Below are 449,847 nucleotides of genomic sequence, written 5' to 3'. Positions count from 1 at the left end.
GGCCTGCCGGTGCAGCGGCCGCTCTTCCTGCATTACGAGCATGACCCGAAGACCTATGCCATTCAGGATGCCTATCTTTACGGCCCGGAATTGCTGGTGGCGCCGGTCTGGCATGCGGCGCAGGAGGTGCGCAGCGTCTATCTGCCGGAAGGGGCGAGGTGGGTGCATGTGTGGAGCGGCGTGGAGTATGCAGGCGGGGAAGAGGTGACGGTGCCGTCGCCGATCGGTTGTCCGCCGGTGTTTTACCGGGTGGATGCGGCTTTTGCGGATATGTTTGCGGCGTTGAGGGATATGTGAGGCGCTGCGGCATCTCTATCTCTCCCCTTGCGGGAGAGAAAGCGATTTCAACATCTTAGCTTCAGCTAAGTGTTAGAAATCGCAAGTGAGGGGATGTTTCTGGCAAGACAGACCCCCTCACCAACAAAATCTATGACTTAGCTGAAGCTAAGATCATGATTTTGTAACCTCTCCCGCTAAGGGAGAGGTAACCCGCGGTGGCGCCGCGAACTCAACTGGCGAAGAGTATGCCGCAGCACCCCCCTTTGTCCTGCCGGACATCTCCCCCACAAGGGGGGAGATTGGTGTGCCGCACCGTCGTCAATCCCGCCTCACCGTGCCGCCCAATTGGCACCACGGCGGAAGATCGTCTTCATCTGCGGCACGTCGAATTCCTTGGCCTGGTGGCCGAGCGAGGAATAGAAGACGCGGCCCTCTCCGTATTTCCGCTTCCAGACCACCGGCATGACGACGCCATCGATCCAGTAGGCGTGGTCGCCGGTAAATGTCGTCGTCGCCAGCACCTCGTTCGAGGGGTCGACATGCATGTAATATTGCTCGGACGTGTAGGGGAAATCGGTGATCCCCTCCATCAGCGGGTCGTCCGGCCTCGTGATATTCACCGTGTAGTCGATGATATTGCCGGGATGGGCGACCCACTGGCCGCCGATGATGAACTGGTAGTCGACCGACTCGCGGAATGCATCGCCCGCACCGCCGTGATAACCGGCAATGCCGACACCGCTCTGAACGGCTGCCGCGAGGTTCTTCACCTCTTCCTTCTCGATTTTCGACATGGTCATGATCGGCACGATGAGGCTCAGATCATGGATCGAAGGATCGGCGAAGGCCTCGGTCGAATGCTCGAGATAGACCTTGAAACCGTCTTCCTCCAGCATGTCCTTGATGATCTCGGCGCATTCCTGCGGTTCGTGGCCGCTCCAGCCGCCCCATACGATGAGTGCTTCACGCATTTTAGTCTTCCTCCAGAATTATTTCGCCAGCTGGCCGTCAACAAGCGATTCCGACAGCGGAGCGGGCCGCTCCGTCGCCGTGGTGATCTTGATCGTGCGCCCTTCGGCGGAAGCCGTGTGAAAGGCCTCCATGACCTCCAGCACATGCAGCGCCAGATCGCCGTTCGCCCGGTGCGGGCGGTTGGAACGGATCGCGTGAGCCAGGTCCGCGACGCCGATCGAGCGGTAGTTGCCGTCCGCATAGGGCAGGGTGGCGGGCTGGTCCTCGAACTGGCCGCCCTTCTTCAGATAACCGACAGGCCCCTCGAAACGGTTCGGGTCCGGCACGATCAGAGTGCCCTCGGTGCCGTAGACTTCGAGCGGCACATGCTTGTGGCCGGCGACGTCGAAGCTCATGCCGATCTGCACGACCGCGCCGTTGGCAAACGCCATGACACCGGCCACATGGGTCGGAACGTGCACCGGAATGCGCTCGCCGTTGCGCGGCTCGCTGGTGATGATGCGCTCCTTGCGGGGGGTGATCGCAAAGCCCGCCACCTGCGACACCGGGCCGAGCAGGTTGACGAGATCGGTGATGTAATAGGGACCCATGTCGAGCATCGGGCCGCCGCCGACCTCGTAATAGAAGGCCGGGTTCGGATGCCAGCGCTCGTGGCCGGGGCACATGAAGGTGGCGGTGCCGCCGACCGGAATCCCGATGACACCCTGGTCGATCAGTTCGCGGGCGGTCTGGTGGCCGCCGCCGAGGAAGGTGTCGGGGGCGGCACCGATGCGCAGGCCCTTGGCCTTTGCGGCCTCCGCCAATTTTTTCCCTTCCGCGAAATTAATCCCGAGAGGTTTTTCCGAATAGGTGTGCTTGCCCGCATCGAGCGCCTGCAGCCCGACGGCGACATGCGCCTTGGGGATCGTCAGGTTGACGATGATCTCGATCTTCGGATCGGCGAGCAGCTCATCGACGGTACGGGCCTGGAGATTGAATTCGGAAGCTTTCGCCTCGGCCAGATCGCGGTTGAGATCGCCCAGCCCGCGGATATCGAGGATCGGAAAAGCGGATGTCATCGCCTTCAGATAGGCGCCCGAAATATTGCCGCATCCGATGATGCCGATACCGACTTTGTCCATTGTTTCCTCCCGATAAATGCTGATGTTTGGCGCTTCAGAGCGCCGGCCCGGTGGTGCTCCAGGGCGATTCGTAAAGTTCGTAAAGTGCGACGGCCGCCGCTCCCTGCGCCCAGAAATCATCCGTCGAATCGTCGAAGACGAGCTCGCTGACACCCTTCAGAGACGGCGGAATGGCGAGCGCATAGGCATCGCGCAGGCTGTTCAGGAATGGCTCGCCGAGCGCCAGCGACGAGCCGACGAGGATGACGCGCGGCGGTGCGAAAAGCGTGACGATGTTGGCGATCGTCAGCCCGACGGCCTCGCCGGCGCGAACGGCCGCGCCGATCAGCCGGTCGTCGTCGGCCTGGATGAGTGCCTGGACATGGGTCATGCCGCGGCCGAGCCTTACTGCTTCGGCAAAACGCCCATCCGTCTGCTGCTCGCCGAGGATGGCGCTCTCGCCTGCCTGGCTCGAAAGCCGCACGATGCCCTGAGGACCGGTGCCGAGCACGAGATCGCCGAGATTGTGGCTGAGGCCGCCGGCACCGCGGAAAAGCCGGTTGCCGTGCAGCACGCCGAGGCCGAGCGTCTGTTCGAGCGAGATCAGGACCATATCCTGCAGATCGCGGGCCTTGCCGAACCAGTGATGGCCGAGCGTGATGGCATGGGCGTCGCTCTCGATGATCGTCGGAGTCGACAGCCGCGCCGACATTTCCGAAGCAAAATCAATGTTGATCTCGCGAAAGATCGGGCTCGAGCGGATGTGTCCGGTGCGGTGTTCGATGACGCCCGGAAGTCCGAGGCAGACGCTGTCGACATCCTCCAGCGACAGGCCGGCGTCGACGACGCAGCGACGCACGCCGTCCTCAACGAGATCGGCGATGACCGCGATCGGCTGGCGGTCGATACGGATCGGCAAGGTGAGCTGGGAGAGCACGTCGCCGCGGAAATTGGTGACGACGAAGACCATGCGGCTTGCGGCGATCTTGGCACCGACGACGCGGGCGGCATCCGGATTGACCTCGAGCATGACGCGCGGCCGGCCACGCACCGCCTCGTTGCGGATGTCGCCCTCGTGGCGGGTCAGGATCAGCCCGTCATCGAGCAGCGAGGCGGTGATGGCCGAAACGGTGGTCGTCGAAAGTTCGGTGCGCTCGGAAATCTCCACGCGGGAGATAGGGCCCCGCCGCCGGATCGTGTCCAGCACGCTGAGACGATTCATCGCACGCATGAGTTCTGGATCGGCGGTTTTCATCTCTTCTGCGCACTCGTCGGCTTCTGCACCAAACCGCTATTTAATACGAGGTGCAAATTAAATTCGGTTTGTTCTAGATCTGAATTTATGCGGCATGCAATAGATAAAAGCAGCAAATGCCGCAATTTTTGCCAAAATCCGGCAATGTCGTGCAGGGCTATTGACAGATGCGTTGGCCTTGCCGATTATTTAATTCGGATACAGGAATAAAGCTTTGGGAGGAGCACCTTCAATGTCCAACAGATACTACAGGATGCGTTTGATTTCCGCGACCGCTATTGCCCTCGCGGGTGGCATGTTCACGGCCGGCGCGGCTGCAGCGGACAGCGTCATTCGCTGGATGCATGTCGAGCAGGTGCCGGGGAACATCGCGGTCTGGAACCAGATCGCCAGGGATTTCGAGGCCAAGCGCCCGGGCGTCAAGGTCGAGATGCAATTTCTGGAAAACCAGGCCTTCAAGGCCAAGCTGCCGACACTTCTGCAATCGAAAGACGCGCCAAGCATCTTTTATACCTGGGGCGGCGGCGTCCTCAAGGCGCAGTCCGAGACCGGCACGTTGCGGCCGATCAATGCTGCGATCGACGCGAACGGAGGGGAATGGCGCAAGTCGATCAACGCCTCCGCCGTCGACGGCCTGACCTTCGATGGCAAGGTCTGGGCGTCGGCCGTCAGGACCGGCCTCGTTTCCTTCTATTACAACAAGGAAATGTTCAAGAAGGCGGGGGTCGATGCCTCGAAGATCGCGACCTGGGATGATTTCCTTGGTGCCGTCAAAACGCTGAAGCAGGCCGGCGTCACGCCGATTGCCGGCGGCGGGCGGGACAAGTGGCCCCTGCATTTCTACTGGAGTTATCTCTCGATGCGCGAGGCGGGGCAAAAGGGCTTTGCCGATGCCAAGGCTGGCAAGAACGACGGCTTCGCCGGCAAGCCTTTCGTCAAGGCCGGCGAGCGCCTGGCCGAGCTCGGCAAGCTTGAGCCGTTCCAGAACGGCTATCTGGGTGCGACCTGGAACGACGCGCTTGCCACGTTCGGCGATGGCCGTGCCGCGATCATTCTGAGCTTCGAAAATACGCCCTCGACCCAGGCGTCGAATTCGACGAGCCGCAAAGGCCTTGCGGACGACAATATCGGCCGCTTCCCGTTCCCCGTCGTCAGCGGAGGGGCTGGTGTGACCACCGACAGTTTCGGCGGTCTCAACGGATGGGCGGTCACCAAGAACGCGCCGCCTGAAACGGAGGAATTCCTCCGCTACATGGCAAGCGCCGACGTGCAGAAGCTTCTCGCCCGGGATACGCAGATCATGCCCGTTGCCAAGGGCGCCAGCGAAGCGATCTCCAAGCCGCTGCTGAAGGAAGTTGCCGAAACTCTTGCCAAGGAAACCTGGCACCAGAACTTCCTTGACCAGGATCTCGGTCCCAATGTCGGTGCGATCGTCAACGACGTCAGCGTCGAAGTGGTCTCCGGCAGCATGAAGCCTGCTGCCGCGGCGCAGCAGATCGAGGACGCCTACTCCCTCGAACGAAAGTAAGCGCAGCGCCGGCGCTCCCGCTCCCCTAAGGTTCCAGCAACCCTGGGAGCGCCGGTTCCCGTCCTCGCCTGACGGCGTCTCGCAGCCCGAAAGGCTCGAAAATCGATGAGCGATATGCTGATGTCTGCCAATGCCATCCCTTCCGGGAATACACTTGTGGTAGCGCGGCGCCGCAAGCGGTCACTTGCCAACAGCAAGTGGCCGGTGCTGATCCTGTTCCTGCCGCCGGCGCTTCTTCTGTTCACGGTGCTGGTCATTCTGCCGATGGGCGAGGCCGCCTGGTATTCCTTCTATAACTGGAACGGCTATGGCAGCCCGACGCAATGGGTCGGCTGGCGCAATTATCAGCTCATTTTCCGTAACAGCGCCTTCACCCAGGCTTTGATCAATAATGGCCTGATCGTGCTTGCCTCGCTTTGCGTGCAGGTTCCGCTGGCGCTCTGGCTGGCGACGATGATCTCCAGCCGGATCAAGGGTGCGCTGTTCTTCCGGCTGATCTTCTTCCTTCCCTACGTGCTTGCGGATGTTGCAGCCGGGATGATCTGGCGTTTCGTTTATGACGGGGATTTCGGTCTCGTCGCCGGTATCTCGCATTTCATTGGCGTCGAACCACCCTTCTGGCTCGCCGACCGCGACCTGGCAATGTACGCGATATTGGGCGTCATCGTCTGGAAGTATTTCGGCTTTCACATGATGCTCTTCATCGCCGGCCTGCAGGCAATCGACAAGAGCGTACTGGAAGCGGCGGACATCGACGGTGCGACCGGCTTCCAGAAGTTCCGGCTTGTGACATTGCCGCTGCTTGGCTCCACCGTGCGTCTCTCGGTCTTCTTTGCGGTCGTCGGTTCGCTGCAGCTTTTCGACATGATCATGCCGCTCACCGGCGGCGGTCCGTCGAACTCGACGCAGACGATGGTGACGTTCCTGTACAATTTCGGGGTGACCCGCATGCAGGTCGGGTTCGGCAGCGCCGTTGGTGTGGTGCTGTTCGTGATCTGCGTGACGCTCGCCTTCAGCTACAAGCGGGTGTTCATGCGCAATGACTGATATCTCGACAGCACAGCCCATCGATGCCGCCAGCGCGCCGACATCCGGCCAGCGGATCCGCGCCGGCACACAGGTCTATATGTACGTATCGCTGATCATCGTGGCGGCAATCGTGGTGGTGCCGCTCATCAGCACTGCGCTCGGCGGCTTCAAGACCCTCGGCGAACTGCGCGGCAATCCTTTCGGCCTGCCGACGGAATGGCAGTGGTCGAACTACACCGACATCATCATCAGCAAGCGCTATTGGCTGCAGATGAGCAATTCGCTGATCATCGCCCTGCTGACGGTGTTCCTGACGTTGACCTTCGGCGCCATGGCCGCCTTCTGCTTCGCACATATCCGCTTCTTCGGCACCGATTATCTGGTCAACTATTTCCTGATCGGGCTGATGTTCCCGGCAGCGACGGCCATCCTGCCGCTCTACATCCGCATCCGCGATCTGGGGCTCATCGATACATACTGGGGCGTGGTGCTGCCGCAGGTGGCGTTCGGCATGGGCATGAGCATCATGCTTTTCCGCAACTACTTCCGCAACCTGCCGTCCGAGCTCTTCGACGCGGCCTTCGTGGACGGTTGCGGCTACATGCGCTTCTTCTGGCACATCACGCTGCCGCTATCGCGGCCTATCATTGCCACCGTCGGCATCATCTCCTTCGTCGGCAGCTGGAACAGTTACATCGTGCCGCTGATCATGCTGAATTCCGAGAGCCGTTATCCCTGGCCGCTCGGCATCATGATCTATCGGGGCGAATTCAGCACCGAATGGCAGCTGGTGCTCGCCTTCATCACACTCACCATCCTGCCAACCATCATCGCCTTCTTCCTGGCCCAGAAGCACATCATCGCCGGTCTGACCGCCGGTGCGGTGAAGTCCTGAGCCCCGACCCGGAGTAATTCGCATGGCATCCGTCGAACTCAGACAAGTCCGCAAGGCCTATGGGGCACTCCCGGTCATCCACGGCGTGTCGCTGGCGATCGAGGACGGCGAGTTCGTCGCTCTGGTCGGTCCGTCCGGCTGCGGAAAATCGACGCTGCTGCGGATGATTGCCGGGCTTGAGGAAATCACCGCCGGCGAGGTCATCATCGACAATGCGGTGGTGAACGAGCTTACGCCGCGCGAGCGCAACATCGCCATGGTGTTCCAGTCCTATGCGCTTTATCCGCATATGACGGTTGCCGAGAACATGGGCTTCAACCTGCGCCTTTCCGGAACCCCGAAGCCGGTGATTGCCGAACGCGTTGCTGAAGCGGCACGCATGCTCGACCTGATGCCGCTTCTCGACCGCAAGCCGGCGCAGCTTTCCGGCGGCCAGCGCCAGCGCGTCGCCATGGGCCGTGCGATCGTCCGCAACCCGGCCGTCTTCCTGTTCGACGAGCCGCTTTCAAACCTCGACGCGAAACTCCGCGTGCAGATGCGCTCGGAGATCAAGCAGCTGCACCAGAAGGTCGGGACGACCTCGATCTACGTCACCCACGACCAGATCGAGGCGATGACGCTCGCCGACCGGATCGTCGTCCTCAACCAGGGCAGGGTGGAGCAGGAGGGCACGCCGATGGAGCTTTATCGCAAGCCGGCCAACCTCTTCGTCGCCGCCTTCATCGGTTCGCCGGCAATGAACCTTCTCGACGGTACCGTCGATGGCGATGGCGGCGAGGCTGCCGCGCGTCTCGGCGACGGTACCTCGATCCGCATCGCGCCGGAGCGCAAGGTGAAGCGCGGTCAGGCGATCAAGGTGGGCCTGCGTCCGGAACACCTGAGCCCCGGTGCGGGCGGAACGGCGCTTGCCGGCCAGACCCTGCTGGTCGAGCCGACCGGCGCGCAGACCCACATCGTCTTCGACCTTGCCGGCCACCCGGTGGTCGCGATCGTCGACGGCGAATATCCGGCCCGCTACGGCGCGCGGTTCGAAGCCAACATCCCGGCCGAACAGGTACATGTGTTCGACCGCGAAACGGGCGTGGCCCTCTAGTCCGGCATTGCCCGCAACAAGCCTCAGAAGCTCTCGAGCCGGATGTCAGCCGGCCGTGAGTGGGTGAGGATGTAGCGGCCGTTCGGCAGGTCGTTGCCGTCAAGTTTCCAGGCAATCGCGGCTTCATCAAGCCCGTAATGGACCCAGCGGGCCTTGAGCCGCTCGCGGAGCACCTCCTCCGAAGGGCCGACAAAAATGGTGAAGTCGAACATTTCGGCAAGCCGCGACCAGGGCGCTTCGTCGATCAGCAGGTAGTTGCCTTCCGCCAGAACGATATGGGTGTCGGGGGAGATGGGGCGGGCCGAGGCGATGGCGATCTCGCGCGATCGATCGAAGACCGGCACCAGCACTTCCTCGTCTCCCTGCCGCACCGCTCTCAGGATGTCGGCAAAGCCGCGTACGTCGAAAGTCTGCGGGGCGCCCTTGCGGGCCAACAGGCCGCGGGCTTCGAGGAGGCCATTGTCGATGTGGAAACCGTCCATCGGCAGGATTTCGGCGGTTTCCCCTCTCGCCAGCAGGGCTTCGTGCAGGGCGTCGGCGAGCGTGGATTTTCCGCCGCCCGGCGGGCCGGCGACCGCAACGATGAAACGTCGCCTGTCGCTCGCCCGGTCGATGACGGTGTTGGTGATGTCGTCCAGTGTCATTGCGTTGACGCCTCGTATTTCATCTTGTCGAAATGAACTTCTAGCGTCCCGCAATGCGTTCAGGCAATCCACGAAGGCATGGATGTGGCGCGCGCAGATGAGGTCTTATCGAGCGTTCTCCCTGGCCGCCTTCAGGGCGTCCCAAACCCTGTAAGGTGTCGCGGGCATATCGAAATCCTCGACGCCGGCCGAGCGAAGCGCATCCAGGACGGCGTTCATCAGCGTCGGCAGCGCCCCGGTCGTGCCGGCCTCACCGCCGCCCTTGACGCCGAGCACATTGGTGGGCGAGGGCGTCGGCAGGTCGAAGAAACGCGGCGTCGGCATGAAGTCGGCGCGCGGCATGAAATAATCCATGAAGCTGGCAGTCAGCATCTGGCCGCTGTCGCGGTCATAAACGATATGCTCGCCGAAGACCTGGCCCGCGCCCTGGGCAAGACCGCCATGCATCTGGCCTTCGAGCAGCGTGTGGTTGATGACATGGCCGGCGTCGTCGACGCCGATATAGGAGGTGACCTTGGTCTCGCCGGTATTCGGGTCGATCTCCACTTCGGCCACATGCACGCCGCCGGGGAAATTTCGCTCCGGCTGGATCGAGGCGAGCGTATCCAGCGTGTTTCCATCCGGCGTAACATTGCGGGCGGCGAGTTCCAGAAGCGAGATCGACATGTTGGTGCCGGCCACCCTGTAGTGACCGTCATCGAATTCGATGTCGGTTTCGGAGGCTTCCAGCGCCTCGGCGGCGAGCTTCAGGCCCTTTTTCACCACCTCGCGGGAGGTGATCGTCAGCGAGGCGCCGTGCGAGGCCATGGTCCGCGACCCCATCGTGCCGGCACCCTTGAGCTTGCGAGGCGCGTGAACGCTGTTGGCGCGCAGGTTGATCAGGTTCTCGTCGATGCCGAGTTCCTTGGCGACCAGCCGCGGCAGCACCGTCTCGTGGCCCTGGCCCGCGGATCCGGACAGCGTGTAGAGCGTCAGCGTGCCGTCCGCCTCGAAGCGGATTTCGGTTTCTTCCGGCATATGGCCGCCGCCGGACGGTTCGACGAAGACGCCCATGCCGATGCCGCGCAGATGGCCGCGGTTCTCGGACTCCGTCCGGCGGGCTTCGAAACCTCTCCAATCGGAGACCGATACCGCCTCTTCCAGCATCGCGACATAGCCGCCGCTGTCGTAGACCGTGGTCGGTGTCGTGTAGGGATAGGCGTCGTCGGGGATCAGGTTCTTCCGGCGGATTTCGATCCGGTCCATGCCGAGATCGGTTGCGGCCTGATCCACCAGCCGCTCGACGAAATAATTGATGTCCGGACGGCCCGCGCCGCGATAGGCGGCGATCGGCGAGGTATTGGTGAAGGCGAGGCGGTTGAGGCCGAATACCGCTGGGATGCGGTAACAGCCGGTGCCGGTCAGCATCGGGTTGAGCACATTGATCAGCGCGCCGGGCGGCGAATGATAAGCGCCGAGATCGCAAACGATATTCATCCGGATGGCGAGGAAGTCGCCGGTTTCGCTGAGAGCAAGCTCGCCGGTGAACCTGACAGCGCGGCCGTGATAATCGGCGAGGAAGCTTTCCGTGCGGCTGGCCGTCCAGCGCACCGGCCGACAGAGTTTCCTGGCTGCGAGCATGATCGCCGCATATTCCGGATAGGCCGCGCCACGGATGCCGAAGCTGCCGCCGACATCGCCCATGTGGTGCCGCACCTTTTCCGGCGGATGGCCGGTGAAGCGGGCAAGGCCATCGGCAAGGCCCGTGCCCTGGCTGGCGGAATAGACGTCGAAGACCTCCGTCCCGGCGTCGTATGCCGCCATGAAGGATTTGAGTTCGAGCGGGTTGGCGGCGACGCGTTGCGACTCCACCGTCAGCGTCGAGATATGCGCGGCCTTGGCGAAGGCTTCATCGACCGTCGCCCTGTCGCCGAAACTGTGCAGGAAAACCAGGTTGCCCGGCACCTCGTCGAAAAGCTGCGGCGCGCCGTCTTCCAGCGCGGCCTCCGGATCGATGATCGCCGGCAGGTCCTCGTAATCGACCGCGATCAGCTCGACCGCATCGGCAGCCGCCTCGGCGCTGTCGGCCACGACCATGGCAACCGGTTCGCCGACGAAACGGACTCGGTCGGTCGACAGCGCATAGCGGTGCGGTGCCTTGATCTTCATCCCATCGACGCCGGGGAAAGAGACCAGCGGGCCGGGGGCGATCAGGTTTGCTTCGAGCGCGTCCCTGCCGGTCAGCACGATATGGACGCCCGGTGCGGCGAGCGCCGCCTCGACATCGATCGAAACGATGCGCGCATGCGGCTGGTCGGCTCTCAAGAATGCGGCGTAGAGCTGGTTATCCAGCACCTTGTCTGCGGTATATGCGCCTTGGCCGGTAACAAGTCTTATGTCTTCCCGGCGACCGGTGAAGACCTCGTGATCACTGCTCAAAACCGCTCTCCCACGCCATGCAATTTTCTGCCGGAGATATCTCTACCGCCTCTGAGCCGCGGATGGAAAGCCGCCTCTGGTATACCTTTTCTACTTCGTCACATCGATCACCACACGCCCGCGGATTTCCCCCGCAATAATATCCTCGGCAAGCTGCGGCAGGTTGGACATCGGCTCCGTCGTGGTGATCTCTGCAAGCTTGGCCGGATCGAGATCGCGGGCGAGCCGCGCCCATGCCGACAGCCGCTGTTCGCGGGTGGCGATGACGCTGTCGACGCCGATCAGCGTCACGGCGCGCAGGATATGCGGCAGCACGGTGCCGGGAAGGTCGGCGCCGCCGGCAAGGCCACAGGCGGCGATGGCACAGCCGCGCATCGTCTGGGAAAGCGTATTGACGAGCGTCGTCGAGCCGACGCTATCCACGCCGCCGGTCCAGCGCTCCTTCTGCAGCGGACCGCCCTTTTCGGCAAGCACGGCGCGGTCGATGAAATCGGTGGCGCCGAGCGAGGCGAGGTAGTCGTGGGTTTCCGGGCGACCGGTTGAGGCGGTGACATTGTAGCCGCGGGCCGCGAGAAGGGCGATTGCAACCGAGCCGACGCCGCCGGCTGCGCCGGTGACCAGCACTTCGCCCTCGCCGGGCTTGATCGAACCCCATTTTTCCAGCGCATCGACGCAGAGCGCCGCGGTATACCCCGCCGTGCCGATTGCCATCGCCTGTTCCATCGAGAAGGCGTCGGGCAGGCGGATCAGCCATTCCGGCTTGACGCGCTGGTAGCGGCCGAAGGCCCCCCATTCGGTTTCCGAAAGACCCCAGCCGTTCAGCACCACCTTGTCTCCGGCCTTCCATTCCGGCGAGCGGGACTCGACCACGGTGCCGGAGAGGTCGATACCGCCGATCATCGGCATGCGGCGGGCGATGCGGCCCTTGCCAGTGATCGCCAGTCCGTCCTTGTAGTTCAACGTCGAATAGGCGATCTCGACCAGCACGTCGTTGTCGGGAAGATCGGCGATCGAGATTTCTCTGAGGGCGCCTTTCGGCTTGCCGTCAACGGCATCGATCACCATGGCGGTGAAGGTCTCGGTCATGTCTCTCTCCCGATATCGTGGCGATGTTGGTTTTTAAGCGGAGGCCTGTGTGGCGGCATCGCGCCTGGCGCGCGCGTCGAGCACGGCGGAATAACTTTCGCGCACATAGGCCAGCAGCCGGGCCAGCGCATCGGCGGCCTTGGCATCCTCGCGGCTGCGCACCGCGTCGACGATTTCCTGATGCAGCGAGGCGACGTGGCGCCGTTCGCGAACCCGGAAGACGATCATGTTGGTGATCGGAATGAAGGCCTCGATGACGGTGTACATCATCAGTTTCAGCGGGCCGTTACCGGTCGATTCCACCAGCGCCCTGTGAAAACGCACGTCCGAAGCGCAGAAATCCTCGTCGCTAACAGCCTCGTCGAGCTGCACCGCGATCTCCGCTTCCATCGCAGCGAGGTCGGTTTCGCTGCGATTTGCGGCGGCCAGCCGGCAGCAGACGGCTTCCGTTTCCAGCCTGGCGGTGATGATCTCTTCAATGTCGAAGGCGCCGATCCCGACCAGCAGGGTAGCGGCGCCGGTGATTGCCTTCGAAAGACCTTCCGGATCCGGCCGCTTGACGAAATTGCCGCCGGTCGGGCCGCGTTTGGAATGGATGAGGTTCTGGGCGGCGAGGCGCTTCAGGGCCTCGCGCACCGTCGGGCGGGAAATTCCGAAGCTTCGGGCAAGTTCTTCCTCGGTCGGCAGGCGCTCGTCGATCTTCAGCCGGCCGTCCATGATCGCCGAACGGATATTGTCCGATACCTGTCTCGCAATGCCCGTGCGGACGACCTCGTCGTATTTGAGGATCATGTCACCCTTCCCATGGTTCCTGCCATAGTGATGCCACGGGAGGGGCAAAAAGGCTACTGCTTTTTAAATATAGGTTTGACAAATAGGGGAATGGGAATAACCTCGCCCCCCAACAAGCAAGGGGAACGAGAGAATGGGCGCAATCGCATTCGGCCGAGCCGGCGCGCAGGGCTGGGACGCAGGTTTTTGCGGGGGAGGCAGACTTTGTCCTCTGATCGCGTGAACCGTCTTGTCTCCAGTCTCCAAAACAGGCTGGATGCCGCTGCGATCCTCACCGGCGATGCGATTTCGGATGGTTATGCCGCGGATGCGACCGCTCGAGGCAGCCGGCCAGCCGCCGTCCTGCGTCCGCGCAATACCGAAGACGTTTCCGCCATTCTTTCCGCCGCCAATGAACTTCGCCAGCCGATCGTCGTGCAGGGCGGCCGCACCGGGCTTTCCGGTTCTTCCCGGCCCGTCGAGGGTGAAATTTCGATCTCGCTCGAACGGATGAACGGCATCGAGTCGATCGACGTCGCGGGACAGACGATGATCGTCAAGGCGGGCACACCGCTGCAGGTCGTCCAGCAGGCGGCGAGCGACGCGGGCCTGTTCTTCGGCGTCGATATCGGCGCACGCGGCACGGCGACGATCGGCGGCAATATCGGCACCAATGCCGGCGGCATCCGGGTTCTGCGTTATGGCATGTACCGGGCGCAGGTCATGGGGCTGGAGGCGGTGTTGCCGGACGGCACGGTCCTCTCCTCACTCAAGGGCCTGACCAAGGACAATTCCGGCTACGACCTCAATCCGCTGTTCATCGGCACCGAAGGCACGATCGGGGTAGTCACCCGCGCCTGCCTGAAACTGCATCCGAAACCGCAGATCGAGCGCAACGCCTTCATCGCCCTGCCGTCGCTGAAAGCGGCGCAGGATCTGCTGGCGCGGCTGCGGGTGGAGCTCTCCGGCCTCATCTCCGCCTTCGAGGCGATCTTTCCGAACGTCTACGAAGACACGGTCGACCATATGGGGATCCGCCCGCCGGTCGAAAAAGGGGCCGGCATGTATGCCATGGTCGAGATCCAGGGCCAGGCTCCGGACCAGGACAACGAGCGTTTCGAAGCGGCCCTTGCCACCGCGCTGGAGGATGGGCTGGCCACCGACGTGGTGCTCTCCAACTCGCTGCGCGAGTTCAACGGGCTGTGGGGCATTCGAGACGGCATCAACGACTACCTTTTCGGCAATGGAGTGACGATCGGCTTTGATATTTCCGTGCCGCTTTCCCGCATGCAGGAATTTCTCGACAGGGCTGCGCTCGCCGTCGGCGAGATCGATCCGGATGCGCGAACCTATATCTTCGGCCACCTGGGCGACGGCAACCTGCATTACTGCATGTCCAGCCAGCACGAGAAAAAGGTCGCCGAGGCGATCTTCTCGGGCATTGAAGCGGTCGGCGGCGGGGTTTCCGCCGAACACGGCATTGGCACCGACAAGGTGAAGTACCTGAAATATGCCCGCAGCGAAGCCGAGATCGCCACGATGCGCCGGCTGAAAGCCGCATTCGATCCGAACTACATTCTCAATCGCGGCCGGGTCTTCGAGGCGCCGGTGTCCGTGCAGCAGGCGGAGCGGGTCTAGATGTCGATCCATGCCGCACAGGATACGAGCCCCTCGGACAGCAAGGTCAGCCTCGACGACCGCTACACGCTGGAAAAAGGCCGCATCCTGGTGTCGGGCACGCAAGCGCTGGTGCGCCTGCCGATGATCCAGCGCCAGCGGGATCTGGCGCGAGGCCTGAATACGGCCGGTTATGTTTCCGGTTACCGTGGCTCGCCGCTCGCCGGTTTCGACCGAGAGATGGCGCGTGCGAAAAAGTTTCTCGATGCCGCGCATGTAAAGTTTCATCCAGGCCTCAACGAGGACATGGCGGCGACCGCCGTCTGGGGCACCCAGCAGACGGGCATGTTTCAGGGCTCGCGTTACGACGGCGTGTTCGGCATGTGGTACGGCAAGGGGCCGGGTGTCGACCGCAGCATGGACGTGATCCGCCACGCCAACGCGATCGGCACCAACCCGAACGGCGGCGTGCTGCTGCTGGTCGGAGACGATCACGGCGCGGTTTCCTCTACCCTGCCGCATCAGAGCGAGCACAACCTGATCTCGGCCATGGTGCCGCTGCTGTCGCCGGCCGGCGTCGGCGAATATATCGAATACGGCCTGCTCGGCATTGCGATGAGCCGCTATTCCGGCGCCTGGGTCGGTTTCAAGTGCCAGACCGAGATAGTCGAATGCTCGGCGACGGTCGATCTCGATCCAGACAAGCCGGAGATTGTTTTCCCCGACGAGACCTTTGCGCCCGACGGCCTGTCGCTGCGCTGGCCGGACGGGCCGCATGCGATGGAACTGCGGCTGGAGCGCAAGATGCTCGCCGTGCAGGCCTTTGCCCGCGCCAACCGCCTCGACCGCCCGATCTGGGGAACCACCGGCCGCGCCCGGCTTGGCATCGTCTCGACAGGCAAGTCCTGGCTCGATCTTTTGAGCGCTCTGGCGCTGCTCGGCATTGACGAAGCTCGTGCCGCCGAACTCGGCATCGCGCTCTACAAGGTCGGCATGGTCTGGCCGCTGGAGCCGCAGGGCATCGCGGAGTTCGCCTCGCGTGTGGACGAATTGCTTGTGGTCGAGGAGAAACGCTCGATCCTCGAAGACCAGATCAAGGCGCAGCTTTTCAATCTTCCCACGGAACGGCGCCCGCGCGTCTTCGGCAAGGCCGGCGAGAACGGCGCGGCGCTGCTGCAGGCGATCGGCGAGATCGGCACGCTGTCGGTCGCCAAGGCCGTCCTTTCCCGGCTCAATTATCTCGACGAGGCGCTGCAGGCCAAGGCGCGGTTCATCGAAGAAATGTCGATTGCCATGGGCGTCGAGGCGACCGCGCTCAAGCGCGAGGCCTATTTCTGCTCCGGCTGTCCGCACAGCGTCTCGACCCGCCTGCCGGAAGGAAGCCGCGCCTCCACCGGCATCGGCTGTCACATGATGATCATCGGCAACGAGGACCGCAACACCTCGACCTTCACCCAGATGGGCGGCGAGGGTGGTTCGTGGATCGGCCTGTCGCCCTTCACCGACGAGAAGCATATCTTCGTCAACATGGGCGACGGCACCTACTTCCATTCCGGCCTGCTCGCCATCCGCGCCGGGATCGCGGCCAAGGTCAACGCCACCTACAAAATCCTCTACAATGACGCAGTCGCCATGACCGGCGGCCAGAAGCATGACGGCGACGTTACCGTTCCGGGCATTGTCGGGCAGATGCTGGCGGAAGGTGCGGCGCGTGTCGTGGTGGTCGCCGAGCGGCCGGAGGTCTGGCAGGGCAATCTGCCGCGCGAGGTTTCCATCCATCACCGCGACGAACTCGATGCGGTGCAGCGGGAGCTGCGCGACATCCCCGGCGTCACGGTGCTGGTCTACGATCAGGTCTGCGCCGCCGAAAAGCGCCGCCGGCGCAAGCGCGGCGCCTATCCGGTCTCGGACAAACGCGCCTTCATCAACGAACTGGTCTGCGAAGGCTGCGGCGACTGTTCCGCCGTCTCCAACTGCATCTCCATTGAGCCGCAGGAGACCGAATTCGGCCGCAAGCGCCGCATCAACCAGTCGAGCTGCAATACCGATCTTTCCTGCATCAAGGGCTTCTGTCCGAGCTTCGTCACCGTCGAAGGCGGCAGCATCCGCAAGCCGGCGGCGAAGTCGAAGGTGGTGAAGACCGACGACCTGCCGTTGCCCGCGTTCACCGCGACTTTCGAGACGCCCTACAGCATGCTGCTCGCCGGCATCGGCGGCACGGGCGTCATCACGGTGAGCGCTATTCTCGCTCAAGCGGCGCTTCTCGACGGGCTGGCCTTGGTGACGCTCGACCAGACCGGCCTTGCCCAGAAGAACGGCTCGGTCGTTTCGCATATCCGGCTGGCGAAGGATCCCGCACAGATCAACGCTGTGCGGGTCGGCCCCGGCGAAAGCGATCTCGTGCTCGGCTTCGATATCGTCGTTGCTGCGCAGAAGAATTCGCTGGCTTCGTTTGCGAAGAACAAGACGCGGGCCGTGATCGACGACCATTTCGCGCCGACCGCTTCCTTCGTGAAGGACACCACGATCGATTTCCGGCAGGAGGCGACGCTGAAGTCTCTGCGCCGTGCCGCCGGTGACGAAGCCGTCGAAACGGTTGCCGCGACGGATATGGCAACCGCGCTGCTGGGTGATGCGATCGCCGCGAACATGTTCCTGCTGGGTCATGCCTGGCAGCGCGGGCTGGTGCCGATCAGCCTTGCCACCATCGACAAGGCGATCGAGCTTAACGGCACCGGCATTGCCATGAACCGTGCAGCCTTCGGCTGGGGTCGTCGTGCGGCGGTGGATGTGGAGGCCGTTGCGCGTGCGGCGGGCCTCACCAAGTCGGAGCCGAAGGCCGAGACGCTGGAAGAAATCGTCGCGCGTCGCACCGCCTTCCTCACGGACTACCAGAATGCGGCCTATGCGGCGCGTTATGCCGCTCTCGTGGATGTCGTGAAATCAGCCGAGGCGCAGCTGCGCGGCGTGACCGGTTTTGCCGAAGCGGTGGCGAAAAACGCCTTTAAGCTGATGGCCTACAAGGACGAATACGAAGTTGCCCGGCTGCATCGGGACCGGAGCTTTGAAAAGAAGCTTGCCGAGCAGTTCGAAGGTGATTTCAAGATCAGGCATCATCTGGCGCCGCCGATGATCGCCAAGATCGACCAGCGCACCGGCCATCCCGCCAAGATCGCCTTTGGCGCCTGGATCCGCCCCGCCTTCGGGGTTCTCGAAAAACTGAAATTCCTGCGCGGCACGGCCTTCGATCCCTTCGGCCGCACGGCCGAGCGGCGGATGGAACGGCAGCTGATCGCAGACTATTTTGCACTGGTGACCGAGCTTTCCGCCGGGCTCGATACCGCCAATCATGCGCTTGCCGTCGAGCTTGCCGGCCTGCCGGACATGGTTCGTGGTTTCGGCCATGTCAAACTGGCCGCCGTCCAGCGCTACGATAAGCGCAAAACCGATCTCCTTGCGAAATGGCGGGCGAGGGAGCCGCTCACCCATGTCGCGTAACCGTTCCCGTATCCGAGAGTGACCAGCATGGCAGAGAAGATCATCATCGATACCGACCCCGGCCAGGACGACGCTCTGGCCATCCTGTTGGCGCTCGCCAGCCCGGAAATCGAGGTTCTGGGGATCGTCGCCGCCGCAGGCAACGTGCCATTGTCGCTGACGACGAAGAACATCCGCAAGATCTGCGAACTGGCAGGCCGTCCCGACATCAAGGTATTCGCCGGCTGCAGCCAGCCGATGACCGGGCCACTCGTTACCGCCGAACACGTGCATGGCGCGACCGGCCTCGACGGTGCCGATCTGCCCGAGCCGACCATGCCGCTTCAGGAGCAGCAGGGTGTCGATTTCATCGTCGAGACGCTCGCAAGCGAACCGGCCGGTACCGTCACCGTCTGCACGCTCGGGCCGCTCACCAATCTCGGCAAGGCTTTGACCCGGGCGCCCGAAATCGCCGCTCGTATCAAACAGATCGTGCTGATGGGAGGCGGGCTGTTCGAGGGCGGCAACATCACGCCGGCAGCGGAATTCAACATCTATGTCGATCCGCAGGCCGCGGCCGTCGTGTTCGGTTCGGGCGTGCCGATCGTGATGATGCCGCTCGACGTCACCCACAAGACGCTGACGACCCGCGCTCGCGTTGCCGCCATCCAGGCGATCGGCACGCCGCTTTCCGACGCCGTGGTCGGCTGGCTGGATTATTTCGAGCGCTTCGACGTGGCGAAATACGGCAGTGACGGCGGACCGCTGCACGATCCGAACGTGATCGCCTACCTCGTAAAGCCGGAGCTTTATTCCGGCCGGCTCTGCAACGTGGAGATCGAGACGGAGTCGGAACTCACCAAGGGCATGACGGTCGCCGACTGGTGGGGCGTTTCCGGCCGGCCGAAGAACGCGATGTTCATGCGCGATGTCGATGCCGACGGTTTTTATGCGCTGCTGACTGAGCGGCTCTCATGGTTCGGCCGCGCGGAGAACGCGGCTCCGCCGAAGCTGCGGCTGGTCTGATCAGTCGCGCTTCCGCGGGATGATCAGCGCGTCGAGGATGCGCACGCCTTTGCCTTCGGGTAATACCGCTACCGGATTGAGATCGATAGCCTCGATATCGTCGCCGTATTGCGCGGCGAACTCGGAGAGCCTGACCAGCAACTCGGCGAGTGCCCTGCGATCCGCCTTCTGCCCGCCGCGATAACCTTCCAGCAGCGATGCCAGTTTCGTCTCGCCGATCATCGCGTCGGCGCGGGCAAGGTCGATCGGCAGGAGGGCGAAGGCGCTGTCCTTCACCAGTTCCACCAGCACCCCGCCGATGCCGACCACGAGGCCGAAACCGAAGGGTTCGTGACGCACGAGGCCGACCAGTGCCTCGACGCCGCCCGTCACCATTTCCTGCACCGAGACGCCGCGCAGATCCGCATCCGGGGCGTAGGCACGGGCGCTGGCGATGATGGCGGCGAAGGCGGCGCGGGCTTCCGTTTCCGAACCGATGCCGAGTTTCACGCCGCCGGCGTCGGTCTTGTACAGAATATCCGGCGACTCGATCTTCATGACCACCGGGAAGCCAAGTTTCCGAGCTGCTTCGGCGGCTGCATCGGCCGTCGTGACAAGCTGCTCCCGCGGAACCGGCAGACCCGAGGCCGCGAGCAATGCCTTGGCTTCGCGTTCTGTCATGGCGGCCGCGGGCGAAGTGTCGGCGGGTGAGGTCCCGGGAGCCAAGTTACCGGCGGGCGCAGAGTTGCGGTCCTGTGCCGTGGCGCCCGGCCACGAGATGCCGTGTTCGCGGGTGATCAGGCTGCGGACGGCTGTCAGCGCGCTTTTCGTGCCGCGCAGCACCGGCACATTCGAAAGCTTGGCCTCGACATCCGGGTGATGGCCGGAGGAGAGGTTGCTCGTGAACACGACCGGTACTTTGCCCGTCTTGGCATAGTCGGAAACCGCCTCGGCGATGCCGAGATATTCGGAGGCGCAGAAATCGTCGAGGCCAGCGGGTGCATCCTGCGTTGCCACGATCAGGCCGATCGACGGATCGCTGGCGAGCGCATGCAGGACATCGCGATAGATCCCCCCGTCCGCGAAGACGACGCCGGTCGTGTCCAGCGGGTTCTGGGGTGTGGCAAAGGGCGGCAGCAGCGCCTCTAACCGGGCGGCCGTTTCGGGCTGCAAATCCGGCAGCGATAGGCCGACCTCATCGGCGATATCGGAAACATGGGCCACGCCGCCACCCGAGACGCCGACGATGGCGACGCCCGGCTTGGCGGGCCGGTCCTTCAGGTCCAGGCAGAGGGTCGCCGTTTCCATGAAACCGTCCATATCCGGCACTTCGATGATACCCACACGGCGGAAGAAGGCGCGGTAGGCGTCGTTGCTGCCGGCGAGCGAACCGGTATGGGCGGCGGTCGCCTGGGCGCCGCGCTCGGAGCGGCCGGCCCGAAGCGCGATGACCGGCTTGTTGGCCGCATGCATCTTCTCCATCGCGGCCGCCAGTTTTTCAGGCTCGCGGATGGCTTCGATGACGATGCCGACGGCGCGGGTCTCATCGTCCGTTGCGAGGAATTCGAGATAGTCGGGAATATCGGTCGCGGCGCTGTTGCCGGAGGAGACGATGTGACTCAGCCCGAATCTTCCCGTATTGCCGAGCGCGATGGCACTGGCGCCGGAGTGAGAAAGGATCGCGAAACGGCCCTTTTCGAGATTGGTCGAGAGGCTGGAGGAATAGAGTGCGGCACCGGAGCTCAGGTTGAAGAGGCCGAGGCAGTTCGGGCCGCAGATCGCCATGCCGTAACGCTCGGCGATCTCGACCAATTGCTGCTGGCGTTCACGACCGGCCTCGTCAAGTTCCGCGAAACCGGAGGCCAGCACGACCGCCGCCTTGACGCCGGTGCTGCCGGCCTCCTCAAGGGCCGCGATCACCTTGTCGGCGGCAATGCCGATTACCGCGACATCGGGTGCATTGGTCAGTGCCGAGAGGGAGGGCGAGGCGGGAAGCCCGAAGATTGTCTCGGCCCTCGGATGCACCGGAATGATCTGTCCCTGATAGCCGAAGCGCATCAGGTTCTTCATCACATAGCTGGAGGAGGCGTCGGCGCGCTCGGTGGCGCCGACGACCGCGACGGAGCGCGGCGCCATCAGGGCTCGCGTAGCTGCTTTTGTGTCCATGGGCGTGTTGGCCGCCATGGCCAAAACCTCAGTCGAGGCCCTTGAAGGGGTCGTCGCGGAAGGCGAGATATTCCTTCAGCGACATCTTGGCGAGGTTTGCCATCCACTCGCGGCCCTGCCGGGTAACGTGGAGGGCGGCAATCGCCTCGATATTGTACTGGAACGACGGCATCAGCCCGGCAACCATCTGCTGGTTGTTGATCGAGGCCTTCGTGTATCTCAGTGCCGGCACCGGCATGCGGGCCAGCTTGCGGGCGAGGTTTTCGGTCTTTTCCTTGAGCTGGTCGGCCGGCACCACCTTGTTGATCAGGTGCATGCGCAGCGCTTCCTGGGCATCCACCATGTCGCCGGTGAACATCAGCCAGCGGACGTCGCGGGTGGCGAGCAACCAGGGCATCATCAGCGCCGGTGGGCCGGAATTGTGGCGCACTTCCGGTTCGCCGAACTTGGCGTTGTCGGCGGCGATCGCGAGATCGCAGCACATCATCAGCTCAAGTGCGCCGGCAAGCGCGTAACCGTTGACTGACGCAATGACGGGGATCGGCGCGCGCCAGATGTTGAGCAGGGCTTCGGCATTTTCCGACATGTCCACGCGCCAGAAGTCGATATCGACGTCGAAATCGTCGCCCTGGAGGTCGTAGCCGGAGGAGAAGGCGCGCCCGGTGCCGGTGATGACGAGCGCATTGACGTCCGGATCGGCGACGGCTGCGGCAACCGCCGCGTCGATCTCGCGGATCACCGTCTTGTTCATGGCGTTCATCTTGTCGGGGCGATTGATGGTGATCGTCGCGAACTTGTCAGTCAAATCCTTCTCGTAAAGGATCGTCTCGTAGCTGTTCATTTGCGGGTTCATGGGCAGTTCCCCTTGTTCTTGAACTATTTGCCGGCCTTCTTCAGCGCCGCGTAGGCGACGGCCATCTTTGCGGCGAGACGCGCGTTGTTCTTCACCAGTTCGATATTGGCCTTGAGGCTCTCGCCCTTGGAAAGCTCGTTGATGCGGGCGAGAAGGAAGGGCGTCAGTTCCTTGCGGCCGATGCCGCGCTCTTCCGCCTCGCGCACGGCGTCCGAGATCGTTCCCTCGATGAATTCCGGTGTCAAGGCCGCTGCTTCCGGGATCGGGTTGGCGATCAAGAGACCGGTGCCGGTGCCGAGTTGATGGTGCAGATACATGGCCTTGGCGATCTCTTCGGCCGTATCGAGCCGGTGGTCGGCCTTGAAACCGCTCTTGCGGGTGAAGAAGGCGGGGAAATCGTCGGTGCCATAAGCGATGACGGGGACACGCTGGGTTTCGAGATATTCCAGCGTCTTGGCGATATCGAGGATCGACTTGACGCCCGCGCAGACGACGGCGGTCCTGGTGCGGCCGAGTTCGGTCAGGTCGGCGGAAATGTCGAACGTTTGCTCGGCACCGCGATGCACGCCGCCGACGCCGCCGGTGGCGAAAATGTCGATGCCGGCGAGATCGGCCATCAGCATGGTGGCTGAAACGGTGGTGCCGGCCGACTGGCCGCGGACCATGGCGACGGCGAGGTCGCGGCCGGATGCCTTCACGACGCCCTTCGCCTGGGCCAGTTCTTCCAGTTCGCTATGTTCGAGGCCGACGCGCAGCTCGCCGTTGACGACGGCGATGGTCGCCGGGATCGCGCCGTTTTCGCGGATCACCGCCTCGACGCCGAGTGCGGTTTCGAGATTGGCGGGGTAGGGCATGCCATGGGTGATGATCGTCGATTCCAGCGCCACGACCGGGCCGCCGGCTGCGATCGTTTCGGCCACTTCGCGGCTCAGCTTCGGTTTGATGAGGGCCATTTCGGTATTCCTTAAATCGTTTTCGACCAGCCGATGGGTCAGCCGGCCAATCGGTGCATATTGGCTTCCAGGAAGCGTTCGGACAGGTCCGTATGGACGCTCGCGGTGCTTTCGGTGGTCAGCGTGCCGAGCAGCGCGCCGGTACGGGCGGCATTGTAGGTGTCCTCGCCGTGCAGGATCCGGTGCAGCGTGCCCGCGATCATCGCATCACCTGCGCCAGTGATATCGACGGGCCGGGCATGGACTGCCGGGAAGGTGCGGGCGCCCTCGGTGCCGGCAACCGCAATGCCGCGCGGACCCATGGTGACGACCGCCTCGCGCGCGCCTGCAGCCTGCAGGGCAAGCGCCGCCTCCTTGGCGTCGTCGATCGTCTCGTGCGCGTTGCGTCCGAGGATCGCGTTCGCCTCATCGATGTTCATGAACAGCAGATCGACGCCGGTGAGATCTTTCGGCAGGCGGGCTGCCTTGGGTGTCGAGACCGCGTCGATCGCCAGCCGGAAACGGGCGCCCTGACGTTTGGCGATCAGAGCCGAAAGCGTCTCAGCCGGCAGGTTGCAGTCGGAAAACACCCAGCTTGCGGCGGCGAGATGCGGCCAGATGCGCTCGATATGGCTCGGCAGCAGCAGGTCGAAAATGCTCATGTCCGCAATGCCGAGCACGAGGTCGCCCTTGGTGTCGAGGATGGCGGCATATTCCGCCGTCGGGCGCTCGGTCGTGGTGATGATCTGGCTGACATCGATGCCGCGGTCGCGCATGTGCTTGACGACGGCCCGTCCGCCTTCGTCGTCGCCGACGATCGACACGAAACTGGTCGTGGTGCCGAGAAGGGCGAGGTTTTCCGCCACATTGCGGGCAACGCCGCCGAGGCTGCGCACGCCGTCGACCGGGTTCGAAGTCTCGAAGACGAACTCCTGCTTGGCGCGATATTTGCGGTCGAGCACCGCGCCGCCGATGCAGACGGCGCGGGTTTCGGCCGGCATAACGTAACCGCGGCCGAGGATGTAGCCCTTCTGCATCAGCTGCACGATATGGGCGGCGACCGTCGAACGCGCCAGCCCGAGCATGGTGGCGATCTCCTGCTGGCCCGCGAACGGGTTGTCCTTGATGATTGCCAGGACGGCCGCTTCCTGTGGCGCAAGGTCATCCATGTTTCGTCGATCGTCCTTGGGTCGAAAACCGCATTGCAACTTCGTTCATTTTGATATGGACAACAACAGATGTTTTTGTCAACATCTGTTTGTCAGATGTGAATTGGAGGTAGGCATGTCCTTAACGAGCGCCAATCCTGCGTCATCCAATGATGCCGCTCCCGGCATTCCAGTGGTCGATGTCGGCCCCTTCATCCGCAACGAGGCAGGCGCTGCTGCCGTCGTGAAGACCATCGAAACCGCCTGCCGCGATACCGGTTTCTTTCTTGTGACCGGCCACGGTGTTTCGCCTGAGGTGACGTCGAGGCTCTACAATCTTGCCCGCGCCTTCTTCGATTATCCGCAGGACTGGAAGAAAACCCAGGGCCGCGGCGCCGGAGTTTTGGGCGGCGTCGCCTTTTCGCCGATCGCCGAGGAGGCGCTGGCCGCCACGCTCGGTATCAAGACGCCCGGCGACTACAAGGAAAGCCTGAACTTCGGCGAGAACCTGCCCGGCGACACCTGGCCGGACAGGCCGGATGGCCTGGAACAGGCGTTCCGCGATTATTTCAAGGAAATGGAAACCCTCGCCAAGCACATGCGCCGCATCTTCTGCCAGGCGATCGGGCTCGACCAGGACTATTTCGAGCCTTCCTTCGAAAACCATCTCTCGGCGCTGCGCGTCATCAACTATCCGGAACAGGAAGAATCGCCGCTGCCGGGCCAGATGCGTGCCGGCGTGCATACCGACTACGGCTTCATGACCATTCTGCGCTCGGAGGCCTCGGCCGGCGGACTGCAGGTGCGCAACCGCAACGGCGACTGGCTGGACGCCCCGTCGATCGAGGGCGCCTATGTGATCAACATCGCCGATGCCTTCATGCGCTGGACGAATGACGAATGGGTCTCGACGCCCCACCGCGTCGCCAATCCACCGACCGGTTTCAAGGGCACGGCCCGCCGTCAGTCGATCCCGTTCTTCCTCAATCCGTCGAAGGATACGGTGATCGAGTGCCTGGCTCCTTTCTTCAAGGGCGGTGCCAAATATGAGCCGATCACCTATGGCGACTATATCGACCTGAAGACGAAGCAGGCTTTTTCGAAAGGCTGATTACCGACCGATTTCGTGCGCAGAAGCGGAGAACCGCCGGCACAGCAAGGTCTCGAAAGACCGCAACAAGGGGAACTGAACATGATGGATTTCACAAAGCGGCAAACGCTTGCCGGAATGGGTGCACTCGCCGCGGCCGGCCTTTTCGGTCCTTCGGCGCGGGCTCAAGGGAAGGCGCTGGTCGTGCCGACGCTCGGCGGGGTGTGGGAACAATACTGGCGTTCGACCGTCGGTCCCGCCTTCACCAAGCAGACCGGCGCTGCCGTGACGCTCGACGTCGGCAACGGCCGCGTCTGGGGCGCCAACCTGCGTGCGGCGGGCGCCGCCAAGCCTCCCTATTCGATCGTGATGACCAACGAGGTTTTCGCCTCCGGCCTGCGCAAGGAAGGCTTCTTCGAGAAGCTCGATCTCACCAAACTCTCGAACTACAACGATCTTTATCCGCTCGCCAAGAAGACCGACGGCTGGGGCGCGATCGGCGCCGTTTCGCCGATCGGCATCGGCTACCGCACGGACCTGGTGAAGACCAAGCCGAAGTCCTGGAAGGATCTCTGGAACAACCCGGAATTCAAGGGCAAGATCGGCCTCTACAACTTCGCCAACAGCGCCGGCAAGATGGAGCTGCTGCTGTTTTCGAAGATCTTCGGCAAGGACCAGTATGACGTCGATGCCGGTTTCGCGGCACTCCAGAAGCTGGGCTCGGTGATCCAGGTGGATTTCAACATGTCGACCGGCCTTGCCTCCGGCGAAATTGTCGTCGCGCCTTTCGACTTCGGCGAGATCGCTCGCCTGCGCCGCCAGGGCCTGCCGGTCGACTGTATCATCCCGGAGGAAGGCATGTTCATGTTCGACCAGACCATCAACATCCTCGCCAACGCGCCGGAAAAGGAGCTGGCCTACCAGTACGCCAACTTCCTGCTGTCGCCGGAAGTGCAGGGGATGATGATGAAGGAGTTCTTCATCTCACCGACCAATTCCAAGGTGATCGTGCCGGCCGAGCTCAAGGTCGACGTGCCGGTTTCCGGCGCCGACATGGACAAGATCCTCACCTGGGACTGGGGCTTCGTCAACGAAAAGCAGGGCGAGCTCGCCGAACGCTGGGCGAAGACCATCAAGTGATTTCCCCCGCTGCGATCATGGTCTGCCTTCGAAAGCAGGCCATGATCGGCTTTTTTCGGGTCAGGTTCTTCAATTGGAAAGTGAAATTTCATGACAGAGGTTAGCATCGAAAAGCTGACCAAGGACTACGGGCAGGGTCCTGCGGTCAACAGCATTTCGATCAGGATCGCCGAGGGCGAGTTCATCTCGCTGCTCGGGCCGTCCGGTTGCGGCAAGACGACGACGCTGAAGATGATCGCCGGTTTCGAGGATGCGACCGCAGGGGCGATCCGCTTCGACGGCCGCGACGTGGTGCATGTGCCGGTCGAAAAGCGCGATATAGGCATGGTCTTCCAGAACTATGCGCTGTTTCCGCATATGACGGTCGAAAAGAACCTCGCCTTCGGGCTCGAGATGCGGAAGCTCCCAAAGGACGAGATCCGCACCCGCATCGCCAAGGTGCTGGATATGGTCCAGCTCACCGGTTATTCGGAGCGTTATCCGCGCCAGCTTTCGGGCGGCCAGCAGCAGCGCGTGGCGCTTGCCCGCGCTCTGGTCATCGAGCCGAAAATCCTGCTGCTGGACGAACCGCTCGCCAATCTCGACGCCAAGCTGCGCGAGGAGATGCGTGTCTTCATCCGCGACCTGCAACGCCGTGTTGGCATTACCACGGTCTACGTCACCCACGACCAGGCCGAGGCGATGACCATGTCCGACCGGGTCGTGGTGATGTTCGGCGGCCGCATCGCCCAGATCGGCACGCCCTCCGACATTTACGAGCGGCCGGCCAATCTGGAAGTGGCCGAATTCGTCGGGCAGGTGAACATCATTCGCGGCAAGGTCGGCAATCGCGTTGTTTCGACGGCCTTCGGCGATGTGCCGGTCAGCGGAGATTTCGCCGATGGCGCCGAGCTGATGCTGGCTCTGCGCCCGGAAGCGGTCGAGCTGTTGCCGATCAACACAGGCTCCACAGGGGCGCCGGCCAAGGTTCTGTCGAGCTATTATTCCGGCAGTCTCGTCGATTACCGGCTGGAGCTTGCTACCGGCGCCGTCGTCAACGTGCAGACGTTTCCGCGCACGCGGTTTGCCGATGGCGACCAGGTGCTGGTGCACGCGCCGTCCGACCGCTTCTGGCCGCTAGGGACCGTGGCATGATCGTCCCGCCCGGAAAAAGGTTCGGACCGCTGCTGCTGATCGCGCCTGCCGCGATCCTGCTTGGCGTGTTCCTCGTGCTGCCCTATCTCAATATCGTCGTCATGAGCTTTCGTATGCCGGGACAGGGCACGCCTTACGGGCCGGGCTTTACGCTTGGCAATTACGGCAAGTTCTTCTCGGACTTCTTCTATGTCCAACAGGTGATCAACACCCTGTGGATCGGCTTCCTGACGACCTTCATCTGCCTGGTTCTCGGTTATCCCGTCGCCTGGCAGCTTGCGCGCGGCGCCTCGACCTTCCGCGCGCTGGGTTATGCGCTGGTGCTCTCGCCACTGCTTGTGGGCATCGTCATCCGCAGCTACGGCTGGACGATCCTGCTCGGCAATAACGGCATCATCAACCGCACGCTGACCGGCTGGGGGCTGATCGATGGGCCGCTGCCGCTGATGTACAACGCGCTCGGCATCATCATCGCGCTGGTGCATGTCTTCCTTCCTTTCATGATCCTGCCGATCATGAGCGCCATCCAGGGCATCGATCCGTCGCTCGAAGCGGCCGCCCGGTCGCTGGGCGCGTCGAAGGTCACCTCCTTCCGGCGCATCACCCTGCCGCTGTCGCTGCCGGGTATCCAGGCCGGCTGCATCCTCGTCTTCGTCCTGTCGCTCAGCGCCTATGTCACCCCGTCGCTGATCGGCGGCTTGCGAGTGAAAACCATGGCGGTGACGGTGGTGGATGCGCTGATCGATACGTTCCAGTGGCCGTTCGGTTCGGCGCTGGCGCTGATGCTGTCGGTGACCGGTGCGATCTTCGTCGTCATCTTCGGGCGGCTGACCGTCATGAAATGGAAGGCATAGAGACATGTCGAAACCGTTCTTCACCGTCTATTGCCTGATCATCTACGCTTTCCTGCTGGCGCCGATCGCGGTCGTGGTGATCGCCTCGTTCAATGCCGGGGCCTTCCTTACCTTCCCGCCTCAGGGGCTCTCCTTCCGCTGGTATCTCGTGTTCTTCAACAACGAGGTGTTCATGCGGGCGATCCGCACCTCGCTATGGATCGCGACGCTGACCATGGTGATCTCCGGCATTATCGGCACGATGGCGGCGATGTTCTACGTGACCCATGCGGGAAAGCTTAAGGAAACGGTGCGGGTTGCCATGCTGGCGCCGCTGCTGCTGCCGGAAGTGCTGACGGCGATCTCGCTGCTCTTCTTCGTCTATTCGGTTGGCCTCGGCACGCAGAACCTGGTCGGCATGATCGTCGGCCACGTGCTGATCACGCTGCCCTTCGTGTTCATCAACGTGTCGGCCTCGATGGAAAGCTACGATCCGGCCTGGAGCCTTGCGGCGCAGAGCCTCGGGGCAGGGCGGTTCACGCGTTTCCGGCGGATCATGCTGCCGCTGATCAAACCGGGCGTCATCGGCGGCTGCCTGTTCGCCTTCATCATCTCGTTCGACGTTTTCACCATCTCCTTCATGCTGAAGGGGGTCGGCATGTCGACGCTGCCGATCCAGCTGTTCGACTACCTGCGCACCAACTTCACGCCGGAAGCTGCGGCCGTCTCGACCTGCTCGATCGTGCTGACGATGGCGGTGGTGGTCATCTCGGAAAAGGTGCTGGGCCTGCGCATTCACCGGTTCTAGGCGGTTCTAGTAGAGCTTGCCTCGGGCGGTGACAGGCCACAGCGCCTCGACGCGGCCATTCCGGACGCAGACATACCAGTCGTAGAGATTGCAGGTCGGGTCGCAATGGCCGGGCACGAGGCGCAGCCGGTCGTTGAGTTTCAGCGTATCCTGCGGGTCCTCGATCTTGCCGTGCTCGTCCGAGGCGCTGACGAACTTGAGGTCCGGGCGTTCGAACACCGTCGGCAGGCCGCTGTCGATCGAGTGTGCCTTGAGGCCCGCATCGCAGATGGCGCGGCCGGAGGCAGGCTTGCTCATGATCGAGGTCAGCACGAACAGCGCATGTTCGAAACCGCCGACCGTGCCGTTGCCTTCAGTCGAGCGGACACGGGCGTAATCCGCATCCATGAAGATGTAGGAGCCGGGCTGGATCTCGTTGTAGACGCCGGAGGCGCCTTCGAGATTGTGTGTGCCGGTGCCCGCGCCGGTGACGATTTCCGGATCCAGCCCTGCGTCGCGCAGCAGCTCGGCCGTCTCCCGCGCCATGCCGATCGCCTTGTCGATCGCGGCGCTGCGCTCCACCGGATCGTAGATATGCTGGGCGTTGCCGTGATAGGCCTGGATGCCGGTGAAGGTGAGGTTCGGCGCTGCTGCAACGGCTTTCGCCAGTTCGACGGCCGGTGCGCCGGGCAATACGCCGCAGCGGCGGGCGCCGCAATCGATCTCCACAAGCACGTCGAGTGTCACGCCATGCCGGACGGCCGCTTCGGAAAGCGTGGCGATGACTGCGGGGTCATCGACGCAGACCGAGACATGGGCGCTCTTTGCGAGCCGCGCCAGCCGATCGATCTTCTTCGGATCGGCCACCTCGTTGGCGACGAGCACGTCGGTGACGCCGCCGCGAACCAGCGCTTCCGCTTCGGATACTTTCTGGCAGCAGATGCCGACGGCGCCGCCGTTCTCGATCTCGTAGAGCGCGACATCCGCCGACTTGTGGGTCTTTGCATGCGGGCGAAGCCGTACGCCCATCGCCCCGGCATAAGCTTTCATCCGTTCGACATTCCGCTCGAAGGCGTCGAGATCGATGATCAACGCCGGCGTCTGGATGTCGGCGATCGTGTCACCGACTGAGGCGGGCAGGTCATAGCCGATGTCGAGGTCTTTGGGAGAAGAGGTCATGAGATGGGTCCGCAATCAGATGGCGCGACGATAGGTTCGCCGCCGCATCCAGGCAATCGTCCGCCTGCAATTTCGTTCAAGATCGATGTGACGCTCTCCGATAGCTGTGGGAAAACATCTCGAAAGGATCGCCCATGAGCCCGGAATTCCTGATCACCTCCTTCATCGTCGTCGCATCGCCCGGTACCGGCGTGCTGATCACGCTCGCCGCCGGGCTGTCGCGAGGCGCGCGAGCAAGCCTCATTGCCGCGCTCGGCTGTACGCTCGGTATCCTGCCGCACATGATTGCGGCGGTCTCGGGCCTTGCAGCACTGCTGCATGCCAGCGCCTTGGCCTTCGAGATCATCAAATATCTCGGCGTCGCCTATCTGCTGTTCATGGCCTGGCAGGTCCTGAAGGAAAAGGGGGCGCTGACGGTGGAGGCGGACAAGACGCCGAAATCCGTTGGCCAAGTCATCGTTTCGGCTATCCTTGCCAATCTGCTCAACCCGAAACTGTCGATCTTCTTCTTCGCCTTCCTGCCGCAATTCGTCAGACAGGATGAGGCTGCGCCCGTCCTGCGCATGACCGAGCTCAGCCTCGTCTTCATGTTGATGACCTTCGGCGTGTTCGTCCTCTACGGGCTGTTTGCCGCCTCGGTGCGGAACCACGTGATCTCGCGGCCGAATATCCTTGCCTGGATGCGCCGTATCTTCGCGGGCGCCTTCGTCGTACTCGGCGCGAGGCTTGCACTTTCGGCGCGATAGTTATTACCTGCCGCGTAATTGAGACGATGCAGCCGCTCCGGCATGTTCGCCCTGCCTGCAACGAGCAGGGCGATTTCAAGGAGAAAAGACATGACCGATGCGAACACCAATGCCGAACGTTATCTCGCCATCTGGAACGAGACGGATGCCGTTCGCCGCAAGGCGATGATCGCCGAGACCTGGGCGGAAGACGGGCTTTATGTCGATCCGCTGATGCGCGGCGAAGGCCATGACGGCGTCGATCGCCTGGTTGAAGGCGTCCAGGCGCGGTTTCCGGGTTTCCGCTTCACGCTGCTCGGCGCGGCCGACGGCTATGACGATAATCTGCGCTTTTCCTGGGGCCTCGGTCCGGTGGATGGCGAGGCGCTGATCAAGGGCACGGATTTCGCCGTCCTGGAAAACGGCCGGCTGAAGTCGGTCCGCGGTTTCCTCGATCAGGTTCCCGCTGCCGCATGACGACTCTCGCACCCGCCCGCCCCCTCGGTGATTTCCTGCGTGAATGGCGCCGCCGCCGGCGCATGAGCCAGCTCGACCTGGCGCTGGAGGCCGATATCTCGCAGCGTCATCTGAGCTTCATCGAAAGCGGGCGGGCGGTTCCGAGCCGGGACATGCTGCTGCATCTCGCGGAGCGGCTTGAAGTGCCGCTTCGCGAGCGCAACCCGATGCTGCTTGCAGCCGGTTTCGCGCCGGTGTTTGCCGAGCGCAAACTCGACGATCCGGCGCTCCAGCCGGCGCGCCGCGCGATCGATATGGTGCTGAAGGGCCACGAGCCCTTCCCCGCACTCGCGGTCGACCGGCACTGGACCCTGGTGGCCGCGAATGCCGCGGTGGCACCGCTGCTTGTTGATGTCGCGGACCAGTCGCTGATCGAGGGGCCGGTGAACGTGCTGCGGCTCAGCCTGCATCCGCAGGGCCTTGCGCCTCACATCGCCAATCTTGTCGAATGGCGCAATCACCTGCTCGAACGGCTGCACCAGCAGATTGCCGCGACCGGCGACCGTATTCTTCAGAAACTGCTGGAAGAGCTCTCGGGCTATCCGATCCCGGACGGGGCGTCGAAGTCCGCGCCAAAGCATGATTATGCGGGCATCGCCGTGCCGATGGAATTGCGGACGGAGGCGGGGCTTTTGTCCTTCATCTCGACCACGACGGTCTTCGGAACCCCGGTGGATGTGACGCTGTCGGAACTGGCGGTCGAATCCTTCTTTCCCGTCAATGACGAAACGGCCCGGCTTCTGCGCCAAATGGCAGAGGCCGGGCCGTCGAAAAGCGACAGTTAGAGAGTTAGGGTCGCGGGCGGATCAGAATTCGGTCCACTGCGATTCCGCCGTTGCGGCAGCCGCGGCACCGCCGAAGGACTTGCTGACGCGCTGCGCAAGGCGACGGGCCGGCGATTCCTGCGGGACGGCGTTGCGGCCGGCCGCGGCCGGAGCGGAGCCGTAGGCCGGCCGCTGCTGCATTCCGGAACGCTGGCCGCCGTCGGAGAGCTTGAAGCGGGTGAGGAGATCACGCAGCTTGGTGCTTTCCGATGCGAGATTGGCGCCGGCGGCATTGGTTTCCTCGACCATCGCGGCGTTCTGCTGGGTCACCTGGTCCATCTGGTTGACGGCAGTATTGACTTCGGCGAGACCGAGCGACTGTTCGCGGGCTGCGATAGCGATCGCATTGATATGCTCGTTGATGGTGACGACGTGGCTTTCGATCGTCTTCAGCGCATCGCCGGTCTCGCGGACGAGCTTCACGCCGTTCTGGACCTCGGCACCCGACTTGCGGATGAGATCCTTGATCTCCTTGGCCGCATTCGCGGAACGCTGGGCGAGTTCGCGGACTTCCTGTGCGACGACCGCAAAACCCTTGCCGGCTTCACCGGCGCGGGCCGCCTCGACGCCGGCATTCAGCGCGAGAAGGTTGGTCTGGAAGGCGATCTCGTCGATCACGCCGATGATGTTGGAGATCTGGCTGGACGACTGCTCGATGCGCTGCATCGCATCGACGGCGTTGGCGACGACGGCGCCCGACTGGGCGGCGCTGGAATTTGCCTGCAGGGCGATCGTCTTTGCCTCGTCCGCACGCTTGGAAGAATTCGAGACGTTGGCGGTGATTTCGTCGAGGGCCGCGGCGGTCTCTTCAAGCGAAGCGGCCTGCTGTTCGGTCCGCTTGGAAAGGTCGTCGGCGCTCTGGCTGACTTCACGCGAACCGCTGTCGATCGAATGGGCCGAGCCGGCGACTTCCGAGAGTGCCGCGCCGAGGCCGGACACGGCCGAGTTCAGGTCTTCGCGCAGTGCTTCGAAATCTGGAGCGAAGGGTTCGTTGAGCTGGAAAGCGAGATCGCCGGAGGCAAGGCGGCGCAGGCCGGCGGCGAGGCCGGAGGTCGCTTGCTGGAGGCGGGCCTGAGCGGAGGCTTCCGCCTCTTCCTGCACGCGGATACGGTCGGCTTCGGCTTGGGCGCGGGCTTCTTCGGCCTGTTCCTGAAGCTGCCTGTTGGAGATCGCGGCCTGACGGAAGACTTCCACGGCACCGGCCATCGCCCCGACTTCGTCCTTGCGTCCTGCAAAGGGGATCTCGGTAGCGGTGTCGCCTGCGGCAAGGCCGCTCATCGAGGCGGTGATGCGCTGGATGGGTCGGGCAATGCCGGACAGCACGTAGACGGCGGCACCGACGATCAGCAGGAAGACGACGCCGAGTATGATTTCCATCGTGGTGAGCGCGGTGGAATAGGTCGTCTCCGCCTTGGCGGTTTCGAGGGCCGCCTCATCCGTGTTCGACTTGACCAGTTTGGTCACGGCTTCCATGACCGGCTGGATGGTGATCCGCATCTTTTCCATCTCGACGCGGGCGCGGGCGTCGGAGGCCTTGCGGGAGAAATCCAGCATCTTCTGCCCGCTGAGGACGTATTTGTCGATGCCGGTTTGGATTTGCTCGATGATCTGCTTTTCCTGGTCGCTGGAGATCAGCGGCTTGTAGGTCTGGAGAGCAGCCTTGAGCGTGTCGGACTGCTGGGCGATCAGCTTTTCCGCAGTCTCCATGCCGAAGTCCGACGTCGTCGTCAGATGCCCCATATAGGCGACCGTCATTCCGAGGATGGCCGTCTCTATATTCTTCGAGGCCTGAACGCTCGGCATCGAGTTTTGCGAAATCGTGGTGAGATTTCCAGCGACATTGGAGAGCGAGGAAATGGCCGCCCAGGCGAGAACGGCGACGAGCGCCGCAATCGCGCCGAAGACGGCGATAAGCGAACTGCGAATGGAGAGACGGGACATGAGGTTCGGCTCCGGATTGGTGAAGCCTCGAAAGAGGCAACGCGTTTTCACGCGCAGATCTGATATCTGGCGGTGTGGGAAAAGAACCGGTCTCATACCAGCTCTTGCGCTACACCTGATGGCGGTCGCGCGATAGCCGGGAGCTTAGGGGCAAACTCTTTAACGACAGATTGAGTTTTGATAGTATATAATGACATTCGATGATTTTTCGGCGCGGAAATTCGAAATTTCGTCCAAGCTATCCGTTTATTTTATAACAATAATATTGAAACCGGATCTTCTGAGTAACAGGTTACCTGTCAATCTGAGATTGCTTGATTTTCCGTTCAAACGGGATGCGAAATCTAGCCTATCCGGCCGGTCGATACGGGCCGGATACGAGGGTTATCTGCGGGTCCGCAGGCCGTCCATCAGCAGGCCGATCAGGCGATGCGACCGGTCACGCCATTCGGGTGATTCCGGCATGGAATAGATGCTCGACAGCGCGTGCAGGAGATCGGTCGTTTCGATGTCGCGGCGGATATATCCTCCATCGCCTGCAGTCTTCAAAAGACTTTCCAGCCCGCCACGGATGAGGCCCGAGCCCTCGGAAAAAAGGGAGGAGTTGGAGGTCATGAGGATGCGCAGGCTGTTGGCCATGCCGCGCTTGGTGGCGATATAGCCGACGAAGCGCCGCATCCATTCCTCGAGCGCCATGTCCGGCGAATGGAGCCTGGCAAGCTCGGTGGCGGCGCTCGCCAGGCCTTCGAGCTCGCGGCGATAGACCACCTCGACGAGATGCTCACGGCTTGGAAAATGGCGGTAAAGCGTGCCGATGCCGACGCCGGCCTGCCGTGCTATATCTTCCAGCGAAGTCTCGACGCCCTTTTCCGCAAAGGCTGCGGCCGCCACCTCGACCAGCTTTTCGCGGTTGCGGCGGGCATCGGCGCGAAGCCTGATCTGTGCGGGCGATGTCGTCTTCGGCTCGGCCGAGGCCAAAATACTGCTCCAGGCAAATGGGGGCTTGACGAAAATCCGTAAGCCACTAGTTTAAACGGAGGCGCCTCCGATTATCCGGGGTGCCTTCCACTTCTTATTCCAGAGGAGGACGGATGTCATGCCGAAATGTGCCGGTGCTTGTCTCGCCGAACATCATCTAGGGCATCACAGCCAGTTGGCCAGTCCGCCCCGGGCTTTAAAGTTCTCATTATCGTGACAATGGCAGGAGCTTGATCCATGACACGAACCATCCATCTTTCGCTCGATATCAACGGGAGGCGGTACGACCTCGATGTCGAACCGCGCGTCACCCTGCTCGATGCCCTGCGCGAACATCTGGCGCTGACCGGCACCAAGAAGGGCTGCGACCAGGGCCAGTGCGGCGCCTGCACCTGTCATGTCGACGGCAGCCGTGTGCTTTCCTGTCTGACGCTCGCAGCCCAGGTCGAAGGCCGGCAGATCACCACGATCGAAGGGATCGCCACTGAGAACGGCGAGCTGCACCCCGTCCAGGCGGCTTTCGTGGAACATGACGCGTTCCAATGCGGCTATTGCACGCCGGGCCAGATCATGTCGGCAGTTGCCTGCATCCGTGAGGGCCACGCAGGATCCGACGAGGAAATCCGCGAATACATGTCCGGCAATCTCTGTCGGTGCGGAGCCTATAACAGCATCGTCGCGGCGGTTCGCGAAGCGGCGGAGATGGCGTGATGAGAGACTTTTCCTATCTCCGCGCCTCGTCTGCCGATGAAGCCCGGCAGGCGGCGCTCCAGGCCGGTTCGGTGCTGCTTGCCGGCGGCACGACGCTGCTCGATCTCGCCAAATGCGGCGTGATGGAACCGGAAACGGTCATCGATATCACCCACCTCTCGGGCCTCGGCGAAATTACTGTCGATGCCGGCGGCGCCACCATCGGTGCGCTTGCCAAGATGGGGGAGGTTGCCGACCACGCAGGCATCCGTGCCGCTTTCCCGGCGGTTTCGGAATCGCTGTCGCTGGCGGCCTCCGCCCAGCTGCGCAACATGGCGACGATCGGCGGCAACCTCATGCAGCGGACACGCTGTTCGTATTTCCGCGAGCCGGACGTGTTTCCGGCCTGCCACAAGCGCAATCCCGGCTCCGGCTGTTCGGCGCTCGGCGGCGTCACCCGCAACCATGCCGTTCTCGGCACGAGCGATGCCTGCATCGCCAGTTATCCGGGTGATCTCGCCGTGGCACTGGTTGCCTTTGACGCCGTGGTCGATCTCGGGGGGCGGACGGCGTCGGTCGACGACTTTTTCCTGACGCCGGGCAATACGCCGGAGCGGGAAACCGTGCTTGGACGCGGCGAGATGATCACCGCGATCACCGTGCCCGCCTCGGCGGCGGCAAGGAACTCGACCTATCTCAAAGTCCGCGACCGCCAGTCATACGAGTTCGCCGCAGCGAGTGCCGCAGTCGGGCTGGAATTCGAAGCGGACGGCAAGACGGTGCGCGATATCCGCGTCGCTCTTGGCGGCGTTGCCACCAAGCCGTGGCGGGCTCGCAACGTCGAACAGGCGCTGGTCGGCAAGGTGCTCAGCCCCGAAACCGTCGAGGCGGCGAGCCGGCTCGCCATGGAAGGTGCCGTTTCGCATGGCGCCAATCACTACAAGATCGAACTTGCGCCGCGCGTCGTCGCCCGCGCCATCCTGAAAGTTGGAGGTCTCGCATGACCATCATGGAACCCCGCAAACACGGCGATGCCTCCGACGGGACTGTCGGCGGCCGTCAAACGCGCTTCGAAGGCAATCTGAAGGTCACCGGTGGCGCGACCTATGCACTGGAATATCCACTCGAAGACCTTGCCTACGCCATTCTCGTGCAGAGCACGATCCCGGCCGGCCGCGTCATTTCGGTCGATGCGGAAAAGGCGCTTGCGGCCCCGGGCGTGCTGATGGTGCTGACGCCGGATGACGACCTGGGTCTCCTGGTCGCCTCCGACTGGGGTGGCAATCGCCCGGAAAACCAGCCGTATTATCCGCTGCCGCGGCAGGTGCAGTACAATGGCCAGTCGATCGCCGCAGTCGTCGCGGAAAGTCGCGAGCAGGCGGTCGAGGCGGCAAGGCTGATCTGCATCACCTATGAGAAGGCACCACATGTCGCAAGCTTCGACGACGCGGCTGCCGGCGAAGGCAAGGTGATGGACAATCTCACCGCCGGATGGGGCGATGCCGAGGCCGCTCTTGCGGCCGCGCCGGTTCAGATCGAAGGCGAATATTCGACGCCGCGCGAATATCACGTGGCCATGGAGCCGCATGGGCTGACCGTGAAGTGGGATGGCGACCGGATCACTGTCTGGGAGCCGAGCCAGTGGTCGCATGGCATGGCGCGCAGCTATTCCGAATGGTTCGGCGTTCCTTACGAAAATGTCAGCCTGGTTTCGCCGTTCATCGGCGGCGGGTTCGGTTCGAAAGGGGCGGCCCTTGCCCACGGCGCGGTGGCCGCTTTCGCGTCCAGGAAGCTCGGCCGGCCGGTAAAGCTTGCGCTCACGCGACCGCAGAATTTTACCAACTATGGCGGTCGTGCCGCGACGCGCCAGCGGATCAAAATCGGCGCGACGGAAGACGGCATCCTGCAGGCGATCGTCCATCGCGGCGCCAGCGAGACCTCCACCTATGCAGACTGGCCTGAGCAGACCGGTGCCGCCACTCCGATCCTCTACAGGATAGAGAATTTTTCGTCGCAGCATCGGGTCGTGCCGGTCAATACGGTGACACCGGGTGCGTTGCGCGGACCGGGCAAAAACCCTAGTGCCTTCGGCATCGAAAGTGCGATGGAGGAACTCGCCTACAAGCTCGGCATGGACCCGCTCGAACTGCGGCTGAAAAACTACGCCGACCACGACTACCAGTCGGGAAAACCCTGGTCGACCCGTCGGCTGCGCGAAGCGCTGACCGAAGGTGCCGAGGCCTTCGGCTGGTCGAAACGCAGCCATGAGCCACGTTCGATGCGCGATGGCAAAACCCTGATCGGCTGGGGCATCGGCTGCGGCACGTTCCCGGTCATCCAGGCGCCGAGCGAGGCGATGATCCGCATCCTGCGCAATGGCCGTGTCGAGGTCGTCAGCGGTGCGATCGACATGGGGCAGGGGACCTATACGATCCTTGCCCAGACGGCAGCCGAAGTGTTCGGCATTCCCGTCGACCAGGTCGAGGTCCATCTCGGCGATTCCCGGCTGCCGGGCTCGGCGATCGCCGGCGGCTCGATGCTGGCGGGATCGATCCTCGGTGCCGTGCACAAGGCGGCGACGGCGGCCCGCGACGAACTGATCGGACTGGCGCTCAACGACGAGAAATCGCCGCTGCGCGATACCGGCGCCAATACGCTGACCTTCGGCGGCGGCCGCATTGCCGTTCCCCGCGACCAGGGTCCGTCGCTCACGCTTTCGGAACTGATGGCGGCGCTCGGTCGCGACGAGATCGAGATCCTAAGGAATACGCTGCCGGAAGGTGCTACTGCCCAGGAGCAACATCAGGCCTGGACGAGCATGGCAAAGGTCCAAGGGCCGACCATGGGAGAATATTCCATGCATAGCTGGTGCGCCCATTTCGCCGAAGTGCGGGTGGACGAGGATTTTGGGACGGTTCGGGTGTCCCGCATGGTCTCGGCCTTCGATTGCGGCCGGCTCTACAATCCGCGGCTGGTGGAAAGCCAGTGGCGGGGCGGCATCATCATGGGCATCGGCCAGGCTCTCCTGGAAGAAGGTCTCGTCGACCAGCGCAACGGCCGCACCGTCAACAGCAACATGGGCGACTATCTGGTGCCGACCAATGCGGACGTGCCACATATCGAGGTGATCTCGGTCGGCATTCCCGACTACGGCGCCTCGGCGCTGGGCGGCAAGGGCGTCGGCGAAGTCGGCATCGTCGGCGTCGCGCCGGCAATCGCCAACGCGGTCTTCCACGCGACCGGCAAACGCGTCCGCGACCTGCCGATCACGCTCGAAAAGCTGATCTGATCGATCCCGCGCATCCGGCGTCAGTCGGGTGCGCCTATCTTCGCTTCGGCATGTTCGATGCCCCGAGGCTGCCGGCAAAACGTTCGGCCAGACGCTCTTTCCGGAAATGCTCGACTACGAAGTCGACAAAGACGCGGGTCTTTGCCGGCAGCAGCGTCTTGCTGGCGTAGTAGATCGAGATCGGCCCGATATCCGCATACCAATCGGGCAGCAGCCGGACGAGCGTGCCGCTCTCCATATACGATAAGGCATCCGGCATCGCGATCATCGCAACGCCGAGGCCGAGGCTTGCTGCGTGGGCAATGGCGGCCGGGTCGTTGAGCACCATCTTTTCCCTCAGTGCGACCGGCACTTCATCGCCGCTGGCATTTCGCATCACCCATTGGCGGATACGGCCGGTATTGGAAGAACGCATATGGATGCCGTCGAGGTTCGCAAGGTCCGCCGGATGAGCCGGTATGGGCCTGTCCTTCACGTAGGCCGGTGAAGCGACCAGAACGATGTGGGCCGGCGCCAGCACCCGGGCGACTGCGCCGGGCGTCAGCTCAAACCCACCGCCGATCGCTGCGTCATATCCCTCGGCGATCAGATCGACCTGCCGGTTTTCGAAGGACCAGTCCGGACGGATCAGCGGGTAGCGCGCCATGAACTCGGGCAGCAGCGGCAGGATATAACCCGTTCCGAAATGCGGGCTCATGCTGACCTTGAGCACGCCGGCCGGCTCTGCGCTTTCCGACGAGGCGCCAGCGATCGCAGCCTGCAGCGCCCCGACGTGATCGCTGATCTCCGACAGAAAACGTTCGCCCGCTTCCGTCAGCGTCAGCCTTCGCGTGCTGCGCTGGAAGAGGCGGGTGCCGAGGTTCCGCTCCAGCATCGCGACATTGCGGCTGACGGCCGCGGGCGTCAGTGCCAACCGCCTGGCTGCAGCCGAGAAACCGCCAAGTTCGGCGCTGCGCATGAAGGATTCGAGATTGGCGAGACTTTCCACGGCGGATCATTCTCAATGGTTGCTTGAAGATGATTGGCATTATTACCGGCTAATCAAGCGCCAATCCAGAGGCGATATTCCTGTCATCGAAACCACTGGAGTATTGCAATCATGACCATCGGTATCATCGGCGCCGGCAATATCGGCGCAGCCTTCGCCCGTACTCTTGCAAGAAACGGCGTGCGCGCCACCATCGCCAACAGTCGCGGCCCGGCTTCGCTCGAAACATTGACGGCTGAGCTGTCGCCCTGGATTTCCGCTGGCACGATCGAAGAGGCCGCAAGTGCGGACATGGTGCTGATCGCGGTTCCGTGGACGAAGCTGCCGGCTGCGCTTGCCGGGCTGCCGGATTGGAACGGCCGGATCGTCATCGATGCGAACAATCCGATCGAGTCGCCGCTCTACAAACCGGCCGAACTCAACGGCCGCCTTTCCAGCGAGATCGTCGCCGGCCTCGTGCCCGGCGCCCGCGTGGTGAAAGCGTTCAATCATCTGTTTGCGAAGCTGCTCGAGGCCGACCCTGCTTCCGAGGGCGGCAAGCGGGTGCTGTTCTATTCGGGCGACGATGCGGCGGCAAAGACGGAAGTCGCCGCCTTGACGGAGAAGCTCGGCTTCTTCGGCATCGACCTCGGGCCGCTTGCTGTCGGGGCCAAGCTGGCGCAGTTTCCGGGAGGCCCGCTGCCGGGACTGAACCTCGTCAATTTCGGCTGATCCTCAGTCGTCCGAATAACGCTCCTCGGACCAGGGATCGCCGCGCATATGGTAGCCGTTCTTCTCCCAGAAGCCGGCCTGATCCTTGTCGAGGAACTCGATGCGGTTGAGCCATTTGGCGCTCTTCCAGAAATAGAGGTGCGGCACCACCAGCCGCACCGGCCCACCATGTTCCTCGCTCAGCGGCTTGCCTTCCCACTCGGTGACGATGATCGCGTCCGGCGAGGCGAAATCCGAGAGCAGCAGGTTGGTGGTATAGCCGTCATAGCTGGTCAGCATGACGGCGACCGCCTCGTCCTGCGGGTCGACGAGATCGAGGAAATCGTGTGTCGGGACCCCTTTCCAGTTGTTATCGTAGCGCGACCAGGTGGTCACGCAATGGATGTCGGAGCGCATCTCGGTCTGCGGCAAAGCCTGGAAGGCCGCCCAGTCCAAGGTCCGGCGGTTGTTGACGAGGCCGCGCACGTCGAGTTTCCAGCGCTCGGTCGAGACCTGCGGCTGCTGGCCAAGGTCGAGTACCGGCCAGTTCTTGACCAGGTGCTGGCCGGGCGGCAGGCGGTCGGTTTCCGGCCTGGTGATCCTGCCTGTCAGGAACTTGCCCTGTTCCGCCCATTTCCGCTTGGTGATGGTGAGCTTCGAATCCTCGGGCTCAATCTCGTCGGCCATGTCCGGTTCTCCTTGCGTCGTCCGATAATCTGATAAACAAGAAAGGCAATCAATCACCTGTTCGGAAAATCCTGTTCTCGGAAGATCATGCCTGCCTTCAATCCGCTTATCGAAAAGCTCAGCCCTCCGCCCGTTCCCTCCGTCGCCGCCTGGGGGCGTGCCTATGACGGGTCCAAAGGTCCGCTGATCGACCTCTCTCAGGCCGTACCCGGTTATCCGGCCCATCCGGACATGCTGAAGCTGCTCGGCGAGACCGGCTCTTCAAAAGCCTTTACCGGCTATGGGCCGATCGAGGGCGAGGCGGAACTCCGGACAGCCTACGCGGCGCATGTCTCGGAGGTTTATGGCGCAGGCATCGGCCTTAAGAACATCCACATCACGTCGGGCTGCAACCAGGCTTTCGTCTGCGCCGCGATGACGGTGGCCGGCCCCGGCAATACGGTGCTGATGACCGAGCCCTTCTATTTCAACCACGAAACGACGCTGGCGATGATGGGCGTCAAGACCGCCTTTGTCGCCTGCGATGCGGCGAACGGTTTCCTGCCGGATCTTATCGGGCTCGAAGCGGCGATTACCGGCGAGGTGCGGGCGCTGGCGCTCGTTTCCCCCAACAATCCGACCGGGGCGATCTATCCGCCGTCGCTGCTCGAAGCGATCTTCAATCTCTGCCGGACCAAGGGCATCTGGCTGATCCTCGACGAGACCTATCGCGACTTTCTGCCGGTCGCGGACCAGGCGCCGCATACGCTGTTCAGCCTCGACGGCTGGGAAGACACGCTGATCAGCCTTTACAGCTTTTCGAAATCCTTCTGCATCCCCGGCCATCGGCTCGGCGCGATCACCGCCGGCCCGATCGCGGTCGAACAGATCGCCAAGATCATGGACAACCTGCAGATCTGCGCACCGCGCGCCGCTCAGGCTGCCGTCGCGAAGGCGCTGCCGCTGCTCGCCGACTGGCGGGAGGAGAACCGCCAGGAGATCGGCCGCCGTGCGGATGCGCTGAAGGCGGTGATGCGCTCCGTCAACGACTGGAAGCTCGACGCGATCGGCGCCTATTTCGCCTTCGTGCGGCATCCCTTCCCGGGCAGGAGCTCGGCGGAAGTGGCGGAAAAGCTTGCGAAGCAGGCCGGCATTATCTGCATTCCCGGCGCCTATTTCGGCGAGAGCCAGCAGAATTATCTGCGCTTCGCCTTCGCCAATGCGGACGTGCCGACGATCGGGCTGCTGCAAGAACGTTTGCAGAACTTTTCCCTATCGTGAGCCTGGGCGTCCGTATATAAGCGGATCATGGTTCAAAGAGCAGGCAGCGCCGATCTCCCGCTTCACGGCGGCCGGGTTCCCCGGTGGCTCGGTGAGCGCATGACGAAACTGGGCGCCATCATCACCCAGGCGATCGTCATCGAATACGGCCGCGACGAACTTCTGCGGCGGCTGGCGCATCCCTTCTGGTTCCAGTCCTTCGGCTGCGTCATGGGCATGGACTGGCATTCTTCCGGCATCACCACCAGCGTCCTCGGCGCACTCAAGCGCGGGCTGACGCCGATGGCCGGCGAGCTCGGCATCCATGTCTGCGGCGGCCGCGGCCAGAGCTCCCGCAAGACGCCGGACGAGTTGATCGCCGTCGGCAACCGTGTCGGCATCGACGGCAGCGGCCTTGCGACGACCAGCCGTCTGGTCGCAAAGGTGGACAGCGCCGCGGTGCAGGACGGGTTCGATCTTTACCTGCACGGGTTCATCGTCACCGACGATGGCAAATGGGTGGTGGTGCAACAGGGCATGAACGGCGACAAGCGCCAGGCGCGGCGCTACCACTGGATCTCGGAGGGCTTGAAAAGCTTCGTCGATTCTCCGCATGCGGCAATCGAAGGCCGCGGGCAGGGCGAGATCGTCAATCTCGCCGACCACCGCGCCGAAGCTTCCCGCAAGGGCCAGCTCGATCTGCTCGCGACGCTCGGGCCGGACCGGATCATCCGCGAGGTGATCGCTATCGAGCCAGCGCGCAAGATGAAGGAACCGGCGCAGCCGATGCTGCCGCATCTGATCATGCCGGCGCATCACGATGTCCGCGAGGAGGACGTCAACATGAGGCGGCTGCATAGCACGCTGGCGGCGGCGGCCGATCGCGGCCCGGAAGATTTCGAGAACCTGTTGCTGATGCCGGGTGTCGGCGCGCGAACGGTCAAGGCTTTGGCCATGGTGGCCGAGGTGGTGCATGGCGCGCCCTGCCGTTTTTCTGATCCGGCGCGTTTCTCGCTCGCCCACGGCGGCAAGGACCGGCATCCGTTTCCGGTGCCGCTGAAGGTCTATGACGAGACGATCAAGGTGATGAAGTCGGCGGTCGGCAAGGCCCGGCTCGGCCGCGAGGAAGAGTTGCAGGCGCTGAAGCGACTCGACGACCAAGCCCGTCAGATGGAACGGTATGTGACAGGCCCGGACCTCAAGGAGATTGTCGCCGGCGAGTTCCGCCGCTCGCACGAATGGGGCGGCCGCAGCGTCTTCGGCTGGGAGCCGCCGGCGGAGGAGACCGCCAATTTTCCGGGATCAGCCGATTACTTGAAGGGATCGTAGCCGGGCATTTTGTAAACGAGTTCCGGCTGTCCCTGGATATCCGGCACGTAGACCTTGTCCGTCCAGGCGTCTCTCGGAAAGTCTTGGATTGCGACCGACACGGAACTCTCGGCAGAGCCAAGAGCGGTCATGACCGCCTTGGTCACCTCAGCCGTCAGCGCCTGCTTCTGCTCTTCGGAGCGGCCCTCGACCATTTTGACAATAACATGGGGCATGTTGCGCTCCTCCGATGGACATTTTTCAAATCAACCGTGAGTTAGGATAGACCGTCTTGCTCCGGAAGATCAATTGAGAACTGCCGAAAGGGCCCATATCAGAATCTCAGCATGTAGAGGAGCGCGCGACGTCAGTCTGACTTACGCAAACTGGATGCAAAGATGCCCAAACTAGTACCATAACCCTCGATAATCACATGATCACCGGCGCTGAGAGTGTTCCACTGATCTTTTGATATTCGGCAGAATGAGTCAAACATGAACGGCAAATTCTCGACATGAACCCCGGATTTACAGCCCTTCTCGCTCGCCCTCTCCGAGATGGTGAATGGAAGTTCCACATTCCGGCCAGCGACTAATGCGAGAATTACCGCCAAGGAAATGACAATTGCCGTTCTTCCCATGAAGTAGATGATCAGCAGAAAAGTGAATGCAGCGCAGACCTTCGCTGCATCGCTTGGCAAGCCATTTCCGCCTCGCCGGATGACCCACAAGCTTGTTCCGGCACAAGCCAATCCGACTCCATGTCCAAGGAGATTGGTTGAAGAAACCCAACTGGATGAAGGTAGGAATTGGTAGCCAAATATACCGGTAAGCAAGGGCAAGAATCCAATTAGAATCCAGAAGCGGAGTATGCGAATACCCATCCTCAAACGAGGACCTGTGGCTTTCTGAATCTCAGTGGCTAGCGAGTTGGACGCTTCGCGCAAGCGCGGATCTACCATTTTCACCCCATTGAACGTTGAGCAACCACAGGGTTGCATAGCAACCGCCACATATTCAAGATCGAGAGTAGCCCAAAAGTCCCGCCTGGAAAGTGTCGCAGCCGATGCCCTCACGCCATCGGCGTCGTCGCGCGGTCTCTACCAGTGGATGCGATGCGGCCGGCGAGGTCGGCGATACGGTCCATGGCGGTTGCAACCACATCGTCCGGGACCGTCAGCGAGATGCGCAGGAAACCTGCAGCCTGGTCTCCGAAGGAGGTGCCGGGCATGACGGCCACCTTTTCCTCGCGCAGCAGTTCCCAGGCGAATTCCTCGCCGTTGAGGCCGGTGGCGGTCACATCGAGCAGGACAAACATGCCCCCTTCCGGCGGCATCGGCTTGACGAGATTGCTGCCGGCAAAGGCCTTCTCGACGATCGTGGCGCGGCGGCGATAATTTTCCCGCATCACGTCGGCAGTGTCGAAATGCTGCGACAGCGCCATGGCGGTCATGTCGGAGATGAAGGGCTGCACGCCGAACAGCATGGTTTCGGAAACCGGCAGCAGTCTTTCACAGAACTCTTCCGGGCCGGCGGCCCAGCCGCTGCGGAAGCCGGGGGCAGCGTGAGATTTCGAGATCGACGAGACGGCGATGGTGCGTTCGGCCAGTGCCGGAATATCGAAGGGGGAGGCGAAGGGCGTGCCTTCGAAGATCAGCTGCTCATAGACCTCGTCCGACACGATCCAGAGGTCATGCTTGCGGCAGACCTCGCCGATCGCGGCGATCTCGGCAGCGGTCAGCACCGCGCCGGTCGGGTTGTGCGGCGTGTTGAGGAGAAGCACGCGGGCCTCCGGCGTGATCGCCCGTTCGAGATCCTCGGCCTGCAGGTGGAATTTCTTTTCCGGACGCAGCGGCACGGGGATCATATGCGCGCCGGTGGACTGGATGACGCCTTCATAGGTGGCATAGAGCGGATCGCCGACGAGCACGCCGTCGCCGGCTTCGACGAGACCGGTCATGACGGCATAAAGAGCGGTCTGGGTGCCGGGGAAACAGAGGAAATTGCGCTCGGTGACACCTGGCCGGCGTTTCGAATACTTTTCCACCAGCGCCTTCAGCACCGGCGGTTCGCCGCGGCCATTGGAATAACGGGTGCGGCCGGCATACATGGCGCGCGCCGCCTCATCGAGCAGAGCCTTGTCCGGCTTGACGTCCGGCTCGCCGATGGTGAGTTCGATGATGTCCTCGCCCGATGCCTGCATACGGCGGGCGGTCAGGTGGAGTGCCCAGCGGCCGGAGCCGAGATGGGCGAGGCGGTCGGTGATCGAGGCATAACGCATCGGTGGTTCCTTTTCTTATCGTTGTTCGGCCGAAAGCTCGCCGGGCTGCAGGCGCAGCAGCGCTTCCACGGAAATCAGGGCATTTTCTGCGAGTTCGTGTTCCGCAAACGTATCGGCCGCAAGCGTTCCCTCCAGCCAGAGGCCGTCAACGAGCGCGTTGACCCCGATCGCATAGGTACGGCATTGGGCGGGGCTCAGTGCTCGCTTCTCCTCGACGAAGAAGGCGGACAGCAAGGTTTCCAGCGCCGCAAGGAAGGAGAGATAGTTTTCGCGGTGGATGGCGGCGAAGCTCTGGTCGATCTGGATATGGCTGATGAAGGCGGCCCAGAGCGACAGCGTGCGCGGGTCGGTGACCGGCGGCGTCACATTGGCGACAATGAAGCGGCGCAGGCGCGAGCGCGCCGTCTCGCCCTCGATCGCGGCAGCAACCGCCGCCTCGGTCATGCCGGCCATCACCTTTCGGTAGGCCGCCTGCAGCATCTGGTCCTTGCTGCTGAAATAGTGCCGGATCAGTCCGCCGGTGACGCCGGCGCGCATGGCGATCTGGCGGACCGTCGCGCCCTGGATGCCGAACTCGGCGATGCAATCGAGCGTCGCGGCAATCAGGTCCTCGCGCCGCTCGGCCTCGCTTGCCCTATGGTAGGTGCGGCGGTTCACGGGTCATCTCCTGAGGAACGGGCAGGCCGTTCTTCGCACGGCGTCACGGCTTATTATACGCTCGAATAATTCGCGCAAGAGAATTCCTCGAACTTCCGCCGCATCAGCATCGTTCGGGCGGCGAAAATTCATCGCAAAATGTAACTTCCTATCAGTTTTTAGGGGTGCGCATTAAGGGATCCTACACCTTAACCTTCACAATATGGAACCGATACACCTCCCAAAGGGCGGTGACCGCGGCGGATTGGGGGATCATAATGTCGTCGGCTGAAGAAAAACGCGAACTGCAAAAGCGTCTGGATTTTATCGGTCTGGACCAGGAGGCACGCTCGACGCTTCGTCGTCTCGCGCCGACCATCAATGCCGGCCTTTCGACGGCTCTCGGCGCGCTTTACAAGAAGATCCAGTCGACACCCGACACCGCCAAGTTCTTCACCAACCAGGCTCACGTAGAAAGCGCCAAGAAGCGCCAGATGAGCCATTGGAACGTTGTCGGCGAGGCCAAGTACGACGAGCGTTATGTGGAAAGCGTGCAGGCCGTCGGCGCCGCGCATGCCCATGCCGGTCTCGACCCGCGCTGGCATATCGGCGGCCAGGCGCTGGTCGTGGAAAGCCTCATCCACAAAGTGATGACCGAGAACTGGCCCTCCCGTTTCGGTCGCGGCAAATCCGAAAAGCTTGCCAAGGACGTTGCGACGCTGGTCAAGGCGGCGATGCTCGACCTGGACTATTCGATCTCCGCCTATCTGGAGATACAGGCAGAACAGCGCCGCCACGCCGAGGAGGCGAAGCTCGCCGCCGATGAGGAGCAGGAAGTTGCGCTCGAGGCTCTGGACGACGTGCTGCAGGGGCTTGCCGCGGGCGATCTGGAGAGCCGGCTTTCCACCGCTCTTCCTGAAAACTTCGTCAGGATGGCGGAAGGCTACAACGGCAGTGCCGAGAGGCTGCGCGGCACATTGGCGACCGTGCGCCATGCCGGCGAGGAAATCCTCGTCAGCACCAACGGTATCTCCCAGGCCTCGAAGGATCTTGCCCGGCGGACGGAGGAACAGGCCCAGGGCCTGGAGGAGAGTTCCGCGACGCTGCACCAGCTCACCCACAGCGTTTCCGGCACCGCCGAAGGCGCCAGCAAGGCGGCCGGCGCAGTCGACGTGGCGCTGTCGGAGGCGCGTGCCTCGGGACCCGTCGTCAAGCAGGCCGTCGCTGCCATGGGCGAGATCGAGCGCTCGTCTGACGAGATTTCAAAGATCATCGGCGTCATCGACGAGATCGCTTTCCAGACCAATCTTCTGGCGCTCAATGCGGGCGTCGAGGCGGCGCGTGCCGGCGAAGCCGGTCGCGGTTTCGCTGTCGTGGCGCAGGAAGTGCGGGCGCTGGCGCAGCGCTGCGCCGATGCCGCCAAGGAGATCAAGGATCTGATCTCCGACAGTTCACGGCAGGTGCAGGCGGGTGTCGATCTCGTCAACAATGCCGGTGCAGCGCTCAGCCAGATCACTACGCGCATCGACGACATCAACACGATCGTCAGGACGATCGCGACCGAGGCGGCACATCAGTCGACCGGCCTGCACGAGGTCAACGGGGCCCTGAGTCGGATGGATTCGCTCACCCAGGAAAATTCGGCCATGGTGCTGGAGACGTCGAAGCAGACGTCGGACCTGCGCGATGCTGTTGAACGATTGGTCACGGCGCTGCGTGGCTTCAAGACCCGCAGCGCGGAACGGCTCGCCCGCGACCGCCAGAAGCGGGACGAGATGCCCGGCCGTCGCCTCGTCGCCTGATCAGCGCCTACCGCCGGCCAGCCGAACGGCTTCCGGTCTACGGCGCAGGATCAGCATCGACGCGGCGCCGAAGATCGGTCCCACCGCCAGCAACACGAATGCCCAGCGCCAACCGCCGAGAATTGCGGCCAGATGCGGCATCAGCCAGATCATGAAGATGGTCAGCGCGAAACCCATGCCCATCTGCAGCGACAGCGCCGTCCCGATGTAATTGCGGTCGGCAAGCTCGGTGACGGCGGCGGAGAATTGGGCCGAATCTCCTATGATCGAAATGCCCCAGACGATCACCACCAGCGCTAGCAGCCAGAAGGGGCCGTCGAAGACGAAGCCGATGGTAAGGGCGCAGGCGCCGGAGACGATCATCAGGCCGGCGGTGGTGGCGGTGCGGCCAAAACGGTCCGAGAGCACGCCGCCGGCGAAACAGCCGAACACACCTGATGCGACCGCGATGAAGGTGAGCAGCGAGGCTTCGCTGCTGATGCCGGTTCCACCCTTGTCGAGCGCTGCGGTCAGATAGGCGAGCAGCCAGGCCCACATGGCGTAGAGTTCCCACATGTGGCCAAGATAACCGCCGTTGACGAGCAGCAGGTTGCGGTCCTTCAGCACCCTGCCGATCTGGCGCGGGTCGAACAGCGCCTTGCCGAACGGATAAGGGCCTTCACGGGTGAAGAGGAGGAGAACGACGGCACCGGCCAGCGTCGCACCGCTCGATAAGAGGACGACATTGTGCCAGTCGACCGCCGACGACATGCCCCGAAAAAGATGTGGCAGCGACGAGCCGGCGGTGATCGCGCCGATGACGCCGGCCAGCGCGAGGCCCCGGCCGGAGATGAACCAGGTGGAGACGAGTTTCAGTGCCGGCGGGTAGACGCCGGCAAGCGCGAAGCCGGTGACCATGCGGCAGAGGATGGCGCCGGCCGGGCCGGGCTCCAGAGCCAGGGCGGCGTTGGAGAGCGCGGCAAGCAGGGCGGAGGCCGCCATCAGCCGGTTCATGCGGATGAGGTCCGGCAGGTTGAAGAGGCTTGCGGCCAGAGCGCCGATCACGAAGCCGATCTGCACACCGTTGGTAAGCCAGGCGGCGGCATTTTCGGACAGCGACCAGGCGCGTTTCAGCTCCGGCGCAATCGCGTTCGCCGAAAACCAGCAGGAAAAGGAGAGCACGACGGCAAGGCACAGCAGCGCCAGCATGGACCAGCGGCCTGCGGCTGGCGTCTCCAGGGTCGTCGCGGTGCTCATCAGTTTATCCCGTGATGCGATATCTGGCGGCGATATGCCGGCTCGACAGGCGCGGCGTTCCGAACAGTTTTTCACGGAACGGGCCTTCGCGATAGCCGGTCTTGTAGAGGCCGCGTTCCTGCAGGATCGGGATCACCAGTTCGATGATATCGTCAAAACACTCCGGCACGACGGTGCGCGACAGGTTGAAACCGTCGACGCCGGCCTCATCCATCCAGGCGACGAGGTTGTCGGCGATCTGTTCTGCGGAACCCACCATCGGCGCCTGGCGGCTGCCGAGCACCATTTGTTCGAGCAGCTTGCGCTTGGTCCATTGTGGCCCGGCGGTGCGGGTCATCGCCTCGACGTTCGAGACGATCGCTGAACTCTTGCCGGTCTCGATCGGCTCGTCGAGATCGTATTTCGCAAAGTCGATGCCGAGTGAGCCGGCGGCATGCACGAGAGCACCTTCGGAACTCGCATAGGCGCGATAATCCTCGAATTTTTCGCGCGCTTCCTTTTCGGTGCGGGCGGTAACGATCGTGGCGCCGACGAAGACTTTGACGTCCTCGGCGTTGCGGCCGTATTCGACGGCGCGAGCCCTGATGTCGTCGACGATGCCCTTGACGCCTTCGATCTTCTGGCCGTTGACGAAGACGCACTCGGCGTGGGTGGCGGCGAATTGGCGGCCGCGGGTCGAGGAGCCCGCCTGGTAGAGAACCGGGGTGCGCTGCGGCGAGGGTTCGCAGAGATGGATCGCCTCGATGCCGTATTGCTTGCCGCGGTGATGGACCTTGTGGACCTTGGCCGGGTCGGCATAGACGTGGTTTGCCTGGTCGAAGACGATGGCGTCATCCTCCCAGCTTCCTTCCCAAAGTCGGTACATGATCTCCATATACTCGTCGGCGAGGTCGTAGCGGTCGTCATGGGCGGCGACGCCCTCCAGCCCGATCGCCTTCGCGGCGCTGTCGAGGTAACCGGTGACGATGTTCCAGCCGATCCGGCCGCCCGTCAGGTGATCGAGCGTCGACATGCGGCGGGCGAAGACGAACGGCGGTTCGTGGGTCAGGTTGGCGGTAACGCCAAATGAGAGATGTTCGGTGACGGCAGCCATGGCCGGCACCAGCAGCAGCGGATCGTTGACCGGCACCTGTACGGCACCCCTCAGCGCTGCCGCGTTGCTGCCGCCGAAGACGTCGTTGACGCCGAGGACATCGGCGAGGAATATGCCGTCGAACAGGCCCGCTTCCAGCCTTTTCGCATAGTCCGTCCAGTATCGCAGCTGCGCATAGCGGTGCGACTGGTCCCGCGGATGCGACCAGAGCCCCTGTTGGATGTGGCCGACGCAGTTCATGTCGAAGGCGTTGAAACGGATTTCGCGCGTCACGATCTTCCCTCTGAATTCCTCATTGCCGACAAGGTCTGTCTCTTATAGGATGCCGTCGTCCACTATAGAAGACGATTGTTGAAAGGCAAGCCGCTTGCAACAGGCTGAAAAAGACCCGGTCCAGGCGATCGCCATGCGGCTGAAGATCGAGCGGGAGGCGCGAGGCTGGTCGCTCGCCGAGCTTGCCGAACGCTCGGGCGTGTCCAAGGCGATGATCAGCAAGATCGAGCGCAGCGAGGCGAGCCCGACGGCGACCGTGCTCGGCCGGCTCTCGGGCGCCTTCGGCCTGCCGCTTTCGGTACTGCTGGCGCTTGCCGAGCGGACGCAGGAGCGCGTTGCTCTGCAGGCGGAGCAGCCGGTCTGGACCGATCCGGAAACGGGTTATACGCGCCGCGCCGTCTCTCCAGCGAATTCTCCGTTGGAGCTTCTGGATGTTTCGCTGCCTCCAGGTGTGCGGGTGCCTTATCCGGCATCCGCCTTCGCCTTTCAGCACCAGCAGATCTGGGTGCTTTCGGGCCGGCTCGATTTCCAGGAGGGGACGGTGATGCATCATCTCACCGAAGGCGATTGCCTTCTGCTCGGCCCGCCTGCCGATTGCGTCTTCTTCAATCCGGGCAAGGAACCTGCACGTTATGTGGTGGCGCTAACCCGGCGTTAGGCGCCGAGCCAGAATTTGATGATCAGGCCGACAATACCGACCGTTACCACTCCGGCCACCCAGAGACCGACGAACCAGGCGAGCCGCCTGAAGGTTTCGCCGCCGGCCATCAGTGATAACCCTCCTCCGGATCAACCTTGCCGCGGAAGACCCAGTAGGCATAGCTCGTATAGGCAAGGATCAGCGGCACCAGGATCAGCGCGCCGACCAGCAGGAAGCCGAGGCTCTCGTCGGGCGCCGCCGCATCCCAGATCGTCACGGATGTCGGCACGATATAGGGGTAGAAGCTGATGCCGATGCCTGCGTAGCCCAGTATGAAAAGGCCGAGCGCCGCAAGGAATGGGCGGCTGTCGCGGTTGTTTTTCAGGCCCGTGAGCAGAAGCCAGAAACAGCCGAGAACCAGCAGGGGTACGATGACGCTGAAGATCGCGGTCGGCCAGGAGAACCAGCGGTTCAGATAGAGCGGTTCGAGGAAGGGCGTCCAGAGGCTGAAGATCGCCATGGCGGCGAGCGTCGCGAGCGCTGCGATATAGGAAAGGCTGCGGGCCTTGTCGCGAAGGTCGCCCGTCGTTTTCATCACCAGCCAGGTCGAGCCGAGTAGTGCGTAGCCGATGACGACCGCAAGGCCGGTGGCGATCGAAAACGGGGTCAGCCAGTCCCACCAGCCGCCGGAATAGGCCCGGTTTGCAACCGGAATGCCCTGCACCAGCGCGCCGAGTGCGATCCCTTGCGCCAGCGCCGCCATGAACGAGCCGCCGGCAAAGGCCCAGTTCCAGAGATATTGCGCCCGACCGGTGCGCCAGCGGTATTCGAAGGCGACGCCTCGAAAGATCAGTCCGAGCAGCATGGCGATGATAGGGGCATAGAGTGCCGGCAGGATCGTCGCATAGGCGAGCGGAAAGACCGCCATCAGCCCGCCGCCGCCAAGGACCAGCCAGGTCTCGTTGCCGTCCCAGACGGGGGCGACGCTGTTCATCATCACGTCGCGATGGCGCTTTTCCGGAAACAGCGGGAAGAGGATGCCGACACCGAGGTCGAACCCGTCGAGGATGACATAGGCAAGCACTGCAAAGGCGATGACGGCCGCCCAGATGAAGGGAAGGTCAATGACCATGACGGCCTCCTGCAGGGAGCGTTGCGGTATGCGGGGCCGGCGTGATGCCGGCGGTTCGGATCGGGCCTTCGCCGAGATCGCCGCTCGGATCGCGCGGAAGGCGGGACATCAGCCGCAGGATATAGAAGGTGCCGGCACCAAAGACGAGGAAATAGACGATGATGAAGGCGACCAGCGAGGAGCCCACGGCGGCTGCCGCGATCGGCGAGACGGAATTTGCGGTCAACAGGTGGCCGTAGACGGTATAAGGCTGGCGGCCGACCTCGGTGGTCACCCAGCCGGCGAGGACGGCGACGAAGCCGGCAGGCCCCATGACCATCGCGGCCCGGTGCAGCCATTCGGAGGTGTAGAGGCGGCGTCTCCATCGACAGTACAGGCTCCAGAGGCCGAGGCCCAGCATCGCGAAGCCGAGGCCAACCATGATGCGGAAGGACCAGAACACGATCGGCACCGGCGGCTGCAATTCGCGCGGTACGGTATCGAGGCCCTTGAGCGGCGCATCGAGGCTGTGTTTCAGGATGAGGCTCGAGAGCTTCGGGATCTCGATTGCGTAGTCGATCCGTTGTTCGGCGTGGTTCGGCAGGCCGAAGAGGATCAGTGGCGCGCCGTCCGGATGGCTCTGGTAATGGCCTTCCATCGCCATGACCTTGACCGGCTGGTGTTCCAGCGTGTTGAGGCCGTGCTGGTCGCCGGCAAAGATCTGGATCGGGGCGACAATCGTCAGCATCCACATCGCCATCGAGAACATCGTGCCAGCGCGCAAGGGGGCGGTGCGGCGCAGAAGATGCAGGCCGCCGACCGCGCCGACCACAAGGGCGGTCGTCAGATAGGCGGCAAGCACCATGTGGACGAGGCGATAGGGGAAGGATGGGTTGAAGATGACCGCCCACCAGTCGGCGGGGATGAACTGGCCCTTGTCGTTCATCGCAAAGCCCTGCGGCGTCTGCATCCAGGAGTTGGCGGAAAGGATCCATGTCGCCGAGATCAAGGTGCCGACCGCGACCATCAGGGTCGCGAAGAAGTGCAGGCCGGGGCCGACGCGGTTGCGGCCGAACAGCATGATGCCGAGGAAGCCCGCCTCCAGGAAAAATGCCGAGAGCACTTCGTAACCCATCAGCGGGCCGATGACCGGGCCGACCTTGTCGGAGAACACGCTCCAGTTTGTGCCGAACTGATAGGACATGACGATACCGGAGACGACGCCCATGCCGAAGGCGAGCGCAAAAATCGTCTTCCAGAAGTCGAACAGCTCCAGGTAGACGACCTGTTTCTTCCACAGCCAAAGACCTTCCAGCACGGCGAGATAACTCGCCAGCCCGATCGAAAACGCGGGAAAAATGATGTGGAACGAGACCGTGAAGGCGAACTGCATGCGCGCCAGCAGCGTCGCGTCGAAGGTCTCGAACATGGCGTCATCCCTTTTCCGGCGGGGGCCAGAAGCCCATCCATCTCATCGGATGACAATCGGCGGAGGGCGTCAAGAGATCAATGCGCATCAATGCCGCGCGCCCGGATGCCGCGGCCCTGCGTTGAACCGCCGCAGTGAACGAAAAGGCGCTTCCCGGTGAGGGGAAGCGCCAAGTTGGGGAGGGTACTTATGACAATGTCGGCCGCGTGGAGGTCATGCGTCCGACCCGCGGTGAACCCATGATCATGAGTTTTGTTCCCCCTTCGCTTGTTTTGGCGCGGAACCTTCGGTGGCGGTCCCGGTTCGACAAGCAGGTACGGAAAGGAGAAACGCACCATGAGCAAAGCCGTAGAAACCACCGATCACAAGGAAATCCGGCAATGGATCGAGGAACGCGGCGGCCATCCGGCCCGGGTGAAGGGCGCCAGGGAAGGCGGCATTCTGCGCGTCGATTTCGGGAAGCCCGAAGAATCCCTGGAGGAAATCGCATGGGACGACTTCTTCTCGATCTTCGATGAGAACAAGCTCGTCTTCCTTTTCCAGGAAGAAACGGAAGCCGGCAAAACCAGCCGGTTCAACAAATTCGTGTCCAGCACGAAACACTGAGGCCGCGGCCAGACCGCGGTCCCTGAGCCAAGGAGGACGGTCATGTCCACATCCAAACATTTCAAGACCCGCAAGCCCAGCGATGCCGATCTCAAGGAGGATCCCGGTATCGGCCAGTCGAAAGGGTTGAACCGCTTCACCGGCGCCGACGAGATCGCCGGCGACAATACCGAGGAAGGCGATGTCGGCAACGACACGACCCGTTTCGGCGGCGTCGATCCCAACCAACGCGGCCGCTCGAACAAATGACCTCTCAAAGAGGATAGATCATGCAAGGCAACAAAACCCACCAGCAACAGCGCAACGTCATCGAAAAGCGGGAAAATACCGCCAATGCGCCCAAGGATTTCGATCCCGGCCCCGACCTGCGACGCAGCGAAGCGGCCAAGGAGGCATTCCGTCGCGGCGATAACCTGGACATGCGGGCCGCGGAAGTTTCGCTCAATGACGACCCATCGATCATCCGCGGCCGCAACCAGGAAAGCGAGCACCACAAAGGCAAGCGCTCCTGACTCTTTTGGAGAGCACGGAACCCAAACCCCATCCTCGCGGTTGTCGGACGCCTGCCCGGTGATATGTTACGGTCGGGCTGGCAGAAGAACCAAGTGCGGTGGCAGATGTCACCGCACCATCCTGGGAGGATGACATGTTCGGTCTAAGCCCAACCTTTGTCGATCGAGAGGATGCCGGAAGGCAATTGGCGGAAGCCATGCAGGCGACGCTGCCGCCCGATCCGATCCTGATGGCGCTGCCGCGTGGCGGCGTGCCCGTGGCCTTCGAAGTCGCCCAGCGGCTCGGCCTGCCGCTCGATCTCCTTATCGTCCGCAAGATCGGCGCGCCCGGTCATCCCGAATATGGCATCGGCGCTGTCGTCGATGGGCGGGAGCCGCACGTGATCGTCGACGAGGACGCCGCCCGCCGGTTCCATGTGCCGCCAGGCTATCTCGCGGCCGAGCGCGAACATCAGCTTGCCGAAATCGAACGGCGCCACCGAATGTATTTCGGCGAGGACGAGCCGAGCGAGCATGATCACACGGGACGCGACGTCATTCTTGTCGACGACGGGATTGCGAATGGCGTTTCGATCCGCGCCGGCATCCATGCGCTGAAGGACATGGGTGTCGCATCGATCCGGATCGCGGTGCCGGTCGCGCCGCGTCAACTGCTGGAATCCCTGCAGGAAGAGGTGGACGACATCGTCTGCCTGTCGGCTCCGGACCGCCTGGAAGCAGTCAGCCTGCACTACGGCGACTTCAGGGAGACGACCGACCAGGACGTGGTGCGCCTTCTGAAGGAGGCTCACCGGCTCAGCCGCACCCTGAGCCATTGAGGGTCAGAGCTCGACAGTGACCAGAAGCGGCAGATGATCCGAGGCCCGGCGGGAAAGCGGGGTCGACACGACCTGCGTCGCGATAGGCGTGATTTCGCTGGAGGCGAACACGTGGTCGATCCTCAGAAGCGGCAGACGCGACGGGAAGGTGGCTTTGGGCTTTCCCCCGCTCAGAAGCGGTACGTCCGCCATCTGGCGGGCGACGGCCTTGTAGGTCGCGGTCACGGGTGTGGCGTTGAAATCACCGATCAGGATCCTCGGCTTGCCCCGGCAATCCGGCGCGCCCACCCAGGACGGCCCGAGGATTTCGCCGATCTGGCGCATCCGGTCGCCGCCCAGCAGGCCCAGATGGGTATTGAAGACCTGCAGCTTGTGCTCGCCCACCTCTATTTCCACCCAGACGGCGCCGCGCTGCTCCCCATGCGAGGACAGGCCGGCACCCTTGACCATTCTTGCCGGCAGGGCCGTCAGGATCGCATCGCCATAACGCTCTTCGGCGACGTTGAGTGCTGCGTGGAAATGGAATTCCATCCGTAGAAGAGACGCAATCGTATGCGCCTGGTCTATCCCGCCGGTACGGCTGCGGCCGACGTCCAATTCCTGCAATCCGATGATATCCGGTTCCAAGGCCGCAATGACCTCGGCTACCCGGGCGGGGTCGAGCCGGCGATCGGTACCGATGCAGCTATGCACATTATAACTCAGGATTTTCAGGCGATGCCTTGTCTTCGAAGGCTGGGCCGGGGCGGTGCCGGCCTTGGCTGGCGATGTCTGATCAGTCATGGAGCTGGGAACACCTTGGTCCCGGTTTCGTTCCCATTGTTATACAGCGGTTTACGAGAGGGACCATGATCGCCAGACGCCATCTGCTCAAGTTTCTGATCGGCGTCGCGATCTGCCTGGCGGCCTTCCTCGTCTATAGCAGCCTCGGTCGCTACACGGTCGACGATATCGAGGAATCGGTCCGGTCGATCGCCGCTTTCCGGCTCGCGACTGCATTTTTCTTCGTCATCCTTTCCTATCTCTGCCTCGGCGGCTTCGATGCGCTTGCCGTGCGGTATGTGGGCAAGCCGCTTCTCTTGCGGCAGACCTCGCTCGCGTCCTTCACGGCGCTGTCGATCGGTCACAATGTCGGGCTTTCCGCGCTCAGCAGCGGTGCCGTGCGCTACCGGTTCTATAGGCGCTGGGGTCTGACCGGCGAGGAAATCGCCAAGGTCATCGTGTTCTGCGGAGTGACCGTCGGCCTCGGTCTTGGGACGCTGGCCGGGCTGGCGCTGCTGCTGCAGCCCGGTGACGCGGCGGACCTGCTCGGCCTCGACCGACCGGCCCGGCTGATGGCCGGGCTTCTCTGCCTGGCAGGCCCCGCCGCCTATCTGCTGATCTGCGCCTTCGTGCGCCGTCCTCTCGTCGTGCGCAGCTGGCGTTTCGAACCGCCGGCGATACAGCTTGCGCTCGGCCAGATCGTCATCGGCACGCTGAACTTCGCCTGCGTCACGGCTTCCATCCAGCAGCTTCTCGCAAGCTTCACCGATGCCGGGTACCTGGCTGTGGCCAGCGCCTATGTGACCGCCAACATAGCCGCGCTGCTCAGCCATGTGCCGGGCGGACTCGGCGTGCTGGAGGCGACCATGATCGGGATACTGCCGACATCCGCGTCGATCGGAGCGCTGATCGCCTTCCGCGTGCTCTATTTTTTCGTGCCGCTCACGGTCGGGGTGCCGACATTTCTCGTCACCGAGGCTTATTATCGTCATCGGGGCGGCAAGTTCCTAGAGCAGACGGTGATGTGACAGGCGGGCGAAAAGCCGCCTGAGAGCGGCCTTGATTTCCGGAATCGGCCAGAAGGGCTGTTTCGGGTCGATGATCCCCGTGCCGACCAGAGATTCCGTTTCGCCTTTGTCCGGATCGACGTCGTAGCTTCGCAGGCCACGCGGCTTGACGTTCAGCCGGTCGACGGCCGCCAGAATGGAGCCGGTTTCCGCGATGATCCGCGCAACTTCCGCCGGTTGGGCGTCGAGATGTTCGGCGATCAGCTCGTTGCGGAGCGTGGCGATCGCCTGCCGCCCGGCCGGGTCCGAGGTTTCGATCGCAAGGTCCGCCTCGGTGTCTAGTCCTTCGGAGCGGTTGTTGAGATTGGAAGAGCCGACCCGCACGAACTGGTCGTCGACGATGATCAGCTTGGAATGAACGATGATCTCCTGCTCGCCACCGTTGCCGTCGGAAACCGCGGCAAAGAAAACCCGCAGACGCCCATAACGATCTGCGCGCTTGAGGCGACGGATCAGCCGGTTGCGGTTGTGGCCCATCATCAGCTTTTCCAGGAAGCCATGGGATTCGCGCGTGACGATCACGAGGATTTCCGGGCCGTCGGCTTTCCTCAGCCGCCTGGCGAGAGTTCGCGCCACGCCGAAGGAGGCGAGGTACTGCGTCTCGATATAGAGATGGCGTCTGGCCGCCTTCAGCGCGTCGTGGGTCAGCCGGATCGCCTCGCGGTGGCCGCGATGGCCCTTCCATTTCCACGCCTCGGTGAGTGCCAGGCCGGTGTTGCAGTCGGTCAGCGCCGGTTCCATGTCTGCCGGCCAGGGATTTATGCCCGGCACATCGAGCGGTGAAAGGACCTGGCGTGTCGCCTTTTTCCACCGACGGCGTGCGACGTCGCCGATCAGCTTTGCCGTATCGCCGGTCACGATCGTCTGTATGTCGTGGACGGGGCCATAGGTGGTTCCGTCCGGCGCCCGGCGCAGCGGGTTGTCGATCGCATGGCTGCGGTCGTCCCAGCGGCGGGCGGTCAGGTCGATGCCACCGAGGAAGGCGGTCCGGTCGTCGATCGCGACGATCTTCTGATGATGGCTGGCGCGCAGCGGATGGTCGAAATCGAAATGCAGGGAGATGCGCGGATGGTCTTTCCAATCCATCTTGCCGAACATCTTGAGGCTCTTGCCGGAATAGACAGGGCCCATGCCCCAGACCAGGATGCGGATTTCAAGCGAGGGCTTTTCCTCGACCATCTTGCGCAGCAGAGCACCGAGTGTTTCGCCGTCGGGATCGCGTGGACGAAGGACGATGTCCGGATCGAAATCCCAGCCGATGATGAAGATCGAACGTTCCGCCAGCCTCAATACCTGATCCAGCCGGCGAAAATAGTCGTCGCCATCGATCAGGAAGGCGAGCTTTTCCGCCTTCGCTCTGCGCCAGGCGTTGCGGCCGGGCCGGATGATGGGTTCGAATGAGAATCCTGTATCCCGCGTCAGGATCGATTGCGTCGCTACATCCACCTCGCCACCTCATCATGGAATGGCAGGTGAACGCGCGGATTTTGTCCTTTGTTCCAAGGCTGTATTCCCGCACATAGCCGGATGGAGCGGCCGGATGGAGTGGAAGGTAAGGGCGCTACTCGATAACCGTTTGCTGAGCCGGGTTGGGCGCAATGAAATTGCTGTTGCCGTCTCTGAAGGCTTCCATTGCAACAATGAGCCCGAGAAGGATGAGAGCTGCCGCCCCCATCAGCTTCCACAGCCCGCCAGTCATCGGTTTTTGCGGGCTCTCGTCCTGCGCTTGCCTTTGCTCTGCACGTGTATGGCCATGGATATTCATGATCGATCTACCGGCGCTTTCGCGCCGGTACCTCTTCAACTGGAGGCCAGATTGCCGGGCGGCATATAGACTGGCGGATTGGGATTTTCGTCGGGATTGGGCAACGGCGTCTCATCCGGCAGCCGATCCGGTTCCGGTTCGTCGATCGGTGGGTCCGGCTTCCAGATGGGCGCCGGCATGGGCGGGCGTTCACTTGGTTCGCGAGGATCGGGTATCATGGAAAACTCCCTGTTACTCATCTCACAACCGCCCGGCATGGCGATTGTTCCTCGCAAATTGACCCTAAGGGTTCGTGGAGCCGGTGCTGGTCGGGTCTGTTCCCGGAGCCGGCGTCTGCGCCCTATCGCTTGTCGCAGGAGGTGCCGGAGCCTGCGCCGTATCATCCGACCCGCCGGTGAAATAATAACCAACGGCCATCAGGAGGAGTACTATGGTAATCCCTCCGATGATGGAATTTGCCCTCATCTCGCGTGACATGATCTTCGCCTTTATGGCTCGTGAATTTACTACTGGACAATTCACAAAGGGCGGCAATGTTCCAGGCATCGAGGCGAAAAGGAACTTCGCATGCTTTCAGGGGTTGAATCCGGCTGTCCTGCGTTCCCAAAAGCAATCGATCTGGGCGACCAATTTGCGAGGAGAAGCGAATGACCCATGCCCGAGACAATTTCCTCGCGTGGCTGCGTGCCGCCCATGCCATGGAGGAACAGGCGATCACGACGCTTACCGCGCAATCCCGGCGGATCGAAAGTTATCCCGACCTCAAGGCCCGTATCGTCCAGCACCTGCACGAGACCGAGGAACACGCCCAGGCGCTGAAGACGCTCCTCGATCATTTTTCGGCAACCGGCAGCGCTTTGGCGCTCAAGGACATGGCGGCGAAACTGGCGGCCAAGGCGCAGGGCGTCAGCGGCATGTTGACCAGTGACGAGGTCGTCAAGGGAGCGATGGCAAGCTATGCCTTCGAGCACATGGAAATCGCAAGCTACCGGGTCCTGATTGCCGCGGCCGACGAGCTGGATGAAATGGAGGCGAAGACGGTTTTCGAACGCATTCTTGGCGAAGAGATCGCCATGGCCAACTGGCTGGAAGCCAATCTCGACGCCATCACCCGCATATTCCTGATGCGTGACGAACGTGACCTGATGGCAAAGAGATAAGTGGCGAGCGCTAAGGAGGGTGGCCAGCCGCTGCGATGGCGGCTGGCATGGGACGTCAGGTCCTCAAGGGTGCGTCCGGATCCAGATGGATGTGCAGATCTCGTGGATCGCGTACGCCCTGTTGATAAAGCTGAATGATCTGTGCTGCGAGATTGTTTGCGGCGAGGCTGCCGCCGGCAAGTCCACGCTCTGCGCAGATCTCGTCGAACAGGCGTTGAAGAAATGCCAGTTCCGTCGGTTCGAAAGTGTTGGTCAGGACTGCTGCATTCATCTTTTCAGCCTCCCAAATGGTGGCGAAAGCGCTTCCTGTCTTCCAGTCGCCGGTACGCTCTTGTCTTCAGCCGACGATAGCCAAAGACTACTACTTCTCTTCCACTTTGCAAGGGAGGAAAGCGGGGTGGACGCAGCAGCGGATTGCTCGAAATCCTTTCTCAAGCAGTCGTGAATGTAAGTGGTTTTTCAGTCGTTAAGATGGTTCGCCTCGTGATCGTGAAACTGTTCGGTCTGCACCGTTTTGCTATCCAGTCCGCGTTCCCTCGAATGCTGTGCCTTGTCCCGGTTCGACAGCACTTTGTTTTCGGGGAGGATAGCCTTGTTTACATCTGTCATGGCCCCGTTTCCGCTGTTTTTCCCCTGCGCTCCCGCGCCCATCCGCTTCGAACTCGCTTTGGCCATGATGTCTGTCTCCTGGTTCTTGTCTTCAATCAAAGGGTAGAACCGCGCAGGCGAGTTTTTGATCCGCGAAAAGTCGGATAGGAGAAATCTGAACGATCTCCCTGCACAGATTTTAAGATTTCAGCCCTAGGGTCCGGCGCATGAGGCACGAATTCAGCTCAGCTTTTCCAAAAGCTGCCGATACCCTAATTCCTTCGGGGAAGCGGATTCTCCAACTCGTAACCCATGACAAGATGGGGGGCGTGCGTACCCTTGTGCAGATGGTGGAGACCGGCTTGCACGCCCGCGGTTTCGAGGTACAGACGCTGCCTCTCGACACCGGTCATGGAACGGTCGCCACGCTTCGCAATCTCGCACGCCTTGGCTGGACCATCCTGTCGGGTAAATACGACGCGATCTTCACCTACCAGGCTGCGGCCTCCGTCTTCGGCGGCTTTTTCGGGTTTCTGGGCCGCGTGCCGGTGCGTGCCGCCCATCACACCGCAGCGCCGGAGGGTATTCGTCGGCATTGGAAGGCACTTGACTGGCTGTTCGGGTCGGCCGGGATATTCACCCATTTCGTATCGAATTCCGTTTCCACCAGCGCGTCGTTCGGCAAATGGCCCGCTGCCTACCGGCGGCGGTTCATTCTGATCCCGCACGGTGTCGATCCCATTCCGCCGGCGCGCGCAGCGGTCGATTGGCGGCAGCGCCTTTCCATTGCGCCAGATGCTTTCGTGCTGGTCGCGACGGGAAGGCTGGTGGATCAGAAGGATCACGCAGTCCTGGTGGATGCGCTCGGGATGCTGCCGGGCATGCATCTGATCATTGCCGGCGACGGCCCGAACCGGGAGGCTCTGGAGGGCAAAGCGCGCACTCTGGGTGTGGCGGAGCGCGTCCATCTGGTCGGCTCGATCGAGCGGGATGCGCTCGGCGACATTCTGACGGCCGGAAATATCTATGTGTTCCCGTCGATCTGGGAAACTTTCGGCCTTGCCGGGGTGGAGGCTTCGATGGCCGGGCTGCCGGTGGTCGCGTCCGATCTCCCGGTCTTGCGGGAGGTGCTGTGCATCGGCGACGCGCATGAGAACGCAGCCATGACTCGGTTCCATCCGCCCTGCGATGCGGCCAGCCTTGCCGATGCGGTCAAAGATCTCGCTGCGAATTATCCGGACGCGCAGCTTCGGAACGATTTTGCGCGATTACATCGAGAGCATCACAGCCGGGAGCTCATGCTGGAGCGCTATACGAATTTCCTGCATTCCGAGAGCGGCGTCTAACCGCGTCGCGGATAAAAGCGCTGAAGCAGCGAGCGGGCGTCGAACAGGTTCCAGCGCAGCGCGATATAGGCGCTGGCGATGCCGATCAGGACGAAGTTGATGGCGCTTGCAGCCGGCTCTTCCGTCAGGAGCTGGACACCTTTGCCGACGGCGACCACAGCTATGCCGAGAGCCAGCAGCAGGCCCCCTCGGGGCAGGTCGAGAGGCATGCGCAGGTTTCCCGACGCGTAGACCAGGCAGATCAACAGAGCCGCGGCCTGCCCGAGCGTAAAGGCGATGGCGGCGCCCATTGCCGCGTATGAAGGGATCAGCAGGTAGCTCAGCGTTCCGGTGACCGCGAGCATCGCGACGGACGCGACCAGTTCCAGGTTTGTTGTCCCGCTGAAATAAATGATCTGGCCGAAATAGTGGGCGCGCATGACGAGGATGGCATTCGCGACGAGCAGGATCGGCATGATCTGCGTGACGACCGGCAGATAGCTCGGGGCGAGCAGGATCCCGAAGATGACGTCGCCGAGCAGGATGAAGGACGCGGTGCCAAAAATGACGATATAGCAATGCGTGATGAAGGCGCGCTTGAGAGTATGCCGCGCTTCGGTCCCTTTCCCCTCCGTATGGAAGTTCTTGGCGCTCGAAATATATCCAGCGCTGATCGCCTCGGCCAAGACCAGGAACGTCTGCTTCATGAGGTCGAGTACGGTCCCGTAAGGGGCGACGGTGCTGGTATTGTAGAGGCCCGCCAGCAGCAGCCGATCGACGTTCATGGCGGCAGCCGAGGCGCCGAAGGCGATGGCAAGCGGCCAGCCGTAGCGCCACATCCGCCGCACGTCGCTGCCCCTAGGCCAGACAAAGCCGGACGCCCATATGGTGCGGCTGAAATGCCGGAAAACCGGCACGGAGCCCAGCGCATAACCGAGCCCCACGCCCGCCAGCAATGCGCCGGGCGTGTCGAATTCGAGGACGGCGATGTAACCGAACAGCAGCGAGAAGACGGCGCGGGCGATGGTCGCGATTGCAACGAGCCGGACCAGAAGATGGGCGCGGCTGATTTCGACGGCGACGAAATACAAGGTGAAGCACACCACCAGCAGGCTGCTGCTGACCGCAACATCGGCATGCAATGTTCCAAACAGGTAGAACAGGTATATGAAGCCGATCGCTGGCAACATCACCACCCCTGAAACCAGCAGCAGCGCCCCTGCGAGCCGGTCGGCTTCCTTGGGGTCGTATCGTCCGAAATGGGCGAATACGATCCACTGGACGCCCAGGCTGTAGACCATCATGCATATCGAAAACCCGACAATATACTGGCCGTAGACTTCGGCGCTGGTCATGCGCGTGAAGATGGAAACCGACACGAGATTGATGATGGCCGAGGTCGCCCGCGAGGCTAAATACACCGAGGCATGTCTATCGCTCAATTTTGTCGCCCAATAATATGCATTTGGTCAGAATTAACCGCTAACCCTCTAGGGTAGGCCCGATCGCCGGGAGTGACGTAGATCCTTCCTTAGCAGGAACAAACTCAATAATCATAGGGCATGTGATGATTATGAAAAGCTCTCGGATTGTTGATCCGGTCGCAGCCCGAATCTGCTTTCTCGTGCGTGGTTTCGATGGCGGCGGTGCCCAACGCGACGCCATCCTGCTGGCAAACGAACTGCAGGGCCAGGGATTTCCAAGCGCAATCGTTACACTTCAGAGTTCGGGGCCGTTGCGGGACCTGATCCGCGCCGACGTGCCCGTTATCGATCTCGGCAACGGCCGCAAACTGCGCCTCGCCTTTGCGCCCGCCGCATTGCGAAGGTTGCTGGTCACGGGGCGTCCGAGGGCGCTGGTGTCTTCCGAGGCGGCGGCGAATGTCCTGGTGGTCCTGGCCTCGCGAGGGCTAGCGAGGGAAACGCGGCCGTCGATCGTCCTGCGCGAGGTGGCAAGCCCCCTGCAGGCGCGAACCGGCGATCCCTACTGGCAGAACCGGCTGGCCTACAGGCTGATCCGGTTTGCCTATCCGCGCGCCGATCTCGTCCTGACGTTGACGGCCGGTGCGCGAAACGACCTCATCGACCGTTTTGGGGTGCCGGCCGCGAAAGTCGCCAATCTAGGGACCAATGCCGTGCTGACACCGCAGATGCGGCGGCGGATCGAGCAGCTGGGCCGCGCGCCGGAACCGGGCCACATCGTCTCGGTCGGGAGGCTCTCCCCGGAAAAGGGGTATGCGACGCTGATCGAGGCCTTCGCGCAACTCAGGCAGATGCGCGAGGCCCGGCTGACGATCGTCGGGGAAGGCGATGAACGCGGCAACCTGGAGGCCTTTGTCGAAGCGCTAAATCTATCGCAGGACGTCAGCTTGCCGGGACACAATCCAGACCCGTTGTCGATCGTGTCGCAGGCCTCGCTTTTCGTATCGTCCTCCTCGCATGAGGGGCTGGGGAACGCACTGATCGAGGCCATGGCCTGCGGCGTGCCCGTCGTCGCGACGGATGCGCCTTACGGTCCGCGCGAGATCCTGCAAGGCGGGAAGCTCGGACGGCTGGTGCCGGTCGGTGATGCGACCGCGCTTGCGCAGGCCATGGCGATGACACTCGAACAGCCGCCCGAAAGCGCAGTTCTCCAGGCCCGCGCCGCGGAGTTCAGCGTCGAGAAATCGGCCGAAAGGTTCATCCACCTTCTTCAGGCGGCAGGGATCGCGGGAAATGCCGTTTCTGCGGCGCCGGAGATTGAGACAACCGTAAGTATTTGACATTATGTTCTGAAGCTCTGGGAGATCCGACTGCAATGGATGGGGGTAGATGAAAAAGCCGAAACTCTGGGAGATGTCCGGTTCCGAGATACTGGCGGGAGTATCCCGCAAGATCGGGCGGCACGTATATTTTCGACCGCACCTGTTGAAGCTGGATGCGCCTGTGGTTGCTTTCACGTTCGACGATTTTCCTGTCTCGGTCTTCGAAAATGCGGCGCCCGCTCTTGAGGATGCCGGCATGCTCGGCACGTTCTATCTGGCGAGCGGCCTGATGCAGCGCGTCGAAAACGGCCAGCTGATCGTCGATGAGGAGATGGTCGCGACGCTTTCGGACCGGGGACACGAGATCGGCGGCCACACCCATGGCCATATCAATGTCCAGAAAACGCCCCGTCGCGATCTCATGGCCGATATCAGGCGAAACGACGAGGAAATCGCCCGGATCGTCGGCTCCGCAAAGCCGGTTTCCTTCGCGTATCCCTTCGGAATGATTTCGGTCCCGTCCAAGCTGGCGCTGATGCATCACTATCCGGGCCTGCGCGGCATCAAGGTCGGCACCAATTCCGGCCTCATCGACCTTGCCCATCTGAAGGCGCAGGAACTCTATGACTGCAGCAACGATTCCGCGTCGATCGACAGGATGCTGGACGATGTCGAGCGGCGTTGCGGCTGGCTGATCTTCTATACCCACGACGTGCGCGAGGACCCGACGAATATCGGCTGTTCGCCGGCCTTCTTCTCGCAAGTGGTCGACAAGGTGCGCCGGCGCGGCATCAAGGTCGAGACGGTGATCGATACGCTGAAGCGGATCGGGGTCGCCTAACGGGTCTTGTCCGTGCCCGGTCGGTCGGCCGTCAGATCCTTATAGACGGCCCAGCAGAATGCCCAGGACGTGACGAAATATCGCCGTGCCAGGCGGCGCGGCTCGGTCGCGACGCGCCAGAGGAATTCCAACCCGGCTTTCCGCAGGAAGACCGGAGCACGCGATTTGACGCCGGCATAGAAATCCAGCCCGGCGCCGAAACCGAAGCCGTAGCAATCGGGAAGGTCGGCGCGGTGCTTGTCCATCCAGATTTCGGATTTCGGGGCGCCGATGCCGAAGAAGATATGCGTGACGCGTCTTTCCCGAAGCATCGCCACCAATTCGCGTCCGAAGGTCTCATTCTGCTCGAAAGCCGGGGGCGCTGTGACGATGACGTGCTCGGAAAAACCGAGCGCCTTCAGCTTGTCGTCGAGAATCGCTGCCGTGGTTTCGCTCGAGCATAAAAGCAGGGGCCGGTGGGTGCCCGGCTTGAGGCGCTCGATGATCTCGGGAAACAGGTCGGCGCCGGTGATGCGGCCGGGAACGGCGAGCCCGCGCAGCCGCGCATAGAGAAGCACGGGGGCTCCGTCGACGGTGGTCAGCCAGGCCTTGTCATAGGCGGCCCTGAAGGCGGGGTTCCTGTTCAGCTGCACGATGTGATCGAGATTGGCGGTCACCAGCAGCCGCAAGCCTTCACCGGGCGGCACCGGTTCGGAGACGATCGTATCGACGATCCTGGCGGCGTCCCAGGTGGAGAACTCGATGCCGAAGGCGGACGTCCGCTGCCGCTGTTTTACCGGTGCTTGCTCGGACATTTCAGGCGTACGCTGGTCCATAGGCGGGCTCGGCCTTCCTCGAGGCTATGATGCGGTAGCGGGCCTGGTAACCAAGGCCGAACATGGCAACCATCATCGTGAACCAGATTGGCCCCGACCGGGCAAGGAACACGCTTTCGAGGCAGGCGAGGAAGATCGAGAAAAGCCAGATCCTCAAGAAAAGCCTCGTCAGCGGCGTGAAGTTCTTTGCGGCGTCGATTGCCGCCAGATTTTTAAGGGGAGTAGCCAAGACCCATATCACCATCAATATCAATCCCGGTATGCCGGCGTTCATCGCGGCATCGACATAGGCATTGTGGGCATCCACCGCGCGCACGGCCCAGTTCAAGGTGCGCATGTCGCTGTTAACGAGGCTCTCCGCGCCCCAGAAAGAGCCGAAGCCATAACCGGTGATCGGACTCTGTGCAATAGCATCGAGTGCCAGCCGCCAGATGTCGGCGCGTGCCGTATAGGTGGTATCGATGCCGGTTGCCGCGACGATCTCCCTCAGCGGCGCGATCGTCGAAACGCCGACGGTCGCCAGGTTGAGCAGGCCGACCCCGCCGAAGACGACGGGAACGCGGATCCAGCGCCAGCGCTCGAAGAAAATGCTGAGGATGAAGATGCCGGGCAGCATGGCGGTCGAGGTCTTGGCGCCGGTTTTCAGCAGGAACAGGCTGCTCGCAGCAATGACCAGCAGTCCGATGATCCGGGACCATGCCGACATCAGGTAGATGCCGACGAAGCAGGAGAGCGCCATGACGACGCCGGTCTCGTTCTTCTGGACGTAAATTCCCTTCCAGAGCCCGGCATGCTGGGGCTCGAGAAAGTCGGTCAGCTGATGGACGGCAAGCCTCGGAAGAAACAGCACCCCGAAATAGCAAAGACCGACGATCAGCATCACACCGCCGCCGGCAAGCCGCGCAAACTGGCTCTCGCCCTTCGGCAGCATCAGAAATGCGCTGGCGCTGATGCAGACGGTGAGGGCAATCAGGACGCGCCTGACGGCACCGAGCGGGTCGACCGAAAGTGCCGCCGTCAGAAACAGCCACCCGAACACGAACGCAAGCAGCAGGCGGGGCTGGAAGATGACGCTCCGCACCCTGGGGGTCATCGCATAGACAACCACGATCAGGAACAGCATATAGGCGAGCAGCTGGCTCCAGAGAGCAGGTTTCGCCAGGGCAGGATTGAGGCTTGTGTCGACGAAAGGCGTCAGGGTGATCCAGTAGAAGCACCCGACACAGCAGAACAGCAGCTTTGCGCCGAAATTTCCAGAAGACGCAACTTCGTCCGTGTCTCTCGCCATCCACCCGCCGCCGCGTTCTCTTCGCGCGCGAATCGTAGCAGAAACCGCCGAATCTCGCCAGCATCCATATCCGGCGGCCATTGCTGCGACGTTCGTCGGAGTGGCCGAAGCCCGGCTTCGAAGCCCGTGACTGCGACGTTGCGAGATTTCGGCCATTCATCATAACTGCATAAATTTAGGTGGGTTGCTTGACCTTGACGGTATCGAACCAGAACTTGGCGCTCATCCTGCAATCCTTGGCAGGCTTGCAGGCGCCAGTGGAGATTTCGAATGCTGGGAATATTTTGTCGGCTTGCCGGATCTCTCATGCTGATGGCGATCGGAATTGCCAACGTGCAGGCGCAGAATTTCGTGCTGAAGCCGTTTTCGGAAGCTCGCGCGCCTGAACTTGCCGGGTTGACGGCGGCCGAGCAGAGCAAGGCGCTGGGGCGAGGGGTCAATTTCGGGGGGACGCTGGAGGCGCCGAGCGAAGGCGCCTGGGGAGGCAGGCTTTCCACCGAGCTGTTCGAGGCCGTCAGGCAAGGCGGGTTCCAGACCATCCGGCTGCCGGTCCGTTTCAGCAGCCATGCGGCCCTTTCGGAACCCTACAAGCTCGACGAGGCTTTCATGAAGCGGGTCGACTTTGCGGTCAACAACGCGTTGTCCCGGGGCCTCAACATCATCATCGACTTCCACCATTATCACGAGATGGATGGCGATCCCCTGGAGGCGGAGGAGGTCGCGATCGGCGTGGAGAAGAGCCGCGAGCGTTTCCTGGCGATCTGGGAACAGCTCGCACGGCGATATCAGAGCCTGCCCAACGACAAGGTGCTGTTCGAGATCTACAACGAACCGCATGGCAAGACGGAGGAGGTCTGGAACGATCTGCTCGCCAAGGCGCTTGGGGTGATCCGCAAGACTAATCCTCACCGCTTCCTGATTGTCGACCCGGCGGAATGGAGCACGGCCTGGGGGCTCGAGAAGCTGGCGCTGCCTCCAGACGACCGCCGCCTGATCGTTACCATACACAATTATGCGCCGTTCAAATTCACGATGCAGGGCGCCAGCTGGATCGAAGGATCCAGGCCTTGGCTTGGAACTTCCTGCTGCGAGAAGGCGCAGATCGAGGAGATCAGGACGCCGCTCGACATGGCGGTCGAATGGGGGGAAAAGAACGACCGGCCGATCTTCGTCGGGGAATTCGGCTCCAATTCGCTCGCCTATTATCCCGACCGGGTGACCTATACGCGGATCATGCGGGAAGAGATCGAGAGACGCGGCATGAGCTGGGCCTATTGGGATTTCGCATCCCACGAATTCGGCCCCTGGGACCCAACCTCCAAGTCATGGCTGCCGGAATTGTACGAGGCGCTGGTTCCGAAGAAGTAGAAGCTTCAGGCGAACTCGCGGCCGGCTTCGCGCATATGGCCGAACAGGCCGAGTGTGAGTGCCATCAGCACGCCGAAAATGGCGCCGGCGAAAGCCCCTCCGATCAGCAGCAGCACCGAGCTCGGCGGCCAGCTCTTCGACTGCGGCGGCACCGGCGGCGAGATCACCCGGACATTGCTGGTGTCGATCTGCTGGCGCTCGCTGATCTGGTGCGTCCGCGACAGATAGGTTTCGTAAACGGCGGCCTTGGATCGGGCGTCCCGCTCCAGTTCGCGCAGGCGCACCTGCGCATCGTTTTCGGTAAACACGGTCGATCTTGAAGCGTCGGACTTGCGGCGCAGTTCCTGAAGAGCGCTGTTTGCCTGGTCGACATCGGTCTTGGCGGACTGGAGAAGACGGGCGGCTTCCTCGGAGATAGCACGGTCGACGGAAGCGAGCTCCGACTGCAGAGCGACGAGGCGCGGGTGCCGGCTGCCGTAGACGAGCGTCATCGAACTGATCTGCTGCTGCAAGGCGCTATAGCTGGCGCGCAGAGTGACCATGCTGGCAGAATCGAACACCGCCGAATTCGCAACCCGCCTGTCGGCATAGGCCGCCTGGAGCTGCTTATAGCGGGTATCGGCCTGGATCAACCGCTGCTGAGCGTCGAGAACCTGGGTATCGAGAGCGCCGGAAATGCGGGTGCTGGTGAGTTCTCCGGCGGTCGATTGCAGGTCGTTCTGGCGCTTGAACTGCTCGACCTTCTCTTCGGCTTGCGTCACGGAGCGGCGCAGTTCGTCAAGCCGGCTGTTGAGGCCGATCGCAAGCTGACCGACGCTATTCGATGAGGATTTGAACAATTCGCCCTCGAAGGCCGAGACGATCGCGTTCGACAGCTTGATCGACTTGTCGGCGTCGCCCGTCCAGACCGAAAGGACGACGACGAACGAGCCGTCGTCGCGGGTCGCGGTAACCTGCTTTTCGAGCTGCCGCAGGACGCTCAACTGCTTGTTCTCGGGCGCGGTCGGCAACGAGATGAGGCGGCGCAATCCGTCGAGCCGTCCGGGACGGTTGAATTCCGGGTCTTCGGTGAGGTTGAGATCGTCGATGACCTTGGTCAGCACGTTGCGCGACGTCAGGACCCGCAACTTGCTCTCGACTTCCAGAAGCTGGGAATCCCGTTGCGGGTTGGCGGAGAAGACGTCGTCGGAAACGAGGTTCAGGTTGGAGGGATCGATGATGATCTCTGTATTGACGGTATAGCGCGGCGAGGCAATGGCGGCGTAGAGCAGCGCGAGTACGGCGCCAAGGATCGCGGCGGCGATGATCCGCAGCAAGCCCCTGCGCAGCCACCGGATGATATCGGTGAAATGGATATCGGTCAGGCTGTGAAGCTGTGCCTCGATCCGTTTTTCAAACGGAATGTCCTCGTATCGCATCCGGTCGTCATCTTCCCGTTCGTGGGCGGGCGGCTCACGATGATAGTCCGAACGGGTTCGATAGTCAGGTACCGAAGAAGGACGAGGCCGGTTGCGCGGCGAGGGGCGTTCTTCGGGCTCTTGTTCTTCTTGGATCGGATGGTCCAGGAGGGAGCTCTGGTATTCGCTGCGACGACGCAACGCCCGGGCCGATGCCGACCGCCGAGTATGTGGCTCCTTCGGCTCGTACATGGACTACCTCCGCCCTTCCGCCACAGCGAAAGAACCTACAATTGGACACACTCTGGCGATCATGCCGAATTGACGTGAATTTTAAGTTAATTGAAGATTTTCAAGAGCTAATAAGCAGCCTTGCGAACGGGATGTGCCTCGTCCGCGGCGGATCGGGTAAAACCCTTCAGCCAGAGCTGGGTAGACAATATGCCGACGAAAGCGGCGTTGTCGCGGAACCCGGAGATCGGGGCCAGGCGGCATTTCTGATGGAGTTTTGCAACGGCCTTCGGATTGAAGAGCCCTGAGGCGGCGATTGCCTGCTCGCCGAGCATCTCGCCGACATAAGCCTGCTCGTCGTTGCCGGCGAAGGAACGGCTGTCCGGTGCGCGGTAGGGCTGTTTCGGGCGCTTGCTGATGACATCCGGCAGCAGGTCCCTGGCGACGCGGCGCAGGATGTGCTTTTCGTCGAGGCCCTTGAGCTTCATGCCAGGCGTCAGGCGGCTCGCGAACTCCACGAGCCGGTGGTCGAGGAAGGGGAAACGGCCTTCGATCCCGTGCGCCATCGCCATGCGGTCGCCCTGGCTCGACAGGATGTAGCCGGGCAGCAGGAACCGGCTTTCGAGATATTGAGCCTGATGCAGCGGGTGCCAGCGGGAGAAATTCGCCGGCAGTCGGGAGGCAAGTTCTTCGGCCGCATCGTAACTGCCGAGCGTGGCGCGGAGTTCGTCGGAATAGAAGATCTTGGCGGCGGCCGTCGAGCGGAAGCGCGGGCGATGGGAGAACAGCGGATCGCCTGCCGGATCGTTGCCGGCGCCGAAGAAGGCGGCAAGATACTCTGCCGACTGCTGCTTCAGCCCGGGCAGGTAGGGATAGAGCTTGCGGAAAAGATGCGGCCGCATCTTCGATCCCGGCTGGCGGGCGCAGAAGCGGCGCACGCGGGCCTCGCGAAAAATGTCGTAGCCGGCAAACACCTCGTCGGCGCCTTCGCCGGTCAGCACCACCTTCATTCCGGCATCGCGGACAAGGCCCGAGAGGCGGTAGAGCGGCGCAGGCGCGGTGCGCAGGACCGGCCGTTCGGTGAAACGGATCACATCCGGGAAACTTGCGGCGATATCGGCCGAGCCGCTGGCGACGGCGTGGTGACGGGTGCGGAGCGCTTCCGCAACCTGCCGCTGGAAGGCGCTTTCGTCGTGCTCGGCATCGTCGAAGGTCACCGAGAACGTGTTGAGGCCATTCGGAGCCATCGGTGCGGCGAGAGCCGCGATCAGCGAGGAGTCCAGTCCGCCGGAGAGGTAGGCGCCGACGGGCACGTCGGCGCGCATGCGCAGCCGCGTCGCATCGGTCAGCAGCGCCCGCAATTCCTCCTCCCGGAGGGACTGATCGGCTTCGGCATAATCGCCCGCATCCGGAAAATCGAGCGCCCAATAGGGTCGGGTCTCGGTTCGGCCGTTTCTGGCGATCATCAGGTGGCCGGGTTCAAGTTCGAAAACGCCCTTGAAGGCGGTGCGCGGCGCGATCGGCGTCCAGAGCGTGAAGATCTGGTCGAGCGCCACGGGATCGAGTTCGGCCTCGATGCCGGGCACTTCCAGCAGCGCCTTGATCTCCGAGGCGAAATACAGCGAGCCCTTGTGCTCCGTATAAAAAAGCGGCCTGACCCCCATCCGGTCGCGGGCGAGCATCAGCCGGCGCTCGCGGTGATCCCAGATCGCGAAGGCATAATCGCCGTTGAGGCGTGAGAGGCAGGCTTCGCCATAGGTCGCGTAAAGCTGCAGCAGGACTTCCGTATCGCTGCCGGTGCGGAAGGTGACGCCGCGCGCCTTCAGTTCGTCGCGCAGTTCGACATAGTTGAAGATCTCGCCGTTGAAGACGATGGTAAAGCGGCCGTCGGCACCCGTCATCGGCTGCTGGCCGTCGGAAAGCCCGACGATCGACAGTCGGACATGCGCAAGGCCGATGCCAGGGGAGGTGAACACGCCTTTCCCGTCCGGCCCGCGATGGGCGATCGCCTGTGCCATGGAAGACAGCAGGGACGCCGGATTTCCGGAGCCGAATGCCTCACCGACGTAGCCCGCAAAACCGCACATCTGTTTCCATCATCAACAGGGACACTGATGCTCACGGTCATAGACGGAAATGCTTGCCGGCCGCTTCAGGCGATCGATAAAATTGTAGTCGTGTCCCAAATAGGGTTTCAGGCCGGCTTCATTCCGAGCACCACGGTCGGCCAGAATTCCGAGACCGTCGGATGGATCGGCACTGCCCAGCGCAGCGTATCGTAGGTGGCGCGGGCATTCATCATGTCGAGCACGCCGTGGATCGATTCGTCGCCGCCGGTGCCGAGGATGGCGGCGCCGAGGATCTCGTGCGTGTCCACATCGGCCACGAATTTCATCAGGCCCTGCGTTTCGCCCTTTTCGACCGCGCGGCCGACCCTTGCCATGGACTGGCGGCCAACCACAACCTTGCGGCCGGATTTGCGGGCTTCCGCCTCGGTCATGCCAATGCGGCCGAGCGGCGGGTCGATATAAAGGGCGTAACCGACCAGCCGGTCGGAGACCTTGCGGTTCTCGCCGTCGAAGAGGTTCGCGGCGATGATCTCGAAGTCGTTATAGGCGGTGTGGGTAAAGGCGCCGCGGCCGTTGCAGTCGCCCATCGCCCAGATGCCCTCGACATTGGTCGAGAGATCGTCGCCGACCTTGATGTAGCCCTTCGCGTCCAGTTCGACGCCGGCCTTGTCGAGGCCGAGATCGTCGGTGTTCGGACGGCGGCCGACCGCGAGCAGAACGTCGGAGCCGATCACTTCCGGAGCGCCTTGGGTGCAGTCGACGCCGACGGCGATGCCGTCTTCGTGCTTGCTGAAACGGATGCATTCGGCGCCGGTGCGGATATGGATGCCTTCGGCTTCGAGGATTTCGCGGATCGCCTGTGAAATCTCCTCGTCTTCGCGACCGACGAGGCGCGGGCCTTTTTCGACGACGGTGACTTCGGCCCCGAAGCGGCGGTAGATCTGGGCGAATTCCAGCCCGATATAGCTGCCGCCGACGATGACCAGATGTTTCGGCACCCGGTCGAGCAGAACGATGTCGCTGTTGGTCATGTAGGGCACGTCGCCGACGCCCGGAAAGTCCGGGATTGCGGCACGACCGCCGACGTTCAGGAAGATCTGCGGCGCGGTCAGAAGCTCGTCGCCGACGCGGATCGTGTTCTTATCCTCGAACCGGGCGTGGCCGCGGATCAGAGTGCAGTTGGGCATGCCTTCGAGCCAGCTCTCGTTGCCATGGCGCGAGTCGAGGGTCACCTTGTGCGAACGCCGCATGACGGTCGGCATGTCGATGTTCACCGGGCCATCGAGCACCACGCCATAATCACCGCCGCGGCGGGCGACGTGGGCGGCATAGGCGCTGGCGACGAGCGTCTTGGTCGGCTTGCATCCGGTATTGACGCAGGTGCCGCCGACATGTTTGCGCTCGATGATCGCAACTGTCTTGCCGGCGTCATTGAAGCGCCCTGCGAGCGAGGGGCCGGCCTGGCCCGCCCCTATGATGATTGCGTCGAAGGTCTTCATACCGCGGCCGCGACAGGTAGGGACGCGATGATGATGTAGGCCGCGACGATCGCGACAGCGTCCTCGATGAAGGCGGCCGGCGGATCCTTGCCGAAGCTGGCGGCAAGCTTGGCGCGGACGGCGGCGCCACCATAGGTGCCGATTGCGGCGCCAATGATGCCGGCGATCAGGCCGACGATCCAGCCGCCATAGGGCGTGCCGATCGCGGCACCCGTGAGTGCCCCCATGATCAGGCGGGCGCCGAACTGCTGCGGCACCTTGCGGCTCGGCGTCGAGGGAAGCTGGTCGGTGACCAGTTCGACGACGGCAAGGATGGTGAAGATGCCGACGGCCCAGATCGTGCCCATGAAGGCGAGCCAGGAGCCGGAGAGATTGAGCCAGCCGAGATAGGCGGCCCAGGCAATTGCTGCAGGTGCGGTCATGGCGCGCAGGCCGGCGACGATACCGATCAAAAGTGCGAGTATATAGATCATTGAATTCCCCCTTAATGCTGCCCTGGCGTTGACTTGACCCCGAGCCCGCAAGACTGTTCCGCAGGAAACTTCGGGTCAAGTAAAACTTGTATAACGCCCACATGCTCGCCTTTCCTTGCGTATCTCTGCTTCGGCCTGACGATTCATGCGACAGTGCTGATGGAAATCCGCGGCCCAGCGGTTAGAATGGGGCCATTCGCCGGAAACTGGCGCAAAGATGGGAGGAACCCGGGCCTGTTGAGATATCGTATTCTTCTGCCTTTGGCCCTGCTTGCGGCGGTCGGTCTTGCGCTGGTCTTCAAGGGCAGCGATATCGTCGCGCGGGGTTATATCGACGAGGCTGAGGTCCAGGCGGGTACGACGCTGCGCCTGGCGGTGTCGGCGCTCGACGGCCATCTGAAGCGCTACGAGGCGCTGCCGGCTCTGATCGCCGATCAGCAGAATATCGAGGCGGTGATCCTCGATCCGAAGAACGAGACGCTGCGGGCGACGACCAACGCCTATCTCAAGGAGATCAACGGGCTTCTGAAATCCTCCGACATTTATGTGATGACGATGGACGGCGAGACCATCGCTGCCAGCAATTATGACAGCCCGGTCAGCTTCGTCGGCGAGAATTTCACCTATCGGCCCTATTTCCAGGATGCGGCAGAGGGCCGCCAGTCGCGCTTCTACGCGCTTGGCACGACGTCCTTGAAGCGCGGCTACTATTTCGGCTCGCCGATCGAGATCGGCGGCACCATTCGCGGCGTGATCGTCTTCAAGGTGGATATCGACATCCTCGAAGCCTCCTGGGGCGGTGGCGACGACCGGATTTTCGTGTCGGATCCCGAAGGCATCATCTTCATGACCGGCAGTCCGGAATGGCTTTATGCGAGCATCCTGCCGCTGACGCCCGACCGGATCGCTCGCACCGAGGCGTCGCGGCGGTATGCGGACGCCAGGCTCCGCGAATTGCCGGTCGAGCGCGGCAGCTTCGCAGGGCGCGATGTCATGACCATCCGGGATGGCGGGATCGAGAAGGAATATCTCGTCGTATCGCACCCGATGCCGGATGCGGGCTGGACCGTCAACGTGCTGATGGATACCGGTTCGGTGCATACCCAGGCGAAGACCGCGACGGTTGCAGCACTTTTGACGCTCTGCCTTGCCGGCCTCGGGCTCGCCATCGTCCTTCAGCGCCGAGCGCGGCTCAACGAACGCCTGATGCTGCAGGCCGAGGCGCGCAACGAGCTCGAGCACCGCGTCGCCGAGCGCACCGCCGATCTCGCCCGCGTCAACAGCCGCATCGAGGAGGAGATCGCCGAGCGGCGGCTCACCGAACAGCGGCTGCGCCAGACCCAGGCGGACCTCATCCAGGCGGGCAAGCTCGCAGGCCTCGGCCAGATGTCGGCCGCCCTGTCACACGAACTCAACCAGCCTCTCGCCGCTGCCAAGACCTATGCGGAAACGGCCGGCGTGCTGATCGATCTCGGACGCACCGACGATGCGCGGGACAATGTCCGGCGCATTTCGGCGCTCATCGACCGCATGGCGTCGATCAGCAGGCACTTACGCAACTTCGCCCGCAAGCCGAACGAGAAGCTCGGGCCAGTCGCGCTCGACGACGTGATGCGCGACACGCTGGAGATCGTCGCAGCGCGCCTGAAGGCGGCGGATGCTGAACTGGACATCGAGATCGATCCCGCCATTCCCGCGGTCAAGGCAGGCGCGGTGCGGCTTCAACAGGTGCTGGTCAACATCATCACCAATGCCGCCGATGCCGTCGAAGGCCTCGACGACCGGCGGATCACGGTTTCCGCCGAACAGGCGGGCAACAGGGTCATGGTGTCGGTGCGCGATCGCGGGCCGGGCGTCGCCGCGGCCATCCACGAACGCATCTTCGATCCGTTCTTCACGACCAAGGGTGTCGGCAGGGGCCTGGGGTTGGGTCTGTCGATCTCCTACAACATCATCAAGGATTTCGGCGGCAGCCTGAGCGTTGCCGATCATCCGGAAGGTGGCGCGGTCTTCCGGATCGAACTCGAAGTTGCCGACGGCAATCTTCTGGAGGCAGCTGAGTGAGCGAGCAAAGGGTTCTGCTGGTCGACGACGAGGAGGAACTGCGCCGTTCGACGGCGCAGGCGCTGGAGCTCTTCGGCCTGGCCGTCCTGACCTTTTCCAATGCCGATCATGTGCTGGAACTGACGGGTTTCGGGTTCGACGGCGTCGTCGTCAGCGATATCCGCATGCCGGGAACCGATGGCATGACGCTGCTCCAGAAGATCCGCGAGCTCGATGCGGAGATTCCGGTTATCCTGGTCACCGGTCATGGCGACGTGCAGCTGGCGGTCAAGGCCATGCGGGAAGGCGCCTATGATTTTCTCGAAAAGCCGTTCACGCCGCAGCATCTTGCCGGCATCATCCGGCGTGCGCTCGACCGGCGCAGCCTGGTGCTGGAAAACCGCCGCCTGAGGGCCGTTGCCGGCAAGCGTGACGATGTCGAAGCCCGGCTTCCCGGCCGCACCCAGGTCATGGTCGATCTGCGCTATCGGATCCGCGCCATCGGTGCCACGGATGCCGATACGCTGATCATCGGCGAAACCGGTGCCGGCAAGGAAGTGGTGGCGCGGGGCCTCCACGACATCAGTTCGCGGGCCAACCGGCCCTTCATCGCCATCAATTGCGCAGCTCTTCCCGACAACCTGATCGAAAGCGAGCTTTTCGGCCATGAGGCTGGCGCCTTTCCAGGCGCGCTCAGGCCCCGCTACGGCAAGTTCGAACACGGCCGCGGCGGCACGATCCTGCTTGACGAGATCGGCTCGATGCCGGTCGACCTGCAGGCGAAGTTCCTGCGCGTGCTGCAGGAGCGGGTCATTACCCGGCTCGGCTCCAACGAAACCGTGCCGCTCGACGTGCGCTTCATCGCCACCAGCAAGGTGGATCTGGAAGCGGAAGTGGCGGCGGGCCGGTTCCGCGCCGATCTTCTTTACCGGCTCAACGTCGCCACCATCCATGTGCCGTCGCTGGCGCAGAGACGATCGGATATTCCGCTTCTCTTCCTCCAGCTGGTGCGGGAGGCAGCGGCGCGCTATGGCCGCGATGACATGGAAGTGCCGGCCGAGGTGATTTCGGCGATAGCCCAGCGCGACTGGCCGGGCAATGTCCGGGAACTGCGCAACGCCGCCGACCGGCTGGTGCTCGGTCTCGATCCGAAGCCGGGTGAAACCGGCGTCGCAAAGGATGGGGCAGGGCGGCTTGCCGACAAGGTTGCAGCCTTCGAGCGCAACCTCATCGCCGGCGAGATCGCAGCGCATGGCGGCGCGCTGAGACCGGTCTACGAATCCCTCGGCATCTCCCGCAAGACACTGTACGAAAAGATGCAGAAATACGGGCTCGACAAGAAGCTGCTTGGTCCGGAGCACATGCTGCAGGATGACAGGGACGGTTGACAGCGGCTGCATGTGTGGATTTCCACCCATGCTTTTTGGCGATTGTTCCCGAATCCACCCATGTTGCGCCGCGGTATTTACGGAAATGCTGTTTTAAGGTCTCCGCAACGATTGCGCGTGCCTGGCCCCTTGCCGCAAATGGCTCTCAGGTTGGCGCGGGAGGAAATTTGCGCGCCGGCTGTGCCACATTTCATCCTGGAGGAGCCCCGATGAAAATTCTGAACGCCGTTATCGGCGCGACCGCTCTTGCGGCGCTTTCCCTTTTCTCCGCTTCGGCGAATGCGCAGGGGTACCCCGAGCGCCAGATCACCATGGTCGTGCCATTTGCGGCCGGCGGCCCGACCGACACCGTCGCGCGCCTCGTCGCTGAATCGATGTCGAAGGATCTCGGCAAGCAGATCGTCGTTGAAAACGTCGGCGGCGCCGGCGGTACCCTCGGCGCTGCCCGCGTTGCCAATGCCGAAGCCGACGGCTACACCGTTCTCCTGCACCATATCGGCATGGCGACCAGCGCTTCGCTCTATCGCAAGCTGCCCTACGACACCTTGAACGCCTTCGACTATGTCGGCCTCGTCACCGACGTTCCGATGACGCTTCTCGCCCGCAAGGACATGCCGGCGACCGACCTCAAGGGTCTCATCGAATATGCGAAGGCCAACAGCGACAAGGTGACGGTTGCAAACGCCGGCATCGGCGCCGCTTCGCATCTGTGCGGCATGCTGTTCATGAGCTCGATCAAGACGTCGCTCGTCACCGTTCCCTACAAGGGCACCGGTCCTGCAATGACCGATCTTCTCGGCGGCCAGGTCGACATCATGTGCGACCAGACCACCAACACCACCAAGCAGATCCAGGGCGGCACGGTAAAGGCCTATGCGGTTACGTCCCCAGCACGTCTCGGCGTCCTGAAGGACATCCCGACTGTCAAGGAAGCCGGTCTGCCGGACATGCAGGTCGGCATCTGGCATGGTCTTTACACGCCGAAAGGCACCCCGAAGGACGCGATCGACAAGCTCAACAAGGCCCTCAAGTCTGCCTTGAAGAACCCGAACGTGACCGCTCGCTTCGCCGAACTCGGCACCGAGCCGTCGTCGGACAACGACGCCACCCCGGCAGCCCTGAAGGCCAAGCTCGAAGGCGAAATCGCCCGCTGGAAGCCGGTCATCAATGCCGCCGGCCAGTACGCGGACTAAGGTTTCTGCGGTCAGTCTGCCCTAACTTCGATCCCCTTCCCGCTTGCGGGGAGGGGATGCCTGGCAAGCGGATGAAGGGCACGTCCGGCAAAACATCTCCCACTTCACGGGGACACCATGAATTCGCTGAAATTCGACACTGCCAATCTGATCTGCGGGCTGCTGCTGATCGCGACAGGCCTGTTCTTTGCCTACCAGTCGTTCGAACTGGAGCTCGGTACGGCGTTTCGCATGGGACCTGGCTATTTTCCGTTCATCCTCGCCTGCGCGCTCATCCTGTTCGGCGCGATCATCCTCATCCAGTCGATGCGGGTGGACGGAGGGCCGATCGGGGCGCTCGCATTGCGGGGCATGGTCTTCATCCTGCCGGCGCCGATCTTCTTCGGCCTTACCGTTCGAGGGCTAGGCTTCGTGCCGTCGATCTTCGTCACCGCACTGATAGCCTCCTTCGCCTCGGGCCGCATGAAACCGCTCACCGCACTCGTCCTGTCGGCGGCGCTGACGGTCTTCTCGGTCGCCGTCTTCAGCTATGGCCTCGGCCTTCCGTTCCGCCGTTTCGGGCCTTGGCTCGGTTATTGAGGTTTGAGTGATGGATCTTTTCAATAATCTCGCGCTTGGTTTTGCGACGGCGACATCGCTGGAAAACCTGTTCTTCTGCCTGATCGGGGTGCTGCTCGGCACGCTGATCGGCGTGCTGCCCGGCATCGGGGCTACGGCGACGATCGCCATGCTTCTGCCGATCACCTTCCAGCTCGAACCGGTCTCGTCGCTGATCATGCTCGCCGGCATCTATTACGGCGCACAATACGGCGGTTCGACCACGGCGATCCTGATCAACATGCCGGGCGAGTCCTCCTCTGCCGTCACCGCCATCGACGGTTACCAGATGGCCCGCAAGGGCCGGGCGGGAGCAGCTCTGGCGATCGCCGCGATCGGCTCGTTCTTTGCCGGCACCGTGTCGACCTTCCTCGTCGCGATCTTTGCGCCGCCGCTTACCCAGATCGCGCTGCAGTTCGGCGCGGCCGAATATTTCTCGCTGATGGTGGTCGGTCTCGTCTCCTCGATCGCGCTCGCCCACGGTTCGATCGTCAAGGCGCTCGCGATGGTGGCGCTCGGCCTGCTGCTGGGTCTCGTCGGCACCGATATCTACACCGGCACGCCGCGCTTCACGCTCGGGATTCGCGAATATGCGGACGGGTTGAACTTCGTGGCAGTGGCGGTCGGCGTCTTCGGCATCGCGGAAATCCTGCGCAATCTCGAAAACGAAAAAACCCGCTCCGTGCTGATGGCGAAAGTCAGCGAGCTCATGCCCTCGCGGGCGGATTTCAAGGCAATGGTCGGGCCGGTCCTGCGCGGCACGGCCATCGGCTCGATCCTCGGCATCCTGCCGGGCGGCGGTGCCATCCTTGCGGCGTTTGCGTCCTACACGGTCGAGAAGAAGGTTTCCAAACATCCGGAAGAATTCGGCCACGGGGCGGTTGCCGGTGTTGCCGGTCCGGAATCGGCCAACAATGCCGGTGCGCAGACCTCGTTCATCCCGCTGCTCACCCTCGGCATTCCGGCCAACCCGGTCATGGCGCTGATGATCGGTGCAATGATCATCCAGGGCATCGTTCCAGGCCCGAACGTGGCGACCGAACAGCCGGCCCTCTTCTGGGGCATCATCGCCTCGATGTGGATCGGCAACCTGATGCTCGTCATCCTCAACCTGCCGCTCATCGGGCTGTGGGTGAAGCTGCTCACCATCCCCTACTACGTGCTGTTCCCGATCATCATGGCTTTCTGCTCGATCGGGGTCTACAGCGTCAACTCGAACGTCTACGACCTCTATGCCGTCGCCTTCTTCGGCCTCATCGGCTACGCGCTGTTGAAGCTGCGCTGCGAACCGGCGCCACTGCTGCTCGGCTTCGTGCTCGGTCCGCTGCTGGAGGAGAATCTCAGACGGGCGATGATCCTTTCGCGGGGCGACCCTGCGACATTCGTCACGCGTCCGATCAGCGCGGCCCTTCTCTTCCTCGCGGCCCTCGTCCTCGTCATCGTCTTCTTGCCGAGTGTGAAGAAGAAACGCGAGCAGGTCTTCGTCGAAGAGGACTGAGAAGCCGCGGACGGCGCTCCGGGCGGTCAAACCGTCTGGAGCGCCTGCAATTCCTGGATGGGGGCGGGGCCGGCGATCCGCTTCAACAGCAGCTTGCCCATCAGGAAACCTGCTTCCGTCAGGTCTTCGTAGATCGTCTCCACGCGGGGGCGGATCTGGTCGAACAGGCCTGACGTCTGCTTGGCCACCAGCCTTATATCCCTGCCGAGTTCGAGACGACGGTCGTAGGCGGATGCCATGACCGCGAGCGCCGATACCTCGCCGCCGCAGATATATCCGTCCGGGCGCTCCGGCTCCCCCATTCTCTGGAACAGATAGTCGCGGATGTCGTCCGACTTGCTGTCGAGCGTGACGCCCTTGGCGATTTCGAAGCCGATGCCCTCCTCGCGCACCGCCGTCATGAAACCGTGCCTGAGGTGATGGGCGAAGGTGAAGCGCTCCGGCGGCAGGATGATCGAGAGCTTTCTCGCACCCGCGGCGATCAGCTTTTTGGCGGCCTGATACGCGAAACTGTAATTGTCGTAGTCGACGTAAGGGTGAGCGGTGGCAAGCTCGGTCCGGCCGTGACAGATGAACGGAAAATTATTCTCCATCAATAGCTTGACGCGTTCGTCCGCCGGTTCGGTGCGGGTGAAGACAATGCCGTCGGCCATGCGGTTGCGCATGATATGGCGCACCGGTTCGATCTGCGGCGTATCGGAAAAATGCGGCGTTATGACCAGATGATAAGCCGTGCCTCGCAACGCTTCGGTCAGGCCGTTGATCATCGAGGTGGCATAGCCGAGGATTTCCTCGTGCGGATCGAGGACGAGGCTGATGACATTGGTGCGGCCAGTGCGCAGGCGCTGTGCTGCCCGGTCCGGCAGGTAGCCGATATCGGCTGCGACCTTGCGGACGCGCAGACGTGTTTCGAGCGCGATCTGCGGCGCATCGGCAAGCGCGTGCGATACGGTCGTGACCGCAAGCCCTGTCAGTTCGGCGATCGTCTTAAGGGTGGGCTTGGCGCCAACGCCGGATTTTGCGGGTGCCCGCTCCGACTTCGCCCGCCGACCCTTGTCCCCCAGGTCTTCCAGCGACATATCCTCTTCTCCTCCGCTCCCGCCCCGGAACCGGAGCGAGCCTCATCTATATCGTTACAAATTTTTCGAAAGTCGCCAGGAATTTTTCTCGATTCCTGAGTAAAAATTCGTCGGTTGCCAATTTTGCCAGTTTTTTCCTCATGTTACGCGGTTGGCCTATGATCTAAAAAATCCCCAGAGCGGGTTGACACCGACTGTAATTATATCGTTATAAATCGCCATATCCGGAGAGGAGCCCGGATACAAAGGGAGATTCTCAATGAATATTCGAATGATTGCCAAACTCGCCGCCGGTGCGGCACTTATCGCCATGACCGCCGGTGCGGCCAAGGCCGCGGAACAGGTCGAAGTCCTGCATTGGTGGACTTCGGGTGGTGAAGCCGCAGCGCTCAACGTGCTGAAGGAAAACCTCCAGAAGCAGGGCGTCGCCTGGAAGGACATGCCGGTTGCCGGTGGTGCAGGCTCTGCCGCCATGACCGCGCTTCGCGCCCGCGTCACGGCCGGCGACCCGCCGACCGCCGTCCAGCTTCTCGGCTTCGACCTGAAGGACTGGGCCGAAATGGGCGTCGCCGCAAACCTTGACGACCTCGCCAAGAAGGAAGGCTGGGACAAGGTCATCCCGGCCGCTCTCCAGAACTTCTCGAAATATGACGGCCACTGGATCGCTGCTCCGGTGAACATCCACTCCACCAACTGGCTGTGGATCAACAAGGCGGCACTCGACAAGGCCGGCGGCAAGGTTCCGACCAACATCGCCGAACTCATCACGCTGCTCGACGCCTTCAAGGGCCAGGGCCTCACCGCCCTCGCTCACGGCGGCGTTCCGTGGCAGGACGGCACGCTCTGGGAAGCCGTCGTGCTTTCGACCGGCGGTCCGGAATTCTACAAGAAGGCCGTTCTCGATCTCGATCCGGCGGCACTTTCCGGTGACACGATGAAGAAGGTCTTCGACACCATGTCGAAGCTGCGCACCTATTTCGACCCGAACTTCTCGGGCCGCGAATGGAACCTCTCGACCGCCCTCGTCATCGAAGGCAAGGCCGGCGCTCAGGAAATGGGCGACTGGTCCAAGGGCGAATGGCTGCGCGCCAACAAGAAGCCGGGCACGGACTTCGTCTGCATCCGCTTCCCCGGCACGCAGGGCTCGGTCCTCTTCAACGCCGACCAGTTCATGATGTTCAACGTTGGCGGCGACGCCGAAAAGGCTCAGTTCAAGATGGCGTCCGCCGTCGAAGATCCGGCTTTCCAGATCGCCTTCAACACCGTCAAGGGTTCCGTTCCTGCCCGTACCGACGTCTCGAACGAAAAGTTCGACGATTGCGGCAAGAAGGGCATGGCGGATCTCACGGAAGCCTCTTCCAAGGGCACGCTGATGGGCTCGCTCGCCCATGGTTACGCTCAGCCGGCTGCCATCAAGGAAGCCATGCTGGACGTCATCACCCAGCACCTCAACGGCCAGCTCACCACCGATGCAGCGCTGAAGCGCCTGCCGGAAGCGGTGAAGGCTGCGAAGTAAGTGATTATGAGTGTGCGGTTTGCTCAATTGCGAGCCGCACACTCCATCCTCATTCCTGTGCTTGTCACAGGAATCCAGCCAGCCCAAGTCCTTGGGCTGGAAAGAGTCTTCCGCGTCGCAGACGCGACGCTGCTGGATCCCTGTGACGAGCACAGGGATGAGGGAGGTGGAGGCGACCTCCAGCCATAATCATACCCTTGCGCGAGATGGCCGGGAAAGTTTCCCGGCTTTCAAGTTTTCTCTTATGCTCCCCATCCGGAGGTCATGATGACGACAATCGAACCGGTTCCCATGCTTGAACCGCAGCGAGAGCGCCGCTCGTTTGCGGACGGATTGCGCAACGCGCTGCCGAAGATCGTGCTGGCGCCGTCGTTCGCCGTGATCCTCGTCTTCGTCTACGGCTTCATCCTCTGGACGGTCTACCTTTCGTTCACGACCTCACGCATCCTGCCGGTCTACAAATGGGGCGGTTTCGACGCCTATTTCCGCCTCTGGTCGCAGCCGAACTGGTATGTGGCGATGCAGAACCTGGCGATCTTCGGGGTCCTCTATATCGGCATCTGCATCATACTCGGGCTCGGCATCGCGATCCTCATGGACCAGCGGATCCGCGCCGAAGGCGTACTCCGGCCGATCTTCCTCTACCCGATGGCACTTTCCTTCGTCGTCACGGGCACCGCGTGGAAATGGTTCCTCAATCCGGGTCTCGGGCTCGAGAACACCATGCACAATCTCGGCTGGACGAGCTTCAAGTTCGACTGGCTGGTCAATCCCAAGATGGCGATCTACACCGTCGTCATTGCCGGCGTCTGGCAGGCGTCAGGCTTCGTCATGGCGATGTTCCTGGCCGGGCTTCGTGGCATCGATGGCGAGATCATCAAGGCGGCCCAGATCGATGGCGCCTCGACGGTATCCATCTATCGACGCATCATCATTCCGCTGCTGCGGCCCGTCTTCCTTTCCGCCTTCATCGTGCTCGCGCATATGGCGATCAAGTCCTACGACCTGGTCATCGCGCTGACCGGCGGCGGACCGGGCAACGCGACCGAGCTGCCCTCGACCTTCATGTATTCCTACACGTTTACCCGTAACCAGATGAATGTCGGATCGGCGAGCGCCGTGATGATGCTGATGGGCATTACCGCGATCATCGTGCCCTATCTCTATTCGGAACTGCGGGAGAGAAAGCAATGAGCGCCGCTAACGAAACCGTCAGCGCCGGCGGAGCCCGCATCGCCCGTTATTTCATCTATGCAGCCCTGGTGATCCTGGCCCTTGTTTATCTTCTGCCGCTCTACGTCATGCTGTCGACGTCGCTGAAGTCGCTCGACGAAATCCGCGGCGGCGACATGCTGGCGCTGCCGCGCGATCCCTCGGTCTCCGCCTGGGTTCGTGCCTGGGGCGAGGCCTGCATCGGGGTCAGCTGCGTCGGCATCAAGGGCTACTTCTGGAATTCCATCAAGATGGTGGTTCCCGCGGTGCTGATCTCGACCCTGCTCGGTGCGCTCAACGGCTATGTGTTGACCAAGTGGCGTTTCCCTGGCCACAGGCTGGTCTTCGGCATGATGCTGTTTGCCTGTTTCATCCCGTTCCAGGCGGTCCTGATCCCGATGGCACGCGTGCTCGGCACGTTCGGGCTGTCGAACTCCACCGCCGGCCTCGTCATCGTCCACGTGATTTACGGCCTCGGCTTCACCACGCTGTTCTTCCGCAACTATTACGAAGCCTTTCCGGATGAACTCGTGAAGGCCGCGATGATCGACGGCGCCGGGTTCTTCCGGATCTTCTGGCGCATCCTGCTGCCGAGTTCCGGACCGATCATCGTCGTGACGATCATATACCAGTTCACCAACATCTGGAACGACTTCCTGTTCGGCGTGTCCTTCTCGTCCGGCACGTCCTCGCCGATGACGGTGGCGCTCAACAACCTCGTTGCCTCCTCCACCGGCGTCAAGGAATACAACGTCGACATGGCGGCTGCAGTGTTCGCAGCGCTTCCGACGCTGTTCGTCTATGTCGTCGCCGGACGCTATTTCGTGCGTGGCCTGATGGCCGGCGCAGTCAAGGGATAACCGCACATGAGCTTTCTTGAAATCAAGGATATTCGCAAGAAGATCGGCAATAACGAGATCTTGAAGGGCATCAATATCGAGCTCGAAAAGGGCGGCTTCCTGGTTCTCGTCGGCCCGTCCGGCTGCGGCAAGTCCACCCTGCTCAACGCGATCGCCGGCCTGCTGCCGCCGTCGTCGGGCGACATCGTCATCGACGGCCAGGTGGTCAACGACCTGCATCCGTCGCGGCGCGACATCGCCATGGTCTTCCAGTCCTACGCGCTCTATCCGAACATGACGGTCGAACAGAACATCGCGTTCGCGTTGGAAATGCGGGGCGTCGAGAAGGCGCAGCGCGAGACGGCGGTCAAGCAGGTCGCCAAGACCCTGCAGATCGAGCATCTCCTGAAGCGCCGTCCGAGCCAGCTCTCCGGCGGCCAGCGCCAGCGCGTCGCCATGGGCCGGGCGCTGGTGCGCCAGCCGCGCGTCTTCCTGTTCGACGAGCCGCTCTCCAATCTCGACGCCAAGCTGCGCGTCGAAGTGCGCGCCGAAATCAAGGCGCTGCACCAGAATACCCACGCCACGATCGTCTACGTCACCCATGACCAGATCGAGGCGATGACGCTTGCCACCAAGATCGTCGTGCTGAAAGAAGGCATGGTGCAGCAGGTCGGCACGCCGGCGGAAATCTATGGCCGCCCGGCCAACCTTTTCGTTGCCGATTTCATGGGCTCGCCGGCGATGAACATGCTGAAGGGCAAGGTATCCGGCGCCAATGGCCAGCAGAGCATCGCGCTGTTTGGAAATGACGGCGTCAGGGTCGCCATGCCGCCTTCCGTGACCACCAGCCTTCCGGATGGCAAGGACGTCATCCTGGGCCTGCGTCCCGAAACGATCACCGATGCGGGCCTCGTCGATCCGCAGGCCCGCGCCACCGCCCGGATCGAGGCGGAAGTGACGATGATCGAGCCGACCGGCTCCGATACCTTCGTCACCGGCAAGCTGGACGGTGCGACTTTCACCGCCCGTACCCGCTCCGACGTGCATGTCGAACTCGGCCAGAAGTTCCCGTTCGCCTTCAATCTCGACAAGGCCGTGGTCTTCGATCCGCAAACGACCAGCCGTATCGAATAAGCGGCAGAGGCGTTTGACCTCCAGCATTCCTCCCGAAGGGGAACAATCCCGGGGAGGCGGGGTTGAGTCTGTGTCCCATGCGAACGGGACCAAACCAGACCGAGGAGACAGACAATGGCTAGTGGAAATCATTCCCAATCGGGTGGGTATCGAAACGACCGGATGCGTGACGAGCGTGATTTCGCGCGCGAGTCCTCCAGCGAATACCGCCCGGGCGATACGGGTTATGTGCGCGGTTCCAGCGACGATCCGCGCAGCCGTGATGCAAATCGGGAGGATAGTGATCCTTCGCGGTTTCCCCGCTACGGCCGCAGCGAACAATGGGCCTCCGACGATGGCGGGTTCGAGGCCGGTTATGGCGATTCGGAGCGGTCGCAGGCTTGGGCCCGCGAGTCCTATCGCGGCCGACCTTCGTCTTTCAGCTACGAGCCGGGCCGCAACCGCGTCAACCAGGCCTATGGCGACCGATACGGCTCGGACTACCGTTTCGTGGGTGAAGACCGTTCCGGTTCTGACAGCCGCTTCCGCGGCGCGGACGACTATGGCCGCAGGCGCGGCTTCATGGAGCGCGCCGGTGATGAAGTCGCCTCCTGGTTCGGTGACGAAGGTGCCGAACATCGCCGGAAGATGGATGAACATCGCGGCAAGGGTCCAAAGGGCTATCAGCGCTCCGACGCCCGTATCGAGGAGGACGTCAATGATCGCCTCAGCGACGATCCGGTGCTCGACGCCTCGAACATCACCGTGACGGTCCAGGGGGCCGAAGTGACGCTCGACGGTTTCGTGTCGAGCCGCTGGGACAAACGGCGGGCCGAGGATCTGGTGGACGAGGTTTCCGGCGTCCGGCACGTCCAGAACAACCTGCGCGTCAACAATAGTTCGACCGATACGCTGGCGGGCTCGACCACGGTCTGAACCGGCCTGTTCCACGCGTCAGGCCGCTGGCAGTGGCCTGACTTCATTCGGGAAGGAGACATCATGACCGAAAACAGCGATAGCGCCAAAATCCACAAGGACGCCGAGGGGCAGTACGCCAAGTCCCGGGCGGACCGCAAGGCAAACGGAGTCGCGAGCGCCAAACCGACTGTGATCACCGGCTCCGACGACGCGACGAAACACCGCAATCCGCCTGGCAAAAAGGGGCCGGAAAAAGACTGGGATGTGAACTACGACGTGGCGGAGCGGCCTCGGCATACCTGACCCGTCCCGTTCCGGAAAACCATATCGCCGGCAATCAATCCTTGGCCCGGCCTCTAAAACCGGTTAGATAAGACCCGCTGGAATATTAGCGGATGGCGGGACACGGAAATGAATAATGCCGGCAGGTGGCACAGGCACCTGCAGCTTTTTTCCATAGGGTAAAGACGCGGAATGTTTAGAGTTTCGCGGTTTTTTCCCACGGCGCCGATCGGTGCCTATCTGGTCGCTCTGGCGGCTGGCGTGGCGTTGCCTTTGCTGATTTTCGTCGGTTACCTGATGATAGAGCTGGAGGCGAACGAGCGGGAGATTCTTGCAGCCGAGACCGCCGAAGACGCACAGCTCATCGCTCGCTCGATCGACCGCGAGCTGCAGGACATGGCGACGACGCTTCGGCTGCTTGTCACCTCGCCGGAGCTCGAGGCCGGCGACTTGCGCGCCTTCCACAACCGAACCCAGAACAGCCTGCGGTCCAATTCGCTCTATGTTCTCGTCGTCAACGCGGATGGGCAGCAGCGGCTCAACACCCGCGTGCCGTTCGACGCGCCGCTTGGCAAGATTTCCAGCATGCCGGCGCTCCAATCGGTTCTGAACAATGGCGTGACCGAAGTCTCCAACGTGTTTTTCGGCGCCACCAGCGGCAAGCATGTCTTCAATGTCACGATGCCGCTGCCCAAGGAGATTTCGCATTCCGGCGCCGCGATGATCATGACGCAGAATGCCGAGGATCTGCAGACGCTGATCTCGACGGAGGGGCTTCCTGCCGGCTGGTCGGTCGCGGTCGTCGATGGCGCCGGAAAGATAGTGACCTCCCTCGGCGCCCATGCGCTCGGTTCCGGTGCGGCGTTTCCCTCCGACATGCTCAAGCTGATGACTGGCTTCAAAGGCACGATCGAGGATGTCGACGGCAGCCGCCGGCAGATGTATGGCTACGCCCAGATCACCGGCTGGACGTGGAAGGCCGTCGTCTGGGGGCCGATCGATGCGGCGCAGGCGAGCATCCTGACTACGTGGCGGCAGTTGATCGCCGGCGGTGCGATCTTCCTCGCTCTCGGCATGCTGATCGCTTGGCTCGTCGGTCGCCAGCTTCGCATCCCGATCCGGCAGATCGCCGAAATGGCCGAGCGGATCGGCAAGGGCGAGATCGTCTCGCCCGTGGAGACGAAGATCCGCGAGGCCAACCAGGTCGCGATCGCCCTTTCCAATGCCTCCTTCGACCGCAGCGAGGCGGAAGACCGCATTCACCTCATCCTGCATGAGTTGGTTCACCGGACCAAGAACATCCTGACGCTGATCCAGGCGATGATGCGCCAGCTGGCACGCCAGGATACCACGATGGAGGAGTTCCAGAAGGCGATCAGCACCCGCCTGCAGGGCCTCGGCAAATCCATCGAGGCGCTGGCGAAGGAGCAGTGGGCCGGGGTCTCGATCCGCCGCGTCATCGAAATCCACATGAGCACGTTCGCGGACGCAGCCGACCGGGTCGAACTGCAGGGCACAGATTTTATCCTCAAGGCCGAAGCGGTACAGAACCTTGGCCTCATCCTCCACGAGCTTGCGACCAACTCGGTGAAATACGGTGCACTCTCCGTGCCGCAGGGCAGAGTGCGGATCGCCTGGAAGGATAGGGTCGACGAAGATGACGGCGAAAGCCGGCTTGAGCTCGTCTGGGAAGAGAGGGGCGGGCCGGCGGTCCACGAGCCTTCCCGCACCGGGTTCGGCACGACGATCATCAGGCGCCATGCGGCGGCGGCTTTCGCCGGCCAGGTCGAGGTAGACTTCCGCACCGAAGGGCTTCGCTGGTCCTTGAATGCGCCGCGCCTGGCCTTCGAGCGAGGCGAGGGCGCCGAAACTCTCAAGGACATAGCCATCTAGCGGTTATCTCCGCTGGGTGCCGGAACGAAGGTGCGGTCCTCGCCGTTTGGTCGGCCATGGACGCCATGCTCACCACGATCGACATCGATCAGAATTCCCTCGATACCATCGGCCTTACCTATGTCAGCGACACGGAGCCTGGCATCCGTCGGCTCAGGCGCGGCAAGGGCTTTACCTACCGCCTGCCGGACGGCACCTTGCTCTCCGATCCGAAGCATCGCCTGCGGATCGCCTCGCTCGGACTGCCGCCTGCCTATGAGAATGTCTGGATCTGCCTCGATCCACGCGGGCATCTCCAGGCAACCGGCTATGATTCACGCGGCCGCAAGCAGTATCGTTATCATCCCGACTGGCAGAACTTTCGCAGCGAACGCAAGTTCGACCAGCTCGCCCGGTTCGGCGAGGCTCTGCCGCGGATCCGCCGCAAGGCGAAACGCGACCTGGAGCTTGGCCTCGACACTTCCGATGCGGTGATCGCCGCATTGGTGGCCCTGATGGACGCGACGCATTTGCGGGTCGGCAACCGTCTTTACGCCAAGGAGAACAAGACCTACGGCGCGACGACGCTGCTGAAGCGCCACATGACGCTGTCCGGGGAAGCGGTCACGTTGCGCTTCGTCGCCAAGGGCGGCCGGCGCGTGCAGCACACGCTGAAACATCCCCGTCTGCAGCGCATCCTGGAAGAAATCGCCGACCTGCCGGGCCGGCAGCTGTTTTCCTGGCCGGACGAGCAGGGTGTGCCGCGTCCGATCGATTCGGGCCGGCTCAACGCTTATCTTGCCAACGCCGCGGGTTTCGCCGTCTCGGCCAAGACGTTCCGCACCTGGGGCGGCAGTCTCGCCGCGCTGATGGCGGCCTGGGATGTGGTGGAGGAGGAGGGCCGGCGCCCGAAGATCAAGGCGATGTGCAAGGCGGCGGCGGAAGCCCTGCACAACACGCCGGCGGTCTGCCGCTCGAGCTATATCCACCCGAACATCCTGGCACTTTCGGAGGACGTCTCGCCGCTGGAAAAGGTGATGCAGGACAAGGTGGCGCTGACGCGGCCGAAGGAGTTGCGCGCCAACGAACGGCGGCTTCTGGCCTTTCTGAAGCAGGTCTAGACGTCCGTGTCGGCCGCCCGCGAGGAGGTTGCGGACGGCCGGAGCCGAGCTACGTCAAGTTACGCTGCCCGGCGGTTGTGGCGCCCTTCCTGGACTTCCTCGACGATCTTCGCCACGAATTGGGGCAGATCCTCGGGCGAGCGCGAGGTGATGATGCCGTTGTCGACCACGACGGCTTCATCCTTCCAGGATGCGCCGGCATTGCGGATGTCGGTGCGGATCGAATGATAGGAGGTCGCCTTGCGACCGCGAAGCGCATCGGCCTCCACCAGCAACCATGGGCCATGGCAGATCGCGGCGACCGGCTTGCCGCTTTTCACGAAGTCTCGCACGACCTTCATGGCATCTTCGTTGTCACGCAGGATGTCGGGGTTGATCTGGCCACCCGGCAACACGAGGGCATCGAAGTCCTCCGCGTTGACGTTCCTGGCCTCCAGGTCCACCGGGACGGTATCGCCCCAGTTCTTCTTGTCCCAGCTTTTGATCTCGCCTGGCTTGATGGACGCGATCTTGACGCCGGCTCCACGATTTTTCAGTTCCTCCAGCGGGGCGCGCAGTTCCGATCGCTCATAGCCGTCGGCCGCGAGGATCAGGATGTTGGCGGACTCGATGGTGGTCATGCTGGTCTCCTTTTGTTGGCAGTTCCGTGGTTCGCGAAGTCTCGGCCGGCCTCACAGCCGGCCGGTGGAGAGGTCCCGGCCGTTGATGGAGGCGGGGACGCTGATTTCCTCACGAGGCGACTTGGGTAACGGAAGGACCACGGCATCAGGTACGACGACCTGCAGTTCTTCCGGATGGGCCACGGCGAAAGTTTTCTTCTGTTGAGTGCCTGTGAGCCTGTTTCTGAGTATTTTTAGAAAGTGTCTCATGGTTTTTCTCCCGTCGCGAATGCTGGGCGATTGCCCGTTCACAGGGGAGCAAACCCGTCGTCGAAGGATTGGTTCCAACTTTTTCACAGTCGGTTACATAAAGTTATCCGCCGGCTGGAACAAAATTTCCGATGGCACGTTCGGTGTCGAATTTTCCCGGCTCTCTTGCTGAAGCCCAACCTTCGGCCTTCGGCGTGCTGCTTTCCCTTTCTCTCCATCCGCTTTACGGTGACGGCCGAGACGAGCCGCCTCGCCGTGGACGCTTGCGCCGTTGCGAACACAGGCGATATCGCCCCGCATGCCGGACGACGCCGCGCTGGGGCCTTTGGGGAGGAATGGCCGATGACGATCCGCTGGAAATATCTCGCGATCCTGGTGATCGTGGCGCCGCTTCTAGGGCTTGGGTTCGCCTGGTCCGGACTGATGAGCGTCAAGGCGAGCACCGGTCATTGGGGAATGACCGACTGGTTCCTGCACTGGGTGATGCGCAATTCGATCCGGACTGCGGCTCTTTCCATCGAAGTGCCGCCGCTCGACAACCCGGCGCTGCTACCGCCGGCGGCCGGGCATTTCGAGACCGGCTGCGCCATCTGTCATGGCTCGCCGGCACAAAAGGCTTCAGGCGCCGTGCTCGCCATGCTGCCGCCGCCGCCGGATCTGAAGACGGTGGTTCCCGGCTGGAGCGATGCGGAACTCTTCGAGATCGTCAAGCACGGGGTGCGCTTCACCGGCATGCCGGCCTGGCCGGCGCAGGTGCGCGACGACGAGGTCTGGGACATGGTAGCGTTCCTGCGAAAGCTGCCGGGCATGGACGGCAATGCCTATCTGCAGGCGTCCGGCCTGCATGGTATCGGCACCGCGGGCGAAGTGTCGCCGCTGCCGATCACCTGCGAAAGCTGCCATGCGGAAAAACGCCTCAACGGCAACAGCGTCATCCCGCGGCTCGCCGGGCAGTCGGAAGCCTACCTGCTCAACAGCCTGCGCGCCTATGCGCATGGCGAGCGGGCGAGCGGCGTCATGAAGGTCGCGGTCGGGACCTTGGCGGAGGAAAGCCTGCCGGAGCTGGCGGCCTATTATGCCAAGCAGGCGAGACCGCAAAGGCCTTCGGCGCCGGTTGATCTACAGCTCGTGGAAAGGGGCCGCGAGATCGCGGAAAGGGGAAGAGCGGCAGACAAAATTCCCGCCTGCCTCAGTTGCCACGAAAAGCCCGGCGGCAATCCTGCCTATCCGCGCATCTCGGGTCAAAACGCCCCTTATCTGGAGCGCCAGCTCCGCCTCCTCCATGCAGGTGTGCGAGGCGGGTCTTCCTTCAGCCACCTGATGACCGAGGTGGCAAAAAAATTGAATGAAGAAGATTTTGCCGCTCTCGCGGCCTTCTTTGCCGGCCGCGAGAGCAGTGGGCCTTAGCTCAAGGCCTCTCTCCTCCCCAGGAGCTTGAAACTCAGACGGGGATGACCATCATGTAGCAGGCGGCGATCACCAGAACAAAGCCTGCTGCTTCTACCCATTCTCTGACCATCGTCGCCTCCATCGCTTCGGTCGTGAATGAACGAGAAAGTCGCATTGTAGTTCCACGAAATGGCCATAAACGTGGCGGGATCGCCTTAAATGTGACTTGGCACGGTTAACGGCACCTCAATTCTCGTCGGCCGCAGCCCTGGCACGTGCCGCGTCGAGGATCGACCGCACCTCGCGCGCCGCGGAATTCTCGATTGCGAATGCGCCTTCCGGCAACACGCCCGGATCCTCCTCGTTGTCCTTGAACGTCGCGTCGTCGCGCAGCCGTCTGAGGAGTGACGTGATGGTCACTTCGCCCCCGATCATCGCGGACAAGAGCTCGATCAGCAGTTCTCGGTGGGCATTCAGGCGCCCCTCCAGTTCATGTGATGTCAGCGTCGACATGGTTTTCCTCCTTGTCCCGTGCTTCGCCTCTTCAAGGAGATAGCGGAGGTTCTGGCCGAGGGAACAATCGCCGGGACCGAAAGTTGACCCTTCAGCAGGAACATGGAGAAAGACCATGGCAGAATTCGCCAGATCGAAAGGCCATCAGGGTCAGCGCGATGCGCGCGACCGGCTGATCCTTGCCCTTTACGCCCAGTTGAAGGCCGAACGGCAGACCCGCGAGGCGCTGGAATACGTCATTCGCAACGGCGCACTGGCGCCTGAAGTGCTGGAAGCCATCGCCAGCGACCCCATCCCAGCCGCAACCGCCGAGGATGTCGCCGCGGTCGAGAAGGTGATCGCGCTCGATGCGCATCGCCGGCAGGCCACGTTTCGCAAGTCCCACGGAGAAGATGAGACATGAAGAGTTTCGTTGTTGCGCTGTCGACCGTCGTGCTTTTGAGCGCCTGTAGCGACAGCGGCGAAAAACAGAGCGATCCGATCAACAATACGCCGCAGCAGTCCGGCAATACGGCGCCTGCGGATCGCAACCCGTCGCCGCAGACGGGAACGGGTGGCCAGAGCCCGGCGACATCGCCATCTGGGACCACCAATACGACGCCGGGCAATCCGCCGCCGGCGACCGGATCGGGCAATCCGTAGTTTTCCTCGAGGCGCAGGGAACGAAATGTTGTGCCGCACCATTATGACGCCAGTCTTTTAATTGGGTGCCGCATGGATACGAAATCAAACCACTTTGTCATCGAGTCCGGCTCCTGGCTTCAGCTTGGAGCCAATTTTGACGGCGAGGGTGTCAATTTCGCGATTTTCTCGGCCCATGCGGAACGGGTGGAGCTTTGCCTCTACGACCCGAGCGGCAAGATAGAGATCGCCAGGCTTGAGCTTCCCGAATACACCCATGAAATCTGGCATGGCTATGTGCCGGGACTGAAGCCTGGCGCCCTCTATGGCTTCCGCGTCCACGGCCCATACGACCCTGAAAATGGTCATCGCTTCAACCCGAACAAGCTGCTGATCGACCCATACGCCCGAGAATTTTTCGGGGAGGTCGACTGGAACGAGGCACATTTCGCCTACGATCTTCTGCACGAGGACAAGGATCTCACCTTCGACGAGCGCGACAGCGCGCCGTTCATGCCGAAATGCAGGGTCATCGATCCGAACGAATTCGACTGGCAGGACCAGAACCGGCCGAACATTCCCTGGCCGGCGACGATCGTCTACGAGACCCATGTGAAGGGCTTCACCCAGCTCAATCCGGGCATTCCGAAGGAGTTGCGCGGCACATTCGACGGCATGGGCCACAAGGCGTCGGTGGAATACATCAAGAGCCTCGGCATCACGTCCGTCGAACTGATGCCGGTCCATTATTTCCCAGACGATCAGCACCTGCTCGACAAGGGCCTGCATAATTTCTGGGGTTACAACACGCTCGGTTTCTTCGCGCCTGCCTCCCGCTACTATGGACCGCGAGGGATCCAAGGCTTTCGCGACATGGTGCGGTCGTTCCACGATGCCGGGATCGAGGTCATTCTCGATGTGGTCTACAACCACACGGCGGAGGGCAACGAGCTCGGGCCGACGTTGTCGTTCAAGGGCATCGACAACTTCTCCTACTACCGGACCATGCCCGACCAGCACCGCTACTACATCAACGACACGGGAACCGGGAACACCGTCAACACGTCGCATCCGCGCGTGCTGCAGCTGATCATGGATTCGCTGCGCTACTGGACCGAGAGCATGCATGTCGACGGGTTCCGTTTCGACCTCGGCACCATCCTCGGCCGTGAGCCGGAGGGTTTCGACCAGCGCGGCGGGTTCTTCGACGCAATCAGCCAGGATCCGGTGCTTTCGAGGGTAAAGCTGATCGGCGAGCCGTGGGATATCGGTCCCGGCGGTTACCAGGTCGGCGGTTTCCCGCCCGGTTGGGCGGAGTGGAACGACAAGTATCGCGACACCGTGCGCGAATACTGGAAGGGCACCAACGTCTCAACGGACTTCGCCGCCCGCCTGCTCGGCTCCGGCGATCTTTATGATCAGCGCGGTCGGCGGCCGTGGGCGAGCGTCAACTTCATCGCCGCCCATGACGGCTTCACCCTGAACGATCTCGTCTCCTACAACGAGAAACACAACGAGGCGAATGGCGAGGACAATAACGACGGCCACAACGACAATCGCAGCTACAACTACGGCGCGGAAGGGCCAACCGAGGACGAGGGCATCAATGCGGTGCGCGATCGCCAGAAGCGCAATTTCCTCGCCACCCTGTTCTTCTCGCACGGCACGCCGATGCTGCTTGCCGGCGACGAGTTCGGCCGCAGCCAGATGGGCAACAACAACGGCTATTGCCAGGACAGCGACATTTCCTGGGTTCATTGGGAGGACCTGCCCGAGGGCTGCGAGGAGCTGCGCGAGTTCACCCGCCAGATCATCAAGCTGCGACGCGAACAGCCGCTGCTGCGTCGTGAGAACTGGCGCGACGGCCTTGAGATCAAATGGTTCAACGCCGGCGGCGGTTTTCAGACGCCGGAGCAGTGGGACGAAGGCTCCACGCTCGGCCTCCATATCGGCCGGACTGATCTTCGGGAAGAGGAGGGCATCTGGCACGACGTGCTGCTGCTCTTCAATCCGTTCGAGGGCAATGTGCCGTTCCGCATCCCGCAGTTCGGCGAGGGCGGCTGGGTGCTTGAACTCACCACCTCCGACCTTTCCAAGCGCGGTCTGGTGATTACCAAGGAAAAGGATTTCGAGCTTGAAGCGCGCAGCCTGGCACTCTTCCGCAGGCCGTAAGGCCTTCGAACTTCCTGCCTTTGCCCCATCAAAAACCGGCCTTCGAGCCGGTCTTTTCCTGTGGCTGCTGAGAAGGCTATAGCGTCGCGCGCCGGATATCCGAGCTTGTCGAGACGACATGACCGGACTTCAGCACGAGATTGGCATAAACGGCGGCATATTGCTGGGCACTGCGTTCCCAGGAGAACTTTGCCTTCATGCCCTGGTTCTGCAGCCGCGCCCACATTTTCGGGTCGGCATAGGCGTGCAGTGCGCGGCGAAGTGCGAGCCTCAGTCCGTCCGTGGTCACTGGATGGAACTGGAAACCGGTTGCGACGCGCGCCGACATGGCCGCATCATTGGCATCGATGATCGTTTCCGAAAGTCCGCCGGTGCGGGAGACGACGGGGACGCAGCCGTAACGCAACGCATAGAGCTGGGTCAGCCCGCAGGGTTCGAAGCGGGAGGGCTGCACGATGGCGTCGGACCCGCCGTGAACCAGATGCGCCGTCGGTTCGTCGTAGCCGAAATGCACCGCCATCCGGCCCGGAAAACGCGCGGCGGTATCCGCAAGCGCCCGCTCGATCTCGCGGTCGCCCTGCCCGAAGACGATGACCTGGCCGCCGTGGCGAATGATCTCGTCCGCCGTATCGGCGAACATGTCGAAACCTTTCTGCCAGGTCAGCCGGCTGACGGCGGAAAACACGGGACCTTCGTTTGCCGGGTTCAGCCCGAATTTTCGAAGCAGCACCGCGCGGTTCTCGCGCTTGCGGCGTAGCGTGCCGACGTCGTAGTTGCGTGGCAGGTGCGGATCCGTCGACGGATCCCAGATATCGAGATCGATGCCGTTGACGATGCCGCGCAGGACGGAGACGCGGGCATTCAGGACCCCGTCCATGCCCATGCCGAAGCGCGGGGTGAGGATTTCGCGGGCATAGGTCGGGCTGACAGTGGTGATCGCATCGACCGTCTGCAGGCCACCCTTCAGAAAACTGATATCGCCGAAATATTCCATGCGGTTCATCGAATAGGCCTCCGGCGGCAGGCCTATGCTCATCAGCACGCCGGCAGGATATTGACCCTGGAAAGCGAGGTTGTGGATGGTCAGAACCACCGGCGTCTTGCAACCGCGTTCGCGCATGTAGACCGAGGTCAGCGCAGACTGCCAGTCATGGGTGTGAACAAGGTCCGGAACCCAGCCCGGCAGCAATCCATCGGCGATTTCTGCCGCGGCGAGGGAAAGTGCGGCGAACCGCCTCCAGTTGTCGGGATGATCCATGCCCTCTTCGTCGACATAAGGGCCGCCGGGCCGGTCGTAGAGGGCGGGTGCGTCGAGGATGAAAAGGCTGAGGCCTTCGACACGGGTATGGAGGAGCGCTGCCTTTTCGCCGAGCAGGTTTTCGAAGGTGACCAGCGGCATGGCGCTCTTCAGCTGCTGCATGACCTGGGGATAACCGGGGATCAGGGAGGTGGTCTCGATGCCGAGGGGGCTGAGCGCCTTAGGCAGAGACCCGGTCACGTCTGCAAGGCCACCCGTCTTCACAAGGGGGAAGATTTCGGAGGTGACCGAAAGAATTCTCATGCCGGGAAGCCCCCGCTTTCCATAACCAGTATTGATCCCCTGTCCGCCCGCGCTCCGCTCATCTCGACGGGGTTCGCCGATCGGGACGTAAGCGTTCATCATACGTGCCTCCGCCATCTGCCAGTCTCACCCTCCAGAACGTTTTCGCCCTAGCCAACGTTCCTCCGTCAGGGCGGAAACGAGACCAAGTTCAGACGCAAAAGCCATTTTCGATTTTCCAGGATAAACGAACCCGAGGCCGCGATGATGTCAGTCGCCGCGACCAGTAACGATAGTGATGAAGCTGGGTGGCAGGCGGCGTCAGGCGCCAGCTGGAACCTTCTTGGAACGCTTCTTGGCCGGCTCGACGGCTTCCGGCATGGCAGCGGCCGGTGCCTTGGAAGTTGTCTTTGCCGGAGAAGCCTTGGCTGCAGCGGTTTTCGCTGCCGGTTTGGGAGTTGCAGCCTTCGACGCCGCCTTTGGCGGCTTCACGGCGGTGGCGGATTTGCCGCCCGATCCTGCCGCAGGCCTTTTTGAAGCGGTCGGCCCGAGCGTCGCATATTCGAGCTTCGCTCTTTCCCAATGTTCCCTATCCTTGCCCGAGGGATAGCCTTCTTCTTCCCACAACGTGTAGGCCCGCTTTCTGATCCAGATTTCTTCGGATTCCGCCATTCTTGTCTCCATTCGCCCAAGCGCCCCAAACGTGCGCGGCCAAGAAAAGTTCCCTGGTAAAAACGAAAAATCGCAACCCGGCCGAGACGCGGCCAACACTCGAAAAAAAACTTCCCCGGAGGCGGAACTTTTGGCTGTCGAATGTACTTATGGCCGCCGGGAAGGAGACACATCCAATGGGAAAGTACTGCGATATCGTTCCACACGCAACCGGCTGGGTCTATGTCATAGACGGCGTGCAGTCTGCGTCTTATTACCACACCTATGAACTCGCCATGGAGGCCGCCAAGGCCCATGTGGCGCGCGACCGAAGCGGTCGGGTGGAGATCTTCCGGAGACAGGCGCCGAACGGCGAGATGTTGCCGATTCCGACCATGCACGGACACCCAGATGCCTCGGTTTTGAGGCGATCTTTCCCGGCTTGAGGAGGCCGGAAGGGAGGAAAAACCCGGCGGAAGCCGGGTTTTTTTGTATGTTCGGGTCGCGAAAAAGACGCGGCCGAGGCCGCGCCTTTCTTCCGATCGCTCGAAACGTCACGCAGCCTTCTGGGCCGCTGTGTTGACGGCAGTCTTGGCAAGGGCCGTCAGAGCCTCGTCGGTCTTGCTTTCCTCGGCGAGCGTCTGTTCGAGGAGCGTTACCGCATCCCGGTGGCCGAGCTGCTGAGCCCAGGCGCGCAGGGTGCCATAACGGCTGATCTCGTAGTGTTCGACCGCCTGGGCCGCGGCGAGCAGGCCCGCGTCGAGAGCCGGAGTGCCCTTGAACTCGTCAAGGATTTCCTCGCCTTCCTCGATGATGCCGTCGATGGCCGGGCAAGTCTTGCCCTGGGCCCGTTTGCCGATGATCTCGAAGACCTGCTTCAGGCGATCGATCTGGCCTTCGGTTTCTTCCCTGTGCTTTTCGAATGCCGCCTTCAGCTTCGGATCCTGTGCGCCCCGCGCCATCTTCGGCAGCGCCTTCACGATCTGGCGTTCCGCGTAATAGATGTCCTTCAGGGTTTCATGGAAAAGGTCGTCGAGGGTCTTACTGGCCATGGGTGTCTCTCCTTGTTGATGAGTATTCTTGAGGCAGGGATTGCGAGGCATCTAACGAGTGACCGCCTCACAGGTTCCACGCAGATCAGTGCCTTTCGGGGGCTATTCGAAGATTGTTGCGGCAGGCGGTGATACCCTGGATGTCGAGGACGACGTCCTGGGCGCGCTCCTTGTCCGCAAGGTGGGCCACGTACCCCTCCAGCGTCACTTCGCCGTTCTCCACCGAGACCGTCATGTTGGTCGGGTCGAGAAAGGCGTCCTGCGTCAGTTGTTCATTCACGTCCTGTGCGATCAGATCGTCGGGGCGTTTGTAACCGTCCGGTCCCTTGCCGATCTGCTTTTCCTGCTCCGGTCCCTCGGCAAAGATATTGGCTTCGCCCTGAAGATAACCGCTTGGGCGGCTTTCCGCCGGGCCCTCCCATCGAGGCCATTGCGAGGTCTCGCCGGGACGGCCAGCTTTCGGCTGCTCATTCTTCATCGGCTTTCTCCTTCTCAGGGGCATGATCGCCCGCAGCGGAGGAACCCATGGTTGCCGGAAAAGTTCCATGCGACTTGATGGAACCGGAACGCCCGGACGGCGTTTGATCGTCAACTAGAAAAATGCTTACGACGGGAGAGAGACATGCAGGACAGGCTGAAGATCTATCGGCTGGTGCCGACAGCTGCGCCAAAGGATCCGAACTGGCAGAACTCGCCACCGCATGGCGAAGTGGTGGTCCGGGCAAAGACCGCCGGCGATGCGCGGCTCGTGGCAAGCCAGGCGGAACTGGATTTCATGGAAATCGATGCTTCGCCCTGCGAGGGCAATTCGACCGAGATGGCGAGCGCCTTCCGCAGCGACAAGCTCTATACGGTGATCGAGGACAGTAGTGGCCGGTTCGCGCCGAACGGGCCGCGGTGCGTGATCGGCGGGCGTGTGCGCGTCGACAACCTGATTTCGACCCAGCTCTGATGGCTTGAGGCGGTCCTATCCAGGACGGGCAGCATCAGTCGGTGCGGCCGTCGGTCTTTTCGTTGAGTGCCCTCTGCAGCTCGCGCGCCAGGTCGAGCAGCCGATCAGGAACCTCTTCCTTCTCGATTTCGGTCAGAAGGACCGAGACCTTGCGGTTAACCCGCCGTCCCATTCTGACGTCCTGTTCCGCAACCGGAGTGTCTTGTTTCGTCATCCCGACCTCTGACGTAATCACCGCCGGCACATCTGTCGCCGAACAATGTCCGCCCGCCATAACCCTACATTAGCTTTCCATACATCATTACGGCTAACTTCGGATATCCCGAAAAAGTCACAGAGGACAAATGAATAAAGCGACTCCCTATCCGGGAGCCGCTGCATTTGTTCCAGAGGTTTTTTTGGAAACTCAGTGCCTGGGCGGTTTCGGCGTGCCCGATGGGATGGATGTCACCGTGCTCGAGACGGGATCGCTCGCAGGAAAGGTATCTTCCAGCCCCTCGTTGAGCTGCTCGTCCAGCTCCTTCTTTTCGCCGCGCTCGCGAGCCGACTGCTCGGCTCTTTTTGGCGAACCCTTCTGCACGGAGTTGGGAGTGCTGTTGGTGCTCATCTGATTTCTCCTGGCCTGTTTCATCACGAAAACGGTTTGGATCGAACGTTTGTTCCGGAACCAAGCGGAGGTGGCGCGGGTTATCGGGCAAACGAAGGAGTTTTCCGTGGCGCCGCGCGTATTCTGGAAAGGTTATCTCAAGCTCTCGCTGGTCACCTGCCGCGTGACGATGACGCCGGCCATCTCCGAAGGTGCCAAGGTGCGGTTCCACAATATCAACCGCAAGACCAACAATCGCGTCCTCAGCCAGTATGCCGATGCCGAAACAGGTGAGGCGGTCGAGGACGACGATCAGGTCAAGGGTTATCCGAAGGGCGAGGATGACTACGTTCTTCTCGAAGACGAAGAGATCGAGGACGTCGGGCTCGAAAGCACCCGTACGATCGATATCGAGACTTTCGTGCCGGCGGACTCGATCGGCTGGATCTGGTACGACCGGCCGCACTACCTGGCGCCGGACGACGAGGTGAGCGCCGAGGCGTTTGCGGTGATCCGGGAGGCCATGGCAAAGACCGGTACTGGCGGCATTGCCCGGCTCGTCATGTATCGTCGAGAGCGCGCGGTTCTGCTGCTGCCCAAGGACAAGGGGATCGTGGTCTGGACCTTGCGTTACGGCGACGAGGTACGCGACGCCGACGAATACGCCGTGGAAAAACCGAAGGAGAAGGCCGATGCCGAGCATCTGTCGATGATGAAGAAGATCATCGACGAGCGCACCGAAGCCTGGAAGCCTTCGATGGCCGACGATCCTGTCCAGGACCGGCTGCTCGAAATCATCGCCGAGCGCAAGAAGAGCCGGAAGACCAGGAAGAAGGTTGAGGAGAAGGCGCCCGAGCGCAGCAGCAACGTGATCGATATCACGGCGGCGCTGAAGAAGAGCCTGGAGGCGGAACGAAAGGCGCCGAGAAAGTGAGCCTTCCCCCTGGCTTCTACCGTTTCTTCTTTCCCTTGAATTCGATCGGGGCTTCCGCCTTGCGGAAATCTCCCCAGGGATCGTTCGTCTGCTGGGCGATGCGGGCCGGGGCGTTGTTGACGGTGAAGTAGCTGGGGCCGATCGCGCCCCCGAGTTCGTCCCACGTGATCGGCATGGAGACCGGCGCACCGGCGCGGGCACGGGTGGAGTAGGGCGCCACGGCGGTATTGCCGCGCCCGTTGCGCAGGTAGTCGATGAGGATCTTGCCACTTCGCTTCGACTTGGTGATCGTCGAGACATATTTGTCGGGATCGTCGGCGGCCATGCCGTCGGCCAGCGCCTTCATGGCCGCCTTCACCTCCGGCCATTCCGCCTTCTGCTTGACGGGGGCGACGACATGCAGGCCCTTGCCGCCCGAGGTCTTGACGAAGGCCACCAGTCCCATGTCCTCGAACCGCCGCTTCACCTCGTGTGCCGCCGCGATGATGTCGGTCCACGACACGCCTTCGCCGGGGTCGAGGTCGATATTGACCATGTCCGGCTTTTCCCAGTCCTCGAGGTTGGAGCCCCAGGGGTGGATTTCCAGCGTCGCCCCTTGGACGAGGCCGAGCAGCCCGTCGAGGTCGCGGATGGTGATGTCCTCTTCCGCCGGATCGGTCGGGTCCTTCACGAGTACGGCATTCTTGGTCATGCCCTTCCAGCCGTGTTTCTGAAAGAAAAGCTGTTTGCCGATGCCGTCGGGTCCACGCACCAGCGCCAGCGGGCGATTGACGACGAAGGGCGCCATCAGCCGCCAGACTTCGGTGTAATAGTCGGCAAGTCCGGCCTTGGTCACCCCGGCATCCGGCCAGTAGACCCGGTCGGGATGGGTGAGATTGACCGTCCGTTTCGGCGGCTTCGGTTCTTCCGCTGCGTTCACAGGCCCGCCCTCCCGGACGATATCCTTCGGGTCCTTGTCTTCGCGCAAGCCCCGGAAGGCCGCATGGCGGATATGCGCATCCGCCGTCCAGCCGCGGAATTCCACTTCCGCCACCAGCTCGGGCCGCACGAAAACGACATCCTTCTTTTCCACCGCCGCGAGCTTTTCGTCAAACGGGCTTTCGCCCGTCTGAATCTCCTGGAGGCTCTTGAAGAGCGATTGCGCCACCGCGTTCGAATAGCCCGTGCCGACGCGGCCGGCATGCCGCAGCTTCCCCTTGTCGTAATATCCCATGACCAGCGATCCGATCGCCGTCCTCGAAACGGAGGAGGGGACAAACCCTGCGACCACGAATTCCTGCCGTGCCGAACATTTCGATTTCACCCAGTCGCGGCCGCGGCCGGGGCGATAGGGCGCTTCCGAAATCTTGGAGATGATGCCCTCCAGACTCAGCCGGCAGGCATGTTTCAGAACCAGACCGCCTTCGTCGCCGAAATGCTCGCTGTAGCGCAGGGCAGGGCTGCTGCCGGCCAGCAGGGTTTCCAGCGCCTCCTTGCGCTTCAGGAGCGTCGCGCCGGTCAGGTCGTAACCGTCGAGGTGAAGAATGTCGAAAGCGTAGAAGGTGAAGCGGTCGTCCCGGCCTTCGCTGAGGTCCTGCTGAAGCAGCGAGAAATCCGTGGCGCCGGAACCGGCCTCGACCGCCACTTCCCCGTCGATGATTGCATCGATCGCGCTAAGCTTTCCGAATTCCGCGAGGATCTCGTCTCCGAACTTGTGCGTCCAATCCAGCCCGGTGCGCGTCAACAGCTTTACCTTGCCATTTTCGACACGGGCCTGCAGCCGATAGCCGTCGAGCTTGATCTCGTGGACCCAGCGCTTGCCGGAGGGAGCTGCCTTCACCAGCGTCGCAAGCTGCGGCTCGACGAAGTCCGGGAGTTCTGCTTTCCGGGCGCCCTTGATCTTCGACGCTGCGATGTCGGATTTTTCCGGTTCTGGATCGGATTTGGCCTTTGCTTTCGGTTTGGCCGTACTCTTTGCCGCCGGTGCCTTGCGGCCCCAGATTTCGTCCAGCGTCTTGCCCGACTTCACCGAAAGCGGCATTTCGTCGAGAATGTCCCTGTCGCCCTCGGCGCGGGCGAACTCGTCCTCGCCCTTGACCAGCAGCCAGTTCTCTCGCTTTTCTCCAGGCCTCGGGGCCATGCGGATCAGGTGCCAGCGGCCCTCCAGCTTCTCGCCCTTCAGCTCGAATTCCATATGGCCTTTCTTATAACCCTTGTGAGGATCGCCGATCGGGTCCCAGGTGCCTCGATCCCAGAGCAGCACGGCGCCGGCGCCGTAATTGCCTTTGGGGATCATGCCTTCGAAGCCGCCATAGTCGAGGGGGTGGTCTTCCACATGCACCGCAAGCCGCTTTTCGCCGGGCACGAAGCTCGGGCCGCGGGTGACGGCCCAGCTTTTCAGGACGCCGTCCATTTCCAGCCGGAAATCATAGTGCAGCCGAGTGGCATCGTGTTTCTGGATCACGAAACTATTGCCCGATGCCTTGGCCTTGCGGCCGGAGACTTTCCCCTGGGGCTCGGGGGAAGCCTTGAAGTTCCGCTTCTGATTGTAGGTTTCGAGCGCCATGATCAGCTCGCCTTTCTCTGCGGGGCGGCAGTCTTACGAGATACGGTTTTCTTGGCGGATTTCTTCGGCGCGGTCTTCTTGCTGCCGCCGGCGCTCTGACGCAGTGCGTCGAGCAGGCTGGAGACCTTCTTCGGTTCCGGCTTCGGCTGCTTCCTGAGTTTGCGGCCTTCGATCTTCGCCTTGATCAGCTCGGCAAGGGCTGCCTCGTAACGGTCGTCGAACTCGCTCGGGTCGAATTCGCCGCGTTTGGTGTCGATGATGTGCTCTGCGAGATCGAGCATCTCGCCCTCGATCTTGAAGCTCTTGATGTCGGAGAAAATCTCCTTCGCAGACCGGACCTCGTAGTCGTAGTTCAGCGTGTTGGCGATCAGCCCTTTCTCGCCCGGCCGGATCAGCAGCGTGCGCAGCCGCCGGAAGAGCACGGTGCGGGCGAGTGCGACGACATTCTTTTCCTTCAGCCCTTTTCGGATCAGCTCGAAGACCTCTGCGGAGGGTTTGTCGGCGGGCGCCAGGTAATAGGGGCGGTCAATGAAGATGGTGTCGACGCCGTCGCAGGGAATGAAGGTTTCGAGCTCCAGCGTCTTGTCGCTCTCGGGTACGGCGGCCTTCACCTCGTCGGGCTCGAGGAAGACATATTGGCCGCTTGAAACTTCGTAGCCTTTAACGATGTCTTCGCTTTCGACCTGCCTGCCGGTGTCGGCATCGACCATCTGGCGGTGGACGCGGTTGCCCGTCTCCCGATTGATGATGTGAAAGCTGACACGGTCGGATGTCGAGGCGGCGGTATAAAGCGCCACCGGGCAGCTTAGTTCGCCGACCTTCAGATAGCCTTTCCAGTTTGCACGCGGTGCCATATCCGAACTCCCGGCAGAACTCCGTGAAAGTCCTATCAACAGGCCTGCTGACCTGTTTGTTCCCTCGAGCGAGGCGCGGTTTCCGTCACGAAGATGAACAGGGCATTCATCTTGGGGGAACCAAATACGCAAGGCGTGCGTTTGCCCCCGTCATTCCAGCCATGAAGACTTCGGAGAGGTAGGCAACGGTGTCTGAATCACAGTTGAATGGTGATCCTGCACGTGCAGACATAGTGAGGCTTATTCCGGCTCTCCGCGCATTTGCCCGTACTTTCTGCCGCAATCCCAGCGATGCAGACGACCTGGTGCAGGAGACGCTGATGAAGGCGCTCGCCAATCTCGACAAGTTCGAGCCGGGCACCAAGCTGAAAAGCTGGCTTTTCACCATCATGCGCAACACCTTTTATACGCGTGCGAAGGTGCTCGGCCGCGAGGCGCCGGGGATCGAGGAGAACATCTCCGGGGATACGCCGGTAGCGGCGAGCCAGGAGATGGCGGCAAGAGCTCAGGAGGTCCAGCGTGCGCTCCAGAAACTGCCGCCGCATTATCGTGAAGTGCTGACGCTGGTCGCGATCCTCGGGGAAAGTTACGAGGCGACGGCGGAGATTTGCGATTGCGCGGTGGGCACGGTGAAAAGCCGCCTCAACCGGGCGCGGCATCAAATTCTGCAGGAACTGGGAGAAGAAACCAACTGAGCTGCCGCATCGCGACAGCTTTTTCTTTGGAGGTCGTCAGGAAGTTCATATTGATCGCGGTGGCGATCGTCCTGGTGACGATCGCCCCGGTTTTCGCGTTTATCTAGCTGGTCAGGCCGGATCCTGGTCGAGGTCCGGGTAATGCCGGAATATGCCCGACTCGTTGAAGGCGAGCCGGCGCTTCGACTTGAGATAGGCTTCGATATTCGGACGTCCGGCGACCGCGTCGCGCAGCTTGGCGACGTTCGGATAATCGCTGTCGAAGTTTTTCAGGGCGCGCGGGAAGGCGTAGTGGAGGCCCTCGGCGAGCTGGAAGAGCGACAGGTCGACATAACTCAGGGCGTCACCCACCGCATGGCCGCTCTTTGTGGGGTTTGCGGTGATGACGCGATCGAAATAGCCGATAAATTTCGGCACCCGGTGCTTCAGAAAGGCTCCGGTGCGAGCCTTGGCCTCCTGCCGCTGATCCTCGTAATAATCGGCGGTGCTGATCGGGTGGTGCGTGTCGTGCACTTCCGTGATGAAATCGGTGATCGTCAGCTGCAGCCCGTGGGCGAAGAGGCGGGATTTTTCGTCTTCCGGCACCAGATCCAGCTTCGGCCCGAGATAGTGGAGAATGTTGGCGACATGCGAGACGATCAGGTCGCCATCTTTAAGGAAGGGTGGTGCGAAGGGCATATCGTAGCCGTGCCTGCCGTGGATATAGTCCATCATCTTTCCCGTGCCGCGATCGGTACGGGCGACATCCACATAGTCGGCTCCGGCCTCTTCCAGCGCCAGCCGCACAAATTCGCCGCGGCCCTGAAGGCCGTCCCAATAATAAAGTTCGTAGGTCATCGTCACTCCAGAAATTCTGCGATCTTTTTCAAATCTTCGACGAAACGGGCCCGGTTGAGCTCCGCATCCGGCTGATCCAACGTCCTCAGCAGTGCCGAAGGGTGGATGGTCACCAGCACCGGCAGGCCATCCGGCGATCTCAGGACCGTACCGCGGTCGCGTGTCACTTTCGCCTGCTTTCCCAGCAAGGCATAAAGCGCCGTCGCGCCGAGCGCTACAGCGAGTTTCGGGTGGACAAGGCGCAGCTCCGCCGCCAGCCACCAGGCACAGGCCCGGATTTCGCCGGCATTGGGCTTGGCGTGGATGCGGCGCTTGCCGCGCGGGGTGAACTTGAAATGCTTCACCGCATTGGTAACGTAGCAGATGTCGCGCTCGATACCGGCCTCCTCCAGACAGCGATCGAGGAGTTTTCCCGCCGGCCCGACGAATGGCTTGCCCGCCTGATCCTCCTTGTCTCCCGGCTGCTCGCCGACAAACAGCACTTTCGCCTTCGGCGGTCCCTCGCCGAACACAAGATGCGTGGCGTTCTTGTAGAGGTCGCAACGGGTGCAGTTTTCCGCATCCTGCCTGACGTCCGGCACCCTGCCGCCATCCGCGCCCGGCGTCTCGAAGGCTGGTCCCTTGGCCGATGTCAGCATCCTTCCAACTCCTTGTGGCGATGCCAGAACCTGCTTGGTCGCGGGAGAGTTCCTTTAAATTTGCATCGCGGGAACACGAGCTGGAACTTTTGCACAGAGCTTGTGTTGATGGCTCGGGGTACCGCGAGGTTTTTCGCGCCCGGGGATTTTCCAGTTCGGATAGGGTTTTGATTATGGCTATCAGGATTACGGCGGTCGTTTTTATTTTGATCGGCTTGGCTCTGGCCGTCGGCGGCGGGCAACTGCTGCTGCTTGGAGGCAGCGCCTATTACATCATCTGCGGTCTCGGTTTCGTGCTGACCGGCATCCTACTTTTCCTGAGGAGCGCCATGGCACTCAGGGTCTATGCCGTTATCGTGCTGGCCTCGCTCGCCTGGGCGATCTGGGAAGTCGGGCTCGACTGGTGGCAGCTCGGCCCGCGCGGCGGCTTGATCATCGTGCTAGGCCTCTGGCTTCTGACCCCCTGGGTCCGCACCCCGCTCGGCTTTTCAAGCCCGACCGGCATGCGCTACGGCGCCAGTGCCCTGCCGCTCGGAATTTCGCTGATGATCGCGATCGTCGTCGCCGTCGTCTCGATGCTCCTTGATCCGCTGGACCAGAGCGGCGAGCTTCCCGAACAGTCCGTCGCGGCCGCTCCGCCGATGGGCGGCAACGTGCCGCCCGGCGAATGGCACCAGTACGGACGAACTCCTTATGGGCAGCGTTATTCGCCGCTCGACCAGATCAAAGTCGACAACGTCGCCAACCTCACGGAAGTGTGGCGCTACCAGACCGGGGATGTGAAGCGGCCTGACGACGTGGGCGAGACGACCTATCAGGTGACGCCGCTCAAGGTGGGCAATTCCCTCTATCTCTGCACACCGCACAACCTTGCGATCGCGCTCGATGCGACGACCGGCAAGGAAAAATGGAAATACGACCCGAATTCCGGCATGAACCCGGACCGCCAGCACCAGACCTGCCGCGGCGTCAGCTATTACAAGGACGCCGCAGCCGCTGCCGGCAGTCCGTGTGCGGAACGGGTCTATCTGCCGACGTCTGACGCGCGGCTGATTGCGCTCGATGCCGCGAACGGCCAGGTCTGCACCTCTTTTGCCGACAACGGGACGCTGCAGCTCACCAGCGGCATGCGGTACAATCCGGCCGGTTACTACTACTCGACCTCGCCACCGGCGATCGCCGGCAACAAGATCATCATCGGCGGGGCGGTCAACGACAACTATTCCACCCAGTCGCAGTCCGGCGTCATCCGCGCCTTCGACGTCAATACCGGCCAGCTGATCTGGAATTGGGATTCGGGGAACCCGTCTCAGACGCAGCCGCTGCAGCCCGGCCAGACGTACACGACGAACTCCCCGAACAGCTGGTCGGTGTTCAGCGTCGACGAGGAACTGGGCCTCGTTTATATACCGCTCGGCAACCAGGTGCCGGACCAGCTCGGCATGGGCCGCAGCGAGAATGTCGAGAAATATTCCTCCTCGATCGTCGCGCTCGATCTCAATACCGGCGCCGATCGATGGGTGCGCCAGACGGTGCATCACGATCTATGGGACATGGACGTCCCCGCTCAGCCGGTTCTCCTCAACATCACCAAGCCGGACAATACGGTGGTGCCGGCGCTGGTCGGTCCGACCAAGCAGGGCGACATCTACGTGCTCGACCGGCGCAGCGGAGAACCGATCATCCCGATCACCGAGGAACCGGCGCCCGGAGGTGCCATCCCGGAAGATCGTACCGCGCCGACGCAGCCGACCTCGGCCTTGTCGTTCAAGCCGAGGCCGCTCGAGGAACGGGACATGTGGGGCATCACGATGTTCGACCAGATGGTTTGCCGCATCTGGTACCACCAGTACAACTATCTCGGCCGATACACCCCGCCGTCGCTGAAGGGCTCGATCATCTATCCGGGCAATTTCGGCACGTTCAACTGGGGCAGCGTCGCGGTCGATCCGGAACGGCAGGTGATGTTCGGCATGCCGACCTATCTCGCCTTCACCTCAAGGCTGGTGCCCCGTGCGGACATCCCGCCAAAAGGCCAAGGCGAAAAAGGCAGCGAGCAGGGGCTCAACCGCAACGAGGGCGCGCCCTATGGCGTCTTCATGGGGCCGTTCCTCGGACCGCTGCAGATCCCCTGCCAGGCGCCGCCATGGGGCTATGTCTCGGGCGTCGACCTCAGGACCGGCCAGATCGCCTACAAGCACCGCAACGGCACGGTCTACGACATGACGCCGCTGCCGCTGCCCTTCAAGGTCGGGGTGCCCGGCATCGGCGGGCCGATGATCACCAAGGGCGGCGTGGCGTTCCTCGGTGCTGCGGTCGACAATTACCTGCGCGCCTACAACCTCACCAACGGCCGTGAACTCTGGAAGGCGCGGCTGCCGGCCGGCGGGCAGGCGACGCCGATGACCTATGCGGTCGATGACGGACGCCAGTTCGTGGTGATGGTGGCCGGCGGACACGGGTCGGTCGGCACCAAGCCCGGCGATTACGTGATCGCCTACGCGCTGCCGCGATAGGCAGGCCCGAACAAAAAGGCCCGGGCGTTCGACGCCCGGGCCTTTCTCGTTCATCATCGGTGTCGGGAGGTCACCGCGGGCGGGTAAAACGGAGTTCGTTGCGCACGGTGGCCACTCCGGCGACGCCGAGCGCTACCTCCTCGGCTCGTGCAATCTCGCTTTCCAGCTGGACCGTGCCGCTCAACGTGACCTCGGAGCCGCGGGCGATGACGGCGACGTCGCTTGCATCGATACCGCCGGCAGACGCCAGCGCATCGGAGACCGCCCCTTCGAGCGTTGCGCCTGGCGGAAATTCCGCCTCGACCTCAGGAGGCGTCTCGTGAAAATGCTGATGCTTGAAGACCATTGCCGTACTCCGTTCTGACACGGCACGACAACGCGCGGCGAGGGCGATTGGTTCAGCGCCCGCCGGCGAGAACCGTGGCGATGATCTCCTGAAGCTGGTTCTGCGAGAAGGGCTTCGGCAATCGCGGCAGGCGATCGTCGCCGCCGGTGGGCAATTCCGCGTAGCCCGTTGCCAGCACCACCGGAAGGCCTGGTCTTTCATCGCGGATGGCAGCGGCCAGTTCGGAGCCGGTCATGCGCGGCATCGAATGATCGGTGATGACGAGGTCGATGTCATGGGCGCCGCTCCTCAGCTCCTTCAGCGCATCGGTGCCGCTATAGGCTTCGATCACGGTGTGGCCGAGATCCTCCAGCATCAGCGTGGTGTTCATCAGGACCAGCGCGTCGTCATCGACGGCGAGAATGGTCAGGCGTCCTCGGGGAGTTGCAACTGGCGACGGCATGTTTTTCTCCGAAGACTGCGGACAATCGTTTGCATCTGCCGCAGGCAGATAGAGCGAAACAGTGGTGCCCTTGCCTTTTTGGCTTTCGATATCGAGTTTGCCGCCCGACTGCTCGGTCAGGCCCTGCACCATGGAAAGTCCGAGCCCCGTTCCCTTGCCGACGCCCTTGGTCGTGAAGAAAGGCGTCGTCGCGCGGACCAATGTCTCCTCGTCCATGCCTTCGCCGCTATCGGCGACCGAGAGCCGAACATATCGGCCGGGTTTCAGCCTATCGGTCTTTTCGTCGGCCGAATACTCCTCGGCGCTGATGACGATCGTGCCGCCGCCGGCCATCGCGTCCCGGGCGTTGACGACAAGGTTCAGAAGCGCGGTCTCGAGCTGAACCGGATCGCTCGCGACATGCGGCAGGTTTTCGGCAAACCGGGTTTCCACGGAGGCGGAGGCGCTGAGCGAGCGCTGGACGAAATCCATCATGCCGCCGACAAGTGCCGGCACGTCGATGGCCTGCATGTTCAATTCCTGTCGCCGGGAGAACGCCAGCATGCGCTGGGTGAGGGCAGCACCCCGCTCGGCACCCTGAATGGCATTGTCCAGCAGCGGCATCAGCGCCGGATCGTCGGGCAAGCGTTTCTTCAGGATTTCCAGGCTGCCCAGCACGGCCATCAGCAGATTGTTGAAGTCGTGGGCGACGCCACCGGTCAGCTGGCCGATCGCCTCCATCTTCTGGGATTGGAAAAGTTCCTCGCGCGCCTGGGTGAGGGCCTTCTGCGCCTCGACTTTTTCAGTGATGTCGCGCGTGATCTTGGCGAAACCGAGAAGCGTGCCTTCCTCGTTGCGGATCGCGTCGATGATCACATGTGCCCAGAAGCGCGTGCCATCCTTGCGCTGCCGCCAGGTTTCCTTCTCGAAGCGCCCCTCGCGCCGTGCGGTCTCCAGGCTACGGTTGGGTTCGCCGCGCTCGCGATCCTCCGGCGTGTAGAACTTTGAAAAATGCTGGCCGACGATTTCGTCCGCCGTATAGCCTTTGATGCGCGCGGCACCCGCATTCCAGTTGCTGACGCAACCGTCCGGGTCGAGCATATAGAGAGCATAGTCGGTGACCCCCTCGACGAGGAGCTGGAATTTCTCCTCGCTCAATCGGAGTTCCGTCTCGGCTTTTTTCCGTTCGGTCAGATCGCGGGTCACCTTGGCGAAGCCGAGAAGCTCGCCGGAACGGCCCCAGATAGGGTCGATGATGACATGGGCCCAGAAGCGGCCGCCGTCCTTGCGGACCCGCCAGCCTTCCTTTTCGAAGCGGCCTTCGGTCGCAGCAGTCCGCAAGGCGTGCTCGGGCGCACGCGCCAACCGGTCTTCCGGGGTATAGAAGCGGGAAAAGTGCTCGCCGAGGATTTCCCATGCCTCGTATCCCTTGAAGCGCTGGGCGCCGGGATTCCAGCTGACGATCTTGCCCTCAGGGTCAATCATGTAGATCGCATAGTCGGTGATGGCGTCTACGAGAAGACGATAACGTTCCTCGTCAAGCAACGAAACGTCGTAACTTTGCGGCGCACTCATCAATAGTCCCCAGCCCACGAAGTTAGTGGTCTAATGCTCTGTAGCAACGAAAAGTTGTGACTATGCAACAGGATCATTACTCTTCCCCGGCCCACGAAACCCGTGGTCTAACGCGACATAATGTCCAAGTCCCATTTTGGTTCCCTGTTTCCCAAACTTTTTAGCTTGCGCGCCCAACGGCGGCGAGCCGAAACGGGTTGACGGATGACGAATTTTTCTTTACGACTGACGAAAGATGAAAATCGTCACACGTAAAACGAAAGACTTCAGCGGTATGGATACCAACGAAAATACCCTGGACACCTCGCGGCAGGACAATGTCGGCCGCATCCTCGATGCGGCGGAGCGGCTGTTCAAGCATTACGGCTACACCAAGACGAATGTGGCGGATATCGCGCGCGATCTCGGCATGTCGCCCGCCAATATCTACCGTTTCTTCTCGTCCAAGGCCGACATCCATCAGGCTCTGGCGCACCGCATGCTCGACGGCAGCTATCAGGCGGCACTCGCCAACGCGAAGCGGCCGGTGAGCGCCGCTGAACGGCTGCGCAATCACGTCCTGCAGCAGCACCGCTTCACGCTCGAGACCATGCTCGACGAGAAGAAGGTGCATGAGATGGTGGTGATCGCCATCGAGCAGCAATGGCCGGTCATCGAGCAGCACCTCGAACGCATCCGCCTCGTCATTGCTGACCTTATCAAGGACGGCATCGAAGCCGGCGAGTTCCGCGAGCAGGATCACCAGCTCGCAGCCGAATGCTTCATGTCGTCCGTGGTCATGCTTTGCCATCCGCAGCTCATTGCGGATTGCCTCTTGGAAACCAGGATCGGCAAACCCGAGGATCTGGTGGAATTCGGCCTCAGGGCCCTCAGATAATTCGCTTGAAATAGTTCCGGGGCGCCAAGGGGGCGTCTTGATCGAAAACCCGCCATCAGGAGTGCGGAGCCATGTCTTTCGTAAAGACCAGACGCAATGTTTCATTTGTCTTCAAAGGCCTTGTCGTGGCAGCCGCGTTCGGCGCACTGACGGCCTGCTCGGAAGAGAAAAAAGCCGAAGCCCCGGAAGTTGTCCGCCCGGTCAAGGTGACCGAGGTTGCCGCCGCCGATAACGGCCGCAAACTTCAATATTCCGGCTCCGTCAAGGCGCGCACCGAGATGAACCTCGGCTTCCGCGTTGCCGGCAAGATCACAGAGCGGCTCGTCGACGTCGGCGAACGTGTTCGCCCCGGCGATGTTCTCGCAAAGCTCGACGCGGTTGATTACCAGCTCGCGGTCCGCCGCGCCGAGGCCGATCTCTCCTCCGCCCAGAAGCAGGTGGAAATCTCGGGCCTCGCCCGCCGCCGGGCTGAGACGCTTGCCGAGAAGAGCATTTCCTCCCAATCGCAGTTCGAACAGGCGCAACTTGCCAACGACCAGGCCATCTCGCAAAGGGAATCGGCCCAGTCGGCGCTCGACCAGGCCCGCAACCAGGTCGCCTATACGGAATTGAAGTCGGACCAGAACGGCATCGTCACGGCGGTCAGCGCCGATATCGGCCAGGTGGTCGCGTCCGGCACGCCGGTCCTCTCCGTCGCCGTCGAGGGCAGCAAGGAAGTGCAGATCGCAGTTCCGGAAATGGACGTCGCTCAGTTCAAGCCGGGCAAGACGGTGAAGGCTCGTTTCTGGTCGGCTACCGATCTCGTCCTTGACGGCAAGGTCCGCGAAGTGGCCGGCAGTGCCGATGCGCAATCGCGCACTTTCGCGGTCCGCGTCAGCTTGCCGGACGACCCGCGGGTCCTGCTCGGCATGACCGCGACGATCGAAGCGGGTGAAGACAATGCCGTCGCCACCTATGCCGTTCCGCTTGCGGCGCTTTCCAAGAAGGACGGCCAGTCCGTCGTCTGGATCGTCGACCGCGGCAAGGGCACTGTCAGTTCGCGCGCCGTCAAGGTCGCCGACTTCTCCGACGATGGCGTTCGCGTCGCCGAAGGCATCGCCAAGGGCGACCTCGTCGTCTCGGCCGGCACCCAGTTCATGAAAGAAGACATGAAGGTCAAGCTGCCGGAAGCCATCGCCTCCCGCTTCGGCAGCGTCAGCAGCCTTACCACCGCATCGCTCGCGCCCTGATCGCCAGGCTTAAAGGACCCAAGACCATGAGCTCCTCTCATCAGGCCAATCCCCCGAAAAAGGGCGGGTTCAACCTGTCCCGCTGGGCGATCGCCCATCCGAGCATCGCCCGCTTCCTCTTCGGCCTCATCATCGTCATGGGCGCGCTCGGCGTCATGAACATGGGCCAGAAGGAAGATCCCGACTTCACCTTCCGCGTCATGGTCGTGCAGACCGTCTGGCCCGGCGCCTCCATCCAGGAAATGCAGGACCAGGTGGTCAACAAGGTCGAGCGTAAGCTGCAGGAAACCCCGCATCTCGACTGGGTCAAGTCCTATACCCGCGCCGGCGTGGCGATCACCACGGTGCAGATCAAGGGCGACACCAATACCGCCGAGGTCAACGACGCCTTCTACCAGGTCCGCAAGAAGATCGGGGACATCACCCAGGATCTGCCGGCCGGCCTACTCGGTCCCTATTTCAACGACGAGTTCGGCGATACCTACATCACCCTCAATTCGATCAGCGGCGAAGGCTACAGCTATCCTGAACTGAAGCAGTTCGCGATCCAAGCCCGCGACATGCTGCTCGCCACACCCGGCGTCGAAAAGGCGGTCATCCTCGGCGACCAGCCGCAGAAGATCTTCATCGACGTCTCGTCGAAGGCGCTCGCCGAGCGCGGCCTCACTGTCCTCAACATCCGCGATGCGTTGTCCGGCCAGAACAATATCGATCCCGCCGGCAACGTTCAGACCGCCGATCGGTCGGTGCGGATCGCGGTCGAAGGCGGCGTCACCACGCCGGAAGACATCCGCGAACTACGCCTCAAGGCTGGCAGCCAGGTGATCCGGCTCGGCGATATCGCCACCGTCACCGCCGGTCTCGAAAACCCCTATCAGCGCAAGTTCCGCTTTAATGGCCACGACAGTGTCCAGCTTGGCGTCGTCATGGCGAAGGGCTTCAAGGTCACCGACGTCGGGCACGAGGTCGAAGCCACCTATGAGCGCTTCGAACAGACGCTGCCGGTCGGCGTTTCCGTCGAGCAGGTTTCCAACCAGCCGGAAGTCGTCACCGAAGCGGTCGGCGAGTTCACCCAGGCCCTGCTGGAAGCTCTCGTCATCGTCCTCATCGTCTCGCTGATCTCGATCGGCTGGCGTTCGGGCATCGTCATCGCCATCACCATTCCGCTGGTTCTGTCAGCCACGTTCGCGATCATGTTCTACATGGGCATCGAGCTGCAGCGCATCTCGCTCGGCGCGCTGATTATCGCGCTCGGCCTGCTCGTCGACGATGCGATGATCGTCGTCGAGATGATGGAACGGAAGCTGGAGGAGGGGCTCGCACGCCTCGATGCCGCCACTTTCGCTTATTCATCCACCGCCTTTCCGATGCTGACCGGCACGTTGATCACCACTGCCGGCTTCATCCCGGTCGGGTTCGCCGATTCCACCGCCGGCGAATACGTGCGCACGCTGTTCTACGTGGTGGGCATCGCGCTCGTCGTGTCGTGGTTTGTGGCCGTCTATTTCACTCCCTGGCTCGGCTACATGATCCTCAAGCAGCGGGCGCACGCAGGCACCCATCACGATGCTTACGACACCCGCATGTATCGCGGCGTCCGGCATGCGGTCGGCTGGTCCGTGCGTCACAAGGCTATCGTGCTGCTTCTCACTCTCGGCGCTTTCGTCGGCAGCCTGTGGTCGTTCCAGTTCATCCCGCAGAGCTTCTTCCCGCAGTCCTCGCGGCCTGAAATCCTGGTCGACATGTGGCTGCCGGAAGGCACGGCGATCGAGGAAGTCGAACGCCAGGCGAAAGCCCTTGAAGACAAGATCCTGCCCGACGCGGACAAGACCTTCGTCGCGACCTATATCGGCGAGGGCGCGCCGCGCTTCTTCCTGCCGCTCGACCAGCAGCTCCGCAACCCCAACTACGCGCAGCTCCTGATCATGTCGAAGGACGTCGACGCCCGCGAGCGCCTGATCGTCAAGCTGCGCGCCATCCTTGCGCAGGACTTCCCGACCGTGCGCGGCAAGGTCGACCGCCTGTTCCTCGGCCCGCCGGTCGGCTGGCCCGTCCAGATGCGCGTCACCGGCCCGGACCCGGCGGAAGTGCGCCGCATCGCCGACCAGGTCAAGGAACGTTACCAGCAGCAGCCGCTGTTCGGCGCGATCCATGACGACTGGATGGAACCGGTCACAGCCATGAAACTGGTCATCGATCAGGATCGTGCCCGGGCGCTGGGCGTCACCTCGCAGCGTGTCCGCCAGATGCTGCAGACAGCAGTCTCGGGCGCTCCGGTCAGCGACTTCCGCGATGGCGAAGAAACCGTCTCGATCGTCGTTCGCGAGCCGGATGCCACCCGCAACCTGCTGTCGGCGGTCCAATCGGTCTATGTGCCGACGGATTTCGGCGGCTTCGTCCCGGTCTCGCAGATTGCCAAGGTCGTGCCGGTCCTCGAACAGGGCATCGAATGGCGCCGTGACCGCCTGCCGACGATCACCGTCAAGGCAACGCTGCCGGATGGCATCGAACCGACCCAGGTGTCGATGAACCTCTACAGCAGCATGGCCGACCTGCGTGCCAGCCTGCCTGCCGGTTATCATGTCGAAATCCAGGGCGGTGCGGAAGATGCAGCCGAAAGCCAGAACTCGATCGCTGCCAAGGCGCCGATCATGCTCCTGGTCATCCTCGTGCTGCTGATGATCCAGCTGCAGCATTTCGGCAAGGCGATGATGGTGCTGGCAACCGGCCCGCTCGGCATCATCGGCGCTGCCATGGCGCTGCTTCTGACCGGCGCGCCGTTCGGCTTCGTGGCGATCCTCGGCGTCATCGCGTTGCTCGGCATCATCATCCGCAATTCGATCATCCTGGTCGACCAGATCGACCAGGACATCGCGGCGGGCATGGAGCGGATGGAGGCGATCGTCGGCGCAGCCGTACGCCGTTTCCGACCGATCATGCTGACGGCGCTGACGGCCGTGCTGGCGCTCTACCCGATCTCGCGCGGGGTGTTCTGGGGCCCGCTTGCCTATGCGATGATGGGCGGCATCCTGGTCGCAACGGTGCTGACAATCCTCGTCCTGCCGGCCGCCTACGCCCTCTTCTTCGGCCGCGAGCCCAAGAAGAACAAGGACGACCGGTCGCCCGCCAATCAGGGCGACCTCTTCGAAAGCCGTGACGACCTGCCGATGGCAGCGGAGTAACGGCGAGCGCCTTCCTCGGGAGCCTGGTAACTCCTGAGGAAGGCGTCCTGATTGGCCTTGACGGACTGGAAGATATAGTCCCTGACCATCCGCACCCGGGGGATCTGGCTCAGGTCACGATGGCACATCAGCCAATAGCCGCGTCTCAGTTCCACCTCTTCCGGCAGCACGATTTCGAGATCCGGCCGCGTGCGGGTGATGAAGTTCGGCAGCACGCAAAGACCGAGACCGTTCAGCGTCGCGGTCAGCTGCGCAAAGATGCTGGAGCTCTGGAAACGCGCCTTGATGCCCGGATGGACGTCGCCGAGATAGTCGAGCCCGGGCGCGAAGATCATATCCTCGATATAACCGATGAAGGGATGCGACAGGAGATCCTGTCGGCTGCGGATCGGACCGGCCTTGGCGAGGTACGATTTCGCGCCGTAGACGTTGAGACTGTAGTCGGTGAGCTTTTCCGTCAGATAAGGCCCGTCCTTCGGCGGATCGAGCGAGACGGCGATATCCGCCTCCTTGCGCGACAGCGACATGATCTGCTGGATCGTCACCAGTTCCAGCGAGATGTTCGGATGGCTGTCGCAGAAGCTGCGGATCTTGTCGGCGAAGAAGAAATTCGCAAACCCTTCCGGGGTGCTTAAGCGAACCACGCCGCGCTGCGCCGTGGTGCCCGAGGCGACATCGGCCTGCAGCCGGTCGGCCTCGGTTTCGATGCGCTCCGCCGTCTCGATGAAGCGCTGGCCCATGCCGGTCAGGACATATCCACGTGGATTGCGCTCGAACAATTTGACCTTGAGGGCGAATTCCAGCCGGTCGATGCGCCGGGACACGGTCGCGTGGCTGGTGCGCAATTGACGTGCCGCGGTGGACAGCTGTCCACTGCGCGCCACGGCCAGGAAATATTGCAGATCGTCCCAGGTGAAGTTCTGATTGTTGCTCAATGCGGTCCCGTCTGTTCAAAAATGCACAGATGCTGTTTGCAATTAATTACAGCGGCCTGCTTGCGTCAACGGCCGTTTTCCTGAACCATGCAATCCGGAGCAGCCGATTTGAGGAGAACGGCTCACCAATTTTGAACAGACCCTTCAAATTTTCTGGGCCTATTCTCTGGGAGGAGAAATTATGCGCAAGACAATTATGACGTCACTTGTAACGTCCCTGGCCGTCGTTCTGGCAAGCAGCGCGGCATTCGCGCAGAGTGCGTCCGACAACAAGGTCAAGATCGGCATCCTGAACGACCAGTCGGGTGTCTATTCCGAGTTCGGCGGCAAGTCGTCGGTCGAGGCGGCCAAGATGGCGGTCGAGGATTTCGGCGGCAAGGTTCTCGGGGCTTCGATCGAGATCGTCGATGCCGACCACCAGAACAAGGCGGACATCGCCTCCAACATCGCCCGCCAGTGGTACGACACGCAGCAGGTCGATGCGATCATGGAGCTGACGACCTCGTCCGTGGCGCTCGCCGTGCAGGCGATCGGCAAGGAAAAGAAGAAGATCGACATCGTCACGGGCGCGGCGACCACCGACCTGACCGGCAAGGCCTGCAGCCCCTACGGCTTCCACTGGGCTTATGACACGCATGCGCTCGCGGTCGGTACTGGCGGCGCGCTCGTCAAGCAGGGCGGCGACAGCTGGTTCTTCCTCACCGCCGACTATGCCTTCGGTTATTCGCTCGAGCAGCAGACCGGCGACTTCGTGAAGTCCTCCGGCGGCAAGATCGTCGGCGCGGTTCGCCATCCGCTCGCCACCACCGATTTCTCGTCCTTCCTGCTGCAGGCACAGTCCTCCGGCGCCAAGGTCATCGGCCTTGCCAATGCCGGCCTCGATACGGCGAACGCCATCAAGCAGGCGGCGGAGTTCGGCATCACCGCCGGCGGCCAGCGGCTTGCGGCACTGCTCTTCACGCTCGCCGAAGTGCACGGCCTCGGCCTGCAGGCGGCCCAGGGCCTGACCCTGACCGAGGGGTATTACTGGAATCTCGACGACAAGAGCCGCGAATTCGCGAAAAAGTTCTTCGCCCGCACCAAAAAGATGCCGAACATGGTCCATAGCGGCACCTATTCGGCGGTCACCCAGTATCTGAAGGCAATCCAGAAGGCGGGCAGCGACGATGCGGATGCCGTCTCCAAGGCGCTGCACGAAATGCCGGTCGACGATTTCTACGCCCGCGGCGGCACGGTCGCCAAGAACGGCCGGATGATCCACGACATGTACCTGCTGCAGGTCAAGAAGCCGGGCGAAAGCAAGGAGCCCTGGGACTATTTCACCGTACTCGCCACCATCCCGGGCAAGGACGCCTACATGGATCCCGCCAAGAGCGGCTGCGAACTGGTGAAGTAATGGCGGTTTCCGCGACAGCAAAGCAAGAAGAGCCGCGGGTGGTGTTATCCGCCCGCGGCCTCTCGAAAAGCTTCGGCGCCTTCATGGCGGTGAAAAACGTCGATCTTGACGTCCACCATGCGCGCGTCCATGCGCTGATCGGCCCGAACGGCGCAGGCAAGACGACCGTCTTCAACCTGCTCACCAAGTTCCTGCAGCCGACGGCGGGTTCGATCACGCTTCTGGGCACGGATATCACCAAAACTCCGCCGGACAGGATCGCCCGCATGGGGCTGGTCCGTTCCTTCCAGATTTCGGCGGTCTTTCCGCATCTGACGGTGCTCGACAACGTGCGCGTCGCGCTGCAGCGGACGAACGGGCTTTCGACGCAGTTCTGGCTGCCGGTCTCCTCGCTCGATCGGCTGAATGCGCGGGCCGATGAGTTGATCGAGTCGGTCGGCCTGAAGCGCGAGCGCAATGCGCTCGCCGCCGACCTTTCCTATGGCCGCAAGCGCGTGCTGGAGATCGCCACGACGCTGGCGCTCGATCCCAAGGTGCTGCTGCTCGACGAGCCGATGGCCGGCATGGGCCAGGAGGATATCGGCACCGTTTCCAACATCATTCGCGAGGTCGCAAAGACCCGTGCGGTGCTGATGGTCGAGCACAACCTCTCCGTCGTCGCCGACATCTGCCACCATGTGACGGTGCTCCAGCGCGGTGAAATCCTCGCCGAGGGCGACTATGCCACCGTCAGCCAGGACCCGCGCGTCCGCACCGCCTATATGGGCACGGAGGAGGCTTGATGGCACCCTTGTTGCAAGTTTCCAACCTCAATGCCTGGTATGGCGAAAGCCACGTCCTGCACGGCGTCGACATGACGGTCGGCGAGGGCGAGACGATCACCATTCTCGGCCGCAACGGCGTCGGCAAGACGACGACGCTCAGGACCATCGTCGGCATCATCCGCGAGCGGAAAGGCGAAATCCGCTTCGCGGGCAAGGATATGCTCGGCGTACCGCTGCATCGCACGGCGCATAACGGCATCGGCTTCGTGCCGGAGGAGCGCGGCATCTTTTCGACGCTGACCGTCGAGGAAAACCTGATGCTGCCGCCGGTCGTGGCCGAAGGCGGCATGTCGCTCGCGGAGATCTACGAGCTCTTCCCCAACCTTGAGGAGCGCCGCTCCAGCCCCGGCACGAAACTCTCCGGGGGCGAGCAGCAGATGTTGGCGATCGCCCGCATCCTGCGCACGGGCGTCAAGCTTTTGATATTGGACGAGCCGACCGAAGGCCTGGCGCCGGTCATCGTGCAGCGGATCGGCGAGGTGCTGAAGACGCTGAAGGAGCGTGGTATGACGGTGCTCCTGGTGGAGCAGAATTTCCGCTTCGCGAGCCGCGTCGCCGACCGGTTCTACCTGATGGACCATGGGCGGATGGTCGCGAATTTCCCGGTGGCTGAGCTGCCGGGCAAGATGGACATGCTGCATAAAGTGCTGGGAGTGTGACGTTATGACGATGATCTTCGGCATACCGCTTCAGGCCTTTCTCGGGCAGCTCCTGATCGGCCTGATCAACGGGTCCTTCTACGCGCTTCTGAGCCTCGGCCTTGCGGTCATCTTCGGCCTTCTGCGCGTCATCAATTTCGCCCATGGCGCCCAATACATGCTCGGCGCCTTCGCGGCGATGCTGATGCTGGAGTATTTCGGCATCAACTACTGGGTCGCGCTGATCCTCGGGCCGATCGTCGTCGGCCTGTTCGGAGCCGTCATCGAACGGACGATGTTGTCGCGGCTCTACAATCTCGATCCGCTTTATGGCCTGCTCTTCACGTTCGGCCTGGCGCTGGCCATCGAGGGCACGTTCCGGTATCTCTATGGTGCCGCGGGCCAGCCCTATTCGGTGCCGACGCAGCTTGCCGGCGGCACCAATCTCGGTTTCATGTTCCTGCCGATCTATCGCGGCTGGGTGGTCGTCGTGTCGCTGGTCGCCTGCATCGGCACATGGCTGCTGATCGAGAAGACCAAGCTCGGCGCCTATCTTCGTGCCGCAACGGAAAACCCGGTCCTGGTCCAGGCCTTCGGCGTCAACGTGCCGGTGCTCCTGACGCTTACCTACGGGCTGGGGGCAGCACTCGCCGCCTTTGCTGGCGTGCTGGCTGCGCCGATCTACCAGGTCTCGCCGCTGATGGGTTCGAACATCATCATCGTCGTTTTCGCGGTGGTCGTGGTCGGCGGCATGGGCTCGATCATGGGCGCCATCCTCACCGGCTACATGCTCGGTATTGCAGAGGGCCTCACCAAGGTGTTCTATCCGGAAGCATCCAATATCGTTATCTTTGTGATCATGGCGATCGTGCTTCTACTCCGGCCAGCCGGCCTTTTCGGACGGGATGCGTGAGATGAGCGAGATGACCCAAACCGCCGCCAAGCCGCGTATCGAGCGCTCGGCCACCGCTTCCAGGACCTACACGATCTTCGTGATCATCGGCCTCGCGGCTCTGATCCTCGCGCCGATGTTCTTCTATCCGATCTTCCTGATGAAGCTCCTGTGCTTCGCGCTGTTTGCATGTGCCTTCAACCTGCTGCTCGGCTATACCGGGCTCCTCTCCTTCGGCCACGCGACCTTCTTCGGCGGCGCGGCTTATTTCACCGCCCATGTGGTCAAGGAATGGGGCTTTTCGCCGGAACTCGGTATCCTGACCGGCGTCGTCGGCGCAGCATTGCTCGGCCTGGTCATGGGATTCTTCGCGATCCGCCGGCAGGGCATCTATTTCGCGATGATCACGCTCGCCCTGTCGCAGATGTTCTTCTTCTTCTGCCTGCAGGCGGAGTTCACCCAGGGCGAGGACGGCATCCAGTCGGTGCCGCGCGGCCATCTGTTCGGTTTCATCGATCTCAACAGCTCGACCAACATGTATTATTTCGTGCTGGCCGTGTTCCTGATCGGCATGGTGATCATCTGGCGGTTCATCAACTCGCCGTTCGGCATGATCCTCCGGTCGATCCGCGAGAACGAGCCGCGCGCGATCTCGCTCGGCTACTCCGTCGCCCGCTACAAGCTCGGGGCCTTCGTGATGTCGGCGGCCCTGGCAGGCCTTGCGGGCGGGCTGAAGTCGCTGGTCTTCCAGTTCGCGACGCTGACGGATGTCGCCTGGCAGATGTCGGGCGAAGTGATCCTGATGACGCTGCTCGGCGGCATCGGCACGCTGATCGGGCCGATCTTCGGCGCTGGCCTGGTGGTCACGTTGCAAAACTATCTGGCGACGTCTCAATTCCCGGTGACGATCGTCACCGGCGTGATCTTCATGGTCTGCGTCCTCGTTTTCCGGCGGGGCATTATCGGGGAATTCTACGCCTCCCGGCTCGGCCGGAAGCTCGGTTTCGAGCATAGACGATAAGATAGAGGGAGGGCGCAGGGATGCGGCTTGCGGGCATGGCTCGCGGGGTGCTTCTCCCTGGAGCATAAGCATGGAAAATTACGACTACATCGTCATCGGGGCGGGCAGCGCCGGCTGCGTATTGGCCAATCGGCTATCGAAGGACCCGGGCAACCGGGTGCTGATCCTCGAAGCGGGCGGCAATGACAACTATCATTGGGTGCATATTCCTGTCGGTTACCTCTACTGCATCAACAATCCGCGCACGGATTGGTGTTTTACGACCGAGAAAGAAGAGGGGCTGAACGGCCGTTCGCTCTCCTATCCGCGTGGAAAGATCCTCGGCGGCTGCTCGTCGATCAACGGCATGATCTACATGCGCGGCCAGGCTTACGACTACGACATGTGGCGCCAGATGGGCTGCACCGGCTGGGGCTGGGACGATGTCCTGCCTATCTTCAAGAGATCCCAAGATTTCTACAAGGGCGCCGACGACATGCACGGCGCCGGCGGCGAATGGCGCATCGAAAAGCAGCGTCTTCGCTGGGCCGTGCTCGACAGTTTCCAGAAGGCGGCGGAAGAGGCCGGGATCCCGATCGTCGACGACTTCAATCGCGGCAGCAACGAGGGTTCCAGCTATTTCGACGTCAACCAGCGCTCCGGGATCCGCTGGAACACGTCCAAGGCGTTCCTGCGCCCGGCGATGAAGCGGCCGAACCTCACGGTGCTCACCAAGGCGCATGTTCGAAAGCTGATCATCGAAAACGGCGAGGTGAAGGGCGTAGAGTTCCAGCACGACGGGGTGGCGAAGAAGGCCTATGCGAAACGCGAAACCGTGCTCAGCGCCGGCGCGATCGGCACGCCGCATATCCTCGAGCTCTCCGGCATCGGCCGAGGCGATGTCCTGCAAGACGCGGGTGTCGAAGTGGTCAAGGCGGTCAAGGCTGTCGGCGAGAACCTGCAGGATCACCTGCAGCTCCGCCTCGTCTACAAGGTGACCGGCGTTCCGACACTCAACGAAAAGGCGTCGAGCCTGATCGGCAAGGCTTCGATCGGGCTGGAATACGCCTTCCGGCGCTCCGGGCCGATGTCGATGGCGCCGAGCCAGCTTGGCATCTTCACCAAATCCGGTCCCGACAAGGAGACGCCGGATCTCGAATATCACGTCCAGCCGGTGTCGCTCGACAAGTTCGGCGAACCGGTCCACTCGTTCCCGGCAATGACCGCGAGCGTCTGCAATCTTCGCCCCGAGAGCCGCGGCTCCGTGCATCTGAAAAGCCCTGATTTTGCCGCGGCTCCGGGCATCCATCCGAATTACCTGTCGACCGCCGCCGACCGCGACGTCGCCGTCAAGTCGATCCGGATCACCCGCGAGATCGTCAAGAAACCGGCATTTGCGCGCTATCATCCTGAGGAATACAGGCCCGGCCCCTCCTACGAGACCGATGCGGACCTCGAAAGGGCGGCCGGCGACATCGGCACGACGATCTTCCACCCGGTCGGCACCGCACGTATGGGATCCGATCCGGACAGCGTCGTCGATCCCCGGCTAAAAATGCGCGCAGTCGGAAAGCTGCGTATCGCCGATGCCTCGATCATGCCCAATATAGTCTCCGGCAACACCAACTCACCGACGATCATGATCGCCGAAAAGGCGGCGGAGATGATCCTGGCCGACAATCGGTAGACCGGAGAAACGCATGCCCGATACCTCCATCCAGAGCGACGAAGTCCTCATCGACCGCATCGGTTCGGCCGCCATCATCGGGCTCAACCGGCCGAGGGCACTGAACAGCCTGAACTTCGCCATGGTGCGGGCGATGAAGCAGGCGCTGGAGCAGTTTGCGCGCGATCCGGAAATCTCCTGTGTCATCCTGAAAGGCGAGGGAGAGCGCGGTCTTTGCGCCGGAGGAGATATCCGGGTCATCTACGAGAGCGGCAAGTCGGACGATCCTGACGTCACGCGATTCTGGCGCGAGGAATTCCCGGTCAACTACATGATCTCCCGCTACGAAAAGCCGTATGTGGTGCTGATGGACGGCATCGTCATGGGCGGCGGCGTCGGCGTCGCCTCGCACGGAAAACACCGGATCGTCACGGAACGCACCCGTCTTGCCATGCCCGAGACCGCCATCGGCTACGTGCCCGATGTCGGCGCCACCTGGCTGCTTCCCCGCGCTCCCGGCGAGACCGGCACCTGGATGGGGCTGACGGGGGAGGTGATCGGCGCGGCGGATGCCATCTATACCAATCTTGCCGATGTGAACGTGCCCTCGGAGCGGCTCGGTCCGCTTGTCGAGGCGCTGGGGGAACTGAAAGGCGGCGCGTCCGATGAGCAGGTGAGGGCGGTGATCGATCGTTTCGCCGTTACGCCGGGTGAAAGCCCACTCGAAGCCCATCGCGACCTGATCGACCGGGTTTTTAGCTTCGATACGGTCGAGGAGATTGTGGAAGCCCTGAATAGAGAGGATGATGAATTCTCCATCAGGACGCGCGACATCATCGCCAAGCGCTCGCCGACCAGCCTCAAGCTCGCGCTTCGGCTCATCAGGCTAGGCCGCGAAAGTTCGAGCCTTGTCGAGTGCCTGGAGCGGGAATTCACCGCCGGCGCCGAAATCCTGCGCAACCACGATTTCTACGAGGGCGTGCGCGCCGCGATCATCGACAAGGACCGCAATCCCAAATGGTCTCCGGCAACGCTGGAGGAGGTCGGGGATGCGGACCTCGACCGCTACTTCGCTGCGCGGCATCCGGTTCTGTTTCCGGATCACAGGCTTTAAAACAACAACGACGACGGGAGGAAGACATGACCAAGATCGCTTTCGTGGGCCTTGGCAATATGGGCGGGCCGATGGCAGCCAATCTTGTGAAAGCCGGCCATGAGGTGCGCGGTTTCGACCTGTCGGAAGCCTCGGTGAAGGCGGCCGCCGAGACGGGCGTGAAGGCCGCCGGTGCGCTGGCGGAGGCGGTGCGCGATGCGGAATGCGTCATCACCATGCTACCGAAGGGGCAGCACGTCACGGCCGTGTGGACCGATCTCACCACGCTCATCCCCGAGGGCACTCTCGTCATCGACTGCTCGACCATCGACGTGGAAAGCGCCCGCAAGGCACATGAACTGGCGGATGTCATGAACTGCATCTCGCTCGATGCACCCGTCTCCGGTGGCACCGGCGGGGCCGCGGCCGGCACGCTCACCTTCATGGTCGGCGGTTCGGAAAAGGCGTTCGCCTTGGGCAGGCCGATCCTCGAGGCGATGGGAAAGAAGATCGTCCATTGCGGCGACGCCGGTGCCGGCCAGGCGGCAAAAATCTGCAACAACATGATATTGGGCATATCGATGATCGGCGTCTGCGAGGCATTTGGCCTCGCGGAAAAGCTCGGCCTTTCGCATCAGGCGCTGTTCGACGTCGCCTCCACCTCGTCAGGCCAATGCTGGTCGCTCACCACCTATTGCCCGGTGCCGGGTCCGGTGCCCACCTCGCCGGCGAATAACGACTACCGGCCGGGCTTTGCCGCGGCGCTGATGCTGAAGGACTTGACGCTGTCGCAGGAGGCCGCAAGACAGTCTGGCGCCGCCACGCCGCTCGGTGCCCACGCGGCCGAGCTTTATGCCGAGTTTGAAAGGACGGGACACGGCGCGGACGATTTCTCCGCCATCATCCAGATGCTGCGAGAGAAGGCGGGCCGGACGAGCTAGGCCGATTGATCAGGCCGGCGGCGTTTGTTTCCTCTGCGCAAAGGGAGTAAATTCCCGTCCTCTGGCCAATCGGTTCAGGGCTTGTGATGGAGGCAGACATGGGACGCCAATACATCGATTGCCGCGAATTTCCGAGCGAGATGAAATGCACCGTTGCGATCTCGGCGGACAACGCGGATGAACTCGTCAATGCAGCCGTGCAGCACGCCATTTCCGTGCATGGTCACCACGATACTCCGGAATTCCGCACGGAGATCAGGAAGGCTATCCACGAGATGGATGTCCCGCACGTCACCGCCTGACGATGCCGCGACAGGGCTTAGCCGAGACTCCCCGGTGCTGCCTCTTCCAACGAAGCAGCGCCGGTCTGGATGGCGCGCGAAAAGCTCCGCCGTTTATGGCGAATAATGGACAAAATTTCTAACCCCGTCACAAAGGAAAGTCCGCGGTTCCTCGCCGTTTGCTGGGCGTACCGGTAGTTTCACCGGCACAATCCAACACCGGAGACTTGCATGAACCGCCTCCTGATCCTCGGCACCGCGCTTATTGCTCCCTTGGCCGCGCTTTTTGTTACCCCCGCGCTGGCCCAGTCTCCGACGAAGCTGCTCAACGCCTCCTACGACGTTTCGCGCGAGCTGTTCGTCGCCGAGAACGAAGCCTTCATCAAGAGCCATCCGGGCGTCGCCATCGACCAGTCGCATGCCGGCACCTCGAAGCAGGCCCGTTCGATCGCCGAAGGCCTTGAAGCCGACGTCGTGACCTTCAACCAGTCGACGGACATCGATTTCCTCGCCAAACAAGGCTTCGTTGCCAAGGACTGGACCAAGGCATTCCCGAACAATGCCTCGCCCTTCTATTCCTTCCCGTCGTTCCTGGTGCGCGCCGGCAATCCGAAGAACATCAAGGATTGGGCCGATCTGGCTCGCGCTGACGTGCACGCCGTTTTCCCGAATCCGAAGACCTCCGGCAACGCCCGCTATACCTACCTCGCCGCCTACGCCTGGGCCAAGGAAGCCTATAAGGGCGACGAAGAGAAGATCGATGCCTATATCACCAAGATCTTCGACAACGTGCCGGTCTTCGATACCGGCGGCCGCGCCTCCACCACCACCTTCGTCGAGCGCGAAACCGGCGACGTGCTGATCACCTTCGAGGCGGAGACCCGCGGCATCGTCAAGCAGTACGGCGCCGACAAGGTCCAGAGCGTCATCCCGTCGGTCAGCCTGCTCGCCGAATTCCCGGTTGCGGTGGTCGACAAGGTTGCCAAGAAGCACGGCACCGAAGCCCTCGCAAAGTCCTATCTCGACTTCCTCTATACGGAAGAAGGCCAGCGGATCGCTGCCCAGTTCGGCCATCGCGTTCAGAACGAAAAGGTCGCTGGCGAATTCAAGGATCAGTTCCCGGCAATCCGCCTCGTCAAGGTCGATGACGTCTTCGGCGGCTGGGACAAGATCCAGAAGGACCACTTCGCCTCCGGCGGCACTCTCGACAAGCTGTACGGCAGCCGCTAAGCGCAGATTGAACTTCAACCAAGCCTCGCCCGGCGAACGAAAGTTCGCCGGGCTTTGCCGTGCAAAGAGGAAACGACCGCTTGAGACGCAATGTCCTGCCCGGGTTACGCCTGTCGCTGGGGGTGACGCTGTTTTATGTCGGGCTGATCGTGGTCCTGCCCTTGGCAGCTCTGGTCTTCAAGGCCGCGAGCCTCGGCCCGGAGGACTATTGGCGGATCGTCTCCTCGTCGCGGGCGCTCGCGAGTTACCGCGTCACCGTGCTCTCGGCGCTCGGCGCCACCGTCTTCAACCTGTTCTTCGGCCTGGCGCTCGCCTGGGTGCTGACACGCTATCGGTTCCCGGGCTGGCGGATCGTCGATGCCATGGTCGATCTGCCCTTCGCGCTGCCGACGGCAGTGGCCGGCATTGCCCTGACTGCGCTTTTCACCACCAACGGCTGGTTCGGTTCCATCCTTGCCGACCTCGGCATCAAGGTCGCCTATACGCCGCTCGGCATCATGATCGCGATGTGCTTCACCTCGCTGCCGTTCATCGTGCGCACCGTGCAGCCGGTGCTGGAAGATCTCGATCCGGCGCTGGAAGAGGCGGCGCAGTCGCTTGGCGGCTCGGACTGGGAGATTTTCCGCAAGGTCATCCTGCCGCTTCTGACCCCGGCGCTGCTCGCGGGCGTGTCGCTGTCCTTCGCCCGCTCGCTCGGTGAGTTTGGTGCGATCATCTTCATCGCCGGCAACCAGCCGATGTCGACGGAGATCACCGCACTTCTCGTCTTCATCCGGCTGGAGGAATACGACTACCAGGCCGCCGCCGCCATCGCCTCTGTGCTGCTGATTGCGGCCTTCGTCATGCTCGCGCTCACCAACTGGATGCAGTCGCGGGCGCTTCGCTACACGGTGAGGGGGTGACCATGGGCGCGACCCGTACCGGCAGAAAGCCGCCGCGCGTCGGCGACCAGCCGCTGTTCCGCCGGATGCTGATCGGCATCGTCCTGGTGATCGTCGCCCTGCTGATCGTCGCGCCGCTGGTGGTCATCGGCGTAGAGGCCTTCTCGAAGGGGTGGGCTGTCTATCGCGACACGATCATTCATCCGGATACCTTGCATGCGATCGGGCTCACGGTGTTTGCGGCGATCGTCGCCGTGCCGGTCAACACCGCTTTCGGTGTCGCAGCCGCTTGGTCGATCACCAAGTTCGACTTCTGGGGCAGGCGTTTCCTGCTGGTCGTCATCGAGATCCCGTTTTCGGTCTCGCCGATCGTTGCGGGTGTTGCCTATCTCTTCGTCTACGGCCTGCAGGGCGTCTTCGGTCCGACGCTGGACGAATACGGGGTCAAGATCCTGTTTGCGATCCCCGGCATCATCCTCGCCTCGATGTTCGTCACCGCCCCCTTCGTCGCCCGCGAACTGATCCCGCTGATGCAGGCGCAGGGCCGCGATCTTGAGGAAGCCGCCACCTCGCTCGGCGCGTCCGGCTGGCGGACCTTCTTCTCGGTCACGCTGCCGAACATCAAATGGGCGCTGCTTTACGGCGTCGTGCTCTGCAACGCCCGCGTCATGGGCGAGTTCGGCGCGGTCTCGGTCGTCTCCGGCAATATCCGCGGGCAGACCAATACGCTGCCGCTGCATATCGAGTTGCTCTATCACGACTACCAGGCGGCCGGCGCCTTTGCCGCGGCCTCCATCCTGGCGCTCATCGCCGTCTTCACCATCATCGCCAAGGTGGCGCTGGAGCGCCAGGGAGCCGGCCGCGTCCGTCGCCCGGCTCTGGTCGCCAATCCCGCGGAGAAAACCCAATGAAAATCCGCCTCGAAAACGTCGTCAAAACCTTCGAGACCTTTCGCGCCGTGCGGGATGTCTCGCTCACGATCGAAAGCGGCGAACTCGTCGCGCTGCTCGGCCCTTCCGGTTCCGGCAAGACGACCATCCTGCGCATGGTCGCCGGGCTCGAATATGCCGATGGCGGCCACATCTATTTCGGCGACCAGGACGCTACGGACATTCCGGTGCGCGACCGTGGGGTTGGTTTCGTCTTCCAGCATTACGCGCTGTTTCCGCACATGACGGTGGCGGAAAACATCGCCTTCGGCATGAAGGTCTCGAAAGTGAAGCGCGAGAAGGCGGCGATCGATGCGCGTGTCGTAGAGCTGCTGAGATTGGTGCGCCTGGACGGTCTCGGCGACCGGTTCCCGGCGCAGATTTCCGGCGGCCAGCGGCAGCGCGTGGCGCTGGCCCGGGCGCTGTCGGTCGATCCCAAGGTGCTGCTGCTCGACGAGCCGTTCGGCGCGCTCGACGCAAACGTGCGCCATGACCTGCGCCGCTGGCTGCGCGAAATCCACCGCGAACTCGGCATCACCACGATCTTCGTCACCCACGATCAGGAGGAGGCGCTGGATCTCGCCGATCGCGTCGTCATCCTCAAGGATGGCCACATCATCCAGCAGGGCACGGCGGAAGAAGTGTGTCGCAATCCGCAATCCGCCTTCGTGATGAAGTTCCTCGGCGATGCCAACGTACTCGCCGCAGAAGTCCGCGACGGCAAGGCCTATGCAAGCGGTGCTGCGATCGACGTTTCCGGCATTGCGGACGGCAAGGCGGAACTCTACGCCCGCCCCGCCGATCTCGACTGGTCCGCGCAGGGACCGGGCATTCCGGCGAGCATCACCCGCGTTCTCGACCGCCCTGACGGGCGGCGGGTGCTGGCGACCACCGAGACCGGCGAACAGCTGGAATTCGACGTCGAGCCGGAACGAGCAGTCAAGGCGGGCGAGGGCGGTTTTGTGACGCTGCGGCGGGCGAAGGTGTTTGCGCTGGGTTGATGGGTTTCTTCGACAAGCAGTAGATTTTGGCGACATGCGTCTGCGCCACCCCCTCATCCGACCCTTCGGGCCACCTTCTCCCCGCTGGGGAGAAGAGGTTATGAGGCACTGTCTCTGGCTCCTTCTCTACCGAAGAGGGAAAAGGCGCTGACGCCCCCGTTCATCCTCTCCCCTCGGGGAGAGGTCCGCCGAGCGTAGCGGAGGCGGGGTGAGGGGGCGGCGCCCGCAAACTTGGCCGAAAGGGCTCAAGCCAGAAGCTCGAACGCATCCTCGGCCAGCACCTCGCCATTGACGATCAGTTCCACCGAATGCCGGCCGGCGTAGTGCACGCGCGTCGTAAAGTCGCGGATGGCGCGGCTGATCGTGAGTTCGCAGCTCTCGCCGGCACCCAACGTGATCTCCTTCCACTTGAAGACCTTCTTCGACGTGCCGCCGGCCTTCTTCACGTAGTGGACCGCATAATCGACGACCAGCTTCTGCGGCGCCGACGCGGTCGACACCAGCCTGGCCGATATCTTCACCGCGCCGCCGAGTTTCAGCGACGACGGCGTCACCGCGAAACTGTCGATCTTTACTTCCGCCTTCTCGCCGGCGCCGAGATGGTGCAGCGCTTTCGCATCACCCTTCTTGATCAGCGTGCGCAGCGCCTGTTTGATGATCCAAACGGTGCGCGGGTCGTCCTTTGGCCAGTCGGTGATCCTGTCGAACACCCAGGCAGGGTGGTCCTTGGTGATGTCGTTCAGGTGGTTGGCGACGGATTTGCGCACGTAAAGGCTCGGATCGCTCTTCAGGTTTTCGAGGATCGGCGCGACAGGCGAGGGGTCGGCAATCAGTTCCTTCAGCTGGAACGACCAGGGCAGGCGCGGACGGCAGCCTTCGCTCGAAAGCCGGCGCACGTGCTCGTTGTCGTCCCGCGACCAGCGCTCCATCACTTTCAGCGTCCGGACGAGGTCCTTCAGGAGAAAATGCCGGATGGCGAATTCCGACGAGCCGAAGCGGGTGAAGAAGGCGAGCGCATCCATCGACAGGTCGAAATGGTCATGGCCATGGAGCGCCACATATTCCGGCAGCACGATGGAGGCAAAGCCGTGGTTGATGCGGGGTGCCAGTGCCCGCAGGATGTCGATATTGTTTTCGAACCCGCCCGGCAGGACCACGTGGTAGGCGATGGCGATCTGACGCAGGCGCTGCATGATGCTCAGATCGTCAAGACCGGCGGAAGTGAGCGTCAGAAAGCGTTCGCCATCGAAGCCGGGATGGATGGCCTTGGTCTCTGCCGCAAAATGCCGGAGGCGATCGCGGTTGAAGATTTCCTTCAGGAGCGGTGCTGCTTCAGTCTCGGCCATGGCGCTTCATCCGATGTTCACTGTTTGTTTTTCTTGGTATTTGACTCGAATGACGCGGGCAAGCGCAAACGAAAACGCCGGCCGGTGCAGGGGCACCGACCGGCGTCGAGAGCTCAGTTCGAAAAATCTTCAGATCAGCTCATCTGGCTGACGAAGCGGGTTTCGAGATAGGCTTCGGTGGCTTCCGAGCCGCCTTCCGTGCCGTAGCCAGAGTCCTTGATGCCGCCGAACGGGACTTCCGGCAGGGCAAGGCCGTTGTGGTTGATGGTCAGCATGCCGGCTTCCACCTGGCGGCTGAGCGCATGGGCGGTCTTGACCGAGCCGGTGAAGGCGTAGGAGGCGAGGCCGAAGGGCAGGCGGTTGGCTTCCGCGATCGCATCGTCGTAGTGCGAGAAGCGGTTGATGATCGCGATCGGGCCGAAGGGCTCGTCGTTCATGATCTTCGCCGAGGTCGGCACTTCGGAGAGCACCGTCGGCTCGAAGAAGTGGCCCTTGTTGCCGATGCGGTGGCCGCCGGTCTTCAACTCGCCGCCATGGGTGATGGCGTCCTGAATCAAAGCCTCCATGGCCGGGATGCGGCGCTCGTTGGCGAGCGGACCCATGGTCACGCCGTCTTCCAGGCCGTTGCCGACCTTGATCGCCTGTGCCGCCTTGACGAAACCGGCGGTGAACTTGTCGGCGATACCGTCCTGCACGAGGAAGCGGGTCGGGGCAACGCAGACCTGGCCGGCATTGCGGAATTTCGACATGGCGGTGACTTCGATCGCCTTTTCGAGATCGGCATCGTCGAAGATCATCACCGGCGCATGACCGCCGAGTTCCATGGTGGCGCGCTTCATGTGCTTGCCGGCAAGGGCGGCCAGATGTTTGCCGATCGGGGTGGAGCCGGTGAACGAAATCTTGCGGATGACCGGATGCGGGATCAGGTATTCGGAAATCTCGGCCGGAATGCCGTAGACGAGGTTGACGACGCCGGCGGGTACGCCGGCATCGATGAAGGCGCGGATCAGTTCGGCCGGCGAGGCGGGCGTTTCTTCAGGCGCCTTGACGATGATCGAGCAACCAGTCGCAAGGGCTGCGGAGAGCTTGCGGACCACCTGGTTGAGCGGGAAGTTCCAGGGCGTGAAGGCGGCGACAGGGCCGACCGGCAGCTTGATCGCCATCTGCGAGACGCCGCTCATGCGGGCCGGGATGATCTGGCCATAGGTGCGGCGGGCTTCTTCTGCGAACCAGTCGATCGTGTCGGCTGCGCCCATGACTTCCATCTTCGATTGGGCGAGCGGCTTGCCCTGTTCGCGGGTCATGTAATAGGCGATCTGGTCGACGCGCTGGCGCAGCAGGTCGGCAGCCTTGCGCATCAGCTTCGAACGGTCGAAGGGCGAGGTGTCGCGCCAGATCTTGAAACCCTTTTCGGCGGCTTCCAGCGCCAGGTCCAGGTCCGCCTTGCGGGCATGGGCTATTTTCCCGATCACTTCTTCCGTCGCGGGATCGGAAACATCGATGGTTTCGCCGCCGATGGCATCGCGCCATTCGCCGTTGATGAAAAGCTTGACGTCGGGATAGCTGTGCATGGTGTCCACTTTCATTTCAAGGCTGGATACGCCGTTTTAAGGCGTTGGGAGAGGATCCGGGAATATCGGGTTCTGACCTAAAATAATTGACAGCAACAATCAACGTTGCTCTTCTTAGAGATAGGGTGGCGTGCAGGCACTTACCACCTCGCAGCGCTCGGTTCCGACATTACGATATCGGTGCGGCTGACGGCTGTCGAAGAGGAAGGCGTCGCCCTTTTTGAGGATGCGCGTCTGGCTGCCGACGGTCAGTTCCAGTTCGCCGGCGACGACCACGCCGCCTTCTTCCGCCTCATGCTGCAGCATGGTCTCGCCAGTATCGGCGCCGGGCTCGTAGAACTCGTGGAAAATCTGGACGCTGTGGGATTTGGCGTCGCCGACCTGCAGCAGCGTCAAAGCGCCGGTCGAAAGCGGCGTCAGTTCATCGGCGCGGTAGAACACTTGGTCGACCGGCGGCAGCGTCAGCGCAAAGAAGTCGGTCAGCGGATAGTTGATTGCTTCGAGGATCTTCTTCAGCGAGGCGACCGAAGGGCTCACCTTGTTCTTCTCGATCAGCGAGACCAGGGAATGGGTGACGCCCGCCTTGACCGCCAGCGCCCGCTGCGACAGGCCGTGCTGCTTGCGCACCAGACAAAGACGCTCGCCGACATTGAAGCCGCCACCGGCTCCTTCCGCCGAATTCTCCATGGCGTGCATTCTTCAAAACGACCTTTGTTTCATTTCCTCGCCGCCGATCACGGCAGCGTTTCACTGATACACCGAAGGCGGGAATTTCTCCAATGACGAAAAACGGCGCGGTTGGTGAGTGGATGCAAATTTTTTCGGCGGGATGTCGGATTAGCGAAAGCCCGTGCGTCTTTAAGATATGGTCGCCATCGACGACCGCGCAACCAGGATTGAAAAGGGAGAAATGCAATGGCGAAGAACACGATCTGCTTATGGTTCGACAAGGACGCCGAGGAGGCTGCCCGCTTCTATGCCGAGACTTTTCCGGATAGCGCGGTTGGCGCCGTAATGCGCGCGCCCGGCGATTATCCGGACGGCAAGCAGGGGGACGTGCTGGTGGTGGAATTCACCGTTGCCGGAGTGGCATGCATCGGCCTGAACGGCGGCCCGACCTTCAAGCACAACGAAGCGTTTTCCTTCCAGATTTCGACCGAGGACCAGGAAGAGACCGATCGCTACTGGAACGCCATCGTCGGTAACGGCGGTCAGGAAAGCGAATGCAGCTGGTGCAAGGATAAATGGGGTATCTCCTGGCAGATCACGCCGCGTGTCCTCATTGAAGCCCTGGCTGTCGGCGGCGGCGAGGCGAAACGTGCCTTCGAGGCGATGATGACCATGAAGAAGATCGACGTCGCGGCAATCGAAGCTGCCCGGCGGGGCTAGGGGAGACAACCAATGGACAAAGACGTGAGCAATGGCCGCACGGCGGTCGAACGGCGGTCCGAGCGGGAACTCGTCGTGACGCGCAGCTTCGACGCCCCGGTTCGCCTCGTGTTCGATGCATGGACCAAGCCCGAATTGTTCAAGCTGTGGTGGGCGCCCAAATCCAGCGGGGTCCCGCTTCTCGCCTGCGAGATGGATGCCCGTGCCGGAAGGGGTTATAGCGTCACGTTCGGACATGACGCCGCAAGCTCCATGACCTTCTTCGGAAAATATCTCGAAGTATCGCCGCCCTCGCGCCTCGTCTGGACCAATGACGAAAGCGAAAACGGCTCCGTCACCACGGTCAGCTTCGAGGAGGAGGAAGGCGGCAGGACGCTGCTGGTCCTGCATGAGCTCTATCCTTCCAGGGAAGCGGCCGACGAATCCTGCGCCGGCATGGAAGGTGCGATGCCCGAACAGTTCGGGCAGCTGGATGAACTTCTCGTCACCCTGGGCACGAGGGCCTAAACCCACGATCGCTGGTTTGGCCGAAACGCGGAAATAAGAAGGCCCGGCGCGCTGGAAAGCGGCCGGGCCGGTTTGTCGAAAAGGCGAAACGCTCTCTTAGAAAAACGCCTGAATGCCCGTCTGCGCGCGGCCGAGGATCAGGGCGTGGACGTCGTGGGTGCCTTCGTAGGTGTTGACCGTCTCCAGGTTCTGCGAATGGCGCATGACGTGGTACTCGATCTGGATGCCGTTGCCGCCGTGCATGTCGCGGGCTTGCCTTGCGATATCCAGCGCCTTGCCGCAATTGTTGCGCTTGACGATCGAGATCATTTCCGGGGCCATCTTGTGCTGGTCCATCAGCTGGCCGACGCGGAGCGAAGCCTGGAGGCCGAGGGTGATTTCCGTCTGCATGTCGGCGAGCTTCTTCTGGTAGAGCTGCATGCCGGCGAGCGGCTTGCCGAACTGCTTGCGGTCAAGACCGTACTGGCGGGCGCGGAACCAGCAGTCTTCGGCAGCCCCCATGACGCCCCAGGAAATGCCGTAGCGGGCGCGGTTGAGGCAGCCGAAGGGGCCCTTGAGACCCGAAACGTTCGGCAGGATCGCATCCTCGCCGACCTCGACGCTGTCCATGACGATCTCGCCGGTGATCGAGGCGCGCAACGACAGTTTTCCGCCGATCTTCGGGGCGGAAAGGCCCTTCATGCCCTTTTCGAGCACGAAGCCGCGGATCTCGTTGTTGTGGGCTTCCGACTTCGCCCAGACGACGAAGACGTCGGCGATCGGCGCGTTGGAAATCCACATCTTCGAGCCACGCAGGCGATAACCGCCTTCGATCTTTTCGGCGCGGGTCTTCATGCCGCCCGGATCGGAACCGGCATCCGGCTCGGTCAGTCCGAAACAGCCGATCAGTTCGCCGGAAACGAGGCCGGGCAGATACTTCTTTTTCTGCTCGTCGGAGCCGTAGGCGAAGATCGGATAGATGACCAGCGAGGACTGCACGCTCATCATCGAGCGGTAGCCGCTGTCGATACGTTCGATCTCGCGGGCGACGAGGCCGTAGGCGACGTAGGAAGCGTTTGCGGCGCCGTATTCTTCCGGCAGCGTCACGCCGAGCAGGCCGGTCTGGCCCATCAGCTTGAACAGGCCCTTGTCGGTCGTCTCGTCGAGATAGGCTTCCTGGACGCGCGGCAGGAGTTCGGCCTTGGCGAAGGCGGCCGCCGCGTCACGGATCATCCGCTCCTCTTCGGTCAGCTGGTCTTCAAGAAGAAAGGGATCGTTCCAGGAAAAAGCCATGGGTCGCGCCTCCGGTTTGAAATCGGGCAATTTGAAGTTTGAAGAATTATCGCCAGCGGCAGGCGAAGAGCAAGCACCGTTTACTCATCAAGCCATGATCTATAGTAATACGCCATGGTCAGCCTCTCGCGAAAACTGCTCCCCTCCACCTCCGCGCTCGCGGCCTTCGATTCCGTCGCCCGGCTCGGCAGTTTCTCAGGCGCGGCGGAAGAGCTGTCGCTGACGCAAGGGGCGATCAGCCGGCAGGTTTCCGGCCTGGAGGAGCAGTTGGGCATCCAGCTTTTCGACCGTACCAGCCGCGGCGTCAGCCTCACTTCGGCCGGTGCCGATTATGCCAAGGCGGTCGCCAACGCGCTGTCACAGATCCGCTCGGCCTCGCTGCAGGTCATGACCAAACGGCATAGTGACCAGTTGAACCTCGCGATCCTGCCGACTTTCGGTACCCGCTGGCTGATGCCACGCATCCCGCAATTCGTCGCCCGGCATCCGGAAATCACCCTCAATTTCGCCACCCGTATCGGGGTCTTCGATTTCGATCGCGACGGCATCGACATGGCGATCCACATAGGGCAGCCGGACTGGCCGGGGGCGGAGTGCACCTTCCTGATGGAGGAAATGGTGGCGCCGGTCTCATCGCCGGCATTCCTTGCCTCGCACCCGATCAAGAAGGCCGAGGACCTGATGCGCCTGCCGCTGCTGCACATGGCTTCGCGGCCGGGCGCCTGGAACCACTGGTTCGAAAGCCTTGGCATCGGCGGCACGCCTTCGCAGGGAATGCGTTTCGAACAGTTCGGCAACGTCGCCCAGGCCTGTATCGCGGGCCTCGGCGTTGCGCTGATGCCGCTCTTCCTGATCGATTCGGAACTGGCGAGCGGCCAGCTTGTGGAAGCGTACCCGCATCAGGTGACGAGCCCCAGCGCCTATTATGCGGTGGCGCCGCTCAGCAAGGTGGATTTCCGGCCGGTGGTGGCTTTTCGGGCGTGGTTGATCGAGGAGATCGGCCGGTATCGGGAAGAAGTTGTGGGGTGGTAGAGCAGGTGCGAGGAGCCCCTCCCCCTTGTGGGGAGGGGTTGGGGAGGGGACTTCACCCGATGTAAAAACCCCTCCCGCCTGCCGGCCACCCTCCCCACAAGGGGGAGGGTTAAACACGCCGCACCCGTCTCGCCTACAGCCTCGGCCGCATGTCCAACCAATCGGTCGCGGCCTCATAGCCAAGCGCAATCTCCAGCACCGCCTTGTCGGCGCGCGGGCGGCCGATGATCTGGATGCCGGTGGGCAGGCCGTTTGCGCCAAAGCCGGCGGGCATGGCGGCGACCGGCAGGCCGGCCATCGAGGCCGGGACCACCACTTCCATCCAGCGGTGATAGGTGTCCATCGTCCGGCCGCCGATCGCCTTCGGCCAATGGGTTTCCGCATCGAAGGGGAAGACCTGGGCGGACGGCAGGATCAGATAATCGTACTGGCCGAACACGGTCAGCAGGTATTGATACCAGGCACTGCGGCGTTTCGAGGCGAAATGCACCTCGCGCGCCGTCATGTCGAGCCCGCGCTCGATTTCCCAGATGATCTCGGGCTTCATCTTGGCGCGCTTTTCCGGATCGTCGTAGTTGTCGCGCATGCCGCTCGCGGCGAGCCAGCTGCGCAGCGTCGTCCAGGAGCGCCAGAGGTCGTCCATGTCGAAGTCCGGAACGAACTCGTCCACCGCGCAGCCGATCCGTTCGAAGACCGGAAGCGTCGCGCGGCAGAGTTCCAGCACGCCGGGTTCGAAAGGCAGGTAACCGCCGAGATCGCCGAGCCAGGCGATGCGGGCGCCTGAAAAGTCGCGTCCTTCCTGCGGCGTCAGGTCCTCGGTCGGCAGGGATAGCGGATCGCGCGGATCGTAACCGGCCTGGGTCGAAAGCAGGGCGGCGACATCGCGCACCGTGCGGCCCATCGGTCCCAGGACGGAGAGCTGGCCCATGAAGTTCTCGAGCTTCAGGGAGGAGGGGACGCGGCCGAAACTCGGGCGGAAACCGACGACGTTGTTGAAAGCTGCGGGGTTGCGCAGCGAGCCCATCATGTCGCCGCCATCCGCGACCGGCAGGAGATGGGCCGAAAGGGCCGCCGCCGCGCCGCCGCTTGAGCCGCCGACCGTCTTGGTCAGGTCGTAGGGGTTCCTGGTGATACCGTGCACCGGATTGTAGCTTTGCGAGCCGAGCCCCTGTTCCGGCGTGTTGGTCTTGCCGATGATGATCGCGCCGGCCGCGCGAATGCGCTCGACCATCACCTCGTCCTTCTCAGGCACGAAATCGGCAAAGATCGGCGAGCCATAGGTGCAGCGGATGCCCTTCACTTCGCAGAGATCCTTGATGGCAATCGGCATGCCATGCATCCAGCCGCGCGATTTGCCTGAGGCAAGCTCTGTGTCGCGTTCCCTGGCCTCGGCCAGAAGCTCTTCCCGGCTGCGCAGGCTGACAATCGCGTTGATCGCGGGATTGAGCCTGTCGATGCGTGCGAGATAGGCCGTCATCACTCCGGCGCAGGAGGTCCGGCCATCATGGATCGCTTCCGAAAGTGCTGTCGCGGAAAGGCCGGTTATCTCGTCGTCCTGCATCACTGCTTCCTCATGAATACCCGAGGATTTCCACAGGTCGGGGCTAGGAAGTCAAGGCCACATGTGGGGATATCCGGGCTGGCATTTACAAACGACTCGACAAAAGCCGTTGATCAAAGTATTCATGCTTAAACGTTTAATCAGAGCATGATATGGCTTCACCCCGTCCCGGACCGAACATGAGCGCCATCGCTGCCGCCCTCGGCGTGTCAGCGGCGACCGTGTCGAATGCGCTGTCCGGCAAGGGGCGCGTGTCGCCGGAGCTTATCGAGAAGGTGCGGGCCAAGGCAAGCGAGCTCGGTTATGTGCCGAGCCTGACCGCCCGGGCGTTGCGCACCGGCCGCACCGGCGTACTCGGGCTTGTCCTCCCGGATATCGCCAACCCGCTTTTCCCGCAGATCGCCCAGGCGATCGAGAACGCCGCCTCGAATGCCGGCTACGGCGTGCTCATCGCCGACTCCCGCGGCGATATCGCGGCGCAGACCGAGGCGATCGGCCGGCTTCTGGAACGCGGGGTCGACGGCATGGTCATCGTGCCCCGGCGCGGCACGCGGATCGCCGATGTCGGCTGCCCGGTTGCCGTCATCGATACGCCTTCCACGCCCGGCAATACCGTTTCGGCCGACCATTGGGAGGGCGGCAGCCAGATGGGCCGCCATCTTGCGGAGCTTGGCCATCGCAAGGTGCTGCTGATCGGCACCAGCGCCTCCTCGAACGTGCAGAACGACCGCATCGGCGGGCTGAAGGCCGGCCTCGGCGCGCTGGTCGAATGCGATACGATGTGGATCGAGAAAGTCGAGGCGGCTTCGGGCGAAGGCTGCCCGCTCGGCCTTGCGGACAAGGCGGCGGCTGGTTTCACGGCCTTTGCGGCTGTCTCCGATCTTTCGGCGCTTCGGGCGCTGACGGAACTGCAGCGCGCCGGCATCGGCGTGCCGGAAACGGTCAGCGTCACCGGTTTCGACGATCTCATCTGGTCGGCGGTGGTCACGCCGGCGCTCACCACGGTACGCATGGACATGGCGACGATCGCCGATCTGGCGATTGCCGCGCTCATCCGCGCGATCGAGCCCGAGGGGGAGGCCGAGAACGGAGCCGAGGAGGTTTCGACCGGCAACGTTATCTCCGAGACGGACCGCGTCCCGATGCAGCTCATCGTGCGCCAGTCGACGGCCGCCCCGCATGCCGGCCGCACACCGAATTTGCATGCCCCAACCCTCAACAAGCCGACAGCAGGAGAAATCACATCATGAACAAGGTCATTCTTGCGTCGGGCGCCGCCCTGATGCTCGCCATGGGTGCCGCGCAGACCCCGGCGCTTGCCCAGGAAAAGACGCTGACGATTTCCGTCTATGCGCTGGCCCAGGACGAATACAAGCAGATCGTCTACGATCCCTTCCAGAAGATCTGCGGCTGCAAGCTGGTCGTCGAGACCGGCAACAGCGTCGAGCGCCTCGCCAAGATGGAGGCCAACAAGGCCAATCCCGTCATCGACATGGCCGTCATCTCGATGGCGGATGCGCTCGCTGCCTCGCGCGCCGGCCTGATCGACAAGGTCGACACCTCGAAGATTTCGAATTTCGGCAAGCTCTATGACATTGCCAAGGATCCGAACGGCGACGGCATGAGCGTCGGGTACACGTTCTATGCCACCTCGATCGCCTATCGTTCCGACAAGATGAAGATCGATAGCTGGGCCGATCTGCTGAAACCGGAATATGCAAGCCATGTCGCATGGCCGAACGTCACCACCAACCAGGGCCCGCCGGCGCTCTATATGCTCGGCCTGGCGCTTGCCAAGGACACCCCGGACCTCGCAGCCCCGATCGCAGCGGTTGGCGCCAAGAAGGGCGAGATCGTCACCTTCTACGAAAAGTCGTCGCAGCTGGTGCAGCTGATGCAGCAGGAAGAAATCTGGGCAGCGCCGATCGGCCGCTTCACCTGGGCTCCCTTCACCAAGCTCGGCTTCCCGATCGCCTGGGCCATGCCGAAGGAAGGCCAGACGGGCGGCATGAACGTCATGACCGTCACCAAGGGTTCCAAGAACCGCGACCTCGCGCTGCAGTTCATGGATTTCTGGCTCTCGACCGAAGTCCAGACCAAGCTTGCCGAAAAGCTGATCGACAGCCCGTCCAACAAGGACGTCAAGCTTTCCGAAGCGCTCGCCAACAACCTCACCTATGGCGAGGAAACGGCAAAGAGCCTGAAGCTGATCCCGTCCGCCGTCGCACTCGACAACCGTGCCGGCTGGATCAAGACCTGGAACGAGAAGGTCGGCCAGTAAGGGTCAACGCAACCACGGAATAGCCTCCCAAGGCTGAGGGATGCGGGCAGCGCGCCAATGCCTGTCCGCATCCCGACTCATTGAACAGGATCGAACCACCATGTTCCAGAACAGGGCTGAAGCGCTGGCACTTGCGCTGCCGGCCGCGATCTTCGCGGCGGCGGTGTTTCTCGTGCCTGTCGTGATCCTGCTGTCGGATGGATTTCGCAGCCCCGTAGGCGGTTGGACGATTTCCGCCTATACGGACTTCTTCTCCAATTCGCTGAACCAGACGGTCTTCCTGCGCACGCTGAGGCTCGGCGCCCTCGTTACCATCGCCTCGGCCGTGATCGGTTATGCGGCGGCGTTCGCGATCGTCAGCCTGGAACCCGGCGCCAAGGGCAAGGTCACTGGCCTCGTGGTGCTGCCGCTGATGATCTCGCCTGTCGCCCGCACCTATGCCTGGATCGTCATCCTCGGCCGCACCGGCATCGTCAACCAGGCTTTCCAGGCCCTCGGCATCACGGAGGCGCCGCTACGCATCCTGTTCTCCGAGACAGCTATTTTCATCGGCCTGCTGCAGCTTTTCCTGCCGCTGATGATCATCTCGTTGATCTCGGCGCTGGAAAACATGCCGAAGGATGCCATTCCGGCGGCCCGCGTGCTCGGCGCCAACTGGTTCCAGGTATTTTGGAAGGTCATCCTGCCGCTCACCAAGGAAGGCCTCGTGATCGGTGGCACGCTGGTCTTTACCGGTTCGCTGACCGCCTATATCACTCCCGCGATCCTCGGCGGTTCCAAGGTGCTGATGCTCGAAACGCTGCTCTACCAGCAGGTTGCGGTCTCCAACAATTTCGTCGCTGCGAGCGTCATTGCCTTCATCCTGATCGTCATGAGCTTTGCCGCCAACATCCTTCTCAAGCGGGTCGCCACGGCGCGCAACAAGCAGAGGAGCCAAGCATGACGCTGCGCAGCCTCTTCATCCCGATCACGCTCCTCCTGGTGATCGCCTTCCTGATCGGGCCGTTCCTGATCATCGTCGCGGCCTCCTTCTCGGCGGGTGAGACACTAGCCTTCCCGCCGCAGGGATTTTCGCTGCGCTGGATCGCCAAGGTCTTCACGGTCGAAAGTTTCCGCGCCTCGTTCGGCATGTCGCTGTTTTTGGCGATCGGCGGCACGGCGGCGGCGCTTGTTCTCGGCATCCCGGCCTCCTATGCGCTATCGCGCTACAAGCTGCCGGGGGCGGAGATCGTCCGCACCATCGTCTCGGCGCCGATCATCGTGCCGGGCATCATCGTCGGCCTGGCGCTGCTGCGCTACATCGTCGTGCCGTTCCAGGTCGGGATCACGCTGGCGCTGTTCCTCGCCCATACGGCGCTGGTTCTGCCCTATGCGGTTCGGGTCGTCTCCGCCAGCCTCGACAACCTGCGCTCCGACATCGAGGAAGCGGCAGTGCTGCTCGGCTCCTCGCGGCTCGGCGCCTTCTTCCGGGTGGTGATGCCGAACATCCGTGGCGGCATCATGTCGGCCTTCATCCTCGGCTTCGTCACCAGCTTCAACCAGGTGCCGGTATCGCTGTTCCTCTCGGGGCCAGGCGTGCGCACCCTGCCGGTCGACATGATCGCCTATATGGAAATCGTCTTCGATCCTTCCGTCGCAGCGCTCTCGTCGCTGCTCGCCTTCCTCTCCATCGGCATCGTTTTTATTGCCGAACGTTTCCTGGGGTTCTCCCGCTATGTCTGATGCGTCCTATCTCTCGCTCGAAAAGCTGACGCTCGCCTATGGCGATTCCGTCGCGGTCGCCAACCTCGATCTCGATATCCGCAAAGGCGAGCTGATCGCGCTGCTCGGCCCCTCCGGCTGCGGTAAGACGACGACGATGCGGGCCATCGCCGGCCTGCTGGCGGTGAAGAGCGGCCATGTGCGCCTCGACGGCGCCGACATTACCCGGGTGCCGGCCAACAAACGCGCCGTCGGCCTGATGTTCCAGTCCTACGCGCTCTTCCCGCATCTCTCCGTCTACGAGAACGTCGCCTTCGGGCTGAAGCTCAAGGGCATGCGCGGCACCGAACTCGAGACCAAGGTCCAGTCCGGCTTGAAATCCGTCGGACTGTCGGCCTTCGCCAACCGCAAGCCGGCCGAACTTTCCGGCGGCCAGCAGCAGCGCGTGGCGCTCGCCCGTTCGATGGTGATGGAACCGAAGGTGCTGCTGCTCGACGAGCCGCTGTCGAACCTCGACGCCCGCCTGCGGCTCGAAATGCGCACGGAGCTGCAGCGCGTCCAGAAGGAAACCGGCGTGACGATGATCTTCGTCACCCACGACCAGGCCGAAGCTTTGGCGCTCGCCGACCGTATTGTGGTCATGAAGAGCGGTAAGATAGAGCAGATCGGTTCGCCGGAAGACATCTACAACCGCCCGACATCGTCCTTTGTTGCGGACTTCGTCGGGTTCGAAAACATTTTCCCGCTCGAAAACGGAAAGATGAAGACCAGTGCCGGTCTCATCGACCTTTCAGGCGACGTTTCCAGCGGGGCCCCTTCAGCGGCGGGCCTTGCCTGGCGGCCGCGTATGGTGACCCTGGGGACAGGTCCTTTCCAGGGCACCGTGCGCGGTACATCCTTTGCCGGCGATGCACGGGAATACCTGCTCGACAGCTCCTTCGGTCCGATCAAGGCCGAGGTGGAGGCGAGCCAGCCGGCGCATGCGCTGGGCGATGCTCTTGCCTTCGATCTGCCGGTCGAAAAGGCCGCGCCGCTCTCGCGATTCGTGTAGGATCCGCCGACATGGGTATCTGGATCGACACGGACATGGGTTTCGACGACATCGCTGCGATCATGGTCGCAGCGCATGCGGGGCTCGGCGTCGACGGCGTTTCGCTGGTCTTCGGCAACGCGCCTATCGAGCATGTTCGCCGCAATGCAGCCGGCGCGGCCTCCGCTTTCGTCTGGCCGTTCCCAGTCCACGCCGGACGCGCTGCACCGGTGCTGGCTAAAATAGAGACTGCGACAAGTATATTAGGCCAGACCGGTATCCCGACCGTGGGCCGGGCCTTGCCCGAAGCGCCGGATGCATTTCATACAGATGCCTTCGAAGCGCTCTGTTCCTGGCTCGAAAAGGGCAAAGGTGATGGTGAAGAGGGGGGCGAACGCCGCATCATGGCGCTTGGACCGCTCACCAATGTCGCGGCGGCGGCGCTCGCCCGGCCGGATCTTGCAGCCAAGATCACCGATCTCACCTGGATGGGCGGCGGGGTCACCACCGGCAATCATACCGCATCCGCGGAGTTCAACGCCTTTGCCGATCCGGAAGCGTTGGCGATTGTGCTCGCCCACAAGATCCCGTTGCGGATGGTCGATCTCGATCTCTGCCGCAAGGTGCTCTGCGCGCCGGATGACGTCGCGCCGATACGGGCTGCCGGCGGGCGCAATGCGGAACTGGTTGCCGATCTTCTCGCCGGGTTCGTGGCGATCGCCACCAGCCGCGGACGTCCGGCCATGGCGCTCTACGATGCGGTCGCCGCCGTCGCCTTGGCCTTTCCGGAACATGTCACCTGGCGCGAGGCGCGCATCGATGTCGAACTGTCCGGCACGCTGACGCGCGGCCGCACCGTGGTCGAGACGCGCACCGGCCGGGGCGAATTCAATGCGGCCTATGGCGTCGATATCGACGTCGGGAAAGCGAGAACCATCATTCTTGAAACACTGCGGGCAGAGGCAAGCTGGTGAAGAGTATCATCTCGAGCGTACAGGAATTCACCGAACCGGGCTTGCGTGACCGCGCCGTCACCGCGGCACGCGGCGATGCGCCGTTCGACATCCTGATATCGGGCGGCACGCTGGTCGACATGGTGACGGGCGAGCTACGCCCGGCCGATATCGGCCTCGTCGGGCCGGTAATCGCCAGCGTCCATGAGACCGGCTCCCGCTCGGATGCCGCGGAGATCATCAACGCGACGGGCACGTTCATCTCGCCCGGCCTCATCGACACGCATATGCATATCGAAAGTTCGATGGTGACGCCGGCGACCTATGCGGGCGCCGTGCTGCCGCGCGGGGTGACGACCGTCGTCTGGGACCCGCATGAATTCGGCAATGTCCACGGGACCGAAGGTGTGGCCTGGGCGCTCGAAGCGGTGAAGCCGCTGCCGCTGCGTGCCGTCGTTCTGGCACCGTCCTGCGTGCCGTCGGCGCCCGGCCTCGAAATGGCCGGCGCTGATTTCGACGCGGCGACGATCGAGGAAATGCTGTTCTGGCCGAAGATCGGCGGGCTTGCCGAGGTCATGAACATGCGCGGCGTCATCGACCGCGATCCGCGCATGAGTGGCATCGTGCAGGCGGCGCTGGTGTCCGAAAAGCTGGTCTGCGGCCATGCCCGCAGCCTCGTCGGGCCGGATCTCGCAGCCTTCATGGCGTCGGGCATTACTTCCGACCACGAGCTCGTCTCCGGCGCCGACCTGATGGCCAAGCTGCGGGCGGGGCTGACCATCGAGATGCGCGGATCCCACGATCACCTGTTGCCGGAATTCGTCGAGGCGCTCAACGCGCTTGGCCGCCTGCCGCAGACGGTGACGCTCTGCACCGACGACGTCTTTCCGGACGACCTCGTTCAGGGCGGCGGCCTCGACGACGTGGTGCGCCGGCTGGTGCGTTACGGCATGAAACCGGAATGGGCTCTGCAGGCGGCGACGCTCAATGCTTCCGTCCGCATCGGCCGCGCCGATCTCGGCCTGATCGCCGCCGGTCGCCGGGCCGATATCGTCCTCTTCGAGGATCTCACGGATTTCCGCGCCCGCCATGTCTTTGCCAGCGGCACGCTGATCGCGCGTGACGGCGTCATGACGGTCGGACTCCATGCGACCGATCCCTGCGTCCTGCAGGATTCGGTCAAGCTCAAGCCGCTTCAGGCGGAAGATTTCAAACTGCCCGCAAAGGGCCGCAAAGTCAGGCTCGCGACGATCGACCGTCCGCGCTTCACGAACTGGGGGCAGACGGATGCGGATGTCGTCGATGGTTACGTGGTACCCCCGGAGGGCACGACGTTAGTCGCCGTGACCCACCGCCACGGCCGGGCCGACAGCCGCACCCGTCTTGGGTTCTTGACCGGTTGGGGCAAGTGGAAGGGCGCATTCGCCACCACGCTTGCCCATGACAGCCACAACCTCACCGTCTTCGGGTCCGACCCGGCCGACATGGCGGCTGCCGCAAATGCGGTGATCGAGGCTGGCGGCGGCATGGCGGTGGCAACCGGCGGCAAGGTCGAAGCCCTGTTGCCGCTGCCGCTTTCCGGCCTCGTCTCGGAGGCGCCGATGGCGGAAGTGGCCGAAGGTTTCCGGAAAATCCGCGCCGCCATGGACGGTCTCGTCGATTGGCAGCCGCCCTATCTCGTGTTCAAGGCCTGTTTCGGCGCGACCCTTGCCTGCAATCCCGGCCCGCACCAGACCGATCGCGGCATTGCCGACGTTGCCACCGGCACGCTATTGGAATCGCCGATCCTCGAAATTTTCGAATAGGAAAAGCGAATGCAGCCGCATGATTTCTGGCAGGACGTCCATCCGGCAGGGTCGTTCGATCGGGCGGGGCCGTTTTCCGGCTTCTTCCCGGCGACGCTCGATGACGGCAGCCAGATCAGGCTGCCGATCCGGCCGCTTGCAGACGGGGAGCACGCGCTTGCCTCTTTGATCATCAACCAGGCGAGTTTCGATGTGCAGGACGCGCTTGCCGCTGATCTTGCGCCGAAGATCGCGGCCTTTCGCCCGGAAGTCATCGTCGGCCTGCCGACTTTGGGCCTGACGCTTGCCGCTGCCGTCGCCCGCGCGCTCGGCCACCTGCGTTATGTGCCGCTCGGGACCTCACGAAAATTCTGGTACGACGAGAACCTGTCGGTACCGCTCTCCTCGATCACTACACCCGAACAGCAGAAGCGCCTCTATGCCGATCCCCGGATGCTGCCGCTGATAAAGGGCAGGCGCGTGGCGCTGATCGACGACGTGATTTCCAGCGGCACCTCGATCGTCTCCGGGCTGACGCTGATGGCCTCGCTCGGCATCGAGCCGGTGGTCATCGGTGCGGCCATGCTGCAATCGGAGCGCTGGCACGACAAGCTCGATGCGTTCGGTATCGAGTGGCGGCCACGTGTGACAGGCGTTTTCAGGACCCCGATGCTGAAGAAGGCGGGCGAGGCGAGCTGGATGGCCTGACGCGTTTTCCGGCTTGCGAAAGAGGAGCGGCGGGCTAGGATCGCCGCATTGCTCACCTTGGAACTTTCACAAGACAATCGGGAATAAACTTCATGGAACTGGTGTTCGACGGCCATAACGACGTGCTCCTGCGGCTCTGGCGGAACATGAAGGCGGGCGGCGATCCGGTTGCGGAATTTGCCAAGGGCACGCCAGGCGGCCATATCGACGGGCCGCGCGCCAAGGCCGGCGGTCTCGCTGGCGGGCTCTGCGCCATCTATATCCCGTCCGGCGAACTGGTTCTGAAGGAACCCGATCAGAACGGCCATTACGTCACGCCGTTATCCGTCCCGCTCGATCATCTTCCGTCGCTGACGACCGCGCTCGAAATGGCGTCGATTGCGCTCCGCCTCGACCGCGCTGGCGCCTGGCAGCTCTGCCGTTCGACCGCCGACATCCGCAAGGCGATGGACGACGGCCGTTTCGCCGCCGTCATGCACATGGAAGGCTGCGAGGCGATCGATGCGGATCTCGACAACCTCGAAGTCTTCCACGCCGCCGGCCTGCGTTCGCTTGGGCCCGTCTGGAGCCGCCACAACATCTTCGGCCATGGCGTGCCTTTCGCCTATCCGATGTCGCCGGATACCGGACCGGGCCTCACCGACCATGGCTTCGAGCTGGTGAAGGCCTGCAACACGCTCGGCATCCTGATCGATCTCGCCCACATCACCGAGAAGGGGTTCTGGGATGTCGCCAGGACCTCCAACCAGCCGCTGATCGCCAGCCATTCGAACGCGCATGCGCTGACGCCGGTCGCCCGCAACCTCACCGACCGCCAGCTCGACGCGGTCAAGGAGAGCGACGGTCTCGTCGGTCTCAACTATGCGGTGACCATGCTGCGCCCCGACGGGCGCGACAATGTCGCCACGCCGCTTTCGGACATGGTGCGTCATATCGACCACATGGTGCAACGCATGGGCATCGACCACGTGGCGCTCGGATCGGACTTCGACGGCGCCTCGATTCCCGAAGAAATACATGATGCTGCGGGCAATCAAAATCTGGTTGCGGCGCTCAAGGGAGCGGGCTACGCTGACGCAGAGCTGAAAAAGCTATGCCGGGAAAACTGGCTCAGAGTTTTGGGGAAGGCCTGGCACGAATAGGCTTCTTTCCAAAGGTCCAACGAACAAAAACAGGGGTACGCAGACCATGATCCATTCGCTCAACAAGAGCCTTCGAGTGCTGTCCACCAGCGCCGCACTCGGGCTGCTTCTGTCGGCGGCACCGCAGGCCTTTGCCGCGACGCCGGCCGATACGCTCGTCGAAGGCTTTGCGATCGACGACATCATCACGATCGACCCGGGCGAAGCGTTCGAGTTGTCGACTGCCGAGATCACCGCCAATTGCTACAGCAAGCTCGTCATGCTGGACCCGGCCGATACATCCAAGGTGATAGGCGACCTGGCCGACAGCTGGACGACCTCCGGCGACGGCCTCACCTACACGTTCAAGCTAAAATCCGGCCTGAAATTCGCGTCCGGCAACCCGATCACTGCCGCCGATGTTGCCTATTCCTTCGAGCGCGCGGTCAAGCTCGACAAGTCGCCAGCCTTCCTGCTCACGCAGTTCGGCCTGACGGGCGACAATGTCACAGAAAAGGCGAAGGCCACCGACGATACGACCTTCGTATTCACGGTGGACAAGCCCTATGCCCCGAGCTTTGTGCTGAACGTGCTGACCGCCACGGTCGCTTCCGTCGTCGACAAGAAGGTCGTGACGGAACATGCCAAGAAGGTAACGCCGAATGCCGACTACAAATACGACACGGATTTCGGCAATGAATGGATGAAGACCGGCTATGCCGGCTCCGGTCCTTACAAGACGATGGCCTGGCGCGCAAACGAAGCCGTCATCATGGAGGCCAACCCCAACTACTACGGCGAAAAGCCGAAGCTGAAGCGGGTTATCTACCGTCACATGAAGGAAAGCTCGGGCCAGCGTCTGGCGCTTGAAAACGGCGATATCGACGTTGCCCGCAACCTGGAGCCGGGCGATCTCGATGCGGTTCAGAAGAAGAACGGCATCCGGCTCACGTCGGCACCCAAGGGCACCGTCTATTACTTCAGCCTCAACCAGAAGAACAAGAACCTCGCCAAGCCGGAAGTGGTTGAAGCCTTCAAGTATCTTGTCGACTACGAGGCGATCGGCGCGACGCTGATCAAGGGCATCGGCGAGGTCCACCAGACGTTCCTTCCCAAGGGCCAGCTCGGCGCGCTCAACGAAAATCCCTACAAGCTGGACGTGGCCAAGGCCAAGGAGTTGCTGGCAAAGGCAGGCTTCAAGGACGGCTTCACAGTGAGCATGGATGTGCGCAATACGCAGCCGGTGACCGGCATTGCCGAAAGCGTGCAGCAGACGCTGGCGCAAGCCGGCATCAAGCTCGAGATCATCCCTGGCGATGGTAAGCAGACGCTGACCAAGTTCCGTGCCCGCACGCATGACATCTATATCGGCCAGTGGGGCTCGGATTATTTCGATCCCAACTCGAACGCCGAGACCTTCACGATCAACCCCGACAATTCGGACGGGGGCAAGACCAAGACGCTTGCTTGGCGCAATGCCTGGGAGGTTCCGAAGGAACTCTCGGACGCCGCCAAGGGTGCGTTGCTCGAAAAGGATGCCGGCAAGCGCGCCGCCATCTACGAAGACCTGCAGCGGAAGGTGCTGGCGCAGAGCCCGTTCGTCCTCATCTTCCAGCAGACGGAAGTGGCCGGTTATTCGCCCAAGCTCAAGAACTTCAAGCTTGGCCCGAGCTTCGATACGAACTTCGTCTATACGGTGTCGAAGGAATAGCCTGAAAGGCCGCTTCCTTGACCTTGATCGATACGACAGCAGCGACACGGCGCAGACGGCGCCGTGCATCGTCTTCCACAATGGCAGTGCTGCGGTTCATCGTGACCGCGGCCACCACATTCCTCGGCCTGCTTGCCGTCACCTTCTTTATCGGCCGCGTCGTGCCGATCGATCCGGCGCTCGCTATCGTGGGCGATCGGGCGCCGGCGCATGTCGTCGAGAGGGTGCGCGAAGAGCTGGGCCTCAACCTGCCGCTCTACCAGCAGTTCTGGATCTATCTCAAGCAGGCCGTGACGGGTGATTTCGGTACCTCCGTGCTGACGACCAATCCTGTGATGGCCGATATTGCCCGGGTGTTCCCGGCGACGATCGAGCTTGCCACGATTGGCACGCTCATCGGAGCGCTCATCGGCGTGCCGCTCGGGGTTCTGGCGGCGGTCAAGCGGGGCAGCATCGCCGACCAGATCGTTCGCGTGATCGGCCTGATCGGTTATTCCGTGCCGATCTTCTGGCTGGGCCTTCTGTCGCTGGTGCTCTTTTATGCGCGCCTCAACTGGGTTGCCTATCCGGGCCGCATCGACATCGTCTACGAATACACGTTCACGCCGATTACCGGCTTTTATCTTCTGGACGCCATCTGGCAGGGCCAGTGGGACGTGGCCTGGGACCTGTTCCGCCACATCATCCTGCCGGGATCGCTGCTCGGCTATTTCTCGCTCGCCTATATCAGCCGCATGACCCGTTCCTTCATGCTGAATGAACTGGCGCAGGAATATGTGGTAGCCGGGCGGGCCAAAGGGCTGTCGGAGACGCGGATCATCTGGTTCCACGCATTGCGCAATGCCGCAGTGCCGCTGGTGACGGTCATCGCGCTGTCCTATGCGGGTCTGCTCGAGGGTTCGGTGCTGACGGAAACCATCTTCTCCTGGCCCGGGCTCGGCCTCTATATCACCAATTCGCTGCAGAACGCCGATATGAATGCCGTGCTCGGCGGAACGATCGCCATCGGCGTCGTTTTCGTCAGCATCAATCTCTTCTCCGATCTTCTGTATCGGACGCTTGATCCCAGGACACGAAACCGATGAGCCGGCCCTCAATTGCCCTGGACGAGACCCCAAAGCCCTATAGCCGCGAATGGCTGCTGTCCGACCGGCCCGCCTCGCGCCGCCAGGCCCAACTTGGTCGCGCCTATGTGATCTGGCGCCGGTTTGCCGAAAACCGGCTTGCCCTCCTGGGCCTCGCCATCATCGTGCTGCTGCTTCTGGTAGCTGCGTTCGCCGACGTTCTGGCGCCGCATAACCCGGTGCAGGGCGACCTGCGCAATTCCCGCCTCCTGCCGCTCGGCTCGCCGGGCTACCTGCTCGGCACCGACGACCAGGGCCGCGATATCCTCTCGCGGCTGCTCTACGGTTCGCGGCTGACGCTGCTGGTGGTGGTGCTGGTGGCGATCATCGCCGCACCGATCGGACTGATCGTCGGCACGGTCTCCGGTTATGCCGGCGGCTGGGTCGATGCGGTGCTGATGCGGATCACCGACATTTTCCTCGCCTTCCCGAAACTCGTGCTGGCGCTGGCGCTGGTCGCGGCCCTCGGTCCCGGCATCGAGAACGCGATCCTCGCCATCGCCGTCACCTCCTGGCCGCCCTATGCCCGTATCGCGAGGGCCGAGACGATGACCTTCCGCAATTCGGAATTCATTTCGGCGGTGAAGCTGATGGGCGCTTCGCCGTTCCGCATCGTGCTGCGCCACGTCATGCCGCTCTGCCTCTCGTCGCTGATCGTGCGCGTCACGCTCGACATGGCAGGCATCATCCTCACCGCGGCCGGCCTCGGCTTCCTCGGGCTCGGCGCCCAGCCGCCGCTTCCCGAATGGGGCGCGATGATCGCCTCGGGCCGCCGCTTCATCCTCGATCAATGGTGGGTCGCCGCCATGCCGGGTTTTGCGATCCTGATCGTCAGCCTCGGCTTCAACCTGCTCGGCGACGGCCTGCGCGATGCGCTCGATCCGAAGGAGGCAGGCCAATGACGGTGCCGGTCAAGCCGCTTCTGACGGTGGAGGATCTGCGCGTCACCTTCCCGACCCGCACCGGCGACGTGCAGGCGGTGCGCGGCGTGTCCTTCGCGCTCGGCCGCGAACGGCTCGGCATCGTCGGCGAATCCGGCTCCGGCAAGTCGCAGACCGGGCGCGCGATCATGGGCCTGACCCCCGGCCACGCCAAGATCAGCGCACGGAAGCTGGCTTTCGGCGACCGGGATCTGCTCACCATGCCGGCCCGCGAGCGGCGCGACCTGCGCGGCAAGAAGGTTGCGATGATCCTGCAGGACCCGAAATATTCGCTGAACCCGGTGATGACGATCGGCCGGCAGATCGTCGAGACGCTGAAGACCCACGAGAAGATTTCGACCTCGGCGGCCAAGGCGCGGGCGCTCGCGATGCTGGAGGCGGTGCAGATCAACGATCCGGAACGGGTCTTTTCGCTCTATCCGCACGAGGTTTCCGGGGGCATGGGGCAGCGGGCGATGATTGCCATGATGCTGATCTGCGGCCCGGAACTGCTGATCGCCGACGAGCCGACATCGGCGCTCGACGTCACTGTGCAGCTCGAAGTGCTGGATATCCTCGACAAGCTTGTGGCCGACCGAGGCATGGGCCTGATCTTCATCTCCCACGATCTCAGGCTCGTCTCTTCCTTCTGCGACCGCGTCATCGTCATGTATGCGGGCCGGATCGTCGAGGAACTGCCGGCTGCCAATCTCGCCGATGCGCAGCATCCCTATACGCGCGGGCTCTTGAACTGCCTGCCGACCATTGGTTCCGACCGGCATCCGCTGCCCGTGCTCGACCGCAAGCCGGAGTGGGCGTTATGACATCGGCTCTCTCCATCCGCGATATGGTTGTCACATACGACGAGTTTGCAGCACTCGATCATGTGAATTTCGATATCGGCACGGGCGAATCCTTCGGCATCGTCGGCGAATCCGGCTCCGGCAAATCGACGCTTTTGCGCGCCGTCTCGGGCCTTGCCTCCTTCGACCAGGGCACGCTCAGCGTCAACGGTCGCCCCTATTCCGGCCGCAAGCGCGACAAGGAGTTCTACCGCACCGTCCAGATGGTGTTCCAGGACCCCTATGGCTCGCTGCATCCGCGCCAGACGGTCGATCGCTTGCTGCTGGAACCGCTCGTCATCCACGGTTTCACCGATATCGAGACGCGCATCAACCGGGCGCTCGACGAGGTGGGTCTCGGGTCGGGCTTCCGCTTCCGTTATTCGCACCAGCTTTCGGGCGGCCAGCGGCAGCGTATCGCGATTGCCCGGGCGCTGATCCTGGAGCCGAAGATCCTGCTGCTCGACGAGCCGACCTCGGCGCTGGATGCCTCGATCCAGGCTGAAATCCTCAATCTGCTCGAACAGGCGCGCCGCGACCGCAACCTCACGTTCGTGATGGTCAGCCACGATCTCGGCGTCATCAGCCATATGTGCGAGCGGCTGGCCGTGATGAAAAACGGCAAGGTGGTCGAGACGGTGCCGCGGAAAGCGCTGGAAAACCGCGAGTTTTCCGCCGATTATACCCGCCAGCTGCTCGTCGCCAGCGAGGGTTTTCGCCGCGGCTGACGAGCGTCTCGATTTTATCTATGTCGCTATCCCGAACCGGTCTCCGCTTTCGGGCGACATGTTTCAGCCGGCAGGATCGCATGCAGCTTCGGGCGCTTATGTATTTCGACGAACTGGTCCGCACCAATTCGATGCGGGCGGCGGCCGAGAATCTCAACGTTGCTGCCACCGCCGTCTCGCGCCAGATCGAGAACCTCGAACACTATTTCGGCACGCCGCTCGTCGAGCGCAGCAATCGCGGCATCAAGCTGACTGCCGCTGGTGAACTGCTGGCGGCGCGGGCAGGGCGGACGCTGCGCGAACTCGAACATGTCCACCAGCTGATCGACGACCTGCAGGGCCTGCAGCGCGGCAAGGTGGTGATCTATGCCAACGGCGCGACGGTCGCCAACCTGATCGCCCCGGTGCTTGCGGAATTCAGCCTGCGCTACCCGAAGCTGCGGTTCGAGGTGGCGATCACCAGCGCGCGCGAGGCGGTGGAGGCGCTCGCCGGCGCCGAGGCCGATCTGGTCGTGACGCTGTTTGCACCAAAGATTTCCGGGGTGAAGGTGCGGCTGCGTTCCGAGATCACCTATGACGTCATCATGGCCGCCGACCATCCGTCCGCCGGTGCCAGGGAACTGACACTGCGCGATCTCGTCCGTATGCCGCTCGCTCTTCCCGACAAGAATTTCGGCGCGCGACAGGCCTTCGAGGAACTGTTCGCCAAGGACGGGCTGGAGCTCGATCCGGTTTTCGTCACCGGTTCCCTGGAAATGCTGAAGGAACTGGTGTTGCGCCGTGCGGCGGTTACGCTGCTGCCAGCGCTCGCGGTGCAGCGGGAAATCGATGCCGGCCAGCTTGCGGCGGTGCCGATCGCCGCCGGCAAGGCGGTGCGCACGCCGATCGATCTCTGCGTCGCGCCGGACCGCCAGCTGTCGTTCGCGGCGGGCAAGCTCGTCGATTTCATCGAGCGCTTCATGCGCGGCGCCGATGCGCGCAAATCGGCGCCTAAAAGGGCAAGTGCCTAATTACGTTCCGTGTAGCGTTTTCGGCTACACAGGGAACACAAAATTCTGCATTGTGTGTGCACCTGCGAAATGACACACTTTTGGCAATCGACGATCCCGCAGGTGCCGATCAGGCGGGTCTCGTTCCAAAAAGGGGATGACGGATGGGCAGGATGACGCTTTTGGGCTCTGCGACCATATTGAAGAGTGCAGCTTTTGGCCTTGCGATCAGCGCGGGCCTGCTTTTAGGGCAAACCGGCGCGGAGGCGGCGGCGAAGACCGCGATCACAGTCGGCATGGCAATCGAGCCGGCCGGGCTCGATCCGACGGTCGCAGCACCCGTCGCGATCGGCCAGGTGACTTGGCAGAACATCTTTGAAGGCCTGACGACCATCGACAAGGACGGCAAGATCAAGCCGCAGCTTGCCGAAAGCTGGCAGATCTCGCCGGATGGCCTGACCTACACGTTCAAGCTCCGCCAGGGCGTCAAGTTCCACAACGGCGTCGCCTTCGACAGCGCGGTTGCCAAATTCTCGATCGACCGCGCCCGCGGCGCGGACTCGGTCAATCCCCAGAAGCGCTATTTCGCCTCGATCGACACGGTCGAGACGCCGGATGCGGCGACGCTCGTTCTGAAACTCAAGCAGCCGGCCGGCAGCCTGCTTTACTGGCTCGGCTGGCCATCCTCGACCATCGTCGAACCGAAATCGGCCGCCGACAACAAGACGACGCCGATCGGCACCGGCCCATTCAAGTTCGTCAGCTGGTCGAAGGGCTCCAAGGTCGATCTCGCCAGGAACACCGACTACTGGAACAAGGCCGTCTCCCTGAAGCTCGATACCGCAGCCTTCCGTTTCATCAGCGATCCGCAGGCCCAGGCCGCGGCGCTGAAGGCCGGGGACGTCGATGCCTTCCCGGAATTCGGGGCGCCCGAACTGATCAAGTCCTTCGAGGGCGACAAGCGGCTGACGACGGTCATTGGCAATACCGAGCTCAAGGTCGTCGCCGGCATGAACAACACCCGCAAGCCGTTCAGCGACAAAAAGGTGCGCCAGGCGCTGATGATGGCCGTCGACCGCGCCACCGTCGTCGAAGGCGCCTGGTCCGGTTTCGGCACGCCGATCGGCAGCCACTACACGCCGAACGACCGCGGCTACAAGGACCTGACCGGCGTGTATCCCTATGATACCGCCAAGGCGAAGGCGCTGCTTGCCGAGGCCGGCTTCCCGAACGGCTTCACCTTCACCATCAAGGCGCCGCAGATGGCCTATGCGCAGCGCACCTCGCAGGTGCTGCAGGCGATGTTTGCGGAAATCGGCGTGACGATGAACATCGAGACCACGGAATTCCCGGCGAAATGGGTGGCCGACGTGTTGAAGGCTGCCGATTACGACATGACCATCGTCGCCCATGCGGAGCCGATGGACATCGACATCTATTCCCGCGATCCCTACTACTTCAACTACAAAAACCCGGCCTTCAACGACGTGCTGAAAAAGGTCGAGATGACCTCCGATGCCGCCGGACAGGAAAAGCTCTACGGCGAGGCTCAGACCATCCTCGCCAACGACGTGCCGGCGCTCTTCCTGTTCGTCATGCCGAAGCTCGGTGTGTGGGACGGCAAGGTGAAGGGCCTGTGGGAAAACGAACCGATCCCTTCGAACGTCCTGACGGATGTTCATTGGGTAGAGTGAAGCAGGCTTATGAGCTGGAATAGAGTGGTAACCGCGAGCTCCCTCTTCTCCCCAGCGGGGAGAAGGTGGCCCGAAGGGTCGGATGAGGGGGGCGCAGCCAACACTTCGCCTTCCACTTTAGTTGCTGCAATCGATTTTAGTTGCTGCAATCGATCCGCTGGATCGATTGGCCCGGCTCCGCCGGCCCCCTCATCGCCTCGCGTCCGCTCGGCACTTCTCCCCGTGGGGAGAAGAGGGAGGTGATGAACCGATGATCTCCATCCTCATCCGCCGAACCTTGAGCCTTGCCGTGACGCTGCTCGTCGTCTCGTTGCTGATCTTCACCGTCATGGACCTGCTGCCCGGCGATCCGGCGGCGATCATGCTCGGCACCTCGGCGAGTCCGGAAACGCTCGCGGCGCTGCAGAAACAATTGGGTCTCGACCAGCCGCTCCCCGTGCGTTATCTCGCCTGGCTCGCGGGGGTCTTCCGGGGCGATCTGGGGCAGTCCTATACCTATGGTGTGCCGGTTGCCGGGCTGATCGGCGAACGGCTTGCGGTTACCCTGCCGCTGGCGCTGATCGCCATCGTGCTCTCGGTGGCGATCGCCATTCCGCTCGGCGTTCAGGCGGCGCGCAGGCACAACGGTGCCTTCGATTTCGTCGCCGGATTGTTCTCCTATATCAGCATCGCGGTGCCGGCCTTCTGGGTGGGGCTGCTGCTGATCATCCTGTTCTCCACCATGCTCGGCTGGATGCCGGCGGGCGGGTTTCCCGGCTGGGACGCAGGGTTTCTTGCCGGCCTCAAGGCGCTCCTCCTGCCGGCCGTGGCGCTCGCCCTGCCGCAGGCCGGCGTGCTGACGCGCGTGGCGCGGGCCGCGGTTCTGGAGGTGATGAACGAGGATTTCGTGCGCACCGCCCGCGCCAAGGGCCTGAGCGAGGGTATTGCCATCTGGCGGCACGCCGTCCCGAACGCGCTGGTGCCGGTGTTCACAATGCTCGGCCTGCAATTCACCTTCCTGATCGCCGGCGCGGTGCTGGTCGAGAACGTCTTCAACCTGCCGGGCCTCGGGCGGCTGGCCTATCAGGCGCTCTCCCAGCGCGACATCATCGTCATGCAGGATGTCGTGCTGTTCTTCTCGGCCCTGGTGATCCTGATGAATTTCCTGGTCGATCTCGCCTACCTGGTCGTCGACCCGCGCCTCAGGGCCGGTGCGCAATGAAGAAACTGCTTCGCCGCCCTGTCTTCCTCATCGGGCTCGTCATCACGCTGGCGCTGTTTGCCGTGGCGCTGCTGTCGCTTGTCTGGACGCCGTTCCCGCCGACCAAGATGAACATCGTCCACAAGCTCAAGGCACCACTCGATTTCGGCCTCCTCGGCACCGACCAGTTCGGCCGCGACGTAGCCTCGATGCTGATGGTCGGAGCCTGGAATTCGCTGTCGACCTCCATCCTTGCCGTACTTCTCGGCGCAAGCGTCGGCACGGCCATCGGCGTCGTCGTCGCGATGCGGCGGGGCTGGCTGGAACTCGTCGTCATGCGTGGCTGCGACATCGTCTTCGCGGTTCCGCCAATTCTCTCGGCGATGATGCTCGGCGCCTTCATCGGATCGGGCCGCTTCACGGCGATCATCGCCATCGGCGTGTTCATGGTGCCGGTCTTTGCGCGGCTCGCGCTTGGCGCTGCCCTGCAGATCTGGACGCGGGACTATGTTACCGCCGCCGTCAGCATGGGCCGCCCGAAGGCCAAAATCACGCTCGTGCACGTGCTGCCGAACATCTCCAACCAGATCATCGTGCAGGTGACGATCCAGCTCGGCCTTGCGATCCTGACGGAAGCCGGCCTCTCCTTCCTCGGTCTCGGCATGCCGCCGCCGACGCCCACCTGGGGGCGGATGCTGGCCGACGCGCAGACTTTCCTCGGCCAGGCGCCGTGGCTGGCGCTGATGCCGGGGCTTGCCATCGCGCTCGCCGTGCTCGGCCTCAACATGCTCGGCGACGGCCTGCGCGACCTTCTCGATCCCCGCGACAATTCCTGATTTCGAAAAACGAAGATATTGCGATGAATGACCTCTTGAAACTGACGATACGCGAACTGCTCGACCTTTATTCGGCCAAAAAACTCTCGCCCTCGGAATACTGGTTGGCGGTCGAGGATCGTGTCGCCGCCTTCGAGCCGCATGTGCAGGCGCTCTACCTCTACGATCCGGACAGCGCGAGGGCGCAGGCCGCAGCCTCCACCCAACGGTGGGCGAAAGGGGCGACGCTTGGGCCGCTGGACGGCATCCCGGTGACGCTGAAGGAACTGATCGCCACCAAGGGCCAGCCGGTGCCGCTCGGGACCGCTGCGGTCGAACTGGTGCCGGCCACGGAAGACGCGCCCATCGCCGCTCGCGTGAGAGAGGATGGCGCGGTAATCTTCGCCAAGACCACCTGCCCGGACTACGGCATGCTGTCCTCCGGCCTCTCGAGCTTCCATCACCTCAGCCGCAACCCTTGGGACCTCACCCAGAACCCCGGCGGATCGAGCGCCGGCGCGTCGGCCGCCGGTGCCGCCGGTTTCGGCCCTCTGCATATCGGCACGGATATCGGCGGCTCGGTGCGCCTGCCGGCCGGCTGGACAGGGCTGTTCGGCTTCAAGCCGAGCCAGGGCCGTATTCCGGTCGATCCCTATTATGTCGGCCGTTGCGCGGGACCGATGACCCGCACTGTCGAAGATGCCGCCTTTTCCATGGCGACGCTGTCGCGTCCCGACTGGCGCGACGGCACCTCGCTGCCGCCCAACGATTTCGACTGGCTGGATTTCGACGTCGACGTCAAGGGTTTGAAGATCGGCCTGATGCTCGACGCCGGCATCGGCCTTGCCGTCGAGGACGAGGTTCTCGATGCGGTCATGGCCGCCGCCAAACGCTTCGAGGAGGCGGGGGCGATCGTCATTCCGGTCGAACCGGTCATGAACCGCATCATGCTCGACGGGCTCGACAGTTTCTGGCGCTCGCGGTTCTGGGGCGATATCGAGAAAATGCCGGAGGAGCGCCGGGCGCTGATCCTCCCCTATATCTACCAGTGGGCGGAGGGCGGCACTTACATTTCCGGCGTCGAGGCGGTGCGCGGCTTCAACCAGACGATCGAGATGCGCAAGGCCTGCGGAAAGCTGTTCACGACCGTCGATGCAGTGATTTCGCCGACCAATCCGATTGTTTCCTATCCGGCGGAATGGGCCTCGCCGACCAACGATCCGGCTTTGCCCTTCGAACATATCGGTTTCACCGTACCGTGGAACATGTCGGAACAACCGGCCTCGTCGATCAATTGCGGCTTTTCGAAAACCGGCATGCCGATCGGCCTGCAGATCGTCGGCCCGCGCTACGACGACCTGCTCGTGCTGAAACTCTCCAGGGCCTTCGAACAATGGACCGGGGGCGTTTCCGCCTGGCCCGAGCCGCCGGCCCCTTAAGTTTTCCAAACCTTCCGGGCGATTTCCGCTTTGGTGCAACCGCGCCGGGGAACAATCGCGCCTTTGCAGCGTTCAACGGCGGCGACAAGAACCGTGAAGTGAGTGGCGTGCGCCGCTCGCTTGGGGGGACCGATCCCGTTCCACGTTTCCGACGCCGTTTGATTCTGCGCAAAGCCTTCCGCGGCGCGCATCCTCTAAGGTCCGCAAAACAGGAGATCCGATATGCCCGCAGCCAACCCCACGACCGACTTCGCCCGCAACGGCACCGGCCAGAATTCGTCAGCCAGCAAGGATGTCGAAGCCCAGATTCAGCAGCTCCGCGACGATATCGCAGCGCTTACCCGCAGCGTTGCCGCGGTCGGCACCGAGAAGGCCAGCGAATACAAGGGCAAGGCTCGTCGCGTCGCTGGCGACGCCGCCGATGCCTCGATGCACATGGTGGAAGCTGCGCGCGATCAGGCACTGTCGATGGAAAGGGACCTGGAGCGTCAGATCCGCTCCAACCCTATCCAGGCCGTCGCCATCGCCGCCGGCGTCGGTTTCCTGTTCGCGCTGCTGACGCGCCGCTGATGATGGCAGGACTTGGTCCCCTGTTGGCTTCGCTCGCCGCGATGGATGTCGCGGCGTTCACGCGCAGGCTCAAAAGAAACGCGGCCCTCTACGCGCTGGTGATGCTTTTCCTGCTGACCGCCTACGGGCTGCTGGTGGCGGCGCTCGCCGTCTATCTCGCCGGCATATGGGGGGCGTCGATGGCGTTGCTGGCAGTCGCCGGCGGCGCGCTTTTGCTGGCGCTCGCCGTCTATCTGTGGGCCGTGATCGCCAACGGTGCCGAACAGCGCCGCAAACGGGAAGCGGCAGCCTCCAACAGTTCCAAGGCGCTGATGATGACGGCGGCTCTGACGGCATTGCCGTTGCTCGTCAAATCCCGCCCTCTTCTGCTCGTCGCGGCGGTCGCCGGTCTCGGCTTCCTCGCCACCAAAACCATGGGCGCTTCGAGCCGCCAAGATTCCGAGTCGGCTGAGTAGCGGATTTTCGGCCGCGCGACCTGTCCCCGACCTATCAATGGCCGCCTGCCTCGCGCGGGCGGCCGTATTCCGCGTTGTGCTGGGCCCGCTCTCGATGAAAGGGGGGCTTTGTGGGCAATGGCAGGCGGTTTGCGACCGCCCTGTGTCTTTTGTAAATGACCGGGCGTTCTTTCGGTGGTCTAGCCGAATTTCGTTGTCGAATCTCGGGCGGACTTAATTGTTGCGAATCCTCGTTGTCGATCGGGAGTTCCTAGTGGCCATGGAAGTGGAAACCGTTCTCACCGAGGTGCTTGCCTGCGAGGTTAAGGTCGCGACGCCGCGCACTTATGCAACGGATCTGGAGCAAGGCCTGTTCGACGTCGTCGTGATAGATTTTGCCCTGATCCGTGGGGAGAGCGAGGATGCCGCGCTTCGGTTGAGAGCCTGCGGGGCCGGACTGGTTTTCACCACGCTCAGCGTCGAGGATATGGATGGCCTGAAGGGCTGGGAAGGAATAACCGTCGTCGCAAAACCGTTCGACGACCACCACCTCATCGACGCCGTCAAAAACGCCGCCCGGATGTGAGCGGCGTCTTCGCAAGTCTGGAAGATTAGCTGCCGAAGGCGCGGGAGGTGATCGCCGCGTCGCCTGCGTCCGGGCCGTAATCACCCTCGCCGGAGACGCCCAGCAGCTCCTGGAGGCGGGTGCGGGCGCGGCTGACGCGGCTCTTGATCGTGCCGACGGCGCAGCCGCAGATCGCAGCCGCTTCCTCATAGGCAAAACCGGCAGCGCCCACGAGGATGATCGCTTCGCGCTGATCGTCGGGCAGCTTGTCGAGAGCCTTGCGGAAATCCTGAAGGTCAAGCCGGCCGTACTGTTCCGGATGGACCGAAAACCGCTCGCTGAACAGGCCATCGCTATCCTGCACCTCGCGTCCGCGCTTTCGCATCTGGCTGTAGAATTCGTTGCGCAGGATGGTGAACAGCCAAGCCCGCATGTTGGTGCCGGCGGTGAAGCTGGTCTGGTTCGCCCAGGCCTTCATGATCGTATCCTGCACGAGGTCGTCCGCCTTGTCGTGCCGGCCGGTCAGGGATACAGCGAAAGCGCGCAGATTGGGCAGCGACGCGAGGAGGTCGCGTTTGAAGCCGCGATCGTCGATCTCGTCTTCCTTACTCATTTTGCGTTCACCGGCTTAGCGTTCTTCTCTGCCTGTTCCAGGCGTTCGAGAAGATCGAGGAAACGATCCGGAATACCTTCTTCCTGTACTGCGTCGTAGAAGTCCCGTAACTTGCGGGATATGGATGCATTCGGCGGCACCGCTCCGGGTCGGACTTCATGGGGCTGGATTGCTGTCATCTCTTCTTTTTTTCTATTGTCGTCGTCACTCATCACGCGGGCAGCCTGTTGCGATATCGTCGGGCAGAAGAATTCCTGGCGGCAAAAAAAGTTCCACTCTTGCGGAACTTTTTTTCCAGGCCCACGTTCATAACAGGTCAATTGCCCACTGGGCACCGAGGGAGATTTTGTATGTCACTCACCACACGCGTTGCGTCTCACCTTCCATATCTGCGTCGGTATGCTCGCGCCGTCACCGGATCACAGACCTCGGGAGACGCCTATGTTGCCGCGGTCCTGGAAGCGTTGATCGCAGACGTTTCGATATTCCCCGAAACGTCCAAGGACCGTGTCTCGCTCTATAAACTCTTTGTTACAATTTTTGGTTCCACGAACATTGAGATTCGCCCCATCGAATCGCCGTTCGCCTGGGAGCAACGCGCGGCAGCCAATCTCTCGATGCTTCCCTCTCAGTCGCGGCATGCCTTTCTGCTGGTCTCGGTCGAAGGCTTCAGCATCGAGGAAGCCGCCGAAGTCCTGGAAGTCAGCACTGCCGAGGTGAACCGCCTGCTCGAAGACGCGACCCGCGAAATCTCGCGGCAGGTGGCAACCGACATCATGATCATCGAGGACGAGCCGCTGATCGCGCTCGACATCGAGCAGATGGTGCAGGATCTCGGCCACCGCGTCACGGGCATCGCCCGTACCCACAAGGAAGCGGTATCGCTGTTCCAGTCCTCGCACCCGAAAATGGTGCTGGCCGACATCCAGCTTGCCGACGGCAGCTCCGGGATCGACGCGGTCAACGAAATCCTGAAGTCTTCGAGCGTGCCGGTGATCTTCATCACCGCCTTTCCGGAACGGCTTCTGACCGGCGAACGCCCGGAACCGGCCTTCCTGGTCACCAAGCCGTTCAATCCGGACATGGTGAAGGCCTTGATCAGCCAGGCGCTGTTCTTCAACGAAGCCGTCAGGGCCGCCGCTTGATCCCATCGGCGGCAGTCGGGCCGGCAGGCCGGAACAATATACAACAGGTGGGCGTTCTGGCGCATCCGAAGAGGAAAACCCATGTTGTATTATGCTCTTGTCTGCCTGCTCGTGGCGATCGTCACCGGTGCGCTCGGCTTCAGCGGCATTGCGGGAACGGCAACGGGTCTCGCCCAGCTCCTGTTTTTCCTCTTTCTCGCACTGCTGCTGATATCGCTGGTCGTCGGGTTGTTCCGGCGCGTTTGACGTCCTATAAAAGGCGGATAATCATGCTCATAAATGCGGGTATCCATGCGTTCGGCAGGCGCCCAGTTTTCCCAGCTAGCCCGCGGACGGAGTGAGGAATTTGGTGCATCCCCTGACATGGCAGCAGGCTGGTCAGAGTGATGACAAGTTACGTGAATTTTTCATGCCGGCACTGGTGGATCTCGGCGCCAGCATCATGATCCAGGACGCCGGCCGGAATTACCTCTTCGTCACGCATCTTCCGGAGGTCTGGGCTGTCGAGCATGTCAGGACACCCACAGATGTCAGCCTGTTCGGCGAGGAGGTCGGGGCAAAGCTCGCGACCCTCAAGGACGGCATGACGGAAGCCGGGCGCAAGGGCCATATCGAGATTACCATAGGCACCGAGCAGATCTACGAGTTCCGGGTCCAGACGGTGGAATTCTCCAATGGCGGCCTGCATTTCGTCACCACGATCATCGACCGCTCCGAGGAGCGTCACCGCGAGCGGCTGTTGCGCGCGCTGCTGAGGGAAGTCAGCCACCGTTCCAAGAACCTGCTCGCCATCATCCAGAGCATCGCGTTGCAGACGGCCCGTTATTCGGGTTCGCTGGAGCTGTTTCTGCACAAGTTCCGGGGGCGGCTCTATTCCCTTTCGCAGAGCCAGGACCTGATCACCGATTCCAGCTGGCGCGGCGCCTATTTCTTCGAACTGGTGCAGCAGCAGACGGAAAAATACCTGCCCGAGAACAAGCATCTGGTGCGCGTCCACGGGGACAACATCCTTCTGACGCCGAACGCTTCGCTGCATATCGGACTGGCGCTGCATGAGCTGATCGTCAACGCGGTCAGCCACGGCTCGCTTTTGCGCAGCGGCAGGGTGATCAACGTCACCTGCACCCGCATGCATCTCAACGGCCATGACTCGCTCGAAATGATCTGGGACGAGGTGCTGGACGCCAGCCGGAGTCCCGAAGATAGCGAGGACTCGCTGAAAGCGCATTTCGGCAGCACCGTGCTGGAACGTGTCGTTCCGGCCTCCGTCAACGGCAAGGCGCAATACGTCATCTCCAACGACCGCATCAGCTACCGGCTGGTATTCCCGCTGGAGAGTGGCGGGGACTGAAAGAGAGTCGGTAGTGATTGGTCGTTAGTGAGTAGTTTTCGAGGTCAGCCATGACGTCTCGTGAACACTTGCGAAGAGCGCAATCGAACGTAGCGACACTGCCCACAAAGCTGAGCTGGCCCGGTTCCGTTTGACGGAGCCGAGCCAGTTCGTCTCTTCGAGGGGGATTGAAGAGTATGTCCGAAGGCTTTGTAGGGCGGGGGACGGGGGGGTGCCTTCGAACACTCATATAACGAGCGCCCTGGAAATAGGTTCCGGCGGTTCGAAACTTTTTTTAAAAGTTTTTTAGGGGCTGTTTTGGGCTGGGGCCGAATGAAAAATGGCGGCTTTGCAGCCGCCATTCGGATCGAGCCGGTGTCGCAAGATCAGTGCTTGAGCGCCCTCGGGTCGAGCGCGTCGCGGATAGCGTCTCCCATGTAGTTGACGCTGAGCACAGTGGCGGAGATTGCCAGTCCCGGCCATAAAACGCGCGAAGGCGTGAGTTGCAGGAAGTTGGCCCCGTCGAACAACAGCCGCCCCCAGGTCGGGAAATCCGAGGGAAAGCCGAGGCCGAGGAAGCTCAGCGCCGATTCGGTGATGATCGCCGAGGCGATGCCCAAGGTCGCGGAAACCATGATCGAACTCAGCACGTTCGGCAGGATGTGCTTGAGGATGATGCGATATTCCCGCATGCCGCTCGATTTCGCCGCCAGGATGAATTCCTGACTTTTGACGGCCAGCACGTCGCCGCGCACGATGCGGGCGGTGTGCATCCAGCTGGTGATCCCGATCACGAAGACGATCAGGATGAAGATGCCGGTTTCGGGCCCGAATGCAGCCCGCAGGGTATCGCGGAACAGCATCAGGATGACGAGCAGCAGCGGCAGCAGCGGCAAGGCCAGGAACAGGTCGGTGATGCGCATCAGCGGCCCGTCGAGCCTGCGGATATAGCCGGAAACCACTCCGACCAGCGTCCCGAGGAAAAGCGCCAGCAGCATGGCCGTGATGCCGACCGCAAGCGAGATGCGGCCGCCGGCGAGCACCTGGGCAAGCATGTCCTTGCCCAGGTTGTCAGTACCGAACGGATGAGCCAGTGACGGCCATTGGTTCTTGTCGCGGATGTTGATGGCGTTCGGGGCCACGCGGTGGATATACGGGCCGACGAAGACCGCCAGGACTATGAAGGTAAAGACGATAAGCCCGACGACGCCGCCTCTATGGGCACGGAACTGGCGCCAGATGTCTGCGAGGGCCGATCGGGTGGGAGTTGCCGCCTTGGCGGGCGGCGCGGTTGCGATGGTCGCATCAGTCATAACGGATCCTCGGGTCAAGAATGCCGTAAAGCACATCGGCGATAAGGTTGAAGAGCACGATCAGCACCGCGAAGATGAAGGTCAGGGTCTGGACGAGCGGGATATCGGCCCCCTGGACGGCGATGATCAGAAGTTGGCCAAGGCCATTCACGCGAAAGATCTGCTCGGTGATGATGGCGCCCGAAAAGATCGTCGGCACGCCGAGCGCGATCACGGTGACGACCGGGATCAGGCTGTTGCGCAAGACGTGGATGAGCAGGACCGACCTTTCCTTGACGCCCTTGGCTCGCGCTGTGCGCACGTAGTCCTGGTGCAGGTTGTCGAGCATCGAGGCCCGCACGAAGCGGGTGATCTGCGACGCGTTGAAGAGCGACAGCACCGCCACCGGCAAGGCCATCTGCTTGATCTGCTGGACGAAGCTCGAGAAGTCGGTGACGACAAGGTTGGTGTCATAGACCGACGGGAACCATTGCAGGTAGGAGGAGAAGATCACCACCAGCAGCACGCCGGTGAAGAAGGTCGGTACCGAATAACCGACCATCGACACGAACGTGCCGATCTGGTCGAAGATCGAGTACTGCTTGTAGGCGGAGATGACGCCGATCGGAACGGCGATCAGCACTCCGAACACATAAGCGAGACCGACGACCCACAGCGTCTGGGGCAGGCGCTGGACAATCAGGTCGACCACCGGGCTTCTGGTCGCCCAGGAAAGCACCCGCATGCGGTTCCCGTCGCCGAACTGCCAACCGGTCATGCGTTCGATGATGTTGAGCGGTTCGTTGATGAAGAATTGCTGCAGCCAATAGAGGTAGCGGAAGAAGAATGGCTGATCGAGGCCGAGCGATGCACGGATCTGTTCGCGGACCTCCGGCGGGATCGTCAACGGCAGGTCGCCGGTGGGATCGTTGGGTGCAAGATCAAGCAACGCGAAAATGACGAAGCTGATAATCAGCAGCGTCGGGATTGCGAAGAGCAATCGCCGCAAAGTGTATGTGAACATGCATAAGTCTCCAGACTAGCACGGAGAAGAAAATGCGGGCGCCGGGCCTGCCCCAGGGGCAGGCCCGGCGATCGGCATTACTTCGCGCGCGACCAGTCGGCGACGTTCCACAGTTCGCTATCCCACGCATTCATCTTCACGCCGGTGAGCTTGAGAGAATGCGAGGAGACGCTGCCGCGGTGGACGAGCGGGATATGCGCGCCTTCTTCGGTCAGCATGTCGTTGAGCTGCTTGGCAAGCGTGGCGCGCTTGTCGAGCTCGGCGGTCTTCGAAAGCTCGCCGAGCAGCTTGTCATAGGCCGGGTTGCAGTAACGCGGAATGTTCTGGCCCTGCCAGCCGTTCGCCGGGCTAGGCACCTTGTCGCACAGCCATTCTGCGAGATACTTTTCCGGGTCGGTGCCGTCGAAGTTGTTGGTGTACATTTCGACGTCGGCATAGAACTTCTGGAAGGTGTCGGGGCTTGCCGGATCGCCGCCGAAGAAGACCGAGGCGCTGGCATTGCGCAATTCGGCACCAACGCCGATCTGTGACCACATGTCCTTCACCAGTTCCTGGGTCGCCTGGCGAACCGAGTTGGTGGAGGTCGCGTAGAGGTAGGAGAGCTTCACGCCGTTCTTGGCGCGGATGCCATCCGGACCCTTCTTCCAGCCGGCATCGTCAAGCAGCTTGTTGGCTGCCACGAGATCCTGCTTCAGGCACCAGCTGTCGTTCTTGGTGGAAGCGACTGCTGCCGGTGCGGGCACGATGTTGCAGGTCGCCTTGCCGGCTGCGCCGTAACCGGCCTCGACGATGATGTCGCGGTCGATGGCGAGCGAAAGCGCGCGGCGGACTGCCGGGTCGGAGAGCGACGGATGCGGGCCAGCGTCCTTGGTGGAGCGCTTTGCGCCAAGCGAGGGATCGGCGTTGTAGTGGTTGAGGTTGATACGTTCGACCTGCGTGCCGAAGGACGTCACCAACTTGCCCTTGCCGGCGGCAACCATCTTGGCGAGGATTTCCGGCTCTACCTGCATGTTCCAGGCATAGTCGTATTCGCCGGTTTCGAGAACGGCGCGCGCGGCCGACGCAGCATCACCGCCACCCTTGAGGGTGACCGACGCGAAGGCCGGCTTTGCCGCATCGCGGTAGTTCGTGTTGGCGGTCAGCGTGATGACGTCGTTCGGCTTGAATTCCTTGACGACGAAAGGACCAGTGCCGATCGGGCCGAAATTGGCCGAGGTGCAGCCCGGAGCCTTGGCGCCGACGCAGTTTTCGAACTGCTTCTTCTGGATAACCGGCGACTGCGCGCCGACGAAGGCGCTGTAGGGATAAGGCTTCGGTTCGGTGAAGGTGATCTTGACCGTCTGCGGATCGGGAGCCTCGACGCTCTTGACGCCCTCGTACTGGGCGGCCTGGGCGCAACCGCCGTCCGGCGCGATGCAGTATTTCCAGGTGAAAATGACGTCGTCAGCCGTAAAAGGCGTGCCGTCCGACCATTTGACGCCCGGCTTGATCTTCCAGGTCATGCTCATCAGGTCCTTGGCGACGCCGCCGTTCTCGACGGTCGGAATCTCGGTGACCAGCGTCGGCACGAGCCCGCCCTTTTCGTCGTAGCGTGCGAGCGGTTCGATCACCATCGAGGACGCGTAGACTTCCTTGGTGCCGCCGGAGAGGTAGGGGTTCATCGTTGAAACGGCCTGCCAGAACAGGATCTTCAGATCCCCGTCGGTGCCGGGGGCCGCGTAGGCGGCCGAGCCTGCGAAGGCCAGGGCGGCTACGGTGCCGGCCAGAAGAAGTTTGAGGTTTTTCATGCTGCTATTCCCCTTATCGTTCTCTTATGAGTTGTGGTTGGGCATGCCGGTCAAGCCGGCTTTTTATGCCTCGGGACTGCGAAGTCGCCTTCCTCAACTTATTGACTTCGCAGCGTATTTCTTGTCCGTTCCTCCTCCGAAACTACTTCAAGAACAAGTTTCATCCTGCCGCTTTTGGCGAGCATGATCAAATTTTGAGCCATCTAAGCATAGGCCTATTTTCCGTTCAAGCCGGAAAATTGAAGCTTGCAAAATCGTGTCTTCGCGTCGCAATATCCGCTCCGACCAGAGTGGGAAACAGCAAGAAAACAATGAGGTCTGCGTAATGCCAGTCATCAATCGCGTCGCGGAAATGCAGGATCAGGTCGCCGAATGGCGGCGCCATCTTCACGAGAATCCGGAGCTGCTCTACGACGTTCACGAGACCTCGAAATTCGTCGCCGAAAAGCTGAAGGCTTTCGGCTGCGACGTCGTCGAGACCGGCATCGGCCGCACCGGCGTCGTCGGCATCATCAAGGGCAGCCAGGGCGATGGGCCGGTGATCGGTTTCCGCGCCGACATGGACGCGCTGCCGATCCTCGAAACCTCCGGCAAGCCCTGGGCTTCCAAGACGCCCGGCAAGGCGCATTCCTGCGGCCATGACGGCCACACCGCCATGCTGCTCGGCGCGGCTCAATACCTTGCCGAGACCCGCAATTTCAAAGGCTCGGTCGCGGTGATCTTCCAGCCGGCGGAAGAGGGCGGCGCGGGCGCGCTGGCGATGATCAACGACGGCATGATGGAGAAGTTCGGCATCAAGGAAGTCTACGGCATGCATAACGAGCCGCGCCTTCCGGTCGGCAGTTTCGCCACCCGCAAGGGCGGCATCATGGCGGCGGCCGACACGTTCGAGATCACCGTCCACGGCCGCGGCAGCCATGCCGCACAGCCGCACAATTCGATCGACCCGATCCTGATTTCCTCGCATATCGTGCTGGCGCTGCAGTCGCTCGTCTCGCGCGAGACCGACCCCCTGAAGTCGCTCGTCGTCACCGTCGCCTCGATCCACGGCGGCGAGGCGAGCAATGTCATCCCCGCCTATGTCAAGATGGCCGGGACGGTGCGAACGCTGCTGCCGGAGACCCGCGATTTTGCCGAGAAACGCCTGAGCGAAGTGGCGCAATCGACCGCGATCGCCCATGGCGCGACGGCCGATATCATGTATCGCCGCGGTTATCCCGTCACCTTCAACCACGATAACGAGACGGATTTCGCCGTCGAGGTCGCGGCCAAGGTTGCTGGTCCCAAGGCGGTTCAGACGGGCATGGCGCCGCATATGGGCGCCGAAGATTTCTCGTACATGCTGGAGAAGCGCCCCGGCGCCTTCATCTTTATCGGCAATGGCGATACCGCCAGCCTCCACAACGCTGCCTACGATTTCAACGACGAGGCAATTCCCTTTGGCGTCAGCTACTGGGTCACGCTCGCCGAAACCGCGCTCGCCGCCTGATCCGAAGGAGATTTCCATGCTGCTTTCCGGCACTTCCATGGAACAGGGCGGCGGTTCGGTGACCCCCGTCCTGTCGGTCCGCAATCTTTCCACCTCGTTCCGGGTGAACGACGAATGGCGCACCGTGGTGCGCAACATCTCGTTCGACGTGGCACCGCGCGAGACGGTGGCGATCGTCGGCGAATCGGGCTCGGGCAAGAGCGTCACCTCGCTGTCGATCATGCGGCTGCTGCCGAAGAATTCGAGCAGGATCGAAGGCCAGGTCTTCCTCAACGGCCGCGAATTGCTGTCGCTGCAGGAAGAGCAGATGCGCCGGGTGCGCGGCAAAGACATCTCGATGATCTTCCAGGAGCCGATGACCTCGCTCAACCCGATCTTCCCGATCGGCAAGCAGATCGCCGAGGCGCTGACGGTCCATACCGACATCAGCAATGCCGATGCGAAGAAGGAAGTCATCCGCCTGCTCGAAAAGGTGCGTATCCCCAACGCCTCGTCGCGCTTCGACGAATATCCGCACCAGTTTTCCGGCGGCATGCGCCAGCGCGTGATGATCGCCATGGCGCTCGCCGCCCGCCCGAAGCTGCTGATCGCCGACGAGCCGACCACCGCGCTCGACGTCACCATCCAGGGCCAGATCCTCGACCTCATCAAGGTGCTGCAGGAAGAGGAGGGCATGTCGGTCCTCTTCATCACCCATGACATGGGCGTGGTGGCCGAAGTCGCCGACCGCACCATCGTCATGTATCGCGGCGATGCGGTGGAGACGGGCGAGACCGGCGACATCTTCCACCGCGGCCAGCATCCCTATACCCGCGCACTTCTGTCCGCCGTGCCGCGTCTCGGCTCGATGGGCGAGCGCAAGCTGCCGTTGCGTTTCCCGATCGTCGATATCAAGACCGGCGAACAGATGCTGCTTGCCGACGTCACCGACACGGTCGGCAAGGGCAAGACGCCGATCCTGGACGTCAAGGACCTGACCACCCGGTTCGACATCCATTCCGGCCTGTTCGGCCGCAAGTCCGGCGCGGTCCATGCGGTCGAAAAGGTCTCCTTCGATCTGTTCCCGGGCGAGACGCTGTCGCTCGTCGGCGAATCAGGCTGCGGCAAGTCGACCACCGGCCGCTCCGTCACCCGCCTGATCACGCCGACCAGCGGCGAGGTCACCCTCGACGGCTATGAGGTCATGAAGCTCGATCAACCGACGCTGCGCCAGATGCGCCGGTCGATCCAGATGGTCTTCCAGGATCCGTTCGCCTCGCTGAACCCGCGCATGAGCGTCGGTTCGGCGGTCATGGAGCCCTATATCGAGCACGGCCTCGGGACCAAACAGCAGGCCCGCGACAAGGCGGCGAGCCTGATGGAGAAGGTCGGCCTTTCTGCCGACATGATGAAGCGCTTCCCGCACGAGTTTTCCGGCGGCCAGCGCCAGCGCGTAGCGATCGCCCGCGCCCTGATGCTCGACCCGAAGATCATCGTCGCCGACGAAGCGGTCTCGGCGCTCGACGTGTCGATCAAGGCGCAGGTCTGCAACCTGCTCCTCGACCTGCAGCAGAGCCTGAACCTCGCCTTCCTGTTCATCAGCCACGACATGGCGGTGGTCGAACGGGTCAGCCACCGGGTGGCGGTCATGTATCTCGGCGAGATCGTCGAGATCGGCCCTCGTGCGGCAGTGTTCGAGAACCCGCAGCATCCTTATACGCGGAAGCTGATGTCCGCCGTGCCGATTCCGGATCCGTCCCGCCGGCGGATCAAGCGCAACATGTCGACCGACGAAATCAAGAGCCCGATCCGCCCGGTCAACTACGTGCCGCCAAAGCGGGAATACCGCGAAGTGAGTGCGGGGCATGTGGTGCAGGTGGCGTGAGGGTTTCCACGCCGTGATTGATCGCTGAATTTGCCGGTCGCCCGGATTTCTGGTATCTTTGTGGTGTCAGAAATCCGGACGGTTTGCCGTCTTGATATGAGGATATTTTCTCACATGAGCGACAAGGACACGATCCGGCAACGCACGCTTGAAGCGGCGCACCTCCAAATGATCGAGGGCAATCCCCTCGATGCGGAGCAGATCGCGATGTTCGAAATGTTCGACCGCGAGGGTTGGTCGCCGGAACGCCAGAGGGCTTATATTCTTGAGCGAGCCCGTGCCGCCGCTGCACAGCAAGCGGCTGAATGAGCGACGACCCTTATGTCTATCCAGGGACTGGTGTTCTCCGAAACAAGCTCGGCCTAACCGACGCTGACAAGCTCGACTATCACGAGCGCGAAATCGCGACCATGCGAGCCCGCGAAGGCATTCCACCAGGCGACTTCGATCTCAAGCACCTGAAGGCAATCCACCGCCATCTCTTCCAGGATATCTATGAATGGGCGGGACAGATCCGCACCGTCGAGATTTTCAAGGGCGAGAGCCAATTCCAGTTCCGGCAATATATCGAAACCGGCATGGCAGATGTTCACCGCCGCATCGTGAAGTCCGATTTTCTGCAAGAGCTGGAGCGATCGGTGTTCGCGGCGGAGGTAGCCCGGATCATCGGTGATGTGAACTATGTCCATCCTTTTCGCGAGGGGAACGGCCGCACCCAGCTGCAATATCTGAAACAGCTTTCGGAGCGGGCAGGCCATCCGCTCGACCTGACCAAGATCGATGCGGCCGGATGGCTGGAGGCGTCGAAAGAGGCTCATCGCGCCCGATACGATCTCATGGGGCAGGTGATAGACGATGCGCTACGCATGACGTGAGGGGGCGGCGGTCACAAGGGTCCTCTCGGGTTATATTATAAAGGTTGCGTTGCTCCGCCCCGTTCTTCCAACCGTTTGACAGACCATCCGAAACCATGGCAGCAACAGGTGGAGGAGAATTTCTGCCATGGCAAAACGGTCTGATACGCAAGGGCGGCTCGACGATGCGGCGCGGGCCGGCTGGCTCTACTACGTCGCGGGGCGAACCCAGGACGAGATCGCCGCGGCCATGAGCATTTCGCGGCAGTCGGCCCAGCGGCTGGTGTCGCTCGCGGTTGCCGAACGGCTGATCAAGGTGCGCCTCGACCATCCGATTGCAGCCTGCCTGGAACTCGCCGAGGCGTTGCGCAAGAAATATGACCTCAAGCATGTCGAAGTGGTGCCGAGCGATCCGGTGGGGGGCTCCAGCACCGTCGGGATCGCCGAAGCCGGCGCCGCCGAGATCGAACGCTGGCTGAAGCGCCCGGACCCGATCGTCATCGCGGTCGGCACGGGCCGGACGCTGAAGGCTGCCGTCGACCAGCTGCCGCCGATGGAGTGCCCGCAGCACCGTATCGTGTCCTTGACCGGCAATATCGGGCCGGACGGATCGGCCGCCTTCTACAACGTCATCTTCTCCATGGCGGACGCCATCAAGGCGCGGCATTTCCCGATGCCGCTGCCGGTTCTCTGTTCCTCCGCCGAGGAGCGCGTGACCCTGCACGACCAGGCGCTGGTGCGCTCGACGCTCGAACTCGGGGCGCAGGCGGACGTTACCTTCGTCGGCATCGGCGAGCTTGGGCCCGACGGGCCACTTTGCGTCGACGGCTTCCTCGGCAAGGAGGAAATGCAAAAGCTCGTCCGGGAAGGTGCATCCGGCGAGATCTGCGGCTGGGTCTATGACAATCAGGGCCGGCTTCTCGCCAATTCCATCAACGATCGCGTGGCCAGCGTGCCGATCCCCTCGCGGGAGACCTCCTCCGTCATCGGTCTGGCGCAGGGGCGCCGGAAGTTCCAGGCGATTTCCGCTGCGCTCAAGGGCAATATCATCAACGGCGTGATCACCGACGAGGCGACTGCGGAGCAATTGCTCGGTCGTTGAGCAAAAATTACATGTAGCGAAATCAATCAGATAACCAATATCTGCTGCATTGCAGCGACGATTGGTGATTGACTTCCTTCGCCATTATGTGGGTAATTGCCCATGAGCAAAGCGAATGCTCGTTACTCATCTTCTGGGAGGAAGATATGACATTGAAGACGATTTTGCTGGGCGCCTGCTCGGCGCTGGCGCTTGCCGGCCTTTTCTCCACCGCGGCTTCGGCTGAAACCCTCACCATCGCGACTGTCAACAACGGCGACATGGTCCGCATGCAGGGCCTGACTTCCGAGTTCACCAAGGCGAACCCGGATATCCAGATCAACTGGGTCACGCTGGAAGAAAACGTGCTGCGCGAGCGTGTCACCACCGACATTGCCACCAAGGGCGGCCAGTACGACATCCTGACGATCGGCAATTACGAAGTTCCGATCTGGGCCAAGCAGGGCTGGCTCCTCGAGCTGAACAAGCTCGGCGACAAGTACGACACCAACGACATCCTGCCGGCGATCAAGGGCGGTCTGACGGTCAACGGCAAGCTCTATGCGGCGCCGTTCTACGGCGAGTCGGCGATGATCATGTATCGCAAGGACCTGTTCGAGAAGGCCGGCCTCAAGATGCCGGAAAACCCGACCTGGGAATTCATCGGCGATGCGGCTCGCAAGATCACCGACCGCAAGACCGACGTGAACGGCATCTGCCTGCGTGGCAAGGCCGGCTGGGGCGAGAACATGGCGTTCATCACGGCGCTCACCAACTCGTTTGGCGGCCGCTGGTTCGACGAAAAGTGGACGCCGCAGTTCGACCAGCCGGAATGGAAGGCAGCGCTGCAGTTCTACGTGGACCTGATGAAGGATGCCGGCCCGTCCGGCGCATCCTCGAACGGCTTCAACGAAAACCTGACGCTGTTCCAGCAGGGCAAATGCGGCATGTGGATGGACGCCACCGTGGCCGCCTCCTTCGTTTCCAACCCGAAGGATTCCAAGGTTGCCGACAAGGTAGGCTACGCGCTCTTCCCGGTGAAGGGCGAGATGAAGAACCATGGCAACTGGCTGTGGTCGTGGAACCTCGCGGTTCCGAACTCTTCGAAGAAGGCTGACTCGGCGCAGAAGTTCATCTCCTGGGCAACCAGCAAGGAATATACCCAGCTCGTCGCCGCCAAGGAAGGTTGGGCCAACGTTCCTCCGGGCACCCGCACCTCGCTCTACAACAACGCGGACTATCAGAAGGCCGCCGCCTTCGCAGCCCCGACCCTTGCTGCGATGGGTGCTGCCGATATCACCAAGCCGACCGTCAAGCCGGTGCCCTATACCGGTGGCCAGTTCGTGGCGATCCCTGAATTCCAGGCGATCGGCACGAATGTCGGCCAGTTGTTCTCGGCAGTCGTCGCCGGCCAGTCCACGGTCGCCGATGCGCTTGCCCAGGCCCAGACGGCTACGACGCGCGAAATGAAGCGCGCCGGTTATCCGAAGTAAGCTCCAGAGCCACGGCTGTCCGGCAATCCTGTGCCGGACAGCCGGATCTTTGCCGAGATCATCCGCCTTGAGGGTTTGAGGCGGGCCAGCGATCAGGCAGGGCAATCCGGATAACAACCAGACAACAACAAAAACCTGCATCCTGCGTCGGTCTCCTTCCCCAAAAGAAAAAGGCGCGGGATAACTGGAACGACCACGTTCCACGGGAGGGCGTCGATATGGCAACGCAAAACACCAAGACGTTGGCGCGCCTGATGATGGCGCCCTCCGTTCTGCTTCTTCTCATCTGGATGATCGTACCGCTGGCGATGACGCTGTGGTTCTCGTTCCAGAACTACAATCTGCTCGATCCGTCCAATGTCAGCTTCACGGGTCTGTTCAACTACGAGTTCTTCTATACCGACCCCGCCTTCTTCCAGTCGATCTGGAACACGCTGGTCATCGTCGGCGGTGTGCTGTTGATCACCGTCATCGGCGGTATCGCCATCGCACTCCTCCTCGACCAGCCGATCTTCGGGCAGGGTATCGTCCGTATCCTGATCATATCGCCCTTCTTCGTGATGCCGCCGGTGGCCGCGCTCGTCTGGAAGAACATGATCATGAATCCGAGCTACGGGGTATTTGCCGATATCTCGAGGTTCTTCGGGCTCCGGCCGGTCGACTGGTTCGCGCAATATCCGCTGTTTTCGATCGTCGTCATCGTCGCCTGGCAATGGTTGCCGTTCGCAACGCTCATCCTGTTGACCGCGCTGCAGTCGCTCGACGGCGAGCAGAAGGAAGCGGCGGAGATGGACGGCGCCAATTTCCTCAACCGGTTCGTCTATCTCGTGCTGCCGCATCTCGCCCGGTCGATCACCGTCGTCATCCTCATCCAGACGATCTTCCTGCTCGGCGTCTATGCGGAAATCCTGGTCACCACCAATGGCGGCCCCGGTTACGCCTCCACCAACCTCGCCTTCCTGATCTACCGCACGGCGCTCCTCGGCTACGATGTCGGCGGCGCCTCGGCAGGCGGCATTATCGCAGTCGTGCTCGCCAATATCGTCGCCTTCTTCCTGATGCGCGCCGTCGGCAAGAACCTGGACCGGTAGGAGAAGATCATGGCACGCAATGTCACGACAAGACACAAGATCACCGCCACGGTCGCCGCCTGGATCGTCGCGCTGATCATCTTCTTCCCGATCCTCTATACGATCATCACCAGCATCAAGACCGAGCCGGAAGCGATCGCGGGTTTCAGCCTGTGGCCGTCCGGCACGTTCGAGAACTACATCACCGTCCAGACCCAGCGCGATTACCTGAAGCCGTTCATGAATTCGGTGATCCTGTCGGTCGGCTCCACCATCCTGGCGCTGATCATCGCGATCCCATCAGCCTGGGCCATGGCCTTCTCGCCGACCAAGCGGACCAAGGACATCCTGATGTGGATGCTCTCCACCAAGATGATGCCGGCGGTCGCGGTTCTGGTGCCGATCTACCTTCTGTTTCGCGATTTCGGCCTGCTCGACAGCCGCATCGGCCTGACCGTCATGCTGACGCTGATCAACCTGCCGATCGTGGTGTGGATGCTCTACACCTACTTCCGCGAAATCCCGGGCGAAATCCTGGAAGCGGCGCGGATGGATGGGGCGGGGCTCTGGCAGGAGATCGTCTACGTGCTGACGCCGATGGCGGTGCCGGGCATTGCCTCGACGCTGCTCCTCAACATCATCCTCGCCTGGAACGAGTCGTTCTGGACGATCCGGCTGTCGACCACCAATGCGGCGCCGCTGACGGCCTTCATCGCCTCGTTCTCCAGCCCGCAAGGCCTGTTCTGGGCGAAGCTTTCGGCCGCGTCGACCATGGCGATCGCGCCGATCCTCATCCTCGGATGGTTCTCACAGAAACAACTCGTTCGCGGCCTCACGTTTGGCGCGGTTAAGTAAGGAAAACGGACATGGGCAGCATCACGCTCCAAAAAGTGTCGAAAGTATTCGGCGAGGCCAAGGTCATTCCGTCGATCGATCTCGAAATCACTGACGGCGAATTCGTCGTCTTCGTCGGCCCATCCGGCTGCGGCAAGTCCACGCTGCTGCGCCTGATCGCCGGGCTGGAAGATGTCAGCGGCGGACATATCCTGATCGACGGCAAGGACGTTACTCAGTCTGCCCCCGCCGAACGCGGCCTGGCGATGGTGTTCCAATCCTATGCGCTCTATCCGCATATGAGCGTGCGCAACAACATCGCCTTCCCGTTGAAGATGGCGAAGATGGAGAAATCCGCGATCGACAAGAAGGTGACGGATGCGGCCCGCGTGCTGAACCTCACCGACTATCTCGAACGGCGCCCCTCGCAGCTTTCCGGCGGCCAGCGCCAGCGCGTCGCGATCGGCCGGGCGATCGTCCGCGAGCCTTCGGCCTTCCTGTTCGACGAGCCGCTTTCCAACCTCGATGCCGCATTGCGCGGAACGATGCGGCTGGAGATCAGCGACCTGCACCACCAGCTCAAGACGACGATGGTCTACGTCACCCACGACCAGGTGGAAGCGATGACCATGGCCGACAAGATCGTGGTGCTGAACCGCGGCAATATCGAGCAGGTCGGTTCACCGCTCGATCTTTACAGGAGCCCGCGCAACCTGTTCGTCGCTGGCTTCATCGGCTCGCCGCACATGAACTTCGTCGACGGTGCCTATGCGCAGTCGAAGAATGCCAAGACCGCCGGCATCCGGCCGGAACACTTGAACCTTTCCAAGGACAGCGGCATCTGGCGCGGCACCGTGAAGGTCGCCGAACATCTCGGCGCCGATACGTTCCTGCATCTCGATGTCGAGGGCATCGGTCAGATCACCGCGCGCTGCGATGGGGAATTCGGCGCCTATCACGGTGACACGGTCTACATGACGCCCGATGAGGCCAAGCTGCATCGGTTCGACGACAAGGGCCTCGCCCTGAAGGCCTGACGGGCCATATCGGAGTAAAGACAATGACTGTGAAGCTTTCGCTGGCGAGCTTGAAGGACGCTGCGGCCACCGCCGCGGTGCCGGCCTATGACCCCAAGGGCCTGACTGCCGGCATCGTGCATTTCGGCGTAGGCAATTTCCACCGCGCCCACCAGGCGATCTATCTCGACGACCTGTTCAACACCGGCAAGGCGCATGACTGGGCAATCATCGGCGCCGGCGTGATGCCGTCCGACGGCGCCATGCGCGACAAGCTGAAGGCGCAGGATTTCCTGACCACCGTCGTCGAGCAGGACAACAACAGAACCGCTGCCCGCATCACCGCGCCGATGATCGACATCATTGCCCCCGGTGACGTCGCGACCCTGATCGAGACGCTGGCCGACCCAAAAATCCGCGTCGTTTCGATGACGATCACCGAAGGCGGCTATTTCATCGACGCTTCTGGCCGGTTCAACCCCGCCCACCCGGCGATTGCCGAGGACGGTCGGAACCCTTCGAGCCCGAAGACCGTCTTCGGCCTGATCCTTGCCGGCCTTAAGGAGCGCAAGGCACGCGGCGTCATCCCCTTCACCATCATGTCCTGCGACAACATTCCCGGAAACGGCGAGGTGACGGAGAACGCCATCATCGGGCTTGCCAAGCTTTCCGATCCGGACTTCGCCCATTGGATTCACGAGAACGTCGCCTTCCCCAGCTCGATGGTCGACCGCATCACGCCGGCGACCGGCCAACGCGAGATCGACATCCTCAAGAACGATTTCGACATCGACGACAACTGGCCGGTGTTCTGCGAGGAATTCAAGCAGTGGGTCATGGAGGACAAGTTCCCTGCCGGCCGGCCGCGGCTGGAGGAGGTCGGCGTCCAGTTCGTACCGGACGTGGCACCCTACGAGCTGATGAAGATACGCATCCTCAACGGCGGCCATGCGGCGATCGCCTATCCGGCCGCCCTTCTCGACATCCATTTCGTGCACGAGGCGATGGAACACAGGCTGATCCGCGGCTTTCTGGAAAAGCTGGAGAAGGACGAGATCATTCCGGTCATCCCGCCGGTGCCGGATACCAACCTCGTCGACTACTACAAGCTGATCGAGCGGCGGTTCTCCAACCCGAAGATCGGCGATACGATCCCCAGGCTGGCGCAGGACGGCTCCAATCGCCAGCCGAAATTCATCCTGCCCTCGACGGCCGACCGGCTCGCCAAGGGCCAGGACATTATCGGCCTGTCGCTGGTCTCGGCGCTGTGGTGCCGCTATTTCGCCGGCACCTCCGACAGTGGCAAGGAGATCACCTTCAACGACGCCAGCGCCGACCGCCTCAACGCTGCGGCGCTGAAAGCCAAGGATAACCCGGGCGCCTTCCTTGCGCTTGGCGATATCTTCGGCGACGTTGCGAAATCCGAGCTGTTCCGCACCCGCTTTGCGCATGCGCTGAAGACGCTCTGGGAGCAGGGGACGGCAAACACGCTCGAGCTCTATCTCGACGGCAAGCTCGTCAAATAGCGGGTGATGGACGTGCAACAGTCGGCGGGACCACTGGTGATCTTCGATTGCGACGGGGTTCTCGTCGACAGCGAGCCGGTTTCCGTGCGCGTGCTGGTCGATGCGCTGCGCCGCAAGGGGGTCGAGATGGACGCGGCGGAGGCCTATCGCCGCTTTCTCGGCCGCAGTCTCGGCACCGTCACCAAGACGATGCGCGAGGAATTCGGCGTCGAGGCCGACGATACGTTTCTCGAAGACATGCGCCACGATCTTTATGCCCGCTTCCGTGCCGAACTGCAGCCGATGCCAGGTATAACCGAAGCGCTGGATGCCTTGAGTTTCCGCCGTTGTGTCGCCTCGTCCAGTCAGCCGGAGCGCATCCGCCTGTCGCTGACGCTGACCGGCCTGATCGACAAGCTGGAACCGAACATCTTTTCCGCCACGATGGTGGAAAAGGGCAAGCCGGCGCCGGATCTCTTCCTCCATGCGGCCAGCGAAATGAGCGCCGATCCCAAAAACTGCATCGTCATCGAGGACAGTCCCGCCGGTATTCAGGCGGGCCACAGCGCCGGCATGTCGGTCTTTGCCTTCGTCGGCGGTTCGCATGCCAGCGTCCCCGGTTACCGGGAGCAGATCGATGCGCTTTCGCCGGAAGTCGTGTTTGACGCCATGCCGGATTTGATCCACCTTGTCCAAAAACATATAGAGGGTCGCAGCGGCTCCGTTTCTTCGACCGTGCTTTAGTGCGATCCTTGGAACTGCAGGGCGACAAGGGACAGGAAACGAATCCGGATGCGTGATCACCTCGTTGCGGTCGATATCGGCACGGGCAGCGCCCGCGCCGGCGTCTTTGATCGCAGCGGGCGCCTGCTTGCCAAGGCCAAGCACCCGATCGCGATGTTCCGCCCCAGGCAAAACCACGCCGAACACGATTCCGAGGATATCTGGGCGGCCACCTGCCGAGCCGTCAGAGAGGCGATGGCGGAGGCGGGCATCGCTGCCGACCGCATCGCCGCGATCGGCTTCGATGCCACCTGCTCGCTCGTCGCGCGCGACCGCGAGGGCAGGCCGCTCACGGTTTCCACGACCGGCAAGGCCAATCAGGACACCATCGTCTGGCTCGACCATCGGGCGATCAAACAAGCCGACCAGCTTTCCGCCACCGGCCACAAGGTGCTCGAATTTTCCGGTGGCTCGCTGTCGCCGGAGATGGAAATGCCGAAGCTGATGTGGCTGAAACAGCATCTGCCGCAAAGCTGGGCGAGGGCGGGTTATCTCTTCGACCTCGCCGATTTCCTCACCTGGAAGGCGACCGGCTCGCCCGCCCGTTCCCGCTGCACGCTGACTGCAAAGTGGAACTATCTCGCCCACGAAAACCCCGGCTGGAGTGCCGATTACCTGGCGCTCGCCGGCCTCGAAGACCTGCTCGAAAAGGGCGGTCTGCCGGACGAAACGATCGGCGTCGGGACAAGTCTGGGAAGCCTCAGCCGGCAGGCGGCCGAAGGGCTCGGCCTCGACACGAAGGTGCAGGTGGCCCCCGGCATGATCGACGCCTATGCCGGCGCCTTCGGCGTGCTCGGTGGGGTCTCGGGTGGTGCCTCGGGTGGCTCGACGCTCGAGACCAGCGTGGCGCTGATCGGCGGCACGTCGAGCTGCATCGTCGCCTTCACGAAAGATTCCAAACCCGGCCGCAGCCTCTGGGGTCCGTATTACGAGGCGATCTTGCCCGGCCACTGGCTGGTTGAGGGCGGACAGTCGGCCGCGGGCGCGCTGCTCGATCATATCGTGATGATGCACGCGGCCGGCGGCGAACCGACGGCGGAACTGCATGGCCGCATCATCGCCCGCGTCGGAGAGTTGCGCAGCGAGACCGAGGGCGATATCGCCCCGAACCTCCACGTCCTGCCGGATTTCCACGGCAACCGCTCGCCGCTTGCCGACCCGCACGCGACCGGCGTCATCAGCGGCCTGACGCTCGACACCTCCTTCGACGGCCTCTGCCGCCTCTACTGGCGCACCTGTGTCTCGATCGCGCTTGGCATCAGGCACATTCTCGATGCGCTTTCGGGCTACGGCTATCGCTTCGAAACACTCCATGTCACCGGCGGCCACGTCAACAACCCGCTGCTGGTCGAACTCTACGCCGACGTCACCGGCCGCAAGGTGGTGATCCCGGAAAACCGGGACGCGGTGCTGCTCGGCACGGCGATGGCGGCAGCGGTCGCAGGCGGGGTGTTCGGCTCGCTGTTCGAAGCCGGGCGGGCAATGGATGCCGGAGGGACGGAGCGGCTGCCGGACCCGGCGCGGGCCGAGCAGTACGGGCTGGATTACCGCCGGTTCCTGGCGATGGTGCGGCATCGGGAGGAATTGCGGGGGATGGGGTAGGGAGGATGCCCGGCACGGCAAGACCGGGCGCTTCAGCGCATTTGCGGCCACCACAACCGTCGAAACACCGCAGTCTAATAGTTCATCAACAGGTTCGGAGCGCCCGAAGATCCGAAACGGGGCTGCACGCCGAGCAACGGCGCTGATCGACCGATGATCTCCTTGATCATCGGGGCTGCTGTGGATGCCGCCGTGCGTCCGCCGTGTTCGCCTGTCTGCGGAGCATCGATGATCGAAAGCACGATGTATTTGGGCCTGTCCATCGGGAAGGCTGCGACGAAGGCATTGAAATTGATATCCTTGGCATAACGTCCGTTGATCACCTTGTCGGCCGTGCCCGTCTTGCCGCCGACCTGGAAACCTTCGACCTGGGCACCGCGTCCGGAGCCTTTCACGCCGTTCCAGGTGAACAGGTAGCGCATATCGGCGCTGGTGCCCTGCTTTATCACCGGGCGTGCAACCTGTTCGGCCTCTTCCCGGGAGCGGGGAAGAAACGTGGGAGGAACAAGAGTACCTCCATTGATCAGAGCGGCGGCGGCAACCGCCGTCTGCAGCGGCGTGGTTGCCACGCCGTGGCCGAACGAGATGGTCACCGAGTTGATCTTCTTCCATGTCCTCGGCTGGGTTGGCGTTGCCACGCCCGGCATTTCGGTTTCCATCCTGGAGAGGAGCCCGAGCTTGGTGAGGAACTGCTGGTGGCCCTCGATGCCGACCTTGTCCGCGACCGCCGCGGTGCCGATGTTCGATGAATACTGGAAGACTTCGGAGATCGTCAGCGGCCGGTTCTTTCCGCGGAAGTCCTTGATGGTGAAACCGCCCATGCGGATCGGTCGGGATGCATCCACGACGGAATTCAGGGTGATCTTGCCTTCGTCCAGCCCCATCGCCAGCGTGAAGCTCTTGAACGTCGAGCCCATCTCGAACGTGGCATTGCTTATCCGGTTGAACCAGCCCTTTTCGTAGTCCTTGTCGACACTGCCGTCAGGCAGCATCCGGGACGGTTCGTTCGGGTCGTAGTCGGGCACCGATGCCATCGCCAGAACCTCGCCGGTATCGACATCAAGAACCACGGCGCCCGCAGCCTCGGCCCTATAGGCGGTCATCGCGTTGGCGACGACTTGGCGGACGATATTCTGGACGCGGAGATCGATGGACAGCCTGACGGGTTCGAGCGGGACCCCGCCGGTCAGCCCGGCCAGGCGAAGATCGCCAAGGCCCTGCTGATCCAGGTATCGTTCCATCCCGGCGAGGCCCTGGTTGTCGACATTCACATGGCCGACGATGTGAGAGGCGGTGACGCCGCCTGGATAGAACCGACGTTTCTCCGGCCTGAAACCGATGCCGGGAATGCCGAGCGCCAGGATATCCGCCTGCTGTTTCGGGGTGAGTTGCCGCTTCAGCCACTGGAATGCGGTCTGCGATCTCAGCTTCTTGTGAGTTTCGCTCCAGTCGAGGTTGGGGATGACGAAGGCAAGCTTTTCGACGACCTCGTCCGCATCGACGATCCGGCGCGGGTCGGCGTAGAGCGAGGTCATGTTGAGGTCGGTGGCCAGGAGCGCTCCGTTGCGGTCGACGATGTCCGGCCTGGATGCGACGGGATTGCTGGAAATTGCTCCCGTCGCGGCCGGTTCGGCAAGACCATATTGGACGAGGCGCGCGCCGACGATGAAATAGACTGCAAGGAAGCCGGCGATCAGAATTCCGAGCCTCTGCCTTGCGTCTTTCTTCCGGCGCGCGCTTGCGCCCATCAAGGTCGCATTTTTCGCACCGACATTGCTCCTAACGATGAAATGTGCACGGCTTCTCAGCCGGACGACAAAAGAGATCATTCCGAACAAATCCAAAAAACATGTCAGCCGAAGGCAAAAGTCGAGCGGTCCGTCAGCCGCTGGATTGCAGCCTGCACGCGGTTGAACGGGAAGCCAACAGGAGAGTTCCTGGCGTGGCGGAGATGTTTAAAGTTGTATTAATATACAATTAAAGTTGTATTCGAGTGCTTGATGGAAGTTAACGACGCTTGTCGGGATTGGACGTGCCATCGCCATATCTCTCGTCTGCGCCGGTTGTGGGTGGAGTACACAAGCAACCTATTCGAAGCAGGGAAGGCGATGGATGCTGGCGGGATCAGTTGCGGGGGATGGAGCCGGGCTCGGCGCCCGGGAGCCTCCTCGCAAAGGCTAATGCAGATGCCTCAACTTGTCGGGGTTTCGTACGATATAGATGGCCGTGATCTTCCCGTTCTCGATATCGAGTGCGGTCGTCTGCAACTCACCGTCGGCCTCCATCGTGACGAAGCCCGGCAATCCGTTGACGAACCCGGCGCGAACGAGTGTGGAGCCGTTCTTCTGAAATTGATCCGCGAGATAGGCGTGCACTTTCATTACCGCCTCGAAGCCGAGAACGGGCTCCGTGGCCGCGGGGCGCTTGCCGCCACCGTCGGCATGAACGCTGACGTCTGCCGCCAACATGGCACCCAGCGCTGTCATGTCGCCGCTGCGCGAGGCGGCGAAGAAGGCCTCGGCAAGCTCGACGCCCCGTTTTTTGTCGACCTGGAAACGAGTTCTCGCCTCGCGAACATGGGTGCGTGCGCGGGCAGCAAGCTGGCGGCAGGCGGCCATGTCACGCTCGATGGTGGTTGCGACTTCCTCGAATCCCAGCCCGAAAACGTCGTGCAGCAGGAAGGCCGCGCGTTCCAGCGGTGAAAGGCGTTCGAGCGCCAGCATCAGCGGCAAGGTGACGTCTTCTTCCTTCTCCTCTTCCATGACCGGATCGGGAAGCCAGGGGCCGATATAGGTCTCGCGCTGTCGCCGCGCCGATTTCAGCTGATCGAGGCAGAGCCGCGTTACGGTGCGGCGCAGGAATGCCTCCGGTTCGCGTATCTCTTGGCGATCGGCCTTCATCCAGCGGATGAAGGCCTCCTGCACCATGTCCTCGGCGTCGGACACGGATCCGAGCATGCGGTAGGCGACGCGCATGAGCTTCGGACGCAGCGGGTCGAAGCTGGCTGCCGCGTCCGAATGGTCGAGACCCTGCATCAGGCGGCTGCCTGGGCGGTCTTGGCACCCGCGGCGTTGTTCCACAGGCCAAAGCCAACCGCCAGGCGGTTCCAGCCGTTGATGACATTGATCATCAAAGTCAGTTTCACCTGTTCCTCCTCCGTGAACTCGGCCTTCAGGGCCTCATAGCCGCTTTCGGGCGAATGACCTTCAGACAGCCGGGTCAAGGCCTCGGTCCAACCTAGCGCAGCGCGCTCGCGATCGGAATAGCATGGAGCTTCACGCCAGGCGGACAGCAGGTAGATGCGCTGCTCGCTCTCGCCCCGCGCCCGGGCTTCGATCGTGTGCATATTAATGCAGTTGGCGCAGCCGTTGATCTGCGAGGAGCGGATTTTTACGAGTTCGATGAGGCTATGCTCGAGGCTTTCGGCAACATCGGCGGACACACCCATCCAGGCCTTCATCAGCGAGGGAGCGGCGGTGAAGGGGTTAAGTTTGGCACTCATGGTTCGTTTCCTTCTGTTGGTTACGACACCATGACGAGACAGGATCCGCCCATGTGACATACCCGCAAGATTTTTCTTGAATATCTGAGCGGGGAGCCGGCTGCGGCTGCTTCTCCTATATCCGCCATCTCACTCCTCCTTGCTCCGCCGCTCCCTCCCACCTACATCTCTCCCGCCAACCTGGAGACGCCGATGATCCTCGACGCCGCACGCCTTTCGCTCGCCAACCTTTTTGCACCCGAAACCCGTTCCGTGTTCTGGAAGACGCTGGGTCTCACCGCCCTCGTGCTGATCGGCATCTGGGTCGCGCTTCGCGAGATCTTCATCCTTTATGCCTGGCCATGGTTCGCGGCCTTTTTCCCGGACCTGCCGGATTGGGCGGGTTGGCTCACCCTGTTTGCGGCGATTGCTGCCGGCATCGGGCTGGCGCTGGCGCTCGCTCTGCTGATCGCGCCGATCACGGCGCTGATCGCCGGCTTATTCCTCGACGATGTCGCCGAAGTCGTCGAAAAGCGCGATTATCCCGACGATACGCCCGGCAAGGCGATGCCGCTCGCCCAGGCGATCATCGGCTCGATCCAGTTTCTGGGCGTCGTCATCGTCGGCAATATCGTGGCCCTTTTCCTGCTGTTCATCCCCGGCATCAACCTGATCGCCTTCTTCATGGTGAACGGCTATCTGCTCGGCCGGGAATTTTTCGAGTTCGCGGCGATGCGGTTTCGCACGCCTGCGGAAGCACGCGCCTTCCGCTCCAAACATTCCTCCACCGTGTTCTTGGCTGGCCTCCTGATCGCGTGTTTCCTGGCGGTCCCGATCGTCAACCTGCTGACGCCGCTGTTTGCCGCGGGCCTGATGGTGCATCTCCACAAGGCTATCTCGAAGCGCGATCCCGGTTTCAAGCTTTAGGCGGGCAGGGCTGAGGGAGGGGCAATCGCCGCTTTACTCGACGGGCTCGCCGATGTGCTGCTGCGGCATTTCCACAAGCGGCGCCGGCACGTCGACGGTCTTTTCCGGCGAGCGACAGAGATCGGCGATCACGCAGCGCTCGCATTCCGGTTTTCGCGCCTTGCAGCAATAACGGCCATGCAGGATGAGCCAGTGGTGGGCGTGGAAGAGATACTGGTCGGGGATCACCTTCAAGAGGTTCTCCTCGACCTCGTCGGGTGTCTTGCCCGGCGCCATCAGGAGCCGGTTGGCGATGCGGAAGACATGCGTATCGACCGCCAGCGTCGGCACGCCGAAGGCCATCGACATCACCACATTCGCCGTCTTGCGGCCGACGCCCGGCAGGCGGATCAGCTCTTCGCGCGTTTTCGGCACTTGAGAGCCGAACTCGTCGATCAGCATGCGACAGAGCGCGATGACGTTCTTCGCCTTGTTGCGGTAGAGCCCGATGGTCTTGATATACTGGGTGACGCCCTCTTCACCCAGCGCCAGCATCTTTTCGGGCGTATCGGCGACCTTGAACAGCGCCCGCGTCGCCTTGTTGACGCCCACATCGGTCGCCTGGGCGGACAGTGCCACCGCCACCACCAGCGTGAACGGGTTTACGTGCTCCAGCTCGCCCTTCGGCTCCGGCCGCTGCACCGAAAAGCGGCGAAAAATCTCCTCCATCTCCGCTTTCGAATAGGCGGACTCGAAGCGCTTCGGCTTGGTCGCCGCCCTGGGTGCGGCCTTGCGCTCTGGCGCGTGATTTGACTTTTGCGAGGTGCTGGTTTTGGATTTGATCTTTGGAGTCGCCATATGCCTGTATAGGCATCCCGCAGGAGGGAAATCAACGTGGACGTTTCCGAGGAACAGCCCGTTTTTGCAGCCGAACTGACGCCCTACCGTTCGCTCGGCAGAACGGGCTTTCGTATCGTTCTGGTTCTGACGGGCGGCATCTGCCTCCTCTATGGCGGCTTTTTCCTGATCACCGGCGCCTATCCGATCGGCTTCTTCTTCGGGCTCGATTTCCTCGGTCTCTACATCGCCCTGAAGATGAGCTATCGCTCGGGCCGCGCGCGCGAGGAAGTGACGGTCTCGCGCAGCAACCTGTCGATCCGAAAATTCTCGCCGGCGGGGCGTGTGGTGGAGCATCGCTTCAATCCGTTCTGGGCGCGCTTCAACGTCCGCCGCCACGAGGAGTTCGGCATCACGTCCATGTCTGTGACGGGCGAGGGGCGCGGCACCGATATCGGCTCCTTCCTCAATCCGGACGATCGGGAAAGTTTCGCCAAGGCCTTCAGAGGAGCCCTGGCAACCGTCAAGCAGCGGGTTTGAGCGGGTTGGAAAACCTGCAATAGGGCAAGAAACGGGTGGTTTCGGTCAAGCCGAAGGCGCATCTAAGCAGCATACCAGTTGCACAGCGATTTTTGCGCGCCCAAGGTCCAGGTTGGCCGGTGCGCGGCGCTGCAGAGGAGATAGATCATGAACGCTCTCGCCCAGATCGATTCGCCGCCTATCGACGTGACGCCCGATGGTTCCGACTACGAAACCGTCCGCCGTGTCATCGAGATGATCACGCTCGATTATCGCGACCAGCCGTCGCTGGAGGCGATTGCCTCCGAACTCGGCCAGTCGCCGACCCAGCTCCAGAAGGTATTCACCCGCTGGGCCGGGCTGTCGCCCAAGGCTTTCCTTCAGGCCGTGACCCTCGATCATGCCAAGCGGCTGCTCGGCAAGGAGGAACTGCCGCTGCTCGAAGCCTCCTACGAGCTCGGCCTGTCCGGCCCCGGTCGCCTTCACGACCTGTTCGTCACCCATGAGGCAATGTCGCCCGGCGAATGGAAAGCGCGCGGCGGCGGCCTGACGATCCGCTACGGTTTCCACCCGTCGCCCTTCGGCGAGGCACTGGTCATGGCCACGGATCGTGGTCTCTCGGGCCTTGCCTTTGCCGATCTCGGCCATGAACAGGCCGCGCTCGACGACATGATGCGCCGCTGGCCGAATGCCGAATACGTTCCCGACCAGGAGATGACGGCGCCTTATGTCGGCCGCGTCTTCGACCGTGCGAACTGGTCCTGCGACCGGCCGCTGAAGGTCGTGCTGATCGGCACCGATTTCCAGGTGCGCGTCTGGCAGAGCCTCTTGAAGATCCCGTTCGGCAAGGCAGTCACCTATTCCGACGTCGCCAACGACATCGGCCAGCCGACCGCCAGCCGCGCGGTGGGTGCGGCTGTTGGTGCCAACCCTATCTCGTTCGTGGTGCCCTGCCACCGGGCACTCGGCAAGAGCGGCGCGCTCACCGGTTATCACTGGGGGCTGACGCGCAAGCGGGCGATCCTGGGCTGGGAAGCGGGAAATGCGTAAGGGGCCGAACGCTTGAGTTCAGCGTTCAGGTTCCATTGCCGGCCCGCGAACAGGCATATACCAAGCCGCCTGCAAAAGTCATGGACGGCCTCTGAGGATTGCGGGATTGCCGATTCAGGAATATAAGCGATTACTGAAGTAATCGTCGAAGGACGCGGTCGGGTGCATGAGCGCAAATACCAGAGATCGAAAAGCTTTCTAGGCGCCAAGATCATCTTCAATGGCGATCATTCGGCCTTCGACTGCATCGTCAAGGAAATCTCGGCCGGCGGCGCGTTGATCAAGATCGAGAATGCCTTGTCCGTGCCGGAGAGCTTCGGCCTCGCCCTGTCGGATGGCCGACGTTTCGAATGCGAAGTCCGCTGGCGGCGGATCAATTCCCTCGGAGTAGAGTTCCTGACGGCTGCCTGATTGCCCGTTCGTTCACGCGCGGCCGGTGGTGCAGCCAAGGGTCAGGCCGCCCCCTGTGCGCTCTCGGAGGGTTCGTTCAGCCGCAACAATTCCTTGGCCGCAGTCTCATCGGTGATCAGCGTGTGGCACCCGATCCTGCGGATCGTTGCGCGGATCGCGACCGCCCGGTGCGCGCCACCCGATGACAGCACGATGTGCCGGGCCTTTTTCAGCGTATCGAGATCCACCGACATCACCCGCTCGTTCAGCTTCTGATCCACGGAGCGGCCTTCCTCGTCGAGAAAGTTGAACATCGTATCGCAGACGCAGCCGGCCGCGATCAGCCGGTCGAGTTCCGCCTTGGAAATGAACCCTTCCGACAGCGAGGTGGAATGCGGGCCGATGTCGCCGCAGCTCACCACCGCGAGATCGAGGTTTTCGGCAAGGTCGTAGATCGTCTTCAGCCCGCATTCCTCGATCAGCGCCCGTTTGGTCTTGACCGAGTCGACCAGAAGCGGCGCCAGGAACATGTAGCACTCGGCACCAAGCTGGCCGGCGAAGCGCCAAGTGTAATCGATCGGGTTGGTCTGGTGCACCGCGACGATGCCACCGAGCAGCGATACGACCTTGCAGTTCTTCCGCCGCGGCGGGCGAAAGCTGCCGAGCGAGGCGGTCATCGTGCGGCCCCAGCCGACGCCGATGGTCATGTTGTCCTGCACCACTTCGGAGAGGAATTGCCCGAGCGCCAGCCCGACCGAGCTGGCGAGCGCCGCAGCGCTGTTGTCGCGCGGGGCCGGCACAACCACGGCCTCGTCGAGGCCGTAGGCCTTTTCCAGCCGGATCGCCAGCTCGACGCAGGTATCGATGCCCTCGCTGATCCAGATCTGCACCTCGGAGCGCTTCATAGCCTCGTCGAGCAGGCGGATCACCGTCGAGCGGCTCAAGCCCAGCCGTTCGGCGACATCTTTCTGCGTCAATCCCTGGTTATAATAAAGCCACGCCGCCCGCAGCCTCATGGAGGCGGCTTCGGAATAGGCGGTATGGGTCTCGCGTCTGAGCCTAGCCAACGGGCCTCCGGGACGATCATGGACAAGCGAGATGATACTTGTTCCAACTGACACATATGTCAATTCCGAAGGACAAATGTCTTGACTTTTTAGCCGCGGGCGGGGGATAGTTCTTCCAACGCGCCGGAGGAGCCAAATCGCGCAACAGGCGTTTAGTTCTCCATATATCGAGGAATATTCGGATGACGTCTAAACTAGAGCAGCTTCGTTCCATGACCACGGTCGTTGCCGATACCGGCGACATCGAGGCGGTCGCCCGCCTGAAGCCCGTGGATTGCACCACCAACCCGACCATCGTCCTGAAGGCGCTCGGCACGCCCATCTTCGCCGACAAGGTTCGGGAAGCGATCGCCTGGGGCCGCAAGCAGTCCGGCAATCCGGACGCCGTCGTGTCCGCCGTGGCCGACCGCCTGGCGATCACCGTCGGTGCCGCCCTGTCCGAGCTGGTCCCGGGCCGCGTTTCGACCGAAGTCGATGCCGACCTTTCCTTCGACACCGAAGCGTCGATCGCCAAGGCCCGCCAGATCATCGCCTCCTACAAGGAGCGCGGCATCGAGCGTGACCGCATCCTCATCAAGCTCGCCTCCACCTGGGAAGGCATCCGCGCCGCGGAAGTGCTGCAGAAGGAAGGCATAGACTGCAACCTGACGCTTCTGTTCTCCCAGGCCCAGGCAATCGCTTGCGCCGAAGCCAAAGTGTTCCTGATCTCGCCCTTCGTCGGCCGCATTCTCGACTGGTACAAGAAGTCGACCGGCCAGGACTACACCGCCGAGACCGATCCGGGCGTCGTGTCCGTGCGTGCCATCTACAATTACTACAAGGCGAACGGCATCAAGACGATCGTCATGGGCGCCTCCTTCCGCAATGCCGGCGAAATCGAAGCGCTGGCCGGCTGCGACCGCCTGACGATCAGCCCGGCTCTGCTCGACGAGCTCGACAAGGACACCGGCAAGCTGGAGCGCAAGCTCGTGCCGGAAACCTTCAGCGCGGAGCCGTTGCAGTCGCTCGACGAGAAGTCCTTCCGCTGGATGATGAACGAGGACGCCATGGCGACCGAAAAGCTGTCGGAAGGCATCCGTGCCTTCGCCAAGGACCTCGCGTCGCTGCGCCAGATGGTCAAGAAAGAACTGACCCTCGCGGCCGCCTGATACCCGCTTCCACCGCCGGCATGAAGAAGGGCCCGTCTCGCGACGGGCCTTTCTGTATTCATTCGCGGCGGCCGGATGAGGGGCAAGCGCCCCTGCAGGCCCGAGAAAAGATCAGGCCGGCTGCGGCACCAGCTTGGCAGTACCCGGCTTGCGAAGCAGCAGGACGGAAACCGCGGCGATCATGCACATCACGCCGGCGATCTGCAGGGCCGGCATGTAGGTGTTGAAGTCGCTCTTCAGGAACCCGGCACCGAAGGCAGCGGTGGCCGCGCCGATCTGATGGCCGGCAAACACCCAGCCGAAGATCAGTCCGGCCCGTTCGCGACCGAATTCGGCGGCGGCGAGCTTTACGGTCGGCGGCACGGTCGCCACCCAGTCGAGGCCGTAGAAGATCGCGAAGACCGACAGCTCGACGAAGCTGAAGCCGGAGAGGGACAGGTAGACCAGCGACAGGCCGCGCAGGCCGTAGAACCAGAACAGCAGCCAGCGATTGTCGTAGCGGTCCGACAGCCAGCCGGCGAAGATGGTGCCGAAGAAGTCGAAGATGCCGATCACCGCAAGCGTGCTGGCGGCGGTGACCGCTGCCATGCCGAAGTCGCCGCAGATCGAGATCCAGTGGGTCTGGATAAGCCCGTTTGTCGAGAGGCCGCAGACGAAGAACGTGCCGAACAGAACCCAGAAGGTGCCGCTCTTCGAGGCGTGGCCGAGCGCGCCGATCGGCGAATAGAGCGTCGCCAGGAACTTGTGGTCCTGCTTCGGCGCGGGCGTCACCTCAGTCTCGCCATAGGCCGGCAGGCCGACATCGGACGGATAGTCGCGCATCAGGAGCAGCACCAGCAGCATCGCGGCGGAGATGACGACGACCGTAAAGGTGAGCGCGGTGCGCCAGCCATAGGCTTCCGTCATGGCGGCGAGCAGCGGCAGGAAGACGAGTTGGCCGGTGGCGTTACTGGCGGTCATCAGGCCGACGACGAGGCCGCGGCTCTTGGAGAACCAGCGGGTCGCGACCGTTGCGCCGAGGACCAGTGCCGTCATGCCGGTGCCGACGCCGATGACTACGCCCCAGAGCGCCACGAGCTGCCAGACCTGGGTCATGAACAACGACAGGACAATGCCGCTCATGATCAGCGCCAAGGCGAAGGTGACCACCTGGCGGACGCCGAAATGGTTCATGAAGGCGGCGGCGAACGGTCCGAGAAGGCCGAAAAGTACCAGGCGGACGGCCATGGCCGAAGAGATGTCGGCGATATCCCAGCCGAACTCCTGATGCAGCGGCTGGATCATCACGCCGGCCGAGCCCATGGCGCCGGCGGTTGCCAGCATGGTCAGGAATGTGGTGATGGCGACCACCCATCCATAATGCAGATTTCTGGCCGCCATCCATTGGGCGGCGCGATTGGAGATCATGGTCTGTCCCTTTCCTGGTCGTTGCCGCACCGGCAGCGTGATAAAAATCGGGTATATACCCGCTTCTGGTTAAAAATCAGAGGGCTGCAAGCAGTTCCTGCAGTTGTCTGGTTTTCTCGGCCCCAAGCCGGGCCTCGATATCGTCCTGGACGCCGTCCCACAGCGGCGCGCCCTGTTTCAAGATCGCATGGCCCTGCGGCGCGACGGTCAACATCGCTTCCCGCTGATCCTCGCCATGGCCGATCGTCACCAGACCCATGCGCTCCAGCACCTTGGCATTGCGGCCGACCGTCGACCGGTCCAGTTCCACCTGGACGGCGAGATCGGTCAGCGAGATCGGCGCCAGCCGGTTGACGTTGCGCAGCAGGCTGAACTGCCCGATGTTGACGCCGAGCGGCGCCAGTGCCTCGTCGTAATAGGACGAGACCTTTCGAGAGGCCTTGCGCAGCAGGATGCAGTGGCAGGTGTCGTTCGGCATGGAGCGGGTATATACCCGCGGTTCGATTTGCGCAAGAGGGATGCATCAAAAGCAGGTGCGTTCCGGAATGAAGCACGACGCCTGCGAGAAACTCCTCCGGAGGGCGAAAAGAACCCTCCGGCTTAAAGCTTCCTCAACAAGAATAGGTGACTATCCCGGCACTATTCCATCCTGTTGTTCTGCGTAAAAATGGAGTTGACCATGCCGGAGTTCGGCAAGTGAAGGGTCTGAAGTTCCGGTTTTCCAAGAAGCTCGTCTTCATCCTCATGGGCAGTATCGTCGTGCTCGGCGGTGGCAGCGGCGCGGCGGCGGTGCTCATCGGCGCAGACAAGATCCTCGGCCCCTCCTATCTGGAGATCAACGGGCTGGAATGTACCGCGCTCGAAACGGTCAAGATCAAGCGGGACCAGCGCTACTGGATCCGCAAATATGTGGTGAGCGACGGAACCGGCGACGGTCTGGCGCGCATCCGCACGGTCTTGCGCGTCGCCAAGGCGGTCCAGGAAAAGGAAAAGGCCGATCTCGTCCAGGTGGCGATGATCGACAAGGCGGGTCCGCGCGATCGTGCCCAGATGCGCGGCCGCGCGATCGGGGCCCAGGTCGTCTATATCCCGGATCCCAAAAAGGCGCCCGAAGGCACCGACGCCCAGCCCTATTCGGCCTACTACCTCGATGGTACCGCCAATTCGAACGGCGAATATTACGGCATGCGCATCGACCTGCCGCTCGAGGATGTCGAGGCGCTTACCGCCCGGCTGACCGATCACGCCGATTGCGTTGGCCCGGTCGTCGCCACGCCGGAAGGTGGACATGGTGCTCCCGCCGGCCATGGCGAAAAACCGAAGGCTGACGGTCACGGGGCGCCGAGCGCACCCGCTGGCCATGGTGAACCGGTCGCGAACGGTCATGGCGCCCCTGCGGACGCTCACGGCGCTCCGGCCGAGGGGCATGGCGGCGAGGTCGCGGCGAAGGAAAGCGGCGGCTTCTTCAGTTCCGTCACCGGCATGATCTTCGGCTCCGGGCAGGAAGCCCCCGCGCAAGGCCATGCACCCGCTGGCAATCCTGCCGCTTCTGAAACCCATGCCGCTGCCCCGGCCGCGGCCGCCCACGCTGCCCCGGCAGCCGCCGCGCACCCGGCACCCGCAGCACCGAACAAGTCGGTTGCCCATCAGGGCCCCAATCAGGACCAGGGCAAGCCGAAGCCGGCAGCACCCGCGCAGGTCGCATCCGCCGAACTGAAAAAGGAAGAGGGCGGTTTTCTCGCCTCGATAATGGGCATGTTCTCCGGCAGCGGCGAACAGGAGAAACCCGGCGCAGCCCCGGCCGCCGCCAAGGCATCAGAGCCCGCGCCCGCGCCCCGCACGTCTGCGGAAGGCGGCAAGCGCTGGTCGAAGCAGACCGATGGCGACGCCGTTCGCTCCGACGCCAGGCCGCCGGAAACGGCGCATGCCGAAGCGGCTCCGGCCAAGACCGCCGGCGCCACGGACGCGGACGCCGCCGGCGCCGAATGGCTTGCAAAGCTCAGGGGCCAACCGGCTCCGCCCGCGCCCGCGAAACCCGCCCAGGCGGCGGCGGCTTCGGATGCGAAGGATCCGGCTGAGAAGGTCGTGCATTGAGAGGGGAGTAAACCGAACTCTCCACGCTATCCTCGGGCTTGACCCGAGGATTCAGCATCCGCATTGCCCAGCCGGTGGATCCTCGGGTCTAGCCCGGGGATGACGACAGTGGTGGCCGCGGCGGAGGCGAACCCTATCAATCCGCCTTGGCGCGTCTCGCGGGGAACAGGATGACGTCGCGGATCGACGGCGAATCCGTCAGCAGCATGACCAGGCGATCGACACCGATGCCGAGGCCGCCGGCGGGCGGCATGCCCTGGTCGATCGCATCCAGGAACTCGTCATCGAGCTGCTTGTCCTTTTCGCCGCGGGCATGCGCCTGTTCGAGCTGTTCGACCATGCGCTTGCGCTGCTCTTCCGGGTCGTTGAGCTCGGAGAAGGCGTTGCCCAGTTCCCAGGCGTTGCAATAGGTCTCGAAACGTTCGACGAGGCGCGGTTCGCCCGGCACTTCCTTGGCGAAGGGCGAGATGTCCTTCGGGAAATGCGTCACGTGGCTCGGCTGGATCAGCGTGCCCTCGACCTTTTCCTCGAAGATGAAGGCGAGGCATTCGCCCCAGGTCCAATCCTTCTCGACCGCAAAACCGGCGGCTTTGGCGGCGGTGCGGGCTTCCTCGTCGGTCTTCATGGCGAGGAAGTCGATGCCGGTCGCTTCCTTCACCGCATCGGGCATCGGCACGCGCTTGAACGGGCCCTTGAAGGACAGTTCCTTGTCGCCGAACTTCACTTCGGTCGTGCCGTGGATGGTCATGGCGAGCGTCGAGAACATGCGCTCGACGAGGTCCATCATGTCCTCGTAGTCGGCATAGGCCCAGTAGCACTCCATCATCGTGAATTCAGGATTGTGCCGGGTGGAGACGCCTTCGTTGCGGAAGTTGCGGTTGATCTCGAACACCTTGTCGGTGAGGCCCGAGACCAGCGTGCGCTTCAGGAACAGTTCCGGCGCAATGCGCAGGTACATGTCGAGCTTCAGCGTGTTGTGGTGGGTCTTGAACGGCTCTGCGGTGGCGCCGCCGTAGATCGCCTGCAGCATCGGGGTCTCGACTTCCATGAAGCCGTCGTTTTCCATGAAGCGACGGATGCCCGAGACGATGCGGCTGCGCTGCTGGAAGCGGAGCTTCGACTCTTCGTTGGTCATGATGTCGAGATGGCGCTTGCGGTAGCGCAGCTCGATGTCCGACAGGCCGTGCCACTTCTCCGGCATCGGGAGCAGCGACTTGGTGAGCATGGTGATGTTCTGGGCGTTGATGGTCAGCTCGCCGCGCTTGGTGCGGCGCACGACGCCTGTCACGCCGATGATGTCGCCGATATCGACCATCGGCAAAAGGTCGCGCGCTTCCTGCGGCGTGGTGTCCTTGTGGGAGAAGATCTGAACCTTGCCGGATGCATCGTGGATGTCCATGAACATGCCGGAATTGCGCGAGGAATAGACCCGGCCGGCGACGGTGACGATATCCTGCGTCTCGACGTCCGCTTCCAGGTTCTTGTATTTCTCGGCCAGCTCCGCATTGGTCATCGTCCGGTGGAAATGCGCCGGATAGACGTCGCCGATCTTTTCGCGAAGCAAAGCGAGTTTCTGGGCGCGCACCTGGGTGGCGTCGGAGGAGAGGGCGGTTTCGGTCGTCGTGTTGTCGGTCATCGTGTTTCGCCTTCTTCGGGCAGGTTTATGTTGTTTCGCCGGTGCGGCTGGCTCGGCGTAACCCTCCCCCTTGTGGGGAGGGTCGGAGCAAAGCGACAGGGAGGGGTTTTCCTGAATTCAGGAAGAAAGGCCCCTCCCTAACCCTCCCCACAAGGGGGAGGGGACCCGTCGCGTATGCTTTTACTTTCCGTCGCCTACCATCGAGGCCACCACCGTCGCCGCGACCTTCAGCCGCTGGCGAACCACCGAGCGGCCGAGCAGGGCCATCGAGTCGAACAGCGGCAGCGAACGGGACGAACCGGACATGGCGACGAACAGCGGCGGGGTGACGACGCGCAGTTTCTTGCCGAGACGGTCGGAAATGGCGCGCAGCTCGGCGTCGATCGTTTCGGTGTTGAACTCGAGCATCTTTTCGAAATCCGCCTGCACCGTATTGATGATCTCCAGCGTTTCCGCCGGGCTCGTCTTCAGGCCGGCAAACGAGGCCGGCGTCAGGCCGACATCGTTGGACAGGAGGAAACCGGCAAGGTTCGGCAGCTCGCCGAGCCTGGAAATTCGGCTCTGCGACAGTTTCAACCCTTCGGTCAGGCGCTGGTTTTCCATCGCCCATTCGAGCGTCCGCGCGATGAACTCCTCCGGAGACAGCTTTTCGCGCAGCCAGCGGCCGTTCAGCCAGTCGAGCTTCTGGATGTCGAAGATCGCGCCGGCCTTGGAGAGGTTGTCCGGGTCGAACTTTTCGATCAGCTCGTCCATGGTCAGCATCTCTTCGCCCTCGGCGATCTGGATGAAGAACAGGCCCAAAAAGTTCATCAGCGCTTCCGGCAGGTAGCCGAGCGCGGAATAATAGGAGATCGAGGTCGGGTTCTTGCGCTTCGACAACTTCGACTTGTCGGCATTCCGCATCAGGGAGAGGTGCATGAACACCGGCTGTTCCCACTCGAAATACCGGTAGAGCAGGATGTGCTTCGGCACCGATGCCAGCCATTCCTCGCCGCGCGCCACGTGGGTGATCTTCATCAGATGGTCGTCGATGACGTTGGCCATGTGATAGGTCGGCATGCCGTCGCCCTTGATCAGCACCTGCATGTCGACCGAATCCCACGGGATCGACACGTCGCCGTAAACGCCGTCATGGAAGTCGCAGGAACCTTCGGTCGGGATCTTCATGCGGATGACCGAGCCTTCGCCGGCCGCCATCTTGGAGGTCACTTCCTCGGCCGTCAGGTTCAGGCAAAGACCGTCATATTTCGGCGGCTTGCCGGCGGCGCGCTGGCCCTCGCGCATCTGCTCCAGGCGTTCCGGCGTGCAAAAGCAGCGGAAGGCGTGGCCCTTGTCGAGCAGCTGCTGGGCATAGGGCTGGTACATGTCCTTGCGGTCGGACTGGCGATAGGGACCGTAGGGTCCGCCGACATCCGGGCCTTCGGCCCAGGTCAAGCCCGTCCAGCGCAGCGCGTCCAGAACCTTCTGCTCGAATTCTTGCGTCGAGCGCGTCGCGTCGGTATCCTCGATGCGCAGGATGAATTCGCCGCCATGTTTCTTGGCGAAGAGATAGTTGAAGAGCGCGATATAGGCGGTGCCGACATGCGGCTCGCCGGTCGGCGAGGGGGCGATGCGGACGCGGGGCTTCGTGGCGATCATGAAGAATGCTCTATCTGTGGCGGCCGGGAAGGCGCCAAGCCTGTTTTTGAAATGCGGATTGGCGCAGGCTTAGGCCATATTCAGCCGCAAGCGTCAAGGTTTTTGGCGTCAAGGTACTCGGCCGCAGCCCTACCTCACCGGCCAGACATAGAGCAGCGCCGGCACGCTGACGAGGATGATCAGGAAAGAAAGCGGCAGGCCGAGCCTCGGATAGTCGGAGAACTTGTAGCCGCCGGGGCCGAAGACCAGCGTGTTGCACTGGTGGCCGACCGGGGTGAGGAAGTCGCAGCCGGCGCCGATCGCCACCGCCATCAGAAACGCCTCCGGCCGAAAGCCGAGACTGGTGGCGAAGCTCGCGGCGATCGGCCCCATGACGAGCACCGTCGCGGCATTGTTGAGGAACGGCGTCACCGCCATGGCAGTGACAAGGATCAGCCCCAGGGCACCCCAGGCCGGAAGCGTCGCGGCCACCTGGCCGAGCCAGCCTGCGATGAGTTCGCTGCCGCCGGTCGTCCTCAGCGAATCCGAAACGGGGATCAGCGCCGCCAGCATGACGAGGATCGGCCCGTCGACAGACTTGTAGAAGTCGTTGAGCGGGATCGCCCGGAAGACGACCATGCCGAGGGCGGCGGTGAAGAAGGCGACGGGAACGGGGGCGATGCCAACCGCGGTCGCGGCCATGGCAAGCGCCAGGATGACCAGCGGGATGAAGGCGCGGCGCTGTGTCCCGAGCAGGATTTCGCGCTGGGCGAGCGGCAGCAGGGAAAAATCCTGCAGCACCGCGGGCAGGTTCTTGCGGCTGCCCTGCAGCACCAGTACGTCGCCGGCCATCAGCGTCAGCTCGCCCAGCCGCTGCTTCAGCCGTTCGCCGCGCCGACTGATCGCCAGAAGATTGATGCCGCGCGTATAGGAGAGCGCCAGTTCCTTGGCGGACAGGCCCTTGAGCGATGACTCCTGGGTGATGATCGCCTCGACCGAGATCACGTCTGTCTGTGCCTGGCCTTTTTCCTTCAGCGGTTTGCCGGACAGTTTCAGCCTGCCGCCGGAGACGATCCGATCGAGCGCCTTCGAAGGGCCTTCCAGCATCACCACGTCGCCTTCGCGCAACGTCAGGTCCGGAAAGGGCGACATGCGGGACGTCCCGCGCAAAACGGCAGTGGCCAGCACTTCGCCGTCGGCATGCTTCAGAAGGTCGCTGAGCGGCTTTTCCAGCATCGTCGAGTCGGCGGTCAGGGAGACCTCTGACGTGTAGTTGGTGATCTCCACCGCCTCTTCGATCGAGCTGTTCTCCCGGGTGCGGCTTGGCACCAGCCAGTGAAAGAAGAGCAGGAAGGTGATGCCGACGACGGTCAGGATCGCCCCCATCGGCGTGAAGTCGAACATCGTGAAAGACGTGCCGGTCAGCTCTTCGCGCAGCCGCGAGACGACGATGTTCGGCGAAGTGCCGATCTGGGTCATCAGCCCGCCGAGCAGGGCGGCGAAAGCCATGGGCATCAGGTATTTCGATGGCGAGGCGCCCGATTTCCTGGCGAACTGAAAGGCGACCGGCATCATGATCGCCAGAGCGCCGATATTCTTGATGAAGGCGGAAAGCAGCGCCACGACGATCATCAGCAGCGCGAGCTGCGTGTGCAGCGTGTTGAGGTTCGGGAAGAATTTCTTGATGGCAGTATCGACGATGCCCGACCTCGCCACGCCGGCGCTGACCACCAGCGCGCTGCCGACGATGATGACGATGTCGTCCGAGAAGCCGGAAAACGCCCTGTCGACCGGCACGACGCCGAGCGCGACGGCCAGCACCAGCGCGCAGCAAGCGACCACATCATAACGGAACCGATCCCAGATAAAGACCGCCATCATGATGGCGATAACGGAAAATGCGAGGATCTGCTGAGTGGTCATGCCGCCCTTGACGTCGAGAGGTCCAGCGGGAGAATCACCGCTGGCAGAAGGATGGAGATGGTGCGGTCGCGCAGCCGATCAATGTGGTGAGGCTTAAAGTTCCAGCGCAGTGGGCGCAAGAGGGACCCTGTCCACTGGACAACGCAGGTCGCTTCGCTAGGGTATGGCCGTGGGGCTATTGAATTGTTTTGAATGGAGATTTGTCGATGACTGATGTTTTGAACGTGCCGGTGAAGCTGGCTGATGGCCGCGAGACGACGCTTGCCGAATACAAAGGCAAGGTGATGCTGGTCGTCAACGTCGCCTCGAAATGCGGCCTGACCAAGCAGTATGAAGGTCTCGAAAAACTCTACGAAGACAAGCGCGGCGATGGTTTCGTCATCACCGCCTTCCCGGCCAACAACTTCAAGGGCCAGGAGCCCGGCACCGACGCCGAGATCGTCGAATTCTGCCAGCTCACTTACGATGTAAAATTCCCGATCTTCTCGAAGATCTCCGTCAAGGGTGAGGACAAGCACCCGCTCTATCAGGGCCTCACCGGCTCCGGCGTACCGACCACCGGCGACGGCCCGATGAAGGAAAAGCTGCGGGGCTTCGGCATGGAAGTCGAAGACGGCGAGATTGTCTGGAACTTCGAAAAATTCCTGATCGGCCGAGACGGCGAGATCAAGGCCCGCTTTGCGCCCGATGTCGATGCGCAGGACAGCCGGCTGGTCGACGCGGTCGAGCGGGAACTGGCGAAGAACTGAGCTGCCCGGCAGAGCCGGAGCAATTCTTTGCCTTCCAACTAGGCCGCTTCAGTGATCGCCATTTCTGCCGTGATGCGATCCCAGGGAACCTTGACCAGACCCTCTGCGGTCTTTTCGATTAGACCGACCTCGGCCAGGGCGACCACGTCGGCATGGACTCCGCGATAATCCCGCTTCAGGGAATGAGCGAGCTGGCGGATCGAGGAGGTGCCAGCCGCTTTCAGGGCGCGCAGAAGCCGCCAGCGATTGGCGGTCAGCACCTTTAAGAGAAGATCCATGCTTTCGAATGCGATCTCGCCGGGCTGCAGGCTGAAATCGCCGGCGTCGATCCGCGCTCCAGCCCTTGTCGCGTTTTCGAAAAACGCGTCCATATTAGAAACGTGGATCCGAACTTCGCTCATACCTTCAACTCCCGGCGCACATCGTCTTCGAAATCCCCGATCGTCCGTTCGAGGCTCTCGAAACGATAGGGTTCCTCATGATCGCGATAATGGCGATGATCGCCTTTGCCAGCTTCGTTGTCGTAGCCAATAATTCGCTCTCCCGGGCGTCCGAAGAAAAGCGAATATTTCAATCCATGTGGACGTTCCGCGTTGGGATCGGGAAGCTGCCAGACTTTCATCTGGATGATCCTTCCATCATCCAGATGAAATTTCCGATCCATGATTAGGGTCGCTCGCGCCATTTGATGCTTTATCTAGCATATGCTGAATATGGCATCAAGGCGATGCTCGACTTGATGGAAGGGAAACGCCACCATCAATGCAGCGTCTGCCCGCCCGCCTTCTTCTTCTTGCGGGCGTTGCGCGCCACCATGTTGAGCACCTCGACGCCGGCGGAGAAGGCCATGGCGGCGTAGATGTAGCCCTTGGGGACGTGCACGCCAAAACCTTCGACGATCAGGGTGCCGCCGATCATCAGCAGGAAGGCGAGGGCCAGCATGACGATGGTCGGGTTTTTCTCGATGAAGTTTGCAAGCGGGGTGGCGGCGATCAGCATCACGGTGACGGCGGCGATGACGGCGACCACCATGATCGGCAGGTGCGGGGTCATGCCGACGGCGGTGATGATACTGTCGATCGAAAAGACCAGGTCGAGCAGCAGGATCTGGCCGATCGCAGACGCAAAGCTCATCCTGACCACTTCCTTGCCGGCGCCGACCAGGTCTTCCCTGTGGTCGTCGACATCGACGGAGTGATGGATTTCCTTGGTCGCCTTCCAGACGAGGAAAAGGCCGCCAGCGATCAGGATCAGATCCTTCCACGAGAAGCCGTGGCCGAAGGCCTCGAAGAGGGGGTTGGTGAGCTGGACGATCCAGGCGACGGTGCCGAGCAGGGCGAGACGCATGACGAGCGCCAGGCCGATGCCGATCTTGCGGGCACGCTCACGGTTTTCGGGCGGCAGCTTGTTGGTGAGGATGGAGATGAAGATGAGGTTGTCGATGCCGAGCACGACTTCCATGACGACGAGGGTGACAAGCGCCACCCAGGCGGCCGGATCCTGAACCAGCACGACGATATCCTGCATCAACATTCCCTTCTTTCAATCTCAAGGCGTAATTGCCTGACCGATTTAAGGACTGATGAGCGGAAGACAAGAGGAGGTTGCGCTACAACCTCCTGAAATCAGGCATGTTCTTTCGTTTTCGCGGTCACGGAATTGTCATGGACGCCGTAGGCTGCCATGAACACACGGATCGCGCCCGTAACGACATGGTCGATCTCGCTGAACGGCGGTACGTCGTCGAGATCGCCGAAAAGGCGCAGTTTGAAGAAGGTGCCGCTCACCATGTCGACGAATTGACGGGCTGCGAGATCCGTATCTTCCACCTTGAGATTGCCGAGCTCCACGTGGCGCCGGATGAAATCCTCAAGCACGGTGCGGACGTTCTGGGTCGGCGAATTGAAAAAATGCCGACAGAGGCTCGGCAGGCGATCGACGACGCCGATCACGGTACGCATCGCCTCGATCACCTGCGATGCGGTGATGTGCGTCGCAAAACCCATGCCGAAGCGGTAGAGGCCGTCCTCGACCTCCTCGCTGCCTGCAAGGATGTCCCGCATGCGCAGCGTGATCCGTTCGCGCTCGCGGGCAATGATAGCGCCGAAAAGGTCTTCCTTGTTCTGGAAGTAGACGTAGATCGTCCCTTTCGAAACACCGGCCTCGCGGGTGATGTCGTTCATGCTTGCCGCGTCGAAGCCGAGCTTCATGAAGACGCTTTTCGCCCCGTCGATAATCTGCTCCCGTTTCGCCGGGTCCTCGCCCGCTGCGAAACGTCCGGCGGGAACCGGATCACACCTTTCCAGTTTCCTTGTCTGCCTGGCCATTTCGATGCCCTTTTTTAACCTTTTCGAACCGAGCGGTTCGATTGCCCTTGATATGTGTCATCGATGGGTCTATGTCAAGCTCGCTGAACCGATCGGTTCGATGGAATAAGACGCTCCCAAGACGGTAGATACAAGATGACGTCCTCTCAAAATTCCGGCGCACTGCGCGCCGTGACGACGGAAAACGCTGGCCTTGCCAAGGTTGAGGCTCTCAAGGGCTCGCCGACCGCGGAACAGCCTGCGACGGCCGAGGCGATTGCGGTTCCCGCGGTCGCCAAGGCGCCTGAAAAGAAGAAACGACGCGGTCTGCTGTTGCCTGTCATTGCGCTTGCCCTCCTCGGTGGCGCTGGCTGGTATGGTTACAACTGGTGGATCGATGGTCGGTTCCTGGTTTCCACCGACGACGCGTATGTCGAAGGCGATATCGCGGTGATCTCGCCAAAGGTGTCCGGTTATGTCGCCAAGGTCAATGTTGTCGAGAACCAGGCCGTCAAGGCGGGCGAACCGCTCGTCACGCTCGACGACGGCGATTATCAGCTTGCACTTCGCAAGGCGCAGACGGCTATCGAATCCGCCAAACTCGCTGTCTCCCGCATCGACGCGCAGATCGTCGGCGGCGAAGCGGCGCTGAAGCAGGCCCAGGCCCAGCAGGGTGCTCTCGAAGCCGCGGTTCGCGGTGCCGAAATCACCCAGAAGCGCGCGACGAGTCTGCAGGCAAGTGCGGTCGGCACAGCCGCGGCGCTCGACAATGCCGAGATCGCGCTTGAACAGGCCCGCGCCAATCTCGTTGCCGGCCAGGCGGCGGTCGCGTCGGCCCAGGCCAATATCGGCCTCCTGCGTGCCCAGCGCGACGAGGCGGTCAATACGATCCATACCCAGGATCTCGCCCGAGACCAGGCCCAGCGCGATCTGAACTTCACGGTGCTAAAGGCGCCCTATGACGGCGTCATCGGCAATCTCTCGGTCCAGACGGGCGATCTCGTCTCGACCGGCAAGCGGCTCGCGTCGCTGGTGCCGCTGACCGAGCTCTATATCGAGGCGAATTTCAAGGAAACCCAGCTTGGCAACCTGCAGCCTGGTTCCAAGGTCCGCGTGCATGTGGATGCTTATGAGGATCACAACATCACAGGCACTGTGGTGTCGATCGCGCCTGCTTCCGGCGCCGTCTTCTCGATGCTGCCGCCGGAAAATGCGACCGGCAACTTCACCAAGGTCGTGCAGCGCGTTCCGGTTCGCATCTCGATCCCGAAGGAAGACCTCGAACGCCAGCGCCTTCGTGCCGGCTTGAGCGTCGTCGTCGACGTCGATACCCGGACCGCGCCCGGCATCAGCGCTGTCGCTGCCAAGTAAAGAGAACCAAGGAGAGCGGCCATGGCAGGAGCAACGGCCACGGCGGGTCCGCCCCCTATGGCGATGCCGGCCGACCAGCCGATGGACAGACGCAAGCTCATCGCCTTCTTCGCGATGGTCTTCGGCATGTTCATGTCGATCCTCGACATCCAGATCGTCTCGGCCTCGCTCGCGGAAATCCAGGCCGGCCTTTCCGCCGGCTCGGACGAAATCGCCTGGGTGCAGACCTCCTACCTGATCGCCGAAGTGATCATGATCCCGCTGTCGGGCACGCTTGCCCGCATCATGTCGACGCGCATCCTGTTCTCCATGTGCGCGGCTGGCTTCACGCTGGCCAGCATCCTTTGCGCCACTGCCACGAATATCGACGAGATGATCGTCTATCGCGCCATCCAGGGCTTCATCGGCGGCGGCATGATCCCGTCCGTCTTCGCGGCGGCCTTCACCATTTTCCCGCCGTCGAAGCGCAGCATCGTGTCGCCGATCATCGGCCTCGTCGCGACGCTCGCCCCGACGATCGGCCCGACGGTCGGCGGTTACCTTTCCAATTCCTTCTCCTGGCACTGGCTGTTCCTGGTCAACGTCATCCCCGGTATCATCGTCACCGTCGTCACCTTCACGCTGATCGACTTCGACAAGCCGCAGCTTAAGCTGATGAAGAAGTTCGACTGGTGGGGGCTCGCCTCCATGGCGGTCTTCCTCGGCGCGCTGGAATACGTTCTGGAAGAAGGCAACAACAAGGACTGGTTCAGCGACGACAAGATCGTCATAGGCACAATCTTCATCGTCATCGGCGCAGTGGTGTTCTTCTGGCGTGCCTTCAAGGTCGAGTTCCCGATCGTCGATCTCAGGGCATTCGGCAACGCCAATTTCGCCTTCGGTTCGCTGTTCTCGTTCATCATGGGCGTCGGGCTTTATGGGCTCACTTATCTCTATCCGCTCTATCTCGGTCGCGTCCGTCACTACGATTCGCTGATGATCGGGGAGACGATGTTCGTTTCCGGCATCGCCATGTTCGTCTCGGCGCCGCTCGTCGGACGGCTGTCGAACAGTGTCGACCTGCGCATCTTGATGGCGGTCGGTTTCGGCTCGTTCGCGGCTGGTACCTGGCTGATGACCGGTATCACCGCCGATTGGGATTTCTACGAGCTGCTGCTGCCGCAGATCCTGCGCGGGTTCGGGATGATGATGTGCATGGTGCCGATCAGCAATATCGCGCTCGGGACGCTCGCGCCGCAACGCATCCAGGGCGCATCCGGCCTTTTCAACCTGACCCGCAACCTCGGCGGTGCGGTCGGCCTTGCCGTCATCAACACGGCGCTGACCCAGCGTTCCGACGAGCACTACGCCCGGCTTTCTGAGCACGTCAACTACGGCAATCCGGCAGCGCTCAACTGGCTGGACAGTGTCGGCGCCAACTACAATTCCTTCGGCCTCGACGGCAGCGCCGTCGCGCTCCAGAGGCTCTCTGGCATCATCACCCAGCAGGCTCTGCTGCTTTCCTTCATGGATGTCTTCTTCATCCTGACGGGGCTGTTCGGCAGCCTGATCTTCTTCGTCTTCCTGATCGCCAAGCCGGCCCGCCCCGCGGGCGCCGGTGGCGGCGGGCATTGATTGCAGCATTCCACCGCCGGGAAGGGGGCCGCCACGCGAGTGACGGCCTTTTTCTTTGGGTGTTCGAGCCTGCGTGAAACACGTACCTCAAATTTTGATTTACGTACCTCAGAATTTCCGCTAACACGGTCGGCGGAGGAATTCATGAAGCCCACAGTCCACGACATCGCGAAGATCGCCGGCGTCAGCCTTGCGACTGTCGACCGGGTTCTCAACGGCCGGCCGGGCGTGCGTTCCGTCACCCGCGTCAAGGTCGAGGATGCGATCATTTCACTCGGTTATGTGCGCGATCTCGCCGCTGCCAACCTTGCGAAAAGCCGGACCTATTCCTTCGTCTTCATCCTGCCGGCCAACGACAACTCCTTCATGATCGGCTTGCATGAGGAAGTGCGCGGCGCCGTTGCCCGCTCGAGCTCGGAGCGCACCGACATCCGCATTGTCGACGTGCCGCCCTTCGATCCGGGCGCGCTGGTCGCATCACTCGAGGCGGTGCTTGCCGAAAAGCCGGCCGGGGTGGCCTTCGTCGCCATCGACGCGCCGGAAGTCCGTGCGGCCGTGCGCAGCCTGAGCGAGGCCGGCATTCCGATGGTGACGCTCGTGTCTGACCTGCCGGAGTCCTCGCGCGATCATTATGCGGGCATCGACAATATCGCCGCCGGGCGCACCGCCGGCAGCCTGATGGGGCGGTTCCTCAGCGGCCCCCTCATGGGCGAACGGGGGGCGACCGTTGCGGTGCTTGCCGGCTCCATGCTGGTGCGCGACCACCGCGAGCGGCTGGAAGGGTTTTCGAGCGTCATCGCAAACGCCTATCCGAACGTCGATATCCTGCCCGTCCTCGAAGGCCGTGACGATCCGGCGCTCTCCGAGACGATGGTCACGGAGGCGCTGCGCCGCAATGCGAACATTGCCGGCATCTACAGTCTCGGTGCCGGCAACCGCGGCCTCATCCGCGCGCTGCAGACGGCGCACGGCCCCCGCCGGCCGCTCGTCATTGCCCACGAACTCACCGCCTCGACCCGTGCAGCACTTTCAAACGGTGTCATCGACGCGGTTCTGAACCAGGATGCGGGCCACGAAGTCAGAAGCGCGATCCGCGTGCTGAAGGCCAAGGCGGACGGCCTGCCGGTGCTCGCCGCCCAGGAACGCATCCGTATCGACATATTCTTGAAAGACAATCTGCCCTGAAGGGCGGAGCATTAGGAGAAACACCATGTATCTCGGTCTCGATCTCGGCACCTCGGGCGTCAAGGCGATGCTGATCGACGGCGATCAGAAGATCATCGGTTCGGCGAGCGGTTCGCTCGACGTCTCGCGTCCGCATTCCGGCTGGTCGGAGCAGGATCCTGCCCACTGGATCCGCGCCACCGAAGAAGCGGTCGCCGGCCTCAAGGCAAAATTCCCGAAGGAGCTGGCGGCGGTGAAGGGCATCGGCCTTTCCGGCCAGATGCATGGCGCGACGCTTCTGGACAGCGAGGACAAGGTGCTGCGCCCCTGCATCCTGTGGAACGACACCCGCTCCCATGTGGAAGCCGCAGCCCTCGATGCGAACCCGATCTTCCGCAAGCTCACCGGCAATATCGTCTTCCCCGGCTTCACCGCCCCGAAGCTCGTCTGGGTCGCGAAAAACGAGCCTGACATCTTCGCCAAGGTCGCCAAGGTGCTGCTGCCGAAGGATTACCTGCGTCTTTGGCTGACCGGCGAGCACATCTCCGAAATGTCGGATTCGGCCGGCACGTCCTGGCTCGATACCGACGCCCGCAAGTGGTCGTCCGAATTGCTTTCCGCCACGGGCCTCACCGAAAGCCAGATGCCGTCGCTGGTCGAGGGCACCGAAGAGGCAGGCAAGCTGCGTGGCGAACTCTCCTACAAATGGGGCATGGGCGAGGGCGTCGTGATTGCCGGTGGGGCAGGGGATAATGCGGCGTCCGCCTGCGGCATGGGCACGGTCGCGGAAGGCCAGGCCTTCGTCTCGCTCGGCACGTCCGGCGTGCTGTTTGCCGCCAATGCCTCCTATCTGCCGAAGCCGGAAAGTGCGGTGCATGCGTTCTGCCACGCATTGCCGAAAACCTGGCACCAGATGGGCGTCATCCTGTCGGCGACGGACGCGCTGAACTGGCATTCGCTCATCACCGGCAAGACCGCCGCCGAGCTCACCCAGGAACTCGGCGATACGCTGAAGGCTCCCTCCAGCGTCACCTTCCTGCCCTATCTCTCCGGCGAGCGCACGCCGCACAACGATGCGGCCATCCGCGGCGCCTTCATCGGCCTCGAACACGAAAGCAGCCGGTCGGTGCTGACCCAGGCGGTGCTGGAAGGGGTGACCTTCGCGATCAGGGACAATCTCGAAGCCCTGAAATCCGCAGGCACCTCGATTTCCCGCGTTACCGCTATCGGCGGCGGTTCGCGCTCGCGCTACTGGCTGCAGTCGATCGCCACGTCTCTCGGCGTGCCGGTGGATATTCCGGCCGACGGTGATTTCGGAGCTGCCTTCGGCGCCGCACGGCTGGGGCTGATCGCTGCAACCGGTGCCGACCCGCTCGCCGTCTGCTCGGCACCAAAGACGGACGAGACCATCGAGCCGGTCTCCGGGCTGTCGGAGGCTTATGACACCGCATACGCCCGCTACCGGGCGCTCTATCCGGCGATCAGGTCGCTGGCGCGCTGAATATGCTTAGACTTGGAGGCGTGTTGAAAAGACCCCTCCCCAACCCCTCCCCACAAGGGGGAGGGGCTTCATTGCCCCGAATTCCGCTTTCCCGAATGGGCAGGGCGGTGCCACCAGCGTTCTCCCCCCTTGTGGGGGAGATGCCGGCAGGCAGAAGGGGATCCTTGGCGCTCTCAAATACTCGATAGGAGAAAACACCCATGAGCACAGGCTTTTTCGGAGACATCCAGAAGATCAAATACGAAGGCCCGGACAGCACCAATCCGCTCGCCTTTCGCCACTACAATCCGGACGAGATCGTCGCCGGCAAGCGCATGGAGGATCACCTCCGCTTTGCCGTCGCCTACTGGCACACCTTCACCTGGCCGGGCGGTGACCCTTTCGGCGGCCAGACCTTCCAGCGCCCGTGGTTCTCGGACACGATGGAAGCGGCGAAGATGAAGGCTGATGTCGCCTTCGAATTCTTCCAGCTACTCGGTTCGCCCTTCTACTGCTTCCACGATGCCGACGTGCGGCCGGAAGGCAATAATTTCGCCGAGAACACGAAGAACCTCAACGAGATCGTCGATTATTTCGAGAAGAAGCAGGCCGAGACCGGCGTCAAGCTTCTCTGGGGCACGGCGAACCTCTTCTCAAACCGCCGCTACATGTCGGGTGCAGCCACCAACCCGGATCCGGACGTCTTCGCGTTTGCCGCGGCAACGGTGAAGACCTGCCTCGACGCTACCAAGAAGCTTGGCGGTGCCAATTACGTGCTGTGGGGCGGCCGCGAAGGTTACGAGACTCTGCTGAACACAGACCTCTCGCGGGAACTCGACCAGATGGGCCGCTTCCTCAATCTCGTGGTCGAATACAAGTACAAGATCGGCTTTAAAGGCACGATCCTGATCGAGCCGAAGCCGCAGGAGCCGACCAAGCATCAGTACGATTACGACGTCGCGACCGTCTACGCGTTCCTGCAGAAGCATGGGCTGGACAAGGAAGTGAAGGTCAATATCGAGCAGGGTCATGCGATCCTCGCCGGCCATTCTTTCGAACACGAGATCGCCATGGCGAACGCCTTCGGCATCTTCGGCTCGATCGACATGAACCGCAACGACATGCAGTCCGGCTGGGATACCGACCAGTTCCCCAACAACGTGCCGGAAATGGCGCTCGCCTATTACCATGTGCTCGCCGGCGGTGGCTTCCAGAACGGCGGCACCAATTTCGACGCGAAGCTACGCCGCCAGTCGCTCGACCCTGAGGACCTGCTGATCGGCCATATCGGCGGCATGGACTGCTGCGCCCGCGGCATCAAGGCAGCGGCGAAGATGCTCGATGACGGCGCGCTGAAGGCGCCGCTCGATGCCCGCTACGAGAAGTGGGACAGCCCTGAATACAGCAAGATGCTGCGCGGCGAATACAAGCTCGACGACATCGCCTCCTGGGTCGAAAAGCAGGACATCAACCCGGAACCGAAGTCCGGCCGCCAGGAGTATCTGGAAAACGTCGTCAATCGCTACGTTTGACGAAGACAGAGGGTGAGGCGACGCCTCACCCTCACCAAGCTTGCGCCACACGAGATGGCGCCGCAATCATCAACCGGAAGATGATTTGCACAAAACCTTCCTACACGTTCCCGCGTGGCTTACGGAAATCTGCTTTACGTACCTCAGAATCTGGGCTAGCGTTCCTGTCGGGAGGAGCTTGGGTGCAGATTATCATATACAGGCGTGCTGTCGGTAACGCAGCGGTTCGCTGTCGGGCCGTGCGTTGCCCTATGGTCATGGGTGCTGCGCGATGAGTTCTGTGGAGGCGAGCCCCGCCGTGCCGCTCTTCGAAGCGACCGGCCTTTCCAAGACATTCGGTATTGTCGAGGTCCTCAAGGACATCAATATCAACGTCCGCGCCGGCGAGGTCCACGCGATCATCGGCGAGAACGGCGCCGGCAAGTCGACCTTGATGAAGATCATCGCCGGCAATTTGGCCCCGACCCGCGGCGAGATGAGGATAGACGGCGAGACCGTCACCTTTTCCGGCCCGGTCGATGCGGAACATCGCGGCATCGTGCTGGTGCACCAGGAAATCCTGCTGGCGCCGGACCTGACCGTCGCCCAGAACATCTATCTCGGCCGCGAGCTGCACAAGGGCGTCTTCATCGACGACCGCGCCATGAACGAAGGTGCAGCCAAGGCTGTCCGCGGGCTCGGCAGCGATATCGACCCGAACACGATCGTCAGCCGCCTGTCGATCGCCCAGCGCCAACTGGTACAGATCGCCCGCGTGCTGCTTGTGCCGCACCGGATCGTCATCTTTGACGAGCCGACCGCGTCGCTGACGCCGCATGAGACCGATGCGCTGCTGAAGGTCATCCGGCAGATCCGCGCCAAGGGCGTCGGCGTTCTTTATATTTCCCACCGCCTGCCCGAGGTGAAGGAGATTGCCGACCGGGTGACGGTGTTGCGCGACGGAAGGCTCGTCGCCAGCCATGACGTCAGCGAACTGCAGCCCGCCGACATGGCGCGGCTGATGGTCGGTCGCGACGTTGCAAAACTCTATCCGGACCGCCACGCGGTTTTGGCGCGCGAGACGGTGCTCGAGGTCGAGCATCTCAACGTTCCCGGATATGCGCAGGATGCCTCGTTCCAGCTGAAAAAGGGGGAGATCCTCGGTTTTGCCGGCCTCGTCGGGGCCGGCCGCACCGAGCTGATGGAGGGCATGGTCGGCCTTCGCACCAGCCGTGGCACCGTCCGCCATCTCGGCAAGCCGGTCAATTTCAAGGATGTGCATGCGAGCCTCAAGGCCGGCATCGTCTACCTTTCCGAAGACCGCAAGGGCAAGGGCCTGCTGCTCACCAAGGACCTGATCGTCAACCTGACGCTCGCCTCGCTCGGCAAGTTCATCGGCGCGTTGCAGATCGACCGTAAGCGCGAAAGCGACGCGCTGGACAAGGCGATCCGCGATTTCGACATTCGAACCGGCCGCAAGGACATCCTCGCCGGCCAGCTATCCGGCGGCAACCAGCAGAAACTGCTGCTCGCCAAGATGATGCTGCTCGATCCGTCGATCGTCATCATCGACGAGCCGACGCGCGGCATCGATATCGGCAACAAGGAACAGATCTACAAATTCATCGCCAACCTGGCCGAGGAGGGACGTTCGATCATCGTCGTCTCCTCCGAAATGCCGGAACTGATCGGCATCTGCGACCGCATCCTCGTCATGCGCTCCGGCCGGATCGTCGGCGAGGTGACGGGGGACCATATGAACGAAAACGAAATCGTCGTGCTCGCCACGGGCGTTACTAAAGAGGAGGCCGCGTGATGGCGAACGTCGCTAGCGAACCGGCCAAGGCACCGAAGACCTCCAAGGACTGGGACATGGCGGCGATCGCGCCGTTCATTGCGCTCGCCCTTCTTCTGGTGCTCGGCTACTTCGCCAACCCGAATTTCATGACGTCCGCCAACCTGTTGAACGTCGTGACGCGCAGTTCCTTCATCGCCGTCATCGCACTCGGCGCTACCTATGTAATCACTTCGGGCGGGCTCGATCTTTCGGTCGGCGCGATGCTCGCCTTCGTTGCCAGCCTGATGATCCTGTTCCTGAATTCGGGAACGGTCGCCGACCCGGCGCTGGCGCTGGTTGCCGGGATGGCGCTGGCGATCGCGATCGGCGCCGTCTGCGGGCTCGCCAACGGCCTGATCACCACCGTCGGCCGGATCGAACCCTTCATCGCCACGCTCGGCACAATGGGCATCTATCGCGGGCTGACCACCTGGCTCAGCCAGGGCGGCGCCATCACCGTGCGCGACCGCGATATTCTGGCGCTCTACCGGCCGGTCTATTCCGGCTCGTTCATCGGCGTGCCGATCCCGATCATCGTCATCTTCGTCACCGCCGCCATCGCCGCCTTCGTACTTTACCGCACCCGTTACGGCCGGCATGTCACCGCGGTCGGCTCGAACGAGGACGTCGCGCGTTATTCCGGCATTTCGATCAACCGGGTGCGCACCGTCACCTATGTGATCCAGGGGCTCTGCGTCGCTGTCGCCGTGCTGCTCTACGTGCCGCGCCTCGGCTCGACGTCCGCCACGACCGGCAGCTTCTGGGAACTGCAGGCGATTACCGCCGTCGTCGTCGGCGGCACGGCGCTGCGGGGCGGGGTCGGCCGCATCTGGGGCACGATCTGCGGCGCCTTCATTCTGGAAATCGTCGGCAACATCATGCTGTTGTCCAACTTCGTCAGCGAATACCTGATCGGCGCCATCCAGGGGGCGATCATCATCATCGCCATGCTGGTTCAAAGGTCGCTGATGCGGAGATAGGCCGCTGAAGCGGATTAGCCCGCGAAAGCAGGCCAACGAGAACTGACCGAGCTGATGGGTCGCGCCCGGTCCTGAAATATTAAAGACCCTGATATTGTGGGAGAGAGAAACAATGCGCAGACAAATTTTGGGACTGGCCGTGGCGTCGTTGGCGCTTCTCGCCGGCACCGCCTTCGCACAGGACAAGAAGGTGACGATCGGCGTTTCCATTCCGGCCGCCGACCATGGCTGGACCGCCGGCGTCGTGTTCCATGCCGAACGCGTCGCCAAGCTCCTGATGAAGGAGCATCCGGGCCTCAACGTCATCGTCAAGACCTCGCCGGACGCGGCAAGCCAGGCGAACGCCGTGCAGGATCTCGCGGTCCAGGGGCTCGACGCGCTGGTCATCCTGCCGTCCGATCCGGATCCGCTCGTCAACGCCATCCAGCAGGTCAAGGACAAGGGCACGTTCGTCGCACTCGTCGACCGCGCCCCCTCCGTCAACGACAGCACCATCCGTGACCTCTACGTTGCCGGCAACAACCCGGCGCTCGGCCAGGTCGCCGGCGAATATATCAAGAAGACCACGCCGGACGCCCAGGTCGTCGTCATCCGCGGCCTGCCGATCCCGATCGACCAGCAGCGCCAGGACGGTTTCGACAAGGGCATTGCCGGTTCCAAGGTGAAGGTGCTCGATCGCCAGTTCGGCAACTGGAGCCGCGACGACGCGTTCAAGGTCATGCAGGACTTCCTGACCAAGCACCCGAAGATCGACGTGGTCTGGTGCCAGGACGACGACATGGCCGTCGGCGTTCTCGAAGCCATCGCTCAGTCCAAGCGCACGGACATCAAGTATGTGGTCGGCGGCGCGGGCTCCAAGGACATGGTGAAGAAGGTCATGGACGGCGACAAGATGATCCCGGTCGACGTGCTCTATCCGCCGGCAATGGTGGCGACCGCCATGGAACTCACCGCCGGCAATTTCTACGACAAGGTCCCGGTCAGCGGCACCTACATCCTCGACGCCACGCTGGTGACGAAGGACAATGCCAAGAACTTCTACTTCCCGGATTCGCCGTTCTGATAACGGCTTCCTGACGAAGATCGGCGGCGCCTGCTCGTGTGGGCGCCGCTCCTCCCAACCCCGATTCCTGTGAGCAGCACAGGAATCGGGGATTGAGGCTGCCATTTGCAGGCCATCCAATTTCGGAAGAGGAAACATCATGAAGACGATCAAGGGCCCGGCCATCTTTCTCGGCCAGTTCGCGGGCGATGCGGCACCGTTCAATAGCTGGGACGGGATCACCAAATGGGCGGCGGACAAGGGTTATGTCGGCGTGCAGGTACCAACCTGGGCCGGCCAACTCATCGACCTCAAAAAAGCTGCCTCCTCCAAGGATTATTGCGACGAATTTGCCGGCGTGGCGCGGGCGAACGGCGTCGAGGTGACCGAGCTTTCCACCCATCTCCAGGGTCAGCTCGTCGCCGTGCATCCGGCCTATGACGAGGGGTTCGACGGGTTTGCTGCGCCAGAAGTGCGCGGTAATCCGAAGGCACGCCAGGCCTGGGCGGTCGAGCAGGTGAAAATGGCGATCACAGCTTCGAAGCACCTCGGCATCAAGGCGCATGCGACCTTTTCCGGCGCGCTCGCCTGGCCCTATATGTATCCTTGGCCGCAACGCCCGGCCGGCCTGGTCGAGACTGCCTTCGACGAGCTCGCCAAGCGCTGGACGCCGATCCTCGACCATGCCGATTCCTGCGGCGTCGACGTATGTTACGAAATCCATCCCGGCGAAGACCTGCATGACGGCGTCACATTCGAGATGTTCCTGGAGCGGGTGAAGAACCATCCGCGCGCCAACATGCTCTACGACCCGTCGCATTACGTGCTGCAATGCCTCGACTATCTCGACAACATCGACATCTACAAGGACCGGATCAAGATGTTCCACGTCAAGGACGCGGAATTCAACCCGACCGGCCGGCAGGGTGTTTATGGCGGCTACCAGGGCTGGGTCGGCCGCGCCGGCCGCTTCCGCTCGCCCGGCGACGGCCAGGTGGACTTCGGTTCGATCTTCTCCAAAATGGCCGCCAACGATTTCGACGGCTGGGCCGTGGTCGAATGGGAGTGCGCGCTGAAGAACTCGGAGGACGGAGCCCGCGAAGGCGCCGAATTCGTAAAGGCGCACATCATCGGCGTCACGGAAAAAGCATTCGACGACTTTGCCAGCGGCGGGACCGACGAAGCAGCGAACAGGCGGATGCTCGGGCTTTGAGGAAACAGATCCCCTCCCCAACCCCTCCCCACAAGGGGGAGGGGCTTAGCCTGCCGCACGGCTGACGCTCGATTTTGGGGGAGATGACCGGCAGGCCAGAGAGGGTCTTCTCGGGAGGTGAACTTGAGATACCTAACAAGTTGGGTTATTGATCTATGGTCACCGTCCTGCGGCAGCACGGCCTGCGGTTCGTCGTCTACACGGCGGACCACGAGCCGCCTCACGTGCATGTCTATGGTGACGGCGAAGCGCGGATCGACATTGAGACACTGAAAGTCCTGACCCAGGGCGGGATGTCCGACAGGGATGTCCGCCGAGCGGCCGAAGTCATCGAGGCTAACCGGCAGTTATTCCTGGAGACGTGGAGAAAGTACCATGGTTGAGATCACGGATGCCGAACTCACCCAGGCAAAAAGACGGTGGGAAACGGAGCGGGCACAAAGGCCCATTCCAGTCTCCGTTCGATTCGATGCTGCTTCCGGCCGGATCGTCGTGGAGTTCGCCAACGGGGCCGCTTTCATGGTCCCCGCCCGTTCTCTCGAAGGCTTGGCGGAGGCAACGGATGAACAACTGGCCGAAGTCGAGCTTCTCGGGGAAACCGGCCTGCATTGGGAAAGCCTCGATATAGATTATTCGATTTCCGGCCTCATGAGTGGTGTCTTCGGCAGCCGGACCTTCATGGAGGCACAACGCCGCGGCGGACAATCCAAGTCGCCGCTGAAGATCGCCGCCAGCCGCGCCAACGGCGCCAAGGGCGGCAGGCCCCGCAAGGCTGCAAAGAACTCCTGACTGCCCGGCAGTCGCCACACATTTTCAATCTTTTCGAGGAGAGACATCATGGCAATCGAAGGCAAGGACGAACAGGCGCGGGAGCCGCGCATCCGGCTCGGCATGGTCGGCGGCGGGGCGGGGGCGTTCATCGGGGCGGTGCATCGCATGGCGGCAAGGCTGGACGACCAGTTCGATCTTGTCGCCGGCGCGTTGTCGTCGACGCCGGAAAAGGCGATCGCCTCGGGCCGCGACCTCGGACTCGATCCGTCGCGCACTTATGGTTCCTACAAGGAGATGGCGATCCGCGAGGCGCGGTTGAAGGACGGCATCGAGGCGGTGTCGATCGTCACGCCGAACCACGTGCATTACGAGGCCGCCAAGGAGTTTTTGAAGCGCGGCATCCACGTCATCTGCGATAAGCCGCTGACGTCCAATCTTGCTGACGCCAAGAAGATGAAGAAGGCGGCCGACGAGAGCGGCGCGCTGTTCATCCTCACCCATAATTACACCGGCTATCCGATGGTGCGGCAGGCCCGCGAAATGGTCGCAAACGGCGAGCTCGGAAAGATCCGCGTCGTGCAGGTCGAATATCCGCAGGATTGGTTGACCGAGGCGGTCGAGCAGACGGGTGCCAAGCAGGCCGTCTGGCGCACCGATCCTGCCCAGTCGGGTGCCGGCGGTTCGACCGGCGATATCGGCACGCATGCCTATAACCTCGCCGCCTTCATCACCGGCCTGACGCTCGAAAGTCTCGCCGCCGATCTCGACAGTTTTGTCGAAGGCCGCCGTCTCGACGACAACGCCCATGTGATGCTCCGCTACGAGGGCGGCGCCAAGGGCATGCTCTGGTGCAGTCAGGTGGCGCCCGGCCACGAGAACGGCCTGAAAATCCGTGTCTACGGCACCAAGGGCGGCATCGAATGGGTGCAGGCGGATCCGAACTATCTGTGGTTCACGCCGTTCGGCGAACCGAAGCGCCTGATCACCCGCAACGGCGCCGGCTCCGGTGCCGCGGCAGGACGCGTCAGCCGCATTCCGTCCGGCCACCCGGAAGGTTATCTCGAAGCCTTTGCGACCATCTACACGGAAGCCGCCCGCGCCATCAATGCGGCCAGACAAGGCGTCGCGGTCGACAAGGCGGTGGTCTACCCGACCGTCGACGACGGCGTGAAGGGGGTTGCGTTCGTCGAGGCGTGCGTGGTGTCCTCGAAGAAGAATGGGGCGTGGGTGAAGCTTTAGGGTTTCATAAAAAAGCTCGTGCCGACTTAGTCGGCACGAGCGTCTTTTTGCCAAGAATCTCGCATAGTGATCCTAGCGAAGCAAACTTACTAGATTTTGGTCTGTGTGCGAAGCATTGTATTCTCCTGACTATCCTGACCAAATTGCTGCTTATAGATATAGCGATTGATCGTTAATTTTCCAATTAAAAAATCCGATCGGGCAGTAGTTGAAGTTCGATCGAGTCGCTGATGGCCAGACCTAATTGGAGAACGACCCGGATGTCCGAGACAATGTCAAACATCACCTCTTCGCGCCCCTGTTGCGAGATGCGGGTAAAGGACTCCTTGTCAACAGCACTCACGTCTATCGCCAAATCAGCAAGTTTCCCATAAAATTCCACGATGTTCTTAATCATCACATCCGGAAGGTCTTGAAGAACTTCCGTCCGAGAATTGTAAATAACTGAAAAATAGCTGAACGTAAGGAATGGCCTATTTCGTTTATTTAATGCCATGAATTGATTTATTTCGAAACTCGTTGGTATTCCATTAGCGGCCCGTTCAAGGCTTCTGACGTTAAGCTTTATTTCTTCCGCGAGGGCCTTAATAAAGCTCTTTCTTGCTTGCCTCTTTTTCTTTCGTTCAACGTAGGAATTGATAAGCAATCCTGTGAGAAACAGCGCAAGCGTGACGAAAAGACCCAAATCAATTTTCGAAGAAATGCACATCCCGAGAAAAGGGTAACATTCCGGTGGCAAGGGCATCAGGCAAGCTCCGTTAGCTAGTTAGTTATACTACCATAGGTTATCTATTCTGGTTGGTATATATATCTTTTGGGATGTGGTCGCTGGCGCTTGGATTTTGGTAAATAACGTCTCAGAGGCTTCCGATTCCGATGGTCAATTCGCTGCCGGAAGTAAGCCCTTGCTCGAAAAGAGCAGGACGCGGGTACGCGGCCCTGCAACGTTTCAGAATTCTCATCTGTACAACGGCGTCCCGCTTGGTTAAACCGCCGCGAAAGGTGGTCCGGCAGACCCCTCGCGCAACAGATATGGCGGCATCCTCATGACCGATCCCAAGATGAGCAATCCCCAGCCTCGCAATCTCAAAACGCCCGATGCCGAAAAATTCGCGTCTCGCTTTCCCGGCGATTTCCTATGGGGCGTCGCGACGGCCTCCTACCAGATCGAAGGGTCCACCAAGGCGGATGGCCGCAAGCCATCGATCTGGGATGCCTTTTCGAAGATGCCGGGCCGGGTCTATCAGGGGCATAACGGCGATGTCGCCTGCGATCATTACAATCGCTGGGAAGAGGATCTCGATCTCATCAAGGAGATGGGCGTCGAAGCCTACCGGTTCTCGATCGCCTGGCCGCGGATCATCCCCGACGGTACCGGGCGGATCAACGAGAAGGGGCTGGATTTCTACGATCGCCTCATCGACGGCTGCAAGGCGCGCGGCATCAAGACCTATGCGACGCTCTACCATTGGGACCTGCCGCTTTCGCTGATGGGCGAGGGTGGCTGGGCGGCACGCTCGACGGCCTATGCCTTCCAGCGTTACGCCAAGGTGGTGATGGCGCGGCTCGGCGACCGGCTGGATGCGGTTGCGACCTTCAACGAGCCCTGGTGCATCGTCTGGCTCAGCCACCTCTACGGCATCCATGCGCCGGGCGAGAAGAACATGCAGGCGGCGCTCGCCGCCATGCACCACGTCAATCTCGCCCACGGCCTCGGCGTCGAGGCGATCCGGCATGTGACGCCGGACGTGCCGGTCGGCACCGTCATCAACGCGGCATCGATCATCGCCGGCTCGGAGAGCCCGGCCGATCTCGCAGCTGCCGAACGCGCCCACCAGTTCCACAACGGCGCCTTCTTCGATCCGGTCTTCAAGGGCGAATATCCGCAGCAATTCCTGGAAGCGCTCGGCGATCGCATGCCGGTCGTCGAAGACGGCGACCTGAAGGTCATCAGCCAGAAGCTCGACTGGTGGGGCCTCAACTACTATAAGCCGGACCGTGTCCATGACGAACCCGCGCGCAGCGGCGATTTCCCCTGGACGATAGAGGCCAAGCCCGCCAGCGACGTCAAGACCGATATCGGCTGGGAAGTCTATGCGCCGGGGCTGAAGCTGCTGGTCGAGGATCTCTATCGCCGCTACGACCTGCCGGACTGCTACATCACCGAGAACGGCGCCTGCTACAATATGGAGCCGGTGGGCGGCGAGGTGGATGACCAGCCGCGTCTGGATTATTATGTCCAGCACCTTTCGGTCGTCGCCGACCTGATCAGGGACGGTTACCCGATGAAGGGTTATTTCGCCTGGAGCCTGATGGACAATTTCGAATGGGCGGAAGGCTACCGCATGCGGTTTGGCCTCGTGCATGTGAATTACGAGACCCAGGAACGGACGATCAAGAAGAGCGGCAAGTGGTATCGCGAGCTGGCTTCGTTATTCCCCAAGGGAAACCATAAACAGGGCTGATTTCGCAGATGCTGGAAGATTTTTTCTGCTTTGTGAGATAATTGAAAAAACATCCCTGTCAAACGCAGGCGCGTCCGGGCATTTATGCGGCATCGAAAAGGCCGCCAGCCTTACATATTGCCCTCTGGGAAAACGACCAAGATGCTCCGGAAAGTCGCCTGTCATCGAATGTGCCGCCTCGTCCGATAGCTGGACAGCGATAAATATCCGGTGTCGGTCGCCGGGATGATGCGACTTAAATCTGAGAGCTGAAATGACAATCCTTCATACTGCGGTCGAAACCGCGCCGTCTCCCTTGGTAGCCGAAAGGCCGATGGTGGCGTTCGAGGCGGTAATCAAGCGGTTCGGCGGTGCCGACGACAAGAGCCAGTTCACCGCGCTCGACGGCATCGATCTTTCCGTGGCGCGTGGCGCGATCACCGGCATCATCGGCCGGTCGGGCGCCGGCAAGTCGACGTTGATCCGCCTCGTCAACGGGCTGGAAAAAGCGACCTCCGGCCGCGTCGTCGTCGATGGTGTCGAGGTGGGCGGCCTGTCGGAAAACGGGCTTCGGGATCTGCGCCGCCAGGTCGGCATGATCTTCCAGCATTTCAACCTTCTCTCGTCGCGCACGGCGTACGAGAACGTCGCGCTGCCGCTCGAGATCGCCGGGCTTTCTGCCACGGCGATCCGCGACAAAGTGGCGCCGTTGATCGATCTGGTTGGCCTTGGCGACAAATCGGACCGCTACCCGGCCGAGCTTTCCGGCGGCCAGAAGCAGCGCATCGGCATTGCCCGGGCGCTCGCCACCTCACCGAAACTGCTGCTTTCGGACGAGGCGACCTCGGCGCTCGACCCGGAAACCACGCAGTCGATCCTGGCGCTGCTGAAGCGCATCAATGCAGAGCTTGGCCTCACCGTGCTTTTGATCACCCACGAGATGGAGGTGGTGAAGACCATCGCCTCCGACGTCGCGGTGATCGACCGCGGCAAGATCGTCGAGGCGGGCCGCACCTTCGACGTCTTTACCGGCGCCAAGCACGAGACGACCCGCTCGCTTCTGTCGGCAGCCCTCGGCACCAACCTGCCGGAATGGATCCGCTCGAACCTGAAGCCGCAGCCGTCTGTCGGCGACCGGGTGCTGGTGCGGCTGATCTTCTTCGGCTCGACGGCCTTCCAGCCGCTGACCGCCCGGCTGGTCACCGAACTCGGCGCCGACGTCAACATCCTCGCCGGCACGATCGAGGAAATCGCCGGCGAACCCTACGGCTCGCTGGTCGTCGCGTATCCGGCCGATCCTGCCGTCACGGAACGCGCCGAGCGCTTCTATGCCGCAACCGGTCTTTCCACGGAGGTGCTCGGTTATGTCGCCTGACATGCTCTTCAACCTGCTCCTGAAAGCGCTTGGCCAGACGCTGCAGATGGTCGCGGTCGCCGGCCTGATCGGCGCACTGATCGGCCTGCCGATCGGCGTGTTCCTGGCAACCAGCGGCAAGGGCGAGCTTTTCCCCGCACCGGCCCTGAACCGAATCATCGGGGCGATCGTCAATGCGGCCCGCTCTACGCCGTTCATCATCCTGGTCGTGGCGATCATCCCGTTCACGCGCCTCGTCACCGGTACCTCGATCGGTACCTATGCGGCGATCGTGCCGCTGACGGTGGCAACCATTCCCTTTGTCGCGCGCCTTGCCGAAGCGGCGATCCGCGAGGTCGACAAGGGCCTGATCGAGGCTGCGCGCGCCATGGGGGCGACACCGCTGCAGATCGTCTTCAAGGTGCTGCTCGCCGAGGCCAAACCGGGCCTGACGCTGGCGCTGACGCTCACCCTCGTCAGCCTGGTCGGTTATTCGGCCATGGTCGGGGCGGTCGGCGGCGGAGGCCTCGGCGATCTCGGCATCCGCTACGGCTACCAGCGCTTCATGCCGGATGTGATGCTCGCCGTCGTCGTCGTGCTGATCGTGCTTGTCCAGGCGATCCAGAGCCTGGGCGACGCGCTTGCCCGCCGCTTCGACAAGCGCAACCGCAAGACCTGAAATCATTCCGAAAACCAGCCTCCCAAGACGCAGACCCCAAGAAGACTGGCGCATATAAGCAAACCCAAGGAGACACTTATGAAGAAGCTCATCATCGCCGCGGCACTCGCCGCCTTCGCTGCCGGCCCGGCGCTTGCCGAGGACATCAAGATCGGCGTCACCCCCGGCCCGCATGCCCAGATCATGGAAAAGGTGAAGGAAGTCGCGGCCACCAAGGGCCTCAACATCCAGATCCTCGAATTCTCCGATTACGTCGTGCCGAACCAGGCGCTGGCCGATGGCGAACTCAACGCCAATTCCTTCCAGCACCAGCCCTATCTCGACAATCAGGTCAAGGATCGCAAGTTCGACATTGTCGGCGTCGCGCAGACCGTCAACTTCCCGATGGGCGTCTATTCCAAGAAGGTGAAGAGCCTCGCCGATCTGAAGCAGGGCGCCACCGTCGCCATCCCCAACGATCCGACCAATGGCGGCCGGGCGCTGCTCATCCTCGCCGACCAGGGCCTGATCAAGGTCAACGCCGCCAAGGGCCTGAAGATCGGCCCGGCCGACGTCACCGAAAACGCCAAGAAGATCGAGTTTGCCGAACTCGACGCCGCCCAGCTGCCGCGTTCGCTCGACGACGTCGATGCGTCGGTGATCAACACCAACTACGCATTGGAAGCCGGCCTCAACCCGAAGACCGATCCGATCGCCAAGGAAGGCGAAAAGGCCCCTTACATCAACATCATCGCCGTCAAGTCCAAGGACAAGGATGCGGCCTGGGTCAAGACGCTCGTGGAAGCCTATCACAGCGCTCCGGTGAAGGACTTCGTCAACACCCAGTTCAAGGGCGCCGTCATCGCCGCCTGGTAATAATATAGAATTTTCGAAAATACCTGGTGGGCCGGCTCTCAAGTGTGGGGGCCGGCCTTTTCCTTTAACGCTATCTGAAGGAATACCCGCGAAAGATGTAGGGCTTCATGAGGTCTTCGATGCGGCTTCTTCCGCCCCGCTTTCGCCGCTCCGCAACACTTGGCCGTCGCTCCGCCGTGACGTCGATGCTGCTTGCTTTCGCGGTGGTTGTGGTGCTGGTGACGATCTTCATCCTGACGGCGCTCGACCGCGTCGCCGACTATGCCAATCGCCTCGACGACGAGCGCTCGCGCGAGACGACCTCCGGTGCGATCCAGACGTTCCAGGAGCAGCTGCATGCGACGCTGAACGACTACGCGGCGTGGGACGATGCTGCCCAGTTCGTCTATGCCGGCGACGATGCCTGGGTCGTCGGCAACTATGGCGACATGACCGCCAACAGCGATCTTTTCGACGTGGCGCTCGTCATGGATACCGATCGCAATGTTCTGATGGCCTATCAGGACGGCGCTCCCGTCACCTGGTCGCCGCAGAATTATTTCGACACCTCGCTCTGGACGCTGTTCGACAAAGCAAGCAGTGCCGGCGCCGGAACCGTGCCGGAGGCGGTGGGTTTCGTGGGGACCAAAAACGGCATCGCGGCCGTCGGCGTGGCGCTCATCCGCCAGAAATCCGGTGAACTCGCCCAGCCCGTCGAGGGGCGCCGGTTTCTGATCTTTGGCCGGCATCTCGACGAGAAGAAGATCCTGAAGCTCTCGGAAACCTATGTCATCGGAGGGCTTCGTTTCGCCGGTGCCGGCGATACGGTTCCCAACATGGTTGAGATCCGCAATATCCACGGCAAGGCGCTGCAGAGGCTCGTCTGGAATTCGCGCGTGCCCGGCAATACCGCATATCTGCAGGTCCGGCCGCTCGTCTATTGCGCGCTGGCGATGGTCGGCCTGTTTTTCCTCCTCCTCTTCGTCAGCGGCAGCAATACGCTCAACCGCCTCAAGGCGGACGAGGCGGCGGCGCGGCATCTGGCCATGAGCGACCGGCTGAGCGGGCTTCTCAATCGCGCCGGGTTTTTTGCAGCACTCGACGCTCTGGTCGTGCAAAGCCGCCGCAGCAACGAGGACGTGGCGCTGCTCTATCTCGATCTCGACGGGTTCAAGGAAGTCAACGACGCCTATGGCCATGGCACCGGCGACAAGCTGATCCGCGGCGTTGCGGCCGGCCTCAAGACGCTGGTCGGCGATACGGCGACCCTTGCCCGCGTCGGCGGCGACGAATTCGCCATCGCGCTGGCCAGCACGGATATCGGAAGGGTAGTGGATACGCTGAGCGACCGCATTCTCGGTTTCTTCGACGAACCCTTCGTGATCGGCGAAAGGGTGGCGACGATCGGCACCTGCATCGGCGTTGCCATTTCGCCACGCGGCAAGGTCTCCGGCGAGGAACTGGTGCGGCGTTCCGACATGGCGATGTATCACGCCAAGGAAACCGGCCGCGGCCGGACCGAATATTACCGGCCGGAAATGGATGCCGAGCGCGAAGAGCGCAACATGCTGGAGATCGACCTCAGGATTGCCATCGAGCGCCGCGAGATCAACGTCGTCTACCAGCCGGTCGTCGATGCCAGGACATGGCGCATCATCGGCGTCGAGGCGCTGGCGCGCTGGCACCGCACGGGCTACGGTCCCGTACCTCCCGACGTCTTCATCCCCATCGCCGAATCCACCGGCCTCATCGACCAGCTCGGCCTGTTCGTGCTGCACCGCGCCTGCGAGACGCTGACGCTGTGGCCGGAGCTCAAGCTCGCGGTCAACATCTCCCCCGGCCAGTTCCGCGATCCGGCGTTTGCCGTGCACGTCGCTTCGGTGTTCCGCAAGACCGCAACCGATCCTTCCCGCATCACGCTCGAAATGACCGAGGGCTATTTCATCCAGAACCCGGAACGCGCCCGCGCCGCGCTCGCCAAGCTCAAGCAGCTCGGGGTGAAGATCGCGCTCGACGATTTCGGCGCCGGCTTTTCGAGCGTAGGGTACCTGCGCCAGTTCGGCTTCGACCGGATGAAGATCGACAAGTCGCTGGTGCACGCGCTGGAAGAGGGCGGCCGCGCCGTCGATCTTCTGCAGGCGACCGTGGCGCTCGCCCGCTCGCTCGAAATCCCGGTGACCGCCGAGGGCGTCGAGACGGAAGCGCAGGCGATGCAGATGAGGCTCACCGGCTGCGACGAGTTGCAGGGCTACCTGTTCGGCAAGCCGATGTCATCGCAGGAAATCGACATCATCTACCGCGGCAACCGCCTGCCGGGCGGGATGAGCGGAGCGGCGTAAGCAGCTTCCTGTTCCGGGCGATCGGATGTGGAGACGGAGGGCGCGGCGAACTCCCCCTGATCTCCCCCCTTGAGGGGGAGATGTCACCGAAGGTGACAGAGGGGGGTGGCGCCGCGAACTCCGCTGCCGAAGAGTGTGCCGCAGCACCCCCCTCTGCCCTGCCGGGCATCTCCCCCTCAAGGGGGGAGATCGGCCAGCCGCGGCGTCTCCGTTCCCCGAAACATCTGGCTCGACCCTGGCCGGTCACCGAGCGAAGTGGAGACGGGTGACAAAGGCTGGGAGTTCGCGGCGTGTGTCCTTCTTCTCGTCAAAACGGGGAGAAGGTTCCGGCAGGGGATGAGGGGCTTATCCCGGCCCTATCCGCCGATATGCCTCACGCCACGCTTCCTGGCGAGCGCGATCTGCAATTGGCGCTGGCGGTAGCGATCGCGGTCTTCCTCGGTGCGGGTCGGGTAGCAGGTGGAGCAGGAGACGCCTTCCTCGTAGTGGGGCGAGGTCACTTCTTCCGCGGTGATCGGGCTGCGGCAGGCGTGGCAGAGCTTGTGGTTGCCCTCCTTCAAGCCGTGCTCCACGGAGACCCGCTCGTCGAAGACGAAGCAGGCGCCTTCCCAGAGGCTTTCCTCTGCGGGCACCTCTTCGAGATATTTGAGGATGCCGCCCTTCAGGTGAAAGACCTCGTCGAAGCCCTGTTCCTTCATGAAGGCCGTGGCCTTCTCGCAGCGGATGCCGCCGGTGCAGTACATGGCGATCTTCGGCTTGTTGTGGAGGCCGGAATTGTTCTTAACCCAGTCGGGAAACTCGCGAAACGTCTTGGTTTGCGGATCGACCGCGCCCTTGAAGATGCCGATCGCCGTTTCGTAATCGTTGCGGGTGTCGATGACGATCGTTTCCGGATCGGAGATCAGCGCGTTCCAGTCCTTCGGCTCGACATAGGTGCCGACGATGCGCTTGGGGTCGATATCCTCGACGCCCATGGTGACGATTTCCTTCTTCGGCCGCACCTTCATGCGCAGGAAGGGCATCTTCGACGCGCGGCTTTCCTTGTGCTCGAGGCCTGCGAATTCCGGCTGGGCGCGCAGATAGGCGAGAAGGCCTGATATCGCCGCGTCGGAACCGGCAACCGTGCCGTTGATCCCCTCGCGGGCGATCAGCAGCGTGCCCTTGATGCCGTTTTCGTCGCAGAAGGCCTGCAGCGGCTCGCGGAAGCTCTCATAGCGGTCGAAACGCGCAAAATGATAGAGCGCGGCGACGAGCCAGGCGCCCGTCGCTTCCGGTTTGGCCTCCGGGCGGGTTTGCATGATGTTTTCGGTCATGGCGCTGAAATACAGTTTCCGGACTATCCGCGCAACGCGGTTTCTTTCTCATGCGCCGCGACAGCCCTGTGCAGCTTTGCCGCACGGCGCTCCTTGCGGGGCGCGGTGGCCGCCTTTTCCCATAGCAGCGCGATCAGGCCGCTTTCCGTCTCGGCGCTGTCGGCAAACACCCCGTGGGCGGCTTCCAGGCCTTCGTGCCGCAGCGCCTGCTGGCGGGCGATGATGGCGCCGAGCACCCGGGCCAGCGTGTCGCTGTCGCCGAACAGTTCAGGATTTTCGTTGACGAGCCCGGTCAGCACCGAAAGATCGTGTTCGTGGCCGAGCAGATCGACCAGGGCCTTCGCCTGCTGCTGCTTGGCGAGCATGGCGGAAGGCCAGATTCCGCCGAGCAGCGACAGGTGCATCCAGTAGGTCTGTCCGCATTTGCGCAGCCCGTGATAGGTCTCCGCATCGCCGTGTTCCTCGCAGCCCGCGAGTGCGCCGAGCGCCTTCTCGCGCTGGTCCTTCCAGGCCTTGGCGAGCCGTTTGGCCGACTTGTGCGGGTCGTCGTCGAGGTCGAGGTCGTCGAGGGCCGCGATCGCCGCGCGGCAGGTGTCGGCGGCGGCCGCCATCTTGGCCGGCAGGTCGTGTTCCTCCGAAGCGATCCGGTCGCGACGTTCGCTGAGCGCCTTGGAGGCCGCGGTGAGGGCGGCAAGCTCTTCGGGAGAGCCTGCATGGCCGGCGAGATAATCGACCGTCTCGACCAGCGCGGTGGCGTCGCGCACGGCCGACAGCGTCTGCGCCATGTCGCGGATGCGGGTGTTTTCCTGCCGGCGGAACGTTTTTGCGTCCGGCTGTACCAACCGGTAGAGGGCACGCACCCGCTTGAAGCGTTTTCGCGCGTCGTGGACCGCTTCGTGTTGGCCGTCCGGCTGGTCTTCGAGCAGCCGGATCGCGTGGGAAAGCTGGCTTTCCGCAACCGACCGGAACTCGTCGGTGAAGGATTTAGCGGGCCGCAGACGGTACGCCATGACACAATTCTCCGCTCAAATCTTCGGTCGCCATCACCATGTTGGAATATCGCCGGTCGCCGGTGATCTCCTCGCCGATCCAGTCCGGGATGTCGGGCAGGGCGCCTTCGTCCTCGATCTCGACCTCGGCGACGACCAAACCCTTGTAGGCTCCGTCATAGACATCCACTTCCCAGGTATAACCCCCGTGCCGGACCTCGTGGCGGGTCTTTTCGAGCACGATGCCGACGGCGGCGTTCGCCATCTCCTCGGCATCGCCCAGTGGAATTTCGTATTCGAATTCGTCGCGGGCCAGCAGTTCGCGGCCGATCTTGATGGTCAGCTTGGCGCGCTTGCCGTCCATGATCCGCACCCGCACCGAGCGGTCGTCGCCGGATGCGACATAGGCCTGCAGGAAATCGGAGGATGACGACACCTCCGAGCGCCAGCCGTCGCTCTTCACCAGAAATTTCCGTTCGATTTCCTTGGCCATACTTTGCCCGCCACCCCGGGAACATTTACCAACCGCTACAACCCTAGTGCAAACTCTTCGTCCCGCAAACCTGTTAGACGATGGAGCCTGTTTTTTCTCGACAATGACGGGCTTGAGGGGTATCTCGGCCTTAAAGTTTTCAATCGTTTTTCGCGGAGACCTGACCCATGACCGGCAAGACCGAAAAGCTGCTTTCCATCCTGAAACTGCAGCCGGTGGTGCCGGTGCTGATCGTTGATGACGCGAAGTCGGCTGTGGGCCTGGCGCGCGCGCTGGTCGCCGGCGGGCTGAGGGCGATCGAGATCACCATGCGCACGCCGGCAGCCCTCGATGCTGTCAGGGCGGTAGCCGACGAAGTCGAAGGCGCCAATGTCGGCGCCGGCACCATCCTCAATGCCCGCGACTACGAGGCGGCCGTCAAGGCGGGCTCGACCTTCATCGTCTCGCCCGGCGTGACCCCCGGTGTACTGTCCGCCGCCAAGGACTCTCCCGTGCCGCTGCTGCCGGGTGCTGCGACAGCCAGTGAAGTGATGACGCTGCGCGAGGCCGGCTATGAGGTGCTGAAATTTTTCCCCGCCGAACAGGCCGGCGGCGCCGCTTACCTGAAGGCGCTGTCCTCGCCGCTCGCCGGCACGCTGTTCTGCCCGACCGGCGGCATTTCGCTGAAGAACGCCAACGACTACCTGTCGCTGCCGAACGTCATCTGCGTCGGCGGCTCCTGGGTGGCGCCGAAGGATCTGGTCTCGGCTGGCGACTGGGCCGGCATCACCAAGCTCGCTTCGGAAGCGGCGGCGCTGAAGGCGTAGCCGCGACACCAGGCCGCTCGCAACCGGCCTTTGTAATTTGGCGGTCGAATTCCTATGTCTCCCCGGAAACACAACAGGGAGATGTGCGATGTTCGACGCGAAGAAGCTTCTCGACCAATTTCTGGGGTCGCAGATTCCAGGCATGTCGGGAGGAAGTGTGAGGGACCGGGCAGGGCAGGCAACCCAGCTTGCCAAGAACAACCCGCTCGCCACCAGCGCGATTCTTGCGGCCGTCCTCGGTACCAAGACCGGCCGCAACATCGCCGGTAATGTCGCAGCGGTCGGCGGCATCGCGGCGATCGCCGGCCTCGGTTATCTCGCCTACAAGAACTATCAGTCGGGCAAATCGCCCGAAGCCGTGCCGCAGCCCGCACCGCAGGCAGACAAGCCGCTCCTGACGCCGCCGGCCGATTCTCCCTTCCATCCGCAGTCTCCCGATCTCACCAACGATTTCGCGTTGACGCTCGTGCGGGCGATGATCGCCGCCGCCAAGGCCGACGGCCATATCGACGCCGGCGAGCGCGCCAACATCATGGACAAGGTGCATGCCGTGGATCTCGGCGCCGAGGCGGAAGCCTTCATCGAGAACGAACTTGCCAATCCGGTCGATATCGACGACCTCGTCGCTGCCGCCCGGACTGAAGAGCAGAGGGTCGAGATCTACGCCGCCTCGCGCCTGACCATCGATCCGGACACCCGCGCCGAACGCGGTTATCTCGATCTGCTCGCCGGCCGCCTCGGTTTGGACGATGCGCTGATCGCCCATATCGACGCGACGGTATCTGCGGCCAAGGTCAAGGCGTAAGGCGGCCCGTCATGGCAATCCCTTTTTCTCCTGTCGGCATCGATCATGTTGTCCTTCTGGTCGACGACATGGAGCGTGCGCTTGATTTCTATTGCGGCGTCCTGGGCTGCCGGCCGGGTTATTCGTACCCGGCCCTTGGCATGGAACAGGTCTGGTGCGGGTCGTCGTTGATCGTTTTGTGGGACATAACGCATCCGGGCGGCAACAAGGCTGCTCCTCCGGTCGCCGGTGGCCGCAACGTCGATCACATCTGCATCGCCACCAGCCCTTTCGATCACGATGAACTGCGTTCGCATTTGCAGAGCCACGGTATCGAGATTGCTCAGGAGGCTTTCCACGGCGGGGCTCGAGGCATGGGGCACTCGTTCTATATCCATGATCCGTTCGGCAACAAGATCGAGATCAAGGGGCCGGCGGAATATCCGGATGGGCGACCTTGACGGCGAAGACACGGTCTTCAATCTGCCCCCGCGCGTCTTCGCGAAGTCTTGTCGCCTGACCGGCGGGCAGGGCTCTGCCTACCGGTTGCCTTTCCCCCGTCGCTGGCCTAAGCCTCAGCCACGATGCAAGAGGCTGATATGCGCGATCTGAAGAACTACAAAGTTGCCGCCCCGGCTCCGGTCACCCTCAAGGGCCGGTTCGTGACGCTCGAACCCTATGACAGGGAGACCCACGTCCAGGCACTGTGGGACGGGCTCGGCGGCGCGGAGGGCATCAATCCGCTTCTCAAATATTTCCCCAACGACGATTTTGCCGATGTCAGCGCCTTCGGCGATTGGCTGGAAAACGCCCGCGTCCATTCGAATTTCGTGACGCTCGTGTCGCGCGACAACGCAACCGGCAAGGTGGTCGGCATGGCGAGCTACATGCGGCCGGACCCGAAGAACGGCGTCATCGAGGTCGGCTCCGTGGCGCACGGCGCCGACATGAAACGTTCGCCGCTGTCGACCGAAGTGCACTACCTGATGGCCAGGCATGTGTTCGAAGGGCTTGATTACCGCCGCTACGAATGGAAATGCCACAACGAGAACGAGCCAAGCAAGGCATCCGCCCGTCGCTACGGCTTCACCTTCGAAGGCGTGTTCCGCCAGCACGTCATCTCCAAGGGCGCCAATCGCGACACCGCCTGGTTTTCGATGATCGATGTGGAATGGCCGCTCCTGAAGGCCGCCTTCGAAGCATGGCTTTCGCCCGAGAATTTCGAGGCGGACGGCACCCAGAAGCGGCGGCTCGAAGATATCCGCGCGGAGCTTGCCAAGGGAGTGGCGGCATGACGCCAGAGGCAAAATCGCAGGCGGTCGCCGCGGCGGTGATCCTCGCAGGCATCGGGCTGGTGATCTATTTCCTGCCGACGATCGTCATGTGGATCGCCCAGTTTTCCCCGGTGCTGGCCGTGGTCGTCGGCTCGATGCTGCTGCTCGGTTTCTTTGCGATCTTCTGGCTGCGAGCGCGTTACCAGCGCCGTAGATGACCGCATCAAGTCATCAGCCGGGGTAGCGCGGCGGCCAAGGCGTCGACCGTCAGGCGGACCTTGAGTGGCAGATGCGGCGTCTGCAGCCACAGCGCATAACAATCATACAGAAATGGTGGCTCCTCCGGCAGCAGCTGCACCAGCGCGCCCCGGCGGATACGTTCCCGCACCAGCCAGGAGGGCAGCCAGGCAAGCCCCATTCCCATCGCCGTCGCATCGGCAACCGCGTCGAGATCGTCAAGCCGAAAGCGATTGGGCGGCAACACTTCGACGGGTGGGGCACCATCGCGCGGAAACAGCCAGGGTGGAACGGGGCCGGTCCGGCGATAAACAACCGCCCGGTGGGACATCAGATCCTCAATCGTACGCGGTTGTCCGGTCTCGGTGATATAGGCCGGCGAGGCGCAGACGATCATCTGCTGGCGGGCCACTTTGCGGGCGATCACACCGCTCCGGTCGCCAAGCTCACCGGTCCTGATCGCCAGATCGTAGCCGTCTTCCGCAAGGTCGACGAGGCGGTCTGCAAAGGAGAGATCCAGCTCCAGCGCAGGATGCCCACGGGCAAATTCCATCAGCACGGGAAGCACGCAATGCCGGCCGAAATGGACGGGCATGGTGATGCGCAGCCTGCCGCGCGGTTCGGACTGATGGTCTGCGGCGAGCGCATCCGCGGCAGCGGCCTCCGACAGGATCAGCCGGCAGCGGTCGTAATAATCCCGCCCGAAATCCGTCAGGCTCTGGCGGCGCGTCGTGCGATGGAGAAGTCGCACGCCGAGCCGCTCTTCCAGAAACTGGACATGCTTGCCGACCATCGGCGCCGACATGTCGAGCGCGGCGGCTGCGGCCGCGAAGGAGCCGAGATCCACCGCCTTGACGAAGACGGCCATGCTGGTCAGCCGATCCATATTCAAAACACCTGGTTTCTTCTGAAATACCGAAAGGCTGATTTATCGCCGATCTGGAGATCTGCATAGCTCATTCCATTCGATTGTTTTGGAGTTTGGAAGAAATGGCACGTATCATCCGCTTTCATGAACATGGTGGGCCGGAGGTTCTGCGCATCGAGGCTTTCGAGGCTCAGCCGCCCGGCAGGAACGAGGTCCGCATCCGGGTCAAGGCGCTCGGTCTCAACCGCGCCGAAGCGCTGCTTCGCGCCGGCACCTATATCGAGACGCCGGTGCTTCCATCGGGCCTCGGGCTCGAAGCGGCCGGTATCGTCGATGCGCTCGGTGAAGGGGTGGAGAACTTCGTCGTGGGCGATGTCGTCAGCATCATACCGCCGATCTCGATGGTCCGTTGGCCCGCCTATGGCGATCTCATCACCTTTCCCGAATCGATGGTCGTCAAACATCCGGCAAGGCTCGACTTCGTCGGCGCCGTAGCGCTCTGGATGGCCTATCTGACAGCCTATGGCGCGCTGATCGGCATTGCCGGGCTCAAACGCGGTGATTTCATTGTCATCACCGCGGCATCCAGCAGTGTCGGGCTGGCGGCGATCCAGATGGCCAGGCTCGTGGGTGCCGTCCCGATTGCGGTAACGCGCAACGCGGTCAAGAAGCAGGCTCTGCTGGATATGGGAGCGGCAGAGGTGATCGCTTCTTCGGAGGAAGACCTGCAGGCGAGGCTTGAGGAGATCGCCGGGAAGGACGGTGTCCGGGTGGTGTTCGATGCGATCGGCGGGCCGATTTTCCAGCCGCTGACCGCCGCGATGTCGCGGGGCGGGATCCTCATCGAGTACGGCGGCCTGAGTGGAGAGTCGACGCCGTTTCCCCTCTTCGAGGTGCTTGCGAAACGCCTGACCTTGCGGGGCTATCTTGTCCACGAAATCACCGGCGATCCGGCTCGACTGGCGGAGGCCAGGTCCTTCATTATCGATGGTGTGGAGAGAGAGCTGTTGAAGCCGGTTGTCGCCAGGACGTTTCCGTTCGAGGAGATCGCCGAAGCGCATCGTTTTCTGGAATCGAATGAGCAGTTCGGCAAGATCGTCGTCACGGTCTGATCGGCATCAGCCGCCGGGGCCGGAGGCCTGCAGCGCGGCGCCGAGCAGCGACAGGCCGACCAGCAGCACGAACAAGGCGCCGCCGATCTCGATCGCATGGGTGACACGCCGCCCGGCGCGCGAGCCCGGGCCGGCAAAGCGCACGGCGAGATCCTTGGCGGTGACCGCGAGCGTCGCAAGGATGGTGACGGTGATTGCAGTGCCGATCGACATGGCGAGAACCGAAAGCACGCCGCCGAGATAGAGGCTGTTCAAAAGCGCGAAACTCATCACCAGGATGGCGCCGGAGCAGGGGCGCAGGCCGACCGCAATGATCGCCGACCAGGCCTCGTGCAGGCTGAAATCCTTCGACTTCAGCAGGGCGGGATCGGGCATGTGGCTGACGCCGCAGGTTTCGCAATAGTCGCCGGTGCCCTGGTAGTCGTGATCGTCGATCTCGACGGCCTGGAAATTGAGCCCGGTGGAGCCGCGTCCGTTACCGGCGGGGGCTGCCATGGGCATGTTGACGACGCGCATCCGAAGCGCCCGGATCTTCTTCACCAGCAGCCAGGCGCCGAAAAGGGCGACCATGGCGAAGCTGGCGATCTCCATCGCCTGGGTCGCTGCCGTCATGGTGATGCCCGAGCCGCGCAGCAGGAGAAAGGCCGCACCGACCAGCAGAATTGCGACCGCGCCCTGCAGCAGCGCGGAGATGAAGGAGATGACCACGCCGCGCCGGAGTTCGACCTCGTTGGCGATCATGTAGGAGGAGATCACAGCCTTGCCGTGGCCGGGGCCGGCGGCATGAAAGACGCCATAAGCGAACGACAGCCCGATCAGGCCGGACAAGGCCCAGGGGTCCTCGCGCATCGCCTTCAGCGAACCGGTCAGCGCCCGGTAGAAAGACTGCTGGTAAAAATTGATCCAGCCGAAAAACGGACCGAGCGGCCCGCCGACCGAGAAGGAGGGCTCGGCCGAACCGACGCCGAGAGGCGATTGCGCATGCGCCGAACCCGTGATCAGGATGCCTGCCGCCGCAACAACGAGAAGGGCAGGGATCATGGCCGAAGGGGAGAGGGCACGGCGGATCGTCAGCATGTCAGTTCCAGTCGGGTGGCGAAGAGTTTCGACATGTCGGTGCCGGTCGGATCGTTGAAGAAGGCGTCCGTCAGCGACTTGCTGTTCTGCGAGATCACTTCGTCGGGGTCGGGGCGCACCACCTTGTGCTGGCAATGCGAAAAACCGTCGCCCTTGACGTTCAGGTCGCCATCGGTCGGGAAGTCGATCGAGGTGTACATCGAGGGGTCGTAGACGCCGAAGGCCAGCCGGCCCTTGAGTGGCACCGGCTTTTCGGGCTTGACCGCAAACAGGACAAGGAGCTGGTTGCCGTCGAGCGAGACGTGGATCACGTCCGGCTTCTGCACCCCGACGGTCGCGCCGTTCACCGTAATCGTCGTGAAATAGTGGTAGTCGCCGAGCGACTTGCGCATCACCTCGCCGAGCGCCGCGAGTTCCTTCGCGTCGAGCTTCAGGTCGGTGTTCTTGTCGAAATCCAGCAGCACGCTCGACGAGAACACCTCGTCGAACCGCCAGACATTGTGCAGTTCCGCGATGTTGCCGTCGGTTCCGGCCACCACTTCGAGGCGCGCCTCGGCGAAGATGTGTGGATGGGCGATAGCGGGCAGCGGAAGACAGGCTGCCGCCAGCGCGACAATGGTCATGACTCGATATCGCATTCGCCCTGTGGCTCCCGGTTCGTCCGCCCCTTGCAGTGCAGCGTAAATGAGACGGAATTTCGACTCGAACCGGTCACATGTCCAGCCCCGGTCTAGTGCCGGGTGAGATTTTCCAGATGCTCCATGCGTTTGCGGAACTGGCTCTCGAAATCCCAGCCCCGGGCGAACCGAAGCGCGTTCTCGGCGCACTCCAGGATGGACGAGCGGTCCTTGTCGAGGGCGGTCAGCCGATCAGCCACCGCCCTGATGTCGCCGAGCGGGGCGATCCAGCCTGCTTTCGATTCGGCCATCAGCGCCGACCACATCCTGTTGTCGTAACCGACGATCGGCACGCCACAGCCCATCGTCTCGATATAGGTGCAGGAGGGATCCGACTGCCTGTGGCAGCTGAGGAAGATATCGGCCCGGTTGCGGGTCAGCGGCACGAGCTCCTGCTCGAAATCGACCGGATCCTTGAGGAAGACGCAGTCGTGCAGCCAGTGCCTTCGGATATCGGCGTCGATCGCACCGGAAAGGCTTCCCTCGCCGTAGATCGTCAGGGTGAAATCGACGCCCCGTTCGCCAAGCAGTCTGGCGATCGGAACGAGGTCCTGCACGCCCTTCATCGGTTCGAGCCGCCCCGAATGGATGAGCCGCAACGGCTCACCGCTCAGGAGATGCCGTTTTCGGGCGGTCATCTCCTGCGGCGTCGCGAACATCGCCGGTTTCATGCTGTTGTCGAGATAGAGGAGTTGGCTGCCGCCCATGTCGCGGTAGGCCGTGTGGGCCGGGTAACCGTTTGCCTGGATGCCGCGGGCGGCGCGGAACGCGCGCTTGCGCTTGTATTCCTGCATCACCGTCCAGGCCATGCCGTAGATTTTCCGCGGCAGGCTGCGCGTATCGTCGAGCGAGATGATCTGCAGCCGGGTCTGGTGGGTGTATTCGATCGAGTAGACCACGGCGCTCCTGGCTTTTCGAATCGCCTCGGGGGCTAAGAGGTCGAGGTAGGAATCTCCCGACAGCAGCGCGAGGTCGAAATCGGCGAGATGGTCCACCGATACCCGTTCCTCCGGCTCCAGGATGCGCACCCGGAAATCGAGCTCGCCGATGTCGTAGCGGCCGCCGAACGGTATGTCCGTCGCGCCGCGGCGAATGAAGCAGGTGACCGGCCCCGACCAATGCTGCACATGCAGGGCCATGCCGGAAACGAACTTCTTATCGAGCACCAGCTTGCCGTTCGCGGCCTCGATCACCGGTGCCGACACGAACATCGCCAGGCTTTTCTGCATGGACGTCGATCCTCCGCGATGCCGAGACTTTCGCACGCTGAGCCGCACTATGCTGATCGAAGCCAATCTCGAGCAAGCCGGCCAATAGGTCGACTTGTCGCGGAGGCGTTACCTCATTCGCCGTAGGGACCGGCGAGGCGTCGGGCGCCCGGATCGGTCAATGCTGGCGGCGGAACCAGGTGGAGAGGAAGTCCACGAAGCTCCTGACCTTGGCGGGCAGGTAGCGGCGATGCGGGTAGACCGCGTAGATGCCACGGTCCTTGGCAATATAATCGTCGAACAGCGTCACAAGCTCGCCCGACTGGATCGAGGCGTTGGCAATGAAATCCGGGATGATCGCGACGCCGAGGCCCGCGCGGGCGGCACGCAACGTCGCCTGCGGACTGTTGATCTCGACCGGGCCGCTGACGGCGACCGAGATCGTCGAGCCATCCTTGTCGGTGAAGCGGACATTGTTGTGCCAGCGGGAGTTGGTGTCGATGATGAAGGGAACGCGGTTCAGGTCCTGCGGATGTTCGAGCGGGCCGTATTTGGCGACGAAATCGGCGGTCGCTACCGTATAGACCCGGAAGTCGGACAGCTTTCGGGCGATCAGCCCGGAATCCTCGAGCTTGGTGATTCGGATCGCGAGGTCGAAATTTTCCTCGATCAGGTCGACGAACCGGTCCTCGGCGACGATTTCCAGCGACACTTCCGTGTGGCTCTTGGCGAAATCGATCAGCGACTGGCCGACCTCGGCATCGATGAAGGTCCGGGGCACGGAAACGCGCAGGCGTCCCTTCAGGTCGGCATTGTTCTCGCGCACCAGGTCGGCGAGATTGTCGATCTCTTTCAGGATGTCGGCGGCGGTCCGGTAATAGGTGTGGCCGGCCTCGGTCATCGAGAACTGGCGGGTAGTGCGATTGAGCAGCAGCGCGCCGAGATCGTCTTCCAGTTCGCGCACGTATTTGGAAAGCAGAGCCTTCGACCGCCCGGTCCGCCGGGCTGCGGCTGAAAAGCCTTCTGCTTCAACCACATCGATGAAGGCCCGCATGCGCGTTAGAGTGTCCAAATGTCGCCCCTTTTAGTCTGGTCGATCCTAGTTGGGATTTAGCATGGAATTGTGCAATGCGAAATTTCGGTGATGGGCAAAAAAACTCTTGATTATGACTGCGAATATTCTTATCTCCCCGGTCAGCCCAAAGTCGCACGTGCCCGTGGGTGTCCGCCGACCCTCTATTTGGTGAGGTCATCGGTAAGGTACCTGGAACTAACCCCTCCAGTCGCTATTCCGGCCATCCGGGAAATGCGAGGACATCTGAAGCAACGACGGTGCGGGCCTTTTTGTTCTCTCCCTGCTTTCCATCAGCGGGGGTTACTGAAGAGGCACACCATCATTGCCGGAAGTGCGGTAGGGACCTCCCTCCAATCCATGGCAGACAAAGCCGGATCATTGTTCGTGGCAGAGCGTTGATCCACTTATCGCGCGTTTGAGCGTGTTCACGGTACCGGTGTCTCCACCAACCGGGCTGAACGCATTCTCATCCGTCCTTTGTCCTCCGGTTCACAGCCGGAGCTTTGAGATTTTGAAGGGACTGACCGATGACCACTGCTCGCATCCTTGACTTCATCAAGACCCAGCGTCCCGAAGGACCGTATCTTGTTGTCGATCTCGACGTCGTGCGCGACAATTTCACCGCCTTCCGTCATGCACTGCCGGACAGCGCGATTTATTACGCGGTCAAGGCCAACCCGGAACCGGCAATCCTGAAGCTGCTCGCTTCGATGGGTTCCAACTTCGATTGCGCCTCGGTCGCCGAAATCCAGATGGCGCTCGACGCCGGCGCGTCCGCCGACCGCATCTCCTTCGGCAACACGATCAAGAAGGAACGCGACATCGCTCGCGCCTTCGCGCTCGGCGTCGGCCTCTATGCGGTCGACAGCCACGAGGAAGTCGAGAAGATCTCTCGTGCGGCTCCCGGCGCAAAGGTATTCTGCCGCGTGCTGACCGATGGCGAAGGCGCCGAATGGCCGCTGTCGCGCAAGTTCGGCTGCGTGCCGCAGATGGCCGTCGACGTGCTCGTCTACGCGCACCAGATGGGCCTCGAGTCCTACGGCGTGTCGTTCCATGTCGGCTCGCAGATGACCAAGGTCGATGCCTGGGATGCGGCTCTTGCCGATGCCAAGCGCGTCTTCGGTTCGCTTGCAAAGCAGGGCATCGTTCTGCAGATGGTCAACATGGGCGGCGGTTTCCCGACCAAGTACCTGCGCGACGTGCCGAAGGCCGAAGAATACGGCAAGGCGATCTTCGCTTCGCTGCGCAAGTATTTCGGCAACAACCTGCCGAAGACGATCATCGAGCCGGGTCGCGGCATGGTCGGCAATGCGGGCGTCATCAAGGCTGAAGTCGTCCTCGTGTCGAAGAAGTCGGACAACGACAATCACCGATGGGTCTTCCTCGACATCGGCAAGTTCGGCGGTCTCGCCGAAACCATGGACGAGGCCATCCGCTACCCGATCCGCACCGAGCGGGACGGCGACGAGATGGAACCCTGCGTTCTCGCCGGCCCGACCTGCGACAGCGCCGACGTGATGTACGAGAAGAACATGTATCCGCTGCCGGTGACGCTCACCATCGGCGACGAGGTTCTGATCGAAGGCACCGGCGCCTATACGACGACCTACTCGGCCGTCGCCTTCAACGGTTTCGACCCCCTGAAGGCGTACGTCATCTAAGGCGGCTTTGCCTGCCTAACTGGCGTCATCCAATACCGCCGGCCCCGTAACCAGCCGGGGCGGCAAATTCACAATTCCTCTTCATCGCCGCTCATAACGGTATTGGGTACGGGAGGCCACGATGGCCGCTGTTCTTGATTCTGTACGCGCATTCTTTGCGCCTAACTCCACTTTCACCATCGACGCCGAAACGCCGGCCGACGTGGTCGCCCGCGAGACCCTGCTCGACCGCGCCATGGGCCCGGATCGTCGCCGGAAGTCGTCGGAAAAGATCCGCCGCAATCGCGTGCCGGCCGAAGGGCTCGCCATCGTTGCCCGCGACGGCGCCGGCCACGTGATCGGCACCGTGCGTCTTTGGAACGTAGAGGCCGGCATTTCGTCCGAAGGCCAGGCCATCGATGCGCTGCTGCTCGGCCCGCTCGCGGTCGATTGCGCTCATGAAGGCAAGGGCATCGGGGCGGCGCTGATGCGTGCAGCGATCACCGAGGCGCACAAGCGCGGCCACGGTGCTGTCCTGCTGGTCGGCGATGCGGCCTATTACGAACGGTTCGGCTTCTTCGCCGACAGGACCCGGCATCTCGTCATGCCCGGCCCCTTCGAGCGCTCTCGTTTCCTGGCGCTCGAACTCAAGGCCGGCTGGCTTGAAGGTGCCGCCGGCATGATCGTCGCCAACGGGCGCAAGCTGGCCTGACAAAGGTCGAGTTTTCGGCCCAAGGCATTCAGCACTCAAGGCCTCGCGCCCCGACGATCTGCTCAGACCCCGCCTCTCCGGTGGAGCGTTCCTGTTGGAGCGCCCGCGGGGAGGCGGGGTTTTTCGTGCGACAAATTCTCCGTTTCGGGCCGCCGCCGCGCATCCGCCGGCAGCGGTTGATCCGGATCAATCCGGCTCTCGCTGCCCGCGCCTAAGCCTTTCCCTGCAAGATCAAAACGCAAGCAGGAGAGCTTACATGGACACGAGCGGGGCACGGCATCTGAGATGGATCGCGGGCGCGGGTGCGGCTTTTTTCGCATTCGGGGCAGCGGCGGCGGATCTGACGCCCGTTTCCGTTGCCCCTCCGGCGGAGGAACCCGTGGCGGCATCGAGCCCCTGGCGGATCCGCGTGCGCGGCTTGGGCGTCATCACTGAGAACCGCGGTTCGGTCAACGGCGTGCCGGGTTCGGACCTCTCCTTTTCCGACTCGGTCATCCCCGAACTCGATATCAGCTACTTCTTCACCGACAATATTGCGGCCGAACTGGTCCTCGGGACGACCTATGCAAATATCAGGGAAGACGGTGCCGTCGGCGTGCCGGTCGGCCGCGCCTGGCTTCTGCCGCCGACGCTGACGCTGCAATACCACTTCACCGATTTCGGCGCCTTTAAGCCCTATGTCGGTGCCGGCGTCAATTATTCGCTCTTCTACAACCAGTCCGAAAAGCCTGGCTTCCACAATCTGGACGTCGAGAACAATGTCGGCGCGGCCCTGCAGGTCGGTTTCGATTACATGATCGACCAGCACTGGGGCGTGAACTTCGACGTGAAGAAGATTTTTCTCGAAACCAAATGGAAAGCCGACCACGACGTACTCGGGCCGCTGAGCGGCAAGGCGAAAATCAATCCCTGGTTGATCGGGGCAGGCGTCACCTACCACTTCTAGAAAAACAAAAAGACCGGTGGGGGACGGGGCCGGCGCCAGACAGGTGGCGCCGGCCTTTGTTTTTTAGTTTCGCGGTGAATTGCGTTTCTCAGTCGCTGTCCTTGGCCCGATAGGCATCCGGGGTGATGTAGATCTCGTCGGCACGGCCGTATCCGCCGTCCTTGACCTCTTCGATCAGCACCATGGTGTGAGGCCGTGCGGCCTCGCTCAGGTATTCGACCAGCATCTCGGTGGTGCGGTGGACGATCTCTTGCTTCTGGGCCTTGCTGAGCGCGGCTTCGGGCGTCTTGATGTTCACGAATGGCATCGTTCTATCCTTTGGTTTTGGTGTTTCAGATCATGCCGCCATTGGCGCGCAGCACCTGGCCGTTGACCCAGCCACCGTCCGGGCCTGCGAGGAAGGAGACGACGGTGGCGATCTCCTGCGGCTGACCGAGGCGGCTGAGCGGGATTGTCTTGACGATGTTCCGGACCAGTTCGTCGGACTTGCCGGTCATGAACATCTCGGTTTCGACAGGGCCTGGCGCGACTGCGTTGACGGTGATCCCGCGCCGGCCGAGTTCCTTGGAGGCAACGTGGGTCATCGCTTCGACGGCCGCCTTGGTGGCGGCATAACCGCCATAGGCCGGTCCGTAGACGCCGACGACGCTCGACGAGAAATTGATGATGCGGCCGCCGTCGCGCAGCCGCTTGCCTGCTTCGCGGATGCCGCGGAACGTGCCCATCAGGTTCGTGGCAAGCTGGAATTCGAAAGTCTCGTCGTCCATCTCGGCGAGCGGTGCAAGCCGCATCACGCCGGCATTGTTGACGAGGATGTCGGCACCGCCGAAGCTTTGTTCGGCGGCGTCGAACAGGGTTGCGGCAGCGGTCGGGCTGCCGACATCCGCCTGCACCGCGACCGCCTTGCCGCCGCCCGCTTCGATCTGTGCAACGACCTCGTCGGCGGCCTGCCGGCTGGTCGCATAGTTGACGACGACGGCGATGCCGTCTTCAGCGAGGCGGAGCGCAATGGCTCTGCCGATACCTTTTGAAGCGCCTGTGACGATCGCGACGCGTTGTCCGTTGGTGGTCATGGGATCTCTCCTTGGTTGGTGGGCAGGAGATATTGCTGACACGGCTTAAGAACAATTGGCGGCGAATTGACATCAGAATTCGCCTGTGGTGAACAAGGCCATGGATCGCCTCGACCGCATGCAGCTCTTTGTCCGGATCGTCGAACGGCGCAGTTTTTCCGCTGCGGCCGCGGATCTAGGCCTTGCCCGTTCGACCGTCACCGAAGCGGTCAAACAGCTCGAGGAGGGGATCGGCACGCGACTTCTGGAGCGGACGACGCGCTACGTCACCCCGACGCTCGACGGCCGGGCCTTCTACGAGCGTTGCCTCGCGATCCTCGCGGAGGTGGACGAGGCGGAGAACATCTTTCGCGACGCGCAGCCGCGCGGCCTGCTGCGTGTCGACGCGCACGGGTTCCTGACCCGCACCTTCCTCTTGCCGCGCCTTCATGAATTCCTCGACCGCTATCCGCTCCTGGAACTGCAGATCGGCCAGGGAGACCGGCTGGTGGATCTCGTTCGCGAAGGTGTGGACTGCGTCATCCGGGCAGGCGAGATCGACGACAGCGGGCTGATCATGCGCAGGCTCGGAACCATCACCGAGATCACCTGCGCCAGCCGCGCCTATGTCGAGAAGCATGGCATGCCGAAATCACCCGATGCGCTGGAAGGGCATCTCGCCATCGGCTTCCTCTCGTCGCGCACCGGCCAGATCATGCCGCTCGAATTCATGGTCGGGGAGGAGGTGCGCTACGTCACCCTTCCAAGCCGGCTGACGGTCAACAATTCCGACACGATGGTCGATCTCGCCCGCCGCGGCTTCGGGCTGATGCAGGCGCCGCGTTATCGCCTGCAGCGGGATATCGACGAGGGCGTGCTCGTCGAAGTGCTGGCCGATTTCCCGCCGCCGCCGACACTGCTTTCGGCGCTTTATCCGCAGAACCGCCAGCTTTCGCCGCGGGTGCGCGTTTTCCTCGACTGGATCGTCAAGGTGTTCGCCGAAGCCGGGCTTTGAGGTGTCCTACGGCCGGTAGATCGCCTGCAGCTTGGCAAGGTCGGCGATCTTTAGTTCGACAGGATCCAGGTCGTCGCGCGAAGGCTTGAACCACGCGGCCGCTTCCTGGATATGCCGGCCATAGGGCTCCGGATACATGCTCAGACCCATGACCCACTGGCGAACGATTTCCCGGTCCATGCGCCCCGAGGCATAACGGTCGTGCATGGTCTTGGCGGATGTGGTCAGGTCTTCGACATTCTTCATCAATGCACCGCAGGATTGGGTTCGGGTTCGCCGAAGAAGGAGCGGATGCCGTCGCGCTCGACGGTCGCCAGGAACTCGTCGAAGGCTTCGCGGTCGGTCGGAAACGGCTCTTCCCAGGTGGTGACGTCATCCTCTTCGGTGATGACTTCGAGCGTCCAGTCGCCCTGGGTGCCGGCAGGGCGGTAGATATCGACCAGCACGGTAATGCCGTCGTCGGTGAATTCGCCGGCGAGTTCGGAATGTTCGGTCTTGGGTGCCTTGGCCATGTCGTATCCGATCGTATAAACGGCTGTCCCGGCGCTGCGGGTCCGGTCCAGTGAGGGAATCGGCTACGCAACGATGAAGACGGTCGGGATGGTCCAATACACTGCTTTCCGTTTTTGCTCCACCGTGGATGATCCTTGAAGGTATTCGTTGCTGGAGGAATCGGAACGGGGCCTCGCATATGCGGTCTGCCCCTCATCCGCCTGCCGGCACCTTCTCCCCGTCAGGACGGGGAGAAGGACATATGCCGCGACGTCGCGGTTTCCCTCGCCCCGCTTGCGGGGAGAGGGTGCGCCGAGCGAAGCGGAGGCGGGGTGAGGGGCAAGCCGCGTATTCGGTTGTCCATGCGCGGAGGAAGTAGCTTCACACTCCATCATCTCTGCGTGAATCCACCCTTTCCGCCATAGTCTCGGCCGCCTGGCCGTCCTAGCTTCGCGGCATGATCACACGCCGCGCAACCCTCCTGTCCCTGCCATTCGCTCTGATTGCGGCCCGCAGCCTTGCGCAGGACGCTCCCCTCCCACCCGTGCCGCAGCCGCCCGTGACGCTCGATACCGTGCTCGGCGGTGCGGCGGAGCTGGAGCCCTTGAAGGTCGTTCTGGTCGCCCGTAGTGGCGAGATGCTGGCCGAGCGGGCGTTCAACGGTCATTCGCTGGACGCCTCCACCAACATCAAGTCAGCCTCGAAATCGATCATCTCGGCTTTGACAGGCATCGCCATCGACCGCCGGCTGCTCGAAGGTCCGGACCAGAAGATCGCGCCGATCCTGAAGGCCGACCTGCCGGCCGATCCGGACCCGCGCATCCACACGATCACCGTCGGCAATCTTCTCTCGATGCAGGCGGGGCTCGGAAGGTTGTCCGGGCCGAACTATGGCCGCTGGATCGCGAGCCGCAACTGGGTGCGGTTCGCACTCGCCCAGCCGTTCGACGACGATCCCGGCGGTTCGATGCTCTATTCGACCGCCTCCAGTCACCTGCTTTCGGCGGTCCTCACCAAGGTGGGCGGGAAGTCGACGCTGGCGCTGGCGCGGGAATGGCTGGATCCGGTCGACGGGTTCCGGATCGGCTCCTGGGAACGCGACCGTCAGGGCATCTATCTCGGCGGCAACCAGATGGCGATGACCGCCCGCTCGCTTCTGGCGTTCGGGGAACTCTACCGCAACGGCGGCAAGACGAAGGACGGCCGCCAGGTCGTCTCGAAGGACTGGATCGACCAGTCCTGGACGCCGCGCACCAATTCGCGCTTTTCCGGCGACGGTTACGGATACGGCTGGTTCCTGCGCAATATCGGCGGCGAGGAGGTCAAGTTCGGCTGGGGTTATGGCGGGCAGATGCTCTATATCGTGCCGTCGCTCGGCCTCACCGTGGTGATGACGTCAGACGAAAGCGGCCCCTCGGCCCGCAGCGGTTATCGCGACGACCTGCACAACCTGCTCGCCGAAATCATCGGAGCTGTCCGCATCGTTTGAAGCCAGTTTGTATAAACTTGAATGACCGGGCACACCAAATCGTAACCGCCTGACGCTAGCATGCCCCGCGTCGCCATTGGGGGTGTTTCATGCTGGATCTGCGGACGATTTATATCGTCTCGGCTATGACCTGCTCGGTCCTGGGCATCGTCCAGATGATCGCCTATTCCAGCGGCCGGTTTGAACGCTGGCTGTTCTGGTGGAGCGCCAGCGGCATCGTCATCGGAGCCGGCCTGTTCAGCATCGGCCTGCGGAACGTGTTCCCGGATGTCGTCTCGGTCCTGATCGGCAACAACCTGATCCTGGTCGGCTATCTGTTGTTGATCGTCTCCGTCCGGCTTTTCGGCGGTCGTCCGGCTCGCTGGGGCCTTAGTTGGCTGATTCTCGCCGTTCTTTCGGCGCCGCTGATCCTCTTATGGCGGGACGATGCCAGTACTGCGCCGCGCATCGCCATCTTCTCGCTCGTCTGCGCCCTCGGCGACCTCCTGGTGATGCTGGAGGGTATTCGCCTCGCACGGCAGGAGAGGCTGCGGTCGGCATGGCTGGTCGCGGCGATCTACCTGCCGACTGCCGCCATCTTTGCAGCGCGCGCCCTTCTGGCGGTGACGGGCTGGATCGGAGAGGGCGGCCTGTTTGCCGCCGGCAACGGTGCTGATGCCTGGCTGGGGCTCTGGGCGGCGCCCTTCCTGGCACTGCGAAGCATCGTCATCAATCTGATGGCGGCCGAACGGGCGGGAAACAAGCTCACCTACCTAGCGGATCGCGACGCCCTGACCGGCGTGCTCAACCGCGGCGGCCTGATGCGCTCCTATGTTGGTCTCGAGCCGGGGCCGGTCGCCCTGATGCTGATCGATGTCGACCGTTTCAAGCAGCTCAACGACACGCATGGTCATGGGGTTGGCGACGAGGTGTTGCGGCGGTTCGCCTCCTCGGCATCCCCGCACCTGCGCAGCCACGATCTCTTCGCTCGGCAGGGCGGCGACGAGTTTGTGATCGTCCTCAAAGGATGCCCGGTCGAAAAGGCAGTCGAGACGGCCCAGAAGATCCGCGCCGCCTTTGCCGCTTCCCTCGCCGAAATGGAGGGCCTTGTCGTGCAGCCGACACTCAGCATCGGCGTGGCGACCGAGATATGCGGTCCTGGCGACCTCGAAACCCTGCTGCAGCGGGCCGACCTGGCGCTTTATGCCCGCAAGCGCAACGGCCGCGACGGTATCGATACGTTCGAGGAAGGCCGCCAAGCGGCGTGAAGGCGGGGACGCTTTCGCCGGGGCGAACGGAAATTCCCTTTTCGTTTGAAGCATTTTTCCGTCGAAAGAATTCCGCGGCATCCCCGCCTGCGCCGGCGCGGGTATAGTGGTCGCGTCACAGGGCAGGGGCCGGGTCGCGAACCGGGTCGCATCCCACGGAGAGCATCCGGCGTCCGGTGATGGTCGTAAAGGCAAGGAAGGCGCCGTCAGAGCGCCGACCGTCGAAAGGTTCAAGTTTCGGATCCAGACCATCCGTTACCCGCCTTTCGGAAAAAACCGGAGCGATCGGACAGGCAGCACGGCCTGACACCCATACCACTTCATACACGCTGCCTGCCCATCCCGCATGGACCAGGCCGCGGCGGAGATTTCTCCGCCGCGGTTATTCGTGCTGCGAGATTTCAGGCTGCAATATCGATGACGCCGCAGTCGCCGGCATCGGACGCGAAGGCGACGAGCTTGCCGCTGGCGCTCCAGCTCAATCCGGTAATGCCGCCCTTGCCGGGCCGGCGCAGCAAAGCTTCCTTTGCGTCGGCGAGCCTGACGCCAAGGATCATGCCGTCGATGAAACCGATGGCGAGCACTTCCTCGGCCGGATGGAAGGCCACCGAGGTGACCATGATATTGGCGCGGGTGCCGAGTTCCTGCGGCGCCTTGCCCATCGGCCCGTCCTTTGCCGAAAACGGCCAGACGATCGCCGCCGGGGCGCCCGACGAGGCAAGCCATTTGCCCTTCGGCGACCAGGAGAGAGATTTCACCTTGCCCGGATAACCGGTCATCCGCATGTGACGGTTTTCGCCCGGCTTGCCGTCGAGCTTCCAGCCATGCAGGGCGTTTTCCTGCATGGTCGTCACCAGGAAACGCCCGTCGGGGGAGAAGGTGACGGCGTTATGGGCGCCCTTCCATTCGAGATCGACCGGCGGCGCATTGGTGCCGACCCAGTGCAACGAAACGCCGTTGTAACGGGCAGCCGCGATCCTAAGGCCCTTGCCGGCGAAGGCGAGGCCTTCGACGCTGCGCTCTTCGGGAAATTCCTTCAGCGTACCGTCGCTCTGCTTCACGAAGCTCGACTTGCCATGCGCATAGGCGACCGCATTCTGCGGGCCGCCGGCGATAACGCTGATCCATTTGCGGGGCGCTTCGGCGATCAGGGTCGCCTCGCCATTGCTGCCGATACGCATCACCTTGCCGTCCTCGCCGCCGGTCAGCAGCGTGGCGCTGAAGGGATCGCGGATGCAGGTCAGCAGACCCTGATGGGCCTCCGTGACTTTCTCGCCGCCATCCAGACGGTGGATCGTGCCGGCGGCGGTGGCGAAGAATGGAACGTCGCCGAGGAAATGCGCGGCGACGACATGGCCTTCGAGATCAAGCGGTGCAACAGTCGGCATCAGGCAGCATTGCTCCTGAGCATGACGTGGTCCGAAAACCGCTTCACACTTTTCGGCGTCATGCCGCTACCTCACAAGCCCTGAAGCTCTTCTCGATCTTGTCGACATCGAGATCGCGGCCGATGAAGACGAGGCGCGATTCGCGCTTTTCGCCATCCTTCCACGGCCGCTGGTGGTCGCCCTCGACGATCATGTGGACGCCCTGCACGACATAACGTTCCTCGTCGCCCTTGAAGGCGATGATGCCCTTCAGGCGCAGGATGCTCGGGCCATCCGTCTGGGTGATCTTCTGGATCCAGGGGAAGAACCGTTCCGGGTTCATCTCGCCGCCGCGCAGCGAGATCGACTTCACGGTCACGTCATGGATCGGCGACATCTCGCCGTGGTGATGATGGTGGTGATCATGGCCGTGATGATCGTGATCGTGGTCATGCGCATGGTGGTCATGGTCGTGATCATGATGATGGTGGTCGTGCCCATGGTCATGGTCGCAATCGGGGCCGCAGACATGGTCGTCATGGCCCTGATCGAGGAAGTGCGGGTCGTTTTCGAGCGCGCGTTCCAGGTTGAAAGCGCCCTGGTCGAGCACGCGGGCGAGATCGACGCCGGAACGAGTGGTCTTGTAGACACGGGCTGTCGGGTTGATGGCGCGGACGACATCTTCGATGATCGCCAGTTCTTCCGGCGAAACGAGGTCGGTCTTGTTGATGACGACGACGTCGGCAAAGGCGATCTGGTCTTCAGCCTCGCGGCTGTCCTTCAGGCGCAGCGGCAGGTGCTTGGCATCGACAAGTGCCACGACCGCATCGAGCTCGGTCTTGGCGCGCACGTCGTCGTCCATGAAGAAGGTCTGGGCGACCGGCACCGGATCGGCAAGCCCGGTGGTCTCGACGATGATGCCGTCGAAGCGGCCCGGGCGGCGCATCAGGCCCTCGACGACGCGGATCAGGTCGCCGCGTACCGTGCAGCAGACGCAGCCGTTGTTCATTTCGTAGATTTCTTCGTCCGACTCGACGATCAGGTCGTTGTCGATGCCGATCTCACCGAACTCGTTGACGATGACCGCGTATTTCTTGCCATGGCTTTCGGAGAGAATGCGGTTGAGGAGCGTCGTCTTGCCGGCGCCGAGATAACCGGTGAGCACGGTGACGGGAACGGGCTTGACGGGGGCTGTTTCGGTCATGGAAACCTCGAGGACTTGAGAGCGCCCGATCGGCGCGGAAGCTTTGTTCGTCTCATATAAGGGCAAGCCGGGACGAGTTCAAAGGGTTTGTATGTTATAAGATCACATCGGAATTGCAGCTGACGCCAAGTGATCTTGTTGCTCACGCCGACGGCGAAACGATTGCGGAAACCACGTCCGTTCTGGCGAAATCGTCACCAACATAGAGAAGCGGACAGTCGAATTCCTTCGCTGTCGCATAAGCGAAGCAATCGCCGAAATTGAGCGAAGCCTTGTGAAAGCCTTTGCCGAACAGAGCGTAAGCGGCGGCCGCAAAGGCGGCACGTTCTCGTGTTACATCGACGATCTGCGTTACTGAGATTGATATCAGGCTTCTGACTTCGATCAGAAGTTTTCGGCGTGTTGCAACGATAAGTGCCTCGGTGAGGGTTCCGGCAGACATGATGATTGACGATTCGGCTGCGATAACGCCGGCGCATCGCTCGGCCATCGCTTCACCTGTGATGATCGCGATAATGGCCGAGGTGTCCAGCACGATCATTTAGGCAGGCCATGCTCGTCGTAGAGAAAGTCTTGACTTCGCGCAGCATCAGTATCTGACGGCAAGTTTCTGCGCTCCGCCATTTCGCGAATTTCCCGCAAGATCTTCGTCTTTTCAGCAGGGCTCAGAGGTTTTCCTTCTGCTGCCAGAAGTAATGGCTTCCGTAATTCCGCCGCGACCGCTTCCGTCTCCGATTGGGTGCCGACCGAATGTATAACCGGCTGCAAGCGAACTGAGGGCGCCCCATCATTAGTTAAGACGACTTCTTCCCCTTGTTCGACGAGGTTCACAAGCTCTCTGAGTTTGCCTTCTGCTTCCGCAATGGAAATACGCATCGGATTTCCTCTTTTTGCTGAATCTCGTCAGAAATATGCGGTGCGGCGCGATGATAAACAAGCACTCCGGTTTATTCCACTACTTAAAGTCTTGTGCATCAAACCGCGCCACATCCCCCAGCAACTCGATAATCCCCTTCACAGCATGCGCGACCAGCAGCTCCCCCCGTTCCGCCGTTGCCGCGGCCGCGTTGCCGGCGACGCCTTTGTGGTTGAGGTCGGACATCTTCCAGCCGAAGGCGTGCGGGCCGTAGGCGCGCAGATGTTTGAAATCGCGGGAAAAGTCCGATTGGCGGGACAGGAAGTTTTCGGCCCTGGCCATATCGACCCGGTCCGGATTGAGCGCCAGCATGATTGAAGTCTCGATGTCTCCGCCGTGGATGTCGACCGCCTTGTCCTCCGGGGCGATCCAGCCGGCGGGCTGGCCGAAGCGGGTCCAGCTTGTGGCGACGACCAGCATGCCAAACCGCACCCGCGCCTCGGTCGCGACGATGGTCATGAGCGGCGAATTGCCGCCATGGGCGTTGAGCAGCACCAGCTTGTGGATGCCCTTGGCGTGAAGATCGCCGGCAATGCCGAGCCAGCGGTAAACGGCTTCGTCGAAGGCAAGTGTCTTCGTACCGGCGACATCCATATGTTCTATCGAATAACCGACGGGCTCCGTAGGCAGGAACGTGACCGGCAGGTGGGCAGGCAGGGCAGGGATCAAGCGGGCGACGAGGCCCTCGGCGATCAGCGTGTCGGTCTCGAACGGCAGGTGCGGTCCGTGCTGCTCATGGGCGCCGAGCGGCAGGACGGCGACCCAGTTTCGCCTTTCTGTGGACGCAAGTGTCGTATCATTGTCATGATAGCGTGGCGAAGGGTGCGACATCTGGCGGTGGTTTCCCGGTTTCGATATGGATAGCGCGCCACAGATATAACGGCTACTTCTTTAGGGCAAAACGGGCGGAGCGAATGAGCAAGAAGAAGGGCGACAAAAAAGCCAAGTCCGGCAAGAAGAAGGAACTGGAAGGCCTTTCGGCCACCGACCTTGCGCCGGCGATCACCCAGGCCGCCCGCTCCATGCGCACAGCGCTCAGCCGCAGCCTCGGTGAAAGCGGGCTTTATGCCGGCCAGGACGGCGTCATCCTGATTCTTGCCGAAGAAGACGGCATGACCCCCGGCCAGCTCGCCATACGGCTCGGCGTCAAGGCTCCGACCATGACCCGCACGATCGGCCGCATGGAAGCCCAGGGGTTTCTGGAACGCCGCGCCGACGGCACCGACGGGCGCCTTACGAAGGTGCATCTGACGGAAGCCGGATTGCAGACCGTCGAACAGATCGGCCGCTCGGTCTCCGAGTGCGGTTCGATCGCTGCAAAAGGCCTCTCCGACAAGGAGATCCGCACTCTCCTCAAGCTCCTCAAAACCATCGAGCAGAATCTCCAGTCCGAGCCCTCGGACGACAGAGGTTGATTTCCCTCCAGATTTTCGCGGTCACAGGATTGTCGCACGGAATTAAATTGTTTATTTAAAGTTTAATTCGAGCATCGGATAGCGATGCCGGCCATTGCGGGTGGGGGAAATGGCGCAAAAGATCAAGTTGTCGACGATTGGCGAGAGCCTTGGTCTTTCAACTGCCACGATATCGCTTGCGCTGCGCGACAGCCCGCTCGTGGCGGCCGATACCCGGGAAAAAATCAAGGAACAGGCAAGAGTGCTCGGTTATATCTACAACCGCCGGGCTGCCAGCCTGCGTACCTCGCGTTCCGGCATTATTGGCGTCGTGGTGCACGACATCATGAACCCGTTCTACGGGGAAATCCTCAAAGCGATCGAAAGCGAGCTCGATCGCAGCCGCCATACCTTCATCCTTTCCAACCATTACGATTCGGTCGAGAAACAGCGCACCTTCATCGAAACGCTGCTGCAGCTCGGCGGTGACGGGGTGATCATGTCGCCGGCGATCGGCACGCCGATCGAGGATATGAGGCTTGCAGAAGAGAACGGCATGCCGGCCATCCTCGTTGCCCGTTCGATGGAAGGTGTCGAACTGCCGACCTATCGCGGCGACGACAGCTACGGCATTTCGCTTGCCACCAACCATCTGATCGGCCTCGGTCATCGGGTGATCGCCATGATCGGCGGCACGGACCAGACGTCGACCGGCCGAGACCGCTATCAGGGTTATGTCAACGCGCTGCGCAAGGCGGGCATCGAGGTCGATCCGAACCTTCGCCTCCCCGGTCCGCGTTCGAAGCAGGGCGGGTTCGAGGCGGCTGTGCATTTCCTCTCCCTGCCGCAGAAGCCGACAGCCGCCGTCTGCTGGAACGATCTGGTGGCGATCGGCCTGATGAACGGCATTGCCCGCGCCGGGCTGATGCCCGGCCATGACATCTCCGTCACCGGTTACGACGATCTCGAGGAAGCTTCGATCGCGACACCGGCGCTGACGACCGTGTGGAACGGCCAGACAGAAGTCGGCCGGCTTGCGGCGCGCGCCCTGCTCGACCGCCTCGCCGGCAGTCACGAGCCGGACGGCATCCATCTGATCAAGCCGGAAATGCGCATCCGCCAATCGACCGGCGTGCACCGGCCGAGGGCCTGATGTTCAACACACTAGTCGCGTCAGGCCGCCACGTTGGTCAGCGTCTTGCGGGCCGCATAGGCGCGGACAGCCTCGCCGAAGGCTTGGAACAGCGCCCGTGACGGCGCATCGGTTTCCGCCCAGTATTCCGGGTGCCATTGCACCCCGACGGCGAAGTTTTTCGCGTCGATGACCGAAACCGCCTCGATCGTGCCGTCTTCGGCCGTCGCTTCGACCTTCAGCCTGGGAGCGGTTTCGGCGATCGCCTGGCGGTGCAGCGAGTTCACCTGGACTTCGCCTGTCAGCCCGAGATGGTTGGCGATGCAGGAGCCTTCCTGAATGAAGACCGGCTGGCGGATCGCATACATGCTGTCGCGCTCCTTCACATCGGGTTTACGGTGGTCCCAGATGCCCGGCTGGTCCTGGATTTCGCTCACCAGCGTTCCGCCCAGTGCCACGTTCAGTTCCTGGATGCCGCGGCAGATGGCGAGCAGCGGAATGCCGCGGTCGATCGCCCGGCGGATGAGCGGCAGGGAGGTCGCGTCACGGGCCGGGTCGAAGGGGCCGTCGCCGTCGCTCGCTTGCTTGCCATAGAGCGACGGGTGAACATTGGTCGCCGAACCGGAAACCAGCACGCCATCGACCCGATCGAGGATGGCGTCGGTCTCGTTGCCTTCTTCGAAAGCCGGAATGATGAAGGTCATCACATCCGCCACCTTCAATGCCGCCTGGACATACTGGTTCGGCGAGGCATGCCAGATCGCTCCATCCAGTTGGCGGATATCAGCAGGCAGGGCGACGATCGGTTTCGGCATCAGGCTCTCCAACGAGGCTCGCTATCGCGTCTCTTTTCGTTGTGCCGCGGCACCGCGCTTCAAGTCAAGATCGAGGGCCGCTTCGGAGGAAGGCGCTGCCCAAAGAATAAGCATTGGCGCTTTGAAATATCTTGTGAATCCAGTTTGGGAGGGGCGCTACGAAAGTCTAAGGACAAAAGGCGTTCCCGCATTAAGGAATATTAGCTCCGGCGCTTGCAACCCATAGGCCAAAATGTTTACCTCGCCGCAGGATCGGGGGAGTGGGAACGGATAATCCCTCCGGTTTGTCTTACTGGGAGGTATTTCATGGATCGTCGTTCATTCTTTAAAAAGGCCGCCGTCACCGGCGCCGGCGCAGCTGCCGCTACGGTGCTCGCCGCACCGGCCATCGCGCAGTCGAGCCCGAAAATCACCTGGCGTCTGACGTCTTCATTTCCGAAGTCGCTGGACACCATCTATGGCGGCGCGGAAGACATCGCCAAGCATGTCGCCGCAGCAACCGACGGCAATTTCACCATTCAGCCGTTTGCGGCCGGTGAAGTCGTGCCGGCCGGTCAGGCTTTGGATGCCGTCAGTAACGCGACGGTCGAAATGTGTCATACTTGCTCCTACTATTTCGTAGGCAAGGACCCAACGTTTGCCATCGGCACGGCAATTCCTTTCGGCCTCAACGCACGACTGAGCAATGCATGGTTCTACGAAGGCAACGGCAACAAGTTCCTGAACGAATTTTACGCCAAGCACAATGTCTACGGGCTTCCCGCGGGTAATACGGGCGCCCAGATGGGTGGTTGGTTCCGGAAGGAAATCAACACTGTAGACGATTTCAAGGGCGTCAAGATGCGCATCGCCGGGCTTGCCGGCCGGGTGGTCGAGAAGCTCGGTGTCGTGCCGCAGCAGATACCTGGCGGCGACATCTATCCGGCGCTGGAAAAAGGCACGATCGATGCGGCGGAATGGGTCGGCCCCTATGACGACCACAAGCTCGGCTTCTACAAGGTGACCAAATACTACTACTATCCGGCCTTCTGGGAAGGTGGCCCGGTCATCCACGCCTTTATGAATTTGGACAAGTGGAACGCCCTGCCGAAGAGTTACCAGGCGGCACTGACCGACGCCTGCGCGTTTGCCAATACCAGCATGATGGCGAAATACGACACGAAGAACCCGACGGCGATCAAGCAGATCGTCTCGCAGGGCACCACCCTTCGCCCGTTCAGCCAGGAAATCCTCGAAGCCTGCTACAAGGCATCTCTTGAGGTCTACAAGGAAATTTCGGCTTCGAACGAGACGTTCAAGAAGATCTACGAAGATCAGGTCGCCTTCAAGAAGGAAGCCTATCTCTGGATGCAGCTGTCGGAATATACCTACGACACCTTCATGATGATCCAGCAGCGCAGCGGCAAGCTCTGATCCCAGATCAGGCAAGTGTCATTTCAGGAACCCCGGATCGAAAGGTCCGGGGTTTTTGTCTGTGATAATGCCGCTAGGACGCATCAAGCCGAGGAGGGGGAGGCCGAAGGGCGGTTCGTGAAGCGGCTGAAGACTGCCTGGGAGGGAAAGGCCAGTATGTTTTCATAGGTCCGCGCCTCGGGGCGATCGAACCGTTTGAGAACCGGCGCGCCGCCATGGCGGAAATTCCATTTCAGCTTTTCCAGTGTTGAAGCCGACGCGGGCGCATATTCCAGGTCGTAGAATTGATAATCCGGCAGGCAGGCGGTGAGCTTGCCGAAGTCGTCGGGCCCTGCGAGATGGCCGTGGAACTCGAAGGACACGATAGGCCGGTTGAAGGCAATGGTTTCGCGCAGTCCTTTCAGAACCCGCAGTTCGAACCCTTCGACATCGATCTTGATGAAATCGACCCTGGTTATTCCGAGCTGCCTGACGAGTTTGTCGGCTTGGAAAACCGGGAGGCGCAGGATGCGGCTCTGCCCCGATGGCCGGTCATCGTCCACAAAGCCGCTGGCGCCCAGGTTGCCTTCGAGATTTTCGCGGAACATCAGCGTGTCGTCGCAATCGCCGAGAGCCGCTTGATGCAGTCGGATGTTGGCGAGCCGGTTCGAGCGAATGTTGTCGGTCAACCGCCTGAAGACTTCGGGGTTCGGCTCGAAGCAATGGATCTCGGCGAAGTCTCGATTGAGGTGAATGGCGTGGTTGCCGATATTGGCGCCGACATCGAGCGCCACGGCGCCAGGCTCGAATCGGCCCTGCAGGTATTCCAGAAACCGCCCTTCAAAGCAGCCTTCGACGAAGATGGCCTCGTCGATGCTTTGTGCGGGGTCGAGTTTGAAGATGTATCCCCGGTTGGTGCAGTGAATGAAGACGTGGCTCTCTTTTGCAAACCGCCTGCGCCGCAACGGCTCGACTATGGTGCGACCGATCGATCTTCGCACAACGTACATAGCATTCGGCAATACGTGGCTTATCTGCATGTCAGGCCCCGAGCGCTTCAGCCAAACTGATGGGACGACCGACTTCAGCATCGTGCCGTCTGTCAAACTTTATAGGCTCGATGGGCCGGTTAGTATGGCTACCTAAGTGTTAGCTGGGCCTGGATATGGCGCCGGACCTCGATCGGCATACGACTATTGCGGTAGAGGAACGGCCAAAAGGCGAGTTTGACGTAGGGGCTCCGGGCTGGCCGGACTTCGCTGGGCTCCGTTGCCCGGCGGGAATAGCGATGGAGGACAGAGCGTCAACTCTGTCCTCCTAAGATATGGTCCCTGTCCAGGGTGGACGGGAGCTGCCCTTACGGGTTGATCTTCGGTGGCTCGCCGAAGTTCGGCATCCCGGGCAGGCCCTGCTGGCCCGGTTGGGCCGGGGCGCCGTCCATCGGCGGCAGGCCAAAATTCGGCATCTGGTTGCCGCCGCCGTTGCCGAAGCCGGGGATCTCGATCTTGATCGTGTTGAGATCGACGTCAGGCGCCTTGTCCAGCCAGTAGGTGACGGACTCGGGCCAGAAGATCACGATGGCGACGAGAACCAGCTGCATGCAGAGCCATGGGATGGCGCCGAGATAGATATCCTTCGTCTTCACCGATTTCGGCGCGATCGAGCGCAGGTAAAACAGCGCAAATCCGAAGGGCGGGTGCATGAAGCTGGTCTGCATGTTGATGCAGAGCAGCACGCCGAACCAGATCAGGTCGATGCCGAGAGCGCTCGCCACCGGCGCCAGCATCGGGATGACGATGAAGGCAATCTCGAAGAAATCGAGGAAGAAGGCGAGGAAGAAGATGAAGATGTTGACGAAGATCAGGAAGCCGATCGCGCCGCCGGGAACGTGCGACAGAAGATGCTCGATCCACAGGCCGCCGTCCATGCCCTGGAAGACCAGGCTGAAGCAGGTGGCGCCGACCAGGATGAAGACGACCATGGAGGTGATCGTCATCGTCGAATGCATGCCCTGACGCAGCAGATCCCAGGTGAGGCGGCGGTGCATCGCGGCGATCACCATGGCGCCGACGACGCCGAGCGCGCCTGCTTCCGTCGGGGTCGCGAGGCCCATGAAAATGGTGCCGAGCACGAGGAAGATCAGCACGATCGACGGGACCATGCCCCAGAGGACCTTGATGACCAGGGCCATGTTCATCTCGCCCCGCGCTTCCGGCGGCAGCGGCGGAACGTCCTTCGGCCGGAAGATCGACAGGCCGAGGATGAACAGCATGAAGATCGTCACCTGCAGGATCGAAGGTCCGATCGCGCCGAGATACATGTCGCCGACGGAACGGCCGAGCTGGTCGGCCAGAACGATCAGCACGAGCGAGGGCGGGATGACCTGGGTGATCGTGCCCGAGGCGGCGATGACGCCGGTCGCAAGCCGCGGATTGTAGCCGTATTTCAGCATGATCGGCAGCGAGATCACGCCCATGGTGATGACGGACGCGGCGACCGTGCCGGTGATTGCGCCGAGGATGGCGCCGACGACGATAACCGCATAGGCGAGGCCGCCGGGAACGGCGCCGAACAGCTTGCCGGTTCCTTCGAGCAGATCTTCGGCCAGGCCGCAGCGCTCGAGGATCGCTCCCATGAAGGTGAAGAAGGGAATGGCAAGCAACAGGTCGTTGGAGACGATACCGAAGATGCGGAACGGCAGCGCCTGCATGAAGGCGAATTCGAAATGGCCGGTGGCGATGCCGAGAAGACCGAAGAAGAGGCCGACGGCCGACAGCGAGAAGGCGACCGGGAAGCCGTAAAGCATGAAGATGATCATGCCGAGGAACATTGCCGGCGGCATTATACCGTATTGGAACATGAGCGGTTATCCCCCGAAAATGGTGTTATTGCAGCGGCTTTTCGTAGGTCGTATCGACCTGGAGGACGCCCAAAAGACCGGCGATGCGCTTCACCAGTTCGGAAAACCCCTGCAGCGCCAGGAGGCTGAAACCCGCGACGATGATGAGTTTCACCGGCCAGCGGATGAGGCCGCCGGCGTTCGAGGACACTTCGCCCTGCGCGTAGGAGAGCGCGAAGAACGGCCAGGCAAGCCATGCGAGATAGATGCAGGCCGGAATGAGGAAGGCGATCAGGCCGATCGTATCGATCCACAGACGGGCGCGGTCGGAAACGGCGCCGTAGATGAGATCGACGCGCACATGCTCATTCAGCCTCAGAGTGTGGGAAGCGCCCAGAAGCACGATGAAGCCGAAGAGATACCACTGGATTTCAAGCCAGCCGTTGGAGCTGTAGTTGAAGAGGTAGCGGATGAGCGCATTGCCGGCGCTGATGAGGGTGCAGGCGAGAACGAGATAGCCGGAAAATTTGCCAATAATTTCGCTGAGGCGGTCGATGAGACCGCTGATCTTCAACAGTGCAGCCATGGTTTCCCCAATTCAACGGGTCTCTCTTATCCCGCCCGCCCTGGCATGGCGATGTAAACCAAGGTCTAATAAAAGGAAAGTCCTAAAAGCCTGGGTTTTCGTCTACAAAAAACAGGGATCGAAAGGCGTTGCGCAAGCCGGGAAGAGGTTGCGTCTCTGCCGAAGGTTGCGTGGTCGAAATTTTAGCTATCCTGTTGTCAATTTATTCAGCAAACTCTCAAGAACCCCCCAATGAAAGGGGGGCTGCGGCCCGCGGACAAGCAATTTTTAAAAGGTTTCCCGCAGTGTCGACCGGAAGACAAGGGATGAACCCGATGAAAGAGACAGAAGCGAAGACGCTGTCGACGGATGTGTATCTGTCGTTCGTCACGTCGCTATTTGGAAATCGCGGCACACTATGGACCGGCGTGGTTGTTCACGTCCTGTGGTGCCTGCTCGTTTTCCATTACAGCGGTGCGCAATTCTATCTCCTGTTCGCCTGCGGCTTCGCGGCGGTCTTTGCCTATCGCATGTACTGGTTCCAGCGGTTCGACAAGGTCGACAAGGGGGCGCTCACCTATGACGGCATCGCCGCCTGGGAGCAGCAATATGTGATTGGCGCGTTCCTCGCGGCCTTCCTGCTCGGCATCGCCAGCGGCTATGCCCTGCTGGTGCTGGAAAACCCCTTCGTCGGCTTCACCTGCATCGCCATGACGCTCGGCTCGATGATGTCGATCGTCGGCCGCAACTATGGTTCGCGCATCGCCGTCGATCTCCAGACGCTCGGCTGTTGCGGCCCGATCCTGATTGCCTGCCTGTTCACCGAGGATCTGCATCTGGCGCTGATGTCGCTGCTGCTTATCCCCTTCGGCCTGACCACGAGGTCGATGGCCAACGGGGTGCGCGAATTCCTTTATGAAAACGTCATCGCGTCCCGGAAGATGGCGATCATCGCCGGCCGTTTCGATATCGCCTTGAAGACGATTTCCCACGGCCTGGTGATGCTCGACGGCGAAGGCAAGATCCAGGTGATCAACCGCCGTGCCCGCGATCTGCTCGGCCTCGACAAGAAGAGCGATCTCAAGGACCGCGATTTCGCCGCCGTGCTCTGCGAGGATGCGGAGAATGCGCCCGAGACCATCCTGCGCCAGCTTTCCAAACTGGCCGACGGCTCGCTCGAACGCGCGCTCTTCAAGTTCAAGGACGACCGCCATCTCGAATTCTCGGTCAGCCCGCGCACCGACGGCGGTGTCGTGCTGATCTTCGAAGACGTCACCGCCCGTCTCGCAGCCGAGGAAAAGGTGCTGCACATGGTGCGGTTCGACGCCTTGACCGGCCTGCCGAACCGCGGCCACTTCGCGGATCTTGCGACCAAGAAGCTGAAGCGGCGGGGCGAGGCCCTGGCGGCGCTCGCGATGTTCGACGTCGACGGGTTCAAGCATGTCAACGACCTGCGCGGCCACGTGGTCGGCGACCGATTGCTTGCGGCGATCGCGGCAAGGCTTACAGCGCTGAAGAGCGACGGCCTGCTGGCGGGCCGCCTGGTCGGCGACGAATTCGTCGTGTTGCTGACCGGCGGCGACGACGATTGCGAGCTGGAGCGTCAGATCCGCCGCATCCACGCCGAGATCCAGGGCGACTATTACGTCGACGGGCTTCGCCTTCCCGTTTCGATGAACAGCGGCTGCGTCATCCTGCCGTCGCAGGACTTCGACATGGAAAACTGGCAGATCAAGGCGGACCTTGCACTCAACCACGCGAAGTCCACCGGCAACGGCACGCTGACAGTGTTCCTTTCGGAAATGGACGCCCAGTATATCGACGAGCAGAAGCTCCGCGTCGACCTTCGCCAGGCGATCGAGAACCACGGCCTGCATGTCGTCTATCAGCCGATGTATCGTCCCGACGGTTCCGGCATCGAATGCAGCGAGGCGCTGGTGCGCTGGCGCCATCCGGAGCGCGGCATGGTGGGGCCGAACGTCTTCATCCCGATGGCCGAGGACATGGGGCTCGTCTCGCACATCACTCACCTCGTGCTCGACCAGGCCTGCCGCGACTGCGCGACCTGGCCGGAGCCGATGGCCGTTTCCGTCAACCTTTCGATCCAGGACCTGCGCAACGACGACATCGTCGGTTATGTGGCGGACGTGCTGAAGCGCTATTCGCTCGATCCGTCGCGGCTGCATCTCGAAGTCACCGAAAGCTGCTTCATGGACGAGCCGGTGGCGGTCAGCGCCATTCTCAACCAGTTCCGCGTGACCGGGGTGACGATCGCGATCGACGATTTCGGCACCGGCTTCTCGAGCCTGAGCTATCTCGACTCCCTGCCGCTCGACGTGGTCAAGATCGACCGGGCGTTCATCCGCAATATCGCCGAGGACCAGCGCAAGCTGAAGCTCCTGCGCGGCATCGTGCATCTGTCTCGCGAACTCGGTCTCAAGATCGTCGTCGAAGGCGTGGAGACCAAGGAACAGCTCGCGCTGATCAACCGCCATCGGTTCTCCGATCTGGTCCAGGGTTACGTGTTCTCCGTGCCTGTCGCTTCCGAAAAGATCATCGAACTGGCGGCCGAGGCCGCTCCTGCCGCCAAGCTTTCGTCCATCCGGCGTGGTGCCAAAAATGCACAGGCCTCGCCTCTTCGGGCTGCCGCGCGCTAAATCCCGCCTGAAATTGGAACAGTGTTAACGGTTTTGGGACGCCGGCGAGGGGTCGTTAACAGTTTGTTAACCATAACATTTAGAATTTTATTCAATTCGATGCCCATTCATTGCGGGCTATGGGTCTTTTAGGGTTAATCCATGGTTAAAGCTCATGGAACAGATCCCAATGCCCTTAGGCCAATCATTTTCTGACGGAAACTTTTCAGCAAAACTTCTCTCCACGCTCGACCATGTCGAATATCGGCGTATCGAGAGCAACGAAGATTTTGAGGATATCGCCCGGCTGCGATACAGGGCCTACAAGACCCACAACGTGCTGCCGGTCGCTGCGACCAAGCTCATCGATGAGATCGACTTCGACAAGAATGCGCATGTCTTCGGCGTCTATTACGACGAGGAACTGGTCAGCACGATCCGCCTCCACCACGTCACGCCGGAACACAGGGTCTGCCAGTCGATCAGCATTTTCCCCGAGGCCGTGAATGGCCTTCTGGACGCCGGGATGACATTGATCGACTCGGCGCGTTTCGCCATTGCTCCGGAATATGCCAGCGAACTTTCGGCCATGCCTTACCTGACGGTGCGGCTGACGCCGGTCGCGGCGATCTATTTCGACGCGGACCGCGTGCTGCAGCCGATCCGTCCGGCGCATGCGGCATTTTATCGCCGGTTCTTCTATGCCCAGCCGGTGGTGCCGCCGCGGCGGATCCCGCAATACGATTTCGATCTGATGCTGCTCGCATCGCAGACCCGCGAATTGCGCTCCAAGATGATGAAGCGCTTCCCGGCGTTTCAGTCGGAGGCCTATGAACGCCGCCTGCTGTTTGCGCGCTCCTCGAATTTCGACACCGCGCCGCTCACCATCCTGCCGACGGCCCGCATCGCCGGCCGGCCGAACTCCCCCGAAATGTCCTACCTGACCTGAAGCGCCGACGCCTGGGCGTACCGGAAGCCATTGTGGCGGCATTGCGCTTTCCCATGGCTTTGTGTAAGGCCTGAAGTGACCTCCATCGTGCCGAACGAGGCATGATTCCGGATGTCGATAAGGGTTTTCCCCGCAGGCGCCGACGCTTCGATCGAGCGGGCGCGTGCGGCTGATGAAGGAGACGGGACTGATGGACAATCACCATAGCGGGCCGGTGGAAACGGGTGCTTCGATGGACTATTCGGAACACGACAGGACCTACAACGCCTTCATCGCAGGCGCGAAATGGGGCACGATGGTCATCGTCGTCCTGATGATCGCCATGGCTGCCGGTTTCTTCGGCGGAGCGGGCTTCATCGGCAGCCTTCTCGTCTTCATCATTCTCAATATAGCCGGCGTTTTCCTGCTGCGTTGATCCGGTTCGGCCAGCCCGGCCACCGGCTTTGAGGAAGGGCGAAGTTTTTCGCCCGCCTTGCGATATCGACTGGGAGGAGACAGTCTTTGCCGAAGATCGTATTTGTATGCCGTGAAGGTTCCGACGAACCGCGCGTCGCCGCTTCGCCCGAGAGCGTCAAGCGGCTGACAGGGCTTGGGCTCTCGGTCGTGATCGAGAGCGGCGCTGGCCTTGCCTCCGGTGTTCGCGATGCGGATTTCGAAGCCACCGGTGCCCGCATAGCCGGTGCCGGGGAGGTCGGCTCGGCCGATATCATCCTGAGGGTCAACCGGCCGACAGCGGCTGAGATGGCGTCCTACAAGCCGGGTGCCGTGGTGTTTGCTGTCATGGACCCCTATGGCAACGAGGCCGCCCTTGCCGGGATGGCAAAAGCTGGGCTCACCACGTTTGCCATGGAACTGATGCCGCGCATCACCCGCGCCCAGTCGATGGACGTGCTGTCCTCCCAGGCGAACCTTGCCGGATATCGCGCCGTCATCGACGCATCCCATGAATACGGCCGCGCCATGCCGATGATGATGACCGCCGCCGGCACCGTGCCCGCCGCAAAAGTCTTCGTCATGGGCGCCGGTGTTGCCGGCCTGCAGGCGATCGCCACGGCCCGCCGTCTCGGCGCCGTGGTATCGGCAACCGACGTGCGCCCCGCCGCCAAGGAACAGGTCGCCTCGCTCGGCGCGAAGTTCATCGCGGTCGAGGACGAGGAATTCAAGGCGGCCGAAACCGCCGCCGGTTACGCCAAGCCGATGTCGGAAGCCTATCAGGCAAAGCAGGCGGCATTGGTTGCCGAGCATATCGCCAAGCAGGACATCGTCATCACCACGGCTCTCATTCCCGGCCGTCCGGCCCCGAGGCTGGTGACGCGCGCCATGCTGGCGTCGATGAAGCCGGGTTCGGTGGCGGTCGACCTCGCGGTCGAGCGCGGCGGCAATATCGAAGGGTCGGAAAAGGGCAAGGTCGCCGATGTCGAGGGTGTGACCGTGATCGGCTACGCCAATGTCGCGGGCCGCATCGCCGCCTCCGCTTCGGCGCTTTATGCCCGCAACCTGTTCGCCTTCATCGAGACCATGGTCGACAAGGGCACCAAGGAATTTGCCGTCAATCTTGAGGACGAACTCGTCAAGGCGACCATGCTGACCCATGGCGGTCAGGTCGTGCACCCGAATTTTGCGGCGGCCGCGGCTGCGCTTGCCGGTGGCGAGGCGCCGGTTGCTGCCCCAGTCGCGACATCCGCTCCAGCCGTAATCTCCATAGAGGAGCCGGCGGCTGCCAAGCCGGTGCGCGCCCGCAAAAAGCCGGTCGCAGATGAAGCCGCAAGCAATGGAGATTTGTGATGGCCGGTGAGGCAATGGACAAGGCGCTGGAGCAGCTCGACCAGGCCGTGACCGCCGTGATGAGCGCTGCCGCCCAGGCCCCGGAAGCGGCGAGCGCCGCAACCGGCGGGGCAATCGATCCCTTCGTGTTCCGGCTGGCGATCTTCGTGCTGTCGATCTTCGTCGGCTATTACGTGGTCTGGTCGGTGACGCCGGCGCTGCATACGCCGCTGATGGCGGTTACCAACGCGATCTCCTCGGTCATCGTCGTCGGCGCGCTGCTTGCGGTCGGCGTATCGGCGAGCGGCTTTGCGACCGGCTTCGGTTTTATCGCGCTGGTGCTCGTTTCGGTGAACATCTTCGGCGGCTTCCTGGTGACCAGCCGGATGCTCGCCATGTACAAGAAAAAAGATCGCTGAGGGTTCGGATACCATGTCGCAGAGCCTCGCAGCTTTCCTCTATCTCGTCTCCGGCGTGCTGTTCATCATGGCCCTCCGGGGCCTTTCCCACCCGACGACCAGCCGCAAGGGCAATGTCTACGGCATGGTCGGCATGGGTATCGCCATCGTCACCACGCTGCTGCTCGCCACGCCCACCTTCGGCGGCTTCATCCTGATCGTGCTGGCGCTCAGCCTCGGCGGCGGGGCGGGGGCTTATATCGCCCGTACCATTCCGATGACGGCGATGCCGCAGCTCGTCGCCGGCTTCCATTCGCTGGTCGGCTTTGCCGCGGTGATGGTGGCGGCAGCAGCACTTTATGCGCCCGATTCCTTCGGCATCGGCGCGATCGGCCATATCCACGGTCAGGCGCTGATCGAACTGGCGCTCGGCGCGGCGATCGGCGCGATCACCTTTACCGGATCGGTCATCGCTTTCCTGAAGCTCGACGGGCGGATGTCCGGCAAGCCGATCATGCTGCCCTACCGGCACTTCATCAATATCGGCCTGCTGGTGCTGGTCGTCGTCTTCGTCTTCGGCCTGGTGCAGACCGAAAGCCATTTCGACTTCTGGCTCGTCGTTGTGCTGGCCTTGGCGCTCGGCGTGCTCCTGATCGTGCCGATCGGCGGCGCCGACATGCCGGTCGTCGTGTCGATGCTGAACTCCTATTCCGGCTGGGCGGCCGCCGGCATCGGCTTCACGCTCGGCAATCTCGCGCTGATCATCACCGGCGCGCTGGTCGGCTCCTCGGGCGCGATCCTCTCCTACATCATGTGCAAGGGGATGAACCGGTCCTTCATCTCTGTCATCCTGGGTGGTTTCGGCGGCGAGACGGCATCGGCCGCCGGCGACGACGGCGTGCAGCGGACGGTGAAACAGGGCTCGGCCGACGACGCGGCCTTCCTGATGCAGAACGCCGAGAAGGTGATCATCGTGCCGGGTTACGGCATGGCCGTCGCCCAGGCCCAGCATGCGCTGCGAGAACTCGCCGATACGCTGAAAAGCCACGGCGTCGAGGTCAAATACGCGATCCATCCCGTCGCCGGCCGCATGCCCGGCCATATGAACGTGCTGCTCGCCGAAGCCAATGTCCCCTATGACGAAGTCTTCGAACTGGAAGACATCAATGCGGAGTTCGCCCAGGCCGACGTCGCCTACGTCATCGGTGCCAACGACGTCACCAACCCGGCGGCCCGCGACGACAAGACCTCGCCGATCTACGGCATGCCGATCCTCGACGTCGACAAGGCGAAGACCTGCCTGTTCGTCAAGCGCTCGCTCGGTTCTGGCTATGCCGGCATCGACAACACGCTGTTCTACAAGGACGGCACGATGATGCTGCTCGGCGACGCCAAGAAGATGACCGAGGACATCGTCAAGGCGATGAAGCACTGAGGCCAGTTGAACGGTGAACATGAAGCCCGGCATCGCCGGGCTTTTTTGTGAAGGCGGATCGTGCGACATTGCGGTGGAGCAGGAGGCTAAGATGGCGAGCATAACTATATCACTTCCGGACGCTGCCAAGGATTGGATCGATGAACAAGTCCGCAGCGGCGGATATGCTAATGCCGCTGAGTATGTGAGCGAACTGGTTACACAGGAGCGAGTTCGGCAAGGCGAAGAGCTTTCGCTTGAAGAGGTGCGCCACCTGATCAAAGCCTCTAAGGCGAGCGGCATTGGGACGAGGAGTATGGACGAGTTGTTTGCCGAGGCAGAGCGGCTCGTAGAGGCGAAGAAGGCGAGACGTGCCTGAGTATCGGCTTACGCCCAGAGCCGAATCAGAAATTGTCGATATCATTCGCTACGGGATTGAGACATTTGGAGTGTTGCAGGCGCAGCACTACGTTGATGAACTGACGCATTGCTTCGAACTCCTTGCAGAGAATCCGCGCATGGGGAAGGCCGTTCCCGATTTTGGCGAGTCAGTGCGCCGCCACATTCATGCGCGTCATATCGTTCTCTATGAAATTAACGCTCCTGGCATCCTGATCCTTGCAGTGGTTCACGTTCGTAGCGTGGTTCGACTCATCAAGTCGTAACAATATTTCGGATCTTGCAGACATCCCCATGACCATCCCCACCAAGCACCCTTACGATTTCGATCCCAGCTATGGCATGGGGCTGAAGCAGCTTCAGGCCGTGGTGCCGCCGCAGGCGCCGGAGGGTTTCGATACGTTCTGGAGGGATCGGTACCGGCGGGCGATGACTGTCGATCCGGAGCCGGGCCTGCGCAAGAGCGGGCTCGAGCATCCGAAATGGCATGTCTTCGACATCGCCTATATGTCGACCGGCCGGTTTCCGATCGGCGGCTGGCTTCTTTTGCCGCGGCAGGGAAACATCAGGCGCGGGCTCGTCGTCGGCCATGGATATGGCGGACGCGACGCGCCGGATCTCGACTTGCCGGTCGAGGAAACCGCCGTCCTGTTTCCCTGCTTCCGCGGCATGTCGCGCAGCACCCGGCCGCCGATCTCGCCGGACTCCCACTGGCATGTGCTGCACGATATCGACAAGCCGGACCGCTACATCATCGGAGGCTGCGTCGACGACCTTTGGGTCGCGGCGAGCATGCTGATCGCCCTTTACCCCTGGCTTTCCGGCCATATCGGCTATAGCGGCATCAGCTTCGGCGGCGGCATCGGCGGGCTGGCCATCCCCTTCGACAACCGGATCGACAGAGGACATCTGTCGCTGCCGACCTTCGGGCATCAGGAGCTGCGGCTGAAGCTGAAAAGCATCGGCAGCGCGGCCTCCGTCCAGGCCTATCAGGCGAAATACGGCAATGCGTTGAAGACGCTGCGCCTGCATGATTCGGCCGTGGCGGCGAGCCGCATCACGGTGCCGATGCTGATGAGCGTCGCGCTGTTCGATCCGGCGGTTGCGCCGCCCTGCCAGTTCGCCGTCGCCAACGCAGTTCCGAAATCAAAATTTAATGAAATCTTCATCCTGGACGCCGGACATTTCGACTATCCTGCCAGCGTGTTGCAAGAGGCGGCCCTTCGCGAGAGGGTCGGACAGTTCTTCAAGGTGTCATGAACCGCGAATATCTGCGCTGGTACAGCCAGCGGCTCCATCGAGACATGGAACTCCTGGTGTTTGGTCATGCCGGCGCCAAGGTGCTGATGTTCCCGACCCGTGAGGGGCGTTTCTGGGAATATGAAGAGCTTGGCATCGTCGGAAGCCTCGCTGAAAAGGTGCGCGCCGGCCAGCTGCAGCTTTATTGCGTCGACGGGCTGGCGGCCGAGACCTTTTACGACGCACACCAGCATCCCTCGGTGCGGATCCGCAGGCATGCGGCATTCGAGGATTATATCCTCAACGAGGTCCTGCCGCTGATGGCTGACCGGAACGGACATGACTGCACGATCGTGCAGGGCTGCAGCCTTGGTGCCTTCCAGGCGGCGAGCATCGCCTTTCGCCATCCGCATCTGTTCCGCAAGCTCGTCGCGTTTTCGGGGCGGTACGACCTGACGCTGAAGGTCGAGGCGTTCGGCGACCTGCTGGACGGCTATTACGACGATACCGTCTATTTCCACACCCCGTCGCATTTCCTGCCCGGCATCAGCAGCGGATGGCAGCTCGAAAGGCTGCGGCAGGTGGAGATCGTGCTGACGATCGGTGACGCCGACCCGTTCCTCGACAACAACCAGCATCTCAGCCAGGTTCTGTCCGAAAAGGGTGTCGGGCATCGCATGCATGTCTGGGACGGTCGCGCGCACCGGGCCGGCGCCTGGCGCAAGATGGCGGCGCTTTATATCTGAGGCAGGGCGGAAATCAGCTCGGCCGACAGGCGGGGATATCAGGTGCTGGCGCGGGTGCGGGTCGCGCCGTCCTGGGCCGGCTTGTAGTTCGGATCGAGACGCATGGCGTGCGAATAAGACTTGTAGGCGCGCGCCTTGTCGCCGCGGCGCTCATAGACCAGTGCCTGGTTCGCCCAGGATTCGGCGAGCTTGTCGTTGAGCTCGATCGCGCGGTTGAAGTCGGCAAACGCGTTGTCGTCGTCGTTCAGGGCGACATAGGAAATGCCGCGGCCGTTATAGGGCTCCGGCGAATTCGCCGACAGCGAGATGGCTTTGGAGAAATCGTCGATCGCCTGGGCGTGCTGGCCGCGCCCCTGGTAGATCAGGCCGCGATTGTGCCAGGCGCGGCCGTCGGTGGTTTCCAGCTGGATCGCCTTGTTGAAGTCGTTGAAGGCTTCGTTGGTACGGCCGGCCTGGCGATAGATATTGCCGCGGCCGATATAGGCGACGTCGTAGTTCGGGTTGATCTGCAGCGAACGGTTGTAGTCGTTGGCCGCTTCGACGGGCTTGCCCATGTTGCGGTAGACCAGCGCCCGGTTGGCATAGGCCTGGTAGAACTGCGGATTGAGCTGGATGGCGCGGTTGAAGTCCTCCAGCGCCTTCGAAAACTCGCCGGCGCGTCCATAGGCCGTACCACGGACATTGTAGGCTTCCGGATCCTGCGGACTGGAACTGATGACGGAAGAGAGCGAGGCGATGTTCTCTTGGGACCCCTGGGCGCGATCGACGGTGATCATGTCGGTCGAGGTCGTGGTCGAGCAGCCGGCGAGCGCCAGAAGGGCGATCAGCGCGGCAGGCAATGCTGTCTTGCGGCGGACGGGAGAAACATGGTTCAAGAGGCCGGAAATTTCGGTTCCACGAGAGAGAACGGGATTTTTGGCGGCCATCAGGCGCATTTCCTCATGTCGGGGCAAAGGCATTGTAAGTCTCGGACCAAATCAAAAGAGCGGCGGCGCCCATGTCGCCACCGCCCTGAAAGCACATGAAAACGTCCAAAAAACGGCCGATCAACGAGCCGGGCGTGCTGGAACCGTACGAGCCGGAGCTGCAATCAGGCCTTCGCGCTGCATGCGCTTACGGGCCAGCTTGCGAACGCGACGAACAGCCTCTGCCTTTTCACGGGCGCGCTTCTGCGACGGCTTCTCGTAATAATCGCGCATCTTCATTTCACGGAAAATGCCTTCGCGCTGCATCTTCTTCTTGAGAGCGCGGAGCGCCTGGTCGACGTTGTTGTCGCGGACTAGTACCTGCACGTGAATCCCGTTCCTTTGGTTTGTTGCTCGCCTGGATCGGTACGATTCGAGGCGAAAGAATAACGTCCGCTCGGCCTGGAGCCGTGCGATTGATGACGGCAGATAGCAGAAGAGATGTGCGAAGTCCAGACGCATTAAGGTTGATTGCGCCAATTCTGCGGCCTTTTGCGGGGGTGGCATGAATGGGAAGAGCCTGTCGCCGCCGATGATCCGAATGCGGCCCTGGCCGGAAGCGATCGATCCGATGGTTATCCGGGTCGGTTTGGCAAGATTTCGGCGGGGCGCCGCAGCGTCCGGCAGTCGGTCGGATATCGTCCAATCGGCGGACGATCTTGCCCGTGTCGATGGAGAAGGCGAATGCGTCGCAATAGAGCCATTGCGACGCATATTGATTTGCGATGGGTATGGCACTACCCAAATGCCGGCCCTGCGATGAGGGCTGACGATCCGAGGAGTTCGAGGCGAGATGCGCAGATATTCGGTTTTCGCCGTGGCCCGCGAGGCGATGCGTGCCCACAAGGGCTGGGAAGCACAGTGGGCCTCGCCGGAGCCGCGCAGCGCATACGACGTAATCATCGTCGGCGCCGGCGGGCATGGCCTGGGTGCTGCCTATTACCTGGCCAAGGAACACGGCATCACCAATGTCGCGGTGATCGAAAAGGGCTGGCTCGGCGGCGGCAATACCGGCCGCAACACGACGATCATCCGCTCCAACTATCTCTATGAAGAGAGCATGGATATCTACGAGCATTCGCTGAAGCTCTGGGAGGGGCTGAGCCAGGATCTCAACTACAATGTCATGTATTCGCCGCGTGGCGTGATGATGCTGTCGCACAACACCCATGACATGCAGAGCTTCAAGCGGCATATCAACGCCAACCGGCTCTACGGCATCGACAACGAATGGCTGACGCCGGAGCAGGCCAAGGCCTTCGTGCCGCCGCTCGATATTTCCAAGACGGCGCGTTACCCGATCAACGGCGCGGCCCTGCAGCGGCGCGGCGGCACTGCCCGCCACGATGCGGTCGCCTGGGGTTATGCGCGTGCAGCGTCCGACCGCGGCGTGCACATCATCCAGAATTGCGAAGTGACCGGCATTCGTCGCGGCCCGAACGGCGACGTCCTGGGCGTCGAGACGAGCAAGGGCTTCATCGGGGCGAAGAAGATCGGCGTTTCGGCCGCCGGGCATTCGTCCGTCGTGATGGAGATGGCCGGCGTCAGGGTGCCGCTCCATTCAACTCCGCTGCAGGCGCTGGTCTCCGAGCCGCTGAAGCCGATCTTCCCCTGCGTCGTCATGTCGAACACGGTGCATGCCTATATCTCGCAGTCGGACAAGGGCGAACTCGTCATCGGCGCCGGCACCGACCAGTACAATTCCTATTCCCAGACCGGCGGGCTGCAGATCATCACTCACACGCTCGACGCCATCTGCGAGCTCTTCCCGATGTTCCGGCGGGTGAAGATGATGCGCCAGTGGGGCGGTATCACCGACAACACGCCGGACCGCTCGCCGATCCAGGGCGTCACGCCGGTGCCGGGCTTGTTCGTCAATTGCGGCTGGGGAACCGGCGGCTTCAAGGCGACGCCGGGTTCGGCCAATCTCTTCGCGCATCTGATCGCCAAGGGCGAGCCGCACCGGCTGGCGGCGGGGCTGAACCTCGACAGGTTCCGCACCGGCCGGCTGATCGACGAGGCGGCCGCCGCCGCGGTGGCGCATTGATGTCGGCGGTTTTGGACATGTTTGCGAGCGGTGGATGGGGTCCTTCTTCTCCCCAGCGGGGAGAAGGTGGCGGCAGCCGGATGAGGGGGGCTTCAAGGCAGGCTCGTCCTTCGCTTGTCGCTCGGACGCTCGCGCCTTTCGTCGCTCGCCCCCTCATCCGCCCTTCGGGCACCTTCTCCTCGCTGGGGAGAAGAAGGAGTGCGAGGCTGGCCTTTACACCGACCCCATGTGCCGGGAGACTTTCATGCTGCTGATCCATTGCCCCTATTGCGAGGAAGATCGCTCGGAACTGGAATTCCGCTGGGCCGGCGAGGCGCATATTGCGCGGCCGGAGAATATCTCGGCGATTTCCGACGAGGAATTCGCGGAATATTTCTTCCTGCGCAACAACGAAAAAGGCCTCACCTATGAACGCTGGCGGCATATCCACGGCTGTGGCCGGTTCTTCAACGCGGCGCGCGACACGGTGAGCGACAGGTTCCTGATGACCTACAAGGCGGGAATGCCGAAGCAGCCGCTCCCGGAAACCGGAGCCTCCGAAAAGACCGTCGAGACCTATGAAGCGACCGAAGGAGACGCACGATGAGTGCCTCCTCCAATTCCGGCACTTTCCGCGTCAAGGGTGCGGGTCGGTTGACGCCCGCCCGCACGGCGCGCTTCACCTTCGACGGCAAGACTTATACGGCTCTGGAAGGCGATACCGTCGCCTCGGCGCTGCTGGCGCATGGCGTCCATCTGCTTGGCCGCTCGTTCAAATATCATCGGCCGCGCGGCATCTTGTCTGCCGGTCCGGAAGAGCCGAACGCGCTGATCGACGTGTCGCGCGATGCGGCGCGGCGCCAGCCGAACGTACGGGCAACCGTGCAGGAAGTCTTCGACGGGGCAAAGATCGCCTCGCAGAACCGCTGGCCGTCGCTCAAGTTCGACGTCGGAGCGGTCAACAATCTGTTCTCGCCGTTCTTTGCGGCCGGTTTCTACTACAAGACCTTCATGTGGCCGCGCGAGGCCTGGGTGAAGATCTACGAACCCTTCATCCGCCGTGCGGCCGGTCTCGGCGTTGCGCCGACCGAAGAAGATCCGGATCATTATGCCAACCGCTACGCCCATTGCGACGTGCTGGTTGCCGGCGCCGGCATTGCCGGCCTGACGGCGGCGCTTTCGGCGGCTGCGACGGGGCAAAGCGTTTTCCTGGTCGACGAACAGCCGGAAGTCGGCGGCGCCCTCCACTACGACACGGCGACCACGATCGACGGGCAGAACGGTTACGAATGGGCGCAGGCGACGGCGGCAAAGCTGAAGGCCATGCCGAACGTCACGGTGCTGACCCGCACGACGGTGTTCGGTTATTACAATCATGGTTTCCTCGGCCTCGCGGAGCGGGTGACCGACCATGTCGCCAAGCCCGGCAAGGACCTGCCCCGCGAACGGCTGTGGCAGGTGCGGGCGAAAAAGGTGGTGCTGGCGACCGGTTCGATCGAGCGGCACATGGTGTTTGCCAATAACGACCGGCCGGGCATCATGCTGGCGTCTGCGGCACGCACCTTCCTCAACCATCACGGTGTTGCGGTCGGAAGACAGGTCGGCGTCTACACAGCCCATGATTCGGCTTACGAAACTGCCTTCGACCTGAAGCGGGCGGGCGTCTCGATCGCCGCGATCGTCGATTGCCGTGCCGATCCCGGCGAGACGCTGCTGGCGGAAGCCCGTGCGCTCGGCATCTCCGTGCTGAGCGGCCATTCGGTGACCGATACCGGCGGCCGGCTGCGGATTTCCTCGATGACCGTAGCGCGCAACGGTGGCGGCGATGCCCGCAAGATTGCTGTCGACGCGCTGATCGTTTCGGCCGGCTGGACACCTTCGGTGCACCTGTTTTCGCAGTCGCGCGGAAAACTGCGGTTCGACGACGTCAACCAGCGCTTCCTGCCGAATATCTATGCGCAGGATTGCGTTTCCGTTGGCTCCTGCAACGGCACGGACGACCTTGCCGAACTGATAGACGAGGCGATTGCGGCCGGCGGCGGTTCGGTGGCGCTTGCGGGCGAGAACCGGTTCGAATGGACCGGCGGCATGATCGGTGCGGCTGAAGGTGCGGGGCCGGATACGACGGTGAAGGCCTTCGTCGATTTCCAGCACGACGTGACCGCCAAGGACATCCGCCTTGCGGTGCGCGAGGGCATGCATTCGATCGAGCATATCAAGCGCTTCACCACCAACGGCATGGCCTCCGACCAGGGCAAGCTATCCAACATGCACGGCCTCGCCATCGCCGCCGAAATGCTCGACCGGCCGATCCCCCAGGTGGGGCTGACGACATTCCGCGCGCCCTATACGCCGGTCACCTACGGCACGCTGGTCGGCCATTCGCGCGGAGAACTCTTCGATCCGGCGCGCAAGACGCCGATGCACGCGCTCGAAACGGCCGAAGGCGCCGAGTTCGAGGATGTCGGCAACTGGAAACGCGCCTGGTATTACCCGAAGCGCGGCGAGGACATGCTGGCTGCCGTCAACCGCGAATGCCGGACGGTGCGCGAAGTGGCGGGCGTGTTCAACGGTTCGACGCTCGGCAAGATCGAGGTGGTCGGCCCCGATGCGGCGCAGTTCCTTGACCTCCTCTATACGAATGCCTGGGGCAGCCTGAAGCCGGGCAAGAGCCGCTACGGGATCATGACCCGCGAGGACGGTTTCGTTTATGACGACGGCGTCGTCGGTCGGCTTGCCGACGACCGGTTCCATGTGACGACCACGACCGGCGGAGCGCCGCGCGTGTTGCATCATATGGAAGACTATCTGCAGACGGAGTTCCCGCATCTCAGGGTCTGGCTCACCTCGACCACCGAGCAATGGGCGGTCATCGCCGTGCAGGGGCCGAAGGCGCGTGAGATCATTCAGCCGTTCGTCGAAGGCGTCGATATTTCCAGCGAGGCCTTTCCGCATATGAGCGTGGCGGAATGCAGCGTGATGGGCGTTCCGGCGCGGCTGTTCCGCGTCTCGTTTACCGGCGAACTCGGTTACGAAATCAACGTACCGGCCGACTACGGTCCGGCCGTCTGGAAGGCGATCTGGGAGCGGGCGGAGCCGATGGGCGCCTGCCTCTACGGCACCGAAACCATGCACGTGCTGCGCGCCGAAAAGGGCTATATCATCGTCGGCCAGGATACGGACGGCACGGTGACGCCGCACGATGCGGGCCTCGGCTGGGCTGTCTCCTCCAAGAAGCCGGATTTCGTCGGCATTCGCGGGCTGAAGCGTCCGGACCTGGTACGCGAGGGCCGCAAGCAGCTCGTCGGGCTGCTGACGAAGGACCCGGCACTGGTGCTGGAGGAGGGCGGCCAGATCGTCGCCGACCCGAACCAGGCCAAGCCGATGACCATGCTCGGCCATGTGACCTCCGCCTACTGGTCGGAGAATTGCGGCCGCTCGATCGCGCTGGCGCTGGTTGCCGGCGGAAGGGCGCGGATCGGCGAGACGCTCTATGTGCCGCTCAAAGACAGGACGATCGAGGTGGAAGTGACCGACATGGTGTTCTTCGACAAGGATGGAGGCCGCATCCATGGCTGATTCTGGGGCTGATCTGGCAAACCGCACTTTGCCTCTTTCCGGTTTCCACGGCGGTTCATCGACCGTCCGCCTTGAAGCCGCACCGCCCGCCGAGCGCATTTCACTGCGCGCCAGGGCCGAGGATGTCGCAGCGCTCTCCTCGGCGCTTGGCGTCGATCTGCCCGTCAGGCCGAAAACGTCGGCTTCCGCCAACGGTCGTTCGGCGCTGTGGCTCGGGCCGGACGAATGGCTGGTGATCGCGGAAGAGAACGGCGGACTGATGCAGGCTGCGAAGAATTCCGGCGCGCTGCATTCGGCAACGGATGTTTCCCACCGCAATACGGCGATCCTGGCGTCGGGGTCGGGGGCCGCAGCGGCGATCAATGCCGGCTGCCCGCAGGACCTGTCGCTGAAGGTCTTCCCGGTTGGCGCCTGCTCGCGGACCGTTTTCGGCAAGGTGGAAATCGTGCTTCTGCGAACCGGCGACGATGCTTTCCGGATGGAGGTGTGGCGGTCGTTTTCGGACTACGCCTTCGGCCTGCTGACGGAAGGCGCACAGGACGCGGCTGTCTAAGACAATCGCCTGGCTTGACTTCATCCTGCAGAACCTCACTCTCCTGATGAGAACGGGGAGGATGTCATGGGACAATTCACACTGATGGCAATTGCCATCGTTGCGGCGGTGATCGGCGGGGCGATTGCCGCAAAGCTTGCCGGAATCGAGATCTGGAAGGGTGCGCTGATCGGCGCCTGCGCGTCGGTCGCCGGGGCGATCGCCTTCTTCGTGCCGGGAATCGACCGAAGCCTCTCGATCCCGATCGCCGGATTGGTCGGGGCCGGCATTTCCGGCGCGGCCGTCGGCCTGACGCCGACCCGCACCGCCCACCTCGCGATCGGCGCGGCGCTGCTGCCGCTCATCGGTTTCGTGCTGATGGAAATGGGGGCTTAGAGAGCTGCGGGGTCACAGCGACAGATCGAGGGCGGCTTCCCGCTCGATATAGGCGCGCTGCTGGTCGGTGATGTAGTCGCGAACGATCGGTGCTGCATCGCGCGAGCGCGAGAGCTGCATGTGGAAGACCAGCTGGCTGCCGGTGCGGAACATCATCTCGGCGCTGATCAGGTAGAATTCCCACATGCGGGCGAATCGCTCGTCGTAAAGGGCGATGACGGCATCGCGGTTTTTCTCGAACCGCTCGCTCCAGTGGGCGAGCGTGGTGGCGTAATGCACGCGCAGGAATTCGAGATCGGTCACCCACAGGCTGTTGCGCTCGACCACCTCGAAGACCTCTGACAGGGCCGGCGAATAGGCGCCTGGGAAAATGTATTTGCGCAGCCACGGGCTTGCCATGCCGGGCGGGCTCATATGGCCGATCGAGTGCAGCACCGCCAGGCCATCGTCCGGCATCAGGCTGTTCAGCTTGGCGAAGAACTCGTCGTAATGATGCACGCCGACGTGCTCGAACATGCCGACCGAAACGATGCGGTCGAATTTTTCCGTCACGTCACGATAATCCTTGAGCTCGAAGCGGACACGGTCGGCGAGCCCCGCCGCCTGCGCCCGCGAGGAGGCTAGCGCCTGCTGTTCCTTCGACAAGGTGACACCGAGGACTTCGACATCTTCGAGCCTCGCGAGGTAGAGTGCGAGGTCGCCCCAGCCGCAGCCGATATCGAGTACCTTCATGCCAGGCTGGAGGCGGAGCTTGGCTGCCAGCAGCCGCAGCTTGTTGCGCTGCGCCTGTTCCAGCGTCTCGGTCTGCTCGCGGAAATAGGCGCAGGAATAGAGCATGTTGTCGTCGAGGAAGAGTTTGTAGAAGTCGTTGCCGAGATCGTAATGGTGCGCGACGTTCTGCTGCGCCTGGCCCTTGCGGTTGGATTGCTGCCGCTTGCGGAAGCGCATCTTGATGCTGCGCAGAACCTTCTGGAGTGGATAGGAGCCGAGTGACAGCCGGTTGACCGAAAACAGCGTCAGGAAATCGCGCAGCGTCGAGCCGTCCTCGAACCGCATCGTGCCGTCCATATAGGCTTCGCCCGCCGCCAATTCCGGATTGAACACCAGGGTCCGGTAGAGCCGTTTGTCGGTGAGGCGCATGGTGACCGCCGGGCCGGGCGTTCCGGCAAATACATGGCGGTTGCCCTCTGCATCGATGACCGTCAATCGGCCGCGGCGAATGAAGGATTTCATCATATGCGACAGCGGAAACATCAGCATCCCCCGGAACCATTAGCACCCGAGGGACAGGCTAACATCAAGTTTCGGGAATGGCGATCAACAGTTCGCGCGCGGGTCCTAGGCTTGCCAGCCTTTCCACTTCACCCAGCGGCCGTGGGGATCGATGCGGGCGAGCTCCCGGGTCTCGCCGGTCGGCCAGATCTGCAGGCTGAGCGCCGCGCTGTTCGGATCGTCGTCCATTTCCATCTGCAACCGGGCGAGCGGTGCGTCGTCGGTGGCGCGGTTGCCGGCCTCGGTCAGGATCGCCTCGCCCGAGGCGCGGGCTTCCGGCGGCAGGTATTGCCAGGCGATTGAATGGTAGACGACATGGACCGTGCCGGGCACAAGCACCTTCAGCCGCTTGTCGCGCAGCCAGGCGAGCGCATCGCCTTTTTCGACGAGCACCGGATGTTCTCTGGCGATCTGCAGCGCCGCGCGGGTACGTTCCACCCGGTCCGCCTGGTCGGCCCATATGTATGACAAAAGCCGCAGGCTGTCTTCCGGCGAGTTGGGGTCGAGAGGGTTGAGGTCGCAGCCGGCGCGATCCGCAATGGTGATTGGGATATTTGGCGGAGCTGGGCCCTGCCAATCGGGCTTCAGCCGGACCGGCGATGACGGGTCGCCCCAGAGCAAACCGCCGAGATCGTGATGATAGCGGTCCCAATTGAGATTGAGGCCCATGCTGGCACCGAATTCCGACAGGATCAACGGCCGACGGAACAGATCGGCAATGGCGAGGAAACCCGCGAGCAGGCCGCTCGACCGACGCACCTCGTTGGTTTGCGGGGCGAAATTCAGCCGTTCGAGAATGAAGGCTTCATGGGTTTCGAAGGCGCTGGCGATCGCGGTCCAAAGCACGTCGTCGCTTACCTCGTTCGGCGGGTAGGCGGCCTTCAGGCGATCATCCTTGCCGTCGATGATCAGCGCGTGCAGGGCGCCGGCGAGGCGGGTGGGCACCAGGTCACCCCTTGTGCCGGGATCGCCTTCCCAACTTAAGATCCGCCTGCCGACTTCAGTCGAACGGTCGAGATGTTCGAGCATCAACTTGCCGAGACGCGCGGTAAAAGGTGATCCGAGAATCTGGCCGGCGACGATCTGTTCCCGGAACGCCTGCCTGATTTCCTCTTCGGACGCCATGGCGATTACACTCCTTCGGGCCGGTCCTTCGGGTCGAACTGGATGATGGTGATCCAGATGGCCGTCAGCGCCGGTTTCCTCTCGTTCTCGATCTCGATCGAGATGTCGTAGGTGGTCATCAGCATGCCGGCGCCGCGGAAGCGGATTTCGGCCAGCGTGAAATGGCCGCGGATGCGGCTGCCGCTCTTGACTGGGGACATGAAGCGGATGCGGTCGAAACCGTAGTTGATGCCCATCGTCTGTTCGCGGATCCTCGGCACGCAGTCGAAGTTCATGGCAGACAGCAGCGACAGCGTCAGGAAACCGTGGGCGATGGTGCCGCCGAAGGGGCTCTCTGTCAGCGCCCGTTCCGGATCGACATGGATGAACTGGTGGTCGTGGGTGGCCTTGGCGAAGAGGTCGATCATCGGCTGATCCACCGTGAGCCAATCCGATACGCCGACTTCCGTGCCAACCAGACCCTCGACCTCGGTTAGCGAAATTTCACGCATGCGACCTCACTGATTTCTTCCAGAAAGCTGACGCAATTCCGGACGGAATACCGCTTGATACTTTCCCGGAACTGCTCTGATGGCTGGCGGACTTTACAGGGTTTGCCTTGGTTGGCGAGTGATTTTTGCGGCGCATCATTCCTCGATGCAAAAACGGACCGAACGGGCGGGAAGCACCTGATTCCATAGTTCGCGGGAGGCGAAATGTTTCCATCCCCAGCCGGGAAGCGCGAAGCTTGCCTGCTCGTGGCCGCGGTTGAAGAGGATGGCGATGCGGGTGTCTTTGTCGGCCTGCCGGTCGAGCGTCTTCAGCACCATGCCGAGCACCGGGTTGCCGGGATTTTCCCAGTCGCCGACCTCCATGGGCTTGCCCGAGGCGGACAGCCATTCGACATCGCCGTTGCCGGTGAAGAAGGATGTCTCCGTAAAGACCGCGAAGCGTTTTCGAAGCGCGGCGAGCATGGCGGTGTGTTCGACAAGTACCTTGTCGATCTTGCTCCAATCGAACCAGGTGATGGCATTGTCCTGGCAATAGGCATTGTTGTTGCCGCGCTGGCTGCGTCCGGCTTCGTCGCCCATCGTCAGCATGACGGTGCCGCGGCTGGCAAACAGGGTGGAGATGAGGGCCGCGGCATCGCGGCGGCGGTTCTCGAGGATAGTCACATCGTCGGTTTCACCTTCGACGCCGTTGTTCCAGGAAAAATTCTCGCCATGGCCGTCGCGGTTCTGTTCGCCGTTCGCCTCGTTGTGCTTGTGCTCGTTGGAGACGAGGTCCATCAGGGTGAAGCCGTCATGGGCGGCGAGGAAGTTGACGGTGCGGCTGCGGCCGGACTTTTCGAAGATATCCGATGATCCCGAAAGCCTTGTTGCAAGCGCGCCTGTCGTCCACTGGTCGCCGCGCCAGTAGCGGCGCATGTCGTCGCGGGCGCGGTCGTTCCATTCGAGGAAGGGTTCCGGGAAATTGCCGAGCTGGTAACCGCCACGGCCGATATCCCAGGGTTCGGCGATCAGGATGCGGTCCTTCAGCGCCTCGTCGGAGATCATCGCCTTCAGCGTTTCGCCCTTGGCATCGAAACCGTTTTCCGTGCGGCCGATGATCGGGGCGAGGTCGAAGCGGAAACCGTCTATGCCGGCATGCACGACGAAATGGCGAAGCGTATCGATGATCAGCCGGCGGACGTAAGGGTGGTCGCAGGCGACCGTGTTGCCGGTGCCGGTATCGTTGACCAGATGGCCGGGCTCGCCATGGACATGGCGGTAATAGGAGCGGTTGTCGAGGCCGCGCATGGAGAGCGTCGCGCCAAAGCGGTCACTCTCGCCGGTATGGTTGAAGACGAGGTCGAGGATGGTGCCGATGCCGGCCTGGTGCAGCGTCGCGACCGTTTCGCGCAGCTCCCTGATGCCGCCGGGGCAGAGGCGCGGATCGAGCGCCATGAAGGCGACCGGATTGTAGCCCCAGCCGTTGGTGAGGCCGAGCGGGGGCAGGTGGCGTTCATCGATCCAGGCGGTGATCGGCATCAGCTCGATCGCGTCGACGCCGATTTTCTTCAGGTGCGCGATGATCGAGGGATGGGCAAGCGCTGCGACTGTGCCGCGCTGTTTTTCCGGGATTGCCGGGTGGAGCATGGTGAAAGGTTTTACCGCGACCTCGTAGACGAAGCCGCCAGGCGGCAGGATCGGCCGGCCGATCTTGGCGAGCGGGTCGCGGGTAATGACCGTCTTCGGCACCAGATCGGCGGTGTCGACGCCGAACATCGTGAGCCGGGCATCGTGCCGGAAGGGACGATCGAGTTCGCGGGCATAGGGATCGACCAGCAGTTTCGACGAATCGAACCAGGAGCCGTTGTCGGGATCGTAGGCACCCCAGGCGCGGTAGCCGTAACGGGCGCCTGCACCGAGTGCCGGAACCGAGATGCGATGAATGTCGTCGCGGCCGCGCACCAGCCGGTGGCGGGCGGTTTCCTTCTTTCCCTCGGCGTCGAAGAGGCAGAGCTCGATTCGCTCGGCATGGTGCGACCAGACGGCGAAATCCGCGCCGTCTGCCGTTAGAGTCACGCCGCCCTGGATCGCCGTTTTTGCCATAGGCTCAGGTAATCACAGTGGGCTTGTCGCGGCCTGTCCTCTTGCGCAGATCGGAAATCTGGTCGGCAACAGTGATGAGGTCGGCGAGCGCCTCCTGGGTGTCGATCGCGTGGCGTGACGGATCGGGCTCGTAGCGCTCGACATAGACGCGGATCGTGGCGCCCGAGGTGCCGGTGCCGGAGAGGCGGAAGACAACGCGGGAGCCGCCTTCGAAGAGGATGCGGATGCCCTGGTTCCTGGAGATGGAACCGTCGATCGGGTCGTGATAGGCGAAATCGTCGGCGGTAGCGACCTTCAGCGCACCGAACGACTGGCCGGGGAGGGTCGCCAGCTTGTCGCGGAGCGCGGTGATCAGCAGGTTGGCGGCGTCCGAATCGACTTCTTCGTAGTCGTGCCGGGAATAGTAGTTGCGGCCGTATTCGGCCCAGTGCTTCCTGACGACCTCTTCGACGCTTTCGTTGCGGGCGGCCATGATGTTCAGCCAGAAGAGCACCGCCCAGAGGCCGTCCTTTTCGCGCACATGGTCGGAGCCGGTGCCAAAGCTTTCCTCGCCGCAGACGGTCGCCTTGCCGGCGTCGAGCAGGTTGCCGAAGAACTTCCAGCCGGTCGGGGTCTCGTACATGCCGAGCCCGAGCTTTTCGGCAACGCGGTCGGCTGCAGCGCTGGTCGGCATGGAGCGGGCGATGCCGGCGAGGCCGCGGGCGTATCCGGGGGCGACGGTGGCGTTGGCGGCGATGATCGCGAGGCTGTCGGAGGGGGTGACGAACATGCCCTTGCCGACGATCATGTTGCGGTCGCCGTCGCCGTCTGACGCCGCACCGAAATGCGGACCGTCGGGGCTCATCACGTCGTCATAGAGTTCCTTGGCGTGGACGAGGTTGGGGTCCGGATGGTGACCGCCGAAATCCGGCAGGGGCACCGCGTTGCGCACCGAACCCTCCGGAGCGCCGAGCCGGTTTTCGAGGATATATCGCGCATAGGGGCCGGTGACGGCGCCCATCGAATCGATGACGACATTGACGCCGCTGGCGATCAGCGCCCGGATCGACGGGAAGTCGAAGAGCTGTTCCATCAGTTCGGCATAGTCGGCGACCGGGTCCATCACTTCGACCGCCATGCCGGCGACGTCGAAGGAGCCGATCGCATCGAGGTCGAGATCGGCGACATCGGCGATCTTGTAGGTGTCGATGACCTTGGAGCGGGCAAAGATCGCGTCGGTGATCTTTTCCGGGGCCGGGCCGCCATTGCCGATATTGTACTTGATGCCGAAATCCTCGGTCGGGCCGCCGGGATTATGGCTAGCCGAGAGGATGATGCCGCCGAAGGCCTTGTATTTGCGGATGATGTTGGAGGCGGCGGGCGTCGAGAGGATGCCGCCCTGGCCGACCATGACCTTGCCGAAGCCGCTGGCCGCGGCCATCTTGATCGCCTTCTGGATGACCTCGCGGTTGTAATAGCGGCCGTCGCCGCCGATCACCAGCGTCTGGCCCTCGAAGCCTTCGAGGCTGTCGAAGATCGACTGGATGAAGTTCTCCGCATAGTTCACTTGCGCAAAGACGGGGACCTTCTTGCGCAGGCCGGACGTGCCCGGCTTCTGATCCTGATAGGGGGCGGTGGTGACGGTCTTGATCATGGTCAGGAACCTTTTTTGGCAATGAGGCTGGAATAGAGTCCGGCATAAAGTCCGGCGCTCCTTTCCCAGGATACATCGGATTTCATGCCCTGCTTCTGCATCCCCGTCCAGACCTTCGGCTGGTGGTAGAGGCGAACGGTGCGGCGGAGTGCCCGACGCAGGTTGTCGGTAGTGACCGGGCTGAAGGACACGCCGGTGGCTGCCTTGGCGGCGATCGCGGCGTGGCTGGCATCGATGACGGTGTCGTTCAAGCCGCCGGTTCGGGCGACGACCGGAATGCAGCCGTATCTGAGGCCGTAGAGCTGGGTGAGGCCGCAGGGCTCGAAGCGGGACGGGATGACGATCGCATCGCAGCCCGCCTGCATCAGGTGGGAGAGCGGCTCGTCATAGATCGAGAGGACGCTGACTTTGCCGGGATGGCGCTTGGCCGCGGCATGGAAGGCGTTTTCGAGCGCCCGATCGCCGGAGCCGAGCACGGCAAGCCGCCCGCCCATGGCCACAAGGTCGTCGAGCGTTTCGGCCAGCAGGTCCATGCCCTTCTGCCAGGTGAGGCGCGAGATGACGCAGAACAGCGGTCCGGCTTCCTGGTCGAGGCCGAAGCGCTCAGTAACGGCCCGCTTGTTCTCGGCCCGGGTCTTCAGCGTCGTGGCGTCGTAGTGGGTTTTCACGGCGGGGTCGGTCGCCGGGTCCCAGATGTCGGCATCGATGCCGTTGACGATGCCATGCAGATCGCCCTGGCGGATCGTCAGCAGGCCTTCGAGACCCATGCCGAATTCGGGGGTAAGGATTTCCTCGGCGTAGGAGGGGCTGACGGTCGAGATCGCCCAACTCGTCTGCAGGCCTGCCTTCAGGTAACCGACGCCGCCGAAATATTCGACGCCCTCGATGCTGAAGGCATGCGCCGGGAGCTCCAGATAGGGGAAGATGTCGGCGCCGTACTGGCCCTGGAAGGCGATGTTGTGGATGGTGATGAGCGTCGGCACTTCCGGCTTATCGGAATAGCGCATATAGGCCGGCACCATCGCCGCCTGCCAGTCGTGCACGTGGACGATGTTAGGCCGCCAGCCCTTAATGCCGTCCGCCATGGCCCCTTGCGCGATCATCGCGCCGGCCTTGGAGAGGGCCGCGAAACGACGCCAGTTGTCGAAATGGTCCTTGCCGGTGGCATCGACATAAGGGCCGCCGGGGCGGTCGAAGAAGGTCGGGGAGTCGAGGATCAATAGATCGAGCCCCTGGTGCTCGACTTCGAGGACGTCGGCTCTGGCTCCGAGCAGGTTTTCGAAGCTGACAACGACTCTCGCGTCCTTGACGGCCCGCATCACTGCCGGATAACCGGGCATCAGCGTCTTGACCGAAACGCCATGGCCCTTCAGCGCCAGCGGCAGCGCCCCGGCCACATCGGCAAGTCCACCGGTCTTGACCAGCGGATAGACTTCGGACGCAACCGAAAGCACTTCCATAACGCGTTACAGGTCCAGTTTGTCGATCATCGTCTGGGTGATCAGGCAGATGCCGTTTTCGGTGCGCCGGAAACGCTTCGCATCGACTTCGGGATCCTCGCCAACCACCAGGCCTTCCGGAATGGTTACACCGTGATCGATGACGACATTGCGAAGCTGCGCGCGTCTTCCGATCCTGACATTCGGCAGCACGACCGCGCCCTCCAGGCGGGAATAGGAATTGGCGCGCACCCCGGTGAAGAGCAGGCTGCGATTGAGCGACGAACCGGAGATGATGCAGTCGCCCGACACGACCGACGAGGTCGCCGAACCGCGGCGGTTTTCGTCGTCATGGACGAATTTTGCCGGCGGGGTAATTTCCGCATAGGTCCAGATCGGCCAGGACTTATCGTAGATATCAAGCCCCGGAACGATTTCCGTCAGGTCGATATTGGCCTGCCAGTAGGCGTCGACGGTGCCAGCGTCGCGCCAGTAGGGTTCGCGTTCGAAATCGGAGCGGACGCAGCTATCGGCGAAACGGTGGGCGACGGCTTTGCCGTGCTCGACGATATAGGGGATGATGTCCTTGCCGAAATCGCGGCTGGAGCCGGGCGTCTCGGCGTCGCGCTTCAGCACGTCCATCAGGAACTTGGTGTGGAAGACGTAGATGCCCATCGAGGCGAGCGCAAAACCGGGATTGCCGGGAATGCCGGGCGGATCGGCGGGCTTCTCGACGAAGGCGATGATCTCGTCCTTCTCGTTGACGTGCATGACGCCGAAGCCGGTGGCTTCCATGCGCGGCACTTCCAGGCAGCCGACGGTGACCTGCGCGCCGGAATCCACATGCTGCTGCAGCATGTATTCGTAGTCCATCTTGTAGACGTGGTCGCCCGCGAGGATGACCATGTATTCAGGCGCGTAGGCCTCGATGATGTCGATGTTCTGGAAGACGGCGTCGGCTGTGCCTTCATACCATTGCGTCTCGGAGACGCGCTGAGAGGCGGGCAGGATGTCGAAGCTCTCGTTGCGTTCGGGGCGGAAGAAGTTCCAGCCGCGCTGCATGTGGCGGATCAGCGAGTGGGCCTTGTACTGCGTCGCCACTCCGATGCGGCGGATGCCGGAATTCAGGGCGTTGGAGAGCGCGAAATCGATGATGCGCGCCTTGCCGCCGAAATAGACTGCCGGCTTGGCGCGGCGGTCGGTGAGTTCCTTCAATCGGCTGCCGCGGCCGCCGGCAAGCACATAGGCCATGGCATCGCGCGACAGAGGCTGAATTCTTTTCTCGTTCATCGTTCCCTCCCAAAGTCCCTTATGCTTGTTCCAGTTCGAGCATGATCGTCGCCAGCGGCGGCAGTGTGACTTCGGCCTGAACGGTTCCTCCCGCGTTCACAGCCTGCACGCGACCGCCATTGCCTTTGCCGCTGCCGCCGTAGATCTCGGCGTCGGTATTCAAGATTTCCCGCCATCTGCCTTCGATTGGCAAGGGGATGCGGAAATTTTCACGGTAGACGGGCGTAAAATTGCTGATCACCGCCACCGGCTTTTCTCCCGGCGACATGCGCAGCCAGGCATAAACGGAATTTTCCGCGTCGTCGGCGATCAGCCACTGGAAACCTTCGCCCTCGCAGTCGCGGGCATGCAGCGCCGGTTTGGAGCGGTAACAGAAGTTGAGATCGCGGACCAAGCGGCGCATGCCCTCGTGCGGATGGTATTGGAGCAGGTTCCAGTCGAGCGAGCGGGTTTCGCTCCATTCGCTCCACTGGGCAAATTCCTGGCCCATGAACAGCAGCTTCTTGCCGGGATAACCCCACATGAAACCGTAATAGGCCCGCAGGTTCGCGAATTTCTGCCAGTCGTCACCGGCCATCTTGGCGATCAGCGAGCCTTTGCCGTGCACCACTTCGTCGTGGGACAGCGGCAGGACGAAGTTTTCGGAATAGGCGTAGATGAGACCGAAGGTGAGTTCGTTGTGGTGGTGTTTACGGTGGATCGGTTCGCGCTGCATGTAGCTCAGCGTGTCGTGCATCCAACCCATGTTCCACTTGAAGCCGAAGCCGAGGCCCCCCTCGTGGACGGGATGCGAGACCTTTGGCCAAGAGGTCGATTCCTCGGCGATCGTCATCACGCCCGGATGGGCGTTGTAGGAAAGCGAGTTCATCTTCTGCAGGAAGCGCACCGCCTCGAGGTTCTCGCGCCCGCCATATTCGTTCGGCACCCATTCGCCCTCTTTGCGCGAATAGTCGAGATAGAGCATGGAGGCGACGGCATCGACGCGCAGGCCATCGAGATGGAATTTCTCCGACCAGTAGAGGGCGTTGTTGACGAGGTAGGAAAGCACTTCCAGCCGGCCGAAATTGTAGATCGCGGTGTTCCAGTCCGGGTGGAAACCCTGGCGCGGATCGGCATGTTCGTAGAGTGCCGTACCGTCGAAGAAACGCAGGCCGTGGGCATCGGTCGGGAAATGCGCCGGTACCCAATCGAGGATGACGCCGATGCCGACCTTGTGGCAGCCGTTGACGAAACGCGCGAACCCTTCCGGCTCGCCGAAGCGGGCCGTCGGGGCGAAAAGCCCGGTCGTCTGGTACCCCCAGGACGGATCGAAGGGATGTTCGGTGATCGGCAGGAATTCGATATGGGTGAAGCCCATGTCGGTGCAATAGGGGATCAGTTCCGAGGCGAGCTCGTCCCAGGAGAGGAAGGAGCCGTCCGGTTTTTTGCGCCAGGAGCCCGCATGCACCTCGTAGATCGAGATCGGCTGGCGGCGGTGGTCTGCATTTTCCCAGAATTCCCGGTGGGCGGCATCGTCCCATGCCTGCGAGAGTTCCGGTGCGGTGACCGAGGCGGTGTCCGGGCGGAGCTCCGCCCGCCGGGCATAAGGATCGGCTTTCAGAGGCAGGACGGTGCCGTTCTTGCCGACGATTTCGAACTTGTAGGCGGCGCCCGGCCTGATGTCGGGGGCGAAGATTTCCCAGATGCCGGTATCCACCCGCAGCCGCATGACGTGCCGCCGGCCATCCCAGCCGTTGAAATCGCCGACGACGGAAACGCGCTTTGCATTTGGCGCCCAGACGGCGAAGTGGAAACCTTCGACGCCCTCGTGTTTCAGGGCATGGGCGCCCATCTTGTCGAACAGGCGCAGATGGGAGCCCTCGCGGACGAAATAGTCGTCCATCGGGCCGAGCACCGGGCCGAACGTATAGGGATCGGTGACCGCCCATTCGTCATCGCCGCGGCGGGCGCGGTAGCGGATGGGCTGCAGGTGGGTGGCGTTGACGAGGCCTTCGAAATATCCGGCATCGTGGCGGCGCGTCAGTTCGCCGAGTTCGGTGCCGCCGAGCGACAGTGCGGTGACGGCCTCGGCACCCGGAACGAAGCAACGGACCCTGAACGCGTCCCCGAGCTTGTGGAGCCCGAGGACGGCAAAAGGATTGGTATGCCTGCCTTCCAAAATCGCCTCGATCTCGGATAACGGAATCTCCCCAGGGACTCTCCCGTCATCGACGCGCGGCGATTTTTTCATCAGGCTCTCCAGATTTCAGACGCATACTGACGAATAGTTCTGTCCGAGGAGAACCATCCCATCCGGGCGGTATTGCGAATTGTCTTCGAATACCAGGATTTAGGGTCGGACCAGATTTGGTCAACGTTACGCTGGGCGTCCGCGTAGGCATCGAAATCGGCGGCGACCATGAACCAGTCGTGATTGTAGATGCCGTCGGTGAGGGTCGTGAAGCGGGAACGGTCGTCCGGCGAGAAAACGCCCGTGGCGATGGCGTTGAGCGCCTGTGCAAGTTCCCGTGACTTCTCGATGATGGCGCGAGGCTGGTAGGTCTCGGAACGGACCTTGGCGACCTCGTCGGCAGTCATGCCGAAGATGACGATATTCTCCTCGCCGACATGGTCGCGCATCTCGACGTTCGCGCCGTCGAGCGTGCCGATGGTCAGCGCGCCGTTCAGCGCGAACTTCATGTTGCCGGTGCCGGAGGCTTCCATGCCGGCGGTCGAGATCTGCTCGGAGAGATCGGCGGCCGGAACGATGATCTCGGCGAGCGAGACGTTGTAGTTCGGCACGAATACGACCTTGAGCAGGCCGCGGACGGCAGGATCGTTGTTGATGACACGCGCCACGTCATTGGCGAGCTTGATGATCAGCTTGGCGTTGTGATAGCTCGGCGCCGCCTTGCCCGCGAACAGTTTTACGCGCGGCACCCAGTCCATTTCGGGATGCGAGCGGATCTGGTCGTAGAGGGCGACCGCCTCGATGATGTTGAGCAGCTGGCGCTTGTATTCGTGGATGCGCTTGATCTGGATGTCGAACATCGCCGACGGATCGATGCGGATGCCCATGCGGCTGCCGACGAGGTTGGCGAGCTGCACCTTGTTGGCCCGCTTCACGGCGGCGAACTTCTCCTGGAAGGAGCTGTCGTCGGCATGGGCGTTGAGCCCCTGCAAGGCGTCCGTATTGTCGAGGAACTCGTCGCCGATCGCTTCCTGGATCAGTGAGGTGAGACCCTGGTTGCATTGCATCAGCCAGCGGCGCGGGGTGATGCCGTTGGTCTTGTTGTTGATGCGGGCCGGATACATCGTGTGCAGGTCGGCGAAGACCGTGACCTTCATCAGGTCCGTGTGCAGGGCCGAGACGCCATTGACCGAATGGGAGCCGACAAAGGCAAGGTTGCCCATGCGGACGCGACGGTCGCCGCTTTCGTCGATCAGCGAGATTGAGCGGATCTGGGTGTCGGAGAAGCTCTTCTGCTTGCGCGCCTCGATCAGGATCAGGGCGTTGATCGCATAGACGATCTGCATGTGGCGCGGCAGGAGGCGTTCGAACAGCGGTACGGGCCAGGTTTCCAGCGCTTCCGGCAGCAGCGTGTGGTTGGTGTAGGAGAACGTCTGGCGGGTGACCGACCAGGCCTGCTCGAAATCCATGCCGTGGATGTCGGTCAGGAGGCGCATCAGTTCGGCGATCGATACGGCCGGGTGGGTGTCGTTGAGCTGGATCGCGACCTTTTCGTGCAGGTTTGTGAAATCCGGATATTGCTGCAGATGGCGGCGCAGGATGTCCTGAAGCGAGGCCGACGAGAAGAAGAATTCCTGGCGCAGGCGCAGTTCCTGCCCGGCCGGGTTGGCGTCGGCCGGATAAAGGACGCGGGTCAGGCTTTCGGCCTTGTTGCTTTCGCGCAGGGCGCCGATGTGGTCGCCGGCGTTGAAGGCGTCCAATAGAATCGGGTCGATCGGCTGGGCCGACCAGAGGCGCAGCGTGTTGACGCGTTTTCCGCGCCAGCCGACTGCCGGCGTGTCGTAGGCCATGGCGATGACGCGTTCGGCCGGCTTCCAGACGTAGCGCGGCGTCTCGTCGTACCCGCCGACTGTCTCGACCGTGCCGCCGTAACCGATTTCGTAGGAGCTCTCGCGGCGTTCGAATTCCCAGGGGTTGCCGTGGGCAAGCCAGCTTTCCGGAAGCTCGACCTGCCAGCCGTCGGCCATCTGCTGGCGGAACAGGCCGTGGACGTAGCGGATGCCGTAACCGTAGGCCGGGATGTCGACGGTCGCCATGCTCTCCATGAAACAGGCAGCAAGCCGGCCGAGACCGCCATTGCCGAGTGCGGCATCGGGTTCCAGAACCGCAATCACGTCGATATCCACGCCGAGCGAAGACAGCGCGTCGCGGATTTCCTGCATCAGCCCCATGTTGCTGACGGCATCGCGCATCAGGCGGCCGATCAGGAATTCGAGCGACAGGTAATAGACGCGCTTGCCGCCGGTTCGATAGACCTTGCGGGTGGATTCCATCCATGTGTCGATGATGCGGTCGCGCACCACCAGGATGGTGGCGGTCAGCCAGTCGTGCGGCTTCGCCACCTTCGCGTCCTTGCCGATACGGTAGGTCAGGCGCTCGATGATCTCTTCCGCCATGATTTCGGGACGGGAGCTGCGGGGGGCCGGCTGAGGAATTTCGACCGGAGAAGACGTGTTGTTCATATGTCGCCAACTTTCTGGGGGAGCGGGAGGAAGGGCGTCCGATTCAGTCCATCTGGCAAGATGTATAAGGACAGTTTATGCACCGTTATGACACTGCGCAATGACCGATTTATCTTTGCGTGTATCGCTTGGACAAGGGCAACGAAAAACGCCCCGCCGGTGAGGGCAGGGCGTTTTTGCGGCCTTTGTGGAAGGCAGGTTCAGTTGGTCAGGCGAGTGCCGGTCTGGGCAGCCTTGCGGGCGATTTCGCCGAAGGTTTGCACCAGCGTCGTCATGTTGGTCGGCTCGTAATAATAGCCGGGGCCGCTGGAGCAGTAGTTCAGCAGGCTCTTGCCCTTGTCCGGCGCCATGAAGGCGATCGTGTAGATCCTGATGCCCTTTCCCATCTCCTCTTCCGTGAGCTGCTTCCCTTCCTTCAGCTTCTGCTTTAATAAATCCGTCAGGCCATCGCCTTTCGCATTCAAGCAGAGGTCGCGGACTTTGGTGTCGATCGTCGAGTTCCAGGTCCCGCTGTAGCCGGTCATCTCGCCGTCGGTCATGAGCACGATGAAACGTTCGAAATTCGTGTTGCCAACGGCGTCATGAGCGGCCTTCTCGGTGACGTTCGCCTTTTTCAACGCAGCATAGGCATTGGCCATGGCGCCGCTGGCATCGGTGCCGCCCTCGGGAACATCCGGCAGGTCGTTGACGTAGTCGATGACATTATCCATGCCCCAGGCCATTCTTTCTTCCGCCTTGGTCTCATGGGTGTAGGAATCGGCACCGATACGGATCAATTTCTTGGTCGGATCGGCTGTTTCCAGCTCCTTAAACATCACCCCTGCGGCAGCCTTGAGAGACTCCATTTTTGTCAGATAGTTGGGGACATCCATGTAGCAGGTCTGATTGTTATGCCTGCCGCACTTATAGGACTTCTGTTCGGTCGGCTGGGCGGAATTGATGGTCGTCGTGTCCCAGGCCATCGAGCCGGATTCATCGAGCGCCAGGTACATGGAGAGGGCGTTGCCTTCGCGGCCGCTCGCGGCGACGCTTTCGACGCTGACGCGCACGGTCGGGAAACCGAGGAACGAGGTCAGGCCGCTGAGCGGCACGTCGTAGCTCGACTTCATGCGGACCTCGTAGCTGCCAGCCGTCGTGGAGCTGCCGGAGGAGGTTGCCAATGTCTGGGTGTTCGCTCTGAGCTTGGCCTCTTCCGCAGCCAGCGCCTCAGCGGAAAGACCGGAATTCTTGAGCTCCTCCATCTTCTGCGAGATGTACATATCGGTGCCAAGCTTCTGGGCTTCCGCGGTCGTCATGGTGCCCTTGGCGGCCATGGCGGACGCCGCAGCGAGAGTGGCGCTGTCTGCCAGCGCCTGGAGCTGGTTCTTTTGATCCATCGCCTCTGTCAGGTCGACCGCGACGCCGCCGACCGCCAGCAGGACGGGAAGCAGCGCAGCCGTCATGATACCGAAATTACCGGAGCGGTCCTTTGCCAGCCGCGCAAAAAATGTGTGCTTCATCATAGCCCCCAGATCCGTTCAATTCATTTGAACATCCCTGGTGTATTCCCGGCGGGTATAGGAAGGCCTAAACCATTCGTTGCAATTTTACGGAATGTTAAGAATCAGCGCCAAAACGGGGCGGGATTTCAGGATTTCAGCGGAATGACGTCCACCGCCTGCACGGCGTTCTGATTTCCGTAACCCTTGAGCATGCCGATGACCGGGGCGACGTCGGAATAGTCGCGGCCGTATCCGACGACGATATGGTCGCTGCCGGCGGGAATGTTGTTGGTCGGATCGAGTTCGACATACCCCATGGTCTCGCCGCACCAGACCCGCACCCAGGCATGCATGGCGTCGGCGCCTTCGAGGCGCTCCTTGCCCGGTGGCGGGATGGTGCGCAGAAAGCCGCTGACATAACCGGCCGGAATGCCGAGGCTGCGGAGCGCCACGATCATGATATGGGTGAAATCCTGGCAGACGCCGCGTTTCAGCCGAAAAGCCTCCTTCGGGGTCGTATCGACCTCGGTCGCCTTGGCGTCGTAAGTGAAGTCCTTGTGAATACGGGCGCAGATGCCAAGCGCGATCTCCAGCACGGTCTGGCCTGGCTTGACGATCTCGCGGGCATAGGCGGCGATCAGCGGCTCTTCGGCAAGGCGCGGGCTTGCACCGGTCAGGTGATGCGGGGAGGCGGCATCGACCGACCAGAAATCCGCCAGTTCGTCGGCGAGCGTCGCCAGTTCCGGCGACAGGTCCGCCGTCATCGAGGTGGTTTCCACCATGACGCGGGCCTGCATGCGGATGTCGAGCTTTTCGTGCGGCGCACGCAGCAGCACGGATGTCGCCTGCTGGCCGAAGAAATCGATGAAGGTGGTCCGCTCATCGGCATGCGGGCCGACGGTGATCGAGCCGGCGATCAGCCGCTGCCGGTCGGGCAGGGACAGCGGCAGGAGGCGGATCACATGGCGGGCGCCCGAGGCCGGCACGTCGTAGGTGTAACCCATGTGGAGGGAGAGGTCGTAAAGCATCAGCTGAAATAAGTCTGGCCGAGGATATCGGACAGCTTCTCCATCTCCAGTTCGATCTTCTGGTAGGTATCGTCGTTCATGCCCTCCGGGGTCATCACCGCAAGGCCCGAATGCAACCGCATCGCCTCGCGGTAGAAGGGCGACATCTGGCCGTTGACGAAGGCGTTCGGCAATTGCTCCACCTCGGTGCGGATTTCGTTCAGCTGGAACAGGATCGAGCGCGGGTTCAGGGGATCGAGCGCCAGGAGGTCAGCGACCGTCAACCTTGCCGTGGCGACGTTGTAACGGCGGCGGTGGGTCATGACGCTGTCGCCGATCTCGAGCAGCATGTCGAGCGAGCCATCCGGCGCGTCGGGGCCGGACATGTGGCCGAGCAGCCGGGTCATGTGCATGCCGCGCTCCAGGTGGCGGCCGATCGACAGGAAACGCCAGCCGGTGAAACGGTACATGTTTTCATGCACCAGACCAGCAAAACCCGCGAGCTTGCGCAGGAGCACGGTCATTGCATGCGAGGCGTCGTCGCCCGCATGCACGGTGTCGTGGAAGCGGCGGGCGGTCTTGGCAAGGTCGGTCAGCGCCAGCCAGCCGTCCGGCGAGAAACGGTCGCGAATGTTGCTCGCCGAATAGATGGCGCTGTCGATGTTGCGCAGAAGCGATGCCGGCACCGCCTTGGTCATCTCAACATCGATACCCTTCAGGTAGCGGGTGACATCGGCCAGAAGCGGTGCTTTCGGATCGGCAGACTCCGCATACCGCAGGTGCCAGGCGCGCAGGATGCGCAGGGCGCCTTCGGCCCGCTCGATATACCGGCCGAGCCAGTAGAGATTGTCGGCCGCGCGGCTCGGCAGGCTGCCGGGCATGTTGCGGGTGAAACTTTCCTCGGGCGGCAGGAGCGTCGCCTTCGCGACCGGCTTGTCGCTGACGATCCAGACGTCGGCAGCGGCCCCGCCCGACTGCATGGCGATCGCCGCCACGTCGTCGCCGGCGCCGATGCGGGCAAAGCCGCCCGGCATGATCTGCCAGCCGTGTTCGGTGCGGGCGGCAAAGACGCGCAGCGACATCGGCCGCGGCGTGAGCTTGCCGTTGACGTAGGCGGGCGTGGTCGAAAGCGTCACGACCTCCTGACCGACCAGCTTGGCGCCCTCTGTCGCGAGCCAGTCGCCGACCGTGTCCCTTGCCGTCTTGCGCAGCGACGAGCCGAGCACCGATTGGCCGTTGTCGTCGAAGAAGGGCAGCCGCGAATAGGCCGGCCCGATGACCATGCGCTCGATGTTCTTGGCGACGTGCTCGCGTTCCTTTTTCTGCCCGCACCACCAGGTGGCGATCGAGGGCATGATCAGGTCCTCGCCGATCAGCCGCCGACAGACGGTCGGGGCGAATGCCAGCAGCGCGCGGGTCTCGAGAATGCCGGAGCCGAGCGCATTGACGAAGGTGAGCGCGCCGGAGCGCAGCGCCTGTACCATGCCGGGGGTGCCGATATGGGAGTGCTGGTTGAGCTCGAGCGGATCGGCATAAGCCGCGTCGAGGCGGCGCCAGAGTACGCCCACGGGCTTCAGGCCAGCCACGGTGCGGACCATGACGCGGTCGTTGACGACGGTCAGGTCTTCGCCTTCGAGAAGCATGAAGCCGAGATAGCGGGCGATATAGGCGTGCTCGAAATAGGTCTCGTTGGCGGGACCTGGCGACAGGACCGCGATGCGGTCCTCCGGGTTCTGCTTGTGAGATTGCAGCGCATCGCGGAAGGCGCCGAAGAACGAGGCGAGGCGGTGGACATGCGATTCGGCATAGATGTCTGAAAAGGCGCGGGTGGTGGCGACGCGGTTTTCCAGCGCGAAACCGGCGCCGGACGGCGCCTGGGTGCGGTCGGCAAGCACCCACCAGTTACCGTCCGGTCCGCGGCCGATCTCGAACGAGCAGAAATGCAGGTAGTGGCCGCCGACCGGCTTGACGCCCACCAGCGGGCGGAGGAACTCGGCGTTTCCGGCAATCAGCGCCGGCGGCAGGAAACCCTCCTGCACCAGCTTGTTGTCGCCGTAGATATCGGCAATCAGCGCTTCGAGGAGATCGGCGCGCTGGGTCAGGCCCTTGCAGACTGTCTCCCATTCCTTGCCGTCGATGAGGACCGGCACGTGGCTGATCGGCCAGTTGCGCTCGCCGCTGCCCTGGGCGCCGTAAGTGCGGTAAAAGACGCCCGCATCCCGCAGGTAACGGTCGGCACGGGCGAAGCGCTCCCGGCGCTCGTGCTCGGTCATGCGGCCGAGATGGGAGAGCAGATTGCGCCAGACCGGCCGGATCTGGCCGTTCGCATCGAGCATCTCGTCGGCAACGCCGGGCAATGCGGCATAACCGAGAAGGGGATCGCCAGCGATCCCCCCTTTTGCCTTGCGTTCGGTTGCCGGTGCCTTGGACATCGGGCGTTTCAGACTCCTTGCGGCCGGCGCAGATCGAGCGTCAGCGGAAATTCAGGCGAGGGCGTTTCGGCCAGAAGCGTATAGCCGCCCGCCGTATGCCCCCACGGCTCGAACCGGGCGAGGCGGCGTGCTTCCGCCTCGTTGCCGTTGACCGGGAAGGTGTCATAACTACGCCCGCCCGGATGGGCAACGTGATAGATGCAGCCGCCGATCGAACGGCCGGACCATGTATCATATATGTCGAATGTGAGCGGCGTATTAACCGGCAGGACAGGGTGCAGGCCGGCGGACGGCTGCCACGCCTTGAAACGGACGCCGGCGACCGAGACGCCGGAGGTGCCGGTGCCTTTCAGCGGTACGGCGCGGCCGTTGCAGGCGACGGTGTAGCGCGACGGATTGGTGGTTTCGAGCCGGACCTGGAGGCGTTCCACCGACGAATCGACATAACGCACGGTGCCGCCGATCGCCCCCTGCTCGCCCATCACATGCCAGGGTTCGAGCGCCTGGCGGAGTTCCAGTTTCGAGCCCTCGTATTCGACCTCGCCGAAGAAGGGGAAGCGGAATTCGAGCTGGGCCTCGAACCATTCGGGGCGGAGGTGGAAGCCGTTTTCGCGAAGGTCCTGGAGGACGTCCATGAAGTCGGCCCAGACATAATTGGGCAGCATGAAGCGGTCGGCGAGCGCGGTTCCCCAGCGCACGAACCGGCCCTGAAGCGGGTTTTTCCAGAAGCGGGCGATCAGCGCCCGGACCAGCAATTGCTGGGCAAGCGACATGCGCGCGTTCGGCGGCATCTCGAAACCGCGGAACTCGACGAGGCCCAGGCGACCGGTCGGGCCGTCCGGCGAGAACAGCTTGTCGATGCAGATTTCCGAACGGTGGGTGTTGCCGGTGACGTCGGTCAGAAGGTTGCGGAACAGGCGGTCGACCAGCCACGGCAGCGGGGCTGCACCCTGGCCGGGCGCAGGTACCTGGGCAAGCGCGATTTCCAGCTCGTACATCGAATCGTGGCGAGCCTCGTCGATGCGCGGCGCCTGGGAGGTCGGGCCGATGAACAGGCCGGAGAACAGATAAGAGAGCGAGGGGTGGCGCTGCCAATGGAGCACCAGGCTCTTCAACAGGTCGGGTCGGCGCAGGAACGGGCTGTCGTTCGGATTGGCGCCGCCGACCACGACATGGTTGCCGCCGCCGGTGCCGGTATGGCGGCCGTCGATCATGAACTTGTCGGCGCCGAGACGGCTCTGGCGGGCTTCCTCGTAGATCGCGGCGGTGGTCGCCACCGTCTCCTTCCAGCTCGCGGCCGGATGGATGTTGACCTCGATGACGCCCGGATCCGGCGCGACGCGGATGACGTTGATGCGCTCATCATGCGGCGGGGCATAACCTTCGATATGTATGGGAAGACCGATTGCGGTCGCAGCGTTCTCGGCAGCGGCGATCAGTTCGAGATAATCCTCGATCTTTTCGACCGGCGGCATGAAGACGCAAAGCCTTCCGTCGCGCGGCTCGACGGAGATCGCGGTACGCACCGCACCGCCGATCTCGCCGAGGGTCTGTTCGACGCGACCGGGATTGGCGGCGTCGCCGGCCTTGAAGGAGGATTCCGGCATGGCGCGGCCGGCCGGGACGATCGCCTCTGGCAGCGGCTGGCGCGGTATCGAGGGGTCGGCCTCATGGATATAGGGAAACTGCGACGGCGGCACATAGGGCAGGGTGCCCAATGGCAGGCGGTAACCGACCGGGCTGTCGCCGGGCACGAGGAAGATCTTGCCGCGGCGGGTGCTCCATTTCTCGCTGACCCAGCGCTTTCCGCCGGAGCTTCCCCTGGCTTGGGCATTCCAGGCCTGGACGGGCAGAACATAACCGCTCGGCCGCGTCAGGCCGCGTTCGAAAACCCGGGCGATGCGGTTGCGTTCTTCCGGATCCTTGAGCTTCGAATTGGAGGGGTCGACGTTTTCCGGCAGGCTGCCTTCGCGGATGATCCACTCTGCAGGGTCTTCATAGGCCGGGACGACCATGTCGGGCGCGATGGCGAGTTCGGTGGCGAGCGCCGTCAGGAGTTTCTCCGCATCGTCGTCGCCGACGCCGTAGCTCTGGCCTTCCTCCGCCACCAAGTCGGGATTGCTCCAGATCGGCCGTCCGTCCTTGCGCCAGTAGAGCGAGAAGGTCCAGCGCGGCAAGGTCTCGCCGGGATACCACTTGCCTTGGCCGTAATGAAGAAAACCGCCGGGCGCGAAACGTTCGCGCAGCTTGCGGATCAGGATATCGGCCTTTTCGCGCTTGGTGGGGCCGACGGCATCGGTGTTCCATTCGCCCGATTCGAAATCGTCGATCGAGACGAAGGTCGGCTCGCCGCCCATGGTCAGGCGCACGTCCTGCGCCTTCAGCACGCGGTCGACCTGGTCGCCGAGCTTGTCGAGCGCCTCCCAGGATTCGTCCGAAAACGGCTTGGTGATGCGCGGATGTTCGGCGACGCGATTGACCTTCATGTCGAAGGCGAAGGAGGTCTCCGCTTCGCCGAAATAACCGCCGGAAATCGGGGCGGCGTTGCGGAAATGCGGGGTCGCGGCAAGCGGGATATGGCTTTCGCCGGTCAGAAGCCCGGAAGTCGGGTCGAGGCCGACCCAGCCGGCGCCGGGGAGGTAGACTTCGCACCAGGCGTGCAGGTCGGTAAAATCGACCTCGGTGCCGGAGGGGCCGTCGAGCGCCTTCAGGTCCGGCGTCAGCTGGATCAGGTAACCGGAGACGAAACGCGCGGCGAGGCCGAGATGGCGGAGGATCTGGACGAGCAGCCAACTGGTGTCACGGCAAGAGCCCATGGCCGAGGTCAGCGTCTGCTCCGGCGTCTGTACGCCCGGCTCCATGCGGATGACGTAGCCGATCGCCTGCTGCAGGCGGGCATTGATGCCGACGATCATGTCGACCGTCGGCTGCTCCGGGGACATGTCGAAGGTTTTCATATAGTCGGCGAGCGCCGGTTCCGGCGGCTCCGGCACCATGTAGATCGACAGGTCCTCGACCAGTTCCGGCGGATAGCTGAACGGCCATTTCATCGCTTCCTCTTCGACGAAGAAGTCGAAGGGATTGTAGACCGTCATGTCGGCGACGAGATCGACCTCGATCTTGAACTCGGTGACCGGGTCCGGAAAAACGAAGCGGGCGAGGTAATTGCCGTAGGGATCCTGCTGCAGGTTCACGAAGTGATTGGAGGGCGTCACCTTCAGCGAATGGCTGAGCACCTTGGTGCGCGAATGGGCAGCCGGTTTGAGGCGGATGATCTGCGGTCCGAGACGGACGGGCTTGTCGTACATGTAGTGGGTAAGGTGGTAGACACTTGCCTTGATCGACATAGTTCCCCTTGCCGGCCGCTTTACCGGGCCGATCGATGATCGTTGCAAGGATTTTGTGCAATGCACGAGAATAAAGCAAGGCGGAATCCAAGCTTATACCGCAGACGCGAGATAACCGGCTTTATTCCTCAATCCAGCGTGCGGCGGAAACGGCGCACCGCGATCAGCATGGCGACGGCCATCAGGGCGGCGAGCGCTGCCGTATCGTAGCCGAGGCCGCCGATATCGGCGCCCTTCAGCATCACCGCCCGGACGATGCGGATATAGTGGGTGAGCGGCAGCGCTTCGCCGATCCACTGCGCCCAATCGGGCATGCCGGCGAAGGGGAACATGAAGCCGGAAAGAAGGATGTTCGGCAGGAAGAACATCATCGCCATCTGCATGGCCTGCAACTGGTTCGCCGCAATCGTCGAGAACGTGTAGCCGATCGACAGGTTGGTGATGACGAAGAGGGCGGTGGCGGCGGTCAGCGACAGGGGGTCCCCGAGGATTGGCACGCGGAAGACGAGGATGCCGACGCCGATGATCACCAGCGCCTGGATGAGGCCGATCAGCACGTAGGGGGCGATCTTGCCGAGCATGATCTCCAGCGGCTTGATCGGCATGGAGAGCAGGTTTTCCATCGTGCCGCGCTCGACCTCGCGGGTGACGGAGAGGGCGGTGAAGATCAGCAGCGTCATCGTCAGGATCGTGCCGAGCAGGCCAGGAACGATGTTCAATGTCGAAGAGCCGGCCGGGTTGTAGCGGCGGTGCTGGACGATCTGGAAGGCGGGTTTCACGGGCTCGGCAAAGGCGACCTGGCGGTCGTTTTCCAGCGCCGTCGAAATGATGCCGGAGAGCGCGCCGAGCGCGGAGCTGGCGGCGACCGGGTCGGTGGCGTCGGCGGCGACCAGCAGAGAGGGAGAATCGCCGCGGCGGAGCGACCGTTCGAAACCTTCGGGGATTTCGACGACGAACAGGGCCTCGCCGGACTGCAGCAGGGCATCCATGTCCTCGGCGCGGGTGACGACCGATTTGACCTCGAAGAAATCGGTGTTTTTCAGCGCGGCGAGGATGGAGCGCCCGACATCGCTGTTTTCGCGCATCAGCACGGCGGTTGGCAGGTTGTGCGGGGTGGTGTTGATGGCAAAGCCGAACAGGAAAAGCTGCATGATCGGCAGCATGACCATGGTCGCGAGCGTGATGCGATCGCGGGTCATCTGGATGAATTCCTTGACCGTCATCGCCCAGAAGCGGCCGAAGGAGCTGCCATTGCCGTTGGTATTGCCGGGCGCCTCGGTCATTTGAAATTATCCTCCGAGCGGCGCATCAGGTCGATGAAGGCATCTTCCAGCGTCGGTTCGCCCTTTTCCCATTTGAGGCCCGGCCTGTCGCGATAGGCAGCGATCGCCTGTTCAAGGGCCGCGGCATCGCGGCCTGCGACATGCAGGCTGGTGCCGAAGGGGGCGATCATGTCGACACCGGGCTGGTTTTCGAGTTCGGATTGCAGACGGTCGGCGCCCGGGCCGGAGACGGTGAAGGTGACGAGGCCGGTGCCGGCGATCACCTCGTCCACCGTGCCTTCGGCCAGAAGTTTCCCGTAGGCGATATAGGCGATCTCGTGGCAGCGCTCGGCCTCGTCCATGTAATGCGTCGAGACGAGCACCGAGAGCCCGTTGGCGGCAAGCGCGTGGATCTCGTTCCAGAAGTCGCGGCGGGCCTTCGGGTCGACGCCGGCGGTCGGTTCGTCGAGGAGGAGAAGCGCCGGCTCCGGCAGGATGCAGGCGCCAAGCGCGAGGCGCTGTTTCCAGCCACCGGACAGTTCTCCGGCCAGTTGCTTCTCGCGGCCCTTGAGTCCGAGGCGTTCTATTGCCGCGCTCGCCTTGCCGCGCGGATCGGCGAGGCCGTAGACGCGGGCGACGAATTCGAGGTTCTCGCGGATCGACAGGTCCTGGTAGAGCGAAAATTTCTGGGTCATGTAGCCGACCCGGCGGCGGATGCGGTCGCTCTCGGTCAGAATATCGAAGCCGAGGCAGGTTCCGTCGCCGCTATCGGGTGTCAGCAGGCCGCAGAGCATGCGGATGGTGGTCGTCTTGCCGGAACCGTTGGGGCCGAGAAAGCCGTGAATGCGGCCTTTCCTCACCGACATGGAGAGGTCGTCGACCACCTTGCGGCCGCCAAAGCTCTTGGTCAGGTGATGGACGTCGATCACGGTTTCCGGAGCGTCGACTTTGTAGGTTTCGGCGGCGGTCATGGGCGTGGCCCAGGCAGGACGTCGACCGGCTGGCCGGGGCGGAGCGCCTTCGGGTCGGTCGGGATGGCCTCGACGCGGTAGACGAGTTTTGCGCGCTCTTCGAGGCTGTAGATTTCCGGCGGCGTGTATTCCGCGTTCCTGGCGATGAAGCTGACCTTTGCATCGGACGGACGGCAGGCGTCGCAGCCGACACGGACCGGCTGGCCGAGCGACAGGCGGGCGATTTCGGTTTCAGGCACGAAAAAGCGGATGCGGACATTTTCGGGCGGCAGGAGGGAGACGATCGGTCGGCCGGCGGGAACGACTTCGCCCGTGCGGTAATAGAGCGTCTCGACGCTGCCGGCGGCGGGAGCCGAAACCGAGCGGCGGGCAAGTGCTGCCTGCGCCGAGGCGAGATCGGCCTTGGCGGCGGCGACGGATTCCTCCGCCTGGCGCAGCGTCTCATCGCGGGCGGGAAGGGCGGCGAGGATGATCTGGCTGCGGACATTCTCAAGGGCGGCGCGGTTGGCGGCCTCGGTGGCGGTCGCGGTGTCGAGATTGGCGCGGGTCGCGGTGCCGCGCTCGACGAGAACCCGGGTGCGGTCGAGATCCTGTTCGGCAAGCTCCAGCCGGGCTGAGGCTTCGCGTTCGGAGGCGCGCAGCACGTCGATCTCCTGAGGGCGTTTCTGGGCGGCTTGCGCCAGATCCAGTTCGGCCCGGGAGCGGGCAAGCGCGGCGCGGGCCGCGGCGACGGCGGCCTCTTCGCTTGAGGAGTCGAGCCTGAAGAGCGGTGCGCCAGCTGCGATCGTCGCACCTTCGGCGATATCGACCTGGGTGAGCCGGCCGGCACTTTCGGCACCGATGAACAGCGTGTCGGCTTCGACCCAGCCCTGATAGGGGCGCGGCGGCTTGTCGGCGAAGAGGAAGGGCAGGGCGGCAAGGGCGGCGCCCGCCAGGATAGCGATGATGAGGATACGTTTCACTTCGCACCTCCTTCCGGCACGAACAGGGTTTCGAGGAAGGCGTCGAACAGATTTTGCGTGTCGAGATGTTCGTAGGCCTCGAACAGCGTCGTCCAGACGATCGACAGCAGCGCCGGAGCGATGACGATCTGCGGCACGTCGGCGATAGCCGGATTGCGCAGCTCGCCGCGGGCGGCCGCGCGTTTCAGGAGGATGCGCAGCACGCCAAGACCCTTGGAGATGATGTCGCGGTGGTAAAATTCGGTGACGGAAGGAAACATCGGACCTTCCGCGAGGATCAGCCGCAGGAGATGGCGGCGGTCGGTCTCCAGAACCTCGCGCTTGAAGAGGGTATAGAACATCGAGATGGCGAAACGGGGCGGGATCGCCTCGTTGGTTACCAGCCCTTCGATCTGACCCAGGATCGGCGTGGCGATGCCGGAGACGAGTTCGGTGAACAGCGCCTCCTTGTCCGGAAAATGCAGGTAGACGGTGCCCTTGGCGATGCCGGCGCGGGCCGCGACATCCTCCATGCGGGTGGCGGCGAACCCGCGCTCGGAAAAGCAGGCGAAGGCTGCGGCCAGGATTTCGGCCCGGCGCTGCTGCGGATCGCGTTTCTCTCTTTTCCTCTCGGCCACCGTGCGTCTCCAATTATGACTGACTGGTCGGTCATTAACATTCGGCTGCGAAATTTGCAAGCGGTTTTGGGAAAAGTGAGAAGAGGAGGTGGCGCGTGACGAACATTGCCGGGCGGTTTTTCGGTGGGGTTTGGCGGCGCGGACGTTCCGGATGAACCTCACGAAGACGTTGGATGCATCCGGCTGGTTCGACCCCCATATAAACCAAACGGTACCCTTGAAGCTGCATAAGCCGCAAACGCGTGCTAAGTTAAGGGTGACGAGGGTGATTGTAGGAGTCGCAGTAGATGTCGCAGAATTCCGAAGGTGTAGTGCCGGCCTTCGAACTTTCCCTGGGTGGTCAGCTCCGCATGATGGGCAAGGCATTCTGGGATGCGCCGGTGCGCAATCGCGTCGTTGTGCTGACTGCGGCATTGCTCGTCGTCATCTTCGCAACGACCTATGCGACTTACCGGCTGAACGAGTGGAACGGGCCGTTCTACGACGCGCTGGAACGGCGCGACATGCCGGAATTTCTGAACCAGCTTGTCGTGTTTGGCATTATCGCCTTTTCGCTGACGCTCTTGAACGTCATCCAACAGTGGCTGAACCAGATCACCGCCCTGCGGATGCGCGAGGGGTTGGCACGCGACCTCGCCGATGTCTGGCTGAAGCCTGGCCGGGCCCTCAAGCTCACCGGGGCCGGCGCGATCGCCAGCAACCCCGACCAGCGGCTGCACGAGGACACGCGCATCCTGGCGGAAAACACCACGGCGCTGGCGATCGGGCTCGTCAACTCGACGATCCTGCTCGCAAGCTTCATCGGCGTGCTCTGGGCGATTTCGTCGGATTTCGTCTTCCATTTCGGCGGCCGCACCATTTCGATCCCCGGCTACATGGTTTGGACGACCATCCTCTATGCGCTGCTGGGCTCTGTGCTCAGTAACGTGGTCGGCAACCTGCTGCCGCGGCTGAACGCCGAGCGTTATGCCCGGGAAGCGGACCTGCGCGCAGCCCTGGTGCGCGCCAACGAGAACCTGAAGCCAATCGCGCTGGCGCGCGGCGAGGCGAACGAGCTCACCCGTGTGCATTTCGCGATCGACGGGGTGCTGGGCATGCTGCGAAAGCTCGCTTGGGCGCTCGCCAATCTCACCTGGGTGTCGGCGGGGTTCGGCTGGCTGGCGCTGGTGGCTCCGATCATCATCGCCTCGCCGATGTATTTTTCGGGCGAGCTTTCCTTCGGCGGGCTGATGATGGCGGTCGGCGCCTTCAACCAGGTCAACCAGGCGCTTCGCTGGTATGTGGTCAATTTCGGCGTCATCGCCGACTGGCGGGCGACGCTGAACCGCGTCTCTTCCTTCCGCCACGCATTGCTGACCATGGATAGTCTGGCCAAGGAGAGCGAGGTGATCGCCTATCGCGAAGCGCCGGCCGGCGAGGGCATCAGCCTTTGCGGCGTCATGGTCTACGGCGCGCCAGAGCAGGGCGCGGCCGGACACGGGGTGCGCGTGGTTGAGGGCGATTGCGGCATCAAGCCGGGCGAGAAGGTGATGATCAACGGCGACCCGGGCGCCGACCGGCATCTGTTCTTCCAGGCGCTGGCCGGCATCTGGCCCTGGGGCCGCGGCGAGATCGGTCTGCCGCCGGTGGACAGCATGATCCTGATGCCGCAGGACGGATACCTGCCGACGGCGACGCTGCGCGAGGTGATGACCTCTCCCGCTGGGCTGAACGGTGCCGATGACAAGGCGCTGACACAAGCCCTCGAAAAGGTCGGGCTCGGTCGCCTCGTGGGCAGGCTGGACGAGGTGGAGCGCTGGGACCGGCTGCTCGACAAGGACGAGGAGGCAGCGCTCGCGATCGCCAACGCGATGCTGCGCAAGCCGGACTGGCTGATCATGGACGACGTGCTGGAAGGCCTGGAGCCGGAAACCCAGGAGCGGCTGCTGAACGTGCTCAGCCGTCTCGACGGCGTGACGCTCATCTATATCGGCCGTTCGGAAGAGTTCCGGGCCAAATTCTCGCCGCGCCTCTTCCACCTCTCGCCGCTTCACGCGCATGCGAAGAAGAAGAAGGAAGATGCGTGAAATGAGCAGGCATATGGCTCCGGCCAAGACGGGGCAATGCGTCGTCTGCGGCCGCACTTTTCCGCTCTCGAAAATGCACAGGACCGGATATCTGCGCCCGCATCTTGCCGAGATGATCGTCGAGGAAGTGAAGGACTGTGATGAGAACAGCCTGATCTGCGACGAAGACCTTGCCCGTTTCCGCCGCCGTTACGTGGAAAAGCTGCTCGACGAGGAGCGCGGCGAGCTTTCCGACCTCGACAGACGCGTGCTCGACAGCTTCGAGAAGGGTGCCTCGACGGTGCAGAAGAGCGCTGCCAGCCTGCTCGAGCGCAACCCCACCTTCGGCGAGCGGGTGGCCGACAAGGTCGCCTCGTTCGGCGGTTCCTGGACGTTCATCCTGAGCTTCCTCGGCGTGCTGGTCGTCTGGATGGGGATCAATGTCGTCGGCCTGTTCTCCCAGCCTTTCGATCCCTATCCGTTCATCCTGCTCAACCTGGTGCTCTCCTGCCTTGCTGCGCTGCAGGCGCCGGTCATCATGATGAGCCAGCGGCGACAGGAGGAGAAGGACCGGCGGCGCTCCGAGAACGACTACATGATCAACCTGCGCGCCGAGCTCGAAATCCGCCAGCTCCACGAAAAGATCGACCACCAGATGGCGCATCAATGGGAGCGGCTGGCGGAAATGCAGCAGATCCAGATCGAGCTTCTGGAGCGGCGCGGCGGCGGGCGGGGGGCCAACTAGGCCGTGAACTCTTGAATGCCGAATGTCCGAGACGGGATGGACGGCGGCCTGTCCTTCTGACGATCAAAAGGACAGGCCGCCGTCCAGCGCTACTATTTCAAGGGCAGGAACAATTCCACGACGACATCATGGACCTGCGCGCCCGGGATGAGGGAGAAGTGCCGCTGGCAATAGATGGGGAAGTCGCGTGCGTCCTCCCCACTGGCTGGAAGCCAATCCCGATAAAGAAAGAGCGCGGGGGGTTCTAAATTGTGGGTATCATGGAAGACGCGCAGGACCGCACAGCGCCCGCCGGGAATCACGCCTGGTTTCATCTGTGCGTCATCGGGCGCAATCGGCAAGTCAGTCCCGACACACAGGTCCATGCTATAATCGGCCGGGATCGCAGGCGTCCTCTCAGAACGGAAGACGTTGAAGGTCGGGCTCGTCTCAGGCGATAAGCCGGCCGCCTTGCGCCAGGCAATGAAGCGCTCGATGGTATCGCCGAGTGTTGCCCGGTCGCCCCGATGCTCCATGATCGCCACCGGCGTCGGGGGGACATCGCGGATAGTCACGTCGTCATGGGTATAGGTAATCTGCATGAGCTTGCTCCTCGCATTGTTCAAAGGCCCGAAGGCCGCAAGCCACGGTGCCCAGTCGGGCGACTTCCGGAATGATGAAGGCGATTGGCCAAGCCTTTGCCGAAAGGCGCGGGCAAAGGCGTCGGGTGCATCGTAACCGGCATCCATCGCTACGTCCGTGACACTTGGAGCGTCCTTCGAAGCCAGCCGGTGCGAAGCATGCTTCAAACGGGCAAGCTGGACATAGCGATGTACGGACACCCCGAAGGTGGACGCGAACTGCCGGTGGAAATGGTATTTCGAGAACGCCGCAACGCCGCTCAACGCGTCCAGGCCCAGATCATCGTCCAGGTGCTGGTCGATATGGTCCAGCACCCGCTGCATTCGGGCATGGTAGTTTTCAAGTGGCGCCTTCATAGTCTTCCTCCGTGGCGACACCATCTACGCCCTTTCAAATATGACGCGCTCGACCGATCTTGCGGTTTGGCATGGATCAGCAGGTGCCTGCCAGCGACGGCGGAAGGGGAGGTGGCAAACCCTAACGCGAGTTTGGCGGAATTCCCCGGCTTTTTGAATGTTTGCTCCACCTATTCTTAAAGGGCTGCGTGCTAAACGGGTTTTCGCCGCTGGTAGAAGCATCTGCGGTCCCCATTTCTTAAGGATTCACAGATGAAAAAAGCTCTCCTGATTGCCGTGCTCGTCATGGCCGCTCCCATGCTGGCCGAGGCGAAAACACTCAAGTTCCCGAGCGATGCTCCGATCGCCAGCATCAAGATCCCCGACAGCTGGAACCCGAAGGAAACCGACACCGGCGTCGATGCCACGTCCAGTGACGATGCCGTCTATCTTTCCGCCGATGTGGCGGAGCTGAAGTCGATGGACAAGACCGTTACGGACGCCATCGATTTCCTGAAGGAGGTTGGCGTCACCGTCGATCCCAAGACGCTGAAGGAAACTCCGGTCGAGGAGTTCAACGGCATGCAGATGACCACGCTCGATTGGGACGGCAAGGACGAGAGCGGCCCGGTGAGCGTCGGGCTTGCACTGATCCAGACGTCGCCGACCAAGGGCCTCGTCGTCACCTATTGGGGAACCAAGGGCGACGAGGAAAAGCACCAGAAGGAACTGGTCGACATCCTGTTGTCGATCAAGCCAATCGGTAAGTGATACGGATAAGCGGCGGCGGTTGTTTTCGCCGCCGCTTTCAGTTTCGCCTGACTGAACGGGCGAAAGAATCAGCCGATGAAATCGTGGATGATGCGAGCGGCCTCGCCCGGCATTTCGAGCTGCAGCATGTGGCCGCTCGGCACTTCCATGGATGCCCAGGACGGATCGGCGCCAACCCTGGCGTAGATGCCGGAAAAGATCTTCGACTGGTCGATATTGGCCGAGACGTAAAGCCTTTTCGTGATCTTCCGATAGTCGCCCGTCAGCTTGATCTTCTGGATCATCGTCGCGAACGGCTGCGGCGAGCGGCTGGTCATGTAGTGGCGTAGATGTTCCGGCACGCGGGTCGCGTGACGGGCAGGCGGCGGCACCGCGACGCCGCCGAGTTCGCCGGCCATGGCGAGGTTTGCCATCGCCACTTCCGGCCCGAGCAGATCGAGCGCCGACTGACCGTTTTCCGGCAGGAAAGCGTCGAGATAGGTCAGCGTGCGGATGCGGGCCGCGAAGCGATCAGCGACGCCTGTAATCACCATGCCGCCATAGGAATGGCCGACAAGGTCGAATTCCTCCAGGCCTTCCGCTTCGATAAGGCCGCAGACATCGCCGATATGGGTGTCGAGATTGATGGCGCCCGAGAAGAGGTGGGCGCGTTCACCGAGCCCGGTGAGGCTCGGTACGAAGACCTGGTGACCCATGTCCCGCAGCAGATCGGCAACCGGCGTCCAGCTCGCACTCGAACCCCAGGCACCCTGCACCAGAACGATTTTGCGGCTAGCCATTCATCCCCTCCCGTCTGAACGATGCCGGTTGTTTCCCATCCGGGTCGGGTGGAGTCAATGCGACAGGCGAGGGGACGGGTTTGGTGGAATACGGTTATTCAGTCGTTCTTCCAGGTGAGGCGAAAGACGCGGAGCCAGTTGTCGAAGGCGAATTTTCGCAAGGTCGGTTCGTCGAAACCGGCCTTGCGCATGGCAGCGAAGAGATGCGGCAGGCCGCTTGCATCCCCGATCTCGCGGGGCACGACTGTGCCGTCGAAGTCCGACCCGAGCGCCACGCGGTCCACGCCAACGCGGTCGATCAGATATCCGATGTGGGAGACAACGGTGTCGAGAGGGGTATTCTCGTCCAGATGTGCGTCGGCACGGATATCATAGACGGCGAGGTTGAAGCCGATGACCCCGTCCGTATCGCGAATGGCGTCAAGCTGCCGATCGGTGAGGTTGCGGGTGGAGGGGCAGAGTGCATGAGCACAGGCATGCGTCGCGACGAGGGGAGCGGAGCTCAAGGCAGCCACATCCCAGAAGCCCCGTTCGTTCAGATGCGCAAGGTCGATCATGATGCCGAGGGCGTTGCAGGCTCTCACCAGTTCCTTGCCAATATCCGTCAGGCCTGGGCCGGTGTCAGGCGATCTCGGATAAGCGAAAGGCACGCCGTAGCCGAATATGTTCGGGCGGCTCCAGACCGGGCCGAGCGAACGCAGGCCCGCCGTATGCAGGATATGGAGATAGTCGAGATCGGAACCGATCGCCTCGGCGCCTTCCATATGAAGAACGACTGCGAACGCGGATTCCGCCCGCGCCGTCTCGATGCTGCCGACATCAGTCGCAAGGCGCATCCGGCCACTTGAGCGCCGGATCAATAGATTGATGGCGGCAAGCTGGGCGTCGATCAGCGGGCGGGCATAACTCTCTTCCAGGGCGTCGGCATAACGAACCTCATAACCATCATCGGTGACCGTCAAATCGTTTTCCGGCTTGCGCTCCGGATGGGCCTGCAGCGCAAACAATCCGCCGACAAGGTGTCCTTCTATCGCCCGGGGAAGATCGAGATGGCCGGCCTCCGAGCGAGCCAGGAAATCCCTGCCGCCGGGTTTGTAGTCCAGCATGAACTGGACCGCATCGTTATGGCCGTCGAAAACTGCGATTTTGTCCATAAGAATTCGTCCGGTTCCGTGGTTGATGGCGAGTCTTAGGACAGTTTTGTTACCGCCACATACCGCGCATGCGGGCGGTGACGTCGATGCGGACCTGGTGGCGGGCCTGGCGTTCGGCCTCGGTCATCTGGGCGACGACCGGCCAGGCGGTGGTTTCGAAGAATTGCAGCAAGGTCGCCGGGATGAAGCGGGTGCGGGCGGCGTACACGTGGCGGTCGCCCTGCGAGGCCTGGCCGTGCACGAAGAAACGCTGCGGCGTCATCAGGTGCAGGTGGTCCTTCGCCCGCGTCATGGCGACGTAGAGGAGGCGACGTTCCTCCTCGATTTCGGCGGTCGAACCGACGCCGAGGTCGGAGGGGATGCAGCCGTCGACGCAGTTCAAGAGGAAGACGGACCGCCATTCCTGGCCCTTCGACGAATGGATGGTCGAGAGGATGAGGTAGTCCTCGTCGAGCAGAGGCGTGCCGGATTCGGCGCTGGTCGCATCCGGTGGGTCGAGGGTCAGTTCGGTGAGGAACCGTTCCCGCGAGGCATAACCCGAGGCGATCTGTTCTAGCTGTAAAAGGTCGGCCTTGCGGGTCTCGGCGTCCTCGTGGATGCGGATGAGATGCGGCTCGTACCACTGGCGGGCAAGGCCGATCTCGGACGGCCAGCCTTGGCCCTTGCGGATTGCGGCGAGCATGTCGACAAAGGCCGGCCAATCGGCGCCGGACCGCGGCGGGGCCGGGATTTCCTGGAGGGCTGCGAGCGGCTCGGGATCGGCGGCGATCGCATCGAGGATTTTTCCGGCCGTTTGCGGGCCGATACCGGGGATGAGCTGCATCAGCCGGAAGCCAGCGACGCGGTCGCGCGGGTTCTGGGCGAAACGCAAGGCCGCCAGCATGTCCTTGACATGGGCACTGTCGAGGAATTTCAGGCCACCGAACTTCACGAAGGGAATGTTGCGGCGGGTGAGCTCGACTTCGAGCGGGCCGGAATGGTGGGACGCGCGGAACAGCACGGCCTGCTGTTTCAAAGTCATGCCGGTTTCGCGGTTTTCGAGGATTTTTTCGACGATGTAATTGGCCTGCTCGGTCTCGTCCTTGACGGCGACGAGGCGGGGGCGCTCCTCCGACTGGCGCTCGGTCCAGAGGTTCTTGGTGAAGCGCTCCCGGGCGAGATCGATGACGCCGTTGGCGGCGGCGAGAATCGTATTGGTCGAGCGATAATTGCGGTCGAGCGTGACGATGTTGGCCGGCGGATCGAACGTGTTGGGGAAATCGAGGATGTTGCGAATCGTCGCGGCGCGGAAGGAATAGATCGACTGGGCGTCGTCACCCACCACGGTAAGGCCGATGCCGCCGGGTTTCATCGCCATCAGGATCGACGATTGCAGGCGGTTGGTGTCCTGGTATTCGTCGACGAGGACATGGTCGAAACGGCCGCCGACATCCTGTGCAATCGCCGGCTCGCTCATCATCTGCGCCCAGTAGAGAAGGAGGTCGTCGTAATCCAGCACGTTCTGGGCCTGCTTGGCCTCGACATAGGAGGCGAACAGTTCGCGCAGCTGCGGTTCCCAGGCGGAGCACCAGGGGAAATTCAGTTTCAGCACCTCGTCCAGAGGCGTTTCCGAATTCACCGCACGGGAATAGATCTGCAGACAGGTGCCTTTGGTGGGAAACCGGTTCTCGGTCTTCGAGAAGCCGAGCTCGTGGCGCACTAGGTTCATCAGGTCGGCGGAATCTTCGCGGTCGTGGATGGTAAAGTCGTGGTCGAGGCCGATCTGTTCGGCGTAGAGGCGGAGCAGCCGGGCGCCGATGCCGTGAAAGGTGCCGGCCCAGGCGAGCGCATCGGTCATGATGCCTGCATTTGCGCCCAGAACCTGCGCACAGATGCGCTCGACGCGGCGGCCCATTTCCGAGGCCGCGCGGCGGGAAAAGGTCATCAGCAGGATGCGGCGCGGATCGGCGCCCGAGACGATCAGGTGCGCGACACGATGGGCAAGCGTGTTGGTCTTGCCGGAACCGGCGCCGGCGATGACCAGCAAAGGCCCGGCCGGGCCGCCCTTGGGCACGTCCGAGCCGTGCTCGACCGCACGCCGTTGCGCATCATTCAGCTTTTCCAGATAAGCAACAGCCATGCCCGTTCCTGATGTGTTCGAATTAGCCATAGCTGATTCGTGGGCCTGCGCGGAAATCCGCGTCGGCACTTATGCGGCAAGTCGCCAACTTGCCCGCGGGCCGGAAGATTGCGACGATGCCGCCGGCGGCAATTCCCGCCCAAGTACAATTGTACACAAGGCCCGGTGCCGCGATCAATTCGCGTCGCCTGCTGTATCTGTTTGTATTTAAAACGTAAATCACGCCTTTGTTACGCCTGTCGTGGAAATAAACTTGACCACAAATCTCTGCTTTGGTTATGACGAGCTCGTCAAATTCCTGACTCTCTTGCGGAGGCGACCTTGAAAGCTTCATTCACCTTGGCCGCGGGCGCTGCCCTGGCTTTTTCCGTTCTGTCCCTATCGTCGCCGGCTTCGGCGCAGGTGGCCGACAGTCTCACCATCTATAACGCCCAACACGAAGGGCTGACCAAGGAATGGGTGAAGGCCTTTACGGAAGAGACCGGCATCGCGGTCACCATCCGCCAGGGCAGCGACCTCGAAATCGCCAACCAGATTGTCCAGGAAGGCGCCAATTCGCCGGCCGACGTGTTCCTGACCGAAAATTCGCCGGCCATGGTGCTGGTCGACGGCAAGGGCCTTTTCGCGCCGGTCGACAAGGCGACCCTCGACCAGGTTCTGCCGGGTTTCCATCCGGCCAACGGCAACTGGGTCGGCATCGCTGCCCGCTCGACGGTTTTTGTCTATGACAAGACCAAGCTGACGGAAGACAAGCTGCCGAAGTCGATGCTCGACCTTGCCAAGCCGGAATGGAAGGGCCGCTGGACGGCATCTCCGTCGGGCGCTGATTTCCAGGCGATCGTCGGTGCGCTGCTGCAGCTCAAGGGCGAAGAAGCGACCGCTGCCTGGCTGAAGGGCATGAAGGAAAATGCGACCCCGATCCGCGGCAACTCGACTGCCATGAAGGCGGTCAATGCCGGCCAGTTCGAAGGCGCGCTGATCTATCACTACTATTATTTCGGCGACGTCGCGAAGACCGGCGAGAACACCAAGAACATCGGCATGCATTATTTCAAGAACCAGGATCCGGGCGCCTTCGTGTCGATCTCGGGCGGCGGCATCCTCGCCTCCTCCAAGCACAAGGAACAGGCGCAGACCTTCCTGAAGTGGGTCACCGGCAAGGGCGGCCAGAAGATCTTGCGCGACGGCACCTCCTTTGAATACGCCGTTGGCAAGGGCGAGGCTTCCAACAAGATGCTGACCCCGATCGCCGACTTGGCAGCCCCGAAGGTCGAGCCTTCGACCCTCAATAACGCCAAGGTCACCGACATGATGACCGCCGCCGGCCTGCTCTAAAAAGCGGCCGATAACAGTTGCACGGAGACATCGCAGGGCGTACCTGCGATGTCTCGTATTTTCGGACCGGCAATGACTTCCACCACAGATACCAGGATCTCCATCGCGCCGCGACACCGCCTGCCGGCGGCGTCGTCCTGGACGCTGACGATCGCGGTCGTGGTGGCCTTGCTGGCGCTGCTGCCGCTCGGCTTTGTGTTATGGGCGGCGGTGGTGACCGGTTGGGAGATGGCCTCGCAGCTGATTTTCCGCTCGCGGGTCGGCGATCTGCTGGCCAATACGGTCCTGCTCGTCGTCTTCACCATTCCGATCTGCGCCGTGCTCGGCGTCGCGCTCGCCTGGTTGACGGAACGCAGCGACCTGCCGGGCGCGCGGTTCTGGTCCTGGCTCTGCGTCACGCCGCTTGCCGTGCCCGCCTTCGTGCATTCCTATGCCTGGATCGGCATGTGGCCAGGTTTCAACGGCCTTCCCGCCGGCGTGGCGATCTCGGTCGTCGCTTACTTTCCCTTTCTCTATCTTCCGCTTTCCGCCGCCTTCCGGCTGCTCGATCCTGCTCTGGAGGACCAAGCGGCCTCGCTGGGGCTGGCGCCCTTTGCGGTCTTCCGGCGCGTCGTGCTGCCGCAGCTCCGGCTTGCCCTCTGCGGCGGCGCGCTGCTGATCGGCCTGCATCTCTTGGCCGAATACGGCCTGTTTGCGATGATCCGCTTCGACACGTTCACGACCGCCATTCTCGACCAGTTCCAGTCGACCTATAACGGTGTCGCCGCCTATATGCTGGCGCTGGTGCTGGTGCTCTGCTGTTTCGTGCTGCTCGGCCTGGAAGCTTCGCTGCGCGGCCGCAGCCGCTATGCGCGGCTCGGATCCGGCGTCGCCCGCCGGCCGAAGATCGCCCGGCTCGGCCGGTGGAAATACATCGCTCTGCTTCTGCCGGCTGCGACCGCCGCCTTTGCGCTCGGCATTCCGGTGCTGACGCTCGGTCGCTGGCTGATCGCCGGTGGTGCAGGCGTCTGGCGGATCGACGAGATCGGGCTGGCGCTGTGGCAGACGCTGGTCATCTGCCTGATCGGCGGGCTTGCGACGACTGCGGCCGCCGTGCCGATCGCCTGGCTCTCCGTGCGCCGGCCGACCCGTGCCAGTCGGTTCCTCGAAGGCTGCTATTATCTTGCGAGTTCGATGCCGGGCGTCGTCGTGGCGCTGGCGCTCGTCACCATCACCGTGCGGACCATGCTGCCGCTCTACCAGAGCGTTGCGACCATCGTGCTCGCCTATGTGGTGATGTTTCTGCCGCGGGCGCTGGTGAGCCTGCGGGCCAGCATTGCGCAGGTGCCGGTCGAGATCGAACAGGCGGCGGCAAGCCTCGGCCGCTCGCCGGGCAACGCGCTGCTTGCGACGACAATCCGGCTTGCCGCACCGGGGGCTGCGGCCGGCGTTGCGCTCTCCTCGCTCGGCATCATGAACGAACTCACCGCCACCCAGATGCTGGCGCCGAACGGCACCCGCACGCTCGCCATGGCTTTTTGGGCGCTGACCGGCGAGATTGATTACGCCGGTGCGGCTCCCTATGCGGTGCTGATGGTCGCCTTCTCGCTGCCGCTCACCTTTCTTCTCCATCACCAATCGAAAAAGATCGCCGGGCGATGACGCTGCTGACCCTGACCTCCCTGCGCAAACAATATGGCTCCGTCGCAGCCCTCGACGGGATCGACCTGTCGGTGACAGCCGGCAGCCGCACGGCGATCGTCGGCCCGTCCGGATGCGGCAAGACCACGCTCCTGCGCCTGGTCGCCGGCTTCGATGCTCCGGATGGAGGCCGCATCGTGTTCGATGGCCGGACGCTTGCCGACGGCTCGTCGCAGGTGCCGGCGCACAAGCGCGGCATCGGCATCGTGGCGCAGGACGGCTGCCTGTTTCCGCATCTGACGATCCGGCAGAATATCGGTTTCGGGCTGGAGGCGGAGGCCTCGGTCAAGAATGTCCGCATCGCAGAACTGATGGACATGGTCGGGCTTGACGCTGCCATGCTCTCCCGCAAGCCGGACCAGCTCTCAGGCGGCCAGCAGCAGCGTGTGGCGCTTGCGAGGGCCTTGGCACGCAAGCCGAGGCTGATGCTGCTCGACGAGCCCTTCTCGGCGCTAGATACGGGTCTGAGAGCCGCGACCCGCAAGGCGGTGACCGACGTACTGACCGCAGCCGGCATCACCACGCTTCTGGTGACTCACGACCAGGGCGAGGCGCTCGCCTTTGCAGACCAGGTGGCGGTGATGCGGGCGGGGAAATTTGCGCAGGTCGGCTCTCCGCGGGAGGTCTATTCCAGGCCCGTCGATGCGGCGACGGCAGCTTTCCTCGGCGAGGCGATCGTGCTGCCCGCGGATATTGCCGACGGGCGGGCTGAGAGCCCACTCGGGGTTCTGGCGGTCGACGATGCCGCCTATCGCGGCAAGGCCCAAATCATGCTGCGGCCGGAACAGGTCACGGTCAGCCAAGCCGGCGGCCACAATGGCGGCGAGGGGGCTTCAGGCACGATCGCCGAGATCAATTTCTGCGGCCCGACCTCGGATGTCCGGATCAGGCTTGGCGGCGATCCGCAAGGCTTCTCCTTCCGGCTCGACATTCCGAGCCGCGAGACGCTTGTCGTCGGCGACCGGGTGACGATCGGCGTGGCCGGAGCCGCCCACGTCCTGCGCTGATTGGGAACCCTGGAACATTTCTTAGCGTTATTGGACCATCAACGTGAAGGAACAATTCCATGCTGAAATGGGCTCTCATCTTTCTGGTCATCTCGCTGATTTCCGGTTTCCTCGGCTTTTCGGGCATTTCCGCCGCGACGGCAGGGATCGCGAAAATCCTGTTCTTCATCTTCCTTGTCGTTTTCCTGATTTTCGTCGTGCTCGCCTTCGCCGCCGGCAATGCGATTCTCTGATTCCCCTGACATCCTCGGGGCGTTAAGCGCGAGGAACCGTGCCGCTGAAACAAAAAAGCCCCGCCGAAGGTCGGGCGGGGCAAATTGGGGAAAATCCGCATCAAGGACGCGGTAGGTCGCATCTGGCATATTCGATGTCGTGTTGCGAGGCAGGTTGGGGCCGATTCGGTACGCTCCGGCGAAAAAAAAGAGACCGGTCTCGAAACGGCGGTAACTGTTCTGCGCAGATGCGGAGGTCAGGGGCGCGACGGATGTTTCTGGGCGAACACCAGCAGCTTCCAGATTACCGGTCCGAGGACCGTGTGCTCGTGGTGGATCTGAGGGATGGCCGCGTCCTTGTGCACGACGATTTCGTCGCCGCAGGTCTTGCACCGGTAGATGCCGGCATTCGGCACCTTCTGCCCCGGCATCCAATCCTTCTCGAAGGCCGGTGCTTTCGTCTGGATGAGATGCTCCGAATTCTTGAACTGCGCCATCTAGACCTCCTTGATGTCGTAACACCATAACAGCCGCAGATGACCAAATCGCCAGCAAGGCTGGTGAAGGATTTCGGGCACAAGTGCGCCGTTTTGGAACGAACAGATTAAGGGAAGGATCAGAAACGAAGAAATCCGCCGAAGCGGATTTCTTAACGTTTTGAACTGGATGGTGGGCGTGACAGGGATTGAACCTGTGACCCCTACGATGTCAACGTAGTGCTCTCCCGCTGAGCTACACGCCCATCCGTGGCGGCGCATAGACCATAGACTGGTCGGGCCGTCAACAGGTTTTTACCGTGAAATGCGAAGGTTTTTTGAAGGCCTTGCAGATCAGGGCTTTCGGGGCCTCAGGCCGCCAGAAGCTTGTTCACTTCGTCCACCAGATCGCGCAGGTGGAAGGGCTTCGACAGCACCTTGGCATCCTTCGGGGCCTTGGAATCGGAGTTCAACGCGACGGCCGCAAAGCCGGTGATGAACATCACCTTCAGGTCCGGGTCGAGTTCGGTCGCCCGGCGGGCGAGTTCGATCCCGTCCATTTCCGGCATGACGATGTCGGTCAGGAGCAGCGAGAAGGGCTCTTCGCGCAGGCGATCATAGGCGCTGGCGCCGTTGTCGAAGGACGCAACCTTGTAGCCCGCCTTTTCAAGCGCCTTGACCAGGAAACGACGCATGTCGTTATCGTCTTCGGCGAGAAGGATTTTCTGAATCATCTCCAGGACCGTTATCCAATGCAAATTTTTAGAGTTGTCGGTATCTCTTACACTGCCTACACGCGGTAAACATCCGTTTAATGAGGGTGTAAGAGGATTTGGTAGGGTATAGATAGTATGGACTTCGCCTCGGGCAACTGGCAACATGAGTTCCTGAACAAGTTCGCGACATGGTAAAGGCAGGATGGATTGCAACGCGGGTGATTTTGAACACTTCGAAGTGAGGGAGCCCGCCACGCAGACTATCCCCTTCGTCTTCAATTCGCCTCACAGCGGCAGCTTCTACCCGCCCGAATTTCTCGCCGAGAGCGACCTCGATTCGCTCGCCATCCGCCGCTCCGCAGACCACTATGTCGACGAGCTTTTCGCCGATGCGCCGGAACTCGGTGCGCCGCTGCTTCTCGCCCATTTCCCGCGCGCCTATCTCGACGTCAACCGCGAGCCTTACGAGCTCGATCCGCGCATGTTCGACGGGCCTTTACCGCCTTTTGTCAATATCGGCTCGATGAGGGTCGCGGGCGGGCTCGGCACGATCCCCCGGATCGTCGCGGAAAACATGGAGATCTATCGCCGCCGGCTGCCGGTCAACGAGGCGATGTCGCGTATCGAAACGATCTACAAGCCTTATCACGCCTGCCTTCGCAAGCTGATCGCCCGCACCCATGCCCGCTTCGGGCTCGCCATCCTGATCGACTGCCATTCGATGCCGGGCAATATCCGGCTGTCCGGTTCGGACGTGCGGCCCGACTTCATCATCGGCGACCGCTACGGCACCAGCGCCTCGGCCGAGCTTTCGCGGGCGGCGATGCAGTTCCTCGACGGCATGGGTTTTTCCGCCGTGCGCAACAAGCCCTATGCCGGCGGTTTCATTACCGAACATTACGGTCGGCCGGTGCGCGGTCTGCACGCGCTGCAGATCGAGATCAACCGCGCGCTCTACGTGGACGAGATGACGCTTGCCAGGCGGCCGGAGTTCCCGATGGTCGCGGCCGCCCTTTCCACCTTCATGCGGCAGATGGCGGATTTCGTCGTCGACTTCGCCGGCGACAGCGCGCTGGCGGCAGAATAGACCTTCAAGTTTTCCACAGGTTTGATCTTTTGCCGGCCCGTTGGCAGGCTCGCCAGCTTGATAGCGGGCAAAAAAAACCGCGCTTGTGGGCGCGGCTAAGTCTAGGGAGGAAACACCCAAGGAGGGTATTTACAGTCAAAGACTGTGCAATGAACCTACGAGTGCACTGCACAAATGTCAAGCAGCTTTTTTGACTGATTAAATATGCGCCATTTTTAGGCGGTTTGATGAGTTTTTCGGCGCGGGTCGATTGTTTTTTGTTTTTCTGCGCACGATCACGCGATTCCGGTTTTCAGTTTCAGGCGAGTATCCTAGAAGAGATCACCTCTTCCTCAGCGGATCTCCCCATGCTCCCCGATCGCGATTTCTTCGATGCGCTTGCCGCCGCCGCCAAGGCCGAGACCCTGCCACGCTTCCGCACCGGACTTTCGGTGGTCAACAAGCTGATGGGTGGGTTCGACCCGGTGACCGAAGGCGACCGCGCCGCCGAGACGGCGATCCGGTCTCTGATCGCCGAACGCTTTCCGGAACACGGCATTCTTGGCGAGGAACATGAGAATGTCGGCCTCGACCGCGAACATATCTGGGTGATCGATCCGATCGACGGTACGCGCGCCTTCATTTCCGGCCTGCCGGTTTGGGGCACGCTGATCGGCTTCCAGTCGAACGGCCGCGCCGCCATGGGGATGATGGACCAGCCCTTTATAGGCGAGCGTTATTTCGCCGACGGCACCCGCGCCTGGTATTCCGGCCCGGACGGCGAGCGGCAGATTTCGGTGCGCGACTGCGGCAGCCTGGCCGACGCCACCCTGTTCACCACGTCGCCGCATATCTTCGGCGGCGAGGACTTGGCGAAATACCAGGCTGTCGAGGACAGGGTGCGGCTGTTCCGTTACGGCTGCGATTGCTACGCCTATGTATTGCTCGCCTCCGGCCATATCGACATTGTGGTCGAGAACAACCTGAAGCCCTACGATGTCGGCGCGCTGATTCCGATCATCGAGCAGGCGGGCGGCATCATCACTACCTGGGACGGCGGGCGCCCGGAAAACGGCGGCAATATTCTTGCGGCGGGCAGCAAGGCCGTGCATGCGGAAGCCATGAAGCTGCTTTCCGGCAAGTAGGTCACCGAGCGGGTCGCGGGATCAGGCGGCCGTCTCGGAAAGCCCGAAACCACCGTCCTGGCCGGGCATAAAGGCCTCGATCGCCGCGAGTCCCTGGGCGCGGTAGATATCCCTGTCGTGAAACAGTTCGTGGCGCGCGCCGTTGATGGTGATCAGCTGGCCGGCGCGGAAATTGCGCGACATCTCCTCCTGCGCCGCATAGGGGACGATGGCATCGAGAACCGGAGCGAGGATCAGGGTCGGGATAGTGATCCTGGTCAGATGCGACTGGGAAGACACCCGCCGCGCCGCCTTGAATGTCTCGTGCAGCCAGCGGGCCGTCGGCGGGCCGATCGTCAGTTCCGGATGGGCGGCAGCGATCTCGATGTTGCGGGCAAAACGCTTCGGGTCCGATGTCAGCGGGTTGCCTTCGAAGGGGCGGTTGCTCCGGTCGGTGCCCATCGAGACGCCGCCGAATCCGGTCCAGCTTGCCAGACCGGCAAGCGATCGGATCAGTCCTTCCGGCACGCCCTGGCCCGAAAGCGCGATATAGGGGGCGGCAAGTGCCATCCGGTTGATGCGGTTCGACAGCCGCGGGGCAGCCGAGAGCGCGATCAGGGCGCCTGTCGAGTGGGCAACCAGGAAGAAGGGCAGGCGGGCATCCGGCAGCACGATATGCTCGAGGAAGATCTCGAGATCTCGCTCGTAATCGGAAAAGCGGCGGACATGACCCTTGCGCGGATTTTTCTTCAGCCGCTGCGAGCCGCCCTGGCCGCGCAGGTCGAAGGTCGCGACCCAGAGGCCCATGGCGTTCAGGTCACGGATCGTCTCGAAATATTTCTCGATGCACTCATTGCGGCCCTGCACGAGCACGATGGTGCCGATCGCCGGCGACATTCCGGAGCGAAACAGGCCGTAACGTAACCGGGTGCCGCGATGGCCGGTGAAATAGCCGGCCGAATAATTGGCCGGAGCCGGATTGCCGGGCGTCGGGTGGAGAATGTCGTCGATGGAATCTGGCGCTTCGCTCATGCCGGCAGGGTCAGCCAGCGGCGGCGGGACGTCAAGGAAAAAGCGCGGCCGAAGAAATCGGAGGGCTTGCACGCCGCCGGTCAAACATGTGTATTCAGACGCATTTACAGATTTCCGGATGTCCGTCGGTCTGCCCGAGCACGGGAGTGTGCGAGGAGGTGGGTTGGCGTCAGTCGACGTATAAGAGGGAGACAAGTCATGTATTACGCAATCCTTGCCTATCACCAGGAGGGAGTGGTCCAATCCTGGACCGAGGAGGAGGATCAGGCTCTGATGACCGAGCTGCTCGAGGTCAACGACCGTCTGGTTGCGCAGAAATCCCTGGGACCGGCCGCGCGGCTCGGCCCGACGGAGCAGGCCGTGACCTTGCGAGGCAAGGGCGAGGGCATGGTCATCGACGGTCCTTTTGCCGAAACCAAGGAGCAGCTGCTCGGCCTCTACGTGGTGGATTTTCCGGCGATCGACGGAGCCATTGCGGCCGCCCGCGATCTGCGCCGGGCCAATCCGACGGCGGTCTACGAAATCAGGCCGATCCTGCTTTATCTGCCGGGCGCGACGCTGGAGACGCGGGCCGAGGACTGAAAGTGTTTTTCAGCAGGAAAAAAGCCGGAATCGCGGGTCTAGGGATACCCTGAGCGATTCCGGCAATTGATGACCGAAGCGAAGGGACGAATGGAGCTTCGGTCGAGAGAGACAGTCTGCCTTCCACTGTCACTTCTATCAAAACGATCCTGAACCGGCCCGAAACGGGCTGTTCATGTCAGGTTCACGCGCAAAACTGCGCCCCGAACCGGGCTCTTGAAGCCGCGGAAATCAATCCCCATCTGAACTCTGCGGGCGCCAAACGGGTCCGCTGAACGGGACCGCATCGCCAATCAAGGGATGCGCAAACCCAGATGAAAACCGCAACGTCGCTTCCCAAGGAGGACTCCATGCGTCACGTCGATTTTACCCCCCTTTATCGTTCTACCGTCGGTTTCGACCGTCTTTTCAACCTGCTCGACAATCGCGGGCCGGCCGACCAGACCCCGAGCTATCCGCCCTACAATATCGAGCGGACCGGCGAAAACACCTATCGCATCACCATGGCCGTTGCCGGTTTCGACGAAAAGGAACTGAGCCTCGAAGCCCATGCGAACGTGCTGACCGTCAAGGGTGAAAAGAGCGAGGACGAAACCGCTGCCGAACAGAGCGAATACCTCTATCGCGGCATCGCCAAGCGCGCCTTCGAGCGCCGCTTCCAGCTCGCCGATCATGTCGAAGTGCAATCCGCTTCGCTGAAGAACGGCCTGCTCCATATCGACCTCCTCCGGAACATTCCGGAAGCCATGAAGCCCCGTCGCATCGCGATTGCCGCAGACGCAGTCGCTCCGAAGACGATCGAGGCTCAGGTCACCCCGCAGCAGGTCAACTAACCCGCTGCCGGGCACCCGGCCGATATAGTCGAGCAGGCCCAGTGCGGCCCTTCCTCTTGGGGGAAGGGCCGTTTTTCGTTTTGGGGGAGTTAGCTTGCGGCGGTCTTTCGCGGGCGGCCACCCTTGCGGCCATTTTCCCGGGCCGTTGCCGCTTTTGCCGCTGAGCGGACCTTACCTCCGGCTGCACCCAGTTGAGCGGCCATCCAGCGTTTCGATCCAAAAATGCCCTGGAGGAGACCGGGGACATAGACGTCGACGTCAAGTTTCGGCCAATGAAGGCCAAGGCCCGTGGGGCTGATCTCAATCCCGGAGAGTTCATCCGGGGAGGCTTCGGAAAGGCCTTCGATCTTTCCCGTCGGAATAGCCACCTGGACATCGGTATTCAGGCCGATCACGACGCGGGACGAGCGTCGATCATAACGGGCGGACACGGCATAACCCGCCTCCCGCTGAGCCTGCATACGTTCTTCGGCTGCTCTCAGTTCCTGTTCAGAAATCGCCATGATGGGCACTCCATGCCGCACAAAGAGCGGCTATTTCTTCTGCGAGGGCCTCCTCGATGCGGCGGAGTTCCGCGAGCTTGAAACCGTAGCTCTCCCGCAACTCCGGTGGTCCGCCGGGACAATTCAGGATGAAGACCGCTTCTCCGCCGCCCCTTACGTGAACATGCGCCGGACGGTGATCGTTGGGATAGATCACGACGCGTAGGCCAGCAAAGCGTAAAACGGTCGGCATGGTTCAATATAGTAAAACCCAAGCGCTTTGGAAAGTGGTTGGGTTTCAATATCTCTCGTCGTAAAGGTGAGTAACGGGACCCCTCAAGCCGCAGCCGGCGCCACCACCGCATCCTTCTTCGCCTTCAGGCGGTTGGCATATTTCTGGGCGATGACGGCGCAGGCCATCAGCTGGATCTGGTGGAAGAGCATCAGTGGCAGGACGATGGCGCCGATCGACGAGGACTGGCCGGAGAAGATGGCATTGGCCATCGGCACGCCGCTCGCGAGCGACTTCTTCGAACCGCAGAAGGTGATGGTGATCTCGTCTTCCTTGTTGAAGCCGAGCGCCCGGCTGCCGAACATGGTGATGCAGATGACGACTGCCAGAAGCGCCATGTCGACGAGGATGACGACGCCGATATCAAGCGCGGAGAAGGTGTGCCACAGGCCTTCCATGACAGCTTCCGAGAAAGCGAGGTAGACGACCATCAGGATGGAACCGCGGTCGACGGGGGCGAGCATCTTCTTCTTCGAGCGGATCCAGTTGCCGATCCAGGGCTGCAGGATCTGGCCGACGACGAAGGGGGCGAGAAGCTGCAGCAGGATGCTTTCGAGCGCATCCCAGGAGAAACCGGCGTCACCGGTGGTCGAAAGCAGGATGCCGGCGAGAAGCGGCGTCAGGAACATGCCGAAGATGTTGGAGCCCGAAGCGGCGCAGATCGCCGCCGGCACGTTGCCGCCGGCGATCGAGGTAAATGCGATCGAGGACTGCACGGTCGAAGGGAGCACGCAGAGGAAGAGGATGCCGGCATAAAGCGGTGCCGCCAGGATATCTTCCGGAATAAATCCGATCATCAGCCCGAGAATCGGGAAGATCGCGAATGTCGTCAGCAGGATCGTCAGGTGCAGGCGCCAGTGCAGGATACCCGCCACCACGACATCGCGCGACAGGCGTGCGCCATGCAGGAAGAACAGCAGGCCGATGGCGATGTCGGTGGCGACGTTGAACCACTCGGCATAGACGCCGTGGATCGGCAGGACCGAGGCGAGGATGACGGTGCAGACGAGAAGGACCGTGAAGCGGTCCGGCAAAAAACGGCTCATGGGCAAGATCCCTCGGATTTGAGGATTTACCCTTCCCTTATCATGAAGCAGAATTCAAACACTAACAGTTATCACGATATTGGATAGCCATGCTGAACCTTTATCACCTGAACAGCTTCGTCATGCTGCAGCAGACCGGCAGTTTTACCGAGGCAGCGGCCCGGCTGGGGATCGGCCAGTCGACCGTCACCCAGCATATCCAGCGGCTCGAAAAATCGCTCGGCCGCCAATTGGTGTTTCGCGATACCCATCAGGTGAAGCTGACGGCGGAAGGCGAGGCGCTGCTCGGCTATGCGCGCGGGATGCTGGATATGAACGGCAAGGTGGCCTCGCTGTTCGGCGAGAGCCGGTTGCGCGGACGGCTGCGGCTCGGGGTTTCGGAAGACGTGGTGGCGAGCCGGCTGACGTCGATCCTCGAAGATTTCATCCGACTTTATCCGCTGGTCGATCTGGAATTGACCGTGGCGCTCTCGGCGGTGCTCTACCAGATGCAGGACATTGGCGATCTCGATCTGGTGCTCGCCAAGCGGCATATCGGCGAGACGCACGGGCGGCTGCTTTATCGCGAACCGCTGGTCTGGCTGGCGCGCGATCCGGACCGTGTCCTGTCGCGCGGCGATGCATTGCCGCTGATCGCGTTTCCGCCGCCGAGCATTACAAGGCGCGTCGCCCAGGAAGCGCTCGACCGGGAAAAGATGGCCTGGCGGATCGTCTGCACCTGCGGCAGCTTGAGCGGGCTGACGGCGGCGGCGCGGGCCGGCATGGGCGTGCTTGTCCAGCCGCGCAGCATGGCGCCGGCGGGGCTCAAGGAAATCGCCGCGGACCGGCTGCCGGTGCTGGAAGACGTGGAATTCGTGCTGGTCCCGCGGCGCGGCGCCGATGCCGCGCTCGTGGAAGCGCTGTCGAGCCTGATCGTGGCGCAGATCGCGCCTCAGCATCAGGTGTAGGTCGAGGTTTCAGCCGGCTTTGCAAATCGCCAAAAACTGGTCGATGTCTTCTTCGGTGGTGGCGAACGAGGTGACGAGGCGGATCAGGGTTTCGTCGTCCTTGACCGGCTCCGGCATGTTGGCCGGCACCGGCCAGCCGTAGAATTTTGCACCCCTTGCTTCGGCGGCCTCTGCCGACGCCTTGTTAAGGACGGCGAAAACCTCGTTGGAGGTCGTATCCCAGGCAAGCCGCGTGCTGTTCAGCGAACCGATGCCGGCGCGCAGGCGGTCGGCCATGCTGTTGGCGTGGCTTGCCATGTTGAGCCAGAGACCATCCTGCAGGTAGGCGTCGAATTGGGCCGAGATGAAGCGGGTCTTGGAAAAGAGCTGGGCGGCGCGCTTGCGGATGAAGGCGAAGTCCCGGGCGAGGTCCGGATTGAAGAACACGATGGCTTCGGCACACCAGCAGCCGTTCTTGGTGCCGCCGAAGGAGAGGATGTCGATGCCGCGCTTCCAGGTCATCTCGGCGGGCGAGACGTCAAGGGAGACCAGCGCGTTGGCGAAACGGGCGCCGTCCATGTGGACAGGCAGGCCGTTCGCCTTTGCTATCGCGGTGATCGCGTCGATCTCGTCGAGCGTGTAGATGGTGCCGGTTTCGGTCGCCTGGGTGAGGGTGACGGCGGCGGCGCGGCCGTGATGCAGCGAATCCTGCGGAAAGCCGGCGATGCGGGCGCTGAGCTTCTCCGGATCCATCTTGCCGTCTTCACCTTCGACGGGGACCATGCGCATGCCGGAAAAGAAGTCGGGCGCGCCGCATTCGTCTTCGATCACGTGCGCTTCCGAATGGGAAAAGGTGACGCCGCCGACCCGTGCGATGCTGGCGAGCGACAGGGAATTGGCAGCCGTGCCGGTGGAGACGAAATAGACCGAGACCTCCCGTTCAAAGATCTCGTTGAAACGGGCTTCGACCGCCTTGTCGAGATCGCTGTTGCCATAGGCGGCGGCAAACCGGGTCGACTCCTTGGAGAGGCGTTCATTGATGGATGGATGGGCGCCGGCCCAATTGTCGGAAGCAAAAAACATTCTGAAAAATACCCTGGAAGTTTTGTCTCGGAAGCGTGGGGAGATTAATCTTTTTGAACCGGTAATCAATCGGTGAGGATGGCGGGTGGGGGGCAAAATGGTTAGGTCAGCACGCGCCACGCTTTAAAAGGCGGTCGATTGTAATTAAATTTCGACATCTACGCCATTCGGCGTAATCTTCTGTCGTCAGGTGCGGCAGATTTTTAACAACCGCTCTTGTCGCGGGTTAACTTCTATGGCATAGACTTTGGAAATTAGGACAGAAGTACTGTCCTAATTTCGGGAAAAGAACCGCCGATGGATGCGTCTTTCCCGCTGACGTTCGCGCCGATCCGCGTTATGCTGCGCTGCAAAGCTGCAACTCGCGCCGGAGCGGCGCCATCGCATGAAGCACGGGATGGAGCTTAGGCTTGTCATCCCCAAGAGACAATTGAGAGCCACTTTGCCCGCTGCCGAAGGCGGCCAACAGGAGGAATGACGATGACGAAGACCATCTCCGAGATATCCGGCCCGGCTCATCACGCTGAAGCCCCGGTGTCGGCCGAGACGACAGTTCGCGTTCCATTTGTCGCCGGCGGTTTGCCGATGGCCCAGGGCCTCTATCACCCGCGCAACGAGCACGATGCCTGCGGCGTCGGCTTCATCGCTCATATGAAGGGCAAGAAGTCGCACCAGATCGTCAAGGACGGCCTGTTCATCCTCGAAAACCTGACGCATCGCGGTGCTGTCGGCGCGGACCCGCTGATGGGCGATGGCGCGGGCATTCTGGTGCAGATCCCCGACCGTTTCTTCCGCGAGGAAATGGCGAAGCAGGGCGTCACCCTGCCGAAGGCCGGCGAATATGCCGTCGGTCATATCTTCATGCCGCGCAAGGCGGAGGAGATCGAGCACTACAAGAAGGTGATCGAGGACGTCATTGCGGAAGAGGGGCAGCAGTTCCTCGGTTTCCGCGACGTGCCGGTCGACAACTCGTCGCTTTCCAAGGCGCCGGATATCGCCGCCACCGAGCCGCATCACGTCCAGGTCTTCATCGGCGCGGGCAAGGACGCTGCGACGAACCATGATTTCGAGCGCAAGCTTTTCCTGATCCGCAAGGTGATCTCCAACCGCATCTATGACGCGTTCGGCGGCGTCGACATGGGTTTCTATCCGGTGTCGCTGTCGTCCTCGACGATCGTCTACAAGGGCATGTTCCTCGCCTATCAGGTCGGTGCCTATTACAAGGACCTTGCCGATCCGCGGTTCGAAACGGCGGTGGCGCTTGTCCACCAGCGGTTCTCGACCAACACCTTCCCGTCCTGGAAGCTCGCGCATCCTTACCGGATGGTCGCCCATAACGGCGAAATCAACACGCTGCGCGGCAACGTCAACTGGATGGCGGCGCGCCAGGCGTCGGTCTCTTCGCCTCTCTTCGGCGACGACATTTCCAAGCTCTGGCCGATCTCCTACGAAGGCCAGTCGGACACGGCCTGTTTCGACAACGCGCTCGAATTCCTCGTGCGCGGCGGATATTCGCTCGCCCATGCGGTGATGATGCTGATCCCGGAAGCCTGGGCCGGCAACCAGTCGATGTCGAAGGAGCGCAAGGCCTTCTATGAATACCACGCCGCCCTGATGGAGCCGTGGGACGGCCCGGCTGCCGTTGCCTTCACCGACGGTCGGCAAATCGGCGCGACGCTCGACCGCAACGGCCTGCGTCCGGCCCGCTACATGGTCACCGACGACGACCGCATCATCATGGCGTCCGAGGCGGGCGTCCTGCCGGTGCCGGAAGAGCGCATCGTCAAGAAGTGGCGCCTGCAGCCCGGCAAGATGCTGCTGATCGACATGGAAAAGGGCCAGATCGTCTCCGACGAGGAACTGAAGTCCGAACTTGCGACCAAGCATCCCTACGGCAAGTGGCTGGACAGGACCCAGCTCATTCTCGAAGACCTGAAGCCGGTGGAGCCGCGGGCGCTGCGCCGCGACGTGTCGCTGCTCGACCGTCAGCAGGCCTTCGGCTACACCTCGGAAGACACCAAGATCCTGATGTCGCCGATGGCGACGACGGGCCAGGAAGCCATCGGCTCGATGGGCACCGACACGCCGATCTCGGCGATGTCTGAAAAGTCGAAGCTGCTCTACACCTATTTCAAGCAGAATTTCGCGCAGGTCACCAATCCGCCGATCGATCCGATCCGCGAGGAGCTCGTCATGAGCCTCGTGTCGTTCATCGGACCGCGCCCGAACATCCTCGATCACGAGGGTGCGGCGAACGCCAAGCGTCTGGAAGTGCGCCAGCCGATCCTGACCAATGGCGACCTCGAAAAGATCCGCTCGATCGGCCACACGGAAGACCGGTTCGACACCAAGACGCTCGATTTCACCTACGACATCGAGCGGGGCGCCGAAGGCATGCCGGAAATGCTCGACCGTCTCTGCGAACGTGCGGAAGCTGCGGTCAAGGGCGGCTACAACATCATCGTGCTTTCCGACCGCCAGATCGGCCCGGACCGGATCGCCATCCCGGCGCTGCTGGCGACGGCTGCCGTGCACCACCACCTGATCCGCAAGGGGCTCAGGACCTCGGTCGGCCTCGTCGTCGAATCCGGCGAGCCGCGCGAGATCCATCACTTCTGCTGTCTCGCCGGTTATGGCGCAGAAGCCATCAACCCCTATCTCGCCTTCGACACGCTGACCGACATGCACATGCGCGGCGAGTTCCCCAAGGAAGTGGATTCCTCGGAAATCGTCTACCGCTATATCAAGGCGGTCGGTAAGGGCATCCTCAAGGTCATGTCCAAGATGGGCATCTCGACCTACCAGTCCTATTGCGGTGCGCAGATCTTCGATGCCATCGGCCTGTCTTCGGGTCTGGTCGAGAAGTATTTCTTCGGTACGGCGTCGAACATCGAAGGCGTCGGTCTGGAAGAGATCGCTGAGGAAACGGTTTCCCGGCACCATGCCGCCTTCGGCAAGGACCCGGTCCTCGCCTCGACGCTCGATATCGGCGGCGAATATGCCTACCGCATGCGCGGCGAAAGCCACGCCTGGACGCCGGATGTGGTCGCAACGCTGCAGCACGCGGTGCGCGGCAACAGCCAAGAGCGTTACCGCGAATTCGCCGAGATGGTGAACGAGACGGCGGTGCGGATGAACACCATCCGCGGCCTGTTCAAGATCAAGAAGGCCGGTGAGATCGGCCGCACGCCTGTCTCCATCGACGAGGTCGAGCCGGCTGTCGACATCGTCAAGCGCTTCTCGACCGGCGCCATGTCGTTCGGCTCGATTTCCCGCGAGGCACATACGACGCTGGCGATCGCCATGAACCGGATCGGCGGCAAGTCGAATACCGGCGAGGGCGGCGAGGAAAGCGATCGCTACATGCCGCTGCCGGACGGTTCTCAGAACCCGGAACGCTCGGCGATCAAGCAGGTTGCCTCCGGCCGCTTCGGCGTCACGACCGAATACCTGGTCAACGCCGACATGCTGCAGATTAAGGTAGCGCAGGGTGCAAAGCCCGGCGAAGGCGGCCAGCTGCCCGGCCACAAGGTGGATGCGACGGTCGCCAAGACCCGGCATTCGACACCGGGCGTCGGCCTGATCTCGCCGCCGCCGCACCATGACATCTATTCGATCGAAGACCTGGCGCAGCTGATCTACGACCTGAAGAACGTCAACCCGACCTCGGACATTTCCGTCAAGCTCGTCTCGGAAGTGGGCGTCGGCACGGTTGCCGCAGGCGTGGCCAAGGCACGCGCCGACCATATCACGGTCGCTGGCTTCGACGGCGGTACCGGCGCTTCGCCGCTCACCTCGCTGAAGCACGCGGGTTCGCCCTGGGAAATCGGCCTTGCCGAAACCCAGCAGACGCTGGTGCTGAACGGCCTTCGTTCGCGCATCGCGCTGCAGGTCGACGGTGGCCTGAAGACCGGCCGCGACGTCATCATCGGCGCGCTGCTCGGTGCCGACGAGTTCGGTTTCGCGACGGCTCCGGTCATCGCCGCCGGCTGCATCATGATGCGCAAGTGCCACCTGAACACCTGTCCGGTGGGTGTGGCGACGCAGGACCCGGTCCTGCGCAAGCGCTTCAAGGGCACGCCGGAGCATGTCATCAACTACTTCTTCTTCGTTGCTGAAGAAGTACGCGAGATCCTGGCATCGCTGGGCTTTACCCGCTTCGACGAGATCATCGGCATGGTCGAGCTTCTGGAAAAGGACGAGATGATCGCCCACTGGAAGTCCAAGGGCCTCGATTTCTCGAAGATCTTCCACAAGGTGGAGGCTCCGAAGGAGGCGACCTATTGGACGCAGCGCCAGAAGCATCCGATCGACGACATTCTCGACCGCAAGCTGATCGAGAAGTCGCAGGCTGCCCTTGAGAACAAGGAGCCGGTGGTCTTCGAAGTGCCGATCAAGAACGTCGACCGTTCCGTCGGTGCCATGCTTTCGGGAGCGCTTGCCAAGCGCTGGCGCCACAAGGGCCTCAAGGACGACACGATCCATGTGACGCTGCGCGGCACGGCCGGACAGTCGTTCGGTGCATTCCTTGCGCACGGCATCACCTTCGATCTGGTCGGCGACGGCAATGACTATGTCGGCAAGGGCCTGTCGGGCGGCCGCATCATCGTGCGCCCGCCGGAAAACTCCAGGATCCTCGCGGAGAACTCGATCATCGTCGGCAACACCGTGCTCTACGGCGCGATCACCGGCGAGTGCTATTTCCGTGGCGTTGCCGGCGAGCGCTTCGCCGTTCGCAACTCGGGTGCGATCGCTGTGGTCGAGGGCGTGGGCGACCACGGCTGCGAATATATGACCGGCGGCATCGTCGTCGTGCTCGGGGAAACGGGTCGCAACTTCGCGGCGGGCATGTCCGGCGGCGTCGCCTACGTGCTCGACGAGAGCGGCGATTTCGCCAAGCGCTGCAACATGGCGATGGTCGAACTCGAGCCGGTTCCGGAAGAGGACGACATGCTGGAGAAGCTGCACCATCACGGTGGTGACCTCATGCACAAGGGACGCGTCGACGTTTCCGAGGACATGACGCGCCACGACGAGGAACGACTCTACCAGCTGATCTCCAACCACCTGCACTACACGGGCTCCAACCGCGCCAAGGAAATCCTCGACCGCTGGAGCGAATACCGCCCGAAATTCCGCAAGGTCATGCCGGTCGAATACCGCCGTGCTCTGGTGGAGATGGAGCGGATGCGGATGGGCGTCGCTGCGGAATAAGTTTCGCGCGGGTTGTTAGGTTTTAACCGGCTGCGGTAGCGGCAGGACGGATTGAGGGTTTAAACATGGGCAAGGTAACGGGTTTCCTGGAGATCGACCGGCAGGTGGGCAAGTATCAGCCGGCCTCCGACCGCATCCGCCATTTCCGCGAATTCACCATCCCGATGTCGGATGCGGAGGTCACCAAGCAGGCGGCGCGCTGCATGGACTGTGGCATTCCCTATTGCCACGGCCCGACCGGCTGTCCGGTTCACAACCAGATCCCGGACTGGAACGACCTCGTCTACAACAACAAGTGGGAGGAGGCGATCCGCAACCTTCATTCCACCAACAACTTCCCGGAATTCACCGGCCGCGTCTGCCCCGCTCCTTGCGAGGAAGCCTGCACGCTGAACCTCGAGGACGCGCCGGTCGCGATCAAGACGGTCGAACAGGCGATCGCCGACAAGGCCTATGAGCTCGGCTTCATCGCGCCGCAGCCCGCAACCGTTCATACCGGCAGACGAGTGGCGATCATCGGTTCCGGTCCCGCCGGCATGGCGGCTGCCCAGCAGCTCGGCCGCGCCGGCCATGAAGTGCATGTCTACGAGCGCGAGTCCAAGGCCGGCGGCCTGCTGCGCTACGGCATTCCGGACTTCAAGATGGAGAAGAACTTTATCGACCGCCGGGTCGAGCAGATCACCGGCGAAGGCGTGACCTTCCATTACGGCGCCAATATCGGCGTCGATATTCCGGTCGAGAAGCTGATCGCCGAGCATGATGCGGTACTTTATTGCGGCGGTTCGGAAACCCCGCGTCCGGCCGGCATTCCGGGCGTCGATCTGCATGGCGTCTATGACGCGATGCCTTACCTCGTGCAGCAGAACCGCCGCCTCGGCCGCGAGAACATCGAGAGCGTCGCCTGGGCGGCCGATCCGATCCTGGCAGGCGCCAAGCATGTGGTCGTCGTCGGCGGTGGCGATACCGCGTCGGACTGCGTCGGCACGGCCTTCCGCCAGGGCGCCGTCAAGGTGACCCAGCTCGACATCCGCCCGCAGCCGCCTGAAAAGGAAGACAAGCTCGCCGTCTGGCCGTTCTGGGCCACCAAGATGCGCACCTCGTCTTCGCAGGCCGAAGGTGCGGTGCGCGAATTCCAGGTGGCGACGCTCGAATTCGTCGGCGAAGACGGCCAGCTCACCGGCGTGCGCTGCTGTGAAGTCGACGAAAGCCGCAAGCCGATCGCCGGCACCGATTTCATCATCAAGGCCGATCTCGCCTTCATCGCCATCGGCTTCTCCGGCCCGCTGACGGACGGGGTTCTGAACGAGCTCGAAGGCAAGCTGACGCTCAATGTCGACCGCCGCGGCTCGACCAACGTGGTCGCCAACGACAAGGACTACAGGACCTCGGTCGACAAGTTCTGGACCGCCGGCGACGTGCGCCGCGGCCAGTCTTTGGTCGTCTGGGCGATCCGCGAAGGCCGCCAGGCCGCCCGGGCGATCGACGAGGCGCTGATGGGAAGCTCGGTTCTGCCGCGGTAAGGCGGGGGGCTATCTGCTTCTCGTTTATGAGGATCTGAGGTGGTGCGGCTCGCTCCCACTGATCTCCCCCCTTGAGGGGGAGATGTCACCGAAGGTGACAGAGGGGGGTAGCGAGGGTGCGGCAAATACAATCGTCGAAGAATATGCTGAGAGGTCACCCCCCTCTACCCTGCCGGGCATCTCCCCCTCAAGGGGGGAGATCTGACTGACGCGCTGTTTCATCTCATCTCCAGCATCGTGCAGAGCACGTTTCTCCGCTCCGTTTGCGTGGAGGTTAGCGCGAATGCCGATGGGTTTCCGCTAACGCGTGGCGGCCGGGACCCGATAATCATCGATCCGCCCGGCCGGCGCCGGGGCGAGTTCGCCGCGCCTGACCAGTTTGTCGCGCGGCGTTTCGACGAGGAGGGAGGGGAGCGGGGCGGCGCCGAGAAGGTCCTTGCCGCCGTCGAGTTCGGGGTCTGAGAGGCTGATCGGATGGGTCGGGATAGCCTGGCCGGGTGAGGCGGGAAGGGCTGACAGCGCCGGCAGGTTGGAACCGTCGAGCTTGACGACATCGGGGCTCGCCATTTCGCCGAGATGCCGGCGGGCCAGTTTTTCCACGTAGAAGGCGAGCTTCTGCTTGCCGGCCTTGGTGAAGGTGATGCCGTCTGAACCGCGCAGGCGCACCTGCTGGCCGTTGACGTCGGAGCCGGTGATGATGAATTTGCCGTCCTCGTCGACGAAACCTTCCCAGATATCGACGAATTCGCCACCGGCCTTTTCCGCCTGGTTGCGATAGATGGCATTGAGCGTCACTGCGTCGGCGGTCGCCGTCGGCGACTGGAAGGAAGGCAGGCCGACCCAGAGGAGCGGCAGCTTGCGGGAGGCGACGATGCCGACAAGTTCGGTCACCCGCCGCTCGTATTCCTTGAACCACGCGTCGCTGCGGAACTTTTCCTTGGTGCTGCCGATCGTCATCTGCTGGCGGTCGTTGGCCCCCAGCATGATCACGACGACGGCGGGTTTCACCTCGTCGAGCATGGCGGGAAGCTCGGCCGCCCAGTCGAAGTGATCCTCGCGGACGAGACCGGAGGAGCCGTCGCTGCGCTCAGTGATCGCAACGCCGGGGGCGGTGGCAAACGCCGTTTCCAGCTCGCTGCCGATGCCGCCGGCCATGAAGTCGCCGACCACCAGGACATGCTTGGCATTTTCGAGCTTGGCAACCGGTTCCGGCGCCGGCGGCGCGATCGGCTGCACCGGGCGGGGGGCGGCCGCCCGTCCCGTGCTGCGGCGCGGCCGCGGCTTCATCTCGATGATCGAGCCGTCGCGGTCGTAACGGCGGCGGCCGTAGGGGGCGGGCCGCTCATAGCGGTCGTCGCGCTCGTAACGCGGACCGCCGAACAGGTAATCGAAGAGGTTACGGCGCGGGATGGGCTCCTGGGCGGCAGCCGGCGATAAGCCGACCGGCAGGGCGAGCAGCACCGCGAGGAGGAGAAGGGCCAGGCGCACCCATCCCCAGTTTCGCACGCCCCAGTTTCGCACGCCCCAGTTTCGCACGCCCCAGTTTCGGACGCCCTTGTCTGGTCGAGGCCTGTTCCGCCAGGCACCGTTCTGGACGGTCTCTTTTTGCCCGGATTTATGCAAAGCCTTCATGCCTCCGACGTCCCGCACACCTTGCGGGGGATTCCCTCAAACGATGTGGCGCGATACGCCTTCTTGTCAACGCAAAGCTTCGAGAAGCGACTTCGAGGGCTCGCCGTTCTGCTGCATGCCGAGGCGTTTCTGGATCGCCGAGATCGCAGCCTTCGAGCCGGAACCGAAATTGCCGTCGACTTCGCCCTCGTAATAACCGAGCTGTTTCATGCGGTTCTGCAGCTCGAACTTCTGCTTGATGTCGAGCGTGCCTTCGGGGCGCGGCCAGCTCTGCTGGACGCCGCCGAAACCGGCGATCTCGTCGGCGAGCAGGCCTACCGCCAGCGCGTAGCTGTCGGCGGCGTTGTATTTCTTCACGGTGAAGAAATTGCCGAGCATCAGGAAGGCCGGCCCGGTCTCGCCGGCCATCAGCTTCAGCGTCGCCCGGTCGGTGCCGCGCGGGAAGTTCTTGCCGTTCGCGCGTGCGAAACCGAGCTTCGCCCATTCGCCGAGCGTCTTGGTCTGGCCTTCGTGACGGGCGCCGCCCGCCGGCAGCACCGTTTCATAACCCCAGGTCTTGCCGCTCTGCCAGCCGTTCTTGGCAAGCAGGTTGGCGGAGGTGGCGAGCGCATCCGGAACCGAATGCCAGATGTCACGCTTGCCGTTGCCGTCCGCATCGATCGCGTAGAGCAGGTAGCTGGTCGGGATGAACTGGGTATGGCCCATGGCGCCGGCCCAGGAGCCGGTCAGCTGCTTGGGCGTGATATCGCCCGACTGCAGGATCTTCAGCGCGGCGATGAGCTGGTTGCGGGCGAACTTGGCGCGCTTGGGATCACCCCAGGCAAGCGTCGCCAGCGCCTGCGGCACGTGGTGCAGGCGGTCGGGATTTTCGAGCGCCGCCCCATAGTTGGATTCCATCGACCAGATGGCAAGCAGGATGTTCCTGTCGACGCCGAAATGGCGTTCAAGGGAGGCGAGCGTCGAGCCGTGCTTGGCCGCCATCTCGCGACCGATCTTGACGGTATAGGGGTTTACGCGGCTGTCGAGATAGTCCCATATCCTGGACTTGAATTCGGGCTGAAAATTCGCCTTCTCAAGCACGTCCCGGTCGGGTTCGCTGACGCCGGCGAAAGCTCTCTCATAGGTCGAGCGGGTGATCCCGCTCTTGGCGGCGGTGTCGTAGAATTTTACGATCCACGTCTTGAAACCGGCGTCTGCCCGGGCATCTATCGGCATGGCCGCCGCGGCGAGCCCGGCGATCAGGGAGAAGGCAAACCCACGAAAGAGGTTGGTGCGAAGCGTCTTCATCGGCAGTCGGGTCCAGTCTTCTTTTTACCAAGCCTTGCGGCAAGAGTGGCATGCGGCTTAACGATGTAATAACAGAATTGGGTCAACAAATTCTTTACCATAGAAACCGGACCCACGGCAGTCTTTGCGAAACGGTAGCAATTCGTCATTAGATGCCGAGATTTGAATATTTGCACAATGACGTGCTTTCAGGAGGCATGAGTGGCACAACAACAAAAGATCCGTAAGGCAGTGTTTCCGGTAGCAGGTCTGGGCACGCGCTTCCTGCCCGCGACCAAGGCGGTGCCGAAGGAAATGCTGACCGTGGTCGACAAGCCGGTCATCCAGTACGTCGTGGATGAGGCGGCCGAAGCCGGGATCGAACATTTCGTCTTCGTGACCGGACGCGGCAAGGGGGTCATCGAGGACTATTTCGACATCCAGTACGAACTGGAACAGATGCTGCGCGAGCGCAACAAGAATGCCGAGCTGACGCTGCTCGCCGGCCTTCTGCCGGTTGCCGGCACCGCCAGCTTCACGCGCCAGCAGGTGCCGCTCGGGCTTGGCCACGCGGTCTGGTGCGCCCGCGACATCGTCGGCAACGAACCTTTCGCGGTCCTGCTTCCCGACATGATCATGGCCGGTGGCAAGGGCTGCCTCAAGGGCATGGTCGATCTTTATGCCGAAAGCGGCGGCAACGTCGTCGCCGTGCAGGAATGCGATCCGGACCAGGCGCATAAATACGGCATCGTCGGCATCGGCGCGCCGGTCGGCGAAGGTTTCAAGATCACCCAGATGATCGAAAAGCCCGCCAAGGGCACCGCGCCGTCCAACCTCTACATCAACGGTCGCTACATCCTGCAGCCGGAGATCTTCAAGATCCTGGAAACCCAGGAACGCGGCGCCGGCAACGAAATCCAGCTCACCGACGGCATGCTGACGCTCGCCAAGGCCCAGGAATTCGCGGCCTATCCGTTCAAGGGCGATACGTTCGACTGCGGCGCCAAGGACGGCTTCATCCTGGCAAACCTCGCCTTCGCCCTGCAGCGCGCCGATATCCGCCCGGCGATCGAAGGGCCGATGAAGGCGCTGCTCGCCTCGCTGAAGTAAATCCCTCTGTCCGGCGATTTGCCGGTCCGGACGTCACGCAAACCCCTCATGGTCCTGCTATGAGGGGTTTTGTTTTTTCACGGTGTCGGGTGACATGGCTGTCTCTGCGAATCTCGATTTTCTGGAATTCCACGATCTTTCGGCGGATACCATAGCGGCGATCCTCGATCGTGCCGGCGCGCTTGGGCAAGCGTGGCGGGAGCGGCGGATGCCGAAAAGCCTCGAAGGCAGGCGGGTCGCCCTGATCGTCGACGATGGCGGCTGGCGCAACACGACGGCTTTCGATCTCGGAATCCAGGCGATGGGCGGCATTTGCACCCAGGTGCCGGTCACTCTCGGCGGGCGCGAGGCGATCGGCGATCTGGCGGGTTATCTCGACAATTGGTTCGACATGATCGTCATCCGCACGCCGGAGCTGGCCTCGCTCCGGGAGCTTGCGGCAAATGCCCGGGCGCCGGTCATCAATGCCCGGACGCGGTCGAACCACCCTTGCGAGACGCTCGGGGACCTCGCTTATGTCAGAGCCAAAAGGGGCCGCATCGAGGATTTGAAGATCGTCGGAGTTGCGCCCGACGCCAATATTCTCCGGTCATGGGTCGAGGCGTCGATCTCGCTGCCGATCGAGGTGGTGCAGGTCTATCCGGACGGTTGGCACGTGGGCGACCCGGCGCTTCTCAATCCGAATTTCCGGCTGAGCACGGATACGCGGGAACTTGAGGATGCGGATGTCATCTTCACGGATAGCTGGCCGGGCGGGATCGCTGAAAGCACGCTTGCGGATTACCGGATCTCGGCGGCAGTTCTCGATCGCTGCCGTCCCGACGTGATCTTCATTCCCTGTCCGCCGGTGGCGCGGGGCGAGGAGGTCAGCGCGGATGCGATGACGCACCCCGCCCGCCAGAGCACGGCGGCAAAAGCCTTCCTGCTGCACGCGCAGAATGCGCTGATGGAATGGATTGGTGCCCGAACGAAAGCTTAGCGCTTCAAGGTGAGGCCGACGCCGGCGCGGACGATCTTGTCGTTGGTGCCGCCGCCGCCCGCCTGCTCGTATTCGACGTCGCTGGTCAGATCGAGGTAGCGGTTGATCGCCCAGGTCAGGCCGGCGCCGCCGATCCAGACCGTTTCGTCGCTCGGGCCACCGTTCGGGAAATCGCGCAAGGTCGAACTGCCGGTCAGCCGGGCGATGAGGTTGTCGCGCATCTCATGGGTCAGCGCTGCCGTCGCCTGGTATTCCACCCAGCCGCTCTGGCCGGGCGTGGTCGAGTCCTGCACCGTGGTGCGCAGGCCGAGATCGACATTGGTGCCGCGCTGCGGCGACCATGTGGCGCTGCCGTTGAAGGTGACTGCGCCGACCGATTTAAGCCGGTCGTCCTCGTAATCGACGATCTCGTAACCGGTGCCGATTTCGCCGCGCAGTTTTTCGCCGAGATCGAATTCGACTCCGGTGCGCGCTGCATAACTCTGCGACGAACGGGCATAACCGGAATTGTCGCGCCTGAGGTCGTAGAACGTGCGGCCGGTCGCCACTTCTACATAAGGGACCAGCGCCGGGGAGAGTTCGTAGCCGAGCCGCAGGCGACCGTCGATGCCGGTCCGGTTGCGGTCCTTCGTGCTGACGATCGTGCCGTCGGAGAGTTTCGCATCCGTATAGGCCGCGCGGGACAGATCGAGCGCGGCGGTGCCGCGGACCTTGCCGAAATCGCGCTGGAGGGAGGCGCCGCCGGTGAATTCATGAACGCCCGGCTGGGTCGATGCGCCGCCCACCGCATTCGGATCGTAGTCGTCCTCGCGGGAGAACCGATAACCGCCGGTGATATGGGCAACCGTGTCGTTGGAGAGATCGAGCCGCAGGTCTGCATTGACGTTCGCTTCCGGCTGCTCGCTCTGGCTGCTGCTGCCGAGATTCCGCTCCAGCGTGCCTTCACCCGTGACCGTCAACGAATGGCGCGACCAGTCGGAGGTCAACGTGCCGCGGATCGCCGTCGACAGGTAATCGCGGCGGATCTTGGTCCCGTTCGAGCGGCGGGTCTCGGTGTCGATGCTCTGGTTGATCGAGGGGCGGAGCAGGAAACTGCCCATCCGGATGCCGGTCGGATCGCCCGGCTCGCGGGGCTGTTCCTGGGTTTCGACAGGCTCCGCGCCGCGGTCGAGCGGCTCTTCGCGCGGCTGGTTCAGGTCGTCCTCGTAGGGAGGTTCCTGGTTGGCCGCCTGGTTGCGGCCGGGCGTGGTGCCCGTCGCGAGATTGGGATCGCTCGCATTCTGGTCATCGGCGGCATTGCTGGCGTTGCTCGTCGTCTGTGCCGACGTGCTGCCTCTCAATGCCGTGTTCGAGGTCGGCGAGGTGGCGTTCGCGACCGAGGGAAGAGAGCCGTTCTGCGGCGGAAATACGCTGCGGGTCTGGGCGGCTGCGGGTGAAGCCAGCGCCGAACAGGCCAGCAGAAGGCCGAGTGTCGCCCGGCGCCTCTGGCGCGTCCCGCCTGTCGTTGTGGTGATCTTCATAGGCCTGCCCGGGCAATCGCAAATGCTTACCCAAACGTAAAGCCATGTGGTTAACGTTTGGTTGCGACGCCGTGGCCGGCGGCTAACTTAGCGGCGCCGCACCAAGCGGATAGACTTGATGGGTGAAAAGAGTTAAGGCTTGCCCATGATCAAGAGAGCTTTGCAACTGGTCGAGAACGACCTTGTCGATTCCGCCTTGAGGACGATTTCCTTCGGGAAACAAGGGCTTAATGCGCTGGAACTGGCGCTTCAGAACGGTCTTGGCGACGCCTTCCGCAAGGCAGCGGAACTGATCGGCGACATCGACGGCAGGGTCGTCGTGACCGGCATCGGCAAGAGCGGACATATCGGCCGCAAGATCGCCGCCAGCCTCGCTTCGACCGGCACGCCATCCTTCTTCGTGCATCCCGTCGAAGCCAATCACGGCGATCTCGGCATGATCGGCTCGGGCGACGTGGTGCTGGCTCTGTCGTGGAGCGGCGAGACCGCCGAACTGCAAGGCATCGTTTCCTTCACCCGCCGCTTCTCCATTCCGCTGATCGCCATGACATCGGGCGAAATTTCGACGCTCGCCCGCGAGGCCGATGTCGTTCTGCTGCTGCCCAAGGAACAGGAAGCCTGCCCGCACGGTCTGGCGCCGACCACCTCGACGCTGATGCAGCTTGCGATGGGCGACGCGCTTGCCGTGGCGCTGCTCGAAGCACGCGGTTTCTCGGCAACCGATTTCCGCGTCTACCATCCGGGCGGCAAGCTCGGAGCGATGCTCACCCATGTCGGCGACCTGATGCATACCGGCGATCGCATGCCTCTGGTCAAAAAGGGCGTCCTCATGCTGGAGGCGATCGAGGAACTGTCGCGCAAGCGCTTCGGCTGCGTCGGCATAGTCGATGAGGATGGCAGCCTCTGCGGCTTCATCAGCGATGGCGATATTTCCCGGCACCTTCATCTCGATCTGCGCGAAACGCGGGTCGACGACGTGATGACGCACAACCCGAAGACCGTCAGCAAGGAAACGCTTGCCACGAAGGCCATGGCGCTGCTCAACAAGCACAGCATCGGCGCGCTGCTCGTCGTCGATGAGGAGCGCAAGCCGGTCGGCATCGTCCACTTCCACGATCTGCTGCGCGTCGGCGTCGCCTGATACCAGTCAGGCTCCGAGCCGCTTTCGGCCGGAAGAACTACGCCGCTTCGACCGTCAGGTCGCGTCCGCTCGCCGCCACCACCTTCACCTGCGTGCCGGCCGGCAGGTCCGGTCCCATTACCGACCACCATGTATCGTCGAGCCGGATGCGTCCGCGCCCCTCGGCGATCGGTTCGTGGAGAGTTGCGGTGCGGCCGACCAGGCTTTCGCCGCGCCGGTTGAGATTGGGCTCGTCCGTCGCCTGGTTGCGGCTGGAATAGAAGCGGCGGCCGGCCAGTGCGAAGGCGCCGGAAAGCACCGCGAAGAGCAGGAGCTGGACGTGCCAGGTCCAGAAGGCCGCGTCCCAGAGCGCCAGAGACAGCACGCCGATGACGATCGCGGCAGCACCGATCCAGATCAGGAAGACGCCGGGTGCCGCGAGCTCGGCGGCGAGAAGGACGACGCCCAATATCCACCAGCTCCAGGGACCGAGATTGACCACAGCATCATGCAGCATGGCTCAGGTCTCTGAGGAATTCGGGTTGAACGGATTGAGGACCGGCGTGGTGCGCGGGCCGGGCTGGGGACGCGGGCCGGCCGGCGGGCGCGGCGGTGCTGCGGGCCCGGAACCATCGCCGAAAACGTCCTTTGCAATGGCGCCGATGCCGCCGAGCGAACCGATGACCGACGAAGCCTCCAGCGGCATCAGCACGATCTTCGAGTTCGGTGCCTTGCCGATCGCCGCCAGCGCCTCGATGTATTTCTGCGCCACGAAATAGTTGATCGCCTGCACGTCGCCGGCGGCGATCGCCTGCGAGACGGATTGGGTCGCCTTGGCTTCGGCTTCCGCCAGACGCTCGCGAGCTTCCGCCTCGCGGTACGCGGCCTCGCGCTTGCCTTCCGCCTCGAGAACCGCTGCCTGCTTGGCGCCTTCGGCGCGCAGGATCTGGGCACTGCGGGAACCTTCGGCCTCGAGGATCTGGGCGCGCTTCTCGCGCTCGGCCTTCATCTGCCGTCCCATCGATTCGACGAGGTCGGCCGGCGGCTGGATGTCCTTGATCTCGACGCGGGTGACCTTGATGCCCCAGGGGCCGACGGCCTCGTCGACGACGCGCAGCAGGCGTTCGTTGATGACTTCGCGATTGGAGAGCAGTTCGTCGAGATCCATCGAGCCCATGACCGAGCGGATATTGGTCATGGTGAGGTTCTGGATGGCGTTCTGCAGGTTGGAAATCTGGTAGGCGGCCTGGGCCGGATTGAGCACCTGATAGAAGGCGACTGCGTCGGCGGAGACGCTGGCATTGTCCTTGGTGATGACTTCCTGGGTCGGGATGTCGAGGACCTGCTCCATGACGTTCATGCGCACCCCGATGCGCTCGATGAAGGGCGTCAGGATGTTGAGGCCGGGCTCCAGCGTGCGCGTATAGCGGCCGAAGCGCTCCACGGTGTAGCGATAACCCTGCGGCACGGTCTTGATCCCGGCGAACAGGACCAGGATGATCAGCAGAACGACGCCGATCACGACGATATCGAAGCCACCCAGGCCGCCCAAGTTCATGACATTCCTCCATTGCAGGCGGTAAGTCCGCCAGATCACACGTGATGAGTTAGCACGTTCTTTACAGGGAAGAAATGACAGCCCGACCGCTGTCGATGACGCCCGGGTTATTCACAAGGACGCGTTGCCGGTCTAGGAAGCGGGTTCGAACACCCGGTCGCAGCCTACCCGGTCAAAACAAGGATGAAAGCCCATGAAAACCATCGTCGTCTGCTCCGGCGGACTGGATTCCGTTTCGCTCGCCCACAGGATTGCCGCCGAACGGCAGCTGCTGGGCCTGATCTCCTTCGACTATGGCCAGCGGCACCGCAAGGAACTCGATTTCGCCGCCGCCTGCGCCGTGCGGCTCGGTGTGTTTCACGAGATCATCGACATGCGCGGCATCGGCAGCCGGTTGACCGGCTCGGCACTGACCGACGACGTGGACGTGCCGGATGGGCATTATGCCGAGGAGACGATGCGCGTCACCGTGGTGCCGAACCGCAATGCGATCATGCTGTCGGTCGCCTTCGGGGTGGCGGCGGCGCGAAACGCCGATGCGGTGGCGATCGCCGTGCATGGCGGCGACCATTTCATCTATCCCGACTGCCGCCCCGGTTTCATCGACGCCTTCCAGGCGATGCAGGATCACGCGCTCGACGGTTATGCGTCGGTCCGTCTGCTTGCGCCTTACGTCAACGGGTCGAAGGCCGATATCGTCACGGACGGCGCCCGTCATGCTACGCCGTTCGCCGAGACATGGTCCTGCTACAAGGGCGGTGCCCGCCATTGCGGCCGCTGCGGCACCTGTGTCGAGCGGCGAGAGGCTTTCCACCTCGCTGGCATCGAAGATCCGACCGAGTACGAGGATCCGGATTTCTGGAGGGCGGCGACGGAAGGATTCAGGGCCGAGGAGACGCGTTGATAGAGTGGCTGTCTCATCTAGAACAGTCATTGGACCATCACGGCCAACCGGCCTAGGCTTCGCATTCTTCCCGCATGAGGTGCCTCGATGAAACTTCAATTGATCCGCAATGCGACGCTCAAGCTTTCTTATGCGGGCCGCAGCATCCTGATCGATCCTTATTTCGCACCTCGTCACAGCCTGCCGTCCTATACCGGCAAATCCGCTAATCCGTTGACGGACCTGCCGCTTTCGGTGGAGGAGGTCTTGCAGGGTGTCGAACTGGTGATCGTCTCCCATCTCCATTCGGACCATTTCGATTCTGTGGCCAAACAACGTGTCCCAAAACATCTGCCGCTGATCTGTCAGCCGGGCGATGAGGCGACGATCGCTGCAGAAGGTTTTACCGATGTAGAGCCGCTCGAGGGGGTGCTCGTCTGGCAAGGCATCACGATCACGCGCCGTGAGGGCAGCCACGGGCTTGGTCCGGTCCGGGAAAAGATGGGATCGGTGATGGGACTGATGTTTGCCGCGCCCGGTGAGCCGCTAATTTATTGGGCGGGCGATACGGTCCTTTATCCGCCGGTACTGGAGACGGTGGAGCGCGTCGTGCCCGATGTCATCGTCAGCCATTCCTGCGGCGCCCTCTGGGATGGCGACCTCATCGTCATGGATGCGGCGGAAACGATCGAGCTGTGCCGGTCAGCGCCTGAGGCCACGGTTGTTGCGGCGCATATGGAGGCGCTCGATCATGCCACCGTTTCGCGTGCACATCTGCGCGAGGCGGCTCACTCGGCGGGAATCGGCCCATCGCGCCTGCTGATTCCGGCAGACGGCGATGTGATCGACCTGCCGGCCCGCTGAAAGCGCTGAAGCCGGAGAGGCAATAGATCGGGGGCGGCTGGAATGAGCCGGCTTACACCCAGCCCTGAAGTTCGCGGCGGACCACCGTTTCCAGCACCGTCATGCCACCCGGACTGTCGTTCAGACAGGGGATATGCGCGAATTTTTCGCCGCCGTGATGCAGGAAGATCTCGCCCGCCTCGCCGGCAATCTCTTCGAGCGTTTCCAGACAGTCGGAGACGAAGCCGGGGTTCATCACAGCGATCCGCTTGATGCCGTCATGGGCGAGTTTTTCGACCGTCTTGTCGGTATAGGGCTGCAACCATTCCTCCGGCCCGAAACGGGACTGGAAGGTGATCATGAAATTCTTGTCCGTGAAGCCAAGCGCCTCCTTCAGGAGCCGCGCCGTCTTCTGACAATGGCAGTAATAGGGATCGCCCGCCTTGAAATAGGATTGCGGGATGCCGTGGAAGGAGGCGATCAGCATTTCCGGCTCCCAGTCGAGTGCTTCGTATTTCGCCCTGACGGAGTTCGCCAGCGCTTCGATATAGGCAGGCTCGTCGTGATAGGGCGGCACGGTGCGTAACGCCGGCTGCCAGCGCAGCTTCATCAGGTGTTCGAAGGCCTTGTCGTTGACGGTCGCGGTGGTGGAGGCCGCATATTGCGGATAGAGCGGGAAGAGGAGGATCTTCTCGCAGCCCTTTTCCTTCAGCGCGTCGATGCGCTCGGCGATCGACGGCTTGCCGTAGCGCATCGCCCAGTCGACGGCGACATTTGGCAGGTCCTTCAGCCGCTCGGCCATCAGCTCGCCCTGGCTGCGGGTATAGGTGCGCAGGTAGCTCTCGTTCAAATCCTTGTTCCAGATCGCCTCATAGGCCTTGCCGACTTTCTGCGGCCGCTTGTTGAGCACGATGCCGTAGAGGATCGGATACCAGTAGAGCCGCGACCATTCGATCACCCGCTTGTCGGAGAGGAACTCCGCCAGGTATCGCCGCATCGGCCAGTAATCCGTACCGTCCGGGGTGCCGAGGTTGACGAGCAGCACGCCGACCTTGCCGAAACTCACCTTCGGATGATCGGAGGGCATGTGGGCGGAATGCGGATGCATGGTGACCTTTCAAAGATCGGATGAAGCCGATACGGGGGCGGGCGCCTTTCCGGATCATTTAGGAATAAAAAACGGCCCGGGAAAGCCCGGGCCGGTATATGGATCGGGACAAATTGTCCCGGCCCGTTGTCTGAAGTCGCGGACCCGACCCTGGTGGGGTCGGGATGTCGCTGGCCGGCGTTACTTGGCGGGCAGTTCCAGCTCGGCGCCGATCTCGATGTGGTTCGGGCGGCGCAACTTGTTGGCCTCGGCGATCTTCGTCCATTCCTCGCCGGTGCCGTAGTGGCTTTCGGCGATATCCCAGAGCGAGTCACCCTTGACGACCGTATACTTGGTCGGGCCGGCCGGCTGCGGAGCGGCGGGAGCTGCCGGCGCTGGCTTTGCCGGAGCTGCGGCCATGCTGTTCGGGGCAGGGGCGGCCGGCGCGGGAGCCGCAGGAGCGGCCGGTGCGGAGGCGGTCGGTGCTGCCGGCGCCGGCCTGGCGGGCGCGGCGGCCATCGGAGCAGGTGCCGCCGGTGCGGGTGCTGCAGGGGCAGACGCAGCCGGTGCCGGCGGAGCGGCGGGCGCGGGCTTCGGCGGCGGGGTGTAGCTTGCCGGGGTCAGGTCGGTGATACGGCCGTCCGTATAGGGCTTGTAGGGGTTGCGGGCAGCCACGAACTCCGCCGTCACGTCCGCGAGGTCCGGGCCGTAGTCATAGGCGTTCTTACCGCCGGTCTTGAAGATGGCGTAACCGTCGCCGCCCGCGCGCATGAAATTGTTGGTGACGACGCCATAGGTCTTGGCCGGGTCGATCGGTACGAACTTGTCGCCGTCCTTGACCTGCACGTCGCTGACCTTGGAGCCGGCCGGCTTCGACTTGTCGAAGGAATATTTGAGGCCGGCGACCTGCGGGAAACGGCCTGCGCCGTCATCGATCTGGCTGACGCCGTTTTCCAGCGCCTTGACGACATCGGCGCCGGTCAGCTGGAAGGTGGCGAGCGTGTTCTGGAATGGCAGGACGCTGACGACCTCGCCCTGGGTGACTTCGCCGGCGTCGATCGAGGCGCGCAGGCCGCCGCCGTTCTGGATGGCGATGGTGATGCCCTGGCCCTTGGTGCGCTCGAGCATCGCGTCGGCGACGAGGTTGCCCATCGAGCATTCCTTGGCGCGGCAGACGCGGCGGTCACCGTCGATCACGGCTTCGGATGCGCCGACGACCTTCTTCTTCATGTCCTCGATCGGCTTCTTGAGCTCGGTCACCCGCGCCGCGAAAGCTGCGTCCGGCTGGAAGGCCTTGTCGACCAGGATCGGATTGCCCTCGGCGCTCTTCACGACGCCGCTGTCGTCGAAGACGACCTTCATGTCGCCGAGATATTTCGAATACTGATAGGCCTGGACCACCGGCACCTTGTAGCCGCCCGGATTGTCCGACCAGGTCGGATAGGGGCCTGCGGCATCCTTGGCGGTGTTCGAAAGGAGCGTATGCGTGTGGCCGCCGACGACGACGTCGACATCCGGGATCTTGGCGATCAAGGCGAGATCGCGCGGGTAACCGACATGGGTCAGCGCGATGATCTTGTCGACGCCTTGAGCCTTCAGGCCCTGCACGGCTTCGGTGATCTTCGCGACATCGTCGGCGATCGTGATGTTCGGGCCGGGATTGGCGATCTCGGGGGTGTCGTTGGTGACGGCGCCGACGATGCCGATCTTCTGGCCGCCGACGGTCAGCACCAGCGACGGCTTGATGCGGTTGCCGATCTTGGCGGCGGCGCTCGGCACGACGTTGGCGGTGACGACCGGGAACTGGATCTTGTCGAGGAAGGTGGCGAGCACGTCGTCGCTGTCGTCGAATTCATGGTTGCCGACGGTCATGGCGTCGAATTTCATGGCGTTCAGCGCTTCGGCTTCGGCCGCACCCTTGTAGGTCGTGTAGAAGAGAGAGCCCTGGAAGTTGTCGCCGGCGTTGAGGAGAATGACGTTCTTGTTCTCAGCCTTCAGCGCGTCGCGCGTCTGGTTGATCGCAGTCAGCAGCCGGGCCGCGCCGCCGAAGCATACGCCCTTGCCTTCATCCTCGGCCGAGCAGGTGGAATCCGTCGCGTTGATGGATTCGAGACGCGAATGGAAGTCGTTGATGTGCAGGATATTGAGTTCGAAATCGGCAAATGCCGCGCCGCTTGAAAGAGCCATGACCGAAGCGGTCAGCAGCCCGAGCCTCAATGTCTTCTTCATCTGTTCTCTCTCCTGTTTTTATTGGTCGGCTCTCTGCCGCCTGACTCCGACTGTTCTACCGTCCCACCGTGACAGTCGTTGTGCAACGCATGTTTTCATCAAGGCAAAGTGGTTTCAAGGGGAAATATGACAAAGGTGCGCGTGTAAGTTTTCTCAGCGCCGAATGCGAGAAACCCCGCCGAAGCGGGGTTCCGGAATTTCCAGTCATTGTTCGATGACGGATTGTTTCAGCCGCGGCGGGAGAGCGAGAATTGGGCGCCGCTATCCTGCGTGCAGTTGAGCTGGTTGATGCTGACCAGCGAGCAGTTGACACGCGACTGGGTCTTGCGCACCAGCGAGGTCATGTTGATCTCGACCAGCGTCGGCGAGAGGCTGGTATAGGTGCCCGAGGCGAGCAGCGTGTTGCTGTCGCTGGAACGGGTGTTGAACGTGCCGGCCTGGAACGAGGAAACGATGCCGTTCGGATCGACCCAGCTTCCTTCGACGCCCTGCGGCTGCACGGCCGCCATCTGTTGCGGCGGAGGGGAAGAAACGCAGGCGGTCAAGCTGGCTGCGGCGATGAGCGCAAAGCTCACTTTAAATTTCATGATCAGTCTCCCGCGATTCGGTCCGGCTCAGGTTGGCAAACCTTGCCGCCATCGCCCTATGTAACGCAAGATGTGGCCTTGAAAAGGCAAGAGCTTTCAACATGCAAAAAACCGCCTGCGGCAAGGCAGGCGGTTTCCATTGTATTTTATCGGTTCAGCGAACCCGTTCGCGAAATCAGCGAACCCGTTCGCGAGATTAACGAACCAGGATGTTCTTGAACTGCCACGGATCCTTGGTGTCGATGTCTTCCGGGAAAAGGCCCGGGCGGCCGTCGAGCGGGGTCCAGTCGGTATAGTGGCCTTCGACCGGGCCGAGGTAGGGCAGCTGCACTTCGAGGCAGCGCTTGTAGTCGATCTCGTCGGCCTCGACGATGCCGGCGGTCGGGTTTTCGAGTGCCCAGACCATGCCGGAGAGAACCGCGGAGGTCACCTGCAGGCCGGTGGCGTTCTGGTAAGGCGCGATACGGCGGGTTTCTTCGAGCGACAGGCGCGAACCGAACCAGTAGGCGTTCTTCTCGTGGCCGTAGAGCAGCACGCCGAGTTCGTCGATGCCGTCCTCCAGCTCGTCCTCGTCGAGAACGTGGTGGACCGGCTGCGGCGTGCCGCCATTGCCGAACATCTCGTGAAGCGACAGAACCGCGTCATTGGCCGGATGGTAGGCGTAGTGGCAGGTCGGGCGGAAGGTCACTTCGCCGTCCTTGTCGCGCACCGTGAAATAATCGGCGATCGAGATCGATTCGTTGTGGGTGACGAGGAAGCCATACTGCGGGCCGGGCGTCGGGCACCAGCTGCGAACGCGGGTGTTGGCGCCCGGCTGTTCGAGATAGATGGCGGCCTTGTTGCCCTTCTTGTGCTTCTTGCCGTTCTTCGGCATCCATTCCTCATGGGTGCCCCAGCCGAGTTCGGCCGGCTGCATGCCTTCGGAAATGAAGCCTTCGACCGACCAGGTGTTCCAGAACACGTTGAGCGGCTTCGGGTGCTTGGTGCGCTGGGTGTCGCGTTCGGCGATGTGGACGCCCTTGACGCCGAGCTTCTTCATCAGCTTCGCCCAGCCTTCGCGGTCGTGCTGATCAGGCTCGTCGAACTTCAGGCCGGTGTCGTTGGCGAGGTTGACCAGCGCCTGCTTGACGAACCAGGAGACCATGCCCGGGTTGGCGCCGCAGGTGGAAACGGCGGTCGCACCGCCGGGATTCTTGGCCTTTTCCTTGCGAACGGTTTCGCGCAGCGCATAGTTTGTGCGCTCGGAATTCTTCATGTTCTTGTCGAAATAGAAGCCGAGCCAGGGCTCGACGACCGTGTCGATGTAGAGAACATCGAGCTTGCGGCAGAGCTTCATCAGGTCGAGCGAGCCGGTATCGACCGACAGGTTGACGCAGAAGCCCTGGCCCTTGCCTTCGGTCAGGAGCGGCTTCAGGAGTTCCTTGTAGTTCTCCTTGGTCACGTATTCCTTGATGTGACGGACGCCGTGCTTCTTGAGAATCTCCATGTCGGAGGGTTCGTCGCGCGGGTCGATGACGACCATCCGGCTCTTGTCGAACTTGAAATGGCGTTCGATCAGCGGCAGCGTGCCGCGGCCGATCGAGCCGAAACCGATCATCACGATCGGACCGGTGATTTCGCCATAAACCGGATAGGTAGTCTCTGACATGTCTTTCTCCTTGATCGCGGCCTTCTCGGGCCGCTGCCCCGCTTATTCGGCAGTGGAATGGAAATTTAAAGGCTGCACTCGGGCAATTCGCGGCGCTCTAGATCATAAAACTTCGTCACAATAAAGAGCCTGTCGATTTTCGGCAGACGAATCGACAGCGTTGTTCGATCGCGGTGGGCGCGACTGCGGTGTCGCTGCGAGTTGCAGAAGGGTCGGGAAACCCGGCTAGGCCAAACCATTTCCGCAAGATCACTCCGTCGCGGTGCCCTGGTGAAAGACCATGCGCCATTTGCCATCCGGGTCGAGGCGCCAGACGGAGCTTCGGTTGGCAAGGAGCCTGCTCCCGTCGTCGTTGATGCGGGTGCCGCGATAGGTGGCGAGCGCGATCGTGTCGCTCAGCATCGTGGCGCTGAAGTCGGTGATCGACGTGTTGCCCGGTTCTGTCTCGGCCACGAGGTGGGTGACGATATCGTCGAACGTATAGGCGCGGCCGGAGCGGCCGAATTCGCGGAATTCCGGCGCCAGCAGTTCGCGCAGCTTTTCCTCGGAATTGCGGACCTCGCGGCTCTGCAAGGCAAGCTCGAGCCCAAGCAGATGATCCGCGAGGGCGCTGGGCGTGGTCATTACCGGCCTGCCCGGGCCATTTTCGCGGCGCGGGCGGCAGGACGAGGGGCTTCCGCCGGCATTTCCGATCGCGCCGTCTGGGCGACGAGTTCGGCGGCGATCAGGCCGCGCAGAGAATTGCCGACGAAGAAGCGGCGGTTTTCGAGGTCGATGAGGCGCAGGACCTGGCTTTTTGCCTTGCCCTCACGGATGAGGTCGGCGCGCAGGATGCCGGGCAGGAGCCCGCTCGACAGCGCCGGGGTCAGCAGCGAGCCGTCCGGTTGTTCGACGAAGACATTGGTGATCGTGCCTTCGCAGACTTCGCCGCGCTCGTTGAGAAGGATAACCTCGTCCGCCTCTTCGGGTGAAAACTCGGCGCGGGCGGCCTCATAGATCTCGCGCCGAGAGGTCTTGTGGCGATAGGTCGGGTCGTCGGAGGGAAGCGTCGTCCTGGCGACCTGAATCCGCCACAGCGTATCGGCGGGCAGGGGCGTGAACGGCGTCGTGGTGATCTCGATCTTGCCGCGGTAGGTCATCACCAGGCGGACGCGGAGCGGCGTTTCGCCGCCGGCTGCAGCCGCTTTAAGCTGTTTCAGCGTATCCGCCGGGGGCTGGCGGAAACCCAAGGCATCCGCCGAGCGGCTGAGCCGGCGCAGATGCTGGTCGACCCGGAGCAAGCCATTGCCCGGTTCCCAGCGCATTGTTTCGATCAGCGAGAAATCCATTGGTCGCCCACCGCAAAGCGTGCCTTCAACAGGCACTCGTCATACTCGGCCTCGGCCTTCGAGTCGAAGACGATGCCGCCGCCGACATTGAAGACGGCTTTTTCGTCGTTGAAAAGCGTGATCGTGCGGATGGCCACCGAAAAACGCATCGGGCCGGCCGGATCGCACCAGCCGATCGCGCCGCAATAGACGTCGCGCGGTTCCCTTTCGAGATCGGCGAGAATGCGCATGGCCCACATTTTCGGCGCTCCGGTGATCGAACCGCAGGGAAAGAGCGCGGCAAGGATGTCCGGAAAGCCGATCTCGGGCAGCAGCTTCGCCCGCACGTGGCTCACCATCTGGTGGACGGTCGGATAGGTCTCAATTTCAAACAATTTCGGAACCGACAGCGAACCGACCTCGCTGATCATCGAAATATCGTTGCGCAAAAGGTCGACGATCATCCGGTTTTCGGCGAGCGTCTTTTCGTCGGCGAGCATTTCCGCGATGATCGCCTCGTCTTCCTCCACGGTCGGGCCGCGCGGGGCGGTGCCTTTCATCGGATGGGTTTCGATGAAACGATCCGCATCGACCGAAAAGAACAGTTCGGGCGAACGCGACAGGATGGCGGGGCCGCCGAGGTCGACGAATGCGCCGTAGCGCACCGGCTGGCGGGCGACGAGGGACCAGAACGCGGAAAGCGGATCGCCGTGCCAGCGTGCCGCGACCGGCATGGTCAGGTTTGCCTGGTAGCAGTCGCCGTTGCGCAAGTGCTGGTGAAGCCTGTCGAACCGTTCCTGGTAGGTCGCAAAATCCCAGCCGGCACGCGGCTCGCTGAGGAAGGAACCTTGCGAAGAACCGTCGTCCACGATCGTGCCGGGCGGTCCGGCGAGCGGATGTTCGTTGCCCGAGGGTTTGTCGAATATGCCCATGGCGATCAGCGGCGTCGGCCGGTCGTCGACGATCAGCGGCCGGAGCTTGTCCTCGAAGACGTAACCGGTCTCATAGGAAATATAACCCGCCAGCCACTGACCGGCGAGGCGCGCCTCTTCCAGGCGCCGAAGTGCGGGCAGCACCTCGGTGGCGGTCCGGGCCGTGACGATTTCCTTCGGCCGGTCGAAGACGAGGCTCCGGCCGGCGGGGTCGTCGCGAAAGAGCGCGAAGGGCGCTTTCTCATTCATGGCAGTGTATTATGGGCATGGGCGTGCATTAAGGGAATGCCTCAAGCCTTGTCCAGAGCCTCCAGCTCGTCGATCAGGCCTTCGATCATCGACAGGCCCCTGGACCAGAAGGACGGATCGGTGGCGTCGAGGCCGAAGGGCTTCAGCAGCTCCGAGTGATGTTGGGTGCCGCCGGCCTTCAGAAGCTCGAAATACTTCTGCTGGAAGCCCGGAGCGGCGTTCTGGTAGACCGCGTAGAGCGAGTTCACCAGGCAGTCGCCGAAGGCATAGGCGTAGACGTAGAAGGGCGAGTGGATGAAGTGGGGGATATAAGTCCACCAGCTTTCATAGCCCTCCGAGATCCTGATCGCCGGTCCAAGGCTTTCGCCCTGGATGGAAAGCCAGAGTTCGCCGATCTGCTCGGCAGTCAGTTCGCCTTCCTTGCGGGCCGTGTGGACCTTGCGCTCGAACTGGTAGAAGGCGACCTGGCGCACGACCGTATTGATCATGTCCTCGACCTTCTGGGCGAGCATGGCCTTGCGTTCGCGTTTGTCGGTGGTCTTTTCCAGCAGCGCGCGGAAGGTCAGCATTTCGCCGAAGACGGAAGCGGTTTCGGCAAGCGTCAGCGGCGTCTGGCACATCAGGGCACCCTGATCGCCGGCCAGCACCTGGTGGACGCCGTGGCCGAGTTCGTGGGCGAGCGTCATCACGTCGCGCGGCTTGCCCATGTAGTTGACGAGCACGTAAGGGTGGGCGGACGGCACCGTCGGATGCGCGAAGGCGCCCGGCGCCTTGCCCGGCCGCACCGGCGCATCGATCCATTCCTCCTCGAAGAAGCGGCTGGCGATATCGGCCATTTCGGGCGCGAAGCCGCGATAGGCGTCGAGCACGGTGTGCTTCGCCTCCGTCCAGGAAATCAGCGCGTTCGGGGTTTCCGGCAGCGGCGCGTTGCGGTCCCAGAAATTCAGCTGGTCCATGCCGAGCCACTTCGCCTTCATCGCGTAGTAGCGATGCGAAAGCCGCGGGTAGGCCTGCCTGACGGCCTCTGCAAGCGCATCGACGACCTCGCGTTCGACGCGGTTGGCGAGATGGCGACTGTCGGCGATGTCCTCGAAGCCGCGCCAGCGGTCGGAAATTTCCTTGTCCTTGGCGAGCGTGTTGGTGATCAGCGTGAAGACGCGCAGGTTATCGCCGAAAGTTTTGGACAGGGCTGCAGCCGCCTTGGCGCGGATCTCCGGCTGAGGTTCCTGCAGCATGTTGAGGGCGACTTCCAGCGGCAACTGTTCGCCGTCGACCTCGAAGCGGAGCTCGGCCATGGTCTCGTCGAAGAGACGGTTGAAGGCGGCGGCAGAGGTCATCGACTTTTCGAGGAAGAGCTGTTCCAGCTTGTCTTCGAGCTGGAAGGGCTTGTCTTTCCTGAGGTCGACGAGCCAGGGGCGGTAGTGGCCGGCGGCCGGGTCGCGGTCCATGCAGGCGTCCATCACCGCGTCGTCGATCCGGTTGAGTTCCAGGGCGAAGAACAGCAGGTGGGAGGAGAGGTCGGTCAGCTTGGCCTGCACATCGCCGTAGAACTTGCCGTTGGCCGGGCTCGACGTATCGGAGAAATAGGTGAGGCCGGCGAAGGAGCCGATCTTGCCGAGCAGATCGTCGAGCGCCTCGTATTCCTGAAGTGCTTCGCCGATGCCGCCGGCGCCGGTTTTCGTCGCGGCTTCGGCAAGCCGGCCCTTCCATTTTTCCTCGAAGGCGATCGAGAGCTTGTTCGCCTTTTCCATGTCGGCGGTGAAGGCCGGGGCGTCCTTGGCCTCGTAGAGGTCCGAGAGCTTCCAGACCGGCAGGAGGCCGAGCGCGGGGTCGGAGGCAGCAGCGCCCGCGGTGGGCGCGGCCAGAATTTCGGGGAGGGCGGGTGCGGACATTCTCATCGCTTTTTCCTTCTCAACCTGTTGTGCCTGTTTTCCTTGCCGGCCGTTAAAATGCAAGCTTTTCTCAAAAGGGGATGTTCAAGGCTTTCTGACACAACCAGCGGCATAACAGCCTAAAAAGGCCATGATGACCATTGGTGGGAGCCGAGCATGATTGCGCAAATCCTCGTTGTCGACGACGATCCTATTCAGCGTCGCCTGTTGAAGAATGCGGTTGAACGTTACGGCCATGCCGCCCATCTTGCCGAAAACGGACTGGCGGCGCTGGAGTTCCTGAAGCGCACCGCGACCGACATCAATGTCATCGTGCTCGACCTGATGATGCCGGAAATGGACGGCCTCACCTTCCTCGCGGCTATCCGCGAACTTGGCATCGAAACGCCGGTCATCGTCCAGACGGGACAGGGCAGCATCGAATACGTGGTGCAGGCGATGCGCGCCGGCGCTTTCGATTTCGTCGTGAAGCCGGTGTCGCCGGAACGGATCGGCGCCTCGATCACCAATGCGCTGAAGCTCGACCAGAAGGAATCGAAGGCCCGTGTCGGCCGCCGCCATCGCGCCGGTGCCGTCGGCTTCGGCGATATCATCTCGGCAAGCCCCGACATGCTGCGCGTCATCGATCTCGCGCAGCGCGCCGCCCATTCCAACATCCCGGTGGTGCTGGAAGGCGAATCGGGCGTCGGCAAGGAAATGATCGCCCGCGCCATCCAGTCGAACAGCGACCGCGCCGGCAAGCCGTTCATCACCGTCAACTGCGGCGCCATTCCGCACAATCTGGTGGAAAGCATCCTGTTCGGCCATGAGAAGGGCGCCTTTACCGGCGCTTCGGAAAAACATACCGGCAAGTTCGTGGAAGCCGATGGCGGCACGCTTTTCCTCGACGAGATCGGTGATTTGCCGCTCGACGTCCAGGTGAAGCTGTTGCGCGCCGTGCAGCAGGGCGAAGTCGAGACCGTCGGCGCCTCGAAGGTCCAGAAGGTCAATGTCCGGCTGATCTCGGCCACCAACAAGGACCTGATCGAGGAGGTCCGGGCCGGCCGCTTCCGCGAAGACCTCTATTATCGCCTCAACGTCTTCCCGATCACCATCCCGGCGCTGCGCCGCCGCAAGGAAGACATTCCGCATCTCGCCCGCGTGTTTGCCGAGCGGTTCTCGACCGAACAGAAGCTCAACAGGACGCTGTCGGTCGGCGCCGGGGCGCTCGCGCTTCTGACGGCCTACGACTGGCCGGGCAACATCCGTCAGCTCGAAAACGCCGTGTTCCGCGCCGTCGTGCTTGCCGAGGGCAACGAGCTCACCGAAGACGATTTTCCGCAGATCGCGGCGCAGATCCCGGAATTTAGGCAGGCGGAACTGGCGGCGACCGCCGTCATGCCCGCACCGGGTGTCCTGTCCGACTACGCCATGCGCGAGGCGCTTGCCGATTCGCCGGTTTTTGCCAATAACGACAAGGCTCGGGCCGGCAGACCGGATGCGAAGGCGATGCTCGCCGCCGCTTATCCCCAGGAAAACGTCATCGTCAGCACCGACGAGACCGGCGAAGTGAGGAAGCTTGCGGATGTCGAGGAGGAGCTGATCCGCTTTGCCCTGAAGTTCTATCGCGGCCAGATGAGCCAGGTTGCCCGTAAACTCGGCATCGGACGCTCGACACTTTACCGCAAACTCAAGGATTACGGCATCGATCCCGATGATCCCCTGAAGGAAGCCGCGTAATTCCTAATGTATTAGCTTGTGTTAACCTTCGCGCAAGGATGTCCTGTCAACGTCTGTCAATCTCTGATTAGTCAATTGTTGACTATATGGGAGAAGGTTGTACATGTGTGGCACATTTGCCATCGTGTCACCGCAATTGACAGTCATTTGAGGCAACGTGGGACGTTGTCGACAGGACGGGGATCGTTTTGCCGGATCAGTATGCAAAAGAAACGCCTTCGGGTGAGAAAAGGCGCGGCGGCAAAGCTGGGTTTTTTGTCAGTTTGACCCGGCGCGTCATGGCCGTCACCCTGCTGGTGTTGATGGCGCTGCCCGTGCTTTCGGTCTCCGCAAGCGGTGCTGCAGCCCAGGAAAAAAGCCTCAAGCTCTATTTCGTCCATACCGGCGAAAAAGCCGTCATCACCTTCAAGCGGAACGGCAAGTTCGATCCCAAGGGCCTCGCCCAGATCAACCAGTTCCTGCGCGACTGGCGCCGCAACGAACCGGCCAGGATGGACCCGCGGCTCTTCGACCTCGTCTGGGAAGTCTATCGCCGTTCCGGCGCCTCCGATTACATCCACGTGGTTTCCGCCTATCGTTCGCCGACCACCAACAACATGCTGCGCACCCGTTCGCGCACCACCGGTGTCGCCAAGAACAGCCAGCACATGCTCGGCAAGGCCATGGATTTCTACATTCCGGGCGTGAAGCTCTCGACGCTGCGCGGGCTCGCCATGCAGATGCAGGTCGGCGGCGTCGGCTATTACCCGACCTCGGGTTCGCCCTTCGTGCATCTCGATGTCGGCGGCGTTCGTGCCTGGCCGCGCATGACGCGCCAGGAACTGGTGCAGATCTTCCCGAACGGTAATACGATCCATCTTCCCGCCGACGGCAAGCCACTTCCCGGCTACGAAACGGCGATGGCGGATTACAAGCGGCGTGTCGGCTCGGATTCGATCCAGATCGCCAGCACTGCCGGTCGCGGCATCAGAGGCGACTCGGAACGCAAGCGTCAGCCTAACCTTCTGGCATTCCTGTTCGGCGGCGGTGGTGCCGACGAGGAGGAAGATAACGAGGAAAGCGCTGCTCCAGCCGTGGCGCGGCGTGCGGCTCCGGCTGCAAAGCCTGCTGCGGACGACGAGGGCGAAGCTCCTGTCGCAGTTGCCTCGGCTTCGCCTTTGACGGGCCAGATGCAGAACCAGGCCCAGGCTCCGGCGCAGGCGCAGATGGTTTCAGCGCCCGTACCGCTTTCGCGTCCGGCCTTCCGTTCGGATAGCGGCGGGCTTGCCACCGCGCTCTATTCTCCGGCGCGCAACCCTGCCCAGGAAGCGCTCGCCCTGCAGGCGTCCGCTCCGGCCCAGCCCGGCGGCGAAACTTTTGCCGATCTTTCCACCTACAATATTCCGGTTCCGACGCTGCTTGGACCGCGGGGCTTCAAGGGTGATGCAGAAAGCGGCGTGATGACCGCGTCCGTCGGTCCGATGCAGCCGCCGGAGGATGTTTCGTCCGTTCCACTTCCCAGTCAGAGGCCGAACATCGCCGCTGCCGCTCCCGCCGCCAAGGCTGAGGAACAGCAGGAGCTGACGCCGGCCCTCGTTGCAGCGCTTGCCCAGAGTGTCGAACCGCGTCAGGCGGCGGTGCCCACGCCTGTTGCTCCAACCCAGCCTGCTGCTCCGGCCCAGCCTGCGCCGGCAATGGCGGCAGCTCCCATGCCGGTCCAGAAGCCGGTTGAAACGGCGTCGGCTTCTCCGAAGGTCATCCATTCCAACAGGGGCGCGCAGTTCGGCGACGGTTTCGACGCGCCGCGCAGCCCTGTCTCGGCTTCGACAAGCGCGCTTCCGATCCCCGCCAAGGGCGGCCGTGCGCCCGGGTCTGCGCCGCAGACGGCAAATGGCGGCTTGACGGGCGACATGCTGGCGAAATGGGCTCTCAACAACAATCGCGCCGACGCGGCCGCCTCGATGAAGGCACCGCGCGTCGTCAGCAGGACCCTCAACAACGAATATTCGGCAGGTTATTCCGGCGGTGGCTTCAGGCCGGTTGCCGCCACGGTGGCGATCGATCCGAACCGGTTCAGCGGCCCGAACAACTGATCGCCGGGCTGATCGAAGACCATAAAAAACCCGCCGAAATGGCGGGTTTTTTCATGCTTTCTGTCTGGCCTGCGTGCCTGGAAAGAATCAGGCGGCATCCTGGTCGGCAGGGGCCTCGATCATGCCGAGCGCCTGGAGATATGTATCGAGGATCAGATCCTCTTCCATGCGCTCCTGGTCGTCCTTCTTGCGCAGGGCGATGACCTTTTTCATGATCTTCGTGTCGTAGCCCATGCCCTTGGCTTCGCCGTAGACATCCTTGATGTCGTCGGCGATGGTCTTCTTTTCTTCTTCCAAGCGTTCGATACGCTCGATAAATGCGCGAAGCTGGTCGCGGGCGACGCCATGAGCATCAGACATCGGGGCCTCCTGATCGTGTAGATTTCAATGAATGGTCGTCAACTGCCGAAAAGCCGCCGCGAGGTCAAGCCCAATCGGCAAATCGATCAACCATGGGCCGGCTTGTTCACGTCGAATGCGGCTTTTTGTGCATCCGAGGCTTCCGCCTGGTGCAGATTTTTCCAATCCTCGTAGGGCATGCCGTAGACGATCTCGCGGGATGCGTCCTTGGAGAGGTCGACGCCGGCATCGCTGGCGGCATCGCGATACCAGTTCGAGAGGCAGTTGCGGCAGAAGCCGGCGAGGTTCATCAGGTCGATATTCTGCACGTCGGCGCGTTCACGCAGATGCTGGACGAGGCGGCGGAAGGCGGCGGCCTCGAATTCGGTCTGCTGCTCTCTGGTCAGTTCCGTAGGCGTGACTTCGCTCATGGGCGCATCTCCTGGTGTCGCGTCAGACTGGATAGGGGCCGGTGCGCGAGGGAAAGATCCTATATTCATGCAATGTGGGGTCGGCGTTGAGCGTCTTGAAGACCGGCGCCAGCCTTTCCGCCCAAGCGGCGATGCCGGCCTCGTCGCCGATCAGGTCCTGGCGGACCTCGAGAAGCGCGTGCGGAGTTCCTGACACCATGCAGTGCCGGTACATCGTGTCGCCTTTAAGCGCCCCGTCATAGGGCTCGTTGTCGCCGACGACGATGTCGCCCGGTTCGCCGAGCAGGTGGAGGAGCGGCGTCACGGCGCGATCGTCGCTGTCCCAAAGCACGGCCGCGTGCCAGGGGCGGGCGACGCCCTTCCAGAACGGCGTGAAGGAATGCAGAGACAGGACGAGCGGCGCACGGCCCGAGGCACCTGCCTTGGCAATCGTGCGCTCGACGGCGCGGTGATAGGGCCGGTGATAGGTATCAAGGCGGAAATCCCACTCTTCCTGCGTGATCGGATGATTGCCGGGGATGATCGCCCCGTCGGAAATCTTCATGATCAGGGTCGGATCGTCCTCGCCGCGGTTCGGGTCGATCAGCAGGCGCGAGAAGCAGCCGAGCACCGCCGGCACGTTGAGCATCGCCGCCAGGCGGCGGGTGAGCCCCTCGATGCCGATGTCGAAGGCGATATGGCGGTGGAAGGCGCTCGCCGGCAGGCCGAGGCTGCCATAGCGGACGGGCAGGCGGTTCATCGCATGGTCGGCGAGCAGCACCATGCCGCTGTCATAATCGCCTTCTATGATCTCGAAAGGAATGAAGTCCTGCATCGCCATCGGAAATGAAACGGTTTCGAAAGGTCGGTCGGGAGACGGGTGTTGATGGCATGGGGAAAGCCGCGACGCAAGCCGTGCCGGTGCGACGATCAGCTTGGATTGAGGCCATGAGACGGACTAATCGATTAGAGTTACGTTGACTTTCCGACTCCGCCGCGCGAAGAAAGTGCTTCACGAATAACCATGGAGTCCTGACGGAAACCGTGTCGAAAAAATCCCCCAAAGCCATTCTTCGCTCCATCGTTTCCGCCCCGGCGCTTGCCGCCATGGTCGCCTCCGGTATTCCGCTTTTCGCGGCGACTGTCGCGCATGCGGATTTCCGTGTCTGCAACGCCACCCAGAACCTCGTCGGCGTGGCGATCGGCTATCGCGCCACGGAGGGCTGGACCACCGAAGGCTGGTGGCAGGTTCCGGCCTCCACCTGCGCGACGCTGATCGAGGGCGAGCTGCAGTCGCGTTATTATTATCTCTATGCCGAGGACGCGGCCCGGGGCGGCCGCTGGACCGGCAATGTGAACATGTGCGTCGCGGAGAACGAGTTCAAAGTCGTCGGCGTCAATGACTGTTTTGCCCGTGGCTTCCAGCGCATGGGCTTCAAGGAATATGATACGGGCCGTCAGGGAAGCTGGATGGTCCAGCTTTCGGACACGCCTGGCACACAAGAAGGCCACAACTGATGAGGCGCAACCGCAAAGTAAAGATCCTCGCAACCCTCGGGCCGGCTTCGTCCGAAGAGGCGATGATCCAGAAGCTGCATGAAGCGGGGGCTGATCTCTTCCGCATCAACATGAGCCATGCGAGCCACGACCTGATGCGCACGCTGATCAAGCGCATCCGTTCCGTCGAGGAGCGCTGCGGCCGGCCGATCGGCATTCTCGCCGACCTTCAGGGCCCGAAGCTGCGCGTCGGCAAGTTCGCGGCGGGCAAGGTGACGCTGACCCCCGGCCAGACCTTCACGCTCGACAGCCGTGACGAACCCGGCGACGAGACCCGCGTGTTCCTGCCGCACCCGGAAATTCTCGAATCTGTGAAAGTGGGCCACCGGCTGCTGATCGACGACGGAAAGCTGGCGCTGAAGGCCGAGAAGGCCGATGGCAAGAGCATCGTCTGCAAGGTCGTCGCCGGTACCAGCATTTCCGACCGCAAGGGCGTCAGCCTGCCCGATACGCTGCTCGGCGTCGGCGCGCTGACCGAAAAGGACCGTATCGACCTCGACGCGGTTCTCGCGACCGACGATGTCGACTGGGTGGCGCTTTCCTTTGTCCAGCGCCCCGACGACCTTGCCGAAGTGCGCAAGATCGCCCGCGGCCGCGTCGGCATCATGTCGAAGATCGAGAAGCCCCAGGCGCTCGAGCGCATCGACGAGATCATCGAGCTTTCCGATGCCGTCATGGTGGCGCGCGGCGATCTTGGTGTGGAAATGCCGATCGAAGCCGTTCCCGGCATCCAGAAGCAGCTGACGCGCTTGTGTCGGCGCGCCGGCAAGCCGGTCGTGGTCGCAACCCAGATGCTGGAATCGATGATCACCGCGCCGGTTCCGACCCGCGCCGAAGTGTCGGACGTGTCGATCGCCGTTTTCGAAGGCGCCGACGCGATCATGCTCTCGGCCGAATCGGCCTCCGGCCAGTATCCGGTCGAGGCGGTGTCGATGATGGCGTCGATCGCCAGCACGGTCGAGCAGGATCCGCTTTATCCGAGCATCATCTATGCACAGCGCGCGACGCCCGAGGCGACCGGTGCGGACGCCATCTCGCTTGCCGCCCGCCAGATCGCGGAAACCCTGAAACTGTCCGCCATCGTCACCTATACCTCGTCGGGCACGACGGGCCTGCGCGCTTCCCGCGAACGTCCGGAAGTGCCGATCATCGCGCTCTCGCCGATCGTCCAGACGGCACGCCGGCTTTCGGTCGGCTGGGGCATGCATTGCGTCGTCACCCATGACGCGACCGACCTCGACGACATGGTCAACCGCGCATGCCGCATCGTGGTGTCGGAAGGCTTCGGCAAGCCCGGCGACCGGATCATCATCTCGGCCGGCGTTCCGCTCGGCACGCCCGGCGCCACCAACATGCTGCGCATCGCCTATATCGGCTCGGACGGCCAGAGCGGCATCTGAGGCGCAACGCCCCGACAAACGAAAACCGCCGGAGCGATCCGGCGGTTTTTTGTTGCGCACTTCCGTGGGTCAGACGGTGATGCTCACCGTTGGCATGGCGGAGATCGTGCCGGTCAGGGCGTTGACGGAGGCATCGAGGCTTCCGGTGCCGGGCACCGTGGCTGCGCTGTTCTGCTCGCGCAGCCTGCGGGCGGCCTCTTCCAGCAGTGCCTTGATCTGGCGGGCGACGGTGCTGAATTCCATCGCGGTCTTGATGTCGTCGAGGGACAGTTTGGGCGCCTCGCGCGGCGTTTCATCCATCGCGTCGAGATAGGCTTGCTCGGCGTGGGAGACGGGCTTGTCGGCTGCGGGCTCGTCTGACGGTTCGTCGGCGGAGGCAGCCGTGGCCGGTTCGTTCGCATCCGGGATGGTCTCTCCTGTCTCCGCTCCGGAAAGAGCATTGGCGGGGGCCGTTGGCGCAGTCCCGCCGCTCCCGGCAAGGGCCTCGGTGAATTCGCGGGCGGCGCCGGCAACGATGACGCCGAGCTGGGCCGCCTGCTTGGCGATCACCTGCGGATCGAACCCCCAGCGGCGCATGAACTCGAGCTGCTGCTTGGCATCATCGAGCTTCTGCTTCGCACGCGCCTTTGCCTGTTCTTCCGCCTCGTCACTCGCCTTCTTCAGCGAGGTCAGGCTATGGACGAGGCGATCGTAGAGATCGTCCTTGGGGCTGGATGGACCGGACGACGCGGCTGTTGCGGCATCCGTCGAGGCCGACGCTCCATCCTGCTTCGCAGGCCGCGCCGGGTAGTCACTGCCAATGCTGCCGATCTGCATCTCGTCTCTCCGATTCCATGTGGCCGGAGGTTGGGACGGTCAGCTTGCTTCGGGCTGGCGTCGTCCGAGCAAGGCTCAGGTTTTCTCGATCGAAAGATCCATTTCGGGAGCCGAGTCTTCCGCTGTCGGCGCAATGCGCGCTTCCGCGATGTGGGCGGCGGCCTTCAGGTCGCGGGGGAGGCCCGAGAGTTTTTCGATTGCCACGATCACCACGTCGCTCGCCAGATAATCCGGCTTATGGCCGAGATTGCGGATGGAGACGAGTTCGGACCCGGCGATATCGCGGGCAAGGCCGCGCGAATGGATCTCCTCCGCGACGATCGCATCGCTGTCGCCGGTGATGATCACCGTCGGTGCTGTGATCTCCGTATATCGCGCCGCGACGCGCGTCACGTAGCCGTTAAGGTTGGCGACGTCGATGGCGTTGCTTCGAAACACTTTCGGGCGCAGGACCAGATACGGTGCGCCGTCGCGAAGATAGGTCTCGGGGCAGGGGTTGGGGTGAAAGACCGAGCACGTGGCGGCCTTCATCACCATGAGGCCTGCCGGCAGGGCGAGAAGATGGCTGAACAGCCGGCCGACCACCGGGCGGGCGGTGAGTTTGTAGTACCAGTCGATCCGGCCGGGCCAGGGATGGGTGGCAGGCGCCAAAAACAGCAGGCCGGCGGTCTTTTCCGGATGATAGAGGCCGAAGCTCGCGGCGATCGCGCCGCCGAAGGAATGGCCTGATATGATCGCCTTCTCGATGCCGCGCTTTTCCATCAGCCTTGCGATCGCCGCTGCCTGGCCATCCGGGAAACCGTTTTCGGGCCTGCCGCGCTCGGAATAACCGTGACCCGGCCGGTCGACGAAGAGCATTTCGGCGCGGCCTTCGAGCGCCTTACGGAAGGCCGCCTCCTGATCGCGGAAATTGCCGCTGGCGCCATGGATGAAGACGATCGCCGGGAGATCGGCGCCGGCCGGCTTCGGCACATGCAGCGAATTCATGGAAAAGCCGCCGACATCGACCAGTTCGCCGGTATTCGGAAACTCTGCCTCGATCGCCTTCGTCTTCCAGGCGGTGAAGCAAAAAGCGGTGGCAACAATGATGATGGCAAGGGGCAAGATCATCATCGAGGTGCCGCCCGAAGGCTCAGGTCCGGTTGCCGGCGAGCTTTTCGGAAAGCTTGGTGACGGCTTCCTGGGCGTCGCGGTCGGCCGGGTAGACGGCGAGATAGTCCTGCCATGCCTTCAGTGCCAGTTCGTCCTTGCCGGCTTCCGTCAGGATGCCCGCCATGCCGGCCAGCGCTCCGAAATGGCGCGGCTCGCGTTTCAGCACTTCGGCAATGTCGGCCATGGATTTGCGCGGGTCACCCATCGTGTAGTGCAGCGTCGCACGGCGGTTCCAGCCTTCGGCAAAGGCTGGATCGAGCACGGTCACCTGATCCAGGAAATCGAGTGCCGCGGCGTTGCGCTTTTCCTTGATGGCGGTCGCAGACCATTGCATCAGCAGGTTGACGGTGGCGCTGCCCGAATCGTTGAGGTCGGCGATGATCTGGCTGGCGATGCCGCGTGCCTTTTCCGGATTGCGTTCGCGCTTCAAGGCACCGAACAACGCATCCACGGGCTTGCCAGGTTTTTGGGCGACGGCGGGAACGACCGGGGCGGCCGCAGGTGGTGCGGCGGGCGGCTTGGGTGTCGCGGTCTGGGCGAGAGCGGACGAAGCGGCGAGGCTCGCGGCGAGAATCAGGGTACTGAAACGAAAATAGCGCATGCGGATAAGGTAATCCGCCTGCGCCGAAGGTCAAACCCGATTTGTCGTGTTATCGACAATTTGATCGGCTGCGGCCGAGACCGAAGCCGATTGCCTGTATCAGCCCTGACGAGCCTTGAAGCGCGGGTTCTGCTTGTTGATGATGTAAACGCGGCCCTTGCGGCGAACCAGACGGTTATCGCGGTGACGAGCCTTCAGCGCCTTAAGCGAGTTCTTGATCTTCATTTTCCTGGTCCAGCAGTCTGTGGGCGTGAAGCCGCATGTCTATCAATCAAAAGCGCGCCGCCAAGATTCTTCGAGGGGCGCGCTCTCAGTTGGGCGTGCAGATAACCCGAGCCAATCTGCATGTCAACCTTGTGACGACGTTTTCAGGCCGTTCAATTCGGTCACATGGCCCATTTTCCGGCCCGGTCGGGATTCCGTCTTGCCATAGAGATGAACCAGAACATCGGCGCGGGAGAGCCAGGCGGGCACGTCCAGAATATCGTCGCCGATCAGGTTGGTCATCACGCAGTTGGAATGGCGGTGCGGGCTGCCGAGAGTAAGCCCTGCGACGGCGCGGATATGTTGCTCGAACTGCGAGACGACACAGGCGGCCTCCGTCCAGTGCCCGGAATTGTGGACGCGCGGGGCGATTTCGTTGGCGATCAGTGTGCCATCCGCCATCACGAAGAACTCCATGCCGATGACACCGACATAATCCAGCGCGGCGAGCAGTTTTTCGGCCGATTCGCGGGCGGTCTTCGCCGTCGCCTCGGAAACCCTGGCGGGCAGGGTGGAGGTGTGGAGAATGCCGTTGCGATGGACGTTTTCGGCCGGATCGTAGCAGGCGACCGTGCCGTCCTTGGCGCGGGCGGCGATGATCGACACTTCGCGCTCGAAGGGCACGAAACTCTCCAGAATCAGCGGCACGCCGCCGAGCGCATCATAGGCGCCGGCGGGTTTGTCCTCGACGGTGCGGAAGACGCGCTGGCCCTTGCCGTCATAACCCATGCGGCGGGTCTTCAGGACGCCTTGGCCGCCGAAATCGGCGAGCGCCTTTTCGAGGTCGGACTGGCTGTCGACGGCGTGGAATCGGGCGGTCTCGATGCCGCAGGAATTCAGGAAGCGCTTTTCGGTCAGCCGGTCCTGCGACATATCGAGCGCCTTGGCCGGCGGGTGGACCGGAACGGAGCGCTGCAGCGCCTCGGCGGCGGTGACCGGCACGTTTTCGAATTCATAGGTGACGACGTCGCAGCGGCTGGCGAGTTCGGCGAGCGCTGCCGGATCGTCATAGGCGGCAGTGATCTGGGCGTTGGCGACCTGGGCTGCCGGGCAGTCGGCCTGCGGTTCGAGCACGATCGTGCGGAAGTTCAGCCGGGCTGCGGCCATGGCCAGCATGCGGCCGAGCTGGCCGCCGCCGATGATGCCGATCGTGTGGACAGTCATGGAGCCTCGTCGATTGGGTAGTCGGCAACGGCCGCACTCTGGCGGGCGCGCCATTCGTCGAGCCGATCGGCGATCTCGTCGTCGTTGAGGGCGAGAACCGCGGCGGCCAGCAGGGCGGCGTTGATGGCGCCGGCCCGGCCGATGGCAAGCGTGCCGACCGGAATGCCGGCCGGCATCTGGACGATCGACAGCAGGCTGTCCTGGCCGGACAGCGCCTTCGATTGAACCGGCACGCCGAAAACGGGAAGCGGCGTCATGGCGGCGGTCATGCCGGGCAGGTGGGCCGCACCGCCGGCACCGGCGATGATGACCTGGAAACCTTCGGCACGGGCGCCCTTGGCAAATTGCATCATCCGCTCCGGCGTGCGATGCGCCGATATGATACGGGCCTCGTAACCGATATCGAGTGCCTCCAGCGTGTCGGCGGCGTTCTTCATGGTCTCCCAGTCGGACTGGCTGCCCATGATGATGGCGACGGCAGGTCTTTCAGACATGGCGGGACCCTTAAGCGATGATGTCCGGAACAATCTGGTCTTCGAGCTGAGTCATCTTGTCTTTCAGCGACAGTTTCTTCTTCTTCATGCGCTGCACGCGAAGAGCGTCGCAGCCGACCTGGATCATGGCATTGATGGCGGCGTCGTAATCCTCGTGTTCCTGTCGAAGTTTCGCGAGCACCAGCCGGACATCCGCCTGTTCCTGATCTGCCATATTCCAGTCCCCATTCTCACGCCCGGCATTTCAGCGGTCGCCGGCATTCTCCGCAAGCCTCTACCACCAAACCGCGTTAACGGGAAGTTAGACAAGGTCACGAATTTGCCCACTTCAAACCATGATTTCACCTTCGACAAAGCCGGCCGATCGTGTCACACTTCCTTCGTAAACCTGAAGCCTCGGCATTAGGGAATGCCGTGGTAGGTGACTAAGGAAGGAACATGCCACATGACCGTCCAGGCTCATATCGCATCGCTTGAAAAGAAGCACGGTGCATTGGAGGAGGAGCTCCAGACCGTTCTCGCGTCCCCCTCCGCCGACGACCGTGAAATAGCCGACCTCAAGCGGCGCAAGCTGCGCATCAAGGACCAAATGCAGCGCCTTAAGGCAACCACGCGTCATTAGTTCCTCAGTAGGAGAAGCGCCGCTCGCCCATTGTTTCATCAGTCAGAGGCGAATAATAAAAGCGGCAAACCAATAATCCAGAAATAACCCAGAAATAACAATGACAAGGTTCTGGTCGTGGAAGGGAGCCACAATTCCCACGGTTTAAAAGCCGGTCGTCACGACCAGAACTGATCCAGCCACAGGTTCAGCCTGTCGAAGCCCTTGCTGTTGACGGAATAGATGCGCCGCGTGCCTTCCGCCGTCACATTCACCAGATTGCTATCCAGAAGAGCCTTCAAATGCTGCGACACCGCGGGCCGGCTGATCGGCAGGCCTTGCGCAAGTTCGTTTACGGTTCTCGGGGCGCGCCGCAATTCCTCCAGCAGATACCGCCGGTTAGGATCAGCTATGGCTGCAAAGGGGTCAACGGTTGTCATGCGTTGAACTTACGGTAAACGCTCGATAACGGCAAGATTTATTGTGCATCGCAACAACGCAGCCCGCCTTATTTTGCGTTGCTTTTTTAGCTGCATCGCGCTCGCTTTGCCGGGTCAGAACGGCAGGCCGTCCCACAGCAGTTTCAATCCCGCACAGAATGCCAGACCGTAAGTCATCGGATAGAAGGTTTCCGCCTTCAGATGCTTGACGATGGCCGCGCCGATCATGGTCGCGATCAGGGCGACCGGTAGAAGGGTTGCGGAGATGGTGAGGTTTTCGGAGTCGAGTGCGCCGAGGAAGAAGTAAGGGATGACCTTGACCGCATTGACGATCGCGAAGAAGCGGATGCTGGCGCCGGTATAGGCTTTCGGATCGAGCCGCATCGGCAGGACGTAGATCTGGAACGGCGGCCCGCCGGCATGGGCGACGAAGCTCGCGTAACCGGACAAGGCGCCCCAGAAGGTGGCGGCGCCCGGCCGGTGCGGCAAGGGAGCCCTCGGCTGGTTGGATCGGGGGCCGTAGACCTGCCAGAAGTAGCGCACGGTAAACAGGATCGTTGCAACCGCGATGACGAGGCGCAGGGCATCGTCCGAGACATAGGCCGACGTTGCCCATCCGAGCGCGATGCCGATGATGCCGCCGGGCAGGATCACCAGCAGCGTCCTGGGATCGTTGAAGTTCCGCCACGACCATAATGCGACGATGTCCATGACGATCAGGATCGGCAGGAAGATCGCCGCCGCCCTGACCGGATCGACGGCGAGCGACATCAGCGGCACGCCGAGCAGACCGATAGCGCCGCCGATCCCCCCTTTCGAGAGGCCGACAAGCAGGACGGCGGGGATGGCGAAGGTGAAGAACGCGAAGCTAAGCGTATCGGGCATGAAGACTCGAAGGCGATGAGGGAATGGTTGATCCGGCAGGCGGTCCGGTCTATCGAATTTGCGGACAGAAAACGAGTGCGGATTTTCGCAAACCGATATCCGCCGAACGGGAAGAAACATGACCGGACAGAAAGACCGCTGCCGCCTCGTGCTGATCGTGCCGCAATATGACGATGCCGATCAGCAGGCCAAGGATCTCGAAGCAGCGCTTGTAGGCGGCGACGTCGCGTCGGTCATTGTGCCGCAATACGGGCTCGACGACCAGGCGTTCCAGAAGCGTGCGGAAGCGCTGGTCGAACTGATTCAGGCGGCGGGCGCTGCGGCGCTGGTCTGTGGAGACAGCCGGGTGGCCGGGCGCATCAAGGCAGATGGCCTGCATCTTGGCGGTGACCTCACCGAGCTGGGGGAGGCGATCGAGAAATTCGTGCCGAAGATGATCGTCGGCACCGGCGGGGCGGGCGACCGGCATCAGGCGCTTGCAATCGGTGAACATCGTCCCGACTATATCTTCTTCGGCAAGCTCGACGGCGATATCAAGCCGGAAGCACATCCGAAAAACCTCGCGCTCGGCGAATGGTGGGCATCGATGATCGAGATCCCCTGCATCGTCATGGGCGGCACCGATCCGTCATCCGCGCTTGCCGTCGCGGAGACCGGCGCGGAATTCGTGGCGCTCAAGGGAGCGGTCTTTTCCAACCCCCAGGGCCCCGGTGCCGCGGTCGCTGAAGTCAACGCAATCCTGGACGAAAAAGCGCCACGGTTTGAGGCTTGATGGAGCCCATGCCGTCGAACCGCCTTTCCCGCGTGATTCTGAAAGGGCTGCTGGCGACACTCATCGCTTCGGCGGCGATGCCTTGTCTTGCGCTGGCGCAGGCGAATTCCAGGGCGGTGACCCGGCCGGTGGAGCCCGATTTCCAGCCAATGAAAAAAGGGCGGGTCGAGACCCAGCCGGTTCCGGGCTCCGCAAAGGGAACCAAGGAGCCTGAGGGCCAGCCGAACGGCATCATTCCTTCGGGCGGCGTCGAGCTTTACCAGCGCATGGGCGCGGCACTGCCGCCGGCACCGGCGGAAAAAAACTATACCGGCACCGTGGACGAAGCCTACGGGGCATACCAGCGCGGAATGTATGTGACCGCCCTCGACAAGGCGCTGACCCGGGCCGGGACCGGCGACGCGGCGGCGCAGACGCTGGTCGCCGAGATGATGACCAAGGGCCTCGGCATCAAGCGCGACGCCAAGACCGCGGCATTCTGGTATCAGAAGGCGGCGGAGGGCGGCGATCCGGCCGCCATGTTCCAATATGCGCTGCTGCTGATGACCGGGCGCGATGTTCCCCGCGACAAGCCAAAGGCCGACGGTTTCATGCGCAGGGCCGCCGAAGCCGGCAATGCTTCGGCGCAATTCAACTGGGCGCAGATCCTGGTTTCCGAAAATCCGGGCGACAAGGGCCTGCATCTGGCACTGCCCTTCTACGAAAAATCCGCAAGGCAGGGCGTCGCCGATAGTCAATATGCGGTGGCGCAGGTCTATGTGACGCTGAAGGATATTCCGGCTGAGAAGAAGGCGCGGGCCCGCGAATGGCTGGAGCGCGCCGCAACGGCCGGTTTCGACACCGCGCAGCTCGACATGGGCCTCTGGTTGGTCAACGGCGTCGCGGGAGACCGCGATTACGAAAAGGGTTTCGAGTGGCTGCGGATCGCTGCCCATCGCGGCAATGTCGTCGCCCAGAACAAGCTCGCGCATCTCTATGTCAACGCGCTCGGCACTAGGCCTGATCCGGTCGAAGCGGCGAAGTGGTACGTGCTGTCACGTCGCGCCGGCCTTCAGGACCCGGAGCTCGAGGATTTCTATCTCGGGATCAACGAGGATCAGCAGCGCCGGGCGATCGAGGCGGCGAATAAATTCCGGCGTGGGTGAGGCCCGGTCCGGCGCAGCCGGAGCAATCGATCCAGTGAATCGATTGCAGGGCCGAACGCGCTGAGCCAAAGCGAAGCGCCGGGAGACGCTGCGGCAATCTGGTTTCGTCGCTCACACATCCGGAACCGTCGAACACCAGTTTTGCGGACGCGGCAGGGCTGCAATGCCCGCATTCTGCCGGACGGCTTGAATTTCCCGCGGTTTTGTGGTCTTGAACCCGCCCATCAATAAAAAACTGAAAAAACGCCGTCCCGTCCAGACGACAAGTCGGGACAACCCCAAGGATTTCCCGCATGGCCCGCTCCGCCCTTCTCAACGTCATGGTTCAGGCTGCCCTCAAGGCAGGCAAGTCGCTTTCGCGAGATTTCGGCGAGGTGCAGAACCTGCAGGTTTCGGTGAAGGGCCCCAGCGATTTCGTGTCCCAGGCGGATCTGAAGGCAGAAAAGATCGTCCGCGACGAGCTCTTGAAATCGCGTCCGACCTACGGTTTCCTCGGCGAGGAAAGCGAAGAGCTGAAGGGCACCGACGGCGCGCATCGCTGGATCGTCGATCCGCTCGACGGGACCACCAACTTCCTGCACGGCATTCCGCAGTTCGCAGTTTCCATCGCGCTCGAGCGCAACGGGGAAGTGGTTGCCGGCGTCGTGTTCAATCCCGCGACCGACGAGCTGTTCACGGCCGAAAAGGGCGGCGGTGCCTTCATGAACGACCGCCGCATCCGGGTCGCCGCGCGCCGCGTGCTGTCCGACTGCGTGATCGGCTGCGGCATGCCGCATCTCGGCCGCGGCAATCACGGCAAGTTCCTCGTCGAACTGCGCCACGTGATGGGCGAAGTGGCCGGCATGCGTCGCTTTGGCGCGGCCGCTCTCGACCTTGCCTATGTGGCTGCCGGCAGGCTCGACGGCTTCTGGGAAACCGACCTTATGCCCTGGGACATGGCCGCCGGCCTGATCCTCATCCGCGAGGCGGGCGGGTTCGTTTCCGACATGAAAGGCACGACCGATATCTTCGGCAGCGGCAATGTCGTGGCTGGCAACGAACTTATCCAGAAGGCGCTGGTCGAAGTCGTCAATCGACCCGTTCCGACCCGCTGAGGCATTTTTGCGCCACCGCCCGGCTTAGAGCTTCAGTACTGAATAGCTGACTGTTTTCCTGAGCTTCTGCACTTCAATTCGTCGCATTTTTCAACTAGCCTCCGGCACTGCAGACTACCGGGAGGCGAAGCATATTATGGCGAATGCGACAGTGGACGATTTGGACGCGTCTGAAACGGGCCGCGGCGGTTATGCCTATAAACTGTCCAATCCAGCATCGTTCCTATGGACGATGCTGATCTTCCTGATCATCGTCGGTTTCGTCGCTTCCATCCTCTACCGCCAGGCCGCCCACGCCTTCCAGACCAATCCCGGCCTGAACGGCCTCATTCTCGGCGTTCTCCTGATCGGCGTGATCCTGGTTTTCAACCAGGTGATCGCCTTGATGCCGGAAGTGCGCTGGTTCAATTCCTTCCGCGCCGCCGGCAGCGCCGACAAGGTCGGCCGCGAGCCGCGCCTGCTGGCGCCGATGCGCACCCTGATCGGCAGCCGCCGCCGGATGGCGCTGTCGACCAATGCCTTCCGCTCGATCCTCGATACGATCGGTACCCGCCTCGACGAATCACGCGACACGTCGCGCTACCTGATCGGCTTGCTCGTCTTCCTCGGCCTGCTCGGCACGTTCTGGGGCCTTATCCAGACCATCGGCTCGATCAGCAACGTCATCGGGGCGCTTGATCCCAATTCCGGCAGTTCCAACGACGTGCTCGCCGCCATCAAGAGCGGTCTTGCCCAGCCGCTCGCCGGCATGGGCACGGCGTTCTCGTCCTCGCTGCTCGGCCTTTCCGGTTCGCTGATCCTGGGTTTCCTCGACCTGCAGGCGGGCCGCGCCCAGAACCGCTTCTATACGGAACTTGAAAACTGGCTGTCTTCGGTGACCGATCTCGGATCGGACCTGCCGCCTGTTGTCGCCGAGACCATCGCGAGTGGTTCCTCGGAAGATATCAGGGCGCTGACCGAACAGCTGCGCGCGCTTGCCTCCGCCCAGACCAAGGGCCCCGTTGACGCCCATCAGAACGAGCGGTCGCTGTCGGCCATGGCCAATCTCGCCGAAGGAATCCAGGGCCTGGTTAAGAACATGCGCAACGAACAGCAGATGCTGCGCGACTGGATCGAGGCGCAGCAGGAGGAATCAAAGGCTCTGCGCCGCACGCTCGACCGGCTTTCCGACAAGATCGGGGGGAAGTAAGCGATGGCGCTTGGCAAGAGCCGCCGTCGCGAGCGGGGCGTCGACTATTGGCCGGGTTTCGTGGATGCGCTGTCCACGCTGCTGCTCGCCATCATGTTCCTGCTTACCGTCTTCGTGCTGGCGCAGTTCCTGCTCAGCCGCGAAATCACCGGCCGTGACGAGGTGCTGAACCGGCTGAACAGCCAGATCGCCGAACTGACGGAGCTGCTGGCGCTCGAAAAGGGCAATAGCCAGGACGTCGAGGATCAGCTCGCCAACCTGCAGTCGTCGCTCGCCACGGCCGAGGCCGACCGCTCGCGCCTGCAGCAACTGCTCAGCCAGGGTGCCGGCAGCAGCGGCGCCGCCAATGCCCGCATCGGCGACCTCACCAACCAGCTCAATCAGGAACAGCAGCTGAGCGCCCGTGCCGCAAGTCAGGTGGAACTGCTCAACCAGCAGATCTCCGCGTTGCGAGCCCAGATCGCCGCCATCGAACAGGCGCTGCAGGCCTCGGAAGCCAAGGATGCTTCCTCGCAGGCGCAGATCTCCGATCTCGGCCGGCGCCTCAACGTCGCGCTGGCGCAGCGCGTCCAGGAACTGAACCGTTACCGCTCCGACTTCTTCGGCCGGCTGCGGGAGATCCTCTCCGACCGCGAGAACATCCGCATCGTCGGCGACCGCTTCGTCTTCCAGTCGGAAGTGCTTTTTCCGGTCGGCGGCAATGAACTCGACCCGGCCGGCCGGGTGGAGATGGACAAGCTTGCGGCGGCTCTTCTCGATCTCGCCAAGGAAATCCCGGCCGAGATCAACTGGGTGCTGCGTGTCGACGGGCATACGGACAACTCGCCGCTTACCGGCACCGGCCGCTACCGCGACAACTGGGAGCTTTCCTCGGCCCGCGCCACATCGGTGGTCAAATACCTGATTTCCAAGGGCGTGCCGGCCAACCGCCTCGTCGCAGCCGGCTTTGGCGAATTCCAGCCGCTCGCCCAGGGCGATACGCCGGACGCCCGCTCCCAGAACCGCCGCATCGAGCTGAAGCTCACCGAGCGGTAAATCCGGCCACGGGGAAGACTTAAGTGATGGCCGAAGACAAGCCGGATATGAGCGCGCTTCTGAAGGAGGTCGCGGAAAGCCCGAAGCGGGACAACAGCGCCTACCACAAGGCGATCGCCGAGGCGCGGCAGGCTTTTGAAGACGCCGAATCTGCTCTCGGCGGGCCGGTCGAGGTGCGGACCAAGACCAAGATGAAGCGCAACGGCGACTATGTGGTGAAGTGGACGTTCAGGCGCCTGGACTAGGCATTTCCGCCCCAATGGCATGGGTGCTCGACGTGAAGCCCAGCCGCATCAGGCCGCGACGCACTTCGGGCGCGTTCATGAACAGGCGCCACAGCAGGCCGGATCGATAATTTTCGATCATCGCGATGATTGGCCCTTGGTCGATCGCAAGATATGTGCCGGCCACCCAGCCTGTCTTCGGCACGAAGGCGTCGACGAAGCCGAATGCGCCGAGTAATTTGCCGTCGCCATACTGAAGCAATGCGCGCATGGCGCTTTCTGCTTCGGCGGGAAGGAAGGGGAAGCTCGACAGGGCGGCGGTCGGGGCGATGACGCCGCGATCAAATGTCGGCGAATGGGCGCCGTAACCTTGCGGCCCGTCGGAGGCGCTGAGGCCCCAGACCCCGGCATTGGCGTAATCGGGCACGGTCAGGCAGTAGTCGTGGTTGATGCGCGTATGTGCCACGGCCTGGTCGTGGTAGTTGCTGCAATAGCGATCGCTCAGGCCCCGCGGATCCAGCGCGCAGAACGAATAATGCGAGATGAACAGCGGCCCGCCATAGGGCTCGCCGAGCGGAAGCTCCGTTCCAAGATAGATCTCGCCGTTGAGCATGGCTCCGGACCGGGCCCAGCCGGCACGGTAACTCTTGGGGCTGATCGGATGGGTGTCGGAGCCGGCCGCCAGGACATAACAGGACAATGCCTCGTTCCAGCCGCGGATCGGCAAGTTCATGGCCCAGTCGTAGTTCGGGCTCCAATGCCAGTAGAGGGCTCCATCCTTACCGCGGGTGAACCAGTTCCACTCCACCTCGTCGTACAGTCGCGTGATATCCGCCCGCAATTTCTCTTCCCGAGAGGTCTCGCCGGCGAAATATTCCCGCGCGCAGATCAGGCCTTGCATCAGCAGCGTCGTTTCGACGAGATCGCCGCCGTCGTCGCGTCCGGAGAAGCGGATGACGTCGTTCGTCGAGCCGTCGATGAAATGCGCGAATGCCCCGCGGAAAGTTGGGGAATGCCTCAGATGATCGATGATGGTTGATATGCGTGCCAGTGCCTGCGAACGGCTAATCCACTGGCGTTCGCAGGCGACGATGATGGCTAGGACCCCAAAGCCGACGCCGCTGATCGACACCATATTCGGGGAAGGCGCGCCCGAGACGAAGCACTTGTCGAACGGCAGCCCCGATTCGGGATGGGCACCATCCCAGAAGAACCGGAAGGTCCGGGACTGTATCTTGTCCAGGCAATCGTCGAGCGACGGGTCGGGCGGCAGTTGACTGAAATTCATGACCTCGAGCTTCTGGCGGCAATGGTATCTGCGATACTGGTGGTTCTCTGGCGGTTCTGCAGTAGGTAGGCATTCGGCGCGCCCGGTTCACTTCTAGCTTGGACCCGAGCGAAACACGTTGGCGTGAATGGTCAGAGCGCGGCGGCGCTCTGCCGTTCGATGTCGTGGAACTGCAGGCGGGCGAGCTTGGCATAGAGGCCGCCCTCGGCGATCAGGCTCTGGTGGGTGCCTTCCTCGACGATCCGCCCGTCTTCCAGCACGAGGATGCGGTCGGCCTTCAGCACGGTCGCCAGCCGATGGGCGATGACCAGCGTGGTGCGGTTCTTCATCAGCCCGTCGAGCGCCTTCTGGACCAGCGTTTCGCTTTCCGCATCGAGCGCCGAGGTCGCTTCGTCGAGCAGCAGGACGGGGGCGTCTTTCAGGATGGCGCGGGCGATGGCGATGCGCTGGCGCTGGCCGCCGGAAAGGGTGATGCCCCGCTCGCCGGCCATGGTGTCGTAGCCGTTGTCCAGCTTCGAGATGAACTCGTCGGCCTGGGCGGCAATGGCCGCGGCACGGACCGCTTCGCGGCTGGCATCCGGAGCGCTGAAGGCGATGTTGTCGTGGATGGAGGCGGCGAAGATGGTCACGTCCTGAGGCACGATGGCGAGGCGGGAACGCAGTTCGGCGAGCCGTGCCTGGCGCAGGTCGAGGCCGTCGAGTTTCACCGATCCGGCGGAGGGATCGTAGAAGCGCAGCAGCAGCGAGAATATCGTGCTCTTGCCGGCGCCGGAGGGACCGACGATCGCCACCGTTTCCCCTGATCTCACCTTGAAGGAGAGCGAATTCAGCGTGATGGCGCTGACGCGGGCCGGATAGGCGAAGGAGACCTTTTCGAACTCGACCTCCCCACGCGGCGGGGAGGGGAGTGCGACCGGATTTACCGCGTCGCGAATGGCCGGGACTTCGTGCAGCAGTTCTGTCAGCCGCTCGGCGGCGCCGCCGGCCGACGAAAGCTCGCCCCAGACTTCCGAGAGCTGGCCGAGCGAGCTTGCGGCGATCACCGAATAGAGCACGAACTGGCCGAGCGTGCCGGCGGTCATGGTGCCGGCCAGAACGCTCTGGGCGCCATACCAGAGTACGCCGACGATGCTGCCGAAAACGAGGAGGATGCCGAAACCGGTCAGCAGCGCGCGAGCCTTGATGGCGGTGCGGGCGGCGTCATAGGCGCTTTCCACAGTGCTGCCATACCGGCCGTTTGCGGTCGTCTCGCCGCCAAAGGCCTGGACCGTGCGGGTGGCGCCGATCACTTCGGAGGCGAAGGCCGAGGTCTGGGCAAGCGTATCCTGGGCGGCGCGCGAACGCTTCCTGACCGAACGGCCAAAACCGACCAGGGGAAAGACGATCAGCGGGATGGCGCCGAGCACCAGCGCGGACAGCCGCGGGCTCGTATAGATCATCATGCCCATCGCGCCGAGGCAGAGGATGGTGTTGCGCAGCGCCTGGGAAGCTGCCGAACCGAAGGCGGACTTGATCTGGACCGTGTCGGCCGTCAGCCGCGAGACGATCTCGCCCGACTGGTTGACGTCGAAAAAGGAGGGCGACAGCGACGTCACATGTGAAAACACCTCGCGGCGCAGGTCGGCCACGACCCGCTCGCCGATGGTGATGACGTAATAGTAGCGCATGGCGCTGGCGACGGCGAGCAAGGAGGCCAGCGCCAGCAGCATGCCGAAATAGTTGTTGATGAAATGGCCATCGGAAGAGGCAAAACCGTGATCGACCATGCGGCGCACGGCAAGCGGCAGGGCAAGCGTGGTTGCGGCGGCGAGCACGAGGAAAACGATTGCCGCGGCGACCATCGAACGATAACGGGCAAGATAGGGAATGAGCCTTGCAAGCGGTCTCAGGGCTTTGCCCCTCGGCTGGTTTTCTCGGGCGTCTGCCACGTCATCTCCATAGGCTCGAAAGGCTCATTTCTCGGCCTTACGGGTACTTGTACTTCCGGTGACCTTCCTGTATAGGCTCCGCATCGAATTGGGAAGCCGTGACCAGACCGGTCTGCGGCTTCATTTATTAAAGAGGCCTCTCGCTCGCAATTGCGACAAATGGACCTCGCAAGAGCAGGAATATCGACATGAAGGCTGGCATCCATCCGCAGTATCACGTGATCAAAGTGGTCATGACCGACGGCACCGAATACGAAACCCGCTCTACCTGGGGTTCGGAAGGCGCTACCATGAACCTGGAAATCGACCCGAACTCGCATCCGGCCTGGACCGGCGGCAACCAGCAGATGCTGGACCGCGGCGGCCGCGTTTCCAAGTTCAACAAGCGTTTCGGCGGCCTCGGCCTCTAATACGCTTCTTGGCGCCAAGAGTTACGAAGAGCCTGGCGGACGCCGGGCTTTTTTCGTTTTGCGGTGTTTGACGGGGAGGAGCCGTTGAAAGAGCAATCCGATATTCCGGCCGCATCGCGGCGGATCGTGATCATGGGGAACGGCGGGTCCGGCAAGACTTGGCTGGCGCTAGAGCTGGCAGAGCCGCTTGGCCTGCAGCTCGTTCACCTCGACGACGTGCATTGGGAACCGGGTCGGTACGGGATTGCACGCGACCGGGCGGTCGTGCACGAGGATGTTCGGACGCTAGCAGCGGGTGAGGCTTGGCTGATTGAAGGCGTCTATGGCCGCTACGTTGATATCGCCCTGCCGAGGACGACGGCGCTGGTCTGGCTTGATCTCAGCGAAGACGAGTGTGTGGCGAATATCCTGCGCCGCGGCATTCAGGGCGGCGAGAGCCGGACCGCGTTCGACGGGCTGGTCAAATGGGTGTCGGAATACAGGCTTCGAAAGAACAACTGGAATTCGTTCGACGCTCACCTGAAGCTTTTCGAGAGCTTCTCAGGCCAGAAGGCGCGGCTGACGAACAGGGACGAGATTGATGCCTGTGCGGGGAGCCTTCTGCAGACATGAAGAAGCCGGCGCAACGTTTGCACCGGCTGTGATTGAAAAGCCTTGACGGCGATCAGTTGCCGAAGGCGGTGCGCAGCAGGTTGAGCTGGGCGCGGACGCTGTTTTCGTTGTCCGGCAGAACCGCCGGGTCGGCCGGGCGGTAGATCTCGCGGTCGAGAATGGCGACGCGGTTCTGGAGCCGCAGCGAACGTTCGACGAGGTCGCGGAAACCTTCCGGCAGGTCGAGCCAGCCCGGAGCGTTACGGTCGACGTTGAAGCCGTCGAGGCGGACCTTGCTCTTTTCCGACATGACCTGTTCGCGGCTCATTTCGCCGTTGTTGACGGCGCGCTGCAGAAGCAGCCAGGAGGCCATCTGCATGAGGCGGGTGGTCAGCCGCATGGACTCGGCCGCGTAGAGAACCGATGCCATGCGCGGTAGAACCTTCGAAGCGGCGCGGCCCGTACCGTCGAGATAGCTCGCGGTCTCCTCGACCAGCGACATACCTTCGGAGTAGAGCGCCTTGAACTGCGAAGACGCAGCGGCACGGCCTGCAAAACTTACGGTATTCAATCCCTGTTCGGACATCGAAATCATCCTGCTCAACGCAATCACATTCAGGCAATGACAACGGCGGATAAAAGTTCCCATGCCGTTCTGACTGACCTGAACATGATACTTATAATGGAAATCCGCAAGGCGTTTCTTAAGGAAAGGTTAATACCCACAAGAAGTGGTAAACAACGGCCATGTTCCTGAAATGAGACGCATTTTGGCGTCCAATACAGCAGTTTGTTTCTGTGGGAAAGCCGGTTGAAACCGGTGCCGGGAGGGTGTCGAAGGCAAAGAGCCTGAGCCGGGCCGGCGCCGCCCTAAAAAAGAAGAGCCGCGGAAAGGCGGCTCTCAAGGTAAAACAGGGAGAAATCAGACCATTCGCCGAATGGTGAAACTGTCTGAGTCCAGGAAACCTGAACGTCTCCATATTCTCCGATGATGATTAATATACTCTTAAAACCAAGGAGAAATACTTAAAGTTTCCGTTGGAGCCCGGCGTTCAGGAACGGAACAGACTGTCGGCCGCGCGCCGGCCTGCAGCCTTCGCCTCCTTCTCGGCCTCCAGCCGGGCGATCTCCTGCCGCAGCAGATCGATTCGCGATTCGAGCTCGTCCACGGACAGCATGGAGAGGTCGCTGCCGAGTTCGTGGGTGGTGGGTTTCTTCGGTCGTTCGTCGTCGATGAAGCTCATGATGCCTCCTTTCCGGCACTGGTTTCCGGCCTGACACTATCCGGCGTCGAGCCGCCGGTCTTGGCGCGCGGGTCGAGCGACAGGCTCTCGGGCGTGGCAAGCGGCGAGGTCGAGGCCGGCGCCGTCGTGTAGGCGTCGCGGTCGGCGATCGGAACCGGCGCCCGCTGGCGGCTGCGGATGATAGCATAGGCGGCCACCAGAAGATGCGCCCCGGTCGTCACCGCGAACAGTGCATGCGGGCCGGCCCAGGTCATCACCGGGCCGCCGAGCGTCGGACCGATGATCGTGCCGATGCCGTAGAGCAGAAGCAGGCCGCCGGAGACCTTCACGAAGTCCTCGGGGGCTGCGAAGTCGTTGGCGTGGGCGACGGCGATCGGGTAGAGCGCGTTGGCGGCCGCGCCGTAGATCGCCACCAGCACGACGATCTCATAGGTGCCGGAGGGTCGGGTTGCGACGATCGCCAGGCCCGCGAGGGCTGCCGCGGCCGAAAGGCCGGCAAGCACGTGGCGGCGGTCCATGCGGTCGGACAGCCGGCCCGCCGGAAACTGCATGATCGCGCCGGCGAAGAGCGTGATGCTGACCATCGCCGCCACCGCGCCCTGGTCGAGCCCGGCGCGCGTGCCGAAGACCGCGCCGAGCGTGCCGTAGGCGCCGTTGGCGACGCCGATCAGCAGGATGCCGATGCAGGAGATGGGCGAGTTGCGGAAGAGGCCGCGCAGATCGAGGCGGGCGCGCTTCAGCGGCTGCGGCGAGGCGGCCTTGGACAGCGTCGTCGGCAGCGCGGCAAGGCTGTAGAAAATACCGCAGATCATGAACAGCGTCGGCGTCGCGATATCCGCGAACGGCACCATCAACTGGCCGCCCACGACACCGAAAAGGGTGATCGAGATATAGAACGAAAAGATCGTTCCGCGGCTTTCGCTGGTGGCGCGTTCGTTCAGCCAGCTTTCGATGATCATCGATGTGCCGGCGGTGCAGAAGCCGGTGATGGCGCGCAGCACCAGCCAGGTATTCTGGTCGACCATCAGCCCGGTCAGCAGCACGTTGAGGCATATCAGCGACAGGAAACCGGAAAAGGCGCGGACATGGCCGATGCGGCGCACCACGTTGGGCGCCACGAAGCAACCGATGACGAAGCCGGAGGCCCATGTGGTGCCGAGCAGGCCGAGCACTTCGTTGGAATAACCTTCCTGAGCGCCCCGCACCGGCAGAAGCAGGCTCTGCAGGCCATTGCCGAGGAAGAGGAGAAGCGTACCGCAAAGGAGGGCGAGGATTGGAAGGAGGTTTCGTCTCATCTTTGCACTGTCAGCTCTTTGCGCGAATGCGATCAATCACGGCTCCGCAGGCAAGCATTGTTGCATGCTGATGAACCGGGCGTTAACGAAAGCGAAGCGGATTACCTTTTCCCCGAATCCCCTCCACATCTATCTGTGGTGGAGCGCAAAAATGTCCAGCCTATGGCGGATAAGATCGGCAAGACCAAATGACAAAGACAATCGCGGTTCTTCTGATCTTCGCCATGCTGGTCCAGATCATCAAGCCGCTCAACCTTCCCGGCTTGAGGCGCCGGGGCGACTTCTGGAAGCTGGCGATCGTCGCCTTCGCGGTCTGGAGTGCCGCGCTGATCCTGCGCGAATTCACCACGCTCTAGGTCACGCACTCATAAACTGAAGAGGCGTTCGACGAGGTTGCGGTAGCGATAGAACCTTGCTCTCGTCAAACTCGCTCAGCCAAAATCCGGATGCGCTTTACGAGCCGGTGAGCTATAAGGCGCCCCGGACGCTCGCAGAGGCGTTCAGGCAGGAGCCCGATGATGATCAAGATGAGCGTCTACTATCCGGCCGATGGCGGCTCGAAGTTCGATCACGACTACTACCGCACCCACCACATGCCACTGATCCAGGAACGGCTCGGCGATGCCTGCCTGCGCTACGAGATCGAGAAAGGCCTTGCGGGTCGCGAACCTGGAAGCGCGCCGGAGTTCGTCGCGGCGTGCCACGTCTACTCGCCGACCCTGGGGACATTCCAGGAGGCGTTCGATCCCCACCGCGCGGAGATCGTCGCGGACGTCGCCAACTATACGGACATCGTGCCCATCGTGCAGATCAGCGAAATCGTTGGAGGGTAGGGGCTTCGGTGCGTCAGGCGTAGCCGTTGAACTTTCCGGGGCCGGCGTAGCGCTGGCGCACCTGATCAAATCTGAATGCGCTTGATGAGTCGGTGACCTAAAGCTTCTTTTCGAACCAATGGTGGGCGTAGGGTTCCGCGTTGAACGGCGCGACTTCCTGGTAGCCCTCGCTGCGGTAGAGCGCCTGCGCTTCGTTGAGGGTGCGATTGGTCTCCAGGCGCAGCCGCGTCAGGCCAGCCTCGCGCGCCATTGCTTCCAGCGAACGCAGCATGCGGCGGCCGATGCCCAATCCCCGCGCCGTCGGGGCCGTCCACATCCGCTTCACCTCGCCCGATGCCCCGTCACTGATCTTGAGCGCTCCGCAGCCCTGAGGGGCGCCGTCGAGCCAGGCCACAAGGAAAAATCCGGACGGCGGCGTCATTTCCTCGGGACTAGCCGGATTACTCCGGGAAGGATCGAAGCCGACCTCGAAACGAGCCGAAAGTTCGGCAAAATACTGTTCCAGACACCATTGCGCCGCAGCGCTGGCCGGCGGCTCGAGCCTTACCTCCACCGCTCCGGCGCGAAGCAGGCGTTCAACTTCCGCCATGGCGTCGACCAAACGGTCGCGCTGGTGAGGGTCAAGGGGCCGGAGGAACGACATGGCGAGCTCATCCGAGAGGGCCTCGTAGGTCGCCCGCTCATTCAAGCCGTCGGGCGTCAGGGCCACGCGCCGAACCCTTCCGTCGCTCGCATCCGCACTCGTCCGGACAAGCCCCTGCGCTTCGAGCGAGCGCAACAGACGGCTGATGTGACCGGAGTCGAGTTTCAGCCGCTCGCGTAAGGCGCGCACATCGGTGCCGTCACGGATTTCATGCAGCAGCCGTGCTTCGCTGAGTGGACGGCCACGTTGCAGGTAGCTGTCTTCCAGCGCGCCGACATGCAGTGTGACGACCCGATTGAAGCGGCGAATCTGTTCGATCTGAACCTTGAACATTCTCTGACTTTAGTCAGATATTCGCCTGTTGTAAATCGCCACCGCCCATGAAACGGTTTCTAGACCTCGATCGAGCCGCGCATGACGGGCACGCAGCGGCCGGTGATGGTGACGTCGGTGACGGTTCCGGCCGCCTTCACCACATCGAGTTCGATGATGCTGCGGCGGCCCATCTCGACGCCCTGTTCTATTGTCAGATGCACCTTGGCATCCGTCTCCGGCGCACGCGTTACCAGGAAGGCGGAGAGGGCGGCAGAGGCGCTACCGGTCGCTGGGTCCTCCATGATGTCGTCGAGCGGCGCGAACATGCGGGCGCGGAGGTTCCAGGGTTCTTCCTGGCTGCGGACATAGAGGAAGATCGGAAAGTCGCCATCTGTACCCTGGTGTTTCGCGGCGGCCTTGCGGAAGGCCGTGATGTTCGGCCGGGCGGCGGCGAGAGCTTCGAGGCCATCGAGTTCGGCGATCGCGAAGGCGAGGCCGACCGAGGCGAAGACCGGCCCGTGGGCGGTGGTGCGCACATGTTTTGCATCGATCGAGATGCAGTCGGCAATCAGGTCCAACTCGATTTCGGCACCGATTTCCAGCGGTCTCGGTGCGCGGATCGTAGCGCCGATCACACCGGCCGCCTCCCGCAGCAGCCGGATTTCCACCAGGCCGGCGATTTCCTCGAACCGGAGCTTGTCAGTGACCGGCTTGCCGAACAGCTCGCGCCGCTGACCGAGCACGTAGGCGGTGCCGACATTGGGGTGACCGGCAAAGGGAATTTCCATCGTCGGGGTGAAGATGCGTACCCGCGCGCTGTTTTCAGGGTTTTCCGGCGGCAGGACGAAGGTGCTTTCGGCATAACCGAATTCGACCGCGATCTTCTGCATCTGCCGGTCGGTAAGCCCGCGCGCATCCGGCACCACGGCGAGCGGGTTGCCGGCGAAACGCTCGGTCGTGAAAACATCGACGGTGACGAAATCGGCGGTCGGCATGGCAAAACTCTCCGGATGCGATGCCGGATTTAAAGCCTCATCGACCTTCCTGACCAGCCAATGTTTTTGATCGCGGTCATCAACGGAATGAAAGCCGCCGGCGTCGTCGGCTCAGGTAAGGCCGTGGTCACGCATCGCCTTCTCCTCGTCGCCGGTGATATAGGCGAAGATCCTCGGATCGCCATCGGCGATCGTCACCAGGTAGAAGTTGGTGAACCGAACATTGCCGGCTTCGCCCGCCTTGTTGACGTAGGAGAAATCCCATCCGACTTCGGCAAGCGCGTGAAGATCGTTGAGGCAGGTGATCTTCACGCCGGTAATGTCCATCCGCTTGCCGCCGGCATCGCGATATCGGGCGAAGCCTTGCGGGATCACCTCGCGGAATGCCGCGTCATTGGCTCCACCGAACACCGCTTGCGGTGTCGAGCCGACGAAATAGGGCGCGAAGAACGCCGCGACGCCGGAGACATCCACCGACGCCGCGTCCTTCAGGGCGTCGTTGCTGGTCCGGCCGTATTCGTCGAAAAGCCTTCGGACCTTCTCTTCAATTTCCGTCATGGGCAACCTCCATCATGCAATGAACGTTGTTTTGCCCGTTCGGTTCACGTTCGCTTCAAGGTCGCAGCAAACAGAAAGGCCGCTCCGTTTCCGAAGCGGCCCTCTTCCTCCTCCTTGAAAAGGCGCTCCTCAAGCGGCCTTTTCGAGATCTTTCGCGTCAGGACTTGGTGACGCTTGCGGCGTAAATCTGATCGATGGTTGCGGCGAGGCTCGCATTGAATTCTGCGTCACTCATCGAGGCGCGGAGGTTTTCGGCCAGAGCGCGCGAGAAACTGGCGATCATGCCGTGGTTATGGCTGAGCTTTTCGCAGGCCTCCGCGGTGCTGTAGCCGCCGGAAAGGGCGACGACGCGGACGACCGATTTGTGGGCGGTCAAGGGAGCGTAGAAATCGGCGACCGTCGGGATCGTCAGCTTGAGCATGACGGTTTCGCCTGCGGGAAGCTTGTCGAGCTGCTGCGCGATCTCGTCGCGCAAGATCGCTTCAGCCTGTTCCTTTGTCGGGCTCTTGATGGAAACCTCGGGCTCGATGATCGGCATGAGGCCCTGGCCGATGATCTGACGGGCAACCTGGAACTGCTGCTCCACGACGGCAGCGATGCCGGCTTTGTCGGCATGGCCGATCACCGACCGCATCTTGGTCCCGAATATCCCCTTTTCACGACCGCGGATCAGGAGAGTATCCAGATCGGGCATCGGCTTCATCGTCTGGACGCCGTTTTCCTCGGCGTTGAGACCCTTGTCGACTTTGAGAAAGGGGACGACGCCGCGGTTTTCCCAGAGATAGGAGGGGACAGGCTCACCATCGACGTCGCCATCCATGGTTCGCTCGAACAGGATGGCGCCGAGAACCTTGTCGCCAGTAAAGGCGGGCGCGCTCATGATGCGGACGCGCATGGCGTGGATCAGGCGGAACATCTCGTCGTCGCCCTGATAGTCGGACTCGGACACGCCATAAAGACGCAATGCTCCGGGTGTTGAACCACCGCTTTGGTCCAGCGCCGCAATAAATCCGGGCGCAGAACTCATCTTGTTCAACATCTTCGCGTCCACCATACTACACTCCTGTCCCTAAGTTGGCGCAAAACGCGCTCGTCTCTCCCAAGCTGTCAGTCGCGGATAACAGAAGTTATTTTAAAGGGAAATCCTGCGGTAAGCTATTGAAACGATTGAAATGCTTTCAATCGTTTAAAACATCTAAAATTTTTTAAACCAGTTAACTCGGGAGCGCGCCGCCCTATATGGAACGCGCTCCCTTTCAGGAAACCGGCAGATCAGGCGGCCTTGATCAGCACCGAGACGCCGGGCAGATCCTTGCCCTCCATCCATTCCAGGAATGCGCCGCCGGCGGTCGAGACGTAGGAGAAGTCGTCGGCCGCACCTGCGTGGTTGAGGGCTGCGACCGTATCGCCGCCGCCTGCCACCGAGGTAAGCTTGCCGGCCCTGGTCTGCTCCGCCGCATGTTTGGCGGCAGCGACCGTCGCCTTGTCGAACGGCTCGATCTCGAAGGCGCCGAGCGGGCCGTTCCAGACCAGCGTCGAGGCCTTGGAGATCCATTCGTTGACGGCTGCCACCGACTTCGGCCCGACATCGAGCATCATGGCGTCAGCCGGGATCTTGTCGATATCGACCACTTCGTTGGCAGCACCTGCCTTGAACTCGCGGGCGACGACGCCGTCGACCGGCAGCACGATAGCGCAGTTGGAGGCTTCGGCTTCTGCCATGATCTTGCGGGCCGTGTCGGCAAGGTCGTGCTCGCAGAGCGACTTGCCGACATCGATGCCTTGTGCTGCGATGAACGTGTTGGCCATGCCGCCGCCGATCACCAGCGCGTCGACCCGTTTCACGAGGTTCTGAAGCAAGTCGATCTTGGTGGAGACCTTGGCGCCGCCGACGATTGCAACGACCGGGCGGGCCGGATTGCCGAGGCCCTTTTCGAGCGCTTCGAGTTCTTCCTGCATGGTGCGGCCGGCATAGGCGGGCAGGTGATGGGCAAGGCCCTCCGTCGAGGCATGGGCGCGGTGGGCGGCGGAGAAGGCGTCGTTGACGAAGATATCGCCGTTCTTGGCGAGCGCCTCGGTGAAGCCCGGGTCGTTCTTTTCCTCACCCTTGTGGAAACGGGTGTTTTCGAGCAGCAGGATATCGCCGTTCTTCATGCCGGCGATCGCCTGTTCGGCTTCCGGACCGATGCAATCGGAGGCGAAGAGGATCTTGTGGCCGAGGACCTGGTTGACGGCAGAGACGATCAGCGACAGCGACATGTCGGCGACAGGCTCGCCCTTGGGGCGGCCGAAATGGGCAAGCAGGATGACCTTGGCGCCCTTCTTCGAGAGTTCCAGAATGGTCGGGGCGACGCGCTCGATGCGGGTGGCGTCGGTGACCTTGCCGTCGGCAACGGGAACGTTGAGATCGACGCGCACGAGGACGCGCTTGGCTGCAATATCGGTGAGGTCGTCAAGGGTTTTGAAGGCCGGCATGATGCTAATCCATTTACTCGGAAAGTTCGTAGCGGACCTTACTATGCCTGACCGGTGACGCAAGACGATTGGTCGCAACCATTTCCATTCCGTCCGTCGCAGAGACGCTGCACGCCGATTCTACTGCGATCACGCAGCGGGTGGAGGATTTTATTTGAGCTTTCACCGCTCTATGCCGGCCCCTCGGGCGGCACGACGCCGGGCTTCACTGGCACGTTCTTGCCCCGGTATCTGCGGATCAGATCGCGGACGCGGTGGGCGATCTCGCGCATGTTTATGAAGATCGGCAGATTGGTCGCCGGCTCCACCGGCTCCAGCGAAATGCCGATGCTGCGGACATGTTCGTGCTCGTCCAGTTCGCGCACGATCAGGATGATCGAGCCGAAGCGGATACGGTCGGCATATTCCGCGCGGCCGCCGAGCCGCGAGGTGATCAGGTCGCCGATCGTCATGTTCTGCTCGTTTGCGGAGAGCAGGCCGGGGCCATAGGCGGCATCGAGCTCCTTGGCGGGCCCCGCCGGCGAGATCGCGAACGCGCCGAAAAATTCCGCGTCGTCCTCGTCGACCGGCACCTGGCTTGCGAAGATGCGGTCGAGCAGTTTCGAATAGGCGGGCGAGATGAACAGGTAGACCTGGTCGTTTTCCTTCAGCCGGCCGGCATATTGGTAACGCATGCTGCGGCCGTCGCGGATGACCAGCGACGGCATGGCCCAGCGGGGGATGCGCTCGCCCTGCAGGATCGGGCTGTCCTTCATGACGCGGTAGGAGATCAGTTCGTGATGGGCGGTGCCCGGCAGGTCGAGCTCGATCTTGTCGACGGCGCCGATGCGCGGCGGAATGATGAGGCCGAGCTTGTGGGCGACCGGCTTGATCGTCCAGCCCTGGACGAGGAGGGAGACCAGCACGATGATGAAAGTGACGTTGAAGAAGAGCTGGCCGTTCTCGACGCCGCTCAAGACCGGCATGATCGCAAGCAGGATGGAAACCGCGCCGCGCAGGCCGACCCAGGCGAGGAAGCTGGTCTCCTGCTGGGTGAAATCATAGGGCAGCAGGCTCAGCCACACCGCGATCGGCCGGGCGACGAAGATCAGGAAAAGCGCCAGCCCGATCGCCGGCACAAGGATGGCCGGGAATTGCGAGGGCGTGGCGAGCAGGCCGAGCACCAGGAACATGATGATCTGCGCAAGCCAGGTCAGCCCCTCGTTGAAGCGGATGATCTGGGGTTTGGCGAACATCTTGCGATTGCCGGAATAGATGCCGGCCACATAGACCGCCAGAAAACCGCTGCCGCCCACGGCGCCGGTGAAGGAAAAGACGAGCAGGGCGAGCGTCAGCACGAAGATCGGCGCCAGGCCCCGGTCGGAGGTGAAGCGGTTCAGCACCCAGACGATCATCATGCCGCCGAACAGGCCGCAGATGACGCCGAGCCCCATTTCCTCGACGAACAGGAAAAGGAAGTGCAGGTCGAGGCCGGAAAGGCCCTGGCCGGTCGCCAGCAGTTCGGCGAGCGCAATCGTCAGGAAGATCGCCATCGGATCGTTGGTGCCGGACTCGACCTCCAGCGTCGAGCGCACCTTGTCGCGGATGTTGATGCCGCTGACGCGCAGCAGGAAGAAGACCGCGGCGGCATCCGTCGAGGCGACGATCGATCCCAGCAGCAAGCCTTCGAGCCAGTTGAAGTTGAGAAGGATCATCGCGCCGAGGGCGAAGATGCCGGTCGTCAGCAGCACCCCGACCGACGCAAGCGTGATCGCCGGCGCCGCGGCAAGGCGGAACGAGTGGATGGGGGTCATGAAGCCGGAATCGAACAGCACGATCGCCAGCGCCAGCGAGCCCAGCATGAAGGTGAAGGAGTAGTTCTCGAATTGGATGCCGAGGCCGTCGACGCCGGCGAGCAGGCCGATCGACAGGAAGATCAGCAGCAGGGGAGCACCGAAGCGGAAGGCAAGGAGGCTCGAAAGGGCAGCCGCCAGCACCAGGACCGTGCCGACCAGCAGGACGATATAAAAAGCCTCCACCTAAAAGTCCCTTCCTTCGCACCTCTCGCCGACACCATCCCCGTCCGCAGCCCCGGAACGGAACTGTGCCACGCCGCAACGCGGCCATGCAAGAATGGGGCAGATCCCGGCCGAGGGCCAGGCGAATCGACTGATCGATTAGGCGGGAACAATTCCGGCAAGAGAAGGGCAGGGGATAAAAAAGACGGGCTGGTGCCTTGGTGCCGACGGCTTTTCAAAGATCGGAGAGCCCACACGAATGCGGAACCTCGTAGTAAAATAATAAGTATGGCTCCGCATTCGCGTGGCCTTCGGCGTTCTCTCGAGGCTTCCGGCCTCTACAGGTGATCCTCTCGCCTCGCTGCGTGGCTTCGTTCGCGATCTCCTTTCGGGAAACCTTGCCACTTGAACGGCTCAACCGAACCGGACATGGCTGTCCGGGGGAGGCTTGATAGGGAGACTTCATCTCCCATGGCTTTCACCTCTCCCACCATCGCCGCACGTTACGGTTCCGATGAAAGCGCCGGCTCCCGCCTGCCCGCGAACGTCTCGCGAAACACTCCGGCGGTGGGAGCGAGGGGATTGTAGGCATGGGTTGGAGGGGTGGGGAAATCGAGGGTGAAAAAAATTTGCCGGGGTTGAGGGCTTGGATCATTTGCGGTCTCAAGGAAAGAATTTCCGCAACGGATTTTTGGGCTCCAAGCGGACATAGAAGTTCAACTAATGGAAAGGCTGCTTAGCACTCTGGTGGTTCCGTACCCGAAGCGTAGAGGTTCCTTCTGTCGCGCTCGGAAGTAGAAAAATAATCTCTCCACAATTTTTGGAGAGATTTACTTATTGATGCAGCACTTTTTGTATTTTTTACTACTCCCACAGGAGCATAGATCGTTACGCCCCAGTTTCCTCTTAACAACCCCGGCAGAGAATGACTCGATTGGCATCGGGGGCTTCCTCGGCCATGCAGCTAATACCTTTTCCATCTCCGGATCAGCTTTCCACGAGCCGCTGAGTGCCAAAGCACCCAGGATTTCACCACTACCAGGACCAAGCCATAAGCCAAACCACGAGTCGGATTTCGTGTCGTATTTTCTGAGTCTGCAGTGTCTGAACAATGCGTCGCGGGCTGCCGGTTCAGGAAGCGAATTGACGTGAACTGTAAAACCGCTTTTCCCTTGCTCTGCCGGGACAGAGAAATCATGATTGAGGCCGTCCGTAGCAGCGATACGGAACATCTTTTTCAGCCCCTCATTAATATGGCTGGCCGTGATCGACCCGAGCTGCAGTAATAACATACCAAGCCCAACTAGTTCGGGTGTCGCAGCGGTCTCAATCTCCAGTAGCAACTTGCCGATTGGCGTGCCGTCGAAACGAGTGAGGATACCTTTGGGCGTTCTGGGACCGGGTAAGCCCAGTCTGCGTACCGACATCGCAACGTCGATGGAGCTGGTGAAGTCGTCTCCCAGATTCACCATGTCGTACGTCTTCTCAAGCCAGAGGTTGTGCTTCAGATGATACCCCAGTGTGGTTAATTCCTGGGAGACGAGCAACTGCCCGTCAAATTTCGATCTCAATGAAAGGTAATTGAGGAAGTGGAGGGGGGTATCTAGTATTTCCGATAGGACATCGATGAAGAATACGTCCGACACAATCGGATTTTGAATGACCTTCGTGATCCTAATTTTGAGAAACTGACGGGCTTGCGCCGACAGGGCAGGGTAATGATCCGACACAATACAAATCGGGAAAATGTGCGTTGGTTTAATGGGGAATTTCAACTCGTCTTTAGACCGTGAAACGAATTTGAAGCCGTCTCCCAATAGTGCATCGCTACATAACTGGCACTGGTCATAAGCGTCGTGGATAGCTTTTTTAAAGTCATCCTTTAATTGAAGGTCGTTTCCCTTTCTGGCTTCAATCGTCAACCTTTTTGATTTGGCTTGAACTACAATTGCCTGACTTCCGTAAATAACTAAGACGTCTGCTTCGGCAAATCGGTCTTTACCCTTGTAAATGTCAACGTTTGAAAAGACGTTTTCCGTTCCGAAAACTTTCGCAAGGCGGTTCGTTAGAAAATTCTCTGCAAACTCTCCCCGATTCTTCGATGCCGTTGCCCTATATGTCTTGTCTGCCACCATCCAGAAGAAAGGGGCCTCATATAAGGCTTCCAGCAGGCTGTAGTGTTGGAATAGGTAGTACGCGCCATCATCTGTCCTGATAATGGGAGCGGCATTCGTCTCATTGAAGTCACTCAAGCTCGCAAACGACGAGTTATCCTTAGGGGCCGCGAAACGAAAAGCGGTTATTACACGTTCAGTTTTCTCGGTCGAAAGAGCGGCTTCCGTCGCAAGCTCTTCGATACTGAAGGTAAAACCAGGTAAAAAAGTCCACTGGTCAGGCGGCAATGTGGCCATTGTTGCGCGGAGGTCGAGCGTCCGATCCAGCTGCAGTTTACCTAGCGCGTTAACGACGGTGCAGGCTTGGTCGATGGTGAAGCCAACATTTGCATCCAGCCAGGAATCGTCGGATTGGTATTTCTGCCGCGCCAATTCCTCATATTGAAAATTATAAGCTGATTCCCCTCCGTAGAAGATTGGTTCCCGCAATCCTTCTGCAGTGCTGAACGGGTCAATCGTTTTCGCTTTTTCAGGAGAGAGAGCCATCTTCTTGAATGCCGAGATCCACGGCTTCTGTAGGCTCATATGCATCTCGTGAAGAAGTGCCTCGGCCCTATCTATGTAATTCTGCAAGGTCTGTGGTGACGGTAGTGTGGTATCGATTTTGCTTTTTGCCATCAGGCCGATGAGCGTTGCGATCTCGGTACGAATGAGCTGCTCTTGCGAGTATTGATATTGAAGGTCGTTCTCAGTGATCTCATTTCCCGAAAAACCAATGAGATTGTCACGCCAGCAGAAGTAAGCAACTGCATGGATGAAACCTGGCGATACACACAGTAAACACAACTCATCAAAAACTTCGCCTTCAGTCCGCGCGTTAAGTGGAGTCATTTCTCTCTGGAACACGGTTGGATCGCCATCTATAGCTTGTGGAACGGATGCATCACTCTATCAGTGATGGTGAGTCGCTACGTGCCAATTTCGATTGAGGGCGAGCTTTTCAACCATTTGTAGATAGCCCCTCATGTCAGAACTGCTGTGCGTAAAGAGCGGCGTCCGCTGGCGACGTGCTCTCATCGAAGCCAGCATCGCCGCCACCGACACCCACAAATCAGCTGTGTCAGGCTTCAGATCAGCTTCGAAAACGCCACGGCCGTGTCGGCCATGCGGTTGGAGAAGCCCCATTCGTTGTCGTACCAGGTGAGGATGCGGACGAAATTGCCTTCGAGCACCCGAATGCATATATCGCCGCAGCGATCATCTCGTTTGGTCATGTTGCCGGCGCGCCTGCTCGATCGCATCCCGATTTGATTCTGCCCAGGTCATTAAGGCCATGACTGGGGCGCGAAGCGACTTGCCGACTGCAGTCAGCTCGTAATCCACGCGCGGAGGGATCGTCGGAAAGTGGGTGCGACTGATCAAACCGTCGCGTTCCAATTGACGAAGCGTAATGGTGAGCATCCGCTGCGAGATCCCGTCGATCTGCCGGCGCAATGCATTGAAGCGGACCGGCCCATCGTTCAGGGCCACGAAGATGTAAAGACTCCACTTATCGGCGATGCGATCGAGGATTTCCCGAACGGGAAGGCAGTCGGCTTCTTCGCTTGGGGTAGGAAACTCTATGTCACCGAGTGTCATGAATGTGCCTTCTTGCGAACGGTCAAATAGTTATCTTAATAGGGTTGGTCACAATTTTATACTACTCATTCTCCCAGGAGCCACCAATGACCAACATCCTCCTCGTTACCTCCAGCCCACGCGGTCCTCAGAGCCTTTCCACCCGATTTGCCCGTGACATCGCTGAAAGCCTCAGCGCCCGTTCTGCCGGCACAATTGTCGAACGTGATCTTGGAGCGGCACCTCTGCCGCATATCGCAACAGCCTATATCGACGGCCGCGTTGCACAGCCCGAGACACGTACGCCCGAACAGATCGAAGCCGTCAATCTCGCTCAAAGCCTCGTCGATGAGGTTCAGGCTGCCGACGTGATTGTCATTGGCTCGGGCATGATCAACTTCGGCCCGCCGACGCAGCTCAAGGCTTGGTTTGACTACATCACTTGGCCTGGCGTCACCTTTCGCTACGACGCAACCGGCGTGATGGGATTGTTGCCCGCCAAGAAAGTCTATCTCGTGACCGCAACCGGCGGCGTCTTTTCGGAAGGCAGGAACGCCCCGTTAGACTTCCAGACCACTTATCTCGTGCATCTTCTCGGTTTTATCGGACTGACGGATATCGAAGTGGTTCGCGTGGAAGGGACACTCCTCAGCCCGGACGCAGCCAAGGCTGCGATCGCCTCCACCGAAGCACAGATCCGGGCTGCATTGGAGCGTGCCGCCTGACCGGCAAACCCATCACCGACATACCGCAAACAAACAAAAACCTCCTCCCTTGCGGGAGGAGGTCCATATCTTGCCGATGCTGCCCGAAGACAGCTGTGTCAGGCTTCAGATGAGCTTTGAAAACGCGACCGACGTGTCGGCCATGCGGTTCGAGAAGCCCCATTCGTTGTCGTACCAGGTGAGGATGCGGACGAAGTTGCCTTCGAGCACCTTGGTCTGGTCGATCGCGAAGATCGACGAATGGCTGTCGTGGTTGAAGTCACGGCTGACGAGCGGTTCCTCGGTATAACCGAGGATGCCCTTCAGCGCGCCGTTGGAAGCGGCCTTGATCGCTTCGTTGACTTCGGCAACCGAGGTCGTCCTCTTGGCGACGAACTTGAAGTCGACGACCGAGACGTTCGGGGTCGGAACGCGGATCGAGGTGCCGTCGAGCTTGCCCTTCAGGTGCGGAAGCACCAGGCCGACAGCCTTTGCGGCGCCGGTGGAGGTCGGGATCATCGACAGCGCGGCTGCACGGGCGCGGTAGAGGTCCTTGTGCATCGTGTCGAGCGTCGGCTGGTCGCCCGTGTAGGAATGGATCGTGGTCATGAAGCCATGATCGATGCCGATCGCGTCGTCGAGGACCTTGACGACCGGAACCAGGCAGTTGGTGGTGCAGGACGCGTTGGAGATGACCAGGTGTTCCCGGGTCAGCTGATCGTGGTTGACGCCGAAGACGACGGTGAGGTCAGCGCCGTCGGCCGGGGCCGAGACGATGACGCGCTTGGCGCCGGCGGTCAGGTGCAGGGCGGCCTTGTCGCGGGCGGTGAAGATGCCCGTGCATTCGAGCGCGATATCGACGCCGAGTTCGCGGTGCGGCAGGGTCGCCGGGTCCTTGATCGCGGTCACCTTGATCGGCTTGCCGCCGCCGACGATGATCGTGTCGCCGCTGACTTCGACGCTTGCCGGGAACTTACCGTGGATCGAGTCGTAACGCAGCAGGTGGGCGTTGGTCTCGACCGGGCCGAGGTCGTTGATGGCAACGACCTCGATATCGGTGCGGCCGGATTCGACGATTGCTCGCAGCACGTTGCGGCCGATGCGGCCGAAACCGTTGATGGCAACCTTGACAGTCATTTCACATACTCCGCTTTTAGTTTGTCCTGGTAGTTCAGTTGGTTCAGGCGAGCTCTTTTTCGGCTGCGGCAACAACCGCTTCCGCGGTGATGCCGAAGTGCTTGAAGAGATCCTTGGCAGGGCCGGAGGCACCGAAGGACTTCATGCCGATGAAGGTGCCCTTCGGACCGATGAAGTGATCCCAGCCCTCGCGCACGCCGGCTTCGACGGCGATCTTGACCGGCGAGTTGCCGATCACCGCGGTCTGGTAGGATTCCGGCTGGTCGAAGAAGAGTTCGACGCAGGGGACGGAAACGACGCGCGTCGCAATGCCCTTGCCGTCGAGGACGCCTTGCGCCTTCAGCGCCAGTTCGACTTCCGAACCCGAGGCGAAGATCGTCACCTTGGCGTCGGCCGCGGAAACGAGTTCGTAGGCGCCCTGGGCGCAGAGGTTCTTCTCTTCGTAGGTCTTGCGGGCCGGTGCCAGGTTCTGGCGGGTGAGCGCCAGGCCGGACGGGCGGTGCTTTTCCTTGAGCGCCAGCTGCCAGCATTCGGCCGTCTCGGTCTCGTCGGCCGGGCGGAAGATCAAGAGGTTCGGGATGGCGCGCAGCGCTGCGACCTGCTCGACCGGCTGGTGGGTCGGGCCGTCTTCGCCGACACCGATCGAATCATGCGTCCAGACGTGCACGACGCGGATGCCCATCAGGGCTGCGAGGCGGACGGACGGACGGCAGTAATCCGAGAAGATCAGGAAGCCGCCGGAATAGGGGATCAGGCCGCCATGCAGCGAGATGCCGTTCATGGCCGCGGCCATCGCATGTTCGCGGATGCCCCAGTGCATATAGCGGCCGGAGAAGTCGGTCGGGGTGATCGACTTCATCTGGCTGGTCTTGGTGTTGTTCGACGGCGTCAGGTCGGCCGAGCCGCCGAGCGTTTCGATGACGATGCCGTTGATGACTTCGAGCGCGTCCTCGGACGCCTTGCGGGTCGCGACGGTCGGGTTGTTCTCGGCGATCTTTTTCTTGAAGGCGTCGATGGCGCTGTCGAAATTGCCCGGCAGGTCGCCGGCGAAGCGGCGCACGAATTCGGCCTTCTTGCCGGTTTCGGTCGAAGCCAGACGATCCTCCCAGTCCTTGCGGGTCTTGGTGGAGCGCAGGCCTGCGAGGCGCCATGCATCGAGAACGTCGGCCGGAACGCTGAAGGCTTCCGCCTCCCAGTTCAGCGCCTTGCGGGCTGCCGCGATTTCCTCGGCGCCGAGCGGCGAACCGTGGACCTTGTGGGTGCCCTGCTTGTTCGGGGCGCCGAAGCCGATGATGGTCTTGGCTGCGATGAAGGTCGGGCGGTCGGACTTCTGGGCGGCTTCGATCGCCGCCGAAATCTGGTCGACGTCATGGCCGTCGATCTCGATCGTGTTCCAGTGGGCGGACTTGAAGCGCATCACCTGGTCGGTCGAGTCCGACAGCGAGACGGCGCCGTCGATGGTGATCGAGTTGTTGTCCCAGAAGAGTACGAGCTTGTTGAGCTTCAGGTGGCCGGCAAGCGCGATCGCTTCCTGGCTGATGCCTTCCATCAGGCAGCCGTCGCCGCACAGCGCGTAGGTGAAATGGTTCTGCAGGTCGGAACCGAATTCCTCTTCCAGCTTGCGCTCGGCGATCGCCATGCCGACGGCATTGGCAATGCCCTGGCCGAGCGGGCCGGTGGTCGTCTCGATGCCCGACGCATGGCCGTATTCCGGATGGCCGGCGGTCTTGGAGCCGAGCTGGCGGAACTGCTTGAGGTCCTCCATCGTCATGTCCTCGTAACCGGTGAGGAACAGGAGCGAATAAAGGAGCATGGAACCGTGGCCGGCGGACAGCACGAAACGGTCGCGGTCCGGCCAGAGCGGGTTCTTCGGATCGAATTTCAAAAAGCGGGTAAAGAGGACGGTCGCGATATCGGCAGCGCCCATCGGCAGGCCGGGATGGCCGGAATTGGCCTTCTCTACAGCATCCATGGCAAGAAATCGGATCGCGTTCGCCATCCGGTTATGTTTGTCGAGAGAGGTCATGGCTAATCCGCTTTTTACGGGTGTCGGTCACGGTCCGCGCGGGACCACTTGAAGGGCGGCCCAGGGACCACCTAAGAGCGGGTGATCCTTAGCAGGTGCAACGCGCAAGTCAACAAAAGCGCCGCCTTTACGAGCGGGTGATGACGAACTTTCCTGCAGCTGCCCGAATTGCGTGCAGCATGTGGGCAGCATGTGGCGAGAGGCAAAAACATAGGTGACGATCCACAGTTAGGACACGTTTGAAGGGCCTGGATTGATTGACCGGCTTGCGGGCGGTGAATAGTCTTCCGCCCTTGTTGGAGAGGCCGATCGCATCGATTCGGCGCATTTCGCGTATCGACAGGAAGCTTCGCATGCCGTCGGAAAAGACGATCGACATGGTGATTTCGGAACTCAGGGCGGCGATCGGCGGTCTGGAGAGCGCCGTCGATGCGCGTATCGAGCGCCAGCGTGAAACCCAGGACGTAGAAGGCGAGGTTCGCCGCGTGCATGCGGACCGGGCACGGCTGGCGCAGGAACTCGACCAGTCGCAATTCCGCGCCAATCGACTGGAAGAAGTCAACCGTGAGGTCTCCCGGCGCCTGGTGACGGCGATGGAAACCATCCGCGCCGTGCTCGACCGCTGATACAGGATCAAGAGGGAACGCCATGGCCCAGGTAACGGTAATGATCGACGGCAAGGCCTATCGCATGGCCTGCGAGGAAGGTCAGGAAGACCACCTGACCGAACTCGCCGACCGGTTCGACCGTTACGTCGGCCACCTCAAGGGCCAGTTCGGCGAGATCGGCGATCTGCGCATCACCGTCATGGCCGGCATCATGATCATGGACGAGCTTTCGGAGATGACGCGCAAGCTCGGCCTGCTCGAGGCGGAGGTCACATCGCTCAAGTCCAACCGCGACGGCGCGCTCGAAACCCAGCAACGCAACGAGCAGCTGGTGGTCTCGGCGCTCGGCGAGCTTGCCTCGCGGTTAGATGGCTTGACCGCCAAGCTCAACGGCCGGATGCCGGCGCAGGTGAACTGATCCAAGGTCGATAATAAAGGTTTTCCGCCACTGGTGCGGACCGACAATCGAACATATATTGGCAACGCGGTCTGCGCCTCACGACAGGAACCACAATCCCTGGGGCCATACTCGATCCAAAGGGAGCTGTCCCTGGCCAGGCCCGTGGGCTTGGACACACGGCGCCCACCTACGTTTGTAGGCACCCAGGATCGTAAACATCCATCGGTTGCCGTGGATCGCGCTTATTCTTCCTCCGATTTCAGGCGTTACCCGATCAGCCGCCTTCGTGCTGGCGGATTATATTTAAGAAAATTCTAATTTATTTACCATGCCGCGGACTTGGCCCGATCTGATCGCGGTTTGGACGAGGCCCTTAATCCTCTTTTCAAACGACGGCTTTATCGTCCCGGCATGCGTATCAACGAGATCACCAACTGGGCCTATGGCGTCACGGTCGTCCTGACCGTGTTGTCGGGCACTGCCTTCATCCTGTCTGCCGGGAGCGCCAATCAGGAGCGGATCGCCGTCGAGGAGCACCTTTCCCTCGATGAGCTTTCCGAACAGCTGGCGCTCGGCGCGGAAGAGCGTACCGATGAAGCGCGGCTTTATGTGATGCGCGGTCAGGACCGGCATCTGAAGGCCTTCCACGACAAGGAGGCCGAAGAGCAGAGGCTCGAAGAGGCGATCAAGGACATCAAGGCGCTCGGCGCCTCCGATGCCGAGCTTGCCGCGCTGGTCGAGGTGGGGCAGGACGCAGAGGCTCTCGACCAGCTCGAGAACGCCGCCATCATCGCTTACCAGAACGGCGACCGGGCCGGGGCGCAGGAGGCGTTGTTCGGCCCGGAGCATGACCGCCTGCAGACCGGGCTGCTCGAAACCGTCACTCGGTTCCGGGAATTGGTAAAGGCGCGCACCGAGACTGCGGTCGCGCTTGCGCAGTCTCGCAGCGACTGGTGGGGTCTTGCGGCAAAGACGATGCTTGCCGTCACCGCAGCACTTTTCCTCGGCGTCCTCTATTTCGTGCTCAAGCGCCGCGTCGCCATGCCGCTCACCCGCATGACCGGCATCGTCACCCGGCTTGCCCGCCAGGACTATGCCGTCGAAGTGCCGCTCGACCGCCGGCGGGACGAGATCGGCGAGATGAACCAGGCAATCCACATCTTCCGCGAAAACGGGCTGGAGCGGGACCGTCTCGATGCCGAACGACGCGCAGACCAGCTGACCAAGGACTTCATCCTGCAGATGATGCACCGTCTGCAGGCCTGCCAGACGCAGGGCGAGCTGGCGGACGTCGTCTCGCGCTTTGCGCCGCAGATATTCCCGAACCTCGCGGGCCAGCTCTATGTACTGAACGACAGCCGAACGATGCTCACCGAGATCGGCTCCTGGCTCGACCCGCAGCTTTCGGCCACGTCCTTCCCGACCGGCGCCTGCTGGGGATTGCGCCGCGGGCGGCCGCACCTGAGCAATCACGGCCACGGCGACATTCCCTGCCAGCATCTCGGAGAAAGCGACGTCGCCGGGCTCTGCATCCCTCTGACGGCGCAGGGGGATACGATCGGCCTTCTTTATTTCGAAGAGCGACCGGATCATGACATGGCGGCGGAAAGCTCCCGTCTCTATCTCGAACTGATCGCCGAGAATATCGGCCTTGCGGTAGCCAACCTGCAGCTCCGCGATAGGCTGACGAACCTTGCGGTGCGAGACGCGCTGACCGGCCTGCTCAACCGTCGCCGCCTCGACGAGACGCTGGCCCGCCATGGGCGCGACCTTCCGGACCGGCCGCTTGCCTGCCTGATGTTGGATATCGACCGGTTCAAGCGCTTCAACGACGAGTTCGGGCACGATTCGGGCGACATCGTCATGCAGTACGTGGCGCAGATGATGCTCGACGCCGTCGGGGAGGCAGGGACCTGCCATCGTTTCGGCGGCGAGGAATTCACGATACTCCTGCCGGATGCGACGGAGACCGCCGCCTTCGCACTTGCCGAACGCCTGCGGCAGAAGATCGCGACCACGCCGCTTTCGCATGGCGGGCGCATCCTCGGCCTCGTCTCCGTTTCGATCGGCGTCGCCGGCTCGCCGGTCGGGGGGCCGGTATCGACGCTCGTCACGCGGGCGGACGCGGCACTCCTCGAAGCCAAGGCCGGCGGGCGGAACCAGACCGTGCTTGCGGGCGCGGTGAAGCTCGCGGATCAGGCCAGCCGCAATTCGGCTTGAACGGATCGGCGAACAAAACCGCCGTGATCGACGCCGGCTCCGGATCGACCATTCTCCGGCCTTTGCTTGACAACGCGCGAAGGACTCCCAAGTTCTTGCCGTCCCGTTCATTTGCCGGCCTGTATCCATGCCCTTTTTGAATTCCACCTTCGCCCGATCGTCGCTGCTCATGCTTCTGGTCGGGGGCGGCGTCCTTGTGGCGATCGTGTTGTCATCGTTCTTTTTGGCCACGACGACGCAGGTCTATTTCCAGGACGTGGTGAAACTGCGCGAGCTTCGAGGCGCTGCGGCGGACATGCAGCTTTTCCTGCGGGCTGCCGAATCCGGGCAGCGTGGTTTCGTGCTGACGCAGGATTCCGAATTCCTGATGCCCTATACGACGGCGAGCGCGGTCATTCCGCGGTTGCGCGAGCGACTGAAGAAGGCTGCCGACGATCTGGACGCCGTGCGCGTTCCATTTGCCCAGCTCGACCCGCTGATCGACGACAAGCTCGCCGAGATGCAGTCGACGGTGGCGATGGTGCAGAAGGGAAATGCCGTCGGGGCGATCGAAGTCATCCGGGGCGCCTATGGGCGGCAGCTGATGGAAGGCATCACGACGATCCTCGGCAAGCTGATCGGCGACATGGACGGGCGGATCGGGATCGGCGTCGACGACCTCAATGATTCGGCTTCGGCGTTGCAATGGATCACCATCGGCGGCGGCCTGATGATCATCCTCGTCATCGGCGGCGCGATCGTGATCGTTGGCCAGCATGTCCATGAGCTTCAGCGGGCGCGCTCGGAGGTCGAGGAGCTCAATGCCGGTCTCGAGGAGCGCGTCAACGAGCGCTCCGAGGATCTGATCCAAGCCAATCGCGAAATCCAGCGTTATGCCTATATCGTCTCGCACGACCTGCGCGCGCCGCTGGTCAACATCATGGGTTTCACCAGCGAACTCGATGCGAGCCTCAAGTCGATCAGCACCTATGTGCTGGCCGACGGGACGCCGCTGTCTGAAGCCGACGTGAACGACGCCCGCATCGCCGTCGAGCAGGACCTGCCGGAGGCCATCGCCTTCATCCGCTCCTCCACCAGGAAGATGGACGGGCTGATCAACGCGATCCTGAAGATTTCCCGCGACGGACGGCGCGAACTGAAGCCGGAGAGGATCGATCTCGGGGAGCTTGTCGAAGCGACCGCCGCCAGCATCTACCATCAGGTCAGCGAAGCGGGCGGCGAGGTGAATATTTCGGTCGCCCAGGCGCGGAGCCTTATTACCGACCGATTTTCGATGGAACAGGTTTTCGGCAATCTCTTCGACAACGCGGTGAAATACAAACATCCGGATCGTCCGCTGAACCTTTCCGTCAAGGCAATGCCGATCGGGCGGGCCGCGATGAGAATAGAGGTTGCAGACAATGGCCGGGGCATCGCTCCGGAGGATCACGAGAGGGTTTTCGAGCTTTTCCGCCGCTCGGGCGTTCAGGACCAGCAGGGAGAGGGTATAGGTCTGGCGCATGTGCGTTCATTAGTCAGAAATTTAGGCGGTGAGATTACGGTGACGTCCACTTTGGGCGGCGGGACGACGTTCGTCATCCGGTTGCCGACGGATTTGTCCCATTATGTCAGGAGTAGCGGGTCATGAAGGCTGCCGGTAAAGAAGTCACCATCGTGATGATCGAGGACGATGAAGGCCATGCGCGCCTGATCGAGAAGAACGTTCGTCGCGCCGGCGTCAACAATGAGATCGTTCCTTTTACCAACGGCAATGCGGCTCTCGACTTTATCCTCGGCGCGGACCGTTCCGGAAACTCCAATCAGGATCGCCATCTGCTGATCCTCCTCGACCTCAACCTGCCGGACATGTCGGGTGTTGACATCCTCGAGAAGGTGAAGTCCAACCCACACTCCAAGCGTCTGCCGGTGGTCATCCTCACGACCACGGACGATGAGCGGGAGATCCAGCGCTGCTACGATCTCGGCGCCAACGTCTACATCACCAAGCCGGTGGACTACGACAATTTTGCGCATGCCATCCGACAGCTCGGGCTGTTCTTTGCCGTGATGCAGATACCCGGACAATAACGAGACGCGATGCCGCAAACCATACTCTATGTCGATGACGATCTCGCGCTTGCCAGATTGGCGGAACGGCACTTCGGGCGGGCCGGCTACCAGGTCGTCCATGCCGTCAACGCGGTATCGGCAATGGAGGCGGTCGAAAAAGGCGGTATCGACGCGATCGTCCTCGACCACTATCTGAGGACCGAAACCGGGCTCGACATCCTTCACAAGCTGAAAGACCAGGGCTCGGCCATCCCCGTGATCTACGTCACCGGTTCCAGCGACGCGACGATCGCCATCGACGCGCTGAAGAACGGCGCCTCCGACTATGTCATCAAGACAGTGGGCGAGGAATTCTGGCCGCTGATGGAGAGCGCGATCGCGCAAGGGATCGCCAATGCCGAACTGCGGCGTGCCCAGGAAAAGGCCGAGCAGGAGATCCGCCTCGGCAAGGAACGCGCCGAGGTTCTGCTCGCCGAGGTGAACCACCGCGTCGCCAACAGCCTGGCGCTGGTTGCGGCACTCATCCGCCTGCAGGTTTCCAGCAGCAAGAGCGACGACGTCAAGGCAGCCCTTTCGGAGACGCAGGCGCGCATCAGCGCGATCGCCGGCATGCATCGCAGCCTCTACACGTCCGACGACGTCCGGCATGTGGAGATGGACAAATATCTCGGCACGCTGGTGCGCGAGGTGCAGGGCTCCGTCAACGACGACCAGGGGCCGTCGATCCGCCTCGATGCCGAACCGTTGTCGCTGACCTCAGACCGCGCCGTCTCGGTCGGCATGATCGTCACGGAGCTGCTCACCAACGCGCTGAAATACGCCTATCCGGCCGGCACCGAGGGTGAAGTGCGGGTGCTCCTCAAACGCCAGGACGAGGGCAGCGCGCTTCTCGCCGTCGAGGACGACGGGATCGGCTGGCGCGAGGGCGATACGCCCAAGGGCACCGGTCTCGGCAGCCGCATCGTCAAATCCATGGCCGCGACGCTCGGCTCGACGATCCACTACGTTCCTTCCTCTTCCGGCACCCGCGCCGAACTGACGGTCAGCCTTCAGTAGGTCCTGCCCGGAACGACTGCCGCGTTTCTGCCACGGTTGTGGCCCTTCATTTTGTTCCAACCATTGCAATGCCCGCATGGCGACCCTATGATTTCCGGGATGCGCGTGAGGTGCATAGCTCCGAGAACCGGTCCCGGTTTTCCGAACTGTGCGTGAGACGTCGCGACGAGGCGCCTCTGGCGCCATCGTATGGATGCGGGCCGTTCTTCGGAGCGGCACATTCGTTTCGCGTGCAGGCATATTGTTCCAATCAAAGAGATTCTCTTGTTAACCGAAATACTCATCGTCATCGCCCTCACCGTTTTGAACGGTGTCCTCGCGATGTCGGAACTTGCCGTCGTCTCCTCCCGCCCGGTGCGGCTCCGGATCATGGCGGAGCAGGGTAACCGCGGCGCAGCGACAGCCATACGGCTCGCGGAAGATCCCGGCCGCTTCCTTTCCTCCGTCCAGATCGGCATCACGCTGGTCGGCGTGCTCTCCGGCGCGTTCTCAGGCGCCACGCTCGGCGCCCGGCTGACCACCTGGCTGGAAGCGCAGGGCATGGCCGACAACCTGGCCGACTGGCTGGGCGTCGGCACCGTCGTCGTTTTCATCACCTATCTGTCGCTGATCGTCGGCGAACTGGTGCCGAAGCAGATCGCGCTGCGGGCGCCGGAAGCGGTTGCCGCCCGTGTCGCGCCCGCCATGAAGATGCTTGCGACCGTCGGCGCCCCGATCGTCTGGTTCCTCGATGTCTCCGGCCGGCTGGTTCTGACCGTGCTCGGCCAGCGGGGCGAGCAGGGCGATCGCGTCACCGACGAGGAAATCCGTACCGTGCTTGCCGAAGCCCAGAGCGCCGGCGTGATCGAGACGGAAGAATCCGCGATGATCTCCGGCGTCATGCGGCTTGCCGACCGCACCGCCCGCGGCCTGATGACGCCGCGCCGGGATGTCGAGGTCATCGACATCGAAGACAATTCGGATGAAATCCGCGAGCAGCTGCGCGCCACGCAGCGCTCCCGCCTGCCGATCCGCAACGGCAGTTCGGACGAGATCCTCGGCACGCTGTTCGTCAAGGACGCCTATGATTTCATCGCCGGCGGCAAGATGCTGGATATCCGCGGCGTCATGCGCGAGGCGCCCGTCGTCTCCGACCTCACCGGCGCGCTCGACGTCATCCAGGCGCTGCGCAAGGCGCCGGCCCATATGGTGCTCGTCTATGACGAATACGGCCATTTCGAAGGCATCATCACCTCAGGCGACATCCTCGAGGCGATCACCGGCGTCTTCCAGGAGGAAGAGGACGAAGAACCTGCGATCGTTTCGCGCGACGACGGTTCTTTCCTGATCGCCGGCTGGATGCCGGTCGACGAGTTCTCCGACCAGATGGGTTTTTCGCTCGGCGACGATCCCGGCTACGAGACGGTCGCGGGCTTCGTGCTCGACGAGATGAAGCGCCTGCCGGAACTCGGCGAGAGTTTCACCAAGAACGGCTGGATCTTCGAGGTGATCGACCTCGATGGCCGCCGCATCGACAAGCTGCTGGTCAGGCGGTCGGACAGGGTATGACGGACGTCCTGAAGACCAAGGCGGAGCTTCGTGCCGGGCGGCTTGCCGCGCGGGACGCCATTCCGCCGGTCGAGCGCATCGAGAAGAGCCTGGCCATCGCGTCGCATGGGGCCGAGGCAATCAGCCTCGACGCCGGCGCGATCGTTTCGGGCTTCCTGCCGATCCGCTCGGAAGTCGACGTGCGGCCGCTGATGGCGCATCTCAGGGACCGCAGCGCGCGGCTCTGCGTGCCGGTCATTCTCGACAAGAAGACGATCGTCTTCCGCGAACTGGTGCGCGGCGCCGAATTGGTGCCGGGCGTGTTCGGCACGTTCGGCCCGGGGCCGGATGCAGCGGAACTCGAGCCGCAGGTGATGCTGGTGCCGCTCTCGGCCTTCGATGCCGGAGGGCACCGGATCGGCTATGGCGGCGGTTATTATGACCGGGCGATCCACCGCCTGCAGCAAAAAGGCCTGAACCCGACGCTGATCGGGATTGCCTTCGACTGCCAGGAAGTGGCATCAGTTCCCGTTGAACCTCATGATATCAGACTAGACGCTGTCCTGACGGAGAGCGGGTACCGGCCCTTCCAAGACATGGGCCGCGCACAGATTGGATAAGAATGCGCCTTTTGTTCCTGGGTGACATGGTGGGCAAGACCGGCCGCGTGGCGGTGTGGGAAAAGCTGCCCGGCCTCGTCGCCGACCTCAATCTCGATTTCGTCATCGTCAACGGCGAGAACGCCGCCGGCGGCTTCGGCATTACCGAGGATATCTTTCTCGAGACGATCAATGCCGGCGCCGACGTGGTGACCACCGGCAACCATGTCTGGGACCAGAAGGAGGCGGTGAGTTTTGCCGGCCGCCACGAGCAGTTCCTGCGCCCCGCCAACTATCCCGCCGGCACGCCGGGCAAGGGATCCGGCATCTTCTACGCCCGCAACGGCGCGCGCATTCTGGTCGCCAACATCATGGGCCGGGTGTTTATGCATCCCGAGCTCGACGATCCCTTCAAGAGCGCCGAGACGATCCTTGCCGCTGCTCCCCTGAAGGAACAGGCGGACGCGATCATCTTCGACTTCCATGCGGAGGCGACCAGCGAAAAGCAATGCTTCGGGCATTTCGTCGACGGCCGCGCCAGCCTCGTGGTCGGCACCCACACGCATGTGCCGACGGCCGATTGCCAGATCCTCAACGGCGGCACCGGCTACATGTCGGATGCCGGCATGTGCGGCGATTACGATTCATCGCTCGGCATGGACAAGGAAGAACCGCTCAACCGCTTCATCTCGAAAATGCCGAAAGGCCGTTTCGAGGCGGCAACCGGACCTGCGACCATCTGCGGCCTCGGCATCGAGATTTCCGATACGACAGGCCTTGCGGAGAAGATCGAGCCGCTCCGGATCGGGCCGCGGCTTGCGGAGACGATCCCGTCCTTCTGGCGGTAACAGATGCGGACTCTGGAAGTCGGGTATCTTCAGAACGCGCGGCATATGCCCGAAAATGTCAGCACACAATCACTTCGAGATACTCGGGTGAGGCGAAATCCAGCATGACTGCATCGCGGGTTATGATGGGGATTTTCTTAATCCGTGCGGTGGCGATCAGGTAGCAATGTCCTGGGTCCTTATGCCCGGTATCCATCACAACAGCCGCCGCTTCGCAGGCGATCCGTTGTCTGATTGGAACAATTTTCGTCCCCGTCGCCGCGACGGCCCTCGAAAACCATTTGGACGGCGACTTCGCGTCCAGATTTGGCGGATCTCTGTGTGCTGGTTTGCGGGAGGCGATCGCCAACTCCCAGGCCGTAATTGGCGATACGTAAAGCGTTCCCGCCGCTTGGTTGTCGGCGATCGCGATGAGAGCTTCTTCCGACAGCGTCTCGACAGCTGTGACCAGCCAGTAAAAGGTATGGGTATCGAGCAGCGCGCCCGGCAAGATCAGCTCTTCACGGAGGGCTTGCGCAACTTGGACGAGTCACCTTCGAGGGCTTGTTCAGCAATTGGCTTTGTGAGGTCGACGCTCTTCTTTATAGGCAGCTGCGACGACTTCATTGAATCAGCACCACGCACTTCGACAAAGCGACCGCTGTGTGAATCGCGTACCACCCACCTGCCAGTCGATTCTCGTTTGAGTTCTGCCTTTGTCATGGCCCTTTACATAGCGCGAAATCGTCGCTAGTGCGAGTCCAGTAGAGGTGTTGATCAGAGATCCTGGTTGCATTGAGTGGAGACTACTATGCTTCCGACGTTCAGCTAAGTTTCTGCTGGGCGCAAAAGCCATTCTTCGAGCTCCGCAGTTGTTGTTACCCCGCCATCGAGCACCGCCTCGTAGACAAGTGCGCTCGGGGCAGGCTTGCCGCCTTTCGGCGCGGTTGCGGCGAGCTTGGCCTTGATGACGAGGATCGTTTTCCGCACCTCGTCGGTCAAGCGGGGCAGCAGCGTCTTCAGATGTTTCAGGTCGGGCTGGCGGTCCGGCTCGTCGATGAACCAGATGTCGAGATTCCAGTCCTCGCCCGTGTCCGTCCGGTAGGTGAGGCCAAGATAGAGGCCGTCCGGGTAGTTTTGCGGTTCGACGTTCCAGAGGCCGCTGTCGTTGCGGTAGCGCATGGCGCCGACGCGGCTGTCGAGCATCAGTTCGCCGGCGATCTCGGCGACGGTTCGGCGGGCGGCTGGGTCGAGCCTTTCGCAGACCACGGTGATGTCGATATCGCGGCGGACCATGAGGCCGAGCGCCGAGCTTCCGACCCGCACCGGATTACCCGCCAAACGCAAGGCATCCTCGAGGCCGAGGGCGCCGACGATCGCATCCGCCTGCGCTTGCAGTTCGGCCTGCTTTTTCAAAATGCCCGACATGGTCTTCTCCGCTTGGATCTTCCCCGACGACGGAAGATTTACGTCAGATATTAAGCTTATGGCGTCAATAGCGCCCTTGATCGGGGCCTCCCGCAGACATGCTCTTTGACATTTGCCCTGCAAATAAGTAGGAACGGCGCAAGTTCGGCTGCGAGTGTTGCAGCCACAGCGCTTTGCGCGCGAAAATCCGAAAGACAGATTTAGATGACCGATTACAACGGCGCCGTCCCGGCGATCGCCAAGGCGTTGGCGAAACGGGGCTATGTAACGCTGACCCCCGTCCAGAAATCCATGCTCGACCCGGCTCTCATCCATTCCGATGCGCTGGTTTCGGCGCAGACCGGTTCGGGCAAGACCGTTGCCTTCGGCCTTGCAATCGCACCGACATTGCTTGGCGAAGCGGAAAAGTTCGGCCCGGCGCGGCAGCCTTTGGCGCTCGTCATTGCGCCCACCCGCGAACTGGCGATGCAGGTTACCCGCGAGCTGGAATGGCTTTACGAGATGACCGGCGCGGTCATCACCAGCTGCGTCGGCGGCATGGACATCCGCAGCGAACGGCGCGCGCTCGAGCGCGGCGCCCATATCGTCGTCGGCACGCCCGGCCGTCTCTGCGACCATATCCGCCGCAACGCGCTCGACATGTCGGCCCTCAAGGTCGCGGTGCTCGACGAAGCGGACGAGATGCTCGATCTCGGTTTCCGCGAGGATCTGGAATTCATCCTGGAATCGGCGCCCGACGATCGCCGGACGCTGATGTTCTCGGCAACCGTTCCGGCCGCGATCGCCAAGCTTGCCAAGAGCTACCAGCGCGACGCGGTCCGCATCGCCACCTCGGCGGAAGAAAAGCAGCATGTCGATATCGAATACCGCGCGCTCGCCGTCGCATCGGCCGACCGCGAAAATGCGATCATCAACGTGCTTCGTTATTACGAGTCGACCAACGCGATCGTGTTCTGTTCGACCCGCGCTGCGGTCAACCATCTGACGGCGCGGTTCAACAACCGCAATTTCGCCGTCGTGGCTCTCTCCGGCGAGCTGACGCAGAACGAGCGGACCCATGCGCTGCAGGCGATGCGCGATGGCCGTGCCCGCGTCTGCATTGCGACCGACGTCGCCGCCCGCGGCATCGACCTGCCGGGCCTCGACCTCGTCATCCATGCCGACCTGCCGACCAATCCGGAAACGCTGCTTCACCGCAGCGGCCGCACCGGACGTGCCGGACGCAAGGGCATCAGCGCTCTGATCGTGCCGGTCAATGCCCGCCGCAAGGCCGAGCGCCTGCTCGGGGGCGCGGGCATTTCCGCCACCTGGGCTCGTCCGCCGTCTGCCGAAGAGGTCATGCGGCGCGACGACGAGCGTCTGCTGGCCGACCCGATCTTCAGCGAAAATCCGCGCGAGGAAGAGCAGGATCTCGTCGCCAAGCTGGTCGAGAGCCACGGCGCGGAAAAGCTGGCGGCCGCGTTCGTCAGTCTCTACCGCACCAAATATTCAGCGCCCGAGGATCTGATCGAGATCTCGGTGCAGCAGGATGCCCGCAAGCCGCGCGAGCGCGCCGGCGGCGAAGGTGACTTCCCGATGACCCCGCGCCCGTCGCGCGACGAATTCGGCCCGGCCGTGTGGTTCTCGCTGTCGGTCGGCCGCAAGCAGAATGCCGAGCCGCGCTGGCTGATCCCGATGCTCTGCCGCAACGGCAACGTCACCAAGCGGGAAATCGGCGCGATCAAGATGCAGCAGGACGAAACCTTCGTCGAGATCGCCGCCGATCACGCCGACGCCTTCATGCAGGCGGTCGGCAAGGACAAGGCGCTGGAGCGCGGCATCCGCGTCACCCGGTTGACCAGCGCCCCGGACCTCAGCCGTCCCGCGGCGCCGGCCAAGCCTTATGCCAAGAAGTCCTATGACGACCGTCCGAAGGAGCCTCGTGGCGACGACTGGGCGAAGGGCAAGCCGCGGAAGAACACCTCCAACGCGGCCGGTCCGGGCGGCCCCAGGGCAGCCGAAGCGCGTGGCGACGGAAAGCCTTTCAGCAAGGATGCCAAGCCTTTCAACAAGGACGCCAAACCCTTCAAGAAAGACGACAAGCCTTTCAAGAAGAAGGACAAGCCGAAATTGGCCAACAGCAGCAATTTCGAGCGCCGGAAGTAAGCTGGACGCTGCGCAAATCCTGTCTGGGGTGATGCTGCGTCACCGGCCGGAATGCTGGACGTTCAATGAAATCAGGGGCGGCCCGAAGCCGCCCCTTTGTCGTTCGGAAGGGGTCGTTTCAGAGGGTCTCTTCGAACAGCGTCAGCAGGCGCTTGAAGTGGCGCTCGGAACCGTCCTTGTCGTAGATGCTGTGGTCCGGCACCGTCCAGCCATGCGCCATGCCGACATAGTTCTCGACGATATGGTCGATGCCGCCGGTGCGAAACGCTTCGGCGAGCCGGGCCGACTGCTCCGGCGGAAAGCTGTTGTCGACGCCGGCGACGCCGACATAGACGCGTGCCTTGATCCGGTCCGCCAGCCGGTGCGGGCTGTCTTCGGCGTCGCTTGCGAGATTGCCGCCATGGAAGCTGGCGGCCGCCTTGATGCGCTCCGGATAACGGGCTGCGGCGGTGATTGCCCGGCCGCCGCCCATGCAATAACCCACGGCGCCGATCGCGCCGGTGGCGCCTTCGGAGGTCAACGCTTCGATGAAGGCTTCTCCGTCCTCGGCGGTGAGAGGCTGGGAGTTGGCGCGCATCAGGCCCATCAGCTGCGCCCTGGTGGCTTCTTCGCTGAAGGCCGTCTTCGCATCGAACGGGCCGTAGGCGCCCGAGCGATAGAATAGGTCCGGAACGAGCACGGTATAACCGGCATCGGCGATGCGCTGGCCCATCCAGTAGAGGGCTTCGCGCGGGCCGAAGGCATCCATGTAGAGGATGGCGCCCTTGTCCGTGGCAGCGCCGTTCGCAGGCTTGATGACGGCGGCCTTGGCCGTACCGTCCTTGGTCTTGATCTCAATGTCATGCTTCATGAAATATCCTCTCGCTCTTCCGACCGGACGCCGGCGAGCTTATGTCGGGGCGTTGCCGCGGCTTTTCAATGATCAACTCCATGACCTCCGCCAATGACAGAATTGTGAGACCGGACGCGGCGATTGCGGCTGGACCGGCCTTTCGCATTGCCGCATGTTTTCGCCGGGAATGAGCATGAACGCAGTTCTTTGGGATCAGCATGATGCTACGGGCTCTCGCACTCGGTCTTTCCGGCCTCCTCCTGTCCGCTTTCGCAGCGCTCGCCCAGGACGGCCTGCCCATCAGCCAATGCCAGGCGATCGCGCAAAAGCTGCCCGGCGTCACCTTCGCAAGCTTCAGCCCCTCCGACCTGCAGCTCGTTCAGGCGAGGAGGAACCTGGCGCTGGCCGAGAGGGAAGAGGTGAAGATCACCTTTGTCGGCCATTCCACCTATTTTATCGAAACCCCTGAAGGGATCGGCATCGCCACCGACTATAGCGGCGCCTATCGACCGTCGCGGCTGCCGGATGTCGCGACCATGAACAAGGCCCATTCCACCCACTACACGCTCAGCCCCGATCCCGGCATAAAGCACGTCCTGCACGGCTGGAGCGATGTTCCGGGCGAAAAGGCGCAGCATCGCGTCATGGTGGGGGATGTCTATGTCCGCAACGTCGTGTCTGATATCCGCAACTGGGGCGGCGGCATCGAGGAAAACGGCAATTCGATCTTCATCTTCGAGGTCGCGGGCCTCTGCATCGGCCATCTCGGCCACCTGCATTTCGAGCTGAACGAGGCGCAGTATACAGAGATCGGCCGGCTCGACATCCTGATGGTGCCGGTCGACGGCGGCCTGACGATGGGGGCGGACAGCATGAGCCGGGTCGTGCAGCGGCTGCGCTCGTCGCTCATCCTGCCGATGCATCGCTGGGGGCCGCCGCTCGACAATTTCATCGCCATGTTCGACGCCAAGTTCGACATCGCCTATGCCAAGGAACCGACGATCCGGGTGTCGATGCGCAGCCTGCCGAAAAAGCCGACGATACTGGTGCCGCAGGGGCTGTGATCGCCCCTGCGGCCTTGTTCCGGTTCAATGGAATTGCGGGAAGGCCAAGTGCTGCTTGACGCCGACATCCGGCATCTTCTCGTCCTTCAGGTTGGCCTTGGCGATTTCCCAGCCGAATTTCAACGTGCTGTCGGTGGAAGCCCAGATTTCCGCGTCATCGACCCGGAAGGCGAGCAGGGTCAGCAGCGGGTCTTCCTTGCCGCGCTCGTACCAGGCCGAGGTTACGGCGCTCCAGTATTCGTCGATCTTGGCGCGGTCGTTACGGATCTCCAGCGTGCCGGAAAGGCAGGCGTGGTAATCGTGGTTCTTGCCGACGACGCAGAAATGGGCGCGGCTGCCGGCGCGGATGGCGCGTACCAGGTCCGTGTCGGCCTTGGTGAAGAACCAGATCGTGCTCGATTTCGGATCGGCGTTCGGTGCCATCGGCTGGAAATGCATATGCGAGCCCTCGATCCCGAGCATGCCGGCATGGATGTTGTTGATCTCGTCCCAGAGCTGGCGTTCGGGCGCTTCGCGGGCTTCGGTAAGGCTTGCCATCGATTGTCTCCTTGTTGTTCGTCTCGGTGAACAAACGGCAAGGCTTTGGCTTTGTTCCTGGCCTTGTCGGCGGGGCGGCATCAGGAAAAGCCTCGCCTTACCCTGGAATGCCCTTGAACGGCTCAGGCTTCGAAATTATAAGGCGCCATTCCAGAACGAGTTCCAGAACAAGCTAAAGTGTCAGGGGTGCCATGGCTGGCCATTCACAGTTCAAAAACATCATGCACCGCAAGGGCAAGCAGGATTCGATCCGGTCGAAGATGTTTTCCAAGCTTGCGCGCGAAATCACCGTCGCCGCCAAGACGGGTCTGCCTGATCCGACCATGAACGCGGCATTGCGCCTGGCGATCCAGAACGCCAAGGCTCAGTCGATGCCGAAGGACAATATCGACCGGGCGATCAAGAAGGCTGCCGGCGCGGATGCGGAAAACTACGATTCCGTCCGTTACGAAGGTTACGGCCCGGGCGGCACCGCCGTCATCGTCGAGGCGCTCACCGACAACCGCAACCGCACGGCCTCCAACGTCCGCTCGATCTTCACCAAGGCCGGCGGCGTGCTTGGTGAAACCGGCTCGGTTTCCTTCTCCTTCGACCATGTCGGCGAAATCACCTACAAGGCGAGCGTCGGCGATGCGGACAAGGTGATGGAAGCGGCGATCGAGGCCGGTGCCGACGACGTGACCACCGACGAGGACGGCCACACGATCATCTGCGCTTTCGAAAGCCTCGGCGAAGTGTCGAAGGCGCTCGAAGCGACGCTCGGCCAGGCCGAAACGGTCAAGGTGATCTGGCGGCCGCAGAACACGATCGAGGTGGACGAGGAGAAGGCGCAGTCGCTGCTGAAACTCATCGACAACCTGGAAGACGACGACGACGTGCAGAGCGTCTATTCGAACTTCGAGGTTTCCGAAGAGGTCATGGCCAAGCTTTCGGCCTGATCCATTCTCGACCGGACAGTTTTGAAGGCGGGCTGGCATGACCAGCCCGCCTTTGTTTTATGCCTGGACTTTTTCCATCATCGGCAGCGTGGCGAACAATTCGACCGAGCGCAGCCGTGCGTCGACATCGTGGATCGGCATCGAGATGATCAATTCGTCGGCGCCGGTTTCTCCCAGGAAATCCCTGAGCTTTGCCTCGACCGTCGCAACGGAGCCGACCGCTGCGTAACGCAGCGTGTGCTCGACGTTCATCTTCTCCATCGGCGTCCAGAAACCTTCCATGCTGTCGACGGGTTTCGGGAACCGGGTGCGGACGTTCTTGCGCAGATTGACGAACTGCTGCTGCGACGAGGTGAAGGCGCGCTCAGCTTCGGCATCGGTTTCTGCGGCGACGCCCATGACGCCGACCATCATGTAGGGCTTGTCGAGTTGGAGAGACGGCTTAAAACGGTCGCGGTAGATCGAGATCGCTTCCATCAGCATGTCAGGCGCGAAATGCGAGGCAAACGCATAGGGCAGGCCGAGGGCGGCTGCGAGATGGGCGCTGTAGACGCTCGATCCGAGCAGCCAGATCGGCACATGCGCATCCATGCCCGGGACGGCGAGCAGGCTCTGGTCCTTTTCGGGCGTGCCGAGCAGGCGCTGCAGTTCCAGAATGTCGTGCGGAAAGCTTTCGGCGCCGGCATCGAGATTGCGGCGAAGGGCGCTCGCGGTGCGCATATCGGTTCCGGGCGCCCGCCCAAGACCGAGATCGACGCGGCCGGGCAACAGCGCTTCCAGCGTGCCGAACTGTTCGGCGATGACGAGAGGAGAGTGGTTGGGCAGCATGATGCCGCCGGAGCCGACGCGGATGGTCTTGGTGGCGGCGCCCACATGGGCGATGACGATCGCGGTTGCGGCACTGGCAATGCCCGGCATGCCGTGGTGCTCGGCAAGCCAGACGCGTTTGTAGCCCTGCTCCTCGGCCTTGATCGCCAGGCGGCGGGACTGGTCGAGCGCATCGCTCACGGAATAACCTTCACCGACGGGTGAAAGATCGAGAATGGAAAAGGGGATCATCGGCGCGTCCTGAAGGCGGAATAACTGACAGGGTGTTCCAGTTATCTAGGCAGCCTCGTCCAGGAATACGACCCTGCGGCCGACAGAAAAAGAAGCGCCCGGAAAAGGCGCGCAGCGGAGCCCCGGCATCACGATTTGACCAGCCGCAGGTGCGAGCCGGGTTTTGCGGGTTTGAGGCTCTCCGGTACCGCCACTCCCTCTGCGTGGAGGATCGTGACGGGCGTGAAGCGCCCTGCCTGATGGTCGATCGCGCCGATATCGCGGTTCATGCGGCCGAGCTTTGTCGTCAGCGCATCCAGCGCGCCGATCTGGTCGCGGCTCGCCCTGGCAAGCGTCGTCATCGTGGTCCTGACGGCTGCGACCGCTTCGATCTCCTTGCCCGAGCTTGCCGCGAGTGCCGCCGCGTGATCGTGCAAGGCATCCGCGTAGATCGTCATCGCATCCAGTTCTCCGCCCGCGTTCTCGACAGACCTGCCGCCGAGTTCGGCCGCTTCCGCCGACCTTCGGGACAGGCCGGAGATTTCCTTGGCCACCTCGGCGGCCCGCTCGGCAAGTCCGCGGATTTCCTCGGCCACGGTCTTGAAGTCGGTCTCGGCCTCACTCGGATGGGCCGCTTCGAGGCCGGCGTTGAGGGCGAGCATATTGGCCTGGAAGGCGATCTCGCGGATCGTCGCGGTGGCGGGCTCTATTCTGAGCGACGCCTTGCGGATCGCCTCCATCGCCGCCGTTGCGGCTTCTATCATCTCCTTCGGCGGGCGCATGTCGAGCCGGGCGTTGTTGGCGATCTCGGCCGCGTGCTGGGCCTCCATCTTTCGCACCCTCAGCGTTTCGGCAAGCTTGCCGACATCCGCAGCGGTCTTGGCGATGGTTGCCGTCAGCCGGCCACCGGCCTCGGCGGTTTTCGCCAGTTCGTCGCGAGCCTCGGCGCACTCCGTGTGGAGGCCGTGGGCGCAACTGCCGATCATGCCGAGCACGTCCTCCAGGATCGTCAGGGCATGGTTGAAATCCGCACGCAGGCCCTCGTACCTGTCGGGGAACGGCATATCGATCCGGACGGTCAGATCGCCGACCGCCAGGCGCCGAAGGCCGCCGTCGAGCGCTTCGACCACTGTCCTCAGGTCGCGTGCCTCCTCTCCGGTGGCCTCAAGATCGCGCATGCGGGCTTGCGCCGCCTCCGCCTCTTGCCGCTCGCGCGCTTCTTCGTCCTTGACGAGCCGGGTGAGATGATTGCGGCAAAGCTGCTCCAGCGCCCGGGAGATCGAGCCGATTTCATCGGTGCGGGCCAGATGTTCGCGTGGCACCGCCGTCTTGCCGGCGGCGACCTCCGAGACGGTTCCCGCGATGGTGCGCAGCGGATTGATGAGTGCCCCGGCAAGGGAAATGGTGACGAGGGTCAGCGTTATCAGCGACGCGGCGATGCCCAGCATCTCGAAAGGCGTCAGCTCGTCGGCGACGTAAAAGAGGAGCCCCGCGAGAATCCCATTCTGCGCCAGCACAAGCCCGATCACCTTGACGGATAGGGAATGATGTCTGCCTGTCATGGCTGCCTCCTCACATTGCGTCCAAGCCGCGATTTGCAACGCGCGAGGCGCTGGGGCGTTGCCAACCGGCGACCCGAAAGGGGGCAAACCTTCCCGACATGGTTACCGAAGGGTAAACGGGCCTCCATGCGCGTTTTCGGTTTGTTCACATTCTCGTGGCACTGGTTGGGGCATCAGGATAGGGTATGGGCATGACAGGCACGATTCGCATCATCGGCATCGATCCGGGGCTTCGACGCACCGGCTGGGGCATTATCGAGACGCTCGGCAACAGCCTGAAATTCGTCGCCTCGGGGACCGTGACCTCCGACGGCGACATGGACCTCGCCTCCCGCCTCTGCCAATTGCATGACGGGCTGGCGGAAGTCGTGCATGCCTACCAGCCGCACGAGGCCGCCGTCGAACAAACCTTCGTCAACAAGGATGCGGTCGCCACGCTGAAGCTCGGCCAGGCGAGGGGGGTCGTCATGCTGGTGCCGGCGAGGGCCGGGCTGCCCGTCGCCGAATATGCGCCGAACGCGGTCAAGAAGGCGGTGATCGGTGTCGGCCACGGCGAAAAGCAGCAGATCCACATGATGCTGAAGATCCTGATGCCGAAGGCGGAGTTCAAGGGCAACGACGCCGCGGACGCGCTGGCAATCGCCATCTGCCACGCCCATAACCGCGGCGGCCAGCGGATGCGCGCCGCGCTCGCCGGCTAGTTTGTTCTTGACTTGTTCTTGTTCGGGCGATAAGTAATACCTGAGAGGTATTACCATGCGCGTCACCGAAAAAGGCCAGGTTACGATCCCCAAGGAAATCCGCGACCGATTGAAGATCGGACCGGGGTCGGAGGTGGATTTTATCGTGTCTGATGACGGCGTGAGGCTTGTCAGGCTCGACGACAGCAAGCAGGACTACAAGAGCTTCGAAGAATGGGCGGACAGCGTCAAAGGCACCTGGGATCTCGGCGGCATGACGACCGATGAGTATATCGACTGGCTTCGGGGACCGCGCGATGACCTCGACCGTCGTTGATACGAATGTGCTGATCGATATGCTTGGGCCTGCCACTCCGGTGCGGAACTGGTCGCTCGGTGCATTGAAACGGTGCGCGGAAGAGGGCGAGCTTATCCTCAATCCGGTCATCTGGTCGGAACTGTCGGCATCGCCGCTGAGTGAACTCGAGATCACCCTGGCATTCGGGTGGCTCGGTATGAAGCGCGAGACCTTGTCTTATGATGCGGCATTTCAGGCGGGTAAGGCGCATTTTTCCTACCGCAGGTCCGGCGGACTTCGTGAGCGAACGCTGCCGGATTTCCTGATCGGCGCCCATGCCGTGGTCCGCTCCCATCGTCTCCTCACCCGTGATGCAGCCCGTTACCGCGCCTATTTCCCTTCGCTCGACATCATCTCCCCCGAAACCCATCCCTGACGGACATCTTTCATGATCGGCAAGCTCAAAGGCACTATCGACGAGATCGGCGACGACTATGTGCTCGTCGACGTTCATGGCGTCTGTTACGAGGTCTTCTGTTCGTCGCGGGTGCTGTCGAAGATGGGGTCGGTCGGCGAAGCGGTGGTACTCTTCATCGAGACCTATGTCCGCGAGGATCAATTCAAGCTTTTCGGCTTCCTGAGCGCGCTGGAGCGGGAATGGTTCAACCTGCTGCAGAGCGTGCAGGGTGTCGGCGCCAAGGTGGCGCTCGCGGTGCTCTCGACGCTGACGCCCTCCGAGCTTGCCAATGCGATCGCCCTTCAGGACAAGACGACTGTCTCGCGTGCGCCCGGCGTCGGGCCGAAGGTCGCGGTGCGTATCGTCACCGAACTCAAGAACAAGGCGCCCGCCTTTGCCGGCGAGGCTTCGGGCAATATCGGCCTCAAGCAAGAGCTTGGCGAGGGCGTGGCCGCTGCACCGGTTGCGGATGCCGTCTCGGCGCTCACCAATCTCGGGTACTCCCGCGACCAAGCCGCGAACGCGGTTGCGGCGGCGCTCAAGAACGGCGGCGAGGGGGGCGATAGCGCCAGGCTCATCCGGCTGGGGCTGAAGGAACTGGCTCGGTGATTCCTTGCAATTTTCTATGATCCTTACTAAAATAAAAAGTAAGGAATGGAGGTGCTCATGGGCTATGGCGCAAAATTGACCTCTAAAGGTCAGACGACAATTCCAATCGAAATCAGGAAGTATCTCAATCTTAGTCCAGGTGATCAAATGGACTTCGTCATTGAAAATGGTGAAGTCAAAATAAGGGCCAAGACGCGGAGCGTCATGGAGTTTGCGGGTATTCTCGGCCATGCTCCCAACGGCGTCCGTTTGACCATCGAAGAAATGAGCGAAGCCGCGGCGGAAGCGGCTGCAGAAGATGATCGGAGGATCATGCGTGATTGGCATCGATACAAACGTGCTCCTCAGATTTCTGATGACGGACGATCTGAAACAGTACGAAAGCGCAGTTGAGTTCTTCCGTTCGAGATCGGCAGAAAGTCCGGCTTATATTTCGCTCTTCGTTTTCGCCGAAGCATGTTGGGTGATGCGGAAACGTTACGGCTACAAGAATCAGGAGATTGCGTCACTGTTTCGAGGACTATTGGAAAGCCGAGAGCTTGTCTTCGAGGATCCGGATTTTATAGAGACCATGTTCTTGGCCGATGGTTTCGGCAAGTTTGACGTTGCAGACTATATGATCGCCGAACTCGCAAAGAGAATTGGCTGTTCAAAAACGGTGACTTTCGACAAAACTGCCGCACGATACATACCCGGAATGGAACTTCTCGCATGAGTGAACCCGCCCGCCTGATAACGCCGGAAAAGCGGGGCGAAGACCTGGATACGACGCTGCGCCCGCAGTCGCTGGACGAGTTCACCGGCCAGGCGGAGGCGCGCGCCAACCTGAAGGTGTTCATCGAGGCGGCGAAAAACCGCGGCGAGGCGCTCGATCACGTGCTGTTCGTCGGCCCGCCGGGGCTTGGCAAGACGACGCTGGCGCAGATCATGGCGAAGGAACTCGGCGTCAATTTCCGCTCGACATCCGGCCCGGTCATCGCCAAGGCAGGCGATCTCGCGGCCCTGCTCACCAATCTCGAGGAGCGGGACGTGCTCTTCATCGACGAGATCCACCGGCTCAATCCCGCGGTCGAGGAAATCCTCTATCCGGCGATGGAGGATTTCCAGCTCGATCTGATCATCGGCGAAGGTCCGTCGGCGCGATCGGTGAAGATCGATCTGTCGAAGTTCACGCTGGTTGCCGCCACCACCCGGGCCGGTCTGCTCACCACGCCGCTGCGCGACCGGTTCGGCATTCCCATCCGGTTGTCCTTCTACACGGTCGATGAGTTGGAACTGATCGTCCGGCGCGGTGCGCGGCTGATGAGCCTTTCGATGACCGATGCAGGCGCCCGCGAGATCGCCCGCCGCGCCCGCGGCACGCCACGCATCGCCGGACGTCTCTTGCGCCGGGTGCGCGATTTCGCCGAAGTGGCGAGGGCCGAAGCGGTGACGAAGGAGATCGCCGACGAGGCGCTGACCCGGCTGCTGGTCGACAATATGGGCCTCGACCAGCTCGACAAACGCTATCTCAACATGATCGCCGTCAATTTCGGCGGCGGGCCGGTCGGTATCGAGACGATCGCCGCCGGCCTGTCCGAACCGCGCGATGCGATCGAGGACATCATCGAACCCTACATGATCCAGCAGGGTTTCATCCAGCGCACGCCACGGGGCCGCGTTTTGACCGCAAACGCGTGGAAACATCTGGGAATGCAGCCGCCGAAGGATCTCGAGGCCGCGCAATTCCGGATGAATCTCGAGGATGACTGAGTGCTCACAAGGCGGACTTTGCTCAAGGCCTTCGCCGGAGGAGTTGCGACCCTGTTCGCCCTGGCCGCCTATCCCTTCGTGGAGGTGATGGCACGGCCTCGGCTGACGCAATATGCCGTCACGCCCAGGCGATGGACGCCGGGATTGAAGCTGCGCGTTGTCGTCCTTGCGGATATCCACGCCTGCGAGCCCTGGATGAGCCTCGACCGGATCGGGTCGGTCTGTTCGGCGGCCAATGCGCTGAACGGGGATGTCATCCTGCTGCTCGGCGATTACGTGTCGGGAATGAACCTGCTGACCGAGCATATCCCGTCGGCGGATTGGTCGCGGGTGTTCTCGGCGCTGAAGGCGCCGCTCGGCGTTCATGCGGTGCTCGGCAATCATGACCATTGGGAGGATCTTCGCTTCCAGAGAGATCCCCTCGCCGAGAATATCGCGGCGGCTGCACTGAGGGCGGTTGGAATACCGACCTACATCAACGAGGCCGTCAGGCTGGAGAAGGACGGCCACTCGTTCTGGCTGGCAGGCCTCGGTGACCAGATGGCTCTGCGCCCCGGCAAAGACTTCAAGCGGACGATGATGAGGGGCATCGACGATCTTCCGGGAACGCTCGCGCAGATTGACGACGACGCGCCGGTGCTGCTCATGGCACATGAGCCGGACATATTTCCGCAGGTGAGCGAGAGGGTCAGTCTGACGCTTTCTGGTCATACTCATGGCGGCCAGATCAATATCCTGGGCTGGCGGCCCGCCGCTGCATCGCAGGGCTCGCGGCGTTATCCGGCCGGGCATTATCGTGAGGGGGAGCGTGATCTCATCGTGTCCCGGGGCCTCGGCTGTTCCATCCTGCCGGTGCGAGTGGGCTCGAGGCCGGAAATCGTCGTGATTGAACTGGGGTAAACCGCATGGCGCGCACTCGCATCCGTATCAAGACCAAGAGCAAGCGTATTTTCCAGATGCGGATTGCCGGCCTTGGATTCCGGTACGGTTACGTGCTGGTGCATCGCGCCGTGGATGAGGCCTTCTGGACTTTTCCGGGCGGGCGGGCGGAGATCGGCGAGACGTCGGAAGAGACACTCAGACGCGAGATGGTCGAGGAAATCGGTGCCGAGGTGAGCGTTCGCCGGCTGCTCTGGTCGGTCGAGAACTTCTTCCACTACGAAGACCGCGACTGGCATGAGCTCGGTTATTATTACCTGATGGACATACCGGAGACCTTTCCCTTTCATCCGACGGACATCGTCCATCGGATCAGGGACGAGCACGATCTGGAATTCAAATGGGTACCGGCGACGACCGCGGCGCTGAGGGCGCTCGACATCCCGCCCTACTTCATCGCCGAGGAGATCGAGAACCTGCCCGTCAGTCCGCGCCACCTCGTCTGGCGCGACGGCGACCTCGACCTGAAATCTTAAGTTCGATCTTTTTCCGCATTCCGACGGAGTTCAGCGCTCGCCACCGGCGATCGTCGGCCGGCGCGGGCAAAACGTGCGCCCTTTCCGCGCGCCCGCATTCCGGCTGGAACATCTGCGCATCGCTTGCCGTTTCTCCCCCGGAAAGGAGAACGCCATGCAGAAGATCGAGATCGGGAACGAGGTCGCGTGGACCTGGGGGCGATCCGCGGCCAGGGGCAAGGTCGCCCAGACATTCACCAGCGACGTGGAGCGCAGGATCAAGGGCAAGACGATCAGGCGCAAGGCGGATGCCGATGAGCCCGCGTTCCTCATCCGCCAGGAAGACGGCGACCGCGTTCTCAAGAGCGAGTCCGAGCTGAGGAAGACCCATGGATAGCGAAATCCCCGATCACGTCCCGCCTGCCGAAGTGGCGCAGGCCGCTGAAAAAGGCTTGAAGCTTCGCTCCCAGCACCGCCGCGGCGGCACGATGGTGGGCGTCGCCAGAGCCCGGGACCTCAAGAACCGCAAGTCGATCTCGGAAAAGACGGTGCGGCGGATGGTGAGTTATTTTTCCCGCCACAAGACGGACAAGCGTGCTGAGAACTTCGGCGACGACGAAAATCCGTCCACCGGTTACATCGCCTGGCTGCTCTGGGGGGGCGACGCGGGCCAGAAATGGGCCGAGGAGCATAAGAAAGCGATCGAAAAGGCAAAGAACGAAGCAAAGATGCGGCGCTTCACGCAGTCGCATTGAGAGCGGCCGCAAGATCCGCGATCGTCTGCCGCAAGAGCGTTCTGCCGCCCGGCTGCCAGCCCAGCGCCCTCAGTTTGTCCGTCGACATGACGTTGACGGCGGCGCAATCTGTCGGCGGCGGCAGGTTGTGATCGGACCCCGGCAGAGAGCCGAGGATTTCGCGGGTATCGGTCAGTATGTCCGACGCATTGAACACCTGGCCGGCGATCTTACCGGTCTCTGTTTCCAGCATGAGGCGAACGGCGGCGGCGACATCGCGACCATGCGTCTCCGTTCCCGCACGCGACGGAACCGGCCGGCCCGCCAGATAATCCGAAAAGAGCGCGTCCCATTTATTGGGGCGCAGATTGCCGTAAACGCCGGTGAGCCGGAGAGACGAGGTGGCAAAACCCGGGGCCGAAAGCTCTGTCAGTGCTCCCTCGGCCCAGAGCTTGATCTCGCCGTAGAGCCCGTCCGGCTTCAAAGGCAGGTCTTCGTCAAGCACCGTTCCGGCCGGTTGCCCATCATAGACGGCCCTGCTCGAGAGGAAGACCGCCCGGCGGGTGCCGGCCTTCCTGGCGGTCTCGAACAGCTTGACGGTGCCGTCGAGGTTCAGCCGGCGGAAACGATCGGGATCATCGCCTTCGCCGCCACGATATTTTCCGGGCAAATGGTCGAAGGCGGCATGGACGAAAAAATAGGCCTCGTCGAAAGCTTCGATCTGGTCGAGGGCGGGATCGAGCGAAAGGGGTGCGAACTCGACGGGTTTGGAAAAGAAGCCAGGCGCCGGCGGGCTGCGCCCTCCGACAATCACCTGATATCCGGCATCGATGAGGCCTTCGACGATGTAGCGACCGACCAGGCCCGTTCCGCCCGATATCAGCACCTTCATGGCGTTTCTCCCGGTTTCGGCAGGCTGGAGAGGGCGGGGATTTCGCGATCCTGGTAAAATGCATGCCAGAGGTCGATCAGCGGCCGCAGCCGGTCGGCCTTCGGATGATCCTTCTCCCACGGCTTCTCATACTGGTAATGCAGCACGCCGATGCTTTCCCAGTTCCAGAGGTCGGGCATGTTGAACCAGACGTATTGCAGCATGTTCATGAAGACCGGCAGGCCGTGCCAGTCCGGAAAGAAGGTTTCCAGAAACGTCTGGTCCGTCCGCCGCCAGAAGGCGTTCGGCTGGTCGAGCGCCGCAAGCATCCTGTCAAAAGTCTCCGCGGAAGGTTTGGCGACGAAGACGCCGGAGTTCAGGCGGTGGAAGTCCGACAGGTTTTCATAGACGTTCGGGGCTGCGGAAAATTCCGGATAGGAAAACAGCTTGTCGATCGGCTTCAGCACCAGCGCGTCGGCGTCGATGAAGATGCAGGTTTCGTAGTCGGTGAGCTGCCAGAGCCGAAGCTTGCAGAAATTATCGAGCGGCGTGTGGAAATCCGGTTTGCGGCCCTTGGTGAAGGGGGCGGCGCCATGCAGGTTTTTTCGCGCATGCCGTTCGTTGAAGGCTTCGGAGAGGGGCAGATGTTCGACCTCGACCAGTCGGCAGCCAAGGGCTTCGAGCGGGGCGAGGGCTGTGCGCTCGACGCCGCCGGTGTGGAGGACGACGATATCGGCCTCAGTGCCGGTGCGGCGGATGGATCGGGCCAGCGCGGTGGCGCCCATGGCGTAGTCGGCATTGGTGACCAGGGTAACGAAGGCGTTGGTCATGAAGGTGTCCCGCTCACGACACCGACTTCAACCTCACACCCTCCGGGTCATGTTCCACCTTCGCGGCGATGTCCCTCGTCCAGGCGGAGACGGCCGGAACGCGTGATCTGTCAACGCGGTAGGCGTATTTCTTCGCGACGTCGACGATCTCTCCGAGCAGTCCTTCGCCGAGCGTCGTCGGTTCGAGACCGAGGCCCAGGAATTTTTCGTTCTTCACCACCAGCTCGTTTTCCGGCGCTTCCTTGCGCGGGTTGGGCAGCCAGGCGATCTTGGAGCCGCTCATCCGGGCGATCATCTCGGCAAGATCGCGCACCCGGTGGGTCTCGGTCATCTGGTTGAAGATCTCGACGCGGCTGCTGCGGGCAGGCGGGTTGTTCAGCGCGATCTCGATGCAGCGGACCGAATCCTGGATGTGGATGAAGGCGCGGGTCTGGCCGCCGGTGCCGTGGACGGTGAGCGGATAACCGATCGCGGCCTGGATGAGAAAACGATTCAAGACCGTCCCGTAATCCCCGTCATAGTCGAATCTATTGATCAATTGCGCGTGCCGGCGGGTCTGTTCGGTGTGGGTGCCCCAGACGATGCCTTGGTGCAGGTCGGTAATCCGCAATCCGTCGTTCTTCGCGTAGAACTGGAAGAGCTGCTGATCGAGGCATTTGGTCATGTGGTAGATCGAGCCGGGATTGCTCGGATAGAGAATTTCCTGGGAAACGGTGCGGCCGTCGGCCGTTTCGATGCCGACCGGGAGGTAGCCTTCCGGGATCGCCGCTCCGACCGTCGAATAGCCGTAGACGCCCATCGTGCCGAGATGCACGAGATGCGCGTCGAGATCGAGTTCGACCAGCGCATTCAAGAGGTTATGGGTGGCGTTTACATTGTTGCTGACGGTGTAGTTCTTGTGCCGGTCGCTCTTCATCGAATAGGGCGCGGCCCGCTGTTCGGCGAAGTGGATGATGGCGTCCGGGCGGTGTTTTGAAAGCCAGCCCTTCAGGAGTTCGTAGTCCTTGGCGAGGTCGATCAGATGGAAATGAATGCGGCGTCCGGTCTCGGCATGCCAGATGCGGGTGCGTTCCTGGATGCTGTCCATCGGCGTCAGCGACTGGACGCCAAGCTCCGTATCGATCCAGCGGCGGGAGAGGTTGTCGAGGATGTGGATCTCGTGGCCGGCGTCGGACAGGTGAAGCGATGTCGGCCAGCCGACGAAGCCGTCGCCGCCCAGGACTGCAATCTTCATGAGTTACTCTCCGCTGGTTTTCGACTTATTTCCTGATAGGGAGGATATGTGACAGCACGTCAAAACTGGGGCGGCATTGCGCGCTTATCCAGTGGAGTAGAGGGAATTTCCAAGGCAAAGCCATGAAGGAACACAATTTTTTGTTATCGGGCGAATTGATGGAAGGTGGCCATCGGCTGGCGCAGCGCGTCTATTATGAAGACACGGATTTTTCCGGCCTCGTCTACCACGCCCGTTATCTGCATTTCCTGGAGCGCGGCCGGACCGACTATCTGCGCTGCCTCGGCTGCGAGCAGAGCGCGCTGCTTTCCGCCGACGAGGAGGGGCTGGTCTTCGTCGTCCACCGGATGGAGATCGACTTCAAGCAGCCGGCCCGCATGGACGACATCCTGATCATCCAGACGGTGACGGAAAAAGCGGGTGGCGCCAAGATGGTGTTCAACCAGGAGATCCGCCGGGGCGAAACGCTGCTGATCGCCGCAAAAGTGGTGATCGCGGTCATCAACAGGCACGGGCGTCCACGCCGGCTGCCCGAGAGCGTGGCGGAAAAGTTTCTCGGGCGCCCGGCCGAGCAGGTCAATCCGGTCTAGGCGGGGTCTATGGGCCGCCGCAGACATGCTGCGAATCGGCCATCGCCCAGCTCTGTCCGGTGCGGGCATTGGTGACGAAATATTCGCGGCCCCGGTCGTCGCCCTGCGGGCAGCGTTTGGGAATGGCAATCAGGCACATGGTCACCTTGTCGCCGGGCTTGGAGGCGATCAGCGCCTCCTCGCGGGCATAGGAAACCTGATAACCCTCATTGGCATATTCGATGCCGGTTCCGGCGTCGTAATCCTCGTCCTTGATGGGATCCTGGCCGACCCGCGGATGGACCTCGGTGACGTTGGTGACGGAGCATTGGCCGATCTTCGCGGGCAATGTCGGGGAGGGCTTGGCCCGGCCGCCCGCGATCGTGCTGGCAGTGATGTCCGCGGGGATGCTCTTAGGCCCGCCGAGTTCGCCAAGGACCGCGATATACGTGCTCAGAACGCAGGATCGGTTGGAGCCGCAGGATGACCGGTCGCTCGTGAAGTCGCGTAGAACCTGGCGGGTCTCCGCCCTTTTCTCCCGTTCGGCCTTTTCCTGGATCCGCGGAAGCTGCGTGTCCAGCGCCGAAAGGAGAGGATCGTTGCAGACGATCAGCTCATCGGGCGAGGGGACGCCCTTGCAGTCGAACGAGGCGGCATGGACCGGCACCGCGATCAACATCGTCAAGGCAATCAACACTGCGCGCCACATGGTGTGTCCCCGAGAATCCGATTCTGACAGTGTCATAACCCGTGAATGAGAAAAAACTAAGTTGGAAGTTGCCGGCTTTCCTTGTTCCAACTTCAAGTGATCTGGGAACTGGCGATTGCAAGGTCCGCCTAAACCTTTCGTTAACGATAATGGTGTCTTACTGAGACATGAGGAATTTGTGCAACGCACGCCTTCCTTTGACCAAAATTGAAAGCGAGAAGCCAAGCTTGAAGCTCAGGGTATCTTGGGGTTAGGGCTAAGCGCATCCAGCGGTCAAAGATATACTCGCGAGAGCGCTTTTGAACCGCCCGGTCCTTAAAGCCGGGCGTTTGGATTCGGGGATAGTAGATGGAACAGGTAGGTTTGGCGGCAGCGGCGAGCGAAGTGAGCCTCTGGTCGCTGTTCATGCAGGCCGGTCTGGTCGTCAAGCTGGTGATGATAGGTCTCATCGGCGCATCGATCTGGACCTGGGCGATCGTGATCGACAAGTATATCAGCTTCGGCAAGGCCAAGCGCCAGTTCGACCAGTTCGAGCAGGTCTTCTGGTCCGGCCAGTCGCTGGAAGAACTTTACCGTACCCTGTCGGAACGGACGAACACCGGCCTTGCCGCGATTTTCGTCGCCGCCATGCGCGAGTGGAAGAAGAGTTTCGAGCGCGGCGCGCGTTCGCCGATCGGCCTGCAGATGCGTATCGACCGGGCGATGGACGTCACCATGTCGCGTGAAGCGGAAACCTATGAGGCGCGCCTCGGTTCGCTGGCGACGATCGGCTCGGCCGGTCCGTTCATCGGTCTGTTCGGCACGGTCGTCGGCATCATGACCTCGTTCCAGGCGATCGCCGGGTCGAAGTCCACCAATCTCGCCGTCGTCGCACCGGGTATCGCCGAAGCGCTGCTCGCCACCGCGATCGGCCTGGTTGCCGCTATTCCGGCGGTCATCGCCTACAACAAGTTCACCGCCGACGCCGGCAAGCTCTCTGGCCGCATGGAAGGTTTCGCGGACGAATTCTCCGCCATCCTGTCGCGCCAGATCGACGAGAAGCTGCAGCCGCGCCAGGCGGCGCAGTAAAAAGCCTCTCGGGCTCAAGGAGTAACGTCTCATGGGTATGTCGGCCGGAGGAGCAAAATCGGGTGGCGGTCGTCGCAGGCGCGGCGGTCGTCGCAGCGGTGCGATCAGCGAAATCAACGTGACGCCGCTCGTCGACGTCATGCTGGTGCTGCTCATCATCTTCATGGTGGCGGCACCGATGATGACCGTCGGCGTGCCGATCGACCTGCCGGAAACGCAGGCGAAGGCGATGAACGCCGATACCCAGCCGATCACCGTCTCGGTCAATCCGAAGGGCGAAATCTACCTGCAGGAAACGCCGATCGGCCTCGACGAGATCGTGCCGAAGCTTCAGGCGATCGCCACCACAGGCTATAACGAACGTATCTATGTGCGCGGCGATACGACCGCGGCCTACGGCGTCGTCATGAAGGTCATGGCCCGCATTTCTTCTGCCGGGTACAAGAATATCGGCCTCGTGACCCTGCAGGAACAGGAGAAGTGATCGCGGCGCCATGAAGGTCAGTCTCGGCACATCGCTGGTCCTACACACGCTGGTACTCGGCTTGGCGCTCGTTTCGCTGAGCGCGCCCGCGACTTTCGACGTGGCCGAAGTGGACGCGCTTCCCGTCGACATCGTCTCCGTGGAATCGATCACCCAGACCCAGCAGGGTGACAAGAAGGCGCCTGCCAGCCAGAAGCCTTCGCCCAAGGAAACCAAGAACCAGAAGATCGTCGAGAACGCCCAGAACGCGGGCGAGAACGACGTCGACCTGAAGACACCTCCGACGCCGACCACCAAGCCGCAGCCGACCGAAACCACGGCGGCTCCGAAGCCGGTGGAACGGCCGACGCCTACCCCGACGCCGGAACAGAACCAGGTCAAGGATATCGTCAAGGAAGAGACGGCTCCGAAGCCGACGGAGATGGCCGCTCTGCCGCAGCCCAAGCCGGAAATCACGCCACCGAAGCCGGAAGCGACCCCGCCGAAGCCCGAGCCTACGCCGCCAAAGCCGGAGGCCGCCAAGCCGACGGCCGTGCCGCTGCAGAGCGAAAACACGTCCGAGACGGGTGAACTGCCGCAGGCGGTTCCGACGCCCGCCTCCAGGCCGCAGCCGCCGAAGCCCGAACCGCCGAAGGAGCAGGCCAAGCCTGTTGAAAAGCCGGCCGAGACGAAGCCGGATACGGCCAAGGCAGCCGAGACGGCCAAGACCGACAACAAGGCGACCGCATCCGTCAAGCCGTCCGACAAGAAGGAAGGCAAGCAGCAGGAGACCGCCAAGTCGTCATCTTCGATGGCGAGCGATTTCAATGCCGACGACATCGCAGCCCTTCTGAACAAGCAGGAGGCATCCGGCGGCGGTGCCAAGCGTTCCACCCAGGTGGCCGCCCGCGGCGATACCAAGACCATCGGCGTCGGCCTGAGCTCCAGCGAGATCGACAACGTCAAGGGGCAGATCCAGGGCAACTGGGCGCTCGTCGGCGGTTTGACCGGCGTCTCGGAAGTGCGCGTGAAGATCAGGGTGCAGCTCGATCAGTCCGGCAATATCGTCGGCGATCCTGAGGTGACGGCCACCGGCGGTCCGGAAGGAACCCGGCGCGCGGTCGAAGGCAGCACGCGCCGCGCCCTCATGAAATCCGCCCCGCTCAAGAATTTGCCGGTCGAAAAATACCAGGGCGAAAAGGGCTGGAATGTTTTGGTGCTGAACTTCGATCCGTCGGAGTTCGCATTGTGAGCCGGCAGGTATGGAACCGATGCAGAAACAGATGAAACGGAACCTGCCCCGAAACTCTCGTATTAAGCTGAAAGGCTTGTTTCAATGATCAAGAGTTCTTTTTTTCGCGCCGTGATGGTGGCCGCGGGGATGTTGACGGCATTGATGGCCGCGACCCCGGCCAACGCTGTCGTCGAGATCAACATCAACAAGGGCAATATTCAGCCGCTGCCGATCGCGGTGACGGATTTCCTGTCGAACAACGATCTCGGTGCACAGATTTCCCAGGTGATCGCCGCAGACCTGCAGCGCTCCGGGCTTTTCGCGCCGATCAACAAAAGCGCCTTCATCGAAAAGATCGCCGATCCCAACAAGGCACCGCGCTTCGAGGACTGGAAGGTCATCAATGCGCAGGCGCTGGTGACGGGCCGTATCACCCGCGAAGGCGACGGCCGCCTGCGCGCCGAGTTCCGCCTGTGGGATACGTTTGCCGGCAGCCAGATGACCGGCCAGCAGTTCTTTACCCAGCCGGAAAACTGGCGCCGCGTCGCGCATATCATCGCCGATGCGATCTATAAGCAGATCACCGGCGAGAACGGCTATTTCGATACCCGCGTCGTGTTCGTCTCCGAAAGCGGGCCGAAGACCGCCCGCCAGCGCCAATTGGCGATCATGGACCAGGACGGCTTCAACGTCCGCATGCTGACCAACACCAAGGATATCGTGCTGACGCCGCGCTTCTCGCCGAGCCGGCAGGAAGTCACCTACATGTCGTTCGAGGGCAACCAGCCGCGGGTCTACCTGCTGCAGCTGGAGACCGGGCAGCGCGAAGTGGTGGGCAATTTCCCGGGCATGACGTTCTCGCCGCGGTTTTCGCCGGACGGCCAGAAGGTGATCATGAGCCTGCAGCAGGAAGGCAATTCCAACATCTATACGATGGACCTGCGCTCGCGCACCACGACGCGGCTCACCTCCACGGCTGCGATCGACACATCGCCGTCCTATGCACCGGATGGCGGGCGCATCGCGTTTGAAAGCGACCGCGGCGGACGTCCGCAGATCTACGTGATGAATGCCGACGGTTCGGGCCAGACCCGCATCTCCTTCGGCGACGGATCCTATTCGACGCCGGTGTGGTCGCCGCGCGGCGATCTGATCGCCTTCACAAAACAGTCGGGCGGCAAGTTCTCGATCGGCGTGATGAAGCCCGACGGTTCCGGCGAACGCATCCTGACGAGCGGCTTCCACAACGAAGGCCCGACCTGGGCGCCGAACGGCCGCGTGCTGATGTTCTTCCGCCAGAATGCCGGCGCTGGCGGTCCGCAGCTCTATTCCATCGACCTGACCGGCTATAACGAACTCCAGGTCAAGACACCTTCCTACGGTTCGGATCCTGCCTGGTCGCCGCTGCTCGAATAGGGCGCCTTGATGAAAGAGGCGGATTTCCGCCTCTTTCCCGCCCCAATCTGCTGAAATTGAACGAAAAGGGACACCGGGAATATTTTGTTAACCATAAGAATTTGATCATGGTTAACCCAACCCGGTTAGAATCTGGAAACTCTGAAAGTTACTGATCAAGGAGAGACCGGCCATGAGCCGCATCGATACTTCGGCGATGAGCCGCATGCAGATCCTCGCCCGCAATCCTGCCGTTATCGCCCTGACTGTGGCGCTTGCACTGGCCGGCTGCGCCAACAAGAAGAACCTGCCGAACAATGCCGGCGAGCTCGGTCTCAACGGCGCCGGCGCCGCAACGCCCGGTTCGACCCAGGACTTCACCGTCAATGTCGGCGACCGCATCTTCTTCGACACCGATAGCACTTCGATCCGTGCCGACGCTCAGCAGACGCTCGACCGTCAGGCGCAGTGGCTGGCCCGTTATCCGAACTACGCGATCACCGTCGAAGGCCATGCCGACGAACGCGGCACGCGCGAATACAACCTGGCGCTCGGCGCCCGCCGCGCTGCCGCCACCAAGGAATACCTCGCCTCGCGCGGCGTTCCGGCGAATCGCTTGAAGACCATCTCCTACGGCAAGGAACGCCCGGTCGCCGTCTGCGACGACATCTCCTGCTGGTCGCAGAACCGTCGCGCGGTCACCGTTCTCGGCGGCGCTGGTATGTGATCCGAGCCACAGGCTCGATATAAAAGGCGGTCTTCGGGCCGCCTTTTTGTTTTTTCCATAGTTTAGCCCTGTTTTCCGGGATTTTTGACCGGGAGCTCGGTTGCTTTTTGCCGGCAGTTGGAAAAATCTCCTCTCGCGCCAATCCGGCGCAGACTAAAGAGCAGGACGGACAAAGATGAAGAAACTTGTCTTGGCAGCGATGCTGGGGCTGATGGCGACGAGCGCCCCGGCCGGGGCTTTGTCGCTGCCGAAACTCTTCCAGGGCAGCAATCAGCCTGCTGCAGAACAGCCGCGGGAAACCACTCCGCCCCCGGTTATTCTGGCGCAGAGCAATGATGCCGTCCGTATCCAGCAGCTCCAGGAAGAGGTCCGGCAGTTGAACGGCCGGATCGAGGAAATGAGTTTTCAGCTGCTGCAGATGCAGGAGCAGCTGCGCAAGACGCAGGAAGACAACGAATTCCGCTTCCAGGACCTGGAAAAGAAGAAGCGCACCGAAGTGGACGACGCGACCGGGAAACCGGCCGTGGCGTCCAACCGCGCTCCCTCCGCCCAGCCCCCGTTGCCGCAGGCGACTGCCCCCGCCCAGTCCTCCGACGATGTCGCCCGGATCATCGAATCGCCGTCCGGTCAGGGTGCCGGCGGAGCAACCGCACCTGGCCGCGCACCGCCTCCGACGACGCTCGGTTCGATGGATCTCGACCAGAACGGCAATCCGCGTGGCGCCAGCCGCAACGACCGGGCCAACAATGCCGCCGGGCTTCCGGGCGTCGAGACCGGCCCGCAGACGACCGGCAGGACGCCGGCACCGACGGGCAGAACCGATCCGCAGCAGACCGCGTCGCTCGGCAGCGAGAACGATGCCTATCAGACCGCCTACAACCATGTGCTGGCCGGCGACTACCCACTCGCCGAGAAGGAATTCAACGGTTATCTGGCCGCCTTTCCAAAGGGCGCCAAGGTGGCGGATGCGAGCTTCTGGCTCGGCGAATCGCAGTATTCCCAGGGGAAATACAACGACGCCGCCAAGACCTTCCTCAACGCGCACCAGACCTACGGCAAGTCGCCCAAGGCGCCTGAAATGCTGCTGAAGCTCGGCATGTCGCTTGCCGCACTCGACAATACCGACACGGCTTGCGCAACCCTCAAGGAAGTCACCCGGCGTTATCCGAGCGCGCCGAAGGCCGTGCTCGCCAAGGTGGGCAGCGAACAGAAGCGCCTGGCCTGCTGATCCGCGGCGTCGTTTTCTGGTGACCGCGGGACCGAAGATCCTGTTGCCCGAACAGGCGGCCGAACGGTTGATCGCCGATCTCGCCAGACCAGCGCGCCTTCTCGTGGCGATTTCCGGGGGCAGCGATTCCTGCGGGCTTCTGGTCGCCCTTTCGAAAACCAATCTTCCCGGCTCCGGCCTGTCGCTTTTCGCGGCGACGATCGATCATGGGCTGAGGCCTGGATCGGCGGACGAGGCGCGTGCCGTGGCGGCCCTTTGCGAGCGGCTCGGCATTCCGCATTTCATCCGCTGGTGGGAGGGCGAGAAACCGAGGACCGGCATTTCCGCGGCGGCCCGCGAGGCGCGCTACCGTTTGTTGCAAGAGGTTGCCGACGAGGTCGATGCGACGGCTATCGTTACCGGCCACACGCTCGACGACCAGGCCGAAACGATCGCCATGCGTGCGGCCCGCGGCGAGGGCGATGAAAATTCCGGACTTGCCGGCATGGCCCACGCGGTGCTCCTCGATCGCCGCCGGTGGCTGCTGCGGCCGTTCCTTGAGACGCGCCGGTCCGATATCCGTGACTTCCTGACCGGGGAAGGGCAGGGCTGGATCGACGATCCCAGCAATCTCGATCCGCATTACGAGCGGGTGCGGGTCCGCGGACAGCTGGCGCAGGAGGATCGGTTCGACGCCGCAGCCCAGGCCATGGCTGCTGCGCGGCGGACGGCGCTTTCCGACGAGGCGGCGCGGCTTGTGCGGGAGCATGTAACGGTCCGCCAGGGCGTTCTTGCGCATCTTGCCCCAGCGGGCCTGCAGGGGGGCGAGGCGTCACGCCGTCATGCGCTGTCGTTCCTCGCCGCGGTGCTCGGGGGCAGGGCGCATGCGCTCGGCAGCGAGAGCATGGACCGGGTCATGGCCTTTCTCGACGGTGGCCAGCCTGGACGGATCACCGCCGGCCGGGTGATCTTCGACCGGCGCCGCGACGGGCTTTATCTCGTCCGCGAAAACCGCGGCATACTGCCGCTGCACCTTCCTCCGGGCAATACGGCGATCTGGGACGGTCGCTATCGCATCACGAACACCGGCCCGCACGAGATCATCGTCGGCCCGACTGCTCCGGATCGCGACGAGGCATTGGCGCTGTTTCCCGGCGTGCCGCCCGCGATTGCCATGCGTGCCGTGGCAGCGATGCCTTTCATCGAAGCCAATGCCCTCCTTTCGGCGGAGGATCGCGAAAACAAAGGCGTGGCCGAACGAAGTATCGTCCGCCCTGTGCTTGCGCCTTTCGACCGTTTTTTGCCGCAGTTCGAGCTTAGATTTGGCATCGAGTTAGCGGTTTTGCTCGGATGCGACGGTTTTCCCCGGCTGCCAGTTAAGGATTCCTGGCGGAAAAGGTAGGCGGTGGCTCCTGTTCGCCTTGGCAAGGACTTGCCGCAACCCTATGTTATGCGGCAAGCAAGGCGGCCGGCTCAAGAAGCTGGCCGTCGCAGTCCGGGGAGTTCAATGAACCCAAACTTTCGTAATATCGCCCTCTGGGTCATCATAGCCCTCCTGCTGGTCGCGTTGTTCAGCATGTTCCAGACGGCACCGTCGCAGACCAGCTCGCGTGAGGTCCCATATTCGCAGTTCCTGCGAGATGTGGATTCGGGGCGAGTGCGGGATGTCGTCGTCACAGGCAACCGGGTGCTCGGCACCTACACCGAAAACGGATCGGGATTTCAGACCTATTCGCCCGTCATCGACGATTCTCTGATGGATCGGCTGCAGGCAAAGAACGTCACCATCGTCGCACGTCCGGAAACGGACGGATCCTCGGGTTTCCTCAGCTATCTCGGCACGCTGCTGCCGATGCTGCTCATCCTCGGCGTCTGGCTGTTCTTCATGCGGCAGATGCAGGGCGGTTCGCGCGGCGCGATGGGCTTCGGCAAATCCAAGGCCAAGCTTCTCACCGAAGCGCATGGGCGCGTGACGTTTGAAGACGTGGCCGGTGTCGACGAAGCCAAGCAGGATCTCGAAGAAATCGTCGAGTTCCTCCGCGATCCGCAGAAATTCCAGCGCCTCGGCGGTCGCATTCCGCGCGGCGTGCTGCTTGTCGGCCCTCCGGGCACCGGTAAGACGCTGCTCGCCCGTGCGATTGCCGGCGAAGCCAACGTGCCCTTCTTCACCATTTCCGGTTCCGACTTCGTCGAAATGTTCGTCGGCGTCGGCGCAAGCCGCGTGCGCGACATGTTCGAGCAGGCAAAGAAGAACGCACCCTGCATCATCTTCATCGACGAAATCGACGCGGTCGGCCGCCATCGCGGCGCCGGTCTGGGTGGCGGTAATGACGAACGCGAACAGACCCTCAACCAGCTTCTCGTCGAGATGGACGGTTTCGAAGCCAATGAAGGCATCATCCTGATCGCTGCGACCAACCGTCCCGACGTTCTCGACCCGGCGCTCTTGCGTCCCGGCCGTTTCGACCGCCAGGTCGTCGTGCCGAACCCCGATATCGTCGGCCGCGAGCGCATCCTCAAGGTACATGCCCGCAACGTGCCGCTGGCTCCGAATGTCGACCTCAAGGTTCTGGCCCGCGGTACGCCCGGCTTCTCCGGCGCGGACCTCATGAACCTCGTCAACGAAGCAGCCCTGATGGCCGCGCGCCGCAACAAGCGCATGGTCACCATGAGCGAATTCGAAGACGCCAAGGACAAGATCATGATGGGCGCCGAGCGCCGCTCATCCGCCATGACGGAAGCGGAAAAGAAGCTCACCGCCTATCACGAAGCCGGCCACGCCACGACCGCGATCAATGTGCCTGTTGCCGATCCTCTGCATAAGGCGACCATCATTCCGCGCGGCCGCGCGCTTGGCATGGTCATGCAGTTGCCCGAAGGCGACCGCTACTCGATGAGCTACAAGTGGATGGTCTCGCGTCTGGTCATCATGATGGGCGGCCGCGTCGCCGAGGAATTGACCTTCGGCAAGGAAAACATCACCTCCGGCGCATCCTCGGACATCGAGCAGGCGACGAAGCTTGCCCGCGCGATGGTTACCCAGTGGGGCTTTTCCGACATGCTCGGCCAGGTCGCCTATGGCGAAAACCAGCAGGAAGTCTTCCTCGGCCATTCCGTCTCGCAATCGAAGAACGTCTCGGAATCGACTGCCCAGAAGATCGACACCGAGGTTCGCCGCCTGATCGACGAAGCCTATACCGAGGCGCGTCGCATTCTCACCGAGAAGCACGACGACTTCGTCGCGATTGCCGAAGGCCTGCTCGAATACGAGACGCTTTCGGGCGAGGAGATCAAGGCGCTGATCAAGGGCCAGAAGCCGTCGCGCGATCTCGGCGACGACGCGCCTCCGACCCGCGGTTCGGCTGTTCCCTCGGCTGGCTCCAAGAAGGACGAACCGAAGAGCGGCGAGCCGGAAAGCGGTCTGGAGCCGCAGCCGCACTGATCCTCTGGTACTAGCATCAAAAGCCGCCGTGGAGCGATCCACGGCGGCTTTTGCTTGGAAGGGTTTATTTATTAGTAACGGGATATAATCGATTTTGACGCTAATTTATGTGCTTGCGCCGTTAAATTATGGCATGAGCCAAGCTTCAGGCCGGTTTTGCCGTCTAACATGCTGCAGGTTCGATCCCTGCAAGGACCGCGACGTTCAGGCGCGATGACGAAGGAGCTTATATGACACGCCGCTATTTTGGCACCGATGGCATTCGCGGACAGTCCAACATCCATCCGATGACGCCGGATCTCGCGATGCGCGTCGGCATCGCTGTCGGCACGATCTTCCGCAACGGCAATCATCGCCATCGGGTGGTGATCGGCAAGGATACGCGTCTCTCCGGCTATATGCTGGAAAACGCCATGGTGGCGGGTTTCACCGCTGCCGGCCTAGACGTCTTCCTGCTCGGGCCGATCCCGACGCCGGCTGTCGCCATGCTCACCCGGTCGCTGCGTGCCGATGTCGGCGTGATGATCTCCGCCTCGCACAATCCTTACGAAGATAACGGCATCAAGCTGTTCGGTCCCGACGGCTACAAGCTCTCCGACGAGCTGGAGATGCGCATCGAGGACCTGCTCGACAGCGACCTGCACTCCCAGCTCGCCAAGTCCGGCGATATCGGCCGGGCGAAGCGCGTCGAGGGCGACATCTACCGCTATATCGAACATGTGAAGCGCACGCTGCCGCGCGACGTTACCCTGCATGGCCTGCGCGTCGCGATCGATTGCGCCAACGGCGCGGCCTACAAGGTGGCTCCGCTGGCGCTCTGGGAACTCGGCGCGGAGGTGGTGACGATCGGCAACGAACCGAACGGCACGAACATCAATCTCGACTGCGGTTCGACCAGCCCGGAGGCGCTGCAGAAGAAGGTACATGAAGTGCGCGCCGATATCGGCATCGCACTCGACGGCGACGCCGACCGGGTGATCATCGTCGACGAGCGCGGCGAGATTGTCGACGGCGACCAACTGATGGCTGTGATCGCCGAGAGCTGGGCTGAGGACCAGAAGCTGAAAGGCGGCGGTATCGTCGCGACCGTGATGTCCAATCTCGGCCTTGAACGGTTTCTCAATGGCAAAGGCCTCGACCTGGCGCGCACCAAGGTCGGCGACCGCTATGTCGTCGAGCATATGCGCACACATGATTTCAACGTCGGCGGCGAACAGTCCGGCCATATCGTGCTCTCCGATTTCGGCACGACCGGTGACGGCCTCGTCGCCGGCCTGCAGGTCCTGGCGCGGGCAAAGCGCCTTGGCCGGCCGGTCAGCGAGATCTGCCGCCGTTTCGATCCCGTGCCGCAGCTTCTGAAGAATGTCCGTTTCCAGGGTGGCAAGCCGCTCGAGGACCAGATCGTCCGCCAGGCGATCGCCGACGCGGAAGCCGAGCTCGCCGCCAAGGGCCGCCTGGTGATCCGCCCCTCCGGCACAGAGCCGCTGATCCGGGTGATGGCGGAAGGCGACGACCGGGGACAGATCGAGCGCATCGTCGATGGATTGGTCGGCGTCATCGCCAACGTCCGCAACGCAGCCTGACGGCGCAAGCCTCCAAGCCCAATGAAAAAGGCCACCCGCCGTTTTCGCGGGTGGCCTTTATTTTTGCGGCAAGTTCCGGATGGCCGGATCGTCGTTCTTGCTGTCTCAGAACTCTTCCCAATCCTGCTTCGCGGCAGCGGCATTGCCCTGGAATGACTGCGCGACTTTGGCAACCATCTTGCGGGCCGGCGAGGCGGCCGGGCGGCTGGTGCCGGATGCGATTGCGGGCGAGCTGCGATGCGAAGAGGTTCCCGTTGAGGCGGCGCCGCCGATATGGAATTGCGACAGGAGCTGGAACAGGCCCTCCGCGTCGCGGGCAAGACTGTGTGCCGCTGCGGTGGTTTCCTCGACCATGGCCGCGTTCTGCTGCGTCCCCTGATCCATCGTATTGACCGAGGTGTTGATCTCCTTGAGGCCGGTCGACTGTTCCTTCGAGGCTTCCACAATAGCCTCGACATTGCCATTGACCTGCTGGACCTGGATGACGATCTCCTGCAGGGCCTTGCCGGTTTCCCCGACCAGCGCCACGCCGCTCTTCACATGGTCGTTGGAGGTGTGGATCAGTTCCTTGATCTCTTTTGCCGCCTTGGCAGAACGCTGGGCGAGTTCCCGCACTTCCTGCGCCACCACCGCGAAGCCCTTGCCGGCCTCGCCGGCACGGGCAGCCTCGACGCCGGCGTTGAGAGCGAGCAGATTGGTCTGGAAAGCGATTTCGTCGATGACGCCGATGATGTTGCCGATCTCGACGGCAGATGAATCGATCTTGCCCATCGCCTCGACGGCATCACGGACGACCCGGCCGGAACGCTCGGCATTTTCCTTGGTCATGCGCACCAGATTGCCAGCCTCCTGAGCGCGGTTGCTGGAGTCGGAAACCGTCGTGGTGATCTCTTCCAGGGCCGCTGCGGTTTCTTCGACGGAGGCCGCCTGCTGTTCGGTGCGCTTGGCGAGGTCGTCGGAGGCCGAGCGGATTTCCTGGGCACCGGCGGCTATCGCACTGGCATTTGCGGCAACCTTCTGCATCGCTCCGCGAAGTTTCGCCACCGCGGCGTTGTAGTCGGCCCTCAACTGGTCGAGCGAGGGAGTGAAGGGTGTGTTGATCTCCCGGGTCAGGTCGCCGTTTGCCAGGGCCTGCAGAGCGTCGGCGAGCTGGCGGACCGCCTGGCTCGTCTGTTCTGCGAGCGCACTGCGCTCGGTCGCTTCCTGTTCCAGCCTGTGGCGTTCTCCAACGCTCCGCTTCGCCTCGGCATCCGCTTCGCGCTCCGCCTTGATGGAGATGGCCTCCCGGAGGGCAGCCACGGCGCGGGCCAGCATGCCGATCTCGTCGCCGCGCGCCTCGATCGTCCGGTCGCCTTCGAGGTTGCCCGCAGCCATGGCTTTCAGCGATTGCTGCAGCTTGGAGAGCGGTCCGATGATCGAGCGGGCGGTCAGGAAGGCCGCAATGATCGAAAGCAGCGCAGCGATGCCGAGGGCGGCCAGCGCAAGATTTCTAAAGCCGCTCGCCGCATTGCGGACATCGCCGCCGATCGTTTTGTTGAGCGCTTCCTGGTAGTCGATGAATTTGTTGATTGCGCCAAGCCAGGAGACGAAGAGCGGACGGGCCTGCTCCAGCAGGATCTTGCGGGCCGCGTCGCCATCGCCTTTTTCCTGCAGCGAAATGATCTGGCCGACCAGCGGGTTGGTCTTCGACTGGATGTCGGCGATCTCGGCCAATATCGTCTTTTCGCGATCCGTTGCACCGGAAGGTGCGCCGACCATTTCCGCCATGCGCTTTTCGTTTTCCGCATAGGATGCCGCGAGCTTGCCGATAAGCGCTTCCGCCTCCTTGCGCTCGGCCTCGGACGTGACGAGCGTCACATCACGGATCGCGATCGCCCGGTCGTGCACGCTGCCGCGATAGTTGATGGCATAACGCTGCTTGACGCTGTTGACGTCGTTTACGGTTGCCAGGTCGTTGTCGATCGTCTTGACCTCGCCCGTGGAATAGAAAGTCAGGCCGATCATCAGGAGAAGCAAAAAGCCGAACCCGATAGCCAGTCGGAATGCTATGCCGAATGTCTTGACATTGCTCATGGACAGTTCTCTCTTTTGCGGCGCCTTGCGCCGCAGCTACGCGCGGTCAATCTTCTCCGGAAGAGCACTCGCGCAATCCCATCGCAGTAGTTCGCCGACTGGAGTTGCTTGTTTGGCGCAAAAGATATTTGCGGATCGACCGTAGTGGCAATCCAAGCGTCGAGTTCAGAATGCGCTCGGCGCTCAGGCGTACTCCACCAGTCCTTCGGCACTATCGATTCCCCGGTATTCCCCCTTCGGAATGTGCTAAAAATAGCTATCTATGGTTTATAAAGAATTAATTGTTTATCTAAGCTTAAATTACCAATTGCTAACTATTTTGTACTGAAGCAGGTGAGATCAATAGTTTGGCGCGGCGCCGTGGATATTGCCGGTCGTGCCTGGCGAGGGAAAAGAACGGGATCCCTGGTGCGCGTGCCTTCCTGCAAGTCTCGGGCGCGCCGTTACTTGTAGAATTGCCTGCGATTTAGGAAAACGCGCGGTAAACGAGCATGGTTAAGCGAGACTTAACCTTTGTCGATCATCATTCACGGCGGATCAACCCGTTGGCTGCCCGCTTTGCATGCCATACGCGATACGAGCTTTGGAGATGAACCGATGAAAAAGTTGCTGGCCAGCGCTTTTGCGCTGACGCTGACGGTGAGTGCCGCCAATTCCGCCGATCTTTACCAGCCGCAGCCGGAGCCTTATCAGGATGCGCCCGAAGTGACCGTTCAGGAGGCTACCGGCTGGTACCTTCGCGGCGACGTCGGCTATTCTTTTAAGAAGTCCCGCGGCACCGAATTCTACCAGGGTACCGGAGGACCCGGCGTGGCGCTTGCAGAATTCGGCCGCTCCGACCTGCGTGATGCCTTCACGCTCGGGGGCGGTGTCGGTTACCAGATCAACAGCTACCTGCGCACCGACGTCACCCTCGACTACATGTTCAACAGCAAGTTCCGGGGCTCCACATCTGGTGGCGGCGCCGGCGGTGGTGCTTGCGCCGTCGCATGTACGTCGACCGACCTGGCCTCGATGCATGCTTACTCGCTCATGGCCAACGCCTATGTCGATCTCGGCACCTATGGCTACTTCACGCCTTACGTCGGTGGCGGTATCGGCGGCACCTACGTCAAGTGGTCGAACCTGCGCAACACGTCCTGCGCCGACAGCGGCGCCGGTTGCGACCCGGAAGTGACGCATGGCGGCGAAAAGAGCTGGCGCTTCACCTATGCGCTCATGGCTGGCGCGTCGATCGACGTCACCTGCAACGTCAAGGCCGATGTCGGTTACCGCTTCCGCCATGTCACGGGCGGCGACATGTTCGGTTACTCAACGGGCGGCGGCCCGGGCAAGGACAAGGGTTTCTATTCGCATGAAGCCCGCGTCGGTGCCCGCTACATCTTCGGCGGCTGCGACACGCCGCCGGCTTACGAGCCTCCGCCGCAGCAGATCGTCTACAAGTAATATTACCTCGTCTCCCAGCCAAAGCCGCCTTCGGGCGGCTTTTTGCGTTTGCGGCGACAAAGCTGCGGCAAAAATTTGTCCGTGAGCGACGTTACCCGCTTGACTGTGAAGGCGCTCAGGCATAACCACAGCGGCGGGACACCCTTCCCCAACGAAGGGCCATCTATCTGGAAGGATAGCCATATGGCAAACGCCGCAAAGCCGGACCTGCGTCCGAACAACACCCATTTTTCTTCTGGCCCTTGCTCGAAGCGCCCCGGTTGGTCGCTCGAAGCGCTTTCCGATGCTCCGCTCGGTCGTTCGCACCGCGCCAAGGTCGGCAAGGCGAAGCTGAAGCAGGCCATCGACCTTACCCGTGAAATCCTGAACGTGCCGGCGGATTACCGCATCGGCATCGTGCCGGCCTCCGATACCGGTGCCGTCGAAATGGCGCTCTGGTCGCTGCTCGGCGAGCGCGGCGTCGACATGCTGTCCTGGGAAAGCTTTGGAGCCGGCTGGGTCACCGACGTCGTCAAGCAGCTGAAGCTCAAGGACGTCCGCAAGATCGAAGCCGGCTACGGCCTGCTTCCAGACCTTTCCACGGTCGATTTCGACCGCGACGTGGTCTTCACCTGGAACGGCACGACCTCGGGCGTCCGCGTTCCGAACGCCGACTTCATTCCGGCAGACCGCAAGGGCCTGACCATCTGCGACGCCACCTCGGCGGCTTTCGCGCAGGATATGGATTTTGCCAAGCTCGACGTCGTCACCTTCTCCTGGCAGAAGGTTCTGGGCGGCGAGGGCGGTCACGGCATGCTGATCCTCAGCCCCCGCGCTGTCGAGCGTCTGCAGACATACGTTCCGGCCTGGCCGCTGCCAAAAATCTTCCGCCTCACCTCGGGCGGCAAGCTGATCGAAGGCATCTTCGTCGGCGAGACGATCAACACGCCGTCGATGCTCTGCGTCGAGGACTATATCGATGCGCTCAACTGGGCAAAGTCGGTCGGCAGCCTTGAAGGCCTAATCGCCCGTGCCGACGCCAATGCCAAGGTCATCCACGATTTCGTGGCAGCCAATGCCTGGATCGACAATCTCGCCGTCGACCCGTCGACGCGCTCCAACACCTCCGTCTGCCTCAAGATCGCCGACGCCGATGTCGCCGCTCTCGATACCGACGCGCAGGAGGCCTTTGCCAAGGGCATGGTGTCGATCCTCGAGAAGGAAGGCGTCGCGCTCGACATCGGTGCCTATCGCGATGCGCCGTCCGGCCTTCGCATCTGGGCTGGTGCGACGATCGAAGAAGCCGACATGAAGGCACTGATGCCCTGGCTCACCTACGCTTTCGAAACGCAGAAGGCGGCGCTTTCCAAGGCAGCCGCGTAAAGCAAGTCGCGTATCCGGCTCCGCTGACGAAGCGGAGCCCATTTCCTCATTCACGACAGAAACTTTTTCAGGAGGCCCACTGATGGCACCTCGCGTTCTCGTATCCGACGAACTGTCGGAAACCGCCGTCCAGATCTTTCGCGATCGCGGCGTCGAAGTCGATTTCCAGCCGAAGCTCGGCAAGGACAAGGAAAAGCTTGCCGAGATCATCGGCAACTATGACGGTCTTGCGATCCGGTCGGCCACAAAGGCGACCGAAAAGCTGATCGCGGCTGCGACCAATCTCAAGGTCATCGGCCGCGCCGGTATCGGCGTCGACAATGTCGATATCCCGGCCGCCTCGCGCCGCGGCATCATCGTCATGAACACGCCGTTCGGCAACTCGATCACCACGGCCGAACACGCCATCGCCCTGATGTTCGCCGTCGCCCGCCAGCTTCCGGCGGCCGACGCCTCGACCCAGGCCGGCAAGTGGGAGAAGTCGCGCTTCATGGGCGTCGAGATCACCGGCAAGATCCTCGGCGTCATCGGCGCCGGCAATATCGGCGGCATCGTCTGCAAGAAGGCGATCGGCATCGGCATGCACGTTCTCGCCTATGACCCCTTCCTGTCGGCCGAGCGCGCCGAGGAAATGGGCGTCACCAAGGTCGAGCTCGACGAACTGCTGGCCCAGGCCGACTTCATCACCCTGCACGTGCCGATGACCGACAAGACCCGTGGCATTCTCGGCAAGGAAGCGCTCGCTAAGACCAAGCCCGGCGTTCGCATCATCAACTGCGCCCGCGGCGGCCTCGTCGATGAGGCAGCGCTGGCCGAAGCCATCAAGTCCGGCCATGTCGCCGGCGCCGGCTTCGACGTGTTCGAAGTCGAACCCGCCACCGAAAGCCCGCTGTTCGGCCTCGAAAACGTCGTCTGCACCCCGCATCTCGGCGCATCGACCACCGAAGCGCAGGAAAACGTAGCACTTCAGGTCGCCGAGCAGATGTCGGATTACCTGATCAAGGGCGCCGTTTCGAACGCCATCAACATGCCGTCGATCACCGCGGAAGAAGCGCCGCGCCTGAAGCCGTTCATTCGTCTGGCGGACGTGCTCGGCGCCTTTGTCGGTCAGGTCACCGAGGATGCGATCAAGGAAATCGAGATTCTCTATGACGGCTCGACCGCCGGCATGAACACCAAGGCGCTGACGAGCGCACTGCTCGCCGGCCTCATCCGCAGCCAGGTTTCCGACGTCAACATGGTTTCGGCACCGATCATGATCAAGGAAAAGGGCATCATCCTGTCCGAAGCCAAGCGCGACAAGTCGGGCGTCTTCGATGGCTATATCAAGCTTACCGTCACCACCGACACGATGACCCGTTCGGTTGCCGGCACCGTCTTCTCCGACGGCAAGCCGCGCTTCATCCAGATCAAGGGCATCAACCTCGATGCGGATGTCGGCACCAACATGGTCTACATCGCCAATACCGACGTGCCGGGCATGATCGGCTTCATCGGCACGACACTCGGCAATGCCGGCGTCAACATCGCCAACTTCCACCTCGGCCGCGACAGGGAAGGCGGCGACGCGATCGCTCTCCTTTATGTCGATGGTCCGGTTCCGGCGGACGTGCTGGCGAAACTGACCGCCAATCCGGCAGTCCGCCAGGCCAAGCCGCTGGCGTTCAACGTCGACTGAGACCTTCTCCTAACGAGATCAGAAAAGGCCCGGCGCGTCCTGCGTCGGGCCTTTTCGTTTTATCCTCACAGACACCAATCAGGCAAAACCTGTCATCAATGGTTGTATTTTGAGCGCTTGGCTCTCGTTTCAAACTCCGTTATCTACTTCGACGGGAAAAATGGAGGATGGGCCTAAAATCCAGTTGGCCGCCTCTCTATATAAACGGGAATACCGCGCTTGAGCGGTTTATGAGGAGAAAACGATGTTATCCAACCTTCGGCGTTTCAAGAACCTGTTCGCGATCATGGCGATCGGAATGGCGGTTTCCTTGACCGCCGTGGACATGGCTGAGGCGCGCCGCGCCAGCGGCGGCTTCGGCAGCCGCGGCACGCGCACTTTCTCGGCTCCGGCGACCACCAATACCGCGCCCACGGCGCCGACCGGCATCAACCGGTCGATGACGCCCAATACGCAGCAGAACGCCACGACGCCGCAGAACGGTCTTGGCCAGCAGGCGGCGCAGCAGCCCCGTCGCGGCCTCTTCGGTGGCATGTTCGGCGGCCTGCTCGGCGGTCTCGCTCTCGGCGGCCTGATCGGCATGTTCATGGGCACCGGTTTCGGTGGCATGGCCGGCATGCTCGGCATGCTGCTGCAGATCGCGTTGATCGGCGGTCTCGCCATGCTGGCTTTCCGTTGGTTCGCACGCCGTCAGCAGACTGCAGGCGGGGTGAATACCGGCTTTGGCCAGCCGCGCAACGCCTATGAAGCGCCAAGCCAGAATACCTCGTCCTTCCAGATTCCGAAGATCGGATCGCTGGGCGGCGGTGGTCAGGGCGGTTTCGGAGGCGGTTCCAATGCCGCTCCGCGCCAGGCCGGGCCCGAGACCGACGAGATCGGCATCACCAACCGCGACCTCGACCAGTTCGAGAAGCTGCTGACCAACGTCCAGTCTGCCTATGGCGAGGAAGACTATGCCAAGCTCCGCAGCCTCACGACGCCGGAAGCGATGTCCTACCTGGCCGAGGAACTCGGCGAGAACGCCACCAACGGCGTCAAGAACGAGGTAAAGGACGTCAAGCTGCTGCAGGGCGACCTGGCGGAAGCCTGGCGGGAAAACGGCCAGGACTACGCGACCGTTGCGATGCGTTACTCCAGCGTCGACTACATGAAGGACCGCAATACCGGCGCAGTCGCCGAAGGCGATCCGAACGCGGTGACGGAAACCGTCGAAGTCTGGACCTTCGTGCGCAAGCCCGCCACGGACTGGAAGCTTTCCGCGATCCAGGCTGCCGCCTAACTTCGAAGCAGCGCGATGGTCTTTTCATCGCGCTCGCCGTCAAAGAACAGTTCAAGGGCTCGCTCGAAAGGCGAGCCCTTTTTGCTGACGGCCTCGAACAGCGTCATCGAACTCTTGAACTTGATGTCGTCGGGCGAACCGAGGATGGCGTGCGCCGATAGGTCCGAATGGGAGAGCATCGCTACGGTGCATTCGGTGAGCCGGGGCCCGAGCAGGGGATGTTTGAGATAGGCTGTCGCCTCTGCCTTCGAGCCGATCGCGAAGCGCTGGGACATGATCGAGAAACCAAGCCCCTCCACCTGCGGGAAGATGTACCACATCCAGTGGGAGCGCTTTTTGCCATCGCGGAGCTCGCCGATGACGCGCCCATAGACCGGCGCTTGCGCGTCGACAAAGCGCATGAGGTCGAATTGCATTGCCTCTCCGTCCCTTATCGCCCTGTTGCCACAAATCACCCCACGTTCAGAAGACTCCCAAATCATGAAATTTTTGCGGCCGCTCTTTCCGATGCTGCATCGCACCCTAGCTGAGGGGGCATGGAACGCTTCATCCAGGAATTCCGGAATGATACGGCCTGGCTGCCGGACTGGCTCGTCAGCTGCGGTGTCATGGCCGTCGCATTTCTGCTCGGCCTTGCGATCCAGCGCTTCGGATTTCGCTTTCTGACGCGGCTGGTCGAGAACAGGGACCTGTTCTGGCGGTCGCTGGTGTCGCGTACGCGGCGGCCGATGCGGCTGGCGATCCTCACCTGGACGCTGTCGCTCGGCGCGACCATTGCTCCGCTCAGCGCCGGGCAGGGAGAGGTGATACGTCACCTGCTGCTGCTCGGCTTCATCGTCGTCGTCGGTTGGATGGCAAAGATCGCCCTGCATGTGTGGATGATCGTCTACCTGCGCCGCTTCAAGCTCGATGCGGAAGACAATCTGCTCGCCCGCACGCATGTCACCCAGTCGCGGATCGCGGAACGGATCGCGAGCGTCATGATCGTGGCGATCACCATCGCCGCGATGCTGATGACCTTCCCGGCGGTGCAGCAATACGGCGTCAGCCTGCTCGCCTCCGCCGGCGTGGCGGGCGTCGTGCTCGGCCTTGCGCTGCAGCCGGTGTTGAAGAACCTCTTCGCCGGCATCCAGCTTGCGATCACCCAGCCGATCCGCATCGACGACGCGCTGATCGTCGAGGGCGAATGGGGCAATGTCGAGGAGATCACCTCGACCTATGTGGTGGTGAAACTGTGGGACTGGCGGCGGATGATCCTGCCGCTCAGCTATTTCATCGAGAAGCCGTTCCAGAACTGGACGCGCGACAGTTCGGAGCTGATCGGCACGGTGATGATCTATCTCGACTATTCGGTTCCGGTGAATGCGGTCCGTCGCAAGGTCGAAGGGATCGCCGCAACGTCAAACCTCTGGGACAAGCGGGTGGTGGCCGTGCAGGTGACGGATTTCAGGGAAAACGTCATGGAAATCCGTATTCTCGTCTCGGCCTCCAATGCCCCACGGACCTTCGACCTCAGATGCGAGGTCCGCGAAAAGATCATCGACTTCATCCAGCGCGAATATCCGGCAAGCCTACCGCGGGTGCGGGCGGAAGGCGCGGCCAGCGGCGTCAGGACGGCTGCCGGCAAGGTCGTACGGCATGGGGCGCTGCAATCTTGAAGCCCGGCCTCTTTGCGGTTGAGGCCTTGTCCGTTCCTGCACGCGCGCACCTGCGATTCGTGCTCCTCCTTGCGCAGGCCGCAAATCCTTTCTATATCCGGCAAGAATTGCCTCCGACGGCCGATCCCGCCGCAGGCCCTGAACATGTCGCCCTCCTATCATGGACCGGCGCTTGAGAGACCGAGAGAGTTACTCGTGAATACGCTGGATTTTGACAAGAGGCCGGAAGACACACGTGTTGTCGTTGCCATGTCGGGGGGAGTGGATTCCTCCGTCGTCGCAGGTCTGCTCAAACGCCAGGGTTACGACGTGCTCGGCATCACGCTGCAGCTCTATGATCATGGCGCGGCCGTGCACCGCGCCGGCTCGTGCTGCGCCGGCCAGGACATCGACGATGCGCGGCGTGTTTCTGAAACGCTCGGCATTCCCCATTACGTGCTCGACTACGAAAAGCGGTTCCGCGAAACGGTGATCAACCCTTTCGCGGAAGCCTATGCGATGGGCGAAACGCCGATCCCTTGCGTTGCCTGCAACCAGACGGTCAAGTTCGCCGATCTGCTGGCGACCGCCAAGGAGCTCGGTGCCGATGCGCTGGCGACCGGCCACTATATCCGCTCCTCCGCCAACCCGTCGCCGGGCAACCCGAACCGCCGCGCGCTGTTTCGCCCGATCGACAGCGATCGCGACCAGAGCTGGTTCCTGTTTGCAACGACCCAGGAGCAGATCGACTATCTGCGCTTCCCGCTCGGCGGCATGTCGAAGGCGCAGGTGCGCGAGCTGGCGCAAGAGATGGGCCTCGTGGTCGCCAAGAAGGCCGACAGCCAGGACATCTGTTTCGTGCCGCAGGGCAAATACGCCGACATCATCAACAAGGTGAAGCCGAACGCGGCACTTGCCGGCGATATCGTGCATATGGACGGGCGCGTGCTCGGCCGCCACGAGGGCATCGTGCATTATACGATCGGTCAGCGCCGCGGTATCGGCATCGCTACCGGCGAGCCGCTCTACGTCGTTTATCTCGATGCCCGCTCGCGCCGGGTGATCGTCGGGCCGAAGGAAGCGCTCGATACCCACCGCGTCTACCTGCGCGACGTCAACTGGATCGGCGACGGGGCGCTAGGCGAGGACACGAAGGGCGGGTTCGCCTGTTTCGCCAAGGTGCGCTCGACACGCCCGCCGACGCCGGCGGTCCTCCATTTCGACGAGCACGGCGTCTATGTGGATCTGGCGATCGGCGAGGCCGGTGTCGCGCCAGGCCAGGCGTGTGTGCTCTATTCGGCCGAAGGTGCGGATGCGCGCGTCTATGGCGGCGGTTTCATCGAGCGTTCGGAACGCGCAGCCGAGGCCGAAATCGCTCTGAAGGCCCTGCTTTCGACGCCGGTCGCGGCCTGAAGCCGGCACTTGCCGGGGCTGACGAAATTGCCGCCGGTTTTTGCCCAAACCCTGCTTGACACTTTGGTGACGGGGGACTTATAAGCCGCACGACCAAAGCGGAACCGGCCACGCCGGAACTTCCGCAGTCCCTGTGGCGGGGTAGCTCAGTTGGTGAGAGCGCAGGATTCATAACCCTGAGGTCGGCAGTTCAATTCTGCCTCCCGCTACCATTCAATCTCATGGCGATAACCTGAAACGGTCTCTAAAGGCTGGCAGAAGCTCGAGCCTTGACGTGTTCAAGTGCCGGTTCGGCCGAACTGTGGGACAATGCCCAGTTTCAACAGAGCCATGAACAAACGGATGCCGCTCTCAAACTCCGGCCCGGCGCCATGCGTGTGCTTGATCCCATCCATCGCCGCTACGACCAGTGCGGCCAGCTCCGTGGGTTGAGTTTGCAGCGTGGTGAGGTCGATCTCCCTGTTTCTCTCGGCTTCGCTCAGCGCCTTGGTCAGCAGGTCCAGCAGCCTTGCCCGCGCCTCCAGCGCGATGTCGGGCGCCAGTTCGGCGCTGGCGGCAAAAAGCTCCTCGGCACTATGACTGCCCCCGAATGGCGCGATCAGCCCTTCCTGAAAGGCGCGTATGGCGGCCGTCAGGCGGTCGAAGATGCTGCCGGGGCGGTCGAGTGCCGCTTTGACGTCGTCCATCGTCCTGGAATGCGCGCGCTTCGAGCCGGCCCGAAACAGTTCTTCCTTGCTGTTGAAGCAGAGATAGAGCGAGGCCCGCGATATCTTCGCGGCACGGGCAATATCGGCCATGGTCGTCTTTCGAAATCCGAAACGGACGAAGACGGGCAGGGCGGCGTCGAGAATCAGGTCTGTCTTGGAAGCGGTTTCGTTCATCTGGACATATTGACACTCGGCGTCTTATTGGTCAAAAGACGATTAGACATTTTTGATCCATATGTCTATTTGAGGTGGCGCCCGATTGATCGGGGGTCTATCTGCCGCAGGTTTGGCTGGAACGCCCTCGGCCGCCGCCGAACCCTGCTTGTCCTGAAAAACTGGAGACGCCCGTGACCCGCGACATTGCTACCGAAGAAGACCGAATCCGCCAGACCGAACGGGCAAGGCTAAGCGCCCTGGTCAGTGGCGACGTGGCAGCGGCGGAAGCCTATCACGCGGCGGATTTCCAGCTGATCACGCCGATCGGCGCCGTCCTGTCCCGGGACCAATATCTCGGTGCGATCGCGTCCGGACACCTTAAATATCTCACCTGGGAACCGGAGGAAATCGCTGTTCGCCTTTACGGCCCTGCGGCCGTCATCCGCTACCGAGCCCGGCTGGCCGTCGTTTTCGGCGGGCATCATGTGCCCCTCAGCGGCTATTGGCATACCGACAGCTACGAATATCGCGACGATCGCTGGGTTGCCGTATGGTCGCAGGCGACTGCCGTTAGTCACGGCAGCCCCGAATAGCTCGCACAGTCAACGGCAAAGAAGTTCACGGGTGACGCGCGGCTCCGTCTCATTGTCAGTTGAGTGGAGCAATGGTTGTCTCCTGGACGCCATATCCGGATCCTTCGAGCAGCATCCGCTTTCGCCATGCATTGGGAGCAATTCCGTAAAGGCGACGGAAGCTGTTGGTAAGGTGCGCCTGGTCGGTCATCCCGCATTCCAGGGCGATCCGGCAGAGAGGTTCATCCGTGCCGGTCATCATCCGGCAGGCCATTTCCATGCGCCTGCGGGTGACGTATTTGTGCGGCGTCTCGCCAAGGCTTGCCTTGAAGGCCCGCTGGAAATGGCCGCTGCTCAGGTTGCAGAGACCGGCCAGGGCCTCGACGCGGATTGTCGAGCGGAGATACAGGTCGACATAGGCCTGCACATTGCGCATTTGCCACGGGGCCAAGCCGCCGACGGCGATTTGACGGAGGCTGGGCTCCGTTCCGGACTGGTCGGGATCTTGCTGAAGCTGTCTTGCGACAAGTCCTTCGAGGTCGATCTCCGACGCCCGATATCTTGAAACGTCAGTGCGCTTTGCCGAAGGGTCGGCAGGCGGTGTCTGCGCGGACTGTGGGATCTGCATCCTAAGTCTCCTTCATCTCAGTGTGCTTCGTCGATGATCGGAGTCTAACGCCGAGGCAGGCGGTGAGACTATTGGACAAGGGGACTTGTCCCCCTATCCAAAGGTATGATCGAGACCCACTGAAATTGTCTGGCCACCTTCGGAAGCCTGCGTTTCCGTCCCGCAGCCACATCAAAAAGTTCCGGAACGATGGTTCCGGAGCTGTTGCTTTTTCCTTGGGCAACGGGAAGCCGCGGACGGCAGGGCGGCCTCAGTCGAAGAATGCCCGGTCGTCTTCGGTGAGATAACGCCTGGCCTTTTCGGGTACGAGATCGACGCCCATGCCAGGCCGGTCGATGACGTCGATGAAGCCGTCCCTGACGATCGTTTCCGGCAGGCCTTCGACGATGTCGTACCACCAGGCGGGATCGCCGGTCGTATATTCAAAGGCGATGAAGTTGTTGGGAAGGGTGGCCGAGACCTGGATGAGGGCGGCGAGCCCGAGCAGCCCGTTGGCCGTGCCATGCGGCGCCATCAGGATCGAATGCAGGTCGGCATATTCGGCGATCCATTTCAACTCGGCGATGCCGCCGACATCGGCAGGGTCCGGGCCGACGACATGGACGGCCTGGCCTTCGATGAGTTCCTTGAAGTTTTGCCGGAGATAGATCTGTTCGCCGGTGTGGATAGGCGTCGTGCTCGTGCGGGTCAGTTCGCGATAGACGCCGGCATTGACCCAGGGTGTATAGTCGCCTGAGAGCAGGTCCTCGACCCAGAGAAGGTTGTAGGGTTCCAGCATGCGCACGAGGCGGATTGCATCCGGCAGCATCCAGCCGGGGCCGCAGTCGAGCGCCAGGCCTATACTGTCGCCGGCGACTTCCTTCATCGCGGCGACGCAATCGACGAAATGCCGCAAGCCCTTTTCGGTGATCGGGCCGCGGTCGAGCGCGCCATGGAAGGGGCTCGGGTTGGGCTCGTGGTAGTAAAAATTCTCGACCGCCCGCTTCATCGGGGAATGGAAGCCGATCGGCTGCTTGATGATGGTGAAGCCTTCCGGCAGCGCCATCATCTTCTTGAGATCGTCGGCGAGGTCCTCCGGCCGGTGGTCGGTCATCGGGAAGCGGATCGAGCCGTTGTAGACGCGCACGCGGTCGCGCACCTTGCCGCCGAGAAGCTTGTAGACGGGCACGTTGGCGGCCTTGCCGGCAATGTCCCACAGCGCCATCTCGATGACGCTGACGGCGGAGCCCCAGGGCTTGAAGCCGCCGCGCTGGCGGATCTTCAGCATGACGCGCTCGACATTGGTCGGGTCCTCGCCGATCAATGCTTCTCGGAAGGCGAGGATATGGGTCTTCAGGTAGGGTTTCCAGGTCTCGGCCTGCCCGTAGCCCGAGATGCCTTCATCGGTGACGATCCGCA

At 62.4% G+C, this 449,847-nt stretch carries 426 protein-coding genes, 2 tRNA genes, 1 other RNA gene and 3 pseudogenes (2 of these 432 only partly in view); 244 read left to right on the top strand and 188 right to left on the bottom strand.

What is annotated here, in order from left to right:
* Positions 1-297, top strand: partial view of an alpha-glucosidase gene (locus ACSQ3G_RS16040; RefSeq protein WP_436110731.1) — the end only. 1,695 nt of this gene lie to the left of the window's left edge; only the last 297 of its 1,992 coding nucleotides appear in the window; its start codon lies off the left edge, out of view; its stop codon occupies positions 295-297.
* A gap of 311 nt (positions 298-608) precedes the next feature.
* Here ACSQ3G_RS16040 and ACSQ3G_RS16035 read toward each other — a convergent pair whose 3' ends face one another.
* Genes ACSQ3G_RS16035 through ACSQ3G_RS16025 form a run of 3 tightly spaced genes read right to left on the bottom strand, consistent with a single transcriptional unit; the run spans position 609 to position 3,606 of the window.
* Complete coding sequence (locus tag ACSQ3G_RS16035) at positions 609-1,250, bottom strand: ThuA domain-containing protein (RefSeq protein ID WP_037077850.1); 642 nt, start codon at positions 1,248-1,250, stop codon at positions 609-611.
* An 18-nt stretch (positions 1,251-1,268) separates the two neighbouring features.
* Positions 1,269-2,372 (bottom strand): Gfo/Idh/MocA family protein, encoded by a 1,104-nt coding sequence (locus tag ACSQ3G_RS16030; protein ID WP_436110730.1) that lies wholly within the window; start codon positions 2,370-2,372, stop codon positions 1,269-1,271.
* A gap of 34 nt (positions 2,373-2,406) precedes the next feature.
* Positions 2,407-3,606: an ROK family protein gene (locus tag ACSQ3G_RS16025; protein WP_436110729.1), complete on the bottom strand. Its 1,200-nt coding sequence runs from the start codon at positions 3,604-3,606 to the stop codon at positions 2,407-2,409.
* Positions 3,607-3,838: 232 nt separating this feature from the next.
* Between ACSQ3G_RS16025 and ACSQ3G_RS16020 the strand changes: the two genes are divergently transcribed.
* From ACSQ3G_RS16020 to ACSQ3G_RS16005, 4 genes are all read left to right on the top strand, one after another.
* A complete protein-coding gene (locus ACSQ3G_RS16020) occupies positions 3,839-5,134 on the top strand; it encodes an ABC transporter substrate-binding protein (protein WP_436110728.1) in 1,296 nt (431 codons plus the stop codon).
* A gap of 120 nt (positions 5,135-5,254) precedes the next feature.
* Positions 5,255-6,181, top strand: a complete 927-nt coding sequence (locus tag ACSQ3G_RS16015; protein WP_436111724.1) for a carbohydrate ABC transporter permease — start codon at positions 5,255-5,257, stop codon at positions 6,179-6,181.
* Positions 6,174-7,058, top strand: coding sequence for a carbohydrate ABC transporter permease (locus tag ACSQ3G_RS16010; protein ID WP_436110727.1), 885 nt, complete (start codon positions 6,174-6,176; stop codon positions 7,056-7,058). Before ACSQ3G_RS16015 ends, ACSQ3G_RS16010 begins: the two co-directional genes overlap by 8 nt.
* Positions 7,059-7,080: 22 nt before the next feature.
* On the top strand, positions 7,081-8,151 hold the full coding sequence (locus tag ACSQ3G_RS16005) for an ABC transporter ATP-binding protein (RefSeq protein ID WP_105439671.1): 1,071 nt from the start codon (positions 7,081-7,083) through the stop codon (positions 8,149-8,151).
* Positions 8,152-8,174: 23 nt separating this feature from the next.
* On the opposite strand, the gene ACSQ3G_RS16000 is transcribed toward ACSQ3G_RS16005, so the two are convergent.
* The 4 genes from ACSQ3G_RS16000 to ACSQ3G_RS15985 all read right to left on the bottom strand — a co-directional run bounded on the left by ACSQ3G_RS16000 (position 8,175) and on the right by ACSQ3G_RS15985 (position 13,091).
* Positions 8,175-8,795 (bottom strand): nucleoside triphosphate hydrolase, encoded by a 621-nt coding sequence (locus ACSQ3G_RS16000; RefSeq protein WP_436110726.1) that lies wholly within the window; start codon positions 8,793-8,795, stop codon positions 8,175-8,177.
* A 105-nt stretch (positions 8,796-8,900) separates the two neighbouring features.
* On the bottom strand, positions 8,901-11,213 hold the full coding sequence (locus ACSQ3G_RS15995) for a xanthine dehydrogenase family protein molybdopterin-binding subunit (RefSeq protein WP_436110725.1): 2,313 nt from the start codon (positions 11,211-11,213) through the stop codon (positions 8,901-8,903).
* A gap of 90 nt (positions 11,214-11,303) precedes the next feature.
* Positions 11,304-12,299 carry an MDR family oxidoreductase gene (locus ACSQ3G_RS15990; RefSeq protein ID WP_436110724.1) on the bottom strand — a complete coding sequence of 332 codons (996 nt, stop codon included), beginning with the start codon at positions 12,297-12,299 and terminating at the stop codon, positions 11,304-11,306.
* Positions 12,300-12,332: 33 nt separating this feature from the next.
* On the bottom strand, positions 12,333-13,091 hold the full coding sequence (locus ACSQ3G_RS15985; RefSeq protein WP_105425452.1) for a FadR/GntR family transcriptional regulator: 759 nt from the start codon (positions 13,089-13,091) through the stop codon (positions 12,333-12,335).
* Positions 13,092-13,295: 204 nt separating this feature from the next.
* On the opposite strand from ACSQ3G_RS15985, the gene ACSQ3G_RS15980 reads away from it, so the two are divergent.
* From ACSQ3G_RS15980 to ACSQ3G_RS15970, 3 genes are read left to right on the top strand one after another with little or no spacing between them, the layout of a single operon-like run.
* Positions 13,296-14,708, top strand: a complete 1,413-nt coding sequence (locus tag ACSQ3G_RS15980) for an FAD-binding oxidoreductase (protein WP_436110723.1) — start codon at positions 13,296-13,298, stop codon at positions 14,706-14,708.
* Positions 14,709-18,185, top strand: coding sequence for an indolepyruvate ferredoxin oxidoreductase family protein (locus ACSQ3G_RS15975; RefSeq protein WP_436110722.1), 3,477 nt, complete (start codon positions 14,709-14,711; stop codon positions 18,183-18,185).
* A 27-nt stretch (positions 18,186-18,212) separates the two neighbouring features.
* Positions 18,213-19,190, top strand: a complete 978-nt coding sequence (locus tag ACSQ3G_RS15970; protein ID WP_436110721.1) for a nucleoside hydrolase — start codon at positions 18,213-18,215, stop codon at positions 19,188-19,190.
* On the opposite strand, the gene ACSQ3G_RS15965 is transcribed toward ACSQ3G_RS15970, so the two are convergent.
* Genes ACSQ3G_RS15965 through ACSQ3G_RS15950 form a run of 4 tightly spaced genes read right to left on the bottom strand, consistent with a single transcriptional unit; the run spans position 19,191 to position 24,289 of the window.
* On the bottom strand, positions 19,191-21,305 hold the full coding sequence (locus tag ACSQ3G_RS15965) for an acetate--CoA ligase family protein (RefSeq protein ID WP_436110720.1): 2,115 nt from the start codon (positions 21,303-21,305) through the stop codon (positions 19,191-19,193). It abuts the gene before it with no gap.
* 58 nt (positions 21,306-21,363) lie between these two features.
* Positions 21,364-22,188: an enoyl-CoA hydratase/isomerase family protein gene (locus ACSQ3G_RS15960; protein WP_436110719.1), complete on the bottom strand. Its 825-nt coding sequence runs from the start codon at positions 22,186-22,188 to the stop codon at positions 21,364-21,366.
* A gap of 23 nt (positions 22,189-22,211) precedes the next feature.
* Positions 22,212-23,141, bottom strand: coding sequence for a pseudouridine-5'-phosphate glycosidase (locus ACSQ3G_RS15955; protein WP_436110718.1), 930 nt, complete (start codon positions 23,139-23,141; stop codon positions 22,212-22,214).
* A gap of 38 nt (positions 23,142-23,179) precedes the next feature.
* Positions 23,180-24,289, bottom strand: a complete 1,110-nt coding sequence (locus ACSQ3G_RS15950) for a carbohydrate kinase (RefSeq protein ID WP_105403067.1) — start codon at positions 24,287-24,289, stop codon at positions 23,180-23,182.
* 115 nt (positions 24,290-24,404) lie between these two features.
* Here ACSQ3G_RS15950 and ACSQ3G_RS15945 point away from each other — a divergent pair, with 115 nt between their 5' ends.
* The 5 genes from ACSQ3G_RS15945 (at position 24,405) to ACSQ3G_RS15925 (ending at position 29,273) form a co-directional block, all read left to right on the top strand.
* The gene (locus ACSQ3G_RS15945) at positions 24,405-25,379 is read left to right on the top strand and encodes an isopenicillin N synthase family dioxygenase (RefSeq protein WP_436110717.1); all 975 of its coding nucleotides are present in this window, start codon (positions 24,405-24,407) and stop codon (positions 25,377-25,379) included.
* A gap of 81 nt (positions 25,380-25,460) precedes the next feature.
* Entirely contained in the window at positions 25,461-26,498 is a 1,038-nt protein-coding gene (locus ACSQ3G_RS15940; protein WP_436110716.1) for an ABC transporter substrate-binding protein, read from the top strand.
* A 90-nt stretch (positions 26,499-26,588) separates the two neighbouring features.
* Complete coding sequence (locus tag ACSQ3G_RS15935; RefSeq protein ID WP_436110715.1) at positions 26,589-27,632, top strand: ABC transporter ATP-binding protein; 1,044 nt, start codon at positions 26,589-26,591, stop codon at positions 27,630-27,632.
* Positions 27,629-28,486: an ABC transporter permease gene (locus tag ACSQ3G_RS15930; protein ID WP_436110714.1), complete on the top strand. Its 858-nt coding sequence runs from the start codon at positions 27,629-27,631 to the stop codon at positions 28,484-28,486. The genes ACSQ3G_RS15935 and ACSQ3G_RS15930 overlap by 4 nt, the downstream gene beginning before the upstream one ends.
* Before the next feature lie 4 nt (positions 28,487-28,490).
* Positions 28,491-29,273: an ABC transporter permease gene (locus ACSQ3G_RS15925; RefSeq protein WP_038545831.1), complete on the top strand. Its 783-nt coding sequence runs from the start codon at positions 28,491-28,493 to the stop codon at positions 29,271-29,273.
* 6 nt (positions 29,274-29,279) lie between these two features.
* On the opposite strand, the gene ACSQ3G_RS15920 is transcribed toward ACSQ3G_RS15925, so the two are convergent.
* The gene (locus tag ACSQ3G_RS15920; RefSeq protein WP_436110713.1) at positions 29,280-30,431 is read right to left on the bottom strand and encodes a DSD1 family PLP-dependent enzyme; all 1,152 of its coding nucleotides are present in this window, start codon (positions 30,429-30,431) and stop codon (positions 29,280-29,282) included.
* A 134-nt stretch (positions 30,432-30,565) separates the two neighbouring features.
* Here ACSQ3G_RS15920 and ACSQ3G_RS15915 point away from each other — a divergent pair, with 134 nt between their 5' ends.
* The 3 genes from ACSQ3G_RS15915 to ACSQ3G_RS15905 all read left to right on the top strand — a co-directional run bounded on the left by ACSQ3G_RS15915 (position 30,566) and on the right by ACSQ3G_RS15905 (position 32,457).
* Complete coding sequence (locus ACSQ3G_RS15915) at positions 30,566-31,177, top strand: LysE family translocator (protein WP_436110712.1); 612 nt, start codon at positions 30,566-30,568, stop codon at positions 31,175-31,177.
* A gap of 90 nt (positions 31,178-31,267) precedes the next feature.
* A complete protein-coding gene (locus ACSQ3G_RS15910; protein ID WP_436110711.1) occupies positions 31,268-31,633 on the top strand; it encodes a nuclear transport factor 2 family protein in 366 nt (121 codons plus the stop codon).
* Positions 31,630-32,457: a helix-turn-helix domain-containing protein gene (locus ACSQ3G_RS15905; protein WP_436110710.1), complete on the top strand. Its 828-nt coding sequence runs from the start codon at positions 31,630-31,632 to the stop codon at positions 32,455-32,457. Before ACSQ3G_RS15910 ends, ACSQ3G_RS15905 begins: the two co-directional genes overlap by 4 nt.
* 21 nt (positions 32,458-32,478) lie before the next feature.
* Here ACSQ3G_RS15905 and ACSQ3G_RS15900 read toward each other — a convergent pair whose 3' ends face one another.
* Positions 32,479-34,437, bottom strand: coding sequence for a methyl-accepting chemotaxis protein (locus ACSQ3G_RS15900; protein ID WP_436110709.1), 1,959 nt, complete (start codon positions 34,435-34,437; stop codon positions 32,479-32,481).
* A gap of 384 nt (positions 34,438-34,821) precedes the next feature.
* Positions 34,822-35,415, bottom strand: a complete 594-nt coding sequence (locus ACSQ3G_RS15895) for a TetR/AcrR family transcriptional regulator (protein WP_436110708.1) — start codon at positions 35,413-35,415, stop codon at positions 34,822-34,824.
* A gap of 237 nt (positions 35,416-35,652) precedes the next feature.
* On the opposite strand from ACSQ3G_RS15895, the gene ACSQ3G_RS15890 reads away from it, so the two are divergent.
* Genes ACSQ3G_RS15890 through ACSQ3G_RS15880 form a run of 3 tightly spaced genes read left to right on the top strand, consistent with a single transcriptional unit; the run spans position 35,653 to position 39,394 of the window.
* The gene (locus ACSQ3G_RS15890; protein ID WP_046634260.1) at positions 35,653-36,126 is read left to right on the top strand and encodes a (2Fe-2S)-binding protein; all 474 of its coding nucleotides are present in this window, start codon (positions 35,653-35,655) and stop codon (positions 36,124-36,126) included.
* On the top strand, positions 36,126-37,109 hold the full coding sequence (locus ACSQ3G_RS15885) for an FAD binding domain-containing protein (RefSeq protein WP_436110707.1): 984 nt from the start codon (positions 36,126-36,128) through the stop codon (positions 37,107-37,109). Before ACSQ3G_RS15890 ends, ACSQ3G_RS15885 begins: the two co-directional genes overlap by 1 nt.
* Positions 37,106-39,394 carry a xanthine dehydrogenase family protein molybdopterin-binding subunit gene (locus tag ACSQ3G_RS15880; protein ID WP_436110706.1) on the top strand — a complete coding sequence of 763 codons (2,289 nt, stop codon included), beginning with the start codon at positions 37,106-37,108 and terminating at the stop codon, positions 39,392-39,394. Before ACSQ3G_RS15885 ends, ACSQ3G_RS15880 begins: the two co-directional genes overlap by 4 nt.
* A gap of 34 nt (positions 39,395-39,428) precedes the next feature.
* Here the strand turns inward: ACSQ3G_RS15880 and ACSQ3G_RS15875 are convergent, their stop codons facing one another.
* Positions 39,429-40,382, bottom strand: coding sequence for a LysR family transcriptional regulator (locus tag ACSQ3G_RS15875; RefSeq protein ID WP_436110705.1), 954 nt, complete (start codon positions 40,380-40,382; stop codon positions 39,429-39,431).
* A 102-nt stretch (positions 40,383-40,484) separates the two neighbouring features.
* Between ACSQ3G_RS15875 and ACSQ3G_RS15870 the strand changes: the two genes are divergently transcribed.
* Positions 40,485-41,093 carry an NADPH-dependent F420 reductase gene (locus ACSQ3G_RS15870; RefSeq protein ID WP_436111723.1) on the top strand — a complete coding sequence of 203 codons (609 nt, stop codon included), beginning with the start codon at positions 40,485-40,487 and terminating at the stop codon, positions 41,091-41,093.
* Positions 41,094-41,096: 3 nt separating this feature from the next.
* Here ACSQ3G_RS15870 and ACSQ3G_RS15865 read toward each other — a convergent pair whose 3' ends face one another.
* A complete protein-coding gene (locus tag ACSQ3G_RS15865) occupies positions 41,097-41,759 on the bottom strand; it encodes a sulfite oxidase-like oxidoreductase (protein WP_436110704.1) in 663 nt (220 codons plus the stop codon).
* 87 nt (positions 41,760-41,846) lie between these two features.
* On the opposite strand from ACSQ3G_RS15865, the gene ACSQ3G_RS15860 reads away from it, so the two are divergent.
* Both ACSQ3G_RS15860 and ACSQ3G_RS15855 read left to right on the top strand, forming a co-directional pair.
* Entirely contained in the window at positions 41,847-43,019 is a 1,173-nt protein-coding gene (locus tag ACSQ3G_RS15860) for an aminotransferase (protein WP_436110703.1), read from the top strand.
* 27 nt (positions 43,020-43,046) lie between these two features.
* Complete coding sequence (locus ACSQ3G_RS15855; protein ID WP_436110702.1) at positions 43,047-44,327, top strand: DUF763 domain-containing protein; 1,281 nt, start codon at positions 43,047-43,049, stop codon at positions 44,325-44,327.
* On the opposite strand, the gene ACSQ3G_RS15850 is transcribed toward ACSQ3G_RS15855, so the two are convergent.
* The 4 genes from ACSQ3G_RS15850 to ACSQ3G_RS15835 all read right to left on the bottom strand — a co-directional run bounded on the left by ACSQ3G_RS15850 (position 44,309) and on the right by ACSQ3G_RS15835 (position 47,243).
* On the bottom strand, positions 44,309-44,542 hold the full coding sequence (locus tag ACSQ3G_RS15850; protein WP_105403049.1) for a tautomerase family protein: 234 nt from the start codon (positions 44,540-44,542) through the stop codon (positions 44,309-44,311). The genes ACSQ3G_RS15855 and ACSQ3G_RS15850 overlap by 19 nt on opposite strands.
* Positions 44,543-44,673: 131 nt before the next feature.
* On the bottom strand, positions 44,674-45,267 hold the full coding sequence (locus tag ACSQ3G_RS15845; protein ID WP_436110701.1) for a hypothetical protein: 594 nt from the start codon (positions 45,265-45,267) through the stop codon (positions 44,674-44,676).
* A 110-nt stretch (positions 45,268-45,377) separates the two neighbouring features.
* Positions 45,378-46,586 (bottom strand): pyridoxal phosphate-dependent aminotransferase, encoded by a 1,209-nt coding sequence (locus tag ACSQ3G_RS15840; RefSeq protein WP_105425474.1) that lies wholly within the window; start codon positions 46,584-46,586, stop codon positions 45,378-45,380.
* Between the two features lie 15 nt (positions 46,587-46,601).
* A complete protein-coding gene (locus ACSQ3G_RS15835) occupies positions 46,602-47,243 on the bottom strand; it encodes a TetR family transcriptional regulator C-terminal domain-containing protein (RefSeq protein ID WP_105403047.1) in 642 nt (213 codons plus the stop codon).
* Between the two features lie 257 nt (positions 47,244-47,500).
* On the opposite strand from ACSQ3G_RS15835, the gene ACSQ3G_RS15830 reads away from it, so the two are divergent.
* Positions 47,501-49,024, top strand: a complete 1,524-nt coding sequence (locus ACSQ3G_RS15830) for a methyl-accepting chemotaxis protein (RefSeq protein WP_436110700.1) — start codon at positions 47,501-47,503, stop codon at positions 49,022-49,024.
* On the opposite strand, the gene ACSQ3G_RS15825 is transcribed toward ACSQ3G_RS15830, so the two are convergent.
* Complete coding sequence (locus ACSQ3G_RS15825) at positions 49,025-50,260, bottom strand: MFS transporter (protein WP_436110699.1); 1,236 nt, start codon at positions 50,258-50,260, stop codon at positions 49,025-49,027.
* A gap of 4 nt (positions 50,261-50,264) precedes the next feature.
* Entirely contained in the window at positions 50,265-51,626 is a 1,362-nt protein-coding gene (locus ACSQ3G_RS15820) for an LLM class flavin-dependent oxidoreductase (protein WP_436110698.1), read from the bottom strand.
* 94 nt (positions 51,627-51,720) lie between these two features.
* Between ACSQ3G_RS15820 and ACSQ3G_RS15815 the strand changes: the two genes are divergently transcribed.
* On the top strand, positions 51,721-52,284 hold the full coding sequence (locus ACSQ3G_RS15815) for a helix-turn-helix domain-containing protein (RefSeq protein WP_436110697.1): 564 nt from the start codon (positions 51,721-51,723) through the stop codon (positions 52,282-52,284).
* Between the two features lie 109 nt (positions 52,285-52,393).
* On the opposite strand, the gene cydB is transcribed toward ACSQ3G_RS15815, so the two are convergent.
* A complete protein-coding gene (gene cydB, locus ACSQ3G_RS15810) occupies positions 52,394-53,398 on the bottom strand; it encodes a cytochrome d ubiquinol oxidase subunit II (RefSeq protein WP_105425479.1) in 1,005 nt (334 codons plus the stop codon).
* On the bottom strand, positions 53,388-54,806 hold the full coding sequence (locus tag ACSQ3G_RS15805; protein WP_436110696.1) for a cytochrome ubiquinol oxidase subunit I: 1,419 nt from the start codon (positions 54,804-54,806) through the stop codon (positions 53,388-53,390). Before ACSQ3G_RS15805 ends, cydB begins: the two co-directional genes overlap by 11 nt.
* Before the next feature lie 336 nt (positions 54,807-55,142).
* Between ACSQ3G_RS15805 and ACSQ3G_RS15800 the strand changes: the two genes are divergently transcribed.
* The 4 genes from ACSQ3G_RS15800 to ACSQ3G_RS15785 all read left to right on the top strand — a co-directional run bounded on the left by ACSQ3G_RS15800 (position 55,143) and on the right by ACSQ3G_RS15785 (position 56,742).
* Positions 55,143-55,412, top strand: coding sequence for a hypothetical protein (locus ACSQ3G_RS15800; RefSeq protein ID WP_436110695.1), 270 nt, complete (start codon positions 55,143-55,145; stop codon positions 55,410-55,412).
* Positions 55,413-55,454: 42 nt separating this feature from the next.
* Complete coding sequence (locus ACSQ3G_RS15795) at positions 55,455-55,661, top strand: hypothetical protein (protein WP_105403040.1); 207 nt, start codon at positions 55,455-55,457, stop codon at positions 55,659-55,661.
* A 20-nt stretch (positions 55,662-55,681) separates the two neighbouring features.
* Positions 55,682-55,924 (top strand): hypothetical protein, encoded by a 243-nt coding sequence (locus tag ACSQ3G_RS15790; RefSeq protein ID WP_436110694.1) that lies wholly within the window; start codon positions 55,682-55,684, stop codon positions 55,922-55,924.
* 134 nt (positions 55,925-56,058) lie between these two features.
* Positions 56,059-56,742, top strand: a complete 684-nt coding sequence (locus ACSQ3G_RS15785; protein ID WP_105403038.1) for a phosphoribosyltransferase — start codon at positions 56,059-56,061, stop codon at positions 56,740-56,742.
* A gap of 3 nt (positions 56,743-56,745) precedes the next feature.
* Here ACSQ3G_RS15785 and ACSQ3G_RS15780 read toward each other — a convergent pair whose 3' ends face one another.
* Positions 56,746-57,525 carry an endonuclease/exonuclease/phosphatase family protein gene (locus tag ACSQ3G_RS15780; RefSeq protein ID WP_436110693.1) on the bottom strand — a complete coding sequence of 260 codons (780 nt, stop codon included), beginning with the start codon at positions 57,523-57,525 and terminating at the stop codon, positions 56,746-56,748.
* 65 nt (positions 57,526-57,590) lie between these two features.
* On the opposite strand from ACSQ3G_RS15780, the gene ACSQ3G_RS15775 reads away from it, so the two are divergent.
* Positions 57,591-58,532, top strand: a complete 942-nt coding sequence (locus ACSQ3G_RS15775; protein ID WP_436110692.1) for a putative bifunctional lysylphosphatidylglycerol flippase/synthetase — start codon at positions 57,591-57,593, stop codon at positions 58,530-58,532.
* Here the strand turns inward: ACSQ3G_RS15775 and ACSQ3G_RS15770 are convergent.
* The 3 genes from ACSQ3G_RS15770 to ACSQ3G_RS15760 form a co-directional block, all read right to left on the bottom strand.
* The gene (locus ACSQ3G_RS15770) at positions 58,512-60,017 is read right to left on the bottom strand and encodes a phospholipase D-like domain-containing protein (protein ID WP_436110691.1); all 1,506 of its coding nucleotides are present in this window, start codon (positions 60,015-60,017) and stop codon (positions 58,512-58,514) included. The genes ACSQ3G_RS15775 and ACSQ3G_RS15770 overlap by 21 nt on opposite strands.
* A 115-nt stretch (positions 60,018-60,132) precedes the next feature.
* Entirely contained in the window at positions 60,133-60,336 is a 204-nt protein-coding gene (locus ACSQ3G_RS15765) for a hypothetical protein (protein WP_436110690.1), read from the bottom strand.
* Between the two features lie 35 nt (positions 60,337-60,371).
* Entirely contained in the window at positions 60,372-60,554 is a 183-nt protein-coding gene (locus tag ACSQ3G_RS15760) for a hypothetical protein (RefSeq protein ID WP_046608292.1), read from the bottom strand.
* A 429-nt stretch (positions 60,555-60,983) separates the two neighbouring features.
* Here ACSQ3G_RS15760 and ACSQ3G_RS15755 point away from each other — a divergent pair, with 429 nt between their 5' ends.
* Entirely contained in the window at positions 60,984-61,496 is a 513-nt protein-coding gene (locus tag ACSQ3G_RS15755) for a ferritin-like domain-containing protein (protein WP_105439634.1), read from the top strand.
* A gap of 55 nt (positions 61,497-61,551) precedes the next feature.
* Here ACSQ3G_RS15755 and ACSQ3G_RS15750 read toward each other — a convergent pair whose 3' ends face one another.
* Entirely contained in the window at positions 61,552-61,767 is a 216-nt protein-coding gene (locus tag ACSQ3G_RS15750; RefSeq protein ID WP_436110689.1) for a hypothetical protein, read from the bottom strand.
* Between the two features lie 188 nt (positions 61,768-61,955).
* Positions 61,956-62,171 carry a hypothetical protein gene (locus ACSQ3G_RS15745; protein ID WP_436110688.1) on the bottom strand — a complete coding sequence of 72 codons (216 nt, stop codon included), beginning with the start codon at positions 62,169-62,171 and terminating at the stop codon, positions 61,956-61,958.
* A gap of 242 nt (positions 62,172-62,413) precedes the next feature.
* Here ACSQ3G_RS15745 and ACSQ3G_RS15740 point away from each other — a divergent pair, with 242 nt between their 5' ends.
* A complete protein-coding gene (locus tag ACSQ3G_RS15740; RefSeq protein ID WP_436110687.1) occupies positions 62,414-63,430 on the top strand; it encodes a glycosyltransferase family 4 protein in 1,017 nt (338 codons plus the stop codon).
* Here ACSQ3G_RS15740 and ACSQ3G_RS15735 read toward each other — a convergent pair.
* The gene (locus tag ACSQ3G_RS15735; protein WP_436110686.1) at positions 63,427-64,851 is read right to left on the bottom strand and encodes a lipopolysaccharide biosynthesis protein; all 1,425 of its coding nucleotides are present in this window, start codon (positions 64,849-64,851) and stop codon (positions 63,427-63,429) included. The two genes, ACSQ3G_RS15740 and ACSQ3G_RS15735, sit on opposite strands and share 4 nt — an antisense overlap.
* A gap of 131 nt (positions 64,852-64,982) precedes the next feature.
* On the opposite strand from ACSQ3G_RS15735, the gene ACSQ3G_RS15730 reads away from it, so the two are divergent.
* The gene (locus ACSQ3G_RS15730; protein WP_436110685.1) at positions 64,983-66,170 is read left to right on the top strand and encodes a glycosyltransferase; all 1,188 of its coding nucleotides are present in this window, start codon (positions 64,983-64,985) and stop codon (positions 66,168-66,170) included.
* 49 nt (positions 66,171-66,219) lie between these two features.
* On the top strand, positions 66,220-66,993 hold the full coding sequence (locus tag ACSQ3G_RS15725; RefSeq protein WP_105403028.1) for a polysaccharide deacetylase family protein: 774 nt from the start codon (positions 66,220-66,222) through the stop codon (positions 66,991-66,993).
* On the opposite strand, the gene ACSQ3G_RS15720 is transcribed toward ACSQ3G_RS15725, so the two are convergent.
* The gene (locus ACSQ3G_RS15720; RefSeq protein WP_436110684.1) at positions 66,990-67,808 is read right to left on the bottom strand and encodes a WecB/TagA/CpsF family glycosyltransferase; all 819 of its coding nucleotides are present in this window, start codon (positions 67,806-67,808) and stop codon (positions 66,990-66,992) included. The genes ACSQ3G_RS15725 and ACSQ3G_RS15720 overlap by 4 nt on opposite strands.
* Complete coding sequence (locus tag ACSQ3G_RS15715; RefSeq protein WP_172724033.1) at positions 67,789-69,096, bottom strand: O-antigen ligase family protein; 1,308 nt, start codon at positions 69,094-69,096, stop codon at positions 67,789-67,791. Before ACSQ3G_RS15715 ends, ACSQ3G_RS15720 begins: the two co-directional genes overlap by 20 nt.
* A gap of 270 nt (positions 69,097-69,366) precedes the next feature.
* Between ACSQ3G_RS15715 and ACSQ3G_RS15710 the strand changes: the two genes are divergently transcribed.
* A complete protein-coding gene (locus tag ACSQ3G_RS15710; protein ID WP_436110683.1) occupies positions 69,367-70,464 on the top strand; it encodes a glycoside hydrolase family 5 protein in 1,098 nt (365 codons plus the stop codon).
* A gap of 5 nt (positions 70,465-70,469) precedes the next feature.
* Here ACSQ3G_RS15710 and ACSQ3G_RS15705 read toward each other — a convergent pair whose 3' ends face one another.
* The 4 genes from ACSQ3G_RS15705 to ACSQ3G_RS15690 form a co-directional block, all read right to left on the bottom strand.
* Positions 70,470-71,882 (bottom strand): GumC family protein, encoded by a 1,413-nt coding sequence (locus ACSQ3G_RS15705; RefSeq protein ID WP_436110682.1) that lies wholly within the window; start codon positions 71,880-71,882, stop codon positions 70,470-70,472.
* 338 nt (positions 71,883-72,220) lie between these two features.
* On the bottom strand, positions 72,221-74,179 hold the full coding sequence (asnB, locus tag ACSQ3G_RS15700) for an asparagine synthase (glutamine-hydrolyzing) (RefSeq protein WP_436110681.1): 1,959 nt from the start codon (positions 74,177-74,179) through the stop codon (positions 72,221-72,223).
* Between the two features lie 107 nt (positions 74,180-74,286).
* On the bottom strand, positions 74,287-75,660 hold the full coding sequence (locus tag ACSQ3G_RS15695; RefSeq protein ID WP_436110680.1) for an FAD-containing oxidoreductase: 1,374 nt from the start codon (positions 75,658-75,660) through the stop codon (positions 74,287-74,289).
* Positions 75,657-76,133: a DUF4126 family protein gene (locus ACSQ3G_RS15690; protein ID WP_436110679.1), complete on the bottom strand. Its 477-nt coding sequence runs from the start codon at positions 76,131-76,133 to the stop codon at positions 75,657-75,659. The genes ACSQ3G_RS15695 and ACSQ3G_RS15690 overlap by 4 nt, the downstream gene beginning before the upstream one ends.
* A gap of 237 nt (positions 76,134-76,370) precedes the next feature.
* Between ACSQ3G_RS15690 and ACSQ3G_RS15685 the strand changes: the two genes are divergently transcribed.
* From ACSQ3G_RS15685 to ACSQ3G_RS15665, 5 genes are all read left to right on the top strand, one after another.
* The gene (locus ACSQ3G_RS15685; RefSeq protein WP_436110678.1) at positions 76,371-78,197 is read left to right on the top strand and encodes a sensor histidine kinase; all 1,827 of its coding nucleotides are present in this window, start codon (positions 76,371-76,373) and stop codon (positions 78,195-78,197) included.
* Entirely contained in the window at positions 78,194-79,564 is a 1,371-nt protein-coding gene (locus ACSQ3G_RS15680; protein WP_105439620.1) for a sigma-54-dependent transcriptional regulator, read from the top strand. The genes ACSQ3G_RS15685 and ACSQ3G_RS15680 overlap by 4 nt, the downstream gene beginning before the upstream one ends.
* A gap of 209 nt (positions 79,565-79,773) precedes the next feature.
* Positions 79,774-80,757 (top strand): tripartite tricarboxylate transporter substrate-binding protein, encoded by a 984-nt coding sequence (locus tag ACSQ3G_RS15675; RefSeq protein ID WP_436110677.1) that lies wholly within the window; start codon positions 79,774-79,776, stop codon positions 80,755-80,757.
* Between the two features lie 117 nt (positions 80,758-80,874).
* Positions 80,875-81,336 carry a tripartite tricarboxylate transporter TctB family protein gene (locus ACSQ3G_RS15670; protein WP_105399994.1) on the top strand — a complete coding sequence of 154 codons (462 nt, stop codon included), beginning with the start codon at positions 80,875-80,877 and terminating at the stop codon, positions 81,334-81,336.
* 10 nt (positions 81,337-81,346) lie between these two features.
* Complete coding sequence (locus tag ACSQ3G_RS15665) at positions 81,347-82,852, top strand: tripartite tricarboxylate transporter permease (protein ID WP_436110676.1); 1,506 nt, start codon at positions 81,347-81,349, stop codon at positions 82,850-82,852.
* Positions 82,853-82,878: 26 nt separating this feature from the next.
* Here ACSQ3G_RS15665 and ACSQ3G_RS15660 read toward each other — a convergent pair whose 3' ends face one another.
* Entirely contained in the window at positions 82,879-83,931 is a 1,053-nt protein-coding gene (locus ACSQ3G_RS15660; RefSeq protein WP_436110675.1) for a LacI family transcriptional regulator, read from the bottom strand.
* A gap of 265 nt (positions 83,932-84,196) precedes the next feature.
* Between ACSQ3G_RS15660 and ACSQ3G_RS15655 the strand changes: the two genes are divergently transcribed.
* The 8 genes from ACSQ3G_RS15655 to ACSQ3G_RS15620 all read left to right on the top strand — a co-directional run bounded on the left by ACSQ3G_RS15655 (position 84,197) and on the right by ACSQ3G_RS15620 (position 92,804).
* Positions 84,197-85,447, top strand: a complete 1,251-nt coding sequence (locus ACSQ3G_RS15655; protein ID WP_206051158.1) for an ABC transporter substrate-binding protein — start codon at positions 84,197-84,199, stop codon at positions 85,445-85,447.
* Positions 85,448-85,714: 267 nt separating this feature from the next.
* Complete coding sequence (locus tag ACSQ3G_RS15650; RefSeq protein ID WP_436110674.1) at positions 85,715-86,641, top strand: carbohydrate ABC transporter permease; 927 nt, start codon at positions 85,715-85,717, stop codon at positions 86,639-86,641.
* Entirely contained in the window at positions 86,638-87,519 is an 882-nt protein-coding gene (locus ACSQ3G_RS15645; protein ID WP_436110673.1) for a carbohydrate ABC transporter permease, read from the top strand. Before ACSQ3G_RS15650 ends, ACSQ3G_RS15645 begins: the two co-directional genes overlap by 4 nt.
* A gap of 6 nt (positions 87,520-87,525) precedes the next feature.
* Positions 87,526-88,632: an ABC transporter ATP-binding protein gene (locus ACSQ3G_RS15640; RefSeq protein WP_436110672.1), complete on the top strand. Its 1,107-nt coding sequence runs from the start codon at positions 87,526-87,528 to the stop codon at positions 88,630-88,632.
* A gap of 114 nt (positions 88,633-88,746) precedes the next feature.
* On the top strand, positions 88,747-89,547 hold the full coding sequence (locus ACSQ3G_RS15635) for a BON domain-containing protein (protein WP_436110671.1): 801 nt from the start codon (positions 88,747-88,749) through the stop codon (positions 89,545-89,547).
* A gap of 63 nt (positions 89,548-89,610) precedes the next feature.
* The gene (locus ACSQ3G_RS15630) at positions 89,611-89,832 is read left to right on the top strand and encodes a hypothetical protein (protein WP_436110670.1); all 222 of its coding nucleotides are present in this window, start codon (positions 89,611-89,613) and stop codon (positions 89,830-89,832) included.
* A gap of 171 nt (positions 89,833-90,003) precedes the next feature.
* Positions 90,004-91,704: a sensor histidine kinase gene (locus tag ACSQ3G_RS15625; RefSeq protein ID WP_105419841.1), complete on the top strand. Its 1,701-nt coding sequence runs from the start codon at positions 90,004-90,006 to the stop codon at positions 91,702-91,704.
* Positions 91,705-91,787: 83 nt separating this feature from the next.
* Positions 91,788-92,804, top strand: coding sequence for a DNA topoisomerase IB (locus ACSQ3G_RS15620; RefSeq protein WP_436111722.1), 1,017 nt, complete (start codon positions 91,788-91,790; stop codon positions 92,802-92,804).
* 59 nt (positions 92,805-92,863) lie between these two features.
* Here ACSQ3G_RS15620 and ACSQ3G_RS15615 read toward each other — a convergent pair whose 3' ends face one another.
* Positions 92,864-93,424 (bottom strand): type 1 glutamine amidotransferase domain-containing protein, encoded by a 561-nt coding sequence (locus ACSQ3G_RS15615; RefSeq protein ID WP_436110669.1) that lies wholly within the window; start codon positions 93,422-93,424, stop codon positions 92,864-92,866.
* Between the two features lie 51 nt (positions 93,425-93,475).
* Positions 93,476-93,673, bottom strand: a complete 198-nt coding sequence (locus ACSQ3G_RS15610) for a hypothetical protein (protein ID WP_436110668.1) — start codon at positions 93,671-93,673, stop codon at positions 93,476-93,478.
* Positions 93,674-94,015: 342 nt separating this feature from the next.
* On the opposite strand from ACSQ3G_RS15610, the gene ACSQ3G_RS15605 reads away from it, so the two are divergent.
* Complete coding sequence (locus tag ACSQ3G_RS15605; RefSeq protein WP_436110667.1) at positions 94,016-95,080, top strand: c-type cytochrome; 1,065 nt, start codon at positions 94,016-94,018, stop codon at positions 95,078-95,080.
* 34 nt (positions 95,081-95,114) lie between these two features.
* Here ACSQ3G_RS15605 and ACSQ3G_RS15600 read toward each other — a convergent pair whose 3' ends face one another.
* Both ACSQ3G_RS15600 and ACSQ3G_RS15595 read right to left on the bottom strand, forming a co-directional pair.
* Positions 95,115-95,237: a hypothetical protein gene (locus ACSQ3G_RS15600; protein ID WP_007751416.1), complete on the bottom strand. Its 123-nt coding sequence runs from the start codon at positions 95,235-95,237 to the stop codon at positions 95,115-95,117.
* Positions 95,238-95,308: 71 nt separating this feature from the next.
* On the bottom strand, positions 95,309-95,575 hold the full coding sequence (locus ACSQ3G_RS15595) for a hypothetical protein (RefSeq protein ID WP_105400003.1): 267 nt from the start codon (positions 95,573-95,575) through the stop codon (positions 95,309-95,311).
* Positions 95,576-95,690: 115 nt separating this feature from the next.
* Between ACSQ3G_RS15595 and ACSQ3G_RS15590 the strand changes: the two genes are divergently transcribed.
* The 3 genes from ACSQ3G_RS15590 (at position 95,691) to glgX (ACSQ3G_RS15580) (ending at position 98,368) form a co-directional block, all read left to right on the top strand.
* On the top strand, positions 95,691-95,978 hold the full coding sequence (locus ACSQ3G_RS15590) for a hypothetical protein (RefSeq protein WP_436110666.1): 288 nt from the start codon (positions 95,691-95,693) through the stop codon (positions 95,976-95,978).
* A complete protein-coding gene (locus ACSQ3G_RS15585) occupies positions 95,975-96,217 on the top strand; it encodes a hypothetical protein (protein ID WP_105419831.1) in 243 nt (80 codons plus the stop codon). Before ACSQ3G_RS15590 ends, ACSQ3G_RS15585 begins: the two co-directional genes overlap by 4 nt.
* Before the next feature lie 72 nt (positions 96,218-96,289).
* Complete coding sequence (gene glgX, locus ACSQ3G_RS15580) at positions 96,290-98,368, top strand: glycogen debranching protein GlgX (protein ID WP_436110665.1); 2,079 nt, start codon at positions 96,290-96,292, stop codon at positions 98,366-98,368.
* Between the two features lie 76 nt (positions 98,369-98,444).
* Here glgX (ACSQ3G_RS15580) and glgA (ACSQ3G_RS15575) read toward each other — a convergent pair whose 3' ends face one another.
* Both glgA (ACSQ3G_RS15575) and ACSQ3G_RS15570 read right to left on the bottom strand, forming a co-directional pair.
* A complete protein-coding gene (glgA, locus tag ACSQ3G_RS15575) occupies positions 98,445-99,929 on the bottom strand; it encodes a glycogen synthase GlgA (RefSeq protein ID WP_436110664.1) in 1,485 nt (494 codons plus the stop codon).
* 300 nt (positions 99,930-100,229) lie between these two features.
* Positions 100,230-100,580, bottom strand: a complete 351-nt coding sequence (locus ACSQ3G_RS15570) for a DUF2934 domain-containing protein (protein ID WP_105439607.1) — start codon at positions 100,578-100,580, stop codon at positions 100,230-100,232.
* Positions 100,581-100,756: 176 nt separating this feature from the next.
* On the opposite strand from ACSQ3G_RS15570, the gene ACSQ3G_RS15565 reads away from it, so the two are divergent.
* Complete coding sequence (locus ACSQ3G_RS15565; RefSeq protein WP_105419827.1) at positions 100,757-101,005, top strand: hypothetical protein; 249 nt, start codon at positions 100,757-100,759, stop codon at positions 101,003-101,005.
* A gap of 108 nt (positions 101,006-101,113) precedes the next feature.
* On the opposite strand, the gene ACSQ3G_RS15560 is transcribed toward ACSQ3G_RS15565, so the two are convergent.
* Positions 101,114-101,611, bottom strand: coding sequence for a YciE/YciF ferroxidase family protein (locus ACSQ3G_RS15560; protein ID WP_105434709.1), 498 nt, complete (start codon positions 101,609-101,611; stop codon positions 101,114-101,116).
* An 85-nt stretch (positions 101,612-101,696) separates the two neighbouring features.
* Positions 101,697-102,089 (bottom strand): BON domain-containing protein, encoded by a 393-nt coding sequence (locus ACSQ3G_RS15555; RefSeq protein ID WP_436110663.1) that lies wholly within the window; start codon positions 102,087-102,089, stop codon positions 101,697-101,699.
* Positions 102,090-102,233: 144 nt separating this feature from the next.
* Between ACSQ3G_RS15555 and ACSQ3G_RS15550 the strand changes: the two genes are divergently transcribed.
* Positions 102,234-102,563 (top strand): hypothetical protein, encoded by a 330-nt coding sequence (locus tag ACSQ3G_RS15550; RefSeq protein ID WP_046666476.1) that lies wholly within the window; start codon positions 102,234-102,236, stop codon positions 102,561-102,563.
* Between the two features lie 34 nt (positions 102,564-102,597).
* Here the strand turns inward: ACSQ3G_RS15550 and ACSQ3G_RS15545 are convergent, their stop codons facing one another.
* Together ACSQ3G_RS15545 and ACSQ3G_RS15540 are read right to left on the bottom strand one after the other, a co-directional pair.
* A complete protein-coding gene (locus ACSQ3G_RS15545; RefSeq protein WP_436110662.1) occupies positions 102,598-102,777 on the bottom strand; it encodes a hypothetical protein in 180 nt (59 codons plus the stop codon).
* A 192-nt stretch (positions 102,778-102,969) separates the two neighbouring features.
* A complete protein-coding gene (locus ACSQ3G_RS15540) occupies positions 102,970-103,170 on the bottom strand; it encodes a hypothetical protein (RefSeq protein ID WP_436110661.1) in 201 nt (66 codons plus the stop codon).
* A gap of 106 nt (positions 103,171-103,276) precedes the next feature.
* Here ACSQ3G_RS15540 and ku (ACSQ3G_RS15535) point away from each other — a divergent pair, with 106 nt between their 5' ends.
* The gene (gene ku / locus ACSQ3G_RS15535; protein WP_436110660.1) at positions 103,277-104,083 is read left to right on the top strand and encodes a non-homologous end joining protein Ku; all 807 of its coding nucleotides are present in this window, start codon (positions 103,277-103,279) and stop codon (positions 104,081-104,083) included.
* 16 nt (positions 104,084-104,099) lie between these two features.
* On the opposite strand, the gene ligD is transcribed toward ku (ACSQ3G_RS15535), so the two are convergent.
* Both ligD and ku (ACSQ3G_RS15525) read right to left on the bottom strand, forming a co-directional pair.
* Positions 104,100-106,628, bottom strand: a complete 2,529-nt coding sequence (gene ligD / locus ACSQ3G_RS15530; protein ID WP_436110659.1) for a DNA ligase D — start codon at positions 106,626-106,628, stop codon at positions 104,100-104,102.
* 2 nt (positions 106,629-106,630) lie between these two features.
* Positions 106,631-107,482 carry a non-homologous end joining protein Ku gene (gene ku / locus ACSQ3G_RS15525; RefSeq protein WP_436110658.1) on the bottom strand — a complete coding sequence of 284 codons (852 nt, stop codon included), beginning with the start codon at positions 107,480-107,482 and terminating at the stop codon, positions 106,631-106,633.
* Positions 107,483-107,685: 203 nt separating this feature from the next.
* Here ku (ACSQ3G_RS15525) and ACSQ3G_RS15520 point away from each other — a divergent pair, with 203 nt between their 5' ends.
* Positions 107,686-108,177, top strand: a complete 492-nt coding sequence (locus tag ACSQ3G_RS15520) for a sigma-70 family RNA polymerase sigma factor (RefSeq protein WP_245440483.1) — start codon at positions 107,686-107,688, stop codon at positions 108,175-108,177.
* Between the two features lie 111 nt (positions 108,178-108,288).
* Here the strand turns inward: ACSQ3G_RS15520 and ACSQ3G_RS15515 are convergent, their stop codons facing one another.
* Together ACSQ3G_RS15515 and ACSQ3G_RS15510 are read right to left on the bottom strand one after the other, a co-directional pair.
* The gene (locus ACSQ3G_RS15515) at positions 108,289-109,014 is read right to left on the bottom strand and encodes a glutathione S-transferase (RefSeq protein WP_436110657.1); all 726 of its coding nucleotides are present in this window, start codon (positions 109,012-109,014) and stop codon (positions 108,289-108,291) included.
* 2 nt (positions 109,015-109,016) lie between these two features.
* Positions 109,017-109,652: a UdgX family uracil-DNA binding protein gene (locus tag ACSQ3G_RS15510; protein WP_436110656.1), complete on the bottom strand. Its 636-nt coding sequence runs from the start codon at positions 109,650-109,652 to the stop codon at positions 109,017-109,019.
* Positions 109,653-109,825: 173 nt separating this feature from the next.
* Here ACSQ3G_RS15510 and ACSQ3G_RS15505 point away from each other — a divergent pair, with 173 nt between their 5' ends.
* Positions 109,826-112,168 carry a glucose/quinate/shikimate family membrane-bound PQQ-dependent dehydrogenase gene (locus tag ACSQ3G_RS15505; protein ID WP_436110655.1) on the top strand — a complete coding sequence of 781 codons (2,343 nt, stop codon included), beginning with the start codon at positions 109,826-109,828 and terminating at the stop codon, positions 112,166-112,168.
* Positions 112,169-112,238: 70 nt separating this feature from the next.
* Here ACSQ3G_RS15505 and ACSQ3G_RS15500 read toward each other — a convergent pair whose 3' ends face one another.
* Positions 112,239-112,514: a BON domain-containing protein gene (locus ACSQ3G_RS15500; RefSeq protein WP_436110654.1), complete on the bottom strand. Its 276-nt coding sequence runs from the start codon at positions 112,512-112,514 to the stop codon at positions 112,239-112,241.
* Between the two features lie 52 nt (positions 112,515-112,566).
* Positions 112,567-114,510 (bottom strand): hybrid sensor histidine kinase/response regulator, encoded by a 1,944-nt coding sequence (locus ACSQ3G_RS15495; RefSeq protein ID WP_436110653.1) that lies wholly within the window; start codon positions 114,508-114,510, stop codon positions 112,567-112,569.
* A gap of 274 nt (positions 114,511-114,784) precedes the next feature.
* On the opposite strand from ACSQ3G_RS15495, the gene ACSQ3G_RS15490 reads away from it, so the two are divergent.
* The 3 genes from ACSQ3G_RS15490 to ACSQ3G_RS15480 all read left to right on the top strand — a co-directional run bounded on the left by ACSQ3G_RS15490 (position 114,785) and on the right by ACSQ3G_RS15480 (position 119,798).
* Entirely contained in the window at positions 114,785-115,387 is a 603-nt protein-coding gene (locus ACSQ3G_RS15490) for a TetR/AcrR family transcriptional regulator (RefSeq protein WP_105439596.1), read from the top strand.
* A 71-nt stretch (positions 115,388-115,458) separates the two neighbouring features.
* Positions 115,459-116,616: an efflux RND transporter periplasmic adaptor subunit gene (locus tag ACSQ3G_RS15485; protein ID WP_436110652.1), complete on the top strand. Its 1,158-nt coding sequence runs from the start codon at positions 115,459-115,461 to the stop codon at positions 116,614-116,616.
* A 26-nt stretch (positions 116,617-116,642) separates the two neighbouring features.
* Positions 116,643-119,798, top strand: a complete 3,156-nt coding sequence (locus ACSQ3G_RS15480) for an efflux RND transporter permease subunit (protein ID WP_436110651.1) — start codon at positions 116,643-116,645, stop codon at positions 119,796-119,798.
* Here ACSQ3G_RS15480 and ACSQ3G_RS15475 read toward each other — a convergent pair.
* On the bottom strand, positions 119,747-120,733 hold the full coding sequence (locus ACSQ3G_RS15475; protein ID WP_436110650.1) for a LysR family transcriptional regulator: 987 nt from the start codon (positions 120,731-120,733) through the stop codon (positions 119,747-119,749). The genes ACSQ3G_RS15480 and ACSQ3G_RS15475 overlap by 52 nt on opposite strands.
* A gap of 196 nt (positions 120,734-120,929) precedes the next feature.
* Between ACSQ3G_RS15475 and ACSQ3G_RS15470 the strand changes: the two genes are divergently transcribed.
* From ACSQ3G_RS15470 to ACSQ3G_RS15410, 13 genes are all read left to right on the top strand, one after another.
* Positions 120,930-122,129: an ABC transporter substrate-binding protein gene (locus tag ACSQ3G_RS15470; protein WP_370689872.1), complete on the top strand. Its 1,200-nt coding sequence runs from the start codon at positions 120,930-120,932 to the stop codon at positions 122,127-122,129.
* Complete coding sequence (locus ACSQ3G_RS15465) at positions 122,129-122,911, top strand: ABC transporter ATP-binding protein (protein WP_105419802.1); 783 nt, start codon at positions 122,129-122,131, stop codon at positions 122,909-122,911. Before ACSQ3G_RS15470 ends, ACSQ3G_RS15465 begins: the two co-directional genes overlap by 1 nt.
* On the top strand, positions 122,911-123,612 hold the full coding sequence (locus ACSQ3G_RS15460; protein ID WP_046666491.1) for an ABC transporter ATP-binding protein: 702 nt from the start codon (positions 122,911-122,913) through the stop codon (positions 123,610-123,612). Before ACSQ3G_RS15465 ends, ACSQ3G_RS15460 begins: the two co-directional genes overlap by 1 nt.
* Before the next feature lie 4 nt (positions 123,613-123,616).
* Positions 123,617-124,504, top strand: coding sequence for a branched-chain amino acid ABC transporter permease (locus ACSQ3G_RS15455; RefSeq protein ID WP_436110649.1), 888 nt, complete (start codon positions 123,617-123,619; stop codon positions 124,502-124,504).
* 1 nt (position 124,505) lies between these two features.
* Positions 124,506-125,504 (top strand): branched-chain amino acid ABC transporter permease, encoded by a 999-nt coding sequence (locus tag ACSQ3G_RS15450; protein WP_250809987.1) that lies wholly within the window; start codon positions 124,506-124,508, stop codon positions 125,502-125,504.
* A 70-nt stretch (positions 125,505-125,574) separates the two neighbouring features.
* Complete coding sequence (locus tag ACSQ3G_RS15445; protein WP_436110648.1) at positions 125,575-127,170, top strand: GMC family oxidoreductase; 1,596 nt, start codon at positions 125,575-125,577, stop codon at positions 127,168-127,170.
* 13 nt (positions 127,171-127,183) lie between these two features.
* Positions 127,184-128,263 (top strand): enoyl-CoA hydratase/isomerase family protein, encoded by a 1,080-nt coding sequence (locus tag ACSQ3G_RS15440; protein WP_436110647.1) that lies wholly within the window; start codon positions 127,184-127,186, stop codon positions 128,261-128,263.
* Between the two features lie 26 nt (positions 128,264-128,289).
* The gene (gene mmsB, locus ACSQ3G_RS15435) at positions 128,290-129,183 is read left to right on the top strand and encodes a 3-hydroxyisobutyrate dehydrogenase (RefSeq protein WP_436110646.1); all 894 of its coding nucleotides are present in this window, start codon (positions 128,290-128,292) and stop codon (positions 129,181-129,183) included.
* 98 nt (positions 129,184-129,281) lie between these two features.
* On the top strand, positions 129,282-129,485 hold the full coding sequence (locus tag ACSQ3G_RS15430; protein ID WP_046666497.1) for a DUF1059 domain-containing protein: 204 nt from the start codon (positions 129,282-129,284) through the stop codon (positions 129,483-129,485).
* 210 nt (positions 129,486-129,695) lie between these two features.
* Positions 129,696-130,694 (top strand): thiosulfate ABC transporter substrate-binding protein CysP, encoded by a 999-nt coding sequence (cysP, locus tag ACSQ3G_RS15425; protein ID WP_105400032.1) that lies wholly within the window; start codon positions 129,696-129,698, stop codon positions 130,692-130,694.
* 80 nt (positions 130,695-130,774) lie between these two features.
* Positions 130,775-131,596 carry a sulfate ABC transporter permease subunit CysT gene (gene cysT, locus ACSQ3G_RS15420; protein ID WP_046634406.1) on the top strand — a complete coding sequence of 274 codons (822 nt, stop codon included), beginning with the start codon at positions 130,775-130,777 and terminating at the stop codon, positions 131,594-131,596.
* A 2-nt stretch (positions 131,597-131,598) separates the two neighbouring features.
* The gene (gene cysW / locus ACSQ3G_RS15415; RefSeq protein ID WP_436110645.1) at positions 131,599-132,486 is read left to right on the top strand and encodes a sulfate ABC transporter permease subunit CysW; all 888 of its coding nucleotides are present in this window, start codon (positions 131,599-131,601) and stop codon (positions 132,484-132,486) included.
* Positions 132,483-133,505 (top strand): sulfate/molybdate ABC transporter ATP-binding protein, encoded by a 1,023-nt coding sequence (locus ACSQ3G_RS15410; RefSeq protein ID WP_436110644.1) that lies wholly within the window; start codon positions 132,483-132,485, stop codon positions 133,503-133,505. The genes cysW and ACSQ3G_RS15410 overlap by 4 nt, the downstream gene beginning before the upstream one ends.
* 245 nt (positions 133,506-133,750) lie before the next feature.
* Here the strand turns inward: ACSQ3G_RS15410 and ACSQ3G_RS15405 are convergent, their stop codons facing one another.
* The 3 genes from ACSQ3G_RS15405 to ACSQ3G_RS15395 form a co-directional block, all read right to left on the bottom strand.
* The gene (locus ACSQ3G_RS15405; RefSeq protein ID WP_436110643.1) at positions 133,751-134,851 is read right to left on the bottom strand and encodes a DNA alkylation repair protein; all 1,101 of its coding nucleotides are present in this window, start codon (positions 134,849-134,851) and stop codon (positions 133,751-133,753) included.
* Positions 134,852-134,985: 134 nt separating this feature from the next.
* A complete protein-coding gene (locus tag ACSQ3G_RS15400) occupies positions 134,986-136,422 on the bottom strand; it encodes an NAD-dependent succinate-semialdehyde dehydrogenase (RefSeq protein WP_038589985.1) in 1,437 nt (478 codons plus the stop codon).
* 114 nt (positions 136,423-136,536) lie between these two features.
* The gene (locus tag ACSQ3G_RS15395) at positions 136,537-137,118 is read right to left on the bottom strand and encodes a cupin domain-containing protein (RefSeq protein WP_105439581.1); all 582 of its coding nucleotides are present in this window, start codon (positions 137,116-137,118) and stop codon (positions 136,537-136,539) included.
* 219 nt (positions 137,119-137,337) lie between these two features.
* Here ACSQ3G_RS15395 and ACSQ3G_RS15390 point away from each other — a divergent pair, with 219 nt between their 5' ends.
* Both ACSQ3G_RS15390 and ACSQ3G_RS15385 read left to right on the top strand, forming a co-directional pair.
* Positions 137,338-137,811, top strand: coding sequence for a VOC family protein (locus tag ACSQ3G_RS15390; protein ID WP_046634416.1), 474 nt, complete (start codon positions 137,338-137,340; stop codon positions 137,809-137,811).
* A gap of 12 nt (positions 137,812-137,823) precedes the next feature.
* Positions 137,824-138,318 carry an SRPBCC family protein gene (locus ACSQ3G_RS15385; RefSeq protein ID WP_436110642.1) on the top strand — a complete coding sequence of 165 codons (495 nt, stop codon included), beginning with the start codon at positions 137,824-137,826 and terminating at the stop codon, positions 138,316-138,318.
* Positions 138,319-138,414: 96 nt separating this feature from the next.
* On the opposite strand, the gene ACSQ3G_RS15380 is transcribed toward ACSQ3G_RS15385, so the two are convergent.
* A complete protein-coding gene (locus ACSQ3G_RS15380; RefSeq protein WP_436110641.1) occupies positions 138,415-139,590 on the bottom strand; it encodes an acyl-CoA dehydrogenase in 1,176 nt (391 codons plus the stop codon).
* Between the two features lie 114 nt (positions 139,591-139,704).
* Between ACSQ3G_RS15380 and ACSQ3G_RS15375 the strand changes: the two genes are divergently transcribed.
* Positions 139,705-140,622 carry a LysR family transcriptional regulator gene (locus ACSQ3G_RS15375; protein WP_436110640.1) on the top strand — a complete coding sequence of 306 codons (918 nt, stop codon included), beginning with the start codon at positions 139,705-139,707 and terminating at the stop codon, positions 140,620-140,622.
* Between the two features lie 133 nt (positions 140,623-140,755).
* Here the strand turns inward: ACSQ3G_RS15375 and ACSQ3G_RS15370 are convergent, their stop codons facing one another.
* Positions 140,756-142,183: an amidase gene (locus tag ACSQ3G_RS15370; RefSeq protein WP_436110639.1), complete on the bottom strand. Its 1,428-nt coding sequence runs from the start codon at positions 142,181-142,183 to the stop codon at positions 140,756-140,758.
* 152 nt (positions 142,184-142,335) lie between these two features.
* On the opposite strand from ACSQ3G_RS15370, the gene ACSQ3G_RS15365 reads away from it, so the two are divergent.
* The 22 genes from ACSQ3G_RS15365 to ACSQ3G_RS15260 all read left to right on the top strand — a co-directional run bounded on the left by ACSQ3G_RS15365 (position 142,336) and on the right by ACSQ3G_RS15260 (position 164,793).
* On the top strand, positions 142,336-143,433 hold the full coding sequence (locus ACSQ3G_RS15365) for a LacI family DNA-binding transcriptional regulator (protein ID WP_436110638.1): 1,098 nt from the start codon (positions 142,336-142,338) through the stop codon (positions 143,431-143,433).
* Positions 143,430-144,464, top strand: a complete 1,035-nt coding sequence (locus tag ACSQ3G_RS15360; protein WP_436110637.1) for an ABC transporter substrate-binding protein — start codon at positions 143,430-143,432, stop codon at positions 144,462-144,464. Before ACSQ3G_RS15365 ends, ACSQ3G_RS15360 begins: the two co-directional genes overlap by 4 nt.
* A 100-nt stretch (positions 144,465-144,564) precedes the next feature.
* A complete protein-coding gene (locus ACSQ3G_RS15355) occupies positions 144,565-145,407 on the top strand; it encodes an ABC transporter permease (protein WP_436110636.1) in 843 nt (280 codons plus the stop codon).
* The gene (locus ACSQ3G_RS15350) at positions 145,404-146,186 is read left to right on the top strand and encodes an ABC transporter permease (RefSeq protein WP_046608344.1); all 783 of its coding nucleotides are present in this window, start codon (positions 145,404-145,406) and stop codon (positions 146,184-146,186) included. The genes ACSQ3G_RS15355 and ACSQ3G_RS15350 overlap by 4 nt, the downstream gene beginning before the upstream one ends.
* Entirely contained in the window at positions 146,179-147,216 is a 1,038-nt protein-coding gene (locus ACSQ3G_RS15345) for an ABC transporter ATP-binding protein (protein WP_436110635.1), read from the top strand. The genes ACSQ3G_RS15350 and ACSQ3G_RS15345 overlap by 8 nt, the downstream gene beginning before the upstream one ends.
* A gap of 11 nt (positions 147,217-147,227) precedes the next feature.
* Complete coding sequence (locus ACSQ3G_RS15340) at positions 147,228-148,169, top strand: nucleoside hydrolase (protein ID WP_436110634.1); 942 nt, start codon at positions 147,228-147,230, stop codon at positions 148,167-148,169.
* Complete coding sequence (locus ACSQ3G_RS15335; RefSeq protein WP_436110633.1) at positions 148,166-149,953, top strand: adenine deaminase; 1,788 nt, start codon at positions 148,166-148,168, stop codon at positions 149,951-149,953. The genes ACSQ3G_RS15340 and ACSQ3G_RS15335 overlap by 4 nt, the downstream gene beginning before the upstream one ends.
* 9 nt (positions 149,954-149,962) lie before the next feature.
* Positions 149,963-150,640 (top strand): phosphoribosyltransferase, encoded by a 678-nt coding sequence (locus tag ACSQ3G_RS15330; RefSeq protein ID WP_436110632.1) that lies wholly within the window; start codon positions 149,963-149,965, stop codon positions 150,638-150,640.
* A 92-nt stretch (positions 150,641-150,732) separates the two neighbouring features.
* Positions 150,733-151,782, top strand: coding sequence for a dipeptidase (locus tag ACSQ3G_RS15325; protein WP_436110631.1), 1,050 nt, complete (start codon positions 150,733-150,735; stop codon positions 151,780-151,782).
* Between the two features lie 46 nt (positions 151,783-151,828).
* The gene (locus tag ACSQ3G_RS15320) at positions 151,829-153,472 is read left to right on the top strand and encodes an ABC transporter substrate-binding protein (RefSeq protein ID WP_105439570.1); all 1,644 of its coding nucleotides are present in this window, start codon (positions 151,829-151,831) and stop codon (positions 153,470-153,472) included.
* An 80-nt stretch (positions 153,473-153,552) separates the two neighbouring features.
* Positions 153,553-154,557: an ABC transporter permease gene (locus tag ACSQ3G_RS15315; RefSeq protein WP_408962438.1), complete on the top strand. Its 1,005-nt coding sequence runs from the start codon at positions 153,553-153,555 to the stop codon at positions 154,555-154,557.
* Positions 154,554-155,498, top strand: a complete 945-nt coding sequence (locus tag ACSQ3G_RS15310) for an ABC transporter permease (RefSeq protein WP_436110630.1) — start codon at positions 154,554-154,556, stop codon at positions 155,496-155,498. The genes ACSQ3G_RS15315 and ACSQ3G_RS15310 overlap by 4 nt, the downstream gene beginning before the upstream one ends.
* A complete protein-coding gene (locus tag ACSQ3G_RS15305) occupies positions 155,495-156,340 on the top strand; it encodes an ABC transporter ATP-binding protein (RefSeq protein WP_046634447.1) in 846 nt (281 codons plus the stop codon). Before ACSQ3G_RS15310 ends, ACSQ3G_RS15305 begins: the two co-directional genes overlap by 4 nt.
* The gene (locus ACSQ3G_RS15300; protein ID WP_038589931.1) at positions 156,337-157,086 is read left to right on the top strand and encodes an ABC transporter ATP-binding protein; all 750 of its coding nucleotides are present in this window, start codon (positions 156,337-156,339) and stop codon (positions 157,084-157,086) included. Before ACSQ3G_RS15305 ends, ACSQ3G_RS15300 begins: the two co-directional genes overlap by 4 nt.
* Positions 157,087-157,166: 80 nt before the next feature.
* Complete coding sequence (locus tag ACSQ3G_RS15295) at positions 157,167-158,096, top strand: LysR family transcriptional regulator (protein WP_436110629.1); 930 nt, start codon at positions 157,167-157,169, stop codon at positions 158,094-158,096.
* 143 nt (positions 158,097-158,239) lie between these two features.
* On the top strand, positions 158,240-159,769 hold the full coding sequence (locus tag ACSQ3G_RS15290) for an ABC transporter substrate-binding protein (RefSeq protein ID WP_436110628.1): 1,530 nt from the start codon (positions 158,240-158,242) through the stop codon (positions 159,767-159,769).
* 250 nt (positions 159,770-160,019) lie between these two features.
* On the top strand, positions 160,020-160,970 hold the full coding sequence (locus ACSQ3G_RS15285) for an ABC transporter permease (protein ID WP_436110627.1): 951 nt from the start codon (positions 160,020-160,022) through the stop codon (positions 160,968-160,970).
* Positions 160,967-161,785, top strand: coding sequence for an ABC transporter permease (locus ACSQ3G_RS15280; protein ID WP_436110626.1), 819 nt, complete (start codon positions 160,967-160,969; stop codon positions 161,783-161,785). Before ACSQ3G_RS15285 ends, ACSQ3G_RS15280 begins: the two co-directional genes overlap by 4 nt.
* A 23-nt stretch (positions 161,786-161,808) precedes the next feature.
* Positions 161,809-163,203 (top strand): amidase, encoded by a 1,395-nt coding sequence (locus ACSQ3G_RS15275; RefSeq protein ID WP_436110625.1) that lies wholly within the window; start codon positions 161,809-161,811, stop codon positions 163,201-163,203.
* 222 nt (positions 163,204-163,425) lie between these two features.
* On the top strand, positions 163,426-163,773 hold the full coding sequence (locus tag ACSQ3G_RS15270) for an ElaB/YgaM/YqjD family protein (protein WP_105400059.1): 348 nt from the start codon (positions 163,426-163,428) through the stop codon (positions 163,771-163,773).
* Entirely contained in the window at positions 163,773-164,228 is a 456-nt protein-coding gene (locus ACSQ3G_RS15265) for a hypothetical protein (RefSeq protein ID WP_436110624.1), read from the top strand. Before ACSQ3G_RS15270 ends, ACSQ3G_RS15265 begins: the two co-directional genes overlap by 1 nt.
* 259 nt (positions 164,229-164,487) lie before the next feature.
* Complete coding sequence (locus ACSQ3G_RS15260) at positions 164,488-164,793, top strand: hypothetical protein (protein WP_436110623.1); 306 nt, start codon at positions 164,488-164,490, stop codon at positions 164,791-164,793.
* A gap of 25 nt (positions 164,794-164,818) precedes the next feature.
* On the opposite strand, the gene ACSQ3G_RS15255 is transcribed toward ACSQ3G_RS15260, so the two are convergent.
* Both ACSQ3G_RS15255 and ACSQ3G_RS15250 read right to left on the bottom strand, forming a co-directional pair.
* Positions 164,819-165,385: an RNA polymerase sigma factor gene (locus ACSQ3G_RS15255; RefSeq protein WP_037077490.1), complete on the bottom strand. Its 567-nt coding sequence runs from the start codon at positions 165,383-165,385 to the stop codon at positions 164,819-164,821.
* Positions 165,382-165,564, bottom strand: coding sequence for a NepR family anti-sigma factor (locus ACSQ3G_RS15250; RefSeq protein ID WP_105400872.1), 183 nt, complete (start codon positions 165,562-165,564; stop codon positions 165,382-165,384). Before ACSQ3G_RS15250 ends, ACSQ3G_RS15255 begins: the two co-directional genes overlap by 4 nt.
* 171 nt (positions 165,565-165,735) lie before the next feature.
* Here ACSQ3G_RS15250 and ACSQ3G_RS15245 point away from each other — a divergent pair, with 171 nt between their 5' ends.
* The 3 genes from ACSQ3G_RS15245 (at position 165,736) to ACSQ3G_RS15235 (ending at position 167,881) form a co-directional block, all read left to right on the top strand.
* Positions 165,736-166,530: a response regulator gene (locus ACSQ3G_RS15245; protein ID WP_105400062.1), complete on the top strand. Its 795-nt coding sequence runs from the start codon at positions 165,736-165,738 to the stop codon at positions 166,528-166,530.
* A gap of 81 nt (positions 166,531-166,611) precedes the next feature.
* The gene (locus ACSQ3G_RS15240) at positions 166,612-166,776 is read left to right on the top strand and encodes a DUF1328 domain-containing protein (RefSeq protein ID WP_105400063.1); all 165 of its coding nucleotides are present in this window, start codon (positions 166,612-166,614) and stop codon (positions 166,774-166,776) included.
* A 163-nt stretch (positions 166,777-166,939) separates the two neighbouring features.
* Positions 166,940-167,881 carry a sensor histidine kinase gene (locus tag ACSQ3G_RS15235; RefSeq protein WP_436110622.1) on the top strand — a complete coding sequence of 314 codons (942 nt, stop codon included), beginning with the start codon at positions 166,940-166,942 and terminating at the stop codon, positions 167,879-167,881.
* A 365-nt stretch (positions 167,882-168,246) separates the two neighbouring features.
* On the opposite strand, the gene ACSQ3G_RS15230 is transcribed toward ACSQ3G_RS15235, so the two are convergent.
* The 3 genes from ACSQ3G_RS15230 to ACSQ3G_RS15220 all read right to left on the bottom strand — a co-directional run bounded on the left by ACSQ3G_RS15230 (position 168,247) and on the right by ACSQ3G_RS15220 (position 171,963).
* On the bottom strand, positions 168,247-169,173 hold the full coding sequence (locus ACSQ3G_RS15230) for an ABC transporter permease (protein WP_046668344.1): 927 nt from the start codon (positions 169,171-169,173) through the stop codon (positions 168,247-168,249).
* Positions 169,166-170,176, bottom strand: coding sequence for an ABC transporter permease (locus ACSQ3G_RS15225; RefSeq protein ID WP_436110621.1), 1,011 nt, complete (start codon positions 170,174-170,176; stop codon positions 169,166-169,168). The genes ACSQ3G_RS15230 and ACSQ3G_RS15225 overlap by 8 nt, the downstream gene beginning before the upstream one ends.
* 77 nt (positions 170,177-170,253) lie before the next feature.
* Positions 170,254-171,963: a peptide ABC transporter substrate-binding protein gene (locus ACSQ3G_RS15220; RefSeq protein WP_436110620.1), complete on the bottom strand. Its 1,710-nt coding sequence runs from the start codon at positions 171,961-171,963 to the stop codon at positions 170,254-170,256.
* Between the two features lie 325 nt (positions 171,964-172,288).
* Here ACSQ3G_RS15220 and ACSQ3G_RS15215 point away from each other — a divergent pair, with 325 nt between their 5' ends.
* From ACSQ3G_RS15215 to ACSQ3G_RS15160, 12 genes are all read left to right on the top strand, one after another.
* A complete protein-coding gene (locus tag ACSQ3G_RS15215; protein ID WP_436110619.1) occupies positions 172,289-173,452 on the top strand; it encodes a M20 aminoacylase family protein in 1,164 nt (387 codons plus the stop codon).
* A 16-nt stretch (positions 173,453-173,468) separates the two neighbouring features.
* Positions 173,469-175,316, top strand: a complete 1,848-nt coding sequence (locus ACSQ3G_RS15210; protein WP_105400067.1) for an ABC transporter ATP-binding protein — start codon at positions 173,469-173,471, stop codon at positions 175,314-175,316.
* Between the two features lie 114 nt (positions 175,317-175,430).
* Complete coding sequence (locus ACSQ3G_RS15205; protein ID WP_105400068.1) at positions 175,431-175,625, top strand: hypothetical protein; 195 nt, start codon at positions 175,431-175,433, stop codon at positions 175,623-175,625.
* Positions 175,622-176,191 (top strand): Fic/DOC family protein, encoded by a 570-nt coding sequence (locus ACSQ3G_RS15200; protein ID WP_436110618.1) that lies wholly within the window; start codon positions 175,622-175,624, stop codon positions 176,189-176,191. Before ACSQ3G_RS15205 ends, ACSQ3G_RS15200 begins: the two co-directional genes overlap by 4 nt.
* Before the next feature lie 127 nt (positions 176,192-176,318).
* Entirely contained in the window at positions 176,319-177,272 is a 954-nt protein-coding gene (locus ACSQ3G_RS15195; RefSeq protein ID WP_436110617.1) for a sugar-binding transcriptional regulator, read from the top strand.
* Between the two features lie 146 nt (positions 177,273-177,418).
* On the top strand, positions 177,419-178,744 hold the full coding sequence (locus tag ACSQ3G_RS15190) for an ABC transporter substrate-binding protein (protein ID WP_046634479.1): 1,326 nt from the start codon (positions 177,419-177,421) through the stop codon (positions 178,742-178,744).
* Between the two features lie 218 nt (positions 178,745-178,962).
* Complete coding sequence (locus tag ACSQ3G_RS15185) at positions 178,963-179,835, top strand: carbohydrate ABC transporter permease (RefSeq protein WP_046634481.1); 873 nt, start codon at positions 178,963-178,965, stop codon at positions 179,833-179,835.
* Between the two features lie 9 nt (positions 179,836-179,844).
* On the top strand, positions 179,845-180,669 hold the full coding sequence (locus ACSQ3G_RS15180; protein ID WP_046629001.1) for a carbohydrate ABC transporter permease: 825 nt from the start codon (positions 179,845-179,847) through the stop codon (positions 180,667-180,669).
* An 11-nt stretch (positions 180,670-180,680) separates the two neighbouring features.
* Positions 180,681-181,685, top strand: coding sequence for an ABC transporter ATP-binding protein (locus ACSQ3G_RS15175; protein WP_046634483.1), 1,005 nt, complete (start codon positions 180,681-180,683; stop codon positions 181,683-181,685).
* Positions 181,686-181,708: 23 nt separating this feature from the next.
* Positions 181,709-183,190, top strand: a complete 1,482-nt coding sequence (locus tag ACSQ3G_RS15170) for a mannitol dehydrogenase family protein (RefSeq protein WP_436110616.1) — start codon at positions 181,709-181,711, stop codon at positions 183,188-183,190.
* Between the two features lie 6 nt (positions 183,191-183,196).
* On the top strand, positions 183,197-183,913 hold the full coding sequence (locus ACSQ3G_RS15165; RefSeq protein WP_105428517.1) for an HAD family hydrolase: 717 nt from the start codon (positions 183,197-183,199) through the stop codon (positions 183,911-183,913).
* 48 nt (positions 183,914-183,961) lie between these two features.
* The gene (locus ACSQ3G_RS15160) at positions 183,962-185,554 is read left to right on the top strand and encodes an FGGY-family carbohydrate kinase (protein WP_436110615.1); all 1,593 of its coding nucleotides are present in this window, start codon (positions 183,962-183,964) and stop codon (positions 185,552-185,554) included.
* 74 nt (positions 185,555-185,628) lie between these two features.
* Here ACSQ3G_RS15160 and ACSQ3G_RS15155 read toward each other — a convergent pair whose 3' ends face one another.
* The 3 genes from ACSQ3G_RS15155 to ACSQ3G_RS15145 all read right to left on the bottom strand — a co-directional run bounded on the left by ACSQ3G_RS15155 (position 185,629) and on the right by ACSQ3G_RS15145 (position 189,056).
* On the bottom strand, positions 185,629-187,383 hold the full coding sequence (locus ACSQ3G_RS15155) for a peptidoglycan D,D-transpeptidase FtsI family protein (protein WP_436110614.1): 1,755 nt from the start codon (positions 187,381-187,383) through the stop codon (positions 185,629-185,631).
* Positions 187,384-187,731: 348 nt separating this feature from the next.
* Positions 187,732-188,589 carry a sigma-70 family RNA polymerase sigma factor gene (locus ACSQ3G_RS15150; protein WP_436110613.1) on the bottom strand — a complete coding sequence of 286 codons (858 nt, stop codon included), beginning with the start codon at positions 188,587-188,589 and terminating at the stop codon, positions 187,732-187,734.
* On the bottom strand, positions 188,589-189,056 hold the full coding sequence (locus ACSQ3G_RS15145) for a carboxymuconolactone decarboxylase family protein (protein WP_436110612.1): 468 nt from the start codon (positions 189,054-189,056) through the stop codon (positions 188,589-188,591). Before ACSQ3G_RS15145 ends, ACSQ3G_RS15150 begins: the two co-directional genes overlap by 1 nt.
* 192 nt (positions 189,057-189,248) lie before the next feature.
* Here ACSQ3G_RS15145 and ACSQ3G_RS15140 point away from each other — a divergent pair, with 192 nt between their 5' ends.
* Positions 189,249-189,962, top strand: coding sequence for a sulfate transporter family protein (locus ACSQ3G_RS15140; protein ID WP_436110611.1), 714 nt, complete (start codon positions 189,249-189,251; stop codon positions 189,960-189,962).
* Between the two features lie 33 nt (positions 189,963-189,995).
* Here ACSQ3G_RS15140 and nth read toward each other — a convergent pair whose 3' ends face one another.
* Complete coding sequence (gene nth / locus ACSQ3G_RS15135; RefSeq protein ID WP_436110610.1) at positions 189,996-190,799, bottom strand: endonuclease III; 804 nt, start codon at positions 190,797-190,799, stop codon at positions 189,996-189,998.
* Positions 190,800-190,835: 36 nt separating this feature from the next.
* Here nth and ACSQ3G_RS15130 point away from each other — a divergent pair, with 36 nt between their 5' ends.
* The 3 genes from ACSQ3G_RS15130 to ACSQ3G_RS15120 all read left to right on the top strand — a co-directional run bounded on the left by ACSQ3G_RS15130 (position 190,836) and on the right by ACSQ3G_RS15120 (position 192,758).
* The gene (locus tag ACSQ3G_RS15130) at positions 190,836-191,318 is read left to right on the top strand and encodes a DUF2244 domain-containing protein (RefSeq protein ID WP_105400079.1); all 483 of its coding nucleotides are present in this window, start codon (positions 190,836-190,838) and stop codon (positions 191,316-191,318) included.
* Between the two features lie 147 nt (positions 191,319-191,465).
* Complete coding sequence (locus ACSQ3G_RS15125; protein WP_046634498.1) at positions 191,466-192,347, top strand: methylated-DNA--[protein]-cysteine S-methyltransferase; 882 nt, start codon at positions 191,466-191,468, stop codon at positions 192,345-192,347.
* A gap of 162 nt (positions 192,348-192,509) precedes the next feature.
* Complete coding sequence (locus ACSQ3G_RS15120; RefSeq protein WP_105400081.1) at positions 192,510-192,758, top strand: PilZ domain-containing protein; 249 nt, start codon at positions 192,510-192,512, stop codon at positions 192,756-192,758.
* Between the two features lie 41 nt (positions 192,759-192,799).
* Here ACSQ3G_RS15120 and ACSQ3G_RS15115 read toward each other — a convergent pair whose 3' ends face one another.
* Positions 192,800-193,804 (bottom strand): sugar-binding transcriptional regulator, encoded by a 1,005-nt coding sequence (locus ACSQ3G_RS15115; RefSeq protein WP_436110609.1) that lies wholly within the window; start codon positions 193,802-193,804, stop codon positions 192,800-192,802.
* 182 nt (positions 193,805-193,986) lie between these two features.
* On the opposite strand from ACSQ3G_RS15115, the gene tal reads away from it, so the two are divergent.
* Complete coding sequence (gene tal, locus ACSQ3G_RS15110) at positions 193,987-194,952, top strand: transaldolase (RefSeq protein WP_436110608.1); 966 nt, start codon at positions 193,987-193,989, stop codon at positions 194,950-194,952.
* A 111-nt stretch (positions 194,953-195,063) separates the two neighbouring features.
* Here the strand turns inward: tal and ACSQ3G_RS15105 are convergent, their stop codons facing one another.
* Both ACSQ3G_RS15105 and ACSQ3G_RS15100 read right to left on the bottom strand, forming a co-directional pair.
* Positions 195,064-196,359: an MFS transporter gene (locus tag ACSQ3G_RS15105; RefSeq protein ID WP_436110607.1), complete on the bottom strand. Its 1,296-nt coding sequence runs from the start codon at positions 196,357-196,359 to the stop codon at positions 195,064-195,066.
* Between the two features lie 76 nt (positions 196,360-196,435).
* The gene (locus tag ACSQ3G_RS15100; protein WP_436110606.1) at positions 196,436-196,837 is read right to left on the bottom strand and encodes a MarR family winged helix-turn-helix transcriptional regulator; all 402 of its coding nucleotides are present in this window, start codon (positions 196,835-196,837) and stop codon (positions 196,436-196,438) included.
* Positions 196,838-197,055: 218 nt separating this feature from the next.
* Between ACSQ3G_RS15100 and ACSQ3G_RS15095 the strand changes: the two genes are divergently transcribed.
* Positions 197,056-198,453 carry a hypothetical protein gene (locus ACSQ3G_RS15095; protein WP_436110605.1) on the top strand — a complete coding sequence of 466 codons (1,398 nt, stop codon included), beginning with the start codon at positions 197,056-197,058 and terminating at the stop codon, positions 198,451-198,453.
* 136 nt (positions 198,454-198,589) lie between these two features.
* Here ACSQ3G_RS15095 and lysS read toward each other — a convergent pair whose 3' ends face one another.
* From lysS to ACSQ3G_RS15080, 3 genes are all read right to left on the bottom strand, one after another.
* Entirely contained in the window at positions 198,590-200,089 is a 1,500-nt protein-coding gene (lysS, locus tag ACSQ3G_RS15090; RefSeq protein ID WP_436110604.1) for a lysine--tRNA ligase, read from the bottom strand.
* 180 nt (positions 200,090-200,269) lie between these two features.
* Complete coding sequence (gene gltX / locus ACSQ3G_RS15085) at positions 200,270-201,727, bottom strand: glutamate--tRNA ligase (RefSeq protein WP_105400088.1); 1,458 nt, start codon at positions 201,725-201,727, stop codon at positions 200,270-200,272.
* A gap of 129 nt (positions 201,728-201,856) precedes the next feature.
* The gene (locus ACSQ3G_RS15080) at positions 201,857-203,629 is read right to left on the bottom strand and encodes an SLC13 family permease (RefSeq protein WP_436110603.1); all 1,773 of its coding nucleotides are present in this window, start codon (positions 203,627-203,629) and stop codon (positions 201,857-201,859) included.
* Between the two features lie 206 nt (positions 203,630-203,835).
* Here ACSQ3G_RS15080 and ACSQ3G_RS15075 point away from each other — a divergent pair, with 206 nt between their 5' ends.
* The gene (locus ACSQ3G_RS15075) at positions 203,836-204,378 is read left to right on the top strand and encodes a glutathione peroxidase (RefSeq protein WP_105419698.1); all 543 of its coding nucleotides are present in this window, start codon (positions 203,836-203,838) and stop codon (positions 204,376-204,378) included.
* Between the two features lie 38 nt (positions 204,379-204,416).
* Here ACSQ3G_RS15075 and ACSQ3G_RS15070 read toward each other — a convergent pair whose 3' ends face one another.
* The 4 genes from ACSQ3G_RS15070 to ACSQ3G_RS15055 form a co-directional block, all read right to left on the bottom strand.
* A complete protein-coding gene (locus ACSQ3G_RS15070; RefSeq protein ID WP_172724028.1) occupies positions 204,417-204,779 on the bottom strand; it encodes an HVO_A0114 family putative DNA-binding protein in 363 nt (120 codons plus the stop codon).
* Positions 204,776-205,063, bottom strand: coding sequence for a toxin-antitoxin system TumE family protein (locus ACSQ3G_RS15065; RefSeq protein ID WP_436110602.1), 288 nt, complete (start codon positions 205,061-205,063; stop codon positions 204,776-204,778). Before ACSQ3G_RS15065 ends, ACSQ3G_RS15070 begins: the two co-directional genes overlap by 4 nt.
* Positions 205,064-205,137: 74 nt before the next feature.
* A complete protein-coding gene (locus ACSQ3G_RS15060; protein ID WP_105439760.1) occupies positions 205,138-205,905 on the bottom strand; it encodes a TerC family protein in 768 nt (255 codons plus the stop codon).
* 98 nt (positions 205,906-206,003) lie between these two features.
* A complete protein-coding gene (locus ACSQ3G_RS15055) occupies positions 206,004-206,705 on the bottom strand; it encodes a TetR/AcrR family transcriptional regulator (RefSeq protein ID WP_105439534.1) in 702 nt (233 codons plus the stop codon).
* 135 nt (positions 206,706-206,840) lie between these two features.
* Between ACSQ3G_RS15055 and ACSQ3G_RS15050 the strand changes: the two genes are divergently transcribed.
* The 12 genes from ACSQ3G_RS15050 to ACSQ3G_RS14995 all read left to right on the top strand — a co-directional run bounded on the left by ACSQ3G_RS15050 (position 206,841) and on the right by ACSQ3G_RS14995 (position 220,906).
* Entirely contained in the window at positions 206,841-208,055 is a 1,215-nt protein-coding gene (locus ACSQ3G_RS15050) for an HlyD family secretion protein (RefSeq protein WP_436110601.1), read from the top strand.
* Positions 208,056-208,076: 21 nt separating this feature from the next.
* Complete coding sequence (locus tag ACSQ3G_RS15045) at positions 208,077-209,669, top strand: DHA2 family efflux MFS transporter permease subunit (RefSeq protein WP_436110600.1); 1,593 nt, start codon at positions 208,077-208,079, stop codon at positions 209,667-209,669.
* A gap of 144 nt (positions 209,670-209,813) precedes the next feature.
* Positions 209,814-210,854, top strand: a complete 1,041-nt coding sequence (locus tag ACSQ3G_RS15040) for a LacI family DNA-binding transcriptional regulator (RefSeq protein WP_436110599.1) — start codon at positions 209,814-209,816, stop codon at positions 210,852-210,854.
* A gap of 25 nt (positions 210,855-210,879) precedes the next feature.
* A complete protein-coding gene (gene xylB / locus ACSQ3G_RS15035) occupies positions 210,880-212,334 on the top strand; it encodes a xylulokinase (RefSeq protein ID WP_436110598.1) in 1,455 nt (484 codons plus the stop codon).
* A gap of 200 nt (positions 212,335-212,534) precedes the next feature.
* Positions 212,535-213,845: a xylose isomerase gene (xylA, locus tag ACSQ3G_RS15030; RefSeq protein ID WP_436110597.1), complete on the top strand. Its 1,311-nt coding sequence runs from the start codon at positions 212,535-212,537 to the stop codon at positions 213,843-213,845.
* Positions 213,846-214,116: 271 nt separating this feature from the next.
* A complete protein-coding gene (locus tag ACSQ3G_RS15025; protein WP_436110596.1) occupies positions 214,117-215,640 on the top strand; it encodes a sugar ABC transporter ATP-binding protein in 1,524 nt (507 codons plus the stop codon).
* Positions 215,640-216,641: an ABC transporter permease gene (locus ACSQ3G_RS15020; RefSeq protein ID WP_436110595.1), complete on the top strand. Its 1,002-nt coding sequence runs from the start codon at positions 215,640-215,642 to the stop codon at positions 216,639-216,641. The genes ACSQ3G_RS15025 and ACSQ3G_RS15020 overlap by 1 nt, the downstream gene beginning before the upstream one ends.
* A 112-nt stretch (positions 216,642-216,753) precedes the next feature.
* Positions 216,754-217,704 (top strand): substrate-binding domain-containing protein, encoded by a 951-nt coding sequence (locus tag ACSQ3G_RS15015; protein WP_046668310.1) that lies wholly within the window; start codon positions 216,754-216,756, stop codon positions 217,702-217,704.
* A gap of 139 nt (positions 217,705-217,843) precedes the next feature.
* Entirely contained in the window at positions 217,844-218,896 is a 1,053-nt protein-coding gene (locus ACSQ3G_RS15010) for a sugar phosphate isomerase/epimerase family protein (RefSeq protein ID WP_436110594.1), read from the top strand.
* A 155-nt stretch (positions 218,897-219,051) separates the two neighbouring features.
* The gene (locus tag ACSQ3G_RS15005; protein ID WP_436110593.1) at positions 219,052-219,279 is read left to right on the top strand and encodes a DUF4160 domain-containing protein; all 228 of its coding nucleotides are present in this window, start codon (positions 219,052-219,054) and stop codon (positions 219,277-219,279) included.
* Entirely contained in the window at positions 219,272-219,685 is a 414-nt protein-coding gene (locus tag ACSQ3G_RS15000) for a DUF2442 domain-containing protein (RefSeq protein WP_436110592.1), read from the top strand. The genes ACSQ3G_RS15005 and ACSQ3G_RS15000 overlap by 8 nt, the downstream gene beginning before the upstream one ends.
* A 48-nt stretch (positions 219,686-219,733) precedes the next feature.
* Positions 219,734-220,906 (top strand): Gfo/Idh/MocA family protein, encoded by a 1,173-nt coding sequence (locus ACSQ3G_RS14995; RefSeq protein ID WP_436110591.1) that lies wholly within the window; start codon positions 219,734-219,736, stop codon positions 220,904-220,906.
* A gap of 184 nt (positions 220,907-221,090) precedes the next feature.
* Here the strand turns inward: ACSQ3G_RS14995 and ACSQ3G_RS14990 are convergent, their stop codons facing one another.
* Positions 221,091-221,651 (bottom strand): hypothetical protein, encoded by a 561-nt coding sequence (locus tag ACSQ3G_RS14990; RefSeq protein WP_436110590.1) that lies wholly within the window; start codon positions 221,649-221,651, stop codon positions 221,091-221,093.
* A gap of 316 nt (positions 221,652-221,967) precedes the next feature.
* On the opposite strand from ACSQ3G_RS14990, the gene ACSQ3G_RS14985 reads away from it, so the two are divergent.
* The 5 genes from ACSQ3G_RS14985 (at position 221,968) to ACSQ3G_RS14965 (ending at position 228,556) form a co-directional block, all read left to right on the top strand.
* Positions 221,968-223,371 carry a GH1 family beta-glucosidase gene (locus tag ACSQ3G_RS14985; RefSeq protein ID WP_436111721.1) on the top strand — a complete coding sequence of 468 codons (1,404 nt, stop codon included), beginning with the start codon at positions 221,968-221,970 and terminating at the stop codon, positions 223,369-223,371.
* A 313-nt stretch (positions 223,372-223,684) separates the two neighbouring features.
* Complete coding sequence (locus ACSQ3G_RS14980; RefSeq protein ID WP_436111720.1) at positions 223,685-224,725, top strand: methionine ABC transporter ATP-binding protein; 1,041 nt, start codon at positions 223,685-223,687, stop codon at positions 224,723-224,725.
* Positions 224,715-225,383, top strand: coding sequence for a methionine ABC transporter permease (locus ACSQ3G_RS14975; RefSeq protein WP_046634549.1), 669 nt, complete (start codon positions 224,715-224,717; stop codon positions 225,381-225,383). Before ACSQ3G_RS14980 ends, ACSQ3G_RS14975 begins: the two co-directional genes overlap by 11 nt.
* Positions 225,384-225,461: 78 nt before the next feature.
* Positions 225,462-226,238: a MetQ/NlpA family ABC transporter substrate-binding protein gene (locus ACSQ3G_RS14970; RefSeq protein WP_046668305.1), complete on the top strand. Its 777-nt coding sequence runs from the start codon at positions 225,462-225,464 to the stop codon at positions 226,236-226,238.
* Between the two features lie 119 nt (positions 226,239-226,357).
* Entirely contained in the window at positions 226,358-228,556 is a 2,199-nt protein-coding gene (locus ACSQ3G_RS14965) for a bifunctional diguanylate cyclase/phosphodiesterase (RefSeq protein ID WP_436110589.1), read from the top strand.
* A gap of 356 nt (positions 228,557-228,912) precedes the next feature.
* Here ACSQ3G_RS14965 and trhO read toward each other — a convergent pair whose 3' ends face one another.
* The 3 genes from trhO to ACSQ3G_RS14950 are packed head-to-tail and all read right to left on the bottom strand — an operon-like array spanning position 228,913 to position 231,351.
* Positions 228,913-229,854, bottom strand: coding sequence for an oxygen-dependent tRNA uridine(34) hydroxylase TrhO (gene trhO, locus ACSQ3G_RS14960; RefSeq protein WP_436110588.1), 942 nt, complete (start codon positions 229,852-229,854; stop codon positions 228,913-228,915).
* A 38-nt stretch (positions 229,855-229,892) separates the two neighbouring features.
* Positions 229,893-230,879 carry a CHAD domain-containing protein gene (locus tag ACSQ3G_RS14955; protein WP_436110587.1) on the bottom strand — a complete coding sequence of 329 codons (987 nt, stop codon included), beginning with the start codon at positions 230,877-230,879 and terminating at the stop codon, positions 229,893-229,895.
* On the bottom strand, positions 230,854-231,351 hold the full coding sequence (locus tag ACSQ3G_RS14950; RefSeq protein ID WP_247033631.1) for a CYTH domain-containing protein: 498 nt from the start codon (positions 231,349-231,351) through the stop codon (positions 230,854-230,856). The genes ACSQ3G_RS14955 and ACSQ3G_RS14950 overlap by 26 nt, the downstream gene beginning before the upstream one ends.
* A 167-nt stretch (positions 231,352-231,518) precedes the next feature.
* Between ACSQ3G_RS14950 and ACSQ3G_RS14945 the strand changes: the two genes are divergently transcribed.
* From ACSQ3G_RS14945 to ACSQ3G_RS14925, 5 genes are all read left to right on the top strand, one after another.
* Entirely contained in the window at positions 231,519-232,157 is a 639-nt protein-coding gene (locus ACSQ3G_RS14945; RefSeq protein WP_436110586.1) for a 2-dehydro-3-deoxy-phosphogluconate aldolase, read from the top strand.
* 88 nt (positions 232,158-232,245) lie between these two features.
* Entirely contained in the window at positions 232,246-232,962 is a 717-nt protein-coding gene (locus ACSQ3G_RS14940; RefSeq protein WP_436110585.1) for a tellurite resistance TerB family protein, read from the top strand.
* An 11-nt stretch (positions 232,963-232,973) separates the two neighbouring features.
* Positions 232,974-233,402, top strand: a complete 429-nt coding sequence (locus ACSQ3G_RS14935) for a VOC family protein (protein WP_436110584.1) — start codon at positions 232,974-232,976, stop codon at positions 233,400-233,402.
* A gap of 138 nt (positions 233,403-233,540) precedes the next feature.
* A complete protein-coding gene (locus ACSQ3G_RS14930; RefSeq protein WP_436110583.1) occupies positions 233,541-234,236 on the top strand; it encodes a GNAT family N-acetyltransferase in 696 nt (231 codons plus the stop codon).
* Entirely contained in the window at positions 234,233-234,433 is a 201-nt protein-coding gene (locus ACSQ3G_RS14925) for a hypothetical protein (protein ID WP_436110582.1), read from the top strand. The genes ACSQ3G_RS14930 and ACSQ3G_RS14925 overlap by 4 nt, the downstream gene beginning before the upstream one ends.
* Positions 234,434-234,438: 5 nt before the next feature.
* On the opposite strand, the gene ACSQ3G_RS14920 is transcribed toward ACSQ3G_RS14925, so the two are convergent.
* Complete coding sequence (locus ACSQ3G_RS14920) at positions 234,439-235,338, bottom strand: LysR family transcriptional regulator (protein WP_436110581.1); 900 nt, start codon at positions 235,336-235,338, stop codon at positions 234,439-234,441.
* Positions 235,339-235,442: 104 nt separating this feature from the next.
* Between ACSQ3G_RS14920 and ACSQ3G_RS14915 the strand changes: the two genes are divergently transcribed.
* Entirely contained in the window at positions 235,443-236,432 is a 990-nt protein-coding gene (locus tag ACSQ3G_RS14915) for a zinc-dependent alcohol dehydrogenase family protein (protein WP_436110580.1), read from the top strand.
* 6 nt (positions 236,433-236,438) lie between these two features.
* Here the strand turns inward: ACSQ3G_RS14915 and ACSQ3G_RS14910 are convergent, their stop codons facing one another.
* The 4 genes from ACSQ3G_RS14910 to ACSQ3G_RS14895 form a co-directional block, all read right to left on the bottom strand.
* On the bottom strand, positions 236,439-237,509 hold the full coding sequence (locus tag ACSQ3G_RS14910; RefSeq protein WP_436110579.1) for a nickel/cobalt transporter: 1,071 nt from the start codon (positions 237,507-237,509) through the stop codon (positions 236,439-236,441).
* Positions 237,503-238,147: a DUF1007 family protein gene (locus tag ACSQ3G_RS14905; RefSeq protein WP_436110578.1), complete on the bottom strand. Its 645-nt coding sequence runs from the start codon at positions 238,145-238,147 to the stop codon at positions 237,503-237,505. Before ACSQ3G_RS14905 ends, ACSQ3G_RS14910 begins: the two co-directional genes overlap by 7 nt.
* A gap of 92 nt (positions 238,148-238,239) precedes the next feature.
* The gene (locus tag ACSQ3G_RS14900; RefSeq protein ID WP_436110577.1) at positions 238,240-239,415 is read right to left on the bottom strand and encodes a glycosyltransferase; all 1,176 of its coding nucleotides are present in this window, start codon (positions 239,413-239,415) and stop codon (positions 238,240-238,242) included.
* A gap of 157 nt (positions 239,416-239,572) precedes the next feature.
* Complete coding sequence (locus ACSQ3G_RS14895; RefSeq protein ID WP_105400119.1) at positions 239,573-240,466, bottom strand: LysR family transcriptional regulator; 894 nt, start codon at positions 240,464-240,466, stop codon at positions 239,573-239,575.
* Positions 240,467-240,996: 530 nt separating this feature from the next.
* On the opposite strand from ACSQ3G_RS14895, the gene odc2 reads away from it, so the two are divergent.
* The 3 genes from odc2 (at position 240,997) to ACSQ3G_RS14880 (ending at position 243,767) form a co-directional block, all read left to right on the top strand.
* Complete coding sequence (odc2, locus tag ACSQ3G_RS14890; protein WP_046604509.1) at positions 240,997-242,130, top strand: ornithine/lysine decarboxylase; 1,134 nt, start codon at positions 240,997-240,999, stop codon at positions 242,128-242,130.
* Between the two features lie 121 nt (positions 242,131-242,251).
* Positions 242,252-242,821: a GNAT family N-acetyltransferase gene (locus ACSQ3G_RS14885; RefSeq protein WP_436110576.1), complete on the top strand. Its 570-nt coding sequence runs from the start codon at positions 242,252-242,254 to the stop codon at positions 242,819-242,821.
* A gap of 256 nt (positions 242,822-243,077) precedes the next feature.
* A complete protein-coding gene (locus ACSQ3G_RS14880; protein WP_436110575.1) occupies positions 243,078-243,767 on the top strand; it encodes an OmpW/AlkL family protein in 690 nt (229 codons plus the stop codon).
* An 88-nt stretch (positions 243,768-243,855) separates the two neighbouring features.
* Here the strand turns inward: ACSQ3G_RS14880 and ACSQ3G_RS14875 are convergent, their stop codons facing one another.
* Both ACSQ3G_RS14875 and ACSQ3G_RS14870 read right to left on the bottom strand, forming a co-directional pair.
* Complete coding sequence (locus ACSQ3G_RS14875; RefSeq protein WP_247135870.1) at positions 243,856-244,074, bottom strand: tautomerase family protein; 219 nt, start codon at positions 244,072-244,074, stop codon at positions 243,856-243,858.
* 25 nt (positions 244,075-244,099) lie between these two features.
* Positions 244,100-244,840, bottom strand: a complete 741-nt coding sequence (locus tag ACSQ3G_RS14870) for an SDR family oxidoreductase (RefSeq protein ID WP_105400123.1) — start codon at positions 244,838-244,840, stop codon at positions 244,100-244,102.
* 100 nt (positions 244,841-244,940) lie between these two features.
* On the opposite strand from ACSQ3G_RS14870, the gene ACSQ3G_RS14865 reads away from it, so the two are divergent.
* A complete protein-coding gene (locus ACSQ3G_RS14865; protein WP_436110574.1) occupies positions 244,941-245,834 on the top strand; it encodes a LysR family transcriptional regulator in 894 nt (297 codons plus the stop codon).
* A gap of 6 nt (positions 245,835-245,840) precedes the next feature.
* Here ACSQ3G_RS14865 and ACSQ3G_RS14860 read toward each other — a convergent pair whose 3' ends face one another.
* Entirely contained in the window at positions 245,841-246,080 is a 240-nt protein-coding gene (locus ACSQ3G_RS14860) for a hypothetical protein (RefSeq protein ID WP_105427479.1), read from the bottom strand.
* Positions 246,080-246,346: a hypothetical protein gene (locus ACSQ3G_RS14855; protein WP_037077316.1), complete on the bottom strand. Its 267-nt coding sequence runs from the start codon at positions 246,344-246,346 to the stop codon at positions 246,080-246,082. Before ACSQ3G_RS14855 ends, ACSQ3G_RS14860 begins: the two co-directional genes overlap by 1 nt.
* A gap of 437 nt (positions 246,347-246,783) precedes the next feature.
* Here ACSQ3G_RS14855 and ACSQ3G_RS14850 point away from each other — a divergent pair, with 437 nt between their 5' ends.
* Complete coding sequence (locus ACSQ3G_RS14850; protein ID WP_436110573.1) at positions 246,784-247,815, top strand: serine hydrolase domain-containing protein; 1,032 nt, start codon at positions 246,784-246,786, stop codon at positions 247,813-247,815.
* An 89-nt stretch (positions 247,816-247,904) separates the two neighbouring features.
* Positions 247,905-249,062 (top strand): GGDEF domain-containing protein, encoded by a 1,158-nt coding sequence (locus tag ACSQ3G_RS14845; protein WP_436110572.1) that lies wholly within the window; start codon positions 247,905-247,907, stop codon positions 249,060-249,062.
* A gap of 401 nt (positions 249,063-249,463) precedes the next feature.
* Here ACSQ3G_RS14845 and ACSQ3G_RS14840 read toward each other — a convergent pair whose 3' ends face one another.
* From ACSQ3G_RS14840 to ACSQ3G_RS14820, 5 genes are all read right to left on the bottom strand, one after another.
* Positions 249,464-250,450 (bottom strand): WD40 repeat domain-containing protein, encoded by a 987-nt coding sequence (locus ACSQ3G_RS14840; RefSeq protein WP_436110571.1) that lies wholly within the window; start codon positions 250,448-250,450, stop codon positions 249,464-249,466.
* Positions 250,451-250,508: 58 nt separating this feature from the next.
* Entirely contained in the window at positions 250,509-251,633 is a 1,125-nt protein-coding gene (locus tag ACSQ3G_RS14835) for a CobW family GTP-binding protein (RefSeq protein ID WP_436110570.1), read from the bottom strand.
* Between the two features lie 142 nt (positions 251,634-251,775).
* Positions 251,776-252,174: a type II toxin-antitoxin system VapC family toxin gene (locus tag ACSQ3G_RS14830; RefSeq protein ID WP_436110569.1), complete on the bottom strand. Its 399-nt coding sequence runs from the start codon at positions 252,172-252,174 to the stop codon at positions 251,776-251,778.
* Positions 252,171-252,509, bottom strand: a complete 339-nt coding sequence (locus ACSQ3G_RS14825; RefSeq protein WP_436110568.1) for a type II toxin-antitoxin system Phd/YefM family antitoxin — start codon at positions 252,507-252,509, stop codon at positions 252,171-252,173. The genes ACSQ3G_RS14830 and ACSQ3G_RS14825 overlap by 4 nt, the downstream gene beginning before the upstream one ends.
* A gap of 79 nt (positions 252,510-252,588) precedes the next feature.
* Positions 252,589-253,380: a creatininase family protein gene (locus ACSQ3G_RS14820; RefSeq protein WP_436110567.1), complete on the bottom strand. Its 792-nt coding sequence runs from the start codon at positions 253,378-253,380 to the stop codon at positions 252,589-252,591.
* A gap of 83 nt (positions 253,381-253,463) precedes the next feature.
* Between ACSQ3G_RS14820 and ACSQ3G_RS14815 the strand changes: the two genes are divergently transcribed.
* Both ACSQ3G_RS14815 and ACSQ3G_RS14810 read left to right on the top strand, forming a co-directional pair.
* Positions 253,464-253,964, top strand: a complete 501-nt coding sequence (locus tag ACSQ3G_RS14815) for a MarR family winged helix-turn-helix transcriptional regulator (protein WP_046668276.1) — start codon at positions 253,464-253,466, stop codon at positions 253,962-253,964.
* Between the two features lie 109 nt (positions 253,965-254,073).
* Positions 254,074-255,096: a LacI family DNA-binding transcriptional regulator gene (locus ACSQ3G_RS14810; RefSeq protein WP_436110566.1), complete on the top strand. Its 1,023-nt coding sequence runs from the start codon at positions 254,074-254,076 to the stop codon at positions 255,094-255,096.
* Positions 255,097-255,116: 20 nt separating this feature from the next.
* Here ACSQ3G_RS14810 and ACSQ3G_RS14805 read toward each other — a convergent pair whose 3' ends face one another.
* A complete protein-coding gene (locus ACSQ3G_RS14805) occupies positions 255,117-255,890 on the bottom strand; it encodes a gamma-glutamyl-gamma-aminobutyrate hydrolase family protein (protein WP_436110565.1) in 774 nt (257 codons plus the stop codon).
* Between the two features lie 306 nt (positions 255,891-256,196).
* Between ACSQ3G_RS14805 and ACSQ3G_RS14800 the strand changes: the two genes are divergently transcribed.
* Positions 256,197-257,303, top strand: a complete 1,107-nt coding sequence (locus ACSQ3G_RS14800; protein ID WP_105400132.1) for a TRAP transporter substrate-binding protein — start codon at positions 256,197-256,199, stop codon at positions 257,301-257,303.
* 83 nt (positions 257,304-257,386) lie between these two features.
* Here ACSQ3G_RS14800 and ACSQ3G_RS14795 read toward each other — a convergent pair whose 3' ends face one another.
* From ACSQ3G_RS14795 to ACSQ3G_RS14785, 3 genes are all read right to left on the bottom strand, one after another.
* Entirely contained in the window at positions 257,387-258,322 is a 936-nt protein-coding gene (locus tag ACSQ3G_RS14795; protein ID WP_436110564.1) for an FkbM family methyltransferase, read from the bottom strand.
* A gap of 317 nt (positions 258,323-258,639) precedes the next feature.
* The gene (locus tag ACSQ3G_RS14790) at positions 258,640-260,142 is read right to left on the bottom strand and encodes a TRAP transporter large permease (protein WP_436110563.1); all 1,503 of its coding nucleotides are present in this window, start codon (positions 260,140-260,142) and stop codon (positions 258,640-258,642) included.
* A 25-nt stretch (positions 260,143-260,167) separates the two neighbouring features.
* Complete coding sequence (locus tag ACSQ3G_RS14785) at positions 260,168-260,707, bottom strand: TRAP transporter small permease subunit (RefSeq protein WP_436110562.1); 540 nt, start codon at positions 260,705-260,707, stop codon at positions 260,168-260,170.
* A 314-nt stretch (positions 260,708-261,021) separates the two neighbouring features.
* Between ACSQ3G_RS14785 and ACSQ3G_RS14780 the strand changes: the two genes are divergently transcribed.
* The 10 genes from ACSQ3G_RS14780 to ACSQ3G_RS14735 all read left to right on the top strand — a co-directional run bounded on the left by ACSQ3G_RS14780 (position 261,022) and on the right by ACSQ3G_RS14735 (position 270,231).
* Complete coding sequence (locus ACSQ3G_RS14780; protein WP_245440334.1) at positions 261,022-263,343, top strand: putative bifunctional diguanylate cyclase/phosphodiesterase; 2,322 nt, start codon at positions 261,022-261,024, stop codon at positions 263,341-263,343.
* A 169-nt stretch (positions 263,344-263,512) separates the two neighbouring features.
* The gene (locus ACSQ3G_RS14775; protein WP_046668270.1) at positions 263,513-264,271 is read left to right on the top strand and encodes an N-acyl amino acid synthase FeeM domain-containing protein; all 759 of its coding nucleotides are present in this window, start codon (positions 263,513-263,515) and stop codon (positions 264,269-264,271) included.
* Between the two features lie 190 nt (positions 264,272-264,461).
* Positions 264,462-264,686: an aa3-type cytochrome c oxidase subunit IV gene (locus ACSQ3G_RS14770; RefSeq protein ID WP_436110561.1), complete on the top strand. Its 225-nt coding sequence runs from the start codon at positions 264,462-264,464 to the stop codon at positions 264,684-264,686.
* An 86-nt stretch (positions 264,687-264,772) separates the two neighbouring features.
* Entirely contained in the window at positions 264,773-266,056 is a 1,284-nt protein-coding gene (locus ACSQ3G_RS14765) for a Re/Si-specific NAD(P)(+) transhydrogenase subunit alpha (protein WP_436110560.1), read from the top strand.
* Positions 266,056-266,454: a proton-translocating transhydrogenase family protein gene (locus tag ACSQ3G_RS14760; protein WP_046634620.1), complete on the top strand. Its 399-nt coding sequence runs from the start codon at positions 266,056-266,058 to the stop codon at positions 266,452-266,454. The genes ACSQ3G_RS14765 and ACSQ3G_RS14760 overlap by 1 nt, the downstream gene beginning before the upstream one ends.
* Positions 266,455-266,467: 13 nt before the next feature.
* Entirely contained in the window at positions 266,468-267,868 is a 1,401-nt protein-coding gene (locus ACSQ3G_RS14755; RefSeq protein WP_105421773.1) for an NAD(P)(+) transhydrogenase (Re/Si-specific) subunit beta, read from the top strand.
* 19 nt (positions 267,869-267,887) lie between these two features.
* Complete coding sequence (locus ACSQ3G_RS14750) at positions 267,888-268,226, top strand: ribbon-helix-helix domain-containing protein (RefSeq protein WP_436110559.1); 339 nt, start codon at positions 267,888-267,890, stop codon at positions 268,224-268,226.
* Positions 268,219-268,512, top strand: a complete 294-nt coding sequence (locus tag ACSQ3G_RS14745) for a type II toxin-antitoxin system RelE/ParE family toxin (RefSeq protein WP_046668267.1) — start codon at positions 268,219-268,221, stop codon at positions 268,510-268,512. The genes ACSQ3G_RS14750 and ACSQ3G_RS14745 overlap by 8 nt, the downstream gene beginning before the upstream one ends.
* 28 nt (positions 268,513-268,540) lie before the next feature.
* Positions 268,541-269,506, top strand: a complete 966-nt coding sequence (locus ACSQ3G_RS14740) for an acetylxylan esterase (protein WP_436110558.1) — start codon at positions 268,541-268,543, stop codon at positions 269,504-269,506.
* On the top strand, positions 269,503-270,231 hold the full coding sequence (locus ACSQ3G_RS14735; RefSeq protein ID WP_436110557.1) for an esterase family protein: 729 nt from the start codon (positions 269,503-269,505) through the stop codon (positions 270,229-270,231). The genes ACSQ3G_RS14740 and ACSQ3G_RS14735 overlap by 4 nt, the downstream gene beginning before the upstream one ends.
* 38 nt (positions 270,232-270,269) lie before the next feature.
* Here the strand turns inward: ACSQ3G_RS14735 and ACSQ3G_RS14730 are convergent, their stop codons facing one another.
* Entirely contained in the window at positions 270,270-271,157 is an 888-nt protein-coding gene (locus ACSQ3G_RS14730) for a tetratricopeptide repeat protein (protein ID WP_245441017.1), read from the bottom strand.
* A 120-nt stretch (positions 271,158-271,277) separates the two neighbouring features.
* A complete protein-coding gene (gene rpsU / locus ACSQ3G_RS14725; protein ID WP_037077280.1) occupies positions 271,278-271,523 on the bottom strand; it encodes a 30S ribosomal protein S21 in 246 nt (81 codons plus the stop codon).
* 466 nt (positions 271,524-271,989) lie between these two features.
* Here rpsU and ACSQ3G_RS14720 point away from each other — a divergent pair, with 466 nt between their 5' ends.
* The 5 genes from ACSQ3G_RS14720 to ACSQ3G_RS14700 all read left to right on the top strand — a co-directional run bounded on the left by ACSQ3G_RS14720 (position 271,990) and on the right by ACSQ3G_RS14700 (position 277,729).
* On the top strand, positions 271,990-273,243 hold the full coding sequence (locus ACSQ3G_RS14720; RefSeq protein ID WP_105400142.1) for a sarcosine oxidase subunit beta family protein: 1,254 nt from the start codon (positions 271,990-271,992) through the stop codon (positions 273,241-273,243).
* A 244-nt stretch (positions 273,244-273,487) separates the two neighbouring features.
* Positions 273,488-273,829 carry a sarcosine oxidase subunit delta gene (locus ACSQ3G_RS14715; protein WP_105400878.1) on the top strand — a complete coding sequence of 114 codons (342 nt, stop codon included), beginning with the start codon at positions 273,488-273,490 and terminating at the stop codon, positions 273,827-273,829.
* Complete coding sequence (locus tag ACSQ3G_RS14710) at positions 273,826-276,801, top strand: sarcosine oxidase subunit alpha (protein ID WP_436110556.1); 2,976 nt, start codon at positions 273,826-273,828, stop codon at positions 276,799-276,801. The genes ACSQ3G_RS14715 and ACSQ3G_RS14710 overlap by 4 nt, the downstream gene beginning before the upstream one ends.
* Positions 276,794-277,354, top strand: coding sequence for a sarcosine oxidase subunit gamma (locus ACSQ3G_RS14705; RefSeq protein WP_436110555.1), 561 nt, complete (start codon positions 276,794-276,796; stop codon positions 277,352-277,354). The genes ACSQ3G_RS14710 and ACSQ3G_RS14705 overlap by 8 nt, the downstream gene beginning before the upstream one ends.
* Positions 277,355-277,420: 66 nt before the next feature.
* A complete protein-coding gene (locus tag ACSQ3G_RS14700; RefSeq protein WP_436110554.1) occupies positions 277,421-277,729 on the top strand; it encodes a hypothetical protein in 309 nt (102 codons plus the stop codon).
* 12 nt (positions 277,730-277,741) lie between these two features.
* On the opposite strand, the gene ACSQ3G_RS14695 is transcribed toward ACSQ3G_RS14700, so the two are convergent.
* The 17 genes from ACSQ3G_RS14695 to ACSQ3G_RS14615 all read right to left on the bottom strand — a co-directional run bounded on the left by ACSQ3G_RS14695 (position 277,742) and on the right by ACSQ3G_RS14615 (position 303,832).
* A complete protein-coding gene (locus ACSQ3G_RS14695; protein ID WP_436110553.1) occupies positions 277,742-278,983 on the bottom strand; it encodes a class I SAM-dependent methyltransferase in 1,242 nt (413 codons plus the stop codon).
* An 84-nt stretch (positions 278,984-279,067) separates the two neighbouring features.
* Complete coding sequence (locus ACSQ3G_RS14690) at positions 279,068-280,126, bottom strand: DUF2332 domain-containing protein (protein WP_436110552.1); 1,059 nt, start codon at positions 280,124-280,126, stop codon at positions 279,068-279,070.
* A gap of 5 nt (positions 280,127-280,131) precedes the next feature.
* The gene (locus ACSQ3G_RS14685) at positions 280,132-280,617 is read right to left on the bottom strand and encodes a MaoC family dehydratase (protein ID WP_105400145.1); all 486 of its coding nucleotides are present in this window, start codon (positions 280,615-280,617) and stop codon (positions 280,132-280,134) included.
* 135 nt (positions 280,618-280,752) lie between these two features.
* The gene (gene glgX / locus ACSQ3G_RS14680; RefSeq protein WP_436110551.1) at positions 280,753-282,699 is read right to left on the bottom strand and encodes a glycogen debranching protein GlgX; all 1,947 of its coding nucleotides are present in this window, start codon (positions 282,697-282,699) and stop codon (positions 280,753-280,755) included.
* Between the two features lie 4 nt (positions 282,700-282,703).
* Entirely contained in the window at positions 282,704-284,332 is a 1,629-nt protein-coding gene (locus ACSQ3G_RS14675) for an alpha-D-glucose phosphate-specific phosphoglucomutase (protein WP_436110550.1), read from the bottom strand.
* A 2-nt stretch (positions 284,333-284,334) separates the two neighbouring features.
* Positions 284,335-285,792, bottom strand: coding sequence for a glycogen synthase GlgA (gene glgA / locus ACSQ3G_RS14670; protein ID WP_436110549.1), 1,458 nt, complete (start codon positions 285,790-285,792; stop codon positions 284,335-284,337).
* 6 nt (positions 285,793-285,798) lie between these two features.
* Positions 285,799-287,061 carry a glucose-1-phosphate adenylyltransferase gene (gene glgC / locus ACSQ3G_RS14665; RefSeq protein WP_105400148.1) on the bottom strand — a complete coding sequence of 421 codons (1,263 nt, stop codon included), beginning with the start codon at positions 287,059-287,061 and terminating at the stop codon, positions 285,799-285,801.
* Between the two features lie 19 nt (positions 287,062-287,080).
* Positions 287,081-289,291: a 1,4-alpha-glucan branching protein GlgB gene (gene glgB / locus ACSQ3G_RS14660; protein ID WP_436110548.1), complete on the bottom strand. Its 2,211-nt coding sequence runs from the start codon at positions 289,289-289,291 to the stop codon at positions 287,081-287,083.
* On the bottom strand, positions 289,291-291,753 hold the full coding sequence (locus tag ACSQ3G_RS14655) for a glycogen/starch/alpha-glucan phosphorylase (protein ID WP_046634656.1): 2,463 nt from the start codon (positions 291,751-291,753) through the stop codon (positions 289,291-289,293). Before ACSQ3G_RS14655 ends, glgB begins: the two co-directional genes overlap by 1 nt.
* A gap of 200 nt (positions 291,754-291,953) precedes the next feature.
* Positions 291,954-293,252, bottom strand: a complete 1,299-nt coding sequence (locus tag ACSQ3G_RS14650; RefSeq protein WP_172724271.1) for a TadE/TadG family type IV pilus assembly protein — start codon at positions 293,250-293,252, stop codon at positions 291,954-291,956.
* Between the two features lie 128 nt (positions 293,253-293,380).
* The gene (locus ACSQ3G_RS14645) at positions 293,381-294,262 is read right to left on the bottom strand and encodes a transglutaminase family protein (protein ID WP_105421803.1); all 882 of its coding nucleotides are present in this window, start codon (positions 294,260-294,262) and stop codon (positions 293,381-293,383) included.
* Positions 294,262-296,673, bottom strand: coding sequence for a circularly permuted type 2 ATP-grasp protein (locus tag ACSQ3G_RS14640; protein ID WP_436110547.1), 2,412 nt, complete (start codon positions 296,671-296,673; stop codon positions 294,262-294,264). Before ACSQ3G_RS14640 ends, ACSQ3G_RS14645 begins: the two co-directional genes overlap by 1 nt.
* Before the next feature lie 8 nt (positions 296,674-296,681).
* Positions 296,682-300,020: a transglutaminase family protein gene (locus tag ACSQ3G_RS14635; protein ID WP_436110546.1), complete on the bottom strand. Its 3,339-nt coding sequence runs from the start codon at positions 300,018-300,020 to the stop codon at positions 296,682-296,684.
* A gap of 128 nt (positions 300,021-300,148) precedes the next feature.
* Positions 300,149-301,303, bottom strand: a complete 1,155-nt coding sequence (locus tag ACSQ3G_RS14630) for an ABC transporter permease (RefSeq protein ID WP_436110545.1) — start codon at positions 301,301-301,303, stop codon at positions 300,149-300,151.
* Positions 301,300-302,253, bottom strand: a complete 954-nt coding sequence (locus ACSQ3G_RS14625; protein WP_436110544.1) for an ABC transporter ATP-binding protein — start codon at positions 302,251-302,253, stop codon at positions 301,300-301,302. The genes ACSQ3G_RS14630 and ACSQ3G_RS14625 overlap by 4 nt, the downstream gene beginning before the upstream one ends.
* Entirely contained in the window at positions 302,250-303,215 is a 966-nt protein-coding gene (locus tag ACSQ3G_RS14620) for an HlyD family secretion protein (protein ID WP_436110543.1), read from the bottom strand. The genes ACSQ3G_RS14625 and ACSQ3G_RS14620 overlap by 4 nt, the downstream gene beginning before the upstream one ends.
* A complete protein-coding gene (locus ACSQ3G_RS14615; protein WP_436110542.1) occupies positions 303,212-303,832 on the bottom strand; it encodes a TetR/AcrR family transcriptional regulator in 621 nt (206 codons plus the stop codon). The genes ACSQ3G_RS14620 and ACSQ3G_RS14615 overlap by 4 nt, the downstream gene beginning before the upstream one ends.
* A 287-nt stretch (positions 303,833-304,119) precedes the next feature.
* Here ACSQ3G_RS14615 and ACSQ3G_RS14610 point away from each other — a divergent pair, with 287 nt between their 5' ends.
* Entirely contained in the window at positions 304,120-305,898 is a 1,779-nt protein-coding gene (locus ACSQ3G_RS14610) for an ABC transporter ATP-binding protein/permease (RefSeq protein ID WP_436110541.1), read from the top strand.
* 1 nt (position 305,899) lies between these two features.
* On the top strand, positions 305,900-306,622 hold the full coding sequence (locus tag ACSQ3G_RS14605; RefSeq protein ID WP_436110540.1) for a DUF1003 domain-containing protein: 723 nt from the start codon (positions 305,900-305,902) through the stop codon (positions 306,620-306,622).
* Between the two features lie 92 nt (positions 306,623-306,714).
* Here ACSQ3G_RS14605 and ACSQ3G_RS14600 read toward each other — a convergent pair whose 3' ends face one another.
* Positions 306,715-307,599 carry an AraC family transcriptional regulator gene (locus ACSQ3G_RS14600; protein ID WP_436110539.1) on the bottom strand — a complete coding sequence of 295 codons (885 nt, stop codon included), beginning with the start codon at positions 307,597-307,599 and terminating at the stop codon, positions 306,715-306,717.
* A gap of 252 nt (positions 307,600-307,851) precedes the next feature.
* Between ACSQ3G_RS14600 and ACSQ3G_RS14595 the strand changes: the two genes are divergently transcribed.
* Positions 307,852-308,349: a histidine kinase gene (locus ACSQ3G_RS14595; RefSeq protein ID WP_250809837.1), complete on the top strand. Its 498-nt coding sequence runs from the start codon at positions 307,852-307,854 to the stop codon at positions 308,347-308,349.
* Positions 308,350-308,417: 68 nt separating this feature from the next.
* On the opposite strand, the gene ACSQ3G_RS14590 is transcribed toward ACSQ3G_RS14595, so the two are convergent.
* From ACSQ3G_RS14590 to ACSQ3G_RS14580, 3 genes are all read right to left on the bottom strand, one after another.
* Positions 308,418-309,128, bottom strand: coding sequence for an alpha/beta fold hydrolase (locus tag ACSQ3G_RS14590; protein WP_436110538.1), 711 nt, complete (start codon positions 309,126-309,128; stop codon positions 308,418-308,420).
* 98 nt (positions 309,129-309,226) lie between these two features.
* A complete protein-coding gene (locus ACSQ3G_RS14585; RefSeq protein ID WP_436110537.1) occupies positions 309,227-310,282 on the bottom strand; it encodes a dipeptidase in 1,056 nt (351 codons plus the stop codon).
* Positions 310,283-310,331: 49 nt separating this feature from the next.
* Complete coding sequence (locus ACSQ3G_RS14580; RefSeq protein WP_436110536.1) at positions 310,332-312,401, bottom strand: ATP-dependent helicase; 2,070 nt, start codon at positions 312,399-312,401, stop codon at positions 310,332-310,334.
* Positions 312,402-312,722: 321 nt separating this feature from the next.
* Between ACSQ3G_RS14580 and ACSQ3G_RS14575 the strand changes: the two genes are divergently transcribed.
* The 4 genes from ACSQ3G_RS14575 to ACSQ3G_RS14560 all read left to right on the top strand — a co-directional run bounded on the left by ACSQ3G_RS14575 (position 312,723) and on the right by ACSQ3G_RS14560 (position 316,656).
* On the top strand, positions 312,723-313,736 hold the full coding sequence (locus ACSQ3G_RS14575; protein ID WP_436110535.1) for an iron ABC transporter substrate-binding protein: 1,014 nt from the start codon (positions 312,723-312,725) through the stop codon (positions 313,734-313,736).
* A gap of 72 nt (positions 313,737-313,808) precedes the next feature.
* Positions 313,809-315,377, top strand: coding sequence for an ABC transporter permease (locus ACSQ3G_RS14570; protein WP_436110534.1), 1,569 nt, complete (start codon positions 313,809-313,811; stop codon positions 315,375-315,377).
* The gene (locus tag ACSQ3G_RS14565) at positions 315,374-316,423 is read left to right on the top strand and encodes an ABC transporter ATP-binding protein (RefSeq protein ID WP_436110533.1); all 1,050 of its coding nucleotides are present in this window, start codon (positions 315,374-315,376) and stop codon (positions 316,421-316,423) included. Before ACSQ3G_RS14570 ends, ACSQ3G_RS14565 begins: the two co-directional genes overlap by 4 nt.
* A 59-nt stretch (positions 316,424-316,482) precedes the next feature.
* Positions 316,483-316,656 (top strand): DUF1328 domain-containing protein, encoded by a 174-nt coding sequence (locus ACSQ3G_RS14560; protein WP_038545141.1) that lies wholly within the window; start codon positions 316,483-316,485, stop codon positions 316,654-316,656.
* 236 nt (positions 316,657-316,892) lie between these two features.
* On the opposite strand, the gene ACSQ3G_RS14555 is transcribed toward ACSQ3G_RS14560, so the two are convergent.
* The 3 genes from ACSQ3G_RS14555 to cpdR1 form a co-directional block, all read right to left on the bottom strand.
* On the bottom strand, positions 316,893-317,132 hold the full coding sequence (locus tag ACSQ3G_RS14555) for a hypothetical protein (protein ID WP_046668236.1): 240 nt from the start codon (positions 317,130-317,132) through the stop codon (positions 316,893-316,895).
* A gap of 170 nt (positions 317,133-317,302) precedes the next feature.
* Positions 317,303-317,377: transfer RNA gene (locus ACSQ3G_RS14550), tRNA-Val, on the bottom strand.
* A 105-nt stretch (positions 317,378-317,482) separates the two neighbouring features.
* Positions 317,483-317,845, bottom strand: coding sequence for a response regulator CpdR1 (gene cpdR1 / locus ACSQ3G_RS14545; RefSeq protein WP_037077221.1), 363 nt, complete (start codon positions 317,843-317,845; stop codon positions 317,483-317,485).
* Between the two features lie 184 nt (positions 317,846-318,029).
* Here cpdR1 and ACSQ3G_RS14540 point away from each other — a divergent pair, with 184 nt between their 5' ends.
* The gene (locus tag ACSQ3G_RS14540) at positions 318,030-318,914 is read left to right on the top strand and encodes an N-formylglutamate amidohydrolase (RefSeq protein WP_105400168.1); all 885 of its coding nucleotides are present in this window, start codon (positions 318,030-318,032) and stop codon (positions 318,912-318,914) included.
* A gap of 347 nt (positions 318,915-319,261) precedes the next feature.
* Positions 319,262-320,038, top strand: a complete 777-nt coding sequence (hisN, locus tag ACSQ3G_RS14535) for a histidinol-phosphatase (protein ID WP_436110532.1) — start codon at positions 319,262-319,264, stop codon at positions 320,036-320,038.
* Positions 320,039-320,059: 21 nt separating this feature from the next.
* On the opposite strand, the gene ACSQ3G_RS14530 is transcribed toward hisN, so the two are convergent.
* Positions 320,060-321,028, bottom strand: a complete 969-nt coding sequence (locus tag ACSQ3G_RS14530) for an alpha/beta fold hydrolase (RefSeq protein WP_436111719.1) — start codon at positions 321,026-321,028, stop codon at positions 320,060-320,062.
* A gap of 219 nt (positions 321,029-321,247) precedes the next feature.
* Here ACSQ3G_RS14530 and ACSQ3G_RS14525 point away from each other — a divergent pair, with 219 nt between their 5' ends.
* Together ACSQ3G_RS14525 and ACSQ3G_RS14520 are read left to right on the top strand one after the other, a co-directional pair.
* Entirely contained in the window at positions 321,248-321,631 is a 384-nt protein-coding gene (locus ACSQ3G_RS14525) for a YciI family protein (protein ID WP_436110531.1), read from the top strand.
* Positions 321,632-321,981: 350 nt separating this feature from the next.
* On the top strand, positions 321,982-322,464 hold the full coding sequence (locus ACSQ3G_RS14520) for an Hsp20 family protein (protein ID WP_037077212.1): 483 nt from the start codon (positions 321,982-321,984) through the stop codon (positions 322,462-322,464).
* Positions 322,465-322,553: 89 nt separating this feature from the next.
* Here ACSQ3G_RS14520 and ACSQ3G_RS14515 read toward each other — a convergent pair whose 3' ends face one another.
* The 3 genes from ACSQ3G_RS14515 to ACSQ3G_RS14505 all read right to left on the bottom strand — a co-directional run bounded on the left by ACSQ3G_RS14515 (position 322,554) and on the right by ACSQ3G_RS14505 (position 324,284).
* Positions 322,554-322,967, bottom strand: coding sequence for a DUF2442 domain-containing protein (locus tag ACSQ3G_RS14515; protein WP_436110530.1), 414 nt, complete (start codon positions 322,965-322,967; stop codon positions 322,554-322,556).
* Entirely contained in the window at positions 322,954-323,199 is a 246-nt protein-coding gene (locus ACSQ3G_RS14510) for a DUF4160 domain-containing protein (protein ID WP_436110529.1), read from the bottom strand. Before ACSQ3G_RS14510 ends, ACSQ3G_RS14515 begins: the two co-directional genes overlap by 14 nt.
* A gap of 83 nt (positions 323,200-323,282) precedes the next feature.
* Positions 323,283-324,284, bottom strand: coding sequence for a bile acid:sodium symporter family protein (locus ACSQ3G_RS14505; protein WP_436110528.1), 1,002 nt, complete (start codon positions 324,282-324,284; stop codon positions 323,283-323,285).
* Positions 324,285-324,373: 89 nt separating this feature from the next.
* Between ACSQ3G_RS14505 and ACSQ3G_RS14500 the strand changes: the two genes are divergently transcribed.
* Positions 324,374-325,231 carry a LysR substrate-binding domain-containing protein gene (locus ACSQ3G_RS14500; RefSeq protein ID WP_436110527.1) on the top strand — a complete coding sequence of 286 codons (858 nt, stop codon included), beginning with the start codon at positions 324,374-324,376 and terminating at the stop codon, positions 325,229-325,231.
* Positions 325,232-325,240: 9 nt separating this feature from the next.
* Here the strand turns inward: ACSQ3G_RS14500 and ACSQ3G_RS14495 are convergent, their stop codons facing one another.
* Positions 325,241-326,293, bottom strand: a complete 1,053-nt coding sequence (locus tag ACSQ3G_RS14495; RefSeq protein ID WP_105427823.1) for a threonine aldolase family protein — start codon at positions 326,291-326,293, stop codon at positions 325,241-325,243.
* Between the two features lie 480 nt (positions 326,294-326,773).
* On the opposite strand from ACSQ3G_RS14495, the gene gltB reads away from it, so the two are divergent.
* Positions 326,774-331,507 (top strand): glutamate synthase large subunit, encoded by a 4,734-nt coding sequence (gene gltB / locus ACSQ3G_RS14490; RefSeq protein WP_436110526.1) that lies wholly within the window; start codon positions 326,774-326,776, stop codon positions 331,505-331,507.
* Positions 331,508-331,572: 65 nt separating this feature from the next.
* Entirely contained in the window at positions 331,573-333,027 is a 1,455-nt protein-coding gene (locus ACSQ3G_RS14485) for a glutamate synthase subunit beta (protein ID WP_436110525.1), read from the top strand.
* Between the two features lie 300 nt (positions 333,028-333,327).
* Here ACSQ3G_RS14485 and ACSQ3G_RS14480 read toward each other — a convergent pair whose 3' ends face one another.
* Positions 333,328-334,659, bottom strand: a complete 1,332-nt coding sequence (locus tag ACSQ3G_RS14480) for an SGNH/GDSL hydrolase family protein (protein ID WP_436110524.1) — start codon at positions 334,657-334,659, stop codon at positions 333,328-333,330.
* Between the two features lie 66 nt (positions 334,660-334,725).
* Entirely contained in the window at positions 334,726-335,946 is a 1,221-nt protein-coding gene (locus tag ACSQ3G_RS14475; protein ID WP_436110523.1) for a lytic murein transglycosylase, read from the bottom strand.
* Between the two features lie 201 nt (positions 335,947-336,147).
* Here ACSQ3G_RS14475 and galU point away from each other — a divergent pair, with 201 nt between their 5' ends.
* Together galU and ACSQ3G_RS14465 are read left to right on the top strand one after the other, a co-directional pair.
* The gene (gene galU, locus ACSQ3G_RS14470) at positions 336,148-337,035 is read left to right on the top strand and encodes a UTP--glucose-1-phosphate uridylyltransferase GalU (protein WP_105400180.1); all 888 of its coding nucleotides are present in this window, start codon (positions 336,148-336,150) and stop codon (positions 337,033-337,035) included.
* Positions 337,036-337,129: 94 nt separating this feature from the next.
* On the top strand, positions 337,130-338,014 hold the full coding sequence (locus tag ACSQ3G_RS14465) for a Rossmann-fold NAD(P)-binding domain-containing protein (RefSeq protein ID WP_436110522.1): 885 nt from the start codon (positions 337,130-337,132) through the stop codon (positions 338,012-338,014).
* Here ACSQ3G_RS14465 and ACSQ3G_RS14460 read toward each other — a convergent pair.
* Positions 338,011-339,534 carry an outer membrane beta-barrel protein gene (locus ACSQ3G_RS14460; protein WP_436110521.1) on the bottom strand — a complete coding sequence of 508 codons (1,524 nt, stop codon included), beginning with the start codon at positions 339,532-339,534 and terminating at the stop codon, positions 338,011-338,013. The genes ACSQ3G_RS14465 and ACSQ3G_RS14460 overlap by 4 nt on opposite strands.
* Before the next feature lie 145 nt (positions 339,535-339,679).
* On the opposite strand from ACSQ3G_RS14460, the gene ACSQ3G_RS14455 reads away from it, so the two are divergent.
* Positions 339,680-340,675 carry a KpsF/GutQ family sugar-phosphate isomerase gene (locus ACSQ3G_RS14455; protein WP_436110520.1) on the top strand — a complete coding sequence of 332 codons (996 nt, stop codon included), beginning with the start codon at positions 339,680-339,682 and terminating at the stop codon, positions 340,673-340,675.
* 37 nt (positions 340,676-340,712) lie between these two features.
* On the opposite strand, the gene ACSQ3G_RS14450 is transcribed toward ACSQ3G_RS14455, so the two are convergent.
* Both ACSQ3G_RS14450 and ACSQ3G_RS14445 read right to left on the bottom strand, forming a co-directional pair.
* Positions 340,713-341,171 (bottom strand): NfeD family protein, encoded by a 459-nt coding sequence (locus ACSQ3G_RS14450; protein ID WP_105421896.1) that lies wholly within the window; start codon positions 341,169-341,171, stop codon positions 340,713-340,715.
* 3 nt (positions 341,172-341,174) lie between these two features.
* A complete protein-coding gene (locus tag ACSQ3G_RS14445; RefSeq protein ID WP_046634717.1) occupies positions 341,175-342,212 on the bottom strand; it encodes an SPFH domain-containing protein in 1,038 nt (345 codons plus the stop codon).
* A 193-nt stretch (positions 342,213-342,405) separates the two neighbouring features.
* Between ACSQ3G_RS14445 and queC the strand changes: the two genes are divergently transcribed.
* Together queC and ACSQ3G_RS14435 are read left to right on the top strand one after the other, a co-directional pair.
* Positions 342,406-343,116 (top strand): 7-cyano-7-deazaguanine synthase QueC, encoded by a 711-nt coding sequence (gene queC / locus ACSQ3G_RS14440; protein ID WP_436110519.1) that lies wholly within the window; start codon positions 342,406-342,408, stop codon positions 343,114-343,116.
* 87 nt (positions 343,117-343,203) lie between these two features.
* Positions 343,204-343,959 carry an MBL fold metallo-hydrolase gene (locus tag ACSQ3G_RS14435; protein ID WP_436110518.1) on the top strand — a complete coding sequence of 252 codons (756 nt, stop codon included), beginning with the start codon at positions 343,204-343,206 and terminating at the stop codon, positions 343,957-343,959.
* A 52-nt stretch (positions 343,960-344,011) separates the two neighbouring features.
* Here ACSQ3G_RS14435 and hemH read toward each other — a convergent pair whose 3' ends face one another.
* From hemH to ACSQ3G_RS14395, 8 genes are all read right to left on the bottom strand, one after another.
* Positions 344,012-345,046 carry a ferrochelatase gene (hemH, locus tag ACSQ3G_RS14430; RefSeq protein WP_436110517.1) on the bottom strand — a complete coding sequence of 345 codons (1,035 nt, stop codon included), beginning with the start codon at positions 345,044-345,046 and terminating at the stop codon, positions 344,012-344,014.
* 180 nt (positions 345,047-345,226) lie between these two features.
* The gene (locus tag ACSQ3G_RS14425; RefSeq protein WP_436110516.1) at positions 345,227-347,254 is read right to left on the bottom strand and encodes a 5'-nucleotidase C-terminal domain-containing protein; all 2,028 of its coding nucleotides are present in this window, start codon (positions 347,252-347,254) and stop codon (positions 345,227-345,229) included.
* Positions 347,255-347,481: 227 nt separating this feature from the next.
* The gene (gene omp10, locus ACSQ3G_RS14420) at positions 347,482-347,841 is read right to left on the bottom strand and encodes an outer membrane lipoprotein Omp10 (RefSeq protein WP_105400189.1); all 360 of its coding nucleotides are present in this window, start codon (positions 347,839-347,841) and stop codon (positions 347,482-347,484) included.
* Between the two features lie 196 nt (positions 347,842-348,037).
* Positions 348,038-349,489: a homospermidine synthase gene (locus ACSQ3G_RS14415; protein WP_105421919.1), complete on the bottom strand. Its 1,452-nt coding sequence runs from the start codon at positions 349,487-349,489 to the stop codon at positions 348,038-348,040.
* 249 nt (positions 349,490-349,738) lie between these two features.
* Positions 349,739-350,113 carry a nuclear transport factor 2 family protein gene (locus ACSQ3G_RS14410; RefSeq protein WP_436110515.1) on the bottom strand — a complete coding sequence of 125 codons (375 nt, stop codon included), beginning with the start codon at positions 350,111-350,113 and terminating at the stop codon, positions 349,739-349,741.
* A complete protein-coding gene (locus ACSQ3G_RS14405) occupies positions 350,113-350,817 on the bottom strand; it encodes an aminotransferase class IV family protein (protein ID WP_436110514.1) in 705 nt (234 codons plus the stop codon). Before ACSQ3G_RS14405 ends, ACSQ3G_RS14410 begins: the two co-directional genes overlap by 1 nt.
* Positions 350,802-351,977: an aminodeoxychorismate synthase component I gene (locus ACSQ3G_RS14400; RefSeq protein ID WP_436110513.1), complete on the bottom strand. Its 1,176-nt coding sequence runs from the start codon at positions 351,975-351,977 to the stop codon at positions 350,802-350,804. Before ACSQ3G_RS14400 ends, ACSQ3G_RS14405 begins: the two co-directional genes overlap by 16 nt.
* Before the next feature lie 41 nt (positions 351,978-352,018).
* Entirely contained in the window at positions 352,019-353,875 is a 1,857-nt protein-coding gene (locus ACSQ3G_RS14395) for a M3 family oligoendopeptidase (protein WP_436110512.1), read from the bottom strand.
* A gap of 150 nt (positions 353,876-354,025) precedes the next feature.
* Here ACSQ3G_RS14395 and ACSQ3G_RS14390 point away from each other — a divergent pair.
* From ACSQ3G_RS14390 to ACSQ3G_RS14380, 3 genes and pseudogenes are all read left to right on the top strand, one after another.
* Positions 354,026-355,214 (top strand): annotated as a pseudogene (locus ACSQ3G_RS14390) (sigma-54-dependent transcriptional regulator); the annotation flags it as partial.
* A gap of 197 nt (positions 355,215-355,411) precedes the next feature.
* Positions 355,412-355,588, top strand: a pseudogene (locus ACSQ3G_RS14385) (helix-turn-helix domain-containing protein); the annotation flags it as partial.
* A 278-nt stretch (positions 355,589-355,866) separates the two neighbouring features.
* Positions 355,867-357,660 (top strand): peptidoglycan L,D-endopeptidase MepK, encoded by a 1,794-nt coding sequence (locus ACSQ3G_RS14380; RefSeq protein ID WP_436110511.1) that lies wholly within the window; start codon positions 355,867-355,869, stop codon positions 357,658-357,660.
* 87 nt (positions 357,661-357,747) lie between these two features.
* On the opposite strand, the gene ACSQ3G_RS14375 is transcribed toward ACSQ3G_RS14380, so the two are convergent.
* The 3 genes from ACSQ3G_RS14375 to ACSQ3G_RS14365 all read right to left on the bottom strand — a co-directional run bounded on the left by ACSQ3G_RS14375 (position 357,748) and on the right by ACSQ3G_RS14365 (position 359,244).
* On the bottom strand, positions 357,748-358,020 hold the full coding sequence (locus tag ACSQ3G_RS14375; protein WP_007752220.1) for a DUF2312 domain-containing protein: 273 nt from the start codon (positions 358,018-358,020) through the stop codon (positions 357,748-357,750).
* A gap of 86 nt (positions 358,021-358,106) precedes the next feature.
* The gene (locus ACSQ3G_RS14370; protein WP_436110510.1) at positions 358,107-358,430 is read right to left on the bottom strand and encodes a DUF1244 domain-containing protein; all 324 of its coding nucleotides are present in this window, start codon (positions 358,428-358,430) and stop codon (positions 358,107-358,109) included.
* A 22-nt stretch (positions 358,431-358,452) separates the two neighbouring features.
* A complete protein-coding gene (locus ACSQ3G_RS14365; RefSeq protein WP_436111718.1) occupies positions 358,453-359,244 on the bottom strand; it encodes an N-formylglutamate amidohydrolase in 792 nt (263 codons plus the stop codon).
* A 272-nt stretch (positions 359,245-359,516) separates the two neighbouring features.
* Between ACSQ3G_RS14365 and ACSQ3G_RS14360 the strand changes: the two genes are divergently transcribed.
* Positions 359,517-359,927: a DUF1036 domain-containing protein gene (locus ACSQ3G_RS14360; RefSeq protein WP_436111717.1), complete on the top strand. Its 411-nt coding sequence runs from the start codon at positions 359,517-359,519 to the stop codon at positions 359,925-359,927.
* A complete protein-coding gene (pyk, locus tag ACSQ3G_RS14355) occupies positions 359,927-361,366 on the top strand; it encodes a pyruvate kinase (RefSeq protein ID WP_105421935.1) in 1,440 nt (479 codons plus the stop codon). Before ACSQ3G_RS14360 ends, pyk begins: the two co-directional genes overlap by 1 nt.
* A gap of 69 nt (positions 361,367-361,435) precedes the next feature.
* Here the strand turns inward: pyk and ACSQ3G_RS14350 are convergent, their stop codons facing one another.
* The 7 genes from ACSQ3G_RS14350 to ACSQ3G_RS14320 all read right to left on the bottom strand — a co-directional run bounded on the left by ACSQ3G_RS14350 (position 361,436) and on the right by ACSQ3G_RS14320 (position 366,071).
* A complete protein-coding gene (locus ACSQ3G_RS14350; protein ID WP_436110509.1) occupies positions 361,436-362,182 on the bottom strand; it encodes a hypothetical protein in 747 nt (248 codons plus the stop codon).
* 75 nt (positions 362,183-362,257) lie between these two features.
* A complete protein-coding gene (locus ACSQ3G_RS14345) occupies positions 362,258-363,295 on the bottom strand; it encodes an alpha/beta fold hydrolase (protein WP_436110508.1) in 1,038 nt (345 codons plus the stop codon).
* 19 nt (positions 363,296-363,314) lie between these two features.
* Positions 363,315-363,935 (bottom strand): hypothetical protein, encoded by a 621-nt coding sequence (locus tag ACSQ3G_RS14340; RefSeq protein ID WP_436110507.1) that lies wholly within the window; start codon positions 363,933-363,935, stop codon positions 363,315-363,317.
* A gap of 99 nt (positions 363,936-364,034) precedes the next feature.
* Positions 364,035-364,160: a type B 50S ribosomal protein L36 gene (ykgO, locus tag ACSQ3G_RS14335; protein ID WP_003497670.1), complete on the bottom strand. Its 126-nt coding sequence runs from the start codon at positions 364,158-364,160 to the stop codon at positions 364,035-364,037.
* A gap of 123 nt (positions 364,161-364,283) precedes the next feature.
* Positions 364,284-365,363 (bottom strand): 5-(carboxyamino)imidazole ribonucleotide synthase, encoded by a 1,080-nt coding sequence (locus ACSQ3G_RS14330; RefSeq protein WP_436110506.1) that lies wholly within the window; start codon positions 365,361-365,363, stop codon positions 364,284-364,286.
* A complete protein-coding gene (purE, locus tag ACSQ3G_RS14325; RefSeq protein WP_007757842.1) occupies positions 365,360-365,857 on the bottom strand; it encodes a 5-(carboxyamino)imidazole ribonucleotide mutase in 498 nt (165 codons plus the stop codon). Before purE ends, ACSQ3G_RS14330 begins: the two co-directional genes overlap by 4 nt.
* Before the next feature lie 10 nt (positions 365,858-365,867).
* Positions 365,868-366,071, bottom strand: coding sequence for a YdcH family protein (locus tag ACSQ3G_RS14320; RefSeq protein ID WP_037077103.1), 204 nt, complete (start codon positions 366,069-366,071; stop codon positions 365,868-365,870).
* A 231-nt stretch (positions 366,072-366,302) separates the two neighbouring features.
* Here ACSQ3G_RS14320 and ACSQ3G_RS14315 point away from each other — a divergent pair, with 231 nt between their 5' ends.
* Positions 366,303-366,479, top strand: coding sequence for a YdcH family protein (locus tag ACSQ3G_RS14315; protein ID WP_105400203.1), 177 nt, complete (start codon positions 366,303-366,305; stop codon positions 366,477-366,479).
* A gap of 158 nt (positions 366,480-366,637) precedes the next feature.
* Here ACSQ3G_RS14315 and ACSQ3G_RS14310 read toward each other — a convergent pair whose 3' ends face one another.
* Entirely contained in the window at positions 366,638-366,898 is a 261-nt protein-coding gene (locus tag ACSQ3G_RS14310; protein ID WP_046634883.1) for an ArsR/SmtB family transcription factor, read from the bottom strand.
* Positions 366,899-367,012: 114 nt separating this feature from the next.
* Positions 367,013-367,783: a sulfite exporter TauE/SafE family protein gene (locus tag ACSQ3G_RS14305; RefSeq protein WP_436110505.1), complete on the bottom strand. Its 771-nt coding sequence runs from the start codon at positions 367,781-367,783 to the stop codon at positions 367,013-367,015.
* Between the two features lie 118 nt (positions 367,784-367,901).
* On the opposite strand from ACSQ3G_RS14305, the gene ACSQ3G_RS14300 reads away from it, so the two are divergent.
* The 6 genes from ACSQ3G_RS14300 (at position 367,902) to ACSQ3G_RS14275 (ending at position 373,263) form a co-directional block, all read left to right on the top strand.
* Positions 367,902-368,555: a thiamine phosphate synthase gene (locus ACSQ3G_RS14300; protein WP_436110504.1), complete on the top strand. Its 654-nt coding sequence runs from the start codon at positions 367,902-367,904 to the stop codon at positions 368,553-368,555.
* Complete coding sequence (locus ACSQ3G_RS14295; RefSeq protein WP_436110503.1) at positions 368,555-369,700, top strand: tetratricopeptide repeat protein; 1,146 nt, start codon at positions 368,555-368,557, stop codon at positions 369,698-369,700. The genes ACSQ3G_RS14300 and ACSQ3G_RS14295 overlap by 1 nt, the downstream gene beginning before the upstream one ends.
* 293 nt (positions 369,701-369,993) lie before the next feature.
* A complete protein-coding gene (locus ACSQ3G_RS14290) occupies positions 369,994-370,794 on the top strand; it encodes an inositol monophosphatase family protein (protein WP_436110502.1) in 801 nt (266 codons plus the stop codon).
* A 136-nt stretch (positions 370,795-370,930) separates the two neighbouring features.
* Positions 370,931-371,983 (top strand): flagellar motor protein MotA, encoded by a 1,053-nt coding sequence (locus tag ACSQ3G_RS14285; RefSeq protein ID WP_105438006.1) that lies wholly within the window; start codon positions 370,931-370,933, stop codon positions 371,981-371,983.
* A 3-nt stretch (positions 371,984-371,986) separates the two neighbouring features.
* Positions 371,987-373,018 carry a peptidoglycan -binding protein gene (locus ACSQ3G_RS14280; protein ID WP_105438005.1) on the top strand — a complete coding sequence of 344 codons (1,032 nt, stop codon included), beginning with the start codon at positions 371,987-371,989 and terminating at the stop codon, positions 373,016-373,018.
* Between the two features lie 26 nt (positions 373,019-373,044).
* Complete coding sequence (locus ACSQ3G_RS14275) at positions 373,045-373,263, top strand: hypothetical protein (RefSeq protein ID WP_436110501.1); 219 nt, start codon at positions 373,045-373,047, stop codon at positions 373,261-373,263.
* Here the strand turns inward: ACSQ3G_RS14275 and ACSQ3G_RS14270 are convergent.
* Both ACSQ3G_RS14270 and ACSQ3G_RS14265 read right to left on the bottom strand, forming a co-directional pair.
* Positions 373,247-374,530, bottom strand: a complete 1,284-nt coding sequence (locus tag ACSQ3G_RS14270) for a glucoamylase family protein (protein ID WP_436110500.1) — start codon at positions 374,528-374,530, stop codon at positions 373,247-373,249. The two genes, ACSQ3G_RS14275 and ACSQ3G_RS14270, sit on opposite strands and share 17 nt — an antisense overlap.
* Positions 374,531-374,661: 131 nt before the next feature.
* Positions 374,662-376,458 (bottom strand): ABC transporter transmembrane domain-containing protein, encoded by a 1,797-nt coding sequence (locus ACSQ3G_RS14265; protein ID WP_436110499.1) that lies wholly within the window; start codon positions 376,456-376,458, stop codon positions 374,662-374,664.
* A gap of 188 nt (positions 376,459-376,646) precedes the next feature.
* On the opposite strand from ACSQ3G_RS14265, the gene rpmE reads away from it, so the two are divergent.
* Positions 376,647-376,868 (top strand): 50S ribosomal protein L31, encoded by a 222-nt coding sequence (gene rpmE / locus ACSQ3G_RS14260; RefSeq protein ID WP_038589408.1) that lies wholly within the window; start codon positions 376,647-376,649, stop codon positions 376,866-376,868.
* A gap of 132 nt (positions 376,869-377,000) precedes the next feature.
* A complete protein-coding gene (locus ACSQ3G_RS14255; RefSeq protein ID WP_436111716.1) occupies positions 377,001-377,480 on the top strand; it encodes a P-loop NTPase family protein in 480 nt (159 codons plus the stop codon).
* 52 nt (positions 377,481-377,532) lie between these two features.
* Here ACSQ3G_RS14255 and rcdA read toward each other — a convergent pair whose 3' ends face one another.
* The 3 genes from rcdA to ACSQ3G_RS14240 all read right to left on the bottom strand — a co-directional run bounded on the left by rcdA (position 377,533) and on the right by ACSQ3G_RS14240 (position 379,998).
* A complete protein-coding gene (rcdA, locus tag ACSQ3G_RS14250) occupies positions 377,533-378,045 on the bottom strand; it encodes a protease adaptor protein RcdA (RefSeq protein WP_037077074.1) in 513 nt (170 codons plus the stop codon).
* A gap of 466 nt (positions 378,046-378,511) precedes the next feature.
* Entirely contained in the window at positions 378,512-378,703 is a 192-nt protein-coding gene (locus ACSQ3G_RS14245; RefSeq protein ID WP_105427774.1) for a DUF1192 domain-containing protein, read from the bottom strand.
* Positions 378,700-379,998: an MFS transporter gene (locus ACSQ3G_RS14240; RefSeq protein WP_436110498.1), complete on the bottom strand. Its 1,299-nt coding sequence runs from the start codon at positions 379,996-379,998 to the stop codon at positions 378,700-378,702. The genes ACSQ3G_RS14245 and ACSQ3G_RS14240 overlap by 4 nt, the downstream gene beginning before the upstream one ends.
* A gap of 188 nt (positions 379,999-380,186) precedes the next feature.
* On the opposite strand from ACSQ3G_RS14240, the gene ACSQ3G_RS14235 reads away from it, so the two are divergent.
* Both ACSQ3G_RS14235 and ACSQ3G_RS14230 read left to right on the top strand, forming a co-directional pair.
* Positions 380,187-380,354 carry a hypothetical protein gene (locus ACSQ3G_RS14235; RefSeq protein ID WP_172716904.1) on the top strand — a complete coding sequence of 56 codons (168 nt, stop codon included), beginning with the start codon at positions 380,187-380,189 and terminating at the stop codon, positions 380,352-380,354.
* Positions 380,355-380,516: 162 nt separating this feature from the next.
* Positions 380,517-380,831: an EthD family reductase gene (locus tag ACSQ3G_RS14230; protein ID WP_436110497.1), complete on the top strand. Its 315-nt coding sequence runs from the start codon at positions 380,517-380,519 to the stop codon at positions 380,829-380,831.
* Between the two features lie 97 nt (positions 380,832-380,928).
* Here the strand turns inward: ACSQ3G_RS14230 and ACSQ3G_RS14225 are convergent, their stop codons facing one another.
* From ACSQ3G_RS14225 to ACSQ3G_RS14185, 9 genes and pseudogenes are all read right to left on the bottom strand, one after another.
* Entirely contained in the window at positions 380,929-381,807 is an 879-nt protein-coding gene (locus tag ACSQ3G_RS14225; protein WP_436110496.1) for a bifunctional helix-turn-helix transcriptional regulator/GNAT family N-acetyltransferase, read from the bottom strand.
* A 59-nt stretch (positions 381,808-381,866) separates the two neighbouring features.
* Positions 381,867-382,784 (bottom strand): PhzF family phenazine biosynthesis protein, encoded by a 918-nt coding sequence (locus tag ACSQ3G_RS14220; RefSeq protein ID WP_436110495.1) that lies wholly within the window; start codon positions 382,782-382,784, stop codon positions 381,867-381,869.
* A 111-nt stretch (positions 382,785-382,895) separates the two neighbouring features.
* Positions 382,896-383,342, bottom strand: a complete 447-nt coding sequence (locus ACSQ3G_RS14215; protein ID WP_436110494.1) for a DUF6841 family protein — start codon at positions 383,340-383,342, stop codon at positions 382,896-382,898.
* Positions 383,343-383,499: 157 nt separating this feature from the next.
* The gene (locus tag ACSQ3G_RS14210) at positions 383,500-384,396 is read right to left on the bottom strand and encodes a fructose bisphosphate aldolase (RefSeq protein ID WP_436110493.1); all 897 of its coding nucleotides are present in this window, start codon (positions 384,394-384,396) and stop codon (positions 383,500-383,502) included.
* A 218-nt stretch (positions 384,397-384,614) separates the two neighbouring features.
* Positions 384,615-385,817 carry a phosphoglycerate kinase gene (locus ACSQ3G_RS14205; protein ID WP_105400218.1) on the bottom strand — a complete coding sequence of 401 codons (1,203 nt, stop codon included), beginning with the start codon at positions 385,815-385,817 and terminating at the stop codon, positions 384,615-384,617.
* 170 nt (positions 385,818-385,987) lie between these two features.
* On the bottom strand, positions 385,988-387,835 hold the full coding sequence (locus ACSQ3G_RS14200) for a potassium/proton antiporter (RefSeq protein WP_436110492.1): 1,848 nt from the start codon (positions 387,833-387,835) through the stop codon (positions 385,988-385,990).
* Positions 387,836-388,644: 809 nt separating this feature from the next.
* On the bottom strand, positions 388,645-390,834 hold the full coding sequence (locus ACSQ3G_RS14195; protein ID WP_436110491.1) for a nuclease-related domain-containing protein: 2,190 nt from the start codon (positions 390,832-390,834) through the stop codon (positions 388,645-388,647).
* A 221-nt stretch (positions 390,835-391,055) separates the two neighbouring features.
* Positions 391,056-391,163, bottom strand: a pseudogene (locus ACSQ3G_RS14190) (erythrose-4-phosphate dehydrogenase); the annotation flags it as partial.
* Between the two features lie 22 nt (positions 391,164-391,185).
* On the bottom strand, positions 391,186-391,566 hold the full coding sequence (locus tag ACSQ3G_RS14185; RefSeq protein ID WP_436110490.1) for a winged helix-turn-helix transcriptional regulator: 381 nt from the start codon (positions 391,564-391,566) through the stop codon (positions 391,186-391,188).
* Positions 391,567-391,652: 86 nt separating this feature from the next.
* On the opposite strand from ACSQ3G_RS14185, the gene ACSQ3G_RS14180 reads away from it, so the two are divergent.
* Positions 391,653-392,270 (top strand): FMN-dependent NADH-azoreductase, encoded by a 618-nt coding sequence (locus tag ACSQ3G_RS14180; RefSeq protein ID WP_436110489.1) that lies wholly within the window; start codon positions 391,653-391,655, stop codon positions 392,268-392,270.
* Between the two features lie 105 nt (positions 392,271-392,375).
* Here the strand turns inward: ACSQ3G_RS14180 and gap are convergent, their stop codons facing one another.
* Together gap and tkt are read right to left on the bottom strand one after the other, a co-directional pair.
* Positions 392,376-393,386 (bottom strand): type I glyceraldehyde-3-phosphate dehydrogenase, encoded by a 1,011-nt coding sequence (gene gap, locus ACSQ3G_RS14175; RefSeq protein WP_436110488.1) that lies wholly within the window; start codon positions 393,384-393,386, stop codon positions 392,376-392,378.
* 43 nt (positions 393,387-393,429) lie between these two features.
* A complete protein-coding gene (tkt, locus tag ACSQ3G_RS14170) occupies positions 393,430-395,412 on the bottom strand; it encodes a transketolase (protein ID WP_436110487.1) in 1,983 nt (660 codons plus the stop codon).
* Between the two features lie 353 nt (positions 395,413-395,765).
* On the opposite strand from tkt, the gene ACSQ3G_RS14165 reads away from it, so the two are divergent.
* From ACSQ3G_RS14165 to ACSQ3G_RS14120, 10 genes are all read left to right on the top strand, one after another.
* Entirely contained in the window at positions 395,766-396,038 is a 273-nt protein-coding gene (locus ACSQ3G_RS14165) for a DUF4164 domain-containing protein (protein WP_038589375.1), read from the top strand.
* Positions 396,039-396,060: 22 nt separating this feature from the next.
* Entirely contained in the window at positions 396,061-396,438 is a 378-nt protein-coding gene (locus tag ACSQ3G_RS14160; RefSeq protein WP_436110486.1) for a cell division protein ZapA, read from the top strand.
* 65 nt (positions 396,439-396,503) lie between these two features.
* Positions 396,504-396,662, top strand: a non-coding RNA gene (gene ssrS, locus ACSQ3G_RS14155) — 6S RNA.
* Between the two features lie 169 nt (positions 396,663-396,831).
* Complete coding sequence (locus ACSQ3G_RS14150; protein WP_436110485.1) at positions 396,832-398,640, top strand: diguanylate cyclase; 1,809 nt, start codon at positions 396,832-396,834, stop codon at positions 398,638-398,640.
* Between the two features lie 127 nt (positions 398,641-398,767).
* Positions 398,768-400,267 (top strand): sensor histidine kinase, encoded by a 1,500-nt coding sequence (locus ACSQ3G_RS14145; RefSeq protein WP_436110484.1) that lies wholly within the window; start codon positions 398,768-398,770, stop codon positions 400,265-400,267.
* On the top strand, positions 400,264-400,707 hold the full coding sequence (locus tag ACSQ3G_RS14140; protein WP_105434681.1) for a response regulator: 444 nt from the start codon (positions 400,264-400,266) through the stop codon (positions 400,705-400,707). Before ACSQ3G_RS14145 ends, ACSQ3G_RS14140 begins: the two co-directional genes overlap by 4 nt.
* Positions 400,708-400,716: 9 nt before the next feature.
* Entirely contained in the window at positions 400,717-401,745 is a 1,029-nt protein-coding gene (locus ACSQ3G_RS14135) for a sensor histidine kinase (protein ID WP_436110483.1), read from the top strand.
* A gap of 264 nt (positions 401,746-402,009) precedes the next feature.
* Positions 402,010-403,293 carry a hemolysin family protein gene (locus ACSQ3G_RS14130; protein WP_436110482.1) on the top strand — a complete coding sequence of 428 codons (1,284 nt, stop codon included), beginning with the start codon at positions 402,010-402,012 and terminating at the stop codon, positions 403,291-403,293.
* A complete protein-coding gene (locus ACSQ3G_RS14125) occupies positions 403,290-403,892 on the top strand; it encodes a 5-formyltetrahydrofolate cyclo-ligase (RefSeq protein WP_436110481.1) in 603 nt (200 codons plus the stop codon). Before ACSQ3G_RS14130 ends, ACSQ3G_RS14125 begins: the two co-directional genes overlap by 4 nt.
* Positions 403,893-403,894: 2 nt before the next feature.
* Positions 403,895-404,719 carry a TIGR00282 family metallophosphoesterase gene (locus ACSQ3G_RS14120; RefSeq protein WP_024164006.1) on the top strand — a complete coding sequence of 275 codons (825 nt, stop codon included), beginning with the start codon at positions 403,895-403,897 and terminating at the stop codon, positions 404,717-404,719.
* Between the two features lie 58 nt (positions 404,720-404,777).
* Here the strand turns inward: ACSQ3G_RS14120 and ACSQ3G_RS14115 are convergent, their stop codons facing one another.
* Both ACSQ3G_RS14115 and ACSQ3G_RS14110 read right to left on the bottom strand, forming a co-directional pair.
* Complete coding sequence (locus ACSQ3G_RS14115; protein WP_436110480.1) at positions 404,778-405,209, bottom strand: type II toxin-antitoxin system VapC family toxin; 432 nt, start codon at positions 405,207-405,209, stop codon at positions 404,778-404,780.
* A 317-nt stretch (positions 405,210-405,526) separates the two neighbouring features.
* Positions 405,527-406,126 (bottom strand): hypothetical protein, encoded by a 600-nt coding sequence (locus tag ACSQ3G_RS14110; protein ID WP_436110479.1) that lies wholly within the window; start codon positions 406,124-406,126, stop codon positions 405,527-405,529.
* A 204-nt stretch (positions 406,127-406,330) separates the two neighbouring features.
* Between ACSQ3G_RS14110 and ACSQ3G_RS14105 the strand changes: the two genes are divergently transcribed.
* Entirely contained in the window at positions 406,331-408,271 is a 1,941-nt protein-coding gene (locus tag ACSQ3G_RS14105; protein WP_436110478.1) for a DEAD/DEAH box helicase, read from the top strand.
* Positions 408,272-408,389: 118 nt separating this feature from the next.
* Here ACSQ3G_RS14105 and ACSQ3G_RS14100 read toward each other — a convergent pair whose 3' ends face one another.
* Positions 408,390-409,121 (bottom strand): dienelactone hydrolase family protein, encoded by a 732-nt coding sequence (locus ACSQ3G_RS14100; RefSeq protein ID WP_436110477.1) that lies wholly within the window; start codon positions 409,119-409,121, stop codon positions 408,390-408,392.
* 200 nt (positions 409,122-409,321) lie between these two features.
* Between ACSQ3G_RS14100 and ACSQ3G_RS14095 the strand changes: the two genes are divergently transcribed.
* Complete coding sequence (locus ACSQ3G_RS14095; protein ID WP_436110476.1) at positions 409,322-410,167, top strand: MBL fold metallo-hydrolase; 846 nt, start codon at positions 409,322-409,324, stop codon at positions 410,165-410,167.
* A gap of 24 nt (positions 410,168-410,191) precedes the next feature.
* On the opposite strand, the gene ACSQ3G_RS14090 is transcribed toward ACSQ3G_RS14095, so the two are convergent.
* Complete coding sequence (locus tag ACSQ3G_RS14090; RefSeq protein ID WP_105400235.1) at positions 410,192-410,704, bottom strand: pyridoxamine 5'-phosphate oxidase family protein; 513 nt, start codon at positions 410,702-410,704, stop codon at positions 410,192-410,194.
* Positions 410,705-410,895: 191 nt separating this feature from the next.
* On the opposite strand from ACSQ3G_RS14090, the gene ACSQ3G_RS14085 reads away from it, so the two are divergent.
* A complete protein-coding gene (locus ACSQ3G_RS14085; protein WP_105400236.1) occupies positions 410,896-411,642 on the top strand; it encodes a YebC/PmpR family DNA-binding transcriptional regulator in 747 nt (248 codons plus the stop codon).
* Positions 411,643-411,699: 57 nt separating this feature from the next.
* Here the strand turns inward: ACSQ3G_RS14085 and ACSQ3G_RS14080 are convergent, their stop codons facing one another.
* Entirely contained in the window at positions 411,700-412,701 is a 1,002-nt protein-coding gene (locus ACSQ3G_RS14080) for an LLM class flavin-dependent oxidoreductase (protein WP_436110475.1), read from the bottom strand.
* Between the two features lie 128 nt (positions 412,702-412,829).
* Complete coding sequence (locus ACSQ3G_RS14075; RefSeq protein WP_436110474.1) at positions 412,830-414,242, bottom strand: methyl-accepting chemotaxis protein; 1,413 nt, start codon at positions 414,240-414,242, stop codon at positions 412,830-412,832.
* Between the two features lie 191 nt (positions 414,243-414,433).
* Between ACSQ3G_RS14075 and ruvC the strand changes: the two genes are divergently transcribed.
* The 11 genes from ruvC (at position 414,434) to ACSQ3G_RS14020 (ending at position 420,187) form a co-directional block, all read left to right on the top strand.
* Positions 414,434-414,943, top strand: a complete 510-nt coding sequence (gene ruvC, locus ACSQ3G_RS14070; RefSeq protein WP_105400888.1) for a crossover junction endodeoxyribonuclease RuvC — start codon at positions 414,434-414,436, stop codon at positions 414,941-414,943.
* Positions 414,944-414,998: 55 nt separating this feature from the next.
* Positions 414,999-415,259, top strand: coding sequence for an AbrB/MazE/SpoVT family DNA-binding domain-containing protein (locus ACSQ3G_RS14065; RefSeq protein WP_105421999.1), 261 nt, complete (start codon positions 414,999-415,001; stop codon positions 415,257-415,259).
* On the top strand, positions 415,240-415,656 hold the full coding sequence (locus ACSQ3G_RS14060; RefSeq protein WP_436110473.1) for a type II toxin-antitoxin system VapC family toxin: 417 nt from the start codon (positions 415,240-415,242) through the stop codon (positions 415,654-415,656). The genes ACSQ3G_RS14065 and ACSQ3G_RS14060 overlap by 20 nt, the downstream gene beginning before the upstream one ends.
* A gap of 12 nt (positions 415,657-415,668) precedes the next feature.
* Complete coding sequence (gene ruvA / locus ACSQ3G_RS14055; RefSeq protein ID WP_038544898.1) at positions 415,669-416,286, top strand: Holliday junction branch migration protein RuvA; 618 nt, start codon at positions 415,669-415,671, stop codon at positions 416,284-416,286.
* Positions 416,287-416,343: 57 nt separating this feature from the next.
* Positions 416,344-416,679: an AbrB/MazE/SpoVT family DNA-binding domain-containing protein gene (locus tag ACSQ3G_RS14050; RefSeq protein ID WP_436110472.1), complete on the top strand. Its 336-nt coding sequence runs from the start codon at positions 416,344-416,346 to the stop codon at positions 416,677-416,679.
* A complete protein-coding gene (locus tag ACSQ3G_RS14045) occupies positions 416,642-417,001 on the top strand; it encodes a type II toxin-antitoxin system VapC family toxin (protein WP_436110471.1) in 360 nt (119 codons plus the stop codon). The genes ACSQ3G_RS14050 and ACSQ3G_RS14045 overlap by 38 nt, the downstream gene beginning before the upstream one ends.
* The gene (gene ruvB, locus ACSQ3G_RS14040) at positions 416,998-418,038 is read left to right on the top strand and encodes a Holliday junction branch migration DNA helicase RuvB (RefSeq protein WP_436110470.1); all 1,041 of its coding nucleotides are present in this window, start codon (positions 416,998-417,000) and stop codon (positions 418,036-418,038) included. The genes ACSQ3G_RS14045 and ruvB overlap by 4 nt, the downstream gene beginning before the upstream one ends.
* On the top strand, positions 418,039-418,938 hold the full coding sequence (locus ACSQ3G_RS14035) for a metallophosphoesterase (protein WP_436110469.1): 900 nt from the start codon (positions 418,039-418,041) through the stop codon (positions 418,936-418,938).
* Positions 418,939-418,943: 5 nt separating this feature from the next.
* Positions 418,944-419,453, top strand: a complete 510-nt coding sequence (locus ACSQ3G_RS14030) for an NUDIX hydrolase (protein WP_436110468.1) — start codon at positions 418,944-418,946, stop codon at positions 419,451-419,453.
* Positions 419,454-419,607: 154 nt separating this feature from the next.
* On the top strand, positions 419,608-419,829 hold the full coding sequence (locus ACSQ3G_RS14025; RefSeq protein ID WP_436110467.1) for a hypervirulence associated TUDOR domain-containing protein: 222 nt from the start codon (positions 419,608-419,610) through the stop codon (positions 419,827-419,829).
* Positions 419,822-420,187 (top strand): hypothetical protein, encoded by a 366-nt coding sequence (locus ACSQ3G_RS14020; RefSeq protein ID WP_436110466.1) that lies wholly within the window; start codon positions 419,822-419,824, stop codon positions 420,185-420,187. The genes ACSQ3G_RS14025 and ACSQ3G_RS14020 overlap by 8 nt, the downstream gene beginning before the upstream one ends.
* On the opposite strand, the gene ACSQ3G_RS14015 is transcribed toward ACSQ3G_RS14020, so the two are convergent.
* Genes ACSQ3G_RS14015 through ACSQ3G_RS14005 form a run of 3 tightly spaced genes read right to left on the bottom strand, consistent with a single transcriptional unit; the run spans position 420,171 to position 423,101 of the window.
* The gene (locus ACSQ3G_RS14015; RefSeq protein WP_436110465.1) at positions 420,171-421,058 is read right to left on the bottom strand and encodes an NAD-dependent epimerase/dehydratase family protein; all 888 of its coding nucleotides are present in this window, start codon (positions 421,056-421,058) and stop codon (positions 420,171-420,173) included. The genes ACSQ3G_RS14020 and ACSQ3G_RS14015 overlap by 17 nt on opposite strands.
* Positions 421,055-421,867, bottom strand: a complete 813-nt coding sequence (locus tag ACSQ3G_RS14010) for a glycosyltransferase (protein WP_436110464.1) — start codon at positions 421,865-421,867, stop codon at positions 421,055-421,057. The genes ACSQ3G_RS14015 and ACSQ3G_RS14010 overlap by 4 nt, the downstream gene beginning before the upstream one ends.
* A gap of 13 nt (positions 421,868-421,880) precedes the next feature.
* Entirely contained in the window at positions 421,881-423,101 is a 1,221-nt protein-coding gene (locus ACSQ3G_RS14005) for an NAD-dependent epimerase/dehydratase family protein (RefSeq protein WP_436110463.1), read from the bottom strand.
* A gap of 122 nt (positions 423,102-423,223) precedes the next feature.
* Between ACSQ3G_RS14005 and ybgC the strand changes: the two genes are divergently transcribed.
* Positions 423,224-423,691, top strand: coding sequence for a tol-pal system-associated acyl-CoA thioesterase (ybgC, locus tag ACSQ3G_RS14000; RefSeq protein WP_436110462.1), 468 nt, complete (start codon positions 423,224-423,226; stop codon positions 423,689-423,691).
* A 7-nt stretch (positions 423,692-423,698) separates the two neighbouring features.
* On the opposite strand, the gene ACSQ3G_RS13995 is transcribed toward ybgC, so the two are convergent.
* A complete protein-coding gene (locus ACSQ3G_RS13995; RefSeq protein ID WP_436110461.1) occupies positions 423,699-424,379 on the bottom strand; it encodes a lysozyme inhibitor LprI family protein in 681 nt (226 codons plus the stop codon).
* Between the two features lie 348 nt (positions 424,380-424,727).
* On the opposite strand from ACSQ3G_RS13995, the gene tolQ reads away from it, so the two are divergent.
* The 9 genes from tolQ to glmM all read left to right on the top strand — a co-directional run bounded on the left by tolQ (position 424,728) and on the right by glmM (position 435,498).
* On the top strand, positions 424,728-425,447 hold the full coding sequence (gene tolQ / locus ACSQ3G_RS13990; protein WP_037076986.1) for a protein TolQ: 720 nt from the start codon (positions 424,728-424,730) through the stop codon (positions 425,445-425,447).
* 31 nt (positions 425,448-425,478) lie between these two features.
* Complete coding sequence (tolR, locus tag ACSQ3G_RS13985; RefSeq protein ID WP_046634957.1) at positions 425,479-425,931, top strand: protein TolR; 453 nt, start codon at positions 425,479-425,481, stop codon at positions 425,929-425,931.
* 10 nt (positions 425,932-425,941) lie between these two features.
* A complete protein-coding gene (tolA, locus tag ACSQ3G_RS13980; RefSeq protein WP_250809751.1) occupies positions 425,942-427,162 on the top strand; it encodes a cell envelope integrity protein TolA in 1,221 nt (406 codons plus the stop codon).
* Positions 427,163-427,246: 84 nt separating this feature from the next.
* A complete protein-coding gene (tolB, locus tag ACSQ3G_RS13975) occupies positions 427,247-428,560 on the top strand; it encodes a Tol-Pal system beta propeller repeat protein TolB (RefSeq protein WP_038544862.1) in 1,314 nt (437 codons plus the stop codon).
* A gap of 172 nt (positions 428,561-428,732) precedes the next feature.
* Entirely contained in the window at positions 428,733-429,266 is a 534-nt protein-coding gene (pal, locus tag ACSQ3G_RS13970) for a peptidoglycan-associated lipoprotein Pal (protein ID WP_046666774.1), read from the top strand.
* 175 nt (positions 429,267-429,441) lie between these two features.
* Positions 429,442-430,494, top strand: a complete 1,053-nt coding sequence (gene ybgF / locus ACSQ3G_RS13965) for a tol-pal system protein YbgF (RefSeq protein WP_436110460.1) — start codon at positions 429,442-429,444, stop codon at positions 430,492-430,494.
* Between the two features lie 19 nt (positions 430,495-430,513).
* Positions 430,514-431,875 (top strand): tRNA lysidine(34) synthetase TilS, encoded by a 1,362-nt coding sequence (gene tilS / locus ACSQ3G_RS13960; RefSeq protein WP_436110459.1) that lies wholly within the window; start codon positions 430,514-430,516, stop codon positions 431,873-431,875.
* A gap of 105 nt (positions 431,876-431,980) precedes the next feature.
* Positions 431,981-433,915, top strand: a complete 1,935-nt coding sequence (gene ftsH / locus ACSQ3G_RS13955; RefSeq protein ID WP_436110458.1) for an ATP-dependent zinc metalloprotease FtsH — start codon at positions 431,981-431,983, stop codon at positions 433,913-433,915.
* Between the two features lie 230 nt (positions 433,916-434,145).
* The gene (gene glmM / locus ACSQ3G_RS13950) at positions 434,146-435,498 is read left to right on the top strand and encodes a phosphoglucosamine mutase (RefSeq protein ID WP_436110457.1); all 1,353 of its coding nucleotides are present in this window, start codon (positions 434,146-434,148) and stop codon (positions 435,496-435,498) included.
* Positions 435,499-435,603: 105 nt separating this feature from the next.
* On the opposite strand, the gene ACSQ3G_RS13945 is transcribed toward glmM, so the two are convergent.
* Positions 435,604-437,571: a HAMP domain-containing methyl-accepting chemotaxis protein gene (locus tag ACSQ3G_RS13945; RefSeq protein ID WP_436110456.1), complete on the bottom strand. Its 1,968-nt coding sequence runs from the start codon at positions 437,569-437,571 to the stop codon at positions 435,604-435,606.
* 597 nt (positions 437,572-438,168) lie between these two features.
* Here ACSQ3G_RS13945 and ACSQ3G_RS13940 point away from each other — a divergent pair.
* The 4 genes from ACSQ3G_RS13940 to ACSQ3G_RS13925 all read left to right on the top strand — a co-directional run bounded on the left by ACSQ3G_RS13940 (position 438,169) and on the right by ACSQ3G_RS13925 (position 443,336).
* Positions 438,169-439,017, top strand: a complete 849-nt coding sequence (locus ACSQ3G_RS13940) for an outer membrane protein (RefSeq protein WP_436110455.1) — start codon at positions 438,169-438,171, stop codon at positions 439,015-439,017.
* 183 nt (positions 439,018-439,200) lie between these two features.
* Positions 439,201-440,379, top strand: coding sequence for a phosphoserine transaminase (locus tag ACSQ3G_RS13935; RefSeq protein ID WP_436110454.1), 1,179 nt, complete (start codon positions 439,201-439,203; stop codon positions 440,377-440,379).
* 82 nt (positions 440,380-440,461) lie between these two features.
* Positions 440,462-442,057: a phosphoglycerate dehydrogenase gene (gene serA, locus ACSQ3G_RS13930; protein ID WP_436110453.1), complete on the top strand. Its 1,596-nt coding sequence runs from the start codon at positions 440,462-440,464 to the stop codon at positions 442,055-442,057.
* A gap of 244 nt (positions 442,058-442,301) precedes the next feature.
* Positions 442,302-443,336 (top strand): Tim44 domain-containing protein, encoded by a 1,035-nt coding sequence (locus ACSQ3G_RS13925; protein WP_436110452.1) that lies wholly within the window; start codon positions 442,302-442,304, stop codon positions 443,334-443,336.
* Here the strand turns inward: ACSQ3G_RS13925 and ACSQ3G_RS13920 are convergent.
* Entirely contained in the window at positions 443,333-443,752 is a 420-nt protein-coding gene (locus ACSQ3G_RS13920) for a DUF1810 domain-containing protein (protein ID WP_105427153.1), read from the bottom strand. The two genes, ACSQ3G_RS13925 and ACSQ3G_RS13920, sit on opposite strands and share 4 nt — an antisense overlap.
* 120 nt (positions 443,753-443,872) lie before the next feature.
* On the opposite strand from ACSQ3G_RS13920, the gene ACSQ3G_RS13915 reads away from it, so the two are divergent.
* From ACSQ3G_RS13915 to ACSQ3G_RS13905, 3 genes are all read left to right on the top strand, one after another.
* Positions 443,873-444,994 carry a mechanosensitive ion channel family protein gene (locus tag ACSQ3G_RS13915; RefSeq protein ID WP_436110451.1) on the top strand — a complete coding sequence of 374 codons (1,122 nt, stop codon included), beginning with the start codon at positions 443,873-443,875 and terminating at the stop codon, positions 444,992-444,994.
* 195 nt (positions 444,995-445,189) lie between these two features.
* Entirely contained in the window at positions 445,190-446,386 is a 1,197-nt protein-coding gene (mnmA, locus tag ACSQ3G_RS13910; protein WP_436110450.1) for a tRNA 2-thiouridine(34) synthase MnmA, read from the top strand.
* Between the two features lie 135 nt (positions 446,387-446,521).
* Positions 446,522-446,598, top strand: a tRNA-Met gene (locus ACSQ3G_RS13905).
* Between the two features lie 66 nt (positions 446,599-446,664).
* Here the strand turns inward: ACSQ3G_RS13905 and ACSQ3G_RS13900 are convergent.
* Positions 446,665-447,267: a TetR/AcrR family transcriptional regulator gene (locus ACSQ3G_RS13900; RefSeq protein ID WP_436110449.1), complete on the bottom strand. Its 603-nt coding sequence runs from the start codon at positions 447,265-447,267 to the stop codon at positions 446,665-446,667.
* A 173-nt stretch (positions 447,268-447,440) separates the two neighbouring features.
* Between ACSQ3G_RS13900 and ACSQ3G_RS13895 the strand changes: the two genes are divergently transcribed.
* Positions 447,441-447,842 (top strand): nuclear transport factor 2 family protein, encoded by a 402-nt coding sequence (locus ACSQ3G_RS13895; protein ID WP_436110448.1) that lies wholly within the window; start codon positions 447,441-447,443, stop codon positions 447,840-447,842.
* 55 nt (positions 447,843-447,897) lie between these two features.
* Here the strand turns inward: ACSQ3G_RS13895 and ACSQ3G_RS13890 are convergent, their stop codons facing one another.
* Both ACSQ3G_RS13890 and ACSQ3G_RS13885 read right to left on the bottom strand, forming a co-directional pair.
* Positions 447,898-448,449, bottom strand: coding sequence for a helix-turn-helix domain-containing protein (locus ACSQ3G_RS13890; protein ID WP_436110447.1), 552 nt, complete (start codon positions 448,447-448,449; stop codon positions 447,898-447,900).
* 250 nt (positions 448,450-448,699) lie between these two features.
* On the bottom strand, positions 448,700-449,847 hold the 3' portion of the coding sequence (locus tag ACSQ3G_RS13885; RefSeq protein WP_436110446.1) for a mandelate racemase/muconate lactonizing enzyme family protein. It continues 49 nt past the right edge of the window; 1,148 of the gene's 1,197 nt are visible here — the last part of the coding sequence; its start codon lies beyond the right edge, outside the window — the gene reads right to left on this strand; it ends in the stop codon at positions 448,700-448,702.

It is taken from the genome of Neorhizobium tomejilense, assembly GCF_964254135.1.
Lineage (GTDB): Bacteria > Pseudomonadota > Alphaproteobacteria > Rhizobiales > Rhizobiaceae > Neorhizobium > Neorhizobium tomejilense.
Note: the sequence above shows the minus strand (reverse complement) of the source record. Positions and strands in the feature narration are given on the sequence as shown.

Bases quoted from the DNA above. Each gene is read 5' to 3' on its own strand.
- ACSQ3G_RS16035 (WP_037077850.1), bottom strand. From the start codon at position 1,250: ATGCGTGAAGCACTCATCGTATGGGGCGGCTGGAGCGGCCACGAACCG.
- ACSQ3G_RS16030 (WP_436110730.1), bottom strand. From the start codon at position 2,372: ATGGACAAAGTCGGTATCGGCATCATCGGATGCGGCAATATTTCGGGC.
- ACSQ3G_RS16025 (WP_436110729.1), bottom strand. From the start codon at position 3,606: ATGAAAACCGCCGATCCAGAACTCATGCGTGCGATGAATCGTCTCAGC.
- ACSQ3G_RS16020 (WP_436110728.1), top strand. From the start codon at position 3,839: ATGTCCAACAGATACTACAGGATGCGTTTGATTTCCGCGACCGCTATT.
- ACSQ3G_RS16015 (WP_436111724.1), top strand. From the start codon at position 5,255: ATGTCTGCCAATGCCATCCCTTCCGGGAATACACTTGTGGTAGCGCGG.
- ACSQ3G_RS16010 (WP_436110727.1), top strand. From the start codon at position 6,174: ATGACTGATATCTCGACAGCACAGCCCATCGATGCCGCCAGCGCGCCG.
- ACSQ3G_RS16005 (WP_105439671.1), top strand. From the start codon at position 7,081: ATGGCATCCGTCGAACTCAGACAAGTCCGCAAGGCCTATGGGGCACTC.
- ACSQ3G_RS16000 (WP_436110726.1), bottom strand. From the start codon at position 8,795: ATGACACTGGACGACATCACCAACACCGTCATCGACCGGGCGAGCGAC.
- ACSQ3G_RS15990 (WP_436110724.1), bottom strand. From the start codon at position 12,299: ATGACCGAGACCTTCACCGCCATGGTGATCGATGCCGTTGACGGCAAG.
- ACSQ3G_RS15985 (WP_105425452.1), bottom strand. From the start codon at position 13,091: ATGATCCTCAAATACGACGAGGTCGTCCGCACGGGCATTGCGAGACAG.
- ACSQ3G_RS15975 (WP_436110722.1), top strand. From the start codon at position 14,709: ATGTCGATCCATGCCGCACAGGATACGAGCCCCTCGGACAGCAAGGTC.
- ACSQ3G_RS15970 (WP_436110721.1), top strand. From the start codon at position 18,213: ATGGCAGAGAAGATCATCATCGATACCGACCCCGGCCAGGACGACGCT.
- ACSQ3G_RS15965 (WP_436110720.1), bottom strand. From the start codon at position 21,305: ATGGCGCCGCGCTCCGTCGCGGTCGTCGGCGCCACCGAGCGCGCCGAC.
- ACSQ3G_RS15960 (WP_436110719.1), bottom strand. From the start codon at position 22,188: ATGAACCCGCAAATGAACAGCTACGAGACGATCCTTTACGAGAAGGAT.
- ACSQ3G_RS15955 (WP_436110718.1), bottom strand. From the start codon at position 23,141: ATGGCCCTCATCAAACCGAAGCTGAGCCGCGAAGTGGCCGAAACGATC.
- ACSQ3G_RS15950 (WP_105403067.1), bottom strand. From the start codon at position 24,289: ATGGATGACCTTGCGCCACAGGAAGCGGCCGTCCTGGCAATCATCAAG.
- ACSQ3G_RS15945 (WP_436110717.1), top strand. From the start codon at position 24,405: ATGTCCTTAACGAGCGCCAATCCTGCGTCATCCAATGATGCCGCTCCC.
- ACSQ3G_RS15940 (WP_436110716.1), top strand. From the start codon at position 25,461: ATGATGGATTTCACAAAGCGGCAAACGCTTGCCGGAATGGGTGCACTC.
- ACSQ3G_RS15935 (WP_436110715.1), top strand. From the start codon at position 26,589: ATGACAGAGGTTAGCATCGAAAAGCTGACCAAGGACTACGGGCAGGGT.
- ACSQ3G_RS15930 (WP_436110714.1), top strand. From the start codon at position 27,629: ATGATCGTCCCGCCCGGAAAAAGGTTCGGACCGCTGCTGCTGATCGCG.
- ACSQ3G_RS15925 (WP_038545831.1), top strand. From the start codon at position 28,491: ATGTCGAAACCGTTCTTCACCGTCTATTGCCTGATCATCTACGCTTTC.
- ACSQ3G_RS15920 (WP_436110713.1), bottom strand. From the start codon at position 30,431: ATGACCTCTTCTCCCAAAGACCTCGACATCGGCTATGACCTGCCCGCC.
- ACSQ3G_RS15915 (WP_436110712.1), top strand. From the start codon at position 30,566: ATGAGCCCGGAATTCCTGATCACCTCCTTCATCGTCGTCGCATCGCCC.
- ACSQ3G_RS15910 (WP_436110711.1), top strand. From the start codon at position 31,268: ATGACCGATGCGAACACCAATGCCGAACGTTATCTCGCCATCTGGAAC.
- ACSQ3G_RS15905 (WP_436110710.1), top strand. From the start codon at position 31,630: ATGACGACTCTCGCACCCGCCCGCCCCCTCGGTGATTTCCTGCGTGAA.
- ACSQ3G_RS15900 (WP_436110709.1), bottom strand. From the start codon at position 34,437: ATGTCCCGTCTCTCCATTCGCAGTTCGCTTATCGCCGTCTTCGGCGCG.
- ACSQ3G_RS15890 (WP_046634260.1), top strand. From the start codon at position 35,653: ATGACACGAACCATCCATCTTTCGCTCGATATCAACGGGAGGCGGTAC.
- ACSQ3G_RS15885 (WP_436110707.1), top strand. From the start codon at position 36,126: ATGAGAGACTTTTCCTATCTCCGCGCCTCGTCTGCCGATGAAGCCCGG.
- ACSQ3G_RS15880 (WP_436110706.1), top strand. From the start codon at position 37,106: ATGACCATCATGGAACCCCGCAAACACGGCGATGCCTCCGACGGGACT.
- ACSQ3G_RS15865 (WP_436110704.1), bottom strand. From the start codon at position 41,759: ATGGCCGACGAGATTGAGCCCGAGGATTCGAAGCTCACCATCACCAAG.
- ACSQ3G_RS15860 (WP_436110703.1), top strand. From the start codon at position 41,847: ATGCCTGCCTTCAATCCGCTTATCGAAAAGCTCAGCCCTCCGCCCGTT.
- ACSQ3G_RS15855 (WP_436110702.1), top strand. From the start codon at position 43,047: ATGGTTCAAAGAGCAGGCAGCGCCGATCTCCCGCTTCACGGCGGCCGG.
- ACSQ3G_RS15850 (WP_105403049.1), bottom strand. From the start codon at position 44,542: ATGCCCCATGTTATTGTCAAAATGGTCGAGGGCCGCTCCGAAGAGCAG.
- ACSQ3G_RS15845 (WP_436110701.1), bottom strand. From the start codon at position 45,267: ATGGTAGATCCGCGCTTGCGCGAAGCGTCCAACTCGCTAGCCACTGAG.
- ACSQ3G_RS15840 (WP_105425474.1), bottom strand. From the start codon at position 46,586: ATGCGTTATGCCTCGATCACCGACCGCCTCGCCCATCTCGGCTCCGGC.
- ACSQ3G_RS15830 (WP_436110700.1), top strand. From the start codon at position 47,501: ATGTCGTCGGCTGAAGAAAAACGCGAACTGCAAAAGCGTCTGGATTTT.
- ACSQ3G_RS15825 (WP_436110699.1), bottom strand. From the start codon at position 50,260: ATGAGCACCGCGACGACCCTGGAGACGCCAGCCGCAGGCCGCTGGTCC.
- cydB (WP_105425479.1), bottom strand. From the start codon at position 53,398: ATGGTCATTGACCTTCCCTTCATCTGGGCGGCCGTCATCGCCTTTGCA.
- ACSQ3G_RS15805 (WP_436110696.1), bottom strand. From the start codon at position 54,806: ATGTTCGAGACCTTCGACGCGACGCTGCTGGCGCGCATGCAGTTCGCC.
- ACSQ3G_RS15800 (WP_436110695.1), top strand. From the start codon at position 55,143: ATGAGCAAAGCCGTAGAAACCACCGATCACAAGGAAATCCGGCAATGG.
- ACSQ3G_RS15795 (WP_105403040.1), top strand. From the start codon at position 55,455: ATGTCCACATCCAAACATTTCAAGACCCGCAAGCCCAGCGATGCCGAT.
- ACSQ3G_RS15790 (WP_436110694.1), top strand. From the start codon at position 55,682: ATGCAAGGCAACAAAACCCACCAGCAACAGCGCAACGTCATCGAAAAG.
- ACSQ3G_RS15785 (WP_105403038.1), top strand. From the start codon at position 56,059: ATGTTCGGTCTAAGCCCAACCTTTGTCGATCGAGAGGATGCCGGAAGG.
- ACSQ3G_RS15780 (WP_436110693.1), bottom strand. From the start codon at position 57,525: ATGACTGATCAGACATCGCCAGCCAAGGCCGGCACCGCCCCGGCCCAG.
- ACSQ3G_RS15775 (WP_436110692.1), top strand. From the start codon at position 57,591: ATGATCGCCAGACGCCATCTGCTCAAGTTTCTGATCGGCGTCGCGATC.
- ACSQ3G_RS15765 (WP_436110690.1), bottom strand. From the start codon at position 60,336: ATGAATATCCATGGCCATACACGTGCAGAGCAAAGGCAAGCGCAGGAC.
- ACSQ3G_RS15760 (WP_046608292.1), bottom strand. From the start codon at position 60,554: ATGATACCCGATCCTCGCGAACCAAGTGAACGCCCGCCCATGCCGGCG.
- ACSQ3G_RS15755 (WP_105439634.1), top strand. From the start codon at position 60,984: ATGACCCATGCCCGAGACAATTTCCTCGCGTGGCTGCGTGCCGCCCAT.
- ACSQ3G_RS15750 (WP_436110689.1), bottom strand. From the start codon at position 61,767: ATGAATGCAGCAGTCCTGACCAACACTTTCGAACCGACGGAACTGGCA.
- ACSQ3G_RS15745 (WP_436110688.1), bottom strand. From the start codon at position 62,171: ATGGCCAAAGCGAGTTCGAAGCGGATGGGCGCGGGAGCGCAGGGGAAA.
- ACSQ3G_RS15730 (WP_436110685.1), top strand. From the start codon at position 64,983: ATGAAAAGCTCTCGGATTGTTGATCCGGTCGCAGCCCGAATCTGCTTT.
- ACSQ3G_RS15725 (WP_105403028.1), top strand. From the start codon at position 66,220: ATGAAAAAGCCGAAACTCTGGGAGATGTCCGGTTCCGAGATACTGGCG.
- ACSQ3G_RS15720 (WP_436110684.1), bottom strand. From the start codon at position 67,808: ATGGACCAGCGTACGCCTGAAATGTCCGAGCAAGCACCGGTAAAACAG.
- ACSQ3G_RS15715 (WP_172724033.1), bottom strand. From the start codon at position 69,096: ATGGCGAGAGACACGGACGAAGTTGCGTCTTCTGGAAATTTCGGCGCA.
- ACSQ3G_RS15710 (WP_436110683.1), top strand. From the start codon at position 69,367: ATGCTGGGAATATTTTGTCGGCTTGCCGGATCTCTCATGCTGATGGCG.
- ACSQ3G_RS15705 (WP_436110682.1), bottom strand. From the start codon at position 71,882: ATGCGATACGAGGACATTCCGTTTGAAAAACGGATCGAGGCACAGCTT.
- asnB (WP_436110681.1), bottom strand. From the start codon at position 74,179: ATGTGCGGTTTTGCGGGCTACGTCGGTGAGGCATTCGGCTCCGGAAAT.
- ACSQ3G_RS15695 (WP_436110680.1), bottom strand. From the start codon at position 75,660: ATGAAGACCTTCGACGCAATCATCATAGGGGCGGGCCAGGCCGGCCCC.
- ACSQ3G_RS15690 (WP_436110679.1), bottom strand. From the start codon at position 76,133: ATGATCTATATACTCGCACTTTTGATCGGTATCGTCGCCGGCCTGCGC.
- ACSQ3G_RS15675 (WP_436110677.1), top strand. From the start codon at position 79,774: ATGAAAATTCTGAACGCCGTTATCGGCGCGACCGCTCTTGCGGCGCTT.
- ACSQ3G_RS15670 (WP_105399994.1), top strand. From the start codon at position 80,875: ATGAATTCGCTGAAATTCGACACTGCCAATCTGATCTGCGGGCTGCTG.
- ACSQ3G_RS15665 (WP_436110676.1), top strand. From the start codon at position 81,347: ATGGATCTTTTCAATAATCTCGCGCTTGGTTTTGCGACGGCGACATCG.
- ACSQ3G_RS15660 (WP_436110675.1), bottom strand. From the start codon at position 83,931: ATGTCGCTGGAAGACCTGGGGGACAAGGGTCGGCGGGCGAAGTCGGAG.
- ACSQ3G_RS15650 (WP_436110674.1), top strand. From the start codon at position 85,715: ATGACGACAATCGAACCGGTTCCCATGCTTGAACCGCAGCGAGAGCGC.
- ACSQ3G_RS15645 (WP_436110673.1), top strand. From the start codon at position 86,638: ATGAGCGCCGCTAACGAAACCGTCAGCGCCGGCGGAGCCCGCATCGCC.
- ACSQ3G_RS15640 (WP_436110672.1), top strand. From the start codon at position 87,526: ATGAGCTTTCTTGAAATCAAGGATATTCGCAAGAAGATCGGCAATAAC.
- ACSQ3G_RS15635 (WP_436110671.1), top strand. From the start codon at position 88,747: ATGGCTAGTGGAAATCATTCCCAATCGGGTGGGTATCGAAACGACCGG.
- ACSQ3G_RS15630 (WP_436110670.1), top strand. From the start codon at position 89,611: ATGACCGAAAACAGCGATAGCGCCAAAATCCACAAGGACGCCGAGGGG.
- ACSQ3G_RS15625 (WP_105419841.1), top strand. From the start codon at position 90,004: ATGTTTAGAGTTTCGCGGTTTTTTCCCACGGCGCCGATCGGTGCCTAT.
- ACSQ3G_RS15615 (WP_436110669.1), bottom strand. From the start codon at position 93,424: ATGACCACCATCGAGTCCGCCAACATCCTGATCCTCGCGGCCGACGGC.
- ACSQ3G_RS15610 (WP_436110668.1), bottom strand. From the start codon at position 93,673: ATGAGACACTTTCTAAAAATACTCAGAAACAGGCTCACAGGCACTCAA.
- ACSQ3G_RS15605 (WP_436110667.1), top strand. From the start codon at position 94,016: ATGACGATCCGCTGGAAATATCTCGCGATCCTGGTGATCGTGGCGCCG.
- ACSQ3G_RS15600 (WP_007751416.1), bottom strand. From the start codon at position 95,237: ATGCGACTTTCTCGTTCATTCACGACCGAAGCGATGGAGGCGACGATG.
- ACSQ3G_RS15595 (WP_105400003.1), bottom strand. From the start codon at position 95,575: ATGTCGACGCTGACATCACATGAACTGGAGGGGCGCCTGAATGCCCAC.
- ACSQ3G_RS15590 (WP_436110666.1), top strand. From the start codon at position 95,691: ATGGCAGAATTCGCCAGATCGAAAGGCCATCAGGGTCAGCGCGATGCG.
- ACSQ3G_RS15585 (WP_105419831.1), top strand. From the start codon at position 95,975: ATGAAGAGTTTCGTTGTTGCGCTGTCGACCGTCGTGCTTTTGAGCGCC.
- glgX (WP_436110665.1), top strand. From the start codon at position 96,290: ATGGATACGAAATCAAACCACTTTGTCATCGAGTCCGGCTCCTGGCTT.
- glgA (WP_436110664.1), bottom strand. From the start codon at position 99,929: ATGAGAATTCTTTCGGTCACCTCCGAAATCTTCCCCCTTGTGAAGACG.
- ACSQ3G_RS15570 (WP_105439607.1), bottom strand. From the start codon at position 100,580: ATGGCGGAATCCGAAGAAATCTGGATCAGAAAGCGGGCCTACACGTTG.
- ACSQ3G_RS15565 (WP_105419827.1), top strand. From the start codon at position 100,757: ATGGGAAAGTACTGCGATATCGTTCCACACGCAACCGGCTGGGTCTAT.
- ACSQ3G_RS15560 (WP_105434709.1), bottom strand. From the start codon at position 101,611: ATGGCCAGTAAGACCCTCGACGACCTTTTCCATGAAACCCTGAAGGAC.
- ACSQ3G_RS15555 (WP_436110663.1), bottom strand. From the start codon at position 102,089: ATGAAGAATGAGCAGCCGAAAGCTGGCCGTCCCGGCGAGACCTCGCAA.
- ACSQ3G_RS15550 (WP_046666476.1), top strand. From the start codon at position 102,234: ATGCAGGACAGGCTGAAGATCTATCGGCTGGTGCCGACAGCTGCGCCA.
- ACSQ3G_RS15545 (WP_436110662.1), bottom strand. From the start codon at position 102,777: ATGACGAAACAAGACACTCCGGTTGCGGAACAGGACGTCAGAATGGGA.
- ACSQ3G_RS15540 (WP_436110661.1), bottom strand. From the start codon at position 103,170: ATGAGCACCAACAGCACTCCCAACTCCGTGCAGAAGGGTTCGCCAAAA.
- ligD (WP_436110659.1), bottom strand. From the start codon at position 106,628: ATGGCGCTCGAAACCTACAATCAGAAGCGGAACTTCAAGGCTTCCCCC.
- ku (WP_436110658.1), bottom strand. From the start codon at position 107,482: ATGGCACCGCGTGCAAACTGGAAAGGCTATCTGAAGGTCGGCGAACTA.
- ACSQ3G_RS15515 (WP_436110657.1), bottom strand. From the start codon at position 109,014: ATGACCTACGAACTTTATTATTGGGACGGCCTTCAGGGCCGCGGCGAA.
- ACSQ3G_RS15510 (WP_436110656.1), bottom strand. From the start codon at position 109,652: ATGCTGACATCGGCCAAGGGACCAGCCTTCGAGACGCCGGGCGCGGAT.
- ACSQ3G_RS15505 (WP_436110655.1), top strand. From the start codon at position 109,826: ATGGCTATCAGGATTACGGCGGTCGTTTTTATTTTGATCGGCTTGGCT.
- ACSQ3G_RS15500 (WP_436110654.1), bottom strand. From the start codon at position 112,514: ATGGTCTTCAAGCATCAGCATTTTCACGAGACGCCTCCTGAGGTCGAG.
- ACSQ3G_RS15495 (WP_436110653.1), bottom strand. From the start codon at position 114,510: ATGAGTGCGCCGCAAAGTTACGACGTTTCGTTGCTTGACGAGGAACGT.
- ACSQ3G_RS15490 (WP_105439596.1), top strand. From the start codon at position 114,785: ATGGATACCAACGAAAATACCCTGGACACCTCGCGGCAGGACAATGTC.
- ACSQ3G_RS15485 (WP_436110652.1), top strand. From the start codon at position 115,459: ATGTCTTTCGTAAAGACCAGACGCAATGTTTCATTTGTCTTCAAAGGC.
- ACSQ3G_RS15480 (WP_436110651.1), top strand. From the start codon at position 116,643: ATGAGCTCCTCTCATCAGGCCAATCCCCCGAAAAAGGGCGGGTTCAAC.
- ACSQ3G_RS15470 (WP_370689872.1), top strand. From the start codon at position 120,930: ATGACGTCACTTGTAACGTCCCTGGCCGTCGTTCTGGCAAGCAGCGCG.
- ACSQ3G_RS15465 (WP_105419802.1), top strand. From the start codon at position 122,129: ATGGCGGTTTCCGCGACAGCAAAGCAAGAAGAGCCGCGGGTGGTGTTA.
- ACSQ3G_RS15460 (WP_046666491.1), top strand. From the start codon at position 122,911: ATGGCACCCTTGTTGCAAGTTTCCAACCTCAATGCCTGGTATGGCGAA.
- ACSQ3G_RS15455 (WP_436110649.1), top strand. From the start codon at position 123,617: ATGACGATGATCTTCGGCATACCGCTTCAGGCCTTTCTCGGGCAGCTC.
- ACSQ3G_RS15450 (WP_250809987.1), top strand. From the start codon at position 124,506: ATGAGCGAGATGACCCAAACCGCCGCCAAGCCGCGTATCGAGCGCTCG.
- ACSQ3G_RS15445 (WP_436110648.1), top strand. From the start codon at position 125,575: ATGGAAAATTACGACTACATCGTCATCGGGGCGGGCAGCGCCGGCTGC.
- ACSQ3G_RS15440 (WP_436110647.1), top strand. From the start codon at position 127,184: ATGCCCGATACCTCCATCCAGAGCGACGAAGTCCTCATCGACCGCATC.
- mmsB (WP_436110646.1), top strand. From the start codon at position 128,290: ATGACCAAGATCGCTTTCGTGGGCCTTGGCAATATGGGCGGGCCGATG.
- ACSQ3G_RS15430 (WP_046666497.1), top strand. From the start codon at position 129,282: ATGGGACGCCAATACATCGATTGCCGCGAATTTCCGAGCGAGATGAAA.
- cysP (WP_105400032.1), top strand. From the start codon at position 129,696: ATGAACCGCCTCCTGATCCTCGGCACCGCGCTTATTGCTCCCTTGGCC.
- cysW (WP_436110645.1), top strand. From the start codon at position 131,599: ATGGGCGCGACCCGTACCGGCAGAAAGCCGCCGCGCGTCGGCGACCAG.
- ACSQ3G_RS15410 (WP_436110644.1), top strand. From the start codon at position 132,483: ATGAAAATCCGCCTCGAAAACGTCGTCAAAACCTTCGAGACCTTTCGC.
- ACSQ3G_RS15405 (WP_436110643.1), bottom strand. From the start codon at position 134,851: ATGGCCGAGACTGAAGCAGCACCGCTCCTGAAGGAAATCTTCAACCGC.
- ACSQ3G_RS15400 (WP_038589985.1), bottom strand. From the start codon at position 136,422: ATGCACAGCTATCCCGACGTCAAGCTTTTCATCAACGGCGAATGGCGC.
- ACSQ3G_RS15395 (WP_105439581.1), bottom strand. From the start codon at position 137,118: ATGCACGCCATGGAGAATTCGGCGGAAGGAGCCGGTGGCGGCTTCAAT.
- ACSQ3G_RS15390 (WP_046634416.1), top strand. From the start codon at position 137,338: ATGGCGAAGAACACGATCTGCTTATGGTTCGACAAGGACGCCGAGGAG.
- ACSQ3G_RS15385 (WP_436110642.1), top strand. From the start codon at position 137,824: ATGGACAAAGACGTGAGCAATGGCCGCACGGCGGTCGAACGGCGGTCC.
- ACSQ3G_RS15380 (WP_436110641.1), bottom strand. From the start codon at position 139,590: ATGGCTTTTTCCTGGAACGATCCCTTTCTTCTTGAAGACCAGCTGACC.
- ACSQ3G_RS15375 (WP_436110640.1), top strand. From the start codon at position 139,705: ATGGTCAGCCTCTCGCGAAAACTGCTCCCCTCCACCTCCGCGCTCGCG.
- ACSQ3G_RS15370 (WP_436110639.1), bottom strand. From the start codon at position 142,183: ATGCAGGACGACGAGATAACCGGCCTTTCCGCGACAGCACTTTCGGAA.
- ACSQ3G_RS15365 (WP_436110638.1), top strand. From the start codon at position 142,336: ATGGCTTCACCCCGTCCCGGACCGAACATGAGCGCCATCGCTGCCGCC.
- ACSQ3G_RS15360 (WP_436110637.1), top strand. From the start codon at position 143,430: ATGAACAAGGTCATTCTTGCGTCGGGCGCCGCCCTGATGCTCGCCATG.
- ACSQ3G_RS15355 (WP_436110636.1), top strand. From the start codon at position 144,565: ATGTTCCAGAACAGGGCTGAAGCGCTGGCACTTGCGCTGCCGGCCGCG.
- ACSQ3G_RS15350 (WP_046608344.1), top strand. From the start codon at position 145,404: ATGACGCTGCGCAGCCTCTTCATCCCGATCACGCTCCTCCTGGTGATC.
- ACSQ3G_RS15345 (WP_436110635.1), top strand. From the start codon at position 146,179: ATGTCTGATGCGTCCTATCTCTCGCTCGAAAAGCTGACGCTCGCCTAT.
- ACSQ3G_RS15340 (WP_436110634.1), top strand. From the start codon at position 147,228: ATGGGTATCTGGATCGACACGGACATGGGTTTCGACGACATCGCTGCG.
- ACSQ3G_RS15330 (WP_436110632.1), top strand. From the start codon at position 149,963: ATGCAGCCGCATGATTTCTGGCAGGACGTCCATCCGGCAGGGTCGTTC.
- ACSQ3G_RS15325 (WP_436110631.1), top strand. From the start codon at position 150,733: ATGGAACTGGTGTTCGACGGCCATAACGACGTGCTCCTGCGGCTCTGG.
- ACSQ3G_RS15320 (WP_105439570.1), top strand. From the start codon at position 151,829: ATGATCCATTCGCTCAACAAGAGCCTTCGAGTGCTGTCCACCAGCGCC.
- ACSQ3G_RS15315 (WP_408962438.1), top strand. From the start codon at position 153,553: ATGGCAGTGCTGCGGTTCATCGTGACCGCGGCCACCACATTCCTCGGC.
- ACSQ3G_RS15310 (WP_436110630.1), top strand. From the start codon at position 154,554: ATGAGCCGGCCCTCAATTGCCCTGGACGAGACCCCAAAGCCCTATAGC.
- ACSQ3G_RS15305 (WP_046634447.1), top strand. From the start codon at position 155,495: ATGACGGTGCCGGTCAAGCCGCTTCTGACGGTGGAGGATCTGCGCGTC.
- ACSQ3G_RS15300 (WP_038589931.1), top strand. From the start codon at position 156,337: ATGACATCGGCTCTCTCCATCCGCGATATGGTTGTCACATACGACGAG.
- ACSQ3G_RS15295 (WP_436110629.1), top strand. From the start codon at position 157,167: ATGCAGCTTCGGGCGCTTATGTATTTCGACGAACTGGTCCGCACCAAT.
- ACSQ3G_RS15290 (WP_436110628.1), top strand. From the start codon at position 158,240: ATGGGCAGGATGACGCTTTTGGGCTCTGCGACCATATTGAAGAGTGCA.
- ACSQ3G_RS15285 (WP_436110627.1), top strand. From the start codon at position 160,020: ATGATCTCCATCCTCATCCGCCGAACCTTGAGCCTTGCCGTGACGCTG.
- ACSQ3G_RS15280 (WP_436110626.1), top strand. From the start codon at position 160,967: ATGAAGAAACTGCTTCGCCGCCCTGTCTTCCTCATCGGGCTCGTCATC.
- ACSQ3G_RS15275 (WP_436110625.1), top strand. From the start codon at position 161,809: ATGAATGACCTCTTGAAACTGACGATACGCGAACTGCTCGACCTTTAT.
- ACSQ3G_RS15270 (WP_105400059.1), top strand. From the start codon at position 163,426: ATGCCCGCAGCCAACCCCACGACCGACTTCGCCCGCAACGGCACCGGC.
- ACSQ3G_RS15265 (WP_436110624.1), top strand. From the start codon at position 163,773: ATGATGGCAGGACTTGGTCCCCTGTTGGCTTCGCTCGCCGCGATGGAT.
- ACSQ3G_RS15260 (WP_436110623.1), top strand. From the start codon at position 164,488: ATGGAAGTGGAAACCGTTCTCACCGAGGTGCTTGCCTGCGAGGTTAAG.
- ACSQ3G_RS15255 (WP_037077490.1), bottom strand. From the start codon at position 165,385: ATGAGTAAGGAAGACGAGATCGACGATCGCGGCTTCAAACGCGACCTC.
- ACSQ3G_RS15250 (WP_105400872.1), bottom strand. From the start codon at position 165,564: ATGACAGCAATCCAGCCCCATGAAGTCCGACCCGGAGCGGTGCCGCCG.
- ACSQ3G_RS15245 (WP_105400062.1), top strand. From the start codon at position 165,736: ATGTCACTCACCACACGCGTTGCGTCTCACCTTCCATATCTGCGTCGG.
- ACSQ3G_RS15240 (WP_105400063.1), top strand. From the start codon at position 166,612: ATGTTGTATTATGCTCTTGTCTGCCTGCTCGTGGCGATCGTCACCGGT.
- ACSQ3G_RS15235 (WP_436110622.1), top strand. From the start codon at position 166,940: ATGCCGGCACTGGTGGATCTCGGCGCCAGCATCATGATCCAGGACGCC.
- ACSQ3G_RS15230 (WP_046668344.1), bottom strand. From the start codon at position 169,173: ATGACTGATGCGACCATCGCAACCGCGCCGCCCGCCAAGGCGGCAACT.
- ACSQ3G_RS15225 (WP_436110621.1), bottom strand. From the start codon at position 170,176: ATGTTCACATACACTTTGCGGCGATTGCTCTTCGCAATCCCGACGCTG.
- ACSQ3G_RS15220 (WP_436110620.1), bottom strand. From the start codon at position 171,963: ATGAAAAACCTCAAACTTCTTCTGGCCGGCACCGTAGCCGCCCTGGCC.
- ACSQ3G_RS15215 (WP_436110619.1), top strand. From the start codon at position 172,289: ATGCCAGTCATCAATCGCGTCGCGGAAATGCAGGATCAGGTCGCCGAA.
- ACSQ3G_RS15210 (WP_105400067.1), top strand. From the start codon at position 173,469: ATGCTGCTTTCCGGCACTTCCATGGAACAGGGCGGCGGTTCGGTGACC.
- ACSQ3G_RS15205 (WP_105400068.1), top strand. From the start codon at position 175,431: ATGAGCGACAAGGACACGATCCGGCAACGCACGCTTGAAGCGGCGCAC.
- ACSQ3G_RS15200 (WP_436110618.1), top strand. From the start codon at position 175,622: ATGAGCGACGACCCTTATGTCTATCCAGGGACTGGTGTTCTCCGAAAC.
- ACSQ3G_RS15195 (WP_436110617.1), top strand. From the start codon at position 176,319: ATGGCAAAACGGTCTGATACGCAAGGGCGGCTCGACGATGCGGCGCGG.
- ACSQ3G_RS15190 (WP_046634479.1), top strand. From the start codon at position 177,419: ATGACATTGAAGACGATTTTGCTGGGCGCCTGCTCGGCGCTGGCGCTT.
- ACSQ3G_RS15185 (WP_046634481.1), top strand. From the start codon at position 178,963: ATGGCAACGCAAAACACCAAGACGTTGGCGCGCCTGATGATGGCGCCC.
- ACSQ3G_RS15180 (WP_046629001.1), top strand. From the start codon at position 179,845: ATGGCACGCAATGTCACGACAAGACACAAGATCACCGCCACGGTCGCC.
- ACSQ3G_RS15175 (WP_046634483.1), top strand. From the start codon at position 180,681: ATGGGCAGCATCACGCTCCAAAAAGTGTCGAAAGTATTCGGCGAGGCC.
- ACSQ3G_RS15170 (WP_436110616.1), top strand. From the start codon at position 181,709: ATGACTGTGAAGCTTTCGCTGGCGAGCTTGAAGGACGCTGCGGCCACC.
- ACSQ3G_RS15165 (WP_105428517.1), top strand. From the start codon at position 183,197: ATGGACGTGCAACAGTCGGCGGGACCACTGGTGATCTTCGATTGCGAC.
- ACSQ3G_RS15160 (WP_436110615.1), top strand. From the start codon at position 183,962: ATGCGTGATCACCTCGTTGCGGTCGATATCGGCACGGGCAGCGCCCGC.
- ACSQ3G_RS15155 (WP_436110614.1), bottom strand. From the start codon at position 187,383: ATGATCTCTTTTGTCGTCCGGCTGAGAAGCCGTGCACATTTCATCGTT.
- ACSQ3G_RS15150 (WP_436110613.1), bottom strand. From the start codon at position 188,589: ATGCAGGGTCTCGACCATTCGGACGCGGCAGCCAGCTTCGACCCGCTG.
- ACSQ3G_RS15145 (WP_436110612.1), bottom strand. From the start codon at position 189,056: ATGAGTGCCAAACTTAACCCCTTCACCGCCGCTCCCTCGCTGATGAAG.
- ACSQ3G_RS15140 (WP_436110611.1), top strand. From the start codon at position 189,249: ATGATCCTCGACGCCGCACGCCTTTCGCTCGCCAACCTTTTTGCACCC.
- nth (WP_436110610.1), bottom strand. From the start codon at position 190,799: ATGGCGACTCCAAAGATCAAATCCAAAACCAGCACCTCGCAAAAGTCA.
- ACSQ3G_RS15125 (WP_046634498.1), top strand. From the start codon at position 191,466: ATGAACGCTCTCGCCCAGATCGATTCGCCGCCTATCGACGTGACGCCC.
- tal (WP_436110608.1), top strand. From the start codon at position 193,987: ATGACGTCTAAACTAGAGCAGCTTCGTTCCATGACCACGGTCGTTGCC.
- ACSQ3G_RS15105 (WP_436110607.1), bottom strand. From the start codon at position 196,359: ATGATCTCCAATCGCGCCGCCCAATGGATGGCGGCCAGAAATCTGCAT.
- ACSQ3G_RS15100 (WP_436110606.1), bottom strand. From the start codon at position 196,837: ATGCCGAACGACACCTGCCACTGCATCCTGCTGCGCAAGGCCTCTCGA.
- lysS (WP_436110604.1), bottom strand. From the start codon at position 200,089: ATGACCGACAACACGACGACCGAAACCGCCCTCTCCTCCGACGCCACC.
- gltX (WP_105400088.1), bottom strand. From the start codon at position 201,727: ATGATCGCCACGAAGCCCCGCGTCCGCATCGCCCCCTCGCCGACCGGC.
- ACSQ3G_RS15080 (WP_436110603.1), bottom strand. From the start codon at position 203,629: ATGACCACTCAGCAGATCCTCGCATTTTCCGTTATCGCCATCATGATG.
- ACSQ3G_RS15075 (WP_105419698.1), top strand. From the start codon at position 203,836: ATGACTGATGTTTTGAACGTGCCGGTGAAGCTGGCTGATGGCCGCGAG.
- ACSQ3G_RS15070 (WP_172724028.1), bottom strand. From the start codon at position 204,779: ATGAGCGAAGTTCGGATCCACGTTTCTAATATGGACGCGTTTTTCGAA.
- ACSQ3G_RS15065 (WP_436110602.1), bottom strand. From the start codon at position 205,063: ATGGCGCGAGCGACCCTAATCATGGATCGGAAATTTCATCTGGATGAT.
- ACSQ3G_RS15060 (WP_105439760.1), bottom strand. From the start codon at position 205,905: ATGCAGGATATCGTCGTGCTGGTTCAGGATCCGGCCGCCTGGGTGGCG.
- ACSQ3G_RS15055 (WP_105439534.1), bottom strand. From the start codon at position 206,705: ATGGCCAGGCAGACAAGGAAACTGGAAAGGTGTGATCCGGTTCCCGCC.
- ACSQ3G_RS15050 (WP_436110601.1), top strand. From the start codon at position 206,841: ATGACGTCCTCTCAAAATTCCGGCGCACTGCGCGCCGTGACGACGGAA.
- ACSQ3G_RS15045 (WP_436110600.1), top strand. From the start codon at position 208,077: ATGGCAGGAGCAACGGCCACGGCGGGTCCGCCCCCTATGGCGATGCCG.
- ACSQ3G_RS15040 (WP_436110599.1), top strand. From the start codon at position 209,814: ATGAAGCCCACAGTCCACGACATCGCGAAGATCGCCGGCGTCAGCCTT.
- xylB (WP_436110598.1), top strand. From the start codon at position 210,880: ATGTATCTCGGTCTCGATCTCGGCACCTCGGGCGTCAAGGCGATGCTG.
- xylA (WP_436110597.1), top strand. From the start codon at position 212,535: ATGAGCACAGGCTTTTTCGGAGACATCCAGAAGATCAAATACGAAGGC.
- ACSQ3G_RS15025 (WP_436110596.1), top strand. From the start codon at position 214,117: ATGAGTTCTGTGGAGGCGAGCCCCGCCGTGCCGCTCTTCGAAGCGACC.
- ACSQ3G_RS15020 (WP_436110595.1), top strand. From the start codon at position 215,640: ATGGCGAACGTCGCTAGCGAACCGGCCAAGGCACCGAAGACCTCCAAG.
- ACSQ3G_RS15015 (WP_046668310.1), top strand. From the start codon at position 216,754: ATGCGCAGACAAATTTTGGGACTGGCCGTGGCGTCGTTGGCGCTTCTC.
- ACSQ3G_RS15010 (WP_436110594.1), top strand. From the start codon at position 217,844: ATGAAGACGATCAAGGGCCCGGCCATCTTTCTCGGCCAGTTCGCGGGC.
- ACSQ3G_RS15005 (WP_436110593.1), top strand. From the start codon at position 219,052: ATGGTCACCGTCCTGCGGCAGCACGGCCTGCGGTTCGTCGTCTACACG.
- ACSQ3G_RS15000 (WP_436110592.1), top strand. From the start codon at position 219,272: ATGGTTGAGATCACGGATGCCGAACTCACCCAGGCAAAAAGACGGTGG.
- ACSQ3G_RS14995 (WP_436110591.1), top strand. From the start codon at position 219,734: ATGGCAATCGAAGGCAAGGACGAACAGGCGCGGGAGCCGCGCATCCGG.
- ACSQ3G_RS14990 (WP_436110590.1), bottom strand. From the start codon at position 221,651: ATGCCCTTGCCACCGGAATGTTACCCTTTTCTCGGGATGTGCATTTCT.
- ACSQ3G_RS14985 (WP_436111721.1), top strand. From the start codon at position 221,968: ATGAGCAATCCCCAGCCTCGCAATCTCAAAACGCCCGATGCCGAAAAA.
- ACSQ3G_RS14980 (WP_436111720.1), top strand. From the start codon at position 223,685: ATGGTGGCGTTCGAGGCGGTAATCAAGCGGTTCGGCGGTGCCGACGAC.
- ACSQ3G_RS14975 (WP_046634549.1), top strand. From the start codon at position 224,715: ATGTCGCCTGACATGCTCTTCAACCTGCTCCTGAAAGCGCTTGGCCAG.
- ACSQ3G_RS14970 (WP_046668305.1), top strand. From the start codon at position 225,462: ATGAAGAAGCTCATCATCGCCGCGGCACTCGCCGCCTTCGCTGCCGGC.
- ACSQ3G_RS14965 (WP_436110589.1), top strand. From the start codon at position 226,358: ATGCGGCTTCTTCCGCCCCGCTTTCGCCGCTCCGCAACACTTGGCCGT.
- trhO (WP_436110588.1), bottom strand. From the start codon at position 229,854: ATGCAAACCCGCCCGGAGGCCAAACCGGAAGCGACGGGCGCCTGGCTC.
- ACSQ3G_RS14955 (WP_436110587.1), bottom strand. From the start codon at position 230,879: ATGGCGTACCGTCTGCGGCCCGCTAAATCCTTCACCGACGAGTTCCGG.
- ACSQ3G_RS14950 (WP_247033631.1), bottom strand. From the start codon at position 231,351: ATGGCCAAGGAAATCGAACGGAAATTTCTGGTGAAGAGCGACGGCTGG.
- ACSQ3G_RS14945 (WP_436110586.1), top strand. From the start codon at position 231,519: ATGACCGGCAAGACCGAAAAGCTGCTTTCCATCCTGAAACTGCAGCCG.
- ACSQ3G_RS14940 (WP_436110585.1), top strand. From the start codon at position 232,246: ATGTTCGACGCGAAGAAGCTTCTCGACCAATTTCTGGGGTCGCAGATT.
- ACSQ3G_RS14935 (WP_436110584.1), top strand. From the start codon at position 232,974: ATGGCAATCCCTTTTTCTCCTGTCGGCATCGATCATGTTGTCCTTCTG.
- ACSQ3G_RS14930 (WP_436110583.1), top strand. From the start codon at position 233,541: ATGCGCGATCTGAAGAACTACAAAGTTGCCGCCCCGGCTCCGGTCACC.
- ACSQ3G_RS14925 (WP_436110582.1), top strand. From the start codon at position 234,233: ATGACGCCAGAGGCAAAATCGCAGGCGGTCGCCGCGGCGGTGATCCTC.
- ACSQ3G_RS14920 (WP_436110581.1), bottom strand. From the start codon at position 235,338: ATGGATCGGCTGACCAGCATGGCCGTCTTCGTCAAGGCGGTGGATCTC.
- ACSQ3G_RS14915 (WP_436110580.1), top strand. From the start codon at position 235,443: ATGGCACGTATCATCCGCTTTCATGAACATGGTGGGCCGGAGGTTCTG.
- ACSQ3G_RS14910 (WP_436110579.1), bottom strand. From the start codon at position 237,509: ATGCTGACGATCCGCCGTGCCCTCTCCCCTTCGGCCATGATCCCTGCC.
- ACSQ3G_RS14905 (WP_436110578.1), bottom strand. From the start codon at position 238,147: ATGCGATATCGAGTCATGACCATTGTCGCGCTGGCGGCAGCCTGTCTT.
- ACSQ3G_RS14900 (WP_436110577.1), bottom strand. From the start codon at position 239,415: ATGCAGAAAAGCCTGGCGATGTTCGTGTCGGCACCGGTGATCGAGGCC.
- odc2 (WP_046604509.1), top strand. From the start codon at position 240,997: ATGACCACTGCTCGCATCCTTGACTTCATCAAGACCCAGCGTCCCGAA.
- ACSQ3G_RS14885 (WP_436110576.1), top strand. From the start codon at position 242,252: ATGGCCGCTGTTCTTGATTCTGTACGCGCATTCTTTGCGCCTAACTCC.
- ACSQ3G_RS14880 (WP_436110575.1), top strand. From the start codon at position 243,078: ATGGACACGAGCGGGGCACGGCATCTGAGATGGATCGCGGGCGCGGGT.
- ACSQ3G_RS14875 (WP_247135870.1), bottom strand. From the start codon at position 244,074: ATGCCATTCGTGAACATCAAGACGCCCGAAGCCGCGCTCAGCAAGGCC.
- ACSQ3G_RS14870 (WP_105400123.1), bottom strand. From the start codon at position 244,840: ATGACCACCAACGGACAACGCGTCGCGATCGTCACAGGCGCTTCAAAA.
- ACSQ3G_RS14865 (WP_436110574.1), top strand. From the start codon at position 244,941: ATGGATCGCCTCGACCGCATGCAGCTCTTTGTCCGGATCGTCGAACGG.
- ACSQ3G_RS14860 (WP_105427479.1), bottom strand. From the start codon at position 246,080: ATGAAGAATGTCGAAGACCTGACCACATCCGCCAAGACCATGCACGAC.
- ACSQ3G_RS14855 (WP_037077316.1), bottom strand. From the start codon at position 246,346: ATGGCCAAGGCACCCAAGACCGAACATTCCGAACTCGCCGGCGAATTC.
- ACSQ3G_RS14850 (WP_436110573.1), top strand. From the start codon at position 246,784: ATGATCACACGCCGCGCAACCCTCCTGTCCCTGCCATTCGCTCTGATT.
- ACSQ3G_RS14845 (WP_436110572.1), top strand. From the start codon at position 247,905: ATGCTGGATCTGCGGACGATTTATATCGTCTCGGCTATGACCTGCTCG.
- ACSQ3G_RS14840 (WP_436110571.1), bottom strand. From the start codon at position 250,450: ATGCCGACTGTTGCACCGCTTGATCTCGAAGGCCATGTCGTCGCCGCG.
- ACSQ3G_RS14835 (WP_436110570.1), bottom strand. From the start codon at position 251,633: ATGACCGAAACAGCCCCCGTCAAGCCCGTTCCCGTCACCGTGCTCACC.
- ACSQ3G_RS14830 (WP_436110569.1), bottom strand. From the start codon at position 252,174: ATGATCGTGCTGGACACCTCGGCCATTATCGCGATCATCACAGGTGAA.
- ACSQ3G_RS14825 (WP_436110568.1), bottom strand. From the start codon at position 252,509: ATGCGTATTTCCATTGCGGAAGCAGAAGGCAAACTCAGAGAGCTTGTG.
- ACSQ3G_RS14820 (WP_436110567.1), bottom strand. From the start codon at position 253,380: ATGTCGCACCCTTCGCCACGCTATCATGACAATGATACGACACTTGCG.
- ACSQ3G_RS14815 (WP_046668276.1), top strand. From the start codon at position 253,464: ATGAGCAAGAAGAAGGGCGACAAAAAAGCCAAGTCCGGCAAGAAGAAG.
- ACSQ3G_RS14810 (WP_436110566.1), top strand. From the start codon at position 254,074: ATGGCGCAAAAGATCAAGTTGTCGACGATTGGCGAGAGCCTTGGTCTT.
- ACSQ3G_RS14805 (WP_436110565.1), bottom strand. From the start codon at position 255,890: ATGCCGAAACCGATCGTCGCCCTGCCTGCTGATATCCGCCAACTGGAT.
- ACSQ3G_RS14800 (WP_105400132.1), top strand. From the start codon at position 256,197: ATGGATCGTCGTTCATTCTTTAAAAAGGCCGCCGTCACCGGCGCCGGC.
- ACSQ3G_RS14795 (WP_436110564.1), bottom strand. From the start codon at position 258,322: ATGCAGATAAGCCACGTATTGCCGAATGCTATGTACGTTGTGCGAAGA.
- ACSQ3G_RS14790 (WP_436110563.1), bottom strand. From the start codon at position 260,142: ATGTTCCAATACGGTATAATGCCGCCGGCAATGTTCCTCGGCATGATC.
- ACSQ3G_RS14785 (WP_436110562.1), bottom strand. From the start codon at position 260,707: ATGGCTGCACTGTTGAAGATCAGCGGTCTCATCGACCGCCTCAGCGAA.
- ACSQ3G_RS14780 (WP_245440334.1), top strand. From the start codon at position 261,022: ATGAAAGAGACAGAAGCGAAGACGCTGTCGACGGATGTGTATCTGTCG.
- ACSQ3G_RS14775 (WP_046668270.1), top strand. From the start codon at position 263,513: ATGCCCTTAGGCCAATCATTTTCTGACGGAAACTTTTCAGCAAAACTT.
- ACSQ3G_RS14770 (WP_436110561.1), top strand. From the start codon at position 264,462: ATGGACAATCACCATAGCGGGCCGGTGGAAACGGGTGCTTCGATGGAC.
- ACSQ3G_RS14760 (WP_046634620.1), top strand. From the start codon at position 266,056: ATGGCCGGTGAGGCAATGGACAAGGCGCTGGAGCAGCTCGACCAGGCC.
- ACSQ3G_RS14755 (WP_105421773.1), top strand. From the start codon at position 266,468: ATGTCGCAGAGCCTCGCAGCTTTCCTCTATCTCGTCTCCGGCGTGCTG.
- ACSQ3G_RS14750 (WP_436110559.1), top strand. From the start codon at position 267,888: ATGAAGCCCGGCATCGCCGGGCTTTTTTGTGAAGGCGGATCGTGCGAC.
- ACSQ3G_RS14740 (WP_436110558.1), top strand. From the start codon at position 268,541: ATGACCATCCCCACCAAGCACCCTTACGATTTCGATCCCAGCTATGGC.
- ACSQ3G_RS14735 (WP_436110557.1), top strand. From the start codon at position 269,503: ATGAACCGCGAATATCTGCGCTGGTACAGCCAGCGGCTCCATCGAGAC.
- ACSQ3G_RS14730 (WP_245441017.1), bottom strand. From the start codon at position 271,157: ATGGCCGCCAAAAATCCCGTTCTCTCTCGTGGAACCGAAATTTCCGGC.
- ACSQ3G_RS14720 (WP_105400142.1), top strand. From the start codon at position 271,990: ATGCGCAGATATTCGGTTTTCGCCGTGGCCCGCGAGGCGATGCGTGCC.
- ACSQ3G_RS14715 (WP_105400878.1), top strand. From the start codon at position 273,488: ATGCTGCTGATCCATTGCCCCTATTGCGAGGAAGATCGCTCGGAACTG.
- ACSQ3G_RS14710 (WP_436110556.1), top strand. From the start codon at position 273,826: ATGAGTGCCTCCTCCAATTCCGGCACTTTCCGCGTCAAGGGTGCGGGT.
- ACSQ3G_RS14705 (WP_436110555.1), top strand. From the start codon at position 276,794: ATGGCTGATTCTGGGGCTGATCTGGCAAACCGCACTTTGCCTCTTTCC.
- ACSQ3G_RS14700 (WP_436110554.1), top strand. From the start codon at position 277,421: ATGGGACAATTCACACTGATGGCAATTGCCATCGTTGCGGCGGTGATC.
- ACSQ3G_RS14695 (WP_436110553.1), bottom strand. From the start codon at position 278,983: ATGTTTCCGCTGTCGCATATGATGAAATCCTTCATTCGCCGCGGCCGA.
- ACSQ3G_RS14690 (WP_436110552.1), bottom strand. From the start codon at position 280,126: ATGGCGTCCGAAGAGGAAATCAGGCAGGCGTTCCGGGAACAGATCGTC.
- ACSQ3G_RS14685 (WP_105400145.1), bottom strand. From the start codon at position 280,617: ATGCGTGAAATTTCGCTAACCGAGGTCGAGGGTCTGGTTGGCACGGAA.
- glgX (WP_436110551.1), bottom strand. From the start codon at position 282,699: ATGGCAAAAACGGCGATCCAGGGCGGCGTGACTCTAACGGCAGACGGC.
- ACSQ3G_RS14675 (WP_436110550.1), bottom strand. From the start codon at position 284,332: ATGATCAAGACCGTCACCACCGCCCCCTATCAGGATCAGAAGCCGGGC.
- glgA (WP_436110549.1), bottom strand. From the start codon at position 285,792: ATGGAAGTGCTTTCGGTTGCGTCCGAAGTCTATCCGCTGGTCAAGACC.
- glgC (WP_105400148.1), bottom strand. From the start codon at position 287,061: ATGAACGAGAAAAGAATTCAGCCTCTGTCGCGCGATGCCATGGCCTAT.
- glgB (WP_436110548.1), bottom strand. From the start codon at position 289,291: ATGAAAAAATCGCCGCGCGTCGATGACGGGAGAGTCCCTGGGGAGATT.
- ACSQ3G_RS14655 (WP_046634656.1), bottom strand. From the start codon at position 291,753: ATGAACAACACGTCTTCTCCGGTCGAAATTCCTCAGCCGGCCCCCCGC.
- ACSQ3G_RS14650 (WP_172724271.1), bottom strand. From the start codon at position 293,252: ATGAAGCACACATTTTTTGCGCGGCTGGCAAAGGACCGCTCCGGTAAT.
- ACSQ3G_RS14645 (WP_105421803.1), bottom strand. From the start codon at position 294,262: ATGCTTTACGACCTCTCCCTCCACATGGGTTACACCTACGACGTGCCG.
- ACSQ3G_RS14640 (WP_436110547.1), bottom strand. From the start codon at position 296,673: ATGTCCAAGGCACCGGCAACCGAACGCAAGGCAAAAGGGGGGATCGCT.
- ACSQ3G_RS14635 (WP_436110546.1), bottom strand. From the start codon at position 300,020: ATGTCGATCAAGGCAAGTGTCTACCACCTTACCCACTACATGTACGAC.
- ACSQ3G_RS14630 (WP_436110545.1), bottom strand. From the start codon at position 301,303: ATGACCGAGGCGCCCGGCAATACCAACGGCAATGGCAGCTCCTTCGGC.
- ACSQ3G_RS14625 (WP_436110544.1), bottom strand. From the start codon at position 302,253: ATGACCGCCGCCGAAACCTACAAAGTCGACGCTCCGGAAACCGTGATC.
- ACSQ3G_RS14610 (WP_436110541.1), top strand. From the start codon at position 304,120: ATGTCGCAGAATTCCGAAGGTGTAGTGCCGGCCTTCGAACTTTCCCTG.
- ACSQ3G_RS14605 (WP_436110540.1), top strand. From the start codon at position 305,900: ATGAGCAGGCATATGGCTCCGGCCAAGACGGGGCAATGCGTCGTCTGC.
- ACSQ3G_RS14600 (WP_436110539.1), bottom strand. From the start codon at position 307,599: ATGAAGGCGCCACTTGAAAACTACCATGCCCGAATGCAGCGGGTGCTG.
- ACSQ3G_RS14595 (WP_250809837.1), top strand. From the start codon at position 307,852: ATGAAAAAAGCTCTCCTGATTGCCGTGCTCGTCATGGCCGCTCCCATG.
- ACSQ3G_RS14590 (WP_436110538.1), bottom strand. From the start codon at position 309,128: ATGGCTAGCCGCAAAATCGTTCTGGTGCAGGGTGCCTGGGGTTCGAGT.
- ACSQ3G_RS14585 (WP_436110537.1), bottom strand. From the start codon at position 310,282: ATGGACAAAATCGCAGTTTTCGACGGCCATAACGATGCGGTCCAGTTC.
- ACSQ3G_RS14580 (WP_436110536.1), bottom strand. From the start codon at position 312,401: ATGGCTGTTGCTTATCTGGAAAAGCTGAATGATGCGCAACGGCGTGCG.
- ACSQ3G_RS14570 (WP_436110534.1), top strand. From the start codon at position 313,809: ATGACTTCCACCACAGATACCAGGATCTCCATCGCGCCGCGACACCGC.
- ACSQ3G_RS14565 (WP_436110533.1), top strand. From the start codon at position 315,374: ATGACGCTGCTGACCCTGACCTCCCTGCGCAAACAATATGGCTCCGTC.
- ACSQ3G_RS14560 (WP_038545141.1), top strand. From the start codon at position 316,483: ATGCTGAAATGGGCTCTCATCTTTCTGGTCATCTCGCTGATTTCCGGT.
- ACSQ3G_RS14555 (WP_046668236.1), bottom strand. From the start codon at position 317,132: ATGGCGCAGTTCAAGAATTCGGAGCATCTCATCCAGACGAAAGCACCG.
- cpdR1 (WP_037077221.1), bottom strand. From the start codon at position 317,845: ATGATTCAGAAAATCCTTCTCGCCGAAGACGATAACGACATGCGTCGT.
- ACSQ3G_RS14540 (WP_105400168.1), top strand. From the start codon at position 318,030: ATGGATTGCAACGCGGGTGATTTTGAACACTTCGAAGTGAGGGAGCCC.
- hisN (WP_436110532.1), top strand. From the start codon at position 319,262: ATGCTCCCCGATCGCGATTTCTTCGATGCGCTTGCCGCCGCCGCCAAG.
- ACSQ3G_RS14525 (WP_436110531.1), top strand. From the start codon at position 321,248: ATGTATTACGCAATCCTTGCCTATCACCAGGAGGGAGTGGTCCAATCC.
- ACSQ3G_RS14520 (WP_037077212.1), top strand. From the start codon at position 321,982: ATGCGTCACGTCGATTTTACCCCCCTTTATCGTTCTACCGTCGGTTTC.
- ACSQ3G_RS14515 (WP_436110530.1), bottom strand. From the start codon at position 322,967: ATGGCGATTTCTGAACAGGAACTGAGAGCAGCCGAAGAACGTATGCAG.
- ACSQ3G_RS14510 (WP_436110529.1), bottom strand. From the start codon at position 323,199: ATGCCGACCGTTTTACGCTTTGCTGGCCTACGCGTCGTGATCTATCCC.
- ACSQ3G_RS14505 (WP_436110528.1), bottom strand. From the start codon at position 324,284: ATGAGCCGTTTTTTGCCGGACCGCTTCACGGTCCTTCTCGTCTGCACC.
- ACSQ3G_RS14500 (WP_436110527.1), top strand. From the start codon at position 324,374: ATGCTGAACCTTTATCACCTGAACAGCTTCGTCATGCTGCAGCAGACC.
- ACSQ3G_RS14495 (WP_105427823.1), bottom strand. From the start codon at position 326,293: ATGTTTTTTGCTTCCGACAATTGGGCCGGCGCCCATCCATCCATCAAT.
- gltB (WP_436110526.1), top strand. From the start codon at position 326,774: ATGACGAAGACCATCTCCGAGATATCCGGCCCGGCTCATCACGCTGAA.
- ACSQ3G_RS14485 (WP_436110525.1), top strand. From the start codon at position 331,573: ATGGGCAAGGTAACGGGTTTCCTGGAGATCGACCGGCAGGTGGGCAAG.
- ACSQ3G_RS14480 (WP_436110524.1), bottom strand. From the start codon at position 334,659: ATGAAGGCTTTGCATAAATCCGGGCAAAAAGAGACCGTCCAGAACGGT.
- ACSQ3G_RS14475 (WP_436110523.1), bottom strand. From the start codon at position 335,946: ATGAAGACGCTTCGCACCAACCTCTTTCGTGGGTTTGCCTTCTCCCTG.
- ACSQ3G_RS14465 (WP_436110522.1), top strand. From the start codon at position 337,130: ATGGCTGTCTCTGCGAATCTCGATTTTCTGGAATTCCACGATCTTTCG.
- ACSQ3G_RS14460 (WP_436110521.1), bottom strand. From the start codon at position 339,534: ATGAAGATCACCACAACGACAGGCGGGACGCGCCAGAGGCGCCGGGCG.
- ACSQ3G_RS14455 (WP_436110520.1), top strand. From the start codon at position 339,680: ATGATCAAGAGAGCTTTGCAACTGGTCGAGAACGACCTTGTCGATTCC.
- ACSQ3G_RS14450 (WP_105421896.1), bottom strand. From the start codon at position 341,171: ATGCTGCATGATGCTGTGGTCAATCTCGGTCCCTGGAGCTGGTGGATA.
- ACSQ3G_RS14445 (WP_046634717.1), bottom strand. From the start codon at position 342,212: ATGAACTTGGGCGGCCTGGGTGGCTTCGATATCGTCGTGATCGGCGTC.
- queC (WP_436110519.1), top strand. From the start codon at position 342,406: ATGAAAACCATCGTCGTCTGCTCCGGCGGACTGGATTCCGTTTCGCTC.
- ACSQ3G_RS14435 (WP_436110518.1), top strand. From the start codon at position 343,204: ATGAAACTTCAATTGATCCGCAATGCGACGCTCAAGCTTTCTTATGCG.
- hemH (WP_436110517.1), bottom strand. From the start codon at position 345,046: ATGCATCCGCATTCCGCCCACATGCCCTCCGATCATCCGAAGGTGAGT.
- ACSQ3G_RS14425 (WP_436110516.1), bottom strand. From the start codon at position 347,254: ATGAAGAAGACATTGAGGCTCGGGCTGCTGACCGCTTCGGTCATGGCT.
- omp10 (WP_105400189.1), bottom strand. From the start codon at position 347,841: ATGAAATTTAAAGTGAGCTTTGCGCTCATCGCCGCAGCCAGCTTGACC.
- ACSQ3G_RS14415 (WP_105421919.1), bottom strand. From the start codon at position 349,489: ATGTCAGAGACTACCTATCCGGTTTATGGCGAAATCACCGGTCCGATC.
- ACSQ3G_RS14410 (WP_436110515.1), bottom strand. From the start codon at position 350,113: ATGACCACGCCCAGCGCCCTCGCGGATCATCTGCTTGGGCTCGAGCTT.
- ACSQ3G_RS14405 (WP_436110514.1), bottom strand. From the start codon at position 350,817: ATGGATTTCTCGCTGATCGAAACAATGCGCTGGGAACCGGGCAATGGC.
- ACSQ3G_RS14400 (WP_436110513.1), bottom strand. From the start codon at position 351,977: ATGAATGAGAAAGCGCCCTTCGCGCTCTTTCGCGACGACCCCGCCGGC.
- ACSQ3G_RS14395 (WP_436110512.1), bottom strand. From the start codon at position 353,875: ATGAGAATGTCCGCACCCGCCCTCCCCGAAATTCTGGCCGCGCCCACC.
- ACSQ3G_RS14380 (WP_436110511.1), top strand. From the start codon at position 355,867: ATGGCCGTCACCCTGCTGGTGTTGATGGCGCTGCCCGTGCTTTCGGTC.
- ACSQ3G_RS14375 (WP_007752220.1), bottom strand. From the start codon at position 358,020: ATGTCTGATGCTCATGGCGTCGCCCGCGACCAGCTTCGCGCATTTATC.
- ACSQ3G_RS14370 (WP_436110510.1), bottom strand. From the start codon at position 358,430: ATGAGCGAAGTCACGCCTACGGAACTGACCAGAGAGCAGCAGACCGAA.
- ACSQ3G_RS14365 (WP_436111718.1), bottom strand. From the start codon at position 359,244: ATGCAGGACTTCATTCCTTTCGAGATCATAGAAGGCGATTATGACAGC.
- ACSQ3G_RS14360 (WP_436111717.1), top strand. From the start codon at position 359,517: ATGGTCGCCTCCGGTATTCCGCTTTTCGCGGCGACTGTCGCGCATGCG.
- pyk (WP_105421935.1), top strand. From the start codon at position 359,927: ATGAGGCGCAACCGCAAAGTAAAGATCCTCGCAACCCTCGGGCCGGCT.
- ACSQ3G_RS14350 (WP_436110509.1), bottom strand. From the start codon at position 362,182: ATGCAGATCGGCAGCATTGGCAGTGACTACCCGGCGCGGCCTGCGAAG.
- ACSQ3G_RS14345 (WP_436110508.1), bottom strand. From the start codon at position 363,295: ATGATGATCTTGCCCCTTGCCATCATCATTGTTGCCACCGCTTTTTGC.
- ACSQ3G_RS14340 (WP_436110507.1), bottom strand. From the start codon at position 363,935: ATGCGCTATTTTCGTTTCAGTACCCTGATTCTCGCCGCGAGCCTCGCC.
- ykgO (WP_003497670.1), bottom strand. From the start codon at position 364,160: ATGAAGATCAAGAACTCGCTTAAGGCGCTGAAGGCTCGTCACCGCGAT.
- ACSQ3G_RS14330 (WP_436110506.1), bottom strand. From the start codon at position 365,363: ATGACTGTCCACACGATCGGCATCATCGGCGGCGGCCAGCTCGGCCGC.
- purE (WP_007757842.1), bottom strand. From the start codon at position 365,857: ATGTCTGAAAGACCTGCCGTCGCCATCATCATGGGCAGCCAGTCCGAC.
- ACSQ3G_RS14320 (WP_037077103.1), bottom strand. From the start codon at position 366,071: ATGGCAGATCAGGAACAGGCGGATGTCCGGCTGGTGCTCGCGAAACTT.
- ACSQ3G_RS14315 (WP_105400203.1), top strand. From the start codon at position 366,303: ATGACCGTCCAGGCTCATATCGCATCGCTTGAAAAGAAGCACGGTGCA.
- ACSQ3G_RS14310 (WP_046634883.1), bottom strand. From the start codon at position 366,898: ATGACAACCGTTGACCCCTTTGCAGCCATAGCTGATCCTAACCGGCGG.
- ACSQ3G_RS14305 (WP_436110505.1), bottom strand. From the start codon at position 367,783: ATGCCCGATACGCTTAGCTTCGCGTTCTTCACCTTCGCCATCCCCGCC.
- ACSQ3G_RS14300 (WP_436110504.1), top strand. From the start codon at position 367,902: ATGACCGGACAGAAAGACCGCTGCCGCCTCGTGCTGATCGTGCCGCAA.
- ACSQ3G_RS14295 (WP_436110503.1), top strand. From the start codon at position 368,555: ATGGAGCCCATGCCGTCGAACCGCCTTTCCCGCGTGATTCTGAAAGGG.
- ACSQ3G_RS14290 (WP_436110502.1), top strand. From the start codon at position 369,994: ATGGCCCGCTCCGCCCTTCTCAACGTCATGGTTCAGGCTGCCCTCAAG.
- ACSQ3G_RS14285 (WP_105438006.1), top strand. From the start codon at position 370,931: ATGGCGAATGCGACAGTGGACGATTTGGACGCGTCTGAAACGGGCCGC.
- ACSQ3G_RS14280 (WP_105438005.1), top strand. From the start codon at position 371,987: ATGGCGCTTGGCAAGAGCCGCCGTCGCGAGCGGGGCGTCGACTATTGG.
- ACSQ3G_RS14275 (WP_436110501.1), top strand. From the start codon at position 373,045: ATGGCCGAAGACAAGCCGGATATGAGCGCGCTTCTGAAGGAGGTCGCG.
- ACSQ3G_RS14270 (WP_436110500.1), bottom strand. From the start codon at position 374,530: ATGAATTTCAGTCAACTGCCGCCCGACCCGTCGCTCGACGATTGCCTG.
- rpmE (WP_038589408.1), top strand. From the start codon at position 376,647: ATGAAGGCTGGCATCCATCCGCAGTATCACGTGATCAAAGTGGTCATG.
- ACSQ3G_RS14255 (WP_436111716.1), top strand. From the start codon at position 377,001: ATGGGGAACGGCGGGTCCGGCAAGACTTGGCTGGCGCTAGAGCTGGCA.
- rcdA (WP_037077074.1), bottom strand. From the start codon at position 378,045: ATGTCCGAACAGGGATTGAATACCGTAAGTTTTGCAGGCCGTGCCGCT.
- ACSQ3G_RS14245 (WP_105427774.1), bottom strand. From the start codon at position 378,703: ATGAGCTTCATCGACGACGAACGACCGAAGAAACCCACCACCCACGAA.
- ACSQ3G_RS14240 (WP_436110498.1), bottom strand. From the start codon at position 379,998: ATGAGACGAAACCTCCTTCCAATCCTCGCCCTCCTTTGCGGTACGCTT.
- ACSQ3G_RS14235 (WP_172716904.1), top strand. From the start codon at position 380,187: ATGACAAAGACAATCGCGGTTCTTCTGATCTTCGCCATGCTGGTCCAG.
- ACSQ3G_RS14230 (WP_436110497.1), top strand. From the start codon at position 380,517: ATGATCAAGATGAGCGTCTACTATCCGGCCGATGGCGGCTCGAAGTTC.
- ACSQ3G_RS14225 (WP_436110496.1), bottom strand. From the start codon at position 381,807: ATGTTCAAGGTTCAGATCGAACAGATTCGCCGCTTCAATCGGGTCGTC.
- ACSQ3G_RS14220 (WP_436110495.1), bottom strand. From the start codon at position 382,784: ATGCCGACCGCCGATTTCGTCACCGTCGATGTTTTCACGACCGAGCGT.
- ACSQ3G_RS14215 (WP_436110494.1), bottom strand. From the start codon at position 383,342: ATGACGGAAATTGAAGAGAAGGTCCGAAGGCTTTTCGACGAATACGGC.
- ACSQ3G_RS14210 (WP_436110493.1), bottom strand. From the start codon at position 384,396: ATGGTGGACGCGAAGATGTTGAACAAGATGAGTTCTGCGCCCGGATTT.
- ACSQ3G_RS14205 (WP_105400218.1), bottom strand. From the start codon at position 385,817: ATGCCGGCCTTCAAAACCCTTGACGACCTCACCGATATTGCAGCCAAG.
- ACSQ3G_RS14185 (WP_436110490.1), bottom strand. From the start codon at position 391,566: ATGACACTCGGTGACATAGAGTTTCCTACCCCAAGCGAAGAAGCCGAC.
- ACSQ3G_RS14180 (WP_436110489.1), top strand. From the start codon at position 391,653: ATGACCAACATCCTCCTCGTTACCTCCAGCCCACGCGGTCCTCAGAGC.
- gap (WP_436110488.1), bottom strand. From the start codon at position 393,386: ATGACTGTCAAGGTTGCCATCAACGGTTTCGGCCGCATCGGCCGCAAC.
- tkt (WP_436110487.1), bottom strand. From the start codon at position 395,412: ATGACCTCTCTCGACAAACATAACCGGATGGCGAACGCGATCCGATTT.
- ACSQ3G_RS14165 (WP_038589375.1), top strand. From the start codon at position 395,766: ATGCCGTCGGAAAAGACGATCGACATGGTGATTTCGGAACTCAGGGCG.
- ACSQ3G_RS14160 (WP_436110486.1), top strand. From the start codon at position 396,061: ATGGCCCAGGTAACGGTAATGATCGACGGCAAGGCCTATCGCATGGCC.
- ACSQ3G_RS14150 (WP_436110485.1), top strand. From the start codon at position 396,832: ATGCGTATCAACGAGATCACCAACTGGGCCTATGGCGTCACGGTCGTC.
- ACSQ3G_RS14145 (WP_436110484.1), top strand. From the start codon at position 398,768: ATGCCCTTTTTGAATTCCACCTTCGCCCGATCGTCGCTGCTCATGCTT.
- ACSQ3G_RS14140 (WP_105434681.1), top strand. From the start codon at position 400,264: ATGAAGGCTGCCGGTAAAGAAGTCACCATCGTGATGATCGAGGACGAT.
- ACSQ3G_RS14135 (WP_436110483.1), top strand. From the start codon at position 400,717: ATGCCGCAAACCATACTCTATGTCGATGACGATCTCGCGCTTGCCAGA.
- ACSQ3G_RS14125 (WP_436110481.1), top strand. From the start codon at position 403,290: ATGACGGACGTCCTGAAGACCAAGGCGGAGCTTCGTGCCGGGCGGCTT.
- ACSQ3G_RS14120 (WP_024164006.1), top strand. From the start codon at position 403,895: ATGCGCCTTTTGTTCCTGGGTGACATGGTGGGCAAGACCGGCCGCGTG.
- ACSQ3G_RS14110 (WP_436110479.1), bottom strand. From the start codon at position 406,126: ATGTCGGGCATTTTGAAAAAGCAGGCCGAACTGCAAGCGCAGGCGGAT.
- ACSQ3G_RS14105 (WP_436110478.1), top strand. From the start codon at position 406,331: ATGACCGATTACAACGGCGCCGTCCCGGCGATCGCCAAGGCGTTGGCG.
- ACSQ3G_RS14100 (WP_436110477.1), bottom strand. From the start codon at position 409,121: ATGAAGCATGACATTGAGATCAAGACCAAGGACGGTACGGCCAAGGCC.
- ACSQ3G_RS14095 (WP_436110476.1), top strand. From the start codon at position 409,322: ATGATGCTACGGGCTCTCGCACTCGGTCTTTCCGGCCTCCTCCTGTCC.
- ACSQ3G_RS14090 (WP_105400235.1), bottom strand. From the start codon at position 410,704: ATGGCAAGCCTTACCGAAGCCCGCGAAGCGCCCGAACGCCAGCTCTGG.
- ACSQ3G_RS14085 (WP_105400236.1), top strand. From the start codon at position 410,896: ATGGCTGGCCATTCACAGTTCAAAAACATCATGCACCGCAAGGGCAAG.
- ACSQ3G_RS14080 (WP_436110475.1), bottom strand. From the start codon at position 412,701: ATGATCCCCTTTTCCATTCTCGATCTTTCACCCGTCGGTGAAGGTTAT.
- ACSQ3G_RS14075 (WP_436110474.1), bottom strand. From the start codon at position 414,242: ATGACAGGCAGACATCATTCCCTATCCGTCAAGGTGATCGGGCTTGTG.
- ruvC (WP_105400888.1), top strand. From the start codon at position 414,434: ATGACAGGCACGATTCGCATCATCGGCATCGATCCGGGGCTTCGACGC.
- ACSQ3G_RS14065 (WP_105421999.1), top strand. From the start codon at position 414,999: ATGCGCGTCACCGAAAAAGGCCAGGTTACGATCCCCAAGGAAATCCGC.
- ACSQ3G_RS14060 (WP_436110473.1), top strand. From the start codon at position 415,240: ATGACCTCGACCGTCGTTGATACGAATGTGCTGATCGATATGCTTGGG.
- ruvA (WP_038544898.1), top strand. From the start codon at position 415,669: ATGATCGGCAAGCTCAAAGGCACTATCGACGAGATCGGCGACGACTAT.
- ACSQ3G_RS14050 (WP_436110472.1), top strand. From the start codon at position 416,344: ATGGGCTATGGCGCAAAATTGACCTCTAAAGGTCAGACGACAATTCCA.
- ACSQ3G_RS14045 (WP_436110471.1), top strand. From the start codon at position 416,642: ATGACGGACGATCTGAAACAGTACGAAAGCGCAGTTGAGTTCTTCCGT.
- ruvB (WP_436110470.1), top strand. From the start codon at position 416,998: ATGAGTGAACCCGCCCGCCTGATAACGCCGGAAAAGCGGGGCGAAGAC.
- ACSQ3G_RS14030 (WP_436110468.1), top strand. From the start codon at position 418,944: ATGGCGCGCACTCGCATCCGTATCAAGACCAAGAGCAAGCGTATTTTC.
- ACSQ3G_RS14025 (WP_436110467.1), top strand. From the start codon at position 419,608: ATGCAGAAGATCGAGATCGGGAACGAGGTCGCGTGGACCTGGGGGCGA.
- ACSQ3G_RS14020 (WP_436110466.1), top strand. From the start codon at position 419,822: ATGGATAGCGAAATCCCCGATCACGTCCCGCCTGCCGAAGTGGCGCAG.
- ACSQ3G_RS14015 (WP_436110465.1), bottom strand. From the start codon at position 421,058: ATGAAGGTGCTGATATCGGGCGGAACGGGCCTGGTCGGTCGCTACATC.
- ACSQ3G_RS14010 (WP_436110464.1), bottom strand. From the start codon at position 421,867: ATGACCAACGCCTTCGTTACCCTGGTCACCAATGCCGACTACGCCATG.
- ACSQ3G_RS14005 (WP_436110463.1), bottom strand. From the start codon at position 423,101: ATGAAGATTGCAGTCCTGGGCGGCGACGGCTTCGTCGGCTGGCCGACA.
- ybgC (WP_436110462.1), top strand. From the start codon at position 423,224: ATGAAGGAACACAATTTTTTGTTATCGGGCGAATTGATGGAAGGTGGC.
- ACSQ3G_RS13995 (WP_436110461.1), bottom strand. From the start codon at position 424,379: ATGTGGCGCGCAGTGTTGATTGCCTTGACGATGTTGATCGCGGTGCCG.
- tolQ (WP_037076986.1), top strand. From the start codon at position 424,728: ATGGAACAGGTAGGTTTGGCGGCAGCGGCGAGCGAAGTGAGCCTCTGG.
- tolR (WP_046634957.1), top strand. From the start codon at position 425,479: ATGGGTATGTCGGCCGGAGGAGCAAAATCGGGTGGCGGTCGTCGCAGG.
- tolA (WP_250809751.1), top strand. From the start codon at position 425,942: ATGAAGGTCAGTCTCGGCACATCGCTGGTCCTACACACGCTGGTACTC.
- tolB (WP_038544862.1), top strand. From the start codon at position 427,247: ATGATCAAGAGTTCTTTTTTTCGCGCCGTGATGGTGGCCGCGGGGATG.
- pal (WP_046666774.1), top strand. From the start codon at position 428,733: ATGAGCCGCATCGATACTTCGGCGATGAGCCGCATGCAGATCCTCGCC.
- ybgF (WP_436110460.1), top strand. From the start codon at position 429,442: ATGAAGAAACTTGTCTTGGCAGCGATGCTGGGGCTGATGGCGACGAGC.
- ftsH (WP_436110458.1), top strand. From the start codon at position 431,981: ATGAACCCAAACTTTCGTAATATCGCCCTCTGGGTCATCATAGCCCTC.
- glmM (WP_436110457.1), top strand. From the start codon at position 434,146: ATGACACGCCGCTATTTTGGCACCGATGGCATTCGCGGACAGTCCAAC.
- ACSQ3G_RS13945 (WP_436110456.1), bottom strand. From the start codon at position 437,571: ATGAGCAATGTCAAGACATTCGGCATAGCATTCCGACTGGCTATCGGG.
- ACSQ3G_RS13940 (WP_436110455.1), top strand. From the start codon at position 438,169: ATGAAAAAGTTGCTGGCCAGCGCTTTTGCGCTGACGCTGACGGTGAGT.
- ACSQ3G_RS13935 (WP_436110454.1), top strand. From the start codon at position 439,201: ATGGCAAACGCCGCAAAGCCGGACCTGCGTCCGAACAACACCCATTTT.
- serA (WP_436110453.1), top strand. From the start codon at position 440,462: ATGGCACCTCGCGTTCTCGTATCCGACGAACTGTCGGAAACCGCCGTC.
- ACSQ3G_RS13925 (WP_436110452.1), top strand. From the start codon at position 442,302: ATGTTATCCAACCTTCGGCGTTTCAAGAACCTGTTCGCGATCATGGCG.
- ACSQ3G_RS13920 (WP_105427153.1), bottom strand. From the start codon at position 443,752: ATGCAATTCGACCTCATGCGCTTTGTCGACGCGCAAGCGCCGGTCTAT.
- ACSQ3G_RS13915 (WP_436110451.1), top strand. From the start codon at position 443,873: ATGGAACGCTTCATCCAGGAATTCCGGAATGATACGGCCTGGCTGCCG.
- ACSQ3G_RS13900 (WP_436110449.1), bottom strand. From the start codon at position 447,267: ATGAACGAAACCGCTTCCAAGACAGACCTGATTCTCGACGCCGCCCTG.
- ACSQ3G_RS13890 (WP_436110447.1), bottom strand. From the start codon at position 448,449: ATGCAGATCCCACAGTCCGCGCAGACACCGCCTGCCGACCCTTCGGCA.